Annotated in this window: 425 protein-coding genes, 10 tRNA genes, 4 pseudogenes and 1 riboswitch (2 of these 440 running past the window's edge); of the genes and pseudogenes, 201 read left to right on the top strand and 238 right to left on the bottom strand. The window is 71.0% G+C overall.

Annotated features, from left to right (window positions below; genetic code table 11):
- Positions 1–635: the start of an N-acyl-D-amino-acid deacylase family protein gene (locus C7474_RS07680; RefSeq protein WP_121058610.1), read on the bottom strand. Its footprint begins 1,003 nt before the window's first position; the window shows 635 of its 1,638 coding nt (coding positions 1–635); the start codon lies at positions 633–635; the stop codon falls past the left edge of the window.
- 238 nt (positions 636–873) lie between these two features.
- Complete coding sequence (locus C7474_RS07675) at positions 874–1,938, bottom strand: aminotransferase class V-fold PLP-dependent enzyme (RefSeq protein ID WP_422385782.1); 1,065 nt, start codon at positions 1,936–1,938, stop codon at positions 874–876.
- Between the two features lie 78 nt (positions 1,939–2,016).
- On the opposite strand from C7474_RS07675, the gene C7474_RS07670 reads away from it, so the two are divergent.
- The 3 genes from C7474_RS07670 (at position 2,017) to C7474_RS07660 (ending at position 4,755) form a co-directional block, all read left to right on the top strand.
- A complete protein-coding gene (locus tag C7474_RS07670) occupies positions 2,017–2,958 on the top strand; it encodes a LysR family transcriptional regulator (RefSeq protein WP_121058607.1) in 942 nt (313 codons plus the stop codon).
- A 119-nt stretch (positions 2,959–3,077) separates the two neighbouring features.
- A complete protein-coding gene (gene gltX, locus C7474_RS07665; protein ID WP_121058605.1) occupies positions 3,078–4,592 on the top strand; it encodes a glutamate--tRNA ligase in 1,515 nt (504 codons plus the stop codon).
- 88 nt (positions 4,593–4,680) lie between these two features.
- Positions 4,681–4,755, top strand: a tRNA-Gln gene (locus C7474_RS07660).
- A 658-nt stretch (positions 4,756–5,413) separates the two neighbouring features.
- Here the strand turns inward: C7474_RS07660 and C7474_RS15495 are convergent.
- The 3 genes and pseudogenes from C7474_RS15495 to C7474_RS07640 all read right to left on the bottom strand — a co-directional run.
- Positions 5,414–5,782, bottom strand: a pseudogene (locus C7474_RS15495) (recombinase family protein); the annotation flags it as partial.
- Positions 5,783–6,186: 404 nt separating this feature from the next.
- Positions 6,187–6,342 (bottom strand): annotated as a pseudogene (locus C7474_RS15530) (transposase); the annotation flags it as partial.
- Positions 6,343–6,404: 62 nt separating this feature from the next.
- Positions 6,405–8,687, bottom strand: a complete 2,283-nt coding sequence (locus C7474_RS07640) for a family 65 glycosyl hydrolase domain-containing protein (protein ID WP_121058599.1) — start codon at positions 8,685–8,687, stop codon at positions 6,405–6,407.
- Positions 8,688–8,843: 156 nt separating this feature from the next.
- On the opposite strand from C7474_RS07640, the gene C7474_RS07635 reads away from it, so the two are divergent.
- The 6 genes from C7474_RS07635 (at position 8,844) to C7474_RS15010 (ending at position 14,180) form a co-directional block, all read left to right on the top strand.
- Positions 8,844–9,476: a DUF624 domain-containing protein gene (locus C7474_RS07635; RefSeq protein ID WP_158597312.1), complete on the top strand. Its 633-nt coding sequence runs from the start codon at positions 8,844–8,846 to the stop codon at positions 9,474–9,476.
- 188 nt (positions 9,477–9,664) lie between these two features.
- A complete protein-coding gene (locus C7474_RS07630; protein WP_121058595.1) occupies positions 9,665–11,002 on the top strand; it encodes an ABC transporter substrate-binding protein in 1,338 nt (445 codons plus the stop codon).
- A gap of 78 nt (positions 11,003–11,080) precedes the next feature.
- A complete protein-coding gene (locus tag C7474_RS07625) occupies positions 11,081–11,923 on the top strand; it encodes a carbohydrate ABC transporter permease (protein ID WP_121058593.1) in 843 nt (280 codons plus the stop codon).
- On the top strand, positions 11,920–12,756 hold the full coding sequence (locus C7474_RS07620) for a carbohydrate ABC transporter permease (RefSeq protein WP_121058591.1): 837 nt from the start codon (positions 11,920–11,922) through the stop codon (positions 12,754–12,756). Before C7474_RS07625 ends, C7474_RS07620 begins: the two co-directional genes overlap by 4 nt.
- A 25-nt stretch (positions 12,757–12,781) precedes the next feature.
- A complete protein-coding gene (locus C7474_RS07615; protein WP_121058589.1) occupies positions 12,782–13,846 on the top strand; it encodes a LacI family DNA-binding transcriptional regulator in 1,065 nt (354 codons plus the stop codon).
- A 187-nt stretch (positions 13,847–14,033) separates the two neighbouring features.
- Positions 14,034–14,180: a hypothetical protein gene (locus C7474_RS15010; RefSeq protein ID WP_158597311.1), complete on the top strand. Its 147-nt coding sequence runs from the start codon at positions 14,034–14,036 to the stop codon at positions 14,178–14,180.
- On the opposite strand, the gene C7474_RS07610 is transcribed toward C7474_RS15010, so the two are convergent.
- Complete coding sequence (locus tag C7474_RS07610; RefSeq protein WP_121058569.1) at positions 14,177–14,416, bottom strand: helix-turn-helix domain-containing protein; 240 nt, start codon at positions 14,414–14,416, stop codon at positions 14,177–14,179. The genes C7474_RS15010 and C7474_RS07610 overlap by 4 nt on opposite strands.
- Before the next feature lie 352 nt (positions 14,417–14,768).
- Between C7474_RS07610 and C7474_RS07605 the strand changes: the two genes are divergently transcribed.
- Complete coding sequence (locus tag C7474_RS07605; protein ID WP_121058567.1) at positions 14,769–15,341, top strand: PadR family transcriptional regulator; 573 nt, start codon at positions 14,769–14,771, stop codon at positions 15,339–15,341.
- 37 nt (positions 15,342–15,378) lie between these two features.
- Positions 15,379–17,052, top strand: coding sequence for an ABC1 kinase family protein (locus C7474_RS07600; protein ID WP_121058565.1), 1,674 nt, complete (start codon positions 15,379–15,381; stop codon positions 17,050–17,052).
- Positions 17,053–17,076: 24 nt separating this feature from the next.
- Here C7474_RS07600 and C7474_RS07595 read toward each other — a convergent pair whose 3' ends face one another.
- Positions 17,077–19,158: a DUF262 domain-containing protein gene (locus C7474_RS07595; protein WP_121059353.1), complete on the bottom strand. Its 2,082-nt coding sequence runs from the start codon at positions 19,156–19,158 to the stop codon at positions 17,077–17,079.
- Positions 19,159–19,280: 122 nt separating this feature from the next.
- Here C7474_RS07595 and C7474_RS07590 point away from each other — a divergent pair, with 122 nt between their 5' ends.
- The gene (locus C7474_RS07590; protein WP_121058563.1) at positions 19,281–20,054 is read left to right on the top strand and encodes a hypothetical protein; all 774 of its coding nucleotides are present in this window, start codon (positions 19,281–19,283) and stop codon (positions 20,052–20,054) included.
- Between the two features lie 68 nt (positions 20,055–20,122).
- Here C7474_RS07590 and C7474_RS07585 read toward each other — a convergent pair whose 3' ends face one another.
- Positions 20,123–21,640, bottom strand: coding sequence for a hypothetical protein (locus C7474_RS07585; protein WP_121058561.1), 1,518 nt, complete (start codon positions 21,638–21,640; stop codon positions 20,123–20,125).
- A gap of 295 nt (positions 21,641–21,935) precedes the next feature.
- Between C7474_RS07585 and C7474_RS07580 the strand changes: the two genes are divergently transcribed.
- The 4 genes from C7474_RS07580 to C7474_RS07565 are packed head-to-tail and all read left to right on the top strand — an operon-like array spanning position 21,936 to position 26,055.
- Positions 21,936–22,718, top strand: a complete 783-nt coding sequence (locus C7474_RS07580) for a DeoR/GlpR family DNA-binding transcription regulator (protein WP_121058559.1) — start codon at positions 21,936–21,938, stop codon at positions 22,716–22,718.
- Entirely contained in the window at positions 22,715–23,662 is a 948-nt protein-coding gene (locus tag C7474_RS07575) for a 1-phosphofructokinase family hexose kinase (protein WP_121058557.1), read from the top strand. The genes C7474_RS07580 and C7474_RS07575 overlap by 4 nt, the downstream gene beginning before the upstream one ends.
- A gap of 32 nt (positions 23,663–23,694) precedes the next feature.
- On the top strand, positions 23,695–25,728 hold the full coding sequence (locus C7474_RS07570) for a PTS fructose transporter subunit IIABC (protein ID WP_121058555.1): 2,034 nt from the start codon (positions 23,695–23,697) through the stop codon (positions 25,726–25,728).
- A 54-nt stretch (positions 25,729–25,782) separates the two neighbouring features.
- Positions 25,783–26,055 carry an HPr family phosphocarrier protein gene (locus tag C7474_RS07565; protein WP_121058553.1) on the top strand — a complete coding sequence of 91 codons (273 nt, stop codon included), beginning with the start codon at positions 25,783–25,785 and terminating at the stop codon, positions 26,053–26,055.
- Positions 26,056–26,120: 65 nt separating this feature from the next.
- On the opposite strand, the gene C7474_RS07560 is transcribed toward C7474_RS07565, so the two are convergent.
- Entirely contained in the window at positions 26,121–26,759 is a 639-nt protein-coding gene (locus C7474_RS07560) for an MBL fold metallo-hydrolase (RefSeq protein ID WP_121058551.1), read from the bottom strand.
- Between the two features lie 133 nt (positions 26,760–26,892).
- Here C7474_RS07560 and C7474_RS07555 point away from each other — a divergent pair.
- Positions 26,893–26,965, top strand: a tRNA-Glu gene (locus tag C7474_RS07555).
- A 138-nt stretch (positions 26,966–27,103) separates the two neighbouring features.
- On the opposite strand, the gene C7474_RS07550 is transcribed toward C7474_RS07555, so the two are convergent.
- Together C7474_RS07550 and C7474_RS07545 are read right to left on the bottom strand one after the other, a co-directional pair.
- Positions 27,104–28,258 (bottom strand): DUF4349 domain-containing protein, encoded by a 1,155-nt coding sequence (locus tag C7474_RS07550; RefSeq protein WP_121058549.1) that lies wholly within the window; start codon positions 28,256–28,258, stop codon positions 27,104–27,106.
- Positions 28,255–28,815: an RNA polymerase sigma factor gene (locus C7474_RS07545; RefSeq protein WP_121058547.1), complete on the bottom strand. Its 561-nt coding sequence runs from the start codon at positions 28,813–28,815 to the stop codon at positions 28,255–28,257. The genes C7474_RS07550 and C7474_RS07545 overlap by 4 nt, the downstream gene beginning before the upstream one ends.
- Before the next feature lie 224 nt (positions 28,816–29,039).
- On the opposite strand from C7474_RS07545, the gene C7474_RS07540 reads away from it, so the two are divergent.
- The 7 genes from C7474_RS07540 (at position 29,040) to C7474_RS07510 (ending at position 36,728) form a co-directional block, all read left to right on the top strand.
- Positions 29,040–30,143, top strand: a complete 1,104-nt coding sequence (locus C7474_RS07540; protein ID WP_121058545.1) for a TerC family protein — start codon at positions 29,040–29,042, stop codon at positions 30,141–30,143.
- Positions 30,144–30,334: 191 nt separating this feature from the next.
- Entirely contained in the window at positions 30,335–31,780 is a 1,446-nt protein-coding gene (leuC, locus tag C7474_RS07535; protein WP_121058543.1) for a 3-isopropylmalate dehydratase large subunit, read from the top strand.
- Between the two features lies 1 nt (position 31,781).
- Positions 31,782–32,378 (top strand): 3-isopropylmalate dehydratase small subunit, encoded by a 597-nt coding sequence (leuD, locus tag C7474_RS07530; RefSeq protein WP_121058541.1) that lies wholly within the window; start codon positions 31,782–31,784, stop codon positions 32,376–32,378.
- A gap of 69 nt (positions 32,379–32,447) precedes the next feature.
- Entirely contained in the window at positions 32,448–33,818 is a 1,371-nt protein-coding gene (gene murA, locus C7474_RS07525; RefSeq protein WP_121058539.1) for a UDP-N-acetylglucosamine 1-carboxyvinyltransferase, read from the top strand.
- Positions 33,819–33,825: 7 nt separating this feature from the next.
- Positions 33,826–34,584 (top strand): lysophospholipid acyltransferase family protein, encoded by a 759-nt coding sequence (locus C7474_RS07520; protein WP_121058537.1) that lies wholly within the window; start codon positions 33,826–33,828, stop codon positions 34,582–34,584.
- A 61-nt stretch (positions 34,585–34,645) separates the two neighbouring features.
- The gene (locus tag C7474_RS07515) at positions 34,646–35,743 is read left to right on the top strand and encodes an NAD(P)H-dependent glycerol-3-phosphate dehydrogenase (protein ID WP_241965190.1); all 1,098 of its coding nucleotides are present in this window, start codon (positions 34,646–34,648) and stop codon (positions 35,741–35,743) included.
- The gene (locus C7474_RS07510) at positions 35,643–36,728 is read left to right on the top strand and encodes a D-alanine--D-alanine ligase family protein (RefSeq protein ID WP_121058533.1); all 1,086 of its coding nucleotides are present in this window, start codon (positions 35,643–35,645) and stop codon (positions 36,726–36,728) included. Before C7474_RS07515 ends, C7474_RS07510 begins: the two co-directional genes overlap by 101 nt.
- Before the next feature lie 18 nt (positions 36,729–36,746).
- Here C7474_RS07510 and C7474_RS07505 read toward each other — a convergent pair whose 3' ends face one another.
- Positions 36,747–37,241 (bottom strand): DUF3515 family protein, encoded by a 495-nt coding sequence (locus tag C7474_RS07505; RefSeq protein ID WP_121058531.1) that lies wholly within the window; start codon positions 37,239–37,241, stop codon positions 36,747–36,749.
- A gap of 22 nt (positions 37,242–37,263) precedes the next feature.
- On the opposite strand from C7474_RS07505, the gene thiL reads away from it, so the two are divergent.
- Positions 37,264–38,247, top strand: a complete 984-nt coding sequence (gene thiL, locus C7474_RS07500; RefSeq protein ID WP_121058529.1) for a thiamine-phosphate kinase — start codon at positions 37,264–37,266, stop codon at positions 38,245–38,247.
- 78 nt (positions 38,248–38,325) lie between these two features.
- On the opposite strand, the gene rsmD is transcribed toward thiL, so the two are convergent.
- Positions 38,326–38,886, bottom strand: a complete 561-nt coding sequence (rsmD, locus tag C7474_RS07495) for a 16S rRNA (guanine(966)-N(2))-methyltransferase RsmD (RefSeq protein ID WP_121058528.1) — start codon at positions 38,884–38,886, stop codon at positions 38,326–38,328.
- 4 nt (positions 38,887–38,890) lie between these two features.
- Positions 38,891–39,475, bottom strand: coding sequence for a 1-acyl-sn-glycerol-3-phosphate acyltransferase (locus tag C7474_RS07490; RefSeq protein ID WP_121058526.1), 585 nt, complete (start codon positions 39,473–39,475; stop codon positions 38,891–38,893).
- Positions 39,476–39,539: 64 nt separating this feature from the next.
- Between C7474_RS07490 and C7474_RS07485 the strand changes: the two genes are divergently transcribed.
- The 6 genes from C7474_RS07485 (at position 39,540) to mutM (ending at position 44,664) form a co-directional block, all read left to right on the top strand.
- Positions 39,540–41,705, top strand: a complete 2,166-nt coding sequence (locus C7474_RS07485) for an ATP-dependent DNA helicase RecG (RefSeq protein ID WP_121058524.1) — start codon at positions 39,540–39,542, stop codon at positions 41,703–41,705.
- 67 nt (positions 41,706–41,772) lie between these two features.
- Complete coding sequence (coaD, locus tag C7474_RS07480) at positions 41,773–42,273, top strand: pantetheine-phosphate adenylyltransferase (RefSeq protein ID WP_121058522.1); 501 nt, start codon at positions 41,773–41,775, stop codon at positions 42,271–42,273.
- A gap of 78 nt (positions 42,274–42,351) precedes the next feature.
- Positions 42,352–42,846 (top strand): YceD family protein, encoded by a 495-nt coding sequence (locus tag C7474_RS07475; RefSeq protein ID WP_199692415.1) that lies wholly within the window; start codon positions 42,352–42,354, stop codon positions 42,844–42,846.
- Positions 42,847–42,848: 2 nt separating this feature from the next.
- Complete coding sequence (rpmF, locus tag C7474_RS07470; RefSeq protein WP_050721097.1) at positions 42,849–43,058, top strand: 50S ribosomal protein L32; 210 nt, start codon at positions 42,849–42,851, stop codon at positions 43,056–43,058.
- A 12-nt stretch (positions 43,059–43,070) separates the two neighbouring features.
- The gene (gene rnc, locus C7474_RS07465) at positions 43,071–43,763 is read left to right on the top strand and encodes a ribonuclease III (RefSeq protein WP_121058520.1); all 693 of its coding nucleotides are present in this window, start codon (positions 43,071–43,073) and stop codon (positions 43,761–43,763) included.
- Positions 43,756–44,664 carry a bifunctional DNA-formamidopyrimidine glycosylase/DNA-(apurinic or apyrimidinic site) lyase gene (gene mutM, locus C7474_RS07460; RefSeq protein WP_121058518.1) on the top strand — a complete coding sequence of 303 codons (909 nt, stop codon included), beginning with the start codon at positions 43,756–43,758 and terminating at the stop codon, positions 44,662–44,664. Before rnc ends, mutM begins: the two co-directional genes overlap by 8 nt.
- Positions 44,665–44,669: 5 nt before the next feature.
- On the opposite strand, the gene C7474_RS07455 is transcribed toward mutM, so the two are convergent.
- On the bottom strand, positions 44,670–45,749 hold the full coding sequence (locus tag C7474_RS07455; protein WP_199692393.1) for a GNAT family N-acetyltransferase: 1,080 nt from the start codon (positions 45,747–45,749) through the stop codon (positions 44,670–44,672).
- A 71-nt stretch (positions 45,750–45,820) separates the two neighbouring features.
- On the bottom strand, positions 45,821–46,078 hold the full coding sequence (locus tag C7474_RS07450; protein WP_121058516.1) for a hypothetical protein: 258 nt from the start codon (positions 46,076–46,078) through the stop codon (positions 45,821–45,823).
- A gap of 440 nt (positions 46,079–46,518) precedes the next feature.
- Between C7474_RS07450 and smc the strand changes: the two genes are divergently transcribed.
- From smc to C7474_RS07435, 3 genes are all read left to right on the top strand, one after another.
- Complete coding sequence (gene smc / locus C7474_RS07445) at positions 46,519–50,010, top strand: chromosome segregation protein SMC (protein WP_121058514.1); 3,492 nt, start codon at positions 46,519–46,521, stop codon at positions 50,008–50,010.
- A 49-nt stretch (positions 50,011–50,059) separates the two neighbouring features.
- Entirely contained in the window at positions 50,060–50,932 is an 873-nt protein-coding gene (ftsY, locus tag C7474_RS07440; RefSeq protein WP_121058512.1) for a signal recognition particle-docking protein FtsY, read from the top strand.
- A 99-nt stretch (positions 50,933–51,031) separates the two neighbouring features.
- Positions 51,032–51,532 (top strand): DUF2004 domain-containing protein, encoded by a 501-nt coding sequence (locus C7474_RS07435; protein ID WP_121058510.1) that lies wholly within the window; start codon positions 51,032–51,034, stop codon positions 51,530–51,532.
- A gap of 100 nt (positions 51,533–51,632) precedes the next feature.
- On the opposite strand, the gene lipA is transcribed toward C7474_RS07435, so the two are convergent.
- Both lipA and lipB read right to left on the bottom strand, forming a co-directional pair.
- Positions 51,633–52,655, bottom strand: a complete 1,023-nt coding sequence (gene lipA / locus C7474_RS07430) for a lipoyl synthase (RefSeq protein WP_121058508.1) — start codon at positions 52,653–52,655, stop codon at positions 51,633–51,635.
- On the bottom strand, positions 52,652–53,302 hold the full coding sequence (gene lipB / locus C7474_RS07425; protein WP_121058506.1) for a lipoyl(octanoyl) transferase LipB: 651 nt from the start codon (positions 53,300–53,302) through the stop codon (positions 52,652–52,654). The genes lipA and lipB overlap by 4 nt, the downstream gene beginning before the upstream one ends.
- Positions 53,303–53,368: 66 nt before the next feature.
- Between lipB and C7474_RS07420 the strand changes: the two genes are divergently transcribed.
- Together C7474_RS07420 and ffh are read left to right on the top strand one after the other, a co-directional pair.
- Complete coding sequence (locus C7474_RS07420) at positions 53,369–54,382, top strand: TetR family transcriptional regulator (protein WP_121058504.1); 1,014 nt, start codon at positions 53,369–53,371, stop codon at positions 54,380–54,382.
- A gap of 68 nt (positions 54,383–54,450) precedes the next feature.
- Positions 54,451–56,004: a signal recognition particle protein gene (gene ffh, locus C7474_RS07415; protein WP_121058502.1), complete on the top strand. Its 1,554-nt coding sequence runs from the start codon at positions 54,451–54,453 to the stop codon at positions 56,002–56,004.
- Positions 56,005–56,029: 25 nt separating this feature from the next.
- Here the strand turns inward: ffh and C7474_RS07410 are convergent, their stop codons facing one another.
- Complete coding sequence (locus tag C7474_RS07410) at positions 56,030–57,184, bottom strand: glutamate--cysteine ligase (RefSeq protein ID WP_121058500.1); 1,155 nt, start codon at positions 57,182–57,184, stop codon at positions 56,030–56,032.
- A 187-nt stretch (positions 57,185–57,371) separates the two neighbouring features.
- Here C7474_RS07410 and rpsP point away from each other — a divergent pair, with 187 nt between their 5' ends.
- The 4 genes from rpsP to C7474_RS07390 all read left to right on the top strand — a co-directional run bounded on the left by rpsP (position 57,372) and on the right by C7474_RS07390 (position 62,789).
- The gene (rpsP, locus tag C7474_RS07405; RefSeq protein ID WP_121058498.1) at positions 57,372–57,767 is read left to right on the top strand and encodes a 30S ribosomal protein S16; all 396 of its coding nucleotides are present in this window, start codon (positions 57,372–57,374) and stop codon (positions 57,765–57,767) included.
- A gap of 4 nt (positions 57,768–57,771) precedes the next feature.
- Positions 57,772–58,002 carry an RNA-binding protein gene (locus C7474_RS07400; RefSeq protein ID WP_121058496.1) on the top strand — a complete coding sequence of 77 codons (231 nt, stop codon included), beginning with the start codon at positions 57,772–57,774 and terminating at the stop codon, positions 58,000–58,002.
- Positions 58,002–58,643: a ribosome maturation factor RimM gene (gene rimM / locus C7474_RS07395; protein ID WP_121058494.1), complete on the top strand. Its 642-nt coding sequence runs from the start codon at positions 58,002–58,004 to the stop codon at positions 58,641–58,643. The genes C7474_RS07400 and rimM overlap by 1 nt, the downstream gene beginning before the upstream one ends.
- A gap of 108 nt (positions 58,644–58,751) precedes the next feature.
- Positions 58,752–62,789: a bifunctional nitrate reductase/sulfite reductase flavoprotein subunit alpha gene (locus C7474_RS07390; RefSeq protein ID WP_121058492.1), complete on the top strand. Its 4,038-nt coding sequence runs from the start codon at positions 58,752–58,754 to the stop codon at positions 62,787–62,789.
- A gap of 75 nt (positions 62,790–62,864) precedes the next feature.
- On the opposite strand, the gene C7474_RS07385 is transcribed toward C7474_RS07390, so the two are convergent.
- Complete coding sequence (locus C7474_RS07385) at positions 62,865–64,292, bottom strand: MFS transporter (protein WP_121058489.1); 1,428 nt, start codon at positions 64,290–64,292, stop codon at positions 62,865–62,867.
- 177 nt (positions 64,293–64,469) lie between these two features.
- On the opposite strand from C7474_RS07385, the gene trmD reads away from it, so the two are divergent.
- Positions 64,470–65,156: a tRNA (guanosine(37)-N1)-methyltransferase TrmD gene (gene trmD, locus C7474_RS07380; protein WP_121058487.1), complete on the top strand. Its 687-nt coding sequence runs from the start codon at positions 64,470–64,472 to the stop codon at positions 65,154–65,156.
- A 48-nt stretch (positions 65,157–65,204) separates the two neighbouring features.
- On the opposite strand, the gene map is transcribed toward trmD, so the two are convergent.
- Entirely contained in the window at positions 65,205–65,987 is a 783-nt protein-coding gene (gene map / locus C7474_RS07375) for a type I methionyl aminopeptidase (protein ID WP_121058485.1), read from the bottom strand.
- Between the two features lie 52 nt (positions 65,988–66,039).
- Here map and C7474_RS07370 point away from each other — a divergent pair, with 52 nt between their 5' ends.
- The 7 genes and pseudogenes from C7474_RS07370 to C7474_RS07340 form a co-directional block, all read left to right on the top strand.
- Positions 66,040–66,528 (top strand): MFS transporter permease, encoded by a 489-nt coding sequence (locus C7474_RS07370; RefSeq protein WP_121058483.1) that lies wholly within the window; start codon positions 66,040–66,042, stop codon positions 66,526–66,528.
- A 171-nt stretch (positions 66,529–66,699) separates the two neighbouring features.
- Complete coding sequence (rplS, locus tag C7474_RS07365; protein ID WP_121059347.1) at positions 66,700–67,047, top strand: 50S ribosomal protein L19; 348 nt, start codon at positions 66,700–66,702, stop codon at positions 67,045–67,047.
- A 191-nt stretch (positions 67,048–67,238) separates the two neighbouring features.
- Positions 67,239–68,003: a signal peptidase I gene (gene lepB, locus C7474_RS07360; protein ID WP_121058481.1), complete on the top strand. Its 765-nt coding sequence runs from the start codon at positions 67,239–67,241 to the stop codon at positions 68,001–68,003.
- Positions 68,000–68,659 carry a ribonuclease HII gene (locus tag C7474_RS07355; protein ID WP_121058479.1) on the top strand — a complete coding sequence of 220 codons (660 nt, stop codon included), beginning with the start codon at positions 68,000–68,002 and terminating at the stop codon, positions 68,657–68,659. Before lepB ends, C7474_RS07355 begins: the two co-directional genes overlap by 4 nt.
- Positions 68,660–68,724: 65 nt before the next feature.
- Positions 68,725–69,048 (top strand): DUF2469 family protein, encoded by a 324-nt coding sequence (locus tag C7474_RS07350; RefSeq protein ID WP_121058476.1) that lies wholly within the window; start codon positions 68,725–68,727, stop codon positions 69,046–69,048.
- 93 nt (positions 69,049–69,141) lie between these two features.
- Positions 69,142–69,504: a YraN family protein gene (locus tag C7474_RS07345; protein ID WP_121058474.1), complete on the top strand. Its 363-nt coding sequence runs from the start codon at positions 69,142–69,144 to the stop codon at positions 69,502–69,504.
- A pseudogene (locus C7474_RS07340) lies at positions 69,501–70,565 on the top strand (YifB family Mg chelatase-like AAA ATPase); the annotation flags it as partial. The gene C7474_RS07345 and the pseudogene C7474_RS07340, both read left to right, overlap by 4 nt.
- A 343-nt stretch (positions 70,566–70,908) precedes the next feature.
- Here the strand turns inward: C7474_RS07340 and C7474_RS07335 are convergent.
- From C7474_RS07335 to C7474_RS14900, 3 genes are all read right to left on the bottom strand, one after another.
- A complete protein-coding gene (locus tag C7474_RS07335; protein WP_241965159.1) occupies positions 70,909–71,649 on the bottom strand; it encodes an integrase core domain-containing protein in 741 nt (246 codons plus the stop codon).
- Positions 71,650–71,850: 201 nt separating this feature from the next.
- Entirely contained in the window at positions 71,851–72,366 is a 516-nt protein-coding gene (locus C7474_RS07330) for a hypothetical protein (RefSeq protein ID WP_147436690.1), read from the bottom strand.
- Between the two features lie 29 nt (positions 72,367–72,395).
- Complete coding sequence (locus C7474_RS14900; RefSeq protein WP_147436689.1) at positions 72,396–72,746, bottom strand: hypothetical protein; 351 nt, start codon at positions 72,744–72,746, stop codon at positions 72,396–72,398.
- 164 nt (positions 72,747–72,910) lie between these two features.
- Here C7474_RS14900 and C7474_RS14895 point away from each other — a divergent pair, with 164 nt between their 5' ends.
- The 4 genes from C7474_RS14895 (at position 72,911) to C7474_RS07315 (ending at position 76,414) form a co-directional block, all read left to right on the top strand.
- Entirely contained in the window at positions 72,911–73,147 is a 237-nt protein-coding gene (locus C7474_RS14895) for a hypothetical protein (RefSeq protein WP_147436688.1), read from the top strand.
- Positions 73,148–73,543: 396 nt separating this feature from the next.
- Positions 73,544–74,632 carry a peptidoglycan-binding domain-containing protein gene (locus tag C7474_RS07325; RefSeq protein WP_241965158.1) on the top strand — a complete coding sequence of 363 codons (1,089 nt, stop codon included), beginning with the start codon at positions 73,544–73,546 and terminating at the stop codon, positions 74,630–74,632.
- Complete coding sequence (locus tag C7474_RS07320) at positions 74,629–75,306, top strand: ATP-binding cassette domain-containing protein (RefSeq protein ID WP_121058469.1); 678 nt, start codon at positions 74,629–74,631, stop codon at positions 75,304–75,306. Before C7474_RS07325 ends, C7474_RS07320 begins: the two co-directional genes overlap by 4 nt.
- 10 nt (positions 75,307–75,316) lie before the next feature.
- Positions 75,317–76,414, top strand: coding sequence for an ABC transporter permease (locus C7474_RS07315; protein ID WP_121058467.1), 1,098 nt, complete (start codon positions 75,317–75,319; stop codon positions 76,412–76,414).
- Positions 76,415–76,761: 347 nt separating this feature from the next.
- Here C7474_RS07315 and C7474_RS07310 read toward each other — a convergent pair whose 3' ends face one another.
- The 5 genes from C7474_RS07310 to C7474_RS07290 all read right to left on the bottom strand — a co-directional run bounded on the left by C7474_RS07310 (position 76,762) and on the right by C7474_RS07290 (position 82,177).
- Positions 76,762–78,120: an ApeA N-terminal domain 1-containing protein gene (locus C7474_RS07310; RefSeq protein WP_147436687.1), complete on the bottom strand. Its 1,359-nt coding sequence runs from the start codon at positions 78,118–78,120 to the stop codon at positions 76,762–76,764.
- An 800-nt stretch (positions 78,121–78,920) separates the two neighbouring features.
- On the bottom strand, positions 78,921–79,772 hold the full coding sequence (locus C7474_RS07305) for a hypothetical protein (RefSeq protein WP_147436686.1): 852 nt from the start codon (positions 79,770–79,772) through the stop codon (positions 78,921–78,923).
- Positions 79,765–81,003, bottom strand: a complete 1,239-nt coding sequence (locus tag C7474_RS07300; RefSeq protein WP_147436685.1) for an HAD domain-containing protein — start codon at positions 81,001–81,003, stop codon at positions 79,765–79,767. The genes C7474_RS07305 and C7474_RS07300 overlap by 8 nt, the downstream gene beginning before the upstream one ends.
- 47 nt (positions 81,004–81,050) lie before the next feature.
- On the bottom strand, positions 81,051–81,872 hold the full coding sequence (locus C7474_RS07295) for a metallophosphoesterase family protein (protein ID WP_121058459.1): 822 nt from the start codon (positions 81,870–81,872) through the stop codon (positions 81,051–81,053).
- Positions 81,869–82,177 carry a hypothetical protein gene (locus C7474_RS07290; protein ID WP_241965157.1) on the bottom strand — a complete coding sequence of 103 codons (309 nt, stop codon included), beginning with the start codon at positions 82,175–82,177 and terminating at the stop codon, positions 81,869–81,871. Before C7474_RS07290 ends, C7474_RS07295 begins: the two co-directional genes overlap by 4 nt.
- Before the next feature lie 291 nt (positions 82,178–82,468).
- Between C7474_RS07290 and C7474_RS07285 the strand changes: the two genes are divergently transcribed.
- A complete protein-coding gene (locus C7474_RS07285; RefSeq protein WP_121058455.1) occupies positions 82,469–82,753 on the top strand; it encodes a helix-turn-helix transcriptional regulator in 285 nt (94 codons plus the stop codon).
- Between the two features lie 826 nt (positions 82,754–83,579).
- On the opposite strand, the gene C7474_RS14890 is transcribed toward C7474_RS07285, so the two are convergent.
- The 3 genes from C7474_RS14890 to C7474_RS15490 all read right to left on the bottom strand — a co-directional run bounded on the left by C7474_RS14890 (position 83,580) and on the right by C7474_RS15490 (position 88,608).
- Positions 83,580–85,661 carry a hypothetical protein gene (locus C7474_RS14890; RefSeq protein WP_147436684.1) on the bottom strand — a complete coding sequence of 694 codons (2,082 nt, stop codon included), beginning with the start codon at positions 85,659–85,661 and terminating at the stop codon, positions 83,580–83,582.
- A complete protein-coding gene (locus C7474_RS14885; RefSeq protein WP_147436683.1) occupies positions 85,658–87,091 on the bottom strand; it encodes a hypothetical protein in 1,434 nt (477 codons plus the stop codon). The genes C7474_RS14890 and C7474_RS14885 overlap by 4 nt, the downstream gene beginning before the upstream one ends.
- Before the next feature lie 263 nt (positions 87,092–87,354).
- Entirely contained in the window at positions 87,355–88,608 is a 1,254-nt protein-coding gene (locus tag C7474_RS15490; protein WP_199692392.1) for a tyrosine-type recombinase/integrase, read from the bottom strand.
- On the opposite strand from C7474_RS15490, the gene C7474_RS07275 reads away from it, so the two are divergent.
- The 13 genes from C7474_RS07275 to C7474_RS07215 all read left to right on the top strand — a co-directional run bounded on the left by C7474_RS07275 (position 88,504) and on the right by C7474_RS07215 (position 99,959).
- Positions 88,504–89,394: a magnesium chelatase subunit ChlI family protein gene (locus tag C7474_RS07275; RefSeq protein ID WP_199692391.1), complete on the top strand. Its 891-nt coding sequence runs from the start codon at positions 88,504–88,506 to the stop codon at positions 89,392–89,394. The two genes, C7474_RS15490 and C7474_RS07275, sit on opposite strands and share 105 nt — an antisense overlap.
- A complete protein-coding gene (gene dprA, locus C7474_RS07270) occupies positions 89,391–90,548 on the top strand; it encodes a DNA-processing protein DprA (protein ID WP_121058449.1) in 1,158 nt (385 codons plus the stop codon). The genes C7474_RS07275 and dprA overlap by 4 nt, the downstream gene beginning before the upstream one ends.
- Positions 90,549–90,984: 436 nt before the next feature.
- Positions 90,985–91,893, top strand: coding sequence for a tyrosine recombinase XerC (locus C7474_RS07265; RefSeq protein ID WP_121058447.1), 909 nt, complete (start codon positions 90,985–90,987; stop codon positions 91,891–91,893).
- Positions 91,894–91,945: 52 nt separating this feature from the next.
- Positions 91,946–92,500, top strand: coding sequence for a hypothetical protein (locus C7474_RS15005; protein ID WP_158597310.1), 555 nt, complete (start codon positions 91,946–91,948; stop codon positions 92,498–92,500).
- 832 nt (positions 92,501–93,332) lie between these two features.
- A complete protein-coding gene (gene rpsB, locus C7474_RS07255) occupies positions 93,333–94,199 on the top strand; it encodes a 30S ribosomal protein S2 (RefSeq protein ID WP_121058443.1) in 867 nt (288 codons plus the stop codon).
- Between the two features lie 103 nt (positions 94,200–94,302).
- Entirely contained in the window at positions 94,303–95,130 is an 828-nt protein-coding gene (tsf, locus tag C7474_RS07250) for a translation elongation factor Ts (RefSeq protein WP_121058441.1), read from the top strand.
- Positions 95,131–95,251: 121 nt separating this feature from the next.
- Positions 95,252–95,971 carry a UMP kinase gene (gene pyrH / locus C7474_RS07245; protein ID WP_121058439.1) on the top strand — a complete coding sequence of 240 codons (720 nt, stop codon included), beginning with the start codon at positions 95,252–95,254 and terminating at the stop codon, positions 95,969–95,971.
- 56 nt (positions 95,972–96,027) lie between these two features.
- A complete protein-coding gene (gene frr / locus C7474_RS07240; RefSeq protein ID WP_121059343.1) occupies positions 96,028–96,582 on the top strand; it encodes a ribosome recycling factor in 555 nt (184 codons plus the stop codon).
- Positions 96,583–96,604: 22 nt separating this feature from the next.
- Positions 96,605–97,630 (top strand): phosphatidate cytidylyltransferase, encoded by a 1,026-nt coding sequence (locus C7474_RS07235; protein ID WP_121058437.1) that lies wholly within the window; start codon positions 96,605–96,607, stop codon positions 97,628–97,630.
- The gene (locus C7474_RS07230) at positions 97,627–98,184 is read left to right on the top strand and encodes a DivIVA domain-containing protein (protein ID WP_121058435.1); all 558 of its coding nucleotides are present in this window, start codon (positions 97,627–97,629) and stop codon (positions 98,182–98,184) included. Before C7474_RS07235 ends, C7474_RS07230 begins: the two co-directional genes overlap by 4 nt.
- A gap of 24 nt (positions 98,185–98,208) precedes the next feature.
- On the top strand, positions 98,209–98,928 hold the full coding sequence (locus C7474_RS07225; RefSeq protein WP_241965156.1) for an aggregation-promoting factor C-terminal-like domain-containing protein: 720 nt from the start codon (positions 98,209–98,211) through the stop codon (positions 98,926–98,928).
- A 4-nt stretch (positions 98,929–98,932) separates the two neighbouring features.
- Complete coding sequence (locus C7474_RS07220) at positions 98,933–99,214, top strand: hypothetical protein (protein WP_121058433.1); 282 nt, start codon at positions 98,933–98,935, stop codon at positions 99,212–99,214.
- 25 nt (positions 99,215–99,239) lie between these two features.
- Positions 99,240–99,959, top strand: a complete 720-nt coding sequence (locus C7474_RS07215) for an alpha/beta hydrolase (protein WP_121058431.1) — start codon at positions 99,240–99,242, stop codon at positions 99,957–99,959.
- On the opposite strand, the gene C7474_RS07210 is transcribed toward C7474_RS07215, so the two are convergent.
- The gene (locus tag C7474_RS07210) at positions 99,960–101,039 is read right to left on the bottom strand and encodes an AI-2E family transporter (RefSeq protein WP_121058429.1); all 1,080 of its coding nucleotides are present in this window, start codon (positions 101,037–101,039) and stop codon (positions 99,960–99,962) included.
- Between the two features lie 180 nt (positions 101,040–101,219).
- On the opposite strand from C7474_RS07210, the gene C7474_RS07205 reads away from it, so the two are divergent.
- Together C7474_RS07205 and C7474_RS07200 are read left to right on the top strand one after the other, a co-directional pair.
- Positions 101,220–103,010, top strand: a complete 1,791-nt coding sequence (locus tag C7474_RS07205; RefSeq protein WP_121058427.1) for a DUF8094 domain-containing protein — start codon at positions 101,220–101,222, stop codon at positions 103,008–103,010.
- The gene (locus C7474_RS07200; RefSeq protein WP_121059339.1) at positions 103,010–103,945 is read left to right on the top strand and encodes a tetratricopeptide repeat protein; all 936 of its coding nucleotides are present in this window, start codon (positions 103,010–103,012) and stop codon (positions 103,943–103,945) included. The genes C7474_RS07205 and C7474_RS07200 overlap by 1 nt, the downstream gene beginning before the upstream one ends.
- 61 nt (positions 103,946–104,006) lie before the next feature.
- On the opposite strand, the gene glgB is transcribed toward C7474_RS07200, so the two are convergent.
- From glgB to glgX, 3 genes are all read right to left on the bottom strand, one after another.
- A complete protein-coding gene (glgB, locus tag C7474_RS07195) occupies positions 104,007–106,142 on the bottom strand; it encodes a 1,4-alpha-glucan branching protein GlgB (protein WP_121058425.1) in 2,136 nt (711 codons plus the stop codon).
- Positions 106,139–108,187 carry an alpha-1,4-glucan--maltose-1-phosphate maltosyltransferase gene (locus C7474_RS07190; RefSeq protein ID WP_121059337.1) on the bottom strand — a complete coding sequence of 683 codons (2,049 nt, stop codon included), beginning with the start codon at positions 108,185–108,187 and terminating at the stop codon, positions 106,139–106,141. Before C7474_RS07190 ends, glgB begins: the two co-directional genes overlap by 4 nt.
- A 201-nt stretch (positions 108,188–108,388) precedes the next feature.
- Positions 108,389–110,455, bottom strand: a complete 2,067-nt coding sequence (glgX, locus tag C7474_RS07185; RefSeq protein WP_121058423.1) for a glycogen debranching protein GlgX — start codon at positions 110,453–110,455, stop codon at positions 108,389–108,391.
- A gap of 74 nt (positions 110,456–110,529) precedes the next feature.
- Between glgX and C7474_RS07180 the strand changes: the two genes are divergently transcribed.
- From C7474_RS07180 to ligA, 3 genes are read left to right on the top strand one after another with little or no spacing between them, the layout of a single operon-like run.
- Entirely contained in the window at positions 110,530–111,714 is a 1,185-nt protein-coding gene (locus C7474_RS07180; protein ID WP_121058421.1) for a cysteine desulfurase family protein, read from the top strand.
- Between the two features lie 9 nt (positions 111,715–111,723).
- A complete protein-coding gene (gene mnmA / locus C7474_RS07175) occupies positions 111,724–112,821 on the top strand; it encodes a tRNA 2-thiouridine(34) synthase MnmA (protein ID WP_121058419.1) in 1,098 nt (365 codons plus the stop codon).
- 39 nt (positions 112,822–112,860) lie between these two features.
- Positions 112,861–115,167 carry an NAD-dependent DNA ligase LigA gene (gene ligA, locus C7474_RS07170; protein ID WP_121058417.1) on the top strand — a complete coding sequence of 769 codons (2,307 nt, stop codon included), beginning with the start codon at positions 112,861–112,863 and terminating at the stop codon, positions 115,165–115,167.
- Between the two features lie 15 nt (positions 115,168–115,182).
- Here ligA and C7474_RS07165 read toward each other — a convergent pair whose 3' ends face one another.
- Positions 115,183–116,883 (bottom strand): long-chain-fatty-acid--CoA ligase, encoded by a 1,701-nt coding sequence (locus C7474_RS07165; RefSeq protein ID WP_121058415.1) that lies wholly within the window; start codon positions 116,881–116,883, stop codon positions 115,183–115,185.
- Positions 116,884–116,939: 56 nt separating this feature from the next.
- On the opposite strand from C7474_RS07165, the gene gatC reads away from it, so the two are divergent.
- The 6 genes from gatC (at position 116,940) to C7474_RS07135 (ending at position 122,559) form a co-directional block, all read left to right on the top strand.
- Complete coding sequence (gene gatC, locus C7474_RS07160) at positions 116,940–117,239, top strand: Asp-tRNA(Asn)/Glu-tRNA(Gln) amidotransferase subunit GatC (RefSeq protein ID WP_121058413.1); 300 nt, start codon at positions 116,940–116,942, stop codon at positions 117,237–117,239.
- Complete coding sequence (gatA, locus tag C7474_RS07155) at positions 117,236–118,747, top strand: Asp-tRNA(Asn)/Glu-tRNA(Gln) amidotransferase subunit GatA (RefSeq protein ID WP_121058411.1); 1,512 nt, start codon at positions 117,236–117,238, stop codon at positions 118,745–118,747. Before gatC ends, gatA begins: the two co-directional genes overlap by 4 nt.
- Entirely contained in the window at positions 118,747–120,261 is a 1,515-nt protein-coding gene (gene gatB / locus C7474_RS07150; protein ID WP_121058409.1) for an Asp-tRNA(Asn)/Glu-tRNA(Gln) amidotransferase subunit GatB, read from the top strand. Before gatA ends, gatB begins: the two co-directional genes overlap by 1 nt.
- 139 nt (positions 120,262–120,400) lie before the next feature.
- On the top strand, positions 120,401–121,654 hold the full coding sequence (dinB, locus tag C7474_RS07145) for a DNA polymerase IV (RefSeq protein ID WP_121058407.1): 1,254 nt from the start codon (positions 120,401–120,403) through the stop codon (positions 121,652–121,654).
- 43 nt (positions 121,655–121,697) lie between these two features.
- A complete protein-coding gene (locus C7474_RS07140) occupies positions 121,698–122,018 on the top strand; it encodes a hypothetical protein (protein WP_121058405.1) in 321 nt (106 codons plus the stop codon).
- Entirely contained in the window at positions 122,002–122,559 is a 558-nt protein-coding gene (locus tag C7474_RS07135) for a nucleoside/nucleotide kinase family protein (RefSeq protein WP_121058403.1), read from the top strand. The genes C7474_RS07140 and C7474_RS07135 overlap by 17 nt, the downstream gene beginning before the upstream one ends.
- 16 nt (positions 122,560–122,575) lie before the next feature.
- Here the strand turns inward: C7474_RS07135 and C7474_RS07130 are convergent, their stop codons facing one another.
- The 5 genes from C7474_RS07130 to orn all read right to left on the bottom strand — a co-directional run bounded on the left by C7474_RS07130 (position 122,576) and on the right by orn (position 124,500).
- Positions 122,576–123,085 carry a DUF2017 family protein gene (locus C7474_RS07130; RefSeq protein WP_241965155.1) on the bottom strand — a complete coding sequence of 170 codons (510 nt, stop codon included), beginning with the start codon at positions 123,083–123,085 and terminating at the stop codon, positions 122,576–122,578.
- Positions 123,082–123,375, bottom strand: a complete 294-nt coding sequence (gene clpS / locus C7474_RS07125; RefSeq protein ID WP_199692390.1) for an ATP-dependent Clp protease adapter ClpS — start codon at positions 123,373–123,375, stop codon at positions 123,082–123,084. The genes C7474_RS07130 and clpS overlap by 4 nt, the downstream gene beginning before the upstream one ends.
- Complete coding sequence (locus tag C7474_RS07120) at positions 123,375–123,725, bottom strand: metallopeptidase family protein (protein ID WP_121058400.1); 351 nt, start codon at positions 123,723–123,725, stop codon at positions 123,375–123,377. The genes clpS and C7474_RS07120 overlap by 1 nt, the downstream gene beginning before the upstream one ends.
- 40 nt (positions 123,726–123,765) lie before the next feature.
- A tRNA-His gene (locus tag C7474_RS07115) sits at positions 123,766–123,841 on the bottom strand.
- Positions 123,842–123,876: 35 nt separating this feature from the next.
- Positions 123,877–124,500, bottom strand: a complete 624-nt coding sequence (gene orn, locus C7474_RS07110) for an oligoribonuclease (RefSeq protein ID WP_121058398.1) — start codon at positions 124,498–124,500, stop codon at positions 123,877–123,879.
- 60 nt (positions 124,501–124,560) lie between these two features.
- Here orn and C7474_RS07105 point away from each other — a divergent pair.
- Both C7474_RS07105 and C7474_RS07100 read left to right on the top strand, forming a co-directional pair.
- Positions 124,561–124,636, top strand: a tRNA-Arg gene (locus C7474_RS07105).
- 92 nt (positions 124,637–124,728) lie between these two features.
- Complete coding sequence (locus tag C7474_RS07100; RefSeq protein WP_121058396.1) at positions 124,729–124,938, top strand: methyltransferase; 210 nt, start codon at positions 124,729–124,731, stop codon at positions 124,936–124,938.
- A gap of 56 nt (positions 124,939–124,994) precedes the next feature.
- Here C7474_RS07100 and yczE read toward each other — a convergent pair whose 3' ends face one another.
- On the bottom strand, positions 124,995–125,591 hold the full coding sequence (yczE, locus tag C7474_RS07095; RefSeq protein ID WP_121058394.1) for a membrane protein YczE: 597 nt from the start codon (positions 125,589–125,591) through the stop codon (positions 124,995–124,997).
- A 61-nt stretch (positions 125,592–125,652) separates the two neighbouring features.
- On the opposite strand from yczE, the gene yczR reads away from it, so the two are divergent.
- Complete coding sequence (gene yczR, locus C7474_RS07090) at positions 125,653–127,083, top strand: MocR-like transcription factor YczR (protein ID WP_121058392.1); 1,431 nt, start codon at positions 125,653–125,655, stop codon at positions 127,081–127,083.
- A 5-nt stretch (positions 127,084–127,088) separates the two neighbouring features.
- On the opposite strand, the gene C7474_RS07085 is transcribed toward yczR, so the two are convergent.
- Positions 127,089–127,328, bottom strand: a complete 240-nt coding sequence (locus C7474_RS07085) for a hypothetical protein (RefSeq protein WP_147436682.1) — start codon at positions 127,326–127,328, stop codon at positions 127,089–127,091.
- Between the two features lie 273 nt (positions 127,329–127,601).
- Between C7474_RS07085 and C7474_RS07080 the strand changes: the two genes are divergently transcribed.
- The 4 genes from C7474_RS07080 to C7474_RS07065 are packed head-to-tail and all read left to right on the top strand — an operon-like array spanning position 127,602 to position 130,843.
- Positions 127,602–128,117: a single-stranded DNA-binding protein gene (locus tag C7474_RS07080; protein ID WP_158597309.1), complete on the top strand. Its 516-nt coding sequence runs from the start codon at positions 127,602–127,604 to the stop codon at positions 128,115–128,117.
- Positions 128,118–128,164: 47 nt separating this feature from the next.
- Complete coding sequence (locus tag C7474_RS15290; RefSeq protein ID WP_338418400.1) at positions 128,165–128,647, top strand: DUF6993 domain-containing protein; 483 nt, start codon at positions 128,165–128,167, stop codon at positions 128,645–128,647.
- A 26-nt stretch (positions 128,648–128,673) separates the two neighbouring features.
- Positions 128,674–130,353, top strand: coding sequence for an energy-dependent translational throttle protein EttA (ettA, locus tag C7474_RS07070; protein WP_121058385.1), 1,680 nt, complete (start codon positions 128,674–128,676; stop codon positions 130,351–130,353).
- Positions 130,346–130,843: an acyl-CoA thioesterase gene (locus tag C7474_RS07065; protein ID WP_241965154.1), complete on the top strand. Its 498-nt coding sequence runs from the start codon at positions 130,346–130,348 to the stop codon at positions 130,841–130,843. Before ettA ends, C7474_RS07065 begins: the two co-directional genes overlap by 8 nt.
- Before the next feature lie 45 nt (positions 130,844–130,888).
- On the opposite strand, the gene C7474_RS07060 is transcribed toward C7474_RS07065, so the two are convergent.
- Positions 130,889–131,731, bottom strand: coding sequence for an acyl-CoA thioesterase (locus C7474_RS07060; protein WP_121059329.1), 843 nt, complete (start codon positions 131,729–131,731; stop codon positions 130,889–130,891).
- 60 nt (positions 131,732–131,791) lie between these two features.
- Here C7474_RS07060 and C7474_RS07055 point away from each other — a divergent pair, with 60 nt between their 5' ends.
- Entirely contained in the window at positions 131,792–132,463 is a 672-nt protein-coding gene (locus C7474_RS07055; protein WP_121058383.1) for a DUF8185 domain-containing protein, read from the top strand.
- Between the two features lie 267 nt (positions 132,464–132,730).
- Here the strand turns inward: C7474_RS07055 and C7474_RS07050 are convergent, their stop codons facing one another.
- The 6 genes from C7474_RS07050 to pepN form a co-directional block, all read right to left on the bottom strand.
- Positions 132,731–134,401 (bottom strand): FAD-binding dehydrogenase, encoded by a 1,671-nt coding sequence (locus C7474_RS07050; RefSeq protein ID WP_121058381.1) that lies wholly within the window; start codon positions 134,399–134,401, stop codon positions 132,731–132,733.
- The gene (locus C7474_RS07045) at positions 134,401–134,892 is read right to left on the bottom strand and encodes a globin (protein WP_121058379.1); all 492 of its coding nucleotides are present in this window, start codon (positions 134,890–134,892) and stop codon (positions 134,401–134,403) included. Before C7474_RS07045 ends, C7474_RS07050 begins: the two co-directional genes overlap by 1 nt.
- Positions 134,889–136,004, bottom strand: coding sequence for a mechanosensitive ion channel family protein (locus C7474_RS07040; protein ID WP_121058377.1), 1,116 nt, complete (start codon positions 136,002–136,004; stop codon positions 134,889–134,891). The genes C7474_RS07045 and C7474_RS07040 overlap by 4 nt, the downstream gene beginning before the upstream one ends.
- 69 nt (positions 136,005–136,073) lie before the next feature.
- Positions 136,074–136,871: an ABC transporter permease subunit gene (locus C7474_RS07035; protein ID WP_121058375.1), complete on the bottom strand. Its 798-nt coding sequence runs from the start codon at positions 136,869–136,871 to the stop codon at positions 136,074–136,076.
- The gene (locus C7474_RS07030) at positions 136,868–137,779 is read right to left on the bottom strand and encodes an ABC transporter ATP-binding protein (protein WP_121058373.1); all 912 of its coding nucleotides are present in this window, start codon (positions 137,777–137,779) and stop codon (positions 136,868–136,870) included. Before C7474_RS07030 ends, C7474_RS07035 begins: the two co-directional genes overlap by 4 nt.
- Before the next feature lie 93 nt (positions 137,780–137,872).
- A complete protein-coding gene (gene pepN / locus C7474_RS07025) occupies positions 137,873–140,425 on the bottom strand; it encodes an aminopeptidase N (RefSeq protein WP_121058371.1) in 2,553 nt (850 codons plus the stop codon).
- Between the two features lie 166 nt (positions 140,426–140,591).
- On the opposite strand from pepN, the gene C7474_RS07020 reads away from it, so the two are divergent.
- From C7474_RS07020 to C7474_RS07005, 4 genes are read left to right on the top strand one after another with little or no spacing between them, the layout of a single operon-like run.
- On the top strand, positions 140,592–141,143 hold the full coding sequence (locus C7474_RS07020) for a ribose-5-phosphate isomerase (RefSeq protein WP_121058369.1): 552 nt from the start codon (positions 140,592–140,594) through the stop codon (positions 141,141–141,143).
- On the top strand, positions 141,143–142,138 hold the full coding sequence (locus tag C7474_RS07015) for an Fpg/Nei family DNA glycosylase (protein ID WP_121058367.1): 996 nt from the start codon (positions 141,143–141,145) through the stop codon (positions 142,136–142,138). Before C7474_RS07020 ends, C7474_RS07015 begins: the two co-directional genes overlap by 1 nt.
- 49 nt (positions 142,139–142,187) lie before the next feature.
- Positions 142,188–142,838: an FMN-binding negative transcriptional regulator gene (locus tag C7474_RS07010; RefSeq protein WP_199692389.1), complete on the top strand. Its 651-nt coding sequence runs from the start codon at positions 142,188–142,190 to the stop codon at positions 142,836–142,838.
- A complete protein-coding gene (locus C7474_RS07005) occupies positions 142,835–144,334 on the top strand; it encodes an amidohydrolase (RefSeq protein ID WP_121058363.1) in 1,500 nt (499 codons plus the stop codon). The genes C7474_RS07010 and C7474_RS07005 overlap by 4 nt, the downstream gene beginning before the upstream one ends.
- 165 nt (positions 144,335–144,499) lie before the next feature.
- Here C7474_RS07005 and C7474_RS07000 read toward each other — a convergent pair whose 3' ends face one another.
- Positions 144,500–144,985: a Dps family protein gene (locus C7474_RS07000; RefSeq protein ID WP_121058361.1), complete on the bottom strand. Its 486-nt coding sequence runs from the start codon at positions 144,983–144,985 to the stop codon at positions 144,500–144,502.
- A gap of 125 nt (positions 144,986–145,110) precedes the next feature.
- On the opposite strand from C7474_RS07000, the gene C7474_RS06995 reads away from it, so the two are divergent.
- Positions 145,111–145,644: a gamma carbonic anhydrase family protein gene (locus tag C7474_RS06995; protein ID WP_121058359.1), complete on the top strand. Its 534-nt coding sequence runs from the start codon at positions 145,111–145,113 to the stop codon at positions 145,642–145,644.
- 25 nt (positions 145,645–145,669) lie between these two features.
- Here the strand turns inward: C7474_RS06995 and C7474_RS06990 are convergent, their stop codons facing one another.
- Together C7474_RS06990 and C7474_RS06985 are read right to left on the bottom strand one after the other, a co-directional pair.
- On the bottom strand, positions 145,670–145,990 hold the full coding sequence (locus C7474_RS06990; RefSeq protein ID WP_158597308.1) for a PASTA domain-containing protein: 321 nt from the start codon (positions 145,988–145,990) through the stop codon (positions 145,670–145,672).
- 232 nt (positions 145,991–146,222) lie between these two features.
- Positions 146,223–146,293 (bottom strand) — tRNA-Gly (locus C7474_RS06985).
- A gap of 92 nt (positions 146,294–146,385) precedes the next feature.
- Here C7474_RS06985 and C7474_RS06980 point away from each other — a divergent pair.
- The 7 genes from C7474_RS06980 to C7474_RS06950 all read left to right on the top strand — a co-directional run bounded on the left by C7474_RS06980 (position 146,386) and on the right by C7474_RS06950 (position 152,672).
- A tRNA-Pro gene (locus tag C7474_RS06980) sits at positions 146,386–146,462 on the top strand.
- A 67-nt stretch (positions 146,463–146,529) separates the two neighbouring features.
- Positions 146,530–148,023 (top strand): trigger factor, encoded by a 1,494-nt coding sequence (gene tig, locus C7474_RS06975; protein ID WP_158597307.1) that lies wholly within the window; start codon positions 146,530–146,532, stop codon positions 148,021–148,023.
- A 165-nt stretch (positions 148,024–148,188) separates the two neighbouring features.
- The gene (locus C7474_RS06970) at positions 148,189–148,773 is read left to right on the top strand and encodes an ATP-dependent Clp protease proteolytic subunit (RefSeq protein WP_121058353.1); all 585 of its coding nucleotides are present in this window, start codon (positions 148,189–148,191) and stop codon (positions 148,771–148,773) included.
- Between the two features lie 16 nt (positions 148,774–148,789).
- A complete protein-coding gene (locus C7474_RS06965) occupies positions 148,790–149,455 on the top strand; it encodes an ATP-dependent Clp protease proteolytic subunit (RefSeq protein ID WP_121058351.1) in 666 nt (221 codons plus the stop codon).
- A gap of 153 nt (positions 149,456–149,608) precedes the next feature.
- Positions 149,609–150,877 (top strand): ATP-dependent Clp protease ATP-binding subunit ClpX, encoded by a 1,269-nt coding sequence (clpX, locus tag C7474_RS06960; protein ID WP_121058349.1) that lies wholly within the window; start codon positions 149,609–149,611, stop codon positions 150,875–150,877.
- A 77-nt stretch (positions 150,878–150,954) separates the two neighbouring features.
- On the top strand, positions 150,955–152,076 hold the full coding sequence (locus C7474_RS06955; protein ID WP_121058347.1) for an epoxide hydrolase family protein: 1,122 nt from the start codon (positions 150,955–150,957) through the stop codon (positions 152,074–152,076).
- 32 nt (positions 152,077–152,108) lie between these two features.
- Positions 152,109–152,672, top strand: a complete 564-nt coding sequence (locus C7474_RS06950; protein ID WP_121058345.1) for a dihydrofolate reductase family protein — start codon at positions 152,109–152,111, stop codon at positions 152,670–152,672.
- Between the two features lie 7 nt (positions 152,673–152,679).
- On the opposite strand, the gene C7474_RS06945 is transcribed toward C7474_RS06950, so the two are convergent.
- Both C7474_RS06945 and C7474_RS06940 read right to left on the bottom strand, forming a co-directional pair.
- Positions 152,680–153,177, bottom strand: a complete 498-nt coding sequence (locus C7474_RS06945; RefSeq protein ID WP_121058343.1) for a GyrI-like domain-containing protein — start codon at positions 153,175–153,177, stop codon at positions 152,680–152,682.
- Between the two features lie 45 nt (positions 153,178–153,222).
- The gene (locus C7474_RS06940) at positions 153,223–155,274 is read right to left on the bottom strand and encodes a M3 family metallopeptidase (RefSeq protein WP_121058341.1); all 2,052 of its coding nucleotides are present in this window, start codon (positions 155,272–155,274) and stop codon (positions 153,223–153,225) included.
- Positions 155,275–155,362: 88 nt separating this feature from the next.
- Here C7474_RS06940 and C7474_RS06935 point away from each other — a divergent pair, with 88 nt between their 5' ends.
- Together C7474_RS06935 and C7474_RS06930 are read left to right on the top strand one after the other, a co-directional pair.
- Entirely contained in the window at positions 155,363–155,968 is a 606-nt protein-coding gene (locus C7474_RS06935) for a helix-turn-helix domain-containing protein (RefSeq protein ID WP_338418399.1), read from the top strand.
- Between the two features lie 9 nt (positions 155,969–155,977).
- On the top strand, positions 155,978–157,321 hold the full coding sequence (locus tag C7474_RS06930; protein WP_241965153.1) for an MFS transporter: 1,344 nt from the start codon (positions 155,978–155,980) through the stop codon (positions 157,319–157,321).
- A gap of 12 nt (positions 157,322–157,333) precedes the next feature.
- On the opposite strand, the gene C7474_RS06925 is transcribed toward C7474_RS06930, so the two are convergent.
- From C7474_RS06925 to C7474_RS06915, 3 genes are all read right to left on the bottom strand, one after another.
- Positions 157,334–157,573, bottom strand: a complete 240-nt coding sequence (locus C7474_RS06925; RefSeq protein WP_121058336.1) for a hypothetical protein — start codon at positions 157,571–157,573, stop codon at positions 157,334–157,336.
- The gene (valS, locus tag C7474_RS06920; RefSeq protein ID WP_121058334.1) at positions 157,573–160,149 is read right to left on the bottom strand and encodes a valine--tRNA ligase; all 2,577 of its coding nucleotides are present in this window, start codon (positions 160,147–160,149) and stop codon (positions 157,573–157,575) included. The genes C7474_RS06925 and valS overlap by 1 nt, the downstream gene beginning before the upstream one ends.
- Positions 160,150–160,275: 126 nt before the next feature.
- Positions 160,276–161,139, bottom strand: coding sequence for a PAC2 family protein (locus tag C7474_RS06915; protein WP_121058332.1), 864 nt, complete (start codon positions 161,137–161,139; stop codon positions 160,276–160,278).
- 90 nt (positions 161,140–161,229) lie between these two features.
- Between C7474_RS06915 and C7474_RS06910 the strand changes: the two genes are divergently transcribed.
- The 9 genes from C7474_RS06910 (at position 161,230) to lnt (ending at position 171,145) form a co-directional block, all read left to right on the top strand.
- Positions 161,230–161,922 carry an HAD family hydrolase gene (locus C7474_RS06910; protein ID WP_121058330.1) on the top strand — a complete coding sequence of 231 codons (693 nt, stop codon included), beginning with the start codon at positions 161,230–161,232 and terminating at the stop codon, positions 161,920–161,922.
- Entirely contained in the window at positions 161,919–162,950 is a 1,032-nt protein-coding gene (locus C7474_RS06905) for a tRNA (adenine-N1)-methyltransferase (protein WP_121058328.1), read from the top strand. Before C7474_RS06910 ends, C7474_RS06905 begins: the two co-directional genes overlap by 4 nt.
- 4 nt (positions 162,951–162,954) lie before the next feature.
- Positions 162,955–163,914, top strand: a complete 960-nt coding sequence (locus tag C7474_RS06900; RefSeq protein ID WP_121058326.1) for an FKBP-type peptidyl-prolyl cis-trans isomerase — start codon at positions 162,955–162,957, stop codon at positions 163,912–163,914.
- A 78-nt stretch (positions 163,915–163,992) separates the two neighbouring features.
- Positions 163,993–165,000 (top strand): helix-turn-helix transcriptional regulator, encoded by a 1,008-nt coding sequence (locus tag C7474_RS06895; protein WP_241965152.1) that lies wholly within the window; start codon positions 163,993–163,995, stop codon positions 164,998–165,000.
- On the top strand, positions 164,997–165,956 hold the full coding sequence (locus C7474_RS06890) for a helix-turn-helix transcriptional regulator (protein WP_121058322.1): 960 nt from the start codon (positions 164,997–164,999) through the stop codon (positions 165,954–165,956). The genes C7474_RS06895 and C7474_RS06890 overlap by 4 nt, the downstream gene beginning before the upstream one ends.
- 52 nt (positions 165,957–166,008) lie before the next feature.
- The gene (gene tatA, locus C7474_RS06885; RefSeq protein WP_121058320.1) at positions 166,009–166,257 is read left to right on the top strand and encodes a Sec-independent protein translocase subunit TatA; all 249 of its coding nucleotides are present in this window, start codon (positions 166,009–166,011) and stop codon (positions 166,255–166,257) included.
- A gap of 66 nt (positions 166,258–166,323) precedes the next feature.
- A complete protein-coding gene (tatC, locus tag C7474_RS06880; protein ID WP_121058318.1) occupies positions 166,324–167,076 on the top strand; it encodes a twin-arginine translocase subunit TatC in 753 nt (250 codons plus the stop codon).
- The gene (locus C7474_RS06875; RefSeq protein WP_121058316.1) at positions 167,073–169,535 is read left to right on the top strand and encodes a DEAD/DEAH box helicase; all 2,463 of its coding nucleotides are present in this window, start codon (positions 167,073–167,075) and stop codon (positions 169,533–169,535) included. Before tatC ends, C7474_RS06875 begins: the two co-directional genes overlap by 4 nt.
- Positions 169,535–171,145, top strand: coding sequence for an apolipoprotein N-acyltransferase (lnt, locus tag C7474_RS06870; RefSeq protein WP_121058314.1), 1,611 nt, complete (start codon positions 169,535–169,537; stop codon positions 171,143–171,145). Before C7474_RS06875 ends, lnt begins: the two co-directional genes overlap by 1 nt.
- Positions 171,146–171,151: 6 nt before the next feature.
- Here the strand turns inward: lnt and C7474_RS06865 are convergent, their stop codons facing one another.
- The 4 genes from C7474_RS06865 to C7474_RS06850 all read right to left on the bottom strand — a co-directional run bounded on the left by C7474_RS06865 (position 171,152) and on the right by C7474_RS06850 (position 174,011).
- Positions 171,152–171,526 carry an RNA polymerase-binding protein RbpA gene (locus C7474_RS06865; protein ID WP_121058312.1) on the bottom strand — a complete coding sequence of 125 codons (375 nt, stop codon included), beginning with the start codon at positions 171,524–171,526 and terminating at the stop codon, positions 171,152–171,154.
- A gap of 150 nt (positions 171,527–171,676) precedes the next feature.
- Positions 171,677–172,447 (bottom strand): glycerophosphodiester phosphodiesterase family protein, encoded by a 771-nt coding sequence (locus C7474_RS06860; protein ID WP_121058310.1) that lies wholly within the window; start codon positions 172,445–172,447, stop codon positions 171,677–171,679.
- Positions 172,444–173,502 (bottom strand): SPFH domain-containing protein, encoded by a 1,059-nt coding sequence (locus C7474_RS06855; RefSeq protein ID WP_121058308.1) that lies wholly within the window; start codon positions 173,500–173,502, stop codon positions 172,444–172,446. Before C7474_RS06855 ends, C7474_RS06860 begins: the two co-directional genes overlap by 4 nt.
- The gene (locus tag C7474_RS06850) at positions 173,499–174,011 is read right to left on the bottom strand and encodes an NfeD family protein (RefSeq protein WP_241965151.1); all 513 of its coding nucleotides are present in this window, start codon (positions 174,009–174,011) and stop codon (positions 173,499–173,501) included. The genes C7474_RS06855 and C7474_RS06850 overlap by 4 nt, the downstream gene beginning before the upstream one ends.
- Before the next feature lie 118 nt (positions 174,012–174,129).
- Here C7474_RS06850 and C7474_RS06845 point away from each other — a divergent pair, with 118 nt between their 5' ends.
- Both C7474_RS06845 and C7474_RS06840 read left to right on the top strand, forming a co-directional pair.
- Positions 174,130–174,894, top strand: coding sequence for an SDR family oxidoreductase (locus C7474_RS06845; protein ID WP_121058306.1), 765 nt, complete (start codon positions 174,130–174,132; stop codon positions 174,892–174,894).
- Position 174,895: 1 nt separating this feature from the next.
- A complete protein-coding gene (locus tag C7474_RS06840; RefSeq protein ID WP_121058304.1) occupies positions 174,896–176,863 on the top strand; it encodes a S9 family peptidase in 1,968 nt (655 codons plus the stop codon).
- A 377-nt stretch (positions 176,864–177,240) separates the two neighbouring features.
- Here C7474_RS06840 and C7474_RS06835 read toward each other — a convergent pair whose 3' ends face one another.
- Together C7474_RS06835 and C7474_RS06830 are read right to left on the bottom strand one after the other, a co-directional pair.
- Complete coding sequence (locus tag C7474_RS06835) at positions 177,241–177,801, bottom strand: HdeD family acid-resistance protein (RefSeq protein ID WP_121058302.1); 561 nt, start codon at positions 177,799–177,801, stop codon at positions 177,241–177,243.
- Between the two features lie 92 nt (positions 177,802–177,893).
- Positions 177,894–178,817 (bottom strand): AEC family transporter, encoded by a 924-nt coding sequence (locus C7474_RS06830; protein ID WP_121058300.1) that lies wholly within the window; start codon positions 178,815–178,817, stop codon positions 177,894–177,896.
- A gap of 112 nt (positions 178,818–178,929) precedes the next feature.
- Here C7474_RS06830 and C7474_RS06825 point away from each other — a divergent pair, with 112 nt between their 5' ends.
- Positions 178,930–180,864: a GMC family oxidoreductase gene (locus tag C7474_RS06825; RefSeq protein ID WP_121058298.1), complete on the top strand. Its 1,935-nt coding sequence runs from the start codon at positions 178,930–178,932 to the stop codon at positions 180,862–180,864.
- A 70-nt stretch (positions 180,865–180,934) separates the two neighbouring features.
- Here the strand turns inward: C7474_RS06825 and C7474_RS15390 are convergent, their stop codons facing one another.
- The 3 genes and pseudogenes from C7474_RS15390 to C7474_RS06805 all read right to left on the bottom strand — a co-directional run bounded on the left by C7474_RS15390 (position 180,935) and on the right by C7474_RS06805 (position 182,152).
- Positions 180,935–181,171: an SRPBCC domain-containing protein gene (locus tag C7474_RS15390; RefSeq protein WP_158597306.1), complete on the bottom strand. Its 237-nt coding sequence runs from the start codon at positions 181,169–181,171 to the stop codon at positions 180,935–180,937.
- A 73-nt stretch (positions 181,172–181,244) separates the two neighbouring features.
- Positions 181,245–181,829: pseudogene (locus C7474_RS15485) on the bottom strand (SRPBCC domain-containing protein); the annotation flags it as partial.
- On the bottom strand, positions 181,826–182,152 hold the full coding sequence (locus tag C7474_RS06805) for an ArsR/SmtB family transcription factor (protein ID WP_121058294.1): 327 nt from the start codon (positions 182,150–182,152) through the stop codon (positions 181,826–181,828). The gene C7474_RS06805 and the pseudogene C7474_RS15485, both read right to left, overlap by 4 nt.
- A 286-nt stretch (positions 182,153–182,438) precedes the next feature.
- On the opposite strand from C7474_RS06805, the gene C7474_RS06800 reads away from it, so the two are divergent.
- Positions 182,439–183,704 (top strand): MFS transporter, encoded by a 1,266-nt coding sequence (locus C7474_RS06800; RefSeq protein WP_121059323.1) that lies wholly within the window; start codon positions 182,439–182,441, stop codon positions 183,702–183,704.
- A 10-nt stretch (positions 183,705–183,714) separates the two neighbouring features.
- Here C7474_RS06800 and C7474_RS06795 read toward each other — a convergent pair whose 3' ends face one another.
- The 6 genes from C7474_RS06795 to polA all read right to left on the bottom strand — a co-directional run bounded on the left by C7474_RS06795 (position 183,715) and on the right by polA (position 191,696).
- Positions 183,715–183,969 carry a DUF6458 family protein gene (locus tag C7474_RS06795; RefSeq protein WP_121058292.1) on the bottom strand — a complete coding sequence of 85 codons (255 nt, stop codon included), beginning with the start codon at positions 183,967–183,969 and terminating at the stop codon, positions 183,715–183,717.
- A gap of 64 nt (positions 183,970–184,033) precedes the next feature.
- Positions 184,034–184,795: an SGNH/GDSL hydrolase family protein gene (locus tag C7474_RS06790; RefSeq protein ID WP_121058290.1), complete on the bottom strand. Its 762-nt coding sequence runs from the start codon at positions 184,793–184,795 to the stop codon at positions 184,034–184,036.
- 35 nt (positions 184,796–184,830) lie between these two features.
- The gene (locus C7474_RS06785) at positions 184,831–186,186 is read right to left on the bottom strand and encodes an MFS transporter (protein ID WP_121058288.1); all 1,356 of its coding nucleotides are present in this window, start codon (positions 186,184–186,186) and stop codon (positions 184,831–184,833) included.
- Positions 186,187–186,227: 41 nt separating this feature from the next.
- A complete protein-coding gene (locus C7474_RS06780; RefSeq protein WP_121059321.1) occupies positions 186,228–187,262 on the bottom strand; it encodes an LLM class flavin-dependent oxidoreductase in 1,035 nt (344 codons plus the stop codon).
- A 66-nt stretch (positions 187,263–187,328) separates the two neighbouring features.
- Entirely contained in the window at positions 187,329–189,002 is a 1,674-nt protein-coding gene (locus tag C7474_RS06775; protein WP_121058286.1) for a DUF885 domain-containing protein, read from the bottom strand.
- A 42-nt stretch (positions 189,003–189,044) separates the two neighbouring features.
- Positions 189,045–191,696, bottom strand: a complete 2,652-nt coding sequence (polA, locus tag C7474_RS06770) for a DNA polymerase I (protein WP_121058284.1) — start codon at positions 191,694–191,696, stop codon at positions 189,045–189,047.
- Between the two features lie 59 nt (positions 191,697–191,755).
- On the opposite strand from polA, the gene C7474_RS06765 reads away from it, so the two are divergent.
- Positions 191,756–192,196, top strand: coding sequence for a hotdog fold thioesterase (locus tag C7474_RS06765; protein ID WP_199692388.1), 441 nt, complete (start codon positions 191,756–191,758; stop codon positions 192,194–192,196).
- A 137-nt stretch (positions 192,197–192,333) separates the two neighbouring features.
- Here the strand turns inward: C7474_RS06765 and C7474_RS06760 are convergent, their stop codons facing one another.
- Entirely contained in the window at positions 192,334–192,954 is a 621-nt protein-coding gene (locus tag C7474_RS06760) for an ANTAR domain-containing response regulator (RefSeq protein WP_121058282.1), read from the bottom strand.
- Between the two features lie 57 nt (positions 192,955–193,011).
- On the opposite strand from C7474_RS06760, the gene C7474_RS06755 reads away from it, so the two are divergent.
- A tRNA-Leu gene (locus C7474_RS06755) sits at positions 193,012–193,092 on the top strand.
- Between the two features lie 41 nt (positions 193,093–193,133).
- On the opposite strand, the gene C7474_RS06750 is transcribed toward C7474_RS06755, so the two are convergent.
- The 28 genes from C7474_RS06750 to pyrR form a co-directional block, all read right to left on the bottom strand.
- Positions 193,134–193,367 carry a hypothetical protein gene (locus C7474_RS06750; protein ID WP_121058280.1) on the bottom strand — a complete coding sequence of 78 codons (234 nt, stop codon included), beginning with the start codon at positions 193,365–193,367 and terminating at the stop codon, positions 193,134–193,136.
- Between the two features lie 99 nt (positions 193,368–193,466).
- A complete protein-coding gene (gene pyk / locus C7474_RS06745) occupies positions 193,467–194,915 on the bottom strand; it encodes a pyruvate kinase (RefSeq protein ID WP_121058278.1) in 1,449 nt (482 codons plus the stop codon).
- Between the two features lie 49 nt (positions 194,916–194,964).
- Positions 194,965–196,434, bottom strand: a complete 1,470-nt coding sequence (locus tag C7474_RS06740; protein ID WP_121058276.1) for a glutamate synthase subunit beta — start codon at positions 196,432–196,434, stop codon at positions 194,965–194,967.
- Positions 196,427–201,022, bottom strand: coding sequence for a glutamate synthase large subunit (gene gltB, locus C7474_RS06735; RefSeq protein WP_121058274.1), 4,596 nt, complete (start codon positions 201,020–201,022; stop codon positions 196,427–196,429). Before gltB ends, C7474_RS06740 begins: the two co-directional genes overlap by 8 nt.
- Positions 201,023–201,076: 54 nt before the next feature.
- Positions 201,077–202,057, bottom strand: coding sequence for a prolipoprotein diacylglyceryl transferase (gene lgt, locus C7474_RS06730; RefSeq protein ID WP_422385789.1), 981 nt, complete (start codon positions 202,055–202,057; stop codon positions 201,077–201,079).
- 27 nt (positions 202,058–202,084) lie between these two features.
- The gene (gene trpA / locus C7474_RS06725) at positions 202,085–202,867 is read right to left on the bottom strand and encodes a tryptophan synthase subunit alpha (RefSeq protein WP_121058270.1); all 783 of its coding nucleotides are present in this window, start codon (positions 202,865–202,867) and stop codon (positions 202,085–202,087) included.
- Entirely contained in the window at positions 202,864–204,066 is a 1,203-nt protein-coding gene (gene trpB, locus C7474_RS06720) for a tryptophan synthase subunit beta (RefSeq protein ID WP_241965186.1), read from the bottom strand. The genes trpA and trpB overlap by 4 nt, the downstream gene beginning before the upstream one ends.
- A 53-nt stretch (positions 204,067–204,119) precedes the next feature.
- Positions 204,120–204,896, bottom strand: a complete 777-nt coding sequence (gene trpC / locus C7474_RS06715; RefSeq protein ID WP_121058266.1) for an indole-3-glycerol phosphate synthase TrpC — start codon at positions 204,894–204,896, stop codon at positions 204,120–204,122.
- A 1-nt stretch (position 204,897) separates the two neighbouring features.
- Entirely contained in the window at positions 204,898–205,128 is a 231-nt protein-coding gene (locus C7474_RS06710; RefSeq protein WP_121058264.1) for a DUF6704 family protein, read from the bottom strand.
- Positions 205,129–205,163: 35 nt separating this feature from the next.
- Positions 205,164–205,757: a Trp biosynthesis-associated membrane protein gene (locus tag C7474_RS06705; protein ID WP_121058263.1), complete on the bottom strand. Its 594-nt coding sequence runs from the start codon at positions 205,755–205,757 to the stop codon at positions 205,164–205,166.
- Entirely contained in the window at positions 205,754–206,107 is a 354-nt protein-coding gene (hisI, locus tag C7474_RS06700; RefSeq protein WP_121058261.1) for a phosphoribosyl-AMP cyclohydrolase, read from the bottom strand. Before hisI ends, C7474_RS06705 begins: the two co-directional genes overlap by 4 nt.
- Complete coding sequence (gene hisF, locus C7474_RS06695) at positions 206,104–206,868, bottom strand: imidazole glycerol phosphate synthase subunit HisF (protein WP_121058259.1); 765 nt, start codon at positions 206,866–206,868, stop codon at positions 206,104–206,106. The genes hisI and hisF overlap by 4 nt, the downstream gene beginning before the upstream one ends.
- A 1-nt stretch (position 206,869) precedes the next feature.
- Complete coding sequence (hisG, locus tag C7474_RS06690) at positions 206,870–207,712, bottom strand: ATP phosphoribosyltransferase (RefSeq protein WP_121058257.1); 843 nt, start codon at positions 207,710–207,712, stop codon at positions 206,870–206,872.
- 49 nt (positions 207,713–207,761) lie between these two features.
- Positions 207,762–208,025 (bottom strand): phosphoribosyl-ATP diphosphatase, encoded by a 264-nt coding sequence (locus C7474_RS06685; protein WP_121058255.1) that lies wholly within the window; start codon positions 208,023–208,025, stop codon positions 207,762–207,764.
- A gap of 47 nt (positions 208,026–208,072) precedes the next feature.
- The gene (gene rpe / locus C7474_RS06680) at positions 208,073–208,747 is read right to left on the bottom strand and encodes a ribulose-phosphate 3-epimerase (RefSeq protein ID WP_121058253.1); all 675 of its coding nucleotides are present in this window, start codon (positions 208,745–208,747) and stop codon (positions 208,073–208,075) included.
- Positions 208,748–209,007: 260 nt separating this feature from the next.
- The gene (locus C7474_RS06675) at positions 209,008–210,363 is read right to left on the bottom strand and encodes an RsmB/NOP family class I SAM-dependent RNA methyltransferase (RefSeq protein WP_121058251.1); all 1,356 of its coding nucleotides are present in this window, start codon (positions 210,361–210,363) and stop codon (positions 209,008–209,010) included.
- A complete protein-coding gene (gene fmt, locus C7474_RS06670) occupies positions 210,360–211,307 on the bottom strand; it encodes a methionyl-tRNA formyltransferase (protein ID WP_121058249.1) in 948 nt (315 codons plus the stop codon). The genes C7474_RS06675 and fmt overlap by 4 nt, the downstream gene beginning before the upstream one ends.
- Before the next feature lie 8 nt (positions 211,308–211,315).
- On the bottom strand, positions 211,316–213,271 hold the full coding sequence (locus C7474_RS06665) for a primosomal protein N' family DNA-binding protein (RefSeq protein WP_121058247.1): 1,956 nt from the start codon (positions 213,269–213,271) through the stop codon (positions 211,316–211,318).
- Between the two features lie 15 nt (positions 213,272–213,286).
- The gene (gene metK, locus C7474_RS06660; protein ID WP_121058245.1) at positions 213,287–214,480 is read right to left on the bottom strand and encodes a methionine adenosyltransferase; all 1,194 of its coding nucleotides are present in this window, start codon (positions 214,478–214,480) and stop codon (positions 213,287–213,289) included.
- 101 nt (positions 214,481–214,581) lie between these two features.
- Positions 214,582–214,833 carry a DNA-directed RNA polymerase subunit omega gene (gene rpoZ / locus C7474_RS06655; protein WP_121058243.1) on the bottom strand — a complete coding sequence of 84 codons (252 nt, stop codon included), beginning with the start codon at positions 214,831–214,833 and terminating at the stop codon, positions 214,582–214,584.
- A gap of 99 nt (positions 214,834–214,932) precedes the next feature.
- Positions 214,933–215,829: a guanylate kinase gene (gmk, locus tag C7474_RS06650; protein ID WP_121059317.1), complete on the bottom strand. Its 897-nt coding sequence runs from the start codon at positions 215,827–215,829 to the stop codon at positions 214,933–214,935.
- Entirely contained in the window at positions 215,822–216,673 is an 852-nt protein-coding gene (gene pyrF, locus C7474_RS06645; protein ID WP_121058241.1) for an orotidine-5'-phosphate decarboxylase, read from the bottom strand. Before pyrF ends, gmk begins: the two co-directional genes overlap by 8 nt.
- Positions 216,670–219,957 (bottom strand): carbamoyl-phosphate synthase large subunit, encoded by a 3,288-nt coding sequence (gene carB / locus C7474_RS06640; protein ID WP_121058239.1) that lies wholly within the window; start codon positions 219,955–219,957, stop codon positions 216,670–216,672. Before carB ends, pyrF begins: the two co-directional genes overlap by 4 nt.
- The gene (gene carA / locus C7474_RS06635) at positions 219,957–221,108 is read right to left on the bottom strand and encodes a glutamine-hydrolyzing carbamoyl-phosphate synthase small subunit (RefSeq protein ID WP_121058237.1); all 1,152 of its coding nucleotides are present in this window, start codon (positions 221,106–221,108) and stop codon (positions 219,957–219,959) included. Before carA ends, carB begins: the two co-directional genes overlap by 1 nt.
- Positions 221,105–221,614 (bottom strand): PH-like domain-containing protein, encoded by a 510-nt coding sequence (locus tag C7474_RS06630; RefSeq protein ID WP_121058235.1) that lies wholly within the window; start codon positions 221,612–221,614, stop codon positions 221,105–221,107. The genes carA and C7474_RS06630 overlap by 4 nt, the downstream gene beginning before the upstream one ends.
- A complete protein-coding gene (locus tag C7474_RS06625) occupies positions 221,611–222,915 on the bottom strand; it encodes a dihydroorotase (RefSeq protein WP_121058233.1) in 1,305 nt (434 codons plus the stop codon). The genes C7474_RS06630 and C7474_RS06625 overlap by 4 nt, the downstream gene beginning before the upstream one ends.
- The gene (locus tag C7474_RS06620; protein WP_121058231.1) at positions 222,912–223,883 is read right to left on the bottom strand and encodes an aspartate carbamoyltransferase catalytic subunit; all 972 of its coding nucleotides are present in this window, start codon (positions 223,881–223,883) and stop codon (positions 222,912–222,914) included. The genes C7474_RS06625 and C7474_RS06620 overlap by 4 nt, the downstream gene beginning before the upstream one ends.
- Complete coding sequence (gene pyrR, locus C7474_RS06615; RefSeq protein ID WP_121058229.1) at positions 223,880–224,410, bottom strand: bifunctional pyr operon transcriptional regulator/uracil phosphoribosyltransferase PyrR; 531 nt, start codon at positions 224,408–224,410, stop codon at positions 223,880–223,882. The genes C7474_RS06620 and pyrR overlap by 4 nt, the downstream gene beginning before the upstream one ends.
- A gap of 119 nt (positions 224,411–224,529) precedes the next feature.
- Here pyrR and mvk point away from each other — a divergent pair, with 119 nt between their 5' ends.
- Genes mvk through C7474_RS06585 form a run of 6 tightly spaced genes read left to right on the top strand, consistent with a single transcriptional unit; the run spans position 224,530 to position 230,927 of the window.
- Positions 224,530–225,549, top strand: a complete 1,020-nt coding sequence (mvk, locus tag C7474_RS06610; protein WP_121058226.1) for a mevalonate kinase — start codon at positions 224,530–224,532, stop codon at positions 225,547–225,549.
- On the top strand, positions 225,546–226,553 hold the full coding sequence (mvaD, locus tag C7474_RS06605; protein WP_121058224.1) for a diphosphomevalonate decarboxylase: 1,008 nt from the start codon (positions 225,546–225,548) through the stop codon (positions 226,551–226,553). Before mvk ends, mvaD begins: the two co-directional genes overlap by 4 nt.
- Positions 226,550–227,653: a phosphomevalonate kinase gene (locus C7474_RS06600; protein ID WP_121058222.1), complete on the top strand. Its 1,104-nt coding sequence runs from the start codon at positions 226,550–226,552 to the stop codon at positions 227,651–227,653. Before mvaD ends, C7474_RS06600 begins: the two co-directional genes overlap by 4 nt.
- Positions 227,643–228,743 (top strand): type 2 isopentenyl-diphosphate Delta-isomerase, encoded by a 1,101-nt coding sequence (gene fni, locus C7474_RS06595; protein WP_121058220.1) that lies wholly within the window; start codon positions 227,643–227,645, stop codon positions 228,741–228,743. The genes C7474_RS06600 and fni overlap by 11 nt, the downstream gene beginning before the upstream one ends.
- Complete coding sequence (locus C7474_RS06590) at positions 228,733–229,773, top strand: hydroxymethylglutaryl-CoA reductase (RefSeq protein ID WP_121058218.1); 1,041 nt, start codon at positions 228,733–228,735, stop codon at positions 229,771–229,773. Before fni ends, C7474_RS06590 begins: the two co-directional genes overlap by 11 nt.
- Complete coding sequence (locus C7474_RS06585; RefSeq protein WP_121058216.1) at positions 229,770–230,927, top strand: hydroxymethylglutaryl-CoA synthase; 1,158 nt, start codon at positions 229,770–229,772, stop codon at positions 230,925–230,927. Before C7474_RS06590 ends, C7474_RS06585 begins: the two co-directional genes overlap by 4 nt.
- Positions 230,928–231,089: 162 nt before the next feature.
- On the opposite strand, the gene C7474_RS06580 is transcribed toward C7474_RS06585, so the two are convergent.
- The 5 genes from C7474_RS06580 to aroQ form a co-directional block, all read right to left on the bottom strand.
- Positions 231,090–232,667, bottom strand: a complete 1,578-nt coding sequence (locus tag C7474_RS06580; RefSeq protein ID WP_121058214.1) for a Rieske 2Fe-2S domain-containing protein — start codon at positions 232,665–232,667, stop codon at positions 231,090–231,092.
- An 80-nt stretch (positions 232,668–232,747) separates the two neighbouring features.
- Positions 232,748–235,714: a DEAD/DEAH box helicase gene (locus C7474_RS06575; RefSeq protein WP_241965150.1), complete on the bottom strand. Its 2,967-nt coding sequence runs from the start codon at positions 235,712–235,714 to the stop codon at positions 232,748–232,750.
- Positions 235,715–235,750: 36 nt separating this feature from the next.
- Positions 235,751–236,161, bottom strand: a complete 411-nt coding sequence (gene nusB, locus C7474_RS06570; RefSeq protein WP_121058212.1) for a transcription antitermination factor NusB — start codon at positions 236,159–236,161, stop codon at positions 235,751–235,753.
- Between the two features lie 15 nt (positions 236,162–236,176).
- Entirely contained in the window at positions 236,177–236,737 is a 561-nt protein-coding gene (efp, locus tag C7474_RS06565) for an elongation factor P (RefSeq protein WP_121058210.1), read from the bottom strand.
- 214 nt (positions 236,738–236,951) lie between these two features.
- Positions 236,952–237,410: a type II 3-dehydroquinate dehydratase gene (aroQ, locus tag C7474_RS06560; protein ID WP_121058208.1), complete on the bottom strand. Its 459-nt coding sequence runs from the start codon at positions 237,408–237,410 to the stop codon at positions 236,952–236,954.
- Positions 237,411–237,492: 82 nt separating this feature from the next.
- Here aroQ and C7474_RS06555 point away from each other — a divergent pair, with 82 nt between their 5' ends.
- Together C7474_RS06555 and C7474_RS06550 are read left to right on the top strand one after the other, a co-directional pair.
- Positions 237,493–238,011 (top strand): hypothetical protein, encoded by a 519-nt coding sequence (locus C7474_RS06555; protein ID WP_121058206.1) that lies wholly within the window; start codon positions 237,493–237,495, stop codon positions 238,009–238,011.
- Between the two features lie 281 nt (positions 238,012–238,292).
- A complete protein-coding gene (locus tag C7474_RS06550; protein WP_158597305.1) occupies positions 238,293–238,775 on the top strand; it encodes a hypothetical protein in 483 nt (160 codons plus the stop codon).
- On the opposite strand, the gene aroB is transcribed toward C7474_RS06550, so the two are convergent.
- From aroB to C7474_RS06495, 11 genes are all read right to left on the bottom strand, one after another.
- Entirely contained in the window at positions 238,776–239,858 is a 1,083-nt protein-coding gene (gene aroB, locus C7474_RS06545; protein ID WP_121058202.1) for a 3-dehydroquinate synthase, read from the bottom strand.
- Entirely contained in the window at positions 239,855–240,397 is a 543-nt protein-coding gene (locus tag C7474_RS06540; RefSeq protein WP_121058200.1) for a shikimate kinase, read from the bottom strand. Before C7474_RS06540 ends, aroB begins: the two co-directional genes overlap by 4 nt.
- Positions 240,394–241,605: a chorismate synthase gene (aroC, locus tag C7474_RS06535; RefSeq protein WP_121058198.1), complete on the bottom strand. Its 1,212-nt coding sequence runs from the start codon at positions 241,603–241,605 to the stop codon at positions 240,394–240,396. Before aroC ends, C7474_RS06540 begins: the two co-directional genes overlap by 4 nt.
- 4 nt (positions 241,606–241,609) lie before the next feature.
- Positions 241,610–242,449, bottom strand: a complete 840-nt coding sequence (locus C7474_RS06530) for a shikimate dehydrogenase family protein (RefSeq protein WP_121058196.1) — start codon at positions 242,447–242,449, stop codon at positions 241,610–241,612.
- Entirely contained in the window at positions 242,439–243,983 is a 1,545-nt protein-coding gene (gene mltG / locus C7474_RS06525; RefSeq protein WP_121058195.1) for an endolytic transglycosylase MltG, read from the bottom strand. The genes C7474_RS06530 and mltG overlap by 11 nt, the downstream gene beginning before the upstream one ends.
- The gene (ruvX, locus tag C7474_RS06520) at positions 243,983–244,456 is read right to left on the bottom strand and encodes a Holliday junction resolvase RuvX (RefSeq protein ID WP_121058193.1); all 474 of its coding nucleotides are present in this window, start codon (positions 244,454–244,456) and stop codon (positions 243,983–243,985) included. The genes mltG and ruvX overlap by 1 nt, the downstream gene beginning before the upstream one ends.
- Positions 244,453–247,113 carry an alanine--tRNA ligase gene (gene alaS / locus C7474_RS06515; protein WP_121058190.1) on the bottom strand — a complete coding sequence of 887 codons (2,661 nt, stop codon included), beginning with the start codon at positions 247,111–247,113 and terminating at the stop codon, positions 244,453–244,455. Before alaS ends, ruvX begins: the two co-directional genes overlap by 4 nt.
- Positions 247,114–247,177: 64 nt before the next feature.
- Positions 247,178–247,540, bottom strand: a complete 363-nt coding sequence (locus C7474_RS06510) for an ATPase (RefSeq protein WP_121058188.1) — start codon at positions 247,538–247,540, stop codon at positions 247,178–247,180.
- A 132-nt stretch (positions 247,541–247,672) separates the two neighbouring features.
- On the bottom strand, positions 247,673–248,302 hold the full coding sequence (gene rpsD, locus C7474_RS06505; RefSeq protein ID WP_121058186.1) for a 30S ribosomal protein S4: 630 nt from the start codon (positions 248,300–248,302) through the stop codon (positions 247,673–247,675).
- Between the two features lie 194 nt (positions 248,303–248,496).
- Positions 248,497–249,402 (bottom strand): tetratricopeptide repeat protein, encoded by a 906-nt coding sequence (locus tag C7474_RS06500; RefSeq protein ID WP_241965149.1) that lies wholly within the window; start codon positions 249,400–249,402, stop codon positions 248,497–248,499.
- Positions 249,399–250,721, bottom strand: a complete 1,323-nt coding sequence (locus C7474_RS06495; RefSeq protein ID WP_241965148.1) for a replication-associated recombination protein A — start codon at positions 250,719–250,721, stop codon at positions 249,399–249,401. The genes C7474_RS06500 and C7474_RS06495 overlap by 4 nt, the downstream gene beginning before the upstream one ends.
- Before the next feature lie 134 nt (positions 250,722–250,855).
- Between C7474_RS06495 and C7474_RS06490 the strand changes: the two genes are divergently transcribed.
- The 3 genes from C7474_RS06490 to C7474_RS06480 all read left to right on the top strand — a co-directional run bounded on the left by C7474_RS06490 (position 250,856) and on the right by C7474_RS06480 (position 253,470).
- The gene (locus C7474_RS06490; RefSeq protein WP_121058184.1) at positions 250,856–251,164 is read left to right on the top strand and encodes a dioxygenase; all 309 of its coding nucleotides are present in this window, start codon (positions 250,856–250,858) and stop codon (positions 251,162–251,164) included.
- A gap of 349 nt (positions 251,165–251,513) precedes the next feature.
- Positions 251,514–252,794, top strand: a complete 1,281-nt coding sequence (locus C7474_RS06485) for a DUF349 domain-containing protein (RefSeq protein ID WP_422385788.1) — start codon at positions 251,514–251,516, stop codon at positions 252,792–252,794.
- Between the two features lie 109 nt (positions 252,795–252,903).
- Positions 252,904–253,470, top strand: a complete 567-nt coding sequence (locus tag C7474_RS06480; RefSeq protein WP_121058182.1) for an SAM-dependent methyltransferase — start codon at positions 252,904–252,906, stop codon at positions 253,468–253,470.
- On the opposite strand, the gene C7474_RS06475 is transcribed toward C7474_RS06480, so the two are convergent.
- From C7474_RS06475 to pdxS, 10 genes are all read right to left on the bottom strand, one after another.
- Complete coding sequence (locus C7474_RS06475) at positions 253,457–255,730, bottom strand: RelA/SpoT family protein (protein WP_121058180.1); 2,274 nt, start codon at positions 255,728–255,730, stop codon at positions 253,457–253,459. The two genes, C7474_RS06480 and C7474_RS06475, sit on opposite strands and share 14 nt — an antisense overlap.
- A 51-nt stretch (positions 255,731–255,781) precedes the next feature.
- The gene (secF, locus tag C7474_RS06470; RefSeq protein WP_121058178.1) at positions 255,782–256,771 is read right to left on the bottom strand and encodes a protein translocase subunit SecF; all 990 of its coding nucleotides are present in this window, start codon (positions 256,769–256,771) and stop codon (positions 255,782–255,784) included.
- Complete coding sequence (gene secD / locus C7474_RS06465; RefSeq protein ID WP_121058176.1) at positions 256,771–258,483, bottom strand: protein translocase subunit SecD; 1,713 nt, start codon at positions 258,481–258,483, stop codon at positions 256,771–256,773. The genes secF and secD overlap by 1 nt, the downstream gene beginning before the upstream one ends.
- 39 nt (positions 258,484–258,522) lie before the next feature.
- Positions 258,523–259,029 (bottom strand): preprotein translocase subunit YajC, encoded by a 507-nt coding sequence (locus C7474_RS06460; protein WP_241965147.1) that lies wholly within the window; start codon positions 259,027–259,029, stop codon positions 258,523–258,525.
- A gap of 89 nt (positions 259,030–259,118) precedes the next feature.
- Entirely contained in the window at positions 259,119–260,171 is a 1,053-nt protein-coding gene (gene ruvB, locus C7474_RS06455; protein WP_121058174.1) for a Holliday junction branch migration DNA helicase RuvB, read from the bottom strand.
- A complete protein-coding gene (gene ruvA, locus C7474_RS06450) occupies positions 260,164–260,784 on the bottom strand; it encodes a Holliday junction branch migration protein RuvA (RefSeq protein WP_121058172.1) in 621 nt (206 codons plus the stop codon). The genes ruvB and ruvA overlap by 8 nt, the downstream gene beginning before the upstream one ends.
- A gap of 50 nt (positions 260,785–260,834) precedes the next feature.
- Entirely contained in the window at positions 260,835–261,404 is a 570-nt protein-coding gene (gene ruvC / locus C7474_RS06445) for a crossover junction endodeoxyribonuclease RuvC (RefSeq protein WP_121058170.1), read from the bottom strand.
- Positions 261,405–261,460: 56 nt separating this feature from the next.
- A complete protein-coding gene (locus tag C7474_RS06440) occupies positions 261,461–262,219 on the bottom strand; it encodes a YebC/PmpR family DNA-binding transcriptional regulator (RefSeq protein WP_121058168.1) in 759 nt (252 codons plus the stop codon).
- A 24-nt stretch (positions 262,220–262,243) separates the two neighbouring features.
- Positions 262,244–262,828, bottom strand: a complete 585-nt coding sequence (pdxT, locus tag C7474_RS06435; protein ID WP_121058166.1) for a pyridoxal 5'-phosphate synthase glutaminase subunit PdxT — start codon at positions 262,826–262,828, stop codon at positions 262,244–262,246.
- 37 nt (positions 262,829–262,865) lie between these two features.
- On the bottom strand, positions 262,866–263,795 hold the full coding sequence (pdxS, locus tag C7474_RS06430; RefSeq protein ID WP_199692387.1) for a pyridoxal 5'-phosphate synthase lyase subunit PdxS: 930 nt from the start codon (positions 263,793–263,795) through the stop codon (positions 262,866–262,868).
- A gap of 50 nt (positions 263,796–263,845) precedes the next feature.
- Here pdxS and C7474_RS06425 point away from each other — a divergent pair, with 50 nt between their 5' ends.
- Together C7474_RS06425 and pdxY are read left to right on the top strand one after the other, a co-directional pair.
- Complete coding sequence (locus tag C7474_RS06425; protein ID WP_121059305.1) at positions 263,846–265,189, top strand: aminotransferase class I/II-fold pyridoxal phosphate-dependent enzyme; 1,344 nt, start codon at positions 263,846–263,848, stop codon at positions 265,187–265,189.
- Positions 265,186–266,037 (top strand): pyridoxal kinase PdxY, encoded by an 852-nt coding sequence (gene pdxY / locus C7474_RS06420; RefSeq protein WP_121058162.1) that lies wholly within the window; start codon positions 265,186–265,188, stop codon positions 266,035–266,037. Before C7474_RS06425 ends, pdxY begins: the two co-directional genes overlap by 4 nt.
- 122 nt (positions 266,038–266,159) lie before the next feature.
- Here the strand turns inward: pdxY and C7474_RS06415 are convergent, their stop codons facing one another.
- On the bottom strand, positions 266,160–266,705 hold the full coding sequence (locus C7474_RS06415; RefSeq protein ID WP_199692386.1) for an HIT family protein: 546 nt from the start codon (positions 266,703–266,705) through the stop codon (positions 266,160–266,162).
- Positions 266,702–268,708 (bottom strand): threonine--tRNA ligase, encoded by a 2,007-nt coding sequence (gene thrS, locus C7474_RS06410; RefSeq protein WP_121058160.1) that lies wholly within the window; start codon positions 268,706–268,708, stop codon positions 266,702–266,704. Before thrS ends, C7474_RS06415 begins: the two co-directional genes overlap by 4 nt.
- Positions 268,709–268,886: 178 nt before the next feature.
- Between thrS and C7474_RS06405 the strand changes: the two genes are divergently transcribed.
- Entirely contained in the window at positions 268,887–270,050 is a 1,164-nt protein-coding gene (locus C7474_RS06405; RefSeq protein ID WP_121059301.1) for an SLC13 family permease, read from the top strand.
- 39 nt (positions 270,051–270,089) lie between these two features.
- On the opposite strand, the gene C7474_RS06400 is transcribed toward C7474_RS06405, so the two are convergent.
- The 6 genes from C7474_RS06400 to prfB form a co-directional block, all read right to left on the bottom strand.
- Positions 270,090–270,755 (bottom strand): DNA alkylation repair protein, encoded by a 666-nt coding sequence (locus tag C7474_RS06400; protein ID WP_121058158.1) that lies wholly within the window; start codon positions 270,753–270,755, stop codon positions 270,090–270,092.
- Entirely contained in the window at positions 270,752–271,261 is a 510-nt protein-coding gene (locus C7474_RS06395; protein ID WP_121058156.1) for a glycine cleavage system transcriptional repressor, read from the bottom strand. The genes C7474_RS06400 and C7474_RS06395 overlap by 4 nt, the downstream gene beginning before the upstream one ends.
- A 166-nt stretch (positions 271,262–271,427) precedes the next feature.
- Positions 271,428–271,904 (bottom strand): SsrA-binding protein SmpB, encoded by a 477-nt coding sequence (gene smpB, locus C7474_RS06390; protein WP_121058154.1) that lies wholly within the window; start codon positions 271,902–271,904, stop codon positions 271,428–271,430.
- 67 nt (positions 271,905–271,971) lie between these two features.
- The gene (gene ftsX / locus C7474_RS06385) at positions 271,972–272,886 is read right to left on the bottom strand and encodes a permease-like cell division protein FtsX (protein WP_121058152.1); all 915 of its coding nucleotides are present in this window, start codon (positions 272,884–272,886) and stop codon (positions 271,972–271,974) included.
- On the bottom strand, positions 272,883–274,016 hold the full coding sequence (gene ftsE, locus C7474_RS06380; RefSeq protein WP_121058150.1) for a cell division ATP-binding protein FtsE: 1,134 nt from the start codon (positions 274,014–274,016) through the stop codon (positions 272,883–272,885). Before ftsE ends, ftsX begins: the two co-directional genes overlap by 4 nt.
- 61 nt (positions 274,017–274,077) lie before the next feature.
- Positions 274,078–275,190 carry a peptide chain release factor 2 gene (prfB, locus tag C7474_RS06375; protein ID WP_121058148.1) on the bottom strand — a complete coding sequence of 371 codons (1,113 nt, stop codon included), beginning with the start codon at positions 275,188–275,190 and terminating at the stop codon, positions 274,078–274,080.
- A 61-nt stretch (positions 275,191–275,251) separates the two neighbouring features.
- Between prfB and C7474_RS06370 the strand changes: the two genes are divergently transcribed.
- Positions 275,252–276,490 (top strand): MFS transporter, encoded by a 1,239-nt coding sequence (locus tag C7474_RS06370; RefSeq protein WP_121059299.1) that lies wholly within the window; start codon positions 275,252–275,254, stop codon positions 276,488–276,490.
- A gap of 58 nt (positions 276,491–276,548) precedes the next feature.
- Here the strand turns inward: C7474_RS06370 and C7474_RS06365 are convergent, their stop codons facing one another.
- The 7 genes from C7474_RS06365 to C7474_RS06335 are packed head-to-tail and all read right to left on the bottom strand — an operon-like array spanning position 276,549 to position 280,966.
- Positions 276,549–276,929: a pilus assembly protein TadG-related protein gene (locus C7474_RS06365; protein ID WP_121059297.1), complete on the bottom strand. Its 381-nt coding sequence runs from the start codon at positions 276,927–276,929 to the stop codon at positions 276,549–276,551.
- 35 nt (positions 276,930–276,964) lie between these two features.
- Positions 276,965–277,435, bottom strand: coding sequence for a TadE family protein (locus tag C7474_RS06360; protein ID WP_121058146.1), 471 nt, complete (start codon positions 277,433–277,435; stop codon positions 276,965–276,967).
- Complete coding sequence (locus C7474_RS06355) at positions 277,410–277,793, bottom strand: TadE/TadG family type IV pilus assembly protein (RefSeq protein ID WP_121058144.1); 384 nt, start codon at positions 277,791–277,793, stop codon at positions 277,410–277,412. The genes C7474_RS06360 and C7474_RS06355 overlap by 26 nt, the downstream gene beginning before the upstream one ends.
- Before the next feature lie 11 nt (positions 277,794–277,804).
- Positions 277,805–278,002, bottom strand: coding sequence for a hypothetical protein (locus C7474_RS06350; RefSeq protein ID WP_121058142.1), 198 nt, complete (start codon positions 278,000–278,002; stop codon positions 277,805–277,807).
- Between the two features lie 32 nt (positions 278,003–278,034).
- Positions 278,035–278,949 carry a type II secretion system F family protein gene (locus tag C7474_RS06345; protein WP_121058140.1) on the bottom strand — a complete coding sequence of 305 codons (915 nt, stop codon included), beginning with the start codon at positions 278,947–278,949 and terminating at the stop codon, positions 278,035–278,037.
- Positions 278,946–279,806 carry a type II secretion system F family protein gene (locus C7474_RS06340; protein WP_121058138.1) on the bottom strand — a complete coding sequence of 287 codons (861 nt, stop codon included), beginning with the start codon at positions 279,804–279,806 and terminating at the stop codon, positions 278,946–278,948. The genes C7474_RS06345 and C7474_RS06340 overlap by 4 nt, the downstream gene beginning before the upstream one ends.
- Positions 279,803–280,966, bottom strand: a complete 1,164-nt coding sequence (locus tag C7474_RS06335; protein WP_121058136.1) for a TadA family conjugal transfer-associated ATPase — start codon at positions 280,964–280,966, stop codon at positions 279,803–279,805. The genes C7474_RS06340 and C7474_RS06335 overlap by 4 nt, the downstream gene beginning before the upstream one ends.
- A 114-nt stretch (positions 280,967–281,080) precedes the next feature.
- Here C7474_RS06335 and C7474_RS06330 point away from each other — a divergent pair, with 114 nt between their 5' ends.
- The 3 genes from C7474_RS06330 to C7474_RS06320 all read left to right on the top strand — a co-directional run bounded on the left by C7474_RS06330 (position 281,081) and on the right by C7474_RS06320 (position 282,865).
- Positions 281,081–281,908 (top strand): formate/nitrite transporter family protein, encoded by an 828-nt coding sequence (locus C7474_RS06330; protein WP_121058134.1) that lies wholly within the window; start codon positions 281,081–281,083, stop codon positions 281,906–281,908.
- A 28-nt stretch (positions 281,909–281,936) separates the two neighbouring features.
- Positions 281,937–282,018, top strand: a tRNA-Leu gene (locus C7474_RS06325).
- A gap of 73 nt (positions 282,019–282,091) precedes the next feature.
- Positions 282,092–282,865, top strand: coding sequence for a DedA family protein (locus tag C7474_RS06320; RefSeq protein WP_121059294.1), 774 nt, complete (start codon positions 282,092–282,094; stop codon positions 282,863–282,865).
- A gap of 37 nt (positions 282,866–282,902) precedes the next feature.
- Here the strand turns inward: C7474_RS06320 and ku are convergent, their stop codons facing one another.
- Positions 282,903–283,799 carry a non-homologous end joining protein Ku gene (gene ku, locus C7474_RS06315; protein ID WP_121058132.1) on the bottom strand — a complete coding sequence of 299 codons (897 nt, stop codon included), beginning with the start codon at positions 283,797–283,799 and terminating at the stop codon, positions 282,903–282,905.
- 70 nt (positions 283,800–283,869) lie between these two features.
- Here ku and C7474_RS06310 point away from each other — a divergent pair, with 70 nt between their 5' ends.
- Positions 283,870–286,260 carry an ATP-dependent DNA ligase gene (locus C7474_RS06310; protein ID WP_121058130.1) on the top strand — a complete coding sequence of 797 codons (2,391 nt, stop codon included), beginning with the start codon at positions 283,870–283,872 and terminating at the stop codon, positions 286,258–286,260.
- 21 nt (positions 286,261–286,281) lie between these two features.
- On the opposite strand, the gene C7474_RS06305 is transcribed toward C7474_RS06310, so the two are convergent.
- From C7474_RS06305 to murI, 4 genes are all read right to left on the bottom strand, one after another.
- The gene (locus C7474_RS06305) at positions 286,282–287,190 is read right to left on the bottom strand and encodes a cation diffusion facilitator family transporter (protein WP_121058129.1); all 909 of its coding nucleotides are present in this window, start codon (positions 287,188–287,190) and stop codon (positions 286,282–286,284) included.
- A gap of 117 nt (positions 287,191–287,307) precedes the next feature.
- Positions 287,308–287,907 (bottom strand): RdgB/HAM1 family non-canonical purine NTP pyrophosphatase, encoded by a 600-nt coding sequence (gene rdgB / locus C7474_RS06300; RefSeq protein ID WP_121058128.1) that lies wholly within the window; start codon positions 287,905–287,907, stop codon positions 287,308–287,310.
- Between the two features lie 4 nt (positions 287,908–287,911).
- A complete protein-coding gene (gene rph, locus C7474_RS06295; RefSeq protein ID WP_121058127.1) occupies positions 287,912–288,646 on the bottom strand; it encodes a ribonuclease PH in 735 nt (244 codons plus the stop codon).
- Entirely contained in the window at positions 288,643–289,470 is an 828-nt protein-coding gene (gene murI, locus C7474_RS06290) for a glutamate racemase (RefSeq protein WP_121058126.1), read from the bottom strand. Before murI ends, rph begins: the two co-directional genes overlap by 4 nt.
- Before the next feature lie 73 nt (positions 289,471–289,543).
- On the opposite strand from murI, the gene C7474_RS06285 reads away from it, so the two are divergent.
- Positions 289,544–290,869 (top strand): nicotinate phosphoribosyltransferase, encoded by a 1,326-nt coding sequence (locus tag C7474_RS06285; protein ID WP_121058125.1) that lies wholly within the window; start codon positions 289,544–289,546, stop codon positions 290,867–290,869.
- 6 nt (positions 290,870–290,875) lie between these two features.
- On the opposite strand, the gene C7474_RS06280 is transcribed toward C7474_RS06285, so the two are convergent.
- From C7474_RS06280 to C7474_RS15440, 3 genes are read right to left on the bottom strand one after another with little or no spacing between them, the layout of a single operon-like run.
- The gene (locus C7474_RS06280) at positions 290,876–291,142 is read right to left on the bottom strand and encodes a DUF3039 domain-containing protein (RefSeq protein ID WP_121058124.1); all 267 of its coding nucleotides are present in this window, start codon (positions 291,140–291,142) and stop codon (positions 290,876–290,878) included.
- Between the two features lie 45 nt (positions 291,143–291,187).
- Positions 291,188–292,750, bottom strand: a complete 1,563-nt coding sequence (locus C7474_RS06275) for a hypothetical protein (protein ID WP_121058123.1) — start codon at positions 292,748–292,750, stop codon at positions 291,188–291,190.
- Complete coding sequence (locus tag C7474_RS15440; protein WP_338418397.1) at positions 292,726–294,381, bottom strand: ATP-binding cassette domain-containing protein; 1,656 nt, start codon at positions 294,379–294,381, stop codon at positions 292,726–292,728. Before C7474_RS15440 ends, C7474_RS06275 begins: the two co-directional genes overlap by 25 nt.
- 211 nt (positions 294,382–294,592) lie before the next feature.
- Between C7474_RS15440 and C7474_RS06265 the strand changes: the two genes are divergently transcribed.
- The 4 genes from C7474_RS06265 to C7474_RS06250 all read left to right on the top strand — a co-directional run bounded on the left by C7474_RS06265 (position 294,593) and on the right by C7474_RS06250 (position 297,862).
- Complete coding sequence (locus tag C7474_RS06265; protein WP_121058122.1) at positions 294,593–295,285, top strand: phosphocholine cytidylyltransferase family protein; 693 nt, start codon at positions 294,593–294,595, stop codon at positions 295,283–295,285.
- Positions 295,286–295,346: 61 nt separating this feature from the next.
- Positions 295,347–296,264: a globin family protein gene (locus tag C7474_RS06260; RefSeq protein WP_121058121.1), complete on the top strand. Its 918-nt coding sequence runs from the start codon at positions 295,347–295,349 to the stop codon at positions 296,262–296,264.
- Positions 296,265–296,268: 4 nt separating this feature from the next.
- Entirely contained in the window at positions 296,269–296,496 is a 228-nt protein-coding gene (locus C7474_RS06255; RefSeq protein WP_121058120.1) for a hypothetical protein, read from the top strand.
- Positions 296,497–296,581: 85 nt separating this feature from the next.
- Positions 296,582–297,862: a maltokinase N-terminal cap-like domain-containing protein gene (locus C7474_RS06250; RefSeq protein WP_121058119.1), complete on the top strand. Its 1,281-nt coding sequence runs from the start codon at positions 296,582–296,584 to the stop codon at positions 297,860–297,862.
- Here the strand turns inward: C7474_RS06250 and C7474_RS06245 are convergent.
- Positions 297,854–299,134 (bottom strand): CDP-glycerol glycerophosphotransferase family protein, encoded by a 1,281-nt coding sequence (locus tag C7474_RS06245; protein WP_121058118.1) that lies wholly within the window; start codon positions 299,132–299,134, stop codon positions 297,854–297,856. The two genes, C7474_RS06250 and C7474_RS06245, sit on opposite strands and share 9 nt — an antisense overlap.
- Positions 299,135–299,187: 53 nt before the next feature.
- On the opposite strand from C7474_RS06245, the gene C7474_RS06240 reads away from it, so the two are divergent.
- A complete protein-coding gene (locus C7474_RS06240; protein ID WP_121058117.1) occupies positions 299,188–300,279 on the top strand; it encodes a glycosyltransferase family 2 protein in 1,092 nt (363 codons plus the stop codon).
- 43 nt (positions 300,280–300,322) lie between these two features.
- On the opposite strand, the gene C7474_RS06235 is transcribed toward C7474_RS06240, so the two are convergent.
- From C7474_RS06235 to C7474_RS06225, 3 genes are read right to left on the bottom strand one after another with little or no spacing between them, the layout of a single operon-like run.
- A complete protein-coding gene (locus tag C7474_RS06235) occupies positions 300,323–301,795 on the bottom strand; it encodes a CDP-glycerol glycerophosphotransferase family protein (protein WP_121058116.1) in 1,473 nt (490 codons plus the stop codon).
- Positions 301,792–303,045 carry a CDP-glycerol glycerophosphotransferase family protein gene (locus tag C7474_RS06230; RefSeq protein ID WP_121058115.1) on the bottom strand — a complete coding sequence of 418 codons (1,254 nt, stop codon included), beginning with the start codon at positions 303,043–303,045 and terminating at the stop codon, positions 301,792–301,794. Before C7474_RS06230 ends, C7474_RS06235 begins: the two co-directional genes overlap by 4 nt.
- A 60-nt stretch (positions 303,046–303,105) precedes the next feature.
- A complete protein-coding gene (locus C7474_RS06225; RefSeq protein WP_121058114.1) occupies positions 303,106–304,617 on the bottom strand; it encodes a S1C family serine protease in 1,512 nt (503 codons plus the stop codon).
- A 98-nt stretch (positions 304,618–304,715) separates the two neighbouring features.
- Here C7474_RS06225 and C7474_RS06220 point away from each other — a divergent pair, with 98 nt between their 5' ends.
- On the top strand, positions 304,716–305,924 hold the full coding sequence (locus C7474_RS06220) for an aminotransferase class I/II-fold pyridoxal phosphate-dependent enzyme (RefSeq protein WP_121058113.1): 1,209 nt from the start codon (positions 304,716–304,718) through the stop codon (positions 305,922–305,924).
- A gap of 34 nt (positions 305,925–305,958) precedes the next feature.
- Here the strand turns inward: C7474_RS06220 and C7474_RS06215 are convergent, their stop codons facing one another.
- Together C7474_RS06215 and C7474_RS06210 are read right to left on the bottom strand one after the other, a co-directional pair.
- A complete protein-coding gene (locus C7474_RS06215; RefSeq protein ID WP_121058112.1) occupies positions 305,959–306,768 on the bottom strand; it encodes a carbon-nitrogen hydrolase family protein in 810 nt (269 codons plus the stop codon).
- Positions 306,765–307,292 carry a DUF6328 family protein gene (locus C7474_RS06210; protein WP_121058111.1) on the bottom strand — a complete coding sequence of 176 codons (528 nt, stop codon included), beginning with the start codon at positions 307,290–307,292 and terminating at the stop codon, positions 306,765–306,767. The genes C7474_RS06215 and C7474_RS06210 overlap by 4 nt, the downstream gene beginning before the upstream one ends.
- Before the next feature lie 71 nt (positions 307,293–307,363).
- Between C7474_RS06210 and C7474_RS06205 the strand changes: the two genes are divergently transcribed.
- A tRNA-Met gene (locus tag C7474_RS06205) sits at positions 307,364–307,437 on the top strand.
- 61 nt (positions 307,438–307,498) lie between these two features.
- Here C7474_RS06205 and C7474_RS06200 read toward each other — a convergent pair.
- Positions 307,499–308,002, bottom strand: coding sequence for a MarR family winged helix-turn-helix transcriptional regulator (locus tag C7474_RS06200; protein ID WP_338418396.1), 504 nt, complete (start codon positions 308,000–308,002; stop codon positions 307,499–307,501).
- Between the two features lie 98 nt (positions 308,003–308,100).
- Here C7474_RS06200 and idi point away from each other — a divergent pair, with 98 nt between their 5' ends.
- The 7 genes from idi to C7474_RS06170 are packed head-to-tail and all read left to right on the top strand — an operon-like array spanning position 308,101 to position 313,607.
- A complete protein-coding gene (gene idi, locus C7474_RS06195) occupies positions 308,101–308,634 on the top strand; it encodes an isopentenyl-diphosphate Delta-isomerase (protein WP_121058109.1) in 534 nt (177 codons plus the stop codon).
- Complete coding sequence (locus tag C7474_RS06190) at positions 308,631–309,686, top strand: polyprenyl synthetase family protein (RefSeq protein ID WP_121058108.1); 1,056 nt, start codon at positions 308,631–308,633, stop codon at positions 309,684–309,686. Before idi ends, C7474_RS06190 begins: the two co-directional genes overlap by 4 nt.
- Positions 309,683–310,543 carry a squalene/phytoene synthase family protein gene (locus C7474_RS15275; protein ID WP_241965146.1) on the top strand — a complete coding sequence of 287 codons (861 nt, stop codon included), beginning with the start codon at positions 309,683–309,685 and terminating at the stop codon, positions 310,541–310,543. Before C7474_RS06190 ends, C7474_RS15275 begins: the two co-directional genes overlap by 4 nt.
- Positions 310,540–312,066, top strand: a complete 1,527-nt coding sequence (gene crtI, locus C7474_RS15270; RefSeq protein WP_241965145.1) for a phytoene desaturase family protein — start codon at positions 310,540–310,542, stop codon at positions 312,064–312,066. Before C7474_RS15275 ends, crtI begins: the two co-directional genes overlap by 4 nt.
- A 1-nt stretch (position 312,067) precedes the next feature.
- Entirely contained in the window at positions 312,068–312,415 is a 348-nt protein-coding gene (locus C7474_RS06180; protein ID WP_121058106.1) for a lycopene cyclase domain-containing protein, read from the top strand.
- Positions 312,412–312,744 carry a lycopene cyclase domain-containing protein gene (locus C7474_RS06175; RefSeq protein WP_121058105.1) on the top strand — a complete coding sequence of 111 codons (333 nt, stop codon included), beginning with the start codon at positions 312,412–312,414 and terminating at the stop codon, positions 312,742–312,744. The genes C7474_RS06180 and C7474_RS06175 overlap by 4 nt, the downstream gene beginning before the upstream one ends.
- Positions 312,741–313,607: a prenyltransferase gene (locus C7474_RS06170; RefSeq protein ID WP_121058104.1), complete on the top strand. Its 867-nt coding sequence runs from the start codon at positions 312,741–312,743 to the stop codon at positions 313,605–313,607. Before C7474_RS06175 ends, C7474_RS06170 begins: the two co-directional genes overlap by 4 nt.
- A 107-nt stretch (positions 313,608–313,714) precedes the next feature.
- Here the strand turns inward: C7474_RS06170 and C7474_RS06165 are convergent, their stop codons facing one another.
- Both C7474_RS06165 and C7474_RS06160 read right to left on the bottom strand, forming a co-directional pair.
- A complete protein-coding gene (locus tag C7474_RS06165; RefSeq protein WP_121058103.1) occupies positions 313,715–316,633 on the bottom strand; it encodes a UPF0182 family membrane protein in 2,919 nt (972 codons plus the stop codon).
- Positions 316,634–316,702: 69 nt separating this feature from the next.
- Positions 316,703–317,824 (bottom strand): YlbL family protein, encoded by a 1,122-nt coding sequence (locus tag C7474_RS06160; RefSeq protein ID WP_121058102.1) that lies wholly within the window; start codon positions 317,822–317,824, stop codon positions 316,703–316,705.
- A gap of 153 nt (positions 317,825–317,977) precedes the next feature.
- Here C7474_RS06160 and C7474_RS06155 point away from each other — a divergent pair, with 153 nt between their 5' ends.
- Both C7474_RS06155 and C7474_RS15150 read left to right on the top strand, forming a co-directional pair.
- Positions 317,978–319,390: a zinc-dependent metalloprotease gene (locus tag C7474_RS06155; RefSeq protein ID WP_121058101.1), complete on the top strand. Its 1,413-nt coding sequence runs from the start codon at positions 317,978–317,980 to the stop codon at positions 319,388–319,390.
- A gap of 65 nt (positions 319,391–319,455) precedes the next feature.
- Positions 319,456–320,205, top strand: a complete 750-nt coding sequence (locus C7474_RS15150) for a hypothetical protein (RefSeq protein ID WP_199692385.1) — start codon at positions 319,456–319,458, stop codon at positions 320,203–320,205.
- Here C7474_RS15150 and C7474_RS06145 read toward each other — a convergent pair.
- Both C7474_RS06145 and nudC read right to left on the bottom strand, forming a co-directional pair.
- Positions 320,126–321,868 carry an ATP-dependent helicase gene (locus C7474_RS06145; RefSeq protein ID WP_121058100.1) on the bottom strand — a complete coding sequence of 581 codons (1,743 nt, stop codon included), beginning with the start codon at positions 321,866–321,868 and terminating at the stop codon, positions 320,126–320,128. The genes C7474_RS15150 and C7474_RS06145 overlap by 80 nt on opposite strands.
- Positions 321,865–322,776: an NAD(+) diphosphatase gene (nudC, locus tag C7474_RS06140; RefSeq protein ID WP_121058099.1), complete on the bottom strand. Its 912-nt coding sequence runs from the start codon at positions 322,774–322,776 to the stop codon at positions 321,865–321,867. Before nudC ends, C7474_RS06145 begins: the two co-directional genes overlap by 4 nt.
- Before the next feature lie 64 nt (positions 322,777–322,840).
- Here nudC and C7474_RS06135 point away from each other — a divergent pair, with 64 nt between their 5' ends.
- On the top strand, positions 322,841–324,088 hold the full coding sequence (locus tag C7474_RS06135) for a phosphotransferase (RefSeq protein ID WP_121058098.1): 1,248 nt from the start codon (positions 322,841–322,843) through the stop codon (positions 324,086–324,088).
- A 15-nt stretch (positions 324,089–324,103) separates the two neighbouring features.
- On the opposite strand, the gene C7474_RS06130 is transcribed toward C7474_RS06135, so the two are convergent.
- Positions 324,104–327,364, bottom strand: a complete 3,261-nt coding sequence (locus C7474_RS06130) for an ATP-dependent DNA helicase (protein WP_277870590.1) — start codon at positions 327,362–327,364, stop codon at positions 324,104–324,106.
- Entirely contained in the window at positions 327,361–330,522 is a 3,162-nt protein-coding gene (locus tag C7474_RS06125) for an ATP-dependent DNA helicase (protein WP_121058097.1), read from the bottom strand. The genes C7474_RS06130 and C7474_RS06125 overlap by 4 nt, the downstream gene beginning before the upstream one ends.
- A gap of 105 nt (positions 330,523–330,627) precedes the next feature.
- On the opposite strand from C7474_RS06125, the gene C7474_RS06120 reads away from it, so the two are divergent.
- Both C7474_RS06120 and C7474_RS06115 read left to right on the top strand, forming a co-directional pair.
- Complete coding sequence (locus tag C7474_RS06120; protein ID WP_121058096.1) at positions 330,628–330,852, top strand: DUF3107 domain-containing protein; 225 nt, start codon at positions 330,628–330,630, stop codon at positions 330,850–330,852.
- Between the two features lie 20 nt (positions 330,853–330,872).
- The gene (locus tag C7474_RS06115) at positions 330,873–331,163 is read left to right on the top strand and encodes a hypothetical protein (RefSeq protein WP_121058095.1); all 291 of its coding nucleotides are present in this window, start codon (positions 330,873–330,875) and stop codon (positions 331,161–331,163) included.
- A 36-nt stretch (positions 331,164–331,199) separates the two neighbouring features.
- Here the strand turns inward: C7474_RS06115 and C7474_RS06110 are convergent, their stop codons facing one another.
- Positions 331,200–331,916 carry a ferritin-like fold-containing protein gene (locus C7474_RS06110; RefSeq protein WP_121058094.1) on the bottom strand — a complete coding sequence of 239 codons (717 nt, stop codon included), beginning with the start codon at positions 331,914–331,916 and terminating at the stop codon, positions 331,200–331,202.
- Positions 331,917–332,059: 143 nt separating this feature from the next.
- Here C7474_RS06110 and C7474_RS06105 point away from each other — a divergent pair, with 143 nt between their 5' ends.
- Both C7474_RS06105 and C7474_RS06100 read left to right on the top strand, forming a co-directional pair.
- Positions 332,060–333,559: a DEAD/DEAH box helicase gene (locus C7474_RS06105; protein ID WP_121058093.1), complete on the top strand. Its 1,500-nt coding sequence runs from the start codon at positions 332,060–332,062 to the stop codon at positions 333,557–333,559.
- A 116-nt stretch (positions 333,560–333,675) separates the two neighbouring features.
- A complete protein-coding gene (locus C7474_RS06100) occupies positions 333,676–334,092 on the top strand; it encodes an SHOCT domain-containing protein (protein WP_121058092.1) in 417 nt (138 codons plus the stop codon).
- Positions 334,093–334,124: 32 nt separating this feature from the next.
- Here C7474_RS06100 and C7474_RS06095 read toward each other — a convergent pair whose 3' ends face one another.
- Entirely contained in the window at positions 334,125–335,000 is an 876-nt protein-coding gene (locus C7474_RS06095; protein ID WP_121058091.1) for a PHP domain-containing protein, read from the bottom strand.
- Positions 335,001–335,093: 93 nt separating this feature from the next.
- Here C7474_RS06095 and C7474_RS06090 point away from each other — a divergent pair, with 93 nt between their 5' ends.
- Genes C7474_RS06090 through C7474_RS06080 form a run of 3 tightly spaced genes read left to right on the top strand, consistent with a single transcriptional unit; the run spans position 335,094 to position 339,383 of the window.
- On the top strand, positions 335,094–336,131 hold the full coding sequence (locus C7474_RS06090; RefSeq protein WP_121058090.1) for an endonuclease/exonuclease/phosphatase family protein: 1,038 nt from the start codon (positions 335,094–335,096) through the stop codon (positions 336,129–336,131).
- A 49-nt stretch (positions 336,132–336,180) separates the two neighbouring features.
- Entirely contained in the window at positions 336,181–337,596 is a 1,416-nt protein-coding gene (locus tag C7474_RS06085) for an aminopeptidase P family protein (RefSeq protein ID WP_121058089.1), read from the top strand.
- On the top strand, positions 337,593–339,383 hold the full coding sequence (locus tag C7474_RS06080; protein ID WP_121058088.1) for a gamma-glutamyltransferase family protein: 1,791 nt from the start codon (positions 337,593–337,595) through the stop codon (positions 339,381–339,383). The genes C7474_RS06085 and C7474_RS06080 overlap by 4 nt, the downstream gene beginning before the upstream one ends.
- On the opposite strand, the gene C7474_RS06075 is transcribed toward C7474_RS06080, so the two are convergent.
- Complete coding sequence (locus tag C7474_RS06075; protein ID WP_121059288.1) at positions 339,365–340,033, bottom strand: alpha/beta hydrolase family protein; 669 nt, start codon at positions 340,031–340,033, stop codon at positions 339,365–339,367. The two genes, C7474_RS06080 and C7474_RS06075, sit on opposite strands and share 19 nt — an antisense overlap.
- A 5-nt stretch (positions 340,034–340,038) precedes the next feature.
- The gene (locus C7474_RS06070; RefSeq protein ID WP_241965144.1) at positions 340,039–340,653 is read right to left on the bottom strand and encodes a YflT domain-containing protein; all 615 of its coding nucleotides are present in this window, start codon (positions 340,651–340,653) and stop codon (positions 340,039–340,041) included.
- A gap of 77 nt (positions 340,654–340,730) precedes the next feature.
- Here C7474_RS06070 and C7474_RS06065 point away from each other — a divergent pair, with 77 nt between their 5' ends.
- From C7474_RS06065 to C7474_RS06055, 3 genes are read left to right on the top strand one after another with little or no spacing between them, the layout of a single operon-like run.
- Positions 340,731–342,002, top strand: coding sequence for a magnesium transporter MgtE N-terminal domain-containing protein (locus C7474_RS06065; protein WP_121058087.1), 1,272 nt, complete (start codon positions 340,731–340,733; stop codon positions 342,000–342,002).
- Positions 342,002–342,535 carry a DUF1003 domain-containing protein gene (locus C7474_RS06060; protein WP_121059286.1) on the top strand — a complete coding sequence of 178 codons (534 nt, stop codon included), beginning with the start codon at positions 342,002–342,004 and terminating at the stop codon, positions 342,533–342,535. Before C7474_RS06065 ends, C7474_RS06060 begins: the two co-directional genes overlap by 1 nt.
- On the top strand, positions 342,532–343,707 hold the full coding sequence (locus tag C7474_RS06055; protein ID WP_241965143.1) for a P-loop NTPase: 1,176 nt from the start codon (positions 342,532–342,534) through the stop codon (positions 343,705–343,707). The genes C7474_RS06060 and C7474_RS06055 overlap by 4 nt, the downstream gene beginning before the upstream one ends.
- Before the next feature lie 434 nt (positions 343,708–344,141).
- Here the strand turns inward: C7474_RS06055 and C7474_RS06050 are convergent, their stop codons facing one another.
- Entirely contained in the window at positions 344,142–344,516 is a 375-nt protein-coding gene (locus tag C7474_RS06050; protein WP_121058086.1) for a twin-arginine translocase TatA/TatE family subunit, read from the bottom strand.
- 74 nt (positions 344,517–344,590) lie between these two features.
- Between C7474_RS06050 and C7474_RS06045 the strand changes: the two genes are divergently transcribed.
- Positions 344,591–345,232 (top strand): O-methyltransferase, encoded by a 642-nt coding sequence (locus C7474_RS06045; protein WP_121058085.1) that lies wholly within the window; start codon positions 344,591–344,593, stop codon positions 345,230–345,232.
- 84 nt (positions 345,233–345,316) lie between these two features.
- Here the strand turns inward: C7474_RS06045 and C7474_RS06040 are convergent, their stop codons facing one another.
- The 3 genes from C7474_RS06040 to dapE form a co-directional block, all read right to left on the bottom strand.
- Entirely contained in the window at positions 345,317–345,490 is a 174-nt protein-coding gene (locus C7474_RS06040; RefSeq protein ID WP_121058084.1) for a DUF3117 domain-containing protein, read from the bottom strand.
- A 96-nt stretch (positions 345,491–345,586) separates the two neighbouring features.
- Complete coding sequence (locus C7474_RS06035) at positions 345,587–346,825, bottom strand: hypothetical protein (RefSeq protein ID WP_338418393.1); 1,239 nt, start codon at positions 346,823–346,825, stop codon at positions 345,587–345,589.
- Positions 346,807–347,883, bottom strand: a complete 1,077-nt coding sequence (dapE, locus tag C7474_RS06030; protein ID WP_121058083.1) for a succinyl-diaminopimelate desuccinylase — start codon at positions 347,881–347,883, stop codon at positions 346,807–346,809. Before dapE ends, C7474_RS06035 begins: the two co-directional genes overlap by 19 nt.
- A gap of 44 nt (positions 347,884–347,927) precedes the next feature.
- Between dapE and dapD the strand changes: the two genes are divergently transcribed.
- Together dapD and ppk2 are read left to right on the top strand one after the other, a co-directional pair.
- Positions 347,928–348,872: a 2,3,4,5-tetrahydropyridine-2,6-dicarboxylate N-succinyltransferase gene (gene dapD / locus C7474_RS06025; protein ID WP_121058082.1), complete on the top strand. Its 945-nt coding sequence runs from the start codon at positions 347,928–347,930 to the stop codon at positions 348,870–348,872.
- A gap of 35 nt (positions 348,873–348,907) precedes the next feature.
- Positions 348,908–349,714 (top strand): polyphosphate kinase 2, encoded by an 807-nt coding sequence (gene ppk2 / locus C7474_RS06020; protein ID WP_199692384.1) that lies wholly within the window; start codon positions 348,908–348,910, stop codon positions 349,712–349,714.
- A gap of 39 nt (positions 349,715–349,753) precedes the next feature.
- Here ppk2 and C7474_RS06015 read toward each other — a convergent pair whose 3' ends face one another.
- From C7474_RS06015 to C7474_RS05990, 6 genes are all read right to left on the bottom strand, one after another.
- Positions 349,754–351,046, bottom strand: a complete 1,293-nt coding sequence (locus C7474_RS06015; protein WP_121058081.1) for a citrate synthase — start codon at positions 351,044–351,046, stop codon at positions 349,754–349,756.
- A gap of 133 nt (positions 351,047–351,179) precedes the next feature.
- Positions 351,180–352,277: a succinyldiaminopimelate transaminase gene (gene dapC / locus C7474_RS06010; protein ID WP_121058080.1), complete on the bottom strand. Its 1,098-nt coding sequence runs from the start codon at positions 352,275–352,277 to the stop codon at positions 351,180–351,182.
- Positions 352,277–352,597, bottom strand: a complete 321-nt coding sequence (fdxA, locus tag C7474_RS06005; RefSeq protein ID WP_121058079.1) for a ferredoxin — start codon at positions 352,595–352,597, stop codon at positions 352,277–352,279. Before fdxA ends, dapC begins: the two co-directional genes overlap by 1 nt.
- 10 nt (positions 352,598–352,607) lie before the next feature.
- Complete coding sequence (locus C7474_RS06000; protein WP_121058078.1) at positions 352,608–353,006, bottom strand: histidinol dehydrogenase; 399 nt, start codon at positions 353,004–353,006, stop codon at positions 352,608–352,610.
- Positions 353,007–353,121: 115 nt separating this feature from the next.
- Positions 353,122–353,436, bottom strand: coding sequence for an AzlD domain-containing protein (locus tag C7474_RS05995; protein WP_121058077.1), 315 nt, complete (start codon positions 353,434–353,436; stop codon positions 353,122–353,124).
- Positions 353,433–354,173: an AzlC family ABC transporter permease gene (locus tag C7474_RS05990; protein WP_121058076.1), complete on the bottom strand. Its 741-nt coding sequence runs from the start codon at positions 354,171–354,173 to the stop codon at positions 353,433–353,435. The genes C7474_RS05995 and C7474_RS05990 overlap by 4 nt, the downstream gene beginning before the upstream one ends.
- Positions 354,174–354,328: 155 nt before the next feature.
- Between C7474_RS05990 and C7474_RS05985 the strand changes: the two genes are divergently transcribed.
- Together C7474_RS05985 and C7474_RS05980 are read left to right on the top strand one after the other, a co-directional pair.
- Positions 354,329–356,389, top strand: a complete 2,061-nt coding sequence (locus C7474_RS05985; RefSeq protein WP_199692383.1) for a pectate lyase family protein — start codon at positions 354,329–354,331, stop codon at positions 356,387–356,389.
- A gap of 9 nt (positions 356,390–356,398) precedes the next feature.
- The gene (locus C7474_RS05980; protein WP_121058075.1) at positions 356,399–356,740 is read left to right on the top strand and encodes a DUF2200 domain-containing protein; all 342 of its coding nucleotides are present in this window, start codon (positions 356,399–356,401) and stop codon (positions 356,738–356,740) included.
- Between the two features lie 53 nt (positions 356,741–356,793).
- On the opposite strand, the gene typA is transcribed toward C7474_RS05980, so the two are convergent.
- Complete coding sequence (typA, locus tag C7474_RS05975; protein WP_121058074.1) at positions 356,794–358,707, bottom strand: translational GTPase TypA; 1,914 nt, start codon at positions 358,705–358,707, stop codon at positions 356,794–356,796.
- Between the two features lie 86 nt (positions 358,708–358,793).
- Complete coding sequence (locus C7474_RS05970) at positions 358,794–360,575, bottom strand: dipeptide ABC transporter ATP-binding protein (RefSeq protein WP_121058073.1); 1,782 nt, start codon at positions 360,573–360,575, stop codon at positions 358,794–358,796.
- Between the two features lie 32 nt (positions 360,576–360,607).
- Between C7474_RS05970 and C7474_RS05965 the strand changes: the two genes are divergently transcribed.
- Positions 360,608–361,231 carry a PH domain-containing protein gene (locus tag C7474_RS05965; RefSeq protein ID WP_121058072.1) on the top strand — a complete coding sequence of 208 codons (624 nt, stop codon included), beginning with the start codon at positions 360,608–360,610 and terminating at the stop codon, positions 361,229–361,231.
- A 20-nt stretch (positions 361,232–361,251) separates the two neighbouring features.
- On the opposite strand, the gene C7474_RS05960 is transcribed toward C7474_RS05965, so the two are convergent.
- The 3 genes from C7474_RS05960 to C7474_RS05950 form a co-directional block, all read right to left on the bottom strand.
- Positions 361,252–362,433, bottom strand: coding sequence for an ABC transporter permease (locus C7474_RS05960; protein ID WP_121058071.1), 1,182 nt, complete (start codon positions 362,431–362,433; stop codon positions 361,252–361,254).
- Position 362,434: 1 nt separating this feature from the next.
- Positions 362,435–363,952 (bottom strand): ABC transporter permease, encoded by a 1,518-nt coding sequence (locus C7474_RS05955; protein ID WP_121058070.1) that lies wholly within the window; start codon positions 363,950–363,952, stop codon positions 362,435–362,437.
- Between the two features lie 179 nt (positions 363,953–364,131).
- Positions 364,132–365,961 (bottom strand): ABC transporter family substrate-binding protein, encoded by a 1,830-nt coding sequence (locus C7474_RS05950; RefSeq protein WP_121058069.1) that lies wholly within the window; start codon positions 365,959–365,961, stop codon positions 364,132–364,134.
- A 162-nt stretch (positions 365,962–366,123) separates the two neighbouring features.
- On the opposite strand from C7474_RS05950, the gene C7474_RS05945 reads away from it, so the two are divergent.
- Together C7474_RS05945 and C7474_RS05940 are read left to right on the top strand one after the other, a co-directional pair.
- Positions 366,124–366,912, top strand: a complete 789-nt coding sequence (locus tag C7474_RS05945) for a CPBP family intramembrane glutamic endopeptidase (RefSeq protein WP_121058068.1) — start codon at positions 366,124–366,126, stop codon at positions 366,910–366,912.
- A gap of 217 nt (positions 366,913–367,129) precedes the next feature.
- Positions 367,130–368,161, top strand: coding sequence for a type IV toxin-antitoxin system AbiEi family antitoxin domain-containing protein (locus C7474_RS05940; RefSeq protein ID WP_121058067.1), 1,032 nt, complete (start codon positions 367,130–367,132; stop codon positions 368,159–368,161).
- Between the two features lie 49 nt (positions 368,162–368,210).
- Here the strand turns inward: C7474_RS05940 and gcvP are convergent, their stop codons facing one another.
- The 5 genes from gcvP to C7474_RS05915 all read right to left on the bottom strand — a co-directional run bounded on the left by gcvP (position 368,211) and on the right by C7474_RS05915 (position 375,502).
- On the bottom strand, positions 368,211–371,087 hold the full coding sequence (gcvP, locus tag C7474_RS05935; RefSeq protein WP_121058066.1) for an aminomethyl-transferring glycine dehydrogenase: 2,877 nt from the start codon (positions 371,085–371,087) through the stop codon (positions 368,211–368,213).
- Positions 371,084–371,467: a glycine cleavage system protein GcvH gene (gcvH, locus tag C7474_RS05930; RefSeq protein ID WP_121058065.1), complete on the bottom strand. Its 384-nt coding sequence runs from the start codon at positions 371,465–371,467 to the stop codon at positions 371,084–371,086. Before gcvH ends, gcvP begins: the two co-directional genes overlap by 4 nt.
- Entirely contained in the window at positions 371,464–372,603 is a 1,140-nt protein-coding gene (gene gcvT / locus C7474_RS05925) for a glycine cleavage system aminomethyltransferase GcvT (RefSeq protein ID WP_121058064.1), read from the bottom strand. Before gcvT ends, gcvH begins: the two co-directional genes overlap by 4 nt.
- A 10-nt stretch (positions 372,604–372,613) precedes the next feature.
- Entirely contained in the window at positions 372,614–374,005 is a 1,392-nt protein-coding gene (locus C7474_RS05920) for an L-serine ammonia-lyase (RefSeq protein WP_241965142.1), read from the bottom strand.
- A gap of 136 nt (positions 374,006–374,141) precedes the next feature.
- Positions 374,142–374,233, bottom strand: a riboswitch (glycine riboswitch).
- A 90-nt stretch (positions 374,234–374,323) separates the two neighbouring features.
- Positions 374,324–375,502, bottom strand: a complete 1,179-nt coding sequence (locus C7474_RS05915) for a MarP family serine protease (RefSeq protein ID WP_338418392.1) — start codon at positions 375,500–375,502, stop codon at positions 374,324–374,326.
- Positions 375,503–375,747: 245 nt separating this feature from the next.
- On the opposite strand from C7474_RS05915, the gene C7474_RS05910 reads away from it, so the two are divergent.
- The 7 genes from C7474_RS05910 to C7474_RS05880 all read left to right on the top strand — a co-directional run bounded on the left by C7474_RS05910 (position 375,748) and on the right by C7474_RS05880 (position 382,606).
- Entirely contained in the window at positions 375,748–376,440 is a 693-nt protein-coding gene (locus tag C7474_RS05910) for an NUDIX hydrolase (protein ID WP_121058062.1), read from the top strand.
- A 15-nt stretch (positions 376,441–376,455) separates the two neighbouring features.
- On the top strand, positions 376,456–377,769 hold the full coding sequence (nadA, locus tag C7474_RS05905; RefSeq protein ID WP_121058061.1) for a quinolinate synthase NadA: 1,314 nt from the start codon (positions 376,456–376,458) through the stop codon (positions 377,767–377,769).
- Positions 377,766–379,388 (top strand): L-aspartate oxidase, encoded by a 1,623-nt coding sequence (gene nadB / locus C7474_RS05900; RefSeq protein ID WP_121058060.1) that lies wholly within the window; start codon positions 377,766–377,768, stop codon positions 379,386–379,388. Before nadA ends, nadB begins: the two co-directional genes overlap by 4 nt.
- Entirely contained in the window at positions 379,388–380,242 is an 855-nt protein-coding gene (nadC, locus tag C7474_RS05895; RefSeq protein ID WP_121058059.1) for a carboxylating nicotinate-nucleotide diphosphorylase, read from the top strand. Before nadB ends, nadC begins: the two co-directional genes overlap by 1 nt.
- The gene (locus tag C7474_RS05890; protein ID WP_121059276.1) at positions 380,242–381,378 is read left to right on the top strand and encodes a cysteine desulfurase family protein; all 1,137 of its coding nucleotides are present in this window, start codon (positions 380,242–380,244) and stop codon (positions 381,376–381,378) included. Before nadC ends, C7474_RS05890 begins: the two co-directional genes overlap by 1 nt.
- The gene (locus C7474_RS05885) at positions 381,375–382,337 is read left to right on the top strand and encodes a glycosyltransferase family 2 protein (protein ID WP_121058058.1); all 963 of its coding nucleotides are present in this window, start codon (positions 381,375–381,377) and stop codon (positions 382,335–382,337) included. The genes C7474_RS05890 and C7474_RS05885 overlap by 4 nt, the downstream gene beginning before the upstream one ends.
- 62 nt (positions 382,338–382,399) lie before the next feature.
- Positions 382,400–382,606 (top strand): hypothetical protein, encoded by a 207-nt coding sequence (locus C7474_RS05880; protein WP_121058057.1) that lies wholly within the window; start codon positions 382,400–382,402, stop codon positions 382,604–382,606.
- A 44-nt stretch (positions 382,607–382,650) separates the two neighbouring features.
- On the opposite strand, the gene C7474_RS05875 is transcribed toward C7474_RS05880, so the two are convergent.
- Positions 382,651–384,549, bottom strand: a complete 1,899-nt coding sequence (locus C7474_RS05875) for an ABC transporter ATP-binding protein (RefSeq protein WP_121058056.1) — start codon at positions 384,547–384,549, stop codon at positions 382,651–382,653.
- Positions 384,550–384,667: 118 nt separating this feature from the next.
- Between C7474_RS05875 and C7474_RS05870 the strand changes: the two genes are divergently transcribed.
- The 4 genes from C7474_RS05870 to C7474_RS05855 all read left to right on the top strand — a co-directional run bounded on the left by C7474_RS05870 (position 384,668) and on the right by C7474_RS05855 (position 388,814).
- Entirely contained in the window at positions 384,668–386,176 is a 1,509-nt protein-coding gene (locus C7474_RS05870) for an MDR family MFS transporter (protein WP_241965141.1), read from the top strand.
- An 87-nt stretch (positions 386,177–386,263) separates the two neighbouring features.
- Positions 386,264–387,202 carry a helix-turn-helix transcriptional regulator gene (locus tag C7474_RS05865; RefSeq protein ID WP_121058054.1) on the top strand — a complete coding sequence of 313 codons (939 nt, stop codon included), beginning with the start codon at positions 386,264–386,266 and terminating at the stop codon, positions 387,200–387,202.
- Positions 387,203–387,294: 92 nt separating this feature from the next.
- A complete protein-coding gene (locus C7474_RS05860; protein WP_121058053.1) occupies positions 387,295–387,627 on the top strand; it encodes a DUF7882 family protein in 333 nt (110 codons plus the stop codon).
- A 74-nt stretch (positions 387,628–387,701) separates the two neighbouring features.
- On the top strand, positions 387,702–388,814 hold the full coding sequence (locus C7474_RS05855) for a carboxylate-amine ligase (protein ID WP_121058052.1): 1,113 nt from the start codon (positions 387,702–387,704) through the stop codon (positions 388,812–388,814).
- A gap of 4 nt (positions 388,815–388,818) precedes the next feature.
- Here C7474_RS05855 and C7474_RS05850 read toward each other — a convergent pair whose 3' ends face one another.
- On the bottom strand, positions 388,819–389,694 hold the full coding sequence (locus tag C7474_RS05850) for an aldo/keto reductase (RefSeq protein WP_121058051.1): 876 nt from the start codon (positions 389,692–389,694) through the stop codon (positions 388,819–388,821).
- On the opposite strand from C7474_RS05850, the gene C7474_RS05845 reads away from it, so the two are divergent.
- Both C7474_RS05845 and C7474_RS05840 read left to right on the top strand, forming a co-directional pair.
- A complete protein-coding gene (locus C7474_RS05845) occupies positions 389,693–390,073 on the top strand; it encodes a VOC family protein (protein ID WP_147436680.1) in 381 nt (126 codons plus the stop codon). The two genes, C7474_RS05850 and C7474_RS05845, sit on opposite strands and share 2 nt — an antisense overlap.
- Before the next feature lie 192 nt (positions 390,074–390,265).
- Positions 390,266–390,607: a YciI family protein gene (locus tag C7474_RS05840; protein WP_121058049.1), complete on the top strand. Its 342-nt coding sequence runs from the start codon at positions 390,266–390,268 to the stop codon at positions 390,605–390,607.
- Positions 390,608–390,651: 44 nt separating this feature from the next.
- Here the strand turns inward: C7474_RS05840 and C7474_RS15145 are convergent, their stop codons facing one another.
- The 8 genes from C7474_RS15145 to C7474_RS05805 form a co-directional block, all read right to left on the bottom strand.
- A complete protein-coding gene (locus C7474_RS15145) occupies positions 390,652–390,828 on the bottom strand; it encodes a hypothetical protein (RefSeq protein ID WP_199692382.1) in 177 nt (58 codons plus the stop codon).
- Positions 390,829–390,988: 160 nt separating this feature from the next.
- Complete coding sequence (locus C7474_RS05835) at positions 390,989–391,243, bottom strand: hypothetical protein (RefSeq protein WP_121058048.1); 255 nt, start codon at positions 391,241–391,243, stop codon at positions 390,989–390,991.
- Between the two features lie 127 nt (positions 391,244–391,370).
- Positions 391,371–392,597: an MFS transporter gene (locus C7474_RS05830; RefSeq protein WP_241965140.1), complete on the bottom strand. Its 1,227-nt coding sequence runs from the start codon at positions 392,595–392,597 to the stop codon at positions 391,371–391,373.
- Between the two features lies 1 nt (position 392,598).
- Positions 392,599–392,949 carry an ArsR/SmtB family transcription factor gene (locus C7474_RS05825; RefSeq protein WP_121058047.1) on the bottom strand — a complete coding sequence of 117 codons (351 nt, stop codon included), beginning with the start codon at positions 392,947–392,949 and terminating at the stop codon, positions 392,599–392,601.
- 9 nt (positions 392,950–392,958) lie between these two features.
- A complete protein-coding gene (locus C7474_RS05820; protein ID WP_121058046.1) occupies positions 392,959–393,735 on the bottom strand; it encodes an aquaporin in 777 nt (258 codons plus the stop codon).
- Entirely contained in the window at positions 393,732–394,136 is a 405-nt protein-coding gene (locus C7474_RS05815) for an arsenate reductase ArsC (RefSeq protein ID WP_121058045.1), read from the bottom strand. Before C7474_RS05815 ends, C7474_RS05820 begins: the two co-directional genes overlap by 4 nt.
- Complete coding sequence (locus tag C7474_RS05810; RefSeq protein WP_121059272.1) at positions 394,133–394,636, bottom strand: GNAT family N-acetyltransferase; 504 nt, start codon at positions 394,634–394,636, stop codon at positions 394,133–394,135. The genes C7474_RS05815 and C7474_RS05810 overlap by 4 nt, the downstream gene beginning before the upstream one ends.
- A 14-nt stretch (positions 394,637–394,650) precedes the next feature.
- Positions 394,651–395,970, bottom strand: coding sequence for an NAD(P)-binding domain-containing protein (locus C7474_RS05805; RefSeq protein ID WP_121058044.1), 1,320 nt, complete (start codon positions 395,968–395,970; stop codon positions 394,651–394,653).
- Positions 395,971–396,059: 89 nt separating this feature from the next.
- Here C7474_RS05805 and C7474_RS05800 point away from each other — a divergent pair, with 89 nt between their 5' ends.
- Entirely contained in the window at positions 396,060–396,416 is a 357-nt protein-coding gene (locus C7474_RS05800; protein ID WP_121058043.1) for an ArsR/SmtB family transcription factor, read from the top strand.
- A gap of 104 nt (positions 396,417–396,520) precedes the next feature.
- Here the strand turns inward: C7474_RS05800 and ychF are convergent, their stop codons facing one another.
- Positions 396,521–397,594, bottom strand: a complete 1,074-nt coding sequence (gene ychF, locus C7474_RS05795) for a redox-regulated ATPase YchF (protein ID WP_121058042.1) — start codon at positions 397,592–397,594, stop codon at positions 396,521–396,523.
- Positions 397,595–397,676: 82 nt separating this feature from the next.
- Here ychF and C7474_RS05790 point away from each other — a divergent pair, with 82 nt between their 5' ends.
- Entirely contained in the window at positions 397,677–398,279 is a 603-nt protein-coding gene (locus C7474_RS05790; RefSeq protein ID WP_121059270.1) for an exonuclease domain-containing protein, read from the top strand.
- Between the two features lie 55 nt (positions 398,280–398,334).
- Entirely contained in the window at positions 398,335–399,615 is a 1,281-nt protein-coding gene (locus tag C7474_RS05785) for a DNA recombination protein RmuC (RefSeq protein WP_121058041.1), read from the top strand.
- Between the two features lie 9 nt (positions 399,616–399,624).
- Here the strand turns inward: C7474_RS05785 and C7474_RS05780 are convergent, their stop codons facing one another.
- Together C7474_RS05780 and glpX are read right to left on the bottom strand one after the other, a co-directional pair.
- Positions 399,625–399,828 carry a UDP-N-acetylmuramyl pentapeptide phosphotransferase gene (locus C7474_RS05780; RefSeq protein ID WP_121058040.1) on the bottom strand — a complete coding sequence of 68 codons (204 nt, stop codon included), beginning with the start codon at positions 399,826–399,828 and terminating at the stop codon, positions 399,625–399,627.
- A 170-nt stretch (positions 399,829–399,998) separates the two neighbouring features.
- Entirely contained in the window at positions 399,999–400,991 is a 993-nt protein-coding gene (gene glpX, locus C7474_RS05775) for a class II fructose-bisphosphatase (protein ID WP_121058039.1), read from the bottom strand.
- A gap of 192 nt (positions 400,992–401,183) precedes the next feature.
- On the opposite strand from glpX, the gene fbaA reads away from it, so the two are divergent.
- On the top strand, positions 401,184–402,215 hold the full coding sequence (gene fbaA, locus C7474_RS05770; RefSeq protein WP_121058038.1) for a class II fructose-bisphosphate aldolase: 1,032 nt from the start codon (positions 401,184–401,186) through the stop codon (positions 402,213–402,215).
- A 70-nt stretch (positions 402,216–402,285) separates the two neighbouring features.
- Here fbaA and C7474_RS05765 read toward each other — a convergent pair whose 3' ends face one another.
- From C7474_RS05765 to C7474_RS05755, 3 genes are read right to left on the bottom strand one after another with little or no spacing between them, the layout of a single operon-like run.
- The gene (locus C7474_RS05765) at positions 402,286–402,840 is read right to left on the bottom strand and encodes an MOSC domain-containing protein (protein WP_241965139.1); all 555 of its coding nucleotides are present in this window, start codon (positions 402,838–402,840) and stop codon (positions 402,286–402,288) included.
- On the bottom strand, positions 402,837–403,472 hold the full coding sequence (locus C7474_RS05760; RefSeq protein WP_121058036.1) for a DUF6264 family protein: 636 nt from the start codon (positions 403,470–403,472) through the stop codon (positions 402,837–402,839). The genes C7474_RS05765 and C7474_RS05760 overlap by 4 nt, the downstream gene beginning before the upstream one ends.
- Complete coding sequence (locus C7474_RS05755; protein ID WP_121058035.1) at positions 403,469–404,512, bottom strand: 4-hydroxy-3-methylbut-2-enyl diphosphate reductase; 1,044 nt, start codon at positions 404,510–404,512, stop codon at positions 403,469–403,471. The genes C7474_RS05760 and C7474_RS05755 overlap by 4 nt, the downstream gene beginning before the upstream one ends.
- A gap of 73 nt (positions 404,513–404,585) precedes the next feature.
- On the opposite strand from C7474_RS05755, the gene xseA reads away from it, so the two are divergent.
- The 7 genes from xseA to C7474_RS05720 are packed head-to-tail and all read left to right on the top strand — an operon-like array spanning position 404,586 to position 410,440.
- A complete protein-coding gene (gene xseA, locus C7474_RS05750) occupies positions 404,586–405,857 on the top strand; it encodes an exodeoxyribonuclease VII large subunit (RefSeq protein WP_121058034.1) in 1,272 nt (423 codons plus the stop codon).
- 23 nt (positions 405,858–405,880) lie between these two features.
- Positions 405,881–406,099 carry an exodeoxyribonuclease VII small subunit gene (locus C7474_RS05745; protein WP_121058033.1) on the top strand — a complete coding sequence of 73 codons (219 nt, stop codon included), beginning with the start codon at positions 405,881–405,883 and terminating at the stop codon, positions 406,097–406,099.
- Entirely contained in the window at positions 406,099–406,728 is a 630-nt protein-coding gene (locus tag C7474_RS05740) for a DUF4245 family protein (RefSeq protein ID WP_121058032.1), read from the top strand. The genes C7474_RS05745 and C7474_RS05740 overlap by 1 nt, the downstream gene beginning before the upstream one ends.
- Positions 406,725–407,360, top strand: coding sequence for a carbonic anhydrase (locus C7474_RS05735; RefSeq protein ID WP_121058031.1), 636 nt, complete (start codon positions 406,725–406,727; stop codon positions 407,358–407,360). Before C7474_RS05740 ends, C7474_RS05735 begins: the two co-directional genes overlap by 4 nt.
- A 44-nt stretch (positions 407,361–407,404) precedes the next feature.
- Positions 407,405–408,802: a class II fumarate hydratase gene (locus tag C7474_RS05730; protein ID WP_121058030.1), complete on the top strand. Its 1,398-nt coding sequence runs from the start codon at positions 407,405–407,407 to the stop codon at positions 408,800–408,802.
- Positions 408,803–408,812: 10 nt separating this feature from the next.
- The gene (locus tag C7474_RS05725) at positions 408,813–409,790 is read left to right on the top strand and encodes a sensor histidine kinase (RefSeq protein ID WP_241965137.1); all 978 of its coding nucleotides are present in this window, start codon (positions 408,813–408,815) and stop codon (positions 409,788–409,790) included.
- Positions 409,787–410,440, top strand: a complete 654-nt coding sequence (locus C7474_RS05720) for a response regulator transcription factor (RefSeq protein WP_121058029.1) — start codon at positions 409,787–409,789, stop codon at positions 410,438–410,440. Before C7474_RS05725 ends, C7474_RS05720 begins: the two co-directional genes overlap by 4 nt.
- A gap of 51 nt (positions 410,441–410,491) precedes the next feature.
- Here the strand turns inward: C7474_RS05720 and C7474_RS05715 are convergent, their stop codons facing one another.
- From C7474_RS05715 to C7474_RS05705, 3 genes are all read right to left on the bottom strand, one after another.
- Entirely contained in the window at positions 410,492–411,862 is a 1,371-nt protein-coding gene (locus C7474_RS05715; RefSeq protein ID WP_422385781.1) for a PhoH family protein, read from the bottom strand.
- Between the two features lie 167 nt (positions 411,863–412,029).
- Positions 412,030–413,235, bottom strand: coding sequence for an aminotransferase class V-fold PLP-dependent enzyme (locus tag C7474_RS05710; protein WP_121058028.1), 1,206 nt, complete (start codon positions 413,233–413,235; stop codon positions 412,030–412,032).
- A 45-nt stretch (positions 413,236–413,280) separates the two neighbouring features.
- Positions 413,281–414,066 carry an isoprenyl transferase gene (locus C7474_RS05705; protein ID WP_121058027.1) on the bottom strand — a complete coding sequence of 262 codons (786 nt, stop codon included), beginning with the start codon at positions 414,064–414,066 and terminating at the stop codon, positions 413,281–413,283.
- A 108-nt stretch (positions 414,067–414,174) separates the two neighbouring features.
- On the opposite strand from C7474_RS05705, the gene trhA reads away from it, so the two are divergent.
- Positions 414,175–414,882 (top strand): PAQR family membrane homeostasis protein TrhA, encoded by a 708-nt coding sequence (gene trhA, locus C7474_RS05700; RefSeq protein WP_121059264.1) that lies wholly within the window; start codon positions 414,175–414,177, stop codon positions 414,880–414,882.
- Here the strand turns inward: trhA and C7474_RS05695 are convergent.
- Positions 414,854–415,114, bottom strand: a complete 261-nt coding sequence (locus tag C7474_RS05695; protein ID WP_121058026.1) for a hypothetical protein — start codon at positions 415,112–415,114, stop codon at positions 414,854–414,856. The genes trhA and C7474_RS05695 overlap by 29 nt on opposite strands.
- Before the next feature lie 45 nt (positions 415,115–415,159).
- Here C7474_RS05695 and C7474_RS05690 point away from each other — a divergent pair, with 45 nt between their 5' ends.
- Positions 415,160–415,567, top strand: coding sequence for a DUF4307 domain-containing protein (locus tag C7474_RS05690; RefSeq protein ID WP_241965136.1), 408 nt, complete (start codon positions 415,160–415,162; stop codon positions 415,565–415,567).
- Between the two features lie 120 nt (positions 415,568–415,687).
- Positions 415,688–416,176, top strand: coding sequence for a transcription elongation factor GreA (gene greA / locus C7474_RS05685; protein WP_121059262.1), 489 nt, complete (start codon positions 415,688–415,690; stop codon positions 416,174–416,176).
- Between the two features lie 24 nt (positions 416,177–416,200).
- Here the strand turns inward: greA and ilvA are convergent, their stop codons facing one another.
- The 11 genes from ilvA to C7474_RS05630 form a co-directional block, all read right to left on the bottom strand.
- Positions 416,201–417,427 (bottom strand): threonine ammonia-lyase, encoded by a 1,227-nt coding sequence (gene ilvA, locus C7474_RS05680; protein WP_121058024.1) that lies wholly within the window; start codon positions 417,425–417,427, stop codon positions 416,201–416,203.
- Positions 417,424–418,620, bottom strand: coding sequence for an AI-2E family transporter (locus C7474_RS05675; RefSeq protein WP_121058023.1), 1,197 nt, complete (start codon positions 418,618–418,620; stop codon positions 417,424–417,426). Before C7474_RS05675 ends, ilvA begins: the two co-directional genes overlap by 4 nt.
- 9 nt (positions 418,621–418,629) lie before the next feature.
- On the bottom strand, positions 418,630–419,202 hold the full coding sequence (locus tag C7474_RS05670; RefSeq protein ID WP_121058022.1) for a LemA family protein: 573 nt from the start codon (positions 419,200–419,202) through the stop codon (positions 418,630–418,632).
- Positions 419,203–419,300: 98 nt separating this feature from the next.
- Positions 419,301–420,614: a D-arabinono-1,4-lactone oxidase gene (locus C7474_RS05665; RefSeq protein WP_121058021.1), complete on the bottom strand. Its 1,314-nt coding sequence runs from the start codon at positions 420,612–420,614 to the stop codon at positions 419,301–419,303.
- Positions 420,611–421,840: an alanine racemase gene (locus C7474_RS05660; RefSeq protein ID WP_121058020.1), complete on the bottom strand. Its 1,230-nt coding sequence runs from the start codon at positions 421,838–421,840 to the stop codon at positions 420,611–420,613. The genes C7474_RS05665 and C7474_RS05660 overlap by 4 nt, the downstream gene beginning before the upstream one ends.
- Before the next feature lie 104 nt (positions 421,841–421,944).
- Positions 421,945–422,643, bottom strand: coding sequence for an ABC transporter ATP-binding protein (locus tag C7474_RS05655; RefSeq protein WP_121058019.1), 699 nt, complete (start codon positions 422,641–422,643; stop codon positions 421,945–421,947).
- Positions 422,640–423,590 (bottom strand): ABC transporter ATP-binding protein, encoded by a 951-nt coding sequence (locus C7474_RS05650; protein WP_121058018.1) that lies wholly within the window; start codon positions 423,588–423,590, stop codon positions 422,640–422,642. Before C7474_RS05650 ends, C7474_RS05655 begins: the two co-directional genes overlap by 4 nt.
- A 4-nt stretch (positions 423,591–423,594) precedes the next feature.
- Positions 423,595–426,300 carry an FtsX-like permease family protein gene (locus tag C7474_RS05645; RefSeq protein ID WP_121058017.1) on the bottom strand — a complete coding sequence of 902 codons (2,706 nt, stop codon included), beginning with the start codon at positions 426,298–426,300 and terminating at the stop codon, positions 423,595–423,597.
- Positions 426,297–428,654: an FtsX-like permease family protein gene (locus tag C7474_RS05640; protein ID WP_121058016.1), complete on the bottom strand. Its 2,358-nt coding sequence runs from the start codon at positions 428,652–428,654 to the stop codon at positions 426,297–426,299. The genes C7474_RS05645 and C7474_RS05640 overlap by 4 nt, the downstream gene beginning before the upstream one ends.
- Positions 428,655–429,165: 511 nt before the next feature.
- A complete protein-coding gene (locus tag C7474_RS05635; protein ID WP_121058015.1) occupies positions 429,166–430,476 on the bottom strand; it encodes an HNH endonuclease signature motif containing protein in 1,311 nt (436 codons plus the stop codon).
- A gap of 198 nt (positions 430,477–430,674) precedes the next feature.
- On the bottom strand, positions 430,675–431,124 hold the full coding sequence (locus C7474_RS05630) for a MarR family winged helix-turn-helix transcriptional regulator (protein WP_121058014.1): 450 nt from the start codon (positions 431,122–431,124) through the stop codon (positions 430,675–430,677).
- Between the two features lie 59 nt (positions 431,125–431,183).
- On the opposite strand from C7474_RS05630, the gene C7474_RS05625 reads away from it, so the two are divergent.
- Positions 431,184–431,552 carry a VOC family protein gene (locus tag C7474_RS05625; RefSeq protein WP_121058013.1) on the top strand — a complete coding sequence of 123 codons (369 nt, stop codon included), beginning with the start codon at positions 431,184–431,186 and terminating at the stop codon, positions 431,550–431,552.
- A gap of 73 nt (positions 431,553–431,625) precedes the next feature.
- Here C7474_RS05625 and C7474_RS05620 read toward each other — a convergent pair whose 3' ends face one another.
- The 11 genes from C7474_RS05620 to C7474_RS05570 all read right to left on the bottom strand — a co-directional run bounded on the left by C7474_RS05620 (position 431,626) and on the right by C7474_RS05570 (position 441,397).
- Positions 431,626–433,215 (bottom strand): esterase/lipase family protein, encoded by a 1,590-nt coding sequence (locus C7474_RS05620; RefSeq protein WP_121058012.1) that lies wholly within the window; start codon positions 433,213–433,215, stop codon positions 431,626–431,628.
- 126 nt (positions 433,216–433,341) lie between these two features.
- Positions 433,342–433,417: transfer RNA gene (locus C7474_RS05615), tRNA-Leu, on the bottom strand.
- A gap of 56 nt (positions 433,418–433,473) precedes the next feature.
- A complete protein-coding gene (locus C7474_RS05610; RefSeq protein ID WP_121059260.1) occupies positions 433,474–434,907 on the bottom strand; it encodes an NAD(P)/FAD-dependent oxidoreductase in 1,434 nt (477 codons plus the stop codon).
- Positions 434,908–434,954: 47 nt separating this feature from the next.
- The gene (locus tag C7474_RS05605; RefSeq protein WP_241965135.1) at positions 434,955–436,298 is read right to left on the bottom strand and encodes a S8 family serine peptidase; all 1,344 of its coding nucleotides are present in this window, start codon (positions 436,296–436,298) and stop codon (positions 434,955–434,957) included.
- On the bottom strand, positions 436,295–436,783 hold the full coding sequence (locus tag C7474_RS05600) for a DUF501 domain-containing protein (RefSeq protein WP_121059256.1): 489 nt from the start codon (positions 436,781–436,783) through the stop codon (positions 436,295–436,297). The genes C7474_RS05605 and C7474_RS05600 overlap by 4 nt, the downstream gene beginning before the upstream one ends.
- Before the next feature lie 139 nt (positions 436,784–436,922).
- On the bottom strand, positions 436,923–437,426 hold the full coding sequence (locus tag C7474_RS05595; RefSeq protein WP_121058011.1) for an FtsB family cell division protein: 504 nt from the start codon (positions 437,424–437,426) through the stop codon (positions 436,923–436,925).
- Between the two features lie 35 nt (positions 437,427–437,461).
- The gene (gene eno, locus C7474_RS05590; RefSeq protein WP_121058010.1) at positions 437,462–438,742 is read right to left on the bottom strand and encodes a phosphopyruvate hydratase; all 1,281 of its coding nucleotides are present in this window, start codon (positions 438,740–438,742) and stop codon (positions 437,462–437,464) included.
- Positions 438,743–438,842: 100 nt separating this feature from the next.
- Positions 438,843–439,511, bottom strand: coding sequence for an O-methyltransferase (locus tag C7474_RS05585; protein WP_241965134.1), 669 nt, complete (start codon positions 439,509–439,511; stop codon positions 438,843–438,845).
- Complete coding sequence (locus C7474_RS05580; RefSeq protein ID WP_121058009.1) at positions 439,508–439,948, bottom strand: YdeI/OmpD-associated family protein; 441 nt, start codon at positions 439,946–439,948, stop codon at positions 439,508–439,510. The genes C7474_RS05585 and C7474_RS05580 overlap by 4 nt, the downstream gene beginning before the upstream one ends.
- Before the next feature lie 7 nt (positions 439,949–439,955).
- On the bottom strand, positions 439,956–440,987 hold the full coding sequence (locus C7474_RS05575; protein ID WP_121058008.1) for a DUF1648 domain-containing protein: 1,032 nt from the start codon (positions 440,985–440,987) through the stop codon (positions 439,956–439,958).
- Positions 440,984–441,397, bottom strand: coding sequence for a GntR family transcriptional regulator (locus tag C7474_RS05570; protein WP_121058007.1), 414 nt, complete (start codon positions 441,395–441,397; stop codon positions 440,984–440,986). The genes C7474_RS05575 and C7474_RS05570 overlap by 4 nt, the downstream gene beginning before the upstream one ends.
- 84 nt (positions 441,398–441,481) lie before the next feature.
- Between C7474_RS05570 and C7474_RS05565 the strand changes: the two genes are divergently transcribed.
- Complete coding sequence (locus C7474_RS05565; RefSeq protein ID WP_121058006.1) at positions 441,482–441,952, top strand: DUF4442 domain-containing protein; 471 nt, start codon at positions 441,482–441,484, stop codon at positions 441,950–441,952.
- 1 nt (position 441,953) lies between these two features.
- Here C7474_RS05565 and C7474_RS05560 read toward each other — a convergent pair whose 3' ends face one another.
- The 4 genes from C7474_RS05560 to C7474_RS05545 form a co-directional block, all read right to left on the bottom strand.
- Complete coding sequence (locus C7474_RS05560) at positions 441,954–442,763, bottom strand: SGNH/GDSL hydrolase family protein (RefSeq protein WP_241965133.1); 810 nt, start codon at positions 442,761–442,763, stop codon at positions 441,954–441,956.
- Between the two features lie 84 nt (positions 442,764–442,847).
- The gene (gene hisS, locus C7474_RS05555; RefSeq protein WP_241965182.1) at positions 442,848–444,104 is read right to left on the bottom strand and encodes a histidine--tRNA ligase; all 1,257 of its coding nucleotides are present in this window, start codon (positions 444,102–444,104) and stop codon (positions 442,848–442,850) included.
- 31 nt (positions 444,105–444,135) lie between these two features.
- Entirely contained in the window at positions 444,136–444,993 is an 858-nt protein-coding gene (locus C7474_RS05550) for a MazG family protein (RefSeq protein ID WP_121058004.1), read from the bottom strand.
- On the bottom strand, positions 444,948–446,108 hold the full coding sequence (locus C7474_RS05545) for a Na+/H+ antiporter NhaA (protein WP_121058003.1): 1,161 nt from the start codon (positions 446,106–446,108) through the stop codon (positions 444,948–444,950). Before C7474_RS05545 ends, C7474_RS05550 begins: the two co-directional genes overlap by 46 nt.
- A 111-nt stretch (positions 446,109–446,219) precedes the next feature.
- Between C7474_RS05545 and C7474_RS05540 the strand changes: the two genes are divergently transcribed.
- Entirely contained in the window at positions 446,220–448,889 is a 2,670-nt protein-coding gene (locus tag C7474_RS05540; RefSeq protein ID WP_121058002.1) for a phosphoenolpyruvate carboxylase, read from the top strand.
- A gap of 36 nt (positions 448,890–448,925) precedes the next feature.
- Here C7474_RS05540 and C7474_RS05535 read toward each other — a convergent pair whose 3' ends face one another.
- Complete coding sequence (locus C7474_RS05535; protein WP_121058001.1) at positions 448,926–449,525, bottom strand: gamma carbonic anhydrase family protein; 600 nt, start codon at positions 449,523–449,525, stop codon at positions 448,926–448,928.
- A 78-nt stretch (positions 449,526–449,603) separates the two neighbouring features.
- Here C7474_RS05535 and C7474_RS05530 point away from each other — a divergent pair, with 78 nt between their 5' ends.
- Entirely contained in the window at positions 449,604–451,040 is a 1,437-nt protein-coding gene (locus C7474_RS05530; protein ID WP_121058000.1) for a basic amino acid/polyamine antiporter, read from the top strand.
- 31 nt (positions 451,041–451,071) lie between these two features.
- On the opposite strand, the gene mfd is transcribed toward C7474_RS05530, so the two are convergent.
- The gene (mfd, locus tag C7474_RS05525; protein ID WP_199692380.1) at positions 451,072–454,671 is read right to left on the bottom strand and encodes a transcription-repair coupling factor; all 3,600 of its coding nucleotides are present in this window, start codon (positions 454,669–454,671) and stop codon (positions 451,072–451,074) included.
- 63 nt (positions 454,672–454,734) lie between these two features.
- Between mfd and C7474_RS05520 the strand changes: the two genes are divergently transcribed.
- A complete protein-coding gene (locus tag C7474_RS05520; RefSeq protein ID WP_121057999.1) occupies positions 454,735–455,277 on the top strand; it encodes a hypothetical protein in 543 nt (180 codons plus the stop codon).
- Positions 455,278–455,532: 255 nt separating this feature from the next.
- Here C7474_RS05520 and pth read toward each other — a convergent pair whose 3' ends face one another.
- Positions 455,533–455,958, bottom strand: the 3' portion of a protein-coding gene (gene pth, locus C7474_RS05515; protein ID WP_121057998.1) for an aminoacyl-tRNA hydrolase. The gene runs 159 nt beyond the window's last position; only the last 426 of its 585 coding nucleotides appear in the window; its start codon lies beyond the right edge, outside the window; the stop codon is at positions 455,533–455,535.

Genomic DNA, 455,958 nt, shown 5'->3' with positions numbered 1-455,958 from the left:
ACGTAAACGCCGCCGGCCTCGGCGACCGGCGCGCACATGGCTGCGAGCTCGGCGGGGTCGGCGAAGATCCCGGGCACGTAGTCGAGACCGGACGACAGACCCAGCGCGCCGTCGGCGAGCCCCTCGGCGACGAGGCGCCGCATCGCGGCGAGCTCGGCATCCGTCGGGGGGCGCTCGGCCATGCCCATGACCTCGTGACGCACCGTGCCGGCGGGCACCAGGTAGCCGACGTCGAGGGGCAGCCCGGCGTCGTAGGTGCGCAGGAGGGCGGCGACGGAGCCGCCCCGGAACGTCGGGTGGGCGCCGTTGATCGCCGCGAAGTAGCGCGTGGCCCAGCCGCCGTCGCCGGGGGCGTACGACACGCCGTCCTGGCCCGCGATCGCCGTCGTCACGCCCTGGCGGAGGAGCGCGAGCTGCACCTCGGGGCGGAACACGGCGCCGTCGACGTGGGAGTGCGCGTCGACGAAACCGGGCAGGATCAGCCGGCCGCGAGCATCGAGGATCTCGTCGCCCGGCACCGGTGCGATCTCGCCGACGGCCGTGATGAGCCCGCCCTCGACGGCGACGTCGGCACGCCGCGGGCCGGCGCCGAGGCCGTCGACGACCTCTCCACCGTGGAGCACGATCCGGGTCACGCCCCCGATTCTAGAAGGAAGGTTTCCGGATTCGTGGGTGTGACGTGTCGGATGTGAACGGGCCGTGGTCCATCGCCGCGTCGGCGTGCGTGTCACAGGAAGGGCCGGTGGGAGGTGTGCGGGACGACCGTTCGTGTGACATGTGCGGGTGGCGTGTCACGCGATGTGCCGGTGCCGGAGGCTGGGGGCGGCCGTTCGTGTGACATGGGCGGACAACGCGGCCGGCGCGGTGCCTCGCTCAGCGGCCGAGCGCGGCGGCGGCGAGGTCGACGTCGGCGGCGTCGTTGAACACGTGGAATGCGACGCGGGCGCGGCCGCCTCGGCCCGAGGCGATCACGCCGGTGGCCGTGAGCGCGGCGAGGTCCGTCCCGTCGGGGTCGTCCCAGGTGACGATCGCGCCGGCGCGTTCCGGGATCGCCAGTCCCAGCCGCTCGCGGAACGACCGGGCCAGCGACGTCGTCCGCGTGTGGATGCCGAGGGTGTCCGCGTCGGCGAAGGCCCGCAGCGCCGGCTCGGCGCCGACGAACGCCTGCCAGGCGGGGGACACGTCGAAGCGCCGCGCGCACCCGGCGAGGTCGACGGCGGTGCCGTAGCACGACGCCCACGGGTCCTCGCCGGCGTACCAGCCGGCGTGGACGGGCCGCAGCATCCGGGCGTAGTCCGCCCGGAGCGCGAGGAACGAGACGCCCCGCGGGCAGCACAGCCATTTGTACGCGTGGCAGACGAGGGCGTCGAAGCGCGCCGCGTCGACCGGCAACCAGCCGACCGCCTGCGTCGCGTCGCACACCGTGCGGGCCCCGACGCGTGACGCCGCGGCGACGATCGCGTCGGCGTCGGCGACCTCGCCGGTCGCCGATTGCACGAGCGAGAACGCGACGAGCGCGACGTCGTCGGCGACGGCTTGCGCGAAGGCGTGCAGCGGCGCGGTGCGCACGCGGATGCCGCGACCGGCATGGACGAAGGGCAGCGCGACCGACGAGAACTCGCCGTCCGGCACGAGCACGACGGCGCCGTCGGGAAGGGACGCGGCGAGCATGCTGAGCTGCACCGACGTCTGCGAGCCGATCGCGATGCGCTCGGGCGACACGGCGACGAGCCGTGCGAACGCCTCCCGCGACGACTCGACGGCCCGGCAGTACTCAGCGACGTCGGGCCGGCGGTCGAGCTCGGCAGTCAGGGCGCGGCGCGTACCCGCCATGACCAGACCGGCGGTGCAGGCCGCGAGGTACCCGCGTGCGTTCGAGAACTCCGCGCCGAGGTCGCCGGAGGGCGACGGGCGTCGGAGGTCGAGGGCGGCAGGCACGACACCAGCATCCGCGCGTCCGAATCATTCGTCTACAGCAGGTGTGGGATGAAACACATGCCGTGCGATGATGCGTGAATGGATGCGGACCTCGATCTCGACGTGCAGAGCCTGCGGATCGTGCGGGCGATCGCCGACACCGGATCGATCACGGCCGCCGCAGAGAGCCTCGGCTACAGCCAGCCGGCGATCAGTCAGCACCTCCGTCGGCTCGAGACGCGCGTCGGGATTGCACTCGTCGAACGCGTCGGCCGCGGCGTGCGGCTGACGGAAGCCGGACGCGTCCTCGCACGCCACGCTCCCGCGGTGTCGCTCGCCGTGGACGCCGTCGTCGAGGAGCTCGCGCACCTGAGGGGCCTGCGCACGGGGCTCGTGCGGCTCGTCGCGTTCCCGTCGGCCTCGCCGGTGGTCGTGCCGCGCCTCATCGCCGCCCTCGCGGCGGCGCATCCGGGGCTGTCGGTCACCTACCGCGAGGCGGAGCCGCCCGAGGCGGTCGCCGCGGTGCGGGAGGACCGGGCCGACATCGCCCTCACGTTCAGCTACCCCGGTGACCGGGACGATCCGCACCGGTCCAGCGCGCGCGGCCTGACGGTGCGCGCGGCCGGTCGCGACGAGCTGATGCTCGTGCTCCCGGCATCCGCGCCCGCCGTCGTCGAGGTCGCCGACCTCGCGGACGAGACCTGGATCGCCGGATGCCCCCGCTGCCGCGGTCATCTGCTCGAGCTGTGCGGTCGCGCCGGATTCGAGCCCCGCATCGGCTACGAGACCGACAACTACGTTGCCGTGGAGGGTCTCGTCGCCCAGGGGATCGGCGTCGCGACGCTGCCGCGCATGGCGCTCGAGTCGTTCCCGCTGCTGCCCGGCATCCGCACCGCGCCGCTGCCGCCCGCCGAGGCGCGCCGGTTGCACGTGATCACCGCGCAGGGGGCGGAGCGCGTGCCGTCGCTGGCCGCCGCTCTCGCCGCCCTCGCCGAGGTGCTCGCCACTGGCCGCGACGGTGAGAAACCACTCGCAGGCTGAGAAATCATGGCGGAGCAGATTTCTCGCCGCCGTTGTGATTTCTCGCAGCGGCTTTCTCGCACCGCGCGCGCGATGGGCGCCGCGGGGAGGAGAGGCGCCGCCGCCTAGACTGGGGCGTGATGTCCAGCGCGATCGATCCCCGCACCACCACCGCCTCCGGCACCGACGTCCGCGTTCGGTTCTGCCCCTCGCCGACGGGTCTGCCGCACGTCGGCATGGTCCGCACCGCCCTGTACAACTGGGCGTACGCGCGTCACACCGGCGGCAAGCTCATCTTCCGCGTCGAAGACACCGACGCCGCACGCGACAGCGAGGAGAGCTACCGCCAGCTCGTCGACGCGCTCACCTGGTTGAGGATCGACTGGGACGAGGGAGTGGAGAAGGGCGGCCCGCACGCTCCCTACCGGCAGTCGCAGCGCCGTGAGATCTATGCGGAGGTGCTCGAGAAGCTCGTCGCGTCCGGCGCGGTCTACGAGTCCTACTCGACCGCCGAAGAGATCGACGCCCGCAACGAGGCGGCGGGACGGGCCAAGCAGCTCGGCTACGACAACTTCGACCGGGACCTCACCGACGAGCAGAAGGCCGCCTTCCGCGCCGAGGGCCGCGAACCCGCGTGGCGCGTGCGTGTGCCCGACCGCGACCTCACGTACGTCGACCTCATCCGCGGCGAGGTCACCTTCCCGGCCGGGTCGTTCCCCGACTTCGTCGTCGTGCGCGCCGGTGGGCAGGCGCTCTACACCTTCACCAACCCGGTCGACGACGCTCTCATGGGCATCACCCACGTCATCCGCGGCGAAGACCTCATGCCCTCCACCGCGCGCCAGCTCGCCCTCTATGCGGCTCTGTGCGACGCCGGCGTCACCGACTTCGTCCCGCGCTTCGGCCACATGCCCCTCGTCCTGGGCGAGACGGGCAACAAGAAGCTGTCCAAGCGCGACCCGCAGGCCGACCTCTTCCTCCACCGCGAGCGCGGCTTCATCCACGAGGGCCTGCTCAACTACCTCGCGCTCCTGGGCTGGTCGATCGCCGCCGACCGCGACGTGTTCTCCCTCGAGGAGCTCACCGCGGCGTTCGACATCGTCGACGTCAACCCGAACCCGGCGCGCTTCGACCAGAAGAAGGCCGAGTCGATCAACGGCGACCACATCCGGATGCTGGAGCCGGCCGACTTCGCCGCGCGCCTGGTGCCGTATCTCGCCGCCGCCGGTCTCGTGAGCGAGCCGCCGACGGCGCAGCAGCAGGAGATTCTGGATGCGGCCGCGCCGCTCGTGCAGGAGCGCATGCAGTTGCTGGGCGAGGCACCCGGGCTGCTCGGCTTCCTCTTCCGCGACGAGGTCGCCTACGACGAGGACGCGCTCAAGGGACTGCCCGCGAACGCGGGGGAGGTGCTCGTGGCGTCCGTCGGGGCGCTCGAGCTCATCCCCGAGCAGGACTTCACCGCCGCGGCGGTGCAGGACGCCCTCGCGAGCGCGCTCATCGACGGTCTCGGCCTCAAGCCGCGCGTCGCCTACGGTCCGCTGCGGGTCGCCGTCAGCGGTCGCCGGGTGTCGCCGCCGTTGTTCGAGTCGATGGAACTGCTCGGCAAGTCGGTCTCGATCGCCCGTCTCGACGCCCTCGTGCGCCACGGGGGCTGAGGCGGCGCGCCCGGGAGCGCGTCGGTTTGGCGAGCCTGCTCGGGTGGGCTAAGCTAGACCCTCGGTACGACTTCGGTCGTCACCCCCTTGGGGTATGGTGTAATTGGCAACACGGCTGATTCTGGTTCAGTTGTTCTTGGTTCGAGTCCAGGTACCCCAGCCACATCGTGGTTACTCAAACCCCGGTCAAATGAACTGACCGAGTTTGATGCTGAAACCGAACTCCCCGCTCGCGAGCGGGGAGTTTCGTTTTGGTCTGAAGTTGCGTTCGCACGCCCGTACGCAACCTGGCCGTGGATCGCGCGGATGCGCGCGTTAGCGTCGTGACGTTCGGCTTCGATCTTGAGGCCCTCGTCAGTCACGTAGACGACGAGACGAGTAAAGAACGCGCTCAGTAGGTCACTTCGCACCGTGTCGGAGGCCCGCTGGTACAGGGTGCCTGGGTCGACGAGGAGCTTCAGGAAGCCAAGGACGCCTTCTGCGGCGTACTGCATGCGGTCGACAGTGAACTCGAGCTTCTCCTCGATTGCGCCGCGTTGCATCGCGGTCTTCTCGATTCGCTCACGGATTTTGCTCATCGGGAGGGCGCCAGTCGCTGCGAGCTCGATGAGGCGCTCTTCTTGAGCCTCGAGCTTGTCGAGCTGCTTCTTGAGCTGGTTCTTCGTGTCGCGGTCCTGCGCGAGGATGTTCGCGACGGACGCGTTGAGCGCCTCTTCCATGCCCTGGAGCATCTCGACCGAGAGGCGTTCTTCAGCGACCTTCGGGATGATCGCGGCCTCGATCTGTTCGACGCGCACGTTCACCATGGAGCAGAGCTGACGTTGGTGTGCAGCGCAGATGAGGTATTCGTAGGTGCCTCCGCGTCCGGTGTTGCGGGAGTACAGGAGTCGGCTGGTGCGGCCGGCGTCGCGGCATTCGCCGCAGTAGAGCAAGCCCTTGAGATAGTGGAAGTGCACGATGTCGCGTGTGCCGTCGCGCTTGCGTGAGTCGAGGACTGCCTGCACCTTCAGGTACGTCTCCTTGGAGACCAGCGCTTCGTGGCGTCCGACGTAGAGCTTGCCCTTGTACCGATTCACGCCGGTGTAGCACGGATCGCGCAGGATTGTCGCGAGTCGGCTGGTGCTTACTGTCTTCGCCGAGTTGCTCGGTGAAGGCCGTGTCTGAAAGCCCTGCGCTTCGAGGAGCCACATCGCGCGAGCTGCGAACGCCCTGTACCGGCGTGCGCTCCTCGCGGACGCCGCAAGCATTGCGCTCGACGACCCGTCGAACCCCTACGAGGCCCTGCGACGGGATCTGGCTGGCAAGGCGAAGCAGCTTGAGAATGCGGAAGCTATCGAGAGGCGCCTCACCGCGAGACTGAGCCAGATCGAGTTGAAGGGCCGGTGGTGGAGCGGGCCCCAAGACCGCTGGGTCAAGTCTGCCAGGACGGGTCGAAGCCAGGCAGCGGAATCCCCGGGCCAAGGTCTGGCCGCGGGCAGAAGATGAGATGTCCGCGGCGGGATCTGAGCTTCAGTTCCTCGCGATCCCGTCGGGTGAGATCTTGCAGTTGCTGCCACTCGAGGAGGTCGAGTCTCCCGAGCTGGAAGTCGAGCCCAGTCAGCCCGTGCGGCTGGAACTTCGCATCACGCACCCACGCCTGCAACGCGGACTTCGAGACACCGAGGTCCTTGCACGCCGCTTTTTGCGCGATGCCCGACTCGACAAGCGAGACAGCATCCCGCTTGAACTCGTCCGTGAACTTGATAGGCATGATCGCCATCCTTCCAGCGCGATCCCTCACAGAATCACCCGGTCAAGGACTCAACCAAACCATCAGCAGACCCCTTCGAGCGCGATCTCAACTTCGCCGTGAACCCGGTGCAGCCGACCGGCGACCTCGACATCGAGCGGATCGCCCGACCGCAGCGTGAGCGTGAGGGTCGTCGCCGTCACACGCACACCCAGCACCCGACCCCGGAACCCGATCGTGAACGAGAAGCCGTCCCAGTCCTCGGGGCAGAACGGGCGGAAGGAGAGCGCCCCGTCGCGCACGCGCATGCCGGCGAAGCCCTGCACGATCGACAGCCACGCGCCGCTCATCGACGTGATGTGCAGGCCGTCCTCGGTGTCGTTGTTGTAGTTGTCGAGGTCGAGACGTGCCGTGCGACGGTACAGCTCCATCGCCTTGTCCGGGCGACCGATCGACGACGCGACGATCGAATGGATCGACGCCGACAGTGACGACTCATGAACGGTCATCGGCTCGTAGAAGTCGAAGTTGCGACGCAGATCGTCGGGTGTGAAATCGTCCTCGAACAGATACATGCCCTGCAGGACATCCGCTTGCTTGATGAAGCACGAGCGCAGAATCCGGTCCCAGGACCAGTTCTGGTTGATGGGACGCTCGGTGACGGGGATCGTCTCGACGCTGCGCAGGTCCTTGTCCAGGAACGTGTCGTGCTGGACGTTGATGCCGAGCTCGGCATCGGTCGGCAGATACATGCGCTCGGCAATCGTCTGCCACCGCTGCTGCTCGGCGGATGCCACACCGAGGGCCGAGGCCCGCTCGACGGTCAGCTCGCCGAGGGTCTGCGCGGTGTAGCGCAGCACCCAGGCGGCGAGGTAGTTGGTGTACCAGTTGTTGTTGACGTTGTTCTCGTACTCGTTGGGGCCTGTGACGCCGTGCAGCATGTACTGCCCGCGCGCCTGCGCGAAGTGCACGCGGTCGGCCCAGAAGCGGCTGATCTCCACGAGCACCTCGATCCCCGGCCCCTCGAGATATGTCCTGTCGCCCGTGTACTCCGTGTAGGTGCGGATCGCGAAGGCGATCGCGCCGTTGCGGTGGATCTCCTCGAACGTGATCTCCCACTCGTTGTGACATTCGACGCCGTTGAAGGTCACCATCGGGAACAGGGCGCCCGCCAGTCCCTGCTGCCGCGCGTTGTGCTGGGCCTCGGGGAGCTGATCGTGACGATACGTCAGCAGGGCGCGCGAGACCGCGGGCTCCGATACGGCGAGGTACAGCGGCACCAGGTACGCCTCGGTGTCCCAGTACGTCGCCCCGCCGTACTTCTCGCCGGTGAATCCCTTCGGCCCGATGTTGAGGCGGGAATCCTCGCCGTAGTAGGTCGAGAAGAGCTGGAAGAGATTGAACTGAATGCCCTGCTGCGCCTCGTCGTCGCCCTCGATGCGGACCTCGGCACGGGCCCAGCGCTGTTCCCACACCGCCGTGTGCGCAGCGAGGTGCTCGTCGAAGGTGGATGCCGCGGCGGCTTCCAAAAGGCTCGTGACGGTGTCGCGGTGCGCGGTCTCGTCGACGTCGCGGGTCGTGACGACGGCGCTCGTCTTGACGAGCTCCGCCGTGGCGCCGACGGCGAGGGTGCCGGTGTAGCGCTCGCCGACCTCGAGACGCCGATCGATGATGCCCGCGTGCTCGAGGCCCACCGCTGCGGTTCGCATCGAGGCGGTGACCGTGTACTGGGGTGTGCCGAACGGGTTGGGCACGGTGCGCATCGACAGCTGCGGGTCGCCGGCCGGAATGCGCACCACCTCCTCCCAGAAGCTCTCGCCGTAGTTGGAGTCGAGATTGTGGACGTTCCCGTCCAGTCGCGGCGTGAGAGTGACCTTGGGGGTGCCCTCGCGCGCGGTGACACGGATGCGCTGCAGACACAGCTCGGGGGTGACGAGTGAGAGGAACCGCTCGAAGTGCAGTCGCACGACGGATGTGCCCACGCGGTAGTCGAAGGAGCGTGTCAGCAGACCATTGCGCAGATCGAGCCGGATCGACGCATTCTGGTGATCTCCGTCATGCAGGTCGACGCGCTCGCCGTCGACGGTGATGCCGACGGCGATGATGCCGACCGCATTGATGACCTTGCCGAAATACTCGGGGTAGCCGTTCTTCCACCAGCCGACACGCGTCTTGTCGGGAAACCAGACCCCCGCGATGTAGGTCCCGGGGTGCGTGTCGCCGCCGTAGCCCTCTTCGAAGTTGCCGCGCATGCCCATGTGACCGTTGCCGATCGACGTCATCGATTCGATGACGCGCATCGCGGCATCGTCCAGCCGCGTCGTCGTGATCGCATACGGCTCGACGTCGAACACCCGCTCGCCCATGAACTCACCCTTCTGTTCCGGTAGGGATGCCTCGATGCAGCCGTTCACCCCGGAAACGTATCCGGTCAGCGAGGCTACTCCTCTTCGTCGCCGAGTGCACGGCCCGCGATAGGCTGGTGTCGATCTCGATCGGGATCGACGGGGGAGGAGGGTGTCGTGTTCGGCCGGCTCTTCGATCGCGCTGCACCCCTGTGGCGTGCGGCATCGACGCTCGGCGACATCATCGTCGTCAACGTGCTGCTGCTGCTCACGGCCCTCCCGATCGTCACGCTGGGTGCGGGGCTCGCTGCTGCATACGATGCCGCACGGCGCCTGCAGGCAGACCTCGACGACGGAGCGGCCCGGACGTTCTGGCGGTCGTTCCGTGCGAACCTCGCTCAGTCCACTGCGCTCTGGGCGGTCGTCGGATCGATCGGGGCGGCGCTTCTGGCGGGCTGGATCCTTCTGCCGATCCCCGAGCTCGCGGTGATGAAAACCCTGATCAGTGCTGTTTACCTGTTGATCTTCCCTTTCGTGTGGGCACTGCAGGCGCGGTTCGAGAACACCGTCGGCCGCACGCTGCGCAATGCGGCGGCGCTCGCGATCGCGCGGCTGCCGTGGGCCGGGGGAGTGCTCGTGATCCAGGCGGTCGTGCTCGCGGTGACGATCGCGACGTGGTTCCTCGTGCCGCAGGCCCTCGTGCTCCTGCTGCTCCTCGGGTACCCCCTCGCCGTCTGGGCCTCGGTGCCGCTCATCGAGCGTGCGCTGGCTCCGCTGCTGCCGGCGCCCGAGCCGGAGAGCGCGGACTGAGGGCTCCGCTTCGACCGTGATCGGATCGTGACCGTCGGGGCGTCCCGGTCGCGCTTGCGCACCTCGGCGGCCGCGCGTACTGTGGTGCTTGCAGGCGGAATCGTTTCCGAAACTCCGCCTCCCGCGGTGGAGCAGGGATGCGACGCCGCGTCCACGGCATCGATCCAACGAAGGAAAGGCCCACGACGATGATCACGCGCAGAACGGGGAAGCTGCTTGCCGCAGGTCTGGCGGTGACCGCACTGGCCGGCGCACTGGCCGGTTGCAGCGCAGGCAGCGACGGCGACAGCTCGGCCGAAGGCAAGGTGTACTACCTCAACTTCAAGCCCGAGCAGGCGGAGGACTGGGTCGCCCTCGCGGCCGAGTACACGAAGGAGACCGGCGTCCAGGTCGACGTGCAGACCGCCGCGTCGGGCACGTACGAGACGACGCTGAAGTCCGAGATGGCCAAGAGCGACGCGCCGACGCTGTTCCAGGTGAACGGTCCGGTGGGCCTGGCCAGCTGGAAGGACTACGCGTCCGACCTCACAGACACTGCGATCTACGAGCACCTCAACGACCAGTCGGTGGCGCTGACGAACGACGATGGCGCTCCTGTCGCGATCCCGTACGTGCAGGAGACCTACGGCATCATCTACAACAAGAAGCTCGTCAACGACTACATCGCGCTGCCGGGTGCGGCGATCACGAACATCGACGAGATCGACAACTTCGACACGCTGAAGGCGGTCGTCGAGGGCATCCAGGCGAACAAGGACGCGCTCGGGATCGAAGGCGCCTTCACGTCGGCCGGCTTCGACTCTTCGTCCGACTGGCGCTTCAAGACGCACCTCGCGAACATCCCGCTCTACTACCAGTTCAAGGCCGACGGTGTGAAGGGCCAGCCCGCCACGATCACCGACGAGTACCTCGACGGCTATCAGCGGATCTTCGACCTGTACATCGACAACTCGACGACCGAGCGCACGCTCCTCTCGAGCAAGACCGGTGAGGACGCGAACGCCGAGTTCGCGCTCGGCAAGGCCGTGTTCTACCAGAACGGCACGTGGGCGTACAACGACATCACGGGCCAGGCCGTCGCCGACGAGGACCTCGGCATGCTCCCGATCTACATCGGCGCCGACGGTGAACAGAACCAGGGTCTGACGACCGGCTCGGAGAACTACTGGGTCATCAACAGCGAGGCATCCGAAGCCGACCAGCAGGCGACGAAGGACTTCCTCGAGTGGGTCATCACCTCCGATGCCGGTCGTGAGTCGCTCGCGAACACGATGGGCTTCGTCACGCCGTTCGACACGTTCGCCGACTACCTGCCCTCCAACCCCTTCATCCAGGCGGATGCCGCGTACACCGCGGCCGGCAAGACCGCCGTCACCTGGAACTTCACCGTCATGCCCTCCGAGGAGTGGAAGAACGGCGTCGGCCAGGCCCTGCTGCAGTACGCGCAGGAGACGGGTGACTGGGACGGGGTCGTGACCGCGTTCGTCGACGGCTGGGCGACCGAGTACGAGCTCGCCAACGGCTGATCCCCTCACCGTGCCGCGGGGTCTCGAACCCCGCGGCACGGTGGCGTGAGCCGCGCGCCACATCAAGGAGCACTCATCATGAAGAAATCCCTCGCACGCTGGGGGTGGCTGTTCACCGGCCCGACCGTCGCGGCGTTCATCATCGGATTCGTCGTCCCGTTCGTCCTCGGCGTGTACCTCTCGTTCACCGAGTTCCGCACCGTGACCCGCAGCACGTGGGTCGGGTTCGACAACTACCTCAAGCTGTTCGGCGACGAGACGTTCGCGCACTCGCTGTGGTATACGGCCGGCTTCGCGATCGTGACGACGATCCTCATCAACGTGTTCGCGTTCGCGATCGCCTATCTGCTGGTCAAGCAGTTCCGCGGCAAGAACACCTTCCGCTCCGTGTTCTTCATGCCGAACCTCATCGGCGGCATCGTGCTGGGCTACATCTGGCTGCTGCTGCTCAACGGCGTGCTGGGGATGTGGGCCCGCTCGATCACCTACAACGAGACCTACGGCTTCTGGGGAATGGTCATCCTCATGTGCTGGCAGCAGATCGGCTACATGATGGTCATCTACATCGCCGGGCTCCAGTCGATCCCCACCGAGCTGCTCGAGGCGGCGGAGATGGATGGCGCATCGGCCGGCCGTCGTCTGCGCAGCGTGATCATCCCGCTCGTGATGCCCTCCATCACGGTGTGCACATTCCTCACGATCACCAACGGCTTCAAGATGTTCGACCAGAACCTCGCGCTGACCAACGGCGCCCCCTCGCGCCTGTCCGAGCTGCTCGCGCTCAATATCTTCAACACGTTCTACGGACGCACGGGCTTCGAGGGCGTCGGCCAGGCCAAGGCGGTCGTCTTCCTCATCATCGTCGCGGTCATCGCTCTCGCTCAGAACCGCTTCGCCCGTTCGAAGGAGGCGGCAGTATGAACGACAAGCCGCGCCGCCCCTGGCTGTGGACGACGGTCTTCACCGTCATCGCGCTGGCCTACCTCTACCCGATCGCCCTCGTCGTCATCAACTCGTTCAAGGGCAAGGTCTACATCGCCTCCGAGCCCTTCGCGTTGCCCACCGCCGACTCGTTCGTAGGCTGGGACAACTATCTGCGCGGCATAGAACTGACCGATTTCATCTCGTCGTTCGGCTGGTCGCTCGTGATCACGCTGGGCGCCACCGCCCTCATCCTCACGGGTACGTCGATGACGGCCTGGTGGATCGTTCGGATGGACAACCGCTACGCGAAGACGCTCTACACGAGCTTCCTGTTCAATCTCGTCGTCCCCTTCCAGATGGTCATGTTCACCCTGTCGTGGCTCGCCGACTATCTCGGCCTGAACAACCCGTTCGGCCTGTGGATCATCTACCTGGGCTTCGGAGCCGGACTCGCCGTGTTCATCTTCACGGGCTTCGTCAAGGGCATCCCATACGAGATCGAAGAGGCCGCCACGATCGACGGCTGCGGCCCCGTGCGCACCTTCTTCCTCATCGTCGTGCCCATCTTGAAACCCGCCATGATCACGGTCGCGATCCTCGAGGTGATGTGGCTGTGGAACGACTATCTGCTGCCGTATCTGACGCTCGACCTCAAGCACTACAAGACGATCCCGATCGCCGTGCAGTATCTCAAGGGCGGCTACGGCTCGGTCGACATGGGTGCGATGATGGGCGTGCTGGTCCTGGCGCTGATTCCGGTCATCGTCTTCTACCTGGCCAGCCAGAAGCACATCATCCGAGGGGTCGCCGCAGGCGCCGTCAAGGGGTGAACGCCCGCACCGAGGAGGCTCCGCCATGCCGGAGATGACCATCAAGGAGCTGGCGCGCATCTGCGGAGTGGCCGTGTCGACGGTGTCGCGGGCGATGAACGACCGCTCCGATGTCAATCCCGAGACGCGTGCGCGGATCCGGGCGGCGGCCGCGCAGTACGGCTATGTGCCGAACTCGAGCGCGAGGCGCCTGAAGATCGGCACCACCAAGACGATCTCGGTGTTCATCCAGGGCGAGTTCGGCCAGCTGCTGGTCGAGGTTCTGCAGCAGCTCGAGCTCGCATTCGCACAGGCGGGGTACGACACGACGATCTCGCACGTCGCCGATCCTGAGCATGCGAATGCCGGCACCGTCGAACGCATCGTGCGCGAGGGGAAGTTCGGCGGCGTGGTGTTCCTCGGCCGCTACGGCAGCGCCGACCGCGAGGCATCCGCTCAGCTCAGTCGGCGCCTGGCCGAGATCGATGTGCCGATGGTGTTCTGCACGACGCCCGACTACTCGGGAACCGCGGCGCTGCACTCGTCGATCTCGGTCGACGACCATGCCGGCGCGCGTGAGCTGACCGCCCACCTCGCCGCCCTCGGCCACCGGCGCATCGCGTTCGTCGGGGCGGGGGCCGAACCCGACCGAGAGCACGCCTGGGCGCTGCGGCTGGCCGGGTATCGTGCCGGGCTGAAGGATGCCGGGATCGCGCCGGATGACGCCCTTGTCGTGGCATCCGCGGTCGAGGAGCAGGCCTACACGATGCGCAACGGCTACGAATCGGTCTCGCGGTGGCTCACCACGGCGCCGAAGGATGTCACGGCGCTCGTCGCCGTGTGCGATGCGGCGGCGATCGGTGCGAGCCGGGCGCTCAGCGAGGCCGGACTGTCGGTGCCCGCTGACGTCTCGCTCGTGGGATTCGACGGACTCGACATCGCGAACTACTTCGTGCCGCGGCTGACGACGATCGTCCAGCCCGTGCCCGAGATCGCGCAGAGCACGGCCCGCGTGCTGCTGGCGACGATGGACGAGCCAGGGCGGGCGATCGAGCAGGTCTGGATACGTGGGCGGCTCGTGCCCGGAGACTCCGTGCGCGCCTTGACCTGACCTGACTTGACCTGACCAGACCAGACCAGACCAGACCAGACCAGGGACTGTCTCAGTAGCCAATGACGGTGTTTCTGACAGCTTCGGCCGGGGTCGACCAGGACTGCTGCTCCTATTGCGTGTCAAGCGGCAGTGAGCCGTTCGCGGTAGCGGTGGCCGGAAGGTGCCCCAAGACATCCTGGATGGCATGTTCGCGGAGATGAAACGTCTCGAGGAGAAGTACGGTTTCGAAGCGATGCAGTCGGGCAGTGATTTTGAGTGGGGCATGCTGAGCGGCGAACTGTCGGCGCTCCGTTGGGTTCTCGGCGACGAGTGGGGCAACTTCGACACCTAGCGACGCCGCGGAGCCTTCGCCCGCATGGCGACGCCTGACTGATGCAGCGATCGAAGTACTGCTCCGTGCGAGAGCCCATACTCCTTCTTCATCTGCGCCATCGTGGCGCCGGCCGCATACTCCCGCGCTAGTTTGGCGGCCTCGTCGTCACTTACCTTCCGCTTCGAGATCGCCACGCCCTGCTCGCGCAGCATCCGGGTCAGCGCGGAGTTCGCGACGCCAAGCTCGCGAGCCAACGACCGGACGCTCTCACCTGCCAGCGCTCGTTGGACGAGCTCCTCAACCTTGATGGCTCCGAGACGCCGTGAAAGCTCGTGCGGCCGGTAGGAAGCGGGGGTACTCAAACCCTCATCCCTGTCGCCAGGAACCGCGAGTTTCCGCAGGTCATCGGGGGTAAATGGCAGTTCCAAAGGGTTTGAGTAAGCAACTTCACTGACAGCAAAGTGAAGCCCCCGCGTGAGCGGGGGTTTTCTGGTTTCTGCGGCCGGCTCTGCGTCGAAACGCGGCCCATCCCGTGCGCTGGCACCCCTTCCGATCCCGTCGTGAACGATATATCGTCGATGTATCGCTCACATCGAGGAGGCCATCATGGGCGGATCGTTCGGCAACAGCACCTTCGGCAGCGGATTCGGCAAGGGCTTCGGTGACGGGTTCCCCAACCCCGGCGCCATCTGGGAGGCCGTCGACCAGCTGCGCACCTCGTTCGACAAGCGCGTCGGCGTGCGCATGGGGCGCGGCGACGTCCGGGCGGCCGTGCTCGCCCTGCTCGCCGAGCAGCCGATGCACGGCTACCAGATCATCACCGAGATCGCCGAGCGCAGCCACGGGTTCTGGAAGCCCAGCGCGGGCTCCGTCTACCCGACCCTGCAGCTGCTCGCCGACGAAGGGCTGATCGAGGCCACCGAGGCGGACGGGCGCAAGACCTACGCGCTCTCCGAGGCCGGTCGCGCCGTCGCCGAGGAGGCCGCCGGGACGCCGCCTTGGGAGTCGACCGGATTCAGCGACAGCGGCCGCCTGTCGGCGCTCCCGAAGGCCGGCGTCGAGCTCGCCCAGGTCATCGCTCAGGTCGCCCGCACCGGATCGTCCGACCAGGTCGACGGAGCCGTCGCCGTGCTCGACGAGGCACGCCGTAGGCTCTACTCGATCCTCGCCCAGGACTGACCCGCACACCCCGGCACGTCGGGGTCCAGGAGATCCCATGACCGACGCCGCCGGCACGAGCGCCCGCTACCGGCGCATCCTGCGCTTCGCGGCGCGCTACCTCGTGCAGACGTGGTGGTTCGAGTTCCTGCTGCCGCGCATCGGTCTCGGACGGATCGCCGAGCGCTCCCGCGCCGACCGCACCCGCCGCATCGCCGAGCGTTTCCGGGCGCTCGCGATCGACCTCGGCGGGCTCATGATCAAGGTCGGCCAGTTCATGTCGTCGCGCCTCGACGTGCTCCCGCCCGAGATCACCAAAGAACTCGAAGGACTGCAGGACGAGGTGCCGCCAGTCCCGTTCGCGCAGATGCGGGTGCTCGCCGAGGCGGAGTTCGGAGCTCCCCTCGAGCGCGTGTTCGCCTCGTTCGACCCCGTCCCCGTCGCCGCGGCGTCCCTCGGTCAGGCGCATCGCGCGCGGCTCGCGCCCCACGATGCGGCCGACACCGGCCTCGGCGCCGTCGTCGTGAAGATCCAGCGCCCCGGCATCGAGCAGATCGTCGACGTCGACCTGGCGGCACTGAACCGGGTCGCCGACTGGGTGTCGCGGATGCGGGCCGTGCGAGACCGCGTCGACCTGCACGCTCTGCTGGCCGAGTTCGCCGCCACGAGCCGCGAGGAGATCGACTACCTGCACGAGGCGCAGAGCGCCGAGCGCTTCGCCGCCGACTTCGCCGGCGACCCGCGCGTGGCGGCGCCCGAGATCGTCTGGGAGCGCACCACACGGCGCGTGCTCACCCTGCAGGACGTCACCGCGATTAAGATCAACGACCACGCCGCCTTGGCAGCCGCCGGCATCGACCCCGCCGAGGTGGCGCAGGGTTTCGCCGGGGTGATGTTCGACCAGCTGTTCGAGCACGGCTTCTTCCACGGCGACCCGCATCCGGGCAACGTGTTCGTCACGCCCCTGACCGGCGGGCATTGGCGCCTCACGTTCATCGACTTCGGGATGATGGGCGAAGTCTCCGACACGCTGCGCCAGGGACTGCGGCACGTGCTGCTGGCCGTGGCCTCCCGCGACGGCCAGGGGCTCGTCAAGGCCATGCGCGACGTCGGTGTGCTGCTGCCGTCGGCCGACACCGTCGAGCTCGAGCGCGCTCTGTCGGCGCTGTTCTCCCGTTTCGGCGGTATGGGCTTCGCGCAGCTGCGCGACGTCGACCCGCGCGAGTTCCGTGACTTCGCCCACGAGTTCGGCGACGTCGTGCGCACCATGCCGTTCCAGTTGCCCGAGAGCTTCCTGCTCATCGTGCGGGCGATGTCGCTCACGTCCGGGGTGTGCAGCGCCCTCGACCCCGACTTCAATGTGTGGGATGCCGTCGAGCCCTACGCAGGCAAGGTGCTGCGCGAAGAGGGTCGCGGCCTCGTGGCGGACCTCGCCCAGCAGGCCCTCGGCGTCGTCACGACGACCGCGCGGCTGCCGCAGCGTATCGACCGGCTCGTCACCCGCTTCGAGGAGGGGCGCGTCGCGGTCGACCTCACCCGGCTGGAGCGCCGCATCGACCACCTCGAGCGACTCGCGTTCCGCGTGCTCGGCGGTGTGCTGTTCGCCGGCACCCTCATCGGCGGCGTGCTGCTGCAGCTGACGCAGCCGACGTTCGGCGGCGTGCTCATGGGGCTCTCGATCGTTCCGCTGCTGTACGCCGTCATCGGCGGGCGGCGCCGACACGGCGGCTGACCGGCATCCGCGGGATCGACCCGTTCAGTCGCGCATCGCGTCGCCGATGTAGGAGTACTTGACGAACACCTCGCTCGCCCAGCCCGCCTCTTCGAGCACTCCCTGCACGGCCGAGAGCATGTACTTCGAGTCCCACCCCATGTACAGGTACTGGTCGTCGGCGATGCGGTCCCAGTGCCCGTTCCACGCCATCGCGGGGTAGACGGGGCCGCCCCGCCGCGCAGAGAAGGCGACGACGCTCTCGCGCGAATCGGCCCACAGTCGCTTGAAGACCCGGTTGAACAGGTACTTCACGTCGGGAACCTCCCAGTGCTCGCCGCGGAACTCGACGTAGTCGAACTCGCGCTGCCAGCCGCGCGGCCAGCCGCGGCGCTTGCGCGCGTCGAGCACGGGGGTGAGGTCGTCGTCGTCGATGACGGTGACGGCCGGTCGGCGCCACACCTCCGTGAAGCGGCGGGTGAGCTCCTCGGTGCGGGCGGCGATGGATGCCGTGCCCCAGGTCAGCGCACCCGCGACGTCCACGGTGAGGTCGACCCCGCTGCGCGCGTAGAGCGAGCGCTTCTCGGGGAACGACGCGTCGAAGGCGCGATCGGCGAGGTCGTGCTCGAGCAGGGTGAGGTTCCCGAGCGTCGGGACCAGGGCGCGGTGCGCGTTCTGTTCGTCGTCGGAGAGCTCGCCCCAGCGCCGCACGCCGTCGCCGGTCCACTCGTCGGAGGGGGCGATCGGCACGATGTGCTCCACGTCGACCCCCTCGGCGTCGGTGCGCCCGGCCAGCCGCGCCAGGACATACGCGGGGTGGGGGAGCTCGGTGTACTTCAGCCCAACGCGGGTGCGCTCGTCCGACGGGGTGATGCGGGCGATCGCATGCGCGAGGGCGTCCCGTCCGGCATCCGCCGCCCGGCACAGGCGTGCGACGAGCCGGTCGACCGGCAGGCCCGACACGATGCGCCGCAGCAGCAGCGACTGCAGCTGTTCGAGGCTCTCGATGAGCTCTTCCCGGGGGAGCGCGCCGCGCAGGTGCTCGCCGTACAGGCGCATCACGAGCGGATACGTGCCGCGGCCGAACGTCGACAGGAACGCGAACTGCGCGCCGATGCCGGCGTCGGGCGTCTCGGCGGGTTCGAGCAGCAGCCGGTAGATCGCGGCATCCTCGCGCCACTGCGCGGCGTGACCGCGGAGCGTGTCGATGCCGAGCCGCGGGAACTCGTGGCGGAACGTGTCGTAGACGCCCCGTTCGCCGGCGACCGTCACCTCGCGCCCGGTGCGCATCACGAGGTAGTGCGCCCAGAACGACCCGATCTGATCGCCCGTGGCCTGTTCGATCGGCAGCCAGAACTGCGACTCGATCTCGCTCTGCTCCTCGTGGGAGAGTCCCATGAGCACGTAGTTGTGGATGAGCTCGTGATCGCGCAGGGGCTCGCCCGTGGAGTTGAGGCTCTCGAAGATCTGCTGCGCGTTCGCCTCGCCGCCGAGGGTGATCGACACGTGCTCGAGCTTTTGCAGCCCGCGCCAGATGTGCGCCGCCTCGTCGGGGCGGATCTGGCTGCGGAAGAACGCGTAGTTGTCGTCGAAGCGAGACTCGCGCTCGGTGTCGCCGGGCGAGCGGCGGTCGAGCACGACGCTCTCGAAGACCTCCGCCCATGCCCGGTGCGGACGCAGCTTGGTGCGTGCAGGGTCGTCGGGGTGCACGAGTACGCGCGCGAGCTCGTCGGCCAGCGCCGGATCGTCGTCGCGGAGGGTGTGATGGAGCGCGGCGACCAGCAGCATGAGCGTCGTGAGGCGTTGCTGGCCGTCGATGAGGACGAGATGCGGGTCGCCGGCGCCCGCATCCGATGCGGTGGACAGGATCGACCCGATGAAGTGGGTCTGCCCGTCGTCGGTGTCGGCCACGGCGCGGATGTCGCCCAGCAGCTGCTCGCAGCCGCCGATGTCCCAGCGATACTGCCGTTGGTAGACCGGGACGACGATCGTCGTGTCGGATGCCGCGAGCCACCCGATCGTGTTCACCGCGGTCGCGGCGACATTTGCGGCGGTGTTCGCGGCCGTGTTCACGTCCGTGGCCGCCTGCGCGGGGGTGGGGGAGATGGTCTCAGGGGTGCTGCTCATGTTCACTCTTCGTTCCTCGCAAACCCCGACGAGTCTAGTGGCGGGTTTTGCACGGCTAGGTAGGCTTGCCTAAGCCGGGCCTGTAAAAACTTCGCTGGTCCGCGGAAGGGACATGATTCGTCATGGGTTACATCAAGAGCGCCGCTCTGGAGGAGACGGGCTACGTCGTCCTCGACCCCTACGGCAAAGAGATCGACCCCAAGGAGTGGCTCGACATCGAATACGTGGACTGGAAGTCCTCCGGTGACACGCGCTTCGCTCCGCTGGCCTCGGCCAAGGGGGAGATCGAGTGCAACGGCTTCTGGAACCACAAGCCGCCGCGCACCGACAAGGACGGCGTGTGGATCGACGCGCAGACCGAGCTGGCTCCGACGCTCACCGCGCGCGCGCAGGAGCCGGGTGCGAACGTCGGACGCTGCCGCATCATCGAGCTGCAGCCCAACACGTACGCGGACTGCCTGTACAACCTGCACCAGGACGACAACAACCGCCTGAACCCGGACGGCACCGGGTGGGTCGTGCGCGGGTTCTTCAATCTCACCGACGACAAGGACAGCTTCTTCGTCCTGCGTGAGAACCGCACCGACCCGAGCCAGGAGACGCGCATCGCGCTCCCGGCCGGCGCCCAGCTCATCATCGACACGCAGCGCCTGTGGCACGCCGCCACCCACTACGGCGACGAGCCGCGCTACTGCCTCATCACCTCGTGGGAGTCGGGCCCCGAGCTCGACGCGTACATCGCGAAGTACAACGGTGTGAACAAGGTCGACTCGGTGGAGGTCGATCAGGAAGTCCTCGACCAGGGTCAGGCCGAGCAGACGCGTCGCCTTGCTGCGCGCGCCGCCGCGCTCGCCGCCCGCGGCCAGAAGGAAGTCACCATGATGAGCGAGGCCTGAGCCTCGCGCATCGACACGACAGCGCCCCGACCGGATCCGGTCGGGGCGCTGTCGTGTGAGGTGGGCGTTCAGGCGCTGGCGGATGCCGCGACCCGCGCCCGGTGGTTCACGCGGTGTCCGACCCAGAACCCGGCGGCGATGAGCGCAGCCAGCGCCGCACCCAGCATCCAGGGCGTGAGGGTCGGCGCGAGCGCCTGCGTGCCGGAGGCGAGCGTGCCGGTGCCGTCGGCGATGGCCGTGTTGCCGTCGCTGAGGTCGACCGATCCGGCGGCGAGCGTGGCCGCACCGTCGTCGAGCGCGACGGTGCCCTCGGCGAGCGTGGTGGCGCCGTCGGCGAGGTCGCCGAGCCCGGCCGACAGGTCGGACGCGCCCTCGGAGAGCTGCGCCGTGCCGTCGGCGAGGCTGCCCGCTCCGGCGGCGAGCGTCGACGCGCCGGTCGCGAGGTTCTGCGCCCCGCTGCTGAGCGAGAGCGCGCCCGTCGAGAGCGTCTGCGTGCCGGAGGCCAGCGTCGTCGCGCCCGCGGACAGGTCGCCGGTTCCCGACTGCAGGCGGCCGGCGCCGTCGTTCAGCTTTGCGAGTCCGGACGCGAGGTCGCGGGCGCCGGCGGCGAGGGCGGGCGCGCCCTTCTCCGCATCGGTCAGCGCCACGGTGCCGGGCCACTGGTGCGCCGCATCCCCGTTGATGATGTTCGAGACACCGCCCGCCACCTGAGCGGCCCCACCCGCGGCCTGCTGCAGGCCCTGCGAGAGTGTCGGCGCCGCGGCAGCCGGTGCCGCCAGCGCTGTGGTCTTCGCGGAGACGGTCGCGGCGAGCAGTGCGAGGTCGGCCGGCGCCGGGTCGTTGCTCGGGTCGGCATCGGTGAGGAGTGAGATCTGACCGGCGAGCTTCTTCGCGTCGATCGGTGCACTCTCCGCGGTCGCCGTGATCGCGGCGGCGTTGGCGCCGAGAGCGCGCACGTCGTCGGTCACTTTGGTCGAGAGCAGGTTCGCGAACCCCTGTGAGCTGGCGAGCACGCCGCGACTGTAGGCGTCGGCGCCCGAGACGCCCTGCGCGAGCAGTCCTGCCTTCTCGGCCAGCGTCGCGCCGCCGCGGGCGGCGGAATCCGCGCCGACCGCGAGATCGCGCGCGCCCGCGGCGGCGCTCTGCGCACCGGCCGCCAGGCGTGCCGCGCCGGAGGCGGCGGAGGAGGCCCCGCTCTGCACCCGCGCCGCGCCGGCCGCGGCGGAACCCGCGCCTGCGGACAGGGTCGCGGCGCCGGTGGACAGCGTGGCCGCACCGGTCGCGGCGCTCGAGGCGCCCGCGGAGAGCTTCGTCGCTCCGGCGGCGGCGGTCGCTGCGCCGTCCTCCAGGCGGCCGGCGCCGTCGGCGAGCTCGCCCGCTCCGGCGGACACCCGAGCGGCGCCGTCGGCGAGGTCGCCGGCGCCGGCCGCGGCGCGTGTCGCGCCGTCGTCGAGTTCGGCGGCCCCGCTGCTGAGCTTGGCGGCGGTCAGCAGGTAGAGGCCGGTCATGGTCGCCAGGAGGACGGCGAGGACGATGACGGTGATCCGCATCCCCCAGCCGTGCGCGTGTACGTCGGTTCTCATCATCGAAAACTCCGTGTTCGAGCACGCGCGACGGTGCGCGTGCGGGTGGGTGCCCCGGGGAGGGCGCGCCCGCGGGTCGGGAACCCGCGGGCCGAAGTGCGATGAACGTAGCGTGCCGACGCCTCGTCGCCGCGCATCTCGTGACAGGTCTGCATCCTGGCACCAAATCCCAGAGGCGGTGAGACTCGGTTCCTTGTGTCGGTCCTACAACACGCGCCGTCCGGACGATGGCCGCGAGAAGGGTCTTTGTGAATCTGTGTTTGTGTTGTAATCTGTGGAAACAGTCGAGGAGGATGACATGTACGCAACGGAGCGCCACGAGCACATCGCGCAGCTCATCGCCGCCGAAGGGCGGGTGTCGGTCGTCGACCTCGCGCGTCGATTCGACGTGACGACCGAGACCGTGCGACGCGACCTGGACCAGCTCGGACGCACTGGCGTCGTGCGGCGCGTGCACGGCGGCGCCGTCTCGCGCACCCGCGTGAGCACGGCGGAGTCCTCGTTCGCCGAGCGCGCGCTCGTGCGCGGTGAGGCGAAGGAGGCCATCGCCCGCGCCGCCCTCGCCCTCATGCCCGACGACCTCGGCGGATCGGTGTACCTCGACGCCGGCACCACGACCGCGGCCCTCGCCGCGCACCTTGCCGCCGCCGCTCAGGCCGCCGCGCCGCTGGAGGTCGTGACGCACTCGATGACCGTCGCGCACCTGCTCGCCGGCGTCGCCGGGCTGCAGGTCACCGCCGTGGGCGGTCGCGTCCGCGGCCTGACCGCCGCCGCCGTCGGAGCCGGTGCCGTCGCCGCGGTGTCGCGGCTGCGCCCCGACGTCGCCTTCGTCGGCACCAACGGACTGTCCGCCTCGCTCGGTCTCAGCACACCCGACCCCGACGAGGCGGCGGTGAAAGAGGCGATCGTCCGCGGCGCGCGTCGCGTCGTCGTCCTCGCCGACAGCGAGAAGTTCGAGGCGGAGCTGCTGGTCTCCTTCGCCCCCCTCGACGAGATCGATGTCGTCGTCACCGACGCCGCGCCGACCGGCCCTCTCGCCGAGGCCCTCGCGGCGGCCGGCGTCGAGGTGGTGGTCGCGTGATCGTCACGCTCACCGCCAACCCGTCGCTCGACCGCGCCGTCGCCCTGGCCGCACCGCTGGCCGTCGGAGAGGTGCAGTCCGTCGTCGCCGCTCGGGAGGACGCGGGCGGCAAGGGCCTCAACGTCTCCCGCGTCATCGCGGCCGCCGGCGGCAGCACCCTCGCCGTGCTCCCGCTCGACCCGGCCGACCCGTTCGCCACCGCCGTGCATCAGACCGGCCTCCCGGTGCGGGCCGTCCCCGTGCGCGGGGCCGCGCGCACGAACCTCACCGTCACCGACCCCGCCGGCACGACCACGAAACTCAACGCGCTCGGCACCGCCCGCACCGAGGCCGATGCGACCGCGCTGCGCGAGGCGACGGTCGCCGCGTGCGCCGACGCCGACTGGCTCGTGCTCGCCGGGTCGCTGCCGCCGGGGCTGCCCGACGACTTCTACGTGACCGTGATCCGCGCCGTCCGCGAACGGTGGGGCACCCGCGCGCCCTCGATCGCGGTCGACACCTCGGGCGCCGCGCTGCAGGCCGTCGTCGCCGACGGGCGTCCCGACCTCATCAAGCCCAACGACGAAGAACTCGCCGCCCTCACCGGCACGCCCCTCGACGTCACCGTCGACGGTGTCGATCGCGTGCGCGAGGTGGCGGCGACACTGGTCCCGCACCGCGTCGGGGCCGCCTTCGTCACACTCGGCTCCGCCGGTGCGCTCCTGATCACCGCCGACGGCGCCTGGCACGGGACGCCGCCGCCGATCCGGGTGCGCAGCACCGTGGGCGCCGGCGACAGTTCCCTCGCCGGCTTCCTCCTCGCCCGCACCGCCGGAGCGGCGCCCGCCGACGCCGTCCGCGGCGGCATCCGCTACGGCGCCGCGGCGGCATCCCTGCCCGGCACCCAGCCGCCCGCCCCGGCGGACCTTCCCACCGGCGACGTGCCGGTGGTCACCCTCACCTGAAAACCCGCACCACCCGACCACTGGAGGTCACCGTGTCCGACATCATCAGCCCACCGCTCGTCAGCCTCGACGAGCCGCTCGGCCGCGACAAGCGTGCCGTCATCGACGCCCTCGCCGCACGCGTGGCCGCCGCCGGCCGCGCGACGGATGCCGCCGCCCTCGCCGCCGACGCGTGGAAGAGAGAGCAGACCGACGAGACCGGCCTCCCGGGCGGCATCGCCATCCCGCACGCGAAGAGCCCCGCGGTCACCGCCGCCACCCTCGCGTTCGCGCGACTGGCACCGCGTGTCGACTTCGGAGCCGAAGACGGCCCCGCCGACCTCGTCTTCCTCATCGCCGCGCCCGACACCGCCGCCGAAGAGCACCTCGCCGTGCTCTCGCGCCTGGCCCGCGCCTTCATGCGCGACGACTTCACGGCCGGCCTGCGGGCGGCGCAGACGCCGCAGCAGGTCGTCGACCTCGTCACCGATGCGGTCAGCGAGACGCCCGCCGCCCCCGCGACGCCGGCGGCCGCATCCGCCCCCGCCACGACCGAGCTCCTCGTCGAGGGCCGGCCCGCCCGCATCGTCGCCGTCACGGCGTGCGCGACCGGCATCGCCCACACCTTCATGGCCGCCGACGCGCTCACCGCGGCAGGGCAGAAGGCCGGCATCGACCTCGTCGTCGAGCCGCAGGGCTCCTCCGGCTACAAGGCGCTGCCGCAGCAGACCATCGACGACGCGGATGCGGTCATCTTCGCCGTCGACGTCGATGTGCGCGATCCGCAGCGCTTCGCCGGCAAGCCGGTGGTCCGCGCCGCCGTCAAGCGCGGCATCGAGCAGCCCGCGCAGCTGATCGACGAGGCCGTGGCCGCCGTGGGCAACCCGCTCGCGCCGCGCGTCAGCGGGAGCGTCGCTTCGGGCGCCGTGCCGACCTCCAACGCCCCCGTCTCCCTGGGCGGGTCGGTCAAGCGCGCGCTGCTCACCGGCGTCAGCTACATGATCCCGTTCGTCGCCGGAGGCGGCCTGCTCATCGCCCTCGGCTTCCTGCTCGGCGGCTACGAGATCGCCTTCACCGCCGACGACGTCCTCGGCTCGTCGACGCTGTGGAACCTCGGCGACACGAGCCTGCTGATGTACCTCGGCGCGGTCTTCTTCAAGATCGGCGGACTCTCGTTCGGCTTCCTCGTGCCGGCCCTCGCCGGGTACATCGCCTACGGTCTCGCCGACCGACCCGGCATCGCCCCCGGTTTCGTCGCCGGCGCCGTCGCGTCGTTCATGGGTGCGGGCTTCATCGGCGGCATCGTCGGCGGTCTGCTCGCCGGACTCGCCGCGTGGTGGCTCAACCGCCTCGAGGTGGCCCGGTGGCTGCGCGGTCTCATGCCCGTCGTGATCATCCCGCTTCTCGCCTCGATCTTCGCGTCCGGGCTCATGATCATGGTGCTCGGCGGTCCGATCGCGTGGCTGACCCTGGCCCTCAACGACTGGCTCGCCGGCCTCACCGGTGCCGGCGTCATCCTGCTCGGCATCATCCTCGGTCTCATGATGTGCTTCGACCTCGGCGGCCCCGTCAACAAGGTCGCCTACGGCTTCGCCACCGCGAACCTCGCCGCCGGCATCGCCGGCGACACCCGGTACCTCGAGATCATGGCCGCCGTCATGGCCGCCGGGATGGTGCCGCCGCTCGCGATGGCGCTGGCCTCGACGGTGATCGACCGGAAGCTGTTCACCGAGCCGGAGCGCGAGAACGGCAAGGCCGCGTGGCTGCTGGGCGCCGCGTTCATCTCCGAGGGTGCGATCCCGTTCGCCGCCGCCGACGTGTTCCGCGTCATCCCGGCCATGATGCTCGGTGGTGCCGTCACCGGCGCCCTGTCGATGGCGTTCGCCGTCAACAGCAAGGCCCCGCACGGCGGCGTGTTCGTGTTCTTCGCGATCGACAACTTCTGGCTGTGGCTCATCGCGATCGCCGCCGGCACCGTCGTGAGCGCGTTCTCGGTCGTGCTGCTCAAGCGGTTCGCCCGCCGCCGCGGCGACGCGTCCGATATCGCACGGCCCGAAGGAGTTTCCCCCGAGGCGGTGACGGCCTAGGCTCGAAGGAACGCGCACGCGCGGATATCCCTGAACTTCCCTAGGAGGAACACCATGGCCGAACGCCAGGCGACCGTCGCCAGCCAGTCGGGTCTGCACGCCCGCCCCGCCAAGCTCTTCGTCCAGGCGGTGCAGCAGACGGGTGTCCCCGTCACGATCGCCGTCGACGGCGGCCCCGACCTCAACGCCGGCAGCATCCTGACCCTCATGGGCCTGGGCGCCACGCAGGGCACGGTCGTCACGCTCAAGGCGGAGGGCGACGGCGCCGAGGCGGCGCTGGACACCCTCGTCGCGTTCCTCGAGACCGACCACGACGCCGAGGCCTGACCTCGCAGACACGAAGGCGGATGCCGGAGCCCAGCGCTCCGGCATCCGCCTTCGTCGCGTGTGCTCTAGATGTCGATCGACTCGCCCGGCTCGAGCGCGGTGAACTCGCCACCGTGCTGCGCGGCGGCCCAGGCGAGGCGTCCGCGCCCCATCTCGAGGCCGGAGCGGGAGAGCGTCATGTCGTGCACGGCGAAGGCCCGGCGGGGCGCGACGGCCAGCACGAAGTCCATCGCCTCGCCGATCTTCAGCCACGGCGCGCCCACGGGAGCCGCGAGCAGGTTCACCTCGACGCCCTCGGGGACCGTGTAGGAGTCGCCGGGGTAGTACAGCTCGTCGTCCACGAGCACGCCGACGTTGTCGACGACCGGGATCGAGGAGTGGATGACGTTGTGGCGTCCGCCGAAGAAGCGCAGCGTGAACGGCTCGACGACGATCTCGTCGCCGGGGGAGACCACCGTCACGTCGAACTCGGATGCCGCGGCGGCGACGCCCGCCGGGCCGTAGATCGGCACATCCGGGGCGTCCTTGCGCAGGCGGGTGAGGTGCTCGGGGGTCCAGTGGTCGGCGTGCTCGTGGGTCAGCACGATCGCGACCAGTCGCCCGAGGTCGGACAGCGGCAGGGTGAAGGATCCGGGATCGATGAGCAGCGTGCGTCCGTCCTTCTCGACGCGGAGGCAGGCGTGCTCGTGTTTGGTGACGCGCATGCGCTCAGTCAACGCCCGCCGAGGCCCGGCGGCAACCCGCGACACCCCGTCCCGGCTCGATTTGGCCCGATGCGCACGGCCATGGCATACTTGAACGGTTGCCTCCGGGAAGCCGGAGAAGACAGAAAAGTACGGCCCCATCGTATAGCGGCCTAGTACGCCGCCCTCTCACGGCGGTAACGCGGGTTCGAATCCCGCTGGGGTCACATCCGAAGAGCCGGTCCACACGGACCGGCTCTTCCTCGTTTCCGGCGCGCGTCGCGCCCGTGCGCGTCGAGACCCGCGCGATGCGCCGAGACCCGCATCCAGGACGCGGGTCTCGGCGTGCGGGCCGGGTCTCGGCGTCAGGGCTCGGGCGTCGGGGGCCGCGGCGCGCGGCGGCGGCGCGCCAGCCGCCGGACGAGGAGCACGACGCCGGCGACGACCGCGGCGACGGCGAACCAGGGGAGCAGGAAGCCGACGGCCACGACGAGACCGTTGAGGGCCGCCAGCAGCCCGTTCCACCCCGACGTGATGCCGTCGCCGAACCCGGCCGGGTCGGGCTCGACCGCGGGCTGCGGCTCGTCGAGCGTCACGCTCAGCGACGACATCGCCACCTGCTCGTCCAGCAGCGCCAGCTGCGACTGCAGCGAGGCGAGTTCGGACTGACGCTGCGCGAGCGCCGACTCGGCGGCCACGAGGTCGGCGGTCGTGTCGGCGTCGGCGAGCAGCTCGGTGAGGCGATCGACGGATGCCTGCAGCGCGTCGACCCGGGCGCGCAGATCGACGGCCTCGCCGGTGACGTCGCGGCGGGAAGTCTCGGACGCGCGCACCTCACCGACATCGGCGAGGCCGGCCAGGACACCGGTCAGCTCGGCGGCGGGCACCCGCACCGTGATCCACGCACCCCCGGGAGTGGGGTACACGACGGCGTCACCGCCGGTCGCGGGCATCACCCCGCTCTCGCCGACGCTCATAACCTCGACGTATCCGCCGGCGGCGTCCGCGGCCTCGCCGATCGTGCGGGCCGCGGCGGCCGCATCGTCCACCTCGACGGTCGCCGAGGCGGTCGCGACGATCTCGCGTCCGGCATCCGTCGTCGCGGTCTCGGACGAGGCTCCGGCGCCGTCGGAGGCGCCGGGACGCGCGGCCTCCTCCAGGCTCTGCGCCGCGTCGCCCGGAAGGGACTCGAAGCCGGCGTCGGGTGCGACGGCCTCGCCCGGGACGAGCACGAGGCCGCTGCCGGCATCCGCGTCACCGCCGGCGCTCGTCGCACCCAGGCCGCCGAGATACGGACTCACCGCTGCGAACAGCGCGAGGGCGGCCGCGGCCCCGCCGACCGACAGCCAGACGGTGCGGCGGCGGGTGCGTCGACGCTCCTGCTCGCGTCGTCGCTGTTTCTGCGTGTGCTCGCGCTCGCGTTCGAGGGAACGGACGAGTCCCGCCTCGATCTCCCGGAGGCGTTCTTCGCTCAGCTCGGGCAGGTCGGGCAGCGCGAGATCGGTGTCGTGCGCGCTCATGTCGTCTCTCCTTCGACGGTCGCCCGGAGGCGGGTGCGGATGCGGGAGAGACGGGTGCGGACAACGGCGTGCGTCACGCCCAGCCGCTCGGCGGCGGCCTGGTAGGCGTACCCTTCCGCCGCGCACAGCCGGAAGATCTGCTGGTCGAGGGCGCTCAGCATCCCGACCTCGGCGAGGATCCGCTCGACGAGTGCCTTCTCGACGACCTGCGCTTCGACGTCCACCGTCGCCGGCAGGGTCTCGTCCGCCTCGGCGCCGGTGTGGTCGCGGTCGCGGCGGATGCGGCGGATGCGGTTCGCCGCCTGGAACCGGCACACCGTCACCAGCCACGGCAGCACCGAGTCGCCGGCGAGCTCGAGGCCCGGGAACTTGCGCCACGCCGCCAGAAACGTCTCCTGCAGCACGTCTTCGGCATCCGCCGCATTCCCGACGAGTCCGTGCGCGAGCCAGTACACCGGGCGTGCGTACGCCCGGAACAGCGCGCGGAACGCACCGTCGTCGCCGGCGGCCGCCGCCGCGACGAGCGCCGCGTCGTCTCGCGCCGCGATGTCGGTCATGGGTCTCCGCCCCGGTCGGGACTCCTCGGAGTCATCGTCTCTCACCCCGTCAGTGTCCGCCAGCGCCGGATCGTCTCATCGCGGGCGGTAGTGTTCTCTGAGCGAAGGGGAGTATCCCGGTATCGCGCTTCCGTCATCACGGGCCCCGTCGTCGAGGCCCCGGTTGCGCGCCGCGTCGGCGGGGGAGAGACTTTCGATCCTCCGTCGTACCCCGAAAGGCCCCCATGGACCTCCCCGTCTGGTTCGAGATCGGCTCGCTCGTCGTGCTCGTGCTGATTCTCGTCGGCGACCTGCTGCTGATCCTCAAGCGTCCCCACATCCCCTCCACCAAGGAGTCGACCCTGTGGGTCGTGTTCTACGTGACGCTCGCGCTGCTGTTCGCGGGACTGCTGTGGACGTTCGCGGGCCACGAATTCGCGGGTCAGTTCATCGCCGGGTGGCTGACGGAGTACAGCCTCTCGATCGACAACCTCTTCGTGTTCGTGCTGATCATGAGCCAGTTCGCGGTGCCTCGGCGCTATCAGCAGGAGGTGCTGATGGTCGGCATCATCATCGCGCTGATCCTGCGCGGCGCCTTCATCCTCGCCGGGGCCGCGATCATCGAGCAGTTCAGCTGGGTGTTCTACATCTTCGGCGCGTTCCTCATCTGGACCGCGTGGCGACAGGCCTTCCCGGGTGGCGACCACGACTCCGACGTGAAGCAGGAGTCGTTCATCGTGCGCCTGCTGCGCCGCACGATCGACATCACCGACCACTACGACGGCGCGAAGATCCGCACCGTCGTGAACGGCAAGAAGTTCTTCACGCCGATGATCATCGTCTTCGCGGCGATCGGGGTCACCGACCTGCTGTTCGCGATCGACTCGATACCGGCGATCTTCGGCATCACCCAGAACCCGTTCATCGTCTTCACCGCGAACCTGTTCGCTCTCATGGGCCTGCGCCAGCTCTACTTCCTGCTCGGGGACCTGCTCGACCGGCTCAAGTACCTGCACTACGGCATCGCGTTCATCCTCGCCTTCATCGGCGTGAAGCTCTTCTTCCACGCGATGCACGAGAACGAGCTGCCGTTCATCAACGGCGGCGAGCACATCGAGTGGGCGCCGGAGATCTCGACGTGGATGTCGCTGGGCGTCATCGTGCTGTCGATGGCCGTCGCGACGATCGCGAGCCTCGTGGCTTCGGCGAAGGAGCGGCGCGAGCGCGGCGTGACGGCCGCGGGTCCTGCCGACCCCGCTGACGCGCATGCGCCGGTCGTCGCCGCCGAAGCGGTCGCCGACGAGAAGGGCACGCCCCCCACCGTCGACGCCCCCCGAGCCGACGACTGACCGCGGCTCGGCCGCCACAAGGAGGAGCCACCGGGAGGGCGGCGCGGGCCGGGGGCGCGGTCGGCGGTGGTAACCTGAGCCGATGCGGTTCGTGGGCCTTCTCCTTATCGGCCGCGGCGAGATCTCGTTCTGAGCCCCCTCTCGTCGCGGAGTCCGCTGTGGGCACTCATCCGAACCTGAGAACGAGACACATGAACAGCCAGATCCCCGATCACCCCCGCACCCTCGCCGAGAAGGTGTGGGACGACCACCTCGTCGTCAAGGGCGAGGACGGCCAGCCCGACCTCATCTACATCGACCTGCACCTGGTGCACGAGGTCACGAGCCCGCAGGCCTTCGACGGTCTGCGCGCCGAGGGGCGCCCGGTGCGCCGCCTCGACCTCACGATCGCGACCGAGGACCACAACACCCCGACGCTCGACATCGACAAGCCGATCGCCGACCTCACCAGCCGCACCCAGATCGAGACCCTGCGCCGCAACGCCGAGGAGTTCGGCGTGCGCATCCACTCGCTGGGCGACAAGGAGCAGGGCATCGTCCACGTCGTCGGGCCGCAGCTGGGCCTCACGATGCCGGGTGTCACGGTCGTCTGCGGCGACTCGCACACGAGCACGCACGGCGCGTTCGGTGCGATGGCCTTCGGCATCGGCACGAGCGAGGTCGAGCACGTGCTGGCCACGCAGACCCTGCCGCTGAAGCCGTTCAAGACGATGGCCATCACCGTCGAGGGCACGCTCCGCGAGGGCGTCACCGCGAAGGACATCATCCTCGCCGTCATCGCGAAGATCGGCACCAACGGCGGCCAGGGCTACGTGCTCGAGTTCCGCGGCAGCGCCATCCGCGCCCTGTCGATGGAGGGCCGGATGACGATGTGCAACATGTCGATCGAAGCCGGCGCCCGTGCCGGCATGGTCGCGCCCGACGAGACGACGTTCGCGTACCTGAAGGGCCGCCCGCACGCGCCCGAGGGCCAGGACTGGGAAGACGCCGTCGCGTACTGGCGCACGCTCCCGTCCGACGAGGGCGCCGTCTACGACGCCGAGGTGTTCCTCGACGCCGACGAGCTCGAGCCGTTCGTGACGTGGGGCACCAACCCCGGTCAGGGCGTGTCGCTGTCGGATGTCGTCCCCTCGCCCGACGACTTCGCCGACCCGAACGAGCGCGCCGCCGCCGAGCGCGCGCTGGAGTACATGGACCTCACCGCCGGCACGCCCCTGAAAGAGGTGCCGGTGGATGCCGTCTTCATGGGCTCGTGCACGAACAGTCGCATCGAGGACCTGCGCGCGTTCGCGTCGGTGATCGAGGGGCGCACGAAGGCCGAGAACGTGCGGGTCATGGTCGTGCCCGGCTCCGCGCGGGTGCGGCTGGAGGCCGAGGCCGAGGGCCTGGACAAGGTGTTCACCGCGTTCGGCGCCGAGTGGCGTTTCGCCGGCTGCTCGATGTGCCTCGGGATGAACCCCGATCAGCTCGCCCCGGGCGAGCGCTGCGCCTCGACGAGCAACCGCAACTTCGAGGGTCGTCAGGGCAAGGGCGGGCGCACGCATCTCGTGTCGCCCCTCGTGGCCGCCGCGACGGCCGTCCTCGGACGCCTCGCGAGCCCGAGCGACCTGCCCGCCCGTGAGACCGTGGAGGCCTGACATGGAGAAGTTCACGACGCACACAGGCATCGCCGCCCCGCTGAAGCGCTCGGCCGTCGACACCGACCAGATCATCCCCGCGGTCTACCTCAAGCGGGTCACCAAGACCGGCTTCGAGGACGCGCTGTTCGCCAACTGGCGGCAGGACCCCGACTTCCTCCTCAACCAGCCGGTGTTCGCCCGCTCGTCGATCCTCGTCGCCGGCCCCGACTTCGGTACGGGTTCGAGCCGCGAACACGCCGTGTGGGCGCTGCGCGACTACGGATTCCGCGTCGTGCTCAGCCCCAAGTTCGCCGACATCTTCCGCGGCAATGCGGGCAAGCAGGGCCTGGTCACGGGCGTGATCGGCGAGGACGACCTGGAGGCGATCTGGGCGGTCATCGACGCCGACCCGGGCATCTCGATGACGGTCGATCTGGAGGCGCGCGAGGCGCGCATCGGCGACCTCCGAGTCGGCTTCGACATCGACGATTACACTAGATGGCGGCTCCTCGAAGGGCTCGACGACATCGGGCTCACCCTGCGCAACGAAGACGCCATCGCGGGATTCGAGGCACGCCGAGAGGCATGGCGACCGCGGACACTGCCCGTCCGCTAGCCCGGTGCCCGCCCCGCGATCCGGGGCGGCGCCGTTCCGTCTCCCACAGACACAAGTGAGGTCCATTCGATGAAAACCCTCGTCACCGAGTCCGTTCCCTCGGGCCCGGAGGGCGGCTATCCGGCCGTCGTCCAGGCATTGCGCATCCGCGGCGGCCGGCCGCTGCGCGGGACGGTCGACGTGAAGGGCGCGAAGAACCTCGCGACCAAGGCGATGGTGGCCTCGCTGCTCGGCGCCACCGAGTCCGTGCTGCGCGACGTGCCCGACATCAGCGACGTGCAGGTCGTGCGCTCGCTCCTCGAGGTGCACGGCGTGACCATCTCCGACGACGGCGAGGGCGTGCTGCGCCTGGACCCGAGCGGTGCGGTCTCGGCGCACTTCGAAGAGATCGACGCGCACGCCGGTGCCTCCCGCATCCCGATCCTCTTCTGCGGTCCGCTGCTGCACCTGCTCGGTCAGGCATTCATCCCCGACCTGGGCGGATGCCGCATCGGCGACCGTCCGATCGACTTCCACCTCGACGCCCTCCGCTCGTTCGGCGCGATCGTCGAGAAGCTGCCCAGCGGCATCCGCCTGTCGGCGCCGAACGGCCTGCACGGCGCGAACATCGACCTGCCCTACCCGAGCGTCGGCGCCACCGAGCAGGTGCTGCTGACCGCGGTACGCGCGAAGGGGACCACGGAGCTGCGCAACGCGGCGATCGAGCCCGAGATCATGGATCTCATCGCCGTCCTGCAGAAGATGGGCGCGATCATCTCGTACGAGCCCAACCGGGTCATCTTCATCGAGGGCGTCGACGACCTCAAGGGGTACGACCACCGCTGCATCTTCGACCGCAACGAGGCCGCCTCGTGGGCGTGCGCGGCACTGGCCACCGACGGAGAGATCTTCGTCGCCGGCGCCAAGCAGCAGGAGATGCTGACGTTCCTCAACGTCTTCCGCAAGGTCGGCGGCGATTTCGACATCCTCGAGGACGGGATCGCGTTCCGCCGCGGCGCCGAGCTCAAGGCCGTCACCGTCGAGACCGACGTGCACCCGGGCTTCATGACCGACTGGCAGCAGCCGCTCATCGTCGCCCTCACACAGGCCACCGGCGAATCGGTCGTGCACGAGACGGTGTACGAGAACCGGCTCGGCTTCACGCGTGCCCTCGTGCAGATGGGCGCCGACATCGTCGTGCATCCCGAGGGCATCGCCGATCCCGCCCGCCGCGTCCCGCGCCGGGCGCTCGAGCAGGCCGCGGTCATCAACGGGCCGACCCCGCTGCACGGCGCCGATGTGGTCGTCCCCGACCTCCGCGGCGGCTACAGCTACGTCATCGCGGCCCTCGCCGCCGAGGGGGAGTCGACCGTGCGCGGTGTGGACATCATCCGCCGCGGCTACGAGAAGTTCCTCGACAAGCTCAGCGCCCTCGGCGCCGACTTCGACGTCGTCGCCTGAGGCCCCGATGAGCCCTCGTCGCCGTGCCACGGCGGAGAAGTCGCGCCCGAGCTGGTTCTGGCCACTCGCAGCGATCGTCGTCCCCGCCACGGGATGGTTCGCGAAGATCGAGATCTCCGGCGAGGAGCACCTCCCCGCCGAGGGACCGTACGTCCTCGCGCCGAACCACTACAGCGAGTTCGACCCGCTGATCCTCGCCGTCGCGACGTGGCGGTTGGGCCGCGCGCCGCGCTTCATGGCGAAGGAGAGCCTGTTCCGCGTGCCGGTGCTGGGCGACGCGTTGCGCGCGACCGGGATGGTGCCGGTGGCACGCGCCGCCTCTGCCGCCGCGGCGCGTCAGACGATCGATCAGGCCGTCGCCCTCGTCGAGCACGGTCGCGGCGTCATCGTCTATCCGGAGGGATCGCTCACCCGCGATCCGGACATGTGGCCGATGCGCGGCAAGACCGGTGCCGTGCGCCTGGCCCTCGCCGGCGACATCCCCGTCATCCCGGCCGCGACATGGGGCGTGCAGCAGATCATGCCGCGCTACGGCAAGCTGCGCGTGTTCCCGCCGCGCCGGCGGGTGCAGGTTCTGCTCGGTCCCGCCGTCGACCTCTCGGCGTGGCGCGGACAGTCCACGCCGGGCGCCCTCACCGCGGCGACGGATGCCGTCATGGCCGACGTCTCCACGCTGCTCGGACGCCTGCGCGACGAGACGCCGCCCGCCGAACGATGGAACCCCGCCGTGCACGGGCAGAAGGAGACGGGCCGCCTTGAGTCGTAATCCGTCCCCCGCGCCGAAGACCGGGAGCGTCCCGCGCGTCTCGGGACTGCCGCGCGTCGCCGTGATCGGCTCGGGAAGCTGGGGCACGACCTTCGGAAAGGTGCTCGCCGACGGCGGCGCCCACGTCGTCATGTGGGCGCGTCGCGCGGAGGTGGCGCACGAGATCCAGGCCGGGCACCGCAACAGCCAGTACCTCCCGGGCATCAACCTGCCGCGGACGATGTCGGGCACGTCCCACCTCTCCGAGGCCCTCGACGGGGCCGACCAGGTGTACCTCGCGATCTCGAGCCAGGCGCTGCGCCAGAACCTCAAGGCCGTGCGCCCGCTCATCGCCGGCAGCGACGTGCCGATCGTCTCGCTCATGAAGGGCGTCGAGAAGCGCACCGGACTGCGCATGAGCCAGGTGATCGAGCAGGAGCTGCACTGCGATCCTGCGCGGATCGCCGTCGCCTCGGGCCCGAACCTCGCGCTCGAGATCGCCCGTGAGCAGCCGACCGCCGCGGTCATCTCCTCCTCGAGTCAGGAGACCGCCGAGGCCGTCGCCCGCCGCGCGCGCAACGCCTACTTCCGCACCTTCGTGAACACCGACGTGATCGGCACCGAGTTCGGCGGGGTGCTCAAGAACCTCATCGCCGTCGCGATCGGCATCGTCGACGGCGTCGGCTACGGCGAGAACACGAAGGCGTCGATCATCACGCGCGGGCTCGTCGAGATGACCGACTTCGCGGTCGCCCAAGGTGCCCAGCACGAGACGCTGCAGGGGCTCGCGGGTCTCGGCGACCTCATCGCGACGTGCCAGTCGCCGCTCAGCCGCAACAACACCGCCGGGCGGCTGCTCGGCCAGGGGTACAGCTTCCAAGACGTCGTGAAGCAGATGGACCAGACCGCGGAGGGCCTGGCATCCGTCGCGCCGATCCTGCAGCTGGCCCGCGAAGCCGGCGTCTCGATGCCGATCGTCGAGCAGGTCAAGATGGTGCTCGACGGCGCCATGGACCCCCGGCACATCGCCCCGCACCTGACCACCGACGACGACCAGCCCACCGGCGAGAGGACCCAGAATGACCAAGGCGGCAGTGGCGGTGCTCTTCGGCGGTCGCTCCAGCGAGCATTCGATCAGCTCCGCAACGGCCGGGGGAGTGCTGGGCGCGCTCGACCGTGACCGCTACCGGGTGATCCCGGTCGGCATCACCCGTGACGGCGCGTTCGTCCTCGAGGACGACGAGCCGGGCAAGTTCGCGCTCGACCCGGCGCACCTGCCCGAAGTCGTCGACAACGGCACCCGGATCATCTGGCCCGACTCCGTCCGCAGTCGCGAGTTCAAGGTACGGGATGCCGACGGCACCGTACGCTCGCTCGGCGACGTCGACGTGGTGTTCCCGATCCTCCACGGCCGCTTCGGCGAGGACGGCACGGTGCAGGGCTTCCTCGAGCTGCTCGACCTGCCGTACGTCGGTGCGGGACTGCTCATGTCGGCGATCGGCATGGACAAGCACACCACCAAGAGCGTCCTCAAGGCCGCGGGGGTGCCCGTCGTGCCGTGGGTGAGCGTGACGCGGCAGAACCTCGACCGCGACCCCGAGCTGTGGCGGCGCCGCATCCGCTCCCTCGGCCTTCCCGCCTTCGTCAAGCCGGCCCGCGCCGGCTCGTCGGTGGGTGTGTCGAAGGTCGACGACTGGGACGATCTGGATGCCGCCCTCGAGACGGCGTTCGCCGAGGACGGCACGGTGCTCGTCGAACAGGCGGTCGTCGGCCGCGAGGTCGAGTGCGGAGTGCTGGAGGGACGGGACGGCGGCGAGCCGCGGGTGAGCGTCGCCGGCGAGATCGTGATCTCGGGCCGCGACTTCTACGACTTCGAGGCGAAGTACCTCGGCGCCGACGGCATCGACCTCGTCTGCCCGGCCGAGCTCGGCGACGGCGAGCTGGCCGAGATGCAGCGGATCGCCGCGCGGGCGTTCGAGGCGGTCGGCGGGCAGGGCCTCGCGCGGGTCGACTTCTTCTACACCGGCACCGAGTTCTTCGTGAACGAGGTCAACACGATGCCCGGGTTCACGCCGATCTCGATGTTCCCGAAGTGCTGGATCGCGTCGGGCATGAGCTACGACGATCTGCTCACCGAGCTGATCGAACTCGCCCGCGCCCGCTGACCGGGGCGCCCGTCCGGCTCAGCCTTCGGCCGTGTCGACGCGCTCGGTGCAGACGGCGCCGGTGGTCGGCAGGGTGCCGACCGCGCGACCGAGGTCGCTCAGCACCGCCCGCGCGCTGACGTCGTCGTAGTCGAGGTAGACCTCCACCGCGGGGGAGCGGCCGTAGGTCGTGAAGCGGTAGTTCGGCGCCTCGCTGTCGTCGATGATCCAGTCGACGTTGTCGACGCTCTGGCACACCAGCTCGGTGGGGCCGGGTTCGGTGACGCCGCACGTGAGCAGCACGGTGCTCGGGTCCCCCCAGGCGCCGGTGGCCTGCGCATCGGTCCACCGGCGGGTCTGACCGTCGACCGAATCGGGCAGAGCGGTGGTGACGGCGGCGCACGCGGGGTCGTTCGCGTCGGCGGCGGGCTTCATCGACACCGTGCTGCTGCACGCGGTCAGGGAGCCGGCGACGAGGGGGAACGCGACGACCAGTGCGAGCGCGAGACGGCCGCGGCGGGGTCGGGGGAACACCACTCCAGGCTACCGTGGAGGGATGAGCCACCCCGCCCCGCGCACCGTCGGCGACGCCTCCGAGGCGGAGGTGCTGGAGCTCGTGTTCGCGGCGCTGCAGGGCACGTCGCGCGCCGTCGTCGGCCCCGGGGACGACGCGGCGGTGCTCGCCGTCCCGGGGGAGCGGATGGTCGTCACGACCGACACCCTCGTGCACGGACCCGACTTCCGCCTGGCATGGTCGAGCCCGCACGACCTCGGCGTGAAGTCCGCCGCCGTGAACCTGGCCGACGTCGCGGCGATGGGCGCCCGCCCGACCGCGCTGTTCGTCGCGCTCACCCTCCCGGACGAGACACCGCTGGCGTTCGTCTCGGAGTTCGCGGCGGGCCTGCGCGAGGGATGCGACATCCTCGCTCCGGGTTGCGCGGTCGAGGGCGGCGACCTCACCGTCTCGGACACCCTCACGATCGCCGTCACGGCGGTCGGCGTGCTCGAGGGGCGCGCTCCCGTGCTGCGCAGCGGCGCACGCCCGGGCGACGTGGTCGCCGTGACCGGGGAGCTGGGCGCGGCGGCGCGCGGTCTCGCGCTGCTGTTCGACCGGTTCACCGACGAGGACGGCGCGCCGGTGCCCGTCGACGCCGACACGCTCACCGCCGCCGAGCGGGACGATCTCGCCGCGCAGCTGCGCCCGCAGCCTCCCGTCGCGCTCGGGGTCGCGGCGGCCGAGGCGGGCGCGTCGGCGATGATGGACGTCTCCGATGGCCTGCTCCTGGATGCCGGCCGCCTCGCGCGGGCGTCGGGGGTGACCGTCGCCCTCGCAGGTGAGTGGAGCGACGAGGCCCTCCGCGGCGGCGAGGACCACGCGCTGCTGGCCACCTTCCCCCCAGACGCCGCGCTGCCCTCCGGATTCCGCGCGGTCGGCCGCGTCGAGCCCCGCGGTGAGGACTCCGTGACGGTCGCCGGCCTCGCCGACGCCGGCCCCGGCGGATGGGACCCCTACCGCGACTGGGACGCCCGCCGCGGCTGACCCGGCATCCGCGCCGCCGAGATGACACGAACTGCCCCGAAAAGTCCCGTCAGACGACGATCTGCGTCATCTCGATCGTCAGGGGGCCGGATGCAGCCACCACATCGTCGTGTCGCCGTACTTCTTCGAGCGGCCGTGCACGAGGGAGGCGGGGACGGATGGGCGCGGGGAGCGGGTCGCGCGCTCGACGATGACGGTCGCCTCCGGCGTCAGACGCGGGGCCAGCAGCGCCAGCAGTTCGGCGATCTCGGTCTCGCCGACGTCGTAGGGCGGATCGATGAGCACGAGGTCGTAGCGTCCCGCATCGGAGCGGACGAACGCCTCGGCGGCGGCGCGGTGCACCCGGATCGCCGCGCCGGCCACGGCGCGGGAGACGGCATCCGCGTTCCGCCGGGCGACGGATGCCGCCCGCGGGGCCTTCTCGACGAGATCGGCGCTGCGGGCCCCGCGGCTGACGGCTTCGAGCCCGAGCGCGCCGGAGCCGGCGTACAGGTCCAGGACGGCGGCATCATCGACCGCGCCGGCCGACTCGAGGGCGGAGAACAGGGATTCGCGCACCCGGTCGCTCGTCGGACGCGTCCCGGCATCGGGCACGGTGAGGGCGAGCGATCCCGCCGCCCCCGAGATGATGCGGGTCATGCCTTCACGATAGCGAGGCGCCGCGGGGCTCCGAGGTCAGTCGGGGCTCGGTGCGCAGCGCGGGCCGCAGCCCCGCCTTGTCGGCGTAGAAGGCACGGATGCGGTCCATGTCGGCGCCCACGTCGCCGGTGAGTTCGATCGTCGGGCCGAGGCCGGTCGTCATCGTCGTGCGGTCCACATAGCCCAGCGTCACGGGCATGCCGGTCTCGCGCGCGATCCGATAGAACCCGCTCTTCCAATGCGTGTTGGCGCCGCGCGTCCCGTCGGGGGTCACGACGAGCCCGAAGACCTCTCCCGCGTGCACGCGCGCGACGACTTCCGACACGACCCGTCCCGCATCGCTGCGGTCGACCGGGATGCCGCCGAGCCGGCGCATCAGCGGCCCCCGCCAGCCCGCGAACAGGCTCTTCTTGCCCAGCCAGCGCACGTCGACGCCCAGGCGCCACGCGATCGCGAGCATGAGCACGAAGTCCCAGTTCGACGTGTGCGGCGCCCCGATGAGCACCGTCGGACGCGTGGGTGCGGGCTCGGTCACGAGCCGCCAGCGGCTGAGCGCCCAGTACGCGCGGGCGAGAAGTCGTCGGATCACCCCTCGAGCGTAGGGGGCGCCGCTGTGCGCCGCCTGCGTCGGAGGGGATGCCTAGACTCGTGCCATGCCCACGATCGCCCTCGACGCCTCGCTGGCGGCGGTGGTGGGGGCGAAGATCGCCGGGCAGCTGCAGCGGGCGTTCGGCATGGCGACGGTGGGCGACCTGCTCGATCATTACCCGCGGCGGTACGCCCGTCGCGGCGAGCTGACCCCCATCGCGACGCTGCCGATCGGCGAGGAGGTCACCGTCGTCGCCGAGGTGCGCTCGGCGACCATGCGGCAGATGAAGGGGCGCCGCGGTCAGATCGTCGAGGTCGTCATCGGCGACGGACTCGGCACGGCGACCCTCACCTTCTTCAACCAGAAGTGGCGGCTGGACGAGCTCGTCCCGGGCCGGCAGGGAATCTTCTCGGGCAAGGTCGGGCAGTACAAGGGCGTGCAGCAGTTCGCCCATCCGGCCTACGAGCTGTTCGACGACGACGCGGCGACGGCGCTGCTGAACGCCCAGGCGCAGCAGCGCATCCCCATCCCGATCTACCCGGCGACCGCGTCTGTGCCGAGCTGGCAGGTGCGCAAGGCGGTCGAACTCGTGCTGCCCTCGCTGGGCGACGTGCCCGACCCGTTGCCGGAGGACCTGCGCGCCGCCGACGGCCTGCTCGACGCGCGCACCGCCCTCATGCGGATGCACGCGCCTCAGGAGTTCTCGGAGATCGACGCGGCGCGGCGCACGCTGCGCATGCACGAGGCGTTCGTGCTGCAGGCCGCGCTCCTGCAGCAGCGCGGCGTCGTGCAGCGACTCGATGCCACGCCGCGACCGGCGGGCGACCTGCTGGCGCGCTTCGACGCGTCGCTGCCGTTCGCGCGCACCGCCGATCAGGTCGCCGTCGGCGACGTCGTCGCCGCCGACCTCGTCGGCACGGGGCCGATGAACCGTCTCGTGCAGGGCGAGGTGGGCTCGGGAAAGACGCTCGTGGCGCTGCGTGCGATGCTGCAGGTCGCCCAGTCCGGCGGCCAGTCCGCCCTCATCGCCCCCACCGAGGTGCTCGCGGCGCAGCACGTGCGCTCGATCGCGCGGATGCTGGGACCACAGCTCGCGCCCGAGCTCATGCCGACGCTGCTCACCGGTCAACTGCCGGCCGCCGAACGGCGCAAGGCCGCGCTGCGCGCGGCGGCAGGCCAGGCGCTCATCGTCGTCGGCACCCACGCGCTGCTGAGCGAGTCCACGACGTTCGCCGATCTGGGTCTGGTCGTCGTCGACGAGCAGCACCGCTTCGGCGTCGAACAGCGCGAGACCCTGCGGGCGAAGGGAACGGCCCCGCACGTGCTCGTGCTCACGGCGACCCCGATCCCGCGCACCGTCGCGATGACCGTGTTCGGCGACCTCGACGTCTCGACGATCCGCACGCTCCCCGAGGGGCGGGCCGGGATCTCGACCTTCGTCGCGCCGCTGTCCGAGAAGCCGGCGTGGTTCGCGCGGGTGTGGGACCGTGTCGCCGAGGAGGTGGCGCTCGGTCGACAGGCGTTCGTGGTGTGCCCCGCGATCGATGCGGCGCAGGAGTCCGCCCGCGACCCCGATGCACCCGAGGCCGTCCCCGGCGCCGAGGCCCCGACGAAGGTCCGCTGGGGCGTCGTGCAGGCCGCCGACATGCTGTCGCGGCATCCGGCGTTCGAGGATCTCACCGTCGAGATCCTGCACGGGCGCATGGGTGGCGAGCAGAAGGACGCCGTCATGCAGTCCTTCGCGCGCGGCGAGATCGACGTGCTCGTGGCCACGACGGTCATCGAGGTCGGCGTCGACGTGCCCAACGCCTCGACGATCGTCGTCCTCGAGGCCGACCGGTTCGGCGTCTCGCAGCTGCACCAGCTCCGCGGCCGCGTGGGACGAGGATCCGTTCCCGGACTGTGCCTGCTCGTGACCGAGGCCGACCCGGGTTCTCCCGCCCGCTCCCGCGTCGACGCCGTCGCCTCGACGACGGACGGGTTCCTCCTCGCCGAGGTCGACCTCGAGCTGCGCGGCGAAGGCGATGTGCTCGGCGACATGCAGTCGGGAGCGAAGTCGTCGCTGCGCCTGCTGCGGGTCGTCACCGACGCCGACCTCATCACCCACGCCCGCGCCGCGGCGGCGCGCGTGTTCGAGGACGATCCCACTCTCGAGCGCCATCCGGGGCTCGTGGCCGCGATCGCCCGCCGCGTCGGGGAGCAGGAGCGCGACGCGCTCGCGCGCAGCTGATTTCCTGCGCCGTCACGCAGCAGATGCCCACAGGAGCGGGGCCGGGGCGGCCCACTAGTCTGGATGTATGAACAACCGCATCGCGGTCGTGCCCGGCTCGTTCGACCCCCCGACCCTGGGCCACCTCGACGTCATCCGGCGCGCCGCCGGCCTCTACGACCAGCTGCACGTGCTCGTCGTGCACAACCCCGGCAAAGAGGCGATGCTGCCCATCGCGCAGCGGCTGAGCCTGCTCGAGCAGTCCATCGCCGACGAGGGGATCGCGGGCGACATCGTCGTGGCCTCGTGGAGCATGGGCCTGCTCGTCGACTACGTCACCGACGTGGGGGCGGGGGTGCTCGTCAAGGGCATCCGTTCTCAGGTCGACGTCGCCTACGAGACGCCGATGGCCATCGTCAACCGGCACCTCGCCGAGGTCGAGACGGTGTTCCTGCTGCCCGACCCGTCGCACGCGCTCGTGTCGAGCTCGCTCGTGCGCCAGGTCGCCTCGCTCGGCGGTGACGTCAGCCCCTTCGTGCCGTCCGCCGTGGCGCGCTTCCTCGACCCCACCGGCAGTCGCGCCGGATAGCATGTCGGGGTGGCCCACAAGCATCTGAACTCCCCGTTCGCGTTCCCCGTGCGCGACATCGCGCACCGCACCGGCGAGATGCGCGAGCACGCGGTGGAGGTGCCCGCCCCCGAGCGGTGGGGCGAAGGTCTGGTCTCCGTTCCCGAGGGTGAACCGATCGGTCTGGACGTGCGACTGGAGTCCGTCCACGAGGGCATCCTGGTCACCACCGAGATCGCCACGCGGTACGTCGGCGTGTGCGGACGATGCCTCACGGACATCGCCCAGCCCGTCGAAGTCGAGTTTCAGGAGCTGTTCGGGTATCCTGGGGGAGAAGCGAACGACTTCGAGGTTCAAGACGACCACGTGGATCTTGAAACTCCGGTCAGGGATTCGATCGTCCTGTCGCTTCCGTTCCAGCCGGTATGCCAGCCGGATTGCCCCGGGCTCGACCCGAGCACGGGCGAGAAGCTGACTGAGCCTGCCGCGCAGGAGACCTCGATCGACCCGCGCTGGGCCGCGCTGCAGGCCCTCACCCCAGACCACGATGACGCGGCGCCTCGCCGCGCCGCCGATGACACAGAGAAGAGCTGACCATGGCAGGTAACCCCCCGAAGCGGAAGGTCTCCCGCTCCAACACCCGTTCGCGTCGCGCGCAGTGGAAGGCCGAGGCCCCCGCGCTCGTCAAGACCGTCGAGAACGGCAAGGTCGTCTACAGCCGTCCGCACCAGGCGAAGGTCGTCACCGACTCGCAGGGCACCGAGCTGTTCCTCGAGTACAAGGGCCGCAAGGTCGCCGACGTCTGATCGTCTGACGTCGTGACAGACGTTGTGATCGAGCACAGTACGCTCGTCGAGAAGCTCGGGGTCGACATCGACCCCGAGCTTCTGTCGCTCGCCCTGACGCACCGTTCGTTCGCGTACGAGAACGGCGGGATCGCGCACAACGAGCGCCTCGAGTTCCTCGGCGACTCCATCCTCGGACAGGCCGTGACGGTGCACCTGTTCACGCGCCACCCCGACCTCGAAGAGGGGTCGCTGGCGAAGCGGCGCGCGAGCGTCGTGTCGACCGTCGCGCTGGCGGAGGTCGCCCGCGGCATCGGACTCGGCGCCTACCTGCGCCTCGGTCGCGGGGAGGACCAGACCGGCGGACGCGACAAGGACTCGATCCTCGCCGACGCCATGGAGGCGGTCATCGGGGCGTCGTTCCTGTCGGCCGGCGCCGACGCGACGACCGCGCTGGTCCTGCGCCTGGTCGCGCCGCTCATGGCCGACCCGGAGCGTTATGGCGCCGCGATGGACCCGAAGACGAGCCTGCAGGAACTCGCCGCGCGTCTCGGGATGACGCCGCCCGTCTACACCGTCGAGGCGTCGGGGCCCGACCACAACCGGTCGTTCACCGCCACCGTCACCGTCGGCGCCAGCGCGCGCACCGGCGTCGGAACCAGTAAGAAACAGGCCGAGATGGCGGGCGCGCTCGCGCTCTGGCACGACCTGTCCACGCGTGCCTGAGCTTCCCGAGGTCGAGGTCGTCCGCGCCGGACTGGCTCCGGCCGTCACCGGCGCGCGCATCGTCGCCGTCGACGTGCACGACGATCGCGCCCTGACCCGGCATCCGCGCGGCGCCGCCGACTTCACGACCACGCTCACCGGCCGACGCATCACCGGCGCCGCCCGCCGCGGCAAGTTCCTCTGGCTGCCGCTGGATGCCGCATCCGGCACCGATGTCCCCGCGGCGATCGTGGGCCACCTGGGCATGAGCGGGCAGCTGCTGCTGCGTGAGCCCGGCGCGCCCGCAGAGCGGCACGAGCGCATCCGGCTCGACATCGACCACCCCGTGCACGGCGAACTCGCGGTCGTCTTCGCCGACCAGCGCACCTTCGGCTCGCTCGCCGTCGACGCGCTCGCGCCGACGGCCGACGGCGCCGCCGGCGGCTACGGCACCGAGGCGGCGCTGGTGCCCACCCAGGTCGCGCACATCGCCCGCGACCCGCTCGACCCGGCGTTCGCCGAGGCCGCGTTCCGCGCGCGCCTGGGCCGGTCGGCATCCGCGATCAAACGCGTGCTGCTCGATCAGGGCGTCGTCAGCGGCATCGGCAACATCTACGCCGACGAGGCCCTCTGGGCTGCGCGCATCCACCCCGAGACGCCCGCATCCGCGCTCTCCGCCCGGACGGTCACCCGGCTGCTGGCCGAGGTGCGCGCCGTGCTGCAGAAGGCCCTCGCCGAAGGCGGCACGAGCTTCGACGCGCAGTACGTGAACGTCAACGGGCAGGCGGGCTACTTCGCGCACTCGCTCAACGCGTACGGCCGCACCGGGGAACCGTGTCCCCGATGCGGCCGTCCGATCGTGCGGGTGTCGTTCACGAACCGCTCGAGCCACTACTGCGCGCACTGCCAGAAGCGGCGCTGACGCGGTCAGTCGATCGTCTTCTTCCACGCTCCGCTGTACGAGACGGGGACGAAGCCGATCGCCTCGTTGATGTCGAGCATCGGCCGGTTCTCCTCCGCGTTGTAGGTGATCACGCGGGGCGAGTCGGGAGCGATCGAGCGCCAGCGGGCGAGACCCGCCGTCTTGACGAGCTGCCCCAGCCGGTGCCCGCGGTGCTCCTTGAGCACGAGGGTGTCCTCCTGATGGGTGGCCGCCGTCAGGTCGCGCCCGATGACGAGTTCGTTGAACGCGACGACCGTGCCGGTCGCGTCCTCCACGGCGACGGTCACGAGGGCCGTCTGCCCACCGTCGAGATAGCGCTGATCGTGCCGCTTGAGGCGCTCGGCGTCCCACGTCTCCTCGTCGAACTCCATCGCCGCCGTCGGCACGTCGGTCGACATCCGCGACTTCGCCCAGGCGTACCCCTCGAGGTACTCGTCGGGCGTCGGCGCGACCCATTGCACGACGTGGTAGCCGGCGGCGGCAGCGGTCGCGCTGTCGAGGATGCGGTCCACCGCGTCACGCGACGCAGTGAGGTCGAGGGCGCTCTTGCGCTCCACCTGTTCGAGCGTGTACCCGTGCCGCGCGTAGAACCGCGCGGCCCGATCCTCGGGAACCGACCCGAAGCCGGTCGGGGCCTCGAGCCGCGTCCCCGGCGCGTCGGGGTGCTCCGCCCAGGACTGCAGGACGGTGCGCCCGTGTGCGCGCGCCGCGTCTTCGACGAGCGCGTAGGCGGCGGTGCCGATGCCGCGCCCGTGGTGCGAGCGCAGCAGTTCGACGATCCAGTACGCGTTCTTCGACTCGCCCTCCAGCGGCAGGTCGACACCGATGCGGCCGACGATCCGGCCGGCGTCGACGACGACCCAGATGAGTCGGATCTCGTCGGGGTTGCTCTGATAGTGCGGGAGCAGCTGCTCGGGCGTCATCGCGTCGTCGTCGTCCCCGGCGATCTCCCGGTAGATCTCGTTGCGGGCGAGGGTCATCCCGATGAAGTCGGCCGCGTCGTCCGCGTCGACGGATGCCGGGATGGTGAGCGGTCGGAATTCGACCGTGGTCAGGGTGCTCATGATGGTTCTTCCTTCGGTGGGTGGGGTCCCGGCGAAGGGGCCGGGACCCCGGTGCGTCCGCGGACGCGGCGTCAGTGTGTCGGCAGGCGGTGCGCGGCGTCGCGCCACGCCCGCTCGCGGTTCTCCCGGGCGACGGTCGCGTCGTGCGCTCGGCTGAGCAGTACGCGATCGGTCTCGGGGCGGGTGCTCCACAGCAGCAGTGTGAGCGCCACGCGCAGGGCGAGGCGGTCCAGCGGCCGGGTGCGGAGGGTGCGGGTCTGCAGCGGTTCCAGCGGCAGACGTTCGGGCGGCGCAGCGGTGCGCTGCGGCGCGAGGAGGGTCGTGTTCACGATGGTCTCTTCTCGGTGAGAGGTGGGAAGGGATGCCGGTGGCCGGCGGGAGACGTGCCGCAGCACGAAGGGAGGCGGGGGAACGCGATCGCCGACGACGGACGGATGTCCCGAGCCCCGGGGGAGGAGTCGCCGAGGCGACGTCACGCCCGAGTGCGGGCGGAGTCCTCTCCGGGAGCGGTCAGACGAGCGCGGAGGTGACCGGTGCGGCGCCGAAGGAGATGGTCCCGGCGCACACGCCGATCGCCGCGATACGCGGCGCGATTCCGGTGGTGTTCATGTGCATCATTTCGGGACCTCCTTTCTCGACTTCTGACGCGATCAGTGACATTAGCGTCCCGGGCGTGTCGCGTCAACCCCACCCGCGCGCGCCGCCGCGGAGGTGAGCCGCTCGTCCGCTAGCGTTGACCCACATCGATCCCGGCGCGGAGGCACCCCGTATGCACTTGAAGAGCCTGACGCTCAAGGGCTTCAAGTCGTTCGCGCAGCCGACGACGTTCGTCCTGGAGCCCGGGGTCACGTGCATCGTCGGCCCCAACGGATCGGGCAAGTCCAACGTGGTGGACGCGCTCGCGTGGGTCATGGGGGAGCAGGGCGCCAAGACCCTGCGCGGCGGCAAGATGGAAGACGTCATCTTCGCCGGCACCGCGACGCGCGGGCCGCTCGGCCGCGCTGAGGTGCAGCTGACGATCGACAACTCCGACGGCGCGCTGCCGATCGAGTACACCGAGGTCACGATCAGCCGCACCCTGTTCCGCAACGGCAGCAGCGAGTACGCGATCAACGGCGAGAACTGCCGGCTGCTCGACGTGCAGGAGCTGCTCAGCGACTCCGGTCTCGGCCGGGAGATGCACGTCATCGTCGGGCAGGGGCGTCTCGACAGCGTGCTGCAGGCGAGCCCCGAGGATCGACGTGGCTTCATCGAAGAGGCGGCCGGCATCCTCAAGCACCGGCGCCGCAAGGAGAAGACGCTCCGCAAGCTCGAGGCGATGGAGGCGAACCTCACCCGATTGAGCGACCTCGCCGGCGAGCTGCGCCGCCAGCTCAAGCCCCTCGGCAAGCAGGCCGAGATCGCCCGGGAGGCGGCGACGATCGCGGCCGTCGTCCGCGACGCGAAAGCGCGCCTCTACGCCGACGACCTCGTGGCGCTGCGCACCCAGCTCGCCGACCACGCCCGCAACGAGCAGGAGCGTCACACCGAGCGCGTCGTGCTGCAGGATCAGGCCGACCAATTGAAGCTCCGCATCGACGATCTCGAGACGCGTCAGCGCTCCGAGGCGGTCGACCGCGCACGTGCGACCGCGTTCGCGCTCGAGCAGGTGCAGGAGCGGCTGCGGGGCCTGTCGACACTGGCGACCCAGCGGCTGGCGCTCCTGGAGGACGACGGTCAGCTCGCGCTCGAGGTCGCGACGGTCAGCCAGTCGGCGATCGACGAGGCGCGCGCCGAGATCGACGAGATCGCCGGCGGGCTCGGCGATGCCCAGGATGCCGCCGCGGCGGCGGCACGGGACGTCATCCGCGCGCGCGCCGAACTCGACGCCCTCGATGTGGACATCGCCGCTCAGAGCGCGTTGGTCTCCGAGCACGACATGCGGCTGACGACGCTGCGCGGCGCGGCGGACGCCGCGGCCTCGCGCCTCGAGGCGGTGCGCACCGCCGTCGAGCGTCAGCAGCGCGCCCTGGATGCGGCCGTCACGCGCCGCGCCGAGGCCGCCGAGGTGCTGGCCGGAGTCGATCCCGATCTGATCCCCGAGAGCTCGTCGGCCGAGCACGCCGCCGCGTACGAGCGGGCGCAGCGGGACGCGTCCGAGGCCGAGACGAGCGTGGGAGCCCTGCGGGAGCGTCTGCACGCAGCCGAGCGGGAGCTCGAGTCGCTCACCGCGCAGACGGCGACCCTGCGGCGCGCGCTCGACGTGCGCAATGCCGCCGCCGCGTTCATCGAGCGCGGCGGCCGGGGGATCCGCGGCCTCGTCGGCGATGCCGTCAAGGTGACCCCCGGCTACGAGGCGGCGATCGCCGCGGCCCTGGGCTCGCTCGCCGAGGGGGTGCTGGTCGACGACGCCGATGCGGCTCTCGAACTCGCCGTCGCCGCGGCGGATGCCGACCTCGGTGCCGTCGACATCGCCGTCGCCGCGGGCGTGCCCGCCGCGCCCGCCGACGTCCCGGGCACCGTGCCCGCCCTCGACGTCGTCACCGCGCCGGACGGTCTGCGCGCCGTGCTCGGCACGGTGCACATCGTGGCCGACCTGGCCGCCGCGCGTGCCGTGATGCCGGCCATCCCTGCCGGCGCCATCGTCGTGACGCGGGCGGGCGAGACGCTCACGGCGCACACCGTGCACGCGGGTTCGGGCGCCGGGCGCTCCCGGCTGGAACTCGCCGCCGAGCGCGACGCGGCCGAGGTGCGCCTGTCCGAGATCGTGGTCGTCGCCGACTCGCTGCGCGAGGCGCTGGCCGAGGCGCAGGCGACCTGGAACGAGGCGCGGGGGCGCACCAAGACGACGTTGCAGACCCTGCGTGAGCACGACGCCGCCCTCGCCGCGCACTCCGAGCAGGTGAACCGCGCGACGGTCCGCCACGAGGCGGCCGTCGCCGAGTGCGAACGCGTGGAGGCGGGGCTCGCGCAGGCGCAGTCGGCGGTCGCCGACGCCGAGACGGCGGCCCGCACCGCCGGCGATGCGTACGAGCGGGCGCACGCCGCGCCGCGTCCCATCCTCGACGCGTCGGCGCGTGACGGGCTGCTCGATGCGCTCGAAGCGGCGCGCGACGGCGAGATGCGCTCCCGACTCGACGTCGAGACGCTCAAGGAGCGCGTGCGCGCCGGCGAGGCGCGCGTCGCCCAGCTCGAGCGGCAACGCGAGCGGGAGCGCGCCGCCGCGGAGGAGGCGGCGCGGCGCGCGGTGATCCGCCGCGCCCAGCGCGCCCTCGCCGAAGAGGTCGCGGACCGCCTCCCCGCCGTGCTGTCGTCCGTCGACCGCTCGGTCACTCAGGGGCGCGTGGAGCTGCAACTGGCCGAACAGGCGCGCACGGCGGTCACCGATGAGCTGACGCAGCTGCGCGCTCAGGACGCCGCAGTGCGCGAGCGACTCGCGCGGCTGACAGAGAGCGTCCACGGACTCGAACTGCAGATGCACGAGAAGCGTCTGCACGTCACGAGTCTGCTCGAACGCGTCGCGAGCGAGCTGAGCCTCGACGAGAACATTCTCGTTTCGGAATATGGTCCCGACCAGCCGATCCCCGGCGAGTCCGAGGGCGCGGAGGTCACCCCCTTCGACCGGGTCGCGCAGCGGCGCCGCCTGCAGGACGCCGAACGCAAGCTCGGCCAGCTCGGCAGGGTGAACCCGCTCGCGCTCGAGGAGTTCGCCGCGCTCGAGCAGCGGCACGCGTTCCTCACCGAGCAACTGGCCGATCTCACCCAGACGCGCACCGACCTGCTCACGATCATCGACGAACTCGACGAGCGGATGCAGGTGATCTTCCTCGCCGCGTTCGAAGACACCAAGACCGCCTTCCACGAGGTCTTCCCGATCCTCTTCCCCGGCGGCACCGGGTCGATCTCGCTCACCGACCCCGACAACCCGCTCACCACCGGCATCGAGGTGGCCGTGCGTCCGGTCGGAAAGAAGATCGAGCGGCTGTCGCTGCTGTCGGGCGGCGAGCGGTCGCTGGCGGCCGTGGCGTTGCTGACCGCCATCTTCAAGGCGCGGCCGAGCCCGTTCTACATTCTCGACGAGGTGGAGGCGGCGCTCGACGACGCGAACCTCGGACGCCTGCTCGGCGTGTTCGAGCAGCTGCGCGCCTCGAGCCAGCTCATCGTCATCACCCACCAGAAGCGCACGATGGAGATCGCCGACGCGCTGTACGGCGTCTCGATGCGCCAGGACGGCGTCTCCGCGGTGGTGGGGCAGCGCGTGCGCGAACGCGCCGCCGTCTGAACGCCGTTCGCGCCGCGGTCGCACCCGCGTTCTGACCTAGGCTGGAGTCATGGCGGAGAAGTCCTGGTCGCTCGGTCGTGCGCTGCGCGGCATGTTCGTCAAACCCACGATCGACGAGACGACCTGGGACGACCTCGAGACGGCGCTCATCACCGCCGACTTCGGCCCGGACATCACCGAGCGCATCGTCGAGGAGCTGCGTGAAAAGGTCGAGCGCTACCGTACGACCGACCCGCGCGACCTGCAGCGGATGCTGAAGGAGACGCTCGAGGAGCACTTCGCGAAGTTCGACACGACCCTCCGTCTCACCGAACGCCCCGCCGTCGTGCTCGTCGTCGGCGTCAACGGGGTCGGCAAGACCACGACGATCGGCAAGTTCGCGAAGTTCCTGCAGCGCTACGGCCGCTCGGTGGTCGTCGGCGCCGCCGACACGTTCCGCGCCGCCGCCGTTGACCAGCTCGCGACGTGGGCCGAGCGCGGTGGCGCCACGATCGTGCGTCCGCAGCAGGAGGGTCAGGATCCGGCATCCGTCGCGTTCCAGACGATCGACTACGCGAAGCAGCACGGCACCGAGATCGTGCTCGTCGACACCGCCGGCCGCCTCCACACCAAGGGCGGACTCATGGACGAGCTCACGAAGATCCGCCGGGTCATCGAGAAGCAGGCGCCCATCAGTGAGGTGCTGCTCGTGCTCGACGCGACGACGGGACAGAACGGCGTCATGCAGGCCGAGGCGTTCCTGCAGCACGCGGGCGTCACAGGGCTCGTGATCACCAAGCTCGACGGCTCTGCGAAGGGCGGTTTCGTGCTGGCCGTGCAGGAGCGCACCGGCATCCCCGTCAAACTGCTCGGGCAGGGCGAGGGCATCGGCGACCTCACCGGTTTCACGCCGCACGTGTTCGCGGCCGCGCTGGTCGACTGATGCACGCAGGCGCAGGTTCCTCCATGCACGCAGGCGCAGGTTCTTTCATGCACGCAGGCGCAGGTGGACGCGACACGGCGAGGGTGGTTGCATAGGGCCATGGCCATCGAGCACGACTACTTCGGGGTGCTGGCGTCGGGACCGGACGGATCGATCTTCTGGACCGAGGTCGTCGACCTCGGTGACCAGCGCGTCACGGTGGACCTCACCGCGCCCGACCAGGACGACGTGTCGGCCGACGCGCTCGACGTCGCGGCGGCGATGATCTCGGGGCTGGAGTCGATCGACCTCCGCGCCCGCGGGGCCATGGTCTCCGAGCTCGACGACCGCACGAGCGAGGTGACCGAGTACATCCTGCAGCAGCAGGAGCTGCTCGGCGAGGAGCTCGAAGACATGCTCGTCGACATCTCCGGCGACGTGCACATCGACGTCATCCGCTCGCTGGAGCTCGTGTCGGTCACGATCCTCGCCGACGAGCACGGCGGCAGCGACCCGTTCGCCGTACTCGAATACGCCCTCGACCGCGACGCCACCGACGACGTGCTGCTCGTGAACCTCGACTCCGAGGGCGCGGTCCTCTCCGTCACCAGCGCCGAGTAGCGGCAGGCGGGGCGTCTTCGCTCACCAGTCACGAGCGGCGACTCGCGAGCGTCCCAGGTCGCCGATTCCGTCTGCCGAACGCCGGGCCGCCGCCCGCTTTTCAGACCGCCTGCGCGAAGCCCTGGGTGACGGAGTCGCCGAGGTGGGACAGGTGGGGCGGGATCTCCCGGCCCTTCGAGATCATCGACTGCGCCCACAGGCGGCCGGCACGGTACGACGAGCGCACGAGGGGCCCCGCGAGCACGCCGAGGAACCCGATGCGCTCGGCCTCCTCCTTGAACTCGACGAACTCGGCGGGCTTCACCCAGCGCGCCACCGGCAGGTGGCGTGGTGTCGGCCGCAGATACTGCGTGATCGTGATGATGTCGGTGCCCGCCTCGTGCAGGTCGCGCAGCGCCTGCACGACCTCCTCCGGCTCTTCGCCCATGCCGAGGATGAGGTTCGACTTCGTGATGAGGCCCGCCGCGCGGGCCTGCGTCAGCACGTCGAGCGAGCGCTCGTACCGGAACGCGGGCCGGATGCGCTTGAAGATGCGCGGCACCGTCTCGACGTTGTGAGCGAACACCTCGGGGCGGGCCGCGAACACCTCGTCCAACAGCCGCGGTTCGCCGTTGAAGTCCGTCGCCAGCAGCTCGACGCCGGTCCCGGGGTTGATCTCGTGGATCTTGCGCACGGTCTCGGCGTTGAGCCAGGCGCCGCCGTCGGGCAGGTCGTCACGCGCGACGCACGTGACCGTCGCGTAGCGCAGCTGCATCCGCTGCACGCTCTCGGCGACGCGGCGCGGCTCGTCGATGTCGTAGTCCGCCGGCTTGCCGGTGTCGATCTGGCAGAAGTCGCAGCGGCGCGTGCACTGCGAGCCGCCGATGAGGAAGGTGGCTTCCCGGTCCTCCCAGCACTCGTAGATGTTGGGGCAGCCGGCTTCCTGGCAGACCGTGTGCAGCTGCTCGGTCTTCACCAGCGAGTGCAGCGCCTGGTACTCCGGCCCCATCTTCGCCCGCGTCTTGATCCACTCCGGCTTGCGCTCGATCGGCGTCTGCGCGTTGCGCACCTCCAGCCGCAGCAGGCGGCGTCCGTCGGGCGCCGCCGCGGGGGCGGATGCCGGCCCCGTGCCGCACGCGCTCACGCCGCGACCTCCGCGTCGGGGGTTGTGGCCGCGGAGCGGAAGGCCTCGGCGACGGCGTCGTGCACGTCGGCGGGGGAGACGTCGGCTCCCACCACTTCGCTGATCGTCGTCACTCCGGCGTCGGAGATGCCGCACGGGACGATCGAGCGGAACGGCAGCAGGGAGTTGTCGCAGTTGAGCGCGAAGCCGTGCATCGTCACGCCGCGCTGAACGCGGACGCCGATCGCGGCGATCTTGTCCTCGGAGAGGGGGCGGCGCACCCAGACGCCGGAGCGTCCCTCGACGCGGTAGCCGTCGACTCCCCACTCGCGCAGCACGCCGATCAGCACCGCCTCGAGTCGCCGCACATGCGCGACCACGTCGATCGGCTCCGGAAGGCGCAGCAGCGGGTAGCCCACGAGCTGCCCCGGGCCGTGCCAGGTGATCTTCCCGCCGCGGTCGACGTCGACCACCGGGGTGCCGTCGACCGGACGCTCGTGCCGCGCGGTGCGTGCGCCGGCGGTGTAGACGGGCTCGTGCTCCATCAGCAGCAGGGTGTCGTCGCGGTCGCCGGCGACGATCTCGGCGTGCAGTTCGCGCTGCAGCGCCCACCCCTCCTGATACGGGACGAAGCGGGGCGCGAGACCCACGGTGCGGACATCGAGCATGCGACTTCCTCTCGGCGCGCGGATTGCTGTACGGCGTCCAACAATACCCCTCGGTAGGCTGTGGTCATGACCACGCCCCCCGTGCGTCCCGGAGCCGGCAGGCCCCGCGCATCATCCCGCGAGACCCTCGCCGAGGCGGCGAGCGAGCTGTTCCTCGAGCGGGGCTTCGCCGCGACCTCCGTCGCCGACATCACGACGCGCGCGGGCGTGAGCCGCTCGAGCTTCTTCAACTACTTCGCCTCCAAGTCCGACATCCTCTGGGCGGGGCTCGACGAGCGCATCGAGGCCCTCGTCGTCGCACTCGATGCCGCCCCCGTGGAGGGTGGCGATGCGGCCGTGGCCGCGCGGATCCGCGACGTCGTCGCGGGCGTCGGGGCGGACTTCGCTCCGGACCCGCTCGCGCTCGGCATCGTCCACGCCACCGCGATGGGCATCGTCGACGAACTCGAGCGGGAGGCGGCGGTGCGGCGGGCACGCATCGCGCGCGCCGTCGCCGCGCACGCCCGGGCCGCGGGCGCCGACCGCATCCGCGCGGATGTCGTCGGGGCGGCGTGGGGCGGCGCCGTGCTCGCCGCGATCGAGGCGTGGGCTCAGGAGGGCGCCGGGCGCACCGCCCTCGCCCCCTTCCTCGATCGGGCCGCGGATGCCGTTTCCACCGCGATCGGTGGGGCCGCCGAGGGCGAGGTGTCGCAGTTGCGGGTCGTCGTGCAGGCAGCCGCATTCGAGCAGACCCTCGCCTTCTATCGCGACGTCGTGGGGATGCCGCAGGCCGAAGCGTATGAGGCCGACGGCGGCGCGCGCGTCGCGATCCTCGCCGCGGGCCGGGCGACGCTCGAGATCGCGAACCCCGCCCAGGTGGAGTTCATCGATCGCGTGGAGACCGACGGAGACGCGCCGAGCGACCGCATCCGCCTCGCGTTCCAGGTGGCCGACGCCGACGCCGCTGCGACGCGGCTGGCCGAGGCCGGCGCCGACGTCGAGGCGCGTCCGCGCGTGACGCCGTGGAACTCGCGCAACGCGCGCCTGCGGGGGCCGGCGGGGCTGCAGCTCACGCTGTTCCAGGAACTCGACCCGCACTGAGGCGCGCCGCAGGGCGCCTCCCGCGCGGCTCCGGCCCGCGGCCGCGGCTCGCGTAGAATCGGGGGATCATGGCGACTTTCGGCACCCTCTCCGACCGGCTCACAGAGACCTTCCGCAACCTCCGCACGAAGGGCAAGCTCACGCCGGCCGACGTGGACGGCACCGTCCGCGAGATCCGACGGGCGCTGCTGGATGCGGACGTCGCCCTGACGGTCGTGAAGGAGTTCACCGCGAAGGTGCGCGAACGCGCCCTCGGCGACGAGGTGAACCGCGCCCTCAACCCCGCGCAGCAGGTCGTGCAGATCGTCAACGAGGAGCTCGTCGCGATCCTCGGCGGCCAGCAGCGCCGCCTGCAGTTCGCCAAGAACCCGCCGACCGTCATCATGCTCGCCGGTCTGCAGGGCTCGGGCAAGACGACGTTCGCCGGCAAGCTCGCCAAGCAGCTCGAGAAGGACGGACACACGCCCCTGCTCGTCGCGTGCGACCTGCAGCGACCCAATGCCGTCAACCAGCTGCAGGTGGTCGCGCAGCAGGCCGGCGCCGCGATCTATGCGCCGGAGCCGGGCAACGGCGTCGGCAACCCCGTGCAGGTCGCGCGGGACGGCGTCGAGCACGCACGCCGTCACCAGCACGACATCGTCATCATCGACACCGCCGGCCGGCTCGGTGTGGACGCCGAGCTCATGAAGCAGGCCGCCGACATCCGCACCGCGACGAACCCCGACGAGGTGCTGTTCGTCATCGACGCGATGATCGGTCAGGATGCCGTCAACACCGCCAAGGCCTTCCAGGACGGCGTCGACTTCACAGGTGTCGTGCTCTCCAAGCTCGACGGCGACGCCCGCGGCGGCGCAGCCCTCTCGGTCGCATCCGTGACGGGCCGCCCCATCATCTTCGCCTCGACCGGTGAGGGCCTCGACGACCTCGAGGCGTTCCACCCGGACCGCATGGCCAGCCGCATCCTCGACCTCGGCGACATCCTGACCCTCATCGAGCAGGCCCAGCAGGCCTTCGACGAGGAAGAGGCGATGAAGGTCGCCGAGAAGCTCGCGAAGGAGCAGTTCACGCTCGAGGACTTCCTCGAGCAGCTCCAGCAGATGAAGAAGATGGGCTCGATGAAGAAGATGCTCGGGATGCTCCCGGGCATGGGCCAGATGAAGCAGCAGCTCGACGACTTCGACGACCGCGAGATCGACCGCACCGAGGCGATCATCCGCTCGATGACGCCGGGGGAGCGCCGCAACCCCAAGGTGCTCAACGGCTCCCGTCGCCTGCGTATCGCGCGCGGCTCCGGCATGACTGTCACCGACGTCAACCAGCTCGTGCAGCGTTTCGACCAGGCGTCGAAGATGATGAAGACCGTCGCCCGCGGCGGGGTCCCTTCGATCCCCGGCATGGGCCCGATGGGTGGCAAGCCGGGCGCGTCGAGCAAGCGCGGCAACAAGCAGAAGAGCAAGACCGGGTCGCGCTCGGGCAATCCCGCCAAGCGCGCCGCCGAGAACGCGGGACTGCCCGCCGCAGCGTCCGCTCCGACGGGATCGGGATTCGGCCTCGGCGGCGGGGCGAAGCCCCCGTCCGAGGCGGACCTCGCCGAGATCCAGAAGCTGTTCGGCAAGGGCTGAGGCCCGCCTCGAGCCCCGCGCCGCGTCAGACCTCGAGCGGCCCGGTGCGCGCGGGCCCCTGCCGGAACTCGCGCAGCAGATGCTGCACGACCGCCTGCAGGTCGCCCTCGGCGGCATCCGCCACGGCGACCTGGCGTGCGTAGCTCGCGCCCTGGGTGAGGATCGTGTCGAGGCCGGCGAACTCCCGCGCGCAGTGCAGCTCCTGTGCTACGGGCGCCAGCATCTCCATCGTCTCCCGCAGGTGCTCCACGACGGGGCGCTGCGTGCCCGCGCGGTCGACGATCACCCGCGCGTCGAGGCCGTAGCGGGCGGCACGCCACTTGTTCTCGCGCACGAACCACGGCTGCACGGTCGGCAGCTCCCGACCTTCGTCGAGTTCGCGGGAGAAGTGCTCCACGAGGGATTGCACGAGGGCGGCGACGGCGGCGAGCTCGGTGAGCGTCGACATGCCGTCGCACGCCCGCACTTCGACGGTGCCCCACCGCGGCGCCGGGCGGATGTCCCACCGCACCTCGGTCGCATCCTCCATGACCCCGGTGCGCACCATGTCGTCGAGGTACGCCTCGTACTGGCTCCAGTCGGTGAGAGGCCACGGCAGTCCCGCCGTGGGCAGCTGCTGGAACACGAGCGAGCGATTGGACGCGTACCCGGTGCGCTCGCCCGCCCAGAACGGGCTAGAAGCCGACAGCGCCTGCAGATGGGGGAGATAGACGGCGAGGGCGTTGACGATCGGCAGCACCTTGGTCACGTCGTCGACGCCGACGTGCACGTGGATGCCCCAGATCATCATGTTGCGCCCCCACCATTGGGTGCGCTCGATGAGCTTGTGATACCGCGTCTTGTCGGTGACCTGCTGGTCGTACCACTGCGCGAACGGGTGGCTGCCGGCGCACAGCAGGCCGATCCCGCGGGGGTCGGCGAGCTCGCGCACCTGCGCGATCGCGTCCGCGATGTCGTCGACGGCGGCCGCGACCGTGTCGCCGATGCCGCTGGTGACCTCGATCGTGTTCGTCAGCAGTTCGCCGGTGATCGTGTGCCGCTCGTGCTCGGCGTCTTCGCCCAGCGCCTCGAGCAGCTCCGGGGCGCGCGGGGCGAGGTCGCCCGTCTCGGTGTCGGCGAGCATCAGCTCCCACTCCAGGCCCACCGTCGAGCGGGCGGATGTCGCGAAGGGCACCGTCATGGGCACAGTCTGACACGCCGTACTCGGCCGGTTCGCGAGCGCCGTCATCATCTGGCAGAATTGATGGTTGGACCGCAGCGCTCGACCCTCTATCCGGCGCCGCATCCACCCTCAGAGCTTCCGCCGGGTGTGCACCCCACGCTCCAGGCGACGTTCGTCTCTACCACTCACACCATTCAGGAGAATTGTGGCTGTCAAGATCCGTCTCAAGCGCCTCGGCAAGATCCGCGCGCCCTACTACCGCATCGTCGTCGCCGACTCGCGCACCAAGCGCGACGGTCGCGTGATCGAGGAGATCGGCAAGTACCACCCCACCGAGGAGCCCTCGTTCATCGAGGTCGACTCCGAGCGCGCGCAGTACTGGCTCTCCGTCGGCGCCCAGCCGACCGAGCAGGTCACCGCGCTGCTGAAGCTCACCGGTGACTGGGGTCGCTTCAAGGGCGACAAGAACGCGACCTCGACCGTGAAGACCGCGGCCGACAAGGTCGAGTTCGTCGCCGACGCCGACAAGAAGTCGGTCGTCAAGCCCAAGGCCGAGAAGAAGGCCGAGGCGCCCGAGGCCGACGCCGCCGAGGCAGAGTAATCCCGTGCTGGCCGCTGCGCTCGAGCACGTCGTCAAGGGGATCGTCGATCACCCGGACGACGTCGTCATCCGTTCCTCCACGTCGCCGCGCGGCGACGTCCTCGAGGTGCGCGTGCACCCCGAGGACCGGGGACGTGTGATCGGGCGCGGCGGCCGGACGGCACGGGCCCTGCGCACCGTCGTCACCGCCCTCGCCGACGGCCGCCGCGTGCGCGTCGACGTCGCGGACGACTGATGGCTGCGGGGTCGACCGCCCGCGCGCAGCTGCGCGTCGGGCGTCTGGTCAAGGCGCACGGCCTCAAAGGTGCGCTCAAGCTCGAGCTGTACACCGACGACCCGGACGGACGTTTCGTCCCCGGGGCCGTGTTCACGTTGCAGGTGCCCGAGGCATCTCCGTGGCACGGCAAGTCTGTCACCGTGCGCGAGTTCCGCTGGATGAACTCCCACCCCGTCGTCTTCCTCGAGGACATCGAGGACCGCACCGCGGCCGAAGGGCTCGTGCGCGCGATCCTCTGGGTCGATCAGGACGAGACCGAATCCACCGAGGACGACGCCTGGTACGACCACCAGCTCGTGGGCCTCGACGTGGTTCGCGGTGACGAGGTCGTCGGGCGCGTCGCGCGCGTCGACCACCTCCCCGCGCAGGACCTGCTCATCGTGCAGGTCGCCGGCTCCGACGACGAGGTGCTCGTGCCGTTCGTCAAGGCGATCGTCCCGGAGGTCGACCTGTCCGCCGGACGCGTCATCGTGACGCCGCCGACCGGATTGTTCGAGCCCATCCCCGACGACCCCGACGACGTCGCCTCCGACGACGAGGGAGCCGGCGCCGACGCCGAGGCCCCGGCATCCGACGACGAGTCCGGCACCACAGCCTGACCCCTCCGCGACCGCTCACGCGTGCGTTCGGCGTCGGGTGAGATCGGTGTGATCCGCCGGTAACAGCGCGCGTGCGCGCGCGGAACATCCGTCGGCGATCATCGGGTGATGACCCCGACGCCCGACACCCTCGCACCCGTGCGCGCGGGCACGAGGCGCGGTGTCTGCTCGTACTGCGGGGTCGGCTGCGGCATCGTCGTCAGCGCCGACGGCGGCACGCTCACGGGGGCCGTCGGCGACCGAGAGCACCCGACGAACGCCGGTCGGCTGTGCACCAAGGGCGCCACGCACCTCGACCTCATGCGCGCGCCCGGCAGGCTCACGACGGCGCTGCGACGGGCCCACCGCGGCGCCGAGCCGGTGCCTGTCGCCCTCGCCGAGGCCATCGCGGATGCCGGTGCCCGACTGCGCGCCATCGTCGACGCGCACGGCCCCGACGCCATCGCCCTGTACGTGTCCGGACAGATGTCGATCGAGGCGCAGTACCTCGCCAACAAGCTCGTCAAGGGCTACCTCCGCGGGATCCACATCGAGTCGAACTCGCGCCTGTGCATGGCCTCGGCGGGCACCGGGTACAAGCAGTCGCTCGGTGCCGACGGGCCGCCCGGCTCGTACGAGGACTTCGACCGGTCCGACCTGTTCTTCGTGATCGGCTCGAACATGGCCGACTGCCACCCGATCCTCTTCCTGCGGATGGCGGACCGGCTGAAGCAGGGCGCCCGCCTCATCGTCGTCGATCCGCGACGCACCGCGACCGCCGAGCGCGCCGACCTGTACCTGCAGATCCGCCCCGGCACCGACCTGGCGCTGCTGAACGGCCTGCTGCACGTACTGGTGGCCGCCGGCGCGGTCGACCGCGACTTCATCGCCGAACACACCGAGGGCTGGGACGAGATGCCGGCGTTCCTCGCCGACTACACGCCCGCGCACGTCGCCGAGATCACCGGGCTCGCGGAGGAGGACATCCGCACGGCCGCCCGCTGGATCGCCGAAGCCGGCGAATGGATGAGCCTGTGGACGATGGGCCTGAACCAGTCGGTACAGGGCACCTGGAACACCAACGCCCTCTGCAACCTCCACCTCGCGACCGGCGCGATCTGCCGTCCCGGGAGCGGACCGTTCTCGCTCACCGGACAGCCGAATGCGATGGGCGGCCGGGAGATGGGGTACATGGGTCCGGGCCTTCCCGGGCAGCGCAGCGTGCTCGATCCCGCCGACCGCGCGTTCGCCGAACAGATCTGGGGACTGGAGCCGGGCGGCATCCGCGCCGAGACGGGCACCGGCACGATCGAGATGTACCGGGCGATGGCCGAGGGCACCGTCAAGGCGGCCTGGATCATCTGCACCAACCCGGTGGCGTCCGTCGCGAACCGGCGCGGCGTGATCGAGGGCCTCGAAGCGGCCGAGCTCGTCATCACGCAGGATGTGTACGCCGACACCGCCACCAACGCGTACGCCGACATCGTGCTGCCGGCGACTCTGTGGGTCGAATCGGCCGGCGTCATGGTCAGCAGCGACCGAACGATGACCCTCGTGCCGGGCGCGAGTACGCCGCCGGGGGAGGCGACCCCCGATTGGCGGCTCATCTGCCTCGTCGCCCAGGCGATGGGCTTCGCCGACGGCTTCGGGTACGCCGACGCGTCGGAGGTGTTCGACGAGCTGCGACGGTTCTGGAATCCCGCGACGGGGTGGGACATCCGCGGCGTCTCGCACGCGCGCTTGCAGGGCGGACCGGTGCAGTGGCCCGCGCCGCCGGGAGACGCCGCCGACCGCCACCCGATCCGCTACATCAACGACGGCGTGAGCCAGCATCCGCATCGCGAACCCGACGGCACCGTCCCGCGTCTGGCGTTCCCGACGCCCAGCCGTCGCGCCCGCTTCCTGCCGCGCCCGCACCGGGGCCCCGCCGAAGCGCCCGACGACGCGTACCCGCTCGTTCTCACGACGGGCCGGCTGCCGCACCAGTGGCACACCATGACCAAGACCGGCCGCGTGGCGAAGCTGCTGCGCCTGGGATCCGAGCCGTTCGTCGAGGTGAATCCCGCGGATGCCGCCGCGCTGGGCGTCGCGGACGGGGACATCGTGGAGGTGTCCTCCCGCCGTGGGCGGCTCGTCGTCCCGGCGAGCCTCACCGACCGCGTCGGACCGGGGACGCTGTTCGCGCCCTTCCACTGGAACGACGAGCACGGCGAGTACGTGACGGTCAACGCGGTCACGAACGACGCCGTCGACCCCGTCTCGCTGCAGCCCGAGTTCAAGGTCTCCGCCGTGGCGCTGCGCCGCGTCGGACCCGCTCCGGTGCGGGAGGACGACACCTCGGCGGGCGCGGTCTTCCGCCGCGCCCTGAGTGCCGCCGACGCGCCCGCGCTGGATGCCGCGGAGTCGGCGTTCGCGGCGGGTCTGCTGGCGGCGATCGAGGCGGCGCCGCAGGTCGCCGGTGCGCTCACGACCCTGCCCGCGGCCGCACCGGTGGGCGCGCAGGTGCGTGGCTGGCTGACGGGGGTCCTCGCCTCCCTCGCTCCGCCGACGGCGGCTCGGACGGACAGTGAGGTCACCGTGCTGTGGGGGTCGCAGACGGGCACCGCCGAGGAACTCGCCGCGCAGGTCGCGTCCAGCCTGGCGGCGCGCGGCATCCCGGCCCGGGCGGTGAGCATGCGCGAGACGAACGCCGCGTCGCTCACGGACCTGGGGCGGGTGCTCGTGGTGACCTCGACCTTCGGCGACGGCGGTCCGCCCGACAACGCGGTCGACCTGTGGCGGGAGCTGAGTGCCGAGTCGGCGCCGCGTCTGGACGGACTCGAATACGCCGTGCTGGCGATCGGCGATCCCAGCTACGACGACTTCTGCGGTCACGGCCGCGGGCTGCACGACCGGTTCGGGGCGCTCGGCGCGACGGCGCTGCTGCCGCGCGCGGACTGCGCGCCCGAGTACGACGCGCCGGCCTCGGCGTGGATCGACGCCGTCGCCGGTGCGCTGGGCGCGGTGCCGGCGGCGCCGAGTGCGGCATCCGCTCCGGCCACGCGACGCCTGTTCACCCGCGCCAATCCGCTGACGGCGCCACTCGTCACTGACGTGCTGCTGTCGGGTGCGGGCTCGACCAAGGAGGTGCGCCGCTTCGGGTTCGACCTGTCGGACACCGGAGCGCGCTACGAGGCCGGCGACTCGCTCGGTGTCGTCGTCGCCAACGCCGAACCCGTCGTCGCGGAGTGGCTCGCCCTCACGGGGCTGAGCCCGCGCGCCGTCGTCGAGGTGGACGGGCAGGAGCGGTTCCTCGGCGACGCGCTGCGGCGGGCCCTGGACATCACGCGTGTCACCCCCGCGCTGCTCGCCTTCCTGGCCGAGCGCACGACCGACACCGAGCTGCACGCGCTGCTGCGCCGCGATGCGACACAGCGGCGCGCGCAGTATCTGTGGGGTCTGCAGGCCCCCGACCTGCTCCGCCGGTTCCCCGTCACCGCGACCGCGGCGGAGTGGGCGGGCGTGCTCGGCCGGCTCCAACCGCGGCAGTACTCGATCTCGTCGAGCCCGAAGACGACGCCCGACCGGGTGGAGCTGACGGTCTCGGTCGTGCGGTTCGACAGCGAGCCGGGCCGTCGTCGGGGTGGTGTCGCCTCGACGTTCCTCGCCGACGGCGCCGGCGCCGGCGGCACCCCGCTGTACCTGCACCGTTCGCCGGGATTCCGCCCGCCCGCCGATCCCGACGCGCCGATGGTCATGGTCGGCCCCGGCACCGGCATCGCGCCGTTCCGCGCCTTCCTGCACGACCGGCGCGCCGACGGACACACCGGCGACAACTGGCTGTTCTTCGGCGAGCAGCACGAGGCCACCGACTTCTACTACCGCGACGAGCTCGAGGCGATGCACGCCGACGGCTTCCTGACGCGGCTCGATCTCGCCTTCTCGCGCGATCAGCGCGCCAAGGTCTACGTGCAGGACCGCATGGTCGAGCATGGCGCGGTGCTGTGGCAGTGGCTCGAGCGCGGCGCCCACTTCTACGTGTGCGGCGACGCGGCTCGTATGGCCGCCGACGTCGAGGCGACCCTGACCGAGATCGTTCGCCGCCACGGGGGACGGTCGGAGGACGCGGCGGCGGAGTACGTGCGGATGCTGGCGCAGCAGGGCCGGTACCTGCGCGACGTGTACTGACGCGGCGCCGATCGCGCCGAAACGCCGGACGGGCCGACTCCGTGGAGCCGGCCCGTCCGATTCGTTCCGGGGGCGTCAGATGCGGTGCCCCGCGAGGGAGGCGCGCGGCACGATATAGACGACGACGGTGATCACCAGCAGCACGGCGTAGGCGGCGACGAACCCGTAGAACGCGGCCGTGTAGGCGCCGGTCGCGAGCTGCGACGCGTTGAGCACCTGGGGGATCAGGAATCCGCCGTACGCGCCGATCGCGGAGATGAGCCCGAGGGCGGCCGCCGACTTCCGCGCCACCCGCGCCGCCTCCTCAGTGCCGGGCTTCACACCCTGGGCGGCGGCCCGCGCCGCGAAGATGTTGGGGATCATCCGGTACGTCGCGCCATTGCCGACGCCGGTGGCGGTGAACAGCAGCAGGAAGCAGGCCAGGAACACCCAGAAGTTCTGCAGCGGCAGCGTCCACACCAGCGCGAGTGCGCCGAGCGACATCACCGCGAAGGCGATGACCGTCATCCGGGCTCCGCCGATCCGGTCGGCCAGCTTGCCGCCGTAGGGCCGGGCGAGCGAGCCGAACAGGGCGCCGAGGAAGGCGAGGGTGACCGCGGTCTGGCCGATCTGGATCGTCGTGAACTCGGGGAATTGGTCGGCGATGAGCTTGGGGAACACGCCCGCGAAGCCGATGAACGATCCGAACGTCCCGATGTACAACAGCGACATCAGCCACAGGTGCGGTTCGCGCAGCGCCGCCGCCGACCCGGCGAAGTCGGCCTTCGCCGACGACAGGTTGTCCATGTAGCGCCACGCGCCGTACATCGCGACGAGGATGAGCGGGATCCACATCCATCCGGCGAGCGACACGTTGACCGTGGCGCCGGCGCCGATCGTGACCGCCACGGGCACGAGCAGCTGGGCCACCGAGGTGCCGAGGTTGCCGCCGGCCGCGTTGAGCCCGAGCGCCCACCCCTTCTCCCTCTGCGGGAAGAAGTAGGTGATGTTGGCCATGGAGCTGGCGAAGTTGCCGCCGCCGACACCGCCGAGCGCGGCGATGAGCAGCAGCACGCCGAAGGGCGTGTCGGGGTTCTGCACGGCCAAGCCGAGGAGGGTCGCCGGGATGAGCAGAAGACCCGCCGACACGATCGTCCAGTTGCGGCCGCCGACGAGGGCGACCATGAACGTGTACGGGAAGCGCAGCGTCGCCCCGACGAGGCTCGGCAGCGAGATCAGCCAGAACGACTCGGAGCTGCTGAGGGTGAACCCGGCGGCGGGCAGCATCACCACGACGATGCTCCACAGCTGCCAGATGATGAACCCGAGGAACTCGGCGAAGATCGACCAGCCGAGGTTGCGGCGGGCGATCCTGCGTCCCTGTGACGCCCAGAAGGCGCCGTCCTCGGGATTCCAGCCGTCGATCCAGCGACCCGGCCGGCGCACCAGCTGCGTCGCGGGGCTCGCCGGCGACGACGTGACGGGTGGTGCCTGGACTGAGGGCGGGGTGAGTTCGGTGGTCATGACGCCTCCCGGCAGGTGGGATGTGGTGACTTCGCGCTCCACCGTAGGAACCGGGTGTTTCGCCTCCGCGCCCCGCGCGATTACCTTTCCGTCACACCTGCGTCACCGGCATCCGCGTGGACGGGTTAGCCCGGCGTCACGAATCGGAAACACGGCGCGGGTGCCTAGACTTCTCGGGTGCGTATCGACGTCGTCTCGATCTTCCCCGCGTTCTTCGACGTGCTGGAGGTGTCGCTGCTGGGCAAGGCCCGCGGCAAGGGGCTGCTCGACATCCGCGTCCACGACCTGCGCGATCACGCGCACGGGAAGCATCGCTCGGTCGACGACACCCCGTACGGCGGGGGCGCGGGCATGGTCATGAGTCCTGAGCCCTGGGGTGAGGTCATCGACGCCATCGCCGCGGACGCGCCCGATCCCGTCTTCGTCTTCCCCTCTCCGGCCGGCGAGGTCTTCACACAGGCCACGGCGCGTGAGCTCGCCGACGAGCCTCACCTCGTCTTCGGATGCGGGCGCTACGAGGGCATCGACGAGCGCGTCTTCGCGTACGCCGCCACCCGCGGCCGGGTACGGCTGATGAGCCTCGGTGACTACGTGCTCAACGGGGGAGAGGTCGCGTCGATGGCGATGATCGAGGCGATCGGCCGGCTCGTGCCGGGGGTGGTCGGCAACCCCGAGAGCCTCGTCGAGGAATCCCACGAGGCCGGCCTGCTCGAGTACCCTTCGTACACGAAGCCCGCATCGTGGCGCGGATACGACGTGCCGGAGATCCTGCTCAGTGGGCACCACGGCCGCGTCGCGCAGTGGCGTCACGAGCAGCAGGTCGCCCGCACGCGCGAGCGCCGCCCCGATCTGCTGGCCGACTGAGCCCGGTCGCCCGGGCCGCCGCCGAAGCGGACGCGGGTGGGGTCGTCGTCAGTCGACGCCGAGGAACGACCGATCGGTGAGCACGATCGGTCCCGCCGACGTGATCGCGATGGTGTGCTCGGAGTGGGCCCCCCGCGAGCCGTCGACGCTGCGCAGCGTCCAGCCGTCCGGGTCGGTGACCAGTTCGTCGGTGGTCTGCAGCAGCCACGGCTCCAGGGCGACGACGAGGCCCTCGCGCAGGGGATAGCCGCGCCCCGGCTTGCCGTCGTTGGGGATGTGCGGGTCGCCGTGCATGATGCGCCCGACGCCGTGCCCGCCGAAGTCGGTGTTGATCTCGTAGCCGTCGCCGTGGCAGACCCCCGCGATGGCATGCGAGATGTCGCCGACGCGCGAGCCCACCTGGGCCGCCGCGATCGCGGCATCCAGCGCGCGCTGCGTCGTGTCGATGAGGGCGAGGTCCTCGTCGCGTGCCGTGCCGACGACGAACGAGACGGCCGAGTCGGCGACCCAGCCGTCGACCGAGACGGCGAAGTCGAGCGTCACCAGGTCGCCGTCGCGCAGCGCATAGTCGAAGGGGAGGCCGTGCAGCACGGCGTCGTTGATCGACGTGCAGATGACCTTGCCGAACGGGCTCGCCCCGAACGACGGGTGGTAGTCGATGTAGCAGGACTCGGCGCCGGCGCGGCGGATCAGATCGTGCGCGCGGCGGTCGATGGCCAGCAGATTGGTCCCGACGGTGGTCTCCTCCCGCAGCGTCGCCAGCGTCTCGGCGACGAAGCGTCCGGCGGGCCGCATGGCCTCGATCTCGGCGGGGGTGCGCAGCTCGATCATCCTGATCCCTTCTTCAGCTTCCATTGTCCCCGACCGGCGTAGCATCGGAGTCATGTGGCTGCGTCGAGCGTTCTTCCACTGGCTGATCCCGGCCGCCCTCGTGCTGCCGCTGTGGCTGTTCGTCGGCTGGATCGTCACCGGATCCAACCCGTGGGCGTTGCTGTGGGTGCTGATCTCGGCGCCGATCGTCTTCGTGGGCCAGCTCATCCTCACCCTCTTGGTGCGCGCCCGCGGCACGGTGCGCACCGACCGTGCGGTGTCGTGGACGGATGCCGGCGTCCTGGGTGCGTGGCACGTGCTGATCATCGCGCTCGGGCTCTTCGACGACCGGTGGTGGTGGCCGGTGTTCGGCCTGACGGTCGCCGTCGGCATCGCGGCGCTGTGGACGAGCTTCTGGCAGCTGTGGCGCGAGGCGCGCGGGGGCCTGCAGATCGTGCGCACCTCCGCCGGGACCGCCTTCATCCCGCCGCGCGAGGAGCGTGCCACGCCGCGCAGCGAACCGGGCGTGTTCGTCATCACCGAGACCGACGAGCGCCGCTGAGCCCTCGCCGCGTTTTGGCGGCATCCGACATCCATGGCAGAATGGTTGTTTGTGCCCTGACAGGTCTCTGCCTCAGGGGAGCACGGTGCCGCACGCGGCGCCCGGGCACGACCCACTCTTTCATCCATCCCTCTCGCGATCGACCTGTGGCGGTCGCAGGAAGTGACGATCATGCAGATCCTCGACTCCGTCGACGCAGCCTCGCTGCGCTCCGACATCCCCACCTTCGGCGCCGGCGACACCGTCAAGGTGCACGTGAACATCACCGAAGGCAACCGCTCCCGCATCCAGGTCTTCCAGGGCGTCGTCATCGGCCGCTCGGGCGACGGTGTGCGCGAGACCTTCACGGTCCGCAAGATCAGCTTCCAGGTGGGCGTCGAGCGCACCTTCCCGGTGCACTCCCCGGTGATCGACCACATCGAGGTCGTCACCCGCGGTGACGTGCGCCGCGCGAAGCTCTACTACCTGCGCGAGCTGCGCGGTAAGAAGGCCAAGATCAAGGAGAAGCGCGACAACTGACGCGCCGTCCGCGATCGGATGCCCCGGGGCCTCGGCCCCGGGGCATCCGTCGTCTGTGCGGGAGCACACCGTCCCGCGGGCGCCGACCTGCGCGCGAGTCACCCGATCGGTGCGAGGCGCGGCACGTGAGCGCGGCGCGGTGTGCGACCCTTGAGAGTCGGCCGACACCTCCGGCCGCAGAGAAGGATGCGATGAGCACGACGCCTCCCGCCGCGGCGGAACCGTCCCCCCCGGCGCGCCGTGCCGGCGGTCGCCGCGGGCCGTGGCCCCTGATCCGCGACGTGCTCGTGATCCTCCTGATCGCCGTCGTCGTCTCGGTCGTGGTCAAGGCCTTCCTCGTCCGCTCCTTCTACATCCCGTCGGGATCGATGGAGCAGACCCTCCAGCAGGACGACCGCATCCTGGTCGACGAACTCACGCCCCGCTTCACCGGCTACGAGCGCGGCGACGTCGTGGTCTTCCGCGACCCGGGCGGCTGGCTCGACACCCCGCCCCAGCCGGAGCGCTCGGCGCTCGTCGAGGCCGTCGACTGGGTTCTCTCGATGGTGGGGATCTCGGCATCCGACAGCGACGAGCACCTCATCAAGCGGATCATCGGCCTGCCGGGCGACCACGTCGTGTGCTGCGACGCGCTCGGCAAGACCACCGTCAACGGCGTGCCGATCGACGAGACCCCGTACCTCAACCTCGCGCCGGGCCAGTCCGCGCCGGAGCCCGTGCCGTACGACGTCACCGTACCGGCCGACGCCCTGTGGGTGATGGGCGACAATCGCGACCATTCGCGCGACTCCCGCTACAACCAGGAGCAGCCCTCGCAGGGCTTCGTGCCGCTCGACAACGTCGTGGGCCGGGCGTTCATCATCACGTGGCCGATCGCGCGCTTCGGTCTCATCGACTTCCACCACGAGGTCTTCGACGGGGTGCCCGAACAGGGCGCGGACGCCGGAGAGCCGTGACCGTCGTCGAGCCACGGCTCACGCTCGAGCGGCGGATGCTGCGCGAGCATCCGCTCGTGATCGCCTGCGACGAGGTCGGGCGGGGCGCCCTCGCCGGCCCGGTCGCGGTGGGCGTCGCGGTCGTCGACGCCCCGCGCGCCCGCAAGCGGGTGCCGGAGGGGCTGCGCGACTCGAAGCTCGTCCCCGCGCACAAACGCCCCGACGTCGCGGCCCGCGCCGCCGAGTGGGCCATGGCCACGGCGATCGGTTGGTGCGATGCCGGCGAGATCGACCGCATCGGCATCATCCGGGCCCTCGGCACGGCGGCGACCCGTGCCATCGCTGAGCTGCGGGGGCTCGGCATCGTGCCCGAGGACGCGATCGTGATCCTCGACGGCAACCACGACTACATCACCCCCGTCGCCGGCCCCGGGCTGACCGTGCGCCCGGTCGTCAAGGCCGACCGCGACTGCGCGTCGGCCGCCGCGGCGTCGGTCGTCGCGAAGGTCGCCCGCGACGAGCTCATGGTGCGGCTGCACGACGAGGCGCCGGTGTACGAATGGACGCGCAACAAGGGGTATGCCAGCGCCGAGCATCGTGCCGCCATCCGCTCCCACGGGCTGAGCTCCCACCACCGTTCGTCGTGGGCGATCGCGGACGCACCGACGCTGTTCTGAGGGCGGGCCGCGTGCGCCTCGGGCGGCGCGCTGCGCGCTGCCGTGACGCCTAGACTGAGAGCACCATGGACGACGAAGTATTCGAGGACTACGACCGCGAGCTCGAGCTGGCGCTCTACAAGGAGTACCGCGACGTCGTGCACCAGTTCGCCTACGTCATCGAGACCGAGCGACGCTTCTACCTCGCCAACGAGGTGAACGTCGTCCGCCGTGACACGGAGCACGACTTCTACTTCGAGATCTCGATGACCGACGTGTGGGTCTGGGACATCTATCGCGCCGACCGCTTCGTCAAGTCGGTGCGCGTGCTCACCTTCAAGGACGTCAACGTCGAAGAGCTGCAGCGGCGCGACTTCCAGCTGCCCGAGGAGCTCTCGCTCGACTCCTGACGTCTTCCTCCCCATCCCGGCCATACCGGTGACCTCTCCCCGGATGCCGCGGTCGGCGTCCTGCGGAGGCGGCGCACCGGCCACCATCGGGGCATGGCTGACAAGGACGAACGGGGTCGGGCCGGCGAGAACCGGGCCGCGGCGCATCTGATCGCGCGAGGCTGGACGATCCTCGACCGCAATTGGCGCTCGCGTCAGGGCGAGATCGACATCGTCGCCGAGCGGGGCCGCGACCTCGCCGTCGTCGAGGTCAAGACCCGGCGCACCGAGGCCTACGGTCATCCGTTCGACGCCGTCGACGCGCGCAAGTACGCCCGACTGTGGCGGCTGGCGCGCGAGTGGTGCGTGCAGCATCCTCACCTCGCACACGCGCGCGTGCTGCGCGTCGACGTCATCGGCATCACCGGCGACGACCCGGAGACGGCCGTGCTCGAGCACGTGGAGGACCTGCGGTGACGCTCGGCCGCACGTGGTCGGTCGTGCTCACGGGACTCGTCGGCGATCTCGTCGAGATCGAAGCGGACCTCTCCAACCAGACCCCCGGCTTCACGATCATCGGGCTCGGCGACCGCGCCGTGGGCGAGGCGCAGCAGCGCGTGCACAACGCCTGCGCGAACAGCGCACTGGCCCTCGGACGGCGCCGGATCACCGTGAACCTGTCGCCGGCCAGCCTCCCCAAGCACGGCTCGATCCTCGACGTCGCGATCGCCGCCGCTGCGCTGGCGACGGAGTATCCGCTCGACCCGGTCTCGCTCGCGCGCACCGTTCACCTGGGAGAGCTGGGCCTCGACGGGAGGCTGCGGGCGGTGCCCGGCATCCTGCCCGCTGTCGTGGCCGCCGCCCGAGCCGGCTACCGTCGGGTCGTCGTGCCGCGGATGTGCGCCGACGAGGCGTCGCTCGTCTCCGACGTCGAGGTGGTCGCCGCGGCGAGCCTGCGGGACGTCGCGCGGTGCCACGGCCTCGATCTCGACCCGCTCGAGGGTGAGGCGTCGGGGGAGGGCGAGGATGCGACGCCGCGGGCGGCGCGCGCGGACGGCGACGCCGCCGCGGTGCCCGAGCTCGCCGACGTGATCGGTCAGCGCGACGCCGTCGACGCGCTCGTCATCGCCGCCGCCGGCGGACACCATCTGCTGCTGAGCGGGCCGCCCGGGGCGGGGAAGACGATGCTCGCGCGCCGGATGCCCGGCATCCTTCCGCCGCTAGGAGACGCGGAGGCGCTGCAGGCCGCATCGATCCGGTCGCTGTCCGGGCTCCCGGTGCCCGATCTCGCGCGGACGCCGCCGTTCGAGGCGCCGCACCACACCGCGAGCGTCGCCTCGCTCGTCGGCGGGGGCAGCCGCGTCGTGCGACCCGGCGCGATCGCCCGGGCCAGCGGCGGCGTGCTGTTCCTCGACGAGGCCGGTGAGTTCGCCGCGCACGCGCTCGACGCGCTGCGACAGCCGCTCGAGAACGGCGAGATCGAGATCCACCGCGCCGGCTTCCGAGCCACCTTCCCCGCGCGCATCCAACTCGTCGTCCTTTGTGTACGACTGGACAGTATCCAGTGATGCTGGCGCGAGCACTGGCGCATAGGCGGAGTGCTGCTTTCAGTCGGCGATCGCGAATTCGGCTTGAAGGCGACTGCTGAGTCCGAAGCCGATAAGCGCGGGCTGGTGGAGCGCGTGCAGGTATCGGCGGCAGACGATCGTTTGCACCACGAGGAGGAGTGGGTAGACGACTCGCCATCGCCAGGTCTCGCCCGCCCGCGTAAGAGAACGGATGGTGAGCGTGACCGAGTAACGACCGGCAGGCGAGACGGGGACTGCGCTCTGGGCACTAACCATGCTCCCCGGTGTGGCCTTGGGGTCTGCTTGTCCCGCGTCAAGTAGTTGGCAGGATTTCTTCGATCTTGAAGTTGGGGATGATGGGGTCGGCGGTGCCGGCGTAGACGTCGGCAGGTCGGTTCCAGGCGATCGCTTCGTGCGGTCGGACGTGGTTGTAGTCGCGCCGGTAGGCGTTGACGTGCTCGACGAGCCGGAGGCCGTCGTCGATCTCTTCGCGGAACAGCCACTCGTACTTCATCGTCCCGAACCCGCGTTCGCGTGACCCGTTCTGCCCGGGCATCCTCACGCGTGTGCGGACGTGCCGCAGCTCGGGGCGCGTCGCGATGAACGCTTCGAACGTGAACGAACGGAACGGGCCGCCGTTGTCGGTCACGATTGTCAGGACCGGGAGGATCTCGCCGGTCGCCTCGTCGATCTGACAGTCGTCGATCAGCGGGTGGCCGAGGAGCGCTTCGGCTTCGGCGAGGGCGAGTTCGACGGCGGCGACGGCGTCGTGCATGTTCGCGGTCGGGGACACGTGCGCGTCGAACTCGTACTTCGCCCAGTAGTCGCGGCACGACGCGATCCGCCAGGTCCCGCCGGTCGTGGTCTCGTACTCGGAGAAGTCGAGTTGCCAGACCTGGTTCGGTCCCGTCGGCTCCTTCGCGAACGCCGCCTTGCGACGCTCGGCGAGCCGACGCCGCTCCCGCTGGTAGTTCGCGCCCAGGATCAATCCCTCGTCGCGCAGCAACCGCAGCACCGTCGCCTGCGACCCCAGGTGCCCGTCATGACGAGTCATCGCCCAGACCTTCCGGTGCCCCGCGCGAAGGGTCTGTCTGCGTCGATGGTCGATTCTAGAATCGAATGCTTTCAGTGGATCGTGGCACCGACGCTCGGAGCCTGCACCGCAGTGGATGCGATCTCACGAGCACCGACGCCTAGCGGGGTTCCGAGAACTGAGTCTCTGGGCGTCACCATTGGATCCGCGAGGCGGAGAACGTCACCCCACCGACCCATAAGGAGGGCACGCCGCTTCGAGCTCGGCCCACGACTCCCGGTTGTATTGCGACGTGTCCACGGAGTTGTAGGCGGCCCAAGCATCGTCCGTGAGCCTCAGCTCCAGGAATGTCTGCTCCGATGGTGGAGCGGGGACGTCGATACCTTGATTCCTCAGACACTGCACTAGCTGCAGCTCATAGTCGTAGAGCCGCTCAAGTCGATCGGGGGTGTCCGCAAGCGGAGCCATGCCCGCTAGCCCTGACTCCTTCTGACACTCGGCCTGGTCGAACTCGTAGGAGCTTACTTGCGACTCTTGCAGCGTAGAAATCTCCCACCCACCTTCTGTTTCTGCCACAGGCCAGCCGCGGTCGACGAGGCAAGAGATCGTACGCTGCACAGCGCTCGCTGCCTGCTCGAGGTGCTGTGCCTCCTCTGTGGTCAAGCCTGCCCCACCGCTGAGCTGCTCCGAATCAGCGGGCACGGCGGGTGCGCAGCCGGCGATCACCACGGCGGCCATCAGCGCACACCCGCCGACAACCATGCGACTCAGTAGTCGCACAGATGATCCCTCGATAAGTACGAACCCTGATTGGTGCGAACCCAAGCCCATTCGCTGCGTCGGAATGAGGTCCAATTGTTGTGGGTTTGTACTTGGCCGGTCAGATTTTGGAATGTGGCACGGTCGACAGCCGTGCTGGAGTAGTTCTTGATCTGGTGTTCGTCGTCGACGGCGACCGAGCGGGTGGTCGTATATGCGTACCCGGTCGTTCCGCAGTTCTTGCCATTGATCCACCCGAAGTACTCTTGGGCTGACGCAGGCACGGCGACGGAAACCGTGAGTGCTGTGGCGACGAATGCGGTGATCGCGGCGGCTTTGATCAGTTTCTTGCGCATCATGATGATCCCCTTACCTGTCGCAGAATGCCGATGCCGATGTGATGTTGCCGCCCGGGAGCATGCCGCTGAGCGTTACGTAACTGCCATTCGTTGCCCACGGGACGGCTCCGGTCTTGCCCGTGTAGTAGTTCGAGGTCTGATACGCGCCGGTGAGGTTTGCTCGGGTGACCAAGCCGACCCATTCATTTGTGACGATTTTGTGCTGGACGCTCGCGTTCGCGCGCGCAGTCGATGCCACCCATCCCGATGAGCCACCGGAGCACGTCACTCCGCCGATTGGGAAGGTCGTCGCTGCTGACGCGGCGCTCGCGGGGATGATGATTCCGAGCGACACCGCGGCGCAGGCTACAAGCGCGGCGCCGATTCCTCGCGCTCGCCTGCGTCGAAGTTGTTGTGGATGAGCGGACGTTTTGAGCACGAGATCCTCCATCATTCGTCGAAGTGGACGCTCAATGTCTACCGGTGCCGCCGCTCAGTCGTCCATGAACATCGGGTGAATAGCGAACGTCTAATCGCTCCCCGGGCGCCTGGCCCCGTTGGGTAGGTTGTACTTTCTGGCCATGGACGTCGTCGTTGTAGTGCTTGTCGTGATGATCCTCACCTGGGCCGCAATCGCGTCGCGGCCTCGCCGCACCGAGAACGCGGACGCAGACCGCTCGTTTCGGCGCGCCGGCAAGCCCCAGCCTTTGTCGTCCGATGATGCGGCACGCCGCTCCTCAGGGCTTGCCGCTTGGACCCGAACGGGTGGCTCCGGTGCGATCTGACGCCGACATGCCGGCAGGGAACGCGCTCACGCTGTGAGCGCGCTTCATCCACAGCGCGGCACTCGCTGGTGGAAGGTCGCGTTCGGTGTGGCGCTCGTCCTCGTCATCGCCGTGGTGGCGTGGGCGGCGGCCACTGTACTGCAGCCCGCCGACGATCCCACCCAGGCGACCGAGTACACAACGGTCCGAGTGGAGCCAGGCGAAGTGGGCTTGAGCCTCACCCTCCAGGCGGCCGCCAGCTGGGAGCTCTCTGCGGTGGGAACGAATCAGGCGTCGGGGATCGTGACTGGAGTCGCGATCGCCCCTGGCGACGAGGTGTCCCAAGGGTCGGTGCTGTATGACGTAAATGAGCGCCCCGTGGTCATTGCGTCTGGTGAGGTACCCTCGTATCGCACAATCGACGACGGGGCGCAGGGAGAGGACGTCGCCCAGCTGCAGCGGATGCTCGCCGCCACGGGAGTTTACTCGGGAGACATCGACGGAAGAGTGCGGTGGGGCACGACGTCAGCGATTCGGGCCTGGCAGAAAGCAATCGGCGTCGAGCAGACGGGATCCGTGGCGCTGGGCGATGTCATCTTCGTGCCCACTCTGCCCGTAAGGGTGAGCCTGGATCCTGAGGTGATCGGCCGTGGTCTCGCGCTCGGAGGGGGTGAGGCGGCCATCAGGGTGCTTCCTTCAGCGCCATCGTTCGAAATTTCTGCCACGGACGCCCAAGCCGCCGCCATGCCCGACGGCGCGACTGTGGAACTCACTGCCCCTGATGGTCAGGTTTGGCAGGCAATAGCAGCTAGCCAGTATCGAGACGAGCAGTCGAGCACCACGATCGTCACGCTGGACGGGCAGGGCGGGACATCGATCTGCGGGGACACCTGCGGAAAGATTCCCGTCGCTGGCATCACGAACTTGTTAGCGAGAATTGTTACCGTCCCCACGGTCGCGGGTCTTGTCGTGCCATCAGGGGCAATCGCCACCGACGCCGATGGTGAAACCGTGCTTATCGGCGAGGACGGCGCAAGACTCCCTGTCAGTGTCGTCGTCTCCGCGCGTGGGATGTCTGTCGTCGAGGGCGTAGAGCGGGGTACGTCTGTACGGATGCCTGCGTCGACTGGAGTTGTGCGTTGACTGATCAGTCATGCGGCCACCCTCGGGACGATGCGAGCTTGCTGCTGGAGGCTAGGAACGTATCGTTTGGGTATCAGGCCGACAGGCCGGTCGTTGAGGGCTGGTCGGCGCAGTTCCGGTCTGGGTCGATGACAGCGCTGCGGGGGCCTTCCGGCCGCGGGAAGTCGACGCTACTGTACCTGCTGGGTCTGATGTTACGGCCTACGGCCGGTGATGTAATGGTGGAGGGGCGAGTCGTCACGGGACTGAGTGATTCTCACCGTGCACGGCTGAGAGCGTCGACATTCGGTTTCGTGTTCCAAGACGCGTCCCTCGATCAGAGCCGGACCGTGCTGGAGAATGTCACGGAGACAGCGCTTTACGCAGGTGTTCCCCGTAAGAGCGCGCGCCAGCGAGCACAGCTCCTTCTGGACCGGATTGGGGTCGATGTGCCCGCACACCGCAAACCGGGACAGGTTTCCGGCGGCCAAGCGCAACGCATCGCCTTGGCCAGAGCGCTTCAGAACAGCCCACGCGTACTTCTCGCCGATGAGCCGACCGGCAACCTAGATCCAGCGACCGCATCGCTCGTGGTTGAAACCCTTCGCCAGCACGCATATGAGGGCGCAGCGGTTATCGTCGTGACGCATTCGCCGGAGGTTGCGCGTTCATGTGACACTGAGATCCGTTTGTAGGCTGAGTAAGTTGAAGGCAGTCGATGTTCTCCATGAAGCGATCTGGGCTGGCCGTGCACAACCGGTCGCATCTTTGCTGACAATCCTCATGGTCGCGGGTTCGATTCTTGCTGTGACTCTCACCACCGGTCGGACGGTCGCCGCCGAACAGGAGATACTGCAGTCCATCGACTCGGCCGGCACGCGGTCTATCACTATTCGCGCCGAGGAGTCCTCTGGGGTCACCTCCGATGTGCTTGACCGCGCCGCGAATGTGGGCGGCATCGAGTGGATAGGGGCGTTCTCAGCAGCCGTTGACGCCACCAACTCCGTCGTTCCCGACGGAATTCCGGTCCCTGTCCGCACCGCGTACGGCACGCAATTCGAAGCCATCGGAGTACCAGCGGTCCTGCCACTCCCAGGGCAGGTCGCATACGCATCCGACGAATCACTCCACTTGCTCGGTCTGGTCCAGGGATCGGGAACCATTTCGCTTACGTCAGGTCGAGAGCTCGCGGTGGTAGGGGGTATCGAGGTGCCCGACTTCCTCGCTCCGCTCGAACCTTTGAATGTAGTCCCAGAGCCGCACCCTGATGGATCCGAACCGGTGGTACTTATAGTCATTACAGCCACGCGACCCGATCTCGTCGCCCCGGTGTCCGAGGCGGTTCTCCAGGTTCTTGCCGCCGATGACCCGTCGAAGGTGACGGTACAGACAAGCGAGAACCTCGCTCGTCTGCGAGCACTCGTCGAAGGGCAACTGAGCACATTCTCGCGTGGTCTCGTGCTCGCTCTTCTCTCCGTCACAGGTGGACTCATCGCGATCATGCAGGGCGGGCTCGTCATGATGCACCGCCGCGACTATGGGCGTCGGAGAGCGCTCGGCGCGACACGTGGACTTATCGTTTCGCTTCTGCTTATTCAGAGCGGGGCCTTGGCGATCGTCGGGGTCGCAGTCGGCACAGTTATAGCTGTTGGCTCGCTCACGGTGACCGGATCGCCCCTACCCGGCGTGGGATTCATCGCCGCGCTGGCAGTCCTGACTGTCGCCGTCGCGACGTTGGGTGCGCTCGTGCCGGCTCTCTTCGCCAGCAGGCGTGACCCGGTTCGTGAGCTACGAGTTCCTTGACGGTGAAGATAGGTGCCGTCTCGAGCTGGACTACCCCACCGGGCGTTGGTTAGAGATAGCGCTCGTGCTCGATTGCCCTCGATGGCGCTCTGGACCCGCCACCGCGTGGGCGTCGTCGGGTTCGGGTACATCGGCGCGAGCGCGCTGTGCTGTGTGGCGGCACTGTGTTGCATAACGCGGGTTCGGCTTCGAGTGTCGAGGTTGCGCCGTGATTGTTTTACTACCATCGGCCGCAACCATTTCGATAGCGAGCAACGCGACGAAACGGATCGCAGAAGCACCGATCGGTTCGCGCGAAGGTGCCGGTATCGTGTGGATGCTGTGGACAGGGCCCACGGGTTAGGCGCTCACGACCGCTGGCGCCACTCCGAGCGGAAAGGTTCGCGCTCCAACTCGCGCTGCAACCTCCCAGAGCTGCATCCAAGGCGACTGGCCAACCAATATCGCAGTACTAGGACATTCTCGCGGTACGCATTGACGATCGTCCCGATATCCGGCTGCGGATTGTCCGGGTGCTTAACCCCCATGTAGGCCACTCGAGATCGCGTCTTCCAGGCCTCCGTGTCTGCGAGAGGAACGACTGGCATGTCGGCGAGTATCGCGTTCATCGCAGCGTTGTAGCTGATCTGGCCGCGCGAGTTCAGCGCGGCCCCGCGCACCCCCTCCTGAGCGAGCGCGAAACCCAGTGCCTCGATCGCAACTCCGGTCAACGAAATGCGCGTTTCCGCAAACATGTCTTCGCTGTCTACGACACCCCGCAGCGGGGTCATCGCTCGCGCGTATTTCTTTCGGATCTGCATCCAACGTTGGACCCCTGCCGTTCCAATGTCAGCAAAGGTGAAAAGGAAGTGCGGGTCCGATATCGGGTGCTCGTCGATACGGACTCGATGGGTAGTGACCGGCGCCCAATCCATAACTTTGTCGTCGGTGGCAGCTGAGCGCTCGCGCCGAAGGGGCTTCTCGTACATACCGACCTCGAGCTTTGAGTAGGAGAACTGCCTCCACGCGGAAATCGAAAGCAGGTCCTGTATGGCACGGTGGGGGTCCAGGAGTCCTTCCCAACCTTCAGCTCGCGTGGCCGTCGTCACGAGCTGGATGACATCGTGGGTGGCAATCGTCCCCGGGGTGGGAAGACTCGAGCGCCACGACGGCTGCATTGTGAGGTTCTTCCCGCGGGCAAGCCGCTGAGGGGCTGGAGAACGCATGGTGATGGTGTACTCGATGGAGCGACTGGCCGCATCTGTCTCGACGTGGCTTGTTCGACTCGTAATGCCCGACCAAGCGGCGAGTCCCGGGAGTTCTGATCGGACGCCGTTGACGCGATCAAAGTCGATCCATCGGCGACCACCAAGGACCGCATAGTCCGCAACGACGCGGCCAAACCCCGCGCCGTTCGATGCAAACGACGCGGCCTGCTGACGACAGCCGATGAGCGATACCGGGCCGAGGTGATCGTTGAACAGAAGCCGCAGGGGCGGCGAATACCGATAACGCGTGCGATCAGGGTCGTCGCCGAAGTCCATACCTGATGAGAACCAACGGCCATAAGGATCACCCGCCAGAGACAGACCCTTGGTGGGGATAGTGAGCTGAATGTGCTCGCTGGTCATTTCGAGCATCACAGCGACTTCAGGCGTCTCCTCATCGCCGTCGTACAGCCACCCGATTCTCGGGCTACCCGATACAAGGACGTTCTTGTCACTCACGCAGTTATCCTGCCTCAGCACGCCACATTCTCAGTGATGCGTCGCCCGGCATGGCGATGCGCCGGCCGGGAAACAGGCCGGGGCGCGGCTAGAGACATGGCTAGCGTGTCGTGGGGCGAAGCTCGCAGTCCGATTCGCCATCCGCGATGAACACTTTTTCGACCGAGATGTCCCAGTGTTGGTACCGGCCGGATGCCTCGAGTTCACGCTCGAGCTTGTCAATGAAAGTAGTTGTAGCGCTGCCTACGTGGGGCAGGAACGGGCCGTAGTGGGCTTCGCTCTTGACGCCCTCGTTCGATAGCAGGACGGCTCTGATGATGACAGCTGTTGCAGTACGTGTAGTCATTGACCATTCCTCCTGTAAACCGCGCTGAGAAGGTGGGGCGACGAAGTTCCCACCCCCAACCTTCTCAGGGATCGGGGACGCTATTGCTACTGGTCGGCGCGCGCCTTGCCGGTGATCGCGGGGATGGCTCGGGTGACTTCGTGCCGATCCCGTTGGCGGCGATGACGCGGACACTACTTCCGGCTGGTGTCTGATGCACTCGCAGCGGTTGGGGATCCCTACGCCGTTGATGCGCTTCGCGATGCCGAAGGAGACTGGGGTTAGGGCCGGGAGTGAGCGTGTGACGCTGCAGGGTGCAGGCTGCGATCCAGCGATTCGAACTCGTTCGACAACTGGTCGCCGTCTCTTGACCAAGCAACCAATACCGTTCACGTCTGGGAAGGCCCTGCGCTGCGACGGCGGTGTCCGGCACGGGGAGCACGCGTGAAACAGCGTGCATGCCTGACACGGCTCGCTACCCATGAGCGTTTTTCGCTAGCCAGACGACGCCGCCAATTCGTCCGCCGCGCAGAGTCGTGATGGGGCTGTCGGGGGCTCCGGCCGCGTGCAGCCAGCGTGTCCACGCCCACGGGTCGTCGCTACGGATTGCGAGTGCCTGCAGCACCTCACGCAGTCCTGGGACGATTAGGCGTCCGACGAGTTGCAGCTCGGGGTAGACCGGCGACCCCGAGGACATCGGGAGCCGCAGCACACGGAGACCGTGGGCCGCTTCGTCTAGCTCTGCGGGCGTCAGCTGGACGATCTCGCTGAACCTCGGTCCCGAGAACAGCGGTCCGACGGCGCTCGCCCACCCGCGGTCCGCGAAGTCGTCGTGGCTCGGGTTGATGTCAGGCTCCGGGACCGGTGAGGCGAGGACCTTGATGATCGCCATGAGGTCCGCGGGCGGCAGATGGGGAGGGAGGGTGCGTAGCGCGTTCATAAGCGTGCGGAGCAGCGGGCCGCGGTCCTCCGGATCGTGAAGAGGGCTGCCGGCGGGAATTCGTGCGATGGCCACGACCGGTGTCGTGTGTCGCCAGGTGCCGATGTAGCCGGGGCGGGCGGGCCTCTCAGCGTCGTTCTTCCACCAGACGATCATCCCGTGCCCCGTGTTCACGTCGAAGGTGCACGAGACCACGTACATCGGCTCGGTGTCGTGAAGGAGAAGCGAGACGACGGGGTAACGGGTGATCGTCGGAGGCCGATCCGGGTCGAGGTCGACGACGTACACGGTCCGCGACTCAGTGATCACCACGTACATGCCCGGCTCGGAGCGTTGCGTGAGCGAGTCCACCGCCCACACGTCCCCTGTTCCCGGGTCGTCAGTCATCCGGGTCCTCCGGGAGCGCGGTGGCACGCCACTCGGCCGCGACCCATCGGGCGTCTTGGAGCACGCTGTCGGCTCGTCCAACGGCGAACCGACGGACCCTGCGGACTCCTCGCCCGTCCTGCGCGTAGAGCCAGGCCGCCCACCGCCACGCGTCGTCGGAGCCGGTGCGAAGCATACGGAGCACGTCCTGCAGGCCGGGGACTAGCTGCCCGTCGCTGATCTGCCAGCCGGGGTAGTACGCCTGCTCGTCGACGGTCAGCAGGCGCAGCGCCCGCAGGTCGTCCGCCGCCTGCTCGAGCTCCGAGTCGGTCATGCCCAGCAGCTTTGTAGCGTGGTGCTGGGGGATCATCGGACCGAGCGTCGCCGCCCACAGCTCCGGCAACACTCGGCGGGGATTTGGCAGTTCAGGGAGGTCGAGCCGGCCGAGTACCTCCACTACCCGCTTGACGGTGACTTCCTTGCTCGCGTGCCACCGCTCCAGCAGGTCGCCGATCGCCGGCCTCGTCCACTCGCCGCCCCGCACGATGTGATCAGCGATGATCGCCGCAGTAAAGCCCTCATCGGGGAACTCGGTCTTCAGAGCGTTGCGGATCCGGTTGCGCTGCCGGTACACCTCGGGCGACCCCCAGTTGAAACGGATGAACCTCGCGCGTTCGCGCCGCACCTCCCGGCGTCGCCTATCACGGAGCTCTTGCTGGCCTTCGACTGTGCTTGCCAGGTTCAGCCACTCGTCGATCTCCGCCGTGTCAGGCTCTTGCAGCCCGGTCATGGGGCTGGCGGGCCGGTAGATGAGGGTGAGCGCCCGATCGACGGGACGACGCGCGGTCATCAACCAGTCGTCCGGCTGGTCATCCACCCACACCAGCGGTCGACCCGGGAACCCCGCACCCAACTGCCTGGCCTTCCACACCCCCGAAGTCCGGGCCCCACCCGCCTCGCCGGACACAGCGACCGGCAGCTCCGGCAGCCCCAACGGGCCGCTGAAATACGTGTTCGCGTGGTGCTGCCAGGTTGTCGCCCACCGGACATCGGCCCCCCGCTCGACCAGCCGCCGCGCCCACTCGACGCCGGCCCGTGAGAAGTACTCGCTCTGCGTCGACGTGCCGTCCTCATCCCACGGCGCCTCCGAGTGAAAGGCCTTTGGATACGCGTCACGGTGCATCGTGATCGACAGCTCGATCGCTTCGGGGGCGTCTGGCCACCGCAGAAGGCAGCGGATGACGCCGTCCATGTCCAACGCGACCACAGGCTGAAATCTCAGATCGCTACTCGCCATCTTCAGATCTCCCACGAGCGGGTTGAGACGTTGCGAATGTCGTGGATGCTTGGCATCTCGACTTCGAGCCCACTCATGTTCAGGAATGCAAGGTGCCCAGCTTCGCCGTCGCGACCCAGGCTGATGACCCGGCGACCGTCGTCGGTGACGCCGGGACCAGCCACGTGCATGTGGCCGTGAAGCAACAGCTTCGGGTGGGTGGCATCCCATACGGCGTCAACGCGGGCTCGAGATTCGGCGGACGCGATCAATGCGGACGCTGGAAAGCCGAACGGATTGCCTCGCAGGACTCGTCTTACCGACCTCACGGGTGTTCCGTTGGGTGTCTCGTGGGTCAGCATCACGTCCGCGGGGCCTCCGGCGATCGCTGCCTCCACATGTGCGTCGGTGATCGCCTCGTCCGACCACCAGTCCTTACCTTCGCGGCGCCACGGACGATCGACCGACGCCGCACCGCCCAGAGAGAGAACCTCCCGGCCGCCGATCAGCAACCGCGCGGGACGCGGTAACAACCACGTCAGCTCAGACACACGGATCGCCTCGCCCGGACGCGTGTCTAGCAGCGGGCTGATTGAGCCCCACGGTTCATGGTTCCCGAGCGTCACGTAGACGCGCTCGATACCGGCCGCGGCGAGGATGCTGTCGCTCTGCGCGGTATTCATCGACCAATCGCCGAGTTGAAGGACGGACTTGACCTCGGGGGCCAGCGTGGCAATCGCCGGCGCCAAGCGACGTAGCGCCACTATGTTGCCGTGCCAGTCGCCGCAGACCGCGACTCGACTGTCCGGAAGCTCGACCTTTCCGACGCTCTCGAGGATCCTCACCCTGCACGGCTCGCTTGAAACGCGCGCGATCGAACCCGAAACTCACGTCCGGTACGGAGGCTGTGCGTGACGCCGGGGTCCCAGCTGATCCAGCCCCGACGCTTCCACTGAATCGCCACTTGCATGATGAATGCGCGATGTATCCGACTTCGCGCCTGCCGATTCAGCCCTGTGGGCCATTCCGGGTGGAGCGGCCGCGACTGGAAGAGTTCGTCGAATAGTTCGCGAAATGTCGGACCGGTACCGCTGCGGCGGCGCACGCGCGCGATGAAGATCGCGGCAGCCAGGCCGAGCTCGTCGGCCACGGCGCCGTGGGTCAGCTCCTCGAAGGCACGAAACCAAGCTTGCGGTGGGTCCTGTTCGACGCCACGCCACCATGTGGGATGAGGATCATCCGGCACAGTCGCCTCAACAATCTGGGCCGACTCAAGTGAGACAACACATGAGTCTCGACCCGGAACCCACATGCAGCAGCACACGTGCAGGTCGAGCCGCGTAGTTGCGATCCGTCGGGAGGTGATTGTTTCGTATGGCCACGAAGATTATGCCATACCGATTAGGCCATACCGAAGGCACGCAGTCGCGACGCTGGGGTTATGGTCCGCCGCAGGTTTGAGCACGCCGAAGGATGGCGCGAGTACGCGGTCCAACTCGGCCTTAACCTGCAGGCAGTTCGCGTGGAACGGGGGCTGAGCCAGGAGGACGTCGCCTACCGTGCCCGGTTGACGCGGTTCACTTACCAAAAATACGAAAAGGGCGAGTCGAAGCCGGGTGAGCCCACCAACTTGACGATACGCACGCTGTTGGCACTGACCCAGGTGCTGGAGGTCTCACTCGAGGATCTTCTGCCCGACGACGTTCCGGACCTCCTCCTGCGATGAGCGGGCAACTCCGCGGCGTTCTTGCTGCGTCCTCGCCACAGTGTGCTGCATCGAGCCGTTCATGATGAGCCGGTTAAGCCAGCGCTACTGGAGGCGTACCTCGCACGGCGGCTGAGCCAGGAGGATGTGCTTATCGAGCGCGTGCCACTCGCTACACCCACGAGAGGTACAAGCGGCGCGAATCCAAGACCGGAGCGCCGACGAACCTCACCATTCGGACTCTGCTCGCGCTAGCTCAGGTTCCTGATCTGCAGCCCGCGGAGCTCAGGGCCTTGCCCGCGGCGCGCGCGAGGCAGAGCCCACCATTGGTAAGCACGAGGAAGCCCGCGAAGGTCCGAAGCCGGATCACGGGTCTTGGCAACTGCACGGCGCATATGCGTGATGGGAAGGTGGCGTCGCGGACCTGCCAACTGGGGCCTCGCGGGACGCGACTTCCGAAACGTCCGTTGTCGTCAGTGAGACGGAAACCGGATGACGTTATCGGGATCGGGGATTTGAGAGCGGAGCGCTGCATTCTCAACTGAAAGCCTGTGAATGTGAGCGATTGCGAACTCAAGCCGCGCTTGGACGGTTGCGAGCTCCACCCGCAGCGCTGACGCTGTGTCGACGTCTCTTGCTCCGTCACCGGACCTTGTCGTTGTGGCAGGCACCCGTCGCGCGTCTGCGACCTGCTGCGCTACGTCCGGGAAGTATCTCCAGAAGGTCGCATTTGAGAGGCCGAACGACTCCGCCAAGCCCTTGGCGGTGAGCGGGCGATCCGCCGCAGCACGTGGCTGATTGGCGCGAGCGACGACCTCCTCCCGAGTCGGGAGTTGCACACGACGACTCATCTCGGCTCCTTTCGATACTCGTCGCCAAGAAGACGAAGTACTCGCTCCCGCCGTTTCCGAAGTCGTGCGGCGAGAGCTGGCGGTAGAGAATCGCTCGCGACGAGCTGTCGCTCCAAATCCGCAACCTCACCGCGCCATACTGCTCGATTGTCCGAATCGAGGGCGACATTCCCGCACGCAAGCGGCTGACACTTGCCTAGATTGGGTCCGGACGCGTCCTCGCGGTCCAAGAGGCATAGTGCTTTCTCGCGTTTGAACGCACAGATGACGTACTTGCCCTTGTAGATCTCGGCACCGTTCACAGAAACCAAGCGCAGCAGGCGACGACGGTCGGTGGTCACTTGTCCGCTGAAGCCCCCATGCGCGAGTGAGCTCAGACGAGAGTGCAGCTCCGGGCCTGCAGGCCCGCCGAAGTCAACGTGTTCGTGCTGATCAATCATCACCTGCAGCGCCTCACCCCTCGCGAGCGCTTCCTCCGCCTCAACTTCCGCACGAAAGCCGGATTCACTTGTTCCGGCATACCCCTCGAACATTTGAATGCTGTGATGTCGGTATGCGATTGCACCAGCGATGGACCCGCCGGGGCGCCTTGCGATGTACCAGGCAAGCGTCCTCCGGAACTGCCTAGTGGTAAGATTCCAAGGACGACCGTCGACGTCTGGGATACCATCACTGCGCCGTCTCGCGGCGCAGTAGTCATTAACCCACCGGATGAATCTATTCAGCTGTCGGTTTGTCCCAGCGACCGTCATCGCGACGTTGCCACCGCGCCCCGCTGACCCGGCGCCGGGTCCAGACTTGATCGGTCCGAAGAGCCATTCGTTGCGTCCACGGGCGCGCGTGTCTTGAATACGTTCCAGCACACGAAGCGCACGCGCTGCTGGCTCTCCCACGACCCATGTTGCAGGTACGCCTTCGACCTCCGATTCTCCTTTGAACGCGAGGCTGTTGACCAACCATCGGTAGGGCGCTCCGGTGCCGTCCAGACGGACCTCGCACGCTCCGCGCCGTAGGTGCTTGACCTCGCTGTCCCGCATCCCCGACAGGAAGGCCACCAGAATGTAGCACGCTGCCTGGAGCACTTGCGTGAGTTCGGAGATCGAGTCGTCTCGGGCGGGGTCAAGCGAAACTCCTTCGATCCACGGTGTGCCATCGAGCTTCCCGCGCACATCTACACCGAGATACGTAAAGTCGGAGACTCCGACGCGGGCCGCCGCTCGATGAACAAGAGCGACGTACTGCTCGACAGCTTTTCGTTGGACGCCGCTCGCACGGGAGATAGCGGCAAGATTCACAACTCCGTTGTAACCGGGCAACGCCGTGTTCGCGCCGACGGCGGCGTCCAGGTATCGCGTCAACATTGTCTGGGCGCTTCCGTACGCCGCTGCAGGCCGAGACGGGGTTTCGCGCAACTCCTCCCATCGAGTGATGGCATCCAGGATGTCTTCGGCAAAGTCGTCGACAAAGCGTAGAGCCCACACGAGTAGCCGGCTATGAACTTGCTCAGGAATGCGTGCCGTCGAGTTCTCCCTTGGTGGCTGGTGCGGTTCGCTCCACGCCGCGAGCTTGTGTGGATTGAGAGCCAAGGATGCGGATCCGAGCGAAACGCGGAACCGCCAGAGATACGCAACGGCGGAGCGCAGAGCGTGCCGTCTGCCGGGGCTGGCTGAGTGTTTGAGCAGAAGATGCCGCTGGTAGGACTCCAAGGTTTCAAGGGTCACTGTCGAGATTGGGCGTCCTCCGTGGTGGTGATCGAGCCAGCGGTAGAAGACGTTGAGGTTGTAGTGCGTGGTTACGACGGTGGAGATGCTGGGGCGGTCCTCGCCTGGTGGGAGGCTCCCCGAGAGCATTGAGAACATAAGCAATCGGTGTGTGGCTCGATAGGCTTCGGGCACAGTTGCGAATCGGATCGTGAACCCTCGCTCCTGTTTCTGGATGGCAGCAGGTGCCAGGTCCCAATTCTCGTCGCCGTACCTGGCGGTCGTCGTCAGGAGCTGGCCGTTTCTTAGCGGACGGCCGCGGAGGACGTAAACCTCCCTAGTCGGTTGTAGTGTGCGTCGAATCGAACGTGTGCTCATTCGCGCTCCCACGGCGGTTCAACTAGGTCGAGATAGCTGTCATCCGGTTTGGAATCGGCTGCATGAGCAAGTTCCGCCTCAGTGAACTTGGGGAGGATCTCCAATCGAATCGCAGCCCATGCCGGTCCATAACGCCGCCACCAAGATTCCTCTGACACTTCGCGTCGCCGAACCTCGAGCGCATCCAACAACGAGATCAATCGAGGGAGATTCTCTGCGGTCACGATGCTGTTGGCGCATTGGAAGCACAACAGGAACGATGCCGTGCATCGCCGGCCGGTCACCGGGTGGTGATCATGATCGGCGCAGCTGCTCCACGCGGTCCCCGTCGTGTTTTCGCGGTCGACTTGCGACGCCTGTAGAGGTCGCACATCGAGCGATGTTCGGCCTTGCGCGGCTAGCGCGTCTCGGTGTGTGGTCAACGCCGTGGACAAGAGGTCCTCCACTGACTCCGACACAACTTCTTGGGACCAATCAATCATGGACGCATCGCCAGACAGGTAGTTCCGGAAGAGTACCGCCGTACTGTTTGACAGTGTGGACGATGGGAGATGGCCGCCCATTTGGCGAGTGCGGCGCACGTCGACACTCGTCTTGAGTCGATTGAAGTCAAGGCGTAGCAGCGTCACCGCGCCGTCTGGGGCAGGATCGGCCATTATCTGTCGCCTCTCGATCCAATCGCTCCAAGCCGGCCCGCTGCTCAGGTTGCGCGCGAAGGGATTGCGCCATGCGGAGTCGCCCTTGCCGCTGTGCCAGAGCGCCCAGAACGACGGCTCGGACATCCGCCGTCGGGCGGCTTCCATGAGGTTGTGAAGAACTAGGTAGGTACCCCCGGGCGTGAAGAGGGCTTTGCTGGGAGGGCCGATTTCCCAGGTCACATTGTTGTGCCAGCGACTGGGTCCGCGACGTCGCTTCAGAAGGTCGATCTCGACTGCCAGTCCCTCCATCACACGGTGCTCGTGCGGGAGTTCTTTGATCGATTCAACATTCCACCCCGAGTTTGCTACTAGCAGCACCAGCATGGGTGTGAGATCACGTTGATTCAAATAGCGAGACTCGGTGTCCTCCCGATTCTGGGCGCGTCCGGCTGCTACCCCGTCGGCGATGCTCTCGTCGTCCTCCGTCTCGAGCCGCCGGACCATCGCTGAGACATCTTGCCTCGCCGCCCCGACCAACCGAGCAAGTTCGCCGTCCGAGTACCCGCCGCGCGGGCTGTGACGGTAGCGGATGCGCCGACGGAACACGGCGTGCGCTTCACTATCGATGAGAGTGAGGAGCGGTTCGAACTCGAAGCACAAACCAACGTTGCGGAGTTCGATCCGGGCAGGGCCCTCACCGATCTGACTGCTACGTATGCGGAGCACGGTCTCGACGTGTTCCGGTCGCAATGCCTGGGGTGTCTGCGGAGGCTGTAAGACGGAGCTCAGCACCCTCATTACTCTGCTCAAAGCTCCCCAGAATCCTTGGGCCGAGGCTAGCGTTCGCAGGGTACCTGTCGGGCCAATTCGTCCTGCGACGGCCTTGGCCAATTCTTCGTGCCACCCCGGCAACGGGAGAGTCGACAAGTCGTAGGTCTTGGAGCGTCCGTCGTCGCCTCGGAAATGGACTTGGACACCCGATACAACCGGCCGGGGCTCGTAGTGCCGGGTCGGCATCGGCGACGGAACGCCCTTCCGCGTGACGCCACGCATCGTCAGAACTCCTCTCCGTCTGGTGGTGCGTCTGAGTCCTGAAGGTGCGCGAAGAGCTTTAGGGCGTCGTCCCAGGCTTCGTCGATAAGCGCAATCCTGGTCTCCATCTCGAGTCGCTCCAGCGCGTGTAGATAGAGATTGGTCGTCTCTTGGCTGCGATGGCCGAGCCGAGCTTGTACCCATCGAATCGGCTCGCCCCACACCATTCGGTAGTGCATCCGCTGCGCCGAGTTGAGGTGTCCGAGACTCTGGAAGTAGCCACGGGACAACAGCTCGAGAGTCGTGACTGCGTAGGTGTGCCGGAGCAAGTGTGCGTGAGCCGAAACTTCCAGTTTCGCCCTATGGCATCGGTCATTCGCGTCTCCGAAGACGCCCTGCCAACTTTTCCGCACGAGGGGCGAACCCCCCTCACCTAACCAGACAATTGCCGGCTCCCAACCACTAGGGCCACGAATCAATGCCCGTGTTCGCTCTTCTGGCCGGAGGTTGGCCACCATCCTTCGCTGCCGCGAAGATCCGAAAGGCTCCCGTATGACGACCCTGGATGGATCTGATGGGTCATATTTCCCTCGCGCCCGGGCTCGCGAGACGATTTGTTCTCTATCTGTCTCCACATACGAGTGGATGTCGCGGAGGATTGGCGACGGCAAGTACACGTACCGTGCCGAACCCCATTTTGCTATCGCCTTTGGGAGCCAGAATCGGTGATAGCCCGCCAGGGTGTGCAATGACGGCAGCTCGAGCGTCGTGAGAGAGGCCTGTTCGGTTAGCCGCATGCCGGTGCGAACCATGGCGTCGGCAAAAAGTGCGTTGCGATCAGCCCACCTCCCTCGGAAGGTCGGGTCCGGTAGCCCGGAAGGCGTGTATCCCCGAAGGCCCACGTCTCGCCAAAGGCGATAGGACCTAGGGGGCAACCAGTGGACGTCGCTACGACGGGCCCCGGGCGCGTATGTTGAGGGCTGAGTTCCTTCCTCTTTCGCCCGGCGCCGTCCCGGCCGACGCCGTCTCTGCGGAATCGGGTTTTCGCGCACGTTTCCTTGGGACAGTTGCCACCGATAAAAGCGATCCACTGCGGCGACCTCACGGTTCCATGACGCGTCGCTGATACGTGCCCCTTCGGGGTCCTCCCGACGCCAGGCCATGTATGCGAGATGGTCTTGTGCGGTCGCGTCACTCCATGCTGTTCCGGACCTACCCTCCTCCAGGAAGTTGAGGAAGGTGCGCAGGTCGGCGGCGTAGCCCTGTCGTGTCGTCATCGCCGTGGTGAGCATGTCGCTGGAGTAGAAGAAGGCGTTCAGGGTCGAGTCGTACTCGAGCTGCGGCGACAACAGGTACGGCGTCCGGTCGGGAATACCCACACTGCGAAGCCACTCCCTCCATCCGCCAAGAGGCTCCAATCCCGGTACTGCGACGTATTCATGGTGATCTCTGGCCTGACGAAGAGTCCAGCGTTGAACGCCCGAAGGGCTGATAACCGCCTCCATGTCGTCACCCTACGGACGCTGAGCCGTTATGAACAGCAAACACATCAAAACCCCCGATACAAGCTCGCGACCAACCCGTGCCCGTGCGGCAACCACGGCGTGCCCGGTGCGGAGTGCACATGCCCGCCCGCGGCCGTGCGTCGGTATCTCGGGCGGCTCAGCGGACCGCTGCGCGACCGCGTCGACATCGAGCTCTCCGTCCGACGCGTGTCTCTGGCGCAGCTGCACGGGGCGGCGGACGGGGCGGGCGTCACGACCGACACCGCGCGTGGGCTCGTGGCGGCCGCGCGCCGGCGTGCGGCGGAAAGGCTGCGCGACACCCCCTGGACCACCAATGCGCGGGTTCCCGGCACCTGGTTGCGATCGGGACCGCTCGCGCCGGGCGCGTCGGTGCGACGTCCGCTGGATGCCGCCCTCCAGCGTGGCGCGCTCACCCTGCGCGGGTACGACCGGGTGCTCCGCGTGGCCTGGACGATCGCCGACCTCGCCGGACGCGCGCGTCTCGAGCTCGACGACGTCGGGCGCGCGCTGTTCCTCAAGAAGGGCGCCCACGCATGAGCTTCGACCCTCTCGCCGGCCTGCCCGACGACACGGCACGCCGGGACGCCCTCGCGCGGGCACGGCTGAGCGCGCTGTCCGAACCCGGGGACGGCGTACTCGGTGCGCTCGTCGCCGCGCTGGGAGCCGAAGACGCGCTCGAGGCGGCGCTCAGCGACGCCGACGACGCGGCCGCCGTCGCCGGCGCCGCCGCCGACCTGGAGGCGACGGCGGTCGTCGAGGGGCGCAGACGCTGGGCACCGCGGCGGGGCGAGACGGCGCGCGTGCTCGACGACGCCGCCCGCACCGGCGTCGTCCTGGTGACCCCGCAGCATCCGCACTGGCCCGTGCGCATCGACGACCTCGGACCGCACGCACCGCTGTGCCTCTGGGTACGCGGCGAGACATCGGCTGTGCGCGCGGACGTCGCCGTCGCGATCGTCGGGGCGCGCGCGGCGACCGGCTACGGCGAGCACGTCGCGGGGGAACTCGCGGCGTCGCTCGCGCCGGACGGCGTCGCCGTCGTCTCCGGCGCGGCCTACGGCATCGACGGAGCCGCACACCGCGCAGCGCTCGGCGCCGGCGGAGTGACGGTCGCCTTCCTCGCCGGCGGCGTCGACCGCGCCTATCCGGCGGGCCACCAGGACCTGCTGCGGCGGATCGTGACGACCGGCGGCGCCGTGGTCGGCGAGGTGCCGTGCGGATCCGCACCCACCAAGTGGCGCTTCCTCGCGCGCAACCGCCTCATCGCCGCCGCGAGCGACGCGACGGTCGTGGTCGAGGCCGGCTGGCGCAGCGGATCTCTGAACACCGCCTCCCACGCCGCGTCGATCGGCCGTCCGCTCGGCGCCGTTCCCGGTGCGATCACCAGCGCGACGTCGGCGGGCTGTCATCGCCTGTTGCGCACCCACGACGCCGTCTGCATCACGGGAGCAGACGACGTACGCGAGATGCTCGGCATCGGCGGAGAGCCGGTCGGGGTGTCGGTTGCGGGCGACGGGCTCTTGGTCCGCGTGCTCGATGCCCTCAGCATCCGCTCACCGCGCGGTGTCGACGACGTCGCCCGCCGCAGCGGCCTCTCACCGCAGGAGGTGCAGAGCACCCTCGGCCTCCTCCGCCTCGAGGGTGCGGTGTCCGCATCCGACGACGGCTGGACGGCCCTCCCGCGCCGCTGACTGCCCGCGTGCGTGCGGTCACTCGCGTTCCGGCCGCTGTTCCGGCTGCGGATGCGGGGTCGCGACCCGTGTCCCACGAATGGTGCCCGCCGACGGCGCGTTGCGGCGGTTCGTGTGACATGCGTCGGCGGTGTGTCCCGCGGTTGATTGCCTTCGGGCGCCGTGGTGCGCCGACCGCGTGTCACACGATGTGTCGCCTGTCGCCCCCGAGCGGCACCATTCGTGTGACATGCCACGGCGGCGTGTCACACGGATGGCTGGCTTCGGGCGCCGGGGAGCGCCGTTCGTGTGACATGCTCCGACGGCGCGTCACTCGATGTGCGGTGGCCGGACGCTCGCGCGGCGGCACCACGGGCGTCCGCCGCGCGAGCTCCACGGGGCGACGCGCCGGGCCGGGTGCCGCACCCCGGCACGCGGGAGCGCGCATGCTGGGGGGATGCTCCTCTCCGACGCCGCGACGGCGTACACGACGCACCTCGCCGAGGTGCGTCGGCTGTCGCCGGCGACGGTGCGGGCCTACCGCGCCGACCTGGCCGATCTCGCCATGGTCCTCGGCGATCCGGAGCTCGACGAGGTCGACCTCGAGGCGCTGCGCGAATGGCTGTGGGTGTCGACGCAGCGTGGGCTCGCGCGCAGCACCATCGCCCGCCGCACTGCGTGTGCGCGCGGGATGTTCGCCTGGCTAGTGGAGGAGGACCTCGCGTCGGCCGATCCGTCGCTGCGGCTCGTCGCGCCGAAACGCGGTCGCACGCTGCCGAAGGTCGCCGCCGCCGATACGCTCGGCCGGCTCCTCGACGACGTGCGCACCGTCGCCGACGAAGGCGACCCGCTCGCGCTGCGCGACGCGGCCCTGCTCGAACTCCTCTACGCCGCCGGCCTGCGCGTCTCGGAGGCCTGCGGCATCGACATCGACGACCTCGACCCCGCCGCGCGCACGGTCCGCGTCGTGGGCAAGGGGTCGAAGGAGCGCGTCGTCCCCTACGGCACACCGGCCGCGCTCGCGCTCGACGCCTGGCTCGTGCGCGGACGGCCCGCGCTCACGACGGCGGATGCGGCGAACGTCGCCGGCGGCGCCCTGTTCGTCGGCGCGCGCGGCGGTCGGTTGGGTACCCGGGCGGCGTACGACATCGTGTCACGCCACGTGGCGCCCGCCGTCGGCGAGGAGCACGTGGGCCCGCATGCGCTCCGGCATTCGGCGGCGACGCACCTGCTCGACGGCGGTGCCGACCTCCGCACCGTGCAGGAGCTGCTCGGTCACGCCAGCCTCGGCACCACGCAGATCTACACCCACGTGTCCGCGGAGAAGTTGCAGGCGGCGTATCGCCTCGCCCACCCGCGCGCCTGAGCCGGTCGGCCCCCGGACGCAGCCGCCGTCACCCGCCGCGTACTGTGGACGCATGTCACGTCGCGTCGCCGTCGCCCTGTCCTGCCTGGTGCTCGTCGCCGGACTGAGTGCCTGCGTCGCCGAGCCGCGGCCGCGGCTCACGGCGGTGCCCGACGCGTCGTCCTCGCTGTCGGCCGTCCCCGAGGCGTCCACCGCCGCCACGCCGACCCCCGACGCGGCCGTCGTGCCCGGTTGCGTCGACGGCGTGCTGCGCATCGGCGCGTCGTCGCAGTCGTTCACGGTCACGGCGGACTGCCCGCGCCTCGAGGTCTCGGGCTCGGCGGTCGAGGTGAGCGCGTCCGACGCCGAGATCGCGGAGGTCATCATCCGCGGCGAGGGCAACACGGTCATCGTCGCCGACCCCCAGCAGATCACGGTCGAAGGACAGGGCAACGACGTCGAGGCGGTCACGGCCGGCACGGTGGAGGTGCGCGGCAACCGCAACCAGATCTTCGTCGACGGGACGCTCTCGCTGCTCACCGTCAACGGCAACACCAACGGCGTGCAGGCCCTGCAGATCGGAAGCGTCACCGACAACGGCGACGGCAACGTCATCGGTCTGCGCTGATCGCGCGGAGACCTCGGCGCAGCAGGGGAGCAGCACCGCGCGCCGACGCGCGCTGAACCACGGCAGCGGATCGAGGTACACCCCTCCCCGCCGCACGCCGACGTGCACCGCCCCGGCCGGTGCGTGCCCGCCCGAGCCGAGCACGCCCACGGGATCTCCGCGTCGCACCGCCGTGGCCGACGCCGGCGCGTCCACGACGGGCTCGAGCGTGATCACGAGCCCCGCGCCCGTCTCGATCGTCACGACACCGCGCCCGGCGACGGCGCCGGAGAACGCCACCACGCCGTCAGTCGGCGCCCGTACGACGGCAGACCCTGGACCCGCTCCGTCTCCACCGACGTCCCCGGCGATGTCGATGCCGCGATGACCGGCGGCGTATTCGTGGGCGGGAGCCCGGAACTCCGCCACGACGCGCCCGCCCGGCAGCGGCATCTCCCACGGCGCCGAACCGCCGGGCTCCGAACCGCCGGGCTCCGGCGCGCCCGGCACCGCCGCGCCCGGCCCCGTCATGGCGAGCACCAGCATCCAGATCACGACACGCATGCCCGAGTGTGATCGCATCGTCGCGGATGCCGGGGCTGCAGACCCCGGAAATGGGGAGGGAGACCACCGGCACCGAGCCGGGGGAGGAAGTCCGCGACTGCTACACTGGAAGAGCACCCCGCCCGTCGGGGTGACTACGCGTGCCCAGAGCGTCGCGACGCCCCGCGTCGGACGTGGCATCCCACCTCAGGTCTCCACCGCATCAGCGGGGGAGTGGTGTGTGCCGGGTACCAGGCAGACCGCGCCGGCCGGCGCGGCGACAACAACCGAAATCACAAGGAGTACGACCATGGCCGTCGTCACCATCCGCCAGCTGCTCGACAGCGGCGTCCACTTCGGACACCAGACCCGTCGCTGGAACCCGAAAGTCAAGCGCTTCATCCTCACCGAGCGCTCCGGCATCCACATCATCGACCTGCAGCAGTCGCTGTCGTACATCGACAAGGCGTACGAGTACGTCAAGGAGACGGTCGCGCACGGCGGCACCGTGCTGTTCGTCGGCACGAAGAAGCAGGCCCAGGAAGTCATCGCCGAGCAGGCGACCCGCGTCGGCCAGCCCTACGTCAACCAGCGCTGGCTCGGTGGCCTCCTCACCAACTTCTCGACCGTGAGCAAGCGCCTCGCCCGCATGAAGGAGCTCGAGGAGCTCGACTTCGAGAACCCCGCCGCGTCGGGCTTCACCAAGAAGGAGCTCCTGCTCAAGAAGCGCGAGCTCGACAAGCTGCACAAGTCGCTCGGCGGTATCCGCAACCTGCAGAAGACCCCGTCGGCCATCTGGGTCGTCGACGCCAAGCGCGAGCACCTCGCCATCGACGAGGCCAAGAAGCTCGGCATCCCCGTGATCGGCATCCTCGACACGAACGCCGACCCCGACGAGTTCCAGTTCCCGATCCCGGGCAACGACGACGCGATCCGTTCGGTGGGCCTGCTCACGCGCATCATCGCTGACGCCGCCGCCGAGGGCCTGATCCAGCGTCACAACCCGACCGACGAGGCCGCCGAGGCCGAGCCGCTGGCCGACTGGGAGCGCGAGCTGCTCGAGACCCCCGTCGTGACCGACGTCGCCGAGGTCGAGACCATCGCCACCGAGTCGGACGCCGACAAGGCCGGCGCCGAGGCTGCCTCCGAGACCGCCGCCGAGGCGGCCGCGGAGTAATCCCGAGCCCGAACCTCTTCCGACGCGGCGGGGCGCACTCCCCAGGGAGCGTGTCCCGCCGCGTCATCCACGAGAACTCACCACGATCAAGGAGCCACCACCCATGGCAAACTTCACCATCGCCGACATCAAGGCCCTGCGCGAGCAGCTCGGCACGGGCATGGTCGACACCAAGAAGGCGCTCGAGGAGGCCGACGGCGACCTCGAGAAGGCCGTCGAGATCCTGCGTCTGAAGGGCGCGAAGGGCAACGCCAAGCGTGCCGACCGCTCCACCAGCGAGGGCCTCGTGGCCGCGAAGGAGCTGGACGGCAAGGTCACGCTGCTCGAGCTGAACACCGAGACCGACTTCGTCGCCAAGAACGAGCGCTTCATCGCCCTCGCCGACAAGGTGCTGGATGCCGCCGCCGCCGCGTCCGCCGACTCCGCCGAGGCCGCCCTCGCCGCCGACGCGAACGGCCAGAGCGTCGCCGACCTCATCTCCGACGAGGCCGCCATCATCGGCGAGAAGGTGGAGCTGCGTCGCGTGCGCACCGTCTCGGGCGAGAAGTTCGAGATCTACCTGCACAAGACCAGCAAGGACCTGCCCCCGCAGGTCGGCGTCGTGGTCGCCTACACGGGTGAGGACGCCGAGACGGCCCGCTCGATCGCGCAGCACATCTCGTTCGCCAACCCGACCTACCTCACGCGCGAGGACGTCCCCGCCGACGAGGTCGAGAAGGAGCGTCAGATCGTCACCGAGATCTCGCGCAACGAGGGCAAGCCGGAGGCCGCCCTGCCGAAGATCGTCGAGGGTCGCGTCGGCGCGTTCTACAAGCAGGTCGCCCTGCTCGACCAGGACTACGCGAAGGACAACAAGGTCTCCGTCGCGAAGGTCGCTTCGGACGCCGGCATCACCATCACCGACTTCGCCCGCTTCAAGGTCGGCGCGTAAGTCACCCGGGGGCCCGCATCGCATCCGTGATGCGGGCCCCTTTTCCGTGCCCGCGAACGGGCCGCGGTGTTCCGCACCGGCCCGGGTCGGCTAGTGTGCAAAACGACGAGAGGAACCCTGAGTGATCGACGAGAACACGGGACGCCGCCGCGTCCTCCTGAAGCTGTCCGGTGAGGCGTTCGGAGGCGGTTCCCTCGGAGTCAACCCCGATGTCGTCAGTCAGATCGCCCAGGAGATCGCCGCCGCGGCGGACGAGGTCGAGATCTCCATCGTCGTCGGCGGCGGCAACTTCTTCCGCGGCGCCGAGCTCAGCCAGCGCGGCATGGACCGCGGGCGCGCCGACTACATGGGCATGCTCGGCACGGTCATGAACGCCCTCGCCCTGCAGGACTTCCTCGAGCAGGCCGGCGCCGCCACGCGCGTGCAGTCGGCGATCTCGATGACCCAGGTCGCCGAGCCCTACATCCCGCGTCGCGCCGAGCGCCACATGGAGAAGGGCCGCGTCGTCATCTTCGGCGCCGGGGCGGGCCTGCCGTACTTCTCGACCGACACGGTCGCCGCGCAGCGCGCGCTCGAGATCGGCGCCGACGAGGTGCTCGTCGCCAAGAACGGGGTGGACGGCGTCTACACGGCCGACCCGAAGAAGGATCCGTCGGCCACACGCATCGACCGCATCACCTACGCTGACGCGCTCCAGCAGGGCCTGAAGGTCGTCGACTCGACCGCGTTCAGCCTCTGCATGGACAACGGCATCGACATGCGCGTGTTCGGGATGGAGCCGGCCGGCAACGTGACGCGCGCCCTTCTCGGCGAGCGCATCGGCACACTGGTCACGATCTGAGTCGGTGCGCCCCCGCGCACTAGACTTGACCGGACGCAACGACGAATGGAGTGACCGTGATCGCCGACATCCTGGCCGACACGAAGACGCGCATGGCCCGGGCCGTGGAAGCCGCGAAGGACGACTTCGCGACCGTCCGCACCGGCCGCGCGAACCCGCAGCTGTTCCAGAAGATCCTGGTCGACTACTACGGCACCCCGACGCCGCTGGCCCAGCTCGCCTCGCTGGCGAACCAAGAGGCGCGCACGCTCGTCGTGACGCCCTACGACAAGTCCGCGCTGAAGGCCATCGAGCAGGCGATCCGCGACACCCCCAACCTCGGCGCCAACCCGACGAACGACGGCAACCTCGTCCGCGTGACGATGCCCGAGCTCACCGCCGAGCGCCGCAAGGAGTACGTCAAGCTCGTGCGCTCCAAGGGTGAGGACGCGAAGGTGCACCTGCGCGGCATCCGTCGCAAGTCGAAGGACGAGCTCGACGCGCTCAAGAGCGACGTCGGCGAGGACGAGCTCGTCCGCGCCGAGAAGGAGCTCGACGGCATCACCCGCACCCACGTCGACGAGATCGACGAGGCCCTCAAGCGCAAAGAGGCCGAGCTGCTCGAGGTCTGATCCTCCGTGGCTCCGGTGACACATGGCTGAGGATCCCGCTGGCGGGACGTCGTCCGGCGACGACGTCCCGCGCACGCGCGCCCAGGCGCGGCAGGCGACCGAGCCGACGGCGTCGTCCTTCCAGTCGCACGTGCGCGCCGCGCGCTCCGAGTTCGAGCATCAGATCGACCGCGCCCGCGCGGATTTCGAGCACGCCAACGAGCGCATCAACGCGCGCACCGGACGCAACCTCTTCCTCGCGATCGCCATCGGCGTCGGGATCGGGCTGGCCGTGCTCGGCTCGCTGCTGTGGATCAAGTGGCTGTTCCTCGTCCTCGCGATCCCGCTGTGCCTGCTCGGCGTGTTCGAGTTCTCCCGCGCCCTGCAAGCGGCCGGTCGTCGGGTCGATGTCTGGCCGCAGCTGGTGGCGGGTGCCGTCATCATGCTCAGCGCCCTCCTGGGGCACACCACGCACTGGGTGCTCACGTTCGCCGCGGTCGCGGCGGTGCTCGTCTGGCGCATGATCGGCCAGATGGCCGCCCAGGACGCGCGGCGCTACAGCGACGTCCTGCAGGACGTGCTCGCGGCGGGCCTCATCGCGCTGTACGTCCCCTTCCTCGCGAGCCTCGCCGTCGTGCTGCTGCGTCAGGAGCAGGGCGAGCTCTGGGTGCTGACGATGCTCGTCATCGTCATCGCGGCCGACACCGGCGCGTATGCGAGCGGACTCGCCTTCGGCAAGCACCCGATGGCCCCGAAGATCAGCCCCAAGAAGACGTGGGAGGGCTTCGCGGGCGCGGTCGTGGCGGCCGTCGTCGCCGCGATCCTCATGGGCGTGTTCCTGCTGCACCTGCCGATCTGGGCCTCCGCTGCGCTCGGCGTCCTCATCCTGCTCACGGCGACCGTCGGCGATCTCGGCGAGTCGATGATCAAGCGCGACCTCGGCATCAAGGACATGTCCTCGTGGCTGCCGGGGCACGGCGGGGTGCTCGACCGGCTCGACAGCATCCTCCCGTCGACCGCCGTCGCGCTCGGCCTGTACGTCCTCTTCTTCCCCTTGGTGGTGGCATGACCCTCGAAAGCCCGACGTCGACCTTCCCGCTCGTGCAGGGCCGTCGCAAAGGCTACGACCCGGCCGCGGTCGACGCATTCCTCATGCGCGCCCGCGACGCATTCGAGGCCGGCGACGCCTCGCTGACGTCGGCGGAGATCCGGCGCACCGGGTTCCGACTCGTGCGTCACGGCTACGAGATCGGCATGGTGGATGCGGGCCTCGGCAGGCTCGAGGACGCCTTCGCCGCGCGCGAGCGCGAAGGGGCGCTCTCGCGTGCCGGCGCGCGGGCGTGGGTTGGGCAGTCCCGCAAACTCGCGCAGGAGATCCTCGACCGGATGAGCCGGCCTCAGCGTCGACGCTTCCGCCGCGTCGGAGTGCTGCACTACGGCTACCGCATCGACGAGGTCGACATCGTCGCCGAGCGCATCGCGGCGCACCTGGAGTCGGGGGAGCAGCTGAGCCCCGAGCAGGTGCGCAGCGTCGCGTTCCGGATGCAGCGGCGCGGATACGACGAGACGCAGGTCGACGCCGTGCTCGACGCGACCGTCGAGGTGATGCTCGCCGTCGGCTGACGGCGCCGCTAGACTGGCCCGACTGTGACTTCCGGAAACGAGCTGACCCCCACCTCCTCGTCGACGGCACCCGCACGTCGCACAGGAGCCGTCGCGCCGCGTGCGGCCGGAGCGCGCTGGACGCGCCGACGCGGTGTGCTGGCCGTGTTCGCAGCCCTCGCCGCCGCCGGTTTCGCCGTGTCGGCGATCGCGCCGCTGGGAGCCGTCTCGACGCAGGCCCACGCCGCCGAGCTCGACCCGATGTCGCTGTACGAGACCACGATCGCCGATGCGCAGGCGCTCGTCGCCGCCGGCTCCGACAAGCCGCTCGGTCGCGAGACCCTCGCCTACACGGTGTACGTCACGCCCAAGCCGACTCCCACCCCGACCGCCACCGCGAAGGCGAAGACGACCGCCGGCGGATCGTCGTCGGGCTGGGCGCCGCCGTTCGTCAGCCCCGATCCGGGCAGCGCCCAGGCGATCGCCTACGAGATGGTGCTCGGGCGCGGCTGGGGCGACGACCAGTTCGCGTGCCTGGTCGCGCTCTGGAAGAAGGAGTCGGGCTGGCGCGTCAACGCGTACAACGCCGGCTCGGGAGCGTACGGCATCCCGCAGGCGCTCCCCGGCAACAAGATGGCCTCGGCCGGCGCCGATTGGGAGACCAACCCCGCCACCCAGATCGCGTGGGGTCTCGGCTACATCGGCGGCCGGTACGGCACCCCCTGCGGCGCGTGGGACCACTCGCAGCGCAAGGGCTGGTACTGACCCCATGCCCCGCGCGAACCGTCGCCGGCCGGACGGCGGCGACGACTCGTTCGAGCGTCTGCTGAGCGGGTGGAAGCGCACCGAGACGCGACGGGGGCGCACCTGGACGGTGCAGCCGCTGTCGGGCTCCCAGTCTCAGAAGGACTACACCTGCCCCGGATGCGGCCGTGTCATCGCGGCCGGAACCGCCCATGTCGTCGTCTGGCAGGCCGACGGCATCCTGGGCGACGCCGCCGATCTCGCGGCACGTCGACACTGGCACAGCGCCTGCTGGAAGAGCGCCTGAGCGCACCGAGAGGAGCCCCGACCGCATGGAGATCCGCGGACCCGTCCTGCTGCCCGCCCGCCGCGAGGAGATCGAGCTGACCACGCTCGACGGCCTGACGCTGGTGGGGGAGCTCGCCCTTCCCGCCGACCGCGACCCCGTCGCGACGCTCGTGACCCTGCATCCGCTGCCCACGGCGGGTGGGTTCATGGACTCGCACATCCTGCGCAAGGCCGCCGGGCGTCTCCCCGCCCTCGCCGACCTCGCCGTGCTGCGGTTCAACACCCGCGGTACGACGTCGCCGCGCGGCACGAGCGACGGGGCGTTCGACGGGGGCGCGTCGGAGGAGTTCGACGTCGCCGCCGCGATGGCGTTCGTCCGTGAACGGGGCCTGCCGCATCCGTGGCTCGTGGGCTGGTCGTTCGGCACCGAACTCGCCCTCAAGTACGGCCGTGACCACGACATCGACGGCGTCGTGCTGCTCTCGCCGCCGCTGCACCGCGCGACCGACGCCGAGGTCGCCGCATGGGCCGGCGATTCCCGCCGCATGGTCGTTGTCGTGCCCGAGTTCGACGACTACCTGCGGCCCGACGCCGCGCGGGAGCGGTTCGCCGCGGTGCCGGATGCCGCCGTCATCGCCGTGGACGGCGGGAAGCACCTGTGGGTCGGCGAGAACCAGACCCGGCGCGTGCTCACGGAGATCGTCGCGGCCGTGCGCCCCGACGCGCTGCCGCTGGCCACCGAATGGGACGGCGACCTCGCCTGATCACAGCTCGTTCTGTCGGGGGATCAGCACCTGCCGGTAGATGATCAGGATGCTCGCCGCCACCGGGATGGCGATGAGGGCGCCCAGCAGGCCCAGCAGCGATCCGCCCGCGAGGGCGGCGATGACGACGACCGCTCCGGGAACCGACACGGCGCGGCTCATGATGCGCGGGGAGAGGAAGTACGCCTCCACCTGCATGTAGACGACGTACCAGATCAACGCGACGAGCGCCGTGAGCGGCGACCCGAGCCCCGGGATCAGGCACACGAGCACGATGATCGCCGAACCGGTGAGGGTTCCCACGAGCGGGATGAGCGAGAAGAAGAAGGCGACGACGGCGAGCACCGCCGGGAAGGGCGCCTGGATGATGGTGAGGAAGATCGCGCTCAGCACGCCGTTGATGACGCCCAGCGTGACCTGCCCCGCGACGTAGTAGCCCACCGACGCGGTGATCTGCTCGGCGAGGTCGATGAAACGGGGACGCTTCGAGGCCGGCACCAGCTGGTACACCGACGCCTTGAGCGACGGCGTCGATGCGGTGAAGTAGATCGTCAGGATCAGGATGATGATCGCCCCGGTGAATCCGGAGGCGATGCCCGCGCCGATCGAGATGATCGTGCCGCCGGCGGTCGAGCCGATCTGGCCGAAGTCGAGCGAGTTGTACCAATCGGAGATGTAGCCGAACAGCTCGTCGACGTTGAGCATCGGGAACGTGTCGCTCAACCAGTCGCGCGTCGACGCCACGGGATCCCACTCGCCGCTGACCGCGTTCTCCACGAGCTGCTGGATCGACTGCACGACCTGCGAGATCTGCTGCACGATCACCGGCACGACGATGAGGATGATCGCCGCGAACGCACCCAGCACGGCGGCGAAGGTGATCAGCAGCGACGCCCAGCGGGGGAGTCCCTTGCGGGTGAGCCAGGTCACCAGCGGGTCGAGACCCAGCGAGACGAACAACGCCGTGCCGACGTAAAGCAGGACCGTCGACAGCGAGCTGACGCTGTTGATGAGCAGGATGCCGACGCCCACGCCGAGGGTTGCGACCAGCGCGGTGCGGAAGGGATGCTGGATCTTCACGGGACCTCCTCGGGACACGTCCTGTCAGGATACTGATGCCGCGACGACATACCGGCCCGACAGGCCCCTCCCGGGCGATGTCCAGCCGGTTTCGCTAGGCTGGAATGTCGAATGTGCCTTCCCGTCCGCGCGCCTCGCGGCGGCCGCGCCGAGTGCGGGAGGCGGAGAGAGGTTCGTTTCGTGCGTTTCGTGTGGGCAGTCGTCGCCTTCGTCCTGGCGACCGTGATGATCGGTGCCGGGATCGCGCAGCGCACCGTCTTCCAGGGTCCCAAGACGCAGACCGAGACGATCTCGGTCGACGATGCGGCTCCGTACGTGCTCGTCGACGGCACCGTGCTCGGCAGCAACGCCGGCGCGCAAACCTTCCGCGCCCAGGCGGACGGCACCATCTTCGCCGCCTACGGCCGCACGGACGACCTGGAGGCCTGGCTCGCCCGCACCGACTACGCCCACGTGACCCTCGGCGACGAGGGCGACGTCGTGACGGCGCATGTCGACGCCGAGGCGCCGGTGAAGTCCGACGACGGCGAGACCGTCCCGCTGACCCCCGCCGGCTCCGACCTCTGGCTCGACGAGTTCCAGCAGGACGACGTGCTCGTCGCCTCGGTCAGCCTGCCGGCCGACATGAGCCTGCTCGTGGCCGGCGACGGCGTCGAGGACGCCCCCCAGACGATGTCGGTCACCTGGCCGATCGGCAACGCCACGCCGTGGGCGGGGCCCCTCATCCTCGGCGGCGGCATCCTCATGGCCGTCGGCATCGTGCTCTACATCCTCGCGGTGCGTCATCTGCGCCGCTCCCGCGGTCCGCGCCGACGCGGTCTGCCCATGCCGGTGACCGAGCCGATCGACGTGCGCGAGGTCGAGGCGGCCGGCGAGAAGGGCGTCATCAGCGCATCCCCCTCGCGTCGTCAGCTCGGCGGACGCACCCGGAAGCTCGTCGCGATCCCCGTCGCGGCGGTGGTGGGGCTGTTCGCCACCGGGTGCACGGCGGACGCGTGGCCGCAGCTCCCCGCGGCGCAGAGCCCCTCGCCGTCGGCGAGCGTCGTCGTGCCCGAGGGGCAGGAGGCGCCGCCCGCGGTGACCGAGCAGCAAGCCGCCCGCATCCTCGACAAGATCGCCGACCAGGTCGCCTCGGCCGACGAGACCAACGACGCGAACCTCGCCGCGACGCGCCTGGACGGCACGGCGCTGGCGACGCGCTCGACGAACTACACGCTGCGCACCCAGCTGCCCGATCGTGCGGCGCTGCCGGCGATCCCCACCGGCGACGTCAAGCTGCTGCTGCCGGAGGCCTACGAAGGGTGGCCGCGCAGCTTCTTCGCGGTCGTCACCGACGACACGACGCAGTCCGACAAGGTGCTCGCCGTCACACAGACCGACCCCTGGTCGAACTACAAGTTGACCTCCATCGCCGACCTCACGGCGGAGACCTCGCTCAACGTCGCTCCGGCCTACATCGGCGCCCTGCAGGTGCAGCCGGACTCGCCGTTCCTGATGATCGCGCCCGAAGACCTGGCGGGCGCGTACGCGGACGTCATCGACAACGGGGACGCGAGCCGGTACGCCTCGCTGTTCTCCGACACCGACCCCTTCCGCAGCCAGGTCGCCGACAACCGCGCGGCGACGAAGCAGGAGTTCGACCAGACCGGTGCCACCACCGGCACGCTGACCTTCGCGACGACGGCCGGCAGCCAGGAGCCCATCTCGCTCGCGACGCTCGACAGCGGCGCCATCGTGGCGGTGACGGTCAACGAGACCGAGACCGTCGCGCCGACGACGTCGGATGCCGTCATCAAGGTCGACAACAACCCGGTGGTGAAGACCCTCACCGGCCAGACGCAGTCGGCGAGCGGGTTCACCACGACGTACGTGGACCAGCTGTTCTTCTTCGTGCCGGCGCAGAGCTCCAACCAACGGATCCAGAACCTCGGCTACTCCTCCGACATCCTCGAAGCGAAAGTGAAGCAGTGATGAGCGATCAGGCTCCCGGTGCCGTCCTGAGGGGAGCAGTCGATCTGTCGTCGCTGCGCTCCCGCCCCACCGCCCCCGCCGCGGGCGCGTCGGCTCCCGAAGAGGGCGGCGCACTGCCGCTCGTCTTCGATGTGACGGATGCGTCCTTCCCCCAGGCGCTGGAGCTCTCGCGCACCGTCCCGGTCGTCGTCGACCTGTGGGCGGAGTGGTGCGGCCCGTGCAAGCAGCTGAGCCCGGTGCTCGAGAAGGTCGTCACCGAACTCGGCGGGCGCCTCGTGCTCGCGAAGGTCGACGTCGACGCGAACCCGCAGCTCGCGCAGGGCTTCCGCGCGCAGTCCATCCCGATGGTCGTCGCCCTCGTCGCCGGTCAGCCGGTGCCGCTGTTCAACGGCGCGGTCCCCGAGCAGCAGGTGCGGGAGGTGTTCGCCCAGCTGCTGCAGCTGGCGGCCCAGCACGGCGTGACCGGCACCGTCCCGGTCGGCGAGCCGGGGGAGGGTGCGGAGGAGCCGGCCGAGCCCGAGCTGCCGCCCCTGCACCAGGAGGCCTACGACGCGATCGAGAACGGCGACTACGCCACGGCCGTGAGCGCGTACGAGCGCGCCCTCGCGCAGAACCCGCGTGACGAGCAGGCACGCGCCGGTCTCGGTCAGGTGCGGTTGCTGCAGCGGGTCGACGGCGCGGACCTTCAGGCCGCGCGCGCCGCCGCCGCGGCGGCCCCGCTCGACGTCGAAGCCCAGTTCGCCGTCGCCGACCTCGATCTGTCGGGCGGACACGTCGACGACGCGTTCTCGCGACTGCTCGACCTGTTCGCGGTGCTGCCCGCGGACGAGCGCGGCCCCGTGCGCGAGCGCCTGCTCGAGCTGTTCGGCCTCGTCGGGGACGCCGACCCGCGTGTCGCGCGGGCGCGCGGCCGACTGGCCAGCCTGCTGTTCTGAGTCCACCACGCGGCGCCCGCACTCCGGAGGGAGGCGGGCGCCGCGTCGTGCCCTCCCCGTGTCAGCTGCGGTGGTGCAGCCAGAGCGTGCCCAGCGGGGGCACGGTCAGACGCGCGCGCCCGTGGGCGTCCGCCTGCACCTCGCCGCCGTTGCCGACGCCCGAGCCGCCGTACTCGACCGCGTCGGAGTTGAGCACCTCGCTCCACCGCCCGGGCTCGGGCAGATCGAGCGAGAAGTCGTAGACCGGGTTTCCGGCAAAGTTGCTCACGACCACGACCGTGTTCCCGTGGTGGTCGCGCCGCGCGAACGCGATGACGTTCGCGTTCCAGTCCGGCGCGCCGAGCCGGGTGAACGCGGCGCCGTCGGCGTCGCGCGCCCACAGCGGCGCCAGCTCGCGGTACGCGTGGTTGAGGGCGCCGACGAAGCCCTGCAGCTGGCGGTGGGCGGGCTGGTCCAGCATCCACCAGTCGAGGCTGCGGCCCTCCGACCACTCCGACATCTGGCCGAACTCCTGGCCCATGAACAGCAGCTGCTTACCGGGGTGTCCCCACATGTAGGCGAGGAAGGTGCGCATGTTCGCGAGCTTCTGCCAGTGGTCGCCCGGCATCCGGTCGAACAGCGAGCCCTTGCCGTGCACGACCTCGTCGTGGCTGATCGGCAGGATGTAGTTCTCACTGAACGCGTAGACGAACGAGAACGACAGCTCGCCCTCGTGCCACGAGCGGTACATCGGATCGCGCTTGATGTACTCGAGCGAGTCGTTCATCCAGCCCATGTTCCACTTGAACCCGAAGCCGAGCCCGCCATGGTCGGTCGGGGCGGTGACCCCCGGGTAGCTGGTGGACTCCTCGGCGATCATCGCGATGCCCGGGTTGCGCTTGTAGGCGGTGGCGTTGACCTCCTGGAGGAAGCCGATGGCCTCGAGGTTCTCGCGGCCGCCGTGCACGTTCGGCTCCCACTCGCCCTCGTTGCGCGAGTAGTCGAGGTAGAGCATCGAGGCGACCGCATCCACGCGCAGGCCGTCGACGTGGAACTCCTCGAGCCAGTACAGGGCGTTGGCGACGAGGAAGTTGCGCACCTCGCGCCGCCCGTAGTCGAAGATCAGCGTGCCCCAGTCCTTGTGCTCGCCGCGCCGGGGGTCGGGGTGCTCGTAGAGCGCCTGACCGTCGAAGCGGGCGAGCGCGAACTGGTCCTTCGGGAAGTGGCCGGGGACCCAGTCCATGATCACGCCGATGCCGGCCTGGTGCAGGCGGTCGATCAGGTACCGGAGGTCGTCGGGGGAGCCGAAGCGACTCGTGGGGGCGTAGTAGCCGGTGACCTGGTAGCCCCACGATCCGCCGAAGGGGTGCTCTGCGAGCGGGAGGAACTCGACGTGCGTGTAGCCGAGGTCGGTGAGGTACTCGATGAGCGGGTCGGCGGCCTCGCGGTATCCGAGGCCGGGGCGCCACGATCCGAGGTGCATCTCGTACGTCGACATCGGCTGGTCGAGCGCGGAGCGCGTCGCGCGCTCGGCCATCCACTCGGCGTCGTCCCACGTGTACGCGGATGCCGTCACGATCGATCCCGTCGCCGGCGGAACCTCGGCGGCGCGGGCCATCGGGTCGGCCTTCATGATCCAGGTACCCGCCTGCGTGAGGATCTCGAACTTGTACACCGTCCCGGTGCCCAGCCCCGGCACGAACAGCTCCCACACCCCGCTGGAGCCGAGTGAACGCAGCGAATGCCCCTGCCCGTCCCAGTTGTTGAAGTCGCCGACGACGCGCACGGCCTGCGCGTTGGGCGCCCAGACCGAGAACGAGACCCCCGCGACACCACCCAGGTCGCGCACGTGCGCGCCCAGCACGTCCCACAGCTGCTCGTGGCGCCCCTCACGGATGAGGTGCAGGTCGAGCTCGCCGACCGTGGGCAGGAACCGGTACGGGTCGTCGGCGACGAAGTCCGGTCCGTTCGGGTACGTCGTGTGGATGCGGTACGCGCCGGGCTGACCGTCGAGGGCCGCTTCCCAGATGCCGCCGCGCAGGTGCGCGAAATCGGCTGAACTCCCGTCGCCGAAGACCGCGGACACCGTCTCGGCCATGGGGCGTCGCACGCGCACCACCCAGCCGTCGTCGTCCTCGTGGGGACCGAGCACGTCGTGCGGTGCGTAGTACGAGCCGGTCGCGAGGGTGTCGAGCACCTGGTCGGAGGGCGTGGTCATCGGGTTCCCTTCACGTGCAGGATGTGCACCGGCTCGCCGAAGGCGTCCAGCCGCACGAAGTTGTCCTGGTTCCAGGTCCACCGCGCACCGGTGACGAGGTCCTCGACGTCGTAGTCGGCACCGCGGGGCACGCCGAAGGCCGAACTGTCGACGTGGACGGTGGTCTGGCGGGTCGAGTGCGGGTCGACGTTGGCGACGACCAGGATCGTGTCGTCGACCCCGGTGGGCGACAGGGCGGCCGGCAGGTGCTTGGAGAAGACGAGGATCGCGTCGTCGTCCGACCAGTGGATGCGCAGCCCGCGCAGCTGCCGCAGCGCCGGGTGGGCGCGGCGGATCTCGTTGAGGCGCCGAAGATACGGAGCGAGCGAGTCGCCGCGGGCCTCGGCATCCGCCCAGTCGCGCAGCTTGTACTCGTACTTCTCATTGTCGATGTTCTCTTCGGAGCCCGGACGTGCGACGTTCTCGATGAGCTCGTACCCCGCGTATACGCCATAGCTGGCGCCGCCGGTCGCCGCGAGCGCCGCGCGGATGCGGTACGCGGGGCGCCCCCCGAACTGCAGGTACTCGGTGAGGATATCGGGGGTGTTGACGAACAGGTTCGGTCGCATGAAGTCGGCCGTCTCGTCGCTGATCCAGCCGAGGAACTCCTCGAGCTCCGCCTTGCTGTTGCGCCACGTGAAGTACGAGTAGCTCTGCTGGAAGCCGCTCCAGGCCAGCGCCTGCAACGGCGAGGGACGCGTGAACGCCTCGGCGAGGAACACGATGTCGGGGTCGGTCGCGGTCACTTCGGCGATGAGCCACTCCCAGAACCACAGCGGCTTGGTGTGCGGGTTGTCGACGCGGAAGATCTTCACGCCCTGCGCCACCCAGTGGCGCACGATGCGCAGCACTTCCGCGCTGATCCCTGCGGGGTCGTTGTCGAAGTTGATCGGATAGATGTCCTGGTACTTCTTGGGCGGGTTCTCCGCGAACGCGATCGACCCGTCGGGGAGCGTCGTGAACCATTCCGGGTGGGTACTCACCCACGGGTGGTCGGGGGAGGCCTGCAGAGCGAGGTCGAGCGCGACCTCGAGACCGTTCTCCCGCGCCGCCTCGACGAACGCGCGGAAGTCCTCGAGCGTGCCGAGGTCGGGGTGCACGGTGTCGTGTCCGCCGGATGCCGCGCCGATCGCCCAGGGAGAGCCGGGATCGGCGGGCCCCGCGGTGAGCGTGTTGTTCGGTCCCTTGCGGTTGGTGACCCCGATCGGATGGATCGGCGGCAGGTACAGCACGTCGAAGCCCATCGCGGCGACCTCGGGGAGCCGGCGGACAGCGGTGCGGAACGTCCCGCTGCGGATCGATCCGTCCTCCAGTCGCTGCGCGCCCTCCGACCGCGGGAAGAACTCGTACCAGGCGCCGACGCCGGCGCGCTCGCGCTCGACGAGCAGGTCGTGGTCGTCTCCGAGTGTGACGAGGGCGGCGAGCGGGCGGGCGGCGAAGTCCGCCGCGATGACGGGGTCGCGCACGATCTCCAGCGCGGCGGGATCCGAGACGGCGGTGTCGCGCAGCCGGGCGGCGGCGTCTTCGAGGCGGGCGCGCTCGTCGGCAGGGCGGTCGCCCTCGGCGGCGGCGCGTTCGAACAGCAGCGCGCCCATCTCGCGCATGAGGGCGGTGTCGACGCCGGCGGCGATCTTGAGCTCTGCGGCATGCTCCCACGTCGCGAACTCGTCGGCGAACGCCTCGAAACGGAACCGCCAGGTCCCCTGCACGAGCGGTGCCACACTCACCCGCCAGCGGTCGTAGCCGTCGTGCAGCGGAGTGAGGCGGTGCAGCGTCTCGGTGCCGCCCGGAGAGGTGAGCCGCAGGTGCACGCCGATGAGGTCGTGGCCCTCGCGGAAGGCGGTCACCTGGAACGGCACGGCTTCGCCGACGAACGCCTTCGCGGGGAAGCGGCCACCGGGCACGCTCGGGCGGGCCCCGCCGAGCGGGATGCGCCCGTTGCGGGTCGTGAAGGCACCGTGCCACGCCGCGGCCGGTCGCTCCGGGATGGGTGCGGTGCTGCGCACCTCGGGCTCACGGGGCGCGGGCGCAGCGACGGGAGCGGCCTTCGCCGCGGGCTGCGGTGCGGGCTCGCTCGCGGCAGCGCTCGTGGCGGGCGGCTCGGCGGCGACGGGAGCCGCGGCCGGGGGCGGAACGGGACGGGCAGCGGAGGTGCGCTTCTTCGTGACCACGTCTCGAACCTACCCCGCAGGGCGCGCGGCGGGAACTCACTCCATCCGGAACAAGTGCATTCCGGTATCCGGCAGCGAGACCATGTCGCCCGGGGCATATGCCGATTCGTCGCCGATCGGGTGCTCGTCGATGCTCGACCACAGGGAGACGTAGCGGTGGACGCCGTCGACGACGGGGAGCCGTATCTCGGCGGCGGATTCGTACCCGTGGATGATCAGCAGCACGCGGTTGGCCGGTTCGTCCTCGGGGGTCGAGGTCGCGGCGTACTGGAGCGTGCGGTTCGACGGGTCGTTCCAGACTTCCGTCGTCATGGCGCGCCCCTGCGCGTCGTACCAGTCGATGCTCGACGCGGACGGGACCGCGCGCGTCTCGTGCGCGAAGCGCCGTGGGCGCAGCGCGGGATTCTCGCGCCGTAGCGTGATGAGGCGTTCGACGTGGGCCCGGAGGTCCTGCTGCCAGGGCGCATGCTCCCACGACAGCCAGGTGAGTGCCGAGTCGTGGCAGTAGGCGTTGTTGTTGCCGCGCTGGGTGCGACCGAATTCGTCGCCGGCCGTGATCATGGGGATGCCGGCCGACAGCAGCAGACTGCCGAGCAGGTTGCGCATGGCCTTGCGTCGCCGGGCGAGGATCCGTTCGTCTTCGGTGCGACCTTCCGCACCGTGGTTGAAGGAGCGGTTGGTGTCGGCGCCGTCGCGGCCGTGCTCCCCGTTGCCCAGGTTGTGCTTGACGTCGTACGAGACGAGGTCGCGCAGGGTGAAGCCGTCGTGCGCGGTCACGAAGTTCACCCCGGCAAGCGGCCCGCGCGCCGTGCTGAAGGCATTGGACGAGCCCGCGAGACGCGTGGCGAATCCGCCGATCCCGGTGGGGGAGTGACCCGCTCGCCGCGCGTAGTCGACGTCGCTGAGCCAGAAGTTGCGCACGTGATCGCGGTAGTGGTCGTTCCATTCGCTCCAACCGTCGCCGAAGTTGCCGGTCTGCCAGCCGCCCATTCCCACGTCCCACGGTTCGGCGATCTTCTTCACCCCGGCCAGGAGCGGATCGTCGACGATCGCGCGCAGCAGCGGATGCTCGGGGTCGAAGGTGTGGTCGGCGTCGCGCCCGAGCGTCGCGGCCAGGTCGAAGCGGAACCCGTCGATCTGCATCTCCGTCGCCCAGTAGCGCAGGGAGTCGAGCACGAGGCGCGCGGCCGCGGGCGTGGCGGTGTTCACCGCGTTGCCGCATCCGGTGACGTCGATGTAGGCGCCGTCGGCGTGCTGCCGGTAGTACCCGCGGTTGTCGATGCCACGGAAGCTCGTGCGCGGGCCGCCGATCTCGAGTTCGGAGGTGTGGTTGTAGACGACGTCGAGGATGACTTCGAGTCCCGCCGCGTGCAGCGCCTTGACCATCTCCTTGAACTCGCGCACGATCGCCGTGGGTCCTCCGGCCCGGGCGGCGGCCGTCGCGTAGTCCGCGTGCGGAGCGAAGAAGCCGAGCGTGTTGTAGCCCCAGTAGTTCGTGAGGCCGAGGTTCAGCAGGCGCGGCTCCGTCTCGAACGCGTGCACGGGCAGCAGCTCCACCGCGGTGACGCCGAGCGAGGTCAGGTGGGCGATCATCGCGGGGTGACCGAGGCCGGCGTAGGTGCCGTGGAGGGCGGGTGGGATGTCGGGATGCCGCTTCGTGAGGCCCTTCAGGTGCGCCTCGTAGACGACCGTGCGATCCAGCGGCACGGCCGGCTTGGCGACGCCGCCCCAGTCGAAATCGTCGTCGACGACGACGGCCCGCCAGTCGCCGAGACCGCCGGAGACGAGGCCGCGCGCATACGGATCCAGCAGCAGAGACGCGGAATTGTAGGTGTTGCCCTGGCGTGCCGGTCCGTCGACCCGGAGCGCGTGCGGCGTGCCGACGTGCAGCCGCTTCGTCGTCACCTGCCACACGTCTCCGTCACCGCGCTTGAGCGGCAGTTCGTCGATCGCCCAGTCCAGATCGTCCTCGTCGAACAGCACGAGGGCGATGCTCGTCGCCCGCTGCGACCACACGCGCAGGGTCGCCGTGCCGTCGTCGGCGCGGGTGACGCCGAGGCGGTCGAACGCGCTCGAGGACAGCTCGGGGATGGTGTCGGGCATGCGAACTACAGTAGTGAGAGGACGTGGGAGCGATCTCCCGACGGCCGCAATCCGAGTGGCTCCCGGGAGACGGCATGCGCGTGTATCTGGATCATGCGGCGACGACCCCGTTGCGCTCCGAAGCGCGCGAGGCGTGGCTGGCCGCCGCCGACGAGGTCGGGAACGCCTCGTCGGTGCACGGTGCCGGACAGCGCGTGCGCCGGCTGCTCGAGGAGGCGCGCGAGCAGCTCGCCGCGACTGTCCGCTGCGATCCGATCGAGGTCGTCTTCACCTCGGGCGGCACGGAGTCGATCAACCTCGCGCTGGTCGGGCTGTGGCAGGCGCGTCCCGCGGGGACGGACCGTCTTGTGCTGCCCGACGGCGAGCATCACGCCACGATGGAGACGGCCGAGTGGCTCGCCGCCGACCGCGGCGCGGTGATCGCTCCGGTGCCGCTCGACACGCTCGGTGCCGTTCCGGTCCCCGCCTTCGCGGAGGCGCTGCCGGGCGCCGCGCTGGCCACGGCACTGATCGGCAACAACGAGGTCGGCACGCTCAACGACGCTGCCGCGCTGGCCGCCGCGGCGGCGGAGGCCGGAACCGCGCTGCATCTCGACGCCGTCGGAGCCGCGGGCGTCGTACCGGTCGACTTCCGCGGCTGGCGTGCCGGCGCCTCCGGGGCGGGCGGGCTCGTGGCGCTGTCGGTATCCGGCCACAAGATCGGCGCCCCCGTGGGCACCGGCCTGCTCGTCGTCTCGCGGCACGCGCGCCTGGCACCGCTCTTCCACGGCGGCGGCCAGCAGCGGGGTCTTCGCCCGGGGACGCAGGACGTCCCCGGCGCGGTGGCGCTGGCCGCGGCGATGACGGCTGCCGAGACCGACCGCGAGGTGGAGGCGGCGCGGCTGGTCGCGCTGCGCGAACGCCTCGCGGACGGCATCCGGTTGGCTCTCCCGGCGGCACAGGTGCTCGGCGACCCGGTACGCCGGCTGCCGGGGAACATGCACGTGCTCTTCCCGGATGCCGCCGGCGAGACGCTGCTGTTCCTGCTCGACGTCGCGGGCATCGACGTGTCCACCGGGTCGGCGTGTCAGGCCGGCGTGACCGAGCCCTCGCACGTCGTGCGCGCTCTGGGCCGCTCCGAGCGGGATGCCCGCTCGGTGCTGCGGATCACGCTCGGCCGCACGAGCACCGACGCGGACGTCGACGCCGTGCTGGCGGCGCTGCCCGGCGCCTACGAGCGGGCGGTGGCATCCGGCGCCCGGTCAGGCGGCGGTTCATAGACTGGACGTATGCGGATCCTGGCGGCCATGAGCGGCGGTGTCGATTCCGCCGTGGCTGCGGCCCGGGCGGTCGAGGCCGGACACGACGTCGTCGGGGTGCATCTCGCGCTCTCGCGTGCGGGCGGCACCCTGCGCACCGGCAGCCGCGGGTGCTGCACGATCGAGGATGCCCTCGATGCCCGTCGCGCGGCCGACCTGCTCGGCATCCCGTTCTACGTGTGGGACTTCTCGGAGCGCTTCCGCGACGACGTGATCGACGACTTCGTCGCCGAGTACCGCGCCGGTCGCACGCCGAACCCGTGCATGCGCTGCAACGAGAAGATCAAGTTCGCCGCCCTTCTCGAGCGCGCCGTCGAGCTCGGCTTCGACGCCGTCTGCACCGGCCATTACGCGTTGCTGGTCGACGCGCCGACCGGCCGGGAACTGCACCGCGCGTCGGATGCGGCCAAGGACCAGTCGTACGTGCTCGGCGTGCTGACGGCCGAGCAGCTCGCCCACACCTACTTCCCGCTCGGCGACACGCCCTCGAAGGCCGTCGTGCGAGCCGAGGCCGAGGCGCGCGGGCTCAGCGTCGCGCAGAAGCCCGACAGCCACGACATCTGCTTCATCCCCGACGGTGACACGCGCGGCTGGCTCGCCGAGAAGGTCGGGACCGCGACCGGCGACGTCGTCGACCGCACCGGCGCCGTCGTCGGCAGCCACGAGGGGGCGCACGCGTTCACCGTCGGGCAGCGCCGCGGCCTGCAGCTGGGCGTGCCCGCCGCCGACGGGAAGCCGCGCTTCGTGCTCGAGGTGCGTCCGGTCTCGAACACCGTCGTCGTCGGGCCGAAGGAGGCGCTGGCCACCGCCGAGATCTCGGGGGAGCGCCACAGCTGGGCGGGCGCCGCGCCGCAGACCGATGCGTTCGCGTGCGAGGTGCAGATCCGCGCCCACGCCGATCCGGTGCGCGCCCGGGCGACGGTCGAGGCCGGTCGTGTCACGGTGGTGCCGGATGCGCCGTTCGACGGCGTCGCCCCCGGCCAGACAGCCGTGCTCTACCTCGGCACGCGCGTGCTCGGCCAGTTCACGATCGACCGCACCCTCTCGGCGGTCCCGGTCGGGGCGTGACCTCGTGTCGATGTCCGCGCCCCGTCCTACACTGGCCGGGTGAGTGAACCAGGCGCGGCCGTCCCCTCCACCCGTGACGACGCGCGAGCCGAAGCGGAACGTCTCACCCAGCGCATCCTCGACGCCCGGGACGCCTACTACGGCGCCGATGCCGAGATCGTCGACGACGCGACCTACGACGGATGGATGCACGCCCTCGAGGCGATCGAGCGCGCGTTCCCCGAGCTGCAGGGACAGGACTCGCCGACCCTGAGCGTCGGCGCCGCGCAGACCTCGATGTTCGCGCCGGTGACCCACGCCGAGCGGATGCTGAGCCTCGACAACGTCTTCTCCGCCGACGAGCTGCGCGAGTGGTGTCGGAAGACCGCGGCTGCGGCCGGTCGTCCCGTGCGCTGGCTCACCGAGCTCAAGATCGACGGACTCGCGATCAGCCTGCGCTACGAGAACGGGGTCCTGACCTCGGCCGCGACGCGCGGCGACGGACGCGTCGGCGAGGATGTCACGTTCAACGCCCGCAACGTGGCGGGGATCCCGGCGCGGCTGTCGGGCACCGGTCATCCGGCACTGGTCGAGGTGCGCGGCGAGGTGTTCATCCCGGTCGCCGAGTTCGACGCGCTCAACGCGCTGCAGGCGCGGCTGCGCGACCGGGTGCTCGAGGAGAGCCGCGCGCGCGGCGTCGACGAGGAGAAGGCGACCCGCAGTGCGGCGCGCCGCTTCCCGGCATTCGCGAATCCGCGCAACGCCGCCAGCGGCGGTCTCCGGCAGCAGCTCGACAAGAAGTCGGGCCTCGAGCTCGAAGCCGGCACCGCGCGGCTGTCGTCGCTGCGCCTCTACGTGCACGGCATCGGGGCGTGGCCGGAGCCCCCGGTCGCGTCGCAGAGCGAGGTCTACGATCTGCTCGCGGGCTGGGGACTGCCGACGAGCCCGTACTTCGCGACGTCGGACGACATCGACGGCGTCGAGGCCTACGTCCGCCATCACGGCGAGCACCGGCACGACGTCGAGCACGAGATCGACGGCGTGGTCGTGAAGGTCGACGAGCTCGCGCTGCACGACGAGCTGGGGGCGACCAGTCGGGCACCGCGCTGGGCGATCGCCTACAAGTACCCGCCCGAGCAGGTCAACACGCAGCTGCTCGACATCGTCGTGTCGGTGGGGCGCACGGGCCGTGCCACGCCGTTCGCGGTGATGGCGCCGGCCCGCGTCGCCGGCTCGGTCGTCCGCCAGGCGACCCTCCACAACCAGGACGTCGTGAAGGCGAAGGGCGTGCTCATCGGCGACACCGTCGTGCTGCGCAAGGCGGGTGATGTGATCCCCGAGGTGCTCGGGCCCGTCGTGGAGCTGCGCGACGGCAGCGAGCGCGCGTTCGTCATGCCGAGCGCCTGCCCCGAGTGCGGGTCGCCGCTGGCCCCGGCGAAGGAGGGCGACATCGACCTGCGGTGCCCGAACACGCGCGCGTGCCCGGCGCAGGTGCGGGGCCGCGTCGAACACATCGGATCGCGCGGAGCCCTCGACATCGAGGCGCTCGGCGAGGTGACGGCCGCCGCGCTGACCCAGCCGTCGTCCCCGGCGGAGCCACCGCTGCGGACCGAGGCGGGACTGTTCGACCTCGGCCTCGACCAGCTCGTCCCGATCGAGGTGGTCGTCCGCGACGCCGAGACGGGACTCGCGAAGGAGGACGACGACGGCACGGTGAAGACCCGCGCCCCGTTCCGCCGCAACCCGACGCCCGCCGAACGCAAGGAGGGGCGCACAGGGCCGCAGCCGTCGGCGCAGGCGCTGACCTTCCTCGACGAGCTCGAGAAGGCCAAGACGAAAGATCTGTGGCGCTTCCTCGTCGCGTTGAACATCCGGCACGTGGGGCCGGTCGCCGCGCGCGCTCTCGCCCAGTGGTTCGGCTCGATCTCCGCCATCCGCGCCGCGACGCGCGACGAGCTCGCCGCCGTCGAGGGCGTCGGCGGGATCATCGCCGACTCGCTGATCGAATGGTTCGACGTCGATTGGCATCGCGACATCGTCGACCGCTGGCAGGCCGCCGGTGCGCGGCTGGAGATCCCCGGTCACCCCGGTCCCGGCGCCGCGGCGGCCGCCGGCGGTGTGCTGAGCGGCCTGACGGTCGTCGCGACCGGGTCGCTCGAGGGATACACGCGGGAAGGGGCGCATGAGGCGATCCTCGCCGCCGGCGGCAAGGCCGCCTCCAGCGTCTCCAAGAAGACCGACTTCGTCGCCGCAGGGCCGGGCGCCGGCTCGAAGCTCGCCAAGGCGGAGGAGCTGGGTCTGCGCATCATCGACGCCGCCCAGTTCCGGGTGCTCGTCGAGCAGGGACCCGACGCGCTCGATCTCTGAGGGGACGCGCCGACGTCAGGCGCCGGAGTTCAGGTCCACGAGCGACTCGCGCACCTGACGGCGCAGCACCTTGCCGATGAGGGACTTCGGCAGTTCGTCGACGACGAACAGGCGCCGCGGCACCTTGTACGGCGTCAGGATGCCGCGGGCGCACTCGCGGATCGACTCGACGTCGACATCCCCTGCGCCGTCGAGCACGACGGCGGCGACGACCTCTTCCCCGGAGTGCTCGTTCGGGAGGCCGACGACAGCGGCGTCGACGACCCGCGGATGCTGCCGCAGCGCGTTCTCGACCTCGGTCGGGGCGACGTTGAAGCCGCCCGTGATGATCAGCTCCTTGATGCGGTCGACGATGCGGACGAATCCGTCCTCGTCGATCGTGACGATGTCGCCGGTGCGGAACCAGCCGTCGACGAAGACCGCCGTGGTCTCCTCGGGCTTTCCGTAGTAGCCCTGGAACACCTGCGGCCCGCGCACGAGCAGTTCCCCGCGTTCGCCCTCGGGGACGTCGCGTGTCGGCTCGTCGGGGTCGACGACGCGGCATTCGGTCCCGGGCAACGGCAGTCCGATCGTCCCCGCCTTCCGGTTGTCGGCGACGGGGTTGGCCATGAGCACGGGCGAGCACTCCGACAGCCCGTACCCCTCGACGAGGTAGCCGCCGGTGGCCTCCTCGAAGGGGACGACGAGTTCGTGCGGCAGGGCCATCGCTCCGGAGATCGCGACGGACGTCCCCGCGAGCGACACACCCTGCGCCTGGGCGGCCTTCAGCAGCCGGTCGGCGATCGGCGGCACGAGGGGGAGGAACGTGGCGGGGTGCTTCTTCGTGACGGCGAGCACCATGTCCGGTTCGAAGCGCGGGAACAGCACGAGGCGGGCGCCCATCGACATCGCGAAGGTGAGGCAGAGCGTCAGCCCGTAGGCGTGGAACATCGGCAGCACGGCGTAGACGACGCACCCTTCGCCGCGGTGGATCGACGGCACCCAGGCCTGCGCCTGCCGGGCGTTCGCGAGCAGGTTGCGATGCGTCAGCAGCGCGCCCTTCGGGGCGCCGGTCGTGCCGCTCGTGTACTGGATGATCGCGAGGTCGTCGGTGCCGGGACGGGGCGCCGACCGGGGCAGCGGCTCGGAGCGCACGAGCCCTTCCCAGCCGATGGCGCCGCGCACCCGCGCGGTCAGGGCGTCGCGCGATTCCCGGGCCTTGCCGAGCGGCAGCCGCAGCGCGAGGCGCAGCGACAGCGGCATCGCGGTGGTGATGTCGACGGAGATGAGGTTCGTGACGGCGAGGTCGGCGGGGAACTCCTGCACCGTGCCGACGACCTTGCTCCACACGATCGCCGTCTTCGCGCCGTGGTCTTCGAACTGCTTGCGCAGCTCCCGCGGCGTGTAGAGCGGATTGTGCTCGACGGCCACCGCCCCGAGGCGGAGGATCGCGTAGAAGGCGACGATGTGCTGCGGGCAGTTGGGCAGCACGATCGCCACCCGGTCGCCGGCGCGCACGCCCAGCGCCGTCAACCCGGCCGCGGCGCGCTCGACGGCATCCTGCAGCTCGCGGTACGACGTCGTGCGGCCGAAGAACTGCAGGGCCGGGGCGTCCGGGTAGTCGCGGGCCGACTCCTCGACGATGTCCCAGAGCGACCCCGTCACGGGGTCGAGGTCGGCGGGGACACCCGCCGCGTAGCTGGCGATCCAGGGGCGAGGCGGGTCGTAGCTGGTCACGCGGCCAGCCTAGTCGGCGGGCATCGGCGCGGCAGGGGCGCAACTAGACTGTGCGGGTGTCTGAAATCACCCCCGAACTCGTGCGCCATCTCGGCATGCTCGCCCGGATCCGACTGAGCGACGAGGAGGTGGACCGCCTCACCGGCCAGCTCTCGGTCATCGTCGACAACATCGCGAAGGTGTCCGAGGTCGTGACCCCCGACGTCGCCGCCACGAGCCACCCGATCCCGTTGCAGAACGTGTTCCGTGCCGACGAGGTCGGCACGATGCTGACGGTGGAGCAGGTGCTCCAGAACGCACCGGATGCCGCCGACTCCCGATTCAAGGTCACCGCGATCCTCGGGGAGGAGCAGTGAGCGAGATCATCCGACTCAGCGCCGCCGACCTGGCCGCGAAGCTCGCCGCCGGTGAGGTCTCGTCGATGGAGGCCACGCAGGCCCACCTCGACCGCATCGCCGCCGTGGACGGCGACGTGCACGCGTTCCTGCACGTGAGCGACACCGCCCTGCAGGCGGCGGCCGACATCGACCGTCGCCGCGCGGCGGGGGAGAGCCTCGGCGAGCTCGCCGGCGTCCCGCTGGCCGTCAAGGACGTGCTCGTCACCACCGACATGCCCTCCACGAGCGGGTCGAAGATCCTCGAAGGCTACATGTCGCCCTACGACGCGACCGTCGTCGCGCGCTCGCGCGCCGCGGGCCTCATCCCGCTCGGCAAGACGAACATGGACGAGTTCGCGATGGGGTCCTCCACCGAGCACTCTGCCTACGGGCCGACGCGCAACCCGTGGGACCTGGATCGCATCCCCGGCGGCTCCGGCGGCGGGTCGGCCGCAGCCGTCGCCGCCTTCGAGGCGCCGCTGGCGCTCGGCTCCGACACCGGCGGCTCGATCCGCCAGCCCGCCCACGTGACCGGCACGGTCGGGATGAAGCCCACCTACGGCGGTGTGAGCCGCTACGGCGCGATCGCACTGGCATCCTCGCTCGACCAGGTCGGCCCCGTCTCGCGCACCGTGCTCGACTCCGCCCTGCTGCACGACGTCATCGGCGGCCACGACCCGAACGACGCGACCTCCCTCACCGATCGCTGGCCGTCGTTCGCGGCGGCCGCGCGTGAGGGCGCGAGCGGGCAGGTGCTGAAGGGCCTCAAGGTCGGCGTCATCCGCGAACTGCCCGACAGCGGATTCCAGGCGGGGGTGTCGGCGTCGTTCCGTGCGGCGCTGGCCACCATGGAGGCGCAGGGCGCCGAGATCGTCGAGATCAGTGCGCCCCACTTCGAGTACGGCGTCGCCGCCTACTACCTGATCCTCCCCGCGGAGGCCTCCAGCAACCTCGCGAAGTTCGACTCCGTGCGCTTCGGCCTGCGCGTCGACGTGCCCGGAGGCACCGTCGAGGACGTCATGGCCGCCACCCGCGACGCCGGATTCGGCGACGAGGTGAAGCGCCGCGTCATCCTCGGCACCTACGCGCTGTCGGCCGGGTACTACGACGCCTACTACGGCAGCGCCCAGAAGGTGCGCACGCTCATCCAGCGCGACTTCGACACGGCGTTCGCGCAGGTCGACGTCATCGCGACGCCGTCGGCGCCGACCACCGCGTTCCGTCTGGGTGAGAAGATCGACGACCCGCTGCAGATGTACCTCAACGACGTGACGACGATCCCGGTGAACCTCGCCGGAGTCCCGGGCATCTCGATCCCCTCCGGTCTTGCGGCCGAGGACGGTCTGCCGGTCGGCATCCAGTTCATCGCACCGGCGCGGGAGGACGCGCGCCTGTACCGCGTGGGCGCCGCCGTCGAGGCGCTGCTGCTGGACGAATGGGGCGAGCCGCTGCTCGCGAAGGCTCCGGTCCTGGGAGGGGCGCGCTGATGGCTGCGAACGCATTGATGGACTTCGACAAGGCCCTCGAGCTCTACGAGCCCGTGCTCGGGTTCGAGGTGCACGTCGAGCTGAACACCGAGACGAAGATGTTCTCCGGCGCGGGCAATCCCGCCCACGAGAAGAACCACGGCGCTGCGCCCAACACCCTCGTCGCGCCCGTCGACATGGGTCTTCCGGGCTCGCTGCCGGTGGTCAACGAGACCGCCGTGCGCTACTCGATCAGCCTCGGGCTCGCCCTCGGCTGCTCGATCGCGCCGTCGAGCCGTTTCGCGCGGAAGAACTACTTCTATCCCGACCTGGGCAAGAACTACCAGATCTCGCAGTACGACGAGCCGATCGCCTTCGAAGGGCATGTCGAGATCGAACTCGAGGACGGGACCGTCTTCGACGTGCCGATCGAGCGTGCCCACATGGAGGAGGACGCCGGCAAGCTGACCCACATGGGCGGCGCGACGGGTCGCATCCAGGGCGCCGAGTACTCGCTCGTCGACTACAACCGCGCCGGCGTCCCGCTCGTGGAGATCGTGACGAAGCCGATCTTCGGCGCCGAGGAGCGTGCGCCCGAGCTGGCCGCGGCCTACGTGCGCGCCATCCGCGACATCGTGATCGGCCTGGGCATCTCGGAGGCGCGCATGGAGCGCGGCAACCTCCGCTGCGACGCGAACGTCTCGCTGCGCCCGCGCGGCCAGGAGAAGCTCGGCACGCGCACCGAGACCAAGAACGTCAACTCGATGCGCTCCGTCGAGCGCGCCGTGCGCTACGAGATCCAGCGGCAGGCGGCGATCCTGGCCGCCGGCGGCACGATCACGCAGGAGACCCGCCACTGGCACGAGGACACCGGTCGTACTTCGCCCGGCCGCCCCAAGTCGGATGCCGACGACTACCGGTACTTCCCGGAGCCCGACCTGCTGCCGGTCGCCCCGTCGGTCGAGCTCATCGAGCAGTTGCGCAGTGCACTTCCCGAGCCGCCCGCGGCGCGTCGTCGTCGCCTCAAGGCCGACTGGGGCTTCGCCGACATCGACTTCCAGGGCGTCGTGAACGCGGGGCTGCTCTCCGAGGTCGAGGCCACGGTCGCCGCCGGCGCCTCACCGGCCTCGGCCCGCAAGTGGTGGATGAGCGAGATCAGCCGCCTCGCCAACGCGCAGGGCGTCGAGCCCTCCTCGCTCATCGCGCCGGCATCCGTCGCCGAACTGCAGAAGCTCGTCGAGGCCGGAACGCTCACCGACAAGCTCGCGCGCCAGGTGCTCGAAGGCATGATCGCCGGAGAGGGGACGCCGCAGCAGATCGTCGACGCCCGCGGACTGGCCGTGGTCTCCGACGACGGCGCGCTGATCGCCGCGATCGACGAGGCCCTCGCCGCACAGCCCGACGTGCTCGAGAAGATCCGCGACGGCAAGGTGCAGGCCGCCGGCGCCGTCATCGGCGCCGTCATGAAGGCCATGCGCGGCCAGGCCGACGCCGCCCGCGTGCGCGAACTCGTGCTGGAGCGCGCCGCCCAGTAGCCGCATCCGCCCGTCCGCGAGACCTCATCTGCCGGACGAGACCGCGGGTGTTCCCCGAGGTTTCGGCGGTCGGATGAGGTCTCGCGGTCTTTCGCGGCGGCGCGGCCGCCGTGGCGCGCGAGCGGGGGAGAATGGGGGGATGGGGCGCGGTGACGGGAGCGGGCGGCGGGTGTCGGATGCGGATGCCGACGACACCGGCACGCGCATCCTCCACGTCGACATGGACGCGTTCTACGCGGCGGTCGAGGTGCTCGATGACCCGACCCTCGCCGGGAAGCCGCTGATCGTCGGCGGCGTGGAGGGGCGCGGGGTCGTCTCGAGCGCCTCGTACGAGGCGCGTCGGTTCGGTGTGCGGTCGGCGATGAACATGTCGCAGGCGCTGCGTCTGTGCCCGAGCGCGATCGTCGTGCCCCCGCATTTCGAGCGGTACCTCGCGCTGTCGCGTCAGGTCATGGATCTGTTCCAGGAGGTGACGCCGTTGGTGGAGCCGCTCTCGATCGACGAGGCGTTCCTCGATGTCTCGGGCGCGAGGCGCCTGTGGGGGAGCCCGGCGGTGATCGCCCGGTCGCTGCGGGCCCGCGTGCGCGAACGGACCGGACTCACCTGCAGCATCGGGGTCGCCCCGACCAAGCACGTCGCCAAGATCGCGTCGACCATGTCGAAGCCGGACGGTCTGCTCATCGTCAGCGAGCCCGAGATGGCCGCGTTCTTGGCGTCGCTGCCGGTGCGGGCACTGTGGGGGGTCGGTCCGAAGGCGGCGGAGGCCCTCGAAGGACGCGGGATCCGCCTCGTCGCCGACATCCTCGCTGCACCGCGCGCCGTGATCGAACGGGCGCTCGGCGCGGCCGGCGGTGCACGGGTGTGGGAACTCGCCCACGGGCACGACCCGCGCGGCGTCGACACCGCGCGGGTCGAGAAGAGCGTCGGTCACGAGGAGACCTTCCTCGTCGACGTGACCGACGTCACCGTGCTGCGCAGCGAACTGCGCCGCCTCGGCGACAACGTCGCATCGCGGCTGCGGCGCGGCGGGTGGGAAGCTGCGACGATCGCGCTCAAGCTGCGCTACGCCGACTTCACGACGGTGTCGAGATCGCTCACGCTGCCGGAGCCGACGAACGTCGGACAGCGCATCGGCGAGGTCGCGATCGGGCTGCTCGCGCAGCTTCCGCTCGACCAGCCGGTCCGGCTCATCGGCGTGCGCGGCGAGAAGCTGCGTGCGGGAGGCGGGTTCGCCGCCCTGTGGGACGACGACGAGGACTGGCGGCGGGTCGATGACGCGCTCGACGGCGCCCGCGCCCGCTTCGGTCGCGGCGCCGTCACACGGGCGAGCGTGCTCGGACCGCGCCGTGACGTCGACGCACTGCCGACCTCGCCGAGGCCGTCCCACGACTGAGCCCGCCCTGCGCGCCGCGCGGCCGGGAGGGTACGGTGGGGGAATGCCCAACTTCGTGCTCGACCTCGGTAAGCAAGTGACCTCGCTCGGTGTCAAGAGCGTCTACGGCGAGCAGCAGGATGTCGACGGCATCCGCCTGATCCCGGTCGCACTCTCGTGGTCGGGCTTCGGCGGCGGCGAGGACGCCACCGGGAGCTCGGGCGGCGGTGGCGGCGGCTACGCGATTCCCGTCGGTGCGTACATCCGCAAGGGCGACGACCTGAGGTTCGAGCCGAACCTGGTGTCGCTGGCGGCCGTCGCGATCCCTCTCGTGTGGGTCGCGGGGCGCGTCTTCGTGCGCATCATCCGTGCGCTCAAGCGCTGAGCGCGCGCTGCGCCGCGCGGCATCCGGCATCCAGGGAGCGGTCGAGGGTGCGGCGCGCCCGCTGGTGCTGATCGACGGGCGCTCCGGATCGGGGAAGACGACCCTCGCCGCGCTCGTCGCGGACGCTCTCGGCGACGGTACGCAGGTCGTCGCCCTCGACGACATCTATCCCGGATGGGACGGTCTCGCCGACGGCTCCGAGACAGCGCGTCGTGACGTGATCGAGCCGTACGCGGCCGGCCGTGCGGCGACCTGGCATCGCTGGGACTGGTCCGCGCACCGGACGGCCGAGGCGCACCACGTGGACGCGGCCCGTCCGCTGGTCGTCGAAGGAGCCGGCCTGCTCACCCCGCGCTCGGCCGCCCTTGCGGACGTGCGCGTGTGGCTGTCGTGCCCCGCGCCGGTGCGACGTCGTCGGGCGCTGGCCCGCGACGGCGACGCCTATCGGCCGTTCTGGGATCGGTGGGCCGCCCAGGAGGAGACCCACATCGCGACGCACGACCCGCAGCACCTGGCGACTCTCGTATTCGAGGTGGCATGACGGCAGGTGGCGCGGGTCACGGATACCGCGAACCCGAGCCGTCCGCTTCCGCGAGCAGCCGCACCAACAGGTCGAGGCGGTAGCCGAGCCAGTCGTACAGGGCGAACCGCGGGTCCCCGTCGAGATGGTCGTCCTCGGTGCGGATGTCGAGCCGGGTGGCGACGACGAGCCGCAGCGTGTTGAGGGTGCGCAGCCACGAGGCGGCCTGCGGGGACGTCAGCGCGACCTCGAGGACGTGCGTGCCGGACGACTCGGTCTCGCCCGGTGCCCCCTGTGCTGCGAGGATGCTCTCCAGCACGGCGTCCGCGTCGGCGCGCCGACGGGCCAGCAGGTCGGACTCCGTGAGCCGGCGGAATTCCTGCGCGGCGGAGTCGTCGTCGGCGTACGCGTCGGGGACGAGGCGCGCCACCGCGGGATCGGAGGTGGGGTCCGGTGCGCTGAGGAGCTGGAGCAGGTCACCGACCACATCCTCGACGTGGGACGCCTCGAGCGCCGAGATGCCGAACACCAGCCTGGGGCCGCTCACGGCGTCCCCGCCTCGCGCACCGTCGCCCACAGTCCGTAGTCGTGCATGGCCTGCGCGTGCAGTTCCATCTGCTCGCGCGCGCCCTCGGCGACCACGGCCTGGCCGTCGTGGTGCACCGCGAGCATGAGGCGCTCGGCGCGTGCGGGGGAGTACCCGAAGTACTCCCGGAAGACGTGGACGACATAGCTCATGAGATTGACCGGGTCGTTCCAGACCACGGTCTGCCAGGGGCCGGCGGTGGCGGCGTCGACGCGGAGGTCGGACTCTTCGAGGGGGAGCGTCACGCTCATCAGGCCCACCCGAGCTCGTGCAGCCGGGCATCGTCGATGCCGTAGAAGTGGGCGATCTCGTGGACGAGCGTCGTGTGCACTTCGTCGCGCAGCTCATCCTCGTCGTCGCACGCGTGCAGATGCGGCTTGCGGTACACGATGATCCGGTCGGGCAGGTCACCCAGCCCGTAGCGGCCGCGTTCGGTGAGGGCCAGCCCGTCGTAGAGCCCGAGCAGGTCGAGCGAGCCGTCTTCGGGGCGGTCCTCGACGACGAACACGACGTTGTCGAGACCGGCGACCATGTCGTCGGGAAGCGCGTCGAGCTCGTCGCTGACGAGTTGCTCGAAGGCGTCGGCATCCATGTCGATCATCGCGACATCCTGAGGCGGATGGTCCGCTGCGAGAGGGGAGTGGGGTGGCTAACGGGGCTTGAACCCGCGACCCCCGCGACCACAACGCGGTGCTCTACCAACTGAGCTATAGCCACCGTGGCCCGATCGCTCGGGCAACTGGAATATTCTCTCATACCTCGGAGGCGAACGATGACAACGCGGCAGCGGCGGCGTCGCGTGCTTCCTCGCTGGTCGGGCCCGGCGCCGGCACGAACACGGCCTCACGGTAGTAGGCCAGCTCGCGGATCGACTCGCGGATGTCGGCGAGGGCGCGGTGGCCGCCGTCCTTGGCCGGCGCGTTGAAGTAGGCGCGCGGATACCAGCGGCGGGAGAGTTCCTTGATGCTGGACACGTCGACGTTGCGATAGTGCAGCCACCGGTCGACGAGGGGCATGTACCGCGCGAGGAACATCCGGTCGGTTCCGATGGTGTTGCCCGCCAGCGGCGCCTTGCCTTCGGGAACGAAGCGCTGGATGTACGCGAGCGCCTGGAATTCGGCCTCTTCGACGCTGATGCCGTTCGGGATCTCCTCGAGCAACCCGGAGGTCTCGTGCATCCTGGTGACGAACTCGCCCATGTTCTGCAGTGCCGAATCGTGCGGCTTGATGACGACCTGGAAGCCGGGGTCGAGGATCTTCAGCTCGTAGTCGGTGACGACGATCGCGATCTCGACGAGCTCGTCCACCGCGAGATCGAGGCCCGTCATCTCGCAATCGATCCAGACGAGTCGGTCGTTCTCCGCAGCTGACACCATGCCTCCGATCGTAGTGCGTGGGTGGGACCTCGCCGCGGTGCCGACTACTCTGGATCGCACGCCTCCGTAGCTCAGTGGATAGAGCGACGGCCTTCTAATCCGTGGGTCGCAGGTTCGAATCCTGCCGGGGGCACCACGGGGTGATCGGCCGTCGTCGAATTCACGGCGTGCGGGTCTGGCGGTGCGGCCCCCGGCGGCGTAGCGTCGAGGTGTCGAAAGGGGCACCTCATGACCACCACGGCTTCGACCCTCTGGGTCGCGCACGGCAGCGAGGGCAACGTCGTCGGGATGATCCGCAAGGATGCGGACGGCTACACCGTGACCATCGCGGACGCCGATGCATCGGTCGGCACCTACCCCACGATGGACATCGCGAAGGATGCCCTCCACGGGCATCTGGCTCCCGGCTCGGACTGGCCCCGCTTCGTGGAGCACTGAGCGCCCACCGCGACGCATCACCATCCGTCCGCGCAGCGGCGTGGTTCCCAGCCCGATCAGGTCGACGCCGGGATCGTGCGACGGCTGCGGTCGAACCAGGGGAGCGTGCGGTGCACCGCCGGGCCGATCAGCGCGGCGAACAGCACCGTCCCGAGACCCACGGTGCCTCCCAGCAGCCATCCTGCGACGAGCACGGTCACCTCCACGGCGAGACGCGCTTTCCAGATCCGGATGCCGAACCGGCTGTTCAGTCCGGTCATGAGACCGTCTCGCGGTCCGGGACCGAATTTCGCCCCGATGTAGAGCCCCGAGGCCACGGCGACGATGGCGATGCCGGTCAGGAGCATCGCGAGCTGCCACCAGAACCCCTGCACCGGCGGCACGAGGGCGATGGTCGCCTGGATGCTCGTGCCGACCAGCAGGATGTTGAGCACCGTTCCCAGGCCCGGTCGCTGCCGCAGCGGTATCCAGAGCAGCAGCACGAGGAATCCCACGATGTTGGTGATCCACCCGATGCCGATGCCGGTACGCAGGGACAGCCCTTCCGCGAAGACCGTCCACGGGTCCAGACCGAGTCCCGCCCGGATCATCAGGCCGTCGCCCGCCCCGAACGCGACGAGTCCGATGATCAGTTGCACGAGCCGCTTCGTCATGGCTCCATTCCAGCGCACGATTGGACTGGGGCGACCAGTCCAATCCGACTATCGTGGACCCATGGACTCTCGGATCGGCGCGCGTGCCCTCGCGGTCGCTCTCGGCGCCTGGCGCACCCGCGAGCCGGCGTACGAGGCGTTGGCCGACGGGATCCGCCTGCTGTGCCTCGACAACCGGATCGCGCCGCGCACGACACTCCCCGCCGAACGCGAGCTGGCGACGATCCTGGGTCTGAGCCGCGCCACGATCGCCGCCGCCTACCGCAGTCTGCGCGAAAGCGACCACGTCGAGAGCGTGCGCGGTTCCGGCACGGTGACCCTGCCTCTCGGGCGGCGGACGATCGCCACGACGCGGGTCGGCGACGATGAGATCGACCTGCAGCAGGCCAGTCCTGCCGCCTGGCCGGGGCTGGCCGGGGTCATGACGGACGTCGCCCAGGATGCCGCCGCTCTCGTGGCGCGTGCCGGTTACGACGTCGTCGGGCACGAGCGGCTCCGAGAGGCGATCGCGGCGCGCTACGACCAGCGTGGACTGCCGACCAGCGCCGACGAGATCCTCGTGACGACGGGCGCCCAGAGCGCGATCCATCTGTTGGCGACGACCCTGCTGCGCCGTGGCGACCCGGTGCTCATCGAGACGCCCACCTACCCGCATGCCACCGAAGCGCTGCGCGGTGCGGGCGCCCGGCTGGTCTCGGTCCCCGTCGACGCGGAGGCCGGTTGGGACCTCGACCGCGCACGACAGGCGTTCGCGCGCACGCGACCGTCCCTGGCCTACCTCATGCCGCAGTTCCAGAATCCGACCGGTCGCACCATGTCCGAGACCGAGTGCGCCGCCGTGGCCGAGGCGGCCGCGCGCGCGGGGACCGTGCTGGTCGTGGACGAGACCACCGCGGAGCTCTACGTCGAGCCGCCCGCCACGGCGCATCCCCCGCTGCCGTTCGACGGCTGCGAAGGGGCCGTCGTGCGCCTCGGCTCGCTCGGCAAGACGGTGTGGGGCGGTCTGCGTATCGGGTGGATCCGCGCCGATCGTGACACGGTGCGGCGACTGGTCGCCGCCCGCGCCCCGCGCGACCTCGGCACGCCGGAGTTCGAGCAGGTCGTCGCGGCCCGCCTGCTCGCCCGCATGCCCGAGATCCTGGCGCAGCGTTCGACACTGCTCCGGGCCGGGCGCGACGCGCTCGTCTCCGGGCTGCGCGCGCGTCTGCCGGAGTGGCGGGTGCCCGTGCCCGCGGGCGGTGTCGCGGTCTGGGCGGAACTGGGAGCGCCGCTGAGCTCCCCACTCGTGATCGCCGCGCGTGAGCGCGGGCTGCATCTGTCTCCCGGTGCGCGCTTCGCCGTCGACGGTGGTCACGACCGGCGTCTGCGGCTGCCGTTCACGGCGTCGGTCGATCACCTGACGCGAGCCGTCGACATCCTGGCCGAGACATGGCCGCGGGTCCGCGAGGCCGCCCCGGTCGCGACGGTCGACGTGTTCGACGCCGTCGTCTGACCCCGTCACCGGCTCCACCGCAAGCATTCCGCGGCCTCGCGGGCCGACCAGAACTCGCCGATCGTGCGCAGTCTTCCCGATGCCGCATGGAACCGACGGGCGATGAACCGGCAGCCCGTCTCGTCGTCGCGTGCCTCGAGATGACCCACGATGCGACCCGCGGCATCCACCACGCGCCACAGTCCCCTTCTCACTGCGACCGGGCGCAAGGCATCGCCCAGTGCCGCAGCGGTCTGCTCGGTCATCGTCATCGTCATCGTCATCCCCCTCGGACTCGAACATAGATGCGACCTCGGACACGGATGCCGGACTCGTGCACCGGCTGCGCCGCGCCCCGCCGCGCGCCGCACCGACGGAATTCCTCCCCATCACGCGAAGCGCCGGATCCGTCCCGAAATCGGCCCTGCGCCGCACCGCAACGCGGGTGGATGCTCCACGGTGGAGGGGCTCCGGCATCCGAACGGCACGCGGATGCCGGAGCAGCAGGACTCGGGACGGTCCCGAGCGGAGAGGAATCCATGTCGCAGCAGATCACCATCGTCGGAAATCTCGTCACCGACCCGGAACGTCGCCGGACGAACGCCGGCGGCACCGTCGCCGGCTTCCGCGTCGCGTGCAACGACCGCATCAAGGACGCGAACGGGAACTGGGTCGACGGTCCGCCGAGCTTCTACGCGGTCTCGGCGTTCCGCGGTCTCGCCGAACACGTCCTCACCTCCCTGCACAAGGGCCAGCGGGTCCTCGTGCTCGGATCGCTGCATCTGCGCACCTGGGACACGGGGACCAAGACCGGCGTCTCCGTGGAGATCGACGCGGATGCCGTCGGCCCCGACCTGCTGTGGGGCACCGCCACGTTCTCCCGCGACGTGCAGGGGCGAGCGGGCGGCGCCGACGAGCGTGCGGACCCGGCGGCGGTCGCGACGGTGGATGCGGGGTCGGCGCCGTCGCCGGAAGCCGTCGGAGCGAGCGACTCGGGGCTCGGGGTGACCACAGGGTGGGCCGCCGAGCCGCTCGAGGAGAGCGTCCCGTTCTGATGTGGCGGACGGGCGGGGCGGTCCACCGCTGCTCGTAGACTCGTCGGGTGCGCCTGACTCGACCACGCTCCCTGTTCGCGCTCGGTGTCGTCCTCGCGGCGACAGCGGCCCTCGCAGGCTGCACGGGCGCGGCGCCCGTCGAGCCGAGCACGGCACCCCCGATCCCGACCGCGTCGCCGTCTCCGACGCCCACCGGCCCGGTGCTGCTGCCCGACGGGTCTGCCGAAGACAACCTGCCGCTGTTCACGGAGATCATGAACCAGGTGTGGGCGACCGATGCACGTGTGCAGGGCCGCGCCTACGTCGACGCCCTCGTCGCCGCCGGCTTCCCCAAGGCCGACATGGAGGTCACGAACGACCAGACCAGCGTCGGCAATCCGGCCGACGCGGTGCAGTTCTCCGTCGCGTGGGCGGGGGAGTGCCTCGTCGGGCAGGTCGGACCGTCCACCCCGGCGCCGACCGCGGTCGTGATGCCGGCGCTCCCCGAGGGGGACTGTCTCATCGGCGTCACCCGCACGATCGACTGGTGACGCGTTCCCCGTAGACTTGACGGGTTATGGCTGAGTACATCTACTCCATGGTCCGCGCCCGCAAGACGGTGGGCGACAAGCTGATCCTCGACGACGTCACGATGGCGTTCCTGCCCGGGGCCAAGATCGGCATGGTCGGCCCCAACGGCGCCGGCAAGTCGACGATCCTGAAGATCATGGCCGGGCTCGACACGCCCTCCAACGGCGAGGCCAAGCTCACGCCCGGCTTCACCGTCGGCATCCTCATGCAGGAGCCCGAGCTCGACGAGTCGAAGACCGTGCTCGAGAACATCCAGGACGGCATCGCGATCAAGGCGAAGCTCGACCGCTTCAACGAGATCTCGGCGCTCATGAGCGACCCCGACGCAGACTTCGACACGCTGCTGGCCGAGATGGGCACACTGCAGGAGGAGATCGACGCCGCCGACGGCTGGGACCTCGACTCGCAGCTCTCCCAGGCCATGGACGCCCTGCGCACCCCGCCCGCCGATGCCGCGATCGCGCCGCTGTCCGGCGGTGAGAAGCGCCGCGTCGCGCTCGCCAAGCTCCTGCTGCAGAAGCCCGACCTGCTGCTGCTCGACGAGCCCACCAACCACCTCGACGCCGAGAGCGTGCTCTGGCTCGAGCAGCACCTGCAGGCCTACAAGGGCGCGGTGATCGCGATCACCCACGACCGGTACTTCCTCGACAACGTCGCCGAGTGGATTGCCGAGGTCGACCGAGGCCGCCTCATCGGCTACGAGGGCAACTACTCGACCTACCTCGAGAAGAAGGCCGAGCGCCTCGCGATCCAGGGCAAGAAGGACGCGAAGCTCGCCAAGCGCCTCGCCGAGGAGCTGGACTGGGTCCGCTCCAATGCGAAGGGCCGCCAGGCGAAGTCCAAGGCGCGCCTCGCCCGCTACGAGGAGATGGCAGCGGAGGCCGACCGCACCCGCAAGTTGGACTTCGAGGAGATCACGATCCCGCCGGGGCCGCGCCTGGGCAGTGTCGTCATCGAGGCGAAGAAGCTGCAGAAGGGCTTCGACGGCCGCTCGCTCATCGACGGCCTCAGCTTCAGCCTGCCGCCGAACGGCATCGTCGGCGTCATCGGCCCGAATGGCGTCGGCAAGACCACGCTGTTCAAGACGATCGTGGGCCTCGAGCCGCTCGACGGCGGAGACCTGAAGATCGGCGAGACCGTCAAGATCAGCTACGTCGACCAGTCGCGCGCCTCGATCGACCCGAACAAGACGCTGTGGGAGGTCGTCTCGGACGGCCTGGACATCATCACGGTCGGGAAGACCGAGATCCCCTCGCGCGCCTACGTCTCGAAGTTCGGCTTCAAGGGGCCCGACCAGCAGAAGAAGGCCGGCGTCCTCTCCGGCGGCGAGCGCAACCGCCTGAACCTCGCGCTCACGCTCAAGGAGGGCGGCAACCTCCTGCTGCTCGACGAGCCGACCAACGACCTCGACGTCGAGACCCTGCAGTCGCTCGAGAACGCGCTGCTGGAATTCCCCGGCTGCGCCGTGGTCATCACCCACGACCGGTGGTTCCTCGACCGCATCGCGACGCACATCCTCGCCTACGAGGGCACCGCCGAGAACCCTGACAAGTGGTACTGGTTCGAGGGGAACTTCGAGGCGTACGAGGCGAACAAGGTGGACCGACTGGGTCCCGACGCGGCGAACCCCGCGAAGTCGACGTACCGCAAGCTCACGCGTGACTGACAGCTCGACGGGCGCGCCCGTGCGGCGCATCCACGTCCCCATCCACTTGCGATGGGGTGATCTGGACGCCTTCAACCACGTCAACAACGCGACGATGCTGAAGCTGCTCGAGGAGGCCCGCATCCGCGTCTTCTGGACGCCGGAGGCGGGCGAGCAGGCTCCCGACACCGCGGTGATGGATGCCGGCTTCGCCGCCGGTGAGCTCTCGCTCATCGCGCGGCAGGAGATCGAGTACCTCGCCCCCGTCCCGTACCGCCGCGAGCCGCTCGACGTGCAGATGTGGTTCGGCAAGCTCGGCGGCTCGAGCGTGGAGGTCTGCTACGAGGTGTTCAGCCCCGTCGGGGTCACCCCGCCGGTGCTCTACGCCCGGGCGGCGTCGACTCTCGTGATGGTCGACGCCGAGACGTTCCGCCCGGTGCGGCTGTCGGAGACGATGCGCACCGCCTGGTCGCCGTACCTCGGCGAGCCGCTCGAGTTCTCGCGACGCTGAGATCCGACGCTGGGACCCGCACCCGGGGCGGCGCGGGCGCGTCGATCAGCGAGCGCCGGTGCGCACCATGATCTCCTGCGCGACGGTCGCGACCAGCTCGCCGTCACGCGTGAAGATCCGCCCCGTCGACAGTCCCCGCCCGCCGCTGGCGGAGGGGGACTCCTGCGAGTAGAGCAGCCACTCGTCCGCGCGCGCGGGACGGTGCCACCACATCGCGTGGTCGAGGCTCGCGACCTTGAGCCCGGCATCCGCCCATGCGACGCCGTGCGCACGCAGCACCGACTCCTGGATGGTGAGGTCGCTCAGGTAGGCGAGCACCGCACGGTGCAGGGCGGGGTCGTCGCCGATGCGGCGTCGGGTGCGCACCCAGACGTTCTGCCGGGCGACGGCGGGCTCTGCGGCGGCCCGGTACAGCGCGCCCTCGGCGTGCAGCACCTCGATCGGACTGTCGGCGAGCAGTCGCTGCGACAGCGGATGGATGGCCTGGGCGTCTGCCGCCGCGGCCAGCTCATCGGGGTCGGGAACATCGGCGGGCATCGTCGCCTGATGGTCGAGTCCTGGGGTCTCCCGCTCGAACGACGCGATCATCGAGAAGATCGGCACCCCATCCTGGTAGGCCTGGGTACGGCGCGTCGAGAAGGAGCGGCCGTCGTGGATGCGGTCGACCGAGAAGGTCAGGCCGCGCGAGGCGTCGCCGGGGCGCAGGAAGTAGCCGTGCATCGAGTGGGGGACGCGGTCGTCGTCGGTCGTGCGCTCGGCGGCGATGACCGCCTGCGCCAGCACCTGGCCGCCGAACACGCGCCCGCCCGGCATCGGGTGCGAGTCACCCGTGAAGATGTCCTCGGTGGTGCGGGCCGCACCGCCGGTGAGATCGAGCACGCGCAGCATGAGGTCGACGGGATCGGTCGCGCGGATGTCGGGCTCGCTCACCTTGATAGTTTAGGGCGGATGTCCCCGCGCCTCCTGTTCCCGCACGCTCCCGCCGCCGCCGACGCGCTGACGTTCGCGCAGCGGGCCGCGCGGGTCGGCGACGGCGCGCTGCGGCTGCGCGCCGACGGCGGAACCCTCGCCATGACGGCGTCGGTGCTCGCCCCGGAGCAACTGCTCGACGAGACGCCGACCGTGCTCGCGATGCGCTTCCTCCCCGTCGACCCCGAACTCGTGTGCGACCTCGTCGTGCAGGCCGCCGACCTCGTCCCCGGCGACGAGGACACCTGGCTGCGCTTGCCCGAGACCGGGGTCACCGCCGCGTGGGCCGGGATCGCGCCGCCGCGTGCGGGGTGGGAGGCGGCGGGCGAGGTGGATGCGGCGACGCTCGCGTCGCGCGCGCAATGGGGGATCGCGGCGGTCGCCGAGGCGGTGCCGACGGATGCGGGGGCCGAGATCGTCTCCGCGGTGCGTTCGCGTGTCTGGGGTGCCCCCGACGAGGCGCTGGGCGGACTCCCGCTGGGCGTCGCCTTCGCGGCGTTCGGCCTCGGCTTCATCGGCGGCGAGGAGCGCGCCGCCGTGCGCGGCTCCGGGCCGTGGACCCGCGTGTCGCTGAGTCGCGGTCACGTCATCACCCGGACGACCTCCCGCGTGGGCCTCACCGCCGTTCGCACCACGGGCCGCACCGCCTGACACCGTCGCGCGCACGGCGGTGCCACACTGACCCGGTGACCGTGATCGACGACGCCATCTACGTGGATCGAGGCGCAGCTGTTCAGCGGCGACCCGGCCGTCACCAAACGCATCTACGACCTGTCCGGCGAGGTCATGGAGATCCAGCGCGCCGTGCGTCCCCTGCAGGGGATGCTCTCGTCGCTGCGCGCGGCCATGGCGGTGTTCGCCCTCATCCTGTTCTTCGTGTTTCGCTCCAAGAGCTGGCTGTAAGGCTCGAGCACCGACTCAGACCGCCGCCGCAGCCGCGCGGCCGGCGGTGCGCCCGGAGAACAGGCAACCGCCGAGGAACGTGCCCTCCAGCGCGCGGTAACCGTGCACCCCGCCGCCGCCGAAGCCGGCGGCCTCGCCCGCCGCGTACAGCCCCGGCACGACCTCACCCGTGGCGCCGAGGGCGCGAGCGAAAAGGTCGGTCTGGATCCCGCCGAGCGATTTGCGGGTCAGCACGTGCAGCTTCACGGCGACGAGCGGGCCGTTCTTCGGGTCGAGGATGCGGTGCGGCGCGGCGGTGCGCACCAGCCGGTCGCCCCGGTACGCGCGGGCCGAGCGCAGCATCGCGACCTGCGCGTCCTTCGTGAACTCGTTGTCCATCTCCCGGTCGCGCGCCTCCACCTCGGTGCGCACGCGCTCGGCGTCCAGCGCGTCGCCGCCGGGGAGAGCCCGCATCCCGGCGATCAGCTCGTCGAGGGTGGGACGGACGATGAAGTCCACGCCGTTGTCGAGGAAGGCCTGGACCGGGCCGGCGGCGCCCTTGCCGAGCCGGGACTTCACGAGCAGCGGCAGGTCCTTGCCGGTGAGATCCGGGTTCTGCTCGCTTCCCGACAGCGTGAACTCCTTCTCGACGATCGCCCGCGACAGCACGAACCAGGAGTGGTCGTGCCCGGTCGCGCGGAGGTGGGCGAGGGTGCCGAGCGTGTCGAACCCGGGGAACAGCGGCACGGGGAGGCGCGCGCCGGTCGCGTCGAGCCAGATCGACGAGGGGCCGGGCAGGATGCGGATGCCGTGCTGCGGCCAGATCGGATCCCAGTTCTGGATGCCCTCGACGTAGTGCCACATGCGGTCACCGTTGACCAGACGTGCCCCGGCGTCCGCGGCCACCGGCTGCATCGAGCCGTCGACGAAGGCGGGGACGCCGGTGATCATGGTGGCCGGGGGCTGTCCCAGGCTCGCCGGCCACTGTCGGCGCACGAGTTCGTGGTTGCCGCCGATGCCGCCCGAGGCGACGATCGTGGCGCCGGCGCGCACCTCCCAGTCCCCGACGACGGCGCGAGAGGACGCGATGCCGCGCGCGGTGCCCGACGGGGTGAGTACGTCGCCGCCGGCCCCGACGACCGCGCCGTCGTCGGTCAGCAGCGCGGTCACCTTGTGGCGGGGGAGCACGGTGACCAGCCCCAGTGCCTCGCCGCGCTCGACCTCGGCCTGGAAGGGGGCGACGACCCCCGGCCCGGTTCCCCACGTGATGTGGAAGCGGGGCACGGAGTTGCCGGGGCCGGTCGCGGTGTAGCCGCCGCGCTCTGCCCAGCCGACGACGGGGAAGAACGAGATGCCCTTCTCCCGCAGCCAGGCGCGCTTCTCCCGATGCGCGAAGTGCACGTACGCCTCGGCCCACTGCCGGGCCCAATGGTCTTCGTCGCGATCGAACCCGGCCGTCGCGAACCAGTCCTGACGGGCGAGGTCGGGGGAGTCGCGGATGCCCATGCGCCGCTGCTCCGGCGAGTCCACGAGGAACAGGCCGCCGAAGGACCAGTGCGCCTGCCCGCCGAGATTGGTGCGCGGCTCCTGGTCGACGATGACGACGCGTTTGCCGGCCGCGACCGCCTCGGCGGCGGCGACCAGTCCCGCCAGCCCCCATCCGATCACGAGCACGTCGGTGGTCACGGGGCGGGCGGATGCGGTCATCACGACTCCTTCGTCGTCTCCTGTGCCGGGTCGGGCTCCGGCGTGCGGGGGTGGACCGGGAGCGAGGTCGCGGCGGCGACACGCTCGGGACCGATCCCGGTCGGTTCGAAGGTGTTCACCATCGCGTAGGCGGCCCGCTCCAGATAATCCCACAGCGTCGCCTCGTGCAGCGGCGACAGGCCGAGCTCGTCGACGGCGGTGCGCATGTGCTGCAGCCAGCGGTCGCGGGCGTCGGGATTCACGTGGAAAGGTGCGTGGCGCATGCGCAGCCGCGGGTGGCCGCGCCGCTGCGAGTACGTCGTCGGGCCGCCCCAGTACTGTTCGAGGAAACCGGTCAGGCGCTCGGCGGCCGGGCCGAGGTCCTCTTCGGGGTACATCGGCTTCAGCACCTCGTCGGCGGCGACGCCGCGATAGAACGCGTCGACGAGTCGGACGAACGTGTCGTGGCCGCCGACCTCCTCGTAGAAAGAGACGGGGCTCTGGTCGCTCATGCGGGGGGCTCCGGGGTCTGCGGGTCGGCCGTCGGCTCGACGGGGGTGTGGGCCTTCTTCGAGGTGCGGCGCGGCTTCCACACCGGGTTCGCGTCGGCGGCCGTCGTGATGGGCTGCGGCTTCGTCTTGGGAGGATTCGCGCCGCGCACGCGCTGGGCGCCCTCCGTGCCGGTGAGCACGATGGAGTTGAGCTGCGGCAGCGTGATGCCGAGCTCGTCGACGGCGTGCTTGAGCCGCATCCGCAGTTCGCGGGCGACGTCGTCCTTCGCATTCGAGCGCGTCTTCTGTACGAGCCGGATGACGAGCGCGTCGCCGCTGATGGATTCCAGTCCCCACACCTCGGGCTGCTCGATCATGCGGGTGCGCCACTTGGGATCCTTCGCGAGCGCCTTCGCCGCGTCGAGCAGGGCCTTCTCCACGGCCGCGATGTCGGTGTCGGTGGGCACGGCGAGGTCGATGATGACCCGCGACCAGCCCTGCGACATGTTGCCGACGCGGGTGATCTCGCCGTTGCGCACGTACCAGAGCGTGCCGTTGACATCGCGGACGTGGGTGACGCGGACGCTCACGTACTCCACGACACCGGTCGCCAGTCCCAGATCGACGACGTCGCCGATGCCCACCTGGTCTTCGGCGACGATGAAGATGCCGTTGAGCACGTCTTTGACGATGTTCTGCGCGCCGAAGCCGAGGCCGGCGCCGAGTGCCGCCGTCAGCAGCGTGAACGAGCCGAGCACGTCCTTGTTGATCGTGTAGACGATGAGGATGACGGCGACGAGCACGATCGTCGTGTTGACGATGTTCGCGAGGATGGACCCGAGGGTGCGGGTGCGCTGGATGATGCGCACCTGAGCGAGCGGCGAGTTGTCGACGGCGCGGGTGTCGTCGGTGGCGGCCTTGTTCTTCGCGCCGCGCACGATGCGGTCGACGACGCGGGTGATGAGCCGCTTCATGACCCACGACAGGGCGAAGGCGGCCACGATGATGCCGGCGACGGCCAGCACCGTCCAGCCGATGGCGGTCAGGACCGTCAGCGCGTCGGCGCCGAGGCGGCTCCACCAGTCCGGGTCGGCCACGTCGGGTGCGGGGGTGGCTTCGAGGATCACGAACATCGTGTCGATCCTACCGACCCCGCCGACGCCCGGTCTGGGCGTCGGCGGGGCCGGGTGGGAGCGCGCGGATCAGGCGTCGCGCGACCGCAGGACGAGCCACCCGGCTGCGAGCAGACCCACGACCCAGGCCGCGAGCGTGAGGCCCGCGACACCCTGGTCGAGGGCGCCGCCGCCCATGATGAAGGACTGCGCGGCGTTCATCGGAAGGTACTGCGTCGCCTCGAGGACCCACTGCCAGCCCGTCGCGACCGACCCGAAGATGGAGGCGACGATCGGCAGCACGAACAGCACGCCCACCGTGGCGGCGATCGCCGCCGGGCCGTTGCGCAGCGCGAAACCGAATCCCACGCCGAGGAGGGCGAAGGCCGCCATCGCGAGCGGGGCGTACAGCAGCGGCAGCACCGACGCCTCGGGCGTCTCCCACGGGATCGACGCGCCCGAGACGGCCGCCACGAGCAGCGCGGCGGCCGCGAACGTCACGAGCGTCGCGACGAAGACCGTCACCGCGACGGCGATCGCCTTCGACAGCAGCACCGCACCGCGGAGCGGCTCGGCGGTAAGGGTCGAGCGGATCATCCCGGTCGAGTACTCGCCGCTGACGGCGATGGCGCCGAGGATGCCGGCCAGCAGCATCGTGAACTGGATCGGGAGCACGGCGGCCGCGATCGGGGCGACATCCCCGCCCGACGCGCCGGCGATCAGCAGGGCCATCCCCACGGTGAGGGCGAGGGTGATGATGAGCGACCACCAGGTGGAGCGCAGCGTGAGCAGCTTGAGGAACTCGGCGCGCAGCACGCGGCCGAAGCTCAGCCGATACGGCGAGGCGGTGCGCACGGTGGCGCGGGTCGGAGCGGCGACGGCGGTCATGACAGGTCCTTCGAGGTGTATTCGACGGCGTCGGCGGTGAGGGCCATGTAGGCGTCCTCGAGCGAGCCGGTCGTCTCGGTGAGTGCGTGCAGCGGGATGCCGTGCGCGGCGGCGAGGTCGCCGATCGCGGCGGCGCTGAGCCCGCCGACCTCCGCGGCGCCCGGCGTCGTGGCCGTGACGGTGGCACCGGCGCCCTGCAGGGCTGCGGCGAGCTCGGTGAGACGCGGCGAGGCGATCGTGACGGCGTGCTGCGTCCAGTCCCGCACGAGCTGGTCGAGCGAGGCGTCGGCCAGCACTCGTCCGCGCCCGAGCACGATGACGTGGTCGGCCGTCTGCGCCATCTCGCTCATGAGGTGACTCGACAGCAGCACCGTGCGACCCTCCGCGGCGAGCGCGCGGACGAAGCCCCGCACCCAGCGCACGCCCTCGGGATCGAGGCCGTTGACCGGCTCGTCGAGGATGAGGGTGTGGGGGTCGCCGAGCAGCGCGCTGGCGATGCCCAGCCGCTGGCCCATGCCGAGGGAGAACTTGCCGGCGCGGCGACCGGCGACCGAGGTGAGCCCGGCGAGCTCGATGACCTCGTCGACGCGGCGGCGCGGGATGCCGTGGGTGGCGGCCATGACGCGCAGGTGGTCGCGCGCGGAGCGGCCGGTGTGCACCGCCTTCGCGTCGAGCAGGGCGCCCACCTCGGTCAGCGGCGAGCGCAGCGACCGGTAGGGGCGGCCGTCGATCGCGACGCGTCCGGCCGTGGGAGCGTCGAGCCCCACGATCATGCGCATCGTGGTGGATTTGCCGGCCCCGTTCGGGCCGAGGAATCCGGTCACCTTCCCGGTCTGCACCGTGAAGGTGGCATCCGATACGGCCGTCTTGTCTCCGTACCTCTTGGTGAGGCCTTCCGCAACGATCACGCGTCCCACGCTACGCACTCGGGGGACGCGGGGAATCGTCCGGAAGTCGTAGATTCCGGCGATCCCGCGTCCCCCGAAAGGATGAGCGGGCGCTCAGCCGCGTGTCGCGTCGGCGTCCTGCACGGCCAAGGCGCGCTCGACCCCGGCGAGGTTCTCGGCCACGAGACGGCGCAGCGCGGCGGGCGCGTCGGCGTGCACCTCGAGCCAGCCGCGCGTCGCGTCGCGCAGCGCGGTGGAGGCCAGCGGTGCGGGGTACAGCCCCGTGATCAGGTAGTTCGCGATCTGATACGTCCGCGACTCCCAGATGGGCAGCAGCATCTCGAAGTACGGGCCGACGAACTCCGAGAGGGACTCGATCCCCGCCGGGTGCACGAAGCCCGCGGCCGCCGAGCGGACGACAGTGTTGGGCAGGTCGGCGCTGTCGATCAGTGAGGCCCACGCGACACGCTTGGCGGCGACATCCGGCAGAGCGGCCTTCGCCTGAGCCGCGAACTCGCCGCCCTTCGCGGTGTTGTCCGCGGCCAGCGCGGCGTCGATGTCGGCGGCGGTGACGACGCCGCCGGCGGCGAGCGACACCAGCAGCGCCCACGACAGGTCGGCGTCGATCTCGAGGCCGTCCAGGGCGGTCGCGCCGCTGCGCAGGCTCTCGACCTGGGCCCACTGCGCGGGGGTCGCGGCGGCGGAGGCGAAGCCGGTGACGAACTGCAGCTGGCTGTCGCTGCCGGCGTCGGCCTGCGTCGCGAGCGACCACAGGGCGTCGGCGACCTTCGCGCGCGTCGCCTCACGGCGCTCCGGGGCGACGTACGCGTTCGCGGCGAGCTGCAGCTGCGCGAGCGTCGTGCGCACGGTCGTGGACTCGGTCTCGGTGCCGATGTTGCCGAGCACGAGATCGACGTAGTCGGATGCGGAGGCCTCGGCATCCCGGGTCTGATCCCACGCCGCCCCCCACACGAGCGAGCGGCCGAGGGGGTCGCTGATCTTGCCGAGGTGGGCGATCGCGGTGCGCAGCGACCGCTCGTCGAGGCGGATCTTCGCGTACGCGAGATCCTCGTCGTTGAGCAGGATCAGGTCGGGCTGGGCGATCCCGGCGAGCTTGGGCACCTCCGTGAGGTCGCCGTCGACGTCGATCTCGACGTGGTGGGTGCGCACGAGGGCGTCGCCCTCCAGCGCGTAGAAGCCGACGCCGAGGCGGTGCGGACGGATCGTCGGGTAGTCGGCCGGGGCCGTCTGCACGATCGCGAACCGCGAGATCACGCCGGAGCCGTCGACGCGCAGCTCGGGGGAGAGGGTGTTGACGCCGGCCGTCTCGAGCCACTTCTTCGACCAGGTCGACAGGTCGCGGCCGCTCGTGGCCTCGAGCTCGACGAGCAGATCGCTCAGCTCGGTGTTGCCCCACGCGTGCTTGCGGAAGTACGCCGAGACACCCGCGAAGAACTCCTCGATGCCCACCCAGGCGGCCAGCTGCTTGAGCACCGACCCGCCCTTGGCGTAGGTGATCCCGTCGAAGTTGACCTGCACGTCCTCGAGGTCGTTGATCGTCGCGACGACGGGGTGGGTGGAGGGCAGCTGGTCCTGACGGTACGCCCAGCTCTTCTCCATGGCGTTGAACGTCGTCCACGCCTCGGTCCACTCGGTGGCCTCGGCCGTGGCGATCGTGGAGGCCCACTCCGCGAACGACTCGTTCAGCCACAGGTCGTTCCACCACTTCATGGTGACGAGGTCGCCGAACCACATGTGGGCCAGCTCGTGCAGGATCGTCACGACGCGACGCTCCTTCACGGCGTCGGTGACCTTCGAGCGGAACACATACGTCTCGGTGAAGGTCACCGCGCCGGCGTTCTCCATCGCGCCCGCGTTGAACTCGGGGACGAACAGCTGGTCGTACTTGGCGAAGGGGTAGGGGACGCCGAACTTCGACTCGAAGTAGGCGAAGCCCTCGCGGGTCTTGTCGAAGATGTAGTCGGCGTCGAGGTGCTGCCACAGGCTCTTGCGGCCGTAGACGCCCAGCGGGACGACGCGGCCGTCGGCGCTCGTCAGCTCCGAGAAGGTGGCCTCGTACGGGCCGGCGACGAGCGCGGTGATGTACGACGAGATCCGCGGGGTGGGCTCGAAGCTCCAGGTCGCGGTTCCCTCGCCGGCGGGCAGCGGTTCTGGCGTGGGCGAGTTGGAGACGACCTTCCAGGCCGCCGGCGCGGTGACCGTGAAGCGGAACGTCGCCTTCAGGTCGGGCTGCTCGAACACCGCGAACACGCGCCGCGAGTCGGGCACCTCGAACTGCGAGTAGAGGTAGACCTCGCCGTCGACCGGGTCGACGAAGCGGTGCAGGCCCTCGCCCGTGTTCGTGTACAGGCAGTCGGCGTCGACGATCAGCTCGTTGTCGGCTGCGAGGCCGGCCAGGGCGATGCGGGAGTCGGCGAAGACTGACGCGGGGTCGAGCGGCGCGCCGTTGAGCGTGATCTCGCGCACCTCGCGGGCGATGAGGTCGATGAACGTCGACGCGCCCTCCGTGGCGCGGAAGCGGATGACGGCGCGCGAGCCGAACACCTCGGCGCCCTTCGTGAGGTCGAGGGCGATGTCGTACGACTCGGTGTCGACGATCGCGCGGCGCTCCTGCGCCTCGATGCGGGTGAGGTTCTCTCCAGGCACTGCAGTGGCTCCCGTGGGTGTGGGTGGGATGGGCGGAGCGGGCGGATGCCGCATCCGGACGGTCGTCGGGGCGCTGCTGGCGACAGCGACAACCCGCCCCAGCCTACGCGCGCACCGGCCTTCGGACCGAGCCGGCGGGCGAGATCGGCGACTCTAGGATGAGTCCATGCGCATCCACATCGCGACCGACCACGCGGGTCTCGAGTTCTCCACCCAGCTGCAGCATCATCTCGTCGGTCTCGGTCACGACGTCGTCGACCACGGCCCCGTCGAGTACGACCCGCTCGACGACTACCCGGCGTTCTGCATCCGGGCGGCCCAGGCGGTCGCCGCCGACCAGGCTCAGGGCGTCGAGACGCTGGGTGTCGTCTTCGGCGGCTCGGGCAACGGCGAGCAGATCGCCGCGAACAAGGTGTTCGGCATCCGCGCTGCCCTCGTGTGGAGCATCGCGACCGCCGAGCTCGCCCGTGAGCACAATGACGCCAACGTCATCTCCATCGGGGCGCGCCAGCACACCGTCGACGAGGCGATCGCCTTCATCGACCGCTTCATCTCGACCCCGTTCAGCGGCGAGGAGCGCCACTTGCGTCGCATCGCGCAGCTCGCCGCGTACGAGACCGACGGGTCCCTCGTCCCCGACCCGCGTGCGACCGCCCCCGCAGGGTCAAAGCCCCACGGCGGCGAATCGTCCGACGCGATCGACCCGGAAGCGGGCTGATGCCCGAGGGCCACTCCGTCCATCGCATCGCCCGGCAGTTCGACCGCAACGTCGTCGGCCATCGCGTCGCCGCGTCGAGCCCGCAGGGCCGCTTCGCCGAGGGCGCCGCCGTCATCGACGGGCGCACGGCCACGCAGGTGCGGGCCGTCGGCAAGCAGATGTTCCTCGAGTTCGACGACGACATCTGGTTGCGGGTGCACCTCGGGATGTACGGCGCGTGGGACTTCGCCGGCGAGATCATCGTCGACCCGACGATCGCCTCCGCCAACGGGCGGATGGGGCAGACCAACCAGCGCGGCACCGATCTGCCGCCGGTCTTCGACGCGGCCGGTGAGAACTCGCTCACCTCGATCGGCGCACCCCGCAAGGCGCGCGGGCACGTGCGCATGAGCGAGCAGACCCGCGGTCTCGCCGACGACGGCGAGCAGTGGCCGCCGCCGATCGTCGGACAGGTGCGGCTGCGACTGCTGACCGAGGCCACGAGCGCCGACCTGCGCGGTCCCACCGCGTGTCAGCTGCAGACGCCGGAGGAGATGGCGGCGACGGTCGCCTCCCTCGGACCCGACCCGCTCGTCGACGATGCCGCGGCCGGCGAGGAGCGCTTCGCCGCCGTCGTGCGGCGCAAGCCCACCCCCATCGGCCTGCTGCTGATGGACCAGTCCGTCGTCAGCGGGATCGGGAACGTGTACCGGGCGGAACTGCTGTTCCGTGCCCGGCTGGATCCGCACACCCCGGGTCGCGACGTGCCGGATGAGGTCGTGCGCGGCATTTGGCGTGACTGGGTGCGGCTGCTGGCGATCGGGGTCGAGACCGGCCAGATGATGACGATGGACGACCTCGATCCCGACGCCTACCGCCGCGCCATGGCCTCCCGCGACGACCGGCACTGGGTCTACCATCGCGCCGGTCTCCCGTGCCGCGTGTGCGGCACCGCCATCGTGCTGGAGGAGATGGCCGCCCGCAAGCTGTACTGGTGCCCGAACTGCCAGCGGTGATCCGCACCCTGGCGACGACGACGCGCACCCGCCCGGAGACGAGGAAGCCGTGAGACAGAACCCCAGCTTCGCGATGACCGACATCGCCGAGCTCCGTCGCGTGATCGAGCAGAACCCCTGGGTGACCCTCGTCGCCGACACGGATGCCGGACTCGTCGCCTCGCACTACGCGGTGTTGCTGGACGAAGAGCGCGACGACCTGACGATCGTCGGTCACGTGGGGCGGCCGGACGACGCCGTCCTGGGTCTTGGCGAGCGCGAGCTGCTCGTCGTCGTGCAGGGCCCGCACGGCTACATCTCGCCGGGCTGGTATCCGCCGGGACCCGAGGTGCCCACCTGGAACTACGTCGCCGTGCACCTGGCCGGTGTCCCCGAGATCCTCAGCCCCGCCGAGAACCTCGTCGTGCTGGAGCGGCTCGTGGCGCGGTTCGAAGAGGCGATGCCGCAGCCGCGCCTGCTGTGGGAGCCGCCGAACGACGCCGAGTTCCTCACGCGCCTCGAACGCGGCACGGTCGGATTCCGGCTCACCCCGACGAGGGTGACCGCCAAGCGCAAGCTCAGCCAGAACCGCCCCGACGCCGTGGTCGACACCGTCATCGCGCAGCTCGAGGCCGGGTCCGGACCGTACGCGGATCCGCGACTGCCGATGGAGATGCGGCGTGCGCACGAGGCGCTGCGCGCCGCGCGGGGCGTGTCGTGACCGCCCTGCGCGGGGACCGGGTCGATGTCATCACACGCGCCCGGCTGACCGGTGCCGACCGGCTGGATCCGTTCGGCGACGCGCTCGTCGATCTGCACCTGCGGGACGGCCGCATCGCCGACATCGCGCCCGCGGGCGCCCTGCCGCGGCGGGGACGCGTCGTCGACGCCGACGGCGCGTGGGTGATCCCCGGCCTGTGGGACCACCACGTGCACACGGTGCAGTGGGCTCTGGTCGCCCAGCGCACCGCGCTCGGCGATGCCGCGACGGCGTCGGAGGCGGCGGGGCGCATGGGTGCGGCCCCGGTTCTCGGAGACGGCCGCCGGATCGGCACCGGATTCCGTGACGCGCTGTGGCCCGACGCCCCGACCCGCGCGCTGCTCGACGAGACGACCGGCGACGTCCCCACCTATCTCATCAACGCCGACGTGCACAGTGTGTGGCTGAACTCGGCCGCGTTCCGACGCGAAGGGTTCGCCGCGACGGATGACGGGAAGCTGCGCGAGGAGCCCGCGTTTGAAATCTCGCGCCGCCTCAACGCCGCCGACCCGCTCGTGGCCGACGGTCTCGTTCGCGATGCCCTGCAGGCGGCCGCGGCGCGGGGGATCACCGGCATCGTCGACCTCGACATGGCCTGGAACGCCGAAGCGTGGGCGCGTCGCCTGGAAGCCGGCTTCGACACGACGCGGGTGTCGTTCGGGATCTATCCGGCCCTGCTCGAGCGGGCGATCGCCGAGGGGCTGCAGACGGGCGACGCCCTCGACCCGGATGGGCTCGTGCGGGTGGGGTCGTTGAAGGTGATCACCGACGGCTCGCTCGGCACGCGGACGGCGGCGTGCTCGCACGCGTACCCCGGCGACCCGCACAACCACGGCCTGCTCACGGTGCCGCCGCACGAACTGCGGGAGCTGATGACCCGCGCGACGGGCGCAGGACTCAGCTGCGCCGTGCACGCGATCGGCGACGTCGCCAACTCGCACGCGCTCGACGCGTTCGCCGCGACCGGCGCGACCGGCACCATCGAGCACGCGCAGCTGGTCGCGCACGTCGACATCCCGCGCTTCGCGCGCCTCGGCGTGGGGGCGAGCGTGCAGCCCGAGCACGCCGTCGACGACCGCGACCTGACCGACAGCGTGTGGGCCGATCAGACGGCGGTGCCCTACCCGCTGCGCGCCCTGGCGGATGCCGGCGCCACGCTGCTGTTCGGGTCGGACGCGCCGGTGGCACCCCTGGACCCGTGGGCGGCGATGGCGGCGGCCGTGCACCGCACCCGCGACGGACGCCCGGCATGGCGCCCCGAACAGGGGGTCGACGCCGCGACGGCGCTGGCCGCGTCGACGGCCGGTGGCTCCGCATCCGGGTCGGCGCTGTCGCCGGGGGACACGGCGGACCTGGCGATCGTCGACGTCGACCCGTTGACCGCCGATGAGTCGTCATTGCGCGGCGCGGGCGTGCTCGCGACGCTGCTCGAGTCCCGTCTCACGCACGTGTACTGATCCGCGAGTTCGCCGGTCCGACCGCGAGTCCGCCGGTTCGGCCGCGAGTTCGCCGGTGAACTCGGCGCGCGACCGGCGAGCTCGGCGCGTGACCGGCGAGCTCGGCGCGGACGCGACGAAGCCCCGGGCGTGGTGCCCGGGGCTTCGTCGGCGGAGCGGTCGCGGTCAGGCGGCGAGGTGCGCCGAGAGGAACCAGCGGTCCTTCTCGAGGGCGGCCTTGATCGCGATCGCGGCATCCTGGCTGGTGAGGTCGACCTCGTCGAGCCCGTCGATCGCGGACTGGACGTCGGCGATGACGACGTCCATGTCGGCGACGATCGCGGAGATCTCGTCCTGCCACTGCGCGAAGCCGGCGGGGACGCCCGAGTTCTTGCCCTTCTCGGCGACGGCGCTCACGCGCGCGTCGATCGGCAGGCCGAGGGCGACGATGCGCTCCGCGGCGAGATCCGCCGACGCCTGCGCGTTCGCCACGACCTGGTCGAGCAGCTCGTGGATGGCGATGAAGTTCGCGCCGCGGACATTCCAGTGGGCCTGCTTGCCGTTGACGGCGAGCGCCTGGAGGCCGAGGACGACGGGGGTGAGGAACTGGGCGGTGCCGGCAGCGGCCTCGGGGCCGGCGGCCGTCATGGGGATCGTCTGCGTCTTGCTCATGTTCTTCTCCTCGCTTCTGTGCGCGGGCATTCCCGGCCCGCATCAGAGAAAACGCTACGCACCTCGTGGTATTCCGCAAGCAAGAGCAGGCTCGGCTAACCCGCGCGACGCGCTAGCGTCGGGGGATGACCATCAGCGCGGATGCCGGTATCCACTCCGTCGGCGGACACACGCCGCGCATTTCGGCGTCGGCGTTCGTCGCCGCCGGGGCGCGCATCGTGGGCGACGTCGAGCTCGGCGATCATGCGAGCGTGTGGTTCAACGCGGTGCTGCGCGCGGAGAAGGCGACCATCACCGTGGGCGCGCGGAGCAATCTGCAGGACGGCGTCGCGGTGCACGTCGACGCGGGGCGGCCCGTCGTGCTCGGCGCGGACGTCTCCGTCGGGCACAACGCGGTGATCCACGGCTGCACGATCGGCGACGGAGCCTTGGTGGGGATGGGCGCGGTGGTGCTCAACGGCGCCGAGATCGGCGCGGGAGCACTCGTGGCCGCCGGGGCGGTCGTGCTGGAGGGCACCGTCGTGCCGGCGGGTTCGCTCGTGGCGGGCGTGCCTGCGAAAGTGCGGCGGGAGCTGACCGACGCGGAGCGCGACGGCATCCGTCGCAACGCCGAGGCGTACCTCGGTCACAGTGCCGCGCACGCGGCCGAAGCGCGCTGACCGCTCCCGCCGCGTGCGCTGCCGATCAGCCCTGGGCGGCTGCGGGGGAGAGGAAGACCTCGGTGTCGACGCGCACCTGCAGGCCCGCGGTGATGCCCTGCGAGTCGACCGTGCGGGTCATGTCGACGCCGTTCGGGTAGGTGGCGACCAGGCCGGTGTCGGCGAGGATCTGCTCGGCCTCGGCGAGGGTCTTGCCCGTCACGTCGGGCATCTCGACGCGGTCGAGCTTCGCGGATGCGGTGGCGGACGGGGTGGCCTCGGTGCCCGAGCCCGCGGTCGTGGCGCAGGCGGAGACGGACAGGGCGAGCAGGATGATGCCTGCTCCGGCGGTGATGCGCTTGAACATCGTGTGTTCCTTTCGGTGGTGCAGCTCGGGCGCGCGGTGGCGCGCACGAGGGCGCGGCGACGCGCCAGAGAGCGACGGGGCACGCGCGGGGACGTCTTCACCCATCCCCGCACGTCGACGACGCGCCCGCTGATCCGCGGGCCGGGACGATCGGCGACGGATGCGGCGGAGGGCATCATCGCCCGTCGAAAAACCCCGCCGTTCCGCGATGCGGATCGGACGGGGTTCTCAGAGGGGGCGACGGGAATCGAACCCGCACAGCCAGTTTGGAAGACTGGAACTCTACCATTGAGCTACGCCCCCGCAGCGGTGAGCCGCGGCAACCAGAACAGTCTACAGGGCGATGTCGGCTAGACTTGACGAGGCCGGATTCGGTGCACCCTCGTGCGCCCTCCCGGGGCGTAGCTCAGCTTGGTAGAGCGCCCGCTTTGGGAGCGGGAGGCCGCAGGTTCAAATCCTGTCGCCCCGACCACGGCCCCACAGACCCAGACCACCAACGGACGCGCATGTGCGCGGCCGGACAAGGAGAACGAACAGGCATGGTCACCAGCACCGTCGAGAAGCTCGGCCCGACCCGGGTGAAGCTGCACATCACGGTCACCCCAGAGGAGCTGAAGCCCAGCATCACCCACGCCTACGAGCACATCGCTCAGGACGTGCAGATCCCCGGCTTCCGCAAGGGCAAGGTGCCCGCCCCCATCATCGACCAGCGCATCGGTCGTGGCGCCGTCATCGAGCACGCCGTCAGCGAGGGCCTCGACGCGTTCTACCGCGAGGCCGTGCAGGCCAACGAGGTGCGCATCGTCGGCCGTCCGTCGGCCGAGGTCATCGAGTGGCCCAGCGACAAGGACTTCTCCGGCGACCTCAAGGTCGAGGTCGAGGTCGACGTGCGCCCCGAGTTCGATCTGCCGGCGCTGTCGGAGATCACCGTCGAGGTCGACGCCGTCGAGACCGACGCCGCCGCAGTCGACGCCGAGCTGGACCGCCTGCGCGCCCGCTTCGGCACCCTCATCACCGTCGACCGCCCCGCCGCGAAGGGCGACTTCGTCGAGCTCGACCTCGTCGCCGCGATCGACGGCACCGAGATCGACCGCGCCGAGGGCGTGTCGTACGAGGTCGGCTCCGGCGAGCTGCTCGAGGGCATCGACGAGGCCGTGGACTCGCTCACCGCCGGTGAGGACACCACGTTCCGCTCGAAGCTCGTCGGTGGCGACCACGCCGGCGAGGAGGCCGAGGTCTCGGTCTCGGTCAAGGCCGTCAAGGAGCGCGAGCTGCCCGACGCCGACGACGACTTCGCGCAGATGGCGTCGGAGTTCGACACGATCGCCGAGTTGCGCGACAGCCTCGCTGAGCGCGTCGCCGAGCAGTCGGTGTTCACGCAGGGTGCCGCCGCGCGCGACAAGCTCATCGAGACCCTCATCACCACGATCGACATCCCCGTGCCGGCCCAGCTCGTCGAGGACGAGGTGCACGCGCACCTCGAGGGCGAGGGACGCCTGGAGGACGACGAGCACCGTGCCGAGGTGACCGAGGCCAGCCAGAAGCAGTTCCGCACCCAGATGGTGCTGGACAAGCTCGCCGAGGCGCACGAGGTGCAGGTGTCGCAGGAGGAGCTCACGCAGTACCTCATCCAGTCCTCCGCGCAGTACGGCATGGCGCCGCAGGAGTTCGTCGACGCGCTGCAGCAGGGCAACCAGCTGCCGTCGATGGTCGGCGAGGTCGCCCGCAACAAGGCCCTCGCGATCGCGCTCGGCAAGGTCTCCGTCGTCGACACGAACGGCAAGACGGTCGACCTGGCCGGCTTCGCCGCCGTCGAGGACGAGGATGCCGCCGAGGCCGAGGCCGCCGAGGAGGCGCCGGCCGAGAAGCCCGCCGCCAAGAAGGCCCCCGCGAAGAAGCCCGCCGCGAAGAAGGCGCCCGCCAAGAAGGACGACGCCGCCGTCGAGGAGGCCGCCGAGGCCCCCGCGAAGAAGGCGCCCGCCCGCAAGCCCGCCGCCAAGAAGGCGCCGGCGAAGGCCGCCGACGCGGAGTAGTCCGAGCGACACACCACCGCACGAAGGGGCGGATGCCACGGCATCCGCCCCTTCGTCGTCCAGGCCCGGCGTCGGCCGCGCCACGCCGCTATGCCGACGGCGAACACGGGCGGGGCGCCGCGTTCGGCTGGGTAGATTCGAAGCACAACAGACACAGGAGTGAACATGGCTGAACCGCTTGTCGCACAGAGCGTCTTCGACAGGCTGCTGAGGGACCGCATCATCTGGCTCGGTTCGGAGGTGCGCGACGAGAACGCGAACGAGATCTGCGCCAAGATCCTCCTCCTCGCGGCAGAGGACTCCGAGAAGGACATCTACCTCTACATCAACTCGCCCGGCGGATCGATCACCGCCGGCATGGCGATCTACGACACGATGCAGTTCGTGCCGAACGACATCGTCACGGTCGGCATCGGCATGGCCGCGTCGATGGGGCAGCTGCTGCTGACGGCCGGCACCAAGGGGAAGCGCTACATCACCCCCAACGCCCGCGTCCTGCTGCACCAGCCGCACGGCGGCTTCGGCGGCACCTCGAGCGACATCCAGACGCAGGCCCAGCTCATCCTCGACATGAAGCGCCGGCTCGCCGAGATCACCGCGTCGCAGACCGGAAAGTCGGTCGAGCAGGTCAACGCCGACGGTGACCGCGACCGCTGGTTCACGGCCGAAGAGGCCCTCGAATACGGCTTCGTCGACCACATCCGCGAGTCCGCCTCCGACGTCATCGGCGGCGGCGGGACCGAGAACTGACCCGGAGGACACGAGAATGAACACCCCCACCTTCGGCAGCGTCCCCGGCGTGCAGATGCCCTCGAGCCGCTACATCCTCCCGCAGTTCGAGGAGCGCACGGCGTACGGCTACAAGCGCCAGGACCCGTACAACAAGCTCTTCGAGGACCGCGTCATCTTCCTCGGAGTGCAGGTCGACGACGCGTCCGCCGACGACGTCATGGCCCAGCTGCTCGTACTCGAGTCGCAGGACCCCGACCGCGACATCATCATGTACATCAACTCGCCCGGTGGCTCGTTCACGGCGATGACGGCGATCTACGACACCATGCAGTACGTGTCGCCGCAGATCCAGACCGTCGTGCTCGGCCAGGCCGCCTCGGCCGCGTCGGTGCTGCTGGCCGCCGGTGCCCCCGGCAAGCGCCTGGCGCTGCCCAACGCCCGCATCCTCATGCACCAGCCCGCCGTCGGCGAGGCCGGCCACGGGCAGGCGTCGGACATCGAGATCCAGGCCGCGGAGATCCTCCGCATGCGCACCTGGCTCGAGGAGACGATGGCCAAGCACACCAACCGGTCGCAGGACCAGGTGCACAAGGACATCGACCGCGACAAGATCCTGTCGGCGGCCGAGGCCCTCGACTACGGCGTCGTCGACCAGGTGCTGACCTCGCGCAAGCGCACCCCCGCGGCGATCACGTCCTGATCGCCGTCCACGAGAGCCCCGGCCGTCGGCCGGGGCTCTCGTCGTCCCCGCGGAACCGCATCCTCCACACGCGACGACGCAATCCGCCGCGATGTCGTCCGGAGCGGTTAGGCTCGAACGACGCGACTCGACCCCGGATGAAGGAGAAGAGCCATGGCTCGCATCGGTGAGAGTGCCGACCTCTTCAAATGCTCGTTCTGCGGAAAGAGCCAGAAGCAGGTGCAGCAGCTGATCGCCGGTCCCGGCGTGTACATCTGCGACGAGTGCGTCGAGTTGTGCAACGAGATCATCGAAGAGCGGATGGCGGAATCCGGTGAGGGCGAGGTCGCCGATTTCGACCTGCCCAAGCCCCGCGAGATCTTCGCGTTCCTCGAGGAGTACGTGGTCGGGCAGGACCCGGCCAAGCGCGCCCTCGCGGTGGCCGTGTACAACCACTACAAGCGGGTGCGCGCCCACGGCACCCTGCAGCCTGCCGAGCAGCGGGCCGACGAGGTCGAGATCGCGAAGAGCAACATCCTGCTCCTCGGCCCGACCGGGTGCGGCAAGACCTATCTCGCACAGACCCTCGCGAAGCGGCTGAACGTGCCGTTCGCCGTCGCCGACGCCACCGCGCTCACCGAGGCGGGCTACGTGGGTGAGGACGTCGAGAACATCCTCCTGAAGCTCCTGCAGGCCGCCGACTTCGACGTCAAGCGCGCGGAGACGGGCATCATCTACATCGACGAGGTCGACAAGATCGCCCGCAAGGCCGAGAACCCGTCGATCACGCGCGACGTCTCCGGCGAGGGAGTGCAGCAGGCGCTTCTGAAGATCCTCGAGGGGACGGTGGCCTCGGTGCCCCCGCAGGGCGGCCGTAAGCACCCGCATCAGGAGTTCATCCAGATCGACACGACGAACGTGCTCTTCATCGTGGCGGGGGCCTTCGCCGGACTCGAGGAGATCATCTCCTCCCGTGTCGGCAAGCACGGCGTCGGTTTCGGCGCCCCGCTGCACGACAAGGGCCAGGACCTCGACCTGTTCAAGGACGTCGAACCCGAAGACCTGCACAAGTTCGGCCTCATCCCCGAGTTCATCGGCCGTCTGCCGGTCGTCACCTCGGTGGCGCCGCTGGATCAGGAGGCGCTCGTGGAGATCCTCACCGGTCCCAAGAACGCGTTCGTGAAGCAGTACCAGCGCATGTTCCAGCTCGACGGCGTCGAGCTGGAGTTCGACGACGAGGCGCTGATGGCCATCGCCGACCTCGCCGTGGCCCGCAAGACCGGCGCCCGCGGCCTGCGCGCGATCCTCGAGGATGTGCTCGGCCCGATCATGTTCGAGATCCCGTCGACCGAAGACGTCGACAAGGTGATCGTCACCCGCGCGGCCGTCACAGAGGGTGCCGCCCCCACTCTCGTGCTGCGCCAGAAGCGCAAGAGCGCCTGACGTCGCGCCGACGCCCCGTCGGCGCTGCGCACACGACGGCACCCGCGGATGTCGGATGCCCCGCCTACCGTGGCGGCATGGGAATCAAGCCGTTCACCCTCCACATCGACGACGCCGTCCTCGACGACCTGCACGACCGGCTCGGGCGCACCCGTGCCCTGCCGGATTCACCCCGCCGTCCCCGGTCGGGGATGTCGGCGGCCTACCGTGACGAACTCGTCGATGCCTGGCGTACGTGGGACTGGCGCGCCCGCGAGCGCGAGCTGAACGCCGTCCCGCAGTTCCTCGCGGACGTCGACGGTACGACGATCCACTTCGCCCATCTTCGATCGGCGGATCCCGATGCTCCCGCGCTGCTCGTGATGCACGGCTGGCCGCACACCTTCGCGCTGCAACTGGAACTCGCGGCGCGCCTCCCCGACATGCACGTCGTCGTCCCGAGCTTTCCGGGCTTCGGGTTCTCGCCGCCGTATCCCGACCGGCCGATCAGCGAGCACGCGCTGGCCCGCACGATGCATCTGCTCATGACCGAGACCCTCGGCTACGAGCGGTATCTGACATACGGAGAGGACGTCTCGGCGAACGTGAACGATCTGCTCGCGTCGCAGCATCCCGACCATGTCGCCGGCGTCATCGCGACGCATGCGCACTTCCCGTCCCAGGCGGAGCGCAGCGCGCTCACCGAGCCCGACGAGGTGGCCTTCTTCGCGCGGCTCGCCGCCGACCACGAGACGGAGGGCGCGTACGGACACGCGCAGGCGACCCGTCCCGACACGCTCGCCGTCGCGCTGAACGACTCGCCCGCGGGACTGCTCGCGTGGCTCGTCGAGAAGATCGTCGAGTGGAGCGACGCCGACACCGATGATCCGCGGTCTGTCGAGCGACTGATCGGACGCGATCGGCTGCTCACGGAAGGGATGGTCTACTGGGTCACCCAGTCGATCGGCACGTCGTTCCGGCCCTACTACGAGGGAGCCGACCGGCCGGCGGCGATCGAACCGGTGACCGTGCCTGCGCTCGTGGCCGTCCAGCGCCATGAGCACGACTACCCCGAATCGCTCGCCCGTGCGTTCTACCGTGATCTGCGGGGCTTCTCGCGCCTCGACCGCGGCGGCCACTTCGCGGTCGCGGAGGTGCCGGAGGAGATGGCCGAGCGCGTGCGCGGCTTCGCGGTCGAACTCGGGCTGCTGGCAGGATGACGGATGTCGGCGGTGCGGGCTAGCGTCGCGGTATGGGACGCATCATCTTCGACACAGCGACCTCACTGAACGGCTGGATCGCCGACGAGCAGAACTCGCTCTCCTGGTTGTTCGCCGTCGACGGCGGCACGACGCCGGACGACGAGGTGCTGCCGCAGAACGCCGGCGTGCTGGTCGAGGGATCGACCACGTACGAGTGGGTGCTCGCGGAGTCCGACATCCTCGCCCACCCGGAGAAGTGGCGCGACTTCCACGGCGACCGGCCGACGTTCGTGTTCACCACCCGCGACTTGCCCGTGCCCGAAGGTGCCGACATCACCTTCGTCTCGGGCGATGTCGTCGACGTGCTCCCGCGGCTGCGAGAGGCGGCGGGGGACGCCGACATCTGGGTCGTCGGCGGGGGAGACCTCGCGGGACAGTTCCTCGACGCCGGTCTGCTCGACGAGATCGCCGTGTCGATCGCGCCGGTGCTGCTCACCGGAGGAGCCCCGCTGCTGCCGCGCCGCCTCGAGTGCGACCGACTGCGGCTCGTGTCGGCGAAGGCGGTCGGACAATTCGCACGCCTCGTCTACGCCGTCGACGACGGTCCCGCGTGAGCCGGGCTCAGGTCCGGACGGGCATGATCAGGTCGGTGCGCAGCTGCTCAGGGGACGTCTGCGTCGGGTCGCTCACGTAACTCTCGATCCAGATTCCGACAGGTTCCGCATCCGCGGCGGTCGCGAGCGCCTGCCAACCCGACCCGAGGGCGTCGTATGAGCCGACGTACGTCGAAGCCGCGGCAGGGCCTTCCGGCAGCGCGGAACCGCGCACCGTGACGGAGCCCACCGTGATCTCCCCGTCCGGTGCCGCCGTCACCGGGAAGCCGAGCTCGAGGTCGAACGTCGTCATCGGGTCGCCGTAGTACACCGCCACGGCGGGACCGGTCGCCGTGATCGTCCCCTGGGCGTTGAGGGCGGCGAGCGCCGCGTAACCCGCGTCGAACAGGGGATGAAGGTCCGCGATCGTGATGCCGTCGTGACGGACGACCGCGAGCCGGGTCGCCGTCAGCACCACCCGCTGGGCGAGGTCGAAGGGACGGTCGGGAAAGGCGGGATCGGTCATGAGCCCATGATCGCGGCGGAGACCGACCTCGACAACCCCGCGCCGTCAGCCGGCGAGACCTCGTCGCTCAAGCAGGGGGCCGATCTCGGCGTCGCGGCCGCGGAAGTCGCGATAGGCGGCGAGGGGATCCTTCGCGCCGCCGACGCCGAGCAGTCGGGAGCGGAACCGGTCGCCGTTCGCGCGCGTGAGACCGCCGTTCTCGCGGAACCACTCGACGGTGTCGGCGTCGAGCACCTCGCTCCAGATGTAGGAGTAGTACCCGGCGGAGTATCCGCCCGAGAATACGTGGGCGAAGTATGTCGACGAGTACCGGGTGGGCACGGCGGGGTTGTCGAGCCCGATGTCGGCGAGGGCCGCTGCCTCGAAGGCGGCCACGTCCGCCACGGCCGCGGCCTCGTCGGCGGAGAGTGAGTGCCACGCCTGGTCGAGCCAGGCCGCGGCGAGGTATTCGCTCGTCGCGAAGCCCTGGTTGAACGTCTCCGAGGCCTGCAGCCGGTCGACCACGTCCTGCGGCAGGGGGTCGCCGGTCTCGATGTGGCGGGCGTAGGCGGCGAGGATCTCCGGCCACAGGATCCACATCTCGTTGACCTGGCTGGGGAACTCCACGAAGTCGCGGAACACGTTGGTGCCGGCGAAGTGCGGGTAGGTGACCGTTGCGAACAGACCGTGCAGGGCGTGGCCGAACTCGTGGAAGAGGGTCGTCACCTCGTCCAGCGTCAGCAGCGTCGGCCCGTCGGCGGGCTTGGGGACGTTGAGGTTGTTGACCACGACCGGCGCGGTGCCGCGCAGCTCGGACTGGAGCACGATGGAGTTCATCCAGGCGCCGCCCCGCTTGGTGTCCCGCGTGTAGAGGTCGAGGACGAACAGCCCGAGCGCCGACCCGTCCTCGTTGAAGACCTCGAAGACACGGGCGTCCGGGTGATACGCGGGCAGGTCAGGGCGTTCCGTGAAGGAGAGTCCGTACAGGCGCGTCGCGGCGGCGAAGACGCCGTCGCGCAGCACGCGTTCCGCCTCGAACCAGGGACGCAGCGCGGTGCGGTCGAGGTCGTACTCTGCGGCGCGCACCTTCTCGGTGTAGTGGGCCCAGTCCTCTGCGGCGATCTCGATGCCGGCCCCGTCCGCGTCGGCGACGGCCTGCAGAGCGGCCTGCTCGCGCCGCGCGTTCGCCGCGGCGGGCACCGCGAGACGGCGGAGGAGATCGTGCACGGCCTCGGGAGAGCCGGCGGTCTCGTCGCTCGTGACGTAGGCCGCGTGCGACGGGTGGCCCAGCAACGCGGCGCGCTGCGCGCGCAGGCGCACGATCTCGATGAGTACTGCGCGGTTGTCGTTCGCGTTCCCGCGGGAGCCGCGGGAGCGGGAGGCCTCCAGGAGGCGACGTCGGCTTCCCCGGTCGGTGAGGCTCGCGAGGTAGGGGTGGCCGGTGAACAGCGTGAGGGTCACGACGAACGACCCTTCGAGCCCGCGCTCGGCCGCATTGCGGGCGGCGGCGGAGATCTCGCCCTCCGTCAGCCCGGCGAGCTGGTCCGCGCTGTCGAAGACGACCGCCAGATCGTTCGTGTCGGCGAGGAGGTTCTTCTCGAAGGTGGTCGTCAGCACCGACAGGCGCTGGTTGAGCTCGACGAGTCGCGCCTTGTCGGCGTCGTCGAGTCCTGCACCGGCGTGGGTCATCTCGCGGTGGTGGCGCTCGACCAGGTAGCGCTGCTCCGCGGTGAGGTCCTGGCGGTCGAGACTGTCGTGGACCGCGGTGATCCGCTGGTAGAGAGCGGCATCGAGCTGGATCGCATCATGGTGGGCGGACATGAGCGGCGCCAGGGTCTCGTCGATCTGTTGGATCTCCGGCGTCGCGTCGGCGGCGGAGACCGTGTAGAACGTGCGGGCCACGCGGCCCAGCAGGTCGCCGGAGCGCTCCAGCGGAACGAGGGTGTTCTCGAAGGTCGGGGCGGAGCGCACTCGGGTGATGGCGTCGATCTCGCGGCGGTGCTCGGCGAAAGCGGCCTCGAAGGCGGGCAGGTAGTGCTCGGGGGTGATCTCCCGGTAATCGGGGAGGCCGTACGGCAACGTGCTCGCGGCGAGGAGGGGATTGAGGGCGTCCGTCATGCTCCCAGCGTATTCACCCGCCGGAGGGTGCCGACACGGATGCAAAGAAATGCTTGCATACGTGTCTTTGCAAAGCTATCTTTGCATTGTGACCGACACCACAGCACCGGACCCCGACGCCACCGCCCCGATGCGCACTCTCGACGCGGGCGCTCTCAAGGCCCTCGCGCACCCGCTGCGGGTGCAGATGTACGACATCCTCGCGCAGCACGGCGCGCAGACGGCGTCGCGTCTTGCCGAGATGACGGGGGAGTCGTCGGGATCGACGAGCTACCATCTGCGCGCGCTCGCGAAGCACGACCTCATCCGTGAGGTGCGTGGGAAGGGTTCGGCGCGGGAGCGCTGGTGGGAGCGCCCTCGGGGAGGCGTGTCGTTCACGAACCCCGACGCCCTCGGGACGCCGTCCGGACGCGCCGCGTCGCAGGTCGTCATGACCGAGTTCCTCAATCGCCGCCACCAGCAGCTGATGCGGTACGTCGCTCAGAGCATGAGCGCGGCCGACCTGCCCGAACTCGATGAGGCGCTGATCGCCACGTCGACGGTGCGGCTCACGCCGGCGCAGTCGACCGAGCTGATGGAGCGCCTGCAGGCCGTCGTGGACGAGTTCTCCGACACCTACCGCGACCAGGACGACCCCGAGGCGCGCCCCATCAACATCCGCGCGGATGTGTTCCCCCTTCCCGACGAGCTCTGAGAGGCCATCGTGTTCGTAGAAGCAGGCACCCAGGACAGCACCCGCCCGGAACGGTCCGCCCGTCTCGGCCGCGACTTCGGCAAGCTGTGGACGGCCTCGGCGTTCAGCAACCTCGCCGACGGCGTCGGCCGCACGGCCGTGCCGCTGGCCGCGACCACCCTCACCTCGGATCCCGTCGCGATCGCGGCGATCGGGGCGCTCGCCTTCGTGCCGTGGCTCGTCTTCGGGCTGCCGGCGGGGATGATCGTCGACCGCTTCGACCGTCGCATCGTGATGGCCGCGGCGAACACGCTGCGGGCGGGGGTCGCGCTGTGGTTGGCGGTCCTCGCCGTCACCGGCGGGCTCACGATGCCGTCCCTGCTCATCGGCACGCTCGTGTTCGGGCTGGGGGAGACGCTCTTCGACAACGCGACGATGGCGATCGTGCCGAACGTGGTGCGCCGCGACCAGCTCGATCGGGCGAACGGGTGGATGCAGGCTGCCCAGATCACGATCGACAACTTCGTGGCGAGCCCCATCGCGGGCGTGCTTTTCGCGGTCTCGCTCGCTCTGCCACTGTGGACCGGGGCCGTCGGCTACCTCGCCCCGATCGTGCTGGCACTTCTGCTGCCGGTGACGGCGGCACGTGCCCTGCGGCGCGCACCCGCCTCCAGCGACGCGCCGGATCTGGCGACCGGCGTCGTCGCGGAGCCCGTCACGGCACCGGTCGCACCTGCCCGGGCGATCCTGCGCGACGCCCTCCGCTTCCTCGCGCGACACCGCTACCTGCGCGCGATGGTGCTGTTCACCTCGATCATCGGCTCGTGCCTGTCGTTCGCGCAGGCGCCGATCGTGCTGTTCTTCCTGCAGACGATGGCCGTGCCGACGTACGGCATCGGCTTCGTCACGGCCGGTATCGGGGCGGGGGCGCTGCTCGGCTCCCTCATCGCCGCACGGCTGGTCGCCCGTTTCGGCCGCGGGCTCGTCATGTTCTCTGCGACGCTGCTCAGCGGCACGATGCTGCTGGCGACCGGGCTGGCGCCGGAGGTGTGGTCGGCCGTCACCGCGTTCGCGATCAGCGCGTTCGCCGTCGCGATCTGGAACGTGCCGTGGGGGAGCCTGCGGCAGCAGATCGTGCCCGCCGAACTGTTCGGGCGGGTGCTGGGAGTCATCCGCACGCTCACCTGGGGCATGTTCCCGCTGGCGACGATGCTGGGCGGCTGGGTCGCACGCATCGATCTGCGGCTGCCGCTGATCGTCGGCGGGGCGGTCGCGATCGTGACGACCCTGGTGGCGGTGCGGTTGCTCATCGTCGGCACGCGCGAGGCGCACGCCGAGGCGGAAGCCGCGGCGACGGCGTCCGCCCTCGACTGACGCGGCTCCGCGTCAGTCGAGCGGGTCGTCGTCGATGTGTCCGACGACGACCTCGCCCGTCGCGGTGAGGGCGACGGTGACGCCGGTGTCGAGCTCGGCGATCGGCCGCCCCTCCAGGAAGGTCAGCGTCCAGCGGGGCGCCGGATCCTCGGGCGACAGCGCGGCCTCGACCGCGGCGAGCTGCGCGTGCAGCACCGGCGGAACGGCCGCGGGCGGCTGAGCGCCCGCGGTCCACCGCGTGCCGAGCTGCATCATGCCTCCTGCGGGGCGAGCACGATCTCGCTGACGGTGAGCTCGTCGGCGACGGAGTACGACACCTCGGCGATGCGTCCCACCGCCTTGAGGTCGCCCTCCGCGGCGCGGAGGGTCTCCAGCTCGGCTGCGGGACCGGCCAGCACGATCGACGCGACGGGGGTCTTCTGCGACGCCTTGGCCTCGGTCTTGGCGCGGCGGATGCCGATGAGCGCCTCGCCGACGGTCTTCAGCAGCGCCGGGTCGCCCTCGATCCCGAGCGGCTCAGGCCAGGCGGCGGTGTGCACCGAGCCCTCCTCGAACCACGACCACGACTCCTCGGCGGCGAAGGCGAGCACCGGCGCGAGCAAGCGAAGCAGCGTCGACAGCGCGAGACGCAGAGCGAGCGCGGCCGAGGCCTGGCCGGCATCCGTCTGGTTGTAGGCGCGCTCCTTGACGAGCTCGAGGTAGTCGTCGCAGAACGTCCAGAAGAACGCCTCGGTGACCTCGAGCGCGCGGGCGTGGTCGAACGCCTCGAACGCGGCCGTCGCGTCGCGCACGACCCGGTCGAGGGAGGCGAGCATCGCGGCATCGAGGGCGTGCGTGATGCGGGCGCCCTCGGGCACCGGGAAGGAGAGCACGAACTTGGCGGCGTTGAGCACCTTGATGGCCAGGCGTCGGCCGATCTTGACCTGCGTCGGATTCTGCGGGTCGAAGGCGGCGTCGGCGCCGAGCCGGCTGGAGGCGGCCCAGTAGCGCACCGCGTCGGTGCCGTGCTGGTCGAGGATGTCGGCCGGCGTGACGACGTTGCCCTTCGACTTCGACATCTTCTTGCGGTCGGGGTCGACGATGAAACCCGAGATCGCGGCGTGCGCCCACGGCGCCCGGTCGTCCTCGAGGGCGGAGCGCAGCATCGTGGAGAACAGCCACGTGCGGATGATGTCCTGACCCTGGGGGCGCACGTCGAACGGCGCGACGAGGCCCCACAGCTCCGGATCGCGCTCCCAGCCGCCGGCGAGCTGCGGGGTCAGCGACGAGGTCGCCCACGTGTCGAAGATGTCGCGTTCGGCGTCGAAGCCGCCCGGCACGCCGCGCTGGTCCTCGGTGAACCCGGCGGGGGTGTCGGTCGTCGGGTCGATCGGAAGGGTGGCGGCATCCGGCACGATGACGCGGTCGTAGTCCCGCTCGCCGTTCTCGTCGAGGCCGTACCAGACCGGGATCGGGACGCCGAAGAACCGCTGGCGCGAGACGAGCCAGTCGCCGGTGAGGCCGTTCGTCCAGTTCTCGTACCGCACGCGCATGAAGTCGGGGTGCCAGTCCATCCCCGCACCGAGGGCGATGAGCTTCTCGCGCAGCGCCGCGTCGCGGGCGCCGTTGCGCAGGTACCACTGACGCGTCGAGACGATCTCCAGCGGCCGGTCGCCCTTCTCGTAGAACTTCACCGGGTGGGTGAAGGGCTTGGAGACCTCGAGCAGCTCGCCCGACTCCTGCAGCAGCTCGACCATGCGCTTCTTCGCACTGAAGACCGTCTTGCCGGCCAGCTCGGCGTAGGCCGCGCGGGCGGCATCCGTGACGAGGACGTCGGGGGCGTCGGCGAGGACGCGGCCGTCGGGGCCGAGGATCGTGCGGTTGGGCAGGTCGAGTTCGCGCCACCAGATGATGTCGGTGACGTCGCCGAACGTACAGATCATGGCGATGCCCGAGCCCTTGTCCTGCTGGGCGAGCGGGTGGGCGAGGATCGGCACCTCGACGTCGAAGATCGGGGTGCGCACGGTCTGCCCGAAGTACGGGCGATAGCGCTCGTCGTCGGGGTTGGCGACGAGCGCGACGCAGGCGGGAAGCAGCTCGGGTCGCGTCGTCTCGATGTGGATGTCGCCGGAGCCGTCGCTCTTGTGGAACGCGATGCGGTGGTACGACGCCTGCTGGTCGCGGTCCTCGAGTTCGGCCTGCGCGATCGCGGAACGGAAGTCGATGTCCCACAGCGTCGGGGCGAGGGACTGGTAGGCCTCGCCGCGCTCGATGTTGCGCAGGAAGGCGAGCTGGCTGATGCGGATCGTGTCGTCCGAGATCGTGCGGTAGGTCTGCGTCCAGTCGACCGAGAGGGCGAGCTGGCGGAACAGCGACTCGAACGTCTTCTCGTCCTCGAGGGTCAGCTCCTCGCACAGCTCGATGAAGTTGCGACGGCTGATGGGCACCTGGTCGGCAGGCTTCAGGCTCTTGGCATCGCCGCGGAACGGCGGCGTGAAGTCGGGGTCGTAGGTCAGCGACGTGTCGCAGCGCACACCGTAGTAGTTCTGCACGCGGCGCTCGGTGGGCAGACCGTTGTCGTCCCACCCCATCGGATAGAACACCGTCTTGCCCCGCATCCGCTCGAAACGCGCCTTCACGTCAGTGTGCGTGTAGCTGAAGACGTGGCCGATGTGCAGCGATCCGGATGCCGTCGGGGGCGGCGTGTCGACGGAGAAGACCCCCGCGCGGCCCTTCGCCTTGGCGGCGTCGCGGTCGAACAGGTAGGTGCCCTGCGACGCCCATGCGGCGTCCCACTTCTGCTCGAGGCCCTCCAGGGCGGGCTTGTCGGGAATGTGCGCGTTCGACATGAGGGCTCCTCGAGCGGATATGTGCGGCACTGTGTGAGCGTGCCTGAGTGTGGGGTGTCGGGCCAGTCTACCCGCGATGCCCTGCGCGTGCCCCGACCTCGCAGCGGCGGTCGTCCGGGACGGCGATCAGCGGCGCGGGTCGTCGCGCCCGGGCTTGGTGGGGCCGTCGCCGCCGCGCCGCAGGTACCGCTCGAACTCCTGGGCGATCGCATCGCCCGACGCCTCGGGGGAGTCCCAGGTGTCGCGGGTCTGCTCGAGCTGGTGGATGTACTCGGTCATCTCCTCGTCGTCCGCCGCGGCGGCGTCGATCGAGGCCTCCCAGGCCAGGGCCTCCGCGGGCAGCTCGCCGCGGAAGACGTCGGCGCCGGTGAGGTCTGCGAGACGGTCGAGCAGCGCGAGGGTCGCCTTCGGCGAGGGCGTGTGGCCGGCGACGTAGTGCGGGACGCTCGCCCACAGGGCCGCCGTCGGGATGCCCGCCGCCTCGGCGGCCGTCGTCAGCACCGACAGGATGCCGACCGGCCCCTCGTAGGTCGGGCGCTCGAGTTCGAGCGCGACGCGCAGCTTCTCGTTGTCGGTGCCCGCGAACACCGAGATCGGCCGCGTGTGGGGCACATCCGACATCATCGAGCCGAGCGCGACGATCCCGGTGATGTCCTCGCTGAGGGCCGCATCCACGAGCTCGGAGACGAACCCCTGCCAGGCGCGGGCGGGCTCGACCCCGGTCAGCAGCCACAGACCGGGGGTGCTCTTGCGCCGCTTCGGTCGCCACAGCGTCGTGTCCGGCCACACCAGCGAGCGCGCGCCGTCGGCTTCCATGCGGATCTGCGGCCGCGTGTACTGGTAGTCGAAGTACAGCTCGGGGTCGACGGTGAACACGGAGTCGTACGACCCCTGCGTGCGGATGTGCGCGGCGGCGGCCGAGGCGGCCTCGCCCGCGTCGTTCCAGCCGTCGAAGGCGACGACGAGCACGCGGTCTCCGAGTGTGTCCACCCCGCTCCTTCCGTTCCCGTGCGGTTCCCCCACGATACGCCCCGCGCACCGCGCCGGGGCGGCGCGGCGCGGCTGTGGGACGATGGACGGATGACTTCCGCGCTCCCCGCCGCGGTCCTCTGGGACATGGACGGCACCCTCGTCGACACGGAGGGCTACTGGATGGCCGCCGAGACCGCGCTCGTGGAGAGCTTCGGCGGCACCTGGACCCACGAGCAGGCGCTCACCCTCGTCGGCAGCGGCCTCGAGCGCTCTGCCGAGATCCTGCAGGAGGCGGGAGTGCGGATGTCGGTGACGGACATCGTCGACCACCTCTCCGACGCCGTGAGCCGGACGCTCGCCGAGCAGGGCAACCCGTTCCGGCCTGGTGCGCGCGAGCTGCTCGCGCAGCTGAAGGAGGCGGGTGTGCGCACGGCGCTGGTGACGATGTCGCTGCGCAGCATGGCCGACACGGTCGCGGGGCAGATGGGCTTCGACGCCTTCGACCTCGTCGTCGCCGGCGACGAGGTCACCCGGCCCAAGCCCTTCCCCGACCCGTACCTGCAGGCGTGCGCGCAGCTGGACGTCGACCCCGCCGACGCCGTCGCCCTCGAGGACTCGCCCACCGGGGTGCGCGCGGCCGTGGCCGCGGGCGTCGCCACGGTCGGGATCCCGCTGATGGTGTCGCTGACCGGCGCCGGTGCGGATGCCGTCTGGCCCACGCTCGAGGGGCGGACCCCCGCCGACCTCGCCGAATTCCACGCGGCCCACCGCGCCGCCCGCACCACCGAGGTGACCCGATGAACGTCGATCTGAGACCCGCCGGACCGTTCCGCTACGGCGACCGCGTGCAGCTGACCGGCCCCAAGGGGCGGCTGCACACCGTGACGCTCCGCGAGGGCGGCGAACTGCACACCCACCACGGCGTGCTCAAGCACGAGAATCTCGTCGGGCAGCCCGACGGCTCCGTGGTCACCAACAGCGGCGACCACGAGTACCTCGCGCTGCGGCCCCTGCTGCGCGACTTCGTGATGTCGATGCCGCGCGGCGCGGCGATCGTCTACCCGAAGGACGCGGCGCAGATCCTCGCCGCAGCCGACATCTTCCCCGGCGCGCGCGTGGTCGAAGCCGGCGTCGGGTCCGGCGCGTTGTCGCTGTGGCTGCTGCGCGCCATCGGCGCGCAGGGCGCGCTCACCTCGTTCGAGCGGCGCGAGGAGTTCGCGCAGGTCGCCGAGGCGAACGTGGAGACCTACCTCGGTCACGCCCCCGACACCTGGAAGGTCGTCGTCGGCGACCTCGTCGAGGCCCTCCCCGACGAGGTGGAACCGGCATCCGTCGACCGCGTCGTGCTCGACATGCTCGCGCCCTGGGAGTGCATCGACGTGGTCGCCGACGCGCTGACCCCCGGCGGCGTCGTGCTCTGCTACATCGCGACGGCCACCCAGCTCAGCCGTGTCGCCGAGTACATCCGCGCCACGGGGCTGTTCACCGAGCCCGAGGCCACCGAGACGATGGTGCGCGGTTGGCACGTGGAGGGTCTCGCGGTGCGTCCCGACCACCGGATGGTCGCCCACACCGGCTTCCTCATCACCGCCCGCCGCCTCGCCCCCGGCGCCGTGCCGCCCGATGTGCGCCGCCGGGCGCTGAAGAAGCCGAGCTACGCCGACGAAGACGTCGAGATGTGGACGCCGGGAGCCGTCGGCGATCGTGCGATCACCGACAAGAACCTGCGCAAGCGCGTGCGCGAAGCCGAGCGCGCCCGAGAGGGCGCCCGGCAGGCGGGCCGTGGAGCGGACGGTGCAGAGGACACCGAAACCGACGCCGTAGACTGACGCGGTGCGTCGTATCCCCGCTGTCATCGCCGTCGTCGGCCTCTCCGCCCTCGCCCTCGTGGGCTGCTCCTCGGCTCCCGCCGCCGCGGGATGCGAGCGTCCCGACGCGGGATCGAGCGCCCTCGGGCTCGTGAAGGCGGGCGGCGAGCCGGGCAGCCCCACGATCTCGCTCACCGACCCGGTGTACGCGCAGTCGACGTCGTTCACCGACGAGACGGTCGGCGAGGGCCCCGTCGTCACCGCCCAGACGCAGGACGTGGTCTTCTCGATCGCGATCGCGAACGGCGCGACCGGCGCGCCCATCCTCGAGACGGTCACCCCGGTGCGCTCGGTGGACTTCTGGACCACCGATTACGCCGGCTTCGCCACGATGCTCGACTGCGCCACCGAGGGGTCGCGGATCGTGGGCGCCGTGCCTTACGACCAGCTGTCCGAACAGGCCGCCGCGAACTGGGACATCCAGGAGGGTCAGTCGATCGCCGTCGTGATGGACGTGCAGAAGGTCTACAAGGCCGCCGCCGACGGCGCCCCGCAGTACAACGACCGTCGCGGGATGCCGGCCGTCGTGCTGGCCCCCGACGGCCGGCCCGGCATCATCATCCCCGACGGTGCGCCGCCGCAGGACCTCGCCGCCGAGGTGCTGAAGAAGGGCGACGGCGAGAAGGTGGGCGCGGGCGACGCGATCCGGGTGCAGTACACCGGCGTGAACTGGGCCGACAAGAAGGTCTTCGACTCCACCTGGGAGAAGGGCGCCTCGACCGCGCTCAGCCTCGACGCCGTCGTGCCCGGCTTCGCCCAGGCCCTGGACGGACAGACCGTCGGCTCGCAGATCCTCGTCGTCATCCCGCCGGAGCTCGGCTACGGCGACCAGGCGACGGGCGCCGTACCCGCCAACTCGACGCTCGTGTTCGTCGTCGACATCCTGGGCGTCGACGCGCCCGCCGCCGACACGTCGGGGCAGTGACCCGACGGCGGCGGGAGACCTCGCCGTCGTCCGCGCGCTGACGGCCCGGCGCCCCGGGCTCGGCCTAGGATGAAGCGCGTGGCATCCGACTTCCGCGCGGCTCCCGAGGAGCGCCTCGTGAACCTCGTCGTCGCGCTGCTGGCGACCGAGCAGGGACTGACGAAGGACGCGATCCTCTCGTCGGTGTCGGGGTACCGCGAACAGCACGAGTCGGGGGCGTCGAAGGACGCCCTCGAGAAGATGTTCGAGCGCGACAAGGAGAACCTGCGAGGTCTCGGGGTTCCCATCGAGACGATCGGCGACCACGCCGACCCCGACGATCTGCGCGAGGCGCGCTACCGCGTCCCCACCGCCGAATACGAGCTTCCCGCCGACATCACCTTCAGCCCCGCGGAGCTCGCCGTCCTGAACCTCGCCGGCGGCGTCTGGAGCGAGAGCTCGATGTCGGCCGATGCCCGGCGGGCGCTGCGCAAGATCAGCGCGCTCGGCATCGAGGTCGACGCCCCGATCATCGGGTACGCGCCCCGGATCAGCCTGCGCGAGGCGTCCTTCGCTCCGCTGCAGAGCGCGATCGAGCAGGCGCGGGTCGTCGAGTTCGACTACCTCAAGGGCGGCGAGGATGCCGTGCGTCGGCGTCGTGTGCAGCCGCTCGCGCTCGTCGAGTACGAGGCGCGCTGGCACCTGTTCGGGTTCGACCTCGACCAGGACGACGATCGAACCTTCCTGCTCTCACGCATCGCGTCCGACGTCGTGATCACGCGCACCGGCTTCGACCTGGCACTGCGCGACGGCGCGGGGGAGCGCGCCCTGGCGGGGCTTCGGGCGGTCGCCGACCGGCAGCGGGCGCTGCTGGAGGTGGCTCCCGGCACCGAGGCGGCGCTGCGCCTGCACCGTCGGGCCGAGCCCGCCGAGCAGGGCATCCGCGTGCCGTTCGTCGACGTGCACGTCTTCGCCGACGAACTCGCCTCCTACGGCCCCGAGGTGCGGGTGGTCGAGCCCGCGCAGTTGCGCACCGAGGTCGTCGCGCGGCTGCGGCAGGCCGCCGCGCGCCACCGCGACGATGTTTCCGCGGGAAGTGCCGCATGAGCCCGCAGCCGCTGCTGGCGACGGACCGCGCCGCGCTCATCCTGCAGCTCGTGCCCTACCTGATCGGCAAGGGAGAGGTGTCGCTCGACGAGGCCGCCGCCGACTTCGACGTGACCCCCGCGCAGATGCGCGGCATGGTCGAGAAGCTCACGGTGATCGGACTGCCCGGTGAGAGCGGGTTCTGGCAGATGGCCAACGACCTGTTCGACATCGACTGGGATCTGCTGGACACGCAGGACCGCATCGTCATCACCAACAGTGTGGGGCTCGAGCGGGTGCCGCGGTTCACCGCACGCGAGGCGGCCGCGCTGCTGGCGGGGCTGCAGCTCGCCGCCGGTCTGCCCGGCGTCGGCGACAGCGACACCGTGCAGGGTCTGCTCGCCAAACTCGCCCGAGGCGCCTCGGCGCGTCCCGCCGACGTCGTCGTCGCCCCCGACGCGGTCGACGACGTGCGGGTCACCGTCGCCGAGGCCCTGCGCCGCGGCGTGGCCGTCTCGTTCGCGTACACGCCGCCCGAGCGGGCGACCATGACGCGCACCGTCGACCCCGTCAAGGTGCACGTCGCGGCAGGCCAGTGGTACCTGCAGGGCTGGTGCCACCTGCGACAGGCGATGCGCACCTTCCACCTCGACCGCGTCGAAGGCGTGCAGCTCACCGACGTGCCCATCAGCCACGGTGCCGAGATCGTCCCCGAGCTGTTCGAACCCAGCGAGACGGATGCCGTCGTCGACGTGCGGGTGCGTCCGGAGATCCTGCCGCTGCTGGCCGGGTTCCTCGATCCGCAGTCGGTGACCGGCACGGGGGAGTTCCGCGACGCGCAGCTGCGGGTCGCCGACGAGCGCAGCCTCAAGCGGCTCGCCGCCCGGCACGCCGGCGCCTTCGAGGTGCGCGCCCCCGCCGCCGCGCGACACGCCGCCGCGGCGTGGGCAGACGCGGGACTCGCGCAGTACGGCTGACGCATACGGTCGCCGGTTAGACTGTCCCCACCCCACCGAGGAGGAGACCCTCATGTTCCAAGGCATGACCGGCTGGCATCTGCTGATCATCCTCATCGTCATCCTGCTGCTGTTCGGCGCGGCGAAGCTGCCGGCGCTCGCGAAGAGCATGGGTCAGTCCGCCCGCGTGTTCAAGGGTGAGATGAAGGCGATGAAGGACGAGGACGCCGCCTCGGGCGGGTCCACGACCACCCCGGCATCCGTCGACACGACGCCGCCTCCCGCGGCGGGCCCGGACGCCGGTACCGACACCAAGCCGTAACCGGACGTGGCCACGGCCGAACGCCCGCGTCTCGGAGAGGACGACGGCCCCGCACGGGATCGGCGGATGTCCCTCGCCGCCCATCTGAGGGAACTGCGAAAGCGGTTCGTCATCGGCGCGATCGCGCTGGTCGTCGGCATGATCGTCGCCTGGATCTTCACCGACGCGATCATCTGGGCGATGACCGAACCCATCCGCGTCGTCGCGGAGCAGCGCGGCGAGGACGACTTCGTGACGCTCATGTACCAGAGCATCACCGGGCCCTTCGACATGCGCCTGCGGATCTCGTTCGCCGTCGGCATCCTCATCTCGGCTCCGGTGTGGCTCTGGCAGCTCTGGGCGTTCCTCATGCCCGGCCTCACCCGCAAGGAGATCCGCTACACGATCGGGTTCGTCGCGGCGGCCATCCCGCTGTTCTTCGGCGGGGTGTTCGTCGGCTGGCTGATCATGCCGCACATCGTCGAGCTGATGGCCACCTTCACCCCCGAGGGCGCGTCGAACATCTACGACTCGAAGTACTACTACGACTTCGTCTTCAAGCTGCTGGTCGTCGTCGGGGTGTCGTTCGTGCTGCCCGTGTTCCTCGTCGCCCTCAACCTCGCGGGCGTCATGAGCGGCAAGGCGATCCTCAAGGGCTGGCGGGCGGCGATCCTCATCGCCACGATCTTCGCCGCCCTCGCGACCCCCTCGGCCGACGTGGTGAGCATGCTGCTGCTGGCCGGCATCCTGACCGTCCTCTTCTTCGCCGCGGCCGGGCTGTCGATGCTGTTCGACCGGCGCCGCAGCAAGCGGGAGAGAGCCCAGGGTCTCGAACTGTGAGCTCGCCCGCGGATCGCTACGCCCGGGCGCAGTCGGTGCAGTCCCACCCCGTCACGGCGCAGTTCGCGTCGGCGCAGCGGTTCGACCTCGATCCGTTCCAGATCGCCGGATGCCACGCGCTCGAAGACGGCCGGAGCGTGCTGGTGGCCGCCCCCACCGGCGCCGGCAAGACGATCGTCGGCGAGTTCGCCGTGCACCTGGCGATGCGCGAACCCGGCGACAAGGCGTTCTACACGACGCCCATGAAGGCGCTGTCGAACCAGAAGTTCCGCGAGTTGCAGGCCGTCTACGGCGAGGACGAGGTGGGGCTTCTCACCGGCGACACCAACATCAACGGCAACGCCCGCGTGGTCGTGATGACCACCGAGGTGCTGCGCAACATGCTGTATGCCGATTCGCCGGCGCTGCGGGGTCTGCGCTTCGTCGTGATGGACGAGGTGCACTACCTCGCCGACCGGTTCCGCGGCGCGGTGTGGGAAGAGGTCATCATCCACCTGCCGCCGAGCGTGCGGCTCGTGTCGCTGTCGGCGACGGTGTCCAACGCCGAGGAGTTCGGCGACTGGCTCGACACCGTGCGCGGCGACACCGAGGTCATCGTGTCCGAGACCAGGCCCGTACCGCTCGAGCAGCACGTGCTCGTGCGCGGCGATCTGCTGCCGCTGTTCGATGACCGCGCCGGGGTCGCGACGGCGCAGGTCAACCAGGAGCTCATGCGGCTGCGGTCGGTCAAGGGCGCGTCGTTCGAGAACAACCGTCGCGCACAGGAGTACCGGTCGGCCGGCGGGCAGCGCCGGCCGTTCCGGGGCGGCAAGCGCCCGATCCGTTCCGCCAACGCGCAGCGCATCGAGCGCATGGACCGGCCGCAGGTCGTGGAGCTGCTCGAGCGCAGCACGCTGCTGCCGGCGATCTTCTTCATCTTCAGCCGGGTCGGCTGCGACGCCGCGGTGCAGCAGGTGCGGCGCGCCGGCGTGCGCCTGACCGACCGTGAGGAGCGCGACGAGATCCGTCGCATCGTCGACGAACGCACCCGCACCCTCGCCGACGAAGACCTCGCGGTGCTCGGTTTCTGGGAGTGGCGCGAGAACCTGGAGCGGGGCATCGCGTCGCACCACGCCGGGCTGCTGCCGGCGTTCAAGGAGATCGTCGAGGAGCTGTTCCAGCGCAAGCTCGTCAAAGTCGTGTTCGCGACCGAGACCCTGGCGCTCGGCATCAACATGCCGGCGCGCACCGTTGTGCTCGAGAAGCTCGAGAAGTTCAACGGCGAGGCTCGTGTCGCGATCACGGCGGGCGAGTACACCCAGCTGACCGGCCGGGCCGGGCGCCGGGGCATCGATGTCGAAGGCCACGCCGTCATCCAGTGGACGGAGGCCCTCGACCCGCAGGCTGTCGCGGCGCTCGCCTCCCGCCGCACGTACCCGTTGAACTCCAGCTTCCGGCCCACGTACAACATGGCCGTGAACCTCATCGACCAGTTCGGGAGGCCCCGGGCACGCGAGATCCTCGAGTCGTCGTTCGCGCAGTTCCAGGCCGACCGTGCCGTGGTGGGGCTCGCCCGGCAGGTCAAGGAGGCTGAGGAGTCGCTGGCCGGCTACGCGGAGGCGATGCGCTGCGACCGCGGCGACTTCGCCGAGTATGCGGCGCTGCGCCGCGAGCTCAGCGACGCCGAGAAGCTCAACCGCAACGATCGCACTGCGCCGGCGAAGATCCGCGAGAAGCGACAGCGCGAGATCCAGTCGCTGCGGCGCCGGCTGCAGCGCCACCCGTGCCACTCGTGTCCCGATCGCGAGCATCACGCCCGCTGGGGGGAGCGGTACGAGAAGCTGCGGCGCCAGACCGACAAGCTGCGCCGGCAGATCGACACGCGCACCGGCACCGTGGCGCGCGTCTTCGACCGCGTCGTCGATGTGCTCGCGGCCCTCGAATACGTGCAGGTCGACGAGGCGGGACGTACGAGCCTGACGGATGCCGGTGCCACCATGCGGCGCATCTACGGTGAACGCGACCTGCTCGTCGCCGAATCGCTGCGTCAGGGCCTGTGGCGGTCGCTGGACGCGCCCGCCCTGGCGGCGCTCGCGTGCTGCCTCGTCTACGAGCCGCGCCGAGACGAGGGCGGACCGGGGGAGCACGGCCTGCCGCGCGGCGCGTTCCGCGAGGCGCTCTCGCGCACACAGGAGCTGTGGTCGCGACTGGACGAACTCGAACGCGACCACCGCCTTCCCGGCACGGAGCCCGTCGCCTCGGGGCTCGCCCCGGCGATGCACGCATGGGCACGCGGCGCGGCGCTGGACCGGGTGCTCGCCGAAGCCGATCTCCCCGCGGGCGACTTCGTACGCTGGGCGAAGCAGACCATCGACCTCCTCGACCAGCTCTCCCTCGTCGCCGACGCGCAGATCGCGGGGACCGCGCGGCGGGCGCTCGACGCCGTCCGCCGCGGCATCGTCGCCTACAGCTCGATGTGATGGTGCGGCGCTCCTCCCGCCGCGCGCATCGCCCGCGGCCCGTCCTGCCCTTCTGGGCGGCGCTCGTCGTGTCCGCCGTCGGCGGCGCCGTGCTCGATCTCGCCTATCCCGATGTGGGCTGGTGGCCGCTCGCATTCGTGGGGGTCGCGGCGGGGATCGTCCCGCTCATCGGCCGAGGCCTGTGGGCGGGACTCGCGGTGGGCGCCGTGTTCGCCGGCACCTTCTACTTCCTGCACATCCAGTGGATCACCCGCTATCTCGGGGTGCTCCCTCTCATCGGGCTCGCCGGCATCGAGACGGTGCTGAGCGCCGTCGGCGGCCTCGGCATCGTGCTCGCCTACCGATGGCTGCCGTGCGTGGCCCCCGGGCGCTGGGGGCGACTGATCGCGCTGCCCGCGCTCGTGGCGGGGCTGTGGACGGCGCGGGAGCTCTGGATGGGCACGTGGCCGTACACGGGCTTCCCGTGGGCGCGCATCGGCATGAGCCAGTCCGAGAGCCCCCTCGCGCACGTCGCCTCGTGGACGGGGGTGAGCGGGCTGGGCTTCCTCATGGTCTTCGCCGTCGCCGCCGCCGTCGAGGTCGTGCGGTCGCAGAGCCGGCGCGACGTGCGCACGCTGCTGCCGGCCGCACTCACGGTGCTCGTGCTGTTCCTGCTTCCGGCGTTCCCGACACAGGATGCCGGCACGTGGCGTGTGGGTGCGGTGCAGGGCAACGGACCCGCCGGGTACTTCGACGAGCGTGCGCCCTTCGGCGTGCTCGACGCCCAGCTGGAAGCGACGGAACCGCTGCTGGACGAGGACATGGACGTGCTCGTGTGGCCCGAAGGCGGGATCGACGGCGATCCGCTGAACAACCCGTCCGTCGCGCGCGTGCTCGACCGCCTCGCGAACCGGATCGATGCGCCGCTGATCGTCAACGCCGCGACGCAGCGTGGCGACGACGTCTTCAACTCGTCGATGCTGTGGCAGCCCGGCGATGCGCTGGCGGGCGGCGAGGAGAATCCGGTCGCCATCCACGACAAGAGCCACCCGGTGCCGATGGGGGAGTACGTGCCCGACCGCTGGTTCTTCGAGATGATCGCCCCCGATCTCATCTCACTGATCCAGCGCGAGTACACGCCCGGCACCAACCCGCCGTTCTTCGACGTGGACGGCGTCGGCGTCGGGCTCGCCATCTGCTTCGACGTCATCTACGACGACGTGATCTGGTCCGGTGCACAGGACGGCGCCGAGATCTACGTGTTCCAGACCAACAATGCCGACTTCCGCGGCACCGACGAGAACCTGCAACAACTCGCGTTCGCCCGCATGCGCGCGATCGAGACCGGCCGCAGCGTCGTGAACCTCTCGACGGTGGGCACGAGCCAGGTGATCGCGCCCGACGGGACCGAGATCGACGGTCTGCCCGAAGCCGAGGCCGGCGCGATGCTCACCGACGTGCCGCTGCGCACCGGGGCGACGCCGGCCGTCACCCTCGGCGCCGGCATCCAGGCCGTGCTCGGGTGGGGGAGCCTCGCCGCACTCGTCGCGATCGGCGTCGTCGCGACGGTGCGCCGCCGCCGCGAAGCGAAGATGCCGGCCCCCGAGGGGACCGGCATCAACGAGGTCTGATTCGGATCAGGCGCTCAGGCGCTCCGTGCTGCCCTTGCCGCGACGCTCGCGCAGAAGCGCGAGACGCTCCTCGAGCAGCTCTTCCAGCTCGGGGATGGTGCGGCGCTCCATGAGCATGTCCCAGTGCGTGCGCGCGGCCTTGTCGCCCGAGTGATCGATCTCGACGACGGTGTCGCCGACGCGCAGGACGGCCTCGGCACCGCACGTGCGGCACTCCCAGGCCTCGGGAACCTCGGCGTCCGCCGCGAAGGTCAGGGTGGTTTCGCGTCCGCACTGGGTGCAGACGTAGGTGTGGTTCGCGCGCTCGTGGAACACGACGCCTTCCTCGCTCTGTAGGCTGGAAGCGCCGAGCCGGATGCCGCGCAGGCTGCGATCTGCCATTGTGTGGTCCTCTCGTCCGACGTTCAGGTATAACGCGTCCACCTGTGCGGATCATCCGAGCGGGCCCGGGGCTACCGACTTTCACAGGGGATCCCCAGCCCCGAGGCACGGCGGATCGGTGAAGATATGCGCCCGGGGTTCTCGGCGCTGTCAGCGGCGCGACGCGACGACGGAAAGCGCCAGATCCGCGCGGTCGGTGACGAGCCCGTCGACGCCGAGGTCGAGCAGGCGAGCCATCGCCGCGGGATCGTTGACCGTCCACACGTGCACCTCGACGCCGGCGCGGTGGGCGGCCTCGACGAACCGGCGGGTGACGATGCGCAGCGGCCCCTGACGCTCGGGCACCTGGAGGGCATCCACGTCGCGCAGTGTGCGCGCGACGAGCTTCGAGGAGCCCAGTGCGTGCGCGAGCAGCATCCGCACGATCGTTCCGGTTCCGGCCGAGGCGGCGGGGACGCCGCCGCGGTCACGGGCCGCGGCGAGGGCGGCGCGGCGGCGCCCGTCGGAGAAGCTCGCCACGAGCACCCGGTCGGCGTCCCGGGCCACGCCGCTGCCGACGGCGTCCGCGGCGCCGGCCGCCTTCACATCGAGATTGAACCGCAGCGTGGGAAACGACGAGAGCGCCTGCGCGAAGGTCAGCAGCCCGCCGCGCGTCGACATGATCTGCTCCAGTTCGCGCACCGTGAGCTCGTCGACGCGTCGCGGATCCCCCGTCACCCGCGACAGGTCGGCGTCGTGGAACAGCACCACGACGCCGTCGCGCGTGAGATGGCAGTCCGACTCCACATACGTCGCCCCCGCCGCATGCGCACCGGCGACGGCGGCGAGCGTGTTCTCGACGACGCCCTCGGCATCCGCCGGTACGAACCCGCGATGAGCCAGCACCCGCGGCGTCTCGCCGCGGAACCACGGGTGCGTCACGACGCCGGGGTCGCCCCGCCGGGCAGGGTGTTCTGGGCTTCCGTCGTGATCTCGTCGGCCTGGGATGCCGCCTCGCGGGCCGCCGCGACCGCCTCGTCGGCCGCCGTACCCGAGCCGGCCGCAGTGCGGCCCGTGCGCGGACGGCTGGGGCCTGCGGCCACCCGTCCCCCGAACGCCTCGCCGATGCCGTGCAGCGCCTCCGTCAACTCGCTGGGCACGATCCAGAGCTTGCTCGACGGGCTCTGCGCGATCTTCGGGAGCGTCTGCAGGTACTGGTAGGCGAGCAGCTTCTCGTCGGGTTCGCCGACGTGGATCGCGTCGAAGACCATCGTGATCGCCTCGGCCTCGCCCTGCGCGCGCAGCACGGCGGCCTGCTTGTCGCCCTCGGCCTTGAGGATCTCGGCCTGCCGCCGGCCCTCCGCCTCGAGGATCTGCGACTGCTTGGAGCCCTCCGCGGTGAGGATGGCCGCTCGGCGGTCGCGCTCGGCGCGCATCTGCTTCTCCATCGAGTCCTGGATCGAGTGCGGCGGGTCGATCGCCTTGAGCTCGACGCGGGACACGCGCAGCCCCCACTTTCCGGTCGCCTCGTCGAGCACGACGCGCAACTGGCCGTTGATGTTGTCGCGGCTCGTGAGCGCTTCTTCGAGGTTGAGTCCGCCGACGACATTGCGCAGGGTCGTCGTGGTCAGCTGCTCGACGGCGCTGAGGTAGTTGGCGATCTCGTACGTCGCGGCCCGGGCATCCGTCACCTGGAAGTAGACGACCGTGTCGATGGAGACCACGAGGTTGTCTTCGGTGATCACCGGCTGCGGCGGGAAGGACACCACCTGCTCGCGCATGTCGACGAGCGGACGGAGCCGGTCGATGAACGGTACGAGGAGGTTCAGACCGGGGGAGAGGGTGCGCTGATAGCGCCCCAGACGCTCCACCACCCCCGAGTACGCCTGCGGGATGATGCGGATGGATCGGAAGATCACCACGACGACGAAGATCGCGATCACCAGCAGCAGGACGGCGATGAAGATCTGGCCGACCCAGGCGCCGAGATCGATCATGCGGGACTCCCTTCAGCGGGGGCGGATTCGGGTGCCACCTCGACGGTGGCACCGCGGACGGCGGTCACGATCACGCGGGAGCCGACGACCAGGCCGGGGTCGACGCCGACGAGACGTGCGGTCCACGTCTCGCCGTTGTCGAGGCGCACCGAACCGGCGCCTTCGACGAACGGCACCATCACGCGGGCGCCGAGACCCGGCAACGCGTCGACGTTCGTCGGATGCAGGGCGCTCGAGCGATGCAGGGCCCACAGCAGGAGCGGCCGGATCGTGAACAGCAGCAGCGCGGAGATCACCGCGGCCGCAGCGACCTGCAGCCACCACGGGCCGCCGAGCAGATTGACGCCGAGGCCGCCGATGAGGGTGCCGGCCGCGAGCATGAGGAAGGTGAATTCGAGCGTGACGAGTTCGATGATCACGAACACGAGGGCCAGCACCAGCCAGGCGATCCACAGATACTGGGTCAGGTCCGGCAGCACGCTCGCTCCTTCGTCGGCGACGGCCGACACGCGGCCCTCTGCTCGCACCCTAACACCCGCCCCGCCGGGTGCGACCGAACCGCGCTCGGTAGACTCGACGACGGCCCGCGGCGCGCGTCGCGGGCGTCGATCAGGACCAGGAGCACGCATGTCCCAGCCCATCCCCGTCGGAACCCTCTCGGGACGCACCGCCCTCGTCACCGGCTCCTCGCGCGGCATCGGCGCCGACACCGCGCGCTACCTCGCGCAGGCGGGCGCGAACGTCGTCATCAACTTCCGCAACAAGGCGCCCCGGGCCGAGAAGCTCGCCGCGGAGCTGCGTGAGCTCGGCGTCGAGGTGCTCGTCGTGGGTGCGGACCTGACCGATCCGGCATCCGTGGGGGAGATGTTCCGTCAGGTCGGCGAGACGTTCGGCACGCTCGACCTGCTGGTGCTCAACGCCTCCGGTGGCATGGAAGGCGGCATGGCGGAGGACTACGCGCTGACGCTCAACCGCGACGCGCAGCTGAACGTGCTCGAGGCCGCACTGCCGCTGCTTCCCGACGGCGGTCGCGTCGTGTTCGTCACGAGCCACCAGGCCCACTTCATCCGCACGACTCCGACGATGCCCGAGTACGAGCCGGTCGCGCTCTCCAAGCGCGCCGGCGAGGATGCGCTGCGCGAGCGGATCCCCGCCCTCACCGCTCAGGGCGTCGACTTCGTCGTCGTGTCGGGGGACATGATCGAGGGCACGATCACCGCGACGCTGCTCGAGCGCGCCAACCCCGGTGCGATCGCCGACCGCCGCGAGTCGGCCGGTCGCCTCTACAACGTGTCGGAGTTCGCCGCCGAGGTCGCCCTCGCCGCGGTCGAGCCGATCCCCGCCGACAACACGCGCCTCGTCGGCGACGTGACCTCCTTCGGCGGGGAGTGAGATGCGCCCCGTCGACATCGAGGGACTCGTCTCGGTCGGCCGTCCGACGATCGCCGCGGACGGCTCGTTCGCCGTGTTCGCGACCTCCCGGCCCGACATCGAGGCCAACCGCAACGTGGGCCAACTGTGGCGGGTCGACCTGCCCGGCGGGGCACCGCGCCGGCTGACGCGCGGGATCGCCGACCAGGGTCCGCAGCTCTCCCCGGCAGCGGATGCCGTCGCTTTCCTGCGCGCCGACGCCAAGGGTGCGGCGCAGGTCTTCGTCGTGTCGGCCGCGGGCGGTGAGCCGGTGCAGGCGACCGACGCACGCGGCGGCGTGACGGGCTTCGCCTGGTCGCCTGACGGCGCACGCCTGGCCTTCACCGCCCGGATGCCGGAGGAAGGCCGGTACGGGACCGTCGAGGGGCTCGACGCGAACGCGGAGGCCCCGCGCCGGATCACCGGCGTGCGCTGGCACGCCAACGGGCTCGGCTACGCACTCGACCGGCCCGCGCACGTCTTCGTCATCGACGCACCCGACATCGACGCCGAGCCGCTCTACCCGCCCGCACCGCGCGTGGGCGACGTGGACAAGCCGCGCGTCGTCGCCGCAGAGGCGGTGCAGCTGACCGACGGCGACGCCTCGCACAGCGGTGTCGCCTTCACACCGGACGGCACGGAGATCCTCACCCGGCCCGACGAGATCGAAACCGAGGCCCGCGACCTGCGGTCGCGGATCGTCGCCGTCCCGGTGGCGGGGGGAGCGGCCCGCGAGGTGCTCGGGGTGCAGGCGGGGCTGTCCGTCGACGACATGGTCATCGCCACCGACGGGACCGTCGTGCTCCTCGCCGACGGAGTGGGGGAGTCGCACGTCGACTTCATCGCGCCGATGGTCGGCGTCTGGCTGCTCGAAGACGGCGTGCCGCGCCGCGTGACCGATCCCGCACTCGACCTCGGCGAGGGGCACCTGAGCGTCGCGGGGGACGACGTGCTGGTGCAGCAGCGCACGCGAGGACGTAACGACCTGCTGCGCGTGACGCGCGAGGGCGTCGTCACGCCGGTGCGCACGGACGTCGAGGTCACCGCCCATGCAACCTCGGCGGACGGCGCCACGATCGTCGCGGCCGTCGCGACGCCCGACAGTCTCGGCGAGCTCGAGATCGTCGACGCCGACGGCATCCGGGCGCTCACCGATTTCGGTGCGGGTCTGCACAGTCGCACCGTGCGACCGCGCGAACTCGAGATCACGGGGCGCGACGGCTATCCGATCCACGGCTGGGTCGCGACGCCCGCCGGCGAGGGGCCCTTCCCGGTGATCCTGCAGATCCACGGCGGACCGTATGCTTCGTACGGCATACACCTGTTCGACGAGACGCAGGTGCTGGTCGAGGCCGGCTACGCCGTGGTCTACAGTAACCCGCGCGGGAGCGCCGGGTACGGCAGAGACCACGGGCGCAGCATCCGTCAGGCGATGGGGACGGTCGATTTCCACGACGTCATGGACTTCCTCGACGGCGCCGTCGCCTCGGACGAGCGTCTCGACGCGGATCGCGTCGGGATCATGGGCGGCTCGTACGGCGGCTACCTCACGGCTTGGGTGATCGCACACGACCACCGCTTCGCAGGGGCGATCGTCGAGCGCGGCTTCCTCGACCCGGTGAGTTTCCAGGGCACGAGCGACATCGGATCGTTCTTCGGTGACGAGTACGTCGGGATCGATCCCGCGCAGATGGCCGCGCAGAGCCCCATGGCCGTCGTCGACCGGGTCACCACCCCGACGCTCGTGCTGCATTCAGAGCTCGATTTCCGCTGCCCGCTCGAGCAGGCCACGCGCTACTACGCCGCGCTGAAGCGACAGGGCACACCCGCCGAGCTGCTCGTCTTCCCCGGTGAGAACCACGAGCTCACCCGGTCGGGTCAGCCCCGTCACCGCGTGCAGCGCTTCGAGGCCGTGCTCGAGTGGTGGGAGCGTCACCTTCCGGTGAGCTGAACGCACCGTAACGCGCGACGACGGACGCCCCCGGGGGAGATGACCTCGGGGGCGTTCGGTGTGTGTGTCACACGATGTGTTGCCGTTCTGGAGAGAAGCCGCAGTCTCTGTGACATGCAGCCGTGGTTGCGCTGGGGGGCGAGCGGATGCCGGCGCCGCACGCGCCGACCGGCTCGGTGACCGTGTCACACGATGTGCTGGCTTCTGCATCCGGGGGCGGCCGTTCGTGGGACATGGGCGGCGTGCGTGTCACACGATGTGCCGCCCGGTCGGGTGAGGAGCGACCGTTCGTGAGACATGCTGCCGGGCGCCGTCACCCAGAAACGCAGAACGCCCCCGGGGACTGATCCCCGGGGGCGTTCGCTGCGTGGTTGAGGTCAGACCTTCGCCTTGCCGAACGTGAACGCGCGGACGACGTTCATGATGCCCATGACGATGAGCATGATGCCCAGCAGCCACCACAGGACGACGGCGCCCCACAGCGGCGAGAACAGCAGGTAGACGCCCGCGATGATCGAGATGATCGCGAAGATCACCGTCCACACCTTCGAGGGGGAGTCGCCGAGCGTCGACAGCGAAACGATGCCCTCGATGATCCACGAGATGCCGATGAAGACGGCGACGAACAGGGCGAGCAAGGCCGTCGTCGCGCCGAGGTTCGCGAACGCGACGATGCCCGCCACGATGAACAACAGGCCGAGGACGATGTGTCCGACGCGCGCCCACCCGCCCTTCGCCTTCGCGAAGATGCCGAGACCGGCGTAGACGAGTCCCGCCGCGATCGCGTAGATCGCGAGGATGCCGGTCACGATCGCGGCCGTCTGCCCCGGCCAGACGAGGATGAGGATGCCGGCGATGAAAGCCAGCACGCCCGCGATGCCGAGAGCGGTGCGGATGCCGTTGACGCTCGATTGCTCGAAGGGAGAAATGGTGGTCATGTGAGCCCCTTTCTGAGTGTTTCCTGAGAGCACTCGCGAACAGGGTACCGCCGCGGGGGAGTGACGGCGCGGTCCGCGCCGCGTGTCCGCTCTCAGGGGGTGAGCAGGAGCGTCGCCAGCAGCAGCACCGGGACGCAGCCGATCGTCGTCACGAACACGGTGTCGCGGGCGATGGTCTCGCCGACGTCGAAACGCTGAGAGTAGTTGAAGACGTTCTGCGCGGTCGGCAGCGCTGCGAGCACGGTCACGATCAGCACATCCTGCGCGTCCAGTCCGAACACGAACCGCGCGATCGCCCACGCCGCGACCGGCATCACGAGCAGCTTCAGCGTCGAGGCGAGGAGGATGTCGCGGCGGCGGGAGGACGTTCCGAGCACGCGCTGTCCGTGTAGGGAGATGCCGTAGGAGATGAGCAGCACCGGGACGCAGGCGTCGGCCACCAGTTCGAGCGGGTCGAGCACGATCGGTGGCAGGTCGAGGCCGGAGACCGACACGAGCACGCCGAGAACCGAGCCGACGACGATCGGGTTGGTGACGGTGCGGCGCAGGATCGGCAGGAACCGGCGCTGCCCCGTCGAGACGGCCTCGAAGATCGCCATGCTGATCGGGGTGAAGATCAGGAGCTGGAGGAGGATCACCGGCGCGGGGTAGGCCGCGCTGCCCAACAGGTAGGCCGACAGTGGAATCCCCATGTTGTTGGAGTTCACCTGACCGGCCGACAGCGTGCCGATGAGCGTCTCGCCGACGCTGCGGCGCCAGATCAGGCGCGCGACGACGATGTAGACGAGGAAGACCACCGCCGCCGCGATCGCGGACACCGGGAGCAGCGCGGAGAACAGCGTCTTCACGTCGGCCTCTGCGAGCACGACGAACAGCAGGAACGGCGAGAGCACGAAGAACGTGAGGCGGCCGAGCACGTGACGTGCGTGCGGCCCGAGCAAATCGATGCGGCCGACCACCCAGCCGACCGCGATCGCGAGGCCGACCACGACGAACCCGGTGAGAGCCTCCAGCACCCCTGCAGGATATCGGGACCGCGGTCGCGCCGCGGTCCCGGGGGAGTGGACCTGACGGCGCGTCGAGTGAACGGACATTCACTTATGGCGCCGGAGTCGCTACAGTCCAGCCATGACATTCACTGAGCGGCATCGACGGGCCATGACCCTCATCGCCGACACCTTCGCACCCGGCGACGACGCCGGGATCCCGTCCGCATCCGCCGTCGGCGCACCCGACCTCGCCCTCCACCTCGCCGCATCCGGCCCGCGCGACGCCGACGCCGCGCAGCTCGCGAAGGTGCTGGGGCTGTGGGACTCACCGCTGTTCAGCCTCGCGATGTTCGGTACGGCCCGCCGTTTCTCCGCGATGACGCGTGAGCAGCGCGAGCGCGCGCTCGTGCGGCTCGGCGACTCCGATTCGGCGACCAAGCGCGCGCTCTTCCAGGCGCTCAAGGCGGGGACGACCCTGCCGTACACGCTCAGCGTCGGGGCGCCGCTGTGGCAGACGATGGACTTCCCGGGTCCGCTCGGACCACCCGAGGCCGCGGGTGAACCACCGCTGCATCCGCTGTGCCCGGGCGCACCGACGACCTTCGACGCCGATGTCGTGGTCGTGGGTTCCGGGGCGGGCGGGGGACCGGCGGCGGCCGTGCTGGCCGCTGCCGGCCTCGAGGTGCTCGTGCTCGAGGCGGGGGAGTACCACGACGACCGCGACTTCGACGGCGACGAGGCGCGCGGCATCGGTCAGCTCTACACGAACGTGGGCAGCTCGGAGGGGCAGATCTCGCTCTTCGAGGGGCGCACGCTCGGCGGCGGGACCGTCGTGAACTATTCGACCGCGTTCCGCACTCCCGATCGTGTGCGTGCGGAGTGGGCGGCGCAGGGCGCGGCGCAGTTCGTGAGCGACGAGTACTCTCGCGCGCTGGATGCGGTGTGGTCCCGGCTCGGCGTCACACAGGCGTACTCGATGCCGGGCCGCCGCGACGAGGTGCTCGAGCGGGGCGCCCGCGCCCTCGGGTGGGAAGCGGGGACGCTCTCGCGCAACGTCGACGGCTGCGACCAGGGCACGGTCTGCGGCCGGTGTGGTCTGGGGTGCGCTCTCGGCGCCAAGCAGTCGACGGCGAAGACGTGGCTCCGCGACGCGCAGGCTGCGGGCGCGCGCATCGCGGTCGGTGTGCGCGCGCGGCGTGTGACGACCTCGGCAGGCCGGGCGACGGGCGTGGAAGCGGTGACCGCCGAGGGGCATCCCGTCACCGTGCGGGCGAAGGCCGTCTTCGTCGCGGCGGGCTCGGTGCAGACGCCGTCGCTGCTGCTGCGGTCGGGGCTCACGAACCCGAACATCGGGGCGCATCTGCGCCTTCATCCCGCGACGGCGGTGCTCGGGCTCATGCCCGAGGAGGTGCTGCCGTGGACGGGCACGATGCAGGCGCGCTACGTCGACCGGTTCGCCGACCTCGACGGCGAGGGCTACGGCGCGATCCTCGAGACGGCGCCGATCACGCCGGCGCTGGGCAGCGCGTTCGTGAACTGGCGCAGCGGTGCGCAGTACCTGCAGCGGCTGGCGGAGTGGCGCAACACGGTCGACGTCGCCGTCATCGTGCGCGACAAGGGACCCGGCGGGCGCGTGCGCATCGGGAAGGACGGTGAACCGATCGTGGATTACACGGTCGCACCCGCGGATGCTGAGCACATGATGCAGGCGATGGTCGGTGCCGCCCGGATCGTGGCGGCGGCGGGGGCGACGCGTGTGCGCACGACGCACCAGCAGGAGACGCTGTGGGAGCCGGCCACCGGAGGCATCGAGGCGTTCGAGGCCACCATCCGGCGCCAGGGCGTGGGACCGGGCCGTCTGGGGCTCGTGGCGCTGCACATCATGGGTTCGGCGCGCATGGGCGGCTCGGCGGCGACGTCGGCGGTCGACCCGGACGGACGCACGTGGGATGTCGACGGGCTGTACGTCGCCGACGGCTCGTCGTTCCCGACGGCGTCCGGTGTGAACCCGATGGTCTCGATCCAGGCGATCTCGTACATGACGGCGCAACGTCTCGCGGCCCGGCTGAGCTGATCCATGCCATTCAGAGTCCCACGCTGATAATGCACATTATGTCAGCTCGCGTGAGTCGACCCTCTCCCGTTCAGCGCAGGACGGCGGTGAGGCGGCCGAGGGTGAACTCCCACCCCTGGCGGTAGCTCTCCGCCGGCGCCCCATCGCGCCAGGGTCCGGTGTGACGCAGTGTCAGGCGGGTGCCGTCGCCATCCGGATGCAGGTTCAGCTCGCACGCCTCGTCCTGCGAGACGCCGTCCGCATCCTCCCAGCGCCACGTGAATGCCAGCCGCTGGTCGTCTTCGACGGCGAGGAACCGGCCTGACACGGATCCCCGCGCCCGGCGCGGCATACCGGTAGGCGCCGTCCGTGCGCGCGTCGACGGTGATCTCGACGTCATCCCAGTGATCCCACCACCAGCGGCGCAACCCCGCCTCGGTGGTCAGCGCCCGCCAGACGTCCGCGGGTGCCGCGGGAAGCCGCACCCCGAGGTCGAGCGCCTGCGTCTGCATGTCGTGCCACCGCGGGGTTTCGCCGCCGACGGCGTGCGCGGTGGTTCCGCCGTGGAGGGACGCGAGTCGCTGCAGGCAGTCCTCCCATCCGCCGCCGTAGTCGGCGACGTGCGGCGGCTCCGCCAGTCGATGCGCGAGCACGACTCGGCTGCCGTCGCCGTCTACGCGGATGGCGACCGTGACGGTGCTGGGGGCCTCCGTGCCCCACTCCCACGCGACGACGATGCGGTGCGGTGCCTCGCAACGGACGACGGTTCCTGCTGCGGCGTCGGCCGGCGCGTCCGGGAAGGCGACCCCGAAGCGGTCGCCGACCGCGCGCGGCTCCCCCGTGACCGTTCCGAGCCAGCGTCCCAGTCGCGCCGGCGTCGTCAGGGCGTCCCACACCGCACTCGGCGACGCGTCGTAGCGGCGCTCGATCACGATCTCGGGGTGGGTCGCCGTCCCGATGAGGCTGCGCGTGAACGGCTCCGTCATGACTCCTCCTTCCGCCCCCGCGACAGCTCGGTCCCGAGCGCGTCGAGTCGCTGATCCCAGAAGCGGCGCTGGCGCTGCAGCCACGCGTCCACCTCGTCGAGTGCCTCCGGCTGCAGTGCATAGAGACGCGTACTCCCCCGCCGCTGCGCGCTCGCGAGGCCGGTCTCACGCAGGATGCGCAGCTGATTGGAGACCGCTGGCTGCGAGATGCCGAACTCCTCGCCGATGGCGATGGTCAGCTCCCCCGCGGTTCGCTCGCCCGGCGCGAGCAGCTCGACGATGCGACGCCGTACGGGGTCCGCTAACACCTCAAACTGATTCACGTATGAATGATATCAGTTAGTTGTGATATCTGTCGAGACGCGTGTCACCGCCCGCCCGACCCGCAGGATGCGCCGACCGAGGGTGACGATGACGCACAGTGGCACGACGAGCCAGATGCTGTTCGGCAGCACGGCGACGAGCAGGAACCCGGCGAAATCGACATCGGCCGGAAGATACGTCGTGTCGCGCTAGCGTGGAAAGGTGACCTCCCCCGCCGTCCCCGCCGAGGGCGCCGGGCCGAGCGCCCGGTCGTGGCTCATCTGGGGCGTCGCGGTGGCGGCGTACATGCTCGCCGTCATCAACCGCAGCTCGCTGTCGGCGGTCGGTGTGGACGCCGCGGAACGGTTCCAGGCCGACGCGGCGACGCTGTCGATGTTCGCCGTCGTGCAGCTCGCCGTCTACGGCGGGATGCAGATCCCGGTCGGTCTGCTGCTGGACCGCTACGGCTCCCGTCCGATCATGACGATCGGCATGCTGCTGATGGCGGTCGGACAGCTGACGATGGCCCTCTCCCCCAGCGTCGGGGTCGCCATCGTCGCGCGGATGCTGCTGGGCGCGGGTGATGCGGCGATCTTCCCGGCCGTGCTGCGCCTCATCGCGACGTGGTTCCCCGCTCAGCGCGGCCCGGTGATGAGCCAGCTCACGGGCCTCGTCGGCCAGGCGGGGCAGCTGCTGGCGCTCGCGCCGCTCGCCGCCCTGCTGCACGCGACGAGCTGGCAGATCGCGTTCGGCTCGATCGCGGGGCTGTGCGTGCTGTTCGCCATCCTCGTCTTCGCCGTCATCCGCAACCACCCACCGCAGGTGGACGCGGATGTGACGGTGGACACCGACACCGGCGCGATACGGGTCGTCCGTTCGGCCGTCGACACGGGTGTGGGCGTACGGGCGGCGTGGGCGCACCCCGGTACGCGCCTCGCGTTCTGGTCCCACTTCACGACGATGTTCTCCGGCACCGCCTTCATCCTGCTGTGGGGGATGCCGTTCCTCACCGCCGGCGAGGGGCTGAGCCTGGCGGACGCCTCGATCGTGACATCAGTCTTCGTCTTCGCGTCCATGGCGTTCGGACCGATCGTCGGCGACCTGTCACGCCGCATCCCGCATCTGCGGTCTCGCGCGCTCGTCCTGCCCGCGATCGCCGCGCAGGCGCTCGTGTGGGCGGTCGTCCTCGCGTGGCCTGGGGCCGCGCCGATCGGCGTGGTGATCGCACTCGCGATCGCGATGGCGCTGGGCGGGCCGGCGTCGATGATCGCATTCGACCATGCGCGCACGCACAATCCGGCGAGACGCCTGAGCACCGCCACGGGGATCACCAACGCGGGCGGTTTCCTCGCCTCCCTGATCCTCATCTTCGCGATCGGGGTGGCCCTCGACGTCCAGGGCGCCGGGACGCCGTCCACCTACTCGCTGGATGCGTTCCGCATCGCGCTGCTCGTGCAATTCCCCCTGTGGGCGCTGGGCGCGGCGTTCATCGTCGTGGAGCGTCGTCGGACGCGCGTGCACATCGGCATGGACCCGCCGAGACCCCCGCGTCCCCGGCGGCCCCGGCGCTGACGACCGGCGTTCAGGGCTGCACGTCGCCGGAGGTGCTGCTCTCCGTGCGGGTGACCCGCTCGCCTGCGGGGTCGGAGGTGCGTGTGACGGTGGCCGTTGACCGGCGACGCGCCATCAGAACGATGCCGATCAGGAAGACCAGGAATCCGGCTCCCATCAGGATGTAGCCGATCAGGTCGAGGTTCACGTACTCCACGTCGACGTCAACGGCGAATGCGAGGATGGCGCCGATCACGAACAGGGCGATGCCGCTTCCGATACTCATCCCGACACCCTGGCACGCCGACGCGCTGCACCGCGCGCCCCTTGACAGCGACGTGCGCAGTGAATTAGTGCGGCTCCACGTCGATCCAGCCGCCGCCGAACTTCGGCTCGCGGCCGTCGCCGGACGACGTCCCCGTCACACGGCGTCGCACCCACGGCCCGAGGTGCTCGCGGAAGTACTCCTGGCGCCCCAGCCGGATCGGGTCGGGCAGCTCCGGCTGCGTCCACCAGCCCTCCGGAACCCGCTCCCCCAGGGCGTCGAGCACCCGTGCGGCCACCCGATGGTGACCGCGGGAGTTCATGTGCAGGCGGTCCGCCGACCAGTACGACGGATCGGAGAGCTCGGCATCCGGCCAGTTCAAGGCGGTGACGACGTCGTCGTGGCCGGCCATGCGGGCCACGACGGCCTCGGACATCAGGTCGCCGCGGCGTTGGATGACCCGACTGAGCGGCAGCTGCGCCGACGGGTTGGCCCCCGACAGCAGCAGCAGCGTCACGCCCTCCTCGTCGCACCGGCGCAGCACCTGGCTGAACGCGTCGGCGATGTGCGCGATCGACGTGCGCGGGCGCAGCATGTCGTTGCCGCCGCCGTTGAACGAGAGGTGCGTCGGGCGCAGGGCGAGCGCGCGTTCGAGCTGCTGTTCGACGATGGGCCAGACGAGCTTGCCGCGGATGGCGAGATTCGCGTACGCGATCGTCTCCCCGAGTGAATCGGCCCAGCCCTGCGCGGCGAGGTCGGCCCAGCCTCGGACGGTGCCGTCGGGGAGTTCGTCGCCGACGCCTTCGGTGAACGAGTCGCCGATCGCGACGAAGCGGACGGATGCCATCCCGCCAGCCTACGTCGGCGTCGGGGCGACGGCCGTCACCGGTCGTCGAGCGCCCGGCCGCGTGCTTCGACGAGTCCCCAGGCGGCGAGGGCGGCGATCGCGAAGAACACCGAGAAGACCGTGAACACGAGCGGGGTGCCCCCCAGCGGAAGCAGCACCGGCACGAGCAGGGGCGCGATGATCGATGCGATGCGCCCCACTCCGGCCGCCCAGCCGGACCCGGTGGCGCGCAGCGAGGTGGGGTACATCTCGGGGGTCACCGCGTAGAGCGCACCCCACGCCCCCAGGTTGAAGAACGACAACGCCATGCCGCTGGCGAGGATCGTCGTCTCCCCCGTGGCCGTGCCGAACAGCACCGCCGACACCGCCGAGCCCACGAGGAACACCGCGAGCGTGCCGCGCCGCCCCCACACCTCGATGAGCCACGCCGCGACGGCATAGCCGGGCAGCTGGGCGAGGGTGATGACGAGGGTGAACCCGAACGAGCGCACGAGGTCGAAGCCCTGCGAGAACAGCAGCGTCGGAATCCAGATGAACGCCCCGTAGTAAGCGAAGTTGACGCAAAACCACACAAGCCACAGGCACAGCGTCCGCAGCGCGAACTCGGGTGCCCACAGGCGTGCGATGCGTGCCGTGGTGCGCTCGGCGGTCGCCGTCCGCGGCGGCTCGGCGTCGCAGGCGACGCGGATGCCGGCGGAACGGCCCACCGCGGGCGAAGCCTCCAGCATCGTCACGACCTCTTCGGCGCGACCCCGATGGCCCTGCCGCGCCAGCCACCGCGGCGACTCGGGCAGCCCCCAGCGCACCGCGATCGCGTACGCGGCGGGGATCGCGCCGATGAGGAACGCCCACCGCCATCCATCGGGCCCGGCGGGGATGACGAAGAAACCGATGAGGGCGGCGGCGGTCCACCCGACCGCCCAGAACGCCTCGAGCACGACGATCAGGCGCCCGCGGATGCGGGCCGGCACGATCTCGCTCACGTAGGTGCTCGCCACCGGCAGCTCCGCGCCGAGGCCGAGACCCACGAAGAAGCGCAGCACCAGCAGCACGACGAGCCCGCCGACGAGCGCGCTCGCCCCCGTCGCCAGCCCGTAGACGAGCAGGGTGAGCGCGAACACGCGCCGACGGCCGAGGCGATCGGCCAGCAACCCGCCGACGCTCGCGCCGATCGCCATCCCCAGGAAGCCCGCCGATGCGATCCAACCGGCCTGCTCGGTCGTGAGCGACCACTGCGCCACGAGGGCGGTGATGATGAACGAGACGAGGCCGACGTCCATCGCGTCGAGCGCCCAGCCGATCCCCGACCCGCCGAGCACACGCAGGTGGCCGCGGGTGAGGGGAAGGGCGTCCAGGCGCGCCGGGATCGATCCGGTCGTGGCATCCGTCATGAATGCATCATGGCGGATGCCGCGACCCGGCGCGCGCCGCGTCAGGACCGGGCGAGCATGTCGTGCACGAGCGGGGCGACCTGCGTGCCGTACAGCTCGATCGAGTGCAGCATCCGCTCGTGGGAGAGCGTGCCGTTGGAGAACTTCAGGTCGAAGCGTTCGATGCCGAGCGTGCGGGCGGTCGCGGCGAGCTTGCGCGCGACGGTCTCGGGTGAGCCGGCGTACACGGCGCCGGCCGGTCCGACGTCCTGCTGGAACTGGAGCCTGCTGTACGGCGGCCAGCCGCGCTCGGCGCCGATCGCGTTGCGGTTCGCCTCCATCGCGGGGTAGAGCTCCTCCCACGCCTGCTCGTCGGTGTCGGCGATGTGGCCCGGCGAGTGCACGCCGACCGGCATCCGCTCGCGTCCGAACGAGTCGAGGGAGCGGTGGTAGAGGTCGACGAAGGGGCGGAACCGGTCGGCGGAGCCGCCGATGATCGCGAGCATCAGCGCATAGCCGTGGCGGGCGGTGCGCACCACCGACTCCGGGCTGCCCCCGACACCGACCCAGGCGCGCAGTCCGTTCTCGGTCTTGGGGAACACGTCCGCATCCTGCAGTGCCGCACGCGTCGTTCCCTGCCAGGTGACGGGCTGCTCGTCGCGCAGCCGCGAGAACAGGTCGAGCTTCTCGTCGAAGAGCACCTCGTAGTCGCGCAGGTCGTACCCGAACAGCGGGAACGACTCGATGAACGAGCCGCGGCCGAGGATCACCTCCGCGCGTCCGCGGGAGACCGCGTCGAGGGTCGCGAAGCGTTCGTAGACGCGGACCGGGTCGTCGCTGGAGAGCACGGTCACCGCCGTGCCGAGGTGGATCCGCTCGGTGCGTGCCGCCGCGGCGGCCAAGACGATCTCCGGGCTCGAGACGGCGAACTCGTGGCGGTGATGCTCCCCCACGCCGAAGAACGCGAGTCCGACCTCGTCGGCGCGGACGGCCTGTTCGACCACGTTGCGGATCGTCTCGGCATCCGACAGCCGACGGCCGGTGTCGTCGGTGGTCACGTCGCCGAAGGTGTCGAGCCCCAGCTCCAATTCATGCATGTGCATCGAAACGACGTGACCGGCCGGAGCATTCCCGCCCCGGCCGGTCACGTGCGCGATCTCCCATCAGACGGTGAGCGCGGCCCGTAGCGTGTCGAGCCCGACGCCGCCCAGACGCAGCGCCTTCATGTGGAAGCGCTTGATGTCGAAGTCGGCGCCCTCGCCCTCGGCGACGTCGTCGCGGATCTGCTCCCAGATGCGCTGACCGACCTTGTACGACGGAGCCTGGCCCGGCCAGCCGAGGTAACGGTTCACCTCGAAGTTCACGAACTCGTCGGGCATGTTGACGTTGCGCCGCATGAAGTCGAGGGCGTACTCGGCGTCCCACGTGCCCGAGCCGTCGAGCCGGTCCTTGCCGAGGTGCACGCCGATGTCGAGCACGACGCGGGCCGCCCGCATCCGCTGCCCGTCGAGCATGCCGAGGCGATCGGCGGGGTCGTCGAGGTAGCCGAGCTGCTCCATGAGGCGCTCCGCGTACAGTGCCCAGCCTTCGGCATGACCGCTGGAGCCGGCCAGGAGGCGCCGCCACGAGTTGAGCTCGGCGCGGTTGTACACGGCCTGCGCGATCTGCAGGTGGTGACCGGGGACGCCCTCGTGGTACACGGTCGTCAGCTCGCGCCACGTGTCGAAGGAGGTGACCCCCTCCGGCACCGACCACCACATGCGGCCGGGACGCGAGAAGTCGTCGGTGGGGCCGGTGTAGTAGATGCCGCCCTCGTTGGTGGGCGCGATCATGCACTCGAGCGTGCGGATCGGCTCGGGGATGTCGAAGTGCGTGCGTCCGAGCTCGGCGACGGCGCGGTCGCTGGTCTCCTGCATCCACTTCTGCAGCGCGTCGGTGCCGTGCAGCTTGCGGGTGGCGTCCTGCTCGAGGAACGCGACGGCCTCCTCGACGCTCGCACCCGCCTTGATCTCGTTCGCGATCGACTCCTGCTCGGCCACCATGCGCGCGAGCTCTTCGACACCCCACTCGTAGGTCTCGTCGAGGTCGATCGTCGCGCCGAGGAAGCGGCGGGAGTGGAGCGCGTACAGCTCGCGGCCGACCGCGTCCTGGTCGGAGGCGGCGGGCGCCAGCTCGCTCTGGAAGAAGGTCGCGAGCCCGTCGTAGGCGACGCGCGCGGCACCGGCGTGATCGGACAGCTCACGGGCGAGCGAGGCGGGCAGGTGCCCCTCCGCCGGTGCCGCGTCCGCGGCGAACGACGCGAAGAAGCCGGTGTCGGCGGTGTAGCGGCCGATCTGCGTGATGACCTCCCGCACCTGACGGCGGGCGGGGACGATGCCGCGGGCGATGCCCTCGCGCAGCGTCGCGCGGTAGCCGTCGATCGCGTCGGGGATGGCGGCGAGCCGCTGTGAGACGACCGACCAGTCCTCGACGGTGTCGGTCGGCATCAGGTCGAACACGTTGCGCAGCTCCTGCGCGGGAGAGGCGATCACGTTGACGTCGCGCAGGTGCGCGCCGGCCTCGTGCAGGTCGATGTCGAGCTGCAGGTCGCCGGCGAGGTCGGCCTTCGTCACCTCGTCGACGTCGTCGACGGGCACGGCGGCCTGCAGCGTCGCGAGGGTCTCCTTCGCCGCGGCGAGACGGCGCTCCTGTCCTTCCGGCGAGATGTCGTCGAGCGCGCCGTTGTACTCGAACCGGCCGATGTAGGTGGCGAGGGCGGGCGAGAGCTCGGCCGCCGTGTCGACCCAGGCGTCGGCGATCCGGTCGATCTCAGACGGGGTGCGTGGTGCAGTGGTCATGCGAACGAGCCTAACGCGGCTGTGACCGTTCTCAGGAGGGGGTCAGTGCCCGGCCTCGTCCCAGTCGGCGCCACGCCCGACCTGCACGTCCAGCGGTACCGAGAGCTCGGCGGCGTCGCCCATGCGGTCGTGCACGATGCGCTCGACGGCGTCCCACTCCCCCGTCGCGACCTCGACGACGAGTTCGTCGTGGATCTGCAGCAGCACGCGGGAGGCGAGTCCCTCGGTGCGCAGCTGGTCGTGGATGCGGAACAGCGCGATCTTCATGATGTCGGCGGCGCTGCCCTGGATGGGCGCGTTGAGCGCGGCCCGCTCGGCGTTCTCGCGCAGCACGCGGTTCATGCTGGTGAGGTCGGGGAAGGGACGGCGGCGACCGAAGATCGTCTCGGTGTAGCCGTCGACGCGGGCCTGTTCGACCGAGGAGCGCAGGTAGTCGCGCACCGCGCCGAACCGCGCGAAGTACTCCGTCATGAGCTGCCGGGCCTCGGACTGCTCGATGCGCAGCTGCTTGGACAGCCCGAACGCCGACAGGCCGTAGACGAGGCCGTACGACATGGCCTTGACCTTCGTGCGCATCGCGGGGGTGACCTCCGCCGGCTCGACCCCGAACACGCGGGCGCCGACGAACCGGTGCAGGTCCTCCCCCGAGTTGAACGCCTCGATCAGGCCCGGGTCACCGGACAGGTGCGCCATGATGCGCATCTCGATCTGCGAGTAGTCGGCGGTCAACAGGGTCTCGTACCCGGCGCCGACTTCGAACGCCGAGCGGATGCGGCGGGACTCCTCGGTGCGGATCGGGATGTTCTGCAGGTTCGGGTCGGTGCTCGACAGGCGTCCGGTCTGGCTGCCGGTCTGCACGTACGTCGTGTGGATGCGGCCGTCGTCGGGCGTCGTGCGGTCGTTGCCGATGGCGGCATCCAGCGATTCGATGATCTGCCGCAGCTTCGTCGCCTCGCGGTGCTGCAGCAGCAGGTCGAGGAACGGGTGCGGGTTCGACTCCTGCAGATCGGCGAGTACGGCGGCGTCGGTCGAGTAGCCCGTCTTGGTCTTGCGCGTCTTCGGCAGGGCGAGCTGGTCGAACAGCACCTCCTGCAGCTGCTTGGGCGAGCCGAGGTTCACCTCCCGGCCGATCTCGGCGAAGGCGAGCCGGGCCACGCCGTCGGCGCGGGCGAGCAGCTCGGCCGAGAAGCCGGACAGCTTCTCGTGCGACACGGCGACACCGGCCAGCTCCATGTCGGCGAGGGCGTCGAGGGTCGGCAGTTCGATGTCGGTGAGCACCGAGGCGACCGAGGGGGCGATCTCGTCGCGCTGCACCGCCGCGACCCGGCCCGCGAACCACGCGAGCTGGCCGGGCGTGGCGCCCTCGGTCTCGGGCACCAGCTGCGTGGGGTCGGCTTCCGGCAGCTTCTCGTCGAGGTGACGCTGCACGAGGTCGGCGAGGCTCTTGTCGGGGAAGCTCGGGCGCTCGAGCCATCCCGCGAGCAACGGATCGAAGGCGAGGCCGCGCAGACGCACCCCGGCGCGCCGCAGCGCCTTGACCTGCGGCTTCGCATCGGCGATCACCTTCGGCGCGTCGGATTCGAACCAGGCAGTGAGGGCCGCGGCGACCTCGGGACTCCAGTCGGCTTCGACGACGTCGTCACCGGCGGCCAGGCCGATGCGGGTCGGGAGTCCGCCGGCGACGACGACGGACACCGCGACGTCGCCCTCCGCATCCGTCGCCCATGCCCCCAGCGCGTCGGCGGCGGGGGTCGCCGCGGTCGGGATCGCGACGACCGCAGCGGCGGGCAGCTCGTCATCGCCGGTGCCGAAGGAGTCGAACACCCGCGGCAGCAGGGTGCGGAACTCGAGCCGCGCGAAGATGTCGCGCACCGCCTGGGCATCGATGGGCCGCAGGGCGAGGTCGGCGGGCGTGACCTCGAGCTCGACGTCGCGCAGCAGTGCGTTGAGCGAGCGGTTGCGGGTGACGTCGTCGAGGTGGTCGCGGAGGTTGCCGCCGACGACGCCGGTGATCTTGTCGGCGTTGGCGATGAGGTTCTCAAGGCTCCCCCACTGCGTCAGCCATTTGACGGCCGTCTTCTCGCCGACCTTGGGCACGCCGGGCAGGTTGTCGCTGGTCTCGCCGACGAGTGCGGCGATGTCGGGGTAGTTCGCCGGGGGCAGACCGTACTTCTCGACGACGGCGTCCGGGGTGTAGCGCTTCAACTGGGACACGCCCTGCACGCTCGGATACAGCAGCGTGACGTCGTCGGTGACGAGCTGGATGGTGTCGCGGTCGCCCGAGCAGACGAGCACGTCGAACCCGTCCGCCGCACCGCGGGTCGCAAGCGTCGCGAGGATGTCGTCGGCTTCGATGCCCTCCTTGGTCAGGACGGTCACGTTGAGCGCCGCGAGACACTCCTGCAGCAGCGGGATCTGCCCCTTGAACTCGGCCGGCGACTCGGAGCGGTTGGCCTTGTACTCGGCGTACTGGTCGGTGCGGAACGAATGCCGCGACGTGTCGAACGCGACCGCGAGATGCGTGGGCTGCTCGGCCTTGACGAGGTTCACGAACATCGACAGGAACCCGTAGATGCCGTTGGTGTGCTGACCGTCCTTGGTCGAGAAGTTGTCGACCGGCAGCGCGAAGAAGGCGCGGTACGCGAGCGAATGGCCGTCGACGACCAGGAGGGTAGGCTTGCCGGAGTCCGTCACCCTGACAGCCTAGACGCGGGGTGGGACACCGCTTCTCCCCCGTTCCGAAGGTGCAGCCCATGAGCGAACCCGCATCCGTCGACGCCTCCGCAGCGGAGCGCAGCGAAGGCCTGGAATGGGCCGCTCAGCGCGGCATGGGCGCCCTCGCCGAGAAGATGGGCCTGCGCTTCACCGAGTTCTCGGTCGACCGCTGCGTCGCGACGATGCCCGTCGAGGGGAACACCCAGCCGGTCGGTCTCATGCACGGCGGCGCGTACGTCGTGCTGGGTGAGTCGCTCGGGTCGATGGCGGCGAATCTGCACGCCGGCGAGCACCGGCTGGCCGTCGGCGTGGACATCAACGCGACGCACACCCGGTCCGCCACCTCCGGCGTCGTGACGGGCGTGTGCACCCCCGTGCACCTGGGCCGCAGCATCACCGTGCACGAGATCGTCGTCTCCGACGATCAGGGCCGCCGCTGCTCGACGATCCGCATCACCAACATGATCAAGGACCGCTGACCCGGCATCCGCCGCCCGCAGGGTCCGCGGTCCCTCGCCGAAACGACCGCGAGACCTCATCTGCAGGACGAGACCGTGGGGTTCACCCCGGGTCTCGTCCGTCCGATGAGGTCTCGCGGACGCGGATGCGGGAGGGCTCAGCCCTTCTTGGGCGCGAGCTGCTCGATGATGGCCTTGGCGACGTCCTGCATCGTGAGGCGACGGTCCATCGACGCCTTCTGGATCCAGCGGAACGCCTCCGGCTCACTGAGGCCCATCTTCTCGTTGAGCAGGCCCTTGGCGCGGTCGACGAGCTTGCGGGTCTCGAACCGCTCGACCATGTCGCTGACCTCGGCCTCGAGCGTGATGATCTGCTCGTAGCGGGCCAGGGCGATCTCGATCGCCGGCAGCAGGTCGTTCGGGGTGAAGGGCTTCACGACGTACGCCAGGGCGCCGGCTTCGCTCGCGCGCTCGACGAGCTCCTTCTGGCTGAACGCGGTCAGCAGCACGACGGGGGCGACGTGCGCCTTGTTGAGCTTCTCGGCCGCGCTGATGCCGTCGAGGACGGGCATCTTCACGTCCATGATGACGAGGTCGGGCCGCAGCTCGGTGGCCAGCTGCACGGCGGTCTCGCCGTCACCGGCCTCACCGACGACGTCGAAGCCGTTGTCGCGGAGGATCTCGACGATGTCGAGGCGGATCAGCGACTCGTCCTCGGCGACGACGACGCGTCGCGGGGCGGATGCCGTGGGGGTCGTGCTCGGTTCCTGCTCAGTCACCCGTCCATCCTATGGCCAGCGGCCACGGTTGCCTGCGGTATCGTCGAAACCACGTGCGCCGGTGTGGCGGAATGGCAGACGCGACCGACTCAAACTCGGTTGTCTTCGGACGTGTGGGTTCGACTCCCACCACCGGCACGAACGGACGCCACCCCGGTTCGGGGCGGCGTTCCGCGCGTTCAGGCGCCGAAGTACTGGTTGCCGAGCGCCTTGCGCTTGAGGGCGTCGAACGCGCCCTGCGTGATGGTCCCGTCGTCGAGGAGCGCCTTGGCCTGCGCGATGTCCGCGGACGCCTTGCCCACGTCGCCGACGCTGTCGTCGCGGAACAGGTCGGTGACGATGAAGATCAGTACGAAGACGTACGAGACGACGTAGACGGCGACGAGCAGGAACCAGAGCAAGTCCCAGAACACGGGACTCCCCTTCGAGGGTCGGATCCCGCCCGAAACGCCGGACGGCCACGCTCAGCATAGTGAGCGCGGCCGTCGCGGTGCCGGTGCGGGGTCGGGGCGTTACTGCTCCGCCTTGTAGATGGGCGCCTTGCCGTTCTTGGCGTCGCCCAGCTTGTGCACGCGGATGTCGTTGGTCCCGCCGATGATTCCGGGAGGGGACCCGGAGATCACGACGACCTTGTCGCCTTCCTCCGCCAGACCCTGGCCGAGGAAGAAGTCGTCCACCTGGAGGAACATCAGGTCGGTGTGCGCGACGTGCTCCACGAGGGTCGACTGCACGCCCCACGTGAGGGCCATGCGGCGCCGGATCGCCGGGTCGACGGCGAAGGCCATCATCGGGATGCCGGAGCGCAGACGCGACATGCGGCGCGCGGTGTCGCCGGACTCGGTGAAGATCGCGACGTACTTCGCGCCCACGAAGTGGGCGATGTCGTACGCGGCGAGGGTCATGATGCCGCCCTGCGTGCGGGGCTTGGCGTCGAGCGGACGGATCCGGTCGAGACCGTGCTCCTCGGTGGACTCCACGATGCGGGCCATCGTCTGCACCGTGACGACCGGGTAGTCGCCGACGCTCGACTCGCCGGAGAGCATGACCGCGTCGGCGCCGTCGAGGACGGCGTTGGCGACGTCGGAGGCCTCGGCGCGGGTGGGGACCGGCGCGTGGGTCATCGACTCGAGCATCTGCGTCGCGACGATGACGGGCTTGGCCATGCGGCGGCAGAGTTCGACCGCCTTCTTCTGCACGATCGGCACGGCCTCGAGGGGAAGCTCGACGGCGAGGTCGCCACGGGCGACCATGATGCCGTCGAACGCGTCGATGATCTCCTCGAGGTTGTCGACGGCCTGCGGCTTCTCGATCTTCGCGATGACGGGGACCTTGCGGCCCTCCTCCGCCATGATCTCGTGCACGCGGGTGATGTCGGCGGCGTTGCGCACGAAGGACAGCGCGACCAGGTCGCAGCCCGCCTTCAGACCCCAGCGCAGGTCGGACTCGTCCTTCTCGGACAGCGCCGGCACGCTCACGGCGACGCCGGGGAGGTTGATGCCCTTGTTGTTGGAGACCGTGCCCGCGACGACCACCTCGGTCGTCACGACGGGACCGTCGACGGCCGTCACCTGCACGCGGACCTTGCCGTCGTCGATGAGGAGGAAGTCGCCCGGCTTCACGTCGCCGGCAAGACCCTTGAAGGTCGTGCCGACGAGGTCGCGGGTGCCGACGACATCCTCGGTCGTGATGCGGAACGTCTCGCCGACCGCGAGGTCGTGCGGGCCGTCCGAGAACTTGCCGAGGCGGATCTTCGGGCCCTGGAGGTCGACCAGGATGGCGACGGCACGGCCGGCGTCATCCGCGGCCTTGCGCACGTTGGCGAAACGCGCCTCGTGCTCCGAGTAATCGCCGTGGCTGAGGTTAAGTCGGGTGACGTCCACGCCCGCATCGATGATCGCGCGGATCATCTCATACGACTCCGTGGCCGGTCCCAGTGTTGCGACGATCTTCGCGCGTCTCACTTCAATGACTCCGGTTCCTTGTGGGATCTGATGACGCTGATCAGCCTACTCACGCAGGCTGCAGGCCGATGGCGATGTCCGTCGGCTTCACAGGGGACGGCAGCGACGTCCGCCCCATGAGATATTCGTCCACTGCGGCTGCAGCGGCACGTCCCTCGGCGATCGCCCAGACGATGAGCGACTGACCGCGGCCCGCGTCACCGGCGACGAACACGCCGGGCGTGGTCGTCTGATAGTCGACGGCGCGGTCCACGTTGCCCCGGGCACTGAAAACCGTACCGAGCTGGCTTTCCAGCTCCGCGCGCTCCGGACCGGTAAAACCCATCGCGATGAGCACGAGGTCGGCGGGGATCTCGCGCTCGGTGCCGCTCTTGGGCACGCGGCGACCGTCGGGCAGGTACTCCGTCTCGGCCAGGCGCAGGGCGCGCACTTCGCCGGCCTCGTTGCCGAGGAACTCGACGGTGGAGGCGAGGTAGGTGCGCTCACCGCCCTCTTCGTGGGCGGACTGCACCTCGAAGACGTTCGGCATCATCGGCCACGGCTGGCTGTCGGGACGCGCCGACGGGGGCTGCTTGCCGATGGCGAGGTTCGTGACGCTGAGGGCGCCGTGACGGTGCGCGGTGCCGATGCAGTCGGCACCGGTGTCGCCGCCGCCGATGACGATGACGTGCTTGCCCTCGGCGTGGATCTGGTGCGGCACCTGGTCGCCGGCGACGGCGTGGTTCGACTCGACGAGGTACTCCATCGCGAAGTGCACGCCGGCCAGGTCGCGACCCGGGATCGCGAGGTCGCGCGGCACGGTGGACCCGGTGGCGATCACGACGGCGTCATAGCGGGCACGCAGGTCGTCCCACGTGATGTCCTTGCCGATCTCGACGCCGGCGCGGAAGCGGGTTCCTTCATCCTGCATCTGACGCAGGCGCGACTCGAGGTGGCGCTTCTCCATCTTGAAGTCCGGGATGCCGTACCGCAGGAGTCCGCCGATCCGGTCGTCGCGCTCGTACACCGCGACGGTGTGACCGGCGCGGGTGAGCTGCTGCGCGGCGGCGAGCCCGGCGGGGCCGGAGCCGACGACCGCGACGGTCTTGCCGGTCAGGCGCCCCGGCGGCTCGGGCTCGACCCAGCCGTTGGCGAAGGCGTCGTCGATCGTGGAGACCTCGATCTGCTTGATCGTGACCGCCGGCTGGTTGATGCCGAGCACGCACGAACTCTCGCACGGCGCCGGGCACAGCCGCCCGGTGAACTCCGGGAAGTTGTTGGTGGCGTGCAGGCGCTCGATGGCGGCGCGGCCTTCGCCGCGCCACTTGAGGTCGTTCCACTCCGGGATGAGGTTGCCCAGCGGGCACCCCTGGTGGCAGAACGGGATGCCGCAGTCCATGCACCGGCCGGCCTGGCGGCGGAGCACGGCCGAGTCTCCCGGCTCGTACACCTCCTTCCAGTCCATGATGCGGACGGGCACGGGCCGACGAGCGGGGAGCTCGCGCTCGGTGGTCTTCAGGAAGCCCTTCGGGTCAGCCACCGGTCACCTCCAGGATGCGGGTCCAGACGACGTCGCCGTCGGGGTCCAGCCCCTCGGCGGCCGCCTCCTGGCGGGTCTGCAGCACCGCGGCGTAATCACGCGGCAGGACACGGACGAAGTTCGCGGACTCGGCCTCGAAGTCGTCCAGGAGTGCGGCGGCCAGCGCCGAGTCGGTCTCAGCGACGTGCCGCTCGAGCAGGTCGCGCAGGATCTCGACGTCGGCCGAGTCCAGGTCGAGCAGCTGCAGCTCGCCGCCGGCGAGCGACTCGCGGTTGACCAGCGCACGATCGAGCTTGTACACGTACGCGGTGCCGCCGGACATGCCGGCGCCCAGGTTGCGTCCGGTCGCGCCGAGGATCACGGCGAGACCGCCGGTCATGTACTCCAGCGCGTGGTCGCCCACGCCCTCGACGACGGCGGTCGCGCCCGAGTTGCGCACCAGGAACCGCTCGCCGACGACGCCGCGCAGGAACATCGTGCCCTGCGTCGCGCCGTAGCCGATGACGTTGCCCGCGATCACGTTCTGCGAGGCGTCGAACGCGGCCGCGCGCGGCGGGCGCACGACGATCTGTCCGCCCGACAGGCCCTTGCCGACGTAGTCGTTCGAGTCACCCTCCAGGCGCAGCGTGATGCCGGCGGGGAGGAAGGCGCCGAAGGACTGACCGGCCGATCCCGTGAGGTTCACCTCGATCGACCCGGACGGCAGACCGTTCTCGCCGTGGGCGAGGGTGACGCGGTTGCCGAGCATGGTGCCGACGGCGCGTTCGGTATTGCGGATCGGCAAGTCGATCGAGATGTGACCGCCGTGGGCGATGACGTCCTGGGCGCGCTCGATGAGGGGCACGTCGAAGTGCGCCTCGAGTTCGTGGTCCTGCTCCCGCGCGTGACGACGCGGCGTCGCCTCGGCGAAGTGCGGACCCTCGAGGATCGGCGTGAGGTCGAGACCGCTCGCCTTCCAGTGCTCGATCGCCCCGTTGACGTCGAGCAGCTCGTTGTGGCCGACGGCCTCGTCGAGCGAGCGGAAGCCGAGTTCCGCGAGGTACTCGCGCACCTCCTGGGCGATGAACTCCATGAAGTTCACGACGAACTCCGGCTTGCCGCTGAAGCGCTCGCGCAGCACCGGGTTCTGGGTCGCGACGCCCACCGGGCACGTGTCGAGGTGGCAGACGCGCATCATGATGCAGCCCTCGACGACCAGCGCCGTGGTGGCGAATCCGAACTCCTCGGCACCCAGCAGGGCGGCGACGATGACGTCGCGTCCGGTCTTCAGCTGGCCGTCGGCCTGCACGACGACACGGTCGCGCATGTCGTTGAGCATGAGCGTCTGCTGCGTCTCGGCGAGGCCCAGTTCCCACGGGGTGCCGGCGTGCTTGAGGGAGTTGAGCGGGCTCGCGCCCGTTCCGCCGTCGTGCCCCGACACGAGGATGACGTCGGCGAGGGCCTTGGCGGTGCCGGCGGCGACCGCGCCGATGCCCGACTGGCTCACGAGCTTCACGTGCACGCGGGCGGCCGGGTTGGCGCGCTTGAGGTCGAAGATGAGCTGCTTGAGGTCTTCGATCGAGTAGATGTCGTGGTGCGGCGGCGGCGAGATGAGGCCGACGCCGGGCGTGCCGCCGCGCGTGCGGGCGATCCACGGGTACACCTTGCCGGGCGGCAGCTGACCGCCCTCGCCGGGCTTCGCACCCTGGGCGAGCTTGATCTGGATGTCGTCGGCGTGCGTGAGGTACATGCTCGTGACGCCGAAGCGGCCGGAGGCGACCTGCTTGATCGCGCTGCGCCGCTCGGGGTCGAGCAGTCGGTCGACGTCTTCGCCGCCTTCACCGGTGTTCGACTTCGCGCCGAGGCGGTTCATCGCGATCGCGAGCGTCTCGTGCGCTTCCTTCGAGATCGAGCCGTAGCTCATCGCGCCGGTCGAGAACCGCTTGACGATCGACGAGATGGGCTCGACCTCGTCGATGGGCACCGCGGGCCGCTCGCCCGTGCGCAGCCGGAACATTCCGCGCAGCGTCTTCAGCTCAGCGGCCTGGTCGTCGACGAGCTTCGTGTACTCGCGGAACACGTCGTACCGGCGGGTGCGCGTCGAGTGCTGCAGCCGGAACACGGTGTCGGGGTTGAACAGGTGCGGGGCGCCGTCGCGGCGCCACTGGTACTCGCCGCCGGTCCACAGGCGCTCGTGCGCGCGCACGGCCCCGTCCTCCGGGTAGGCGTAGTCGTGACGGGCGCGGTTCTCGGCCGCGATCTCGGCGATGCCGACGCCGCCGAGCTTCGACTCCGTGCCGGTGAAGTAGGCGGCGACGAACTCGTCGGAGAGCCCGACCGCTTCGAACACCTGCGCACCGGCGTAGGACGAGACCGTCGAGATGCCCATCTTGGACATGATCTTCAGCACGCCCTTGCCGAGCGCGTAGATCAGGTTCTTGACGGCCTTCTCAGGCGTGATGCCGGTGATGAAGCCGGCCCGCACGAGGTACTCGACCGTCTCCATGGCCAGGTACGGGTTGACCGCGGAGGCGCCGTAGCCGATGAGCGTCGCGACGTGGTGCACTTCGCGCACGTCGCCCGCCTCGACCACGAGGCCCACCTTCATGCGGTTCTCCCGGCGGATGAGGTGGTGGTGCACCGCCGAGAGCATGAGCAGCGACGGGATCGGGAGGAGGTCCTTGTTCGAGTCGCGGTCGCTCAGGATGAGGAACTCGGCGCCTTCGGCGATCGCACGGTCGGCCTCCTCGCACATCTCGGCGAGGCGGTGCTCGAGCGAGTCCGTGCCGGACTCGCGGCCCTGGTCGGCGCGGTAGAGCCCGCGGATGGTGACCGAGCGGCGCCCTGGGAGGGCCTTCTCGATGTGCTGCAGCTTCGCGAGTTCGTCGTTGTCGATGACGGGGAAGTCCAGCGTGATGACCCGGGTGTGGTCCGGTCCCCACGAGAGCAGGTTCCGCTCCGGGCCGAGACCCAGCGACAGGGAGGTGACGACCTCTTCGCGGATGGAGTCCAGCGGCGGGTTGGTCACCTGGGCGAACTGCTGCGTGAAGTAGTCGAACAGCAGACGCGGACGCTCGCTGAGCACCGCGATCGGCGCGTCGGAGCCCATGGCCCCGAGCGGCTCGGCGCCGTTCTGACCCATCGGCGTGAGGAGGATCCTGACCTCCTCCTCCGTGTAGCCGAAGGTGCGCTGACGCCGCGTGATCGACGCGATCGGGTGCACGATGTGCTCACGCTCGGGCAGGTCCTTCAGGCGCACGCGACCGGCATCCAGCCACTCCTGCCACGGCTCGGCGTGGGAGAGGTCGCGCTTGATCTCGTCGTCTTCGATGATGCGCTGCTGCGCGGTGTCGACGAGGAACATGCGCCCGGGACGCAGCCGCCCACGGCGCTTGATGCGCTCCGGCGCGAAGTCGAGCACGCCGGTCTCGCTGCCGATGACGACGAGGCCGTCGGTGGTCTCGGTCCAGCGACCGGGACGCAGGCCGTTGCGGTCGAGCGTGGCGCCGACGACGGTGCCGTCGGTGAAGATGAGGGCGGCGGGGCCGTCCCATGGCTCCATCTGCATCGAGTGGTAGTCGTAGAAGGCGCGCAGCTCCGGCGAGATGTCGGACTGCTTCTCGTACGCCTCCGGCACCATCATCATGATCGCGTGCGGCAGGCTGCGTCCCGTGAGGGTCAGCAGCTCCAGCACCTCGTCGAACGACGCGGAGTCGCTCGCGCCGTCGGTGCAGATGGGCAGCAACGCGCGGATGTCGCCGAGCAGCTCGGACTCGAGTTGCGATTGACGGGCTCGCATCCAGTTGCGGTTGCCGTTGACGGTGTTGATCTCGCCGTTGTGCGCCAGCATCCGCAGCGGCTGCGCGAGCGGCCACGACGGGAAGGTGTTCGTCGAGTAGCGCGAGTGCACGACGGCGAGCTCGGAGACGAAGCGCTCGTCCTGCAGGTCGGGGTAGAACGGCTCGAGCTGCAGCGTCGTGACCATGCCCTTGTAGCCGAGGGTGCGGCTCGAGAGGGAGACGAAGTAGGCGCCGTGGTCGTGGCGGGCGCGCTTGCGCAGGCGGTAGACGCGGCGGTCCAGCGCGATGCCCGACAGCGCGGGCTCGTCGCCGACGGCGGGACGCGACACGAAGATCTGCTCGAAAGCGGGGCGTGCGGCATGGGCGAGCTTGCCGAGGTGCTCCTCGACGGTGGGCACCTCGCGCCAGCCGAGCACCGTCAGCCCTTCGGCGACCGCGAGCTTCTCGACGCCGGCCTTGACGGCATCCTTCGCCTCCTGCTCCAGCGGCAGGAAGGCCAGGCCCGCGGCGTACTCCCCCGCCGGCGGCAGGTCGAAGTCGACGACGGCGCGCAGGAACGCGTCGGGCATCTGCGTGAGGATGCCCGCACCGTCGCCGGTGCCGGCGTCGGAGCCGATGGCGCCACGGTGCTCGAGGTTGCGGAGCGCCTCGAGGGCGAGCTGCACGATGTCGTGCCCGGCCTCGCCGCGCAGTGTCGCCACCATGGCGAGACCGCACGCGTCTTTCTCGAACGCGGGGTTGTACATGCCCTGCTTGGGCGGCAGTCCTGCCGGGGTGCCGACGGGCTCACGACGGGGGCTCGATGCCATTCCAACCGTCCTCATGTGTGTTGCTTCAACGGGGACGTCGTCGGCCCAGCGGGGTTACTTGGTGTCGGCAGTGCTTGTGGCAGTTTCCGCGATGGTGTCGGACGTCGGGGGTGCGCTGATGTCGACGAACACATCGGTGTCCTGCGATTGTACAGCCCCGTCCGGGTGCCACTCGCGACCCTTGCGGTACGGCGAGGGCTCGAGGCCCGTGTGGCGCCGCTTCTGCACGACGAGGATGACGAGACCGACGACGACGCCCGCGATCGCGGCCCAGACGTTGGTGCGCAGGCCGAGGAACACCTCGCTCGGGTCGATGCGGATCGACTCCCACACGATGCGGCCGGCGGAGTACCAGACGAGGTAGAGGCCGAACAGGCGCCCCCACTGCATCGACGCCTTGCGACCCGCCCACAGCAGCACGAGCACGCCGATACCGTTCCAGACGACCTCGTAGAGGAACGTGGGGTGGAACAGCGTGTCGGGGGCGAGGCCCGCCGGGAAGGCGGGGTTGGTGGAGTCGATCTGCAGACCCCACGGCAGGTCGGTGGGCTGGCCGAACAGCTCCTGGTTGAACCAGTTGCCGAAACGGCCGATCGCCTGTGCCAGCAGCAGGCCCGGGGCGAGGGCGTCGGCGAAGCTCCAGAACCGGATGCCGGTCCACTTGCAGCCGAGCCACGCGCCGATCGCGCCGCCGATGAGCGATCCGAAGATCGCGATGCCGCCCTCCCAGACGAAGAAGATCGCCCAGATGTTCTTGCCCTCGCCGAAGTAGAAGTCCCAGTGGGTCACGACGTGGAAGATGCGCGCGCCGATGATGGCCAGCGGCACCGCCAGCAGGGCGATGTCGATGACGGCCCACGGCTCGCCGCCGCGCTTGGTGAGGCGGTGGTTCGTCATCAGCGTCGCCACGACGATGCCCGCGAGGATGCACAGCGCGTAGAAGTGGATCGTGAACGGTCCGAGCTGGAACGAGCTGATCGACGGGCTCGGGATGCTGGCTACGACGAGCGCGGTGGGAGAAAGCACGAGGGGCAGTCTACTTCGCGGCGCCGGCCGCGCCGGTCACCGGGCGGTGCCGGCGGCGAGGGCGCGCGCCTCGGCGGTGAGCCCTGCGACGCCGCCGTCGCGGAGCGCGCGCACGAGCGCGGTGCCCACGATCGCGCCGTCGGCGTAGTCGAGCACACCGGAGACCTGGTCGGGCGTCGATATCCCGATGCCGACGCACGCGTGCGTCACACCGCGCTCGCGCAGGCGCGCGACGAGGGTGCGGGCGGCGGCGTCGAGCTCGGCCCGCTCCCCCGTGATGCCCATGGTCGACACGGTGTACACGAACCCGGTCGAGCTGCGGGCGATGAGCGCGAGACGCTCGTCGGTCGAGGTGGGGGCGGCGAGGAAGACCCGGTCGAGGCCGGTGCGCTCGGAGGCCGCGATCCAGTCGGCCGCCGCATCCGGGGCGATGTCAGGGGTGATGAGCCCGGCTCCGCCGGCGGCGAGCAGGTCGTCGGCGTAGCGGTCGACCCCGTACTGCATGACCGGGTTCCAGTACGTCATGACGAGCACCGGCACATCGGTGCGTGCGGTGATCTCGCGGATGGCGGTGAACGTATCGCGCAGACGGAAGCCGCCTTCGAGTGCGGCGTGGGTGGCTTCCTGGATGACGGCGCCGTCCATGACCGGATCGGAGTACGGCGGGCCGAGCTCGAGGATGTCGGCGCCGGCCTCGGCCAGGGCGACGGCCGCGTCGATGCTCGTCTGAAGGTCGGGGTAGCCCAGCGGCAGGTAGCCCACGAACGCGCCGCGTCCCTGGGCGTGCGCGGCGTCGATCGCGGCGGCGACCCGGCTCACAGCTCGGTCCCTTCTCCCGCGGCCGCGTCAGTGGACGGCGGGACGTCGACGGGGCTCTCGTCGTCGTACAGGTGGAACCAGCGCGCCGCGGTGTCCATGTCCTTGTCGCCGCGGCCCGAAAGGCTCACGGCGATGAGGGCGTCCGGCCCCAGCTCGCGTCCGATCCGCAGCGCGCCGGCGAGGGCGTGGGCGGACTCGATCGCGGGGATGATGCCCTCGGTGCGGCTGAGGAGGCGCAGCGCCTCCATGGCTTCGGTGTCGGTCGCGGGGATGTACTCGGCGCGTCCGATGTCGGCGAGCCAGGAGTGCTCGGGGCCGACGCCGGGATAGTCGAGTCCGGCCGAGATCGAGTGCGACTCGATCGTCTGGCCGTCCTCGTCCTGCAGCACGTACGTCTTCGCGCCGTGCAGCACGCCGGGGCGGCCGCGCTCGATCGAGGCGGCGTGCTTCTCGGTGTCGACGCCGTCGCCGGCCGCCTCCACGCCGTAGAGCCTCACGCCGTCGTCGTCGAGGAACGCGTCGAACATGCCGATCGCGTTCGATCCGCCGCCGACGCAGGCCACGACCGCATCCGGGAGCCGGCCGGCTTCCTCGAGCAGCTGTGCGCGCGCTTCTTCGGAGATGATCTTCTGGAAATCGCGCACCATCGCGGGGAACGGATGCGGCCCCGCCGCCGTGCCGAAGATGTAGTTCGTCGTCTCGACGGACGCGACCCAGTCGCGGTACGCCTCGTTGATGGCGTCTTTCAGCGTGCGCGAACCCGTCTTCACGGCGATGACCTCGGCGCCGAGCAGGCGCATGCGGGCCACGTTGAGCGCCTGGCGCTCGGTGTCGACCTCGCCCATGTAGATCGTGCACTCGAACCCGAACAGCGCGGCGGCCGTCGCTGTCGCGACGCCGTGCTGGCCGGCGCCCGTCTCGGCGATCACGCGCGTCTTGCCGAGGCGCTTCGTGAGCAGCGCCTGCCCGATGACGTTGTTGATCTTGTGCGAGCCGGTGTGGTTGAGGTCTTCGCGCTTGAGGAAGACGCGCGCACCCCCGGCGTGCTCGGCGAAGCGGGCCACTTCCGTGATCGGAGAGGGGCGTCCCGCGTACGAGTTCAGCAGCCGCAGGAACTCGGACTGGAAGTCGGGATCGGCCTTCGCAGCCTCGTATTCGGCGGTGAGCTCGTCGATCGCGGCGATGAGCGACTCGGGCATGTAGCGCCCGCCGAAGTCACCGAAGTAGGGTCCGTGCTGGTCGCGCAGGCTCGTCACGATCCGGCCTCCAGGAATGCGTGCAGGGTGGAAACGGGGTCGCTCGTGACAAGCGCCTCGCCGATGAGGACGACATCGGCGCCGGCCCCGCGGTAGTGCGCGACGTCGGCCGGGGTCAGCACTGCCGACTCGGCGATCTTGACGGCATCCGCGGGGAGGTCGTCGTAGAGGCGGCCGAAGAGGTCGCGGTCCAGCGCGAACGTCGAGAGATTCCGCGCGTTGACGCCGACGAGGCGGGCGCCGACGTCGGCGGCGCGGTGCACCTCGTCGCGGTCGTGGGTCTCCACGAGCGGGGTCATGCCGAGCTGCATGACGAGCTCGTGCAGCTCGCGCAGCAGGGGCTGCTCGAGGGCCGCGACGATGAGCAGCACGAGATCGGCGCCGGCGGCACGCGCCTCGAGCACCTGGTACGGCGTCGCGATGAAGTCCTTGCGCAGCACCGGCAGCTCCACGCGTGCCCGCACCGCTTCGAGATCGGCGAGGCTGCCCTTGAAGCGGCGGCCCTCGGTGAGCACCGAGATGGCGGATGCGCCGCCCTCCTGGTAGCGGGCGGCCTGTAGTGCCGGGTCGGGGATGGCGGCGAGGTCGCCGCGCGACGGGCTCGCGCGCTTGACCTCGGCGATGATCTTCACACGGTCGGCGGGAGCGAGTGCCGCCAGCGCGTCGCGGGCGGGGGTCTGCGCCAGGGCGAGCTTCTCGACGACCTCGAGCGGCCGGTCGGCGGCACGCGTGCGGGCGTCCTCCACTGCGCCGGCCGTCAGGTCGGCGAGCATGTCAGTGCTGCTTCGGGGTGTACTTGTCGCCACCGACGCCGTAGCCGGCCTTGGCCATGCCCCAGCCGACGAGCGCGCCGACGACGACGAGGCCGGCGGAGGCCCACACGAGGATGGGGAGGTCGAACCAGTAGAACAGCGTTCCCAGCGTGACACCCAGGAGCATGATCACCACGGCGGTCCAGGCGGCCGGCGAGTGTCCGTGGCCGGGGTCGTCGATGGGGTTGCTCATGGTTCTCCTTCGCGCAGGGTGGGACTCGGGAAAGTCTAGCGGTCGGTCGGGTCGTCGCCGCGCGACAGGTCGTCCCACGAGTCGATGGCGTCGTGCGGACGCGACCCGGAGGCGACCGCGGCGGCCGGGTCGGTGCGGTAGCGCCTCCCGGCACCCCTCCACCGGTGCGCCGTCGCGAGGGTGAAGCCGCCGCCGACCGCGACGAGCGCGCCCGCCGCGACCGTGATCCACGGCCACGGGGTCTCGGTGATGGCGGCGACGAGGCGGGCGACCGTTTCGGTACCCGACAGGCCGGTGGCGGTGGTGACGGCTGCGGCGACCGCATCCACGGGCACCTCGGCGGCGATGCGCGCGCACGAGACGACCAGGGCGAGTCCGATCGCGACGGCCAGCACGCCGAAGACGTAGCGCAGCACGGTGCCGACGATCGAGAGGGCGAGGCCGAGCGCGAGAGCCGCGAGCGAGAGCGGCGCCAGCAGGGCGACCGCGTCGGCGCCGGGCACCGCGAGCGGCTCGTCGGTGACCTGCACGAGCGTGACGCTCAGCCACGTCTGCGTCGAGGAGATGAGCGCGAGCGCTCCCCCGAGCAGGATCGCGAGCACGCTCAGCGTGCGGGCGCGACGGATCATGCCGTCCCTTCGACAGGGTGCAGGTCGTCGGCGTCGAAGCACGTGCGCGTGCCGGTGTGGCAGGCTGCGCCGATCTGATCGACCTGGATCAGCAGCGTGTCGCCGTCGCAGTCCAGTCGCGCGCCCTTGACCAGTTGGATGTGCCCGGACGTGTCGCCCTTGCGCCAGTACTCGCCGCGGGACCGCGACCAGAACGTGACCCGGCCGGTGGTCAGCGTGCGGCGCAGCGCCTCGGCATCCATCCAGGCGAGCATCAGCACCTCGCCGGTGTCGTGCTGTTGGATGATCGCGGGCACGAGGCCGTCGGCGGTGAAGGTCACGCGCGGGAGGATCTTGTCGACGTCGGTCACGCGCGCACCTCGATCCCGTCCGCCACGAGCGCCTCCTTGACATCGCCGATCGTGAGCTGACCGGAGTGGAACACGGATGCCGCGAGCACGGCGTCCGCGCCGGCATGGATCGCCGGGGCGAAGTGGGCGGCGCTGCCGGCGCCGCCGGAGGCGATCACCGGGACGTGGGAGATCTCGCGCATGAGTCCGACGAGCTCGAGGTCGAAGCCGTCCTTGGTGCCGTCCGCGTCGATCGAGTTGACCAGGAGCTCCCCCGCGCCGCGTTCGATGGCCTCGCGCGCCCACGCGAGCGCGTCGAGGTCGGTGAGCGTGCGGCCGCCGTGGGTCGTGACGACGAACCCGGAGTCGGTGCCGGGCGCGCGCTTGACGTCGAGACTGAGCACGAGCACCTGTGCGCCGAAGCGGTCGGCGATCTCGTCGACGAGCGCGGGTCGGGCGATGGCGGCGGAGTTGACGCCGACCTTGTCGGCCCCCACCCCCAGCAGACGTGCGACGTCGTCGGCGGTACGGATGCCGCCGCCGACCGTCAGCGGGATGAAGACCTCTTCGGCGGTGCGGCGGACGACGTCGTATGTCGTGGCACGGTCGTCGACGGTCGCGGTGACGTCGAGGAAGGTGAGTTCGTCGGCGCCCTGGGCGAAGTAGCGTCGGGCGAGCTCGACGGGGTCGCCCATCTCGCGCAGGTTCTCGAAGTTGACGCCCTTGACGACCTTGCCGTCCTTGACGTCGAGGCAGGGGATGACGCGGCGCGCGAGCGACATGTCAGAGCCGGGCGTTGTGGATCGCGGTGACGAGGATCGCGCGGGCGCCGATCGCGTACAGCGCGTCCATCACCTGGTTGACGGTCTTGCGCGGGCTCATCACGCGAACGGCCACCCACTCGGGGTCGCGCAGCGGCGAGATCGTGGGCGACTCGATGCCCGGCGCCAGCGCGACCGCCTCGTCGACGAGCGACGCCGGCAGGTCGTAGTCGATGAGCACGTAACGACGGGCCACCATCACACCGCGCAGGCGCCGCAGCAACGTCTCGGTCCCCTCCGCCTCGACCGGGGCGCCGATCAGCACCGCCTCCGACTCGAGCAGCACGGGTCCGAAGATCTCGAGGCCGGCCTGCTTGAGCGTCGTGCCGGTGGACACGACGTCGGCGACGGCATCCGCCACGCCCAGCTGCACGGCCGACTCCACGGCGCCGTCGAGCGGCACGAGGTCGACCGCCACGCCCTGCTCGTCGAGGAACCCGTCGACCAGACCCGGGTAGGCCGTCGCGACGCGCAGCCCCTCGAGGTCGCTGAGCGCGTGGAACCGTCCGGGAGGGCCGGCGAAGCGGAAGGTGGAGCCGCCGAAACCGAGCTGCTCGATCTCGCGGGCCCCCGGCATCCGGGCGTCGAGCAGGAGGTCGCGGCCGGTGATGCCGACATCGAGCGCACCGGAGCCGACGTAGGTGGCGATGTCCTTGGGGCGCAGGTAGAAGAACTCGACCTCGTTGACCGGGTCGATGACGTGGAGGTCCTTGGGGTCGCGGCGGCCGGTGTACCCGGCTTCGGCGAGCAGTTCGGCCGAGGTCTCGGCGAGCATTCCCTTGTTGGGCACGGCGATGCGCAGCATGGCGGGGTCTTCCTGTGGGAGGTGTCTGCGTGGTCGGCGGGAGCGTCTCTCAGAGATGTCGGCCGACGTCCTCGAGGCTGAGGCCCTTCGAGATCATGAGCACCTGCAGGTGGTACAGCAACTGCGAGATCTCCTCGCTGAGCTCATCGTCGGACTGGTACTCCGCGGCCATCCACACCTCGGCGGCCTCTTCGACGATCTTCTTGCCGATCGCGTGCACGCCGCGGTCGAGCTGCGCGACGGTGCCCGATCCCTCGGGCCGGCTCTGCGCGATCGCGGTGAGCTCTGCGAACAGGGCGTCGAAGGTCTTCACCCTGACAGGCTACCGGTCCGCGGCGCGGCCGGTCGGCCGTGCGTCGGTCAATGGCGGTGGTGCCGACCCGCCCGGGAGCGCAGTGCGGCGATCGCGGCATCCGGATCGTCCGCCCCGAAGACGGCCGATCCCGCGACGAAGGTGTCGGCGCCGGCCTCGGCGGCCTGCGCGATCGTGGTCTCGCCGATGCCGCCGTCGACCTGCAGCCACACCTGCGACCCGCGGCGCCGGGCTTCGTCGTGCAGCCGCGCGAGCTTCGGCATCTGGTCGGCCATGAAGCTCTGCCCGCCGAATCCGGGTTCGACGGTCATGACGAGGATCTGATCGAACTCGTCGAGCACGTCGAACAGGCCCTCGACCGGTGTGGCGGGCTTCACCGCGACACCGGCGCGCGCGCCGATCTGTCGCAGCCGCCGGGCGAGCGCGACCGGCTCGGCCGCCGCCTCGAGATGGAAAGTCACGGACGCCGCCCCGAGTTCGGCGTATCCCGGCGCCCAACGGTCGGGATCCGAGATCATGAGGTGCACGTCCAGCGGCACCGGACTCGTCTCCTGGATGCGGCCCACCATCTGCGGCCCGAACGTGAGATTCGGCACGAAGTGGTTGTCCATGACGTCGACGTGCACGAAGTCGGCCCCCGCGATGCGCGCGAGTTCCGACTGCATGTTCACGAAGTCGGCGGCGAGGATGCTGGGGTTGATGCGGGGGCCGTCGGCGGTCACCCGTTCAGCCTACCGAGCGTGCGCGGCGCCATCCGTGTCACGCGAATGGTCGCGTTCGCCGGCGTGAGGATGCCCTCTGCGTGACACACCCGCGGCCCGTGTCCCACAAACGGCCGCCCCCGGATGCTGAAGGCGGCACATCGTGTGACAGGCCCGAACCGCGCGGCGCCCGCATCCGCTGCTCGTCCCCAGCGAATTCGCGGCCGCATGCCACACGAACGGCGACCTCTCCAGAACGCCCGCCACAACGCGGGCCGCGATCAGCGGCGCCGCAGGAGCGAGATCGACATCGCGTCGGTGCCGTGCCGGTGAGGCCACAGCTGCGCGCGGCCCGAGCCGTCGGCCTGCGCCGGCAGATCGACGGATGCGGTCGCGACGGCGGAGACGGCCGCACGCGCGTCGAGCTCCTCGAGTCCGTCGCGGGTGCGCAGCACCTCGGCGACGACTCCTGCGGTCTCGGCGAGGTGCGGCGAACAGGTCACATACGCGACGACGCCGCCGGGCGTCAGCGCGTCGACGGCCGCCGACAGCAGCTCGACCTGCAGCGACGACAGCTCCGGAACGTCGGCGGGCTGCTTGCGCCAGCGCGCCTCGGGGCGGCGGCGCAGGGCACCGAGTCCCGTGCACGGCGCATCGACCAGGATGCGGTCGTAGCGGCCCCGGCCGGCGCGGACGCGACCGTCCTCCTCCGAGACGGGCACCTCCATCGGCACCCCGGCCACCGAGTCGCGGACGAGACTGGCGCGCGCCGGCGACAGCTCGTTCGCCTCGAGCACCGCTCCGCCCGCGAGGGCTTCGGCGGCGAGGACCGCCGTCTTCCCGCCGGGGGCGGCGCACAGGTCGAGCCACCGTTCCCCCGCTCGCACCGGCATCACCCGTGTGAGTGCGAGCGCCGCGAGCTGAGAGCCTTCGTCCTGCACACGGATGCGGCCGCCCGCCGCGGTGACGACCGGTCCGGGGTCGCCGCCGGCCAGACGGAACCCGATCGGCGAGAGCGGCGTGCGGGTCGCATCGACCGGGATGTCGGCGAGCCCGGGCAGAGCGGTCATCGTCACCGACGGCGCGGCGTTGTCGGCCGCGAGCAGGGCTTCCAGTTCATCGGCGCGCCCCTCGGCGGCGAGACCGCGACGCAGCGCGCGGATCACCCAGACGGGATGGGAGTGGCGCAGCCCGAGACGTTCGTCGTCGGAGCGGGCGTCGGCCTCGAGAAGGGAGATCCAGCTCTCGAGGTCGCGCTCGGAGACACGACGCAGCACGGCGTTCGCGAACCCGGACGCCGACTTGCCGACGGCCTGCCGCACCTGGCGCACCGTCTCGTTGACGGCGGCATGCGGCGGCACGCGTGTGGCCAACAGCTGGTGCGTGCCGATGAGCAGCGCGTCGCGCACGGCCGGATCGATCGCGTCGACCGGTCGCTGCGCCGCTCGCGCGAGGATGGCGTCGTAGGTGCCCTCCCGGCGGAGGGTGCCATAGGTCAGCTCGGTGGCAAGCCCGGCATCCGGCCCGGACAACCCCGCCTTCGCGATCTCACGCGGCAGGAGCAGGTTGGCGTACGCGTCGGAGGTGTGCACCGCGCGGACGGTGTCGAACGCGACCCAGCGCGCCGACCCGCTCACGCGGCACCGCCCGGCGCGTCCACGGGCAGATCGACACGCGGCTCGTCGAGCCGCAGCCCGCGCCACCAGTCCCCCGCCGCCATCGGGTTCTTGCCGGCCGGCTGCACGGTGCGCAGCACCACGGATCCGGCTCCGGTGCCGAGCAGCACATCGGCGCCGGACGCGGCGAGCTCCCCGGCCGCGAGGTCCGCGTCGTCGGGACCCCGCAGCGCCGCATGCACCTTGAGGCGCTGTCCGCCCACCGACAGGTGGGCGCCGGGCTCCGGCGTCGTGCCGCGGAACCGGTCGATGACGGCGTCCGCACTCTGGCGGGCGTCGAGGGCGCCGTCGACGATCGACAGCTTCGACGCGTACGTCGGCTCGCCGTGCTGCGGCGTCGCGCGGGCGGTGCCGGCGGCGATGCCGTCCACCACCTCGACCAGCAGGTCGGCGCCGCGCGCGGCGAGTTCGCCGAGCACGTCGCCCGCGGTCGCGCCGCGCGGCACGTCGTAGCGCAGCTCGCCGAAGACGTCACCGGCGTCGAGGGCCGGCACGAGCTGGAACACGCTCGCGCCCGTCGTGCGGTCGCCGGCGATCAGCGCGTGCTGGACGGGGGCGGCGCCGCGCCAGGCGGGAAGCAGGGAGAAATGCAGGTTGATCCACCCGTGGGCGGGAGCCGAGAGCAGCGGTTCGCGCACGAGGCCGCCGTAGGCGACGATGACGCCGAGCTCCGCGCCGAGGGCGACGATGCTCTCCGTCGCCTCCGCGTCGAGCCGGTCGGCCTTGACGACGGGGAGCCCGAGCTCGTCGGCCGCCTGCGCGACCGGCGAGGGGGTGAGCACGCGCTTGCGACCGAGTGGGGCGTCACGCCGCGTGACGACGCCGACGACCTCGTGACCGGAGGCGGCCAGGGCGCGCAGCGACGGGACGGCGGGGTCGGGCGTGCCCGCGAAGACGATGCGCATGGGACTCCTCACAGGTCGAGCTCGGGCACGTCGAGCCGAACCTTGAGTGTAGTCCGCGGTGCCGCGCGGTCCTTCGCGGGACGCCGCCCCCGCAGTGCCTCGGCGACGACGCGGGCGCGGAGCACGTCGGCGACGGTGCGCCCCGCGCCGTAGTCGAAGCGGATGAGGGCGCGCACGGCGCCGTCGCCGGTGGCGATCGGCCCGAGCACACCGGTGTGCGCAAGCTGCGGCAGGGCCGCGCGCAGGTCGTCGACGGCGCCCGCGACGGCCGTCGCCGTCCCCTCGACGACCGCGACCCGCACGGTGGGCGGCATCGCGAGGGGGGCGCGCTCGGCGAGCTCCGCGCGCGCGTAGGCCGGCTGGGTCCACGACGCGAGGGCGCGGGAGAGCGGCCCCTCCACCCCGACGAGATGCACCGGTGCGCCGGGGGCGGCGAGGGCGGCGGCGTTGGACCACCAGCGCAGGCAGGACTCGCCGATCCGCAGCTGCTCGGCCAGCAGCATCCGGTCGCCGTCGAGCAGGAGCACCGCACGGTAGCCGTCCTCGGCGATCGGTTCGGCTCCACGCGTCGCGACGACGAGCGCCGGCCGGGCGTCGACGGTCGTCACCGCGTGCTCGCCGTCGGAGACGATGACGCGCGTGTTCGGGAAGGCGCGGCCGAGCTCGTCGGCGGTGCGCTCGCTGCCCGACGACACCATCCGCAGTCGCGTGCCGGTGCACGATGCGCAGCGCCACGCCGGCACGGTGCGACCGCACCACGCGCACTCCGGCACGGCGCCGGCCCGTCGTGCCCGCAGCGGCCCCGCGCAGTGGGGGCAGCGGGCAGGCGTGCGGCAGTCGGCACACGTGAGCACGGGCGCATAGCCGGGCCGCGCGACCTGCACGAGGACGGGCCCCTCGGCGAGGGCCTCGCGGGCGGCGGCGTACGCGGCCGAGGGCACGCGGCGTCCCTGCCCGTCCCGATCGGCGGACAGCACGACCTTCGGACTGGTCCGCCGGACCGCGGCGATCTCCCGCACCCAGCCGAGCTGGACGAGACGCTCGACGTCGGTCGTGCGCGTATGGCCGGAGAACACGAGCGCAGAGCCTTCGAGCTCCTGCCGCACGAGCGCGGCGTCACGGGCGTGCACTCCTGGGGAGAGCGGCTCGGCGAGCAGCGGATCGCCGTCGTCCCAGATGATCACGGCGCCGACGTCCCGTGCCGGGGCGTACACCGTCGACCTGTTGCCGACGACGATGCACGGCGAGGGCGCGAGCAGGCGGAGGTAGGCGGCATAGCGTTCCGGACCGGATCTGCGCGCGTCGTCGCGCACGACGGCATCCTCACCCACGCGGGTGGCGAGCACCGTGAGCAGCTGCGCCTGGTCACGGTGATCGGGCACCACGAGCACGGCGCTACGGCCCGCGGCGAGCATCTCCACCGCGATCGCCGCGAGCAGCTCGGCCCACGCCCCGACCGGCAGGTCCGCGGACGGTCGTGGCGGAGCGTCGACGGCGATCCGCTCCCCCGCGGCGACGGCATCCGACAGCCCGGGGAAGACGCTCAGCGTCGCGCCCGCCCAGACGACGGCCTCGTCGGAGACCACGGGCGCCGGCGGCGGGTCGGCGGTGAGCCACGCCTTCTCGGCGCGGACCATGCGCTTGGGCACGGCCAGGCGCAGGATGTCGGATGCCGACCCCGCGGCGCGGTCCGCGCACCGCCGGGCGAGCGCGTACAGCTCGGGAGGCAGCGCGGCGACCGGTGAGACCACCGCGTCGACCTCGGACAGCGGCCGCGGCGGCTCGCTGATCTCGTCGGTCTCGATGACCCACGCTTCGACCATCCGGCCCGCCGTGCGCAACGGCACCTTGACGCGCACCCCCGGCGCGACCTGGTCGATCAGCGCGGTGGGGACGGCGTAGTCGAACAGCCGATCGAGTTGGGGCAGCGGCGAGTCGACGAGGACGCGCGCGACGTCGACCACGGGCGGCGCTCCGCGTCAGAGACCGGCCGCGCGGCGCAGGTCGTCGACGCGCGTCGTGTGCTCCCACGTGAACTCGGGAAGCTCGCGGCCGAAGTGGCCGTAGGCCGCCGTCTGGGCGTAGATAGGACGCAGGAGGTCGAGTTCGGCGATGATCGCCTGCGGCCGCAGGTCGAACACGTCGCGGATGGCGGCGGTGATCGTCTCGTCGGAGACGTGACCGGTGCCGAACGACTCCACGTACAGCCCGACCGGCGCGGCGCGGCCGATCGCGTAGGCGACCTGCACCTCGAGCCGGTCGGCGAGTCCCGCCGCGACGGCGTTCTTGGCGACCCAGCGCATCGCGTACGCGGCGGAACGGTCGACCTTGGACGGGTCTTTGCCGCTGAAGGCGCCGCCGCCGTGGCGGGCGGCCCCGCCGTAGGTGTCGATGATGATCTTGCGGCCGGTGAGGCCTGCATCACCCTTGGGACCGCCGGTGACGAAGGGCCCGGCGGGGTTGATGACGTAGCGCACGTCGGAGACGTCGAGACCTGTCGTCGCGAGCACAGGGTCGATGACCTCGGCCTGCACCGCGGCGCGCAGCGCCGGCAGCGAGATGTCGGGGTGGTGCTGCGTGGACAGCACGACCGTGTCGACGGTGCGCGGGGTCGTGCCGTCGTAGCCGAGGGTCACCTGGGTCTTGCCGTCGGGGCGCAGGAACGGCAGGGCGCCGCTGCGACGCGCGTCGGTGAGACGTTCGGCGAGGCGGTGCGCGGTCCAGATCGCGGTCGGCATGAGCTGCGGGGTCTCGTTGGTCGCGTAGCCGAACATGATGCCCTGGTCGCCCGCGCCGAGTGCGTCGATCGGGTCCTCGGAGCCGCCTTCGCGGTGCTCGATGGCGGTGTCGACGCCGGCGGCGATGTCGCCGGACTGCTCGCCGATCGACACCGTGACACCGCACGAGTCGCCGTCGAAGCCGGTCTCGCTCGAGGTGTACCCGATGCGGTTGACGACGCGGCGGACGATGCCGGGGATGTCGGCGTAGCCGTCGGTGCGCACCTCGCCGGCGACGTGGACGAGACCCGTCGTCACGAGCGTCTCTACCGCCACCCGGCTGTCCGGGTCGACCTCGAGCAGCGCGTCGAGGATCGAGTCGGAGATCTGGTCGCAGATCTTGTCGGGATGCCCCTCCGTCACGGACTCGGACGTGAACAGACGCAGCGAACTCATCGATACTCCAGTCGGGGAAGGGGCGTACAACCATCATGCCCGCGTCCCCCGACATCGTCGGGCGCGCGGGCATGCAGACGTCTCAGGACGTCACAGGTGGGTCAGTCGTTGTGGCGAAGACGCAGCTTGTCCTCGTGGATCTCGTGCAGCGCGATCGTCAGCGGCTTGTCCTCGACGCTGGAGTCCACGAGCGGGCCCACGTTGTCGAAGAGGTTGCCCTCGTGCAGGTCGGAGTAGTAGTCGTTGATCTGACGCGCCCGCTTGGATGCGTAGATGACGAGCTGGTACTTCGAGTCGACCTTCTCGAGGAGTGCGTCGATCGGCGGGTCGATGATGCCCTGGTCACGGGTCATGGGGAACCTCCGGAAATCGGTTGGAAATCGGTCGGGTGGGAAACTCGGCTGCACGGCGTCGCCGCGGCATCCGATCAGTCTATCAGTGGGCCAGGTCTGTCAGTGGGCGAGCGCGGCGATCTCGGCGGCGGCGCGGTCGACGTCGTCGTTGACGACGTGGTGGTCGAACTCGCCCTGCGACGCCAGCTCGACCTTCGCGGTCTTCAGCCGTCGCGCCCGCTCCTCCTCGCCCTCGGTGCCGCGGCCGACGAGCCGTTGCACGAGTTCGTCCCAGCTCGGCGGGAGCAGGAAGACGAGGGTCGCGTCGGGGGCGGCGGCGCGCACCTGGCGTGCGCCCTGCAGGTCGATCTCGAGCAGCACGGTGCGCCCGTCCGCCAGGGCCGCGTCGATGGGAGCCTTCGGCGTGCCGTAGCGGAACCGGTTGTGCACCGTCGCGTGCTCGAGCAGCTCGCCGGCATCGACGAGCCGGTCGAACTCGGCGTCGTCGACGAAGTAGTAGTGCTCGCCGTCGACCTCGCCGGGGCGCGGTGCCCGTGTCGTCGCCGAGACCGAGAGGTGGATCTCGGGGTGGTTGCGGGCGATCGCGGCCGCGACGGTGCCCTTGCCGACGGCGGTCGGACCCGCGAGCACCACGAGACGGCTGCGCCCCGCCCGCGGTGCAGGCTCGGGGAACCGCCCGTCGAGGAAGTCGTCCAGCGCCGCACGCTGCCTGGCGCCGAGCCCGCCCACGCGTTTGACGGGCGAGATCGCGAGCTCGGCGAGGATGCGGTCGCGCTTTCCCTCTCCGATCGCCGGCAGCGCGGTGAGGAAGTCGGTGACGCGCATCGTGCCGGCCGCCGACGCCGGGTCGGCGAAGGCACGTCGCAGCAGCTCCTGCGGGGTGATGACGCGGCTGGACAGGTCGCGCTTGAGCGCGGCGCGCTCTCGGCGGACGGCGACGGCGCGGCGTGAGGCGGCGGCGCGGTCGACCTCGGGTGGGGTGCGGGATTCAGGCATGCCGTCTTCCACGGTACATCCCGGCGCGCTCCTCGATCCGCGCGGCGAGCCGGTCGGGGCCGGCCGAGAGGATGCTGCGGCTCTCGCTGGCCAGCACGCCGTCGGCGAACGGTCCGAACACACGCGCCAGATCCTGCGGCTCGGCGCCCTGCGCGCCGAATCCCGGAGCGAGGATCGGGAGCGTCCGGCCGAACGGATGCGTGAGCCCCCGAGCCTGCAGATCGACGGTCGCCCCGACGACGAGGCCGAGCGAGGCCCAGCCGTCCTCGAAGCCGTCCGCGTCGTACGCGGCGACCTCCGCGGCCACGGACGCGGCCACCGTCGTGTCGTCGACACGCGCGCCCTGCAGTCGCACCGCCTCCGGGTTGCTGGTCGCGGCGAGCACGAACGCACCCTTGCCGTGGGCGAGCGCGACGCGCAGGGTCGAGTGGAGCGCCCCGACGCCGAGGTAGGGGCTGAGGGTCAGGGCATCGGCTTCGAGGGGGGCGCCGGGGGTCAGCCATGCCGCCGCGTAGGCGTCCATCGTGGTGCCGATGTCGCCGCGCTTGGCGTCGGCGACGACCAGCAGGTCGGCGGCGCGGGCGGCGGCGAGCACGTCCTCGAGCGCGGCGAAGCCGGCCGCGCCGTACCGCTCGAAGAACGACACCTGGGGCTTGACGACGCCCACCCGGCCCGCGGCCGCCTCGACGACGCGCAGCCCGAACTGCCGCACGCCGGCGGCGTCGGCATCCAGCCCCCACGCGAGCAGCAGCGACTCATGCGGGTCGATCCCGACGCACAACCGCCCGCGCGCGGCGATCGCCGCGCGCAGCCGCTGTCCGAAGGTCGACGGCCCGGTCGTCACCGTGCGCTCTGCCGATCCTGGGCGTACTCCTGCAGGCTCTTGACCTCGAAGCCCTCGCGCAGCACCGGCAGGGCGCTGACGGCGGCGCCGAGCACGGCCATCGTCGTGAACAGCGCCTTGTCGGCGGCGACCGCCGCGGCGCGGATCTCGTACCCGTCCGCGCGGGCGATTCCGCCCGAGGGGGTGTTGACGACGATGTCGATCTCGCCCGCGTTGATGAGGTCGACGACGTTCGTCTCCCCCGTCTCCTGCGTCGCGGAGTACTTGTTCACGACGTCGACGCGGATGCCGTTGCGCGAGAGGATCTCCGCGGTCCCCTCGGTCGCGGTGATGCGGAAGCCCAGCTCCTGCAGGCGGTGGGCGGGCAGGATGACGGCGCGCTTGTCGTCGTCGGCGACGGAGAGGAACACGGTGCCCGACGTCGGCATGCCGCCGTACGCGGCGGCCTGGCTCTTCGCGAACGCGGTCGGGAAGTCGCGGTCCATGCCCATGACCTCACCCGTGGAGCGCATCTCGGGGCCGAGCACCGAGTCGACGGTGTGCCCGTCGGCGGTGCGGAACCGCTTGAACGGCAGCACGGCCTCCTTGACGGCGACCGGCGCGTCCAGCGGCACCCGCGAGCCGTCGGCCTCCGGCAGCAGGCCCTCGGCCTTGAGCTCGGCGATCGTGGCGCCCGCCATGATGCGGCTGGCGGCCTTCGCGAGCGGGATGCCGAGCGCCTTCGACACGAACGGCACGGTGCGCGAGGCCCGCGGGTTCGCCTCGATGACGTACAGCACGCCCGCCGAGACGGCGAACTGCACGTTCAGCAGCCCGCGCACCCCGACGCCTTCGGCGATCGCGAGCGTCGCGGTGCGGACGCGGTCGATCTCGGTGCGGCCGAGCGAGACCGGCGGCAACGTGCACGACGAGTCGCCGGAGTGGATGCCGGCCTCCTCGAGGTGCTCCATGACGCCGCCGATGTAGAGCTCGTGACCGTCGTAGAGGGCGTCGACGTCGAGTTCGATCGCGTCGTCGAGGAAGCGGTCGACCAGCAGCGGCTTGCCCTCCTCGATGACGACCTCGCCGGCGGTGCGCACGAAGTAGTCGCGAAGGCTCTCGGTGTCGTAGACGATCTCCATGCCGCGTCCGCCGAGCACGAAGCTGGGACGCACGAGCACGGGGTAGCCGATCTCCTCGGCGATCGCGACGGCGCCCGCCTCGTCGACGGCGGTGTCATGGCGCGGGGCGACGAGGCCCGCGCGGTCGAGCAGCTGCGAGAACAGCTCGCGCTCCTCGGCGATGTCGATCGCGGCGGGCGAGGTGCCGAGGATCGTGTACCCGGCCTCCTCGATCCCCTTGGCGAGCCCCAGCGGGGTCTGCCCGCCGAGCTGGCAGACGACGCCGTGGATCGTGCCGGACTGCGCCTCGGCGTGCAGCACCTCGAGCACGTCCTCGAGCGTCAGCGGCTCGAAGTACAGGCGGTCGCTGGTGTCGTAGTCGGTCGAGACCGTCTCGGGGTTGCAGTTGACCATGATGGTCTCGAAGCCGGCATCCGACAGCGCGAACGAGGCGTGCACGCACGAGTAGTCGAACTCGACGCCCTGTCCGATGCGGTTGGGTCCCGACCCGATGATGACGACCTTCTGGCGATCGCTGGGCGTGACCTCGGTCTCGTGGTCGTAGCTGGAGTAGTGGTAGGGCGTGAGCGCCGGGAACTCGCCCGCGCAGGTGTCGACCGTCTTGTAGACCGGCCGCACGTCGAGGGCCCAGCGGATCCCGCGCACCTCCGCCTCGGAGACGCCGCGCAGCTGCGCGAGCTGCGCGTCGCTGAAGCCGTGCTCCTTCGCGAGACGCAGCGTGGCGGCATCCAGCTCCGGGGCGGCGGCCACGTAGTCGGCGACCTCGTTGATGAGGATCATCTGGTCGATGAACCAGGGGTCGATCTTCGTCGCGGCGAAAGCCTGCTCCGCCGTCGCCCCCTTGCGCAGCGCCTGCTGCAGCACGACGATCCGCCCGTCGGTGGGGCGCACCGCGATCTCGAGCAGCTCCTCGACACTGCGGGTCTCCTCGCCCCAGTGGAACGACGACCCGCGCTTCTCGAGCGAGCGCAGCGCCTTCTGCAGCGCGGTCGTGTAGTTGCGGCCGATGGCCATCGCCTCGCCCACCGACTTCATGGTCGTCGTGAGGGTCGTGTCGGCGTTCGGGAACTTCTCGAAGTTGAAGCGCGGCGCCTTGACCACGACGTAGTCGAGGGTGGGCTCGAAGCTCGCCGGGGTCGCCTGCGTGATGTCGTTGGGCACCTCGTCGAGGCGGTAGCCGATCGCGAGCTTCGCGGCGAGCTTCGCGATCGGGAAGCCGGTGGCCTTCGAGGCGAGCGCCGACGAGCGCGACACGCGCGGGTTCATCTCGATGACGATGATGCGGCCGGATGCCGGGTCCACGGCGAACTGGATGTTGCACCCGCCGGTGTCCACGCCCACGGCGCGGATGATGTCGATGCCGATGTCGCGCAGCTTCTGGTACTCGCGATCGGTGAGGGTCAGCGCCGGGGCGACGGTGATCGAGTCGCCGGTGTGCACGCCGACGGGGTCGACGTTCTCGATCGAGCAGACGACGACCGTGTTGTCGGACGTGTCGCGCATGAGCTCGAGCTCATACTCCTTCCAGCCGAGGATCGACTCCTCCAGGAGCACCTCGGTGGTCGGCGAGTCGCGCAGGCCCGCGCCGCCGATGCGGCGGAGGTCTTCCTCGTCATAGGCGAAGCCGGAGCCGAGGCCGCCCATCGTGAACGACGGGCGCACGACGAGCGGGTAGCCGAGTTCTGCGGCACCGGCGAGCAGGTCGTCCATCGTGTGCGCGATGACCGACCGTGCGACGTCGGCGCCCGCGTCGAGCACGAGCTGCTTGAAGATCTGGCGGTCCTCGCCCTTGCGGATAGCGTCGACCTTCGCACCGATCAGCTCGACGCCGTACTTCTCGAGGATCCCCTGCTCGTGCAGGGCCATCGCGGCGTTCAGCGCCGTCTGGCCGCCCAGGGTCGGGAGGATGGCGTCGGGCTTCTCCTTGGCGATGATCGTCTCGATGACCGCAGGGGTGATCGGCTCGATGTAGGTCGCGTCGGCGAAGTCGGGGTCGGTCATGATCGTCGCCGGGTTGGAGTTGACGAGGATGACGCGCACGCCCTCTTCGCGCAGCACGCGGCACGCCTGGGTGCCGGAGTAGTCGAACTCGCAGGCCTGGCCGATGACGATCGGGCCGGAGCCGATGACGAGGACGCTCTTGATGTCGTCGCGCTTGGGCATTACTTGCTGGCCTCCAGGGTGGTGCGGACGAGATCGGCGAAGCGGTCGAAGAGGTAGTTGGCGTCGTGCGGGCCGGCGGCCGCCTCGGGGTGGTACTGCACGCTGAACGCCGGGATGTCGAGGGCGCGCAGACCCTCGACGACGTTGTCGTTGAGGCCGATGTGGCTCACCTCGACGCGACCGTAGCCGTTCGGCGACTCCACCTCGCCCTCCAGCGGCGCATCGACGGCGAACCCGTGGTTGTGCGCCGTGATCTCCACGCGCCCGGTCTGCTTGTCGAGCACGGGCTGGTTGATGCCGCGGTGCCCGAACGGCAGCTTGTAGGTGCCGAAGCCGAGCGCCCGCCCGAGCAGCTGGTTGCCGAAGCAGATTCCGAAGAAGGGCAGCTTCTCGTCCAGCACCGAGCGCAGCAGAGCGACGTGGTCGCCGGAGGCCGCCGGGTCGCCGGGGCCGTTCGAGTAGAAGACGGCGACCGGGCCGATCGCGCGGATGTCGTCGATCGTGACCGACTGCGGCAGCACGTGCACGTCGAACCCGCGCGCCGCGAGGTTGTCGATCGTCGCCTGCTTGACGCCGAGGTCGAGGACCGCGAGGTTGCCGATGCGCTCCCCCGTCGCCGGGGTGACCTCGACGGCGGAGACCGAGACGGCCGCCGACAGGTTCTGACCGGCCATCTGCGGCGCCTCGCGCACCAGGCGCAGCTGCTCCTCCGGGTCGAGGCCGGCCGCGTCGCCCGAGAACACGCCGCCGCGCATCGAGCCCGCCGAGCGCAGCACGCGCGTGACCGCGCGGGTGTCGATCCCCGAGATGCCCACGATGCCGTCGCGCACGAGCGCATCGTCGAGCGACTCGTCGGCGCGCCAGTTCGACACGACACGTGAGGGGTCGCGCACGATGTAGCCGGCGACCCAGATGCGGCGCGACTCCGGGTCTTCGCCGTTCATCCCGGTGTTGCCGATGTGGGGCGCGGTCTGCAGCACGATCTGCCCGGCGTAGGACGGGTCGGTGAGGGTCTCCTGGTAGCCGGTCATCCCGGTGGAGAAGACGACCTCGCCGAGGGTGGTGCCGCGGGCGCCGTAGGCGCGGCCGGGGTGGCGGCTGCCGTCTTCGAGCACGAGGACGGCGGGGTCGAGGGACAGGGTGAGGGTCATGCGTCGGTTCCCGTCGGGGTCGGAGCGGGCAGGGCGGTGGCCAGCGATGCGACGAGCGCGCCGGTGGCGATGTCCTGCGGTCGGAGGTAGGTGTCGACGACGGTGTCGCCGAGGCGCCAGACGATGCGTGCGAGGCCGGCCTTCTCGACGACCCGGTCGATGGCGACGGTCGCGCGGTCGACGGCCATCAGCGAGGCGGTGGCGAGGAAGACGCGCGGCTGGCCGGTGAGATCGAGGGCGACACCGCGGTCGGTGACGACGACGTCCGCTCTCGAGCGGAACGCGAGACCGCGGATCGCGAGGCGTTCGAGCGGCTCGTCGTGCCGGGTGGTCGCGACGTAGAGCACGCTGTGGGTCGTGGTCTCGACGGTGCCGGAGGGAGCCTCGGCGACGGGCGCGACGAGGCCGCGGTCGCGACGCGCGCGACGTCGCCACGCCCACAGCCCGAGGGCGACGAGCACGACGGCGACGGCGACCATCACCAGGAGCGCACCTTCGCGGCTCATGCGTGCACCTCCGGGGCGACGACGCCGTCGGCGACGGTCACGCGGCCGCGGAACAGCGTGTGACGCACCTCACCCGGAAGGGTGCGGCCGAGGTACGGCGAGTTGACGCTGCGGCCGCGGAGGTCGTCGAGGGCGAAGGTGCGCACGGGGGCCGGGTCGTAGAGCGTCAGCGATGCCGGAGCGCCCACTTCGAGCGGTGTTCCGGCATCCGCGAGGCGGCCGATGCGCGCCGGTGTAGACGACATGACCCGCGCGACGTCGTCCCAGTCGAGCAGTCCGGTGTCGACCATCGCCTGCTGCACGACGCGCAGCGCGGACTCGAGCCCGACCATGCCGTTGGCGGCGGCGGGCCACTCGCACGACTTGGCCTCGGCGGGGTGCGGCGCGTGGTCGGTCGCGACGATGTCGATCGTGCCGTCGGCGAGACCGGCGCGCACGGCCTGCACGTCTTCGTCGCGACGCAGCGGCGGGTTGACCTTGTAGCGCGCGTCGTACCCGCGCACGAGCTCCTCGGTGAGCAGCAGGTGGTGCGGGGTGACCTCGGCGGTCACGTTCACGCCGCGCTTCTTGGCCCAGCGGATGATCTCGACCGATCCGGCGGTGGACAGGTGACACACGTGCAGACGCGAACCGACGTGTTCGGCGAGGAGCACGTCGCGCGCGATGATCGACTCCTCGGCGACGGCCGGCCAGCCGCCGAGGCCGAGTTCGGCCGACACGGTGCCCTCGTTCATCTGGGCGCCTTCGGTGAGCCGCGGGTCCTGCGCGTGCTGGGCGACGGCACCGTCGAACGCCTTCACGTACTCGAGGGCGCGGCGCATGATGAGCGGATCGAAGACGCAGAACCCGTCGTCGCTGAACACCCGCACCCGGGCGCGCGACGAGGCCATCGCGCCGAGCTCGGCGAGTCGCTCGCCCTTCTGCCCGACCGTGACGGCGCCGATCGGCTGCACGTGCACGTAGCCGGCCGCCTCGCCGAGGGCGAGCTCCTGCTCGACGACGCCGGCGGTGTCGGCGACGGGAGACGTGTTCGGCATCGCGAACACCGTCGTGTACCCGCCGGCGGCGGCCGCGCGCGAGCCGGTCAGGATCGTCTCCGACGCCTCGTAGCCGGGTTCGCGCAGATGGGTGTGCAGGTCGACGAGACCGGGCAGGGTGATGAGTCCCTGGGCGTCGATCACGGTCGCCCCGGCCCGGCTGAGGCCCGTTCCGACCTCGGCGATCACGCCGCCCTCGATGACCATGTCGGCGGGGTGTCCGCCGGCCAGACGTGCTCCGCGGATGAGGATGCTGTCGCTCATCGTGCGCCCTCCTCTGTGTCGTTGGTGTCGCGCTCCCCCGCCAGCAGCAGGTAGAGCACCGCCATGCGCACCGACACACCGTTTGCGACCTGCTCCAGCACGGTCGATCGGGGCGAGTCGGCGGCGTCGGCGGAGATCTCCAGACCCCGGTTCATGGGGCCCGGGTGCATGACGATGCTACCGTCCGGCAGCGCCGCGAGCCGCGCGGCATCCAGCCCCCAGCGGCGCGAATACTCCCGCTCAGTGGGGAAATACGCGGCGTTCATGCGCTCGAGCTGGATGCGCAGCATCATGAGGGCATCGGGGCCGCCGGCGATGGCCTCGTCGAGGTCGTAGACGATGCGCACCGGCCACGCCGACACGTCCTGCGGCACGAGGGTGGGAGGGGCGACGAGGGTCACGTCGGCTCCGAGCGTGTGCAGCAGCCACACGTTGGAGCGGGCGACGCGGGAGTGCAGCACGTCGCCGACGATCGTGACGGCGAGACCGTCGAGGCCGCGGCCGCGGCTGTCGTCGCCGAATCGCCGCTTGCGCATCGTGAACGCGTCGAGCAGCGCCTGCGTCGGGTGCTCGTGGGTGCCGTCGCCCGCGTTGACGACGCCGGCGGTGATCCAGCCGCTCGAGGCGAGCGTCTGCGGAGCGCCGGAGGCGCCGTGGCGGATGACGACGGCATCCGCGCCCATCGCCTGCAGCGTCTGCGCGGTGTCCTGCAGCGATTCGCCCTTCGAGACCGACGATCCCTTCGCGGAGAAGTTGATGACGTCGGCGGAGAGGCGCTTGGCAGCCGCTTCGAATGAGATGCGCGTGCGCGTGGAGTCCTCGAAGAACAGGTTCACCACGGTCTTGCCGCGCAGCGTCGGCAGCTTCTTGACCTCGCGCGACTGCGTGTCGCGCATGTCCTCGGCCACATCGAGGATGCGGATCGCCTCGGCGCGGGCGAGCGTCTTGGTGTCGAGCAGGTTCCTCATGACGCGATGGTCACCTCCTCGATGCCGTCGACCTCGGCAAGGTGCACGTTGACGCGCTCGGTGCGGGCGCTGGGCAGGTTCTTGCCGACGAAGTCGGGGCGGATCGGCAGCTCCCGGTGGCCGCGGTCGACGAGGATCGCGAGGCGCACCGCGGCGGGGCGCCCGATGTCGCCGATGGCGTCGAGGGCCGCGCGGATGGAGCGACCCGAGAACAGCACGTCGTCCACGAGCACGACGGTCTTGCCGTCGATGCCGCCATCGGGGATCTGGGTGGGCCGCGGCGTGCGGGTGGGATGCCGGTGCAGATCGTCGCGGTACATCGTGACGTCGAGGGCCCCGACGGGCACCGGTGCACCACCGAAGTCGGTGACGAGGGCGCCGACCCGCTCGGCGAGGGTGACGCCGCGGGTGGGGATGCCCAGGAGGACGAGGTCTTCGGGACCCTTGTTCGACTCCAGGATCTCGTGTGAGATCCGAGTCAGGGCCCGGGCGATGTCAGCCGCGTGCAGCACGGTTCGCGTGCTCATCCGCTGCTCCCTTCTCCGCCTCACGGGACGGTTTTAAAGGTTGCTGTGGTTACCTTGAAGAGCCTACCGGATGACGCACGCACCCTCGCGTACTCCCACTGTTAGGCTCCCCTCAGTCCATGCCCTCCTCCCTCGATGCGCGCGCTCACCGCGGCGAAGCAGTCACGGCCGCAGCCGCGCCGGACGCCGCCGCGGGCTCCGCCGTGCCCGGGACGGGCACCGGGCGCGCCACGGCCAAGACGATCCTGTTCGGCGAGCACGCGGTCGTGTACGGCCGGCCGGCCGTCGCCGTGCCGATCACCGCCATCCCGGTCACGGCGCTCGCCCGTCCCGTCGAGGGTCCCGCGAGCCTGCGCAGCGCGCTCTACCACGGGCGGCTCGACCGCATCCCGGAGCGGCTGCGGCCCACCGGCGCCGCGGTGTCGGCGGCGCTCGACGCTGTCGGGCGGCCGTCGGCGGGGGTGGCCGTGGAGGTGCGCTCCGAGATCCCGGCCGAGCGCGGGCTCGGTTCCAGCGCGGCCGTCGCCGCGGCGATCGTGACGGCCGTGAGCGCCGCGTTCGGTCGCACCCTGTCCCCCGACGAGCGGCATGAGCTCATCCAGATCGCCGAACGCGCCGCGCACGGCCGGCCGAGCGGCCTCGATGCCCGCAGCGTCGTCGCCACCGGTCCGGTCTGGTTCGAGGACGGCGCGGCCACGACGCTCGCGGTCGGCGGTCCGATGACGTTCGTGCTGGCCGACACCGGCGTCGCAGGGCGCACGCGCGAAGCCGTCGCCGCCGTGCGCGCCCTCCACGAGGAGCGCCCCGCACATGTCGACGCTCTGCTGGAGCGTCTCGGCGGGCTCGCCGCACAAGCCCGCGTCGCCCTCGGTACCGGCGACGCCGAGGCCGTCGGCGCCGCGATGACCGACGCGCACGCCGCGCTCAACGTGCTCGGCGTCGGCGACCCCGCCCTCGACCACCTCGTCGCCGCGGCCCGCACCGGCGGCGCGCTCGGCGCGAAACTCACCGGCGGTGGTCGAGGCGGCTGCATCGTGGCCGTCGCCCGCGACGCCGACCATGCCGACGACCTCGTCGCCCACCTGCGCGCCGCGGGCTCGCCCGCCGCGTGGAGCACCCACCTGGAGGCCTCCCGATGACCGTCCCGATCGACCTCCCGGCAGAACCCGGGGCCGAGGCCACCGCGCGCGCCCACCCCAACATCGCCCTCGTGAAGTACTGGGGCAAGGCCGACACCGCGCAGAACCTCCCGGCGACGGGAAGCCTGTCGATGACCCTCGACATCTTCCCGACCACCACGACCGTGCGTCTGGACGGGGCGCTCCCGGCCGACCGGGTCGTCCTGAACGCCGCCGAGCGCACGGGGGTCGTCGCCGATCGCGTCGTGCGCCTGCTCGACGAGGTGCGCGCGCTCGCCGGGAGCAGCATCCGCGCGCACGTCACCTCGATCAACACGGTCCCCTCGGCCGCAGGGCTGGCCTCCTCGGCGTCCGGCTTCGCGGCGCTGGCGACCGCGGCGGCCTCCGCGTACGGCCTCGACCTCGACGCCCGTGCACTGAGCCGACTCGCCCGGCGCGGATCGGGTTCGGCGGCGCGTTCCATCGTGCCGCGCTTCGCGGTGTGGCACGCCGGCACCGACGCGCAGTCCTTCGCCGAAGAGGTCGCCGCACCCGACCTCGCCATGGTCGTCGCGACGGTCGACGCCCGCGAGAAATCGGTGTCCAGCCGCGACGCGATGAAACGCACCGTGCTGACGTCGCCGTTCTACCCCGCGTGGGTCGACTCGACGGCGCAGAGCCTCGAGGCGGCCCTCGCCGCCTGCCGCGACGGCGACGCGGAGCGCCTCGGACGCATCACCGAGACCAACGCGCTGCGCATGCACGCCGTCATCCAGTCGTGCGACCCGCCCATCCGCTACCTCTCGCCCACCAGCGTCGCGCTGTTCGACCGCGCCGCCGAGCTGCGTGCCGACGGCATCGCGGCGTACGCGACGGCGGATGCCGGACCGAACGTCGTGCTGCTGTGCGCGGCCGACGCCGCCGAGACCGTGCGCGACCGCGTCGCGGACCTCGCCGAGGCCGTCGTCGCCCGCCCGGGTCCCGGTGCGATGCTCCTTCCGGCGAGCGAGCGTGTCGCCGGATGAGTGCGACGATCGTCGCGCGTGCGCCGGGCAAGCTGTTCGTCGCCGGTGAGTACGCCGTCGTCACCCCCGGCGAGCCCGCCGTGCTCGTCGCCGTCGACCGCTTCCTCACCGTCTCGCTGACCGAGACGACCGGCGCCGGCGGCATCCACTCGCCCGAGTCCGCCCGGCCCTCGCTGCGCTGGACGCGGGACGCGGGCGGTCTCGTCGTCGCCCCCGAGGACCACTCGTACGACTACGTGCTGTCGGCTCTCACGGTCATCGAGCGACTGCGCGCCGAGCGCGGCATCGCGCCGCGGCTGTACGACCTCACGATCGACAGCGGGCTCGACGACGCGTCGGGACGCAAGTTCGGGCTCGGGTCGTCGGCGGCCGTCACGGTCGCGACGATCCGAGCGATCGACCGGTTCTACCGCCTGGCGCTCGACCGGCGCACGCTGTACCAGCTCGCTCTGCTGGCCACCATCCGCATCGCACCGTCCGCATCCGGCGGGGATCTGGCGGCGAGCACGTTCGGTGGGTGGATCGGCTACCGCTCCCCCGACCGCGAGATGCTCCGCCGCCTTCTCGACGCTGGCGACGCCGTCGCCTCCGTGCTGGAATCCGACGCGTGGGAGCACCTCGAGATCGTGCGCCTCCGACCGCCGCGCGACCTCGGCTTCTTCGTGGGCTGGACCGGCGAGCCCGCTTCTACGGTGCGTCTCGTCGACGCGGTGGGGCGCGGCGCCGCCGTCGGAGCCGTCGACCATGCCGGCTTCCTCCGCGACTCGCGGGCGTGCGTGACCGATCTGTGGGCCGCCCTCGACGCCGGGGACGACGCCGCGACACTCGACGCCCTCCGGCGTGCCCGCGGCCTTCTGCAGGCTCTGGGCGCGCAGGCCGGGCTGGCCATCGAGACGCCCCGCCTTGCGGCGCTGTGCGACGCGGCGGAAACCGCCGGTGCGGCGGCGAAGTCGTCGGGCGCGGGCGGCGGCGACTGCGGCATCGTGCTGGCCCCGGCATCGGCCGACGTGCGCGGCATGCTCGACGCGTGGGAGGCTCAGGACATCCGCCGCCTCACCATCGCGGTGCATCCGCCGGAAGGAGGCGACGATGTCCTCTGAGCGCAAGGACGACCACCTGCGTCTCGCCGGCGACCAGTCGCGGCTCCCGCGCAGCGGCGCCGGTTTCGACGACATCGCCTTCGTGCACCACGCCCTCGCCGGCATCGACGTCGCCGACGTCGACCTGACCGTGCGGATGCCGGGCGGCCGCTGGGACGCGCCGCTGCTGATCAACGCGATGACCGGCGGTAGCGACGCGACCGGCAGGGTGAACCGCGAACTCGCGGTCGCCGCGCGCGAGACGGGACTGGCGATCGCGTCGGGGTCGGTGAGCATCGCCCTCGGCGACCCCTCGGTGGCGGGCACCTTCAGGGTGCTCCGCGATGAGAACCCCGACGGCTACGTGCTCGCGAACCTCGGCGTGGAGCGCAGCCCCGACGACGCGCGTCGCGCGGTGGACCTGCTGCAGGCCGACGCCCTGCAGGTGCACGTGAACGCGGTGCAGGAGATCGTCATGCCCGAAGGCAGCCGCTCCTTCGCCCGCTGGCCCGCCTCCTTGGAGGCGATCGTGGCCGCCGTCGACGTGCCCGTCGTCGTCAAGGAGGTCGGGTTCGGTCTCAGCGCCGACACGCTCGCCCTGCTGACCGACCTCGGTGTGGCCGCCGCCGATGTCGCCGGCCGCGGCGGCACCGACTTCGTGCAGATCGAGAACGCGCGGCGCCCCGAAGGCGGATACGAGCACCTCTTCGGCTGGGGTCAGACCGCCGTCGCATGCCTGCTCGAGGCCCCCGCCGACGCTCCCGTGCTGATCGCCTCCGGCGGGGTGCGGTCGCCGCTGGACGTCGTGCGCGCCCTCGCCCTCGGTGCCCGCGCCGTCGGCGTGTCCGGCGGGTTCCTGCGCACCGCCCTCGACGGCGGGGCCGAGGCACTCGTCGCGCAGATCCGCGAGTGGCAGGCCCACGTCGCGGCGCTGTGCGCATTGCTGGGCGCGGCGACCCCCGACGACCTGCTGCACACCGATGTGATCGTCGGCGGCGAGACCGCCGACTTCTGCCGCGCCCGCGGCGTGGACCTCGCCCCGTGGGCGGTCCGCAGCCGGGCGCACCGGGCCGAGACGGCCCGTCGAGAAAGGAGCCGGCATGACCGGTGAGACCCCCATCCCCACCAGCTGGGTGGGCCCCATCCGGCTGAGCGGCGACGTCGTCGGCGAGCAGTCGGTCCCGCTGGCCACCTACGAGTCGCCGCTGTGGCCATCGGTGGGCCGCGGCGCGCGTGTGTCTCGTCTCGTCGAGGACGGCATCCGCGTGAGCGTCGTCGACGAGCGCATGACCCGCTCCACCCTGTTCACCGCTCCGGATGCCGCGACCGCCGTCGCCGCCGCGCGCGCGATCACGGCGCGCATCGACGAGCTCGCCGCCGTCGTGAGCGCCCGCAGCCGCCACGCGCAGCTCATCGACATCGACACTGAGGTCGTCGGGCACCTGCTGTTCGTCCGCTTCGCGCTGCGCACCGGTGACGCGTCGGGCCACAACATGGTCACCCTCGCCGCCGAAGGCCTCATGGCGGCGATCCTCGCAAACCACCCCGAGCTGGAATACGGGTCGATCTCGGGCAACTTCTGCTCCGATAAGAAGGCGACCGCCGTCAACGGCATCCTCGGCCGCGGCCGCAGCGTCATCGCCGAGATCCTCATCCCCGCCGCGATCGTCGAAGACCAGCTGCGCTCGACCGCTGCGCGGATCGTCGCGCTGAACACCCGCAAGAACCTCGTCGGGTCGACCATCGCCGGCGCGCTGCGCTCGTCGAACGCGCACTACGCGAACATGCTGCTCGCGATCTACCTCGCGACCGGTCAGGATGCCGCCAACATCGTCGAGGGATCGCAGGGCATCACGTACGCCGAGGAACGGGACGGCGACCTGCTGTTCTCGTGCACCCTTCCGAACCTCATCGTCGGCACCGTCGGCAACGGGAAGGATCTGCCCGTCGTCGAGGACGCCCTGCAGCGCCTCGGCTGCCGCGAAGACCGCGAACCCGGCGCGAACGCCCGTCGCCTGGCCGCGATCGTCGCGGCTACCGTGCTCTGCGGCGAGCTGTCGCTGCTGGCCGCGCAGACCAACCAAGGAGAGCTGATGCAGTCCCACCTCTTGCTGGAGCGACGGACGGAGGCGGGCGCATGAGCGTGGCGTACGGCATCCACGACCTGTCGGTCGCCACCGGCAGCCGCGTGCTCGCGCTCGACTTGCTGGCCGAGTACAGCGGCATCGACCCCGACAAGTTCCGCCTCGGCCTCGGCCAGGAACGCTTGAGCGTGCTGGCCCCCGACGAGGACATCGTGACGATGGCCGCCGCCGCCGCCCTGCCGATCATCGAGCGGCACGGGTCCGACGACATCCGGGCCGTGCTGTTCGCGACGGAGTCCGGTATCGACCAGTCGAAGTCGGCCGCCGTCTTCGTGCACGAGCTGCTGGGACTGCCCCGCACGTGCCGGGTCGTCGAGTTCAAGCAGGCCTGCTACGGCGGCACCGCCGCGCTGCAGGCGGCGCTGGGCATGGTGGCGCGCGAGCCCGGCTCGCGGGTGCTCGTCATCGCCTCCGACGTCGCGCGCTATGCACTCGATTCGGCGGCCGAGGCGACGCAGGGCGCCGCGGCGGTGGCGCTGCTCGTCTCGGCCGATCCGGCACTCGTCGCCGTCGAGCCGGCCGCGGGTGTCTGGACGGCCGACATCGACGACTTCTGGCGGCCCAACGACAGCGACACGGCTCTCGTCGACGGCCGGCTGTCGGTGGACACCTACCTCGCCGCCGTCGTCGGCTCGTGGGACGACTACCGCGCCCGCGGCGGCGTCGACGTCGCCGACATCGACCTGTTCTGCCACCACCAGCCCTACACGCGCATGGCGCACAAGGCGCTGCGCGCCCTCGCCGCCCACACCGGCACCGAGATCGACGAGGCGCGTGTGGCGCCGTCGACGGTGTACAACCGGCAGATCGGCAACTCCTACACGGCGTCGCTGTTCCTCTCGCTGGCCGCCGTGCTCGACGGCGACGACGACCTGACGGGCCGGCGCGTCGGCCTCTACAGCTACGGTTCGGGCGCGACGGGCGAATTCCTCGCCGTCAGCGTGCAGCCGGGCTACCGTGCACACACCCGCGCGGCCGCGACCTTGGCGGCCCTCGCCGCCCGCACCCCCATCGACATCGCGACCTACCGCAGCCTGCACGCCGGGGCCACCCACCGCTCCGCGGTCGACACCGAGATCGCCCCGGCATCGGACGGGCCGTTCCGCTTCCGCGGCATCACCGGACGCGCCCGTCACTACGAGCGCGTCTGACCCGACCGACGCGTCGCACCGTCGACGCGTGCACTTCTCAGGACGGATCGACGCGCAGACGCCAGCCCGCCCCGTCGTTCTGCCGCCACCGTAGGTCGGGCGGGTCATCCGTCCTGAGAAGTGAACGGCCGACGCGTCCGGGCCGACGGCGCCCGGGCCGGATCAGGCGGTCGCGGTGGTCGCCGCCTCGGTGAGGCCACCATCGACCGAGCGGGAGGCGCGGATGGGGTGACCCGGCGTCGTGAGGCACTTGCCGGAAGCGAGGTCCCACTTCCAGTCGTGGAGCGCGCACGTGAGCACTCCGTCCTCGATCTTTCCGGTCTTGGTGAGGTCGGCGCGCAGGTGCGGGCAGCGACGCTGCACCGTCCAGTCGCCGATCTCGGCGTCTTCGGTCTGGTCGGACTGCTCCGAGTACCAGTTCTCGACGTACTCGATGCGGTCGCGCGAGAGGCACTTGAGGAAGGTCGTCAGGAACTCGTTGAACTTGCCCGAGCGGCCGACCTCGAACTGCATCGATAGGAAGATCGAGTTCGACCAGTCGATCTCGTGGTCGGCGATGTTCGTCGAGACGAGGTCGGCGGGGATCGTGTACCAGTAGATGCACTCCTCCCCCGCGTACTCGCGCACCTTGGCACGCGGGAAGTCGACGACCATGTCGAGGTCGCCGATGCGGAAGCGCACGTTGCCGCCGACGCCGTTGCGGATGGTGCGCGCCCGGCGCAGCAGCGGCTCCCACCACTCCTTGATCGCCGCGAGCATCTCCTCGGGCGGCAGGACCGGCGCGCGCGTCGCGATCTCGGCCTGCACTTCGGCCTGCCGGCTGTCGCGCTGCTCGGCGAGATACGCCCACTTGTCGGTGAACATGCGCTCGATCTCGGCATCCGTGTACAGCGTCTGGGTGATCTCCAGCTCGCCGCCGACGAGGTCGAGCTGCGTGCCGGGGACGAACAGGTGTCCCTTCTGGTCGGGACGTTCCGCGGCCATGTGCGCGAGGAACTGCGCCTGATCGGTGAAGATCGAGTCGTCCTCGAGCCCCCAGCCGTTGTAGCGGAACAGCTCTTCGCGCAGGAACATCGGCGGACCGGCCATGGGGAACACGTGCGGGGCGTCGACCTTGTCGATGTAGTACATCGCGCGCTTGTTCTGCGCATCGCGCTTGAGCTGGGCGAAGTTCTGCTTCGCGTCCTGCGGCAGGTCGTAGACCATCGGCCACCAGATGGCGCCGCTGACCTGCGTGAAGTACGCGTCGGGCTTGGAGAAGGCCAGCAGCTTCTCGAGGTCGAGCGGGTGCGAGTCGTTCTGGTTGAGGATCGACGCCGTGCCGTCGTCGACCGACAGCGACGAGTCGCCGATCGGGCCGTCGCTGGGGGCACGCAGCGGGGTCACCATGATGCTGACGCCGCCGAAGTCGGTGGGCACGCCCGCCTGCATGTAGACGAGGTTGTCGTACCCGAGCGCGCGCAGGTCGGTTTCGAGGTCGTCCGTCGGATACTCCGGAAGGAGCACGCGGATGTCCTTGCGGACGTGACGCTCGAGCAGCTTCGGGTCGAAGTGGTCGCGGTGGCGGTGCGAGATGTAGAGGAAGTCGGCGGCGCCGAAGCGCTCCCAGTCCAGGCCCCTGTTGTCGGGGAAAGGGAACCAGGAGCCGAAGAAACTGGGTCCGACGACGGGGTCGCAGAGGATGCTCCCGCCCGCCGTCTCGATGAACATCCCGGCGTGGCCCAAGCCCGTGATCCGCATGACTACCTCCTGTCGAGCCCGTCGAGTCTACGCGAGCGCTGTCGGGAACCCTGGGTGCCGGGCCGACCGGACCGGCAGGGTCAGGCCAGCAGCCCGCGGATGTCGTCGGCCGTCAACGCCGTCGAGAAGGCGCCGTCGGAGTCGAGCACGGCGTCGAACAGTCGCGCCTTGCGCTGCTGCAGTTCGAGCACCTTCTCCTCGATGGTCCCGGCGGCGATGAGCCGGTAGACGGTGACCGGACGCGTCTGCCCGATGCGGTGCGCCCGATCGATCGCCTGCTGCTCGGCGGCGGGGTTCCACCACGGGTCGAGCAGGAAGACGTAGTCCGCTTCGGTGAGCGTGAGCCCCACGCCGCCGGCCTTCAGGCTGATGAGGAACACCGGCGCGTCGCCGCCGCGGAAGGCGTCGACGACCGCATCTCGCCGCAGGGTCGACCCGTCCAGGCGCACCGAGGCGATGCCGTGCCGGGTCAGGTCGGCTTCGACGATGTCGAGGTAGGAGGTGAACTGGCTGAACACGAGTGCGCGGTGCCCCTCGGCCGCCAGCTCGCCCAGACGCTCGCGCAGGGTGTCGAGTTTGCTCGATCCGAGACCCGGGCCGCCGGCATCCACGAGCGCCGGCGCCAGCGCCAGCATCCGCAGCAGGGTGAGCGAGCGGAAGACGATGAAGCGATGGCTGTCGAGATCGTCGAGCAGCCCCAGCACCTTGCGTCGTTCGCGCTGCAGCACGCGCTCGTACACGGCACGGTGGCCGCTGGTGAGCTCCACCCGCACGTCCTGCTCCTGCCTCGGCGGCAGGTCGGCGGCGACGAGGTCTTTCGTCCGTCGCAGCAGGAACGGACGGATGCGGCGGCGCAGGCGCGCGAGCCGGCGTTCGCGCGCGGGTCCGCCCTCGAGATTCTCGTCGACCTTGCCGTGCTCGATGGGTTTGACGTACTCGTCGCGGAACCGGCGCGCCGACGGGAACAGCCCGGGCGAGGTGAGGGAGAGGAGGGCCCACAGGTCGACGATGCTGTTCTCCAGCGGCGTGCCGGTGACGGCGAATCGCGCGGTCGCACGCAGGTCGAGGGCGGCGCGGTGCACACGCGTGCGGGGGTTCTTGAGCGCCTGTGCCTCGTCGAAGACGACCGTCGACCAGGTCGTGGCGGCGTAGGCCGCGGCGTCGAGGCGCAGGAGCGCGTAGGAGGTGACCACGACGTCGGCGTCGATCGTGTCGGGGCGTACGCCGGTGCCGGTGACGACGTGCACGCGGAGGCCGGGGGCGTGACGGGCCGCCTCGTCGCGCCACGCGGTCACGACCGACGTGGGCGCAACGACGAGCGCGGGCGGGCCGTCGGTGCCGGCGTCGAGCGCGTGCAGGAGCAGCGCGAGCACCTGCACCGTCTTGCCCAGGCCCATGTCGTCGGCGAGGATGCCGCCGAGTCCGGCGCCGCGCAGGGACGCGAGCCACCGGAATCCGTCGGCCTGGTACGGCCGCAGCGTGGCCGTGAGGCCGTCCGGCACGGCCGTCGGTCCCTCCGCATCCGTCGCCCGGCCGTCGCGGAACGCGGCGACCGCGCTGCGCCAGCTCGTCGCGGGCTGCGCCTGGTCGGCGAGGTCCTCGAAGTCCTCCCAGAACTCGACGTGGTAGCGGCTGATCCGCGGTCCCGCCTCCCACTCAACGAGGTCCCGCGACTCGTCGATGAGGTCCCGCAGACGGTCGAGCGCCGGGTGCGAGAGCGAGAAGTACGCGCCGTCGGAGAGGAGGATCTTCTTGCGCCGCTGGGCGAGCGCCGTGAACAGCGGACGGAACGGGATGCTGCGGCCGTCGACCTCGACGACGACGCCGAGCTCGAACCAGTCGGCATCCGTGGACTCGACCGTCGTCACGGCGATGCGGGGGTCGCCCCGCAACTCCCGGTAGTCGCGGCGGATGCCGGACAGCTCGATCCGGAGGTCGTCGAGCGCTTCGAGCGCGGGCAGCGTCTGCGCGATGAAGATGGCCGCGTCGATGCCGGACAGGTGGCCGGCGGGGGCGAAGGCGAGGTCGGATGCCGCCTCCCACGCCGCAGCGAGGGAACGGCGCAGGGTGCGTCGCTCGTCGTCGTCGGGTCGGGTGTCGCCGTCGAGGGCGGTGCGTCCGCTGCCGGGCGTGTGCCACGCGAAGGCGTAGTCGACGAGGTCGCGGGGCTGTTGGTCGACGGTGAGGACCAGGACCGTGCGCTCCGGCGGTGGGAGCCGCACGCCGCGACCGGCCGTGACCTCGGTCTCGCGGGCCAACCGCGGGTACGCGGTGCGCAGGAATTCGTCGCGATCGGCGGCCGGGATGTGCAGCGGGCCGCCGGTGGCGAGCACCGCGCGGGTCGCGGGACCGAGGCCGACGGGGGCGAGTCCCACCCGCAGCGCCGACCCGTCGCGCTCGACCGTGTACACGCCGACGCCGCCGATGGGGCGGGCGCGCGTGGCGGGCGGCTCATCGCCCAACCGGACGACGGGCGTCAGCATGAGCCCGTCGCGTTCGTTCGCTGCGCTGACTCCGGCGTCGTGCGCGCGCGGCGCCCGATCGACCCGGAACTCGACGGTGGCGGCATCCGCGAGCGAGAGTTGCTGGTCGGCGCGGGTGGAGACCAGAGGGATGCCGAGCGCGGCCGCCGCGCGCAGATGGGGCCAGAGCAGCACCGAGTCGACACCGTCGAGGGTCAGCCAGTCGGAATCGCCGTAGCCGCCGAACACGCGGACGTCGTGGGCGATGCCGTACAGGGTCGTGAACCAGCGCAGCCGTGCGGGGTCGAGCCGCCAGGCGCCGCGCCGCAGCGACTCCCACGTCGCCTCGCCCTGCACCCAGTCATCGCGGGCGGCGCTGGGCACGAGCGGACGCACCGCGAGCCGCAGCTCGCCGTCGCCGGTCTCGACGGCGCGCGGCGTTGCCGGTTGCACCCGACGCGGACCCCAGTGCGCCGAACCGCCGCCCTCGCGCACCCGCAGCTGCACGCCGAGGGCGATGCGGTCGTCCGACACCGGCTCCGCGGCGAGGACGGTGCGCCAGGACGGCACGCGATCGGGGGTCACCGCGTCATCCTGTCAGCAGGCTCCGACAGCAGGTCGTCAGTTGGAACGTGCGATCCGGGCCAGCACACCGTGCACGAACGCGCCCGAGTCGTCGGTCGAGAACTCCTTGGCGAGTTCCACGGCCTCGTCGATCGCGACCGCCGTCGGCACCTCGTCGTTGTGCAGGATCTCCCACACGCCGATGCGCAGGATGGCACGGTCGACAGCCGGCATCCGCTCGATCTTCCAATCGCGGGCGTGAGTGACGATCTGCTCGTCGATCTCGTCGCGGGCATCGACGATGCCGTCGACGATCTCGCGCGCGTACAGCCACGACGCCTCGCGGGCCGGTTCGCCGGCGGCGCGCTTGGCCTCGGCTGCGAGGGTGACGGCGAGGTCGTCGCCGCGCACGTCGCTGGAGAACAGGATGTCGAGGGCGCGCTTACGTGCCTTGGATCGGGCGCTCATGCGGTGCGGCCGCGATCAGTTGACGCGGCCGAGGTAGTCGCCCGTGCGGGTGTCGACCTTGACCTTCGTGCCGGTCTCGAGGAACAGCGGAACCTGGATCTCGTAACCGGTCTCGACGGTGGCGGGCTTGGTGCCCGCCGACGAGCGGTCGCCCTGCAGGCCCGGCTCGGTGTAGGTGATCTCGAGCACGACGGATGCCGGAAGCTCGATGTAGAGCGGGTTGCCGTTGTTGAGCGCGATCTGCACCTGCTGGTTCTCGAGCAGGAAGTTCGCCGCGTCGCCGACGGTCGCGGCGCCCACCGTGAGCTGGTCGTAGTCGGCGACGTCCATGAAGACGAAGCCCTCGCCGTCGTTGTAGAGGTAGGTGAAGTCGCGGCGGTCGACGTTCTCGGTCTCGATCTTCGCGCCCGCGTTGAACGTCTTGTCGACGACCTTGCCGCTCATGACGTTCTTGAGCTTGGTGCGCACGAACGCGCCGCCCTTGCCGGGCTTGACGTGCTGGAACTCCACGACGCTCCAGAGCTGTCCGTCGATGTTGAGGACGACGCCGTTCTTGATGTCTGCGGTGGATGCCATGAGTGTGGAGTTTCCGTTCGTGGAGTCTGCGGTGTGTCGCTGCGCGGAGCGCGGAGCGGACCAGCATCCGATTCTACGGGATGCCGGGGTTCGGGCGTGTGGGGCGCCCCGCCGCCAGCGTGGGCCGGCGTTGCTTCGGAGATCCGCAGTTCTTCGGAGCTGTTGCCCGGTGAGCGTCCGAAGAAGCGCAGATCTCCGAAGTTGCGCCGTGGTCTCAGCCGTCGGCGTGGCCGGTGATGACGTCGAGGAGCAGTCGGGTGGCGTGCGCGTAGCCGGCGACGCCCTCCCCGATGACGTGGACGACCGCGACATCGCGCACGTACGAGTGATGGCGGAACTCTTCCCGCGCGTACACGTCGGAGACATGCACCTCGGCGACGGGCAATGCGACGCTACTGAGCGCGTCACGGAGGACCACCGACGTGTGCGTCAGACCGCCCGGGTTGATGACGATGCCGGCGCAGTCGGGCCGTGCCTCGTGGATCGCGTCGATGAGCACGCCCTCGTGGTTGGACTGCACCGCGCGCACCTCGAAGCCGGATGCCGCCGCGGTGTCGACGACGAGCCTCTCGACGTCGGCGAGGGTCTCGGAGCCGTAGATCTCGGGCTCTCGCGTGCCCAGCAGATTGAGGTTCGGACCGTTCACGAGCAGCAGTCGGCGGGGCGTGTCCACGTCAGCACCCTATCGTCGCGACGCGCGCCGGACGTGTGGATGGATGCGGCGCGCAACAGGCCCGAGTCGCTACGGTGACGTCATGCCCCGCCCGAGGATCGTCGTCGCCGCGCTCGTCGCGACGCTTGCCCTCGCGGGCTGCACGCCGTCCCCCGAGCCCACGCCATCGCCCACCGGCTTCGCCTCCGAGGAGGAGGCCTTCGCCGCCGCCGAGGCCACGTACCGCGCCTACGTCGATGCGCTGAATCAAGTCGACACTCGAAATCCTGAGACCTTCGAGCCGGTGTACTCGTGGCTCGCCGGCGAAGCGCTGGCTGCTTCTAAGAAGACCTTTTCGGCGATGCACGCCGATGACTGGCAGGTTGCGGGCGTAAGCGTCCTGGCTTCAGCGCGACCTGTGACCCACGACAATTCCGGTGTGATTATGGCCGTTTGCCTTGACGTCAGCCAAGTTGAAGTCACTGACGCATCTGGAGCTTCAGTGGTTTCGCCGGAGCGGGTCGATGTTCAGCCACTACTTATTGCTCTGAGCCCCGCAGATTCAGCTACCGGCCTAGTCGTCTCAAGCAGCGAAACCGACGGTGACCGCGCATGCGACTAACTGCTTGCGTGCTCGTCGGGGCCCTTTCGCTCTCGGCGGCGCCGGGTGTGATAACGAGCGCTGCCGATTCACCATGCGGGGCTGAGGCAGCTTGGACGGGTTGCCCATCCGTGACTAACGACGGCTCGGCGGTTACGGTGACGGGGACCTCTCCCGGATCGGGTGGCAGCGGTGGCTCAAGCGATCGGACTCCGGAAGATGAATACGACCCGGACGCACCCGCCCCGCCCGAGGTCTGTAACGACCCGCTGAACCGGTGCGGGACGTACGAGGTGGTGCTGTTGCGGCCGACCCTCGAGGATGTCGCGCGGTTCGCGCCGACGTCGCATCCGCTCGTCGATGAGCCCGATGGTGTCGGGATCGTCGGGATGCCCGTGAACTTCGTCGTGTCGGCATCCGCCCACGAAGTCGCGGGCACGCTCTTCGACCTGCCCGTGACGGTGCGCTTCACGCCCGTCGGGTACACGTTCGCGCACGGCGACGGCACGAGTCGCACGTCGACGACGGGTGGACGGTCGTGGTCGGCGCTGGGCGTTCCGCAGTTCACGTCGACCGACACGAGTCACGCGTACGCCGAGCGCGGAACGTTCACGGCGACCACGACGGTGCAGTATGTGGCCGACGTCGACCTCGGCTCGGGGTGGACGCGCGTCCCCGGCACGCTGTCGACACCGGGCGGCACCGCGACGCTGCGCATCGTCGAGGCGCGCACGGCCCTCGTCGAGCGCACCTGCCTCGAAGATCCCACCGGCCCCGGCTGCTGACTACTCGCCGATCTCCTGATAGGCGGCGAACAGGAGCGACTCGTCGGGGGCCTGCAGCACTGTGGGCTTGCCGATCTCGTCGAGCACGATGAAGCGCAGCATCGAGCCGCGGGTCTTCTTGTCGCGCTGCATCGTCGCCAGCAGTTGACGCCACGCCCCGGACCGGTACCCGGTCGGCAGGCCCAACGTCTCGAGGATGTCGCGGTGACGCTGCGCGGAAGCGTCGGAGAGACGCCCGGCCAGGCGCGACAGCTCCGCGGCGAACATCATCCCCACCGAGATCGCGGCGCCGTGACGCCACTGATAGCGCTCGGAATGCTCGATCGCGTGACCGAGCGTGTGCCCGTAGTTGAGCACCTCCCGCAGCCCGGCCTCGCGCAGGTCCTCCCCCACGACACGTGCCTTCATGTCGATCGCGAGTTCGATGCACCGGCGGAACGCGTCGCTGTGCGGGTCGACCACGGCGACCGGGTCGGCCTCGATGAGGTCGAGGATCTCGGGGTACCAGATGAACCCGGCCTTCACGACCTCGGCGAAACCGGCGACGCGCTCGTTGTGCGAGAGCGAATCGAGCAGGTCGAGGTCGCAGATCACCGCGCGCGGCGGCCAGAACGCGCCGACGAGATTCTTGCCCTCGGCGGTGTTGATGCCGGTCTTGCCACCGACGGCGGCATCGACCATCCCCAGCACCGTCGTCGGAACCTGCACGACGGCGACCCCGCGCAGCCACGTCGCCGCGACGAACCCGGCGACGTCGGTGACGGCCCCGCCGCCGAAGCCGACGACGGCGTCGGTGCGCGTGAAGTCGGCCTGCCCCATCACCTGCCAGCAGAACGCGGCGACCTCCACGCGCTTGCCGGCTTCGGCATCCGGGATCTCGGCGAGCAGCACCTGACGCTCACCGCCGCCCATCAGCCGCTCCCGCAGGTCGGCGGCCGCCGCGGCGAGCGTCGGCGGGTGCACGACCAGCACCTTCGTCGCGGCGGGGGGCAGCGCCGTGCCGACGAGGCCCAGGATGCCGCGTCCGATCGTGATGTCGTAGGGCTGGTCGCCCGCGACGGTGATGACGGTGTTCTCGGTCATGCGTGCTCTCCCGTGGTGCTCGGATGCGGCGACGCCCACGCGACGACCGCGTCGACGACGCCCTGCAGCGGACCCGACGACGTGTCGAAGGTGACGTCGGCGAGGCGCGCGTACAGGTCGCGGCGGGTCTCGTAGACGGCGTTCCACCGCGCCACGGCGTCGTCCCCGCCGTCACCGGCGCTCCCGAGGAGCGGCCTGGCTCCCCCGCGGATGCGGCCCGCGATGATCGCCGGGTCGACGGTCAGCAGCACGACACGGTGCGCGCGCAGGGCCTCCTGGGTCTGCGGGTCGAGCACCGCTCCCCCGCCGAGCGCGACGACTCCGCCCTGGGCGAGGCCGGTCGCGACAGCGTCGCGCTCCAGTTCCCGGAACCGCGTCTCCCCGTGCATCGCGAAGATGTCGGCGATCGGCCCGTGCCCGCGCACGACGGCGGCGTCGCTGTCGTAGAAGGGCACCCCCAGCGCCTTCGCGACGCGCTTGCCGACACTCGTCTTGCCCGCACCCATCGGTCCGATGAGTACGATCGCGGCCTCGCTCATCCGAGCGAGGCGTCGCTGCCGGCGGCGGTGTGCAGGTTCGCGGGGATGGCGGCGAGGTAGCCCTCGAGGTTGCGACGCGTCTCGGCCACCGAGTCGCCGCCGAACTTCTCGAGCACGACGTCGACGAGCGTGATCGCGACCATAGCCTCGGCGACGACGCCGGCCGCGGGGACGGCGCAGACGTCGGAGCGCTGGTGGTGCGCGGTCGCGGCCTCGCCGGTGGCGACGTCGATCGTGCGCAGCGCGTGCGGCACGGTCGCGATCGGCTTCATGCCGGCGCGCACGCGCAGCACGGTGCCGGTCGACATGCCGCCCTCGGTGCCGCCCGCCTTGTCGCTGGCGCGCGTGATCTCGCCGTCGGCGGTGAACAGCTCGTCGTGGGCGGCAGACCCGCGTCGGCGGGTGGTCTCGAACCCGTCGCCGACCTCGACGCCCTTGATCGCCTGGATGCCCATGAGCGCCTGCGCGAGCTTCGCGTCGAGACGGCGGTCCCACTGCACGTGCGATCCGAGCCCCGGAGGCAGGCCGTAGGCGAGCACCTCGACGATGCCGCCGAGCGTGTCGCCGTCCTTCTTGGCCGCGTCGACCTCGGCGACCATGGCGGCCGACGTGGCGGCGTCGAAGCACCGCAGCGGGTCGGCGTCCAGCGCGTCGACGTCGTCGGGGGTCGGGAGGGCCGCATCCGCCGGCGACTGCACCGGGCCGATCGACAGCGTGTGGCTGACCAGACGGATGCCGAGCTCGCCGAGGAAGGAGCGTGCGACGGCTCCGAGCGCGACGCGTGCGGCCGTCTCCCGGGCGCTCGCGCGCTCGAGGATCGGGCGGGCCTCGTCGAAGCCGTACTTCTGCATGCCGACGAGGTCGGCGTGGCCGGGGCGGGGGCGCGTGAGGGCGGCGCCGCGACCGCGGGACATGTCGGTGAGCTCGACCGGCTCCGCGCTCATGACCTCGGTCCACTTGGGCCACTCGGTGTTGCCGATGCGCAGCGCGATGGGGCTGCCGAGGCTGTAGCCGTGGCGCACACCGGACGAGATCGTCAGCTCGTCCTCTTCGAACTTCATGCGCGACCCGCGCCCGTAGCCGAGCTTGCGGCGGGCGAGGTCGGCTTGGATCGCGGCGCGCGAGACGGGGACGCCCGCGGGCAGACCCTCCATCATGGCGACCAGTTCGGGACCGTGCGATTCGCCGGCGGTGAGGACGCGGAGCATTCGCCTATCCTCCCACGAGCGCGCGGCGCATGACGTCGATGACGTCATGCTCGGCGGGCAGCGGGGTGTCGACGTCGCCGGTCGCGAAGACGCGGATCTGCAGCACGGCCTGCTGCAGCAGCATCCCGGTGCCGTCGAGCGTCCGCGCTCCGACGCGCCCCCACGCGCGCGTGAGATCGGTCTGCCCGTGCCCGTAGACCACGTCGAACAGCAATCCTCCCGAAGCGGCGAGTGTGTCGGCGATGTCGGTGTCGACGGCGGCCGACCCGGGGAGCGTCGCGAAGGTGACGGTGACCGGATGCCGGTCCGCGTCGCTCAGCGGCGCGGCGGTCACGACGAGACCGAGCCGCTCCCCCAACGCCGTGAGGGGCGCGACGGCGTCGGGGCGCCGCGCGAGCACCTCGACGTCGCGTGCTCCGAGCTCCGCGACGGCGACGAGCGCCGAGGTCGCGGTGGCGCCGGCTCCGACGATGCGGGCGCGGTCGACGCTCGTGATGCCGGCATCCGCGAGGGCGCGCACGATGCCCCCGACGTCGGTGTTCCAGCCGCGCGGTCCGTCAGACGTGAGCAGCAGGGTGTTGACGGCGCCCGTCGCCTCGGCGCGCGCGTCGCGCCAGACGGATGCCGCGTGCGCGACACCCTTGAGCGGCATAGTGCACGAGAGACCTCGGAACGAGTCGTCGAGGCCGCTCAGCTCGCCGGCGAATCCAATGTCGTCGACACGGCGCCGACCGTACTCCCACGGCAACTGCAGCTGCGCGTACGCCGCGGAGTGCAGCGCCGGTGAGAGGCTGTGGGCGATGGGGTCGCCCCAGACCTCGAGCCGCGAGCGATCAGCAGCCACGGTTGTCGTTGTCGGCGCACCACTGATCCCACTGGGCGATGCCCTGTTGGTGCTCCTCGTACGTCGCCGAGAAGATCGTCTCGCCGGTGTCCATGTTCCAGGTGACGAAGTACAGCCAGTCGCCGTCGGCCGGGTGCATGGCCGCGTCGATCGCGGTGTCGCCCGGGTTCGAGATGGGACCGACCGGCAGACCGTCGACGACGTAGGTGTTCCAGGGGTTGTCGTCTTCGAGCGCCTCGGCCGACGAGCTCACCGTGCCGTCGTGCATCTCCCCGTAGCCGTATTGCGCCGTCGAATCCATCTGCAGCTTCATGCCGTCGGCGAGGCGGTTCGCGATGACGCGGGACACCTTGTAGAAGTCCTCTTCCAACCGCGCCTCGCGCTGGATGATCGACGCGGTCGTGAGCACCTGCTGCCGCTGCTCGACGGGTACTCCGGCCGTGTCGAGCGACCGCACGGTGCGGTCGACGAGGGTCTGGATCACCTGCTGCGCGGTGACGCCGGGGTCGAAGGTGTAGGTGGCGGGGAACAGCCAGCCCTCCAGCGGCTGACCCCCCGCGGCGACGACCGCCTGGTCGACCGGCACGCCGTACACCGACGGGTCGGCGACGGCGGCCTGGAAGTCCTCGACTGCGATGCCGGTGGCATCGGCGAGGATCGGCAGCGAACCCGCCACCGTGAGGCCTTCGCGCAGCTGTGCGGTGTTCTCGAGCTTGTTCGCCGGGTCTTCCAGCGCAGCCAGCGCGGCCGCGGACGTCATCTTCTGCTGCAGTCGGTAGGCGCCGGGATAGAACGTCGGCTCGAGACCCTCGTCGACGAGGTGCTGGTAGAACGCGGTCGGGGTCTTCGTCACCCCCGCGTCGAAGAGCGTCTGCGAGATCGTCGAGGGGATGTCGCCGTCGGCGATCGTGACGGTCACCTCGCCGGTGGCCTCACCGTCGACGTAGTCGCGGGGCTCCTCCCACCCCATGACCTTGCGGATCTGCGGTTCGTAGGTGTTCCAGACGTAGAACCCGCCCCCGACGATGCCGCCGATGATCGCGAGCACGACGCCCAGTACGACCCACTTCGCGATCCGGCTCTTGCGCTTGTCGGCATCGTGCCGCTTCTGGCGCGACAGTCGGTCCTCGTGCTGGTCGGCGCCGAACAGGGCGTCGATGGTGCCGGCGCCGCCGGCTTCCGCCCCCGGGGTCGCCCAGACGGCACGGGGTTCTTCCGCCGCGGGCGCCGAGGTGGCGCGGGGGGCGACGACCGGTTGTGCGGGCGGGGTCGGTGCCGCAGAGGCCGCGGCGGACGGCCGACCCGTGTCGCCGTCGACGGCGTGCGGCCCGGTCGCCGCGGCGGCCTCACGTGCGGCGCGACGGCTGCCGGGCGCGGGGGCGGCCGCATCCGTCTCAGCGTCGCGGCGGGGGGCGGCGGGCTCCGGCTGCGACGCGCGCGGCGCTTCGGCGCGGGGCTGCTCGGCCCCTCGCGCACTCGGGAGCTTGCTGAAGAGGTCGGCGAACTGATCGTCGTTCGACGGCTGGTCGGGCATCAGTGCGTCTCCTGCGTGTCTTCCAGGGGCGTCCCGGCCGGGTTTCCGGAGCGCTTCTCGACGTCGATCGCCTGCTGCAGCAGGACGACCGCGGCGACCTGGTCGACAATCCTACGAGACGACTTCTGCGACCGCCCGGCATCGCGCAGTGCGGCGTGGGCCGAGACCGTGCTCAGACGCTCGTCCACGAGCCGCACCGGAAGTCCGGATGCCGCCGCCACGGCGCGGGCGAAGCTGACCGCGTCGTCGGTGGACGCCGTCGACCCGCCGCTGAGACTCAGCGGGAACCCGACCAGCATCTCGATGACGTCGTACTCGCTGGCGATCGCCACGACGCGCCCCACCGAGGCATCATCGCGCGGGACCGTCTCGACGGGGACGGCCAGCATCCCGTCGGGGTCGCACCGGGCCACCCCGACACGCGCCTTGCCGACGTCGATGCCCAGTCGCGCGCCGCGCCGGAAGCCCGTCACCCGGCGGCCAGTCCCGCCGTCACGGCCTGCAGCGCCGCGGGGATCGCCGCGACATCGGCGCCACCGCCCTGCGCGACGTCGTCACGGCCGCCGCCGCCACCGCCCAGCGCCGCCGCGGCGGCCTTGGCGAGCACGCCGGCCTTGGCGCCGGCCGCGCGGGCGGCGTCGTTGGTCGCGACGATCACGACGGGACGGCCGTTCACCTCGGCGGCGAGGGCGACGACGGCCGCCTCGCTGCCGAACCGGTCGCGCACCTGCACGGCCAGTGTGCGGAGGTCGTCGCCGGACCCGGCCGTGCCGATCGACTGCGCGACGAGCAGCTGGGACCCCACCCGGGTGGCCGTCTCGGCCAGCTGGGGTGCGCGGTCGCCGAGCGCCTTCGCCTCGAACTGGGCGATCTTCTTCTCGGCGGCCTTGAGGTTCGCCTGCAGTTCCGCGATGCGGGCGGGCAGCTCGTCACGGGGAGCCTTGAGGCTCGAAGTGAGCTGGGAGACGATCGCGCGCTCGGCGGCGAGCTCGCGGAACGCGTTCTGCCCGACGAGGGCCTCGACACGGCGCGTGGACGCGCCGACCGACGACTCGCCGACGAGCGAGATCAGCCCGATCTCGGCCGAGCTGGACACATGGGTGCCGGCGCAGAGCTCACGCGACCACGGACCGCCGATGTCGACCATCCGCACGGTGTCGCCGTACTTCTCGCCGAACAGCGCCATCGCGCCGAGCTCCTTGGCCTCGGCCAGCGGCAGCACGCGTGTGGTGACCTCGAGGTTGTCGCGCACGGCGTTGCCGGCGATCTCCTCGATCTCGGACTTCGTCGCATCCGACAGCGCCTGGCCCCACGCGAAGTCGAAGCGCATGTAGCCGGCACGGTTGAGCGACCCGGCCTGCGTCGCGCCCTTGCCGAGCGTGTCGCGCAGGGCGGCGTGGACGAGGTGGGTGGCCGAGTGCGCCTGGCGGGCGGCGCGCCGGTTGGCGACATCCACGACGGTCGTGGCGGGCTGGCCGACGCCGACCTCGCCGCTGGCGACCTCGACGGTGTGGCTGATGAGTCCCGGGACGGGCTTCTGCACGTCGAGCACGTCGAGTTCGAACCCCGGCCCGACGATGACGCCCTTGTCGGCGACCTGGCCACCGCTTTCGGCGTACAAGGCGGTCTCGGCCAGGATCACCTCGGCGATCTGGCCCGCCGTCGCGCGCTGCGCGGGGTGGCCGTCGACGAGGATGCCGAGGATGCGCGACTCGGTCTCGAGGTCGGTGTAGCCGGTGAACACCGTCTCACCCTGCGCGCGGAAGTCGCGGTACACGCTGGTGTCGGCGAGCTGGCGCTTGCGCGAGCGCGCGTCGGCCTTCGCGCGGGCGCGCTGCTCCTGCATGAGGGTGTCGAACGCGGCGCGGTCGACGCTGATGCCGGCTTCCTCGGCGATCTCGAGGGTGAGGTCGATCGGGAACCCGTAGGTGTCGTGCAGCAGGAAGGCCTGCGAACCCGACAGCTCCGCTCCGCCGGCGGCCTTGGTCTGCGCGACCGACTCGTCGAGGATCTCGGACCCCGCCGCGAGCGTGCGCAGGAAGGTGGCCTCCTCGGCGAGGGCGTACGCCGACAGGCGGTCGTACTCCTCGCCGACGATCGGGTAGGCGTCCTTCATCGCGTCCCGCGATGCGGCGAACAGGTCGGCGAAGGTCGGGCCGTCCACGCCCAGCAGACGCATGGCGCGGATCGCGCGGCGCATGAGGCGCCGCAGGATGTAGCCGCGTCCCTCGTTGGAGGGGGTCACGCCGTCGGAGAGCAGCATGAGCGAGGAGCGCACGTGGTCGGCGATGACGCGGAAACGCACGTCGTCCTCGTGGTCGGCGCCGTAGGTGCGTCCGGACAGCTCCACCGCCTTGTCGAGCACGGGACGCACCTGGTCGGTCTCGTACATGTTGTCGACGCCCTGCTTGAGGAACGCGATGCGCTCGAGGCCCATGCCGGTGTCGATGTTCTTCGCGGGCAGCTCGCCGACGATCGTGAAGTCGTACTTGCTCTTCACGTCGGTGATCTCGTACTGCATGAACACGAGGTTCCAGATCTCGACGTAGCGGTCGTCGTCGGTCGCCGGGCCCCCGTCGATGCCGTACGCGGGTCCGCGGTCGAAGAAGATCTCCGAGCAGGGTCCGGCGGGTCCGGGAAGGCCGGTCGACCAGTAGTTCGTGTCCTTGCCGAGGCGCTGGATGCGCTCGTCGGGCAGGTCGGTCAGACGCAACCACAGATCGCGCGCCTCATCGTCCTCTTCATAGACGGTGACCCACAGATCCTTCGGGTCGAAGCCGAGCCCGCCGTCGGCCTCGGGCGTCGTCAGCAGCTCCCAGGCGTAGCGGATGGCGCCTTCCTTGAAGTAGTCGCCGAACGACCAGTTGCCGAGCATCTGGAAGAACGTGCCGTGGCGCGGAGTCTTGCCGACCTCTTCGATGTCGTTGGTGCGGATGCACTTCTGGTTGTCGGCCGCCCGCTTGTACGGCGCCGGGACATCGCCCGACAGGTAGGGGATGAAGGGCACCATGCCGGCGACCGTGAACAACAGGGCGGGGTCGTCGGTGACGAGCGAGGCCGAGGGGACGATCGTGTGCCCCTGCTTCTCGAAGTAGGTCAGGTAGCGCTGCGCGATCTCGGCGGTCTTCATGCACGGTCTTTCTGCGGGCACGCGTCGACGACGGGCGTCGGCGCGCGACGGGATGGGGAGGGAGTCAGTCGGAGAGCTTCGCGGCGGCGCCGCGCGCGGTGTCGGCGACCGTATCGGCGGCGTCGGAGGCGGCATCCGAGACGGCGGACGCCACGTCGCCGGCGACGTCGGAAGCGCGCGAGGCGGCATCCGAGACGGCGTCGGCGGCACGACCGGCCACATCGCCGGCCGCCTGCTTGGCGCTCTCGACGAGCCCGGCGATCTGCGCCTCCTGCTCGCGGTACGCGTCGGCGATCCGGTCGGTGAACTCGGAGATGCGCGCGTCGACCTCGGCGAGCAGCTCGTGGCCGCGCGGGTCCTTGTTGACCAGGTGGGCCGCGACGAAACCGCCGGCGAGCCCCACGACGAACCACAGCACGTTCTTCATGCGAACCATGCTAGAGCCAAATGCAGGAAGGGCGCCGGGGTGACCCCCGACGCCCTTCCCGAGCGGTTCGCTGAGTATCAGCGCGCGGCGTAGCTGCGTGGTTCGCCGCTGCGCGGCTGCACTACGCCTCGCTCAGCGCGCGGCGTAGTACTCGACGACGAGCTGCACGTCACCGGTCACGGGGACCTCGGCGCGCTTGGGGCGACGCACGAGACGCGCCTGCAGCTTGTCGAGCTCGACCTCGAGGTAACCCGGGACGGGGGGCAGCACCTCGGCGTGACCGCCGGCGGCCGCCACCTGGAAGGGCTCGGTGCCCTCGCTCTTGGGCTTGACGTGGATGAGCTGCCCCGGCTTCACGCGGAACGACGGGCGGTCGACGAGCTGGCCGTCCACCAGGATGTGGCGGTGCACGACGAGCTGGCGGGCCTGCGCGGTGGTGCGGGCGAAGCCGGCACGCAGCACGAGGGCGTCCAGACGCATCTCGAGCAGCTCGACCAGGTTCTCACCGGTCAGGCCGTCCTTGCGGCGCGCCTCGTTGAACGTGTTGCGCATCTGCTTCTCGCGGATGCCGTACTGCTCGCGCAGACGCTGCTTCTCGCGGAGGCGGACGGCGAAGTCGCTGTCCTGCTTGCGCTTGGTGCGGCCGTGCTCACCCGGAGCGTAGGGACGCTTCTCGAGGTACTTGGCCGCCTTCGGGGTGAGGGCGATGCCGAGGGCGCGCGAGAGGCGCACCTTGCGGCGGTCCTGGGACTTCGTAGCCACGAAGTTCTCCTTCTGCTGACGCGGCCGTGACTGTCACGGCTCGCGGGCGTATCTCCCGCTTCTCGCCCTGCTCGGACTGCACGCCGGGGCACGCCGAGAGGTCTTGATCAGAGGAGGGGGATGCCCGAAAACCGGTTTCGAGCCGATCCATGCTATCAGACGGCCCCGTGACCCCCGCGGTGGGTGGCGGGACGTCACCCCGCGTCGGCGGCGATCTGCTCGGCGAGATCGAGGATCCCGTCGGGGTAGAAGGGCGGACCCGACGCGCTCAGGTCGGCGAGGCGATACCACGCGACATGGGTGTCGCTGTCGAGCACCGGCAGGCGGGAACCGAACGGCAGCGCTTCGAGTCGATCGCTGCGCACGGCGAACACGTGCACGATCTCGTGTCCGCGTTTGCGTCCGCGCGTGAAGATGTTCTCCGTCACCGCGATCAGCCGGGCCTCGCGCACATCCGCCGCGAGTTCCTCATCGAGTTCCCGGCGGATGCCGTCCGCCACCCGCTCCCCGAACTCGAGACCGCCACCGGGGGCGCGCAGGTAGAGCCCGCCGTCGGCGTCGGTGTACTCCTCGGCGAGCACCTGACCGTCGCGGACGACCAGGGCCACGACGACGTTGCGGGCCCGGGGCGGCGAGACGACCTCGTCGGCGTAGTGCTCGATCGCGCGCCCGTAGGCGCGCAGGTGCGGCGCCAGCGCGTGCAGCGCGGTGCGCAGGGCGGGGCCGGGCTTGGCGTCGTCGAGCAGGGCGAGCGAGAGGAACGCCTGAGCCGCGTCGGAGAGCGGATCGTCGAGGGGCACGTGCTGGAGGAGCGCCATCGCCGCGGACGGCTGACCGACGTTGCGCAGCGAGCTCGCGAGTTGGATGGTCGCCGCCGTGCGGTGTTCGTCGGGGAGGCCGCCCTCGAGCGCCGCCCGATAGAGCGGGATCGCCCGCGCCTCCTCCCCCAGGAAGTCCTCGAGGGAGGCGCGTTCGAACAGCACCTCGGGGTCGTCCGCGCGGCGCTCGACGACGAGAGCGTCGAAGTCCCGACGCATCCGATCGGGTTCGGCGTCGTCGGCGGCCGCCCAGAACCGTGCGACACGCTCGTCCCAGCTCACGCGCCGTCCCCGTCGAGGATGCGGCGGATCTTGTCGAGGCGGGTCGAGATGTCGCGCTCGACGCCGCGCGCGGTCGGTTCGTAGTAGCGACGGCCGCGCAGCTCGTCGGGCAGGTACTGCTGGGTCGCGACGCCGACCTCCAGGTCGTGCGGGTAGACGTACCCCTTGCCGTGGCCGAGTCGCTTCGCCCCCGGATAGTGCGCGTCGCGCAGGTGCGTCGGCACCCGCCCGAAGCCGCCGGCGCGCACGTCGGCGATGGCGGCGTTGATCGCGTTGTACGCGGCGTTCGACTTGGCCGTGGTGGCCAGGTACGCGGTCGCCTCGGCGAGCGGGATGCGCCCCTCCGGCATCCCGATGAAGGCGACGGCGTCGGCGGCGGCCGTCGCGATCTGCAATGCCTGCGGGTCGGCGAGCCCGATGTCCTCGGCCGCCGAGATGACCAGGCGGCGCGCGATGAACCGGGGGTCCTCCCCCGCCTCGATCATCCGCGCGAGGTAGTGCATCGCCGCATCCACGTCGGATCCGCGGATGGATTTGATGAACGCGCTGATCACGTCGTAATGCTCGTCGCCCTGCCGGTCGTAGCGCAGCAGCGCCCGGTCGACCGCCTGCGCCACGTGCTCGGCGGTGACGACGGCGGGCTCGCCCTCGGGCATGGAGGCCGCCGCCTCGAGCGCCGTCAGCGCGCGCCGCGCGTCGCCCGAGGCCAGCTGCACGAGCGCCGTCCGCGCCTCGGGTGCGAGCTCGACCGCGCCGGAGAGACCGCGCGGGTCGGAGACGGCCCGGTCGATCAGCCTGCCGAGATCGTCGTCGGTCAGCGGCTGCAGGGTGAGCAGCAGCGACCGCGAAAGCAGCGGCGAGATCACCGAGAACGACGGGTTCTCGGTGGTCGCGGCGATGAGGATCACCCAGCCGTTCTCGACACCGGGCAGCAGCGCGTCCTGCTGCGCCTTGGTGAACCGATGGATCTCGTCGAGGAACAGGATGGTGGAGATGCCGTAGAGGTCGCGCTGGGTCATCGCCTCCTGCATGACCTCGCGCACGTCCTTCACCCCGGCCGTCACTGCGGACAGCTCGACGAAGCGCCGCCCCGACGTGCGCGCGATCGCCTGCGCCAGCGTCGTCTTGCCGGTGCCGGGAGGTCCCCAGAGGATGACCGACACCGCGCGCGTGGCGCCCGCGTCGGGGTCGGCGAGGGCGACCAACGGTGAGCCCCGCCGCAGCAGATGCTGCTGCCCGGCGACCTCGGCCAGCGAGACCGGACGCATGCGCACCGCGAGCGGGGTCTGCCCCTGGAAGAGCGCGGATGCCGACGTCACCGTTCCAGGCTAGCCGTGGCCGCCGACGCCGGCGGCCGTGAGCGCAACGGTCTGTCGCGCGCGTTTGTCGCGCGTGCGAGCGGCCACGTAGGCTTTGCCGAAGCCCCGGAGTCCCGGGAATCGAAGGAGGTCCCGTGGCGACGGGTGCGAACAAGAAGCAGACGCGCGCCGAGCGCGACCGCACGCGGCTGTATCAGGCGCGGCGCGACTTCCACGAAGGCCTGCAGCGTCGACGACGCCGCGACAACCTCGTCGCCGGCGTCGCGGGCGGCATCCTCATCCTCGCCGTCGTCGGCGGTCAGATCGCCTACTACACGGCCGGCCCCGGCGCGCCCGTGCCGGAGCCGTCCGCGACCGCGACCCCGTCGGCCACCCCCGCGCCGGTCGCGACGACGCCCGCAGCCGAAGAGACGGCGCCCGTCTCGCCCACTCCCACCCCCTGACCCTGCCCGCTAGGCTGAATTGCCTATTCCGACCGCCAGGCGGCGCGAGCCGCGACGAGGTGCACCCGTGACTTCCGACCCCACCGCAACCACTCCTGACGAGCCCACCGCCGACGACAACGTCGAGTCGGTCGCCGTCGAGGAACCCGCCACCGAGCTGCCCGACGCGGACAGCGCCTCCTCGACGGTGGACGCCGACGCGACGGATGCCGTCGCCACAGATGACGACGCAGCGCCGGCCGACGCCGCCGACGCGCCGGCAACCTCGGTCGACGCCGACGCCGACGCGCCCGCCGCCGCGACGCCCGTGCCCGCTCCGCGTCCCGCGCCGACCCCCGGCCGCTTCCCGGTGCCCACGCCGCCGGCGCGTCGTCCAGCGACGCCGCGTCCGTCGGCCGCCGCCCCCGCCGAGCCGTGGGGTCGCGTCGACGACGAGGGCACCGTCTCGGTGCGCGAGGGCGACGACTGGCGCGTCGTCGGACAGTACCCCGACGGCTCCCCCGCCGAAGCGCTCGCCTACTTCGAGCGCAAGTACGCCGACCTCGCCGGCGAGGTCACGCTCCTCGAGGTGCGTCAGCGCGGTGGCGGCGCCTCCGTCGCCGACCTGCGCGCCACGCTCGCGACCGTGCGGGAACGCGTCACCGGGGCGGCCGCCGTCGGCGACCTCACCGCACTGACCGCACGCCTCGACGCACTCGAGGGCACGCTGTCGGAAGCATCCGCCGAGGAGGCGGAAGCCGCCCGTGAGGCCCGCGAGCAGGCCGTCGCCGCACGCACCGCCCTCGTGGAGAAGATCGAGGCCCTCGCGGCGCGCGACCCGAAGTCGATCCAGTGGAAGCAGACCACCGCCGACGTGAACGACCTGTTCGCGCAGTGGCAGGCCCAGCAGAGCACCGGCGCCCGGCTCCCGAAGGCGCTCGGCCAGCAGCTCTGGAAGCGATTCCGCGACGCGCGCGCGACGCTGGACAAGCACCGCCGCGAGTTCTACTCGGGACTCGACGAGCAGCACAAGTCCGCCCGCGACGCCAAGACCCGCCTCGTCGAGCGTGCCGAGGCGCTGTCGGCCAAGGGTGAAGACGGCATCGGCGACTACCGCGCGCTGCTCGACCAGTGGAAGACCGCCGGTCGCGCCGGCAAGAAGGTCGACGACGCCCTTTGGGCTCGCTTCAAGGCCGCCGGCGACGCCCTGTACGGCGCGCGCGCCGACCGTGAGCACGCCGACGCCGAAGCGTCGAAGGAGAAGATCGAGGCGAAGAAGGCCCTCCTCGTCGAAGCAGGCCGCGTCGGCTCCGAGAAGGACACCGCCAAGGCGCGCAGCCTGCTCACCGGCATCCAGCGCCGCTGGGATGAGATCGGCCGCATCTTCCCCCGCGAGGCGGAGCGCGCCCTCGACGACGACCTGCGCAAGATCGAGCAGTCGGTCAAGGGGCGCGAGGACGCCGACTGGAAGCGCAACAACCCCGAGACGAAGGCCCGTCAGAACGACATGACGTCGCAGCTGCACGACGCGATCGCGAAGCTCGAGGCCGAGCTCGATGCCGCGAAGGCGACCGGCGACAAGTCGAAGATCGCCAAGGCGCAGGACGCCCTCGAGGCCCGCAAGGGCTGGCTGCGCGCCCTCGGGGGCTGATCCTCAGGCGAGCCCGACTCCCCCTCCCCGACGGCGTCCGACACGTGGCTTGTCCACAGTCGGGCGCCGTCGGCGTTCGGGCGCGTGTGGGATGCGGCAGAGTTCCCCCATGGTGTGGCCGTTCCTCTTCGTCCCCGGCGACCGCCTGTCGGCCGTCGAGCTGCGAGCGGCACGCCTCGACGGCGACGCCATCGAGGTCGGCGAGGCCTACATGCCCGCCGACGCGGTAGAGACGGCGGAGATGCGCGCCGCGTCACTGCGGAGCATCCTCGGCGGCGATCTCGCGGCCACGCACGAGACGGCGGCATGGGTCCACGGCGCGTTGGCGACGGCGCCGCTGCGTCACCGGGTGCAGCGCTGCACGTCGCGTCGCACCTCCCCGGTGCTCGATCCCCGCGTGCACTACCGTGACATGCCGCTCCCCGAGACGGACATCATGAGGATCGGACGTGTGGCGGTGACGACGCCGGTGCGCACCCTCACCGACCTCGTACGGGAGAGCGTCGCCGAAGGGCCGGATGCAGCGCTCGGCACCGCCGTCGACGGCCTGCTCGCCGCCGACCCGACGCTGTCGGGGCGCGGCGTCGACGCGCTCGCGCGCGGCCCCGCCGTGCACCACCGCCGTGCCGCGATGGAGCGGCTCGACGCGCTGGGCGCCGCGCTCAGGACGAGGTGACGCGGTACACGTCGTACACCGCGTCGATGCGCCGTACGGCGTTGAGCACGCGATCGAGGTGCACGATGTCGCCCATCTCGAAGACGTACCGGCTGAGGGCCAGGCGGTCGTTCGTGGTCTGCACCGACGCCGACAGGATGTTCACGTGGTGCTCGCTGAGCACACGCGTGATGTCACTGAGCAGACCCGAGCGGTCCAGCGCTTCCACCTGGATGTGCACGAGGAACACGCTCTTGGTCGTCGGCGCCCACGTGACCTCGATCATGCGATCGGCGTCGGACTTCAACGACGTGACGTTCGTGCAGTCCGCGCGGTGCACCGAGACGCCGCTCCCGCGCGTCACGAAGCCGATGATCTCGTCGCCCGGCACCGGGGTGCAGCATTTCGCGAGCTTCACGAGGATGTCGGGCGCCCCCCGCACGAGTACGCCGGAGTCGCCGCCGCGCGGCGCGCGCGAACGACCGACGCTCGGGATCTCGATCGGGCCGGTGGAGGTGTCCTCCTCGGCCTTGACGATCGCCGTGACCTTCTCGATCACCGACTGCGTCGAGACGTGCCCCTCGCCGACCGCGGCGTACAGGGCGGTGACGTCCTCGTAGCGCAGCTGACGGGCGACCTCGCCGAACGAGTCCTGGTTCATGAGCCGCTGCAGCGGGAGGTTCTGACGACGCATCGCGCGGGCGATCGCGTCCTTGCCCTGCTCGACGGCCTCGTCGCGGCGTTCCTTGGTGAACCAGCCGCGGATCTTGCTGCGCGCCCGGGTGGACTTGACGAAGCTCAGCCAGTCCTGACTGGGGCCGGCATCCGGGTTCTTCGAGGTGAAGACCTCGACGACGTCACCCGAGTTGAGCACGGACTCCAAGGGCACGAGCCGGCCGTTGACCTTCGCGCCCATCGTGCGGTGCCCGACCTCGGTGTGCACCGCGTACGCGAAGTCGACGGGGGTCGCCCCCGCCGGAAGGCCGACGACGCGCCCCTTGGGCGTGAAGACGTAGACCTCCTTGGCGCCGATCTCGAAGCGCAGCGAATCCAGGAACTCGCCCGGATCGGCGGTTTCGGCCTGCCAGTCGGAGATGTGGGCGAGCCAGGCCATGTCGGTGTCGACCGACTTGGCGTCGGGCTTGCCGCCGTTCATCTGCTCTTTGTACTTCCAGTGCGCCGCGACGCCGTACTCCGCCTGCTGATGCATCTCGTGGGTGCGGATCTGGATCTCGACGGTGCGCCCGCCCGGTCCGATGACGGTCGTGTGCAGCGACTGGTAAAGGTTGAACTTCGGCGTCGCGATGTAGTCCTTGAACCGGCCCGGCAGCGGCGTCCACCGGGCATGGATCGCTCCGAGGACGGCGTAGCAGTCGCGCACCGTGTTCACGAGCACGCGGATGCCGATGAGGTCGTAGATGTCGTCGAACTCGCGACCGCGCACGACCATCTTCTGATAGACGGAGTACAGCTGCTTCGGGCGGCCCATGATGCGCCCGCGGATGCGCAGGTCGCGGAGGTCGGCCTCGACCGCTTCGACGACGTTCTGCACGTACTGCTCGCGCTGCGGCGTGCGCTGCTTGACGAGGCTGTCGATCTCGACGTAGAGCTTCGGATGCAGCACGGCGAACGAGAGGTCCTCGAGCTCGCTCTTGATCGCCTGGATGCCGAGCCGGTGCGCGAGCGGCGCGTAGATCTCGAGCGTCTCGGTCGCCTTCTTGGCGGCCTTCTCGGGCGGGACGAACCCCCACGTGCGCGCGTTGTGCAGGCGGTCGGCGAGCTTGATGAGCAGCACGCGGATGTCCTTGGACATCGCGACGATCATCTTGCGCACGGTCTCGGCCTGCGCCGCGTCGCCGTACTTCACCTTGTCGAGCTTGGTGACGCCGTCCACGAGCATGGCGACCTCGTCGCCGAACTCGGCCCGCAGCTGGTCGAGTCCGTACGAGGTGTCCTCGACGGTGTCGTGAAGCAGTGCCGCCGCGATCGCGCGCGGTCCGAGCCCCAGATCGGCGAGGATCTGGGCGACCGCGATCGGGTGCGTGATGTAGGGCTCGCCGCTCTGCCGCTTCTGCTGGGCGTGGGCCGCCTCCGCCACGCGATACGCGCGGTCGATGATGGCGAGATCGCCCTTCGGATGGTGCGTGCGCACCGTGCGGACGAGCTGCTCGACGCTCCCCCGGCCGCTGGAGCGGGAGAAGAGGCGCGGCACGAGCCGACGCAGGGAACTGCCGGCGGGGACGGCGGGGGTCTGGGCGGCGCTGCGCGACGTCTCGGTCATCCGGTCACCTCCGCGCTGCAGAACCTCATCCTACGCCCCGACGCACCCCTCTCAGGCCGCGGCCAGCGCCTTCTCGCGAGCCTCGCGGACCCGCGTGTCGCGCGCCACGATCGGGGCCTCGTTCTCGCGCAGCAGCGAGTAGAGCGGGGCCGCGACGAACAGCGTCGAGTAGGCGGCGACGATCGTGCCGACGAAGATCGACAGCGAGATGTCGGTCAGCGTCTGGGCTCCGAGCCATAGGGCGCCGATGAACAGGATCGCCCCGGTCGGGATCGCCGCGACGACCGTCGTGTTGATCGACCGGATGAGCGTCTGGTTGACGGCGAGGTTCACCGACTCGCCGAACAGGCGACCCGACTTCTCGCCGTCCTCCCGCGTGTTCTCGCGGATCTTGTCGAACACGACCGTCGTGTCGTAGAGCGAGTACGACAGGATCGTGAGGAAGCCGATCACGGCCGCCGGCGAGATCTCGAAGCCGAACAGCGCGTAGACGCCGACGGTGATCACGAGCACGTCGACGAGGCCGATGATGGCCGCGACCGACATCTTCCACGTGCGGAAGTACACGGCGAGGATGAGGAAGGTCAGCGCGAGGAAGATCGCGAGGCCCCACAGCGACTGACGGGTGACGTCCTGGCCCCAGCTCGGGCCGATGAACGACGAGCTGACGTCGGCGGTCTGCACGCTGTACGCGTCGGCGAGGGCGGCCGTGACCTCGCGGGTCTCGGCATCCGTCATCTGGTCGGTCTGGACCCGCACGGAGTCCTCACCGATCGTGGTGACCTTCGTCGTCGCACCCGGCACCACCGACTGCACGGCCGACGTCGCGAGCGACTGGTCGGGCGACGAAACGCCGCTCACCGTGAACTGGGAGCCGCCGGTGAACTCGATCGAGAACGCGATCGGTCGGAACAGGGGCACGATCGCCGCGCCGATGACGAGGACCGCCGCGATGATGAACCACAGCCGGCGTCGCCCGACGAACGGGAACGAGGTCTTGCCGGTGTAGAGGTCGTTGCCGAGTTCGTTCATGGAGCGCATCACTGGCCTCCGTCCTTCGTCGCGGTGGACGACTTCGAAAGCTCCGCCTGCTTGCGCTCGGCGATGGTCTGGCGGCGCACCGCCTCGCCCTTCGAGCGCGAGGCGCGCTTGTCCGCACTGGTCTTCGTCGCAGCGGCGGGGGCACGGAACTGGGCACGGCCACGGTAGACGGCGCCGAGGGCTTCGGGGTCCAGACCCGACAGCGGATGCCCGCCGCCGAAGAACCTCGTGCGCGCCAGCAGCTGCAGCACCGGGTGGGTGAAGAGGATGAAGATCAGGATGTCGATCAGCGTCGTGAGGCCGAGCGTGAACGCGAAGCCCTTCACCGTCGCGTCGGCGAGGATGTAGAGCACGACGGCGGCGAGGATGTTGATCGACTTCGAGATGTAGATCGTGCGCTTGGCACGGCCCCAGCCGTCCTCGACGGCGCTCGTGATCGACTTGCCGTCGCGCAGCTCGTCGCGGATGCGTTCGAAGTACACGATGAACGAGTCCGCCGTGAATCCGATCGTCACGATGAGGCCCGCGACACCGGCCAGCGACAGGCGGAAGCCCATGCGCCACGCGAGGATGCACAGCGTGATGTAGGTGAGCACACCCATCACGACGAGCGAGGCGATGATGACGGTGCCCAGCGCGCGGTAGACGACGAGCGAGTACACCGCGACCAGCAGCAGACCGATGAGGCCCGCGATGAGGCCGATCTGCAGCTGCTGCGAGCCGAGGGTCGCCGAGATCGAGTTGGTGCTCTGCACCTCGAAGCTCAGCGGCAGCGCACCGTACTTGAGCTGGTCGGCGAGGATCTTCGACGTCTCCTGCGTGAAGCTGCCGGTGATCTGCGGCTTGCCGTCGAGGATGACGCCGTTCATCGAGGGCGCCGAGATGACGACGCCGTCGAGCACGAAGGCGAACTGGTTGCGCGGCGCGGTCTCGCCGTACAGGCGCTGGCTGATCTTGCCGAAGGTGTCGGTGCCGGCCGCGTCGAAGACGAGGTTGACCGCCCACTGGTTGTTGGTCTGCACCAGGCCGTTGGTCGCGTCGTCGATCGCGGAGCCGTCGAGCTCGACGGGACCGAGGATGTACTTGACCGTGCCGGTCGGGTCGCACGTGATCAGCGGCTGGTCGGCCGGCGCGTTGGCGGGGTCGTTCTCCGCGTTCGCGCAGTCGTAGGCGAGGAACTGCGCCTGCAGCTCGTCGGTGATCCACGCCGGGTCACTGCCGTCGGTGGGCGCGGTCGTCGGCGTCGAGTTCAGCGAGCCGTCCGGCGTCGGGTACGGCGTGGAGGTGCCGTCCTCGCCGACGAAGCTCGTGGCGGGGCTGCCGGTGTAGAGCACGGCGCGCAGCTGCATCTGGGCGGACGCCTCGATGCGGTTGCGGGTCTCCTCGTCGGCCTCGCCGGGGATCTGCACGACGATCTGGTTGCCGGCCTGGGTGGTGACGTCGGCCTCGGCCACGCCGGAGGCGTCGATGCGCTGGCGGATGATGGACGCGGCCTGGTCCATCTGCTCCGTGGTCGGAGCACTGCCGTCGGGCGTGTTCGCCTCGAGGATGATCTGCGTGCCGCCCTGCAGGTCGAGTGCGAGCTCAGGGGTCCACGAGCTCTTCTGGAAGACGAAGACGCCGAGGGCGTTGACGCCGAACAGGAGCGCGGTCAGGACGATGAGTCCGGTCAGTGCACGCCAGGCGCGCCGGACGGTGGGAGGTGTTGCCACGGAGGGGACTTCCTACGAGGGACCGCGGATGCGGTGCGGTCAGGCCTTGGGCTTGTCGTCCGTCTCGGCGGGCGCGGCGGGGGTCTCGGCCGCGGCGGCCGCGTCGTGGTGACGACGCTCGATGTCGTCGCTCATCGACGTCACCACGCCGGCCTCGACGTCCGACTCGTACTCGGCCTTCTCGACCTCGGCTTCGATGAACTCGTCTTCGGTCAGCGTCTCGTCCTCGACGATGCGCAGGATCGCCTGGCTGTGCACCTCGATCTCGACGCCCGGAGCGAGCTCCACCTTGGCCGACTTCGACAGATCCTCGCCGTCGAACTCGGTGAGCACACCGTACAGTCCGCCCTGCAGGAGCACCTTCACACCGGGGACCATCGCGCGGGCCTTGGCCTCCTGCTCCGCCTTGTTGCGCTGAGCGCGGCGGCGCGAGCTCCAGAACATGAAGATGATCAGCGCGACGAGGATGATGATCATCCCGTACTGCGCGAAGAACGACATGACCGGATCGGCCTGGGCGGACTGCTGCGTCGATGCGGAGAACATGGGGGGAAGGCGCGCCTTTCACGGTGGGTTGCCGCGAACTGGCGGCGAGAGTGCGCTCCGTGCCGAAACGGTTTCAGAGCACCTGGCGATTATAGGTCATCGAACCTCAGCGCCTCCTCGGCGCGCGGCACGCCGAGGTGCGCGTACGCCTCCGGCGTCGCGACGCGACCGCGGGGCGTGCGACCCATGTAGCCGATGCGCACGAGGTAGGGCTCGACGACGGATTCGATCGTGTCGGCCTCTTCTCCGACGGTGACGGCGAGGGTGTTCAGTCCCACGGGGCCGCCGCGGAACCGCCGGATGAGCGCGTCGAGCACGGCGCGGTCGAGCCGGTCGAGTCCGATCGCGTCGACGTCGTAGAGGTCGAGCGCGGCGTTCACATCGGCGGTCGTCGCGCGCGGCAGCGCGCCGTCCCTCTCGCCGTGGACGATCACGTAGTCGCGCACGCGCCGCAGCAGGCGGTTGGCGATGCGGGGCGTGCCGCGGGAGCGTCGTGCGATCTCGGCGCGCGCGTAGGCGGGCAACTGGATGTCGAGCACCGCCGCCGAGCGGCCGATCACGAGTTCGAGCTCCTCGGGCTCGTAGTACTCGAGGTGGGCGGTGAACCCGAAGCGGTCGCGCAGCGGGTTCGGGAGCATGCCGGAACGGGTCGTGGCGCCGACGAGGGTGAAGGGGGCGAGGTCGAGCGGGATGCTCGTGGCGCCCGCGCCCTTGCCGACCATGATGTCGATGCGGAAGTCCTCCATCGCGAGGTAGAGCATCTCCTCGGCGGAGCGTGCCATGCGGTGGATCTCGTCGATGAAGAGCACTTCGCCGGGGGTGAGGCTCGACAGCAGCGCCGCGAGGTCGCCGGCGTGCTGGATCGCGGGGCCGCTCGACATGCGCAGCGGCCGCTCGCTCTCGTGCGCGACGATCATGGCGAGCGTCGTCTTGCCGAGCCCCGGCGGACCCGACAGCAGGATGTGGTCGGCCGGTCGCTGCTGGATGCGGGCCGCGTCCAGCAGCAGCTGCAGCTGACCGCGCACCTTCTGCTGGCCGACGAACTCGCCGAGCGACGTGGGGCGCAGGGCGCCCTCGACGGCGAGCTCGGTCTGGTCTTCGGCGAGCCCCGGATCACGGGGGGCGAAGTCGGGCTCAGACACCGCGCGGCTCCGTGCGGGCCGGGCCCAGGTGCCCGAGGGCGAGCTTCAGCAGCGCCGGGACGGTGGCGGATGCCGGCGCGTCGGCGACGACGGCCGTGACGGCCTCGGTCGAGACCCGCTCGTTCCAGCCGAGGGCCACGAGCGCGGCCACGACCTGTGGCGCGAGGGCGCCACCGGATCCGCTCCCCGACACCGGCGAGGCGTTCGGTGCGACCGCCGTCAGTTTGCCGGCGAGCTGCACGACGATCAGCTTGGCCGTCTTCGGGCCGATGCCCGACACGCGCCGGAACGGCGCGTCGTCTTCGGCGGCCACGGCATCCGCGATCTGGCCGGTGGTGAGCGAGGCGAGCACGCCGAGCGCGGACTTCGGCCCGACGCCCGAGACGCTCAGCAGCAGCGTGAACACCGACAGCTCCTCGCGCCCCCGGAATCCGTACAGGGACAGGGCGTCCTCGCGCACGATGAGGGTGGTGTGCAGCACGATCTCGTCGCCGACGTGGAACTCGCGCGCCACCTGCGGCGTGACGGCCACGGCGAAGCCGACCCCGCCGACATCGACGATCACGCTCTCGGAGTCGAGGTGCAGCGCCCGGCCGCGCAATGACGAGATCATGCGACGAGCCTAGCCGCCGGTTCGGACGTTTGTTCGAGCGACACGCACGTTCAACGCCGCGCGAGTTTCTCGGCGTCGGCCCACGCCCGCTGCGCGGGGGTGAGCGACGTCACCGCGCCGCCGCCGGTGGCCGTGCCACCGCTGCGCCACGCGTGACACAGGGCGAGGGCCAGCGCATCGGCGGCGTCGGCCGGCTGCGGTAGAGCGTCGAGCCGAAGCACCCGGGCGACCATCGTCTGCACCTGGCGCTTGTCGGCCGAGCCGTAGCCGCTGATGGCGGCCTTCACCTCGGACGGCGTGTGCGTGTGCGCCGGCACGCCGTGCTCGGCGGCGAGCAGCAGCGCGATGCCGCTGGCCTGCGCCGTGCCCATGACGCTGTGCCGGTTGTTCTGGGCGAAGACGCGCTCGACGGCCACGACATGCGGACGGTGCTCGTCGAGCACGGCGCGGATCCCCTCCGCGATCGCCTTCAATCGACGCTCGATCGGCAGGTCGGGCGAGGAGCGCACGACGCCGACGTGCACGAGCGAGGCCGCGCGGTTAGGCGCGACGTCGATCACGCCGACGCCGCACCGGGTGAGACCGGGGTCGACGCCGAGAACGCGGAGAGCGGATGCCACTCCCCCACGCTACGGGCGGGGAGGCGGCATCCGCTCTGCGAAACGCGTGGCGGCGGTTACTCGTCCTCTTCGAGTTCGGCCTGCACCTCGGGGGTGAGATCGAAGTTGGTGAAGACGTTCTGCACGTCGTCGCTGTCTTCGAGGGCGTCGATGAGACGGAAGACCTTGCGCGCCGTCTCGGCGTCGACCTCGACCTTCAGCGACGGGACGAACTCGACGTCAGCGGACTCGTACTCGAGCCCTGCCTCCTGGATCGCGGTGCGGACGGCCACCAGGTCGGAGGCCTCGGTGATCACCTCGAAGCCCTGGGCGTGCGGCTCGACCTCTTCGGCGCCGGCCTCGAGCGCGGCGAGCATGACGTCATCCTCCGTGGCACCCTCACCGGAGACGACGATGACGCCCTTGCGGGAGAAGTTGTAGGCGACCGAGCCGGGGTCGGCGAGCGTGCCGCCGTTGCGGCTGAGCGCCGTGCGCACCTCGGCGGCGGCGCGGTTCTTGTTGTCGGTCAGACACTCGATCATGAGGGCGACGCCGTTCGGGCCGTAGCCCTCGTACATGATCGAGGCGTACTCGACCGACTCGCCGCCGATGCCGGCGCCGCGCTTGATGGCGCGGTCGATGTTGTCCTTGGGGACCGAGGTCTTCTTCGCCTTGAGGACGGCGTCGAAGAGGGTCGGGTTGCCCTGCAGGTCCGCCCCGCCGAGCTTCGCGGCGACCTCGATGTTCTTGATGAGCTTCGCCCACGACTTGGCACGGCGCGCGTCGATGACCGCTTTCTTGTGCTTGGTCGTGGCCCATTTGGAGTGTCCGGACATGGTCTCCAGTTTACGGTGATGCGGTCAGGCCGCGCGGACGAGGTCGAGGAAGCGCGCGTGGAAGCGCGACTCCCCCGACACCTCGGGGTGGAAGGCGGTGCCGAGCAGGTTGCCCTGCGCGACGGCGACGACGCGTCCGTCCGGCAGCGACGCCAGCGGCTGCGCGCGGGGGCCGACGGCCGTCACGAGCGGCGCGCGGATGAAGGCCGCGTGCACGGGCGTGGCGAAGCCGTCGACGGCGAGCTCGGTCTCGAACGACTCGACCTGACCGCCGAAGGCGTTGCGGCGCACCGTCACGTCCAGTCCGCCGAAGCTCTCCTGGCCGTCGATCGGGTTCTCGATCCGGTCGGCGAGCAGGATGAGCCCGGCGCACGTGCCGTAGACCGGCATCCCGGCCGCGATGGCGTCGCGGATCGGCTGCTGCATCCCGAACGCACGCGACAGCTTGTCGATGACGCTCGACTCGCCGCCGGGCAGGACGAGACCGTCGATGCGGGCGAGCTCCTCGGGCCGGCGCACGAGCGCCGTTTCGGCACCGAGATCGCCCAGCACCCGCACGTGCTCGCGCACGTCGCCCTGCAGCGCGAGCACGCCGACCCGCGCCGTCATGCGCCCGCGCCCGACGCCGACGCCCGTGGCCCCCGAATCACCAGCCGCGCTCGGCGAGACGGTGGGGTGCGGGCAGATCGGACACGTTGATGCCGACCATGGCCTCGCCGAGTCCGCGCGAGACGTCCGCGATCACCGTCGCGTCGTCGTAGAACGTGGTCGCCTTCACGATCGCGGCGGCACGCTCGGCGGGGTTGCCGCTCTTGAAGATGCCGGAGCCGACGAAGACGCCGTCCGCACCCAGCTGCATCATCATCGCGGCATCCGCGGGGGTCGCCACGCCGCCGGCGACGAAGAGCACGACGGGCAGCTGACCCGTCGCCGCCACTTCGGCGACGAGCTCGTACGGCGCCTGCAGCTCCTTGGCGGCCACGTACAGCTGGTCGGGAGCGAGCGAGCTCAGCGCCGCGATCTCGCCGCGGATCTTGCGGATGTGCTTCATCGCCTCGGACACGTCGCCCGTGCCCGCCTCGCCCTTGGAGCGGATCATGGCGGCGCCCTCGGTGATGCGTCGCAGCGCCTCTCCGAGGTTCGTCGCACCGCACACGAACGGCACCGTGAAGTTCCACTTGTCGATGTGGTTGACGTAGTCGGCGGGCGAGAGCACCTCGGACTCGTCGATGTAGTCGACGCCGAGTTCCTGCAGCACCTGCGCCTCGACGAAATGGCCGATGCGGGCCTTGGCCATGACGGGGATCGAGACGGCCTCGATGATGCCGTCGATCATGTCCGGGTCGCTCATGCGCGAGACGCCGCCCTGGGCGCGGATGTCGGCGGGAACGCGCTCGAGGGCCATCACGGCGACGGCGCCGGCATCCTCGGCGATCTTCGCCTGATCGGGGGTGACGACGTCCATGATGACGCCGCCCTTCAGCATCTCGGCGAGACCGCGCTTGACGCGCGACGATCCGGTGGTGGGAGTGGACACGAGGCTCCTTCGGGTTTGACCTAGGCCAAAAAGTAGCATGTCCCACCACCTAGACTTCACGAGGACGCGGAAGGAGGCGGAGTGTGACGATCGGGAACGCGATCGCCGGGACCACGGCGACCGAGATCGCCGACTCCGTGCGCGAACTCGTCGAACGCGACACGCTCGCTCCGGGCGAGCTGCTTCCGCCCGTGCGCACCCTGGCCGAAGAACTCGGCGTCAACCGCAACACGGTCGTCGCCGCCTACAAGCAGCTCGCGCAGGCGGGTGTGGTCGTCAGCCGTGGCCGCGGCGGCACACGGGTGGCCCGGCGTGCCGCAGTGGCGCAGGAGGGGTTCGCCCAGGGCACGGTGCTGCGCGACATCGGCACCGGCAATCCCGACCCCGACCTCATCCCCGACCCGACGCCGGCACTCGCCCGCATCGGCAGGCGCACGGTGCTCTACGGCGAGCCCGTCATCGACCGCGGGCTCGAGGACTGGGCGACCGGATGGATGCGGGATGCCCTTCCCGCGGCACCGGAGGTGAGGCTGACCATCACCGGCGGCGCGTCGGACGCGATCGAGCGCCTGCTCGCACAGGCCCTCACCCGGGACGACGCCGTCGCACTCGAGGACCCGTGCTTCCTGTCGAGCATGAACATCGTGCGCCTCGGCGGATACCGTCCCGTGCCGGTTCCCGTCGACGCCGAGGGCATGACGGTCGCGGGTCTGCGCGCCGCCGTCGACGCCGGCGTTCGAGCGATCGTCTGCACTCCACGCGCGCAGAACCCGACCGGCGCGAGCCTCAGCCCCGCCCGCGCGGCGGCATTGCGCGAGGTGCTCGCCGACCACCCCTACGTGCTCGTGATCGAGGACGACCACTTCTCGCTGCTGTCTGCACAGCCGTTCCACTCGCTCATCGGGCCGGGACATCGCCGCTTCGCCCTCGTCCGCTCGGTGTCCAAGTTCCTGGGTCCCGACATGTGCCTGGCGGTGACGGCATCCGACCCCGACACCGCGCAGCGCCTGGCGACCCGGCTCAGCCCCGGTACGACCTGGGTCAGTCACCTGCTGCAGCGCCTCGCCGTCGCACAGCTGACGGATGCCGCCGTGACCGACGGCATCCGCGCGGCGGGCGCGCATTACGCGGCGCGCAACGCCGCATTCGCGCGGATGCTGTCCGCCGCGGGTGTGCCGACGACGCCGGGTGACGGGCTCAGCCTCTGGGTGCGGCTCCCCGTCGCGGCGCGGGAGGTGACGGCGCAGCTCATGCGCCGCGGCTGGTTGGCCCGCCCCGGCGACGAATTCATCCTCGCCGACACCGACGCTGCGTCGCACCTGCGCCTGACGGTGCACGACCTGTCCGACTCCGATGCGGCCCGCCTGGCATCGGACATCCACGCCGCCGTCGAGGCGGCCCGACACCACGAGAGTGGGATGATCGCCCCGTGAAGATCCTGTCCATCCAGTCCGCCGTCGCGTACGGCCACGTCGGCAACTCCGCCGCCGTCTTCCCGCTGCAGCGCATCGGCGTCGAGGTACTGCCCGTGTACACCGTGAACTTCTCCAACCACACCGGTTACGGGGCGTGGCGGGGACCGCTCATCGCGCCCGACGACGTCCGCGACGTCATCACCGGCATCCAGGAACGCGGTGTGCTCGGCGAGATCGACGTCGTGCTGTCGGGCTACCAGGGCGGCGAAGGCATCGCCGACGTCATCCTCGACGCCGTCGCGCGCGTCAAGGCCGAGAACCCGTCGGCCGTCTACGCATGCGACCCGGTGATGGGAAACGCCAAGTCGGGCTGCTTCGTCGCCCCCGCCATCCCGATCCTGCTGCGCGAACGGGTCGTCCCCGCCGCCGACATCATCACGCCCAACCAGTTCGAGCTGGGCTTCCTCACCGAAACCGAGCCGACCGACCTCGCCTCGACGCTCGCCTCGGTCGACGCCGCGCGCGCGATGGGTCCGTCGACCGTGCTCGTCACCTCGGTGGAGCGTCCCGATCGCCCCGAGGGCACGATCGAGATGCTCGCCGTCACCGACGCCGGCGCCTGGATCGTGCAGACGCCGCACATCCCGATGAAGGCCAACGGCTCGGGCGATGTCACGGCGGCGCTGTTCACGGCGCACTACCGCGCGAGCGGCGACGCCGCGGACGCGCTAGCGAAGACCGTCTCCAGCGTGTTCGACCTGCTGCAGACGACTTACGACGCCGGCACGCGCGAGCTGCAGCTCGTGGAGTCGCAGGAGTTCTACGCCCACCCGCGCCTGCAGTTCCCCGTCACGCAGGTGCGCTGACGCGCGCGTCTGCACCCCCGCGGGGACCGTGAGAGAACCGCAGGGCGCCGAGGGAACGGGTGCCGCCCGCGCCCTCGGCGCCGACGTGTTCTCTCAGCGTCGGCGGGCTCGCCGACAGGTGGTCAGGCGGGGGTGGGCCACGCCGCGCTGACGGCGTCGCGCACCTCGCCGAGCAGCTGCGGCAGCGCCTTGGTCTTCGCGATGATCGGGAAGAAGTTCGCGTCGGTCGCCCAGCGCGGCACGATGTGCTGGTGCAGGTGCTCGTCGACACCCGCACCGGCGACGGCGCCCTGGTTCATGCCGAGGTTGAACCCGTCACAGCGGGCCACCTCGCGGAGCACCCGCATGCCGATCTGGGTGAGCTCGCCGATCTCGGCGACCTCCTCCGCCGTGGCCTGGTCGTAGGTCGCGATGTGCCGGTACGGGCACACCAGCAGGTGGCCCGAGTTGTACGGGAACAGGTTCAGCAGCACGTACGCGGTACGCCCGCGCGCGACGATGAGACCGTCCGCATCCGACTTCTCCGGTGCCGCGCAGAACGGGCACTCGTGACGCAGCACCTCGGGCCCGGCCTTGATGTAGGCCATGCGGTGCGGCGTCCACAGCCGCTGGAACCCGTCGGGCACGCCCGCGAGGAGGGCGGCGTCTTCGAGCTCCCCGTCGGTCACGCGAGGTCCTCCGCGGTGTTCACGAGCGTCTTGCCGGCGATCGCGGCGACGATCTTCTCGACCGCGTCGGCCACCGGGATGCCGTTGGTCTGCGTGCCGTCGCGGAAGCGGAACGACACGGTGCCCGCCGAGCTGTCCTGCTCGCCGGCGATCAGCTGCAGCGGCACCTTCTGCGTGGTGTGCGTACGGATCTTCTTCGGCATCCGGTCGTCGGAGTGGTCGACCTCGGCGCGGACGCCGCGGGCACGCAGCTGCGCGACGATGTCGTCGAGGTACGGCGCGAACGCGTCGGCGACCGGGATGCCCACGACCTGCACGGGAGCGAGCCAGACCGGGAAGGCGCCGGCGTAGTGCTCGAGCAGGATCGCGAAGAACCGCTCGATCGAGCCGAACAGGGCGCGGTGGATCATCACCGGACGGTGCTTCTCGCCGTCGGGGCCGGTGTACTCGAGCTGGAAGCGCTCGGGCTGGTTGAAGTCGAGCTGGATGGTCGACATCTGCCAGGTGCGGCCGATCGCATCGCGCGCCTGCACCGAGATCTTCGGACCGTAGAACGCCGCGCCGCCCGGGTCGGGGACGAGTTCGAGTCCCGACCCCTCGGCCACCTCGCGCAGCGTCGCAGTCGCCTGCTCCCACAGCGCGTCGTCGCCGATGAACTTGGGGTTGCCCTCCTCCTTCGTCGACAGCTCGAGGTAGAAGTCGTTCAGGCCGTAGTCGCGCAGCGTCTGCAGCACGAACTCCAGGCTGTGGACGAGTTCGCCCTTGACCTGGTCGGCGGTCACGTAGATGTGGGTGTCGTCCTGGGTCATGCCGCGCACGCGGGTGAGGCCCGACAGGGTGCCGCTCTTCTCGTACCGGTAGACCGACCCGAACTCGCTCAGCCGCAGCGGCAGCTCGCGGTAGCTGCGGCCGCGGGAGCGGAAGATCAGGTTGTGGAACGGGCAGTTCATGGGCTTCAGGTAGTACTCCTGGCCCTCGCGGCTGACGTGGCCGTCCTCGTCGACGACCTCGTCGAGCACCATCGGCGGGTACATGCCGTCGGCGTACCACTGCAGGTGGCCGCTGGTCATGAACAGGTCGCCCTTGGTGATGTGCGGCGTGTTCACGACCTCGTAGCCGTTGGCGAGCAGTCGCTCGCGCATGTAGCGCTCGATCTCGTAGCGGATGATGCCGCCCTTGGGGTGGAAGACGCTGAGCCCCGGACCGATCTCGTCGGGGAACGAGAACAGGTCGAGCTCCTTGCCGAGCTTGCGATGGTCGCGCTTGGCGGCCTCTTCGAGGCGGTGCTGGTAGGCGCGCAGCTCGTCCTTCGTCGGCCAGGCGGTGCCGTAGATGCGCTGCAGCTGCGGGTTCTTCTCGCTGCCGCGCCAGTAGGCGCCGGCGACGCGGGTGAGATCCCAGCCGTTGCCGACCAGTCGGGTGCCGGGCACGTGCGGTCCGCGGCACAGGTCCTTCCAGGCGGTCTCACCGTCACGGGTGACGTTGTCGTAGATCGTGAGCTCCCCGGCGCCGACCTCGACGGAGGCCCCCTCGGTCGCCCCGGCGCCGGGACCCCCGGCGAGCCCGATGAGTTCGAGCTTGAACGGCTCCCCCGCCATCTCGGCGCGTGCCTCGTCCTCGGTGACGACACGGCGGACGAAGCGCTGATTCTCGCGGACGATGCGCTCCATCTCCTTCTTGATCGCCTTCAGGTCCTCCGGAGTGAAGGGCTCGGCGACGCCGAAGTCGTAGTAGAAGCCGTCGGTGATGGGCGGACCGATGCCGAGGTTCGCCTGCGGCTTGATGCGCTGCACCGCCTGGGCGAGCACGTGCGCCGTGGAGTGGCGCAGGATGCTGAGACCGTCGGCGCTGTCGACGGTCACCGGCTCGACGGCGTCGGATGCGGTCACGACCGTCGCGAGGTCTTTCAGGTCGCCGTTCACGCGCAGGGCGACGACGGAACGGTCGGGGAACAGGGCGAAGCCGTCGGCCGGATACGACACGTCGGCGGAGGGGGTGGTCAAGGGAACGTCTCCAGAAGGTGGCTCGAACAGGATGCTCAGCTTCGGGCGCGTCGCGCCCCGCCCGCTCAGGCGTGAAGCGTTCGCGTGCCGGTCGCGACTGCGGTGATCCGGCGAGGTTCCATGCCCCGAGTCTATCGTCGCCGCACGGCGCACCGACATCTCCGCGGCGCGGGCCATGATGGATGCCGTGAAGCTCGCCCTCGTCGGAGCCGTGCTGCTCCTGCTGGGCGGGGCGGCCGTCGTGTCCGGCGTGCTGCCGGTGTCCGACGCGCTCGCCGTCGCGGACCGCGTCTGGCCGGTTCTGCTGTTCGTCGTGGCGGTCACCGTCGTCGCCGAGCTCGCCGCGATCGCCGGCGTCTTCGATGCCGCCGCCGCGCGCCTCTCCCGCTGGTCGCGCGGCCGCACGGTGGTGCTGTGGCTGCTCGTGGTCGCCCTTGCCGCCGTGTCGACGACCTTCCTGTCGCTGGACACGACCGCCGTGCTGTTGACGCCGGTCGTGATCGCGGTAGCGCGGGCGAACCACTTGCCGCCCCTGCCGTTCGCGTTCACGACGGTGTGGTTGGCGAACACCGCTTCGCTGCTGCTCCCCGTCTCGAACCTGACGAATCTGCTCGCCGAGCACCGACTCGGCGGCATCGGAGCCGTGGGCTTCGCGATGCTGCTGGGGCCGTCGGCGCTGGTCGCCGTCCTCGCCACGACCGCGTTGCTGTGGGTGCTCCACCGCCGAGCGTTGCGCGGACGGTTCGACCCGGCGCCGCCGCCACGGGTCGCCGACCGACAGCAGTTGGTGGTGGCGGCATCCGTCGTTCTCGTGCTGCTGCCGCTTCTCGTGAGCGGGCTCCCCCCGTGGATGCCGGCGCTCGCCGCCGCGGTGGTGCTGACCGCGTACATGGCATGGCGCTCGCCGCGGGTGCTGCATCCCGGCCTCGTGCCGTGGAGCCTGCTCGTCTTCGCGTCGGGTCTGTTCCTCGCCGTCGCAGCCCTGGAGTCGCTCGGCTCGGGAGCCGTGGTGGGCGCCGCCGCGGGCACGGGTGAGGGTCTCACGGATCTGTGGCGGCTGGCGGGAGCGGGGATGCTGGCGGCGAACGCGGTGGACAACCTGCCCGCGTACCTCGCGTTCGAGTCCGTCGCCGATTCGCCGGTGCGGCTCGCGGCGCTGCTCGTCGGCGTCAACGCGGGACCTCTGATCACACCGTGGGCGTCGCTGGCGACGCTGCTGTGGCACCAGCGTCTGCGCGCCGTCGGCGTGGACGTGCCCTGGCGGCGCTACATGCTCGCCGGGCTCGTCGCGGCGCCGATCGTGGTGGGGCTGTCGGTGATCCCGCTGGCCGCGCTCGCCTGAACACACGACGACGACCCGAACGGCCCGACATCGCGCGTGTCAGAGGTGCTTGAGCGCCTCACGCGTGCTGAGGGAGCTGAGTGGGTGGGCGGCGACGAACGCACGCACCCAGTCCGGCGCGACCCGGGCGTGGTCCCGCAGCGCCCACCCGATCGCCTTCCGGATGAAGAACTCGCCGTCGTCGAGGTTCGCCTCGATGACATCGGCGAGCAGCATCCGGTCGACGCGCTCCCGGCGTCCGAGTTGGGCGATGACGGCGAGGCGACGCAGCCACATGTCGGGGGAATGCGCCCACGCCCGCACCTGGGCGGCCATCGGAACCGGGTCGGTGTCGAGCAGCTCGGCGACGCGGTGGGCGAGTTCGTCGGTGAAGTCCCACCACGCGCCCTCGACCGTGAACCGCTCGAGCAGCGCGACGAGTGCCGGGTCGCGGCGCAACGGCGGGAGGGCGAGCAGCGCGAGCGCGGCGTAGCGCTCCTCCCGGTGCGTCGCCTCGTCCCAGAGGGCGGATGCGGCATCCGCCAACACGTCCCCGTCGGTGACGTCCTTGGCGAGGGCGCGGGCCATGCGGCGGGATTCGGGCACCGGGACGCCGAGGAATGGCATGGCGGACTTCATGTACGCCTGCTGGCCCGGGGCGCGTGCCGGATCGGCGACTTCCCGCAGCGCCGCGCGGATGTCGTCTGCGAGACGCGCGGCGTTCACGCGAGCGTGAGGTCGACCTGGATCTCCCCCGCGATCCGTTCCAGTTCGGTGACGAGCGGCGCCAGGTCGGCATCGGCGGGGACCCGCACCGATACCTCGGCTTCGAACAGGGTGCCGCCGGCCATCGGCGCCTCGAGGGTGCGGCTCGTGAAACTGTCGATGCTGAGGGCGTTCGCGGCGATCGCAGACGTCACCTCTCGCACGATGCCCGGACGGTCGTTGCCGAGCACCGTGAACGAGAAGGTGCGGGACGCGGCGGCGTCCGCCACGTGCGTTCCGGTGTGCGTCGTGACGCGCAGCATCCCGTCGAGCGCCTGCAGCGCGGTGACGAGCCCGGCCGCGGCATCGTCGGGGACGGTGACCAGCACGATGCCCGCGAACGCTCCGGCGAGTTCGGCGAGTTCGCTGCGCTCCCAGTTGCCGCCGTGCACGGCGACGGTGTCCGCGAGGGCGCGGACGAGGCCGGCGCGGTCGTCGCCGACGACGGTGAGGACGAGGTGTGCCATGCCGCCGAGCCTATCCTCGCGCCGCGAAGCTCGGGGCGTTTCGACTCGTCGCTCACGCTCCTCGCTCAACGACCGGAAGGCTCCGGTGGTTGAGTAGCCGGCGCAGCCGGCGTATCGAAACCCGCGCACCCGCCGTCGTCGGCGAGTTCGATTGCCTCGGGAGGGGTCAGTCGCCGAGGCGGTTGCGGGAGCGCATGGCACGCTCGGCCTCGCGCTTGTCCTCGCGCTCGCGGATCGTCTGACGCTTCTCGAACTCGCGCTTGCCCTTCGCGATCGCGATCTCGACCTTGGCGCGGCCATCCGAGAAGTACAGCTTCAACGGGACGAGGGTGTACCCGCCGGCGCTGATCGCGTGGGAGAGCTTGACGATCTCCTCCTTGTGCAGCAGCAGCTTGCGGGTGCGCTTGGCGGCGTGGTTCGTCCAGTGGCCCTGCGAGTACTCCGGGATGTGCACCGCGTCGAGGAACGCCTGTCCTCCGTCGATGTACGCGTAGCCGTCTGTGAGGTTCGCGCGCCCCTGCCGGAGCGACTTGACCTCGGTGCCGGTCAGCACGAGCCCCGCCTCATACGTCTTCTCGATCGTGTAGTCGTGACGCGCGCGACGATTGGTCGCGATGACCTTCTCCCCGCGTTCCCTGGGCATGATCTCTCCTCGTGATGTCGGCCGACGTCGGCCGACGGCAGCCCATCAGTCTAGCCGACCGCCGGGCTCAGGCGCGCAGCCAGCGCCGGATCGCGAATCCGGCCGACACCGCGGCCAGCACGAGACCGATGCCGATCACCACCGGGACGACCACGAGGGCATCGGGCAACTGCACCCACGTCGTGATGAAGTCGACCCGCCCCTCGAGGTATCCGCCGACGCCGAACTGCACTCCGGCGACGATCGCCGCCGACGCCAGCAGTGAGCCGATGAACGCGGCGAACACGCCTTCGAGGATGAACGGCGTCTGGATGAACCGGTTCGACGCACCCACCAACCGCATGATCCCGAGCTCACGGCGCCGGGCGAACGCCGACAGCCGGATGGTCGTCGCGATCAGCAGCACGGCGGCGACGAGCATGAGCACGGCGATGCCGATCGCGATGTACGTCGCGACGGTGAGTGCCGAGAAGAGCGGGTCGAGGTACTGCAGCTGGTCCTTGACCTGCTCCACGCCGTCCTGGCCGCCGAAGGCTTCGGCGAGCACGTCGGACTGGCTCGGATCGACGAGGTTCACCCAGAACGTCTCGTTGAGCTGCTCGGGCGTAACGAAGTCGGCGTAGTCGTCGCCGTACAGCGCGATGATGTTCGCGTACGCGTCGTCGCGCGTCTCGAACCGGTAGTCGCGGATGACGGACTGCAGCGCCTCGCCGTCGAGCTTGTCGCGCACCGCCTGCACCTGCTCTTCGCTGGCCGTGCCACTCGCGCAGGTCTCGGTCGTCGAGATCGACGAGCACATGAACACGGCGACCTGGGCGCGATCCACCCAGTAGTCCTGCATCTTGCCGATCTGCATCTGCATGAGCATCGCTGCGCCGACGAACGTCAGCGAGACGAAGGTCACGAGCACGATCGAGATGACCATGGAGGCGTTGCGGCGCAGGCCCGTGAACGCCTCGCCGAGGATGAGGCGGACTCTCACGAGGTGGGCCCCACTTCGTCCTCGTCGGCTCCGAGGCCCAGACGCTTGACGTCCACCCCCGACAGTCCGAGCTCATCGAGATCGACCGGTCCGGTCATCAGCGGCACGGCGCGCGTGATCGGCGCCGTGTCACCGGGGGCACCGGCCTCGCCCGACGCCGCCGGGGCGGAGACGGGAGGTTCGGCGCTCACGCGCGCCGCAGCGACCGCCACCGGATCGACGCTCTCGACGATCGGCGCGGCGGACTCCGTCGGCGGCTCTGTCGGCGCCTGGGAAGGGACGGATGCGGCAGCCGCCGCCCCCGCGGGGTCGTGTGTGATCTGCGGCACGGGGCCGGTCGACCCCTGTTCGCGCGCGATCTGCTTCTGCAGCTCGAGCACAGCGGTCAGCGCCGCCGTGGCGGCAGCGCCCCGCACCGGCTCGGGGGCGAGCGAGGGCAGCTGCGACGTGTCGCCGTAGCCGCCGTGGCGGTCGTCGCGCACCATGACACCGCCGCGCAGTTCGATGACGCGGCGCTGCATCTGGTCGACGAAGCCGGCCTCGTGGGTGGCCATGACGATCGTCGTGCCCCCCGTGTTGATGCGCGCGAGCAGCTGCATGATGTCCACCGAGGTGGCGGGGTCGAGGTTTCCGGTCGGCTCGTCGGCGAGCAGGATCTGCGGGCGGTTCACGATCGCGCGGGCGATGGCGACACGCTGCTGCTCGCCACCCGAGAGCTCGTGCGGCATCCGCTTCTCTTTGCCCTTGAGGCCCACGAGGGCCAACGCCTCGGGCACCGCCTGCGTGATGAAGGCACGCGAAGACCCGATGACCTGCAGCGTGAACGCGACGTTCTGGAACACCGTCTTGCCCGGAAGCAGCCGGAAGTCCTGGAACACGGATCCGACGTGACGGCGGAAGTAGGGCACCTTCCGCGACGCCAGTGTGCGCAGGTCGCGCCCGAGCACGATCACCTGGCCGTCGGTGGGGGTGTCCTCGCGCAGGATGAGGCGCAGGCACGACGACTTGCCCGACCCGGATGCGCCGACGAGGAAGACGAACTCTCCGCGCTGCACCTCGAAGCCGACATCGCTCAGCGCCGGCTTGGTCGTCCCGCGATAGTGCTTGGTGACGTTTTCGAACCGGATCATGACCCGACGAGCCTACGTGCGCGTCACGCGGATGCGTCGAACGACACTCGACGCGTCGAACTCAGTCGTCGTCGTCCTTGCGCTTGCGCCAGCGGATGCCGGCCGCGATGAGTCCGTCGAGGTCGCCGTCGAACACGGCGGCGGGGTTTCCCACCTCGTAGCCGGTGCGGAGGTCCTTGACGAGCTGCTGGCCGTAGAGGAAGTAGGAGCGCATCTGGTCGCCCCAGCTCGCGGTGATGACGCCGGCGAGTTCCTTCTTCTTGGCGGCCTCCTCCTCCTTCTTCAGCAGCAGGAGGCGGGTCTGCAGCACGCGCATGGCGGCCGCACGGTTCTGGATCTGCGACTTCTCGTTCTGCATCGACACGACGATGCCGGTCGGGATGTGCGTGATGCGCACCGCCGAGTCGGTCGTGTTGACCGACTGCCCGCCGGGACCCGACGAGCGGAAGACGTCGACGCGGATGTCGCCCTCGGGCACGTCGACCTCGACGGCCTCCTCCATGACCGGGATGACCTCGACGGCGGCGAAGGACGTCTGCCGCTTGTCGGCCGATCCGAACGGGCTGATTCGCGCCAGGCGGTGCGTGCCGGCTTCGACCGAGAGCGTGCCGTAGGCGTACGGCGCGTCGATCTCGAACGTCGCCGACTTGATGCCGGCGCCCTCGGCGTAGGAGGTGTCCATGACCTTGACCGGGTACTTGTGGCGCTCGGCCCACCGCAGGTACATGCGCAGCAGCATCTCGGCGAAGTCGGTCGCGTCGTCGCCGCCGGCGCCGGAGCGGATCGTCACGACGGCCGAGCGCGCGTCGTACTCGCCGTCGAGGAGCGTCTGCACCTCGAGCTGGCTGATCGTCTCGCCCAGGTCGACGAGCTCGCGCTTGGCCTCTTCGACGGACTCCTCGTCTTCCATCTCGTTGGCGAGCTCGACGAGCACGTCGAGGTCGTCGAGACGCTGCTCGATCTCGGTGAGGCGCTTCAGCTCGGCCTGGCGGTGGCTGAGCGCGCTGGTGACCTTCTGGGCCTTCTCGACGTCGTCCCAGAGGTCGGGCGCGCCCGCCTCCTCGGACAGGCGCGCGATGTCGGCGGTGAGCGCCTCGACGTCCGCCACGGCCTTGATGTCGGCGAAGGTGGAACGCAGGGCCTGGATGTCGGCGGACGGATCGAATTCGAGCATGACACTCCAGACTAACGTGGAAGGCGTGTCCCCCGACGACTCCCCCGAATCGATCCGGCGGATGCTGTGGCGCCTCGCGCCGATGATCTACGGGCCGACGGTGCTGTTCGGGCTCGGCGAGGGCGCGGTGATCCCCCTCATCCCGGTGCTCGCCTCGGAGCTCGGCGCCGACGTCCCGATGGCCGCGCTCGTGGCATCCGCCCTCGTCGTCGGCCAGCTGTGCGGCAACATCCCCGCCGGGTGGGCGGTCGCCCGCATCGGAGAACGGGCGACGATGGCGCTCGGCGGCGGGATCGCGCTGGCCGGCGTCGTCGGGCTCATCGTCGCGCCGAGTCTTCCCGTGCTGACCGCCTCGGTGCTGCTCATCGGATTCTGCGCGGCGGCGTTCGGGCTCGCGCGGCACTCGTTCATGACGACACGCGTACCGCTGTCGTTCCGGGCGCGGGCGCTGTCGCTGCTGGGCGGATCGTTCCGCCTCGGCATGTTCGTCGGGCCGTTCATCGCCGCCGGCCTGCTCGCGATCTTCGGCGACGAGCACGCAGCGGTGTGGTTCTTCGGCGTGTGCCTCGTCGCCACCGTCGCCCTCGTCCTGCTGGGTCCCGACCCGGAGACGACGATCACCGGCCGGACCCCCGCCGACGACGGCCGTGACCGGGAAGACACCGGCGAAGCCGTCACCGGCTCGATCGGCACCCACGCGCCGACGGGCGTCATCCGCACGATGTGGCGCAACCGCGGCGTGCTGTCGCGGCTGGGGCTCGCGGCGGCCTCGCTGTCGGCGGTGCGGTCGGCCCGCCAGGTCGTGCTCCCCCTCTGGGGAGTGTCGATCGGGCTCGACGCCCAGACGATCGCCCTCGTCGTCGGCATCTCCGGGGCGATCGACTTCGCCCTGTTCTACGCGAGCGGCCAGGTGATGGACCGGTTCGGAAGGCTGTGGGCCGCCCTCCCGGCGATGGTCCTGATGGGCACGGGCTTCCTCGCGCTCTCGCTGACGCACGACCTCGATGAGGCGGCGATGTGGTTCGCGATGTTCGCGGCCGTGCTGGGGGTCGGCAACGGCCTGTCCAGCGGCATCCTGCTCACACTCGGTGCGGATGTCGCACCGCAGAGCGAGCCGGCCGCGTTCCTGGGATCATGGCGCACGCTCACGGATGCCGGCGGCGCCGTCGCGCCGCTGCTCGTCTCGGCCATCGCCGCCGTGTTCTCGCTCTCGATCGCGACGGCCGCCATGGGCGTGGTCGGACTCGTCGGCGCGGGCGCGTTCCTGCGCTGGGTGCCGCGGTTCGTGCCGCGGCGGTGAGCTTCTCGTGCCACGGCGCTGAGCCCTTTCGTGCCGCGGCGCTGGGCGACTCGTCCGCTCACCGCAGGGCGGTGCGGCTCGTCGCCGTCGCCTGCAGGGACAGACCATCGGGGACGAAGAGCGTCAAGACGGGCGGTCGCCAGGTCGTCTGGACGGTGACGCGCGCCGAGGCCCCGTCGGGCGTGTCGGCCGAGACGACCGACGCGGCGCCCTCGGCGGCGACCACCGCATCGGCCTGCGCGCGCACGTCCGCGTCGGTGAGCACCGCGACCGGTTCGCCCGCCACGATCCGCAGTTCGAAACCGTCGGCGCCGGCCAGCGCCGCGGCATCGGCCACGGCGTCGGCCCGCTTCTGCGCCAGGTAGAGGCTCGTCGCGTCGACGCAGACGAGCACCAGCACGATGGCCAGGAGCGCGTAGCCGAGGGTCAGCAGGAGCACGCTCCCCTCGTCGTCGTCGTCCGGCCGCCGCGCTCTCACGGCGCCACCGCGTAGCGAGAGACCTTGTGCACGGCCTGCGCCTCGACGGGCACGGCGGCAAGGTCGTCGAGCCCCAGCACGGGCGGGATGAGGGGCAGTGCGACGCGTGTCGCGACGTGCACGTGCAGCGTGGCCCCGGCGGACGGGCAGCCCTGCGCCGTGGGCGTGCATTCCACGGACACCTCGAGGGAGGCGCGGTCGATGCCGTACTCCTCCGCGACGGCGTCGGCGATCCGCTCGGCCCGGCGGTCGGCATCCGCCGCGCCGTCGGCCGTCGCGATCGACCGGGCGAGTTGGCGGGCGGCGGTCTGCACTCCCATGGCCTGCCCCTGGATCGCGCCGAGCGCGACGATCAGGTAGACGATGGGGACGAGCAGCACGAGTCCCGCGAAGATGAACTCGATCGCCGCCGATCCGGCATCCGCTCCGCCGTCATCAGGCTCAGTCGAACGATTCGGCCGGAGCACGCGCGATCACCTCCCACCCGCGTGGCGCGCCGAGCAGCCCCACCAGCGGGAGCGTCGCGGTCACAGATACTTCGACGAACGCGCCGCCGGCATCGGTCACTTCGCGCACGGAGACGGCATCGACGATGCCGCCGCCGACGGTGCGCTCGACGACCTGCCGCGTGCGCTCCCCGCCCTCGGCGAGGTCCACGTCGGCGAGGGCCGCGTGGTAGGCGCCGTCCACCGCCGCATCGTGCACGACGTTGCGCACGTAGACGGCGAGCCCGAACTGCAGCACGGCCAGCGTCAGCAGCGTCAGCAGCGATCCGACGAGCACGAACTCGACCGTGCTCGACCCCGAGTCGTCCGCCGCATCCATGACGGTCCCCGTCAGAACGCCGAGACCCGGGAGATCGCCTGCTCGAACAGGTCGGCCAGCGCCGGACCCGCGAGCGCCCAGATCGCGATGACCAGGCCCGCCGTCATGAGGGTGACGAGCACCCAGCCCGGCACGTCTCCACGCTCGTCGTCGAGCAGCCGCAGTCGTCGACGCTCCGCCGCCACCCGCTCCCGCCATGTTCCGTCCATCACCTGCTCCTTCCGTCGCGCCCGCGGGCGCCTCATCCGATCCCGAGCCGCAGCATCACGACGCCCGGGAAGACCGCGAACAGCACCGACAGCGGCAACACGAGGAACACGAGCGGCAGGAGCATGAGGATCTCCTTGCGTCCCGCCTGCTCGATGAGCGTGCGCTTCGCGTCTTCGCGCGCATCGGCCGCCTGGTCGTGCAGCACCTGCGCCAGCGGTGCGCCGCGCTCGAGGGCCGCCACGATGTGGTCGGTCGCGCGCGACAGCGTCGGCAGCCCGACGCCGTCGGCCATCTCCTGCAGCGCCTCGGCCAGGTTCGACCCCGTGTCGCTGGCGAGCACCGCGCGGCGCAGTTCGTCGGTCAGCACGCCGGAGCCGACCTCGCCCACGCGTCGCAGCGCATCGCGCAGGCTCTCCCCCGCCGCCAGGCACAGTGCGACGAACTCCAGGACGGTCGGCAGCTCCTCGTGCATCCGCCGTTGCCGGCGCGCCACCGCCGCTGCGAGGTGGGCGTCGCAGAGAACGGCGCACAGCGCTCCCGCCACGACGGGGAGGATGCCGGCGAACGGCGTCATCCGCCCGGTCACCGTCAGAGCGATGATCGCGGCGGCGCCGATCGCGACTCCCGCCGCCGCCCAGGCGACCTGGCGGCCGCGGAACGAGACGGCGTCGATGCTCCAGCCCGCCTGCCGCAGCCTCACCCCGAGCGCCTCCGCTCCGCCGAGTCGTGCCAGCAGCGCGTCGCGGCGGCGTCGCCATGCGATCGCGGGCAGCGCCGCGACCGGCGTGACCCCGCGTGGATCGGTCACGTCCCGCAGGTACGGCGCGAGACGACGGGCCAGCGACGGCGCCGCCCATCGCGGCACCCGCGTCGCGACGAGGAGCAGTCCCGCTGCGATCCCCCCGCCCAGGACGACGGCGTAGGCGAGTTGCGTCCAGACCGTCATGCGAACCACCGCTGCGGCTCCGGCAGCCGACCCAGTCGCATCATCAACCGGTACGCGACCACCGACACCGCCGCTCCGACGAGCATCAGGACGACCCCCGCGGAGCTCGCGTAGGCGGCCGCGCCCTCAGGGCGGGTGGCCAGCAGCGCGACGATCACCCACGGCGCGACGACTCCGAGCACCGCTGCGCCGCGGATCCAGCTCTGGCGCGCCTCGACCTCGGCGCGCAGCGTCGACTCGGCGCGCACCGACGTCGACAGCGACCGCAGCACCGTGGTCAGCTCGGTGCCGCCGACCTGCCGGGCCATGCGCAGTGTCTCGACGATCCGGTCGGCGACGGGGTCTCCCAGCACCGCCTTCAGACGCAGCACGGCGGAGTCGAAGTGGCCCGACGCGGAGAGGTCGGCGGCGTAGCCGGCGAACGCGGGGCGCAGCGGCGCGGGCGCCGTCGTCGCGAGGGTCGCCACGGCCTCCGGCAGCGCGACGCCGGAACGGACGCTCGAGACCAGCAGGTCGCACACCCCGGGCCACAGCAGCCGCCGCGCCTTTCGGATGCGGCGCGCCCGCGAGCTGAGATATCCCCAGGGCGCGAACGCGCCGCAGACGGCGGCGAGCAACGCCAGTGTCGGCAGCGCCGTCACGAGCCATGCGACGGAGGCGGCGACGATCGCGCACCCCAGCGCGACGGCGGCGACACGGCCCACCGGTGCATGCGCGTAGCCGGCCGCATCCATCAGCCGTCGCAATCGCCCTGTGGAGGCGACGGCGGCCCGTGGCGTCCACCCGGTGGGCCACAGCCACGGCGATGCCGCCAGCAGCAGGCCCGCGGCGAGCACCACGCCCAGCAGGACGATCACGGCGCGGCCGCCCGGTACACGCTGCGCACCTCGACCTCACCGTCGACGACGGCGCCGGTCGTCTCCACGATCTCAGCGATGCGGCGCCGGCCACGGGTGGAACGCTCGCAGTGCACGACCACGTGCACCGACGAGGCGACAGCCGGGAGGATGAAGGCGGCGTCGATGTTGCGGCCCGCCAGCAGCGGCAGCGCGGCGAGCTTGCGCAGCGCCTCGCGCGCCGAATTCGCGTGCACCGTGGCGGCGCCGGGCACGCCGGTGTTGAGCGCCAGCAGCAGGTCGAGCGCTTCGGCGTCGCGCACCTCGCCGACGACGATGCGGTCCGGCCGCATCCGGAGCGCCTCCTTCACGAGGCGGCGCATGGACACCTCCCCGGTGCCCTCCAGCGACGGCTGCCGGCATTGCATCGCCACGATGTCGGGTGCACTCACCGCCAGCTCGAAGGTCTCCTCGACGGTGACCAGGCGCTGCTCGGGCGGGCAGGCGGCCACGAGCGCGGCCAGCAGCGTCGTCTTCCCTGCGTGCGTCGCCCCGGACACCACGATGCTGCGCCCGCGCGCCAGGTGGGAGCGCAGCTGCGCGGCGACCTCGGGAGGCATCGACCCCGCCGCGACGAGGTCCTCGAGCGTCCGGTGCGAGGTGAGGAACTTGCGGATGTTGACCGCCCAGTGCCGCCGCGTGATGTCCGGGATCACGACGTGCAGACGCGAGCCGTCGGGCAGCGAGGCGTCGACGAACGGGGTGCTCATGTCGATGCGGCGCCCGGTGGACTGCAGCATCCGCTCGACGAGGTCGCGCACCCCCACCTCGGTCAACGCGAGCTTCACGCGTTCGCTGCGGCCACCCCGAGCCGCGTAGACCCGGTCGGGCGCGTTGATCCAGATCTCCTCGACCGTCGGGTCTTCCAGCAGGTCCTGCAGCGGGCCGAACCCGGCGACCATCGCGAGCACCTGCCGTGCGGCGGCGGCTTCGTCGTCGATGACCTCGAGGCCGCGTGCGAGGGCGATGTCGTTGTGGGCGCGCACCTCCGCGTGCGCCACGGCCGCCGCCCGGTCGGGCTCGACCGCGGGGTCGGTGCGCTCGGAGCGCAGCCGGTCGCGCACACGCTCGGCCACCGCGCGGGTCGCCGACCCGATCTCGGCGGGAGGGGCGAGGGTCATGCCCGGCATCCTGACAAAGCACCGATACGACGGCGGAAGTTCTCCACAGCGCGACGGGGACTTTTCACAGTCCGGACCCTTGCTGTTGGTCTGACCACAGAGGATCATGGAGGCATGCTCACCATCGCCGAAACGCTCGACGTCCAGCAGGATGCCGCCGTGCACAAGGTCGAGGCCCTGCGCGCGCCCGGCCGCTTCCTCGTCTCGGCGATGCTCGCGGGTGCCTACATCGGCGTGGGTGTCGTGCTCATGGTCTCCACCGCGGGCCCCCTCATCGCCGCGGGCGACGGCCTCGCCAAACTCGTCGCGGGCGCCGTCTTCGGCGTCGCCCTGACCCTCGTCGTCTTCGCCGGCGGCGACCTGCTCACGAGCGCGATGATGACGGTCACCCTGGGCGCACTGATGCGTTCGGTCACGTGGGGCTGGTGGGCATTGACGCTGCTGGCCACCTTCGTGGCGAACCTGCTCGGTGCCCTCGTGTTCGCCGGCCTCGTCGTCGCCAGCGGCGTGCTGCACTCCAACGCCCCCGCGGGGGCGATGATCCAGGACATGCTGGCCGGCAAGGCCCACGAAGGCCCGGCCGAGATGTTCGTGCGCGGCATCCTGTGCAACGTGCTCGTCTGCCTCGCGATCTGGATGTGCGCCCGCGTGAAGAGCGACGTCGCGAAGATCCTGCTCATCTTCGCCGCGATCCTGGCGTTCATCTCCTCGGGGTTCGAGCACGTCGTGGCCAACATGACGACCTACGGCATCGGCCTGTTCACCGGCGACCCGAACGCGACCCTCGCCCACATGGGCGTGAACCTGCTGTGGGTCGGGCTGGGCAACCTGGTCGGCGGCGGCCTCGTGGTGGGGCTGGGGTACTGGGTCGTCGGCGGATCCCCGCGCCTGCTGCCCCGTCGCGCCGCCGAACTGGCGGATGCCGCCGCCTCCCGCGACTGAGCGCGCCGCCGCCTACACTGGAACCCGCGCGGGAGTGGTGAAATCGGCAGACACGCAGGATTTAGGTTCCTGTGCCTTCGGGCGTGTGGGTTCAAGTCCCACCTTCCGCACGACGGGGAATGAGAGACTCTCCGCGTCCTTCCGCCGAGCCGGATGCTCACGACACGAACCGACGGGAACCCCGTGCACTCCATCGCTCTGATCCCCTGGCTGGATCCCACGACCATCATCGAGGCGGCCGGCCCTTGGGCTCTGCTCGTGGTGTGCTTCATCGTCTTCGCCGAGACGGGGCTGCTGGTCGGTTTCCTCCTTCCCGGCGACACGCTGCTGATCATCTCGGGCCTGCTGACGCACACGAACGAGATCTTCGGCGTCAACATCTGGGTGGTCTCCCTGCTGATCGCCCTCGCGGCGTTCATCGGAGGTGAGGTCGGCTACCTCATCGGCCACAAGGGTGGTCCCGCCGTCTTCGAGCGCAAGGAGTCCGGTCTGTTCAGCCGCAAGAACGTCGAGCGCACGAACGCGTTCTTCGAGCGGTACGGCGGTCTCACGGTCATCCTCGCCCGCTTCGTGCCGATCGTGCGCACCTTCGCCCCGGTCGCGGCCGGCGTCGGCCACATGCCGTGGCGACGGTACAGCCTGTACAACTTCATCGGCGCGATGGTCTGGGGCTTCGGCCTCACGATGGTCGGCTATCTCGTCGGCTACATCCCGTGGGTGGCGCACCTGGTCACCGAGTACATCGACGTGATCCTGCTGGTCGCCGTCGGCGGCACCGCCCTGGTGACCCTCTGGCACTACTTCTCGGAGAAGCGCAAGGTCAAGAAGGAGCTCGCCGCCGGCGAGGCGCCCGCCGTCGACCACGTCGAGGCCGAGGCGATGGCCCTCTCCCCCGAGGTCTTCGACAAGACCCCCGAGATCGGCCACCCGGACGCGGGCGAGACCCCGAAACCGTAGGGACAGACGTCCTCGAAGGAGCCTCCCGACCGCGCGGTCAGGAGGCTTTCTTCTTGGCGGGCGCCTTCTTCGCGGGCGCCTTCTTCGCCGGGCTCTTCGTCGCGGGCGCCTTCTTCGATGCCGGGGAATCGGATGCGGTCTCGCCGCGCGCGGCGCGCGACCGCTCGACACTGGCACGCAGCGCCGCCATGAGGTCGATGACCTCGCCCGATTCCTGCTCCTCGCGTTCCCCGAAGGTCTCCGCGGTGTCGAGCGCATCGCCCTTCTCGAGCTTCGCGTCGATGAGCGTGCGCAGCTCCTGCTGATACTCGTCACCGAATGCCGACGGGTCGAAGTCGCTCGAGAAGCTCTCCACGAGCGACGCCGACAGCTCCAGCTCCTTCGCCGAGATCCGCACCGGTTCGTCGAGCGATGGGAAAGCGGCCTCGCGCACCTCGTCCGACCACAGCAGGGTCTGCAGCACGAGCACGTCGCCGCGCACCCGCAGGGCCGCGAGCCTCGTCTTCTGGCGCAGCGAGAACCGCACGACAGCGGTGCGGTCGGTCTGCTCGAGGGTCTTGCGCAGCAGGACGTACGCCTTCGGCGAGGCCGAATCCGGTTCGAGGTAGTACGCCTTGTCGAGGGTGAGCAGGTCGATCTGGTCGCTCGGCACGAACTCCACGACGTCGATCTCGCGGCTGCGCTCGGAGGGCAGCGCGGCGAAGTCGTCCGAGGTGAGCACCACCGTACGTTCGCCGTCGTCGTACGCCTTGTCGATGTCGGCGTACGGCACGACCTCGCCGTCGATCTCGCAGATGCGCTGGTAGCGGATGCGGCCACCGTCCTTGTTGTGCACCTGGTGCAGCGGCACGTCGTGGTCCTCTGTGGCGGAGTAGACCTTCACCGGCACGTTGACGAGGCCGAACGTCAGTGCGCCCTTCCAGATCGCTCTCATCACACCAGTACACACCGGTCACACCGTCCACCGGTAGTGCCGCTCTCGTCGGCGCCCGTAGGCTTCCCGCATGGCGGCGGACTCGGCGGAGGTGCGGGTGGAGGGCAGGCGCCTGCGCCTGACCAATCTCGACAAGGTCCTCTACCCCGCCACCGGCACCACCAAGGGCGAGGTGATCGACTACTACAGGCGCGTGGCCCCCGCCCTGCTCCCCCCGATCGCCGGACGCCCGGTGACGCGCAAGCGCTGGCCCGAGGGCACCGACCACGAACCGTTCTTCGCGAAGGATCTCGAGCGCGGCGCTCCGGCCTGGATCAGGCGGATGCCGATCGCCCACTCCTCCGGCACGAAGGACTATCCGCTCGTCGAGGACCTGCCCACCCTCCTGCATCTCGCGCAGATCGCGAGCCTCGAACTGCACGTGCCGCAGTGGCGCTTCACCCCCGAGGGCGACCGCGGGGCGCCGGACCGGCTCGTGCTCGACCTGGATCCGGGACCGGGGGTGGGCCTGCCCGAATGCGCCGAGGTCGCCCGGCTCGCCCGCGCCCTGCTGGCCGATGTCGGTCTCGACGCCTATCCGGTGACCAGCGGCAGCAAGGGGATCCACCTGTACGCGCCGCTGGACGGGACGCGCTCCAGCGACGACATCTCGGCCTTCGCGAAGGAGCTGGCCCGCCTGCTGGAAGCCGACCATCCCGACCTCGTCGTCAGCCAGATGGCGAAGGCGGTGCGGGCGGGACGGGTGTTCCTCGACTGGAGCCAGAACAACGGCTCGAAGACCACGATCGCGCCCTACTCGCTGCGGGGACGTCCCGAACCGACCGTCGCCGCACCGCGCACGTGGGACGAGCTGGATGATCCGCACCTGGCGCACCTGCGCTTCGACGAGGTGCTCGCAAGGCTGGCCGCGGGGATCGATCCGCTCCGCGGCCTCACCGCCCTCGCCCTGCCCCTCGACTCGTACCTCGCCAAACGCTCGGCGCACCGCACCCCCGAGCCGATGCCCGAGCGCGACGCGTCCGCTGCTGCCGGCGACGGCGAGCCGCGCTTCGTCGTGCAGGAACATCATGCGCGCCGACTGCACTACGACCTGCGGCTGGAGCGCGACGGCGTGCTCGTGAGCTGGGCGGTGCCGCGCGGCATCCCCGACGACGCCGCCCGCAACCACCTGGCCGTCATGACCGAACCGCATCCGCTGGAGTATCTGACGTTCGCCGGCGAGATCCCCGCCGGGGAGTACGGCGCCGGTCACATGAGCGTCTGGGACCACGGCACGTATCACGCCGAGAAGTGGCGCGCCGACGAGGTCATCTTCACCGCGACGGGTGCGCCGGACGGGCCTCTCGGGACCGGACGGTTCGCGCTCATCCGCACCTCCGGCGACGGCGAGAAGTCGCAGTGGCTCCTGCACCGGATGAAGACGGATGCGGCCCCCGCCGACCGGCGCGCCCGTGCTGCCCCCGCCGAGCCGGTGCCTCCCCCGGGCATCCCGGCCGCCCCGCCGGCACCCATGCTGGCGACGACGGCGACGCCCGCCTACGCCCGCACCCGCGCGGCGGCGTGGGGCGAGCCGTGGGTCGAGTTCAAGTGGGACGGCATCCGCGCCTTCGCCCTGTGGGACGGCTCGTCGCTGCGGCTGCGCGCCCGCTCGGGCACCGACATCACCGAGCGTTATCCCGAGCTGACCGCCGGCGCCGCCGACCTGGGCGCAGCGCCGCTGCTGCTGGACGGCGAGATCGTCGCACTGGACGCGTCGGGGCGACCGAGCTTCCCCCTGCTGCAGCACCGCATCCACCTCACCACGCCGCGGGATATCGCCCGCGCCGCCGAACGCGCCCCGGTGCGCCTTTATCTCTTCGACCTGCTGCAGGCGGGCGGGGACGACGTCACCGGCCGCCCCTTGCGCGAGCGTCGGGCACTGCTCGAGCGGGTCGCCGGGCACGCGGGGCACGGCATCGAGGTGCCGCCGGTCGCCGACGACGTCGACCACGCGCTCGCGACGGCGCGCGCGCTCTCGCTCGAAGGTGTCGTCGTGAAGAGCCCCGGCGGCCGCTACCGACCGGGCGAGCGCAGCGAGGAGTGGCTCAAGGTCAAGCTCACCCGCACGCAGGACGTCGTCATCGCGGGGATCCGGCCGGGCAGGGGCACGCGCGGTGGACAGATCGGTTCTCTCCTGCTGGGGATCCCCGACGCCGACGGCCTGCGCTACGTCGGACGGGTGGGCACCGGGTTCACGGATGCCGAGCTGCGGCGTCTCGGCGATGTGCTCGCGCCCCTGCGTACCGACGAGAACCCGCTGCGGGGTGTTCCCGCCGTGGATGCCCGGGACGCGTTGTGGGTGCGGCCCGAGCTGGTCGGCGAGGTGGAGTACGCCGAGGCGACCCCGAGCGGCGCGCTGCGCCACGCACGGTGGCGCGGTCTGCGCCCGGACGTCTCGCCGGACCGCGTGCGCCCGGAGTGAGGCGGAACCGTCCGCGGCGCCTCAGACGTGCGCGTCGTGCTCGCGATGTCCGGCCGGCTCGAGTTGGATCGTGGAGTGCTCGACGTCGAAGTGATCGGCCAGGCACGACTGCAGACGCGTCAGCAGCGGCCCCGCACCGCGCGCGAGCACAGCCGGGTCGACCACCACGTGCGCGGTGAACACCGGGGCGCCGCGTGTGAGCTGCCACACGTGCACGTCGTGCACGTCGCTCACGCCGTCGGCCGACAGCAGGTGCTCCCGGATCTGGTGCACGTCGGTGCCGCGCGGCGCGGTCTCGGCGAGCACCGACACCACCTCCCGCAGCAGCGTCACCGCCCGCGGCACGATGAGTGCCGCGATCAGCAGCGACGCCAGCGCGTCGGCGGGCAGCCAGCCCGTGGTCGCGATGACGATCGCCGCGACGATCACGAGCGCCGAGCCGAGCAGGTCTCCCAGCACTTCCAGGTAAGCGCCGCGCACGTTGATGCTCGTGCGCTGCGCCGCGCTCAACAGCCACAGCGACACCGCGTTGGCGATGAGACCGACGACCGCGATGACGAGCATCAGACCGCCGTCGACCTCGGCCTCGGTCGGCCGCAGCAGCCGCCCGATGCCTTCGACGGCGATGCCGACCGACAGCCCGATGAGGATGATCGCGTTCACGAGGGCGCCGAACACCTCGGCACGACGGTAGCCGTACGTGTTGCGCGCATCGGCGGGGCGGGCCGCGACGATCGAGGCGATGAGGGCGATCACGAGCGCCGACGCGTCGGCGAACATGTGCGCGGCATCCGCCAGCAGGGCGAGCGATCCGGTGAGCACGCCACCGACGAGCTGCACGACCAGCACCGTGGCGGTGAGGGCGAGCGAGATCGACAGCAGCCGGCGGCTGCCGGCGCCGCGGATGCCGGTGGGAGCGTGGTCGTGCACGCTTCGAGGCTAGGGCGATCGCCCCGTGTCCGGGGCCACGTCGCGCCACTCGGGAACGAGTCTCAGAACGGAACGATTCTCACTCGCGGGTGCGGTCCCGAGCGGACGCGACCGGGATCAGAGTGCCTCGAGCAGGGGCGCCAACGCCGTGAACGCCCGCGCGCGGTGCGAGTCGGCGTTCTTCTCGTCGGCCGACCACTCGCCCACCGTGCGCTCGGCTCCCGCCGGCTGGCCGTTCGGGATGAAGATCGGGTCGTATCCGAATCCCCCACCGCCGGACGCTTCCCGCGCGAGCCGGCCCGGCCAGGTCCCCTCGACGACGGTGTGCGTGCCGTCGGGACGCACGAGGGCGATCGTGGAGACGAACTGCGCGGAGCGGTGCGGGTCGGCGATGTCGGCGAGTTGGTCCAGCAGCAGGTCGAGGTTCGCCCGCGCGTCTTTGCGGTGACCCGCCCAGTAGGCGGAGAACACCCCCGGCGCACCGCCGAGCACGTCCACGCAGATGCCACTGTCGTCGGCGAGGGCGGGGAGTCCCGTGTGGGCGCAAGCCGCGCGCGCCTTGATGAGCGCGTTGTCGGCGAACGTCGTCCCGTCCTCGACCGGCTCGGGGCCGTCGTAGCCGACGACCTCGATGTCGGGGCGCGTCGCGGCGACGATCGCGGCGAACTCCTCGACCTTGTGCGGGTTGTGGGTCGCCAGCACGATGCGCGAAGTCACCGGATCACTCCCCCAGGGCTGAGGTCTGGGCCTCACGCAGGTCGGCGCACCCGGCCACGCCGAGCTCCAGCAGGGCGTCGAGCTCCCGCTTGTCGAAGGGCGCACCTTCCGCGGTGCCCTGCACCTCGACGAAGAGCCCACGGCCGGTGACGACGACGTTCATGTCGGTCTCGGCTCGCACGTCCTCGACGTAGGCGAGGTCGAGCATCGGTGCGCCGTCGATGATGCCGACCGAGACGGCGGCGACCGAATCGATGAGCGCCTTCGCGTTCTTGGGCACGTGCCCCTTCGCGCGACCCCACTCGATCGCGTCGGCGAGGGCCACGTAGGCGCCCGTGATCGCGGCGGTGCGCGTGCCGCCGTCGGCCTGCAGCACGTCGCAGTCGATGACGATCGTGTTCTCGCCGAGGGCCTTCGTGTCGACGACGGCGCGGAGGGCCCGCCCGATGAGACGCGAGATCTCGTGGGTGCGTCCGCCGACCCGGCCCTTGATGGACTCGCGGTCGTTGCGGCTGTTGGTCGCGCGCGGCAGCATCGCGTACTCGGCGGTGACCCAGCCCTTGCCCTTGCCGGTCAGCCAGCGCGGGACTCCCGCGGTGAACGAGGCGGTGCACAGCACCTTGGTGCCGCCGAAGGAGATGAGCGCCGAGCCTTCGGCGTGGGCGCTCCAGCCGCGTTCGATCACGACCGGTCGCAGCTGGTCGGGGGTACGGCCGTCGGCGCGGACGATGTCGGTCATGCGATTCCCTTCGGGAGGTCGATGGCGCCCGTCTGGACGAGGCGCACGGAGTCGACCCCGCGCCCCATGAGGCGGTGCGCGAGGTCGAGGAACTCGTCGGCGGAGGCGCCGGTGGCCTCGTAGACGTGGCGGGGGGCGGCATCCGGGCCCGCGAGAAGGTCGCGGGAGACGAGCTGCCGGTAGACGTCTTTGGCCGTCTCGGTGTCGCTGGAGACGAGGGTGACGCCCTCGCCCATGACGTAGCTGATGGCTCCCTCGAGGAACGGGTAGTGCGTGCAGCCGAGCACGAGCGTGTCGACGGCGGCGTGGCGCAGCGGCGCGAGGTAGTCCTCCGCGACGGCGAGCACCTCGGACGAGCCGGTGACGCCGGCCTCGACGAACTCCACGAAGCGCGGGCACGCCTGCGCGAAGACGGTGAGGCGCGCATCGACGCCGAGCATGTCCTGATACACGCCGGAGCCGATCGTGCCGGCGGTGCCGATGACGCCGATCCGCCCGGAGCGCGTCGCGGACACGGCGGTGCGCACGGCGGGGCCGATGACCTCGACGACGGGGACGTCGTAGCGCTCCCGGGCGTCGCGCAGCACGGCGGCGGATGCGGTGTTGCACGCGATCACGAGCATCTTCACGCCCTCGTCGACGAGCGTGTCGAGCACCTCGAGCGAGTAGCGGCGCACGTCGGCGATGGGCTTGGGGCCGTAGGGCGACCGCGCCGTGTCGCCGATGTAGCGCACCGATTCGCGCGGCAGCAGCTGCGAGACCGCCCGCGCCACCGTGAGCCCACCCACCCCGGAGTCGAAGATGCCGATGGGCGCGTCGTTCACGATCGTCCAGCCTACCCGCCGCCCGCACGCCGTCCCCCCGGTGCGCCGTTCCCACGGCCGATAGGGTGACGACATGGGAGACGCGACCTCGCTGCTGACCGACCGCTACGAACTCACGATGCTCGAGGCGTCGCTGCGCGACGGCACCGGCTCCCGGCGCTGCGTCTTCGAACTGTTCGGACGGCGTCTGCCCGGCGGCCGCCGGTTCGGGGTCGTCGCCGGTACCGGCCGCCTCCTCCAGGCGATCGAGGACTTCCGCTTCGGCGACGACGAGCTGCGGTTCCTCCACGACGAGAAGGTCGTGGATGCCGCCACCCTGGCGTTCCTGGCCGACTACCGATTCACCGGCACGGTCACCGGATATCGCGAGGGCGAGCTCTACTTCCCCGGCTCCCCCGTGCTCACCGTCGAGGCGGGCTTCGCCGAGGGCGTCATCCTCGAGACGGTGGCCCTCAGCATCCTCAACCACGATTCGGCCGTCGCGACCGCGGCGGCGCGCATGTCGATCGCCGCCGGCGACCGGCCGCTCGCCGAAATGGGGTCGCGGCGTGCGCAGGAGCGCTCGGCCGTCGCCGCGGCGCGTGCCGCGCACATCGTCGGATTCGGCGCCACGAGCAATCTCGAGGCCGGGCGCACGTGGGGTGTGCCCACGATGGGCACCGCCGCGCACGCCTGGACCCTGTTGCACGACAGCGAGGAGGACGCCTTCCGCGCCCAGGTCGCCACGCTCGGCACCGGAACGACCCTCCTCGTCGACACGTACGACATCCGACGCGGCGTCGAGACGGCGATCGCGGTCGCCGGCACGGGCCTCGGCGGGGTGCGGCTGGATTCCGGCGACCTGCCCACGGTGGCCGCGTACGTACGGGGGCTGCTCGACGACCTCGGCGCGCACGAGACGAAGATCACCGTCACGAGCGACCTCGACGAGTACGCGATCGCCGCGCTGGCCGCGTCCCCGGTCGACGCGTACGGCGTGGGCACCTCGGTCGTGACGGGCTCGGGCACCCCGACGGCGGGGATGGTCTACAAGCTGGTGGCCCGCCAGGACGACGCGGGATCGTGGGTCTCGGTGGCCAAGGCGTCGACCGACAAGGCGTCGACGGGTGGCCGCAAAGCCGCGTTCCGCACGCTCGAGCGCGGCACCGCGACGAGCGAGCTCATCGTCGTCTCGGACGGCTTCGAAGAGGTCGACGACGCCGCCTCCCACCCCGATGCACGGGCCCTGCAGGTGCCGCTGGTCACCGAGGGTGAGACCGACGCCGCCCATGTCGGCGCGGCGGGCGTGCAGGCGGCCCGCACCCATCACGCACAGGTGCGCGAAGAACTGCCCATCCGGGCGCTGGCCCTCAGCAAGGGCGACCCGGCGCTGCCGACGGTGTTCGTCGATCGGGCGTGAGTGCGCTCAGCCCTGCAGGGACTCGTAGATCTCTTTGCAGGCGGGACACACCGGGAACTTCTCCGGGTCGCGCCCGGGCGTCCACTTCTTGCCGCACAGGGCGCGCACCGGCTTGCCGGTGATGGCCGATTCGAGGATCTTCTCCTTGCGCACGTAATGCGAGAAGCGCTCGTGATCACCCGGCTCGATCTGCTCTTCGCGCAGCAGCTCCTCGAGCTCGCGGTCGAGGGTGGCGACGCCCCCCTGGTCGGGGCTGTCCAGCGGGGTGCTCATGGACGACGAGTCTACCCGCGCGTGCCGACGTCGGATCGGCGTCGGTCAGGTCGACTCGACGAACTCCATGAGCTTGCCCGACCGCATCCGGAACACGACCCCGCCGAGCGCGATGCCGAGGGCCAGGACGACGACCCCCGTACCGAGGCCGGTCCACAGCGTCGCCCAGGATGCGTCGACGTCGCCGCCGAGCGCGAGCCACCCGCCCCACAGCGTGGGGGCGCTCAGGACGATCGCCGCGACCAGGACGACGCCCTGCGCGAGGCCCCCGCCCGTGCGCTGCGGCTGCTGGAAGGCGCCGTCGCCGGGACGGGAGGCGGCGTACGGCGCGAGCACCGAGGAGACGCAGCTCAGCCCCAGCCCGGTGAGGAACAGGCTCGCGCACACCCCGACCAGCGCCGGCCACACCGACCATTGGCCGTGCAGCGCGACCGCCACCGGGATCGTCACCGCCAGCAGCGGCACCGCCAGCAGGACGATCGGCACGAGGCGGCCGGCCCGATCGGCGGCGCCGCGCACCGAGGCCGCCACGTGCAGCCACAGCGCCGTGGAGTCGTAGGCGAGGTCGTTGTGGGGAAGCCAGCCGAGGAACAGGGCCATCAGCGGCACCGGCACGAGCACGGCCACCGGGATCGGAACGCCCACGACCAGCAACGGCACCATCGTGATCACCGCCGCGATCGGCACGATGACGATGTTGACGAGGTATCGGGGGTCGCGCAGCCAGTAGGTGAGGCTGCGCGCCGCGATGACGCCGGTCGCGGTGCCCGGCATCACCGCGAACCACCCGAGCCCGCGCCGCCCGCGCTGGGCGAGCGGCCGCTCGATGGTCGTGAGCAGACGCCGCACGAGCCAGACCCACAGGCCGAGCAGCAGCAGCGGCGTGGCCAGCGCGATGAGCAGTTCGACCACGAAGGCACCGCCCAGCCCGACAGCGCCCGCGGGGAGCGCCCAGGCCGCTCCGAGCGGAGTGACGGCGAGGACCTCGACCGCCGCGACCAGGGGCACGGGCACGCCGTCGCCCCACTGCAGCGACGCGAGGAAGACGACGACCGGCAGCGCGATCACCAGCACGCCGACGAGGAACAGTCCGGTCAGTTCGCGGGAGCGCCGCTCGCGCAGCACGAGCGCCGACACGGCGAACGCGACGCGGCTCAGCAGCACGCAGGTCACCACGGCGAGGACGGCCGAGAGCACCGCCACGACGCCGTCGACGCCGTGTGCGGTCCACATGAGCGCGGACGCGACGGCGCCGACGACGAGGGCGAGGACCGGCACGCTGACGAACGCCGCCGGCAGCAGCGCGAACGCGAGCGGTGCGGGCTCGGCTCCGAACACGCCGAACCGGCGCGGATCGAGGAGATCGTCGGCACCGACCACGAGCGGCGCGATGAGGAACCCGAGCGCGACGGCGGCGCCCGCGACGACCGTCACGACCATCGCCGTCTCGTCGGCGGCGCCGCGCAGCCGCAGCAGCCCCCAGCTGACGAGGACGGCGAGAGCCGCCAGCCCGAGCGCGGACAGGACGCCGCGGGCACGACGCCGTCCGTCGCCGCGCAGGGCGCCGAGCAGCAGATCGAACCTCAGCCGGAGAACGTGTGCAGCCATTCCAGGCCCTCCACGTCGGCGGCGCCGCCGGTGAGTTCGAGGAACCGCTCCTCCAGCGTGCGTCCGCCGCGCACCTCGTCGACCGTGCCCGCCGCCAGCACCCGACCGGCGACGATGACGGCCACGCCCTGACACACCCGCTCGACGAGGTCCATGCCGTGGCTGGAGAGGATCACCGTGCCGCCGTGGGCGACGTAGGCGGAGAGGATGTCGAGGATGACGGCGCTGGAGACCGGGTCGACGGACTCGAACGGCTCGTCCAGCACCAGTACGCGCGGCGAATGGATCATCGCCCCGGCGAGCATGACCTTCTTCGTCATCCCCGCGGAGTAGTCGGACACGGGCCGCGCGAGCGCGCTCTCGAGGTCGAACGCCCGCGCCAGATCGGCCGTGCGGCTCTCCACGACGGCCGACTTCAGTCCGCGCAGCACGCCGTAATAGTGGAGGAGCTGCCGCCCGGTGAGCCGATCGAAGGTGCGCAGGCGGTCGGGGAGCACTCCCATGAGGCGTTTCGCCCCGGCGGGGTCGGAGGTCAGGTCGTGCCCGGCGACGCTGATCGTGCCGGCGTCGGCGCGCAGGAGGCCCGTTATCATCGACAGGGTGGTCGTCTTGCCGGCGCCGTTCGGGCCGACGAGCCCGTAGAACGTGCCGGCAGGCACGGTCAGATCGACACCGTCGACGGCGACGGCGTCGCCGAAGGTCTTCACGAGGCCGCGCACGTGGACCGCGGACGCCGCGACGTCCGCATCGGCACCCGGATCGGCGAGGTCATCGAGCAGTTCATCGGCGAGGGTCTCGGCGGCATCGTGGGCGGACGAGGCCTCGGCGGGAGCGTCGGATTCCGGCTCGACGACGTCGGGCTCCGGCTCGAGGACGAACTCGGAATCCGGTGCGACGACGGCCTCGGACTCGGGTTCCGCGAAGACGTCGGGCTCCGGCTCGGGAACGATGTCGGGCTCGGGTTCGACGAGGACCTCGACCTCGGGGCTGACGGCCTCGACCTGGGGTTCGGCGACGACGTCGGGCGCCGGGTCCGCGACGGCCTCGGGCGTGGCCACCTCATCCGGTTCGGTCGTGGTCGCCGGGACGCTCGTGGCCGGATCTTCACGTTCGTCCGGGAGCTCCGCCTCGACCGGCACGGCGATTGGCGCCACCCGCTTGGCGCGTGAGGGACGCTTGCGCGGCGCACGCGCGGGACGCGGCGGGACGGGAGCGGGCTCCTCGGCGAGGGGCGCGACATCCGGCACCTGATCCGCGCTCGGCGCCTCCGACTGTGCGGGTGTCGCGAGAGCGGCGGCGACGGCGGCGGCGTCGACCGCGGGCTTCGGCGGAAGCACGGGAGTCTCCGTCCCGTCCGCCGCCGAGACGACGGCCGTCGCCTCCGGCGCCGGGGGCGCGGCGGGACGGCGGGGTGGGCGCTTCGGACGCGGCTTGCGCGGCGCGCGGGCGGCCACCGGCTTAGGCGTCGCCGCGGGTGCGACGTCATCCGGCAGCGGCGGGACCGGCGGCAGGTCGCGCACCTCGGATGCGGCATCCTCCGCCGACCGCTCCGGCAGCGGCGGGGGCGTGATCGTGCGCACGACGCGGATCGGCTCCGAGTCGTCCTGCGGGGCGGGGAGTGCGGCGGTCACCGGTCCAACGTAGCAAGTCGATCGGGCCCCACGCCCGGCCGGGCGACACTTCTGCGCACATTCCCCGCCACGGGCCGCCAGGTCACGAATCGGCAACTACCGGGCACTTTCCGAATGTTCCCAGCCACCCCCTGGCTAACATGAACAACGGCACGAAGTGGTGTCCATTCGTCAAACCGACAGTGAACAACTTCACCCAGGAGCTTTCCCCATGACTCTTCAGACCGTCATCCTCGCGGCCGGAATGGGCTCACGCCTGGGGCGCAGCCTGCCCAAGCCCCTCACCGAACTCAACGACGGCCGCTCGATCATGCGCCAGCAGCACGACAACATCCGTGCCGCCTTCGGCAAGAGCGCCCGCATCACCACCGTCGTCGGCTACCGCGCCGAGACCATCGTCGAGGCGTTCCCCCACGTCGACTACGTGTACAACGACCGCTACGACCAGACCAACACCTCCAAGAGCCTGCTGCGCGCCCTCGCGGCGACCGGCAAGAGCGGCGTGCTCTGGATGAACGGCGACGTCGTCTTCGACCCGCGCGTGCTCGGCCGCGCGATCGACCTCATCGAGCGCGACCAGTCGTTCGTCACCGTCAACACCGCGAAGGTCAGCGACGAAGAGGTCAAGTACACCGTCGACGCGGACGGCTTCATCAAGGAGCTCTCCAAGACCGTGCGCGGCGGCATCGGAGAGGCCGTGGGCATCAACTACATCTCGGCCGCCGACAAGAAGGCCTTCATCGCCCAGCTCGGGCGCGTCGACGACCAGGACTACTTCGAGCGCGGTCTCGAGCTCGCGATCGCCGAGAACGGCCTGCGCCTGGCACCGCTGGACATCTCCGACCTGTACGCCGTCGAGGTCGACTTCGCCGAAGACCTCGAGCGCGCCAACCTCTTCGTCTGACCCGGATGCCGACGGCGCGTCACAGCGCGCGCCCAGCGGCCCTGCCTAGGATCGAGCCGACATGGCGAAGGTCCACCGCATCCACTCCCTCCCGGACGACTCCCCCTGGACGGGCGGACTCCCTCCGGAGGGCTCGAGTGAGCATCCCCTCGGCATCCGAGCGCTCGACCGCGTGCTCGCGGTGCAGCGTCCCGCCGTCGTCGCGCATCTGCGCAGCATCCGCCTGCGTCACCCCGACGCCACGACAGCGCAGATCGTGCGGATGCTGGAGCGCCGGTATCTGACCGCCGTGACGACCGGCGGCGCCGCCGTCGGGGCCACCGCGGTCGTCCCGGGTATCGGCACCGGCGTGACCCTGGCCCTCAGCGGAGTGGAGACGGTCGGATTCCTGGAGGCGACGGCGCTCTATGCGCAGTCGCTCGCCGAGCTGCACGGCATCCGCGTCGAGGACCCGGATCGTGCGCGGGCGCTCGTGCTGACGCTCATGCTCGGCAAGGAGGGCGTCGATCTCGTCTCGCAGCTGGCGCGGCAGGCCTCGGGGTCGGGCGCGACCCGCTCCGCGTACTGGGGCGATCTCGTCACGAAGTCGCTGCCGCGCGCCGCCGTCGGGCCGCTCGTCGACCGGCTGAAGGCCGTGTTCCTCAAGCGCTTCGCGGCCGCCGGCGGCGCCTCCGTGCTCGGCAAGGCCCTGCCCTTCGGCATCGGTGCCGCCGTCGGCGGCACCGGCAATCACCTGCTCGGGCGCCGCGTCGTCGTCGGTGCGCATCGCGCGTTCGGACTGCCCCCGATCACGTACCCCGCCGAACTAGAGCCCAAGCCGGGTGCCGCCCGCCTGGAGCACTCGGCGGTGCGCGCGGTGCGCCGCGCGGGCGGGGCGATCGCCGGCACCGGGCGACGCGCGGCCGCGGCATTGCCGGGCCGACGCGCAGCCCGCGGCGGCGAGGCCGACACCGAGACGTCCGACGACCGAGGAGAGTGATCCCATGGGGATCTTCCAGCAACGACCCGAGGAGCCGACGGAGTGGGCGGGGCTGCCGTCCGAACCGTGGGAGCCGCGCACCCCTTCCGAAGTGCTCGCGGATGCCGGCGACGACGATCTGGGGCTGTTCGCGGCCGGCGCCTCGGTGTCGGTGCCGATCGAACTGCGCGAGGAGCTGCTCACCGAGACGCTCGGCGAGGACTGTACCGAGGACGGCACCGCCACGCGCTGAGGTCGCCACCCGCGCGCCGACGTCACCGCCGCGCGCCGTCGACACTCTGCGCCCCGGTCACCGCGTGAGGTCCTACCATCGGAGGATGGACAGCACCGTGGCGTGTCTGGCGGAATGGATGCCGCGCCAGCGCTGGTACTCGGCGACGGGCACCCGGCCGCATCTACGCGTGGCGGCGGTGCACGACCTGGAGTCCCCCGATCCCGCGGCGCGGGTGCTCGTCCACGTCGTCGTCGACGAGGCGGCCGACCCGGTGGTCGTGTACCAGGTGCCGATCGTGGCACGTCCGACGGCTGCGGTCGTCGCCGCCGAGAACGTCGTCGGGCGCCTGGCGGACGGCACGACGCTCGTCGACGGCCCACACGACCGCGCCTACCAGGATGCCGTCAGCACACGGTTGCTGCCCGGTGTCTCCGCCGCGGCCACGGTGCTCGCCGGCGAACAGTCGAACACGTCGGTGATCTACGCCCCGGCCGGTGGCGTTCCGATCATCGCGAAGGTGTTCCGCCGCCTCCAGCCGGGCGTGAACCCCGACGTGGAGGTGCAGACGGCACTCGGCGCGGCCGGCTCGTCGCACGTGCCGCGTGTCGTCGGCCATCTCGAGACCATGTGGCGGCCAGGTGTCGACGGCCCGGATGAACGCGGTGCCGCGGTCTTCGCGCAGGAGTACTTCCCCGACGTCGAGGACGCCTGGCGCGTCGCGCTCGTGGCGGCGACGGCCGGGACGCCGTTCACCTCGCAGGCGCATGCCCTCGGGGCCGCCACCGCCGACGTGCACGCCGACCTCGCGCGGCTGTTCCCGATCGCCGCCGCCGACGACGCGCAGCGCGCCGCCATCCGCGCGGCGTGGGACCGGCGTCTGCGCATCGCGATGGCCGAGGTGCCGGAGCTGGCGGCACACCGGGACGCCGTCGACGCCGTCTACACGCGTGCCACTCGGATCGCCTGGCCACCGCTGCAGCGCATCCACGGCGACTTCCACCTCGGGCAGGTGCTGCAGGTGCCGGGCCGCGGCTGGGTGCTGCTGGATTTCGAGGGCGAGCCGCTGCGTCCGATCGCGGAGCGTCGCGCACCGGATGCCGCCGCCCGCGACGTCGCCGGGATGCTCCGCTCGTTCGACTACATCGCCGGCGCCCTTCCCGAGGTCCCTGCGGTCGAGGAGTGGGCGCTCAGCGCGCGGCGCGCGTTCCTCGGCGGCTACGAGGATCGCTCCGGCACACCGGCGACCGGGCCGCTGCTGGACGCGTTCGAACTCGACAAAGCGGTCTACGAGGCCATCTACGAGGCCCGCAACCGCCCCGACTGGATCGCCATCCCGCTGGCCGCCGTCGAACGCCTCGCACGGCGGGGGCAGACCTCAGGCTGAGGCGACGTCGTCGGCGAGTTCGGCCTCGTCGGCGTCGTCCTCGTCGTCGACCGTGCGGGCATGGCACTGCTCCCACTCGGCCATGAGCCGGTCGATCGCGGCGTGGAATCGCGCGGTGGCAGCGCCCGGCGCGGTGTCGCCGAAGTAGTGCCGCACCCATCCGGCGAGGCGGCCCTGCGCCTCCGGATCGGAGAGCACCCGCTCGACGGCGGCGAGGATCTCCCCCGCCCCGGCCGAGGTCAGCCACTCCGCGTCCGAGAGGTAGCCGTGGGTGTCGACGATCGCGGCCGGGTCGGCGGGCCGGGTGACCATGAGCGGCTTGTCGGCGGCGAGGCGGTCGTAGACCATCGCCGAGATGTCGACGACGGCGACGTCGGCAGCGGCCAATTGCCACCCCAGCTCGGGACCGTCGTCGTACACATGCCGGGCGGTCGGGTCGGCGGCGTTCGCGGCGGCGATGGCCGCGACGATGCGCTTGTTCGCGGCGCCGTACTCCGCGTCGACGACCCCCGATCGCGGATGCGGCCGGTAGACGAGGCGGTGCGCGGGCGAGGCGAGCACGGCGGCGGCGAGGGCTTCGCCGTGGGTGCGGATAGACCCGTAGTGCGCGGAGGGACGATCCCCCTCCCACGTCGGCGCATAGAGCACGACGGTGCGCTCGTCGGGGGCGTACGGCAGCGTGCCGGAGTAGTGGTCTGCCTGTGGACGACCGATCGGGATCGTGCGGGCGTCGAGGTCGTACCCCCACAGCACCCGGGCGAGACGCTCGCGGGCGGCGTCACCGGCGATCAGGGCGTAGTCGTACGCCTTGAACTGGTTGGTCGTCATGTACATCTTGTCGGACTCGCCGTGGTTGATGAACACGTGCCAGCGGCGCCCGTATCGGAACATCTGGAAGTTGCGCGTGTTCTGGTTCACGTAGAGCACGACGCGGATGTCCTGGTCGACGATGAAACGCTCGAGGTCGCGCACCGTCGGCACGAACGCGACCGGGAGTGCCGCGTCGTCGAGCAGCGCACGCGCGCCGGTGGCGCTGCGGCTGAGCACGACGACGGGCTGGATCTTCGCGAGCTCCGCCAGGGGGCGATACCACTGGCGCATCTGATACATGTTGACGGCGCCGTCGGCGAAGTACACCGCGACGCGGTAGTGGTGCGACGGATGCCGCGGGCTCTCGCCGAGCCTGCGACGCACGTCCTGCACGGCCGATCGACTCGCGATCGCCTTGCGCACGAGCGCTCCTGCTTTGCGTGCGTCCGCGACGATTCCCATCCCGCCAGTTTACCGAGCACGTCCGGGAGCGCCCGGCGTGCGAGGATCGAGGGATGCACGACGAGCACCCCTCCTCACGGGATGCGCCCGTCCCCGCGGCGGGTTCGGGCGTGACGTTCGTCATGCCGGTGCTCAACGAGAGCGCCTACCTCGCCCGCTCCGTCCGAGCCGTGCTCGCGCAGGAGTTCGACGGACCGCGCGAGGTGATCCTCGCCCTGGCGCCGTCCGGCGACGGCACGAATGCGCTCGCTGCGGAGCTCGCGGCGACCGATCCGCGTGTGCGGCTCGTCGACAATCCCGCCGCCGACATCCCGGTGGGCCTCAACCTGGCGATCCGGGCGGGGCGCTACCCCACGGTCGTGCGCGTCGACGCGCACTCCGAACTCGACGCCGGCTACACCGCGCGCGCCCTCGACACCCTCGCGCGGGTGAAGGCGGCCAACGTCGGCGGCGTCATGCGCGCCGATGGGCGCACGCCCTTCCAGCGCGCCGTGGCGCGCGCCTACAACTCCCCCGTCGGCCTCGGCGGCGGTGCGTACCACGGGTCCCGCGCAGAGGGCCCGGCCGAGTCGGCCTATCTCGGCGTGATGCGGCGCGCCGTCCTCGAGGAGGTGGGGCTGTTCGACGAGTCGATCCGCCGCGGCGAGGACTGGGAGCTGAACCTGCGCATCCGCGCCGCCGGCTACCGGGTCTGGTTCGACCCGGAACTGTCGGTGACTTACTGGCCCCGCGAGAGCTGGAGCCGGCTCGTGCGGCAGTTCCATGCGACCGGAACGTGGCGCGGCGAGCTGGTCCGACGCTTCGGCCGCCGCAACTCGCTGCGCTTCTTCGCCCCGCCGCTGCTGGTCGTCGCGCTCGCAGCCGCCGTCGTCGTCGGCGCCCTGCAGGCGGTCGGAGTGCTCGCCGGGCCTGCGGCGCTGATCTCCTCGCTGGTCTATCTTCCGCTGCTCGCCTACGTCGTCCTGCTGATCGCGATCGCCGCGGGGCGGGGAGGCGGCACGGGCTGGCGGGATCGGTTGTGGACGCTCGCCGTCGTGCCCTCGATGCACCTGCCGTGGGGCGTCGGGTTCCTGGGCGGCATCCTGCGCGGCGCGCACGGGACGGTCGACACGTCGCGACTGTCGCGCAACACCCCGCTCCCCTGATCCGCGCGGCGGGTTCGGCACAAGGCGCTCAGCGGCCCGGGAATCAGCGGTCGAGGAATCCCTGGTCGAGGATGCGCGCCACGACGCGCTCGGCCGCACGCCCGTCGTCTCGGGCGTTGAAGCGGGCGCGCCACTGCGCGTAGCGCTCGGAGAAGCGCCCTACCGTGCCCTCATCGGCCAGCGCGGACTCCAGCTCCTCCTGCGTCGCCACGACCGGGCCGGGGGCACGCTCGTCGAGATCGAAGTAGAAGCCGCGCAGGTCGCCTCGGTAGTGCGCGACGTCGGGGACGAAGAAGTACACCGGACGCCCCGTGACGGTGAAGTCGAACATGACCGACGAGTAGTCGGTGATGAGCGCATCGGCGACCAGCAGCAGTCGGGCGATGTCGGGGTAGGCGGTGACGTCGACGACCCGCGGGCCGGTGGCGGAGGTCCCGGACACGTCCTCCCCCGGCGCGAGTGTCCGCGAATGCCCGCGTACGAGCACGACGGCGTCCGCTCGCGCGGCGAGCCGCTCGAGGTCGAGGAAGTCGACCATCGTCTGGCGGTCGTCACGCCAGGTCGGCGCGTACAGCAGCACGCGCTCGTCGGCGCCGATGCCGAGCGCGGCCCGCACCGGAGCGGGATCGCCGGTCAGCAGAACGTCGTTGCGGGGGTACCCCTCGACCCAGAGCGGCCGGCCGATGAACGCGTACGCCCGGCGCAGCATGCGCGCGGCGTAGGGGTTCTGGGCGAGCAGCACGTCCCAGCGGCGGGACTCCCGGACGATGGCGACGGCACGTCGAGGGTCGAAGCCGGGGCGGTGCAGCGCCAGCCGCTTCAACGGCGTGCCGTGCCAGGTCTGCAGCACGCGTTGGCCCGAGCGGCGCACGAACCGCCGGCGCAGCCAGTCGTTGACCACGAGCAGTCGCGCGGTGCTGCGCGCCCGCCACCACGCGTGCGATCCTTCGACGACGGGCACCGCGCCGGCGGGCACCGCGACGGAGAGGTCGACGACGCTCCAGTACCGGGTGACGGCGGGGGCGACGCGCGCGATCTCGCGGTCGAGCGCGAGCGGATTGCAGCTCGCATTGCGCCCGTAGAAGCTCTCGAAGAACACCGCGTTCTCCAGCGGCTCGGTGCGCGCCGCGTACGTCGCCTCGGCGGCCTTCTGCCCGGCGGACGACATCGTCTCGGCGTCGACCGGAGGGTCGACGCGCACGACACCCTCCTCCAGCCCGGCCCGCACACCGGCGAGCAGGCGTACCGGGACCACGTCGGCGATGGTGGTCCCCGTCCCGTCGGCGCCGCGCAGGTCGAGTCGATAGTCCCCCGTCGGCAGTGGCAACGTCGGTCCCCCGTACCGTGCCGCGGCGAGCGGCACGCTCACCGTCCAGGTCTCGCCGTCGACGTCGATGGCCCCGTCGACGTGCGCACGGGCACCGCGAAGGGTCGCGGTGGCCGGCGCGTCCCCCGTTCCGCTGAGCACGAGGACGTCGGGGACGCCGTCGGCGGCGGTGGCGAAGCGAGCGGTCATCGTCCTGCCTTCGGGGCGGGGCGGCGCGAGAGGCCGCCGAGGATCGCGCGGTAGACGCGCGCGGTGTTGTCGCCGTCGCGGAACGCGTGCACGCGCGCGTCGAGCGCCCGCGCGTGCGCGACCCGGCGCGCGTGCTCGTCGGCATCCGTGAGCACGCGTTCCAGCTGCGCGACAGCGGCCGGCCAGTCGGACGCGGCCGGCGTGCCGGCCACCTCGTCGAAGGTGCCGTAGAACCCGCGGTCGGCGGCGTACGCGGCGAGGTCGGGGGCGAGCAGCACCGTCGGAAGCGGCACGAGCGAGGCGTCGAACACGAGGGAGGAGTAGTCGGTGACGAGCACGTCGAACGCGGGCAGCAGCGGTGTGACGTCGGCGACGACGTCGCTGCCCAGCAGGCGCACCCGGGGCGACGACGTACGGTACTCCCCGGCGCCGAGCGGGTGCGAGCGCACCCAGAGCGTCGCGTCGGTGTGCTCCAGCAGCGCGTCGATGCGTTCCCAGTCCGACGTCGACGGGACGGCCGGATCGGCGGCGCCGTCGCGCCACGTCGGTGCGTAGAGGACCGCGCGCGAGGAGGCGTCGGATGTGCCGCCGAGCTCGTGGAGGCGATCCCGCGCACGGGCGCGGCGCTCCTCGGGCGTGCCGCGGGAGAGCACGTCGACGCGCGGCTCGCCGGTCACGGGCACGCGCGCGTCGGGCAGCGCGAATGCCGATTCGAGACGCCCGCGCACGAGGTGCGACGCGGCCGGGAGCAGCGAGATGCGGCGCTGCGTGCGACGGTAGAGGCGCCGCAGCAGCGGCTCGGTGAGGCGCGGCAGCAGCGGGCTGCGTGTCGTCACCGGCGAGTCGAGCCCGATGCGCTTGAGCGGGATGCCGTGCCACAGCTGCACGACGAACGCCCCGGCCGCACCGTACCGGTTGGCGTCGCCGAAGCCGTGCGTCACGACGACCACGCGGGCGCGCGTGGTCGCCCAGAACCCGCGCAGCGAATCGCGGCGGACGGTCGGGATGCCGCGCGCGGCGGCGACGGCGTCCTGCGCGTCGTCGGCCGTCAGCCAGACCGCGCGCGCGCCGTGCGTGTCGACGGCGCACTCCCACAGCGCGAGCGCGCCGTCGGCGACCCCGACGGCGCAGCCGAAGACCCAGCGGTCGCGGGTGCGCGGCACGATCAGGGTGACCAGGCGCCCCGCGGCGTAGAGCGGGATCCGCGCGAGCTTGGCGACGTTGCCCGCGCCGAACGAGAAGGACGCCACCCTGCGAGCCTATCGCGGGGTGGCGTCCTGTCCGTCAGCGCCGAAACCGGCGCGGCGATGTCACTGGTCGAGCGTGCCGAGCGTCACGTCGGTCGAGGCGGCCTTGCCGTCGCGGGTGTAGACGACCTTCGCGTCGCTGCCGCCGGCGAGGGCGCGCACCTGCGCGGTGAGGTCGGTGGCGTCGGTGATCGGGTACCCGTTGAACTCGGTGACGACGTCGCCCTTCTTCAGGCCGGCCTCGGCGGCCGCGCCGCCCGCGGTGACCTCGCTGATGTAGGCGCCGCTGGTGGTGGCGTCCTCCTGCGCGGCGGCGTCGCCGACCATCGCGCCGAGCAGACCGTGCGTGGCCTCGCCGTTCGCGATGATCTCGTCGGTGACGCGCTCGACGACGCTCGACGGGATCGAGAAGCCGACGCCGATGGAGCCGGACTGGCTGCCGCTGGAGGATCCGCCGGCCGACGCGATGGCGACGTTGATGCCGATCAGCTTGCCGTCGCCGTCGACGAGCGCGCCACCCGAGTTGCCCGGGTTGATGGCGGCGTCGGTCTGGATGACGGCGATCGAGATGCTGCCCTGCGACGTGGACTGCTGCTGCTCGCCCTGGCCGAAGTCGAACTGGAAGGGCGACTGGCCCTGGCCCTGCTCCTGCTCGTCGCCGTCTTCGCTCTGCGTGTCGGGCGCGGCGGAGGAGGCGATCTGGATCGAGCGGTTCAGCGCGCTCACGATTCCGGTGGTGACGGTGTTCGACAGGCCCAGGGGCGCGCCGATCGCGACGGTCTGGTCTCCCACGTTGAGCTTCGTCGAGTCGCCGAACTCCACCGGGGTGAGTCCCGACGCGTCGGTGAGCTTGATGACGGCGAGGTCGTATGTCGGGTCGGTGCCGACGATCGTCGCCGCGTACACCTTGCCGTCCGAGGTGGTGACGCTGAGCTTGGCGTCGCCGGTCGCGCCGTCGAGGGTCACGACGTGCGTGTTGGTGACGACGTACCCGTCGTCGGTGAGCACGACGCCCGAGCCGGTGCCGCCCGACGAGCCGTCGGACGCGCTGATGGTGACCACGCTCGGCGTGACCTTCGCCGCGATCGCGGTCGTCGCGTTCACCTTGTCGGTGTCGTTGACGGTGACCGTCGTCGGTCCCGCCGTGACGACGGAACCGGCCGTCGGGAACAGCGAAGCCCCGGCCGCGGCACCGCCGATCCCGGCGGCGCCGCCGACGAGGGCGGCGGCGACGAGGATCGCGACGATCTTGCCGGCGCCGACCTTGCCCGAGTTCTCCTCGGCGGTCTGGGCGGGCGCCTTCGGCGCCGTCCCGAACGCGTTCGTCGACGCGTAGGGCTGCGTGGGCTGGGTGTGGTGGTACGCGGGCGCGAGCGGCGCGGTGTACGGCGCGTAGTCGTGCACGGGGGCCGCGGGGGCGGCATCCACCGGTGTCTGCGCGGCAGGCAGCGGCGGGCGGGGCGGGATGGCGCCGTCCGAGGCGGCGGGCTGTGCGGCAGGGGTCGGCGACGGCTGCACGGCGGGGTCGCCGGCGGCGGCGGACTCGTCGCGGGGGGTGTTGTCGGTGTCGCTCATGACTGCTCCTTCTCTCAAGGCCCCTTCAGGATGCCCAGCGATTCTGTGCGTTTCTTATGGCGAAACCGCGACCAGCCTATGCGTGTAGCCTGAGCGCGATGAGCGAGATCCCCGGTGCCTGGCGCCGTGCCGCAGGGGGTGCGGGACTGCTCGCCGCGGACGGAAGCGCCGCGCCCACGATCTTCGCGGAGATGAGTGCGCTGGCCGCCGCGACCGGGGCCGTCAACCTCGGGCAGGGTTTCCCCGATGAGGACGGCCCGGCCGAGGTGCTCGCCGCCGCGCGCGAGGCGATCTGCGAGGGGATGAACCAGTACCCTCCGGGGCGCGGCGTCCCCGATCTGCTGCAGGCGATCGCGGAGCACCAGCGGCGGTTCTACGGCCTGCGCATCGATCCGCAGCGCGAGGTGCTGGTCACGGCGGGAGCCACCGAGGCGCTCGCGGCGACGCTGCTGGCCCTCCTCGGCGGTCCGGATGACGAGGTCGTCGTCTTCGAGCCGTACTACGACGCGTACGCCGCCGTCGCCGCCCTGGCGGGAGCACGTCTGGTGACCGTGCCGCTGCGCTTCCCCGATTTCCAGCCCGATCTCGACGACCTGCGGCGGGCGGTCACCGATCGCACCCGCATCATCCTCGTCAACGACCCGCACAACCCCACCGGCGCCGTCTTCACCGCGCCGGTGCGGGAGGAGATCGTGCGGCTCGCCGACCGGCACGATGCCGTCATCGTCACCGACGAGGTGTACGAGCACCTCGTCTTCGACGGCGATCACGTGCCGATCGCGACGCTGCCGGGGGCGTGGGAGCGCACGGTCACGATCTCGTCGGGCGGCAAGACCTTCGCGACGACGGGATGGAAGATCGGCTGGCTGACCGCGCCGGCGGCGCTCGTGGATGCCGTGCTCGCCGTGAAGCAGTGGCTGACGTATGTCAACGGCGCCCCGTTCCAGCCGGCGATCGCGACGGGGCTGCGGCTCCCGGACCCCGTGTTCGCGCGCATCGGCGCCGAGTTGCGCGCCAAACGCGACCTCCTGGGCACGGGACTGAGCGCGGCCGGGTTCGACGTGTCGGTACCGGCGGGCACCTACTTCACCGTGGCGGACGCCGGCCCGCTGCTGCGGCACGGCGAGGACGCCGCGGACTTCTGCCGTTCGCTCCCCGCACGGGCGGGCGTCGTCGCCATCCCGCTGACGGCCTTCGCGTCCCCCGCCCGCCGCGCGGAGTATGCGCACCTCGTCCGCTTCGCCGCCTGCAAGAGGCGCGACGTGATCGCCGAAGCGTCCGCGCGGCTCGCCGCGCTGCGCGGGTGACCGCGCGGCTGCCAGAGCAGAGCGCTCCGCGCGATCAGTCGCGCGGCGCCACCCGGAACCGCCGCAGCGCGAGCGCCGGATTGACCCGTCGCACCCGGTCGACGACGGCGGGGTCCACCCAGGCGACGGCGACGTCTGTCGCCGTCCCCACACCGGCCACCTCGGTCCCGGTGGGGTCGACGATGAGCGACGCACCCACCCCGAGCGGCGGCGGGTGGTCGGCGGCCGCGACGTAGAGCGTGTTCTCGATCGCGCGCGCGTGCAGCAGGGTATGCCAGTGGTGCTCCTTGAGAGGTCCCCGCACCCACTCGGCCGCGACGAGGATGACGTGCGCGCCACTGTCGGCGAGCACGCGGGCCACCTCGGGGAAGCGCAGGTCGTAGCAGGTCATGAGGGCGAACCGGATGCCGTCGATCTCGAACGTCTCCGGCGCCGCGATCGCGCCCGGCTCCACCCAGTCGGACTCGCGCTGACCGAACGCGTCGTAGAGGTGCAGCTTGCGATAGGCCGCGACGACCCCCGAGGCGTCGACGGCGACGACGGTGTTGCGCACGCGCGCGGCATCCGCGGCCCGTTCGAGCAGCCCCGCGACGACCACGACCTCGTGGGCGGCCGCCAGCTCGCGCAGCCGCCGCGTGAACGGGCCGTCGAGCTCTTCGGCGTGGGCGGCGAGGGACGCGTCGAACGGGTCGACGAAGTAGCTCGCGTATTCCGGAAGCAGCACGACCCGCGCCCCACGCCGCGCCGCGGTCGCGACGAGCTCTTCCACGGCCGCGAGATTGCCCTCACGGTCCGCCGACGGCGCGAACTGGGCGACGGCGACGCCGAGCGCCGCCGCGCTCACGAGGCGCTCCGGCGACGGGCACGCAGGATCAACGGGATGCCGATCCACAGCACGACCAGCAGGGCCCCCAGCACGACAGCAGCTGTGACGGCCGCGTCGGCTGCCACGACGACGTCGAAGACGAACGAGACGACACCGACGAGCAGGGCGGCCACCGTCACGAGCGAGGTCACCAACGCGGCGTGCCCGTACGCGACGACCGCGCTCTTCGCCTTCGCACGGAACAGGAGCCGGTGCAGCGCCACCGGCGCGAGCGCGACGATCGCGCTCAGCGCCGCCAGCACGATCAGCACGAGGTAGAAGGTGCGCTGGTCCGCGTCGAGGTCGGCGAACGCGGGCTGGAAGGCGAGTGCCAGCAGGAAGCCGGTGAGGATCTGCGTACCGGTCTGCAGCACCCGAAGCTCCTGCAGGATCTCGTTCCAGTTGCGGTCGGCGCGCTCGTTCTCGGTCTCGTCGCGTCCGTCCGGGGCGGCATCCGGCACGGAATCGTCGCCTCGATCACGGGGGCGGCGGGCGTCGGACATGCCCTCATCCTCGCCCGCGCGCACCTCGTGTCGCAACCGCCCGAAATCCGTGCTAGGCTATCTTCTTGTGCCGCGGGGTGGAGCAGCTCGGTAGCTCGCTGGGCTCATAACCCAGAGGTCGCAGGTTCAAATCCTGTCCCCGCAACAAAATGAGAAGGCGTCCCACTCGGGACGCCTTCTCTGTTTGCCCCGCGAGCTCCGCGGGATCACGCGGATGTCGGCCCCCATTCCGGCGTGGCGAGAGCGACTTCCATGTCTTCGAGAAAGCTGATGACGGCCCGCAACTCCTCGTCGGAGTAGACCGTCATGGCCTCGCGCATCCGCCGCATCCGCTCGCCCATGTGGCGGTAGAAGTCCCCTCGCGCGGCATCAGTGATGGCCACCACGCGGGCCCGCCGGTCGGTCGGATGCGGGCGCCGCTCGAGGTAGCCGTCGGCGGTCAGCCGATCCAGCAACTTCGTCGTCGAGGCCGTCGTGATCGCCAGATGCTCCGCCAACTGGTGCGGCGTGACCACCTCGCCGCGCTGCTCCCGCACGATCAGCATGCGCAGGGCCGCGAGGTCGGTCGCGTTCATGTCCATGTCGCCTCGCAGCGTGCCGTGCATGCGGTCCATCGCGTCGGTGAACGCGCGTACCGCCTCCATCGCGGCGCGCTCGATCCGCTCGCGCTCGGTCGCCGGGACCCGCGCTCCGGGTACCGTTCCGCTCACCTGGACACCTCCTCGCGATCCTCTGTAGTATGACGGAAACTCGCTAGCTAAACTAGCAATCAGCCTCATGAACGTGAGAGCGGCACCCGGGAGGACCCATGGTCGACGAAGAGCAGGTGGTGCTCGTCGATGAGGGCGGCACGCCCATCGGCACCGCCGCGAAGTCCGCGGTCCACACCACCGACACCCCGCTGCACCTCGCGTTCTCATGCCACGTCGCACGCCCCGACGGTCGCGTGCTGGTCACCCGGCGCGCACTCGACAAGCGCACGTGGCCGGGCGTGTGGACCAACAGCTTCTGCGGACATCCCGGACCCGGAGAGGACCTCGAGGAGGCACTGCGCCGGCGCGCACGCCACGAGCTCGGCATCGAGGTCGCCGACATCCGCCCGATCCTCCCCGACTTCCGCTACCGCGCCGTGGATGCGGCCGGGATCGTGGAGAACGAGATCTGCCCCGTCTTCGCCGCCACCACCACCGACGCCCCCGCCCCCCGCGCCGACGAGATCGCCGAGTACCGGTGGGTCTCCCCCGTCGACCTCGCCGTCGCCGCGCGCGCGACGCCGTGGGCGTTCAGCCCGTGGCTCGTGCTGCAGCTGGCCGCCCTCACAGCCGAACCGGTGGCGTCATGATCGCCGTCGACACCGACGCGCGCCTGCGCATCGACGCGGCCATCGATGCGTCCCTCACCCGCCTGTCGGCCCGCGCCGCCACCCGCGGCGAATCCGCCGCCGCCCTCGCGTCGGCGATCGAACGCGCGGCGGCCGGCGGCAAGAGGCTGCGCCCCGCGCTCGTCGTGCGCGCCTTCGAGGCCTTCGGCGGCAACCGGACGGCGACTCCTGCGCTCTGGCAGGTCGCCGCCGCGTTCGAGCTGCTCCACACCGCCTTCGTCGTGCACGACGACGTCATCGACCGCGACACCGCGCGCCGCGGCGTGCCGAACGTGGGCGGGGAGTTCCGGGCACGCGCGCGGGACCGGGGCGCCGCGCCGGCGGCATGCGCCATCGTCGGCGACGCTGCGGCCATCCTCGCCGGCGACCTGCTGCTGCACGAGGTCTCCCGGCTGATCGCCACCGCCGACCTTCCCGGCGACGTGCGCGACACACTGCTGGACGTGCTCGACGAGGCCGTGCTGGTCTCGGCCGTCGGAGAGCTCGCCGACGTCGAGAACGCGGCCGACGCCGACGTGCCCGCCGCGACCGCGCTGCTGGGTGCGGCGCACGACAAGACGGCGGTGTACTCCTTCCGGGCACCGCTGGCCGCCGGGGCGATCCTCGCCGGCGCCGATGCCGCCGCGCAGGCGGCCGTCGCCGAGGCGAGCGCGCAGCTGGGACTCGCCTTCCAGCTCGTCGACGACCTCATCGGCACCTTCGGCACGCGGGCGCAGGCGGGCCGGACGCCGGGCGCCGACCTGCGCGAGGGCAAGCGCACGCCACTCATCGCCTTCGCCCGCGACACCGCGTCGTGGCCGCAGGTGTCCTCGGCCCTCGCGCTGGCACACACCGGTCCGATCGCGGTGCGCCGCGCGCAGCGGGAGCTGACGGCCAGCGGCGCGCGCACGCGCATGGTCGAGCTCATCGCCGAGACCCTGGAGCAGTCGCGACGCACGACCGAGGCCCTCCCGGCCGGCGCGCGGGAGCTCATGGACGCCCTCACCGATGCGATCCGCGGACGCATCCCGTGACCGACGACACCCTCTACGACCGCACCGCCGAGGCCGCGGCCGCCCGCGTCATCGGTGCGTACTCGACCTCGTTCTCCCTCGCCGCACGCCTGCTGGGCCCGCGGGTGCGTCCGCACGTTCGCAACGTCTACGCCCTCGTGCGGGTCGCCGACGAGATCGTCGACGGCGCCGCCGAGGCGGCGGGCGTGGATCCCGCCGGCCGCCGCGCCGTGCTCGACGATCTCGAGGACGAGACGCGCCGCGCGCACGAGCGGGGGTTCAGCACCAACCTCGTCGTGCATGCCTTCGCGCGCACGGCGCGCGCCTGCGGCATCGGCGACGATCTCACTGCGCCCTTCTTCGCCTCGATGCGCACCGATCTCGACACCGCGGCGCACGACGCCGCCTCGCACGACGCCTATGTGTACGGCTCCGCCGAAGTGGTGGGGCTCATGTGCCTGCAGACGTTCGTCAACGCGGGCTCCCCTGCGCCGCGGCCGGCGCCCGCGCACCTCGTCGACGGCGCACGCCGCCTGGGGGCGGCCTTCCAGGACGTCAACTTCCTCCGCGACCGCGGCGAAGACCGCGACCTGCTCGGCCGCGAGTACCTCGACGGCGACGCCGTGACGGTGCTCGACCGCATCGACGCCGACCTCGACGCGTCGGCCGCCGCCATCCGCGCCCTGCCCGCCGATTGCCGTGCCGCGGTGACCGCCGCGCACGACCTGTTCGCGGAGCTGTCGGCGCGACTGCGGCGCGCCACCGTGACCGGCTCCGAGCCCGGCGGCCGGGTGCGGGTGCCGTCGGCGGTGAAGGCCGCGATCGCGGCCCGCGCCGCCGCGGGGCGTCCGCCGCGGCTGATGGCGGCGCACCGGTGAGCGCGCCGGGCACCGTCGCCGTGATCGGCGGCGGCATCGCCGGGCTCGCCACCGCGGCGCTGCTGGCCGAGGACGGACACCGGGTCGAGGTCTTCGAGGCCCTGCCCGCCACGGGCGGCCGCGCCGGCTCCTGGGAGCACGAGGGGTTCCGCTTCGACACCGGGCCCAGCTGGTATCTCATGCCCGAGGTCTTCGACCGCTTCTTCGGCCTGCTCGGCACGAGCGCCGCCGCCGAACTCGACCTCGTGCCGCTCACGCCCGCCTACCGCGTCTACGGCGAGCCGGATGCCGACGGGCCGGGCGAGCGGATCGACGTCGTGTCGGGGCGGTCGGCGGCGACCGCGCTGTTCGAGTCGCGCGAGAAGGGTGCCGGCGCCCGGCTCGACGCCTACCTCGACTCCGCCGCCGACGCGTACGACCTCGCGGTGTCGAAGTTCCTGTACGACGATTACGCCACGCTCGCCGCGGCGCGCGATCCCGCCCTGCTGCGGCGTCTGCCTCGACTGCTGGGGATGCTCGCAGAGCCGCTGTCGCGGCGCGTCTCCCGCACCGTGCGCGATCCGCTGCTGCGGCAGATCCTCGGATACCCGGCGGTCTTCCTGGGCGCCTCCCCGTTCCGCGCACCGGCGCTCTACCACCTCATGAGCCACCTCGACCTCGACGAAGGCGTGCTGTACCCACGCGGAGGCTTCACCGAGGTCATCGCGGCGATCGAACGCCTCGCCGTCGCGCGCGGCGTGACGGTGCGCACCGGCGCCGAGGTCGCGGAGATCCTCACCGAGGGCGGCCGGGCGACCGGCGTGCGCCTGCAGGACGGTGAGATCGTCCGCGCCGACCGCGTCGTCTCGACCGCCGACCTGCACCACACCGAGACCGCCCTGCTGACGCCGGAGGCGCAGTCGCATCCCGAGCGCGTCTGGCGCAGGCGCACCCCGAGTCCGGGCGCGCTGCTGGTCCTCCTGGGCGTCGACGGCGAGTTGCCCGCGCTCGCGCACCACACCCTGCTGTTCACGCGGGACTGGCGGGCGAACTTCGATGCGATCTTCGGGCGGTCGCCGAGCGTGCCCGATCCGGCCTCCCTGTACGTGTGCCGTCCCAGCGCGACCGACGACACCGTCGCGCCCGCGGGTTCCGAGAACCTGTTCGTGCTCGTGCCGATCCCCGCCGACCCCTCGCTGGGGCGCGGCGGCGTGGACGGTGCCGGCGCGCCGGCGGTGGAGGCGGCGGCAGACCGCGCGATCGCCCAGATCGCCGCGTGGACCGGCACCCCCGACCTCGCCGGCCGCATTCGGGTGCGCCGGACGATCGCCCCGGCGGACTTCGCGGCCGACTTCCACGCCTGGCGCGGCAACTCGCTGGGGCTCGCCCACACGCTCGCCCAGTCGGGTCCCTTCCGTCCCCGCCCGTTCTCCCGCAAGGTCTCGAACCTGTCGTACGCCGGGGCGACGGTACTGCCGGGTATCGGCCTGCCGATGTGCCTCATCTCGGCCGAACTCGTGCGCGACCGCATCCGGGAGTCATAACGTGCCGGGCCTGTACCTCGCGGCGATCCTCGTCTCGTTCGCCGGCGTCGCGCTCCTGGACGCGCGCTTCCGGCTGGCTGGGGCGACCTCGCCGGGGCGCACCGTCGCGGCGACCGCGATCGGCACCGTCTTCTTCCTCGCGTGGGATGCCGTCGGCATCGCCGCGGGCGTGTTCGTCAAGGGCGAAAGTCCCCTGCTGCTCGGTGTCGACCTCGCGCCCCACCTGCCGGTGGAGGAGCCCGTCTTCCTCGCGTTCCTGTGCTATCTCGCCCTCGTGCTGCACAGCGCTGCGCTGCGGCGACTCGCCGCCCGCGCGCAGCGGCGCGGACGAAGCGGGGACGCCGCATGACCTACGCCGCGCTCATCGTGCCGTTCGTGCTGCTCACCGTGATCGTGACGGCCCTGTCGGCCCGCCGTCCGGGCATCCGGCGCAGACTGACAGCCTCGGCGCTCGCCGCCATCGGTCTCGTGCTGCTCACGGCGGTGTTCGACAACGTCATGATCGCCCTCGACCTGTTCACCTACCCGCCCGAGCACCTCAGCGGCCTGCGGATCGGGCTCGCGCCGCTCGAGGACTTCTCGTACCCCGTGTGCGCCGCCTTCCTCGTGCCCGCCGTGCACGCGCTGCTGACCCCACGACCGGCCGGCCACGCCGGGCCCGAGGAGGACGCCCCGTGAACACCCTCCGACAGCTCCTGGTCGCCTCACGTCCGGTCAGCTGGATCAACACCGCCTACCCGTTCGCGGCCGCGTACCTGCTGACGACGCGGCAGATCGACGCGACGCTCATCGTCGGCACGCTGTTCTTCCTCGTGCCGTACAACCTCGCGATGTACGGCGTCAACGACGTCTTCGACTACGAGTCCGACCTGCGCAACCCACGCAAGGGCGGCGCCCACGGCGCCGTGCTCGACCGCAGCTTCCATCGCATCACGCTGTGGGCGGCGGCACTGTCCTGCCTTCCCTTCGTCGTCTACCTCGTCGTCGTCGGCTCGCCGCTGTCATGGCTCGTGCTGGCGGCGAGCCTGTTCTTCGTCGTGTTCTACTCCGCGCCGCCATTGCGGCTGAAGGAGGTGCCCTTCGCCGACTCGGTGACCAGCAGCATCCACTTCTTCTCGCCCGCCGTGTACGGGTTCGTTCTGGCCGGCACGACGTGGACGTGGCCGCTGGTGGCCCTCACCGGCGCTTTCGCGTTGTGGGGCGTCGCCTCGCACGCCTTCGGCGCCGTACAGGACGTCACCGCCGACCGGGAGGCGGGCATCGCCTCGATCGCGACCGTGCGCGGTGCGCGCTGGACGGTGCGCTTCGCCCTCGTCTGCTACGCGCTCGCGGGACTCGCGATGCTCGTGACGCCGTGGCCGGGACCGTTGGCCGCAATCGTGGTCGTGCCCTACCTGCTGGCAGTGTGGCCCTACCGGAACCTCGCCGATGCCGACTGCACCGCCGCCACGACGGGGTGGCGCCGCTTCCTGTGGCTCAACCAGCTGGGCGGCTTCCTCGTGACCCTGCTGCTCATCTGGTGGTGGATGCTGACCGCCTGACCGCGCGGTGCTCCCCTACAGCACCGCGCCGCCGAGATCACGTGCGGGGCACGCGGTCTCGGCGGCGTCGTGGTGACGCGGACACCGTCCGGGTCAGCGGGTGGCGCTCACTCCCCCTGCAGGGCGAGCAGCTTCTCCACCGCGGCGGTGAGAGCCTCGTCTGCGGTGGCGAACGCGGTCAGGTCGCCGGACTTCAACGCGGCGTCGCGGGCCGCCATCGCCTGCTGGGCCTCCTGGAGCGCTGCCTGGAAGGCGACGCTCGTGTCGGTGCCGCCGGTGCCGCCCGTCCCGGGGTCGGTCGTCTCCCCGGGCGTCGGGGTCTCAGTCGCGCCGGGCGTCGGCTGCACGTTGTGGTCACCGGTGTTGGCTCCGGACTCGCCGCCGAACAGCGCGTCGAGGGCCTCCTGCAGCGTGTCCTCGAAGGCCACCTCGTCACCGAACGCGACGAGGATCTTGCGCAGCGTCGGCAGCTGGGTGCCGCTGGAGGCCTGCACGAACACGGGCTGCACGTAGAGCAGACCGCCGCCGACCGGAAGGGTCAGCAGGTTGCCGTTGAGCACCTCGGACTGGCCCTGCTTGAGCAGGTTGATCTGGGCCGAGATCGACTCGTTCGAGTTGAACGTGTTCTGCACCTGACCGGGGCCGGGCACGCTCACGTCGGCGCTGATCTCCAGCATCCGCAGCTTGCCGTACCCCTCCCCCTTCACTCCGGCCTCGGAGCCCGCGTTCGAGTCCACCGCGAGGTAGCCCATGAGCACGTTGCGGGAGTCGTCGCCCTCGGCGGCCGGGATGAACGACGTGAACATCGAGTACGTCGGAGCCTCCTGACCCGGCATCTGCAGCGTCAGGTAGTACGGCGGCTGCAGCAGGTCGCGCTCGATCGGGTCGTTCGGCGTCTTCCACGCGTTGTCCCGGGCGTAGAACGAGGCCGCATCGTCGACGTGGTAGGTGCCGAGCATGGCGCGCTGCACCTTGAAGAGGTCGGTCGGATAGCGCACGTGACTCATGAGCTGGGCCGACATCTCCGAGATCGGCTCGACCGTGGCCGGGTACACCTTCTGCCACGCCTGCAGCAGCGGGTCGGTCTCGTCCCACGCGTACAGGGTCACCTTGCCGTCGTACGCGTCGACGGTGGCCTTCACCGAGTTGCGGATGTAGTTGATGTCGTCCAGCGCCACGCGCGGCTGCGCGTTGGTCGTGTCGCTGATGGCGTCGCGCAGGCTCACGATCGACGAGTACGGGTAGTTCGCACTCAGCGTGTAGCCGTCGACGATCCAGACGATGCGCCCGTCGACGACCGACGGGTACGGGTCGTTGTCGAGCTCGAGGTAGGGCGCGACCTTCTGCACCCGGTCGACGGGGTTGCGGTCGTACAGGATCTGCGACTGGTCGTTGACGGCATCCGAGAAGAGGATGTCGGTGGACTGGAACTTCAGCGCGTAGATGAGGCGGCTGAAGATGTTGCCCACGTTCGGGCCGCCGTCGCCCGTGAAGGTCGTCTTCGTCTGCGCCGCGCCGTCCTCGCCGCGCGGGTAGTCCAGCTCGATGTCGGTGGCGCCCTCGGGGGCGCCCACGATCGAGTACGTCGGCGACGACTCGCCGAAGTAGATGCGCGGCTCGTACTCCTCCTGCGTCGTCAGGTCGCCGGCGGTGGGGATGCCGCGCTCGAGGAAGACGGGGTTGCCGTCGCTCGTGCGGTCGTTGCCCTTGGCGGCGACCATGCCGTAGCCGTGCGTGTAGACGAGCGTCGTGTTGTACCAGGACGCGGCCGCCCCGAGCTGGTCGAGGTTGAGCTCGCGCACGGCCACGACGGTGTCCTGCGACTGGCCGTCGAGCTCGTAGCGGTCGACGTCGAGGGTCGCGGGGAACTTGTAGTACGAGCGGTACTGCTCGAGCTGGCGCACCGTCGGCGGGATGATCGCCGGGTCCATGATGCGGATCGACGCCGTCGTGTCGGCATCGGCGCGCAGCTGGCCGGGCTCGACGTCGGTGACCGCCTCGAAGTCCTCCTTCTCGAGGCCGTCGATGCCGTAAGCCGCCTTCGTGGCGTCGATGTTGCGCTGGTAGTACTCGCTCTCGTAGCTCTCCTGGTTCGGTACGACCTGGAACTGGTTGACGAACCACGGGTAGGCCACGCCCAGCAGCAGCGACGAGATGATGAGGAGCCCGGTCGCGATGAGCGGGAAGCGCCAGCGGCCGATGATCGCGGTGACGAAGAACAGCAGCGCGACGATCGCGGCGGCGATCGAGAGGATCGTGAGGCCGGGGATGATGGCGTGCACGTCGGTGTAGCCGGCGCCCGTGATGCGCTCGCCCTTCTCGACGAGCGTGCGGTAGCGGTCGAGCCACAGGCTCACCGCCTGCACCAGCAGGTACATGCCGGCGATGACGGCCAGCTGGATGCGGGCCGACTTCGAGATGCGCAGCTCGCGCTGCCCGATGCGCACGGCGCCGTACAGGTACGCCACCAGCACGGTGACGCCGAGGCACACGAGCAGCACCGCCGAGGCGAAGCCGAGCACGGCCGTGTAGAACGGCAGCTCGAACAGGTAGAAGCCGGTGTCGAGGCCGAACTCGGGGTCGAGGGTGCCGGTCGAGACCCGGTTCGCCCACAGCCATGCGGTCTCCCACTGCGCCGAGGCGGCGAATCCGGAGAAGAACCCGAAGAAGATCGGGATGCCCCACATCGCCAGACGGCGCAGCGGCTCGACGACCTCCTGATAGTGGTCCAGCTGCGAGCTCAGCCGCGCGTAGACGGGGCGCAGCCGGTACGCCAGCTGGATGGCGAGGAACACCGGGACGGCCATCGCGAGGAAGCCGATCGCGAACATCGCCACGCGCGCGACCCACTGGGTGACGAGCACCTTGTCGAAGCCGAGCTGGTCGTACCAGAGCCAGTCCGCGAACAGCGTCGCGAAGATGAAGAAGCCCACCACGAGCGCGGCGATGATCGCCAGCGTGATGCCGACGGCGCGTCGGAACGGACTGGGGGTTGTGGCCGGGGTCGGTGCAGAGGTCGAGGTCACCCGTCCATCCTAGGCGGGCGCCCTACGGGCAGATCCCCGGCGGGGCATATTCCCGGTTTGGCAGACGGCTCAGCCGGTGCAGGTGGGCAGCGCGTCGAGGTCGCCGTCGCCGCGGATCGCCGACAGTGCGTCGAGGGCGTCGTCGAGCGTCGCCACCGAGAACACCCGAAGCCCGTCGGGGATGTGGCCGACGACCTCGTCGCAGTTGCTCTCCGGCGCCAGGAACCACCGGGCGCCGGCATCCTTCGCGCCGTACAGCTTCTGTCGGATGCCGCCGATGGGTCCGACCTCGCCGGCCGCGTCGATCGTCCCGGTTCCCGCGATCCGCTCCCCGCCGGTGATCTCCTCGGGCGTGAGGGTGTCGATGATGCCGAGGGCGAACATCATCCCCGCGCTCGGTCCACCGACGTTGTTGAGCTGGATCGTGACGTCGATGGGGAACGTGAAGTCGTGCATCGTCGTGATGCCCAGCAGCCACGTCGTCGTGCCGTCGACCTCGGTCTGCTTCGGGGTGACGGTCTCGGTGAGCTGCTCTCCGTCGCGCTCGATGCCGAGTTCGACCGGTGCGCCGTCGTCGGCGTTCACGATCGCCCGCAGCTGCTCGGTGTCGGTGATGTCCTGACCGTCGGCGGTGCGGATGATGTCGTCGGGCTGCAGCACGCCTTCGGCGGCGGAATCGTCGGTGAGGGCGTACACGCGCACCATCGGCTCGACGTCGTAGCCCAGCTCGGTGAGGGCGGCCGCCGTCGCCTCCTTCTGCGAGTCGACCATCTGCGCGGCGCTCTGCTGCTGGCGCTGCTCGGTGGTCTGCCCCTGCGGGAAGACGTCGTCGATCGGGAGCACGGCGCGCGACGGGTCGAACCATGCGCCGGCGAGCTCGATCCACGACGGTGTGCGTTCGCGGCTGCCGACGACCTGCACCGTGAGCAGGTCGAGCGCGCCGTCGGTGGGGTAGGTCTCGGCACCCTCGACCGAGATGAGCGGCACGTCGTCGCCGTCGGCGTTCTCGGCGGTGCCGAGCGTGTCGAAGACGGGGCCGGGCTGCTGGATGACGAACCCGGTGGGCAGGATCGTGAGCAGCAGCATCGCCACGAGGGCGATCGACAGCGCCCACAGACCGACGACGGCGCCGCGCGACAGACGCTTGCGGGGCGCAGGACGGACCTCGACGTTCTCGTCGAACAGAGCCACAGGAGACCTCTCTGGCCGGGCGTTCGCGACCGGCGTACACGGGACAACCTTCCCGGCACCGGATCACGGCCGCCGCGAGAGGACGTGCGACTAGCGTAGGACGCGCCGTCATGCGTCCGCTTAAAGCGCCTGACGTGAGCGAGGAGGAACGCCATGACCGACGAGGACCGCTCCCCCGAAGACGAGTTCCAGGAAATGCTGCGCAATCTGCTGGGAGGCCAGGGCGGCGCGATCGACCCCGCGCAGCTGGAGCAGCTGCGCAGCATGGGGATCGACCCCGCGATGGCCCAGCAACTGATGCGCCAACTGCAGGGGGCGTTCGCCGCGGCCGGCGACGGACCCGGCGAGATCGACCTGAGCTCGGCGAAGACGCACGCGCTGCACTTGGCCAACAAGGACGGGTTGGGCATCTCCTCCGGCGACAAGCAGGACTTCGACCAGGCCTTCGCCCTGGCCGGCCTGTGGCTGGGAGAGGCGACCGGCATCTCGGATGTCGCCACGCCGCCGCGCGCGATCACGCGCGGGCAGTGGGTGGAGGCGACACTGCCGGTGTGGCAGGAGCTCGCCGAGCCCGTCGCCGCCTCCATCGCCGACGCGATGACCGAGGCGATCGGCGCCCAGTTGCCCGAGGAGATGAAGGGCGCCGCCGCCGGTGCCGGGCGCCTCATGCGCACCGTGGGCGGTCAGATGTTCGCCGCGCAGCTCGGCTCCGTCGTGGGGCGTCTGTCGCTGGAGGTCGTCTCCGGCGGTGATGTCGGCATCCCGGTCATGCCCGACGGCGAGGCGGCGATCCTGCCGCAGAACTTCGCCGACTTCGGTCGCGACCTCGAGATCGACGACGATCAGCTCGCGCTGTATCTCGCGACGCGGGAGCTCGCGCACGTGCGTCTGTTCCGGCACGCGAAGTGGCTGCGGCTGCACGTCATCTCGCAGGTGACCGAGTTCGCCCGCGGCCTGCACGTCGACACCGACGCGCTCGAAGACCTCGCGTCCCGGTTCGACCCGTCCTCGCCCGAAGAACTGCGGGCGGCCCTCGAGTCGGGCGCCCTGCTGCCCCCGCGCACCGAGGCGCAGACGGCGGCCCTCACGCGTCTGGAGAATCTGCTCGCCACGATCGAGGGCTGGGTCGACGTCGTGACGACCGAGGCGACGAGCCGCCTGCCCGCCGCCGAACGCGTCGCCGAGGCGGTGCGTCGCCGGCGCGCCGTGGGCGGGCCGGCGGAACGCGCGATGGGGGCCCTCGTCGGGCTCGAGCTGCGCCCGCGACGGCTGCGCGAGGCCGCGGCGATGTGGCGGGCGGTCACCGAGGCGGTCGGCACAGCGGCGCGCGACAGCCTGTGGGACTACCCCGACCTCATGCCCGGCGCCGACGACATCGACGACCCGACGGCGCTCATCGCGCGTCTGCAGGCGGCCGCCCGCGGCGACGCCGCCGAGCGTGACGAGTTCGACGACGCCCTCGAGGCGCTGCTCGCGCAGGAGGCGCAGGGCGGGAACGGTGACGCCGCCGACGCCCCCGACGACACCACCGGCGACGACACCCCGGAGGGCCCCCGCCCGGTCTGATCGGGGAGGCGGCCGGCTGTGGACAGCATCCGCCGCGGCCGGCGCCGGCGCGTCATGATCGCAGCATGCTGCGCCTCGCCGACTCGCACCCGCCGCTGTGGCGCACGCCCACCTCGGTGCAGCTGGGCCCCGATGCCGCAGCGCGCATCGACGACATCGCGCCGTGGCAGGAGCGGATGCTGGCGGCCCTGACCGGCGGTATCGCCGACGCACTGCTGGTGCCCCTCGCGGTCGAGTACGGCGCCACCGGCGGTGAAGCCCGAGCGTTCCTGGAGGCCGTCCGCCCTGCGCTCCGGACCCCGCCGACTCACACCGCCGCGCGACTCGACCTGCCGGTGGATCTGCCCGCGCACGAGGCGGACGCCGTGCGGGACGGCATCCTGGCGGCGGGGCTCACGATCGTCCCGGCCCGCTCGCCCGCCCCCGTCGTGCTCGTCGCGCACCGCATCGCCCCGCCGCATCGGGCAGCCGGGCTCACCGCCGACGACGTGCCCCACCTGCCGGTCGTGCTCGCCGGCGACGCCGCCACCGTCGGACCGCTCGTCGTCCCGGGCGAGACCGCGTGCCTCGCGTGCGAGAACGCGCATCGCCGCGACGCGGACGCCCTGTGGCCTCAGATCGCCGCCCAGCTGCTCGGTCGCCCGCCGGTGCGCAGCGACCCCGCGGTGCTCGCGGAAGCCGCCGTGCTCGCGGGGCGCCTGCTGGCGGAAGGGCGGACCGGCGTGTCGGCGACGGTCAGTACGGCGAGTGCGCGCCGGGTCTGGCACGCCCATCGTCCGCACGCGGCCTGCCTCTGCCGGCGCCCGCAGGCGTGAGGGCCGCGGAACCGATCTCCTGCAGGAACCGCGACGGCTGCCGTTCGCGGTGACCGCTCGCGCGCGCCCACGACACCGAGAGGGTGCGCCCGGCCCGCGTGACCCCCACGTACGCGAGACGGCGCTCCTCGTCGATCTGCTCGAGCGTCGTCGCGTACGAGATGGGCAGCTGCCCCTCGGAGAGTCCGACGAGGTGCACGTGATCCCACTCCAGGCCCTTCGCCGCGTGCAGCGTCGCGAGGGTGACGGTGCGCAGGGCGGGTTCGTGCTGGTTGCGCGCGCGGGCCAGCAGCTCGTCGGTGAACCGGCGCAGCGTCATGTCGGCGGGGGCCTCCTCCGCGAGGCGGAGCAGCGCCGAGCGCGCCTCCCACGCGTCGCGCAACGCGCCGCCGGCGGGCGGCGCCTCGTCGGTCAGACCGAGCGAGCGCAGCACGTCGCGGACGGCGTCGGTGAAGTCGCCCTGCAGCGGCGCGACCGAAGCGCCCCGGAGTGCGAGCAGCGCCTGGCGCACTTCGGGCAGGTCGAAGTAGCGCTTGCCGCCGAGCACCGACGCCGCGATCCCCTTCGCCGCGAGGGCACCGATCAGCGGAGCGGACTGGGCGTTGGAACGGTAGAGCACCGCGATCGACGCGGGATCGATCCCCGCATCCACCTGCGCCGAGATGCGCGCCGCCACCCCCGCCGCCTCGGCGGCGTCGTCGGGGTACGCCGTGACCTCGGGGGTCGGACCGGCCGCCGCGTCGGTGACCAGGCGCAGCGCACCCGGCCGCCCCCGCATGAGCGCATTGGCGACGTCGAGCACGCCCGGCGCGGAGCGGTAGTTGTGCTCGAGCCGCACGACGCGCGCGTCGGCGTGCCGGGTCTCGAACTCGAGCAGGAAGCGCGGGTCGGCACCGGTGAAGGAGAAGATCGTCTGGCTCGCGTCGCCGACGACGCACAGGTCGTGCCGGTCACCGAGCCACAGCTCCAGCAGACGGTGCTGCACGGGCGAGACGTCCTGGAACTCGTCGACGGTGAAATGCCGGTACTGCTCGCGCACTTGGGCGGTGACCCGCGGCTCGGCTTCCAGCATCCCCGCGCACGCGAGCAGCACGTCTTCGAAGTCGAGCTGTCGGCGCTCGTCCTTGATCCGCTCGTACGCGCGCATGAGGTCGATCAGTGCGGGCAACGCGAGACCGGCGACGCCCTGCGGCCGTGCCTGCGCGTAGGCGTCGATGGAGCGCATGGTGACCTTGCGCCACTCGATCTGGCCGGCCACGTCGCGCAGCGATGCCCGGTCGAGTCGCAGCTTGAGCTCCTCGGCGGCGTGGGCGAGCACGCGCACCTTGCTGTCGGAAATCGTCGGGGCGGAGTCTCCCGCCACCTGCGGCCAGAAGTGGTTCAGCTGGGCGAGCGCGGTGGCGTGGAAAGTGCGGGCGGCGACGCCCTGCACGCCCAGCTCGCGCAGGCGGCCACGCATCTCGCCCGCCGCCTTCGTCGTGAACGTGACCGCCATGACGCGGTGGGGCGAGTAGGCGCCGGTGTCGACGCCGTGGGCGATGCGGTGCGTGATCACGCGTGTCTTGCCGGTGCCGGCGCCGGCCAGCACGCAGACGGGCCCCCGCAGGATCGACGCGGCCTCGCGCTGGCGTTCGTCCAGGCCCGCCAGGGCATCGCCGCTCACGAGCGCTCCGTCCCGACCCAGTCGCGGATGAGGGCGTGGGCGATGGAGGCGGGTCCGGGCAGCTCGATGTCGCCGGCCCCCGCCAGCGCGTTGCGCAGTTCGGCGCGGGTGAACCAGCGCACGTCGACGATCTCCTCGCCGTCGGCACGCGCCGCAGCGACATCGGCGGCGACCGCCGTGAAGCCGAGCATGAGCGATCGCGGGTAGGGCCAGGCCTGCGACCCGCGGTAGCGCAGGTCGGTCACCCGCACGCCGGCTTCCTCGGCGACCTCGCGGACGAGCGCGGATTCCGCCGACTCCCCCGCCTCGACGAATCCGGCGAACGCGGAGTACAGCACCCGATCGCCCCAGAGCGCGTTGCGTCCGAGCAGCAGTCGCTCGTCGTCGGCATCCGCGATCACGACGATGACGGCGGGGTCGGTGCGCGGGAAGTGCTCACGGCCGCACGAGGGGCACGACCGCGACCACCCGGCGGCGCGGTCCTCGAGCCGCGTGCCGCAGAACGGGCAGAACGGGGCGTCGACGAGCCAGCGGGCGAGCGCGACCGCCTCCACGAGCAGCCCGGCCTCCTCGGCGTCGAGCTGTGCGCCGACGGCGCGCAGCGACGCCCACTCTTCGGCGCGAGTCGGCGGGTCGTCACCGGCGCCGGTGGCGGCCAGGAGCACGGCGGTCCCGTCGCCGGTGCGCCCGAGAAGCGCCCAGTGCGCGGCCGCCGTCACCTCCGACGGCGTCGCGAAGACGAGTCGGCCATCCCGCACCGGGGTGCGGTCGCCGTGCACGGCGAGCACGCGGCTCGCGGGGTCGTCGCGCAGCCGCTGCAGCAGTCCCGCCTCGCGGCGCTCGTCGGCGGCACGGTCGATGGCCGCCCGGGCGAGGGCCGGTGCCTGCGGCGCGTCCTGCGGTGACATTCAGGACCTTCCTTGCCGGGCGTGGCGCGGCGGAGCCGGCGCGGGAGCGACCTACCCTGGGGGCATGGCACGCTCTCCCCTCACTCTAGCCGCCGCGGTGACGTCGGCCCTTCCCCGCACCGAGGTCGTGCGGGTGGCCGAACTCACCGAGGGCATGTCGGGTCGCTACGACAGCGCGATCGCGACACTCGGCGACGGGAGGCAGGTCGTCGTGCGCGTGGCCGTGGATGCCGAAGCCGCCGACGACCTCGCCGGCGACGCGCGCGCCCTCGCCGCGCTGTCTGCCGGCGTGCGCGGCGTGCTGCCGTTCGCGGCGCCCGATGTGCTGGGCCGCGCGACGCTGAAGCGTTCGCCCGCGCTCGTGCAGAGCTTCCTGCCCGGCTACCGCGTCGACGCGGGACACGTCCCCGCCGGGCCCGGCGTGGCCACGGCGCTGGCCGACGCCCTCGCCGCGGTGCACGCGCTGCCGACGTCGGTCGTGCGCGACGCCGGCCTGCCCGTGCGCACCGCCGCGCAGGTGCGCGACGAAGCAGAACGACTGCTCGACCGTGCCGAGGCCACCGAACGTCTGCCCTTCGGGCTGCTGCGCCGTTGGAGCACCGCGATCGGAACCGAGGCGCTGTGGCGTTTCGAGACGACCGTCACCCTCGGCGGGGCCGACCCGTCGTCGTTCCTGCTGAGCGACGACGTGCACGGCATCCCGCGCGTCTCGGGGCTGCTGTCGTGGTCGGGCCTGGGCGTCGGAGATCCCGCGCAGGACCTGCGCTGGCTCGCCTCGGCCCCCGCCGCCCGCGACGACGTGCTCGCCGCCTACAGCGCCCGCGCGCACCGGGCCACCGACACGATGCTCGCCGAGCGCGCACGCCTGCACGCCGAGCTGGAGTTCGCCGCGTGGCTCGTGCACGGCCACGATGCCGGCACCGCCTCGGTCGTCGACGACGCGGTCGCGCTGCTCGAATCCCTCGCCGACAGTGTGCGCGACGAACCGCCGCTGGGGCGCGAGACGGTGAGCGTCTCCGATGCGATGGCCGTGCTGGGCCGCGTCAGCACAGGCACCGACGCCGTCGACACCTCGATGCAGACCGACACCTACGACCCCGAGCGTCTGGGCCTGTTCTCGACGGAGGAGATCGAGGCGTTGAACCAGACCCGCACCGGTGTCGCGGCGCCGGGCGAGGCGACGGAGCCGCTGGAGTTCTCGCTGTGGTCCGGAAAGGATGCCGAGCCCGCCTCGGCGGCCGATCTCGACGCCGAACCCGACATCGACTCCGCCGCACGCAACGCGATGCGGCGCTGGACCGGCACCGACTGACCGAACGCCCGCGGTTCAGCCGCGCAGCACCGTGCCGTCCGCGACGTAGTACAGCACGACGTCGATCTCGTCGAGCGGGACGGCGTGCTTCACGTGGTACGCGCGGCGGTACAGCTCCAGCTGCAGCATCCGCTCGGCCCGTTCGGCTGCGGTGCGCGGGGAGCGCCCCGTCTTCCAGTCGACGATCTCGATGCGCCCGCCGCGGTCCTCCCGGCGGTACACCGCGTCGAGCTTGCAGATCACGACATGGTCCCGGCCGTCGCCGAACAGGTCGGGGGCGGCGAAGTCGATCTCGGTCTCCACGGCGATCGGTCGGCGGTGCGCCCACTCCGAGGCCAGGAAGTTCGCCTGCAGCCGGGCGAGGTCGGCGGCGTCGGCCGATGCCGCCCCGCTCTCCTCGTCGCTCTCCCAGAGGGCGTCGTCCAGCGCCGCACCGGCTCCCACGAGGCCGGAGCGCTGTTCCACCCAGGCGTGGAACAGTGTGCCGAGCCGCGTCTGCCGGTACGGTCGCTCCGGCAGCGGGCGGCTGGTCGCCGCGGCGGCCGCCGCGTAGTCGGCGGCGAACTCCTTGTAGCGGGAGGCGGGGATGCGTACCGGGGCCAGGTCCGACGGGCCGTCGCGACGCTCGTCGCGCTCCGCGAGCAGCAGCACGAGGTCGCGCGCGGGCTCGGCGGGATCGCCCGCCATGGCCGACTGCACCGCGGATGCCGCCGCCGCCACGGCCGGACGCCGCGCACCGAGCGGGTCGAGCGGCCAGGAGAGGTAGCGGCGGGTGTCGAGATACGGGTTCTCACCGGGCTCGGCGTCGAGGTCGACGCCGAGGGCGAGGGCCTCGTCGATCTCGCGGAGGAAGGCGCCCGCCGTCCGCGGCTTGACGGTCCCCGACCACGGCGCCGTGCTCAGCAGCAGATGCTCCCGCGCGCGGGTGACGGCGACGTAGGCGAGGCGCCGTTCCTCCTCGAGGTGGCGGGCGCGGACGCCGTCCTTGAAGTCGCCGATGCGGGTCTTCAACTGCTGTTGCGACGGTGCGTCGTCGGCCCCCCAGTGCAGCACGGGCAACCAGGCCTCGTCGCCGCGGAACGGGTAGGGCAGCGCGCCGAACCCCAGCCAGCCCTGACCGTCGCGCAGCGCCGACGGAAGCTCCCCGTCGACGGCGCGCACGATGGCGACGGCGTCCCACTCGAGCCCCTTCGAGCCGTGGATCGTGAGGAGCTGGACCACATCCTCCTCGGGAGGCTCCGTGCGGGGGGCGAACTCGTCGAGCTGCTCGGCCCGGTCGAGCCACGCCAGCAGGGCCGGCAGCGACCCGCTCTCATCGGTCGCGAGGAAGCCCTGCAGTTCGTCGACGAAGGCGCGCAACTGCGCGTGGGCGATGCGCGCGGGTCCGCGTGTCTCGTTCGCGGCGAGCTCGATGTCCAGACGCAGCTCGTGCTCGACGAGCCGCACGAGCTCCGGGATGGGAAGACCCGCCGCGCGACGCAGCCCCGCGAACACGCCCGCCGCCTCGCGCAGCCGCTCCAGGGCGGCCGGGGTGAATCCGGCGAGGAGTCCGTGCGCGTCGTCGAGCCGGGGCAGCACGTCGAGCGCGTCGACGAGGGAGGCACCCTCCTCCTCGCCGAGCTTGCGGGAGAGCTGTTCCAGGGCGCGCAGGTCTGCCAGGCCCACGCCCCAGCGCGGCCCGGCGAGCAGACGGATCAGCGCGGAGCCGGCTTGCGGGTCGCTCACGACCCGCAGGGCCGAGACCACGTCGACCACCTCCGGTGTCGACAGCAGACCGCCGAGCCCCAGGATGCGATGCGGGATGCCGCGCCGCCCGAGGGCGTCGGCGAAGGCGACCATGTGTTTCTTGCTGCGGAACAGCAGGGCACCGGTCGTGGTGCGCTGCGCGCGGGCACGTTCGGTGCGCACCTGCGCGAACCAGTCGGCGACGGCATCCGCCTCGGCATCCACGTCACGGCCCGAGCGCACCTCGACACGTCCGGCGGGGGCGTCGGGACGGGCGCGCAGTTCGGCGACCGGCACCGGCGAACTCGCCGCGAGCGGAGCGAGGACCGCGTTGGCGGCGTCGAGGATGCGGGTCGCGTTGCGCCAGCTCGTCAGGAGCGTGAACCGGGCGGACTCCCCCGCGGGCGCGAAGGCGCGTGCGAAGTCGCCGAGGTTGCCCGCGCTCGCCCCGCGCCATCCGTAGATGGACTGGTGCGGGTCGCCGACGGCCATGACGCCGGTGTCGCGGAACAGCTCCGCGAGCAGACCGGTCTGCACGACGGACGTGTCTTGATACTCGTCGAGGAGCACGACGCGGTAGCGCGCACGCAGCTCCGCCGCGACGCTCTCGTGGCTGCGGACGACCTCGAGCGCACCGGCGACCTGGTCGGCGAAGTCGATGAGACCCAGCCGCTGCTTCTGGCGCCGGTACTCGCGGGCGAAGCCGGTGAGCACGGCGAGCCCGCCGACCTTCTCGGCGACCGCCGTGATGTCGGCCAGCTGCGGGTGACGGGCGTTCGTCGACGGGCGCTCCGCGACCCCGGCGAAGCGCTCCGCGAACCGGTCGAGGGCGTCGAGGTCGGCGAGGTTGTCGACGCTGTCGCGTGCCAGGCGCAGCGCGGCGTCGATGATGGTCGAGGGTCGTTCCGCGCGCTGCTCGAGGCGGGGGTCGTCGGAGGCGAGCACGACGCGGCGCATCAGCAGCCAGGCGGCGCTCTCGGTCAGCACCGCCGCCTCCGGGTCGCGGCCGATGCGCACGGCGTTCTCCCGCACGATCGTGTCGGCGAAGCTGTTGTACGTCGAAACGGTGGGGCGATCGAGCAGGTCGTCGGCCGCGGCCCGGGGCGCAGCACCGAGCGACGCCGCCAGCTCGTCGAGCGCCGCGCGGCGCGCCGCGTCGGAACCACCCTCGCGTTCGAGCCGGGCGAACACGTCCAGCGCGCCGGCCGCGTGCAGCGCAGCGAGATGCGGAACCAGCCCGCGGGCCTCGAACTCGGCCAGGCGCCGCAGCCGGCGGTGGATCCGCTCGGTGAGCTCCCCCGCCGCCTTGCGGGTGAAGGTGAGCCCGAGCACCTCGTCGCGGGCCACGAGGCCGTTGGCCACGAGCCACACGACCCGACCGGCCATCGTCTCGGTCTTGCCGCTGCCGGCACCCGCGACGACGAGCGCCGGCGTCAGCGGCGCGGAGATCACCGCGGACTGCTCGGGCGTGGGCGGGAACTGTCCGAGCGCCGCCGCGATCGCCTCCGGCGACACGGACCGCACCTCGGCGGGGGTCTGCGGTGCACTCACGCCGAGCTCACCGCCCCGACGGTGTGGATGCGGCACACGCCGTACGTGTGGTCGTCACGGCAGTGGGCCTCGTACGGCGCGAGGAACCGGTCGCCTCGCATGACGGTCGCCGCCGTGTCGAGGCGTGCGAGGAACGCGTCGCGGGTCGCGTCGTCGAACGGCTGCTGCAGCGCGGTGAGGTACGGCTTGTCGCCCGCGCTCTTGAGGACGAGCAGCATCGCGCCCCCGGGGAGGCCCACGGCGATGCCCGCACGCTCGAAGGCGAGCTGGTACGCCGCGAGCTGAGGATGCACGGCGATCGCGGCGGCGCTGGTCTTCTCGGAGCGCCCGGTCTTCAGGTCGACGATCACGACGCGACCGTCGGGATGGCGTTCGACACGGTCGATGTAGCCGGACAGCACGATCCCGTGCGGTGCGGCGTCGTCGCCGGCCGGCGGCGGCGCGTCGGCGATCGGCAGGCGCACCTCGAAGTGCGGTTCGGCCGAGACGACCTCGATGTGCGCGCGCTCGGTGTCGCGCAGGTACGCGGCGATGCGCTCGACGAGGTCGCGCGCACGGGCCCGCTCGCTGCGCTCGATCCACGCGGCGTCGAAGTCGAGTTCGCCCCACCGCTGCTCGACGCTGTGCCACAGCCGCTCGACGTCCGCATCCTGCGCGGTCTCCATGGCGGCGTGCAGGATGGTGCCGAGCCCGGCGGTCGTGCTCGACTGCGCTCCGCCCAGGTCGGTGACGACCCAGTTGAGGGCGCACTCCTCCACCGCGTGCAGACGCGACGGCGACACGCGCACGTCGTCGACGGCGAGGTCGCGCAGCGGAGCCCGCGACGTGATCTCGGCCATCCCGTACCACTCGGCCGGATCAGCGCCGGGCACGCCGGCCGCCGCGAGCACGGCGAGCTGACCGGCGGCGACCGCGCGCCTCTGTCGCGGGCTCTCGGAGGTGAGGGTGCGGCGGTGGAGGGCGACCAGTCCGCGCAGCGTCAGCGGATGCTCGGCCGCGGCGGGAGCGGGCTGGGCGGGCGGCAGCAGGTCGAACAGCGCACTCGGGCCGGTGTCGTCGTCGTCGACCGCCGTGACGATCAGCCGCCCTGACGCGCGCGACACGGCGCGGGCGAACAGCCGCAGCTCGTCGTGGAGCACCCCGCGGCGGCGGTCGACGGCGGCGGGGTCGGCATCCTCCGCCTCGGCGAGACGCCACGTCTCCAGCAGCGACCCGCGCGCCCGGAGGTTCGGCCACACGCCGTCCTGCACGCCCGCGATCACGACGGTGTCGAACTCGGTGCCCAGCGCTCCGGCGGGGGTCATGAGCTGTACCGCGGCCGACGGCACCGGCGCGCTCAGCCGGTCTTCGGCGACGTCGGCGTCGAGCACACCGCGCAGGAAGGCGAGCGGAGCGGTGCCGTCATCCCGTTCGCCGTGGCGCTTGGCCGCCTGGAACAGCGCGACGACGGCGTCGAGGTCGCGGGACGCCTGCGCGGCGAGGGGACCGTGCCCCCGCGCCGCGATCTCCCACGCGCGCTCGCGGCCCGAGCGCTCCCACACCGTCCACAGCAGTTCGTGCGCCGTCGCCCCCGCGACGATCTGGTCGGCCACGGTGCCGATCGTCTCGGCGACGCGTGCCGCACGCCTGCCCTCGCGCGTGTCGAGCACGGTGAACTCCAGCGGATGACGCAGCGCCGAGACGAGCAGCTCCCGCGCCGACGGGACCGGCGGTGCCGCTTCCCCGTCGGCGGGTGCCGCGGGAGCGGCAGCCTCGGCGTCGGCCAGCGCGCGCTGGCGGAGCGCGGCACGCAGGCGCCGCAGCTCGATCGGGTCGAATCCGGCGCCCAAGAGCAGGTCGACGGCGTCGTCGGCGTCCCAGTCTCCCCGTCCGGCGAGGTCGACGACACGCAGCAGATCGCGTACGGCGCGCACGGCGGCGAGGGCGCGGGTGGGACCGGTCGCGCCCGTCGGAACCTCCCGCGCGCCCAGCTCCGCCTCGAGGGCGGCGACCTGTCGCGCGTCGTGCGCGATCACCGCGCACGACGACCACGGCACCCCGTCGTGGATGTGCCGTTCGCGCAGCAGCCGCGCGATCGTGTCGTACTCCTCCGCCGGGGAGCGCAACGCGTGTGCGACGACCGATCCGTCGGGCTCGGCATCCGCCGGGGCGGCGCGATGGGCGACGACCCCGACCGCGCCGATGCGGGAGGTCACCTGCGACAGCAGGGCGCGCTGCGCGGGCGTGCCGCGGTGGGAGCCGCCCAGCACGTGGACGGGGAGCCCGGTGGCCAGTCGCGCGAAGTTCTCGGCGGTGGCACCGCGGAACGCGCCCGAGCTCACATCGGGGTCGCCGCACGCGAGCACCGCGACACCCCGGGCGCGCAACGCCTCGAGCAGTTCGACGCCGCCCAGCGTGAGCTCCTGCGCGTCGTCGACCAGCACGCAGCGCAATGACGCCAGCGCGCCGAGCTGCGGCGCGTCGGCGGGGAGCGCCCGCAGCAGTGCGACCGCCTCGCGCACGAGTCCCGCCGCATCCCGGTGGGCGCCGCGCAACGCGCCGCGCACGTCGTGGTACTCGCCGGCGAACGACGCCAGTGCCGTCCAGACCTCCACCCGCTGGCGTGCGGCGCGCGCCGAGAGCGCCGCGGGGTCCAGTCCCAGCGCCGTCGCCTCGGCGAGGAACGCGCGCACCTCGGTGCGGAACCCCTTCGTGGCGCGCACGTCGGCGGGCAGCCAGTGCGGCCACCGGCCACGACCGGCGAGGTCGTCGGCCGCGTCACCGTCGAGCAGGTCCTGCACGATGCGGTCCTCGTCCGGTCCGGTCAGCAGCTGCGGCGGCTCACCGCCGGCGTGCACGACGGCGGCACGCACGATCTGGAAGGCCAGGGCGGCGACCGACTTCGCCAGCGGCCCCGCCGTCGCCACTCCGACGGCCACCGCGAGCCGGTCACGCAGCGCCGTCGCCGCCTGTCGGGTGGGGGTGAGCACTATGACGTCGTCGACGGGCACCCCCGCCGCTGCGAGGGCGTCGACACGGGCGATGATCGTGCGGGTCTTCCCGCTTCCCGGCGCGCCGACGACGACCGCCGACGCGTCGACGGGCAGGGCGACGACACGACTCTGGTCGGCGTCGAGGACGGGTGCGCCCGGCGTCGGAGGGGCGGGGGGATGCGGCACGCCTTTCACGGTAGCCGCCGTCGCCGACACCGACGCGTCCCGGGCCCTCGGGGTGTCGTAGGCTCGTCGTGGGCCGTCGGACCGGCCCGGAAAGGCAGTCGCATCGTGGAGATCCGCATCGGCATCACCAACACCGCCCGCGAGCTGAGCTTCGAGTCGGACGAGACCGCCGAGTCGATCCGCAAGGATGTGGCCGCCGCGCTGGAGTCGAAGGCCGCGTTCGTGTCCTTCGTCGACAGCAAGGGCAGCACCTACATCGTCCCCAGCGCCGGCATCGCGTTCGTGGAGGTCGGCACCGACCACACGCGCCGCGTCGGCTTCGTCGCCTGACCGGGCGCCCGAGAGCCCTCGTGGACATCATCATCGCCCTGGTCGTGGGCGCCGCCGCGGGCGGCGTGTTCCACTTCCTGATGCCGGGCCGCTCCTCCCGCGGCGCCGCGCTCGCGCCGATCCTCGGCGCGGCCGTCGGCGGCCTCGTGTGGCTCGGTCTCACGTGGGCGGGGCTGACGACGCTCGACCCGCTGCTGTGGCTCGTCTCCTTCGTCGCCCCGTTCGCGGTGGTCCCGGCCGTGCTCGCCGTGCTCACCCGCACGCGCGCGGCACACGACGCGCGCGAGCGCATCCGCCTCGGCATCGCCTGACGGCACCCCACCGGGCGGCAGCACCGCCCGCGACCGTCACGCGTCGAGTCCCAGTTCCGACATCCGTCGGGCGTGGGCTGCCAGCAGCTGCGTGAACACGGGTTCCACCCGCTTCTCCTCGGCGGCGTCCAGCGCGTGCGGGCGCAGCGCGCCGCGCGCGATCAGCAGCGTGTCTCCGACCAGTCGCCTGCCCCACAGCGACAGCAGCGACCGCCACTGCGCGTCGGCCTCGATCGCGTCCGTCAGGATCGCCGCGAGCGCCTGCCGGTTGTCGCTGCGCCCCAGGATCGCGGCGACCCGCGATCCCGTCGAGGCGTAGCTGGCCGACAGCGCGAGGTAGAAGTCGTCGAGCATCCCTGCCGTGAGGTGCACCGACAGCATCGTCTCCAGCGGCCGGGCACCGTGGGTCGCGCGGCGGAAGGCGTCCAGCGGCTCTCGGAACGGGAGCATGACCTCCAGCGCGTCGTCACCGCGATCGCGGATCAGCGCGACCAGCGACTGGTGCTTGTCGAGGGCCGCGGCGGCGGCGCGAGAGATCGACTCCTTGTCGCCGAGCCCCGGTGTCGGCGCGATGAGTGCGCTCAGCGTCTCGAAGTACCCCAGCTGCAGGTACGCGGCCTGCCCGAGGAACGTGTCGATGTCGGGTGCGAGCTCCGCGAAGTCGACGCGCTGCACATCTCCGTAGTCGCCGCGCGAACGCACCTTGAGCGTCCGCTCGGCGGGGCGCCTGCGCTGCCAGAACCACGTGACCACGCGTACAGCCTAAGGGCGGGGACGTACGGCTCCGGTAGGCTGGACCGGTCCCGGCGTCGGATCGGGACCACCGCGCCTGTGGCTGAGCGAAGGGCGTGGACTCACTCACCGGCGGCATCGCACCGCCAGACAGGCATGAAACCGTGACGACATTCGTCGAACTCGGCGTCGACCAGGACATCGTCGACGCCCTCTCCGCCAAGGGCATCGTGGACGCGTTCCCGATCCAGGAGCAGACCATCCCGCTGGGCCTTCCCGGACAGGACATCATCGGCCAGGCCAAGACCGGCACCGGCAAGACCTTCGGCTTCGGCATCCCGGTCGTGCAGCGCCTCGGCCTCGACCCGGCACCGGGCGTGAAGGCCCTCATCGTCGTCCCCACGCGCGAGCTCGCGGTGCAGGTGTACGAAGACATGGACATGCTGACCTCGAACCGCTCCACGAGCGTCGTCGCCATCTACGGCGGCAAGGCCTACGAGGGGCAGATCGACCAGCTGAAGGCGGGCGCGCAGATCGTCGTCGGCACGCCGGGACGCCTCATCGACCTCAACAACCAGCGCCTGCTCGACCTGTCCAACGCGACCGAGGTCGTGCTCGACGAGGCCGACAAGATGCTCGATCTGGGCTTCCTCGCCGACATCGAGAAGATCTTCTCGAAGGTGCCGGCCGTCCGTCACACGCAGCTGTTCTCGGCGACCATGCCCGGTCCCATCGTCGCCCTCGCGCGACGGTTCATGACCAACCCCATCCACATGCGCGCCAGTGACCCCGACGAGGGGCTCACACAGGCCAACATCAAGCACCTCGTCTACCGCGCGCACTCGCTCGACAAGGACGAGGTCATCGCCCGCATCCTGCAGGCCGAGGGCCGGGGCAAGACCGTCATCTTCACGCGCACGAAGCGCGCCGCCCAGAAGCTCGTCGACGAGCTCAACGACCGCGGCTTCAACGCCGGCGCCGTCCACGGCGACATGAGCCAGGAGGCGCGCGAGCGTTCGATGGCCGGGTTCAAGGCGGGCAAGAAGGATGTGCTGATCGCGACCGACGTCGCCGCCCGCGGCATCGACGTCAACGACGTCACGCACGTCATCAACCACACCATCCCCGACGACGAGAAGACCTACCTGCACCGCGCCGGCCGCACCGGCCGTGCCGGCAAGACCGGTATCGCGGTCACCTTCGTCGACTGGGAGGACCTGCACAAGTGGGCTCTCATCAACCGCGCCCTCGAGTTCGGCCAGCCGGAGCCGGTCGAGACCTACTCGTCGAGCCCGCACCTCTACAGCGACCTCGACATCCCGGCGGGGACGAAGGGCCGCATCGCCAAGGCGCCCAAGACCGAGACGGTGCGCGTCCCGCGCACCGAGCGCGCCGCGGATGCCGCCGAGGACGGAGCCCGTGAGGGCGGCACCCGCCGTCGGCGTCGCCGCTCGAACGCCGCGAAGGTCGGCACCAGCTTCGCCGAGGGCGCCGAGCCCGCGGTCCCGGAGGGCAAGGGCACCGACTCCGCCGACCGCGCCGACGACGGCGCCGGCACGCACGACGGCGCCGGATCCGAGCACCACGACGGCAAGCCCGCCCCGGCGCGCCGTCGCCGTCGCCGTCGCCGCGGCACCGGGTCGGGCGCTCCTACGGGAGCCTGAGCGCAGTCTCACCCGCCCGGGACGACATATCGCGTCACGCTGGCCGCAGGACCCCCGACCTCGCTACTGTGCAAGGTGCGGGTGTTCCCGCGCTTTCTTCCGAGAAAGGCACACACGTGCGATTCATCGACGCGACCGTCGAATACCAGGGCTTCTGGGGATCGTTCTGGGACCTCATCTGGTGGTTCCTGTGGGCATTCGTCTTCGTCTCCTACCTGTTCGCGCTGTTCGCGATCATCGGCGACCTCTTCCGCGACCACAAGCTCAGCGGCGGCTGGAAGGCGGTCTGGATCTTCTTCCTGATCTTCTTCCCGATCATCACCGCGCTCGTCTACCTCGTCGCCCGCGGCGGCGGCATGGGGCAGCGCGCGGCCGCGCAGGCGCAGCAGTACAAGTCCGCGCAGGACGACTACATCAAGCAGGTCGCCGGCACGAGCCCGTCCGACGAGATCGCGAAGGCGAAGGGCCTCCTCGACGCCGGCACGATCACGCAGGCCGAGTACGAGGCGATCAAGGCCAAGGCGCTCACCTGACCTGATCCGCACGCAGCGCCCCCGCCGGCCCCTCAGGGGAAGACGGGGGCGCTGCCGCGTGCCGCGGCGATGATGCGCTCCACCATCGCGGGATCGGTCGTGTGCTCGCCCGGCAGGTTGGGTTTGCCCGCACCGTGGTAGTCGCTGGATCCGGTGACGATGAGGTTCCGCTCACGCACGAGCTCTGCCAGCACGGCGACCTGGTCGGGCCGGTTCTCCCGATGCCCGAGCTCGAACCCGGCCAGCCCCGCATCCAGCATCCGCCGCAGCAGCGGCCGCGGCAGGATGCCGGCGCGACCGGCGGGGTGGGCGATGATCGGCACTCCCCCGGCGTCGGCGATCGCCCCGACGGCGGTGACCGGGTCGGGTGCGTACAGGTCGACGTAATATCCGCCGGACGGATGCAGGATGCCGGCGAACGCCTCGCCCCGGTCGGCGACGATCCCGGCGGCCACGAGGGCGTCGGCGATGTGCGGACGCCCGACGGTGGCGCCGACCGTCGTCTGCGCGAGGATGTCGTCCCAGGCGAGCGCGTAGTCGCGGGCGATGCGGTCGGCGATCTCGCGGGCACGCGTCAGCCGTGACGAGCGGATGCGGTCGGTGAGGGCGCGGATGCCGGCGTCGTCGGGGTCGAAGAGGTACGCGAGCACGTGGACGCTGCGCCACTCGTGCCGCGCCGACAGCTCCATCCCCGGGAGGAAGGTCATCCCGAGCGAGGCGCTCGCCTCTGCGGCCTCGGCCCAGCCCGCTGTCGTGTCGTGGTCGGTGAGGGCGAGCGTGCGAACGCCGTTGCGGTGCGCGGCGGCGACCACCTGGGCCGGCGGCTCGGTGCCGTCGGAATGGTCGGAGTGCAGGTGCAGGTCGCACGGTCCCGCGGCGCGACGCGGCGGGGGTGCGGTGCTCGGCATGTTCCGAGGGTAACCGCCCGCCGGGGCGACCGGTCGCGCGCGCACGTCCCGGCGGGCGGGGTTCTCCCAGCCTGCTCGCCTAGCCTGGGACCCGTGTGGCGCGTGTTCGGGATCCTGCTGAGCCTGGCAGCCCTGATCGGCGCCGCGATCCTCACCTGGCCGCAGTTCTTCCGTCTCGAGCGCGTCGCCCCGATCGCGCAGATCGTGTCGCTGCGCGCGGGCGTCGCCGTCGCGGCCCTCGCGATCGCGGTCGTCTTCCTGCTGCTGTGTTTGGCCCGACCGCTGCGCGCGTTCGCCGGGACCATCGCGCTCATCGCCCTGCTCACCGCGGGTGCCAACGGGACGATCCTGCTCGTGCGCGGCACCGGAACAGACACCCTCCCCGACAAGACCGAGGACAGCATCCGCGTGCTCACGTGGAACACCGCCGGCGCCGCGACCGACCCCGAGACGATCGCGAAGGCCGCCGTCGCGATGCAGGCCGACGTCGTCGCCCTCCCGGAGACCACGATCGAGGCCGGCACGCAGGTCGCCGTCGAGATGCGTGAGCTCGGCAGTCCGATGTGGGCCCACCACGAGAGCTATCAGGACCGCGAAGGCTGGGAGGAGTGGGCGGCCAACTCCACGACACTGCTGATCTCCCCCGAGCTGGGCGACTACGCCGTCGTGCAATCGACGTCCGACGGCACCACGGGCACCGCGATCCTGCCGAGCGTCGTCGCGATGCCGGTCGACGGCGACGGCCCGGTCGTCGTCGTCGCCCATGCCGTCGCCCCACGGCCGCAGGCGATGGACGACTGGCAGAGCGATCTGCAGTGGCTCGCCGACCAGTGCGGCACCGACGACGTCGTCATGGCGGGCGACTTCAACGCGACGATCGACCACATGGACCGGCTCGGCGTCGACGGCGGCACCCTCGGCCGGTGCCGCGACGCGGCCTCGACGACGGGCAACGGCGGTGTCGGCACGTGGCCCACCGATGTTCCGAAGCTGCTGGGGGCGCCCATCGACCACGTACTCGCGACCGACGCGTGGACGGCGACCGGCTCGGTCGTGCTCTCCGGACTCGACGACGCCGGCAGCGACCATCGCCCCCTCGTCGTGCAGCTCGAGCGCTCCGCGACGGGCTGACACGGCTCCCGAGGGCGCGGATGCCGCCCACCGGTGGAAGACTGGTCGCATGAGCACGAGCGAGAGCGACACGATCGCGCAGTCCGAGCAGCAGGCTTCGACGTCGAACCGCAAGCAGCCCTTCCCGCAGGGCTTCCTCGACACCATCTCCACCGGCTGGGCTGAGCGTCCCGACACGCCGCCTCCGGCGCGACAGGAGGCGCCCTACGCCGCGGCACGGCGCGACGCCCTCTCGGCCGCCTTCCCCGGACGCCGGCTCGTGCTCCCGGCCGGCGGGTACAAGCAGCGCTCCAACGACACCGACTACCCCTTCCGCGCCCACTCCGCCTTCGCGCACCTGACCGGATGGGGCGCCGACGCGGTGCCCGACTCGGTGCTGGTGCTCGACCCGCGCGGCGGCGCCGACGGCCACGATGCGACGCTGTACCTGCGTGAGCGGGCCGACCGCACGACCCGCGAGTTCTACGCCGACGCGACGATCGGCGAGTTCTGGATCGGGCCGCGCCCGTCGCTGGCCGGCGTCGCGGCGGAGCTCGGCCTCGCCACCGCGCACGTCGACACGTTCGTCGCCGGGCACGACGACCTCGTGCTGGACGTGGACGAAGACCTCACGCGCGTCGTCTCCGAGCTGCGCCTCATCAAGGACGAGTACGAGATCGCGCAGATGCGCCTCGCGGTCGAGGTCACCGGGCGCGGGTTCGACGACATCGTCGCCGACCTGCCGCGGATCATCGCCACGCCGCGCGGTGAGCGCGCCGTCGAGGGCGTGTTCCACCACCGCGCCCGCACCGAGGGCAACGGCGAGGGCTACGACACGATCGCCGCCTCCGGTCCGCACGCGTGCTACCTGCACTGGACGCGCAACGACGGCGCCGTCGTGCCGGGCGACCTGATCCTCATCGACGCGGGCGTCGAGGTCGACAGCCTCTACACCGCCGACATCACCCGCACCCTCCCCGTGTCGGGCACCTTCACCCCCATCCAGCGCACGATCTACGAGACGGTGCGCGAAGCCGCCGACGCCGCCTTCGCGGTGGCCCGCCCCGGAGTGACGTTCCGCAGCATCCACGAAGCCGCGATGACGGTCATCGCCCGTCGGGTCGCCGAGTGGGGTCTGCTGCCGGTGACGGCCGACGAGGCCCTCGACGCCGACCGCGGCGGACAGCACCGCCGCTACATGGTGCACGGCACGAGCCACCACCTCGGCATCGACGTGCACGACTGCGCGCAGGCGCGCCGCGAGATGTACTACGACGGCGTCCTGGAGCCCGGCATGGTGTTCACGATCGAGCCGGGGCTGTACTTCCAGATCGACGACCTCACCGTTCCGGAGGAGTACCGCGGCATCGGCGTGCGCATCGAGGACGACGTGCTCATGACCGCCGACGGGCCCGTCAACCTGTCGGCCGGCATCCCGCGCACGGCCGACGAGGTCGAGGCCTGGATCGCCCGCCGTCCGGCATGACCTTCACCGCGCCGCCCGTCTTCACCACCCGCCCGCAGATCACCGGCACGTTCGGCGCCGCAGCCAGCACCCATTGGAGCGCGACGGCCGCCGCGCAGGCGATCCTCGAGCGCGGCGGCAACGCGTTCGACGCCGCCGTGGCGGGCGGATTCGTGCTGCACCTGGCCGAACCCCACCTCAACGGACCCGGCGGCGACCTGGTCGGTGTCTTCCACGCCGCGGACGCCGACGGCCCCCGGGTGTTGATGGGTCAGGGCCCCGCTCCGCGCGCCGCGACGATCGCGCACTTCCGCGCCGAGGGACTGGATCTCGTCCCGGGCGCCGGCGGGCTCGCCGCGGCTGTGCCGGGCGCCGTCGACGCGTGGCTCGTGCTGCTGCGCGATCACGGCACGCTCGAACTGTCCGACGTACTGGATGCCGCGCGGTTCCACGCCCGCGAGGGCATCCCGCTGCTGCCCGCCGCGGCCGCCGCGATCGCGAAGGTGGCGGGCCTCTTCCGCGACCACTGGCCAACGTCGGCGCAGCGGTGGCTCCGACCGGACGGCACGGCGCGGGCCGCCGGCGACCTCGTGCCCAACCCGGCCTACGCCGCCGTGCTCGAGCGGCTGGTCGACGCCGCATCCTTCGCCGCATCCGAGCACGCGACACGGGAGCAGCGGATCGACGCCGCGCGTTCGGCGTGGCGCACCGAGCTGTCGGCGGCCACCGCCTTCCTCGCCCGCCCGCACCGGCACTCCTCGGGCACCGACCACGCCGCCGTCCTCTCCGATGCCGACGTCGCCGCCTTCGAGGCCGGGTACGAGGATGCGGTCACGGTCGACTTCCGCGGCCACACGATCGCGAAGGCCGGGGCGTGGACGCAAGGGCCGATCCTGCTGCAGGCGCTGCGGATGCTGGAGGCCTACGACGACGCCCTGCTCGATCCGTCGCAGCCTGCAGGCGCGCACACGATCGTGGAGACGCTCAAACTCGCCCTCGCCGACCGCGACGGGCACTTCGGCGACGGCGCCGACCCCGCCGCCCTGCTGGCGGACTCCTACATCGCCGAGCGTCGACGCCTCGTCGGGGAATCGGCGTCGCGTGATTGGCGGCCCGGCTCCCCCGGCGGCGCCGTGCCCTTCCGTCCGCCGCTGCGCTCGGTGCGCCCGGCGGCGGCCGCGGGAACCGGTGAGCCGACCGTCGAGCGCACCGGCGCGACCCGCGGTGACACGTGCCACATCGACGTCGTCGACCGCTGGGGCAACATCATCGCCGTGACCCCGTCGGGCGGTTGGCTGCAGTCGTCGCCGACGGTTCCCGGACTCGGCTTCTGCCTCGGCACGCGCGTGCAGGCGATGTGGCTCGACGATGCGGCGCCCTCCGCGCTCGTCCCCGGTCACCGGCCGCGCACGACGCTGAGCCCGACGCTCGTGCTGCGGGGCGGTGCTCCGGTGATGGCTCTCGGGACACCCGGCGGCGACCAGCAGGACCAGTGGCAGCTGCCGATGCTGCTGCGAATGCTCGTCGGCGGCTACACGGCCCAGCAGGCGATCGACGCCCCGACCCTGCACACGACCGCCCTCGTCGACTCGTTCTGGCCCCGCACCTGGGAGCCCGCCGGCGTCGTCGTCGAGGACCGGCTCGGCACCGACGTCGTCGACGGCCTCCGGGCCCGCGGGCACGATGTCACCGTGGCCGGCGGGTGGTCGCTCGGCCGCCTGTGCGCCGTCGGGATCGACCGCGACACGCGCACGCTCTGGGCGGCCGCGAACCCGCGCGGGATGTCGGGTTACGCCGCAGGGCGCTGAATCCGCGCGCGCAGCCACGCGGCGACGGTCGGCACGAGTGCGGCGCCGATCGTCGCGGGCGGCCGCTTGTTGCCGACGACCTCGAACGAGTGCCCGCCTCCCTCGACCCATTCCAGCTCGGCGTCGACGCACGAGGCGACGGCCGCTTCGAGGTCGGCGACGGGGTCGACGAACGGGTCCCGCGTGCCGCTGACGAACAGCTGCGGCGCGCGCACCCCGGGCAAGTGAGCGACCCGCAGCGCCTCGGGCTTCCCGGGCGGATGCAGCGGGTAGCCGAGGTAGACGAGCGCGGTCGGATCGATCGCGCCGTCGGCGGCCGCGACCGACGCCATCCGGCCGCCGTAGGACTTGCCGGACGCCACGAACGGCAGTCCCGGGAAGCGCTCGGCGACGTCGTCGGCGACAGCCGCCCACGTCGCCACCGCATGGGCGGCGGGGCCCGGCATCCGCCTTCCCGCCTCGACGTACGGGAACTGGAAGCGCACGACCGCGACGCCCTCGGCAGCCGCCACCTCGGCGAAACCGACGAGGAACGGGTGGTCCATCCCGGCCCCGGCGCCGTGGGCGAGCGCGAGCACAGCCCAGGGGTCGGCGGGCACGTCGGTCGTCGAGCTGACGACGACCTCGCCGGCGGGCAGCGCGACCGGGATGCCGGTCACGACGCGGGCGGGGTGTCGCCGGGAGTCGGGTCGATGCGTTCGCCGTAGCGCGGCGGCTCGGCATCCAGCGGCGGCGCCGGCTGCGGGGCGGGCGCCGGCGCGGGGGCCGGGGTCTGCTGCGGGGCGGCGACGGGCGCCGCGGCGGCGGGGCCGACCCGTCCTCCCACGACCTCGCGCGCGCGGTGGATCGAACGCGGCAGCACGGTGACCTCGTAGTGGTCGGCGATGAGCTGGGTGATCGAGCTGTAGTCGCGCTTGCGACGCAGGAAGGCATAGACGATGAGGCTCATGAGCATGCCGAGGGCGATGCCCACGAGCATGACCCCCGCGAACAGCTGAACGGCGGCGCCCGGCGTGCCCAGCACGAACAGGGCCGAGAAGAGCAGACCGAGGAGGATGCCGTTGATGGCGCCGGAGCGTGCCGCAGCGCCGTAGCCGAGGCGGCCGGTGATCGTCTCGACCGAACGGATGCCGCGGCCGACGATCGCGATGTCCTTCGCGGGGATGTCGGCTTCGATCAGCCGCGTGACCGCCTTCTGCGCGGCCGGGTACGACGGAAAGTCCGCGATCTTCTCGCCGTGCTCCTGGGGTGCGCCGCCGATCATGCTCATCCCTCCATCCTGTCACGCCCGCCTTCGTGCGGGCCGGGAGCCGCGGTCGGTCCGGCCCCGCGGGCTAGGCTGGACCGGTGAGCACGCAGAGGGTTTTCGTCGCACGCCTGACCGGCTGCGCGGTCTTCGACCCCGCGGGCGACCGGCTCGGCAAGGTCCGGGACGTCGTCGTCATCTTCCGAAAAGACGACCCGCCCCGTGTGGTCGGGTTGGTCGTGGAGATCCCCGGCCGCCGTCACGTGTTCCTCTCGATCGGGCGCGTGACCTCGATCGCCCCCGGCCAGGTCATCACCACCGGCCTCATCAACGTGCGCCGCTTCCAGTCGCGCGGCGGCGAGGTGCGCGTCATGGCCGAACTCGTCGGCCGGCGCGTGTTCTTCCGCGACGGGTCGGGCGACGCCGTCATCGAGGACGTCGCGATCGAACGCAACCGCCTCGGCGAGTGGGACATCGGTCAGCTGTTCCTGCGCAAGCCCAAGACGAGCGCGTCGCCGTTCGCGAAGGGGCCGACCACCTTCGTGGCCTGGTCGGACGTGCGCGAGAGCGCCGAGCCCGGCGAGGCGCAGTCGGCCGAGCAGCTCGTCGCGACCTACTCGGAGCTCAAGCCCGCCGACCTCGCCAACACGCTGCTGGACCTTCCGGAGGAGCGCCTGCTCGAAGTCGCCGAGGAACTCCCCGACGACCGTCTCGCCGACGCCCTCGAGGAGATGCCCGAAGAAGACCAGGTCGCGATCCTCGAAGCCCTCGGCGACGAGCGTGCCGCCGACATCCTCGACCAGATGGAGCCCGACGACGCGGCCGACGTGCTCGGCCAACTGCCCGAGGATCAGCGCGAGGAGCTGCTCGAGCTCATGGAGCCCGAAGAGGCCGAAGACGTGCGCGCCCTGCTGAAGTACGGCGCCGAGACGGCGGGCGGGCTCATGACGAGCGAGCCGATCGTGCTGTCGGCCGACGCGACCGTCGCCGAGGCCCTCGCGGTGATCCGTCGCCACGAACTGCACCCCGCCCTCGCGGCCGCCGTGTACGTCACCCTCCCGCCGTACGAGACGCCGACGGGACGGTTCCTCGGGACCGTGCACTTCCAGCGGATGCTGCGCTACCCGCCCGCCGAACGGCTCGGGGCGATCATCGACGACACCCTCGATCCGGTCGCCGCATCGGCGTCGGCGGCCGAGGTCGCCCGCATGCTCGCGAGCTACAACCTCGTCTCCGTGCCGGTCGTGGACACCGCCCACCGCCTCGTCGGCGCGGTCTCCATCGACGACGTGCTCGATCACCTGCTGCCCGAGGACTGGCGTTCCCACGACGGTGACCCGGTGACGCCGGCGGCCGGGACGGTGACGCGATGATGGCGCGTGCCCCGAAGGTGACCCTCGACGCGCCCCGCGGCCGTGGCGGGATGCTCTCGCGCACCCCGCAGCCCTCGCGCGACCGGTTCGGGCGCTTCACCGAGTGGATCGCGCGGGCGATGGGCACGCCCATGTTCCTGCTGCTGTTGAGCCTGTTCTGCGTGGCCTGGCTCGCGTGGAACACGCTCATGCCCGAGTCGCTGCGCTTCGACTCCGCCGCGAACGGCTTCACGGCGCTCACCCTCATGCTCTCGCTGCAGGCCTCGTATGCCGCGCCCCTCATCCTGCTCGCGCAGAACCGTCAGGACGACCGGGACCGCGTGCAGATCGAGCAGGACCGGCAGCGCGCCGAGCGCAACCTCGCCGACACCGAATACCTCGCCCGCGAGATCGTCGCCCTGCGGATGGCGCTCAACGAAGTCACCGAAGAGGTCGTCACCCGTGACGTGCTGCGCGCGGAGCTGAAGGCGGTGCTCGAGAAGCTCGACGAACGCGGCTCCGCATCCGACGCCGGGTCGCCGGTCACCCCGTGACGGATCCGAGCGCCCTCGACTCCTCCGCGAGCGGGCTCGCGGGGCGGGTGGATGCCGCCGTCGGCGCGGTCGTCGACCCCGAGCTGCGCCGTCCCCTCGCCGAGCTCGACATGGTGCGCGGCGTCGCCGTCGACGGCGACCTCGCGCGGGTCGGCATCGCCCTGACGATCGTCGGCTGCCCCGCGGCCGACCGCATCGAACGCGACGTGCGCGCCGCGGCGGCATCCGTCCCGGGCATCGGGCGGGTGGAGGTCGAGGTGGGCGTCATGTCCACGGCGGAGCGCGCCGCGCTCACCGACAAGCTCCGGGGCGGCCGCGCCGCCCGCACGAGCGCGTTCGGCCCCGACAGCCTCACGCGGGTCATCGCCGTCACGAGCGGGAAGGGCGGGGTCGGCAAGTCCACACTGACGGCCGGGCTCGCGGTCGCCCTCGCCGCGGACGGACTGTCGGTCGGGTTGATCGACGCGGACGTGCACGGGTTCTCGATCCCGGGTCTGCTCGGCCTCGTCGGCGATGACGGCCTGCCGCCGCAACCCACGCGCATCGACGACCTGATCGTTCCCCCGGTGGCGCACGGCGTGAAGGCGATCTCGATCGGCATGTTCCTGCCGCGCGGCGAAGGCGTCTCCGGCGCGGTCGCGTGGCGCGGCCCGATGCTGCACCGCACCGTCCAGCAGTTCGTGACCGACGTCTTCTTCGGCGACCTCGACGTGCTGCTCATCGACATGCCGCCCGGCACCGGAGACGTCGCGATCTCGGTCGGGCAGCTGCTCCCCCACGCCGAGGTGCTCGTCGTCACGACTCCGCAGGCCGCCGCGGCCGACGTCGCGGTGCGTAGCGGCACCGTCGCCCGCCAGACGGGACAGCGCGTGATCGGCGTCATCGAGAACATGGCAGGCCTCGCCCTCCCCGACGGCACGACCCTCGACCTGTTCGGCAGCGGCGGCGGCGCAGCGGTCGCCGCGGCACTGTCTGCGGGCGGCGACGAGGTGCCGCTGCTCGGCTCGGTGCCGCTGTCGCCCGGCCTGCGCGCGGGCGGCGACACGGGTGTACCGGTCGTCGTCGCCGACCCCACCGACCCCGCCGCCGCCGCGATCGTGCAGATCGCCCGCACCCTCGCGCGCCGTCCCCGCGGTCTCTCCGGCCGTTCCCTCCCCGTCGCCGTCCGCTGACCCCGGTCGGCGTCGTGCGGCCGCGCCCGTGACCTGCGGCCACCGCATCCGCATGTCACACGAACGGCGCCTTCCGCCCGCGCGCACCGGCTCTTCGCGTGACACGCAGCATCCGCATGTCACACGAACGGCCGTCGAAGCCGCGATGCACCAGCCGTTCGCGTGACATGGATGCTGATGCCGCACCGTCGGCACCGAGGCACGAGCCGCGGCGGCCCGGATGCCCGGCAGGGGTCATCCCAGCCCGCATGTCACACGGATGGAGCCTTCCGCCCCCGAACACCGGCACTCCGTGTGACACGCAGCATCCGCATGTCACTCGAACGGCGCCCACAGGTCATGCGCACCGGCACTTCGTGTGACACGCGGCGACGGGCGACCGCGACCGGCACCGCGACCGGCACCGGCACCGTCACCGGCACCGAAGGCGCGGGTCAGGTGGCTTCGGCGTCGAACGGCACGGGGGCGTCGGGGTCGAACGGTCGCGGGGTCGGGGCGGCGACCGCGGTCACGGCGGCGGCGGCGCTCACGGCCTTCACCGTCGCGACGGGGGCGTCGTCGATGAGGGCGTCGCGGATGATGCGGCGCGGGTCGTACTGACGCGGATCGAGTTTGCGCCACTCGATGTCGTCGTAATCGTCGCCCATCTCCTCTTTGACGCGCTCCTTGGCGCCCTCGAGCCACCCGCGGGCGCGGCGCACGAAGCGCGCGAGCATCTCGGCGTACTTGGGCAGCTTCTCCGGGCCGAGCAGCAGAGCGGCGAACACCCCGATGAGGAGCAGCTTCTCCATGTCGAGGCCGAAGAACATAGCGTCCAGGTTACCCGTGCGCCTCCCCGCCCTCGCGCAGGCGCACACGTAGGCTGGCGGCTGGAGGTAGGGGCATGGGCGATTACGACGCGATCCGCAGGTTCACCGACGAGACGACGGTGGAGCCGGAGGCGATCGCACGCGCGCGCAGCGCCGCGCTCGAGATCGGCGCCGCGCCCATCAGCGCCGCCGTCGGCGCCCAGTGCGCCGTGCTGTCCGCCGCCACCAACGCGCTCAACATCGTCGAGATCGGCACGGGCGGCGGAGTGTCGGGTCTGTGGCTGCTGCACGGCTCGCCGCGCGCGACGCTGACCACGATCGACAAGGAGCCCGAGCACCTCGCCGTCGCGCGGTCCGCGTTCTCCGACGCCCGCATCCCGGCGGCGCGCGCCCGCTTCATCACGGGACGGGCATCGGATGTCCTCCCCCGCATGAACGAGGCGTCGTACGACATCGTGCTCGTCGACGCCGATCCGGAAGGCGTCATCGAGTACGTCGAGCACGGTCTGCGGCTGGTGCGGGCGGGCGGCACCGTTCTCGTGCCGCGGGTGCTCGCCGGCGGCGCGGTCGCCGACCCGGTCAAGCGCGATGCGCAGACGACCGCCTACCGTTCGCTCATCCAGGAGACGCAAGGCTCACCGGCCGTCCTCGGCGCGCTGTCGATCGTCGGCGAGGGGCTGCTGCAGCTCACCACGACGAGCACCGACGCCCGCTGACGCGACGCGCGACGCGCTCCGCCCTGCACGCACACGAACGGCCGGTCCCGAAGGACCGGCCGTTCGCCGTGGATCAGAAAGAGGTCAGGCGGCGCCGACGACCCCACCGAGAACGCTGTGCAGTTCTTTGGCCTCTTCGTCGTTGACAGAGACGACCAGGCGACCGCCACCCTCGAGCGGGACACGGACGATGATGAGGCGCCCCTCCTTCACGGCCTCCATCGGTCCGTCACCGGTACGCGGCTTCATGGCTGCCATTGGGCTCCCTTTCGTCTGAGGACTACCTGACAAGTTTATCGGTCGAAACCGACACCGCTCGTCACGGCGGGACAAATCACCCGGAATCGCGCGCTCTCAGGGGATCTGGTAGTACGTGCTCGCAAGGGCATACATGTTGTAGATCCACCACCACTGGCCCGCGAGGCACGCCGCCAGCACGCCGATCCGCCACCCGATCGACCGTGGCAACGCGAACGCGCCGAACAGCGGAGCGAGCGGCACCAGCAGCCGGAAGATGCTGGACTGCGGGAAGAAGACGAGCAGCAGGTAGACGACGTAGCTCGTCGACCAGAGCCGGATCTCCACGCCGAGCCGGCGCACGTGCGGCTCGAACAGCAGCACGGCCGCGATGGCGAGCACGGCGACGCCGAGCGCGACATAGCCGAGTACCTCCGGCATCCCCCAGAGCCGGAACCAGACGGCCGTCGCCTGCACGAACCCGTGGAACGGGACGAAGCCGGCTTCACTCTCGCCCGTCCACGACCGCCGCCACGCGAGCTCGGTCTCCAGGTAGGCGGAGGGGTCGCCGGTGGCCGCGCCGGCGATGTACTGCCACGACAGTCCCACCGCCGCCGCGAGCAGTCCGACGAGCACGATGTGCACGATCTGGCGCACCGGCAGCGGGTCGGTGCGGCGCCGGAACCAGCGCCAGATGCCGTAGAGCGCGAGCATGAGCGCGAAGGCCAGTACGCCCGGCCGGGTGAAGCCCATGAGCGGGACGAGGCCGTAGAGCCACCCGAACCGGCGACGTTGGACGCACCGCAGCGCCAGGAACAGCAGGAGGAGGAAGAGTCCCTCCGCGTAGCCGACCTGGAAGAGGGCGGCGATCGGCATCGACGCGAAGAAGACCACGGCCCACAGCGCCGCGGCCTCGTCGAGGTGCGTGCGCAGCAGGTGGTACAGCGCGAGACAGGCGCCGTATCCGGCGGCGAGGGCGAGCAGCAGCGCGCCGACACCGTAGCCTCCGAACGGAAGGCCGAGGATCTTCGCGAGCACGGGGAACAGCGGCATGAACGCCCACTGGTTGGTCGTGACCACCCCCGCGTCGTCACGGGGCAGCTCGGCGGGATAGCCGTACTCCGCGATGAACTGGTACCACTGCGCATCCCAGCCGAGGACGAAGTTCCCGATGTTCGCATCTCCGCCGAACCGGGATGCCGGTGTGGACAGCTCCGCGGCGATCACCAGGAACACGGTCGTCACGATGCGCGCCGCGACGTAGATCAGGGCGATGCGCGCGGCGATCGGCATCCGCGTGAACACGGAGTCGCGACGCGCGCCGAGGACGTCTCCCGTCACGGGGCGGACAGCCACGAGCGCAGGCCCTGCTCGACGGCGGTGATCTGCGCGAGCGGCACCCGCTCCTCGTCGTGGTGGGCCAGGCTCGGGTCGCCGGGACCGTAGTTGACGGCGGGCACACCGAGCGCCGAGAAGCGCGCGACGTCGGTCCAGCCGTACTTGGGTCGCGGCTCGGCGCCCACGGCGGCGACGAACTCCTGCGCCAGCGGCGCGTCGAGTCCGGGGCGCGCACCGGCCGACAGGTCGACGACCTCGATCTCGAACCCGTCGAGCACGTCGCGCACGTAGGCGACGGCCTCCTCGGGCGTGCGGCTGGGGGCGAACCGGTAGTTGACCTCGACCTCGCACCGGTCGGGGATGACGTTTCCGGCGACGCCGCCCTCGATGCGCACCGCGTTCAGGCCCTCGCGATAGGCGAGACCGTCGACGACGATCTCCCGGGGGCGGTGGTCCGCGAGGCGGGCGAGGATGGGGGCCGCCCGGTGGATCGCGTTCTCGCCCATCCAGGCGCGCGCGCTGTGCGCGCGCATGCCGGTGGTGCGCACGATCGCGCGCAGCGTGCCGTTGCAGCCACCCTCGACCTGACCGTCGGACGGCTCGCCGAGGATGGCGAAGTCGGCGGCGAACAGGTCGGGGCGGTGACGGGCGAGGCGCGCGAGACCGTTGAGGTCGGCCGCGACCTCCTCATGGTCGTACCACATCCAGGTGATGTCGACGCGCGGGTCGGTGAGCTCGGCGGCGAGCTTGAGCTGCACGGCGGTGCCGGCCTTCATGTCGACCGTCCCCCGCCCCCACAGGTGCGGCTCGCCGTCGACATCGACGAAGCGCGTGGGCAGATTCGCATTGATCGGCACGGTGTCGATGTGCCCGGCGATCGCCACCCGCTGCGCGCGTCCGAGGTTCGTGCGCGCGACGATCGTGTCGCCGTCGCGGATGACCTCGAGATGGGGGTACTCCCCCAGCGCCGCGAAGATCGCGTCGGCGAGCGGGGTCTCCTCCCCGGAGACGCTCGGGATGTCGCAGATCGCGCGCGTGATGTCGACGGAGGACTGCTGCAGGTCGAGCGCGGGCATGCCGCCGAGTCTATCGGCGGCGCACGGGCCACTAGCCTGGAGGCATGAGCGATGCGCGTTGGGTGTGGGGTGCTGGACTGGCCACGGTGGCCGCCGACGGAACGGTGCTCGACACCTGGTATCCGTCGCCGGCGGTCGGGCGCGCGCCCCAGGATGCCGACACGGGTGACCTCGCGGCTCACGCAGGACGCGACGACCGCCGCGACGTCACCGTCGAGGTCGTCGTCGTCGAGATCGACCTGGATGCCGCGCCCGCCTCGACCAGCGACGCCTACCTGCGTCTGCACGCACTGTCGCACCTGCTGGTGCGGCCCAACGAGCTCGCCCTCGACGGGATCTTCGGCCACCTGCCGAACGTCGCGTGGACCAACGCCGGGCCCGTCCACCCCGCCGACCTGCCGCGCCTGCGTGCCGGACTGCAGCGCGCCGGCATCCAGGTGCAGGGGCTCGACAAGTTCCCCCGCCTCACCGACTACGTCATCCCCGCCGGAGTGCGCATCGCCGACGCGTCCCGCGTGCGCCTGGGCGCGCACCTGGCGCCGGGCACGACCGTCATGCACGAGGGGTTCGTCAACTTCAACGCCGGCACCATCGGCACCTCGATGGTCGAGGGCCGCATCTCGCAGGGCGTCGTCGTCGGCGACGGCAGCGACATCGGCGGCGGCGCCTCGATCATGGGCACCCTCTCCGGAGGCGGATCGCACCGCGTCTCGATCGGCGCGCGGACGCTGTTGGGCGCGAACGCCGGCATCGGCATCTCGCTCGGCGACGACTGCATCGTCGAGGCGGGCCTGTACGTCACGGCCGGGTCGAAGATCCTGCTGCCCGCCGAACCGCCGCTGCACGACGGCTCGAAGCCGATCGTGAAGGGCGCCGAGCTGTCGGGACAGAACGGCATCCTGTTCCGCCGCAACTCCGTGACCGGCGCGATCGAGGCCGTCCGGCGTCAGGGTGTCGGCGTGACGCTCAACGAGGCCCTGCACGCCTGACCCCGGCCTCCGACCGGCACCACTACGCTCATGCCATGAGCAAGCGGGTGCCGAAGAAGGTGTACGAGACGGAGCTGCGCCGACTGCAGGCGCAGCTGGTCGACATGCAGGCGTGGGTGCAGGCCTCGGGTGCGCGCATCGTCGTGATCTTCGAGGGTCGCGACGCGGCCGGCAAAGGCTCGACGATCAAACGCGTGACGGAGTACCTCAACCCCCGCGTCGCCCGCATCGTCGCCCTCCCCGCCCCGACCGAGCGCGAGAAGACGCAGTGGTACTTCCAGCGCTACATCTCGCATCTGCCGGCGGCGGGCGAGATCGTGCTGATGGACCGCTCCTGGTACAACCGTGCGGGTGTGGAGCATGTCATGGGGTACTGCACCAACGCCGAATACCACCGGTTCCTCCACCAGGCGCCCATCTTCGAGCGGATGCTGGTGGAAGACGGCATCATCCTGCTCAAGTACTGGTTCCAGGTGTCCGACGTCGAGCAGGAGGCCCGGTTCCGTTCGCGCAACGACGACCCGATGCGCCGCTGGAAGCTCTCCCCCAACGACGTGCTGTCGATCACGAAGTGGGAGGACTACTCCCGCGCCAAAGACACGATGTTCGTGCACACCGACATCCCCGAAGCCCCCTGGCACGAGGTCGACAACGAGGACAAGCGTCGCGGGCGGCTCAACATGATCCACCACCTGCTCTCGCAGGTGCCGTACGAGCTCGTCGACCGCCCCGAGGTGGAGATCCCGCCGCGGCCCGCCGGCGGCGGCTACGAGCGGCCGCCGCAGAATCTCAGCGGACGCGTCCCCGACTACGCGGCCGAGGTCGTCGCTGCCGCGGAATGACGAGGGGCCGGATGCCGCGCTCGGCATCCGGCCCGCGTGTCAGCGCCGAGGGTAGTCGCGCTCGGGTGAGCCGACGTACAGCTGCTGCGGGCGGCCGATCTTCTTCTGTGGGTCGTACTGCATCTCGCGCCAGTGCGCGAGCCAGCCGGGCAGGCGACCGATCGCGAAGAGCACCGTGAACATGCGCGTGGGGAAGCCCATCGCCTTGTAGATCACGCCGGTGTAGAAGTCGACGTTGGGATAGAGGCGACGCTGCTGGAAGTACTCGTCGTTGAGCGCGATCTCCTCGAGCTCCTTGGCGAGGTCGAGCAGCGGGTCGTGCACGCCGAGTTCGGCGAGCACGGCATCCGCCGACTCCTTGACGAGCTTGGCGCGCGGGTCGTAGTTCTTGTAGACCCGGTGCCCGAAGCCCATGAGCTTCACGCCGTCTTCCTTGTTCTTGACCCGCTCGACGAAGCGCTGCACGCTCTCACCGCTGTCGCGGATGCGCGCGAGCATGTCGAGCACGGCCTCGTTCGCGCCGCCGTGCAGCGGGCCGTAGAGGGCGTTGATGCCGGCCGACACCGACGAGAACTGGTTCGCTCCGGTGGAGCCGACCAGCCGCACCGTCGAGGTCGACGCGTTCTGCTCATGGTCCTCGTGCAGGATGAGCAGGCGCTCGAGCGCCTGCGAGACGACCGGGTTGATCTCGTACTGCTCGCTCATGACGCCGAAGTTCAGGCGCAGGAAGTTGTCGACGAAGCTGAGGCTGTTGTCGGGGTAGAGGAAGGCCTGCCCGATGCTCTTCTTGTGCGCGTACGCCGCGATGACGGGAAGCTTCGCGAGCAGTCGCACCGTCGTGAGCTCGACGTGGTCGGGGTTGTCGGGGTCGGACTCGTGCTCGTAGTACGTCGAGAGCGCGGCGGTGGCCGACGACAGCACCGACATCGGGTGGGCTGTCGGCGGCAGCGCCGAGAAGAAGCGCTTGAGGTCTTCGTGCAGCAGCGTGTGACGGCGGATGCGGTGATCCCACGCGTCCAGCTCGTCGGCCGTCGGCAGCTCGCCGTAGATCAGCAGCCAGGCGACTTCGAGGTAGCTGCTCGCCTTGGCGAGCTGCTCGATCGGGTAGCCGCGGTAGCGAAGGATCCCCTCGTCGCCGTCGATGTAGGTGATCGCCGACTTGGTGGCGGCGGTGTTGACGAATCCGTAGTCGATCGTCGTGTGGCCGGTCTGCTTGGTGAGCGTGGCGATGTCGATCGCGGATGCGCCGTCGGTGCCGTGCAGGACCGGGAGTTCTGCGGTGCGATCACCGACCGTGACGGTCGCCGTCTGGGGAATGCCAGAGTCGCTCACGAAGCCTCCTTGCGATTGGGACAAGCGTCGTTACAGCCTAATGGCCTCCCCGGCCTATGCCGATCGGCGCCAAAGGATCACGGGATCGACAGGAGGATGTCTACGGACTTTCGGCGGGGGTCGGACGGAGGGGTCAGGCCGAGGCGGTCAGGCGCGCCGCCGCGGCCGCGATGCGCTCGTCGGTCGCCGTCAGGGAGAAGCGCACGTGCTGCGGGAAGTGCGCGCCGTAGAAGTGCCCGGGTCCGGCGAGGATGCCGAGGTCGGCGAGCCGCCCCATCGACTCCCACGCGTCGCGCCCCTCGGTGGCCCACAGGTACAGGCCGCCCTCGGAGTGGTCGATCCGGAATCCCGCCGCCTGCACGGCCGGCAGCAGCGCGGCACGGCGCTCGGCGTACCGCGCGCGCTGCGCGGCCACGTGGGCGTCGTCGGCGAGGGCCGCCGTCATCGCGGCCTGCACCGGGGCGGGGAGCATGAGGCCGAGGTGCTTGCGCGCCGTCAGCAGCCGCGCGACGAGCGCGGCGTCGCCGGCGAGGAAAGCCGCGCGGTAGCCGGCGAGGTTGGACTGCTTGCTCAGGGAGTACACCGAGAGCAGGCCGGACACGTCACCTCCGGTCACATGCGGGTCGAGGATGCTGGGGACGGACGCCACGTTCCATCCGAGCTCCGCGTAGCACTCGTCGGAGGCGAGCACCGCGCCGAGCTCCCGGGCCCGGGCGGCGGCGGCGCGCAATTCGCCGACGCCGAGGACGCGACCGTCGGGGTTGCCGGGCGAGTTGATCCAGATGAGCTTGGTGCCCTCCGGCCACTGCGCCGGGTCGTCGGCCGCGAGCGGCGTCGCCCCGACGAGCTTCGCGCCCACCTCGTAGGTGGGGTACGCCGCGCGCGGGTGCACGACGACGTCACCGGGGCCGAGGTCCAGCAACAGGGGAAGCAGTGCGACGAGCTCTTTCGAGCCGACCGTGGGCAGCACCTGGTCCACCGTGAGACCGGCCACGCCCCGCCGCCTGGCGTACCAGGCGACGATCTCCTCGCGCAGCGCGGGGGTGCCGATCGTCTGAGGGTAGGCGTGCGCGTCGGTGGCGCGCGTCAACGCCGCGGCGACGACATCCGGGGTCGGGTCGACGGGCGAGCCGATCGACAGGTCGACGACGCCGCCCGGATGCTGCTTCGCGCGCGCCGCATACGGGGCGACGGCATCCCACGGGTAGTCGTCGAGATCGCGGACGCCCATCAGTGCGACTGGGGCGGGAGGGCGGAGATGACGGGGTGGTCCTTCGCGATGACGCCGACCTTCGCCGCGCCGCCGGGCGAGCCGATGTCCTCGAAGAACTCGACGTTGGCGGTGTAGTAGTCCTGCCATTCGCCGGGCAGGTCGTCTTCGTAGTAGATCGCCTCGACGGGGCAGACCGGCTCGCAGGCGCCGCAGTCGACGCACTCGTCGGGGTGGATGTAGAGGGAGCGCTCGCCTTCGTAGATGCAGTCGACGGGACACTCGTCGATGCATGCACGGTCCTTGACATCGACACACGGCAGGGCGATCACATACGTCACGCCCTCGATTCTAGTTCGACTCCTCCGGGGCGGCCTGCTTCGCGACGGTCGATGACGGCCAGCCGACGACGATCGCCGCGATCAGCGGCACGATGATCGTCCACAGCAGTCCTGTGGAGATCTCCCCCTCGGCGGGCGCCGGCACGACGACCGATCCGCCCGGTCCGCGCCCCGAGAAGACGAGTGCGGCGACGGTGGCGCCGAGCCCGGTGGCCGCGGCCGCCCAGCGGTCGGAGACGAGCAGGCGCACCGCGACGAGCAGTGCGGCGACGCCGATGAGGGCGATCACGAGGCCGATGGGAACCGGACCCCAGGCGGCCGCCTGGCCGATCGTGCCGGCCACGCCGTAGACGGCCCCGATCAGCAACGCCACGGCCCAGGTGCCCAGCCGCGCCCACGAGAATCCCACCCCCCGATCCTAGCCCCGAGCCCCACTCCCACCCCCGGATGCGCGAGGCGTCGCGACACGCGGTGCGGCGGGGCCGGTCACGGCGTGTCGCGACCTCTCGCGCACGTGCGGAGGGTCAGAGCGCCCAGCCCCAGAGGCGCAGGAGCGCGGCCGTGGCGGCGGCGGCGATGACCACGACGAGGAACGGGGCGCGCAGGAGCAGCAGGCCGGCGGCGACGGCCACGGCGGGCACGCGCGCGTCGACGGTGATCGCCTGGCCGACTCCGAGCGTCTGCACGGCGACGAGCGCCGACAGCAGTGCGACGGTGAGCAGATCGGTGATGCGCGAGGGCGTCGGCGCGTCGAACCAGCGCGGCGGGATGAGATAGCCGATCGTCTTGAGCGCGACGCAGACGATGGATGCCAGCAGCACGGCGTTCCAGAGGGTCATGACTCCCGCTGCCTCTCCGGAAGTCGCGCCGGCGCGGGGCGCTCGGCGAAGAGGTTCAGCCAGCCGACGACGACCGCCACGACGGCGGCGACGAGCACCGGCACGCCCGGCATCAGCACCGGGGTCAGCAGGGTCGCGACGACGGCGGCGGCGACTCCGACCGCGATCGGCTGGCGACGGCGCAGCCGCGGCCACAGCAGGGCCAGGAACGCGGCGGCTGCCGCGGCGTCGAGCCCGTACTGCTTCGGGTCGCCGAGCACGTCGCCCAGCAGCGCTCCGGCGAGGGTGGTCAGGTTCCAGCCGATCCAGATCCCGATGCCGGTGGCCCAGAATCCGACGGTGCGGGCGCGCACGCCGGTGAGCGCCAACGACACCGCGGTGGACTCGTCGATCGTGAAGTGCGGGGCGAGCACGCGCCGCATCCGGCTGGTCGCGACGACCGGCGCCATCCGCAGGCCGTAGGCGACGTTGCGCACGCCCAGCAGGCCGCTGGAGGCGATGGCCGCGGGCGCGGCGGCCAGGCCGCCCGCGCCGATCACGCCCACGAAGGCGAACTGCGACCCGCCGGTGAACATCAGCAGGCTCAGCACGCAGGTCTGCCAGACGTCGAGCCCGCTCGCCACCGACAGCGCACCGAACGAGATTCCATACGCACTGGTGGCCAGGACCACGCCGAGGGCGTCCCGCCACGCGCGACGCACCTCGACGTCGGGGTCGGGGGTCGGCGCGGCATCCACCGGTCGATGATATCGGCGCGGCACCGTTGCGTTCCGCGAACGGGACGGTGCACAATGGACCCACGCGCAGAAAGCGCTTTCTAGCACTCTTCTGTTGCGCCGCGCCGCGGCGTTCTCATCACCGCTCCCCTGTCCCGTCCGGACGAAGGAGTCCCATGACCACGCCCACCCCGCATCCGCGCACCGCCTCCCGTCGCCGCGCGATGCCCACGGCCGCCCTCGCCGCAACGGCCGCCACCCTCGCCCTCACCCTCGGGGGCCTCTCCCCCGCCGCCGCGGCCCCGCCCACCGCATCCCCGCACGCCGCGCCCGTGGACCTCGGCCGGGAGGTGCTCCCCGCCGGCGACGGCTGGGCCTCCTGGTCGGGGACGACCCGGCCCGAGGGCGTGCCGCGCACCGCAGAGCCCGTCACCGGCGGCGCGGATGCGGCCCCCGCCGAGGTCTATGTCGTCTCCGACTGGCCGCAGCTGCGCGACGCCCTCGCCGGCCGTCCCGGCGGCTCCCAGAACGACGCCCGCTACAACCAGACGCCCCGGATCGTGTACGTCACGGGCACGATCGACCCGTGGGAGCGCGCCGACGGCACCCGGATGACGTGCGACGACATCGCCGGCACCGTGACCGTGGCCGGCGGCGGCGCCTTCGCGATGGCCGATTACATCGCCGCCTTCGGGCCGGGGATCGACCCGTCTGGCCCGCTCGAAGCGGCGCGGGTCGAGGCCGCCGCCGTCCAGGCGCGGGCGACGCTGCAGCACATCGGCTCGAACGTCACGCTCGTCGGCGTCGGGGACGACGCCCGCATCGTGGGCGCCTCGCTGCGCATCCGCGACGCGCACAACGTGATCGTGCGCAACCTCACGCTCTCCGACGCGTATGACTGCTTCCCGCAGTGGGACGCGAACGACGCCGGCGGCAACTGGAACTCGGCGTACGACAACCTCTCGGTGTGGACGTCGACGAGCGTGTGGATCGACCACAACACGTTCGACGACGGCGCCCACCCGCCGCTGTCGCTGGAGCGCGTGTACGGGCGGCCCTTCGAGGTGCACGACGGCTTCGTCGACATCACCCACGGCGCCGACCTCGTGACGATGTCGTGGAACTGGCTGCAGAACCACGACAAGACCGACCTCATCGGCTCCTCTGACTCGCGCACGCAGGACCGCGGCCAGCATCGGGTGACACAGCACCACAACCGGTGGACTGACATCGGACAGCGCGCACCGCGCGTGCGCTACGGTGACGTGCACGTCTACAACAACCTCTACGAGCAGACGGCGCTGTCGCTGCAGGAGTCGACGCCCGGCGTGCCGTTCTTCCAGTACTACTGGGGAGCCGGACGCGAATCGAGCATCGTCGCCGAGGGCAACGCGATCGAGCTCGCCGACGCGTCGACGGTGGACCGGATCATCGCCGGATGGGGCGGCACCGAGCTGTCGGCATCCGACACGCTCGTGGACGGCGAGCCCGTCGACGTGCTCGCCGCGTACAACCAGACCGCCGCGACGCCGCTGAACGCCACCACCCGGTGGCGGCCCGCCGACGCCTACGCCTATGCGCTCACCCCCGTCGACGAGGTCGCCGGGGTCGTGCGGGCCGGAGCGGGGGCCGGTGTGCTCGATTCCGGGACGCCCGTCGCGACGGCGGCGCCGGGCGCCTTCGCGGTGTCCGACGACAACGGTTGGGACACCGGGCTGCGCGACGGCGACTTCACCGTGCGCGGCGACCTGTGGTGGGGGCAGAACGCCACGGTCGCGAAGCTCTTCGAGAACGGTGTGCTCATCGATGCGGCGGCGCTGTCGGCGGCCACACCCGCAGCCCAGCAGGTCGCGTTCGACGTGCGCGCCCGTGGGAACGGCACCTACCGCTACGAGATCGTCGCTCTCAACCCCTACGGCGTCACGACCTCGCGCACCCACGTCGTCACGGTGACGGATGCCGCACCCGGCGTCGCGGTGCTCCGCGCGAGCGGAGTGTGGGCGAACGACGTCACGGTGACGATGGACCTGTGGTGGGGACAGAACGCCACGGAGTACGTGCTGTGGAAAGACGGCGTCGAGATCGACCGTCACGCGCTCACGGCCGCGACCCCGGGGGCGCAGCACGCGCAGACGCACGTCGGCGCGCTCACGCCCGGCACACACGTGTTCACCGCGGTGCTGCGAGGTCCGGGTGGCGAGACGGCGACGTCTCCGCGAGAGGTGACCGTCGATTAGCCTGTCGGCATGACCCAGCGCATCTTCGCCATGCCGGTCGCGCGCGTGTACCCGCTGTACATCGACAAGCTCGCGCGCAAGGGACGCACGAAGGCGGAGCTCGACGAGGTCATCACGTGGCTCACCGGATTCGACGAGCCCGCGATCGCCCGCCACCTCGCGGCCGACACGACCTTCGAGGAGTTCTTCGCGCAGGCGCAGCTGCATCCGCACGCCGACCGGATAACCGGGGTGATCTGCGGCCTGCGGGTGGAGCAGATCGAGGACCCGCTCATGCAGAAGATCCGCTACCTCGACAAGCTCGTCGACGAGCTCTACAAGGGCAAAGCGATGGAGAAGGTGCTCCGCTGACACGATGAAGGGCCCCGACCGCGCGGTCGGGGCCCTTCATCGTTGCAGAGGGATCAGGCGTTCGCGTCCTGGCGCTTGGCGCGGCTCGCGGCGCGGCCGCGCTCGGTCGCGTCGAGCACGACTTTGCGGATGCGCACCTTCTCGGGCGTGACCTCGACGCATTCGTCGTCGCGGGCGAACTCGAGCGACTCTTCGAGGGTCAGCAGGCGCGGCGGCGTCATCGACTCGAAGGAGTCGGAGGTCGACGAACGCATGTTCGTGAGCTTCTTCTCCTTCGTGATGTTGACGTCCATGTCGTCGGCGCGCGAGTTCTCGCCGATGACCATGCCCTCGTAGACCTCTTCGGTGGGCTGCACGAAGAAGCTCATGCGTTCCTGCAGCGCGATCATCGCGAACGGCGTCACGACGCCCTGGCGGTCGGCGACGATCGAGCCGTTCTGGCGGGTCGAGATCGCGCCGGCCCACTCGTCGTAGCCGTGCGAGATCGCGTTGGCGATGCCGGTACCGCGGGTGATGGTGAGGAACTCGCTGCGGAAGCCGATGAGGCCCCGCGACGGCACGACGAACTCCATGCGCACCCAGCCGGTGCCGTGGTTGGTCATCGTGTCCATGCGGCCCTTGCGCGCGGCCATGAGCTGCGTGATCGCGCCGAGGTGCTCCTCCGGTGCGTCGATCGTGAGGTGCTCGTAGGGCTCGGTGACCTTGCCGTCCTCGCCCTTGCGCGTGACGACCTGCGGCTTGCCGACGGTCAGCTCGAAGCCTTCGCGGCGCATGTTCTCGACGAGGATGGCGAGGGCCAGCTCACCGCGGCCCTGCACCTCCCAGGCATCCGGACGGCCGATGTCGACGACCTTGAGCGAGACGTTGCCGATGAGTTCGCGGTCGAGGCGGTCCTTGACCATGCGCGCGGTGAGCTTGTGTCCCTTCACCTTGCCCATGAGCGGCGAGGTGTTCGTGCCGATCGTCATCGAGATGGCGGGGTCGTCGACCGTGATCGCGGGCAGCGGACGCACGTCTTCGGGGTCGGCGATCGTCTCGCCGATCGTGATCTCCTCGATGCCGGCGATGGCGACGATGTCGCCCGGGCCCGCCGACTCGGCCGGGAAGCGCTCGAGCGCCTTCGTCTTGAGCAGTTCGGTGATGCGGGCGTTCGTGTGCGAGCCGTCGTGACGCACCCAGGCGACCGTCTGGCCCTTCTTCAGGGTGCCGTTGAACACGCGCAGCAGCGCGAGACGACCGAGGAAGGGGCTCGAGTCGAGGTTGGTGACCCAGGCCTGCAGCGGCGCCTCGTCGTCGTACACCGGCGCGGGCACGTGCTCGAGGATCGCCTCGAACAGCGGCTCGAGGTCGTCGTTGTCGGGCAGTTCCCCGTTGGCCGGGCGCGTGCGCGACGCGGCACCGGCCCGACCGGACGCGTAGACGACCGGCACGTCCAGCAGTGCGTCGACGTCGAGGTCGGGCACGTCGTCGACGAGGTCGCCGGCCAGGCCCAGCAGCAGGTCGTGGGCCTCCTCCTCGACCTCGGCGATGCGGGCATCCGGACGGTCGGTCTTGTTGACGAGCAGGATGACGGGGAGCTTGGCCTCGAGGGCCTTGCGCAGCACGAACCGCGTCTGGGGCAGTGGGCCCTCCGACGCGTCGACGAGCAGCACGACGCCGTCCACCATCGACAGGCCGCGCTCGACCTCGCCGCCGAAGTCGGCGTGACCCGGAGTGTCGATGACGTTGATCGTCACCGGCACGTCGGTGTGCGCACCGTTGTAGGTGATCGCCGTGTTCTTGGCGAGGATCGTGATGCCCTTCTCACGCTCGAGGTCGTTCGAGTCCATCGCGCGCTCTTCGACGTGCGCGTGCTCGCCGAAGGAGCCGGTCTGGCGGAGCATCGCGTCCACGAGCGTGGTCTTGCCGTGGTCGACGTGCGCGACGATCGCGACGTTGCGGAGATCCGGACGGAGGGCGTGCGCCATGAAGGGTCCTCAGAATGCAGAATGGGGCGCCACCCGGATTCGGGGGCACCCCATTCTACAAGGCGCTGCTGTACGGCAGCCGCGACTCAGCTCGCGGCCTGGTCGCCCTGCGAGAGCAAGGCGGCGCGGGCCTCGCGACGCGCGCGCTGCGCGGCCGGGTCGGGCACCGGCACGGCGGCGATGAGGCGCTGCGTGTACGGGTCCTGCGCGCCGCGCAGGATCTGGTCGCGCGTGCCGACCTCCACGAGCTTGCCGTGGTGCATCACGGCGATGCGGTGGGCGAGGATGTCGACGACGGCGAGGTCGTGGCTGATGAACAGGCAGGCGAACTGCAGCTGCTGCTGCAGCTCCTGCAGCAGGTCGAGGAAGCGTGCCTGCACCGACACGTCCAGCGCCGAGGTCGGCTCGTCCGCGACGAGCAGCTCGGGCGCGAGGGCGAGCGCGCGGGCGATGCCGACGCGCTGCTTCTGACCGCCCGACAGCTCGTGCGGGAAGCGGTTGCGGTACGAGGCCGGCAGTTCCACCTGGGTCAACAGCTCCTCGACGCGCGTGTCGAGGTCCTTGCCGGAGGCGACGCCCGCCAGCAGGATCGGCTCGCCGATGGACTGGCCGATCGGCATGCGGGGGTTCAGCGACGACGCCGGGTCCTGGAAGACGATGCCGGTCTTGCGGCGGATCGCGAACAGGTCCTTGCGGCTCGCGTTCGAGATGTCGGTGCCGACCGCGGTGAGCTTTCCCTCGGCGATCGGGAGCAGGCCGATGGCGGCGCGTCCGAGGGTCGTCTTGCCCGAACCGGACTCGCCCACGAGGCCCACGATCTCGCCCGGGTAGATGTCGAGATCGATGTGCTCGGCGGCACGGAAGGCGGGGATGCGCCCGCGCTTGGGGTACTCGATCGCGACGTCCTGGAAGCTCAGCACCGGGGTGCGGGTCTCCGAGACGTCCTCGACCACGCTCGCGCGCTCGCGGACGGCGGCGAGCGAAGACGCCTCGTGCTCTTCGAAGGCCGTCGGCTCCTCGGTCACGCCGATGCCGAGGTGCGGCACCGCGGCGAGCAGCTGCTGTGTGTACGGGTGCTTCGGCGCGGCGAAGATCTGCTCGACCGAGCCCGACTCCACGACGACGCCGTTCTTCATCACCATGATGCGGTCGGCGAGGTCGGCGACGACGCCCATGTCGTGGGTGATGAGGATGATGGCCGAGTCGAGGCGCTTGTGCAGGTTGCGGAGGAGATCGAGCACCTCGGCCTGCACCGTCACGTCGAGCGCCGTCGTCGGCTCGTCGGCGATGAGCAGCAGCGGGTCGCACGAGATCGACTGCGCGATCATGGCGCGCTGGCGCTGACCGCCCGACAGCTGGTGCGGGTACTTGTGGAACGACTGCTCCGGGTTGGGCATCTCGACCATGCGCAGCAGCTCGACGGCGCGCTCCTTGGCCTCCGACGGCGCGAGGCCCCGGTCGTGCGAGCGCAGTGCCTCCATGATCTGGAACCCGATCGTGTACACGGGGTTCAGCGCCGTCATCGGCTCCTGGAAGATCACGGCGATGTCGTTGCCGCGCAGCGACCGCAGGGTCGCGTCGTCGGCGCCGCGCAGCTCGCGACCGAGCAGCTTGATCGAGCCGGTGACGCGCGCGTTCTCCGGCAGGAGGCCGAGCAGCGACATCGAGCTCGTGGACTTGCCCGAACCCGACTCGCCGACGATGGCGAGCACCTCGCCGCGGCGCACTTCGTAGTTCATGTCGATCGCGGCCGGGTAGAACTCGCCGTCGACCCAGAACTCCACGCCGAGGTTCGTGACCTCGAGGATCGGCTGCTGGGGGTCGTGCGACGCCGGGATGGTGGCGTCGGTGCCCGTCGTGTCAGTCATCACTGGTTTCCCTATCTGCAAAGCTTGAAATCATGTCTTTTCAGGAGGTCGACTATCGGCCGCTCTTCGGCCGCATCCTCTCCGTCGTGACCATGGTCGTGTGCGCCTTCGGCGCGGTGGCCACCGTCGTGACCGATCCCGCTGCGGCGCTGCGCTACGCCTGGCCGCTGCTGCTGGTGGGTGTGCTCGCGTGGGCCATGTACTGGCGTCCCGGCCTCGTGGTGGCCGAGCACGGGATCACCGTCGTGAATCCGCTCCGCACCCACTTCGTGCCGTGGCCGAACATCACCGCGATCGACACCCGCTTCGCCCTGACCCTGCACACCGTCGCCGGTGGCGACCGTGACCGCACGATCCGCGTGTGGGCGGCGCCGGCATCCGGTCGCCACCGCACCCTGGGTCTGTCGCCCAAGGACTTCGACGGCATCGGCGAATCCGCCCGCGGCGTGCACGGCGAACTGCGCCTGTCGGATGCCACGTCGACGCCCATCGGCAACCTCGCGCAGCTGGTGCGCGGGCGCTGGGAGCGTCTTCGCGACACCGGTGCCTTCACGAGTGGCGTCGACCCGGAGGCGTCGACCGTCGTGTGGCACCGCGGCACGATCGCCGTCGCCGCTGCGCTGGGCGCGGCGACGGCGATCGGCCTGCTGGTCTAGCAGCGTCACGGAGTCGGTCCTCACCGCTCCGGGTCGAGCGGCTTGTGCTGGGTGTCGCCCGGCTCCTCCGGGCGCGGATCGTGATAGTTCACGACGTCGCCCGTGTAGATCGCCTCGCCCGCGACCGTCACCGACGGGGCGCCGGTGGACGGCGTGGTGTCGACGACCGGGGCGGCCGGCCCGGCGGCACGCGCGGCGCGCGCCATGGCGCGCTCGCTCGGCATCTTCTTCTGGCGCGGGTCGAACGCGTCGCGCAGACCGTCGCCGATGAAGTTGACGCACAGGGCGATCGCGATGATGAACACACCCGGCCACCAGAACAGCCACGGACGCGTCGCGAAGGCCGCCTGGTTCTCGGAGATGATCTTGCCGAGCGAGGTGTCCGGGCTCTGCACGCCGAAGCCGAGGAAGCTCAGCGCCGACTCGAGCAGGATGGCGCCGGCCATCAGAAGCGTCGCGTTGACGACGATCACGCCGACCGCGTTGGGCAGGATGTGGCGGAAGATGATCCGCCGGTCGCGCGCACCGGAGACCCGGGCCGCGTCGACGAACTCCCGCTCGCGCAGCGACAGGAACTCACCGCGCACGAGACGCGCGAGGGTCGTCCAGGCGAACAGGCCGATGACCACACCCAGCACCGCGGCGCCGAGACTGCCGAACGCGGTGCCCAGCACCGACCCGATGACGATGAGCGGGATCGTGATGATGATGTCGGTGAAACGCATCAGCACGGCATCCGTCGCCTTGCCGTAGAAGCCGGCGATCGCACCGATCACGACGCCGATGATCGTCGCCACGACACCGGCGATGACCATGACCATGATCGACTGCTGCGCACCGCGCATGACGACGGCGAAGATGTCGCGACCGACCTCGTCCTGACCGAACGGGTGCTCGCCGAAGGCCGGCGGGAACAGGCTCAGCGTCGGCTCGCCGTTGTTGAGCTTGGCCGGGATCTGGTTCCAGTCGTACTTCCACCAGCCGGGGATGCGGATGCCCCACAGGTCCACGCCCACCGAAGTGAAGGCGAGGATGACGATGAACGCGAGCACGAACATCGAGATCAGCGCGGCGCGGTGCCGGAAGAACCGGCGCCGGACGATCTGCCCCTGGCTGAGACCCTCGGTCTCCTTCTGCTCGATCGAGATCTCGGCCTTCGCCTCGGTCTCGGTCGTCGTGGGCTCGTTGGATGAGATGCTCATGTCAGCCCACCTTGATTCTCGGGTCGAGGGCCGCGTAGACGAGGTCCGCGATCAGGTTGAAGATGACGGCCAGCGTTCCCGTGACGACGAAGAACGCCATGACCGGGTTCGGGTCGTGCAACGCGAGCGCATTGACGAAGAGGCTTCCCATACCGGTCCAGCCGAACACCTTCTCGGTGATCACCGCCCCGCCGATGAGCGCGCCGATGTCGAACGCGATGATCGTCGTGATGGGGATGAGGGCGTTGCGGAACGCGTGGCGGACGACGACGGTGCGCTGGGTGAGACCCTTCGCGCGCGCCGTGCGGATGTAGTCCTGGTTCATGACCTCCAGCAGGCTCGCCCGCGAGTAGCGGGTGTAGCTGGCGAAGGAGATGAGGATGATCGCGATCGTGGGCAGCAGCAGGTGGGTGAACAGGTCGATGCCCTGCACCCAGAAGTTGCCGCCGAGTCCGGGCGTCGAGGCGCCCACCGTCGCGATCGGACGGCCGCGCACGCGCGAAGACGCGGAGTACGCCGCCCAGTAGGACATGTACTTGTCGAGGGCGATGAAGGCGGCGACGAGGAAGCCGGTGATCATCGTGGTGCGCACGACCGGGCCGCGGTCGGGCTTGCCCATGAACCAGCCGATGACGCCGCTGACGACGAGCGTGGCGGCCGCGTACAGCAGGAACGAGAGCATCGTCATGCCGTTGAGCAGCGAGTTCATCATCGGGAAGTACAGCGCGATGCCGATGGCCGCGACGATGAGCGACGCGTACAGCGCCTTGCGGTTGCGCAGGCCCACCGAGATCGCGGTGACGCCGAAGGCGATGCCGACCGCGAGGAACGCGTAGACGACGATCCCGATCTGCGGGTCGGCGAACCACTTGGTCACCGACAGGGCGGCCAGCACGACACCGGTCGCGACGGCCGACACGCCGAACACGATGAGTCGGCGTTTGGCCTTGCCACCGAGCAGCGACATCCAGATCAGGCCCATCACGAGCGCGACGCCGATGATGACCGGTACCGAGATGACGGGGTCGGAGAGCCAGTTGTTCATCTGGATCGCGCCGTACTGCTTGAGCAGCACCGCGACCCAGAAGATCGGCAGCGAGAAGAACAGGAACGACATCAGCGTCACGCCGTAGTCGAAGCCGGTGTACTGGCGCAGAGCCGACACGATGCCGACCGTGATGCCGAGGACGATCGCCACGACGGTGGCGGTGGTGACCAGCGTCAGCGTCGACGTGATCGCGTTCCCCAGCAGTGCATTGACGGACTGGTTCTGGATGCTGATGCCGAAGTCGCCGCGGAAGATCCCGCCGAGCCAGAGGAAGTAGCGCAGCGGAGGTGCGACGTCGAGGTTGAGGAGTTTGGTCCGAGCCTCCATGAGCTCGGCCTTGTTCGGTGCGTTGCTCTGCCGCAGGTCCTCCAGGGGGTCTCCCGAGACGGACACGAGCAGATACATCAGGAAGGTCGCGGCGAAGAGCACGAAGATCGACGCGATCAATCGCCGGATGATGAATGAAGCCATGGTGTGGCGCCCTGCCAATCGATGAGTCGGCGCAGGAAACGAGGCCGGCTGGGTGAGTGCCGGCCTCCGGATCGCGCCGCGACGAGAAAGTCTAACGCAGGAGGGTGCAGGCCCCCGAAGGGACCTGCACCCTCCCCTGGTTCGATGCCGGGTGACCCGGCATCAGACCGTTCTCGCGCTTACTCGGCGGTACCGCCGTCAGTGACCTCCCAGTCCCAGGCGTTCCAGAAGATCGTCGGAGCGAGGATCGACGGGTCGATGTTGGTCACGCGGTCGCTGAACGCGGTGACCTCGGGGAACTGGAAGATGGTGACACCGTAGAAGTCAGCCCACAGAGCCTTGTCGAGGTCCTGCTGGAGGGTGATCTGCTTCTCCGCGTCGAACTCCGTCTGCAGCGACTTGACCGCAGCATCCACAGCCTCGGAGCTGTAGAAGTTGAGGTTGTTGATGCCACCGGTCTCGAAGGTCGGCAGGGAGTTGGTCACACCGAGGCTCGTGGACTGCCAGCCGAACAGCGAGGCGTCGTACGCGCCGGGCGTGCCGAGGAGGCCGCCCCACTCGGTCGAGCCGCAGTCGGTGACGTTGAAGCCGGCGAGGTTGGCCGACTGCTGGATGAGCGCGAACTCGTTGACGCGACGCGGGTTGTTCGATGCGTACAGGATGCAGACGTCACGGTTGGTGACACCCGACGCGTCGAGCAGAGCCTTGGCGCCCTCGATGTCGACCTCGGCGAAGGCCTCGGAGCCGTTGGCGGCGACGGAGTCGTCGTAGCCCTCGGCGCCCGGGACGAAGATCTGCGAGCTGCGCAGCAGCGCGTCCTCGCCCGCGATCGGCTTGATCAGCTTGTCGAGGATCTCCTGACGGGGGACCGTCTTGAGGAACGCCTCGCGCACCTGCGGGTTCGAGAAGATGTTCTCCGGGTTCTTGCCCTGGTCGAACTGCAGGTCGATGTGCTCGTACGTGCCGCCGACACCCTGGTTGACCGTGATGTTGTCGATCCCGTCGAGGGCCGTGACGATGTCAGCGGTGGCCTGCGGCTGGATGATGTCGACCTCACCGTTCTCCAGCGCCTGAACCGCAGCGAGCGGGTCGGGGATGAAGCGGATGGTGATCTCCTCGATGTTGGGCGCGTTGTCGCCCTTGTACTCGGGGTTGGCCTTCAGCGTCACGAACTGGTCGGCGACGTAGTCCGTGATCATGTACGGACCGCTCGCGGTGACGAGGTCGGTGTCCGACGGCATCTCGGTGAAGTTGAAGCCGGAGTTCCAGAACGACGACAGCTTCGCGAGCGCCGCGGCGTCCTCGTTGTCGATCGCGTCGAGGACGGCCTGCTTCGCCTCGGCGGGGTCGTCGATGCCGAGCGCCTTCTCCGCGATGATGTGCGCGGGCAGCGGCGACGCGAAGGAGAGCTCCCAGTCGACGAACGGGGCGTCGTACTTGAGCGTGATCGACTTGCCGTCGTCGCCGACCTCGGGGGTCTGCGAGACGAGGCCGACACCCGACGTCGGGGTGGCGCCGGAGTCGAAGTAGACGACATCCGTCGGGAAGGCGTCGGTGAACTCACCGGTCTCAGGGTCGGTGAAGTCGGCCGGGTCGAAGTCCGGCGTGTCCAGGGCACGCGACAGCGCGGCCCAGTTCAGCAGGAGGTCGGCGGCGTCGATGTCGGTGCCGTCAGACCACTTCACGCCGTCGGCGATCGTGTACTTGACCTCGAGCGGGTCTTCGGAGAGGACCTCGTACGAACCGAACGAGGTGTTCTTCACCAGGGCCGGGGTGTTGTCGTAGTAGTTGAAGCCGTCCAGCACCAAGTAGTTGATGTTGTTGTTGGCGGTGGCGTTACCGAACGACGTGTTGCCGTTCATCGAATAGAACGCCTGGTTCCACGCCGCCGTGATCGACGAGCCCTCGACGAGACCGGAGTCTCCGTCGGAGTCGCCACCGGCGGCGCAGCCCGAGATGGCCAGTGCGCCGACTGCGGCGATGGCCACCGCAGCCGAGATGCGCTTCATTCTCACTGTTCCTCCTGTGCAAGGTTGTGCGCACGCGTCGGCGGGGGCCGAACGGGCGCGGATGGGAACACACTAAGCACGGGTCCGGCGTGGCCCACGCCAGGTTGCCAAACCGTTACAGATCCTTTACTGATCGCAACATGGCTGTGACAATCTGACAACGTGACCGACACTCAGACCGCGAAAACGCTCAGCTGGGCCCACTCTCGCACGAGGTTGTGGTGGGAGGTCGCGATCGTGCTCGCACTCTCGGTGGGCCGGTCCGCGCTGTACTCCGTGCTCTCGCTCGTGCAGGCGCTGACCCGGGACGTCGCCCTCGGCGACCAGTCGACGTCGCTGAACCCGGGCGCGAACGCGGCGCAGTTCTGGGACGTGCTGAACCAGTTCCTCTCGCAGGCGTTCGCCCTGGCCCCGATCGCCCTGGCGATCTGGCTGCTGTGGGAGCCGGGGGTGTCGGCGTTCCGCCGGATCGGCCTGGACTTCCGCGCGTTCGGACGCGACGTCGGAGCCGGCATCCTGCTCGTGCTCGTGATCGGCGTGCCCGGCCTCGCGCTGTATGCGGCGGGCCGCGCGCTCGGGATCACCGTGCAGGTGGACGCGTCGCCGCTGGACTCGTCGTGGTGGACGATCCCGCTGCTGCTGTTCGCGGCGCTGCGGGCGGGCCTGACCGAGGAGGTCGTGTTCATCGGCTACCTGTTCGACCGGCTGCGCCGGCTCGGTTGGGGCACCTGGACCATCATCCTGTCCACCGCCGCGCTGCGCGGCGCGTACCACGCGTACCAGGGCTTCGGCGCGATCGTCGGCAACATCGCCATGGGCGCCGTCTTCGGCTGGGTCTACCACCGCTGGGGCCGCGTCATGCCGCTCGTGATCGCCCATGTGCTGATCGACGTGGTCGCCTTCGTCGGCTACCCCCTCGCCGCCGCCTGGTGGCCCACCGTCTTCGCCTGACCCGCCCGGCGGGGCGCGGCTCTGGGCCCTGGCGGCCTCCGGGACCGCGAGACCTCATCTGCCGGACGAGACCGCGGTGGGATCCCTCGGTCTCGTCCGGCCGTTGAGGTCTCGCGGATGCTGAACCTTTCCTCCCCAGGAGGCCGATCGGCACGCGGCATCCAGAAGTCGACAGATTCGACGACGGCGGGGCCGCGAAGCGCCGCAGAGTGGGGCGATGACTGATCCGGAACAGACCATCCGACCCTGCCCGATCGCCCTGCTGCGCACCGACGAGCTCGCCCACCCCGAGCGGGCGGTGGCCCGTGGTGACGTGCAGCGAGTCCGGCGCGGCATCTACGTCCCGGTGGATGCGTGGCGTGATCTTGCGCCGTGGGATCGGTATCTCGCGCGAGTCCATGCGGTCGCGGGGTCCTATCCGGATGCGGTGTTCTCCCACGAGTCGGCCGCCGTGCTCCTCGGGTTGGGGGTGATCGGCGATCCGGGCGCCGTTCACATCCTGGTCGAGTCCGCGTCGGCATCCCGGATGTACGCGGGTGTGCGCGCGCACGCCCGGTCGGATCCGTCGACCCCTCTCGATGTCGGTGGTCTGCTTGTGACATCACCCGGCGAAACGGCCGTCACATTGGCACGGCACCGCCACAACGCGCTCGGCAGAGCGATGGCGGATGCCGCGCTGCGCCTCGACCGGACGCTGGATCTCGCGTCGATGGTCCACGACAACGAGACGCGCGCCAGCAGCCGCGGACGACGGCACGCTCGGTGGCCGCTGACCGTCGCGGACGCGCGGCCGGAGTCGATGCTCGAGTCACTCAATCTCGCCCTCATCGAGTGGCTCGGGTATCCCGACCCGGATCTTCAGGTGAGATTCTCACACCCGGATGGAACCGCCGACCGCGGCGACTTCTGGTGGGACTCCGCCGGGCTGCTGGGCGAAGTCGACGGCGAGCTGAAGTACGACGGCACCTTCGGCGATCCTGTCGCCGCTCTGCGCGCCAGGCGCCGACGTGACGCGCGGTTGATCGGCCCACATGTGCGGTCGATCGCGCACTGGGGTTGGGCCGAGACCGCCGACGTCGAATCGGTGCGAGCCCTGCTGTCGGGCCACGGCCTCCGACCGTTCCTCCCCGAGAACGCGCTGCAGCTGCATTCCTTCGCCCGGCTGCTGCGCCCCGCGCAGCTGCATCCGCGAGACCTCAACGTGCGGACGAGACCGCGGGTGCCACCCACGGTCTCGTCCGACAGTTGAGGTCTCGCGGGCCGCAGCGGGAGGAGACACCCCGACGACCCCCGCGGGGCTACGCGAAGGCCTCGGGGGGCGGGCAGGCGCAGACGAGGTTGCGGTCGCCGTAGGCGTTGTCGATACGGCGCACCGGTGGCCAGTACTTCGTGCGCACGAGGGAGGCCACCGGGTACACGGCGCGCTCGCGTGGGTACGCGTGGGTCCACTCGCCGACCACGACCGACTCTGCCGTGTGCGGAGCGTTCACGAGGGGGTTGTCGGATGCCGGCCACTCCCCCGCCGCGACCGCCGCGGCCTCGGCGCGGATGGCGACCATCGCGTCGACGAACCGGTCGAGTTCGGCCAGGTCCTCCGACTCGGTCGGCTCCACCATGAGGGTGCCGGCGACCGGGAACGACATCGTCGGCGCATGGAACCCGTAGTCGATCAGGCGCTTGGCGACGTCGTCGACCGTGACGCCGGTCTCGTCCTTCAGCGGGCGCAGGTCGAGGATGCACTCGTGCGCGACGAGCCCTCCCTCGCCCGCGTACAGCACCGGGAAGTGCGCGCGCAGTCGCTCGGCGACGTAGTTCGCCGCGAGCACCGCGGCACCGGTCGCGGCGCGCAGGCCGTCGGCGCCCATCATCCGCACGTACGCCCACGAGATCGGCAGGATGGATGCCGACCCGTACGGCGCGGCGGAGATCGGGCCGCCGTCGAACGTGAATCCGCCGGCGTGCTCGGCGCGCTGCGCGAGCGGGTGCGAGGGCAGGAACGCCGCGAGGTGCGCCTTCGCGGCGACGGGACCCACACCGGGTCCGCCGCCGCCGTGCGGGATCGCGAACGTCTTGTGCAGGTTCAAGTGCGACACGTCGCCGCCGAGGTCGCCGAACCGCGCGAAGCCGAGCAGCGCGTTGAGGTTCGCGCCGTCGACGTACACCTGCCCACCGGCCTCGTGCACGGCCGCCGTGATGTCGATCACGTCGTGCTCGTACACGCCGTGCGTCGACGGGTACGTGATCATCAGCGCCGACAGCGCGTCGGAGTGCGCCGCGATCTTGGCGCGCAGATCGTCGAGGTCGACGTTGCCCGACTCGTCGCACGCGACGACGACGACCCGCATCCCGGCGAGCACCGCGGATGCCGCATTCGTGCCGTGCGCGGACGACGGGATGAGGCAGACGTCGCGGTGCACGTCACCGCGGGAGTGGTGGTAGCCGCGGATCGCCAGCAGGCCGGCGAGCTCGCCCTGCGAGCCCGCGTTCGGCTGCAGCGAGACGGCGTCGTAGCCGGTGACCTCGGCGAGCCACGACTCCAGCTGCTCGATCATCACGAGGTATCCGGCGACGTCGTCGGCCGGCGCGAAGGGGTGCACGCGACTGAACTCGGGCCACGTGACCGCCGCCATCTCGGTCGCGGCGTTGAGCTTCATCGTGCACGAGCCGAGCGGGATCATGCCGCGGTCCAGCGCGTAGTCCCGATCGGCGAGCTGCTTGAGGTAGCGCATCATCGCCGTCTCGGAGCGGTGCGTGTTGAACACCGGATGCGTGAGGAACTCGTCTTCGCGGCGGAGGTCCTCGGGCAGCGCCGACAGTCCCGCAGCCGAGGATGCGGTGAACCCGAACGCCCGATGCTCGGGCCCGCCGAACACCTGCGCGAGGGCGTGCAGCTCGGCGACGGTCGTGGTCTCGTCCACCGAGATCCCGACCGAGTCGGCGTCACGGAACCACAGCTGGAAGCCGCGCTCCCGAGCCGTCGCGACGACCGCATCCGCCCGGCCCGGGGCGGCCACGACGATCGTGTCGAAGAACGCGTCGTGGAGCACCTCGCCGCCCGCCTCGACGATCCAGTCGCGCAGCAGCGCCGCCTTCCCGGCGACGTCGGCGGCGATCGCGGTGAGACCTTCGGGTCCGTGGTAAACCGTGTACATCGACGCCATCACGGCCAGAAGCACCTGCGCGGTGCAGATGTTCGAGGTCGCCTTCTCGCGTCGGATGTGCTGCTCGCGCGTCTGCAGCGAGAGGCGGTACGCAGGCCTGCCGGCCACATCCTGCGACACTCCGACGAGCCGCCCCGGCAGCTGACGTTCGAGTCCTGCGCGCACCGCCATGTACCCGGCGTGGGGTCCGCCGAAGCCCAGCGGCACGCCGAAGCGCTGCGTCGTGCCCACCGCGATGTCGGCGCCGAGCGATCCGGGCGAGCGCAGGTGGGTGAGGGCGAGCAGGTCGGCGGCGACGACGACGCGGCCGCCTTGCGCCTGCACGGCGGCGATCGCCTCGGAGGGATCCCAGACGCGTCCGGACGCGCCCGGGTACTGCACGAACGCGCCGAACACGTCGACGTCGGCCGGCGGCGACACCGGCTCGGAGAGGTCGATCTCGTGCAGCTCGATGCCGAGGGCCGCGGCCCGGTGCGCCAGCAGCGCCTTGGTCTGCGGGAACGCGTCGGCGTCGACGAGGAACACGTTCGACGTGGACTTCGAGGCGCGCCGGGCGACCAGCATCCCCTCGACGACGGCGGTGGCCTCGTCGAGCATCGACGCGTTCGCCGTCGCGAGTCCGGTGAGGTCGGTCACCATCGTCTGGAAATTGATGAGCGCCTCGAGGCGCCCCTGCGAGATCTCCGGCTGGTACGGCGTGTAGGCGGTGTACCAGGACGGGTTCTCGAGCACGTTGCGCTGGATGACCGACGGCGTGAGCGTGTCGTAATAGCCGAGGCCGATCATCGCGCGCGCGGGCCGGTTGAGGGCGGCGAGGCCACGCAGCTCGGCGAGGGCCTCGGCCTCCGACGCCGCGGGCGGCAGCACCGATTGGGCGAGCGGCTGCACGTGGATGGATGCCGGGACGGCGCGTTCGACGAGGGCATCGACGCTGTCGTACCCCAGCGCGCCCAGCATGTGCGCCTGTGCGGGCGCGTCGGTGCCGATGTGACGGGTCGAGAAGGCGCCGGTCATGCGTCGCTTCCGGTGAGCGCCTCGTACGCGGCGCGGTCGAGGAGCGCGTCGACAGCGGCGGGGTCGACGCGGAGCTTCAGCAGCCAGCCGCCGCCGAACGGCTCGGAGTTCACGATGCCGGGGTCGGCGTCCGCGTCGGCGTTGGTCTCGACGACCTCGCCGTCCAGCGGGGCGTAGAGCTCGCCGACGGACTTCGTCGACTCGATCTCGCCGCACACGGCGCCCGCGGTGGTGGCGGTGCCCACGGCCGGCAGGTCGACGTAGACGATGTCGCCGAGCTTGTCGGCGGCGTAGTCGGTGATGCCGACGGTGGCGATGTCGCCGTCGAGGGCGACCCACTCGTGCTCGGCGGTGTACTTGAGGCTGGTCAGGTCGGTCATGTCGTCCTCCGGTAAAAGGGCAGGGTGGTCACCGCGGCGGGCAGGCGCGTGCCGCGGACGTCGATGTACAGGGTGGTCTCGGATGCCGCTTGGCCCGCGTCGACGAAGGCCATCGCGACAGGGTGGCCGAGGGTGGGGCTGAGGGCCCCGCTCGTGATCTCGCCGATCGGTTCGCCGCCGGCGGCATCCGCGTAGACGGGGTAGCCGGCGCGGCCGGCGCGCCGCCCCTCGCCGACGAGGCCGACGAGCACGCGACCGTCGGTCCCGAAGCCGCCGGCGAGGGCGGTCTTGCCGACGAAGTCCGGCTTGTCGGCGACGACGACGCGGCCGAGGCCCGCCTGCGCCGGCGCCGTGTCGAGGGACAGCTCGTGGCCGTAGAGCGGCATCCCCGCCTCCAGGCGCAGGGTGTCGCGCGCGGCGAGGCCGGCAGGCACGAGGCCCCGCGACTTGCCCGCCGTCAGCAGCGCATCCCAGAGCGCGGATGCCGCCGCCACCGGCACGAGCAGTTCGAAGCCGTCCTCGCCGGTGTAGCCGGTGCGCGCCAGCAGCAGCGGGTGCCCGTCGAACGTCGCGTCCGCCCAGGCGTAGTAGCGCTGCTCACCCCAGGGCACCGACACGGCGGAGATCGCATCCAGGTCGGCGAGGATCGCCTCGGCGACCGGTCCCTGCACGGCGATGAGCGCGTAGTCGTCGGTGACGTCGACGACATCGACGTCGAAGGCCGTCGCGCGCACGGCCAGCGCCTCGGCGACGGCGGCGCGATTGCCGGCGTTGGAGATGACGAGGTACTCGTCGTCGCGCAGGCGGTAGACGATGACGTCGTCGACGATGCCCCCGGTCTCGGCGAGCACGAGGGAGTACTTCGCCTTCCCGACCGGGAGCGCCGACAGTCGTCCGGCCAGGGCGTGGTCGAGGTAGGCGCCGGATTCCGGTCCGGACACCGTGAACTCGGCCATGTGCGAGATGTCGAACAGGCCCGCCGCCGTGCGCACGGCGTGGTGTTCGGCGAGGTCGGAGGTGTAGCGCACCGGCATCAGCCAGCCGCCGAAGTCGGTGAACGACGCGCCGAGCGCCTCGTGCCGCGCGTGCAGCGGGCTCGTGCGCGGGGCGCTCGGGACGGGGTCTGTCTCGCTCATGCGGGCCTCCTCAGCATTCCACCACGTTGACGGCGAGGCCGCCCATCGCGGTTTCCTTGTACTTGTCGCTCATGTCGCGGCCGGTCTGCCGCATGGTCTCGATCACGGTGTCCAGCGAGACCCGGTGCGTGCCGTCGCCCCACAGGGCCATCTTGGCGGCGTTGATCGCCTTCCCCGCGGCGATCGCGTTGCGTTCGATGCACGGGATCTGCACGAGCCCGCCCACGGGGTCACAGGTGAGGCCGAGGTTGTGCTCCATCGCGATCTCGGCTGCGTTCTCGACCTGCTCGGGAGTGCCGCCGAGAACGGCGGCCAGCGCGCCGGCGGCCATCGACGACGCGGAGCCGACCTCGCCCTGGCAGCCGACCTCGGCGCCCGAGATGGACGCGCGGGTCTTGTAGAGCGCGCCGATCGCGGCAGCCGTCAGCAGGAACTCGATCGCGATGTCGTCGCGCGAGCCGGTCCCCGCGGCGGGCGAGTACTGCTCCGCGTAGTGGAGGACCGCCGGGATGATGCCCGCGGCGCCGTTGGTGGGGGCGGTGACGACCCGGCCGCCGGCAGCGTTCTCCTCGTTGACGGCGAGGGCGACGAGGTTCACCCACTCCTGCCAGAACCGCGGGTCGCGGTCGGGGTCTTCGGCGCGGAGCCTGTCGTGCCAACCGGGGGCGCGACGGCGCACGTCCAGCCCGCCCGGGAGCACGCCCGACGACGCTATTCCGGCGGCCACGCACTCGTGCATCGCGTCGCGGATCGCGAGGATGCCGGCGTCGACGGCGTCGTCGGTGCGCCGCGTGCATTCGTTGCGGCGCACGACCTCGGCGATCGAGAGCCCCTCGCGGCGACACAGCGTGAGAAGCTCGTCGGCCGAGGCGAACGGGTAGGGCACGGCGGTCGCGTCGGCCGTCGTCGGCGCGGCGCCGTCGCGCACGATGAAGCCGCCGCCGACCGAGAAGTACAGCGCGGACGCGATCTGCGCGCCTTCGGCGTCTGTCACGGCGAAGCGGATGCCGTTGGTGTGGCGTTCGAGCACGGTGAACGGCTCCCGCACGATATCGGAGGTCCGGAACGGGACGGCCGGGCCGCCCGCCAGCACGACCGTGCCGTCGCGTTCGATGCGCGCGGTGCGCGCCGCGACCTCGTCGGCGCGGATGTCGTCGGGACGGCATCCTTCGAGCCCCAGCAGCACGGCGGCGAAGGTGCCGTGACCTTCACCGGTCGCGGCCAGCGATCCGTACAGGGTGACGGCGAGCCCCGTCGCGGCGGTCAGCTCGTCCCCGAGCCGCGCGACGAAGTCGGCGGCGGCGCGCATCGGCCCGACGGTGTGCGACGACGACGGCCCGATCCCGATCGTGAACAGGTCGAACACGCCGATGTACGGCGGGGGTGCAAGAGCGTCGGTCAAGGGGAACTCCGTTCTGGCCACCCCGGGGCGGGGTCGCGGCGAGTTCCTCCCGCTCTGTCATGGGCCTGAGAGTTTCCACGCGGCGCACCGCGCTTGCCCCGTCGGCGGACGCCTGGGCGTCGCTTTCCAGAGTGACCTCACCGCCACGGTACGTGGGCCTGAGAGATTCCGGGAGGGGTTGCTCCTACGGCACACCACGCTGCGGCGGTGTTCTCCCGTGACGGGTGAAACGGTCTGTGCTGTTGTGGGCTCGAGTCTAGCGGGCGTCGGGCATCACCGCGGATGCCGCGCCCGACGCGATACGGCCCGCTCGGAAGGTCACCCGGTGCAGCGGCCGGTCGAGACCGTCGGGCCTTGCGCGGATGCGGCCCCGAGCGCCGGCGCGAGCTCGGCGACCGTCATCGCATAACCGCGGCCCTCGCCGTCGGCGCCGCGGGCGAAGACGACTCCGGCGACCTCGCCGTCGGCCGTCAGCAGCGGACCGCCCGAGTTACCCGGCTGCACGTCCGCGGCGAGGGCGTAGACGGCGCGCGGCGTCGAAGAATCGTCGTAGATGTCGGGGACGGGCACGGTGCCCTCCGAGAGCACATCGGCACCGATGCTCGTGAACGGGCCGCCCAGCGGATATCCCTGCACGGCCGCACGATCACCGGGCGCGAGCTGCTCGGTGAGGGGCAGCGCCCGCGCGTCGAGGGATCCCACGGCGATGACGGCGAGGTCGTCGACCGGGTCGAAGTACACCACGCGTCCCTCCGCCGCCGAGCGCCCGGGCAGTTCCACGACGGGCGCGTCGACGCCGGCGACGACGTGCGCGTTGGTGACGACGAGGTCGTCGGCGACGACGAAGCCGGAGCCGGTGAGGGACACGCCGCACGCATACGCGGTGCCGCCGATGCGGGCGACGGATGCGGCGGCCTGCTGCAGCTCGGGATCGTCCAGGGCGATGGGCGGCGCCGTGGGAGCCTGCTCGAACTCGAACAGCGCGCCGAGCGTCGGGATCCCCTCGTCGACGACGAGCGCCCGCAGCTGGGCGAGAGCGGTGTCCATGGGTGGCGGCGTGAGGTCGTCGATCCAGCCGAGCACCTTGGAGGACGCGACGGCCGACGAGACCACCGGTGTGCCGGTGGCGGTGACCGACTGGCCGACCATCAGCAGCACGAGGGCGGTGGCGACCGTTCCGACGGCGGCGCCGAGCGTGCGATCGAGCCAGCTGAGCTTCACGCGGTCGACGCCGCGGCGCACGACCCGGCCGATGGCGGATCCGACAGCGCCGCCGAGGAGCACGAGGGCCACCGTGGCGCCGATGGTGGCCGCGCCGCGCCAGGCGGCATCCGGCACGAGCGGACCGACGAGCGGCACGAGCCATGCGGACACGAACGCGCCGACGACGAGCCCGGCGATGGTGCCGATGGTCGCGACGAAACCGCGGCTCAGGCCGATCGCGAACGCGACGATCAGCGCTGCCACGACGATGACGTCGACCACGAACACGGGCACCTCCGACTCCCGAGGCTACGGGCACGAGCTTTGAGATCCCCGCATGCGCCGCCGCCGAGTTCGCCGGTCGCGCGCCGAGCTCGCCGGTTGCGCGCCGAGCTCGCCGGCGATCTCGCGCACCGACCGGCGATCTCGCGTGTCATGCGGCGAACTCGCGAGGCGATCGGTTCGGCCGCGCAGGCACGGCCACCCCGGCTTGCACTTCGTGTCAGCGTGACAATAAGATGCATCACGGAGTTACAGTCATGTCTACCCTAACCGAGCATCCGCACCCCGAGCAGATTCGCGTCGCCGTCTCGACCGTGATCTTCTCGCTGCGCCGCGACCCCGGCGACGACCGCGCACGCGTCGTGATGCCGCTCGTGCGCCGCACCCGCGACCCGTTCGAGGGCCGCTGGGCACTTCCCGGCGGATGGCTCGGCGACGTCGAAGGTATGGAGGCCGCGGCCTCCCGCACACTCGCCGAGACGACCGGACTCGCCCCGAGCTACCTCGAGCAGCTCTACGCGTTCGGGGACGTCGACCGCTCCCCCACGCGCGTCGTGTCGATCGTCTACTGGGCGCTCGTGCGCGAAGACGAATCCCGTGCGACCGCACAGGAGAACGTCGCGTGGTTCGACGCGACCACCCACCCCGAGCTCGCCTTCGACCACGACCACATCGTGCGCTACGCGCTGTGGCGCCTGCGCAACAAGGTCGGCTACAGCCGCATCGCGCACGGACTGCTGCCCGACCTGTTCACCCTCGCCGACCTCCGCGAGGTGTACGAGGCGATCCTCGGCCGCAGGCTCGACCCCGCGAACTTCCGCCGCCAGGTCGAAGGCTCGGCGACCCTCATCCCCACCGACGAGCGCCGCGGCGGCAGCCACCGCCCCGCGCGCCTCTACCGCTACAACCACGACGTCGAGCTCGCCGAGCGCGGGCCGCTGCCCGATTGACGAAAGGCGCGAACCATGGCCGCCACCCTCCTCACGCTCCAGCCGCGTCCGGTCGACCCGTCCGTCGACCACGGCATCCAGGCGATCGTCGCCGGGGCCGCCCCGGGCGAGACCTGCAACACCGACCTCGCCGCCGGCCCGTGGGAATTCGACGCCCGCCCCGGCTACGGTCCGGGATCGTCGATGGGCGACGTCATCCCCACCGGTGCACCCCGGCAGGGCGAGCTGCCCGCCGAGTACCGGGAGGCGAGCGAGGAAGAGCTCGACCGCCGCATCCGCGCGGCGAAGCAGACCCTCGGCGACCGCGTAGTGGTGATGGGCCACCACTATCAGCGCGAGGAGATCATCGTCCACGCCGACCACACCGGCGACTCGTTCCAGCTCGCCGGGTTCGCGCAGCAGCATCCGGATGCCGAGGCCATCGTGTTCTGCGGCGTGCACTTCATGGCCGAGACCGCCGACCTGTTGTCGCGTCCCGACCAGGCCGTCATCCTCCCGAATCTCGCCGCCGGATGCTCGATGGCCGACATGGCCTCGATCGACGAGGTCGAGGAGTGCTGGGAGCAGCTGGCCGAGATCTACGGCGACATGGACGAGGCGGATGCCGACGGCCTCGTGCCGGTGATCCCGGTGACGTACATGAACTCCTCCGCGGCGATCAAGGGCTTCGTGGGCCGTCACGGCGGCATCGTCTGCACGTCGTCGAACGCGCGCACCGTGCTGGAATGGGCGTTCGCCCGCGGCCGCCGGGTGCTGTTCTTCCCCGACCAGCACCTGGGGCGCAACACCGCCAAGGCGATGGGGGTCCCGCTCGCGCAGATGCCGATGTGGAACCCGCGCAAGCCCCTCGGCGGATCCGACGAGGCGACGCTCGACGATGCCCGCGTCATCCTCTGGCACGGCTTCTGCTCGGTGCACCGCCGGTTCACGACGGCCCAGATCGACAAGGCCCGCGCCGACCACCCCGGCGTCCGCGTCATCGTGCACCCGGAATGCCCGATGGACGTCGTGGACGCCGCCGACGAGGCAGGATCGACCGACTACATCCGCACCGCGATCGCCGCGACGACCGAGCCGACCGTGTTCGCGGTGGGCACCGAGGTGAACCTCGTGCAGCGGCTCGCGGCGCAGCATCCGCAGCACGAGATATTCTGCCTCGACCCCGTCGTGTGCCCGTGCTCGACGATGTACCGCATCCACCCCGGCTACCTCGCCTGGGTGTTGGAGGGACTCGTCGCCGGCACAGTGCTCAACCGGGTGACGGTGCCGGCGGACGTCGCCGACCCCGCGCGGGTCGCACTCGAGCGGATGCTGGCGGCACGGCCGTGACCACGCCGCACGTGGTCGTCGTCGGCTCCGGGATCGCGGGGCTCACCGCGGCCCACCACGCCGCGGCGGCCGGCGCGCGGGTGACCCTTGTGACGAAGGCGTCGCTCGCGGAGTCGAACACGCGCTACGCGCAGGGCGGGGTCGCCGCGGTCATGTTCGACGACGACCGCGTCGCCGACCACGTGCGCGACACGCTCATGGCCGGGGCCGGCCTCGGCGACCCTGCCGCCGTGCGCGTGCTCGCCTCCGAGGGTCCCGCGCGCATCCGCGAGCTCGTCGCGGCGGGGGTCGCCTTCGACCGCACCGCCGACGGCGCCTTCGTCCGCGGACTCGAGGCCGCACACTCCTACCCCCGTGTGCTGCACGCGGGGGGCGACGCGACCGGCGCCGTGATCGAGGCCGGCCTGATCGCCCGCCTCCGCACCGACGGCGTCGAGATCGTCGAGGGCGCACTGCTCACCGAACTGCTGACGGACGGCGGACGCTGCGTCGGGGTCGAACTGCTCGTCGCCGGCGCCCTGCGCACGGTGCGGGCGGACGCCGTCGTGCTCGCGACCGGGGGCGCCGGGCAGCTCTACGCGCACACGACCAATCCCGCCGTCGCGACCGGTGACGGCATCGCCGCGGCGCTGCGGGCCGGCGCCGAGGTCGCCGACCTCGAGTTCGTGCAGTTCCATCCGACGGTGCTCGCCGCCGGTGATGCGTTCCTCGTCTCCGAGGCGATGCGCGGCGAGGGCGCGGTGCTGCGCGACGCGCGGGGGCACCGCTTCATGGTCGACGTGCACCCCGATGCCGAGCTCGCGCCCCGCGACGTCGTGGCCCGCGCGATCGTGACGGCCATGGCCGCGCAGGACGGACGCCCCGTGCTGCTCGACGCCACCGGACTGCGCGCCACTCCCGCCGCGACGGCCGACTTCCTCGCCGAGCGCTTCCCGACGATCGACGCCGCCGTCCGCGCCCGCGGACTGGACTGGGCGCGCGAGCCCATCCCCGTCACCCCTGCGGCCCACTACCTCATGGGCGGTGTCGTGACCGACCTCGACGGCCGGACGTCGATCCCCGGTCTGTTCGCCGCCGGCGAGGTCGCCCGCACCGGCGTGCACGGCGCGAACCGCCTGGCCTCGAACTCGCTGCTGGAGGGCGCCGTCTTCGGCGCCCGTGCCGGCCGAGCCGCCGCGTCGGCCCCGGCATCCGCACCCGCGCCCGGCCTTCCCGTCCGCGAGGGGTCGCAACACGCGGCGCCCGCCGCGGACGCATCGCGTGTCGCGACCCCTCGCGCACCGATGCGCCGCGCGGAGCTGCAGCAGCTCATGTGGGAGTGCGCGGGTGTCGAGCGCGATGCGGCGGGGCTCGCGCACGCGGCGCGCGTGCTCGACGGCCGGGCGATGCCGGAACCGACGGATGCCGCCGCCCGGGAGGACGCGAACCTGCTCGTCGTTGCCCGCGCGGTCGTCGCCGCCGCCCTCGCCCGCACCGAGTCGGTCGGCGCGCACTTCCGGCGCGACGCCGCCGCCTCGTCCACAACTCCGGAGATCCACGCCGTGTCGCCGCTCGAAAACGCTTCCGGTCGCCGCGATCGCGCGGATCTCCGGAGTTCCGAACAGCAGGAGGTCGCCTGATGCTCACCGCCGCCCACATCTCCCGCGTCGTGCAGGCCGCGCTCGAGGAAGATGCGCCCTGGGGCGATCTCACCAGCTCGTCGCTCATCCCCGCGGATGCCGTCGCGACGGCGGATCTGATCGCCCGGGAGCCCGGGGTCTTCAGCGGCGGCGCCGTGTTCGCCGCCGCGTTCACCCTCACCGACCCGGCGGTGCACGTGACGCAGACCGTCGCCGACGGCGCGGCGTTCGACGTCGGTGACGTGCTGGCCACGGTGACCGGACCCGCCCGCGGGGTGCTGACGGGTGAGCGGGTCGCCCTGAACTTCGTGCAGCGGATGTCGGGCATCGCGACGCTGACGGCGCGCTACGTGGAGCAGGTCGCGCACACCGGCGCGCGGATCGCCGACACCCGCAAGACCACACCGGGGCTGCGCGCGTTCGAGCGTCACGCGGTGCGCTGCGGCGGCGGCCACAACCACCGCTTCTCCCTGTCGGACGCCGTCATGGCCAAGGACAACCACCTCGCGGTGCTCACCGCGGGCGGCGCGCCGGTGACGCAGGCCCTGCAGGGCGCGATTGCCCGACTCCCCCACACCGCGCACGTCGAGGTCGAGGTCGATCATCTCGACCAGATCGAGGCGGTGCTGGCGGCCGGGGTCGACACGATCATGCTCGACAACTTCACGCTCGAGCACCTGCGCGCGGGCGTCGAGAAGATCGCCGGGCGCGCGCAGATCGAGGCATCCGGCGGCGTCGACCTGACGAGCGTCCGCGCGATCGCCGAGACCGGCGTCGACGTCATCTCGGTCGGCGCCCTCACCCACTCCGCGCCGGCCCTGGATCTCGGGCTGGACGTGCGCATCGAGGTGTGATGCTCTACCTCGATCACGCCGCGACGACACCGGTGCGCCCCGAGGTGCTGCAGGCGATGCTGCCGCACCTGTCCGACCGCTTCGGCAACCCGTCGAGCCACCACACCGTCGGCGAGCGGGCAGCCGGAGCGCTGGCCGACGCGCGCGCCCGCGTCGCCGCGTTCGTGGGCATGCGGGCCGGCGACATCGTGTTCACCTCGGGCGGCACCGAGGCCGACAACCTCGCGATCAAGGGCATCACGATCGCCGCGGCACTGCGCTCCGGCATCCCCGGCCATGTCATCACGTCGATGATCGAGCACGAGGCCGTGCTGGCGTCGTGCGCGTACCTCGAACGCGTCCACGGCGTGCAGGTCACCCGCCTGGCGGTCTCGTCGACCGGCCGCATCGACCCGGATGCCGTCGCCGCGGCGCTGCGGCCCGACACCGCGCTCGTGAGCATCGGGTACGCCAACAACGAGATCGGCACCGTGCAGGACGTCGGCGCGATCGCCGCCGCCACCGCACGCGTGCCGCTGCACCTCGACGCGGTGCAGGCGGCCGGCTGGCTGGCACTGTCCGGCACCGGCGCCGACGCGCTCTCGATCGCGGGACACAAGATCGGGGCGCCGCAGGGCACCGGAGTGCTCGCCGTGCGCGGCAGGATCCCGCTCGAGCCGCTGCTGCACGGCGGCGGTCAGGAACGCGGACGGCGCTCGGGCACGGAGGACGTCGCCGGCGCCGTCGGATTCGCCACCGCCCTGGAACTCGCCGAGGCGGAACGTTCCGCCGACGCCGCGCGCGTCGGCGCTGTGACGACGGCGTTCATCGACGCCGTGCTCGCCACCGTCCCGGACGCGCGCCTGACCGGCGACCCGGTGCACCGGCTGCCGGGCACGGCGAGCTTCACGTTCACCGGAACGTCGGGCGAGGCCGTGCTGCTCGAACTCGAGCGCCGCGGCGTCGTCTCGTCGAGCGGCTCGGCGTGCGCAGCCGGCGACAGCGACCCGTCGCACGTGCTGCTCGCGTGCGGCGTCGCCCCGGATGTCGCCCTCACCGCGGTGCGCTTCACGTTCGGCCACGGCGGGTCGCCGGATCCGGCGCAGCTCGCCGCGGCGGTCGCCGCATCCGTCACGGCAGTACGATCGACCGGGTGAGCACGCCGGTCGTCACCGTCATCGTCCCGGGGCGCGATGTCGGCGAGTTCGCCGCCGAGGCGCTCGCGTCGCTGCGCGCGCAGACCCTCGACTCCTGGTGCGCCGTGCTCGTCGACGACGGTTCCACCGACGCGACGACGGCGATCTTCGCGGATGCCACGGCCACCGACCCGCGCTTCTCGCTCGTGCGTCACGACATCCCCCGCGGTCTGGGCGCCGCCCGAAACGCGGGTCTCGACCTCGTGCAGACGCCCTTCGTCGGATTCCTCGACGCCGACGACGTCATGACGCCGTCGGCGCTCGAGCGCCTCGTCGGTGCCCTCGACGCGTCGGGAAGCGACATCGCCGTCGGCGCGTACGTCCGGCTTCGGCCCGATGCCGACGGCGGATACACGCCGGGGATCGTGCAGCCGTGGGTGAGCGCCGCGACCGCCCCGCCCCGGGCCGGCACCGACCTGACCGCTCACCCCGACGTCTCGGGCAACATCGTCGCGTGGTCGAAGGTGAGCCGCATCGAGCTGTGGCGTCGGGCGGAGGTGCGCTTCCCCGAGGGGAAGCTGTACGAGGACCAGCTCGTCGCGCAGCGCCTCTACACGCTGGCGCGCGGCATCGACGTCGTGCCCGACGTCGTGGTGCACTGGCGCGAACGCGCCGACGGCTCTTCGATCACCCAGCACAAGGATGCCGTGCCCGTACTCGCCGACTACCTCGAGGCGATGCGAGGCGGCATCGCCGTGCTCGACGCCGCGGGGCACGCGGCCGCCGCGCGTTCCCGGGTGCGGCTGATCCTCGACATGGACGTGCCACCGCTCGTGCGCATCGCGCAGGGCCATCGCGACGACGCGTACCGTCGCGCGCTCGGCGCCTTCGTGCGCGACCTCGCCGCGCGTGCGGAGGACGAGGAGATCGTGCTCGACTCCGATTCGGCCCCGTTGCTCTCTGCCGCTCGACTCTGGTGAACGCGGCACGCCGTCGAGGCCCGCGGGTGACCGCGACGGCGACGACGCCTATGCTGGCGCCCATGACCGATGCATCCGCAACGCCGCTGCCCGCCACGCCCGACGGGCCCGACCTCGGCGAGCTGCGCGAGGAGATCGACGAGCTGCAGGAGCAGTCCACGCAGGACCTCGTCTCGCCGACGCCGAAGGCCGTCGAGGAGGATGAGCCGACGCCGGAGCCGACCGACGCGATCGGCTCCGAGGACTGGCCGGACGCCGAGCGCTCCTGAGCCTCGCTGAGTCTCCCCGAGCCTGCTGAGCCGCGGGGAGTTCCTCAGGCGTCCTCCTCGAACTGCTCGATCCGCGCCGCGGCGATCTGCTCGGCGGCCAGCTGGGCGTAGAGGCCTCCCGCCGCGAGCAGTTCGAGGTGGGCGCCGGATTCGACGATGCGCCCCGCCTCGACGACGTGGATGACGTCGGCGCCGACGACCGTCGAGAGCCGGTGCGCGACGGTGAGCGTCGTGCGCCCTCGCGCGGCGGCGTCCAGCGCCTCCTGCACGACCCGCTCCGAGACGGTGTCGAGGGCGCTGGTGGCCTCGTCCAGCAGCAGCACCGGCGGGTCTTTGAGCAGCACCCGCGCGATCGCGATGCGCTGCTTCTCGCCGCCCGACAGCCGGTACCCGCGTTCGCCGACGACGGTGTCGTAGCCGCGCGCGAACGACGTGATCACGTGGTGGATGTTCGCCGCCGTGCACGCGGAGACGAGCTCGGCATCCGTGGCATCGGGCTTTGCGTAGCGCAGATTCTCGGCGATCGAGGCGTGGAACAGGTAGGTCTCCTGCGACACGATCCCGATCTGCTCGATGATCGAGTCTGCCGCGAGCTCGCGTACGTCGGCGCCGGCGAACAGAACCGTGCCGCCGGTCGCCTCGTACAGGCGCGGCGCGAGATAGAGCACGGTGGTCTTCCCCGCCCCCGAGGGACCGACGAACGCGACGTGCTGACCCGGCTCGGCGACGAAGGACACGCCGTCCAGCGACGGCCGCGTCGAGGGCGCGGCATCCGGATACCGGAAGACGACATCGCGGAACTCGATGCGTCCGACGGGACCGGGAGCGTCGTCCACCCGGGCGGCGCGCGGGGGGTCGGCGATCGCGGGTCGCAGATCGAGGTACTCGAAGATGCGCGCGAAGATCGCCGCCGAGGTCTGCAGGTCGAGCGAGACGCGCAGCAGCCCCATGAGCGGCTGCAGCAGCCGCGCCTGCACGGTCGTGAACGCGACGATCGTCCCCGCGGTGATCGCGTCGGTGCCGGCGCCGATGAGCCACCCCGCGACGAGGTAGATGAGTGCCGGGACCGACGCCATGATCACCTGCACGACGGCGAAGAATCCCTGACCGCTCATGGCGCGTTTGATCTGCAGGGCGACCTGGTTGCGGTTCTCGTCCTGGTATCGCGCCGATTCTGCGCCCTGCCGGTTGAACGCCTTCGACAGGAGCACGCCGGACACGCTCAGGGTCTCCTGCGTGATCGAGGTGAGCTCCGACAGCGACTCCTGCGTCTGCCCGGCGATCCGCGCGCGCACCTGACCGACGCGCCGCTGCACGAGCACCAGCACGGGCATGAGGGCGACCGAGATGAGCGTCAGCCGCCAGTCGATGATGATCATGGCCACCAGCGCCGAGACGACCGTCACGGCGTTGCCCAGGATGCTGGTGAGCGTGTTCGTGAGCACACCCGACACCGCGCCCACGTCGTTCTGGAGGCGCGATTGGATGACACCCGTCTTGGTGCGGGTGAAGAAGGCGAGTTCCATCGACTGCAGGTGTTCGAACAGCCGCACCCGCAGATCTCCGGTCACCCGGTTGCCCACCGTCGAGGTCAGCCAGGTCTGCACGACCCCGATGGCCGCCGACAGCAGGTACAGCCCGATGGTGGCCGCGACGAGCTGTGCCAGCAAGGGCAGGTCGGGGGCGCCACCGTCGACCGGGAAGAGCGCCTCGTCGAAGATGCGCTGCACGATCAGCGGCGGGATGACCGCGATCGCCGCGCCCAGCACGACCAGCGCGCCGGTGACGACGAGGCGACCCGTGTAGGGGCGGAAGAGCGCCACCACTCGGCGTCCCAGTCCCTCGATGTGGGGGGCATCGGCGTTCTGCCGACGCTGCGCCGCCTCGTCCACGCCGCGGAACCCGGGTCGCCCGCCGGGATGTCCGCCGCCTGGCCCACCCATACTCATGACCAAATCGTGTCACCGGATCGGGAATGCCGTGTCGGACCGCGCCGTTAGGGTGAGAGTTCGTCCCGGCTCTCGGGTCGACTTCCCGCGCTCATCCACGAGGAGTCCCCCTTTGGCTACCACCGACACCGTCCGCACCGTTCCGGCCACGCCGCCCACCACCGTGGGCGCGAAGGAGAACCGGGTCATCTGGCTGCTGCTCGCCGCCGCATTCGTCGCGATCCTCAACGAGACGACGATGGGCGTCGCGATCCCCCACCTCGTGCACGACCTCGACATCACCGAGGTCACCGCGCAGTGGCTCACCACCGCGTTCATGCTGACGATGGCCGTCGTCATCCCCACCACCGGGTTCCTGCTGCGCCGCTTCTCGACGCGTGCGATGTTCGCCACCGCGATGGGACTGTTCTCCACCGGCACCCTCATCGCGCTCGTCGCTCCGGGCTTCGAGGTGCTGCTCGTCGGCCGCGTCGTGCAGGCATCCGGCACCGCGGTCATGATGCCGCTGCTGATGACGACCCTCATGACGGTGGTCCCCGCGCACCTGCGCGGTCGGATGATGGGCCGCGTGAGCGTCGTCATCTCGCTCGCCCCCGCGATCGGGCCGACGATGTCGGGCCTCGTGCTCGACAACCTCAGCTGGCGCTGGATCTTCGCGATCGTCCTGCCGATCGCCGTCCTCGCCCTCGCGGTCGGGGTCAAGTGGATCCAGAACCTCGGCGAGACCAGCCACGCCCCCCTCGACATCCTCTCGGTGTTGCTGTCGGCCCTCGGATTCGGCGGTCTCGTGTTCGGCCTCAGCCAGATCGGCGGCGGCGGTCACGGTGGGGCGACCGACGCGGCCGCCCAGGCCGCCTCGGGGCTGGCGACCGTCACGCTCGTCGTGTCGCTGTCGATCGGCGTCGTCGCCCTCGGCCTGTTCGTGTGGCGTCAGCTCGTGCTGCAGAAGGTCGACGACGCGCTGCTCGATCTGCGCATCTTCCGCTCCGCCAACTTCTCGCTCTCGGTGGCCCACTTCGCGGTCATGTCGCTCGCGTTCTTCGGCACGATCACGGCCCTGCCGCTGTTCATGCAGGGCCCGATGGGCATGTCGGCCACGGATGCCGGGCTCGTCGTGCTGCCGGGCGCCCTCGCGATGGGCCTGCTCGGACCCGTCATCGGCCGCATCTACGACCGCTGGGGCACGCGCGTGCTGCTGCTGCCGGGCACCGTGATCGTGCTCGCCATCCTGTGGTGGTTCACGACGCTCACCGAGTCCACGCCGGTGTGGGCACTCGTGGTCACGCAGACCCTGCTGTCGGTGGGGCTCGCGATGTCGTTCACGCCGCTGTTCACCGCGTCGCTGGGCTCGCTCGAGCCGAAGTACTACTCCTACGGCTCCGCGACGGTCTCGACGATCCAGCAGGTCGCCGGAGCGGCCGGCATCGCCCTGCTCATCACGGTCATGTCCTCGGTGAGCGCGTCGCAGGCCGCGGCCGGGGCTGCCGAGGCGGCCGCCGGCGCCGCCGGAGCCCGGGCGGCGTTCCTGCTCGCGGCGATCATCGGCACCCCGCTGCTGATCAGCGCGTTCTTCATCCGCAAGCCCGCCGACGCGCCGGAGGGCATGCCCGCCGGTCACTGACCGGCGCAGCACGGCCGACTCGCATCCCGCGCACGGCGCAGCGCACCCGCGGCGCCGTGTGAGGATCGAAGCGGTGAGGAGAGCCCGATGATCGACCGACTACGCCTGCGCACGACGGGCACCGCGGCCGTCGAGGACGTCTGGCAGCGATTCGTCCCCTCGGCGCGCCTGCACGGCGTCGTCCCCCACCGGTTCGCGTTCGCCTGGGACTCGGCCACCGTCGACGGTCTGGCGGTCATCGAGTACGAGCTGAACGCCGCCGTGCACTCGCGCGTGGCCCCCGACGAGCAGCTCATGGTCTGCCGTCTGGTCGCCGACGACGGCGGCGCCTGGGACACGCACGGCCCCCTCGTCTCCCGGCTGCCCTGGGCCACCACGGAGCGTCCGGTCGAGGCCCGCTGGGACGGGCGGGCACGGGTGCAGGCGTTCGTCTTCGATCGTGCCGAGGCGCAGCGGCAAGCGCGGCGGATGACGGGAGACGACGCCTTCGTGCTGGGCATCGCCGACGCGCGTCCCGACCCGGCGGTCGGCGGAGCGTGGCAACGCGCCTTCCGCTACGCGGCCCAGACGCTCCGTGATCCGGCATCCGATCCCGCACCACTGCTGCACACGGAGGTGGCACGGCATGCGCTGCACGTGACACTCAGCGCCTTCTCCCCCGCATTCGCCACCGCCGTCGACGGGGCGACGCAGCGATCCGCGGCGCCGGCGACCGTGCGACGCGCACTCGCTTTCATCGACGCGCACGCGCACGAGCCGATCACGGTCGACGACATCGCCCGGGCCGCGGGCATCACACCGCGCGGGCTGCAGTACGCGTTCCGTCGCGCGCTCGGCACGTCCCCGCGCGACCGACTGCGCCAGGTGCGCCTCTCGGGAGCACACGCCGACCTGTGCGACCCGCATGCCGGGAGCGTCGGCGAGATCGCCGCACGCTGGGGCTTCGGCCACGGTGCCCGTTTCGCCGCGCTGTACCGCGCGGCCTACGGGGTCAACCCGGCGCAGACCCGTCGCGCGCACCGCTGACGTTCGCGGATCGCACATCCGTTTCGCGTGGCGGACCCGCCGTCGGCCCGGTGGTCCCCTCCGGGTGACGATGGCGTCCGGGAGGCCGCCGCGTGGGACGTCTGGTGTACGAGCAGTCGGTGAGACTGGAGATCGACGATCGCACCCTCGCGCATCTGCAGGTCGTCATCGCCGAGAAGCTGCGACGCGGCGAGTCCTTCTACTTCTCCTGGTCGCAGCCGCCGCACGAGGGCAGCGGCCGCAGCGTCATGTGGCTGCATCCCGACGCGTCACTGCAGTTCTCGTACCGGCGCAGGCGGTCCGGCGCGCTGTCCCTCGCCTGGATCGAGCTCCTCTCCGAGGAGGCCAACTCCCCCGCGGGGTTGCAGCTGGTCGAGGAGCCCGAAGCCGGGGTGGACGCCGACGCCGGAACGGCCGACCTCTGAGCCCGGATGATGCACACCCGGGTGCGGCGCGCAACCCCGCTCCCGCACCGCAACGGTCGCCCTAGCGTCGGAGCATGTCGACGCTGACGTTCGGGATCGAAGAGGAGTTCGTGCTCCTGGACCCGTCGTCGCTCGCGACCGTCGACGTCGGCGCACAGGCGGTCGCCGAGCTGCGGGCCGCGGGAGCGGGCGTGACGCACGAGTTCCGCGCGTCACAGGTCGAATACGTCTCCCCCGTACTCACCCGTGCCGCCGAGGCTCTCGCGGAGCTGACGGTCTTCCGGCGGCACCTGTATGACTGGTCGCGCGCGCACGGCGTGCTCGCGTGCGGCGCGGGCACTCCGTACGACATCGGTGCGGGATCGCGTGTGCATGCCGACGCCCGTTACGAGCGGATCGCCGACGACATCGCCGGACTCGCCGACGAGCACCAGATCAACGGGTTGCATGTGCACGTGGCGCGCACCGACCGTGACGACGGTGTCGATGCCTCGAACGCCCTCCGCCCGTGGCTTCCGCTGCTGCTGGCCCTGTCGGCGGACTCACCGTTCTGGCGCGGCCGCGATACCGGTTTCGCCAGCTGGCGCGCCCTGCACGGCCGGCGCTGGACGACCCACGGCATCCCGCCGCTGTTCGCGGATGCCGCCGACCTCGACCGCACCGTCTCGGCGCACGGCGGACTCGGCGCGACGAGCGACGCGGGCACCGTCAACTGGAACGTGCGCGTGTCGGCGACGCATTCCACCGTCGAAGTGCGCGTGTGCGACGCGCAGCTGTCTGCCGACGACGCCGTGCCCCTCGCTGCGCTCATCCGCGCACTCGTCGACGGGCGCACGCGCGATGTGCGTCCCGTCGAACCGGCCGCCGGCGTCTGGGACGCCGCTCTCTGGCATGCCGCGCGGCATGGCCTGTCGGGCACCCTCCTGGACCCCGTGAGCGCGACGGTGGGCCCGGCGCGGCACGCGGTGCGCTCGCTGCTCGCTGCGGCGGGTCCGGCGCTTACCGCACACGGCGACCTCGACCTCGTCGAGGGATTCCTCGGACGGATCCTGCGCTTCGGCACGGGGGCGAGGCGCCAGTGGGACGCCCGCCGGCACGGCGTGCCCGCCCTCGCGCAGCTGTATCGCGACGCGATGGCTCACCCGCAGCATGAGGCGCGACGAACGGCGTCGGCCCGGGTGCCGTGAACCGTCAGTCGTTGCCGCTGGCGGGCGCTGCGCCGAGGGCGTCGACGGCGTCGAAGAACTCGTCGGGCACCGTCCGCTCGAGCAGGGTGCCCAGGGCGTCGAGTCGGGCGGTGCTGGTGATGCCGACGACGGTCGCGTCGACCAGCGGGCTGCGCAGCGAGAACTGCAGCGCCGCGGCGGCGAGGTCGACGCCGTTCCCGCGTGCGAGGGCGCGCACTCGGTCGAGGTGCGCGGCGAAGGCGGCCGGCATCTCGCGGTACCCGTAGCTCGACGATCCGTTCGCGAGCGTTCCGCCGCCGAACGGTGCGGCGTTGATGACCGTCATCCGCAGCTCGCGAGCCAGCCGGAAGGTCTCCTCCGCCATCCGGTCGACGAGGGTGTACCGGTTGTGCGAGAGCACGGCGTCGAACGCGCCGGTCTCGACGTAGCCGTGCACCTGCGCCATCGTGCCCGACGCGATGCCGATCGCGCCGATCACGCCCTCGTCCCGTGCTTGCAGCAGCGCCTCGACCGCACCGCCGGGCGCCATGGCCTCCGACAGGCTCAGGGAGTACGGGTCGTGCAGGTGGTAGAGCGGCAGCCGGTCGAGTCCGAGCCGGGTCAGCGACTCCTCGAGCGAGCGGCGCACGCGGTCGCCGTCGAACACCCCGTCGGGGTCGGCATCCGCTTTGCTGTAGACGAGCGTGCCCGCCGGCAGGCCGCCGGCGCGACGTACGGCGTCGCCGAGCAGCGCCTCACTGCGTCCCTGGGCGTAGTTGTTCGACGTGTCGACCCCGCCGAGCCGCGAATGCAGCAGCGCGTCGGCGAGGGTGTCGGCGCCGTCGCGGGTTCCGAGAGACGAGGCGCCGAGCAGCACCGGGGTGAGCGGGATGGCGTGCATGCGTCCACGCTACCGAGCGAGCAGGGCGGATGCCGACCTCGCGGCGGCGGTGAGCGCCGAGGCGAAGGCGCTGGGGCTGGAGAGCGATCCGTCGCAGCTCGCCGTCATCGGCATCGCCGTCGCGCAGGAAGCCGGTGTCGACCCGCAGCGACGCGGTCCACATCTGTGGTTCCACGAGCTCACGCCGCCACGGCCCGGACGGGGGCGCACCCATGTCGACATCTCGGTCCCCGCCGACGTGGCCGAGACGCGTGTCGCCGCCGCGGTCGCCGCGGGCGGGCGGATCGCCGACGATTCGGCGGCGCCGAAGTGGTGGACGCTCGCGTCACCCGACAATCACGGTGTGGATCTCGCAGCCTGGGCGGACTCGACGGCGTGACGCCGCGTCCGCGTGGGGTGCGCTCAGTTGGTGGAGCAGCAGCCCCCGCCACAGCACGAGGCGCCCTCGTCGGCGACGACGATGAGGTTCTTCTCGTCGGTGACGGGCTGGAGCGTGGGGGTGGGCAGGTTCGAGGTGGCCATGCGCTCCATGGTAGCCCGCAGGCACGACGGCGGGCGTAGGCTCCGCAGCATGACCCATTACCTGATCTCGTTCCCGAGTTCGGCCATGGTCATCCCCGAGGGCGAGTTCGACCAGGTGGTCGCCGACTCGCACGCGGTGATCGAGGAGGCCAAGCAGGCGGGCGTGTACGTCTTCGGCGGCGGCATCGACGAGACCGTGGCTCCGGTCATGGTCTCGGGCCAGGGAATCGTCACCGAGGGCACGTACCCGCAGACGCGCACCATCGAGGGCGGATACACGGTGCTGAACCTGCCGACACGCGAGGCGGCGATCGAGTGGGCCGCGAAGATCGCGACGGCCTGCCGTTGCGCGCAGGAGTTGCGCGCGTTCGGCTTCGACCCTGCCTCCTGAAGCGCGCCCGCGATCGGGCGCGCGGCGCGGCGGAGGCCTGGCGGTCAGTGGCCGCCGATTTGGCTCGTGCCGCCGTGGCGGCGGCCGTCGGTCGCCTGATAGAGCTGGCTGCCGAGCTGCTCGGTCTCCATGCCGCCGGCGCTTCGGGTCTCGTAGGTCTGCACCTCGGGTCGCACGAGGCGCACGAGGCGGGTCCAGATCGACGTCTTCTTCTCAGCCATCGGGTCTCCCGTCCGTTGCCGCGAACCTATCACCCTGCGGGTCGCCCGACGTCTACGTCGCACTCCAAGCAGAGACCGGATCGGCCGGCGACATAGGGGGCGGCCCTGGCGGCAGCGCCCCCTGAGCAGGACGCCCCACCGCGGAAGGGCCGCAGGGATCTCAGGGGTGACGGGGCGCAGGAATGAGGAGCGCTTCGAGGGCTGCGAGCCTTTCGGTCCGGCTGCCTGCGATCTCGACGACGTTCCGGCCTGCGCCGACGATCTCGTCATCTGCGACGAAATCCAGCAGGACGTCGTTCATCACCTGGCGCAGCGGAAGGTCCGGGAGCACGACGAAGTCCGGATGGCGAACAGCGAAGTCGGACACGAGCGTGCTCTTCCCGCTGGCATGGGTCCCGGAAACGACGATCCGCATGGCGCGACTCTACGGCGTCGTCGTCGCGATCCTGCGCCTCCGACGCAGCAGCCGGGTCGGCCGGGTCGAGGAGGATCTGGGCCGCGTACACGACATGCCGGGAGCCGAACCGATCGGACGCCCGCGATCAGCCGCGTGGCTCTGCGGGGCGCGTCGGGCGCGACACCCGCCATCCCGCGCCGGCCGCGAGTGCGCCGCCCGCGAGGAGCACGAGCACGGCTGCGGAGAGGTTCCATGCGCCGACCCATCCGGCGATCGGGTAGCTGACCAGGAAGCAGGCGTGCGAGAGCGAGAACTGCGCCGTGTAGACCAGGGTGCGGTTGCCCTCGTCGGATGCGGCAAGAAGGAGGCGCGCGGACGGGGTGTTGACCAGTGAGGTCCCTGCGCCCAAGGTCGCCCAGATCAGCAGCAACGGCCACCAGTTCCCGGTCGGGTCGACCGTGATCGTGAAGGCCAGGGCGGCGACGAGCCCGATGAGGACGACAGCCGCGCCGCCCCGCATGGTGCGCGCAACCCCGCGCTTCGCGACGAGTCGGGGGGTGTTGAGGGCGATGAGCAGCGACCCGACCCCGAACGCGGCGTAGGCGATGGCCAGAGCGCTGTCGTCGAGGGCGAACACGCTCTTGACGTAGACCACGCTGTCGACGAGGACGAGCGCGGTGCCGGCCGCGACGACGACGTTCATGAGCATCAGCAAGCGGAGGCTTCTCGTGCGCGCGAAGACGCGGATTCCTTCGGTGGCGCGTCGCCAGAAGTTCACGGTGACGCCATCGACAGCGCGTGCGGGGACCTTGGTCACCAGCACGAGCGTCGCTGACCCGAGGAAGCCGATGACGGTAGCCGCGAAGAGGCTGTTGTAGGTGACGATCGCCAGGAGCGCTGCGGCGGCGATGGGGCTCACGATCGCCTCCAGGTCGTAGGCGAGTCGGGACAGCGAGAGCGCTCTCGTGTAGTCCCGCTCCTCGGTGAGGATGCTGGGGATGGTGGACTGGAAGGTGGGCGTGAAGGTCGCCGACGCGGCCTGCAGCAAGAAGATCAGCACATAGATCTGCCAGACGTCGGTGACCAACGGCAAACCCAGAGCCGTGAGCGCACGGACGACATCCGCGCCGACCATGACCGTCTTGCGTGGCAGCCGGTCGACGGCGGCCGCGAGGATCGGTGCGAGACCGACGTAGGCGACCATCTTGATGGTCAGAGCTGTGCCCACCACCGCACCCGCGTTCTCGCCGGCGAGGTCGAACGCGAGAAGTCCCAGCGCGACGGTCAGCATGCCGGTCCCGAGCAACGCGATCACCTGAGCGGTGAACAGCTTCCGGTATGCGCCGTCGCACAGGACCGAGAAGATGTCCACCTCAGGATGCGCCGTGGTGAGGCGGGTGCGCGTCGACGGCGTGCTCGGCCTGCAGGATCGCTTCGCGGACCACGCGGATCGCGTGTTCGTCCGTGAGTGAGTAGAACGCCCGGTTGCCGTCGTTTCGCACGGTCACCATCCGCGCCCAGCGCAGCTTGGCAAGGTGCTGTGAGATCGCGGGCCCCGGCCGTTGGACGACATCGGCGATGTGATTGACCGACAGCTCGCCGTCGCGCAGCGCCAGCAGTATCCGCACACGGGTCTGATCGGCGAGAAGGCGGAACACCTCGACGGCGACTCCGATGTACTCCGAGTCGACGCCGAAGCTCTGCTCGTTAGTGTCTGCATGCATACGCAGATATTAACTCCGGTCGCGCCGAACGGGAATGCGGTCGTCGTCTTCTGTCGACGGAGGTGCGGATGGCGGGCCTCCGAGAACTCCGCTCCTCGGGAAGAGCGCGACGGTGAGTGCCGCGCCGATGGCGGCGCCGAGCAGTTGCGCGCCGAGGAAGGCGACCGCGGATGCGGGCGCGATGCCGGCGAACGTGTCGGTGAAGATGCGCCCGATCGTGACGGCGGGATTGGCGAACGAGGTGGAGCTGGTGAACCAGTACGCCGCGCCGATGTACGCGCCGACCCCGGTCGCGACGACCGGGATACTTCGTCCGGTGCGCGACAGGCCGAACACGAGAAGGACGAGGCCGGCGGTGGCGACGCATTCGGCGAGGATCGTCGCCGCAGTGGCGCGGTCGATACCGGCGATGCGCGTAGGTGTGGCGAACATCGCGTTGGCGAGGATCGCGCCGCCGATCGCGCCGACCACTTGCGCGCTGAGGTAGGCGACCAGATCCCGCACACCCCGCCCGGTGAGGGGCCGTTCGAGCGCCCTGTCGACAAGGGAGACCACCGGATTGAAGTGGGCGCGGGAGATCGGCGCGAACAGCACGATGAGCACGCCGAGGCCGAGTGCAGTGGCCACAGCGTTCTCGAGCAGCTGCAGGCCCGGGTCGGTGGACAGTGTCTGCGCGGCGATTCCGGACCCGACGATCACCGTCACGAGCAGGCCGGTGCCGAGGAACTCCGCCAGCGCCCGCCGCCACAGCGGGTGTCGCGCGAGGGCGGACGTGTCCACGCTCACGCGGGCGGGGTCAGCTCGCCGATGAGGATCTCGACCCGGTGGCGGATCTCGTCGCGGATACGGCGAACCGTCGCGGCATCCTGGCCGGCGGGGTCGTCGAGCTGCCAATCCTCGTAGCGCTTGCCGGGGAAGATGGGGCAGGCGTCACCGCAGCCCATCGTGATCACGACGTCCGACTCCATGACGGCGTCGACGGTGAGCAGCTTGGGGGCGTTGTCCGCGATGTCGATTCCTTCCTCGCGCATGGCGTCGACGGCGACCGGGTTGACCTGGTCTTTGGGCTGCGACCCGGCGGAGAGGACATCGATGCGATCGCCGGCAAGGGCCTGCAGATAGCCGGCGGCCATCTGGGAGCGGCCCGCGTTGTGGACGCAGACGAACAGGACGGTGGGGTTGCTCATGCGGGAGTCTCGTTTCCGTTTCTGGTGGAGCGTCGTTCGACGATGATGGTGTCTCGCCAGCATCCGGCGTGCGCGCCGAGCTGCGAGCGGGCGATCCGCTCGCGTCTGCCGACGACGCGGAACCCCGCGCGCTCATGCAAGCGAAGACTGGTGGTGTTCTCGGGGAAGATGCTCGCCTGAACCATCCAGTACCCGGCCGCTTCGGCGGCATCGATGAATGCCGTCAGCAGGAGCCGTCCCACGCCCTGCGCGCGGTGGGCGGGGTGGATGTAGACGGAGTGCTCGATCACGCCGCGGTAGACGGCGCGGGTCGAGACCGGGGCAGCGGCGGCCCAGCCGATCACGATGCCGGCGTCATCGACGGCCACCAACCGGGCCTCGTCGATCTTGCCGCTGTCGAAGTGCTCCCAGCTCGGCACGGACGTCTCGAAGGTGGCCTCGCCGCCGGCGATCCCGGCGGCGAATATCGCCTCGACCTGCGGCCAGTCTGCCGCGGCCATCGGTCGGATGGCGGTCACGCGCAGCAGCCGCTCCCGCTGCCGAAGTCCGTGGAACACACCCCCGTGGCGGGCAGCGTGAGCTGGACGACGGTGGCCGCGCGCACGTCCCCGTCGAGCCAGGCGACCACGGAACGGACCTGCTCGTAGCCGGTGGCCAGCAGGAACGTCGGGGCACGACCGTACGACTTCATTCCGACGAGGAAGAACCCGGGCTCGGGGTGGCGCAGTTCGTCGACCCCGTGAGGGGCGACCGTGCCGCACGAGTGCAGGTTCGGGTCGATCAGCGGGGCGAGCCGAACCGGCGCTTCGACGATGTCGTCCAGCTGCAGCCGGACCTCCCGCAGCATCGTCAGGTCGGGGCGGAACCCGGTGGCACCGACCACGAGGTCGGTGTCGTGACTGACGGCCTCGCCGCGCCGTGATCCGATGAGTCGGATGCCGTCGCCGCGACGGCGCACGGCAGAGATCTCGAATGAGTCGATCCTCTCGACCGCGCCGTCGTCGACGAGCTGCTCGACGCGAAAGCCCAGACGCGCGCGGTCAGCGAGCTCATCGTCGGCGGATGGGGACACCCGGACCGCCGCGGCGTTGCGGATCAGCCACGTCACCCGGGTGCCCGGCTCGCTTTCGGCCAACGCCGCGAGGGCGATGAGCGTGTTCGCGGCGGAATGCCCCGCGCCGACCACGGTGGTGTGGCGACCGGCGAACCGCGCCCGGTCGGCGCCCCGCACATCCGGTAGCGCGTGGAGCACGAGGTCGGACACCTCGGTCACACCGGCCGGGTCAAGCCCGGAGGAGCTGAGTGGATTGGGCGTGCCGTACGTGCCGGACGCGTCGATGACCGCTCGCCCGGCAAGCTCCAGGGTCTCCCCGTCGCCGGTCTCGAGCCGGACGACGAAGGGCGCCTTCTCCCGGCCCGCGGAGCGAGTGCGGTCCATGCCCTGCCGGGTGACGGCGACCACACGAGCGCCGTAGCGGATCCGCGAGCGGATCCCTTCGATCCGTGCGAGCGGCGCGAGGTACCCGTCGACCATTTCCGTGCCCGTGGGAGCACGGCTCTCATCGGCAGGCGCCCTCCACCCTGAGGACTCCAGCAGCCGCCGCGACACGGGGTCGATCAAGTGTCGCCAAGGCGAGAAGAGGCGCGTGTGACCCCACAACCGGATGGCCGAGGCCGGGAGGTCGCCGGCCTCGATCACCGTGAAGTCGATTCCCCGCTCGAGAAGGTTCGCCGCGGCCGCCAGTCCGATCGGACCGGCCCCGATGATCAGCACCGGCAACGACGTGTGATCGTCGCTGATCGCCGCACGCGATGTCAGGTCTTGCAGAGTCATGAGGGCCTCCGACAACGGATATCGATGAACATCGATGCCAAGCATGACCCTGCCTATCGAAGACTGTCAATATCGACTACCATCGATACATGGTCACGCTGCTTGAGGTCACCGACATCACCGCGTCCGTGGGCGAGGTGTGCTGCGCGCCACTCGTGAGGGAGCCCATCGGCCAGGCGGAAGCCGATAAGCTCGCCGTGACTCTGAAAGCTCTCGCCGACCCGGCCAGGCTCCGGCTGCTGTCCATCGTGGCCTCCTCCGAAGGCCAAGAGGCGTGCGTGTGCGACCTGATCGCACCCGTCGGCCTGTCCCAGCCGACGGTGTCCCATCACCTGAAAGTGCTCACCGAAGCAGGGTTCCTCTCTCGCTCGAAGCGAGGAACGTGGGCCTATTACCGCCTGGCACCGGACGCTCTGACCGGTGTCGCGGACTTCCTCACCATCTGACGCGCACAACGACTCGTGGGGCGGAGAGGTCGCGCCCTGCAGGAACGCCGGCCGGACGTCGCGCACGGCCGGCGGTGACGGCTGGTCGCCGACACCGCGGCGGGTCACACGTTGAAGCGGAACTCCACGACGTCGCCGTCCTGCATGACGTAGTCCTTGCCTTCGAGACGGGCCTTGCCCTTCGCGCGGGCCTCAGCGACCGAGCCGGTCGCGACGAGATCGTCGAACGAGATGACCTCGGCCTTGATGAAGCCCTTCTCGAAGTCGGTGTGGATCACGCCGGCCGCCTGCGGAGCCTTCCAGCCCTTGCCGATCGTCCAGGCGCGCGACTCCTTCGGACCCGCCGTGAGGTAGGTCTGCAGCCCCAGCGTGTCGAAGCCGATGCGCGCGAGCTGGTCGAGGCCGGACTCATCCTGACCGGTCGAGGCCAGCAGCTCCGCCGCGTCTTCCGGGTCGAGGTCGATGAGCTCCGACTCGATCTTCGCGTCGAGGAACACCGCCTGCGCCGGCGCGACGAGCCCCGCCAGCTCGGCCTTGCGGCCGGCATCCGTCAGCACGGCCTCGTCGACGTTGAAGACGAAGATGAAGGGCTTCGCGGTGAGCAGGCCGAGTTCGCGGATGGGCGCGAGGTCGATGCTCGTCCCCGAGAGCAGCTCGCCGCGCTGCAGGGCGTCGCGTGCCGCGACGGCCGCATCGAGCACTGACGGGTCGAGCTTCTTGCCGCGCACCTCCTTCTCGTATCGCGTGATCGCCCTCTCGAGGGTCTCGAGATCGGCCAGCTGCAGCTCCGCGTTGATGGTCTCCATATCGGATGCCGGGTCGACCTTTCCGTCGACGTGCACCACGTCGCCGTCGGCGAACCCGCGCACGACCTGCGCGATCGCGTCGGCCTCGCGGATGTTGGCGAGGAACTTGTTGCCCAGGCCCTCTCCTTCGCTCGCACCACGGACGATGCCGGCGATGTCGACGAACGACACGGCGGCGGGAAGGATCCGCTCGGAGCCGAAGATGCCGGCGAGGGTCTCCAGGCGCGAGTCGGGCAGGTTCACCACGCCGACGTTCGGCTCGATCGTCGCGAACGGGTAGTTCGCCGCGAGCACCTGGTTCTTGGTCAGGGCGTTGAAGAGGGTCGACTTGCCGACGTTCGGGAGTCCGACGATTCCGATGGTGAGAGCCACGGGAGTCCAGTCTACGTGGCGCATCATGCGCCGCCCGGCGCGCCTGGCCGCCGACGTCGGAGGTCGCGGCGAGAGTGGAGACGTGCCCCTGGATTTCACCGCGATCGACTTCGAGACGGCGAACTCCTCCTCCGCTTCGGCCTGCGCGGTCGGACTCGCGCGCGTGCGCGACGGCCGGGTCGTCGCCTCGGAGGGATGGCTGATCCAGCCACCGCCCGGTCACGACCGCTTCTTCGAGCTCAACATCGGCATCCACGGCATCCGCCCGGACGACGTCGTCGACGCCGCGGGCTGGAGTGCGCAGCTCCCCCGCCTCACAGCGTTCGCCGGCGACGACGTCCTCGTCGCGCACAACGCCGGATTCGACATGCGGGTGCTGCGCTCGGCGTGCGAGGCGACAGGCGACGCGTACGCGGCGCACCGCTACCTGTGCAGTCTGCAGGTGGCGCGCAAGACGTACACCCTCGACTCGTACCGCCTGCCGATGGCGGCTGCCGCCGCCGGTCACCTCGACTTCGCGCACCACGACGCGACCGCCGACGCCCTGGCGTGCGCGCAGATCGTGATCGACGCCGCCGCACGCGCGGGAGCCCACGATGTCGTCGAGCTCGCGATGCTGCTGGGCGTGCGCATCCCGCAGCTGCCCGTTCCGGAGCGCGTCGAGGCGGCGGTCACCGGAAGCTGAGGCCGCTCGCGCGCGCCGCGCGCCCGATGTCGGAGGCCCCGGGCATCCTTGCCCCATGGATGATCTCCTGCCGATCGTGTTCGCCGTCGTCTTCCTGCTCGCGGGTCTGCTCGCCGGCTGGTTCGCCGGCGCCGCCCGTGCGGCGACGCGTGCAGCCGAGGCGCGCACGGGACTGACGGCGCGGCTGGCGGCGGCCGAAGCGGAAGCCGACGCCCTCGCCGCCCAACTCGAACAGCAGCGCACACTGACGCGCGAGCTCGGCGCCCAATCGCGCGCCGACCTCGCCGCCCAGCAGGAGCGCGAGCGACGCGAGCAGCAGGTGCTGCGTGCGCTCGCGCCCGTGCAGGAGTCGCTGCAGGCGATGCAGCAGAAGGTCGACGACCTCGAGCGCGACCGCCACGCCCAGTTCGGCTCGGTCGCCGAACAGTTGCGGCGGGCGCACGAGTCCGGCGAGGCACTACGGGCGACGACCGAGTCGCTCGCCGGCGCGTTGCGCTCCACATCCGCGCGCGGCGTGTGGGGTGAGACGCAGCTGCGCCGCATCGTCGAATCGGCCGGTCTCACCCGGTATGTCGACTTCGAACTGCAGACCTCGATCGGGTCCGATGCCGGCGCAGGGCGCCCCGACCTCATCGTGCGGCTGCCGGGCGACAAGGCGCTGGCTGTCGACGCGAAGGTGCCGTTGGATGCCTATCTCGAGGCGAGCGAGATCCCGGTGACGGCGCAAGGGGCCGAGGGGGCGCGTCGCCGTCAGCTGCTCGAGAAGCACGTGAAAGCCGTCCGGGCGCACATCGACGCGCTCGCGAAGAAGGCGTACTGGGCGGGGCTGCCGTCGAGCCCCGAGTTCGTCGTCTGCTTCATCCCGAGCGAGTCACTGCTCGCGGCCGCCCTCGAGGAGGATCCGGCGCTCCTGGACTACGCGTTCGGACGCCGCGTCGCGCTCGCGTCGCCGGTGAACCTGTGGGCGGTGCTGAAGACGGTCGCCTACACCTGGACGCAGCAGGACGTCAGCGACGAGGCCCGCCGCCTGTTCGATCTGGGTACCGAGCTGTACCAGCGCCTCGGCACACTCGCCACGCACGCCGACGACCTGCGGCGCGCGATCGAGCGCACCGTCGACAGCTACAACCGCTTCGCGGGTGCGCTGGAATCACGTGTGCTGGTGAGCGCGCGCCGGTTCCCCGGCATCGACGAGACACGCCTCGACGCCACAGCAGCGCCGGCCACGATCGAGAAGGCGCCGCGCAAGCTCACCGCTCCCGAGTTCACGGGGATCGCAGAGTCCGAAGGCGACCTGCGCGCCGATGTGGGAGAACTCCGCGGGCGACTCGACTGACCGGTGGGATCAGAACGGGAACAGGTTCAGCAGCATGAGCACGCCGCCCGAGACGACGACGAACGAGCCGATCATCCACCAGGGGCTCATCTGGTGGCCGTCGGGCATGCGGCGTCGCAACAGCACGTCGGGTCGACGCGACGGGTCGACCGGCACGGCGATCGTCCCCGTGGCAGGGCGACCGGTGCTGTGGCCGGATGATGCAGTGCTCATTTCACTCCCGGGGTCGTTGAACGGCGAACGTGTCGCCGGTGACACCGGCACCCATTGTGCCAGAGGGCACCTGGGAAGCACCTCCCCGACCCGCGGGGTTGACAGAACGGCCCCGCATCCCGGCGTCACCACCGCGACGGGCGGCGAACGGTGGCGGACGGATCAGCCCATCACAGCCACTTCGAGGCGAGGTGCTCCGAGGTGATGCGGCGGAGGGTCCCCGAGACGCCGCGCAGCACGACGCTCTCGGTGATGATGTAGTCCGGTCCCGAGCGGCGCACACCGCTGACGAGCTCGCCGTTGGTCACACCGGTCGCGACGAAGATCGTGTTGCGGCCCTTGACCATCTCGTCGGCCTCGTACACGTGGTCGTCGAGCTTGAGTCCGGCGTCGATGCCCTTCTGCTTCTCGTCGTCGTCGCGCGGCCACAGTCGTCCCTGGATGTGCCCGCCGAGCGCCTTGATCGCCGCCGCCGTCACGATGCCCTCGGGGCTGCCGCCGATCCCGATGCACATGTCGGTGCGGGCGTTGTACCGGGCGGCGTTGATGCCGCCGGCGACGTCGCCGTCGCTCATGAGACGGGTGCCCGCACCGGCCTCGCGGATCTCCTCGATCAGCCGCGCGTGCCGCGGCCGGTTCAGCACCGAGACGACCAGCTCGTCGACCGGCTTGTCGAGCGCCTTGGCGAGGCGCCGGATGTTCTCACCGACGGGGAGGCGGATGTCGACGACGCCGACGCCGGCGGGACCGGTGACGATCTTGTCCATGTAGAAGACGCTCGACGCGTCGAGCATCGTGCCGCGGTCGGACACGGCCAGCACCGACAGCGCGTTGTTGCGTCCCTCCGCGGTGAGGGTCGTCCCGTCGATGGGGTCGACGGCGATGTCGCAGTGCGGCCCTCGGCCGGTGCCGACGTGCTCGCCGTTGAAGAGCATGGGGGCGTTGTCCTTCTCCCCCTCGCCGATGACGATGACGCCGTCGAAGTTCACCGTCGACAAGAAGGCGCGCATCGCATCGACCGCCGCGCCGTCGGCGAGTTCCTTCTGCCCGCGGCCGATGAACGGCACGGAGCGGATCGCCGCAGCCTCCGTCGCGCGCACCAGTTCGAGGGCGAGGTTGCGATCGGGGTGGAGGGGGCTCATGTCGGCTGTCAGACTCACCATGGCGCCAGCCTAGGGCGGCAGCCCTGCCGAGATCGGAGTTTTCGGCACCGGAGGAGCGAAGGAATCCCGATTCTTTCACCCACGGCATCCGCGGGCCGAAGCCCGCTTTTGCCCGGTCGGTTCCGTCGCCCGCGCGGTGGTGCTTCGCTAGAGTGACGGTGAACAACTGAACGGCACACGCTAGGAGCTGACATGCCCGTCGCCACCCCAGAGCAGTACGCAGAGATGCTGGACAAAGCGAAGGCAGGCGGCTACGCCTTCCCCGCGATCAACGCCGCCAGCTCGCAGTCGATCAACGCGATCCTGCAGGGCCTCACCGAAGCCGGCTCGGACGGCATCATCCAGGTCACCACCGGCGGCGCCGACTACTTCGCCGGCCACACCGTCAAGGGACGCGCCACCGGCGCCATCGCCTTCGCGAAGTTCGCGACCGAGGTCGCCAAGAACTACCCGGTCACGGTGGCCCTGCACACCGACCACTGCCCCAAGCCCGCCCTCGACGACTTCGTGCTGCCGCTGATCGCCGCATCCGAAGACGAGGTCAAGGCAGGCCGCAATCCGCTGTTCAACTCCCACATGTGGGACGGCTCGGCGGTGCCTCTCGACGAGAACATCGAGATCGCGAAGGAGCTGCTCCCCCGCATCAAGGCGATCAACGCGATCCTCGAGGTCGAGATCGGCGTCGTCGGCGGCGAGGAGGACGGCGTCAAGCACGAGGGCTCGAACGAGGCGCTCTACACCACGACCGCCGACGTCTCGAAGTTCGTCGACGCGCTCGGCCTCGGCGAGAACGGCCGCTACATCGCCGCGCTCACCTTCGGCAACGTGCACGGCGTCTACAAGCCCGGCAACGTGAAGCTGCGCCCCGAGCTGCTCGGCGAGATCCAGGCCGGCATCGCCGAGAAGTTCGGCACCGGTGAGAAGCCGCTCGACCTCGTCTTCCACGGCGGCAGCGGCTCGACCCCCGAGGAGATCGCCCTCGCGGTCGCCAACGGCGTCGTGAAGATGAACATCGACACCGACACGCAGTACGCGTTCACGCGCTCGGTCGCCGGGTTCATGTTCCAGAACTACGACGGCGTGCTCAAGGTCGACGGCGAGGTGGGCAACAAGAAGGCCTACGACCCGCGCGCCTGGGGCAAGGTCGCCGAGACCGCCATGGCCGCCCGCGTCGTCGAGGCGACGCAGCAGCTCGGTTCGACGGGCCACTCGATCAGCATCTGATCCGGCTCCCGCCCGCGAACGCCCCGGCCACGCGCCGGGGCGTTCGTGCGTTCCCAGTCCGCGTCGCCGGTCAGGCCGGGGCGCGGAAGACGTCGAGGATGCTGGGCGCGCCGTCGGGACGATCCACGATCGTGATCTCGTCACCCGCGGCGACCCGGCCCGGCCGGAGCACCTTCAGGTACGGCCCGAGCCGCCGCTCGGCGGAGAACCGCTTGACCCAGCCGCGTTCGTCGTCACCGCCCACCCAGCGGGCGAACGTCTGACACGGCGTGCGCGGCATCGTGACCTCGACCTCGACGCTGTCGCCGATGCGCCAGATCTCGCCGATCCGCGCCGCGTTGACGTCGATGCCCTCGGTGCGCAGGTTCTCGCCGAAGAACCCCGGCGGGAGCGCGCGTCCGAGCTCCTGCTCCCAGAATCGCGCGTCCTCCTGCGCGTAGGCGTACAGCGCCTTGTCGAGTCCGCCGTGATGCTTGCGGTCGGCCTGCACGTCGGCGTAGACGCCGTAGGGCCCGACCTTGACGGGGCCGGCCACCGGCGTCTTGTCGATCGCCGTGATGCCGACCGTGCCGGCATCCGGGCGCAGCGCGCTCACGGTGCAGACGGCGAGCAGCCGCGCGGTCACTGCGCCCCCACGACGGCCGCGACGAGGGCGGGATCGCCGAGGATCGGCACCGTGAGGCATGCGCTCACCAGAATGAAGGAGACGACGGCGCCGACGAAGGGGATCCACACCGCGCGGCGCCCCTTCGTGCTCCAGTGCCACGCCCACAGCGCCGTCAGCAGCCAGCCCACCGCGAAGACGATCGCGGCGATGCGGCCCCACAGGGTGCCGGACTCGTAGTTCGTGAACTCCGCGTCGACGCCGGCCATCTGCATCCACGTCTCGGCGAATCCGGCGACGTCGAGCAGCTGCGGGATGGTCGTCACGACCGTGTAGAGGCCGTAGACGAGGAGCGCGATCGTGACGATGCGGTCGCCGCGCAGCGACGGCGCGGGACGGGCGGGCGGTGCGTCGTCGGAGGAGACGGCGGGCATCCCGACCGGCGGGGGCGCGTCGGGCGGCACCGGAGCCGACGTCACGGCTGCGGGCGGGGCGGACGTCGCCGACGCCTCCAGCGGAGTCGCGTCGACGTCGGGGAGCGTGCCGCGGCCGCGGATGATGCTCTCGCGCTGCTGCTCGGGCGTCGCGTACTCGCCGTACAGCGGGGCGGGGCGCGGGGACTCTGAGCGCTCGGCGGGCTCGGTGGCGCTCACGCCCGGCCGCCCGCCTGGCGACCGCCGAGGGCGCGGTCGTCGCGCTTGCCGCTCGCGTCCTGTCGCAGCTCCTTCGGCAGCGAGAAGATGAGGTCCTCCTCTGCGGTGCGCACCTGCTCGACGTCTCGGTACCCGGCGCCGGCGAGCTCCTCGAGCACCTCCTGCACGAGCACTTCGGGCACCGAGGCGCCGCTGGTGACGCCGACCGTGGCGGCATCCGCGATCCACTCCTGCTGGATCTCGTGCGCGTAGTCGACCCGGTACGCCCGGTCCGCGCCGTACTCGAGGGCGACCTCGACCAGGCGCACCGAGTTGGACGAGTTCGCGGAGCCGACGACGATGACGACGTCGGCATCCTTCGCGACCTTCTTGATCGCGACCTGCCGGTTCTGCGTGGCGTAGCAGATGTCGTCGGAGGGCGGATCGTTCAGTTCGGGGAAGCGCTCGCGCAGTCGGCGCACCGTCTCCATCGTCTCGTCGACCGACAGCGTCGTCTGAGACAGCCACACGACCTTCGACGGGTCCTTCACGACGACGCGGTCGGCATCCTCGGGCGAGTTGACCACCGTGACATGGTCGGGCGCCTCGCCGGCCGTGCCCTCGACCTCTTCGTGACCGTCGTGACCGATCAGCAGGATCTCGAAGTCGTCGCGCGCGAAGCGCACGGCCTCGCGGTGCACCTTCGTCACGAGCGGGCAGGTCGCGTCGATCGCGTGCAGGCCGCGGTCGGATGCGGCGCCCACGACGGCCGGGGACACCCCGTGCGCGCTGAAGACGACATGCGCCCCCTCGGGGACCTCGTCGACCTCCTCGACGAAGACGGCGCCCTTCTTCTCCAGTTCGGTCACGACGTGGATGTTGTGCACGATCTGCTTGCGCACGTAGACCGGGGCGCCGTAACGCTCGAGCGCCTTCTCGACGGCGATGACGGCGCGATCGACACCGGCGCAGTAGCCGCGGGGCGAAGCCAGCAGGACGCGCTTGGCCCCTGCGACCGGGATATCCTGAAGCCGCCCGCGCGGCCCCGGGATGTGGGGCACGGGAAGACGGACGGCGGTAGCGCTCACTCCTCGATTCTAGGAGTCCCGCCTGGACGCGGGCCGGAAGGGACCCATGACCTCGTTCGAGCCTGCGCCCGGGCAGACGCCCCCGCCGGATGCCGTGCACCCGCGCGACTCGTCGGCCGACACACCGACGTCGGTGTCGAGGTTGAACGAGACGATCCGCGACTTCGTGCAGCGCTGGAACAGTGTGTGGGTCGACGGCGAGATCACCGCCTGGAATCTGCGCGGCGGGCACGTGTTCGGCCGGCTCAAGGATGCCGACGGCGCCGCCTCACTCAGCTTCAAGCTGTGGTCGTCGACGCTGCAGCGCCTGCCCGAGCAGCTCAAGGTCGGCGACCGGGTCGTCGCCTGCGTCAAGGCCGACTTCTTCGTGAAGTCGGGCGAGTTCTCCTTCACCGCGTCGGCGATGCGTCCGACGGGACTCGGCGACCAGCTGGAGCGCCTGGAGCGCCTGCGGGCGCAACTGCGCGGCGAGGGGCTGTTCGACCCCGCCCGCAAGCAGCCGCTCCCGTTCCTGCCGCACGTCGTGGGCCTCATCACGGGCGAACGCAGCGACGCCGAGAAGGACGTGCACCGCAACGCCGAGCTGCGCTGGCCCGAGGTGCGCTTCCGCACCGTGCACGCAGCCGTGCAGGGCGACCGGTGCGTGCCCGAGACCCTCGCGGCCCTGAAGACGCTGGATGCCGACCCCGAAGTCGACGTCATCATCATCGCCCGCGGCGGCGGCGACCCGCAGACGCTGCTGGGATTCTCCGACGAGCGGCTCGTGCGCGCGGTCGCGGCGGCCCGCACGCCCGTCGTCTCGGCGATCGGACACGAGAACGACCATCCCCTGCTCGACGACGTCGCCGACCTCCGTGCGTCGACACCGACCGACGCCGCCAAGAAGGTGGTGCCCGACGTCGCTGAGCAGCGTGCGCTCGTGCAGCAGCTGCGCAGCCGCGCCCGCACGCGCGTGACGCAGCGGGTGCAGACCGAGCTGCATCACCTCGAGCAGGTGCGCTCGCGCCCCGTGCTGCGCGATCCGGAGTCGCTGCTGACCGGCCGCGCGCAGGAGGTGTGGACGCTCGCCTCCCGGGGACGGGAGGTGATGACGCGACGGCTGGATGCGGCCGCGCGCTCGTCCGCGGAGCTCAGCGCGTCGCTGCGCGCCCTCTCCCCCGGAGCGACGCTCGCGCGCGGCTACGCGATCGCCCATCTCGGCGAGGGCGTCATCATCCGCGACGCCACGCAGGCGGCCCCGGGCGCGACGGTCACCGTGACGGTGGCGCGCGGTTCGTTCGCCGCCCTTTCGGAGGGGGAGGTCGCCGAGGCGGACTGACCTCGCGGCCTAGAATGGAGACCATGACCAGCGACGCCGGGCCCGACGTCCAGACCCTCTCGTTCGAGCAGGCTCGGGACGAGCTGATGCGCGTCGTCGCCGAACTCGAGCAGGGCGCGCCGACGCTCGAGCACTCGCTCGAGCTGTGGACGCGCGGTGAGGCCCTCGCTGCCCGCTGCGAGCAGTGGCTGCTGGGCGCCAAGCGCCGCCTCGACGAAGCCCGTCCCGGCGGCGAGGCGTGATGGCCCGCGCTCCCCGCGTCGTCGCCGAACTCGGGCGCCCCGAGACCGCGGACGAGGCCGCCGCCCGCAAGGCCGCGTCGTCGCAGGCGTACCGGTCCAGCAAAACCGTCCGCAACCTCGTCGCCGCACTGCTGATCACGGTCGCCGTCGTCGCCGTGGTCTACTTCGGCGTGCCGCGCGGCACACCTCCGGAGCCCGCGCCGATCGACGTCGCCGCCGCAGCGGAGGACGTCGCCGCATCCGCAGGCCGACCCGTCGTCGTGCCGGATGTCCCCGAGGACTGGCGCGCGAACCGCGCCGGACTCGACGGCGGCGTGTGGACGATCGTCTACGCCCCGGAGTCGTCGACGGAGTTCATCAACGTCGCCCAGGGCTTCGACACCGACGACACGTGGGTCAGCGCGCGTCTGGACGGCGTCGCGCCGACCGGGCAGAGCGTGGTCGACGGCATCACGTGGGACGTCTACGACCTGCAGCGCGGGAACCGCGACGACAACGTGACCTACGCCCTCGCGACCCGCGCCGCCGGCGACACCGTGCTCGTCTACGGCCAGTTCTCCCCGGAGACCGCCCAGACGGCGGCCGCCGCGCTGACCGACCCCATCCGCGACCTCGAGGAGACCCGATGACGTCCACGCCGCAGCAGATCTGGGACGAGATGCGCTCGGGGAACGAGCGTTTCGTCGCCGGCAGCCCGCAGCATCCGCACCAGGACGTCGACCGCCGCCACGAGCTCGCGGCCGGTCAGACCCCGCACGCGGCACTGTTCGGCTGTGCCGACTCGCGGCTGGCGGCGGAGATCATCTTCGACCAGGGTCTCGGCGACCTGTTCGTCGTCCGCAACGCGGGACAGGTCAACTCCGACTCGGTCATCGGCAGCCTCGAGTACGCCGTCGCGGTGCTCGGCGTGCCGCTGATCGTCGTGCTCGGCCACGACGCGTGCGGCGCCGTCGGCGCGGCGATCGAGTCGACCTCGATCGACGCCCCGGCGCTTCCGCCGCACATCTGGCATCAGATCGCCCCGATCGTTCCCGCCGTGCGCCGCGTGCTGCGCGCGACCCCGGGAACGACGGCCGAGACGGTCGACGCCGAGCAGGTCGGCCGCGAGCACCTGCGTGACACCGTCGCCGAACTCGTCCACTCCTCCGAGGTCATCAGTCAGGCCATCGCCGAGGGGCGCCTGGCGATCGTGGGCGCGAACTACCGGCTCGCCGAGGGCACCGCCGTGCCCGACGTCGTCGTCGGCGCCGTCACCCTCTGAGCACCACCGGACACCCACCACCACACGGAAACAAGGACGTGACCATGACCGACGCCACCGAGTACCGCATCGAGCACGACACCATGGGCGAGGTGCGGGTCCCCAAAGAAGCGCTGTACGCCGCCCAGACGCAGCGCGCCGTCGAGAACTTCCCGATCTCGGGCAAGGGACTCGAGTCCACGCAGATCGCCGCGCTCGCCCGCATCAAGAAGGCCGCGGCGCTCGCCAACAAAGAGCTCGGCACTCTCGACGGCGCGATCGCCGACGCCATCGCCGCTGCGGCCGACGACGTCGTCACGGGCGCCTACGACGCGCACTTCCCCGTCGACACGTACCAGACCGGCTCGGGCACGAGCTCGAACATGAACATGAACGAGGTGCTCGCGACCCTCGCGACGCGCAAGCTCGGCGCCACGGTGCACCCGAACGACCACGTGAACGCGTCGCAGTCCTCGAACGACGTCTTCCCGACGTCGGTGCACATCGCCGTGACACAGGCGCTCATCGACGACCTCATCCCGGCCCTCGATCACCTCGCCGTCGCGCTCGAGGCGAAGGCGGAGCTGTGGAAGGACGCCGTCAAGTCGGGCCGCACCCACCTCATGGACGCCACCCCCGTGACGCTCGGTCAGGAGTTCGGCGGCTACGCCCGCCAGATCCGGCTCGGCGTCGAGCGCGTGCAGGCCGTGATCCCGCGCGTCGGCGAGGTACCGCTGGGCGGCACGGCCGTCGGCACCGGCATCAACACGCCGCTCGGCTTCCCGCAGAAGGTCATCGCCCTGCTGCAGGCCGAGACCGAGCTTCCGATCACCGAGGCGAAGGACCACTTCGAGGCGCAGGCCAACCGCGACGGTCTCGTCGAAGCCTCGGGCGCTTTGCGCACGATCGCGGTGTCGCTCACGAAGATCAACAACGACATCCGCTGGATGGGGTCGGGTCCGAACACCGGTCTCGCCGAGCTTCACATCCCCGACCTGCAGCCCGGTTCGTCGATCATGCCGGGCAAGGTGAACCCCGTCGTCCCGGAGGCGACGCTCATGGTGTGCGCGCGCGTCATCGGCAACGACGCGACCGTCGCCTGGGCGGGGGCGTCCGGCGCGTTCGAGCTCAACGTGGCGATCCCGGTCATGGGGACCGCGCTGCTCGAGTCGATCCGCCTACTCTCCAACGCGATGCGCGTGCTCGCCGACAAGACCGTCGACGGACTCGTCGCCAACACCGAGCGCGCCGCCGCCTACGCGGGCATGTCGCCCTCGATCGTGACGCCGCTGAACAAGCTCATCGGCTACGAGGCGGCCGCCAAGATCGCCAAGCACTCGGTCGCCAAGGGCATCACGGTGCGCGAGGCGGTCATCGACCTCGGGTACGTCGAGCGGGGCGAGCTGACAGAGCAGCAGCTCGATGAGAAGCTCGATCTCCTCTCGATGACCCACGCGGGTTGATAATCGGAGCGTGAACCGCACGTCGCCCTCGCGCACCCGGCGGGTCCGCGCTCTCGCGCTGATCGCCGGGGTGGCCGCGCTGGGCTTCGCCCTCGCTGCGCTGGGGGTGCTCGTCGTGCACCTGGCGGCCGACCAGCCGCTGCCGTGGGCGGCGATCGTCGTCTATCTGCTCGTGGCGATCGTGACGGTCGGCGTCGTGGCGCTGGTGGGATGGGCCGTCTTCCCGCCCGACCCTCTCGAGAACCTGCCCGCCGATTCCGCCGAGAGCGCGTTCGACGTGCAGCGACGCCTGCTGGACGATGTGCGGCACGAGTTGAAGACACCGATCACCATCGTGCGCGGTCACCTCGAGATGATGGACCCGCGCGATCCCGAAGACGCCGCCCAGACGCGCGAACTCGGCATGGCAGAGCTCGACCGCATGACGCGCCTCATCGGCGACATCGACCTGCTGGCGGCCGTGGAGACCGACAAGTTGTCCTTCGGCGAGGTCGACCTCGCAGAACTCACGCGCAGAGTCGGCGAGCTCGTCGCCGTGATCCCCGGCCACGAGTGGAGCATCGAGCACACCGCGGATGCCGTCGTCCGCGGCGACGGCGACCGGTTGCTGCAGGCGTGGCTGCAGCTGGCCGACAACGCCGCCAAATACACGCCGGCCGGCTCCCCGATCCAGCTCGGCAGCGCCGTGCACGCCGCCGGCGCGCAGCTGTGGGTGCGCGACCACGGCCCGGGCATCCCACCGGCGATGCGACACCGCATCTTCCGCCGGTTCGACCGCGGCGCCGGCAAACGCACCGTCGGCGGCTCCGGGCTCGGACTCGCGATCGTCGACACGATCGCGAAAGCCCATCGCGGCCACTGCGCCATCGGCGACACGCCGGGAGGCGGGGCCACCTTCACGATCGAGATCCCCATCGGCACGCGGGCGGAGCTTCCCTCCCCCGTGCGTGCCGGCGACGTCCTGCTGCAGCGAGAGGCCACCGGATGACCCGCATCCTCGTCGTCGACGACGAACCCCACATCGTCTCGCTCGTCACCCGCGGGCTCCATTCCGAAGGGTACGAGACCGCGGTCGCCGAGGACGGTGCCGAGGCGCTGGAGCGCGCCCTCGAGGACGACATCGACCTCGTCGTGCTCGACGTCGGCCTGCCGACGATGGACGGGTTCGAAGTGCTGCGGATGCTGCGCGCGCGCGGCAGCGCGGTGCCCGTCATCATGCTCACCGCACGCAGCGGGACCTCCGACACGATCGAAGGTCTGGATGCCGGGGCCAGCGACTACATGCCCAAGCCGTTCGCGGTCGCGGAGCTGCTGGCGCGGGTGCGCTCCCGGCTGCGCGAGCGCAGCGCCACGCCGGTGCTGCTGACGCGCGGGGCGGTGAGCCTGGACGTGCTGGGGCGGCGGGCGACCGTGGACGGGCGCGAGGTCGACCTGTCGGCGCGCGAGTTCGCCCTGGCCGAGCAGTTCCTGCGCCACCCCGGCCAGGTGCTCACGCGCGATGTGCTGCTGAGCCGCGTGTGGGGCCTCGACTTCGATCCCGGATCGAACGTCGTCGACGTGTACGTGCGGTACCTGCGGGCCAAGCTCGGCCCCGACAACATCACCACGGTGCGCGGCGAGGGCTACCGCTGGGATTGACCTCGCGCGGCGACGACCCCGGAGGATCGCCGCCGCGCGGGAGGATGCCGGTCAGCTGAGCTCGCCGGCCTCCAGCAGCTCGGTGACGAGCGCCGCGATCGCGGAGCGCTCGGAGCGCTGCAGCGTCACGTGGCCGAAGAGCCCGTGACCCTTGAGCGTCTCGATGACCGAGGCGACGCCGTCGTGACGGCCCACGCGCAGGTTGTCGCGCTGCCCGACGTCGTGGGTGAGCACGACGCGCGAGTTCTGACCCATGCGGCTGAGCACCGTCAGCAGCACGTTGCGCTCGAGTGACTGCGCCTCGTCGACGATCACGAACGCGTCGTGCAGCGAGCGACCCCGGATGTGGGTCAGCGGCAGCACCTCGAGCATCCCGCGGGCGACGACCTCTTCGAGCACGTTGCCCGAGACGACCGAGCCGAGGGTGTCGAACACGGCCTGTCCCCACGGGCCCATCTTCTCGTTCTGGTCGCCGGGGAGGTAGCCGAGCTCCTGCCCGCCGACGGCGAACAGCGGCCGGAAGACGATGATCTTCTTCTGCTGCTGACGCTCCAGCACCGCCTCCAGGCCCGCGCACAGCGCGAGCGCGGACTTGCCGGTGCCGGCGCGACCGCCGAGGGACACGATGCCGACCTCGGGGTCGAGCAGCAGGTCGATCGCGATGCGCTGCTCGGCCGAGCGGCCGTGCAGGCCGAAGACGTCGCGGTCGCCGCGCACGAGTCGGAAGCCACCGTCGCCGGTGACGCGTCCGAGCGCGGATCCGCGCTCGGAGTGGATGACGAGTCCGGTGTTGATCGGGAAGCCGCGCACCGCGTCGCTCGTGGCGACTTCGCTCTCGTACAGGTCGCTCATCTCGTCGCCGGAGACGTGGATGTCGGCGATTCCGGTCCAGCCGCTGTCGACGGCCTGCTCGGCGAGGTACTCCTCCGCCGGAATGCCGAGGGAGGCGGCCTTGACGCGCATCGGCAGGTCCTTCGAGACGACGACGACCTCCTGCCCCTCCTGGGCCAGGTGCATCGCGACCGCCAGGATGCGGGTGTCGTTGTCGCCCAGGCGCATGCCCGCCGGCAGCACGCTCGGGTCGGTGTTGGTCAGCTCGACGCGCAGGGTGCCGCCGTCGCCGACCGGCACCGGGAAGTCGAGGCGACCGTGCTCGACGCGGAGCTCGTCGAGGTGACGCAACGCCTGGCGGGCGAAGTAGCCGATCTCGGGGTCGTGGCGCTTGCCCTCGAGTTCGGTGACGACCACCACCGGGACGACGACCGAGTGCTCGGCGAATCGGAAGAACGCCCGTGGATCGCTCAGCAGGACCGACGTGTCCAGCACGTATGTGCGGAGGTCCTGGTCGAGGTGCTGAGGATCGCCGGCCGCCTGCCCGGTCGCTCCGACGTGACGCTGGTGCTGTGCTGCTCGTGTGGTCACAACCCACTCCCGCCCCGGGTGGACACCCACCCGGCAGTCTCGAGTCGACCGTGGGCCACGAGTCAGTGGACGGCCGACTCGACCGGGCGCCTTGCCCGATGGGGCCAAGCTACGTCCCGCGGATGTCGGCGCGCGATCACGACACGCCGCGTCCTGTGTCGCGGACGTTAACTCTCGATGACGTGGTCGGGGTCGACGATGCCCGCATCCGGTTCGAGCACGATGCCGGGCTCGAAGATGACGGGGGCGGCCAACGCCCGGGCGCCCGCCGTCTCGGCGAGGGCGTCGCCGAGCAGGTGCAGCGTGTCGGCTCCGGTGCCGGCGTGGGCGCTCAGGCGGATGACGCCGCCGCGCGCCGTCGCGGTCACGCCGTGGTTGGCCAGCGCCGCGGCGAGGACGCCGGCATCCTGCGCCTCGGGGACGAGGGAGACGATGCCGGCGTGGGCGTCGCGCGGCGTCAGCACGGGGACCTCGTAGCGGTCAGCGAGGGCGAAGATGTGCCGCGCCCGGTCGGCGACCTCGGCGGCGACGGCGCCGACTCCCACGTCGCGCAGCTCCTGCAGCGACGAGGCCAGTCGCGCGGCGGCGAGGGTGTCCTCGGGGGCGATGACGAACGCGTCGGCCCCGGGCCGCGGCGCACCGACGCCGGGGACGCCGTACTCGGACAGCGACCCCGCGAACCCCGACAGCACGGGGCGGATGCGGTCGCGTGCGATCGCGGAGAACCGCGCGAAGCCGGTGCCCCGACCGGCGCGCAGCCACTTGTAGCCGTTGCCGCACACGACGTCGGCGGCGTCGTAGTCGGCGTCGACCACGCCGAAGCCCTGCACCGCGTCGACGATGAGCAGGCGGTCGCCGATGACGTCGCGCAGCGCGCCCAGGTCGGAGACGGCGCCGGTGCGGTAATCGACGAGGCTGACGGCGACGGCGGTGGTCTCGTCGCTCAGCTGCGCGCGGACGGCGTCGACCGTGACGATCCCGTCGGGCGTGTCGAGAGGGCGGACCCGCAGCTCGCCGATCGCGTCCTGCGCGCGCTGGGCGGCGACGGTGAGCGACGGGAACTCGTGCGGCGAGAGCAGCAGTTCACCGGCGAGACCGTAGAAGGCGTGCATGAGGCCGTACGTCGTCGACGGCTGCAGCGTGATCTCGTCGCGCGGGCAGTCCAGCAGCTCCGCGAGCAGGTCTTTCGCCTCGTCGGAGTGGCTCGCGACGAGCCCGATGCCGGTGTGGCGGCCCGAACCCAGCAATTCGGCATCCGCGTGCACTTCGTCGCGCACGGCGGGCGAGAGCGGGCCGAAGGACGCCCAGTTCAGGTAGCCGGGTTCGGCGTCGAACGAATCGAGATACGACTCCAGAGCGGACACGTCCTCCATCCTCTCACGTGCACCTGCACGGGATCGGGTGGTCGGCGAATGCCGTCAGCTCCCGTAGCGACGGTCGCGCGTCGCGTAGTCGCGGATGGCGCGCAGGAAGTCGACCTCACGGAGGTCGGGCCCGAGCGCCTCGACGAAGTAGAACTCGCTGTGCGCCGACTGCCACAGGAGGAAGTCGCTGAGGCGCTGTTCGCCCGACGTGCGGATGACGAGGTCAGGGTCGGCCTGCCCGCCGGTGTACAGGTGCTCGCCGATCTGCTCCGGGGTGAGGCTCGCGGCGAGTTCCTCGAGCGACCCGCCCTGCTCGTCGTGGGCGGCGATGATGCTGCGCACGGCGTCGACGATCTCACTGCGGCCGCCGTAGCCGACGGCCAGGTTGACGTGCAGCCCTGTGTTGCCGGCCGTGCGCTCCTCTGCCGTGCGCAGCACCCGCGCGAGCTCGGGGGGCAGCAGCTCGGCGCGACCGACGTGCTTGACGCGCCAGCCGGGCTCGTGGGAGAGCGCGTCGGCGAGCTCGGCGATGATCTCGATGAGGTCGGCGAGTTCGGCGCTGTCGCGCTTGGTGAGGTTGTCGGTGGAGAGCAGGTAGAGCGAGACGACGGCGATGCCGAGTTCATCGCACCAGCGGAGGAACTCGTGCATCTTCGCCGCACCGGCGCGGTGGCCCTCGGCGACCGTCGGATAGCCCGCCTGGCGCGCCCACCGACGGTTGCCGTCGATCATCATCGCGACGTGGTGCGGAACGGTCTGCGGAGTGAGGCGGCGCTTGAGCCGCGAGCTGTAGAGGCGGTAGAGCAGCCCGCTGCCCTCACCCGATCCGTGCGTCGCCACTCCCCTACGCTATCGCGCTGGTTTCCCGGCCCGCGTATGTGTCCGCCGGAATACCCGCCGGTCTAGGCTCGGAGCGTGACCCGACCCACGCCCGACGACGGCGCAGAGATGCCCCAGCTCCCCCTCCTGGATGCCGCCGCCGTCAGCGCGCACGTCGAGCTGAAGCCGTCGTGGCGCGGCTGGATCCACGCCGGCACCTTCCCGGTCGCGATCGCCGCCGGCATCGTCCTCATCGCGCTCGCCTACGACTCCGCACCGGCGAAGTGGGCGTGCGCGATGTTCATGGCGACGTCGCTGCTGCTGTTCGGCAACTCCGCGCTGTACCACCGGTTCAACTGGGGTCCGACGACGAAGGCCGTACTCAAGCGCATCGACCACGCCAACATCCTGCTGCTGATCGCCGGCACCTACACGCCGATCGCGGTGCTCGCGCTGCCGCCCGAGAAGGGCACCCTGCTGCTGATCCTCGTGTGGAGCGGCGCGCTGCTGGGCATCCTGTTCCGCGTGTTCTGGATCCACGCGCCGCGCTGGCTCTACGTCGCGTTGTATCTGCTGCTGGGCTGGGCGGCGGTGATGTACATCGTCGACCTGCTGCAGGCGAACCTCGCGATGATGGTCCTCGTCATCGTCGGCGGCCTGCTCTACACCGGTGGCGCCGTGGTGTACGCGCTCAAGCGCCCCAACCCGTGGCCGGGCCATTTCGGCTTCCACGAGATCTTCCACGTGTGCACCGTGCTCGCCTTCCTCTGCCACTGGACGGCGTGCCTGCTGATCGCGCTGGACCCGCTCAGTCCTTCGCTGGGCGTTCCGGCGTGACCTCGCCGGCATCGGCGGCCTGCTCGGCGTCGAGCTCGTCGCGGATGTCGGCGCGGTAACCGGCGCGGCGGATGCGGCGCAGCATGTCGGCGAGAAGGAACACGACCGCGATCGCGACGACCGCGATGCCCACGAAGCCGATGAAACCGGGAGACACCTGGTCGGGGTTCACTGTCATCGACGGTGTCGGCAGCGGTGTCGCATCGGCGAGCAGCCACGTGGGCAGGTGCATGATTCCCCGTTCTGCGCGCGAGCGCCTAGCCTGGAGTTCCAGCCTATGTCCTCCCCCACTGCGCCCATGACCTCGCCCGCCGCCCTCGACGACCGTTACGGTCGCACCCGACGCCGCCGCTGGCCGTGGATCGTCTTCGGCGCGGTCGTGCTCGGGATCGTGGGCTGGTACGGCTGGTCGACCGTGTCGACGTCGCTCGACGCGATCGACACCGACGCCACCGGATTCGCGGTCGTCGACGAGCGCACCGTCACGGTCGACTTCCAGACGACCGGCCGCGCGAACGTGCCCATCGCGTGCGCACTCGAGGCCCAGGACGTCGAGCACGGCGTGGTCGGCTGGCGCATCGTGCAGTACCCGGCCGACCCGTCGGCGACACGGTCGTTCAGCGAGACGATCCCCACCACGGCGGAGGCGACGACCGGTTTGGTCACCTCCTGCTGGATCCCGTAGGCTGGCCTGCACACATCCGCGCCCCGGCACGACGCCGGGGCGTTCGGTTTAGCCCCCGGCATCCACCGTCGCCCTGCCCGCGTGCAGGGACGTGTCGTGCCGGACGACCAAGGAGACGACGTGTCCGACACCACCGAGACCTTCCTCACGCAGGAGGCGTACGACCGCCTCGCCGCCGAGCTCGAGCACCTCTCGACGGTGGGTCGCGAGGAGATCGCCAAGCGCATCGAGGCCGCCCGCGAAGAGGGCGACCTGAAGGAGAACGGCGGCTACCACGCCGCCAAGGACGAGCAGGGCAAGCAGGAGGCGCGCATCCGCACGCTGCAGGCCCTGCTGAAGGACGCCAAGGTGGGCACCGCCCCCGAATCCGACGGCACCGTGCTCTCGGGTACCGTCGTGACGGCGCTCGTCGCCGGCGGCGAGGAGAAGTTCCTGCTCGGCAACCGCGAGATCGCCGCGAACTCCGAGCTCGACGTGTACAGCGAGGCGTCGCCGCTGGGCGCTGCCATCCTGGGCCTCACCGAGGGAGCGAAGACGTCGTACACCGCCCCCAACGGGCGCGAGATCGCCGTGGAGATCGTGAAGGTCGAGACCTACGCGGGCCAGTGACCCGCAGGCCCCGCGCCGCCGAGGTCAGTCCTCGAGCAGGCGCGGGGCGAACCCGGCGCGCTCGAGCGTGTCGATGACCTGACGACGGTGCTCCTCACCGCGCGTCTCGACGCTCAGCTGCAGGATCACCTCGCTGATCTGCAGACCCTGCCCGTGACGGGTGTGGTGCACCTCGATGACGTTGGCGCCGACGATCGCCAGCAGCTCCGACACGCGCGCGAGCTGGCCCGGCCGGTCCGGCAGCGGGATCTGCAGGGTCATGTAGCGGCCGGATGCGGCCAGTCCGTGCGCGACGACGCGCTGCATGAGCAGCGGGTCGATGTTGCCGCCCGACAGGATCGACACGGTCGGCCCCGTCGCGGTGACCTTTCCGGCCAGGATGGCCGCCACACCGACGGCGCCGGCGGGCTCGACGACCTGCTTGGCGCGCTCGAGCAGCACGAGCAGGGCACGGGCGATGTCGTCGTCGGTGACGGTGACGACCTCGTCGACGAGCTCACTGATGATCTCGAACGGCACGTCGCCCGGGCGCGCGACGGCGATGCCGTCGGCGATGGTCGGTGTCGTCTTCACGGTGAGCGGCTCGTGGGCCTGCAGGGAGGCCGGGTAGGCGGCGGAGTTCTCGGCCTGCACGCCGATGATGCGCACGGAGCGCCCCTCGGCGGCGGCGCGCGCCTTGATCGCGGCGGCGACGCCGGCGATGAGTCCGCCGCCGCCGATGCCGACGAGCACCGTCTCGACGTCGGGCACGGCATCCCAGACCTCGAGGCCGAGGGTGCCCTGGCCGATGATGACGTCGCGGTGGTCGTACGGGTGGATGAGCACCGCGCCGGTGCGCTCGGCGAACTCGATCGCGAGCTTCAGCGGCGTCTCGAACGTCGCCCCCTCCAGCACGACGTCGGCGCCGTAGCCGCGGGTCGCGAGGAGCTTGGGCACCGGCACGCCGAGGGGCATGAAGATCGTCGCCGGGATGCCGAGCTTCTGGGCGGCCAGGGCCACGCCCTGGGCGTGGTTGCCCGCGGATGCCGCGACGACGCCGCGGGCGCGCTCCTCGGCACTGAGCCGTGACAGCCGATACGCGGCGCCGCGGATCTTGAACGAGCCGGTGCGCTGCAGGTGCTCGAACTTCAGGTGCACGGGCGCGCCGAGGACGGCGCTGAGGTGGTCGGAGACGTCGACGGGGGTCGTCGTGATGACGTCGCCGAGGAAGGCGGCGGCGTCTTCGAACTCCGCCAGGGTGGGGATGGTCACGCGGGGGTCCTCCGGGTGCGGGGCACGGTGCTCCAGATCAGGTCTTCGGGTTCGGGGCGACGGCCGGTCTGCCACTGTCGCCGGGAGAGGTAGACGGTCACGACGTTGACGAACGCCGCCAGCGGCACCGCGAACAGGGCTCCGGGGATGCCGGCGATCATCGCCCCGCCGGCCACGACGAGCACGACCGCCAACGGGTGCACCTTGACGGCCGATCCCATGAGGAGCGGCTGGAGCACATGGCCCTCGAGCTGCTGCACGGCGAGGACCGCCACCAGCATCCACAACGCGATCCACGGGCCGTTGTAGACGAGGGCGAGGAAGACGGCGAGGGCACCGGTGACGACGGCGCCGACGAACGGGATGAACGCACCGAGGAAGACCAGCACGCCGATGGGGATGGCCAGCGGCACGCCGAGGAAGAAGGCGGCCGCCGCGATGCCGATCGCGTCGATGGTCGCCACGAGCAACTGGGTGCGCGCGTAGTTGATGACCGTCACCCACCCGGCGCGGCCGGCACCGTCGACGGCGGCGCGGGAACGGGACGGGAACAGCCGCACGACCCAGCGCCAGATGCCGCCGCCGTCGGCGAGCGTGCACAGCAGGATGAACAGGGCGAGCAGGGTGCCGGTCGCGACGTGTCCGACGGTGGATCCGATCGCCAGTGCACCCGACCACAGGAGCTCCACCTGCTGCTGCGCGAAGGCCCATGCCTGCGCGAGCATGTCGTCGATCTGCGCCGAGGTGAGGTGCAGCGGACCGTCGATGAGGTACTGGCGGAACTGCTCCACGGCCTCGACGGTGCGGGTGCGCACCGACGACCACTCCCGCGTGATCTGCCAGATCGCGAGGTACAGCAGGCCACCGACGACGGCGAGCGTGCCGAGCACACTGATGACGATGGCGAGCCAGCGCGGAACGCGATGACGTAGCAGGAAGGTGAACGCCGGCCAGACGAGCGCCGTGACCAACAGCGCCACCAGGAACGGGACGACGAGCAGCTTCAGCTGGATGACGAGCCAGATCGCGATGGCGACGGCCGCCGCGATGACGACGAACCGCCACGCGTACGCGGTCGCGACGCGCAGCCCGTGCGGGAGCGAGTCGCCGATCTCGGTCGAGACGGTGCGGCCGCGCAGGGCGTCGAAGAACGATCCGCGCGGCTTGTCCTGCCGGGGGTCGGTGTCGCTCATCGGTTCAGTCTAGAACTGGATGCGGGGCGGCTCCGAGATCGCGACACCGCCGGTGACCTCGAAGAACTCGCGCTCCGTGAAGCCCAAGCGCCGGGCGAAAAGGTTGTTGGGAAACACCTTGATCTTCGTGTTCAGCTCCCGCACGCCGCCGTTGTAGAACCGGCGCGAGGCCTGGATCTTGTCCTCGGTGTCGACGACGGACTGCTGCAGCTGCAGGAAGTTCTGACTCGCCTGCAGCGCCGGATACGCCTCGGCGACGGCGAACAGCGACCGCAGCGCCTGCTGCATGTGTCCCTCCGCGACCCCCGCATCGGCGGGGCCCGACGCCGCGAGCGTCTCGGCGCGGGCGGTCGTGACGTTCTCGAACACGGCCTTCTCGTGCGCGGCGTAGCCCTTCACGGTCTCGATGAGGTTCGGCAGCAGGTCGGTACGGCGTTTGAGCTGGACCGTGATGTCGCTCCACGCTTCCTCCACACGCACGTGCAGTGCGACGAGGGAGTTGTAGGTGGCCCACAGGTAGATGCCGATGACCACGATCAGGGCCACGACGATGAGGACCGGGATCAGCCACTGCCATTCCATGAGTTCTCCTCGAGATCCTGCCCATCCTATCGGCGCCGGATGCCGTGCCTCCGGCCACGGCCGACACTTTCAGCCGTTCCCCACGTAGACCGTCCGCGCTACTCCCCCAGCACCCGATCGAGGTACGGGTTGCGGAACAGCCGGTCGGGGTCGAGCCGGTCGCGCAGCGCGGTGAAGTCGTCGAAGCGGGGATAGCGGGGACGCAGGGCGGCGGCGTCGAGGGTGTGGAGCTTGCCCCAGTGCGGTCGGCCGCCGAAATCGAGCATGACCTCCTCCACGGCCGCGAAATACTCCTCGTGCGGCGCGCGCCAGTAGCGGTGCACCGCGATGTAGCCCGTCGTCCGACCGTGGGCGGTCGACATCCACAGGTCGTCACCGGCGGCGACGCGCACCTCGACGGGGAACTCCACGCGCCACCCGTTCTCGTCGACGACGCGCTGCATGCCGCGGAAGGCATCCGCCAGGTGCTCCCGCGGGACGGCGTACTCCATCTCGCGGAAGCGCACGCCGCGGCTCGTGGCGAACACGCGGTGCGACGCGTCGGAGAACGCGCGGTCGCCCCAGACCTTCGCCGACAGCCGGTTGACGGTCGGGACGAGCGGCGGCGCGGCACGGCCGAGGCTGCAGACCGCCTGGTGCACGCCGTTACCGACGAGGTGGTCGTCGACGACGCGCGTGAGCAGCGACAGCGGCGACGTCGTGGCGTCGGCCGCCAGCCGCGTGTTGGTCTTCGTGAGGGCGACGTCTGTGTGAGGGAACCAGTAGAACTCGAAATGGTCGGCGTCCGCGCCGCGAGCATCGAGGTCGGCGACGACGTCGTCGAGCGGCTCGGGGCGCTCGAGCGCCGACAGCACGAAGGCGGGGACGCACTGCAGCGTCACCTCGACGAGGATGCCGAGCGCGCCGAGCCCCACCGCGACGGCGGGGAGCAGTTCCGGATTCTCGTCGTCGGCGATCCGCAGCAGCTCGCCGTCGGCGGTGACGAGCACCGCACCGACGACCTGCGTCGCGATGCCGCCGAAGCGCAGGCCGGTGCCGTGGGTGCCCGTCGAGATCGCTCCCGCGATCGACTGCCGGTCGATGTCGCCGAGGTTCGCCATCGCGAGACCGAACGGCGCCAGGAGCGCCGGAACTTGGTGCAGACGGGTGCCGGCCAGCATCCGCACGCGGGAGCGCTCCCGGTCGACGGCGACGATCCCCGACAGGTCGTCGAGTTCGAGCAGCACGCCCGGCGCGACGGCGATGCCGGTGAAGGAGTGCCCCGCGCCGACCGCCTTGACCGGGATCCCGCGGGCGGCCGCCGCCCGCACAGACCGGCGCACCGCCTCGACGGTGGTCGGATACTCCACGCGCTGCGGGCGCACCCTCTCGGTGCGCGCCCAGTTCTGCCACACACCGCCGGGACGCGTCACAGGAACGACTTCCCCTCGCCGCGATAGGTGGGACTCTCCCCCACCACCCGGTCGCCGGAGACGAGGTGGTAGCGGTCGACCCGCTCAGCGAGCTCCCCGCTCTTGGAGTGGCGGAACCAGACGCGGTCGCCGATCGAAAGCGCCCGGGCGGCCGCGCCCTGCAGCGGCGTCTGCACCTCGCCGGCGCCCTCGCGGTCGAGGGTGCGCAGCCCTTCCGGCCACGCCGGCAGCGGCTGACGGGAGTCCAGCGCCGGGCCGGATGCGATCCAGCCGCCGCCGAGCACCGTGACGATGTCGGGGGCCGGACGGCGCACGACCTCGAGCGCGAACGCCGCGGCCGGGGCGAGCGTGAACGCGCGGTAGCCGTCGAAGAGATGCCCGGCGAGCAGGCCGGAGCCGGCGGTGGTCTCGGTCACGGCGGTGTCGGCCGAGGTGTACTCCAGCGATCCGGTGCCGCCGCCGTTGACGAACTCGAGGTCGGCGACCTCGCGCAGCGCCGCGACGATCGCGCCGCGACGCTCCCGCAGCTCGTCGCCCGAACGCCGCTGCATCCAGCGGACGACGCCGTCGCCCGATCCGGTGTCGTCGGGCTGGCCCGCGATCTGCGCCTCGTACATCATGAGGCCGACCAGCGCGTATCCGGGCCGTGCGGCGATCGCACGCCCGAGGGCGGCGACCTCCGCGGGCTCGTGGACGGGAGAGCGACGCACCCCGAGGTGTCCGAGCACGGGCGCGCGCCACGACGCGTCGGCGTCGATCGCGACACGGATGACGGGCCGCGCCGCCGGCGGCGCGACGACGTCGAGCAGATCGAGCTGGGCGAGGTCGTCGACCATGAGCGTGATGCGCGCGGCCGCCCGCTCGTCGGCGGCGAGGGCAGCGAGGGCCGCCCGGTCGGCGGTCGGGTAGCCGAGCACGATGTCGTCGTGGTCTTCGGCGAGCCACAGCGCCTCGGGGAGGGTGAAGGCGAGGATCCCACGATAGCCCGGCAGCGCGAGCGCCGCGTCGAGCACCTCACGCACCCGGATCGACTTGCTCGCCACCCGGATCGGCACCCCGGCCGAGCGCACGATCATGTCGAGGGCGTTGTGCCGGAGGGCGTCGACGTCGATCGTCGCGACCGGCCCCGACAGATGCGCGATGGCGGCGGTACGCGCCTCCCACTGCTGCGGCGACGTCGGATCGGACGCGCTCGTGCGGGTGTCGGTGAGCAGATCGAGGCTCATGGACGCGGCCTTCCACGGGGCCCACTCGGGAGGTGGGCGGGGCTCCAGCCTAGGGCCGCGGCGACGCGATGAGAGGCCGCGTCGCACGGCGTTGGGACCGGAGGTCAGGTGGTGGCGGACTCGATCACGGTCGTCGGTGCGGCACGGCCGTCATGGAGCTCGACGATGCGGTCTGCGCGCTGCACGACGAGAGGGTCGTGCGTCGCGACGATCGCGGCGATCCCCTCCCCGTGCACGAGCTCGCCGATCAGCTCGATGACGGATGCCGCGGTGCGCGAATCGAGCTGGGCGGTGGGCTCGTCGGCGATGAGCACGCGCGGGCGGCCCACGATCGCGCGCGCGATGCCGACGCGTTGCTGCTGCCCGCCGGAGAGCTCGCCGGGTCGCTGCTGGGCATGACCGGCGAGGCCGACGAGCCGCAACGCATCGGTGACCCGCGCGTCGCGTTCGGCCGCGGGGACGCGCGCGATCCGCAACGGCAACTCGACGTTCTCGGCGGCCGAGAGCACCGGGATGAGTCCGAAGGACTGGAAGACGAAGCCGAGCCGCTCCCGACGCACCCGGGCGAGGGTGTCTTCGTCGAGCTCCGTCGCCTCGACGTCGTCGAACCAGACGGTCCCGGCGGTGGGGCGGTCGAGGGCGCCGAGCAGGTTGAGCAGCGTGGTCTTCCCCGCGCCGGAGGCACCGCGCACGACGACGAGCTCGCCGGCGTCGATGTCGATGTCGATGTCGGCGATCGCCGTGACATCGCCGGCGGTCGAGGGATAGACGCGGGTGAGGCCGCGGCCGCGCAGCGCGCTCATCGCTCCCCCTCCGCGTCGGGCCCGGCATCCGAGGGACGGCCCTCCTGAATGCGCCCCGGCCGCACCTCGACGCGGTCGGGTTCGAGCGAGAGGCGCACACGGTCGCGCAGGTCGAGGGCGGCGACGAACTCGTCGGGCAGTTGCAGGCGCCCGACGCGGTCGAGCACGGCGTACTCCTCGGCGACGTGGTGCTCGGCGCCGTGCTCGTCGGTGCGCGTCGAGCGCAGCACCTCGGTGGAGGTGCGCCCGTCGCGGATCTGCACGGTGCGGGCGACGTGCTCGGAGACGCCGGGATCGTGCGTGACGATGAGCGTCGTCACGCCGAGTGCGTGGTTGACGGCGCGCAGCGCCTCGAGCACGTGGGCGCTCGTGGTCTCGTCGAGTTCCCCCGTGGGCTCGTCGGCGAGCAGGACGCGAGGCTCGTTCGCGATGGCGACGGCGATGGCCACCCGCTGCTGCTCACCGCCGGACATCTCGCCCGGCCGGCGGTCGGCGCAGTGTGCGACCTCGAGCAGGTCGAGGAGCTCTGCCACGCGCGCGCGGCGAGCGGGGGTGCCCCGTGTGCGCCCCGCGACGGCGAGGGTGGCCGCGACGTTCTCGGCGGCCGAGAAGTACGGCAGAAGGTTGCGCGAGGTCTGCTGCCAGACGAATCCGACGCTGCGGCGGCGGAAGGCCACGCGCTCCTTCTCCTTCATCGTGAGCAGGTCGTGTCCCGCCACGCGCGCGACGCCGGCCGTCGGTTTGTCGAGGCTCGACAGGATCGACAGCAGCGTCGACTTGCCCGAGCCCGACGCACCGACGACGGCCACGAGCTCCCCCGGCTCGACCCGGAGGTTCAGGCCCTGCAGTGCCTGCACCTCCACGTCGGGTCCGGTGCCGGTGGCTACGCGGAAGATGCGCACCAGGTCGGTGCAGAGGATGTCGGCGTCGGATGCGGCGGATGCCATGGATCTATCCTTCCTCGACCGTCCGCAACGCACCGGCGGCGCGCACACGGCGGGACACGAACAGAGCGAGCGTGGTGCTCAGAGCCGAAAGGGCGAGGAACCCACCCAGGGTGACTGCGAGCACGGCGGGGTCGATGACGTAGGCCGGCGCGATGGACGACCCCGTGAACGGCCGCAGGTCGACGGCGGCCATCATGACGAGGGGGACGAGTGCACCGAACACGGTGCCGGTGACCAGCGCCGCCACGACCGGTGGGCACACCTCCCACAGGGTGAGGGCGGTGCCGGCGCGGCGCGGCGCTCCGAGGGTGCGCAGCAGGGCGACCGTGCGGGCTCGGGCGCCGGCGGCGAGGGTCAGGGTCATCGCCAGCGCGAGAGCGCCCAGCAGCGCCGCGGATGCCGTCGCCGCCAGCAGTGCGACGCGCACACCCTGCGCCGCAGGACCGCCGGAAAGGCGGGAGGCGACGTCGGTGGCGGTGTCGACGCGGACGGTGGGGCCGAGCAGGTCGAGCAGTCCGGCGCGCACCGTGTCGGCATCCGCGGTCTCGTCGAGACGCAGCAGCAGGACGCGATCGCTGGGATCGCGGCCGAGCACCGTGTCGGCGGCCGACACGTCGATCGCGGCCCAGTTCTCGCGGGAGCCGATCGGGACCGGCCCGCGCGTGATGCCGCTCACGCGCGCGTCGGCGCCGTCGAGGTGGAGGTCGGTCTCGCCGTCGATCGTGTCGGCGAGGGCATCCGAGACGATCATCTCGACGGGGTCGTCACCGGGGGCGAGAGCGGTGCCGGGCGGCAGCATTCCGGGTCCGTCGCCCTGGACGCCCCGCAGCGCGGCGGCGTCGACGACGAACACGGACGTGGCTTTGCGCACCCCGGCGACGTCGACGGTCGCCGAGACGAGCCCGGAGATGCCGGTCGCCGCCGCGACGCCGGGGAGTTCGCCGACCTGCACCAGCGTGTCGGGCGAGAAGGAGCCACCCGTCACGCGCATGTCCGCCCCGACCTGCGCGCGGGCGGCATCCGCAGTGCCCCGGTCGACGACCGACAGCAGTACGCCGGCCGAGACGGCGACCGAGACGCCGACGGTGAGCGCGAGCACGGGGGTGAGCCCGATCGCCGGCTCGCGGAGGGCGCGCGCAGCGCCGAGGAAGGCGTTCAGCCCCGCGCCGGCCCGGGCGCGTCGCCAGAGCGCGCGCAGCGGCAGCGGGTAGAGGCGCAGCGTGAGCAGGCAGGCGGCGAGGGCGATCAGCAGCGGCGTCGCCGCGAGCAGAACGTCGACGCCGTCGCTGTAGCCGCGCAGCAACAGCAGCGCGACGGCGACGGCCGCGAGCACGCAGACGGCACCCTCGAGGATCGTACGCAGGCGGGAGCGGCGGCGGCCGAGGTCGGCGCGCGGCAGCCGCTCGGCGGCGGTCGGCGCGAGCACCCACAGGATGACCAGCGGGGCGAAGGCGAGCAGCGCCGTGGGTACGAGGGCGGCCGCGAGGGTACCGGCCGTAGGGACGGCGCTCGCCCACGCGGCACCGAGGACGATCGCGACGGCGGCGCCGACGATCGCGGCGACGGGACCGACGATCACCCCCTCGGCGGCCAGCAGCCCGCGCAGCTGCGCGATCGAGGCACCCCGGGCCGACAGCAGGCGTAGCGCCGGCCGGCGGCCTTCGAGGATGAGTCGGCAGCCGAGCACGACCACGGCGACGGCGACGCCCGCCGGTCCTGCCACGAGCATGGCGAGCAGAGCGTTGGTGGCAGTCTGCTGGGCGAGGGCGGTCTCGATCTGACCGGCGATGTCGGCTTCGAAGCGCAGTCCGAGGATGCCCCACCCGTCGGCCTGCGTGCCGATCGTGTGGGAGACCGCGGTGAGCCCGCGCAGGCTGGCGGCGACCTCGGCCGCGTCGGCGGCGTCGATCGCGTCGGCGTCGAGCGGGAACCAGACGGTCGTGGCGAGCTCTTGGTTGATGTAGTTGGCGAAGGCGAGAGCGCCGGGATGTGCAAAGGCGGTGGCCTTCACAGCGCGCGCACGGTTGCCGTCGTCGTCGATCTGCGGGTCGATGATCGACGGCGCATGCTGCCAGAAGCCCTCTGCTGGATCGGTCGCGCGGAAGATGCCACTGAGGGTGAGGGAGACGACGGCGCCATAGGCGGCGACGGTGCGGGTTTCGCCGACCGTCCAGCCGAGTTCGTCGGCGGACTGCTCCGAGAGCATGATCTGAATGGGTGGCACCTCCGCCGACACTTCCGACATCGCGGGCGGGGTGGAGGGCACGCTGCCCTCGACGATCTCGACGTGGCGCTCGGCATCCGGCGAGAACGCCAAGGCGATCTCCCGCGTCGGCGCGAGATACATCATCCCGGTGCGGGTGACCGTCTGCGCGGGACCGAGAAGGTCGGGAAGAGGCGCCTCGGCGGAGTCGCGGATGCCGTCGATCTGGTCGTTCCAGCGCGCCCAGACGACGTCGGTTTCCGGCGTGCTCGTCACGCCGACCGTCTGCGGTCCTCCGGCGGGATCGGCGACCACGTCGCGCTCCGTGACGGCCAGCGAGGCGAGACGGTCGCGCATCGCCGCGTCGGCGAGCACGCCGAGCGCGAGCGGCGCGGCCGTCGCCAGCAGCGACAGGACGAGCACGAGCGCGGCGACGATCCCGACCGCCCCGCTGCGGGAGCGCAGGTGGTGGGCGACGAGCGAGCCTGTCGAGACGCGGGAGGTCATCGGCTCTCCTCCCCCACGAGCGCCGCGCGGCTCGAGCGGCCGACGGCGAAGGCGGAGAGCACGACGACGGCCGCGAGACCCGCGGCGAGCACCCCGAGGGTCGTGAGCATCGCGACGCCGTCGATCGCCCACGTGGTTGCGGAGGCGAGGACACCGGGCGTGGTGGCACGGACGAGGTTCGGAACGACGAGCGCGGCGGTGAGCAGGCCCACGCCCGCGCCGAGCACGAGGGCGGCGGCGAACAGCGCCGACAGTTCGGCCGCCCGCATCCGCGCCTGCGTGCCGGCGGTGAGCCCGAGGGCGCGCAGCACCCCCAGCTCGGCTCGGCGGGCACCGGCGAGGGTGCGCACGATCGCGAGGGCGGCGAGGAGGGCGAGCAGCACGGCGCCGGCGGTCGCGATCTGCCAGGCGGGCACCATAGCGCCGACGACGGCGGCCGCGGTGGACGGGGTCGCCGTCAAGACGGGCCGGTCGCCGAGCGCCGCGCTCAGCTGCGGGGCCGCGGCCGGATCGCCGGTTGCCCAGACGGAGTTCGCGGGGGTGATCGTCGGGTCGCGCTGGAGCTGCGATGCCAACAGGCTGTCGAGCCCCGTGGTGAAGGCGAGGGGTCCCGCCGCGCCGGGGACGTCGTCGACGAGCGCGGCGATGACGACCGCACCACGTCGGCCGGTGCCTTCGTAGCGGAATTCGAAGACGTCGCCCACGCTGAGTCCGAGGCGCTGGGCGAGCACGGTCGAGACGGTCGCCGCGACGGGGAGCGCTCCGGCGTCGGGGTCGTCTACGGCGGACCACGCGAGCGCGGCGTCGGGGTGAGCACCGCCGATCGTGGTGGAACCGTCGACGGCCAGCGCAGTCGCGCCGACCGCGGTGACGTCGGTGAGCGCGATGTCGACGGTGCGGCCGAGGTAGTTCGTCGGCGCGGCTGCGGCGATCGCCAGCAGCGACCAAGGGCCGTCTCCCTCGGGAAGGGGCGCGGTCGCGGTGACGGTGAGCGTGCCGTCGGGGACGATGGCGACGGCGCCGTCGAGGGTGACGCTGATCGGGGTGCCGACGCCGTCGAGCAGGAGTGCCGAGAGCGTCACCGAGGGGAAGATGGGAGCGCTGCCGTCGGCGGTGGACGGATCCGACAGCGTCGCGGCGACGCCGATGCCGGTGGCGCCGTCGCCGAGCGGTACCGGGGTCGCCGAGGCCGTGGCCTCATCCACGGATGCGGGCCCCGCATCCGGTGACGTGGTCGGGGCGACGAGTTCGGCGGCGATCGTGCCGATCTCGGTCTGCGCGACGAGCGCGGGGACGGCGGCGTCGATTCCGGGGACGCCGGCCGCTGCGGTGAGGTCGCGCGGGCGTGCGGGCTGCGGGGCGAGGTCGACGCGCAGGTCGGAGCCGGAACGGAGCGCGGCGGATGCCGTCGCGGCGCCCCGCCAGGTGGCGGTGTAGGAGGCGGCGAAGGCGACCTGCGCGGCGACGAGGGAGACGAGCAGCACCGCGACGGCGGAGGTGCCGATGCGACGTGCGATCTGACGGGCGGGCAGCGCCGGCACGACACCTCGGGCTCGCCCGGCGATCAGAGCGGCGACGGGTGCGGCGGCGCCGACGACGGCGAGGGCGAGGACGGCCGCGGCGGCGAGGACGACGGCGGGGGCGAACGCGACGACGGGGTCGGCACCGCCGGGGCGGGCGGCGGGGAGTTGCCAGATCACGAGCGCGGCGGCGGCGAGCACCACGATGACGAGGGCGCCGGTCGTGAGGCGCGCCCCGCGCGCCGTGGCGGACGCGCGCGCGGCGCGGCGTAGGGCGAGAAGCAGGATGAGCGCGAGCGCGGTCGCCGTGCCGATGCCGATCGGCCAGGAGGCGAGGGCCGTGAGAGGAGTCGCGCCGGTGAGGGGCGCGACGAGAGCACCGAGCGGGATGCCGAGGAGGGCGCCGACGACGCCGACGGCGAGGGACTCGGCGCCGTCCAGGCCCCAGGCTTGCGAGCGGGAGGCGCCGCGTGCGCGGAGGGTGAGTGTCTCGTGCTCGCGGGCGGCCGTCAGGAGCCGGGCGATCTGTGCGACGGCGGTGCCGCCGAGCAGGGCGACGAGCAGCCAGAGCGCCGGCGCTGAGGCGGCGAGGGCGCGCTCCCCCTGGGCGAGACCTGCGGCGAACTCGTCGGCGGGCACTCCGGCCGGCGGGTCGGCGGAGGCTGCGGCGACAGCCGCGCCGAGTGCCGCCTGCACGAGGATGACAGTGGCGACGGCGACCGCGACGGTCGCGGATGCGGCGGCGAGCAGCCCGAGGCGCAGGCGCGCGCGTTTCCAGACCAGCGTCGCGGTGGCGAGCCCGGACTCGGGCGTCGCCGGCCGGCGTGGGTGCATGCGCGCGATCCTCCGCCGGTGAGTGGACGGGCACGATGCACCGCCGACGCCAGCCTATGCGACCCCCGACCGTGCACCGTCGAGCACCCGCCCGGTCGTTGAGCGACGAGCTTCGCGACGAGTCGACCGGAAGTTCCGGTCGTTGAGTGAGGAGCGCAGCGACGAGTCGAAACGCCCCAGACCTCGACGGTGTTGGTGGGTGCGCGGGTTTCGATACGCGCGCTGCGCGCGCTACTCAACCACCGGAGGCCGGGGCGTCCCCTTCCGGTCGTTGAGCGAGGAGCACAGCGACGAGTCGAAACGCCCCGGACCTCGGCGGTGTTGGTGGGTGCGCGGGTTTCGATACGCGCGCTGCGCGCGCTTCAACCACCGGAAGGCGAAGACCCCCCGGTCGTTGAGCGAGGAGCGCAGCGACGAGTCGAAACGCCCCAGACCTCGACGGTGTTGGTGGGTGCGCGGGTTTCGATACGCGCGCTGTGCGCGCTACTCAACCACCGGTGGGTGCGGGGCGTCAGAAGGGTGCCGGCTCGAGGGATTCGGCGCTGGCGGGTGGGGTGGCAGGGGTGAAGGTCACGGGAGGCATGGGGGCGTCTTCGCGGTAGGTTCTGCCGAGGGGTGAGGTCCATTCCAGGACGCCACCCGGGTGTTGTCGGACCCGCCACCGGGTGAACTGCTTCATCGAGTGATGCCGTTGGCACAGGTGAGCGAGGTTGCCGAGGGTGGTGGGGCCGCCGAGGGCGTGGTCGATGGTGTGGTCGATCTCGCAACGGATCGCCGCCCTCCGGCACCCCGGGAACCGGCAATGCTGATCCCTCGCCCGAAGGAACCGGCGCTGGGACCAAGCGGGACGGTACGCGTCGATCGCGACCACCGACCCACGCACCGGATCCGTCAACAACCTCGTCAACGACGGGGACCGCGCGGCAAGACACCGAGCCGTGTCCGCATCGATCGGAGAACGCCCCACCAGATCAGCCGGACCCTCATCCACACCCACCAACGTGAGCGCCGGGACGACCACCTGCACCTGCGCGCGAATCGCACCCAACGTCCCGGGCTGGTCACCGGTCGCCGTCGGATCCAAAGCCGGCGTCCCGGCGAGGAGCAGGTCGGTGAGCACGTCGGCGCGGACGGCGTCGATCCCGCGCTCGTCACCATCACCCGGGTCGCGGGCATCGACCACGGCCTGCGCCTGCTGAGTCAGCCGGTCGAGGATCCCGTCACCGATCACCGTGGGGACGGTGGCGACCACGTCGCACATCCCGTCACGTCCCGGGAACACCCGCACGCACCGGGCCGCGGCGGCGTCTTGGTGACGTTCGGTGAACGTGCGGTCGGTGAACCGTTCCGCGAGGAGCTGCAGGATTGGGCGGAGACGGTTCGGCGTACGGCCCTCGCACTGGGTGATCGCTTCGGCCTCGAACTCCGGGCGGCGAGACGCGGGCACGACGTCACCGGCATCCGTGATCACCTGCACCTGACCCTTCGTGATTGCACCCGACTCCCACGCAGTAAGCGTCGCCGGGTACATCTCGACCAGGGTCCGGGCGTCCCCGATCCTCGCCTGCACGGTGCGATCCGTCACGTGCAGCACGCCACCGATCTCGGCGGCGATGGACCGCAGCGCCATGTCGTGTTCCCGCACCCGCAGAGGGGAACCGGCAGTCTGGGCGTCGGCGAGCTGACCGGCACGGGCCAGTAGGCGTACCTCCGCGATCTGTGCCTGACGAAGCTCGACCGCGTTCGTTTCGAAGCCCGCGATGATCGCGCCCAGGACAGTGAGATCGTCCTCCAGGGTGGTGATCTTCGTGAACTTCGACATGCTCTGATTCTCCCACCACCCTCGGACATTGATTCGAATGTTCGAGAGGGTCGTGGAGAACTCGACGGCGTCGCGCGCCAGCATCCGATGCCGGGTTCGGCGGGTTTCGATACGCGCGCTGCGCGCGCTACTCAACCACCGGAATGGGCACCGCCCGTTGCATCCGCTACTCAACCAACGGGAGGGGACTACCGCCGCTCAGCGGGCGGGGGCGCGGAGGGCGGTGATCATCCCGCGGAGGGCCGTGCGCACCGATGCCTGATCCTCCGGCGACAGGCCGGCCAGCATCCGCACCTCGATGGCGCGGACCGCGCGACTCGCATCATCCAAGCTCCGACGCCCACGCGGCGTCAATCGCGTGGGCAGCGACCGCCCAGTCGCCGCCTCCTTGTCACGCGCGACGAATCCGTCGCGCTCAAGGCTGTGCAGCAGCACGTTCATCGACTGGCGCGTCACGAACGCCCCGCGCGCAAGCTCGGAGTTGGACAGTCCCGCCCGCTGCGCGAGCAATTCGAGGCACGAGTAGTGCGTGATCGTCATCCCGAACGGATGCAGCGCCTCCTCCATCGCCAGGCGCAGCGCGCTCGATGCCTCCTTGAGGAGATATCCCAATGACGTCGGCAGGTCGATCTGCTCATCTTGACCCATGTCAGTATTCTGACATACTGATTGTTGTCAGATAACTGACATTCATCCGAGGAGACCCCATGCCCGTCACCGGCCCCGACTTCATCTCTCTCCAGGTGCGCGATCTCGACGCCTCCCAGGCGTTCTACGAGCGCTATCTCGGACTCGTCTGCTCCCCCGCCGGACCGCCCCACGCCGTCGTGTTCACCACGACACCGATCTCCTTCGCGTTGCGCGAGATCGTCGCGGGTACCGAACTCGCCTCGGCTCAGCATCCCGGAGTCGGCGCTGCCGTCTGGATGCACGCGACCGACGTGCAGCAGATCCACGACACGCTCGTCGCCGACGGCCACACGATCGCGATGGACCCGATCGACGGCCCGTTCGGCCGCACGTTCACACTCGTCGACCCCGATGGGTACCGGATCACCCTGCACGACCGCGCCTGAGCAGGGGTCGACGGGTTTCGATACGCCGGCTTCGCCGGCTACTCAACCACCGGAGGGCGCGGCACCGAAGCCGTCAGCGCTCGGCGCCGAGGCGGTGGGGTGTCACCGTGATCCGCACGCGGGCACCGGCGCCGAGCAGCTGTCGCGAGACCTCGGGCACCGGCTTCTCCCCCACCCACTCTTCCGCGACGTCCGGGGCGAGGTCGCGCAGTTCGTCCTGGTCGTGCGGCTCCCAGTCGCGCAGAGCGGAGGGCACCACGCTCGTCCAGGTCGCCCAGGCCCGCGGCGCGCGACCCTCCGCGCCGGGCTGGATGTCGACGAGCAGCGAGTCCTGCCAGTCCTCGGTCTGCTCGAGATGGTCGGTGAACGAGAACAGTCCGCCCGGCTCCTCCCGGATCGACAGCAGCCGCAGCCGCAAGGCGTGGCGCAACGTCGGCACGAGGGTCTCCCCGACGGTCGGACGCGGCGCCCGGGACGACAGGAAGGTCGTCAGCAGCGGCTGCGGCGTGTCGATGGAGTCCTCGATCGAGCGTCGCTCGACGAGCACGGGGCACAGGTGCGCGGCGCTCTGCTCGTGCACGAGCACGGGCAACCCGCGGATCGCGACGCCGACGTCGAGCTGGAATTCGACGTCGGCATCCGCTCCCCGTCCGACGTCCAGGCCCCAGAGTTCGACGGTCACCTTGAGGTCGCCGAAGAGGAACCGCTGCAGATTCTGGTATCCCTCTTCGGAGTTGACGATGCCGTAACGGCCGCTGTGGCTTCGGTGCACGACGGCGCGGTTGGCGTCTTTGACGGCGGCGCGGTCGATCTGCACGAGTCCGTCGCTGCGGGCCCCGACGAGCTTCGACGAGAGCCCCATCGCGACGTCGTAGTCCTGCGGGTTGGATCCGACGAGGCAGAAGATGCGCTCGACGGGAAAGCCGTCCGCCGGCATCTCGGTGGCATCGAACCCGTCGGGCGCCGAGGACCCCGGGGCGACTCCGGGCGTGAGGTACTCGTGCATCCGGTCGGGTCCGAAGATGTCGGCTCCCTGGATGCCGGTCGCGTCGCGGATCTTCTCCAGCAGACCGAAGCCCATCGCGAACGCGATGCCGCCGTGCGGGGTCGCGTAGGTGAAGACCCGCGCGACGTAGCGCGTCGCCGCCGCGGGATCGAAGGGCTCGCCCTCGCCGCGCACGGCCTCGGGGATGACCCGCTGCACGGCGCACCGACTGACGAGCCCTCCCATGGAGTGCGCGACGAGCATCACCTGCGGCGCGCCGGTGCGGTCGAGCACGAGACGGATGAGCGCGAACAGGTCGGCGGCGGCGCACTCGAGTGAGAACGCCTCGCGGTGATCCGAGAACGTGGATGCCGAGATGTCGTAGAACCGGTGGATCCACACGGTCGCGGCGGGGATCGACCCGCTCGCGGCCCGCTCGAGGAACAGCTGCTGACTGCCGTGCACCGGCACGGTGTAGCCGTGGTCGGAGATGAGTCGCAGCATGGGCGACTCGAACTGGTGGAATCGCGGCTCGCCGGTACGGTCGGACCGCACGTGCACCGACCCCTGACTGAAGCCGTAGAACGGATCGTCGACGGCGGAGTCGATCTGGGAGGCGCTCCCCGCGAAACCCCGCACATAGATGATCGGCAGCCGTCCGTCGCCGTCGTACGTCATCCGCGCCCCCCAGCGTCCGATGTCACCCGCAGCCCGGCGCGGCACGGATGCTGCCCGTCGCGGCCGGTGTCGCCTCGGACGGTACTCCCGGTCGCAGCGGTGCGTCAACGGCTCCGGCGAAGCGGCTGGTACCCCCGGTCGGACTCGAACCGACACTGAAGCGATTTTAAGTCGCCTGCCTCTGCCATTGGGCTACGGGGGCGGATACGCGAAGGCCCGGCATCCGACGGATCGGATCCGGGCCCAGCGTAGCGTGCGTCAGTTCGCGGCGACCTTGTCGGCCTTGTCGGCCTTCGCGCCGGCGACCGGGGCGTTCTCGCCCACGACGCTCTTCGGGTCGATGGCGGGAGCGGCCTCGGGGGCGGGAGCGGCCGGGCGCGGACGCGCGGCGAACTCCTCGAACACGTAGCGCGGGTTCTGCACGGTCTGCAGCGACACGTTGTCGCGGTTCAGCCAGAAGTTGTGCCACCAGTCGCCGATCACGCGCCACTTGCGCTCCCACGACGGCATGGCCAGGCCGTGGTAGCCGCGGTGCGCGACCCAGGCGAAGAAGCCCTTGATCGAGAGCTTGCCCGACTGGAAGACACCGTTGTACAGGCCGAGGCCGGCCACGGCGCCCAGGTTGTGGTGCACGTACTCGCGCGGCAGCTCGTCGCGGAGCACCGCGACGAGGTTCTTCGCCAGCAGCTTCGCCTGACGCACGGCGTGCTGCGCGTTGGGCACGCAGTATCCGCCGACGCCGGCACCGGTGAGGTCGGGGACGGCCGAGACGTCACCGGCGGCCCAGGCGCCCTCGACGACCTCTTCGGCCGTGCCGACGCGCAGGTCGGGGCGGGTGCGGATGCGGCCGCGCTCCTCGACGGGAAGGTCGCCGCCGCGCACGACGGTGGGGTTGGCCATGACGCCCGCGGTCCAGACGATGAGGTCGCTCGGGATGGTCTCGCCGGTCGACAGCTCGACGTTGCCGTCGATCGCGCCGGTGACCTGCGTGTCGAGGTGCACGTACGCGCCGCGCTTGGCGAGCGACTTGAGCACCCACTCGCTCGTCTTCAGCGACACCTCGGGCATGATGCGGCTCATCGCCTCGATGAGGTGGAAGTGCGTGTCGTCGAACGTGAGCTGCGGGTAGTCCTTCAGCAGCGACGAGGCGAGTGCACGCATCTCGGCGAACACCTCGATGCCGGCGAAGCCGCCGCCGACGACGACGACGGTCAGCAGACGGTCGCGCTCGGGGCCGGCCGGCAGATTGGCGGCGCGGTCGAAGTTCGTGAGGATGCGGTCGCGGATCGCGACGGCCTCTTCGATCGTCTTCAGGCCGATCGCGTTGTCGGCGATGCCCGGGATCGGGAAGGTGCGCGAGACGGCGCCGGCGGTGACGACGATCTGGTCGTAGGACTCCTGCCACGGCTCGCCGTCGGCGGGCGTGATGGTGGCGGTCTTCGTCGCGTGGTTGATGCCCGTGACCTTCGCCGTGACGACGCGGGTCTTCTTCAGGTGGCGACGCAGGCCCACGATGACGTGGCGGGCCTCGATCTCACCCGCGGCGACCTCGGGAAGGAACGGCTGGTACGTCATGTACGGCAGCGGGTCGACGATGGTGACCTCGGCCTCGCCCTTGCGCAGGTGCTTCTCGAGCTTCCAGGCCGTGTAGAAACCGGCGTAGCCACCGCCGACGATGAGGATCTTGGGCACGGTGGTGCCGGTCACGGTGTCAGTCACAGGCGGAAGAGCTCCTTGATTCAACGACTCGACGTGCTAGAGGCGCGCGTCGATCTGATACGCCGGGCAGCTGCAGTGACGCCGAGCGCAACCATTATAGCCGCGACCGTGCCCCCGAGGAGCGGCACCGTGCCGTACACCAGGGTCTCCCGGGTCGGAAGCAGCGGTGACTGCGGCTTGGGGGCGGGGGCAGCATCCGGCAGCGGCGGCGGGATGTACGGCGTCACCGTCGGCTGCGGCACCGACGGCGCCTGCGCGCGACGGTTGAGACGGATCCACTCCTCGAGGCTGCCCATCGGGTTCGCCGTCACGGCCGACACCGAGGCGCCCACCGCGGCTGCGGCGTCGACGAGTCCGTAGCCGTACAGCGGACCCGGCACGGAGGTCTGACCGGCGGCGGGCTTGGCGGTGCGGATGATGCGGTTGATGACGTTCGCGGCGTCGAGGTCGGGATGAGCGGAGCGCACGAGCGCGGCGATGCCGGCGACGATCGGCGCCGCGCCGCTGGTGCCCTCCCAGACGACGAGCTGACCGTCGGCCGAGACACCGAGCAGTTCCTCGCTCGGCGCGCTCACGCCGATCGTGATTCCCTGGGTCGAGGCCTCGACGCTCGCGGCGCCCGCGCGGTCGACGCCCGCGACGGTGAGCACGCCGGGAATGGTCGACGGCGCGCCGACCTCGTCGGTGCCGCTGCCCTTGTTGCCCGCGGCGACGATGACGACGACGTCGTGCTGGAACGCGTAGAGGAACGCCTCGTCCCAGCTCTGGTCCCACGTGAGGGTGTTGGTCGTGAACGACAGGTTGATCACGTCGGCGCCGTTGTCGACGGCCCACCGCATCGCGTCGGCCACCTGCTCCACGAACGGGACGGATGCCGCCGCGCCGAAGCCGATCGACGCCGACAGCAAGTTCGCCTCCGGCGCGACGCCGATCATGCCGGTGTCGACTCCGGTGCCGCGTGAGGCGGCGAGCGAGGCCACCCACGATCCGTGGTTGGCGTCGACCGCGCCGACCGGCTTGCGACCGTCGGACGAGCCGGTGCCCGAGAAGTCCTTGCCGCCCACGACGCCGCCGAACTCGACGGGTCCGCGTGCGATGCCGGTGTCGATCACGGCGATCGTCGTGCCCGCACCGCGGGTGGTCTGCCAGGCGGTGCGGATGCCGTAGTCGTCGAGCCAGTACTCCGCGGCGCGCGCGGGGTCGGCGGGGGCGTCGACGGTCACCGGTGCGGGCGAGGCGGCCGGCGCGACGGGGACGGCCGGGGCGGTCTCGGGCAGCGGCGCGGCGACGGCGGCGGACCCGCCGAGGATCACCGAGACGCCGACCGCGGCGACGACCGCGGTGCGCGTGAGCGCGAGCCTCACGCGTCGCTTTCCGGCGCGGGCGCGGCGCCGCGCGGGTTCGCGCACGTGCACCGCTCGGGCGACCAGGTCGAGCGCTCGAGGGCGAGGTCGCCGATCGGGTTGACTCCCGCACCGGCGGCGAGGGCGTGTCCAGCGAGGGCATGCAGGCACTTCACGCGGGTGGGCATCCCACCGGCGGAGATGCCGTCGATCTCGGGCACCTCGCCGTAGACGGCGCGGTCGGCGAGGTAGCTCTCGTGCGCGGCGCGGTAGGCGGCCGCCACGTCGTCGTCGTCGAGCAGCGCCGCGAGCTCGGGCATGACATGCCCGGCCTCGAGCGCCGACATCGCCGCCGTCGCGCCGGGATGGGTCAGGTAGTAGAACGTCGGGAAGGGCGTGCCGTCGGGCAGACGCGGTTCGGTGGCCACGACGGTCGGGTTGCCGCACGCGCACCGCGCGGCGACGCCCACGACGCCGCGCATGGGGCGTCCGAGCTGTTCGCGCATCACCGCGAGGTCGTCGTCGGTGGCTGGGGTGAGGGTGACCGTGGACACCGCTCCAGGCTACCGGGCCGCCCTGATGGGTCGCCGTGCGGGTCGCTCGACGGAGGTGGACCGTCGCCGCGGTGACGGCGGGGAGGTCGGGTCAGCCGGCATCCGTCGCCGTGCGGGTGAGGCCGGCGACGGTGAGCGAGCGCACGAACTGCGACATCCAGTCGTTGCGGGTCTCCTCGACCTCGTCGCTGACGGGTGCCTGCTCGGCGGGAACGGCGGTGACCGGCAGGTCGTCGTCGACGAGGTAGACCACCTCACCGGGGCGCACGTAGTACAGGCGCTCCCGCGCCTGCGAGGTGACGTAGGCGGGATCGGCCCAGCGGTCGCGCTGCTGCTCGAGTTGGGCGACCTCGTCGGTGGTCACCTGCACGGAGTTCTCGAGCGCGGCGATCTGCTGCCGCTGACCCAGATAGGTGCCGAAGGTGGGCACGAGCACGAACGCGGCCAGCACGACGAGTCCGAGCATGATGCCGGTGAACGCGGTGAAGCGCAGTCCGCCGACCCAGTCGCGCACGTCGACACGGCCGGTGCGCGGCGCGCGGGTGCGGCCTGCGGCGCCTGCCCGGGAGCGGGAAGAGGGACCCGTCGATTCCATCGCGGGTCCCCCTTCCTTACAGCGTGTGCGTGCGCTCAGCCCTTGAAGCGGGGGAACGCCTTGCGGCCGATGAACTCCGCCGCGTCACCGAGCTCTTCTTCGATGCGCAGAAGCTGATTGTACTTCGCGACCCGCTCGCTGCGAGCGGGCGCGCCGCTCTTGATCTGGCCCGAGTTGACCGCGACGACGAGGTCGGCGATGGTCGTGTCCTCGGTCTCGCCCGAGCGGTGCGAGAACATCGTCGTGAAGCCCGAGCGGTGCGCGAGCTCGACGGCGTCGAGGGTCTCGGTGAGCGAACCGATCTGGTTCACCTTCACGAGCAGCGAGTTGGCGACGCCGAGCTCGATGCCCTTGGCCAGGCGGCTCGGGTTCGTGACGAACAGGTCGTCCCCGACGAGCTGCACCTTCGAGCCGATGGCGTCGGTCAGCGCCTTCCAGGCGTCCCAGTCGTCCTCGGCGAGGGCGTCTTCGATCGTGACGATCGGGAAGTCCTCGACCAGCTTGGCGAAGTAGTCGGTGAGCTCCTCGGCCGACCACGGCTTGCCCTCGACGGTGTAGACGCCGTCCTTGAAGAACTCGGTCGCGGCGACGTCGAGGCCGACACCGACATCCTTGCCGGGCGTGAAGCCGGCCTTCTCGATCGCCTTCATGAGGAACTCGAGGCCCTCGCGGTTGCTGGGCAGGTCGGGGGCGAAGCCGCCCTCGTCGCCGAGACCGGTCGCGTAGCCCGCCGACTTCAGCTCGCCCTTGAGGACGTGGTAGACCTCGGTGCCCCAGCGCAGTGCCTCGGAGAACGAGTCGGCACCGTAGGGCGCGAGGAAGAACTCCTGGAAGTCGATGCCGTTGTCGGCGTGCTCGCCGCCGTTGATGACGTTGAACAGCGGAACGGGCAGCACGTGCGCGTTCGGGCCGCCGAGGTAGCGGAACAGCGGCAGGTCGGCGCTGTCGGCGGCGGCCTTGGCGACGGCGAGCGAGACGCCGAGGATGGCGTTCGCGCCGCAGCGGGACTTGTTCTCGGTGCCGTCGGTCGCGATGAGGATCTCGTCGACGACGCGCTGCTCGGCGGGGTCGATGCCCTCGATGGCGGGGCCGAGCTCGTCGATGACCGCGTTCACGGCCTTCAGCACGCCCTTGCCGCCGTAGCGGGACTTGTCGCCGTCGCGCAGCTCGTACGCCTCGAACGCGCCGGTCGATGCGCCCGAGGGGACGGCCGCGCGCTGGACGATGCCGTCGTCGAGCAGCACCTCCACCTCGACGGTCGGGTTGCCGCGAGAGTCGAGGATCTCGCGTGCGCCTACTGCCTCGATAAGTGCCACTGGGGAACTCCTTGCTTGGTGGAGGTTGGATCAGGGAACATCGTCGGTCCGTGTTCGAGCATAGTGACCCGACCGCCCCGTCCACAGGGTCGTGACCGGATCAAACGACCATCGCGAGGGCCACGCCGTCCCACCCTTTGGCGTCGAGTGTCTGCAGCGCCGTCGCGTCGAAGCGGGGGTCGGATGCCAGCATCCGCAGTCCGCGGCGGGTGCCGTCGATCTGAGGGCTCTCGTCGGACTCGTCGGCGACGCATCCGGCGCGTCCGACGTTGTCGACGACGACCACCGTCCCGGGCCTGCCCAGCCGCGCCGCCCAATCGAGGTAGAGGGTGTTCGACTCCTTGTCGGCGTCGATGAAGACGAGGTCGAAGGGCGCCTCGCCCTCCAGCGTCGGGAGCACGTGCTCGGCGCGTCCGACACGGATGTCGACCTTCTCCCCCACACCGGCCCGGTCGATGCTGGCGCGGGCGACGGCGGCGTTGGCCGGCTCCGCCTCGATCGTCACGACGCGACCGCCCTCCGGCACCGCGCGGGCGAGCCAGATCGTCGAGTAGCCGCCGAGAGTGCCGATCTCGAGCACCCGCCGGGCACCGGCGATGCGGGCCAGCAGATGCAGGAACTTGCCGTTCACCGGCGCCACCTCGATCGCCGGCATTCCGGCGGCGGCCTGGTCGTGCACGGCCTGCTCGAGCGCGTCGTCGTGACCGACCAGGGTGTCGGCGAACCACCGGTCGAGGCGCTGCCAGTCGGCGGGGGTCGGATCGGTCACGCCCGCACCGCCTCGACGACGGCCGCGACCCGTCGCTCCCGCGTCTCGGGCCGCTTGGCCTCGGTCACCGAACGGGCGTGCTCCTTGCGATGCGAATAGGCGAGGGCGTCGAACGCCTCGCGCAGGCCCGGCTCGGCGGCGAGAGCGGCGGCGAGGTCGTCGGGAACCTCGACGACCCGTTCGGCGACGTCGAGGGCGACGTCGGCTTCGACCTCGGAGTCCATCTCGACGCCGAGCTGCGCCCGGGCCGCTTTCGAGAGCCCGATGACGTTGCGACCGTCCATGACGCCCAGACGCAGTCGGGCGCTGCGCCCGCCGATCGTGACGAGCACCGCCGCGCGCTTGCCACCGCCGAGGGCGTCGACCTCGGCATCCGTGAGCTCGAGGGCGGCCGCGGGGCCGAAGGGCACGAGGGCGCGCGAGAGATGGAGGCTCATGCCCCGATCATGCCGCGGGCGGCGCCGGCCGCGCATCCCCCTCGACGACACGGGCGCGCAGGGCCTCGAGCACCGCGGCGCCCGTGGCGGCGTCGGCGACGGTCACCGTGAACGTGCGCTCTCCACGGCGTTCCACGCGGATGCCGGGCCCGGTGCGCAGCACGACGCCGAACCCGCCGCCGGGCACCCAGCGCAGTCCCCAGCCACCGAACTCCGCGAAGGGGTTCACGTCGACGGCCGCCACCTTCTCGATCTCGGACAGCGGGATGTGCACCCGCGGGAATCCGACGACCGAGGTGACGCTCAGCCCCGTCGCGTCGACGCGCACGTGGAAGGCGAGCGTCGTCGCGACGAGCGCCGCGAGCACGAGCGTCACGGCGACCAGCACGACGGAGGCCGCCGGATCGGGCACCGCGACGAGCGTCACGATCGTCATCACGACCATGAGCGCGACCGCGGCGCCCAGGATGATCGCTCCCGACCGGGCGATCTGCACCCGCTGCAGCCACACCACCTGCTCGGTCGGGGCGAGTGCAAGGTGTGCCTCGGGTAGCGGCGGGCTCGGCACGAACGGCTCGTGCGGCTGCAGCATCCACCCGGCGGTGGCCGCAGCGACCCCCGCGACGAGGGCGCCCGCGAGCGCCCAGCCCACACCCGGGCCGTCGGCGGCGTCGGCTAGCCCGGCCTGCATCGCGAGCGTCGCGGCGCCGAGCACCGACATCAGCGTCGCGAGGCCGAGCGCGGTCGCCCCCAGCATCCGGTACGCGAAGCCGCGGTCACCGCGACGCAGCCCGCCGAGCACCGACGCGGCGATCAGCAGCGGCAGTCCGAGGCCCGCGAGCAGCGTGAGCAGCAGGCTCGACCACGCCGGCGCAAACCGGTCGGGCGAACCGTCGAGGCCCCAATGCACGGCGACGGGATCCGGCAGCGACGGCAACACCGCGAGCTGCACGACGAGCGAGAGCGCCACGACGATGATCGGCAGCACGACGGCGACCAGCGTGAAGCGGCGGACGGCGAGCGGGGAGCGGGCGGTCATGTCGGATCCTCCTCGGGATGCGGGGCGGTGGGTGTTGCGGGGGCGCTGAGTGCGGCCGAGGTCTGCGCGATGTGGCGCACGAGCGCCGCGAACGCGTCAGGCGAGAGTCCCGCCTCGCGGGCGCGGGAGGCGAGGGCCGCGACGTCGTCGTGCAGCTCTGCCAGACGCGCGGCCGCCGGGGCGACCACGGCGCCCCGGCCGCGGTGCATGTGCACGAGCCCTTCGTCACGCAGCTGCTGGTACGCGTGGAGCACGGTGTGGAGGTTCACCTCCAGCGCCGCCGCGACCTCGCGCGCCGAGGGGAGCCGCTCGCCCGGGACGATCCGCCCCGCGACGAGGTCGGCGCGCACCGCGTCCGCCAGCTGGGTGAACAGCGGGATCGGAGACTGCGGATCGAGACGGAAGAGCACGCGTCTATTCTATAACAACTAGAACAGTTGGCGCCGGTCCACAAACGACGTGCGGATGCGGACTGCCCCGGCCACACTGGCGCGATGCGCATGACCCCCCGACGACTCGCGATCGGCATGAGCCTGTGGATCCCGAACCTGTGCGCCGGCATCCGTGTGCGGCGCTTCTCGGAGGACTGGACGGAGGCGACCGTCGAGCTGCACGTCAACCTGCTGACCCGCAACTACGTCAAGACGGCCTTCGGCGGGTCGATGTCGGCGATGACCGATCCGTACTTCTTCATGCTCGTGATGCACCAGCTCGGACGCGACTACGTGGTGTGGGACACGCGCGGCGAGATCGAATTCGTCAAGCCCGGGCGCGGCGTGCTGACCGCGCATTTCGCGGTGCCGGCGGCCAAGGCGGCGGAGCTGCGCGAGCGCGCCCGCGGCGGCGCGAAGGTACTCGAATGGTTCGAGACCGACATCACGGATGCCGGCGGCGACGTCGTCGCCCGCGTGCGGCGCGAGGTCTACGTGCGCGAGAAGCGCCGCGTCACCGAGGCCACCGCCTGACTCAGCGCGCGGCGAGAGCGCTCAGCGCCACGGGGACGAGCGCGTCGGCGGTGCGGCGGTACCCGGCGGCGCTCGGGTGGAACCGGTCGATCGCGAACATCTCGTCGGGCTGGGCGAGGAAGAACGGGCCCACGGCGCGCCGCAGCGACACCGGGTGCGCGCCGTGCGCGAGCGCCGCCTCGGTCTGCACGGCCGCGAGGCGGCGTGACAGCCGCCCGACGACCGTGCGCAGCGGCTGAGGCACCGCGCGCAGGGCGCCGAGGTCGGGACAGGTGCCGACGACGACCGCGACGTTCCTCTCGCGCAGGCGGTCGATCGCCTCGGACAGCTGCGCGGCCGACCGCGTCGACGGGATGCGGTGCGTCACGTCGTTGCCGCCGACGATCACGATCGCGACATCCGGCGTGTAGGCGTCGGGAAGGGCATCGAGCTGCCCCGCGAGAGCCGAGGTCTCCGAGCCGACGACGGCGGCGGTGCGCAGGCGTACGGGCCTGCCGAGCTTGCGCGCGAGCCCCTTGGCGACACGGGCGCCGAGCGTCTCCTTGCGGTGACCGGCGCCGAGCCCGGCGGCGATCGAATCGCCGAGCAGCAGCAGATCCAGCGGTTGACCGGGGAGCTTCCCGCGCCAGACCCGGTCGGCGACGAGGGCGTCCTCCCCCAGCGGCTTGCCGATGCGCCGACGCGCGATGCGCGCCTGATGGCGCAGCGCGACGCTCGAGGCCACGACGGCGGCGCCCGCCGCGCCCGCGAGCACGGCGGCGGTGAGGATGCCGCTGCGGGTGCTGCCGCGGCGGCGCTTCGTGCGGCCCACGCCCCGATCGCACACGGTCGGCGTGAACGGTCGGTGAACCGCCGCGGGGCGAGATGGTGCGGCGCCCGCGTCGCGCAGGGCGACTCAGGCGAGCGGTTTGAACTCCAGACCGTCGACGGTCGCCCCGGCGGCGACGGTCGCGAACGCCGTGTAGCCGTCGGCGCTCGCGCGCTCGAGCATCGGCTTCAGGTTCTTGGTGCGCTGCTCGAGGCGCACACGGGCGCCGTCGGCGATGAGAGCCGTCTTCAGCGCCACGAGCTCGGCGACGGGGACGTCCCGGTCGTGCACGAGCACGAGCGCGCGGGTCCCGGCATCCTCGGCCGCCGCGACGAGGTCGACGATGCGCTCGAAGCCGATCGAGAAGCCGACGGCCGGCACCTGCTGGCCGAGGAAGCGGCCGATCATGCCGTCGTAGCGGCCGCCGCCGCCCAGCGAGTAGTCGACGCTCGGGTGGGCGAGCTCGAAGATCGTGCCGGTGTAGTACCCCATGCCGCGCACGAGGAACGGGTCGAAGACGAGCGGGATGTCGCCGCCGCCGCGCGCCGCTGCGACCGCGTCGCCGATGCCGACGAGGTGGCCGACGAGCTCGTCGGCGATGCCGTCGGGCAGCGCCTTGCGGATCTGCGCGGCGCCGAACGGCAGGTACTCGAGCGTCTGCGGCCGGCGCAGGAACGCGCCGAACGCGGCGACCGCCGTCGGCGTGACGCCGCGCCCCTCGAGTTCGGCGACGACACCGTCGGGGCCGATCTTGTCGAGCTTGTCGATCGTGATGAGCACGCCCGGGCGTTCGTCGGCGCTGAAGCCGAAGCCGTCGAGCAGCGCGTCGAGCACGCGCCGGTCGTTGATGCGGATCGAGCCGCCCTCCAGGCCCAGCGCGTCGAGGGTGTCGAGGCTCGCGACGACGAGCTCCGCCTCGGCGCGCGCCGACGCGTCGCCGATGATGTCGATGTCGCACTGCACGAACTGGCGGTAGCGGCCCTTCTGCGGCCGCTCGGCGCGCCACACCGGGGCGATCTGGATCGAGCGGAACACCGAGGGCAGGTCGGCGCGGTGGCTCGCGTAGAACCGGGCGAGCGGCACGGTGAGGTCGTAGCGCAGCCCCAGGTCGCTGAGGCCCGCGGGCGCCTCGGCCGCCGCGCGGATCGCGTCGGCGTCGAGCCCGCGCTTGAGCACCGCGAAGGCGAGCTTCTCGTTGTCGCCGCCGATCCCGGCGTGCAGCCGGTCGTAGTCCTCGACGACGGGGGTCTCGATCTCGTCGAAGCCGTGCGCGCGGTAGCGTTCGCGGATGACGGCGAGCACGCGCTCGCGGCGGGCCTTGTCGGCGGGGAGGAAGTCGCGCATGCCGCGCGGCGGGTTCACGGTGGGCACCGGACTAGTTTTCCAGATCCGTCGCGCCGGTCTCCGCCTCGTCGGTGCGGGCCGCGTCGAGGGCCCCTCCGGCTTCGGCCTCGGCTTCGGCATCGGCGGCGGCATCGGCCTCGGTGTCACGGATGCGGTGCTCGAGCCCTCGGATCGCCCCGCGCATCGCCCGCTCCGCATCCCACCCCTGCGCCCGCGCGAGCGCGACGAGCTCCAGCATCCGCTCCCCCAGCTCAGCCTCCGACCCCGGCACGTACGCCCACTGCCCGCGAGACCTCATCTGCACGACGAGACCGTGGGGTTCCGCCGCGGTCTCGGCCACCCGATGAGGTCTCGCGGGCTCAGGCGTCAGCGCGGGCGCGGCGGCGCCGACGGATGCGGCCTTGCCGAGCAGCTTCTGGGCGAGGGCGAGGGAGGGCATGTGGGGCGAGACGCCGTCGAGCACCGAGCGTCGGTGGCGCTTCTCGGCTGCCTTCGCCGCGTTCCAGTGCACGAGCACCTCCTCGGGTGTCGTGGCGACCGCATCCGCGAAGACGTGCGGATGCCGGCGCACCATCTTCTCGACGAGCCCCGCGGCGACGTCGTCGATGTCGAACGGGTCGTCGGGGTCACCGGCGGCGATCTCGGCGTGGAACAGCACTTGCCAGAGCAGGTCGCCGAGCTCTTCGCGCAGGTCGGCGCGGGAGCCGACCTCGACTGCGTCGATGAGCTCCGCCGACTCCTCGACGAGGTACGGCACGAGCGCCTCGTGGTCGATCTGCTGCGACCACACGCAGCGCGCACGCACGGCGCGCATCGTCTCGGCCGCCTGCCGCAGCGGATCGGTCAGGGAGTCGTCGCGGTGCTCGCCGCGAGCCGCCGGTGATGCCATGCCCGCCACGATACGAGGATCCCCGACAGGACGAGGGCGATGACCGACCCGGCGAGCACGCCGAGGGTCGCCTCGTCGCGGGTCTCGGGAGCACCGTCGAAGGCGAGTTCGCTCAGCAGCAGCGAGACAGTGAACCCGATCCCGCCCAGCGCACCGGCCGCCAGCAGGTCGCCGAGCGCGAGAGTCGGCGCGGCCCCCTTCGGTCCCACGCGCTGCGAGATCCAGCCGGCGATCGTGATGCCGACGATCTTCCCGACCGGCAACGCCACGAGCACACCCCAGAACGCGGGCGACAGCTCCCCGGCACTCACCTGCGGGATCGCGACGAGGGCGGCGGAGAAGGCGAACAGCGGCAGCACGAGGCCGTTGACCCACGGCTCCAGTGCGTGGCGGGTGCGCAGCGCCGCGCTCTGCGGCATCACGAGGCCGAGCGCGACTCCCGCGATCGTGGCGTGCACCCCCGACTCGTGCACGAAGAACCACGTCGCCAGGGCCAGCGCGATCAGCAGCACCATGACGACGGAACGCCCTCGCGTGTCGAGGAAGCCCGCGAGCACCCGGAAAACGACGAGGCACACGACCGCGATCGCCAGCATCCCGATCTGCACGCCCGAGGTGAACAGCACCGCGATCAGCACGATGCCGACGATGTCGTCGAGGATCGCCAGGGCCAGTAGGAAGATACGCAGACCCGACGGCAGGCCCTTGCCGAACACGGCCAGCACGCCCAGCGCGAACGCGATGTCGGTCGCGGTGGGGATCGGCCAGCCGGCGGACGCATCGCTGCCACCCGCGAACAGCAAGAACACGCCGATCGGCACGAGCACGCCGCCCGCGGCGGCGATCGCCGGCTGCAGGGCCTTCCGTGGCGAGTTGAGCTCTCCGTTGGTCAGCTCGAACTGCAGCTCGACGGCGACGACGAAGAAGAAGATCGCCAGCAGGCCGTCTTTGACCCAGTGCCCCACCGACAGCTCGATCAGCCCTGGGATGCCGACGTAGGTGTTCTGCAGATCGAACGCGGCGGCACCCAGCGGCGAATTGGCCACGATGAGACCCAGCGCGGCGGCGGCCAGGAGGACGAAAGCGGGGAAGCGGTCGGAGCGCAGCAGCTTCATGCGTGCCTTTCGGGTACGCGAACGGGGACTTGCCGACCAGACTTCCCGGCGCACCGGTAGCCCACCCTACCGCGTGACGAAGACGTAACACCGTGGCGCTAGCGTGGAGGGATGCGTGAAATGACCCCCACCGAGGCGATCGACCTCGTCGGTCGCGGCGAGGCGGAGCAGGAGCTTCCCGAGCGGATGCGGGCCGACGTGCGCCTGCTCGGCTCGCTGCTCGGCCGCGTCCTGCGCGAGAGCGGCTCCCCCGGCCTGTACGACGACGTCGAACGGCTGCGTCAGGCGACGATCGCGGCGTACACGTTCGAGTCCGAGGAGGCGTTCGAACGCGCCGAGCAGATCGCGGAGTCGTTCTCCGTGCAGCGCGCCGACGAGGTCGCCCGCGCCTTCACCGTCTACTTCCACCTCGTGAACCTCGCGGAGGAGTACCAGCGCGTGCGCGTGCTGCGCGAGCGCGACGGCCGCCCCGAGAAGGAGGACGTCACCGACTCGGTGGCCGCCGCCTTCGTGCGCCTGTCCGAGGAGGTCGGCGACGACACGGCGCTGCGACGCCTGCAGGCGATGCGGTTCCACCCGGTCTTCACCGCGCACCCGACCGAGGCCCGGCGCCGCGCGGTGTCCTCCAGCATCCGGCGCCTGGCGACCCTGCTCGGCGAGCACGACCTGGCCCTGCGCGGCGGCGCCGACGAGCGCCGCGCCGAGCGTCGCATGATCGAGGAGATCGACACGCTGTGGCGCACGGCTCCGCTGCGCGCCGAGAAGCCGACCCCCGTCGACGAGGTGCGCGCCATCATGGCCGTGTTCGACGAAACGCTCTACACCGCCGTGCCGCACGTCTACCGTCGCGTCGACGACGCCCTGCAGGGCCCCGCCGCCGGCGGTCGCGCCCCCGTCGTGAAGCCGTTCGTGCGGCTGGGCACCTGGGTCGGCGGCGACCGTGACGGCAACCCGTTCGTCACCGCGTCGATCACGAAGAAGGCCGCCGCGATCGGCGCCGAGCACATCCTGCTCGGCCTCGAGCACTCCACCGAGCGCATCGCCCGCGGTCTCACCCTCTCGGCCGAAACCACCCCGCCCGACGACGCGGTGCGCGCGCTCATCGTGCGCCTGGCCGCCGCCGACGAGGACGGCGCCGCGGATGCCGCCAAGCGCGCCTCGGGCGAACCCCACAAGCACGCGCTGCTGCTGATCGCCCGACGCGTGACCGCGACGCGCAAGCGCGACGCCGACCTCGCCTACCTCGACCCCGAGCACCTGCTCGCCGACCTGCGGACGGTGCAGACCTCGCTCGCCGCCGCCGGAGCGGGCCGTCAGGCGTACGGTCACCTGCAGCAGCTGGTCTGGCAGGTGGAGACCTTCGGCTTCCACCTGGCCGAACTCGAGGTGCGCCAGCACTCCGCGGTGCACGCGAAGGTGCTCGCCGAGATCGAATCGGGTGAGGCGCTCAGCGCGCAGGCCGAGGAGGTGCTGGAGGTCTTCCGCACGATCGCGCAGATCCAGAAGCGCTACGGCCCCCGCGCCGCGGGACGCTACATCGTCTCGTTCACGCAGTCCGCGACCGACCTCGCCAACGTGCACACCCTCGCCCGCCACGCCGTCGGCGCGACCGGCGCCCTCCCCGTGCTCGACGTCATCCCGCTGTTCGAGACGTTCGCCGACCTGCAGGCCGCCCCCGGCATCATGGCCGAGATCGTCGAGCACCCGGCCTTCGCCGCGCGTCTGGCCGAGACCGACCGTCGCCTGGAGGTCATGCTCGGCTACTCCGATTCGTCGAAGGACGTCGGCCCCGTCGCCGCCAACCTCGCCCTCTACGAGGCGCAGGCCCTCATCGCGGCGTGGGCGAAGGAATCCGGCATCGAGCTGACCCTGTTCCACGGCCGCGGCGGCGCCCTCGGGCGCGGCGGCGGTCCCGCCAACTCGGCGATCCTCGCGCAGCCGCCGCACTCCGTCGACGGCCGCTTCAAGCTCACCGAGCAAGGCGAGGTCATCTTCGCGCGCTACGGCGATCCCGCCATCGCGATGCGGCACATCGACCAGGTCGCCGCCGCCGTGCTGCTGGCATCGGCCCCGTCGATCGAGCGCCGCAACAGCGAGGCCGCCGACCGGTTCGCCCCGGTCGCCGCCACCATGGACGCCGCGAGCCGCGAGCGGTTCTTCTCGCTCGTGAAGGCGCCCGGCTTCGCCGCCTGGTTCGCCACGGTCACCCCGATGGAGGAGATCGGTCTGCTCGCCCTCGGCTCGCGGCCGGCGCGCCGCGGACTGTCGGTCGAGTCGCTCGAAGACCTGCGCGCCATCCCGTGGGTGTTCGCGTGGTCGCAGGCGCGCATCAACCTGGCCGGTTGGTTCGGCCTGGGGAGCGCGCTGCAGGCCGTCGGCGACCTGGAGCTGCTGCGCAGCGCCTACGAGCAGTGGCCGCTGCTGCGCACCGTGATCGACAACGTCGGCATGAGCCTGGCCAAGGCCGACCCCCGCATCGCGACGCGCTACCTGTCCCTCGGCGACCGCGACGATCTCGCGACGCTCGTGATGGACGAGCTCATGCTCACGCGCGAGTGGGTCGTGAAGATCGCCGGCGGCGAGGAGCTGCTGGCGAACAAGCCCGTCCTCCAGCGCGCCGTGAAGATGCGCGACCCCTACGTCGACGCCCTCTCACTCCTGCAGCTTCGGGCGCTGCGCGCGCTGCGCACCGCCGAGGACGGCCAGGACGTGTCGGGCTGGCAGCGCCTGCTGCTGCTGAGCGTCTCGGGCGTCGCGGCCGGCCTGCAGAACACCGGCTGACCCGCATCCGCCCCGTTCCCGGCCGCCGCCCGACCTTCAGTCGAGGCGGCGGTCGTGCATGTGGCGGGCGAGCGAGGCGGTGTAGCGCTCGGTCAGCTGCACCATGAGGTCGGGGGTGTCGCGGTCGAGACCGAACACGTACCCGGGGAAGTCGAGCTCCTGCTGCAGCTCCCAGATGCGCTCGTGCCGGTCGGGCGAGAGGATCTCGGCGGGGTCGCCCACCGCGACCCAGCCGATCGGCACGACGGAACGCTCCGGCAGCACGGTCCGCAGGTGCACGACGGCGTTGATGCGCACCTCGCTGTGCGCGCCGATGCGGGCGCCGTTGAAGATGCGGGTGCCGGTCGCGAGGAACACCTCGTCGGCGATCGTCGCGCCCGACACCGAGGCCATCGGCCCGACGAGCACGTGCGATCCGACGTGCACGGGATGCACCGCGCTCCCCCGGATCAGCGCGTTCTCCATGACGACGACGTTCTCGCCGAGGACGATCGGGCCGCCCTCCGCGGTGATCACGGCGCCGTGCAGCACCTGACAGCCGGGGCCGATGACGACGTCGCCCGAGATGACGGCCGTCGGGGCGATGACCGCCTCGGGATGGATGCGGGGCGATACCCCGAGGTGCTCGAACTGCATGCGGACCTCCTGCCGCCACGATAGTTCCGTGGGTGCGGCGCCGTCGAGGTCGCGGGGCCCGGGTTAGCATGGTCCCCCGTGACCGACGCCCCCGCACCTGCCGCGCCCGCAGACCACGCAGCCACAAAGGTGTCGCCCCTCACCCTGTCGACGTTCGTCGTCGGGTCGATGGTGGGCGCCGGCGTGTTCTCGCTGCCGGGCACATTCGCCGAACAGACCGGTGTGTTCGGATCCGCCATCGCGTGGCTCGTCGCCGGTACCGGGATGCTGATGCTCGCGCTCGTGTTCCATCAGCTCGCGCGGCGGCGGCCGACGCTCGACGCCGGCGTGTACTCGTACGCGCGCGCCGGATTCGGACGCTACCTCGGATTCCTCTCGGCGTTCGGCTACTGGGCGAGCGCGTGCGCGGGCAACGTCTTCTACTGGGTGTTCATCATGTCGACCATCGGCGCCGTCGTGCCGGTGCTCGGCGAGGGGAACACACCGCTGGCCGTGGCGATCTCGTCGGTGGGTCTGTGGGTGTTCTTCCTGCTGATCCGTCGCGGCACGCGCGAGGCCGCCGCCGTGAACCGCATCGTGAGCGTCGCGAAGGTGCTGCCGATCGTCGTGTTCGTCGCGCTGTGCCTGTTCGCCTTCGACCCGGCCGTCTTCGCCGCGAACCTGTCGGGCGGCACGGACCTGCCGCTGTTCGAGCAGGTACGCGGCACCCTGCTGCTGACGGTGTTCGCCTTCATCGGTGTGGAGGGTGCCAGCGCTTACTCCCGTCACGCGCGCCGCCGCAAGGACGTCGGACGGGCGACCGTGCTCGGCTTCCTCAGTGTGCTCGCGATCTTCCTCTCGGTCACGATCGTCTCGTTCGGCATCCTGCCCCGCGAGCAGATCGCCCAGCTGCAGCAGCCCTCGATGGCGGGCGTGCTCGAGGCGGTCGTCGGTCCCTGGGGCGCCGCATTCATCGGCGTCGCGCTGATCGTCGCCGTACTCGGCGCGTACCTTTCGTGGACGCTCATGGCCGCCGAGGTGCTGCTGGTCGCCGCACGCGACGGCGACCTGCCGCGCGTGTTCGCCCGCACCAACGACAAGGACGTCCCGGTCGGGGCGCTCCTCATGTCGACCATGCTCGTGCAGGTGCTGCTGGTGGTCGTGCTGTTCTCGTCGAACGCGTTCGACGTCGCCCTCAACCTCACGAGCGCGCTCGCGCTGATCCCCTACTTCCTCACGGCGGCGTTCGGCCTGCGCGTCGCGTTCGCCGACCGGCGCACCCCCGGCGCCGTGACCCTGTGGATCGTCGCGGTGATCGCGACCGTGTACACCGGCTTCCTGCTGTACGCCGCCGGCGGCGAGTACGTGCTGCTGGCGCTGCTGATCCTCGTCCCCGGCACCGCGCTGTTCGCCTTCGCACGCCGCGCGCGGGGCGAGCGGGTCTTCGCGCCGTGGGAGTGGGTGCTCTTCGTCGCCGCGCTGGCCGGCGCGGTCGTCACGATCGTGCTGATCGCGAACGGCACGATCAGCGTCTGAGACCGCGGCGGCCGGCGCGCACGCTGCCGGATCAGGTCGCCGGAGCGGCGGTGGCGGGCTCGGGCGCGGGCAGCGGGAAGATCTGGTCGAGCAGCTGCGCCGTCCACGCCATGAGGTCGGCATCCGCGAGCGGTTCGCCACCGGCGCTCGGCAGCGGCACGATCATCGCGTCGCCCCCGGCGAGCACCTTCGCCTTCGGGTGCAGGCGCTGCAGGCGCACTCGCAGCGAGTCGGGCAGGTGCGCCGGGGCGATCCGCAGGTTCGGGCCCATCGCGACCACGTCCGACAGTTGCGAGCGGGCCGCCCGACGGCGCAGTCGTGCGATCGCGAACAGGCCCTCCACTTCGCGGGGCGGCTCGCCGTAGCGGTCGCGCAGCTCATCGATGACGAGATCGATCGCGTCGTCCTTCGCCGTGACGGATGCCGCCGCCGACAGCTTCTGGTACGCCTCCAGACGCAGACGTTCGGCGTCGATGTACGACTCCGGGATGCGCGCATCGACGGGCAGCTCCAGGCGCAGCTCGGTCGGCCCTTCGGTGTCCTCGCCGCGGAACGTCGCGACGGCCTCCCCGATCATCCGCAGGTACAGGTCGAAGCCGACGCCCGCGATGTGGCCGGCCTGCTCAGCGCCCAGCAGGTTGCCGGCGCCGCGGATCTCGAGGTCCTTCAGCGCCACCTGCATCCCCGAGCCGAGATCGTTGTTCACCGCGATCGTCTCGAGGCGGTCGGCGGCGGTCTCGCTGAGCGGCTTGAGCTCGTCGTAGAGGAAGTACGCGTACGCGCGCTCGCGGCCGCGGCCCACGCGACCGCGCAGCTGGTGCAGCTGGCTCAGACCGTACTTGTCGGCGCGGTCGATGATGATCGTGTTCGCGTTGGAGATGTCCAGGCCCGTCTCGATGATCGTCGTCGAGACGAGTACGTCGGCCTTGCGCTCCCAGAAGTCGTCGACGACCTGCTCCAGGGCGTGCTCGCCCATCTGTCCATGGGCGACGACGATGCGCGCCTCGGGGACGAGTTCGGCCAGCTGCGCGGCGACGCGCTGGATCGACTGCACCCGGTTGTGCACGTAGAACACCTGGCCCTCGCGCAGCATCTCGCGGCGGATCGCCGCGGCGATCTGCTTGTCGCTGCGCGGGCCGACGTAGGACAGGATCGGATGCCGGTCCTCGGGCGGGGTGGCCAGCGTCGACATCTCCCGGATGCCGGTGACGGCCATCTCGAGTGTGCGCGGGATGGGCGTGGCGCTCATGGCGAGGATGTCGACGTTCGTCTTCAGCTTCTTCAGCGCGTCTTTGTGCTCGACGCCGAACCGCTGCTCCTCGTCGATGATCATCAGCCCGAGGTCTTTGAAGAGCACCTTCTCGGTGAGGATGCGGTGCGTGCCGATGACCATGTCGACGGTGCCGTCGGTGATCCCGGCGAGCGTGTCGCGCGCCTCCTTGTCGGACTGGAACCGCGACAGCGGACGCACCTTCACCGGGAACCCGGCGAAGCGCTCCTGGAACGTCTCGAGGTGCTGCTTCACGAGCAGCGTCGTCGGCACGAGCATCGCGACCTGCTTGCCGTCCTGGATCGCCTTGAACGCGGCGCGCACCGCCACCTCGGTCTTGCCGAAGCCGACGTCGCCCGACAGCAGGCGGTCCATGGGGATCGGCCGTTCCATGTCGGCCTTGATCTCGTCGATCGTCTGCAGCTGATCGGCGGTCTCGGCGAACGGGAACGCCTCCTCCAGCTCGCGCTGCCAGGGCGTGTCGGGACCGAACGCGTGGCCCTTCGCGGCCATGCGGGCGGAGTAGAGCTTCACGAGCTCGACGGCGATGTCGCGCACCGCCTTGCGCGCCTTGCCCTTCGCGGCGGCCCAATCGCTGCCGCCCATCTTCGACAGGGCGGGCGCCTCGCCGCCGACGTACTTCGACAGCAGATCGAGCTGGTCGGTGGGTACGAACAGCTTGTCGCCGGGGTGACCGCGCTTGGACGGCGCGTACTCGAGCACGAGGTACTCGCGGGTGCTCTTGACGGCGTTGCGACCGCCCGAGGACACCTCCCGCTGCACGAGCTCGACGAACCGGCCGATGCCGTGCGTCGAGTGGACGACATGGTCGCCGGCCTTGAGCTGCAGCGGGTCGACGACGTTGCGGCGGCGCGAGGCGAGCTTCTTCACGACACGCGAGTCGCCGCCGATCGTGCGCCCGTAGAACTCGCTCTCGGTGAAGACGGCGAGCTTGGCCTCGGCGGACTGGAAGCCGGCCTCCAGCCGCGCGACGACGGCGACGGCGACGCCCGGCTCGGGCGGGGTCATGAGGCCCTCGTCGGTGCGGGCTGCGAGCCCGCGTTCGGCGAGCACGTCGCGGGCACGGTCGACCAGTCCCGACCCCGATGCCGCGACCACGACGCGCCAGCCGTCGGCCAGCAGCGCGCCGATGTGGGCGGTCGCACCGTCGACGTTCCCCTGGAACGACGGCACGGCGCTGCCCGGCATGCGCCGGGCGCCGTAGGCCGCCTCGACCAGACCCTCGGCTTCGGCATCCGCCGCGCCCGAGTCGAAGCCGCTGAGCGTCCACCACACCCCGCCACGGTCCTGGACGGCCTCGCGCAGCTGCGGGAGGCTGAGGAAGTCGCCGGATCCGAGGTCGACGGGCGTGTCGGCACCGGCGGTCGCCGCACTCCACGCCGCCTGCAGGAATTCGCGGTTGGTCTCGCCGAGCGTGATCGCGCGAGTGACCGAACGCTCCGGGTCGACGACGGCGGTCGCGGTACCGGCGGGCAGGTAGTCCACGAGCGGGACGACCGTCGTGAGCGCGGGCAGCAGCGACTCCATCCCCTCGACGGGGATGCCTTCGCTCATCTTCTCGAGCATCCCCGCGAGGCCCGGGAAGCGGTCGTGCAGGCCGGCGGCGCGCTCCCGCACCTCGGGGGTGAGCAGCAGCTCGCGCGCCGGGATGAGGGTGACTCCCGCGACCTCACCGGGCAGCGACCGCTGGTCGGCGACCGAGAAGGCGCGCAGCTGGTCGACCTCGTCGCCGAAGAACTCGACGCGCACCGGGTGGTCGGCGGTGGGTGGGAAGACGTCGAGGATGCCGCCGCGCACCGCGAACTCGCCGCGACGCGACACCATGTCGACCCGGTGGTAGGCGAGGTCGATCAGTCGCCGCACGACGTCGTCGAGGTCGAGACCGCGGGCGCCCGCCGCCAGCTCGACGGCGCCGGCATCGGTGAGACCGTCGGCGACGGGCTGCAGCGCGCTGCGCACCGACGCGGTGACCACGAGCGGCGCCGTGCCGTCCCACGCGGCGATCGTGCGGAGCACGTCGAGGCGGCGGCCCACCGTCTCGGCCGACGGGCTGAGTCGTTCGTGAGGGAGGGTCTCCCACGCCGGGAAGTGGAGCACGCGCACGCCGGGCATCAGGCTCTCCAGCGCGGCACCGAGCGCTTCGGCGCGGCGCCCGGTGGGGGCGATGGCCAGCAAGGACGAGGGTTTGCCTGCGGTGCGGCGCCGTTCGAGCAGTGCCGCCAGCAGCGGGGCGTCGAGCCCCGTGACGGCGGAGAAGTCGGCGTCGACGACGGCGGCATCCAGGACGCCCGCCACCTCGTCAGCCTGTTCGAGGGCGCGCACGATCCCGGGAACTGTCACCGGACAAGTCTAGGACCGGCCGGGGACACCGGTCGCGGACGGACCGCCGCCTAGGATGACGACGTGAGCGACCAGACTCCCCCACCCGTCCCGCCGGTCCCCGCCGCCGTGCCGCCGCAGCAGGTGGCTCCTTCGGGACCGGGCGCGGTCGCCCCCGCGCCGGCGTCTCCCGCCTTCACCGCGCCCACCGGCTACCTCCCTCCGTCGGGCGTGCTCCCGGCGGCGGGGTTCGGGCAGCCGGCGCCCGCGGCGCGACGCGCGACGCTGGGTGTCGTGGCGTTCGCGATGGCGGCACTGGCGACCGTCGGGGCCACGGTGATCGGCGCGATCGCCGGCTTCCGCATCCGCGCCGGAGCCGACCTCGATCCTCTGCTGACCGGCACCGGCGACCTCGCCGCGCTGAGCCCCGTGCGCGCCTGGGTGCTTACCGGCGAACTCGCCTTCTGGATCGGGACGGTGCTCGGCGTGCTCGGCCTGATCCTCGGCGTCGTCGCGATCGCGACCCGCCGCGGCATGGGCTGGGGAATCGGCGCCGTCGTCGCCTCGGCGCTCGGCCCCGTGCTGTTCTTCGCGCTGCTCACGGTCGCTCTCTCCGCCGCGGCATAGCCCGCCGGGGCGGGGGCCGGTGGGCCGTTGGTGGGGCGGCGGTGGTGCGTCCGCAGCGCTTGCCCGCACGGGGGATGTCACACAAACGGTCGCCGGCAGCACCCGCACCGCACCATTCGCGTGACACGCAGCCGGCCGCTGTCACATGAACGGTCGCCCACAGCACCCGCACCGCACCATTCGCGTGACACGCCAATCGGGCGGATGTCGCGAGCTGCTGCACACGCACTCCCGCCCGCGCGGGCGACCCCGGCGTCAGGCGCGGGGGGCGTGGTGCTTCTGCTGGGCGGCGAGCAGGCCGTCCTCGACGAGCAGCTCCACGGCGTCGGCGGCGTCGCCGATCAGCAGCGGCAGCTGGGTGCGTTCGGCGGATCCGAACGGGTCGAGCACCCAGTCGGCGGGGTCCTGACGGCCCGGCGGACGGCCGACGCCGACCCGCACGCGCGGGAACTCCGGCGTGCCGAGAGCCTTCGCGACGTCGCGCACGCCGTTGTGGCCGCCGTGGCCGCCACCGGTCTTGAGCTTGATGGTGTCGAACGGGATGTCGAGCTCGTCGTGCACGACGACGACCCGCTCGGCGGGCACGTCGTAGAACTTCGCGAGGCTCGAGACCGGCCCGCCCGACACGTTCATGAACGAGTTCGGCTTGGCGAGCACGAGCTTCGCGGCGCCGGGGCGCAG

The organism is Microbacterium telephonicum (assembly GCF_003651225.1).
Lineage (GTDB): Bacteria > Actinomycetota > Actinomycetes > Actinomycetales > Microbacteriaceae > Microbacterium > Microbacterium telephonicum.
This window is presented reverse-complemented; position numbering and strand designations above follow the sequence as displayed.

What these genes read in the sequence shown, in the direction of transcription:
- C7474_RS07670 (WP_121058607.1), top strand. Translation starts at nt 2,017, where the DNA reads ATGGATGCGGACCTCGATCTCGACGTGCAGAGCCTGCGGATCGTGCGG.
- gltX (WP_121058605.1), top strand. Translation starts at nt 3,078, where the DNA reads ATGTCCAGCGCGATCGATCCCCGCACCACCACCGCCTCCGGCACCGAC.
- C7474_RS07640 (WP_121058599.1), bottom strand. Translation starts at nt 8,687, where the DNA reads ATGGGCGAGCGGGTGTTCGACGTCGAGCCGTATGCGATCACGACGACG.
- C7474_RS07630 (WP_121058595.1), top strand. Translation starts at nt 9,665, where the DNA reads ATGATCACGCGCAGAACGGGGAAGCTGCTTGCCGCAGGTCTGGCGGTG.
- C7474_RS07625 (WP_121058593.1), top strand. Translation starts at nt 11,081, where the DNA reads ATGAAGAAATCCCTCGCACGCTGGGGGTGGCTGTTCACCGGCCCGACC.
- C7474_RS07620 (WP_121058591.1), top strand. Translation starts at nt 11,920, where the DNA reads ATGAACGACAAGCCGCGCCGCCCCTGGCTGTGGACGACGGTCTTCACC.
- C7474_RS07615 (WP_121058589.1), top strand. Translation starts at nt 12,782, where the DNA reads ATGCCGGAGATGACCATCAAGGAGCTGGCGCGCATCTGCGGAGTGGCC.
- C7474_RS15010 (WP_158597311.1), top strand. Translation starts at nt 14,034, where the DNA reads ATGTTCGCGGAGATGAAACGTCTCGAGGAGAAGTACGGTTTCGAAGCG.
- C7474_RS07605 (WP_121058567.1), top strand. Translation starts at nt 14,769, where the DNA reads ATGGGCGGATCGTTCGGCAACAGCACCTTCGGCAGCGGATTCGGCAAG.
- C7474_RS07600 (WP_121058565.1), top strand. Translation starts at nt 15,379, where the DNA reads ATGACCGACGCCGCCGGCACGAGCGCCCGCTACCGGCGCATCCTGCGC.
- C7474_RS07595 (WP_121059353.1), bottom strand. Translation starts at nt 19,158, where the DNA reads ATGAGCAGCACCCCTGAGACCATCTCCCCCACCCCCGCGCAGGCGGCC.
- C7474_RS07590 (WP_121058563.1), top strand. Translation starts at nt 19,281, where the DNA reads ATGGGTTACATCAAGAGCGCCGCTCTGGAGGAGACGGGCTACGTCGTC.
- C7474_RS07585 (WP_121058561.1), bottom strand. Translation starts at nt 21,640, where the DNA reads ATGATGAGAACCGACGTACACGCGCACGGCTGGGGGATGCGGATCACC.
- C7474_RS07580 (WP_121058559.1), top strand. Translation starts at nt 21,936, where the DNA reads ATGTACGCAACGGAGCGCCACGAGCACATCGCGCAGCTCATCGCCGCC.
- C7474_RS07565 (WP_121058553.1), top strand. Translation starts at nt 25,783, where the DNA reads ATGGCCGAACGCCAGGCGACCGTCGCCAGCCAGTCGGGTCTGCACGCC.
- C7474_RS07560 (WP_121058551.1), bottom strand. Translation starts at nt 26,759, where the DNA reads ATGCGCGTCACCAAACACGAGCACGCCTGCCTCCGCGTCGAGAAGGAC.
- C7474_RS07550 (WP_121058549.1), bottom strand. Translation starts at nt 28,258, where the DNA reads ATGAGCGCGCACGACACCGATCTCGCGCTGCCCGACCTGCCCGAGCTG.
- C7474_RS07545 (WP_121058547.1), bottom strand. Translation starts at nt 28,815, where the DNA reads ATGACCGACATCGCGGCGCGAGACGACGCGGCGCTCGTCGCGGCGGCG.
- C7474_RS07540 (WP_121058545.1), top strand. Translation starts at nt 29,040, where the DNA reads ATGGACCTCCCCGTCTGGTTCGAGATCGGCTCGCTCGTCGTGCTCGTG.
- leuC (WP_121058543.1), top strand. Translation starts at nt 30,335, where the DNA reads ATGAACAGCCAGATCCCCGATCACCCCCGCACCCTCGCCGAGAAGGTG.
- leuD (WP_121058541.1), top strand. Translation starts at nt 31,782, where the DNA reads ATGGAGAAGTTCACGACGCACACAGGCATCGCCGCCCCGCTGAAGCGC.
- murA (WP_121058539.1), top strand. Translation starts at nt 32,448, where the DNA reads ATGAAAACCCTCGTCACCGAGTCCGTTCCCTCGGGCCCGGAGGGCGGC.
- C7474_RS07520 (WP_121058537.1), top strand. Translation starts at nt 33,826, where the DNA reads ATGAGCCCTCGTCGCCGTGCCACGGCGGAGAAGTCGCGCCCGAGCTGG.
- C7474_RS07510 (WP_121058533.1), top strand. Translation starts at nt 35,643, where the DNA reads ATGACCAAGGCGGCAGTGGCGGTGCTCTTCGGCGGTCGCTCCAGCGAG.
- thiL (WP_121058529.1), top strand. Translation starts at nt 37,264, where the DNA reads ATGAGCCACCCCGCCCCGCGCACCGTCGGCGACGCCTCCGAGGCGGAG.
- rsmD (WP_121058528.1), bottom strand. Translation starts at nt 38,886, where the DNA reads ATGACCCGCATCATCTCGGGGGCGGCGGGATCGCTCGCCCTCACCGTG.
- C7474_RS07485 (WP_121058524.1), top strand. Translation starts at nt 39,540, where the DNA reads ATGCCCACGATCGCCCTCGACGCCTCGCTGGCGGCGGTGGTGGGGGCG.
- coaD (WP_121058522.1), top strand. Translation starts at nt 41,773, where the DNA reads ATGAACAACCGCATCGCGGTCGTGCCCGGCTCGTTCGACCCCCCGACC.
- C7474_RS07475 (WP_199692415.1), top strand. Translation starts at nt 42,352, where the DNA reads ATGCGCGAGCACGCGGTGGAGGTGCCCGCCCCCGAGCGGTGGGGCGAA.
- rpmF (WP_050721097.1), top strand. Translation starts at nt 42,849, where the DNA reads ATGGCAGGTAACCCCCCGAAGCGGAAGGTCTCCCGCTCCAACACCCGT.
- C7474_RS07455 (WP_199692393.1), bottom strand. Translation starts at nt 45,749, where the DNA reads ATGAGCACCCTGACCACGGTCGAATTCCGACCGCTCACCATCCCGGCA.
- smc (WP_121058514.1), top strand. Translation starts at nt 46,519, where the DNA reads ATGCACTTGAAGAGCCTGACGCTCAAGGGCTTCAAGTCGTTCGCGCAG.
- ftsY (WP_121058512.1), top strand. Translation starts at nt 50,060, where the DNA reads ATGGCGGAGAAGTCCTGGTCGCTCGGTCGTGCGCTGCGCGGCATGTTC.
- C7474_RS07435 (WP_121058510.1), top strand. Translation starts at nt 51,032, where the DNA reads ATGGCCATCGAGCACGACTACTTCGGGGTGCTGGCGTCGGGACCGGAC.
- lipB (WP_121058506.1), bottom strand. Translation starts at nt 53,302, where the DNA reads ATGCTCGATGTCCGCACCGTGGGTCTCGCGCCCCGCTTCGTCCCGTAT.
- C7474_RS07420 (WP_121058504.1), top strand. Translation starts at nt 53,369, where the DNA reads ATGACCACGCCCCCCGTGCGTCCCGGAGCCGGCAGGCCCCGCGCATCA.
- ffh (WP_121058502.1), top strand. Translation starts at nt 54,451, where the DNA reads ATGGCGACTTTCGGCACCCTCTCCGACCGGCTCACAGAGACCTTCCGC.
- C7474_RS07410 (WP_121058500.1), bottom strand. Translation starts at nt 57,184, where the DNA reads ATGACGGTGCCCTTCGCGACATCCGCCCGCTCGACGGTGGGCCTGGAG.
- rimM (WP_121058494.1), top strand. Translation starts at nt 58,002, where the DNA reads ATGGCTGCGGGGTCGACCGCCCGCGCGCAGCTGCGCGTCGGGCGTCTG.
- C7474_RS07390 (WP_121058492.1), top strand. Translation starts at nt 58,752, where the DNA reads ATGACCCCGACGCCCGACACCCTCGCACCCGTGCGCGCGGGCACGAGG.
- C7474_RS07385 (WP_121058489.1), bottom strand. Translation starts at nt 64,292, where the DNA reads ATGACCACCGAACTCACCCCGCCCTCAGTCCAGGCACCACCCGTCACG.
- map (WP_121058485.1), bottom strand. Translation starts at nt 65,987, where the DNA reads ATGATCGAGCTGCGCACCCCCGCCGAGATCGAGGCCATGCGGCCCGCC.
- C7474_RS07370 (WP_121058483.1), top strand. Translation starts at nt 66,040, where the DNA reads ATGTGGCTGCGTCGAGCGTTCTTCCACTGGCTGATCCCGGCCGCCCTC.
- rplS (WP_121059347.1), top strand. Translation starts at nt 66,700, where the DNA reads ATGCAGATCCTCGACTCCGTCGACGCAGCCTCGCTGCGCTCCGACATC.
- lepB (WP_121058481.1), top strand. Translation starts at nt 67,239, where the DNA reads ATGAGCACGACGCCTCCCGCCGCGGCGGAACCGTCCCCCCCGGCGCGC.
- C7474_RS07350 (WP_121058476.1), top strand. Translation starts at nt 68,725, where the DNA reads ATGGACGACGAAGTATTCGAGGACTACGACCGCGAGCTCGAGCTGGCG.
- C7474_RS07345 (WP_121058474.1), top strand. Translation starts at nt 69,142, where the DNA reads ATGGCTGACAAGGACGAACGGGGTCGGGCCGGCGAGAACCGGGCCGCG.
- C7474_RS07335 (WP_241965159.1), bottom strand. Translation starts at nt 71,649, where the DNA reads ATGACTCGTCATGACGGGCACCTGGGGTCGCAGGCGACGGTGCTGCGG.
- C7474_RS07330 (WP_147436690.1), bottom strand. Translation starts at nt 72,366, where the DNA reads ATGGCCGCCGTGGTGATCGCCGGCTGCGCACCCGCCGTGCCCGCTGAT.
- C7474_RS14900 (WP_147436689.1), bottom strand. Translation starts at nt 72,746, where the DNA reads ATGATGCGCAAGAAACTGATCAAAGCCGCCGCGATCACCGCATTCGTC.
- C7474_RS07305 (WP_147436686.1), bottom strand. Translation starts at nt 79,772, where the DNA reads ATGACTGACGACCCGGGAACAGGGGACGTGTGGGCGGTGGACTCGCTC.
- C7474_RS07300 (WP_147436685.1), bottom strand. Translation starts at nt 81,003, where the DNA reads ATGGACGGCGTCATCCGCTGCCTTCTGCGGTGGCCAGACGCCCCCGAA.
- C7474_RS07285 (WP_121058455.1), top strand. Translation starts at nt 82,469, where the DNA reads ATGGTCCGCCGCAGGTTTGAGCACGCCGAAGGATGGCGCGAGTACGCG.
- C7474_RS14890 (WP_147436684.1), bottom strand. Translation starts at nt 85,661, where the DNA reads ATGAGCACACGTTCGATTCGACGCACACTACAACCGACTAGGGAGGTT.
- C7474_RS07275 (WP_199692391.1), top strand. Translation starts at nt 88,504, where the DNA reads ATGGTCTTGTGCGGTCGCGTCACTCCATGCTGTTCCGGACCTACCCTC.
- C7474_RS15490 (WP_199692392.1), bottom strand. Translation starts at nt 88,608, where the DNA reads ATGACGACACGACAGGGCTACGCCGCCGACCTGCGCACCTTCCTCAAC.
- dprA (WP_121058449.1), top strand. Translation starts at nt 89,391, where the DNA reads ATGAGCTTCGACCCTCTCGCCGGCCTGCCCGACGACACGGCACGCCGG.
- C7474_RS07265 (WP_121058447.1), top strand. Translation starts at nt 90,985, where the DNA reads ATGCTCCTCTCCGACGCCGCGACGGCGTACACGACGCACCTCGCCGAG.
- C7474_RS15005 (WP_158597310.1), top strand. Translation starts at nt 91,946, where the DNA reads ATGTCACGTCGCGTCGCCGTCGCCCTGTCCTGCCTGGTGCTCGTCGCC.
- rpsB (WP_121058443.1), top strand. Translation starts at nt 93,333, where the DNA reads ATGGCCGTCGTCACCATCCGCCAGCTGCTCGACAGCGGCGTCCACTTC.
- tsf (WP_121058441.1), top strand. Translation starts at nt 94,303, where the DNA reads ATGGCAAACTTCACCATCGCCGACATCAAGGCCCTGCGCGAGCAGCTC.
- C7474_RS07235 (WP_121058437.1), top strand. Translation starts at nt 96,605, where the DNA reads ATGGCTGAGGATCCCGCTGGCGGGACGTCGTCCGGCGACGACGTCCCG.
- C7474_RS07230 (WP_121058435.1), top strand. Translation starts at nt 97,627, where the DNA reads ATGACCCTCGAAAGCCCGACGTCGACCTTCCCGCTCGTGCAGGGCCGT.
- C7474_RS07220 (WP_121058433.1), top strand. Translation starts at nt 98,933, where the DNA reads ATGCCCCGCGCGAACCGTCGCCGGCCGGACGGCGGCGACGACTCGTTC.
- C7474_RS07215 (WP_121058431.1), top strand. Translation starts at nt 99,240, where the DNA reads ATGGAGATCCGCGGACCCGTCCTGCTGCCCGCCCGCCGCGAGGAGATC.
- C7474_RS07200 (WP_121059339.1), top strand. Translation starts at nt 103,010, where the DNA reads ATGAGCGATCAGGCTCCCGGTGCCGTCCTGAGGGGAGCAGTCGATCTG.
- glgB (WP_121058425.1), bottom strand. Translation starts at nt 106,142, where the DNA reads ATGACCACGCCCTCCGACCAGGTGCTCGACACCCTCGCGACCGGCTCG.
- glgX (WP_121058423.1), bottom strand. Translation starts at nt 110,455, where the DNA reads ATGCCCGACACCATCCCCGAGCTGTCCTCGAGCGCGTTCGACCGCCTC.
- C7474_RS07180 (WP_121058421.1), top strand. Translation starts at nt 110,530, where the DNA reads ATGCGCGTGTATCTGGATCATGCGGCGACGACCCCGTTGCGCTCCGAA.
- mnmA (WP_121058419.1), top strand. Translation starts at nt 111,724, where the DNA reads ATGCGGATCCTGGCGGCCATGAGCGGCGGTGTCGATTCCGCCGTGGCT.
- gatB (WP_121058409.1), top strand. Translation starts at nt 118,747, where the DNA reads ATGGCTGCGAACGCATTGATGGACTTCGACAAGGCCCTCGAGCTCTAC.
- dinB (WP_121058407.1), top strand. Translation starts at nt 120,401, where the DNA reads ATGGGGCGCGGTGACGGGAGCGGGCGGCGGGTGTCGGATGCGGATGCC.
- C7474_RS07140 (WP_121058405.1), top strand. Translation starts at nt 121,698, where the DNA reads ATGCCCAACTTCGTGCTCGACCTCGGTAAGCAAGTGACCTCGCTCGGT.
- clpS (WP_199692390.1), bottom strand. Translation starts at nt 123,375, where the DNA reads ATGAGCGTGACGCTCCCCCTCGAAGAGTCCGACCTCCGCGTCGACGCC.
- C7474_RS07120 (WP_121058400.1), bottom strand. Translation starts at nt 123,725, where the DNA reads ATGATCGACATGGATGCCGACGCCTTCGAGCAACTCGTCAGCGACGAG.
- orn (WP_121058398.1), bottom strand. Translation starts at nt 124,500, where the DNA reads ATGGTGTCAGCTGCGGAGAACGACCGACTCGTCTGGATCGATTGCGAG.
- C7474_RS07100 (WP_121058396.1), top strand. Translation starts at nt 124,729, where the DNA reads ATGACCACCACGGCTTCGACCCTCTGGGTCGCGCACGGCAGCGAGGGC.
- yczE (WP_121058394.1), bottom strand. Translation starts at nt 125,591, where the DNA reads ATGACGAAGCGGCTCGTGCAACTGATCATCGGACTCGTCGCGTTCGGG.
- yczR (WP_121058392.1), top strand. Translation starts at nt 125,653, where the DNA reads ATGGACTCTCGGATCGGCGCGCGTGCCCTCGCGGTCGCTCTCGGCGCC.
- C7474_RS07085 (WP_147436682.1), bottom strand. Translation starts at nt 127,328, where the DNA reads ATGACCGAGCAGACCGCTGCGGCACTGGGCGATGCCTTGCGCCCGGTC.
- C7474_RS07080 (WP_158597309.1), top strand. Translation starts at nt 127,602, where the DNA reads ATGTCGCAGCAGATCACCATCGTCGGAAATCTCGTCACCGACCCGGAA.
- ettA (WP_121058385.1), top strand. Translation starts at nt 128,674, where the DNA reads ATGGCTGAGTACATCTACTCCATGGTCCGCGCCCGCAAGACGGTGGGC.
- C7474_RS07060 (WP_121059329.1), bottom strand. Translation starts at nt 131,731, where the DNA reads ATGCTGCGCGTGCTCGATCTCACCGGCGGTGCGGCCCGCACCACCGAG.
- C7474_RS07055 (WP_121058383.1), top strand. Translation starts at nt 131,792, where the DNA reads ATGTCCCCGCGCCTCCTGTTCCCGCACGCTCCCGCCGCCGCCGACGCG.
- C7474_RS07050 (WP_121058381.1), bottom strand. Translation starts at nt 134,401, where the DNA reads ATGACCGCATCCGCCCGCCCCGTGACCACCGACGTGCTCGTGATCGGA.
- C7474_RS07045 (WP_121058379.1), bottom strand. Translation starts at nt 134,892, where the DNA reads ATGAGCGACCAGAGCCCCGTCTCTTTCTACGAGGAGGTCGGCGGCCAC.
- C7474_RS07040 (WP_121058377.1), bottom strand. Translation starts at nt 136,004, where the DNA reads ATGTTCGTGATCCTCGAAGCCACCCCCGCACCCGACGTGGCCGACCCG.
- C7474_RS07035 (WP_121058375.1), bottom strand. Translation starts at nt 136,871, where the DNA reads ATGACCGCCGTCGCCGCTCCGACCCGCGCCACCGTGCGCACCGCCTCG.
- C7474_RS07020 (WP_121058369.1), top strand. Translation starts at nt 140,592, where the DNA reads ATGCGCATCCACATCGCGACCGACCACGCGGGTCTCGAGTTCTCCACC.
- C7474_RS07015 (WP_121058367.1), top strand. Translation starts at nt 141,143, where the DNA reads ATGCCCGAGGGCCACTCCGTCCATCGCATCGCCCGGCAGTTCGACCGC.
- C7474_RS07000 (WP_121058361.1), bottom strand. Translation starts at nt 144,985, where the DNA reads ATGAGCAAGACGCAGACGATCCCCATGACGGCCGCCGGCCCCGAGGCC.
- C7474_RS06995 (WP_121058359.1), top strand. Translation starts at nt 145,111, where the DNA reads ATGACCATCAGCGCGGATGCCGGTATCCACTCCGTCGGCGGACACACG.
- C7474_RS06990 (WP_158597308.1), bottom strand. Translation starts at nt 145,990, where the DNA reads ATGTTCAAGCGCATCACCGCCGGAGCAGGCATCATCCTGCTCGCCCTG.
- tig (WP_158597307.1), top strand. Translation starts at nt 146,530, where the DNA reads ATGGTCACCAGCACCGTCGAGAAGCTCGGCCCGACCCGGGTGAAGCTG.
- C7474_RS06970 (WP_121058353.1), top strand. Translation starts at nt 148,189, where the DNA reads ATGGCTGAACCGCTTGTCGCACAGAGCGTCTTCGACAGGCTGCTGAGG.
- C7474_RS06965 (WP_121058351.1), top strand. Translation starts at nt 148,790, where the DNA reads ATGAACACCCCCACCTTCGGCAGCGTCCCCGGCGTGCAGATGCCCTCG.
- clpX (WP_121058349.1), top strand. Translation starts at nt 149,609, where the DNA reads ATGGCTCGCATCGGTGAGAGTGCCGACCTCTTCAAATGCTCGTTCTGC.
- C7474_RS06955 (WP_121058347.1), top strand. Translation starts at nt 150,955, where the DNA reads ATGGGAATCAAGCCGTTCACCCTCCACATCGACGACGCCGTCCTCGAC.
- C7474_RS06950 (WP_121058345.1), top strand. Translation starts at nt 152,109, where the DNA reads ATGGGACGCATCATCTTCGACACAGCGACCTCACTGAACGGCTGGATC.
- C7474_RS06945 (WP_121058343.1), bottom strand. Translation starts at nt 153,177, where the DNA reads ATGACCGATCCCGCCTTTCCCGACCGTCCCTTCGACCTCGCCCAGCGG.
- C7474_RS06940 (WP_121058341.1), bottom strand. Translation starts at nt 155,274, where the DNA reads ATGACGGACGCCCTCAATCCCCTCCTCGCCGCGAGCACGTTGCCGTAC.
- C7474_RS06925 (WP_121058336.1), bottom strand. Translation starts at nt 157,573, where the DNA reads ATGCAGCTCGGCACGCGGTGGACCGCGGGCGCTCAGCCGCCCGCGGCC.
- valS (WP_121058334.1), bottom strand. Translation starts at nt 160,149, where the DNA reads ATGTCGAACGCGCACATTCCCGACAAGCCCGCCCTGGAGGGCCTCGAG.
- C7474_RS06910 (WP_121058330.1), top strand. Translation starts at nt 161,230, where the DNA reads ATGACTTCCGCGCTCCCCGCCGCGGTCCTCTGGGACATGGACGGCACC.
- C7474_RS06905 (WP_121058328.1), top strand. Translation starts at nt 161,919, where the DNA reads ATGAACGTCGATCTGAGACCCGCCGGACCGTTCCGCTACGGCGACCGC.
- C7474_RS06890 (WP_121058322.1), top strand. Translation starts at nt 164,997, where the DNA reads ATGAGCCCGCAGCCGCTGCTGGCGACGGACCGCGCCGCGCTCATCCTG.
- tatA (WP_121058320.1), top strand. Translation starts at nt 166,009, where the DNA reads ATGTTCCAAGGCATGACCGGCTGGCATCTGCTGATCATCCTCATCGTC.
- tatC (WP_121058318.1), top strand. Translation starts at nt 166,324, where the DNA reads ATGTCCCTCGCCGCCCATCTGAGGGAACTGCGAAAGCGGTTCGTCATC.
- lnt (WP_121058314.1), top strand. Translation starts at nt 169,535, where the DNA reads ATGGTGCGGCGCTCCTCCCGCCGCGCGCATCGCCCGCGGCCCGTCCTG.
- C7474_RS06865 (WP_121058312.1), bottom strand. Translation starts at nt 171,526, where the DNA reads ATGGCAGATCGCAGCCTGCGCGGCATCCGGCTCGGCGCTTCCAGCCTA.
- C7474_RS06855 (WP_121058308.1), bottom strand. Translation starts at nt 173,502, where the DNA reads ATGATCGATCTCGGCGCCTGGGTCGGCCAGATCTTCATCGCCGTCCTG.
- C7474_RS06845 (WP_121058306.1), top strand. Translation starts at nt 174,130, where the DNA reads ATGTCCCAGCCCATCCCCGTCGGAACCCTCTCGGGACGCACCGCCCTC.
- C7474_RS06840 (WP_121058304.1), top strand. Translation starts at nt 174,896, where the DNA reads ATGCGCCCCGTCGACATCGAGGGACTCGTCTCGGTCGGCCGTCCGACG.
- C7474_RS06835 (WP_121058302.1), bottom strand. Translation starts at nt 177,801, where the DNA reads ATGACCACCATTTCTCCCTTCGAGCAATCGAGCGTCAACGGCATCCGC.
- C7474_RS06825 (WP_121058298.1), top strand. Translation starts at nt 178,930, where the DNA reads ATGACATTCACTGAGCGGCATCGACGGGCCATGACCCTCATCGCCGAC.
- C7474_RS06800 (WP_121059323.1), top strand. Translation starts at nt 182,439, where the DNA reads ATGCTCGCCGTCATCAACCGCAGCTCGCTGTCGGCGGTCGGTGTGGAC.
- C7474_RS06795 (WP_121058292.1), bottom strand. Translation starts at nt 183,969, where the DNA reads ATGAGTATCGGAAGCGGCATCGCCCTGTTCGTGATCGGCGCCATCCTC.
- C7474_RS06790 (WP_121058290.1), bottom strand. Translation starts at nt 184,795, where the DNA reads ATGGCATCCGTCCGCTTCGTCGCGATCGGCGACTCGTTCACCGAAGGC.
- C7474_RS06785 (WP_121058288.1), bottom strand. Translation starts at nt 186,186, where the DNA reads ATGACGGATGCCACGACCGGATCGATCCCGGCGCGCCTGGACGCCCTT.
- C7474_RS06780 (WP_121059321.1), bottom strand. Translation starts at nt 187,262, where the DNA reads ATGCATGAATTGGAGCTGGGGCTCGACACCTTCGGCGACGTGACCACC.
- C7474_RS06775 (WP_121058286.1), bottom strand. Translation starts at nt 189,002, where the DNA reads ATGACCACTGCACCACGCACCCCGTCTGAGATCGACCGGATCGCCGAC.
- C7474_RS06765 (WP_199692388.1), top strand. Translation starts at nt 191,756, where the DNA reads ATGAGCGAACCCGCATCCGTCGACGCCTCCGCAGCGGAGCGCAGCGAA.
- gltB (WP_121058274.1), bottom strand. Translation starts at nt 201,022, where the DNA reads ATGGCATCGAGCCCCCGTCGTGAGCCCGTCGGCACCCCGGCAGGACTG.
- trpB (WP_241965186.1), bottom strand. Translation starts at nt 204,066, where the DNA reads ATGCCCGAGTCGCTCATCGCCGCGATCGACGAGCTCACCGCCGAATAC.
- trpC (WP_121058266.1), bottom strand. Translation starts at nt 204,896, where the DNA reads ATGCTCGCCGACCTGACGGCCGGCGCAGTGGAGGACGCCCGCACGCGT.
- C7474_RS06710 (WP_121058264.1), bottom strand. Translation starts at nt 205,128, where the DNA reads ATGAGCAACCCCATCGACGACCCCGGCCACGGACACTCGCCGGCCGCC.
- C7474_RS06705 (WP_121058263.1), bottom strand. Translation starts at nt 205,757, where the DNA reads ATGATCCGTCGCGCCCGCACGCTGAGCGTGCTCGCGATCCTGCTCGGG.
- hisF (WP_121058259.1), bottom strand. Translation starts at nt 206,868, where the DNA reads ATGTCGCTCGCGCGCCGCGTCATCCCCTGCCTCGACGTCAAGGACGGC.
- hisG (WP_121058257.1), bottom strand. Translation starts at nt 207,712, where the DNA reads ATGCTGCGCATCGCCGTGCCCAACAAGGGAATGCTCGCCGAGACCTCG.
- fmt (WP_121058249.1), bottom strand. Translation starts at nt 211,307, where the DNA reads ATGCGCATCGTCTTCGCGGGCACGCCCGACCCCGCCGTCCCGTCGCTG.
- metK (WP_121058245.1), bottom strand. Translation starts at nt 214,480, where the DNA reads ATGAGTTCGCTGCGTCTGTTCACGTCCGAGTCCGTGACGGAGGGGCAT.
- rpoZ (WP_121058243.1), bottom strand. Translation starts at nt 214,833, where the DNA reads ATGACCCGTGACCAGGGCATCATCGACCCGCCGATCGACGCACTCCTC.
- gmk (WP_121059317.1), bottom strand. Translation starts at nt 215,829, where the DNA reads ATGCCTGAATCCCGCACCCCACCCGAGGTCGACCGCGCCGCCGCCTCA.
- carB (WP_121058239.1), bottom strand. Translation starts at nt 219,957, where the DNA reads ATGCCCAAGCGCGACGACATCAAGAGCGTCCTCGTCATCGGCTCCGGC.
- carA (WP_121058237.1), bottom strand. Translation starts at nt 221,108, where the DNA reads ATGACCCTCACCCTGTCCCTCGACCCCGCCGTCCTCGTGCTCGAAGAC.
- C7474_RS06630 (WP_121058235.1), bottom strand. Translation starts at nt 221,614, where the DNA reads ATGAGCCGCGAAGGTGCGCTCCTGGTGATGGTCGCCGTCGCCGTCGTG.
- C7474_RS06625 (WP_121058233.1), bottom strand. Translation starts at nt 222,915, where the DNA reads ATGAGCGACAGCATCCTCATCCGCGGAGCACGTCTGGCCGGCGGACAC.
- C7474_RS06620 (WP_121058231.1), bottom strand. Translation starts at nt 223,883, where the DNA reads ATGAGGAACCTGCTCGACACCAAGACGCTCGCCCGCGCCGAGGCGATC.
- pyrR (WP_121058229.1), bottom strand. Translation starts at nt 224,410, where the DNA reads ATGAGCACGCGAACCGTGCTGCACGCGGCTGACATCGCCCGGGCCCTG.
- mvk (WP_121058226.1), top strand. Translation starts at nt 224,530, where the DNA reads ATGCCCTCCTCCCTCGATGCGCGCGCTCACCGCGGCGAAGCAGTCACG.
- mvaD (WP_121058224.1), top strand. Translation starts at nt 225,546, where the DNA reads ATGACCGTCCCGATCGACCTCCCGGCAGAACCCGGGGCCGAGGCCACC.
- C7474_RS06600 (WP_121058222.1), top strand. Translation starts at nt 226,550, where the DNA reads ATGAGTGCGACGATCGTCGCGCGTGCGCCGGGCAAGCTGTTCGTCGCC.
- fni (WP_121058220.1), top strand. Translation starts at nt 227,643, where the DNA reads ATGTCCTCTGAGCGCAAGGACGACCACCTGCGTCTCGCCGGCGACCAG.
- C7474_RS06590 (WP_121058218.1), top strand. Translation starts at nt 228,733, where the DNA reads ATGACCGGTGAGACCCCCATCCCCACCAGCTGGGTGGGCCCCATCCGG.
- C7474_RS06585 (WP_121058216.1), top strand. Translation starts at nt 229,770, where the DNA reads ATGAGCGTGGCGTACGGCATCCACGACCTGTCGGTCGCCACCGGCAGC.
- C7474_RS06580 (WP_121058214.1), bottom strand. Translation starts at nt 232,667, where the DNA reads ATGCGGATCACGGGCTTGGGCCACGCCGGGATGTTCATCGAGACGGCG.
- nusB (WP_121058212.1), bottom strand. Translation starts at nt 236,161, where the DNA reads ATGAGCGCCCGATCCAAGGCACGTAAGCGCGCCCTCGACATCCTGTTC.
- efp (WP_121058210.1), bottom strand. Translation starts at nt 236,737, where the DNA reads ATGGCATCCACCGCAGACATCAAGAACGGCGTCGTCCTCAACATCGAC.
- C7474_RS06555 (WP_121058206.1), top strand. Translation starts at nt 237,493, where the DNA reads ATGCCCCGCCCGAGGATCGTCGTCGCCGCGCTCGTCGCGACGCTTGCC.
- aroB (WP_121058202.1), bottom strand. Translation starts at nt 239,858, where the DNA reads ATGACCGAGAACACCGTCATCACCGTCGCGGGCGACCAGCCCTACGAC.
- C7474_RS06540 (WP_121058200.1), bottom strand. Translation starts at nt 240,397, where the DNA reads ATGAGCGAGGCCGCGATCGTACTCATCGGACCGATGGGTGCGGGCAAG.
- aroC (WP_121058198.1), bottom strand. Translation starts at nt 241,605, where the DNA reads ATGCTCCGCGTCCTCACCGCCGGCGAATCGCACGGTCCCGAACTGGTC.
- mltG (WP_121058195.1), bottom strand. Translation starts at nt 243,983, where the DNA reads ATGCCCGACCAGCCGTCGAACGACGATCAGTTCGCCGACCTCTTCAGC.
- alaS (WP_121058190.1), bottom strand. Translation starts at nt 247,113, where the DNA reads ATGAAGACCGCCGAGATCGCGCAGCGCTACCTGACCTACTTCGAGAAG.
- C7474_RS06510 (WP_121058188.1), bottom strand. Translation starts at nt 247,540, where the DNA reads ATGAAGAACGTGCTGTGGTTCGTCGTGGGGCTCGCCGGCGGTTTCGTC.
- C7474_RS06480 (WP_121058182.1), top strand. Translation starts at nt 252,904, where the DNA reads ATGGTGTGGCCGTTCCTCTTCGTCCCCGGCGACCGCCTGTCGGCCGTC.
- C7474_RS06475 (WP_121058180.1), bottom strand. Translation starts at nt 255,730, where the DNA reads ATGACCGAGACGTCGCGCAGCGCCGCCCAGACCCCCGCCGTCCCCGCC.
- secF (WP_121058178.1), bottom strand. Translation starts at nt 256,771, where the DNA reads ATGCGCTCCATGAACGAACTCGGCAACGACCTCTACACCGGCAAGACC.
- C7474_RS06460 (WP_241965147.1), bottom strand. Translation starts at nt 259,029, where the DNA reads ATGTTCTCCGCATCGACGCAGCAGTCCGCCCAGGCCGATCCGGTCATG.
- ruvA (WP_121058172.1), bottom strand. Translation starts at nt 260,784, where the DNA reads ATGATCTCGTCATTGCGCGGCCGGGCGCTGCACCTCGACTCCGAGAGC.
- C7474_RS06440 (WP_121058168.1), bottom strand. Translation starts at nt 262,219, where the DNA reads ATGTCCGGACACTCCAAATGGGCCACGACCAAGCACAAGAAAGCGGTC.
- pdxT (WP_121058166.1), bottom strand. Translation starts at nt 262,828, where the DNA reads ATGACGGCGCGGGTCGGCGTGCTCGCGCTGCAGGGCGACGTGCGCGAG.
- pdxS (WP_199692387.1), bottom strand. Translation starts at nt 263,795, where the DNA reads ATGCTACTTTTTGGCCTAGGTCAAACCCGAAGGAGCCTCGTGTCCACT.
- C7474_RS06405 (WP_121059301.1), top strand. Translation starts at nt 268,887, where the DNA reads ATGGATGCCGTGAAGCTCGCCCTCGTCGGAGCCGTGCTGCTCCTGCTG.
- C7474_RS06395 (WP_121058156.1), bottom strand. Translation starts at nt 271,261, where the DNA reads ATGGCACACCTCGTCCTCACCGTCGTCGGCGACGACCGCGCCGGCCTC.
- smpB (WP_121058154.1), bottom strand. Translation starts at nt 271,904, where the DNA reads ATGCCCAGGGAACGCGGGGAGAAGGTCATCGCGACCAATCGTCGCGCG.
- ftsE (WP_121058150.1), bottom strand. Translation starts at nt 274,016, where the DNA reads ATGATCCGGTTCGAAAACGTCACCAAGCACTATCGCGGGACGACCAAG.
- prfB (WP_121058148.1), bottom strand. Translation starts at nt 275,190, where the DNA reads ATGCTCGAATTCGATCCGTCCGCCGACATCCAGGCCCTGCGTTCCACC.
- C7474_RS06370 (WP_121059299.1), top strand. Translation starts at nt 275,252, where the DNA reads ATGCTGTGGCGCCTCGCGCCGATGATCTACGGGCCGACGGTGCTGTTC.
- C7474_RS06355 (WP_121058144.1), bottom strand. Translation starts at nt 277,793, where the DNA reads ATGGATGCGGCGGACGACTCGGGGTCGAGCACGGTCGAGTTCGTGCTC.
- C7474_RS06350 (WP_121058142.1), bottom strand. Translation starts at nt 278,002, where the DNA reads ATGGACGGAACATGGCGGGAGCGGGTGGCGGCGGAGCGTCGACGACTG.
- C7474_RS06345 (WP_121058140.1), bottom strand. Translation starts at nt 278,949, where the DNA reads ATGACGGTCTGGACGCAACTCGCCTACGCCGTCGTCCTGGGCGGGGGG.
- C7474_RS06335 (WP_121058136.1), bottom strand. Translation starts at nt 280,966, where the DNA reads ATGACCCTCGCCCCTCCCGCCGAGATCGGGTCGGCGACCCGCGCGGTG.
- C7474_RS06330 (WP_121058134.1), top strand. Translation starts at nt 281,081, where the DNA reads ATGCTCACCATCGCCGAAACGCTCGACGTCCAGCAGGATGCCGCCGTG.
- ku (WP_121058132.1), bottom strand. Translation starts at nt 283,799, where the DNA reads ATGAGAGCGATCTGGAAGGGCGCACTGACGTTCGGCCTCGTCAACGTG.
- C7474_RS06310 (WP_121058130.1), top strand. Translation starts at nt 283,870, where the DNA reads ATGGCGGCGGACTCGGCGGAGGTGCGGGTGGAGGGCAGGCGCCTGCGC.
- rph (WP_121058127.1), bottom strand. Translation starts at nt 288,646, where the DNA reads ATGACCGACATCGTCCGCGCCGACGGCCGTACCCCCGACCAGCTGCGA.
- C7474_RS06285 (WP_121058125.1), top strand. Translation starts at nt 289,544, where the DNA reads ATGGGAGACGCGACCTCGCTGCTGACCGACCGCTACGAACTCACGATG.
- C7474_RS06280 (WP_121058124.1), bottom strand. Translation starts at nt 291,142, where the DNA reads ATGAGCACCCCGCTGGACAGCCCCGACCAGGGGGGCGTCGCCACCCTC.
- C7474_RS06275 (WP_121058123.1), bottom strand. Translation starts at nt 292,750, where the DNA reads ATGGCTGCACACGTTCTCCGGCTGAGGTTCGATCTGCTGCTCGGCGCC.
- C7474_RS06265 (WP_121058122.1), top strand. Translation starts at nt 294,593, where the DNA reads ATGACTCTTCAGACCGTCATCCTCGCGGCCGGAATGGGCTCACGCCTG.
- C7474_RS06260 (WP_121058121.1), top strand. Translation starts at nt 295,347, where the DNA reads ATGGCGAAGGTCCACCGCATCCACTCCCTCCCGGACGACTCCCCCTGG.
- C7474_RS06255 (WP_121058120.1), top strand. Translation starts at nt 296,269, where the DNA reads ATGGGGATCTTCCAGCAACGACCCGAGGAGCCGACGGAGTGGGCGGGG.
- C7474_RS06250 (WP_121058119.1), top strand. Translation starts at nt 296,582, where the DNA reads ATGGACAGCACCGTGGCGTGTCTGGCGGAATGGATGCCGCGCCAGCGC.
- C7474_RS06245 (WP_121058118.1), bottom strand. Translation starts at nt 299,134, where the DNA reads ATGGGAATCGTCGCGGACGCACGCAAAGCAGGAGCGCTCGTGCGCAAG.
- C7474_RS06240 (WP_121058117.1), top strand. Translation starts at nt 299,188, where the DNA reads ATGCACGACGAGCACCCCTCCTCACGGGATGCGCCCGTCCCCGCGGCG.
- C7474_RS06235 (WP_121058116.1), bottom strand. Translation starts at nt 301,795, where the DNA reads ATGACCGCTCGCTTCGCCACCGCCGCCGACGGCGTCCCCGACGTCCTC.
- C7474_RS06225 (WP_121058114.1), bottom strand. Translation starts at nt 304,617, where the DNA reads ATGAGCGACACCGACAACACCCCCCGCGACGAGTCCGCCGCCGCCGGC.
- C7474_RS06220 (WP_121058113.1), top strand. Translation starts at nt 304,716, where the DNA reads ATGAGCGAGATCCCCGGTGCCTGGCGCCGTGCCGCAGGGGGTGCGGGA.
- C7474_RS06210 (WP_121058111.1), bottom strand. Translation starts at nt 307,292, where the DNA reads ATGTCCGACGCCCGCCGCCCCCGTGATCGAGGCGACGATTCCGTGCCG.
- idi (WP_121058109.1), top strand. Translation starts at nt 308,101, where the DNA reads ATGGTCGACGAAGAGCAGGTGGTGCTCGTCGATGAGGGCGGCACGCCC.
- C7474_RS06190 (WP_121058108.1), top strand. Translation starts at nt 308,631, where the DNA reads ATGATCGCCGTCGACACCGACGCGCGCCTGCGCATCGACGCGGCCATC.
- C7474_RS06175 (WP_121058105.1), top strand. Translation starts at nt 312,412, where the DNA reads ATGACCTACGCCGCGCTCATCGTGCCGTTCGTGCTGCTCACCGTGATC.
- C7474_RS06155 (WP_121058101.1), top strand. Translation starts at nt 317,978, where the DNA reads ATGACCGACGAGGACCGCTCCCCCGAAGACGAGTTCCAGGAAATGCTG.
- C7474_RS15150 (WP_199692385.1), top strand. Translation starts at nt 319,456, where the DNA reads ATGCTGCGCCTCGCCGACTCGCACCCGCCGCTGTGGCGCACGCCCACC.
- nudC (WP_121058099.1), bottom strand. Translation starts at nt 322,776, where the DNA reads ATGTCACCGCAGGACGCGCCGCAGGCACCGGCCCTCGCCCGGGCGGCC.
- C7474_RS06135 (WP_121058098.1), top strand. Translation starts at nt 322,841, where the DNA reads ATGGCACGCTCTCCCCTCACTCTAGCCGCCGCGGTGACGTCGGCCCTT.
- C7474_RS06095 (WP_121058091.1), bottom strand. Translation starts at nt 335,000, where the DNA reads ATGCCGAGCACCGCACCCCCGCCGCGTCGCGCCGCGGGACCGTGCGAC.
- C7474_RS06085 (WP_121058089.1), top strand. Translation starts at nt 336,181, where the DNA reads ATGAGCACGAGCGAGAGCGACACGATCGCGCAGTCCGAGCAGCAGGCT.
- C7474_RS06080 (WP_121058088.1), top strand. Translation starts at nt 337,593, where the DNA reads ATGACCTTCACCGCGCCGCCCGTCTTCACCACCCGCCCGCAGATCACC.
- C7474_RS06070 (WP_241965144.1), bottom strand. Translation starts at nt 340,653, where the DNA reads ATGAGCATGATCGGCGGCGCACCCCAGGAGCACGGCGAGAAGATCGCG.
- C7474_RS06060 (WP_121059286.1), top strand. Translation starts at nt 342,002, where the DNA reads ATGGCGCGTGCCCCGAAGGTGACCCTCGACGCGCCCCGCGGCCGTGGC.
- C7474_RS06050 (WP_121058086.1), bottom strand. Translation starts at nt 344,516, where the DNA reads ATGTTCTTCGGCCTCGACATGGAGAAGCTGCTCCTCATCGGGGTGTTC.
- C7474_RS06045 (WP_121058085.1), top strand. Translation starts at nt 344,591, where the DNA reads ATGGGCGATTACGACGCGATCCGCAGGTTCACCGACGAGACGACGGTG.
- C7474_RS06040 (WP_121058084.1), bottom strand. Translation starts at nt 345,490, where the DNA reads ATGGCAGCCATGAAGCCGCGTACCGGTGACGGACCGATGGAGGCCGTG.
- dapE (WP_121058083.1), bottom strand. Translation starts at nt 347,883, where the DNA reads ATGCCCGCGCTCGACCTGCAGCAGTCCTCCGTCGACATCACGCGCGCG.
- dapD (WP_121058082.1), top strand. Translation starts at nt 347,928, where the DNA reads ATGAGCGATGCGCGTTGGGTGTGGGGTGCTGGACTGGCCACGGTGGCC.
- ppk2 (WP_199692384.1), top strand. Translation starts at nt 348,908, where the DNA reads ATGAGCAAGCGGGTGCCGAAGAAGGTGTACGAGACGGAGCTGCGCCGA.
- dapC (WP_121058080.1), bottom strand. Translation starts at nt 352,277, where the DNA reads ATGGGCGTCCGCGATCTCGACGACTACCCGTGGGATGCCGTCGCCCCG.
- C7474_RS05995 (WP_121058077.1), bottom strand. Translation starts at nt 353,436, where the DNA reads ATGACCCTCTGGAACGCCGTGCTGCTGGCATCCATCGTCTGCGTCGCG.
- C7474_RS05985 (WP_199692383.1), top strand. Translation starts at nt 354,329, where the DNA reads ATGACCACGCCCACCCCGCATCCGCGCACCGCCTCCCGTCGCCGCGCG.
- C7474_RS05980 (WP_121058075.1), top strand. Translation starts at nt 356,399, where the DNA reads ATGACCCAGCGCATCTTCGCCATGCCGGTCGCGCGCGTGTACCCGCTG.
- typA (WP_121058074.1), bottom strand. Translation starts at nt 358,707, where the DNA reads ATGGCGCACGCCCTCCGTCCGGATCTCCGCAACGTCGCGATCGTCGCG.
- C7474_RS05970 (WP_121058073.1), bottom strand. Translation starts at nt 360,575, where the DNA reads ATGACTGACACGACGGGCACCGACGCCACCATCCCGGCGTCGCACGAC.
- C7474_RS05965 (WP_121058072.1), top strand. Translation starts at nt 360,608, where the DNA reads ATGTCTTTTCAGGAGGTCGACTATCGGCCGCTCTTCGGCCGCATCCTC.
- C7474_RS05960 (WP_121058071.1), bottom strand. Translation starts at nt 362,433, where the DNA reads ATGAGCATCTCATCCAACGAGCCCACGACGACCGAGACCGAGGCGAAG.
- C7474_RS05955 (WP_121058070.1), bottom strand. Translation starts at nt 363,952, where the DNA reads ATGGCTTCATTCATCATCCGGCGATTGATCGCGTCGATCTTCGTGCTC.
- C7474_RS05950 (WP_121058069.1), bottom strand. Translation starts at nt 365,961, where the DNA reads ATGAAGCGCATCTCGGCTGCGGTGGCCATCGCCGCAGTCGGCGCACTG.
- C7474_RS05940 (WP_121058067.1), top strand. Translation starts at nt 367,130, where the DNA reads ATGACTGATCCGGAACAGACCATCCGACCCTGCCCGATCGCCCTGCTG.
- gcvP (WP_121058066.1), bottom strand. Translation starts at nt 371,087, where the DNA reads ATGACCGGCGCCTTCTCGACCCGTCACATCGGCACCGACGCGCCCGCA.
- gcvH (WP_121058065.1), bottom strand. Translation starts at nt 371,467, where the DNA reads ATGACCGACCTGACCAGCCTCAAGTACACCGCCGAGCACGAGTGGGTC.
- gcvT (WP_121058064.1), bottom strand. Translation starts at nt 372,603, where the DNA reads ATGAGCGAGACAGACCCCGTCCCGAGCGCCCCGCGCACGAGCCCGCTG.
- C7474_RS05910 (WP_121058062.1), top strand. Translation starts at nt 375,748, where the DNA reads ATGTCTACCCTAACCGAGCATCCGCACCCCGAGCAGATTCGCGTCGCC.
- nadA (WP_121058061.1), top strand. Translation starts at nt 376,456, where the DNA reads ATGGCCGCCACCCTCCTCACGCTCCAGCCGCGTCCGGTCGACCCGTCC.
- nadC (WP_121058059.1), top strand. Translation starts at nt 379,388, where the DNA reads ATGCTCACCGCCGCCCACATCTCCCGCGTCGTGCAGGCCGCGCTCGAG.
- C7474_RS05890 (WP_121059276.1), top strand. Translation starts at nt 380,242, where the DNA reads ATGCTCTACCTCGATCACGCCGCGACGACACCGGTGCGCCCCGAGGTG.
- C7474_RS05880 (WP_121058057.1), top strand. Translation starts at nt 382,400, where the DNA reads ATGACCGATGCATCCGCAACGCCGCTGCCCGCCACGCCCGACGGGCCC.
- C7474_RS05875 (WP_121058056.1), bottom strand. Translation starts at nt 384,549, where the DNA reads ATGGGTGGGCCAGGCGGCGGACATCCCGGCGGGCGACCCGGGTTCCGC.
- C7474_RS05865 (WP_121058054.1), top strand. Translation starts at nt 386,264, where the DNA reads ATGATCGACCGACTACGCCTGCGCACGACGGGCACCGCGGCCGTCGAG.
- C7474_RS05855 (WP_121058052.1), top strand. Translation starts at nt 387,702, where the DNA reads ATGTCGACGCTGACGTTCGGGATCGAAGAGGAGTTCGTGCTCCTGGAC.
- C7474_RS05845 (WP_147436680.1), top strand. Translation starts at nt 389,693, where the DNA reads ATGCGTCCACGCTACCGAGCGAGCAGGGCGGATGCCGACCTCGCGGCG.
- C7474_RS05850 (WP_121058051.1), bottom strand. Translation starts at nt 389,694, where the DNA reads ATGCACGCCATCCCGCTCACCCCGGTGCTGCTCGGCGCCTCGTCTCTC.
- C7474_RS05840 (WP_121058049.1), top strand. Translation starts at nt 390,266, where the DNA reads ATGACCCATTACCTGATCTCGTTCCCGAGTTCGGCCATGGTCATCCCC.
- C7474_RS15145 (WP_199692382.1), bottom strand. Translation starts at nt 390,828, where the DNA reads ATGGCTGAGAAGAAGACGTCGATCTGGACCCGCCTCGTGCGCCTCGTG.
- C7474_RS05835 (WP_121058048.1), bottom strand. Translation starts at nt 391,243, where the DNA reads ATGCGGATCGTCGTTTCCGGGACCCATGCCAGCGGGAAGAGCACGCTC.
- C7474_RS05825 (WP_121058047.1), bottom strand. Translation starts at nt 392,949, where the DNA reads ATGCATGCAGACACTAACGAGCAGAGCTTCGGCGTCGACTCGGAGTAC.
- C7474_RS05815 (WP_121058045.1), bottom strand. Translation starts at nt 394,136, where the DNA reads ATGAGCAACCCCACCGTCCTGTTCGTCTGCGTCCACAACGCGGGCCGC.
- C7474_RS05810 (WP_121059272.1), bottom strand. Translation starts at nt 394,636, where the DNA reads ATGGCCGCGGCAGACTGGCCGCAGGTCGAGGCGATATTCGCCGCCGGG.
- C7474_RS05805 (WP_121058044.1), bottom strand. Translation starts at nt 395,970, where the DNA reads ATGACTCTGCAAGACCTGACATCGCGTGCGGCGATCAGCGACGATCAC.
- C7474_RS05800 (WP_121058043.1), top strand. Translation starts at nt 396,060, where the DNA reads ATGGTCACGCTGCTTGAGGTCACCGACATCACCGCGTCCGTGGGCGAG.
- C7474_RS05785 (WP_121058041.1), top strand. Translation starts at nt 398,335, where the DNA reads ATGGATGATCTCCTGCCGATCGTGTTCGCCGTCGTCTTCCTGCTCGCG.
- C7474_RS05780 (WP_121058040.1), bottom strand. Translation starts at nt 399,828, where the DNA reads ATGAGCACTGCATCATCCGGCCACAGCACCGGTCGCCCTGCCACGGGG.
- glpX (WP_121058039.1), bottom strand. Translation starts at nt 400,991, where the DNA reads ATGGTGAGTCTGACAGCCGACATGAGCCCCCTCCACCCCGATCGCAAC.
- fbaA (WP_121058038.1), top strand. Translation starts at nt 401,184, where the DNA reads ATGCCCGTCGCCACCCCAGAGCAGTACGCAGAGATGCTGGACAAAGCG.
- xseA (WP_121058034.1), top strand. Translation starts at nt 404,586, where the DNA reads ATGACCTCGTTCGAGCCTGCGCCCGGGCAGACGCCCCCGCCGGATGCC.
- C7474_RS05745 (WP_121058033.1), top strand. Translation starts at nt 405,881, where the DNA reads ATGACCAGCGACGCCGGGCCCGACGTCCAGACCCTCTCGTTCGAGCAG.
- C7474_RS05740 (WP_121058032.1), top strand. Translation starts at nt 406,099, where the DNA reads ATGGCCCGCGCTCCCCGCGTCGTCGCCGAACTCGGGCGCCCCGAGACC.
- C7474_RS05735 (WP_121058031.1), top strand. Translation starts at nt 406,725, where the DNA reads ATGACGTCCACGCCGCAGCAGATCTGGGACGAGATGCGCTCGGGGAAC.
- C7474_RS05730 (WP_121058030.1), top strand. Translation starts at nt 407,405, where the DNA reads ATGACCGACGCCACCGAGTACCGCATCGAGCACGACACCATGGGCGAG.
- C7474_RS05720 (WP_121058029.1), top strand. Translation starts at nt 409,787, where the DNA reads ATGACCCGCATCCTCGTCGTCGACGACGAACCCCACATCGTCTCGCTC.
- C7474_RS05710 (WP_121058028.1), bottom strand. Translation starts at nt 413,235, where the DNA reads ATGGAGGACGTGTCCGCTCTGGAGTCGTATCTCGATTCGTTCGACGCC.
- trhA (WP_121059264.1), top strand. Translation starts at nt 414,175, where the DNA reads ATGCCCCAGCTCCCCCTCCTGGATGCCGCCGCCGTCAGCGCGCACGTC.
- C7474_RS05695 (WP_121058026.1), bottom strand. Translation starts at nt 415,114, where the DNA reads ATGCACCTGCCCACGTGGCTGCTCGCCGATGCGACACCGCTGCCGACA.
- C7474_RS05690 (WP_241965136.1), top strand. Translation starts at nt 415,160, where the DNA reads ATGTCCTCCCCCACTGCGCCCATGACCTCGCCCGCCGCCCTCGACGAC.
- C7474_RS05675 (WP_121058023.1), bottom strand. Translation starts at nt 418,620, where the DNA reads ATGAGCGACACCGACCCCCGGCAGGACAAGCCGCGCGGATCGTTCTTC.
- C7474_RS05670 (WP_121058022.1), bottom strand. Translation starts at nt 419,202, where the DNA reads ATGGAATGGCAGTGGCTGATCCCGGTCCTCATCGTCGTGGCCCTGATC.
- C7474_RS05660 (WP_121058020.1), bottom strand. Translation starts at nt 421,840, where the DNA reads ATGAGCCTCGATCTGCTCACCGACACCCGCACGAGCGCGTCCGATCCG.
- C7474_RS05655 (WP_121058019.1), bottom strand. Translation starts at nt 422,643, where the DNA reads ATGAGCGCGCTGCGCGGCCGCGGCCTCACCCGCGTCTATCCCTCGACC.
- C7474_RS05650 (WP_121058018.1), bottom strand. Translation starts at nt 423,590, where the DNA reads ATGGCATCCGCCGCATCCGACGCCGACATCCTCTGCACCGACCTGGTG.
- C7474_RS05645 (WP_121058017.1), bottom strand. Translation starts at nt 426,300, where the DNA reads ATGACCTCCCGCGTCTCGACAGGCTCGCTCGTCGCCCACCACCTGCGC.
- C7474_RS05640 (WP_121058016.1), bottom strand. Translation starts at nt 428,654, where the DNA reads ATGCACCCACGCCGGCCGGCGACGCCCGAGTCCGGGCTCGCCACCGCG.
- C7474_RS05635 (WP_121058015.1), bottom strand. Translation starts at nt 430,476, where the DNA reads ATGTCGAAGTTCACGAAGATCACCACCCTGGAGGACGATCTCACTGTC.
- C7474_RS05630 (WP_121058014.1), bottom strand. Translation starts at nt 431,124, where the DNA reads ATGGGTCAAGATGAGCAGATCGACCTGCCGACGTCATTGGGATATCTC.
- C7474_RS05625 (WP_121058013.1), top strand. Translation starts at nt 431,184, where the DNA reads ATGCCCGTCACCGGCCCCGACTTCATCTCTCTCCAGGTGCGCGATCTC.
- C7474_RS05620 (WP_121058012.1), bottom strand. Translation starts at nt 433,215, where the DNA reads ATGACGTACGACGGCGACGGACGGCTGCCGATCATCTATGTGCGGGGT.
- C7474_RS05600 (WP_121059256.1), bottom strand. Translation starts at nt 436,783, where the DNA reads ATGCGCGAACAGCTCGGACGCCCCATGCGCGGCGTCGTGGGCGTCGCC.
- C7474_RS05595 (WP_121058011.1), bottom strand. Translation starts at nt 437,426, where the DNA reads ATGGAATCGACGGGTCCCTCTTCCCGCTCCCGGGCAGGCGCCGCAGGC.
- C7474_RS05580 (WP_121058009.1), bottom strand. Translation starts at nt 439,948, where the DNA reads ATGAGCCTCCATCTCTCGCGCGCCCTCGTGCCCTTCGGCCCCGCGGCC.
- C7474_RS05575 (WP_121058008.1), bottom strand. Translation starts at nt 440,987, where the DNA reads ATGACCGCCCGCTCCCCGCTCGCCGTCCGCCGCTTCACGCTGGTCGCC.
- C7474_RS05565 (WP_121058006.1), top strand. Translation starts at nt 441,482, where the DNA reads ATGCGCATGACCCCCCGACGACTCGCGATCGGCATGAGCCTGTGGATC.
- hisS (WP_241965182.1), bottom strand. Translation starts at nt 444,104, where the DNA reads ATGCGCGACTTCCTCCCCGCCGACAAGGCCCGCCGCGAGCGCGTGCTC.
- C7474_RS05550 (WP_121058004.1), bottom strand. Translation starts at nt 444,993, where the DNA reads ATGGCATCACCGGCGGCTCGCGGCGAGCACCGCGACGACTCCCTGACC.
- C7474_RS05545 (WP_121058003.1), bottom strand. Translation starts at nt 446,108, where the DNA reads ATGAAGCTGCTGCGCTCCGACCGCTTCCCCGCTTTCGTCCTCCTGGCC.
- C7474_RS05540 (WP_121058002.1), top strand. Translation starts at nt 446,220, where the DNA reads ATGCGTGAAATGACCCCCACCGAGGCGATCGACCTCGTCGGTCGCGGC.
- C7474_RS05535 (WP_121058001.1), bottom strand. Translation starts at nt 449,525, where the DNA reads ATGCAGTTCGAGCACCTCGGGGTATCGCCCCGCATCCATCCCGAGGCG.